The sequence below is a fragment of the Arthrobacter sp. FX8 genome (assembly GCF_026723805.1).
GTDB lineage: Bacteria > Actinomycetota > Actinomycetes > Actinomycetales > Micrococcaceae > Arthrobacter.
In genome coordinates this window covers 571,273-1,032,645 of the sequence record NZ_CP113505.1, presented here as the reverse complement: position 1 = coordinate 1,032,645, position 461,373 = coordinate 571,273, and the positions used below count along the sequence as shown (strand labels likewise).

The window sequence follows — 461,373 nt, the reverse complement described above, 5'->3', positions numbered from 1 at the left end:
AGATGCGGCTCTCCTTCGAGAACAACGCGGTGGTGGTGGTCCAGGTGGTGGACGGCCAGGTGGGCGGCGAGGGATCACCCCTGCTGTACCACGGCGGCGCCTACGGGCAGCCCATGCCGCTGGATTACGAAATCTAGGCGCGGCACGCAACCCCACCCCGCCCCCAGCCACGCACCCGGGCAGGGCACGACGGCGGCAGGTGCCGGCCGCCGTCGGCTGTTCCTTTGTCAGGCGTCCAGGCAGGGTCAGGCGTCCAGGCAGGCGGGGCCCAGCAGGACCTTCAGGTCGCCGAACAGCGACGGGCTGGGGTTGACGCGGAGGTGGACCGGCAGGCCCATGATTTCCGTGCGGGTGTCTCCCTGCAGGTGCAGCCGCACCTCCGAATTGCCCCGGTGGGTGCGCAGCACATCGCCCAGCTCGGTGACCACGGCCTCGGTGGCCTTGTGGGTGGGCATGGTGATCACCAGGGGCCCGTTCAGCCCTTCGCTGAGGTCCGGGACGGACAACTCCATGCAGTTCAGGGTGATGGCGCCGTCGTCGCGCTTCTGCAGCCGGCCCTTGACCACCACGATCAGGTCCTCGGCGAGGACGGAGGCGATGGGCCCGTAAACCTGCCCGAAGAACATGACCTCGATCGAGCCGCCCAGGTCTTCGACCTCCGCCCGGGCGTAAGCGTTGCCGCTGGCTTTGGCGATGCGCCGGCTCAGCGACGTGATCATGCCCGCGATGGTGATGATGGCGCCGTCCTGCGGACCGTCCTCGCCCAGGATAGTGGTGATGCTCATCTCGGCGTGCTGGGCCAGAAGTCCCTCGAGGCCCTGCAGCGGGTGGTCCGACACGTAGAGTCCCAGCATGTCCCGCTCGAAGGAGAGCTTGTCCTTCTTCTCCCACTCGGGCAGGTCCGGAATCTCGATGCTCAGGGAGGACGACTCCGAACCCGCTTCCTCGAATCCGGCGAAAAGGTCGAACTGGCCAATGGCCTCGTTGCGCTTGAGGGTGATGACGGAGTCGATCGCCTCTTCATGGATCATTGCCAGGGCACGGCGGTGGTGGCCCAGTGAGTCGAACGCCCCCGACTTGATGAGGGATTCGATGGTCCTCTTGTTGCAGACCACGGCCGGCACCTTCATCAGGTAGTCCTTGAACGAGGTGAAGGCGCCCTCGCTTTCGCGGGCGGCCACCATGGCCTCGACGGCGTTGACGCCCACATTGCGGATGGCACCCATGCCAAAGCGGATGTCGTTCCCCACCGGAGTGAAGTTCAGGGCGGACTCGTTGACGTCCGGCGGAAGGACCGTGATGCCCATGCGCCGGCACTCGTTGAGGTAGATGGCCGATTTGTCCTTGTCATCGCCCACCGAGGTCAGCAGGGCCGCCATGTATTCCGGCGCATAGTGCGCCTTGAGATACGCGGTCCAGTAGGAGATCACGCCGTACGCGGCGGAGTGCGCCTTGTTGAAGGCGTAGTCGGAGAAGGGCAGCAGGATGTCCCAGAGGGTCTTGACGGCCTCCATGGAGTAGCCGTTGTCCTGCATGCCCTGGGAGAAGCCCGCAAACTGCTTGTCCAGCTCGGACTTCTTCTTCTTGCCCATGGCGCGGCGGAGGATGTCTGCCTGGCCCAGGGAATAGCCTGCCAGCTTCTGGGCCACGGCCATGACCTGCTCCTGGTACACAATCAGGCCATAGGTGCCGCCGAGGATTTCCTTGAGGGGTTCCTCGAGTTCCGGATGGATGGGGATCACTTCCTGGATCCCGTTCTTGCGCAGCGCGTAGTCGGTGTGCGCGTTGGCGCCCATGGGGCCCGGACGGTAGAGCGCCAGGACGGCGGAAATGTCTTCGAAGTTGTCAGGCTTCATGAGCTTGAGCAGCGACCGCATGGGACCGCCATCGAGCTGGAAGACACCCAGGGTGTCGCCGCGGGCCAGGAGTTCATAGGACTCGGCATCGTCCAGCTCGAGGTTTTCCAGGTCCAGCTCGATGCCCCGGTTCATCTTGATGTTCTCAAGGGCATCGGAAATGATCGTCAGGTTCCGCAGGCCCAGGAAGTCCATCTTGATCAGGCCAAGGCCCTCGGACGTGGGGTAGTCGAACTGGGTGATCACCTGGCCGTCCTGGAAACGGCGCATGATGGGGATGACGTCGATGATCGGGTCGGAGGACATGATCACGCCGGCCGCGTGCACGCCCCACTGCCGCTTCAGGCCTTCAATGCCCAGTGCCGTCTCGAAAACCTTGGCGGCTTCGGGGTCGGTAGCAATGAGCTGCCGGAAGTCCCCCGCCTCACTGTAACGCTTGGCTTCCGGGTTCTGGATGTCCGCCAGCGGGATGTCCTTTGCCATCACGGCCGGCGGCAGTGCCTTGGTCAGCTGCTCGCCCATGCTGAAGGGGTAGCCAAGGACACGGGAGGAGTCCTTGAGGGCCTGCTTGGTCTTGATGGTGCCGTACGTGACGATCATGGCCACGCGCTCGTCGCCGTACTTCCGGGTCACATAGTCGATGACCTCGGAACGGCGCCGGTCATCGAAGTCGACGTCGAAGTCGGGCATGGAGACGCGGTCCGGGTTGAGGAACCGTTCGAAGATCAGTCCGTGGCGCAGGGGGTCGAGGTCGGTGATGCGCATGGCGTAGGCCACCATCGAGCCTGCACCCGAACCACGCCCGGGGCCCACCCGGATGCCGTTGTTCTTGGCCCAGTTGATGAAGTCGGCAACCACCAGGAAGTAGCCCGGGAAGCCCATGGAGGTGATGACGCCGAGCTCGTAGTCGGCCTGCTTGCGGACCTCGTCCGGTATGCCGCCCGGGTAACGGTACTTCAGGCCCTTGTCCACTTCCTTGACCAGCCAGGAGGTTTCGTCCTCGCCGGGCGGGCAGGGGAACCGCGGCATGTAGTTGGCATCCGTGTTGAAGGACACCTCGCAGCGCTCGGCGATGAGCAGGGTGTTGTCGCATGCCTCCGGGTGGTCGCGGAAGAGCTCCCGCATCTCCTGGGGAGATTTGAGGTAGTAGCCGCTGCCGGAGAACGCGAACCGCGAACCGCCGTTGTCATAGGTAGGTTCCAGCAGCGTGGAGCCGGACTGGATGGCCAGCAGCGCCTCGTGTGCCTTGGCGTCGTGCTCGTGGGTGTAGTGGAGGTCATTGGTGGCCACCAGCGGCAGGTTCAGGTCCTTGGCCAGCCGCAGCAGGTCACCGGTGACGCGCCGTTCAATGTCCAGCCCGTGGTCCATCAGTTCGCAGAAGTAGTTGTCCGCGCCGAAGATGTCCCGGAATTCGGCCGCTGCTTCCAAGGCTTCGCGGTACTGGCCGAGCCGGAGCCGGGTCTGGACCTCACCGGAGGGGCATCCGGTGGTGGCGATCAGCCCTTCCGAGTAGGTGTTCAGCAGTTCGCGGTCCAGCCGGGGCCACTTGCCGAACACCGAGTCAAGCGAGGCGATGGACGAGGCCCGGAACAGGTTCCGCATGCCCACGTTGTTGTAGCTCAGCAGCGTCATGTGGGTGTAGGACCCACCGCCGGAGACGTCGTCCTTGCGCTGGGATTCGTCGCCCCACCGGACGCGTTCCTTGTCCGTCCGAGCGGTGCCGGGGGTTACGTACGCCTCGACGCCGATGATCGGCTTGATGCCCTTGTCCGTGGCCTTTCGCCAGAAATCGAAGGCACCGAACAGGTAGCCGTGGTCCGTCGTGGCGAGGGCAGGCATGCCCAGGCGCTCGGTTTCGTCGAACAGCTCCCCCAGCCGGGCAGCTCCATCCAGCATGGAATATTCGGTGTGGGTGTGCAGGTGGACAAACGAATCTTTGCTGGAACTCACCGCACCATTCTAAGCGCTGCCGCTTTGCTGCTCCGCCAGGAGGCCCGTGTCAGGCCTGTCCCGATTCGAGTACTTCCAGTGCGTAAGCCAGGTCCTGGGGGTAGTCGCTGGTGACCGTGACGCGCTCCCCCGTCACGGGGTGGTCGAATGACAGTGCGCGGGCGTGCAGCCACTGGCGGGTAAGCCCAAGGGTGGCGGCAAGGCGGGGGTCGGCGCCGTACGTGAGGTCGCCGGCGCAGGGGTGGCGGAGTGCGGAGAAGTGGACCCGGATCTGGTGGGTCCGCCCGGTTTCAAGGTGGACCTCCACCAGGCTGGCCTTGCCGAATGCCTCCAGGACCTCGTAATGGGTCACCGAGGGGCGGCCATCCTCGATGACGGCAAAACGCCAGTCATGCCCGGGGTGGCGTCCGATGGGGGCGTCGATGGTCCCGGTCAGGGGATCGGGAAGGCCCTGCACCACCGCGTGGTAGACCTTGTCCACCGTGCGCTCCTTGAAGGCGCGTTTCAGGGCTGTGTAGGCCCGCTCGGACTTGGCCACGACCATCACGCCGGAGGTCCCGACGTCGAGGCGGTGGACGATTCCTGCCCGCTCCGGGGCACCCGACGTGGAGATGCGGTACCCGGCGGCGGCCAGGCCGCCTACCACTGTGGGCCCCACCCAGCCGGGCGAGGGATGGGCGGCCACGCCCACGGGTTTGTCGACGACGACGAAATCGTCGTCGTCGAGCAGGATGTTCAGGCCTTCCACAATCTCCTCCACGACTTCCAGCGGGTCACGCCGCTCCGGGACGGTGATGTCCAGGACGTCCCCGGCCACGAGTTTTGCCGACTTTCCCAGTGCCTTGCCCCGGTTCAGGACGTGGCCCTCCGCCAGCAGGGACGCGGCCACGGAACGGGATACCCCCAAAAGGCCGGCCAGCCCGGCGTCAGCCCGCGTCCCGCCGTATTCGTCAGCCACCACAACGCGCTCAGTCATGGGCGGTCTTTTCCTTGTGCGCGTTCCCCAGCCGGGTTCCGTCCAGCGCGATTCCGCGGATGGTCAGGAGGCAGATGATGGCGACGGCGGAGACGACGGCCGAGTCGGCGATGTTGAAGATGGCGAAATTGGGCAGCTGGATGAAGTCCACCACGTGGCCCATGCCGAAGGACGGTTCGCGGAAGAGCCGGTCGGTGAGGTTGCCCAGGGCCCCGCCGAGCAGCAAACCCAAGGCAAGGGACCACCAGGCAGAACCCAGCCTGCGCACCTGGAAAAGGATGGCGACGGCCACGGCGGCCATGATGATGGAAAACACCCACGTGACATTCTCACCAATGGAAAACGCGGCACCCGAATTCCGGATGAAGTACCAGTGCAGGAGGGGCGGCAGGACGGGAATCCGCTCCCCTTCCACCATGGTGGAAGTGACCCAGAGTTTGGTCAGCTGGTCCAGGACGTAGGCGAAAACCGCGAACCCGGCGAACAGGGACAGCAGCACTGCCCGGCGCGGGCGTGGTGAGGGTGGGACAGGGCGTGCCGCATCCGCAGCGAGTTCGTCAGTCATGGTGCTTTCAATTCGTGGTGCTGGGTCTCAATGCCAAAAGCCGGTGGCCGAGGAATCCTCAGCCACCGGCTTTCAGAATACGTGCTGCCAGACTTAGTTGGCTTCGCTGACTTCCGGGGTCGCTACTGAGCCGCGGGCATCCAGGTCGCGGAGCTGGCCCTCGATGTAGGCCTTCAGGCGTGAACGGTAGTCGCGTTCGAAGCCGCGGAGCTGCTCCACCTTGCGTTCCAGGACGGAGCGCTGCTGCTCCAGCGCGCCGAGGATCTTGCGGGACTTCTCCTGGGCGTCGTTGACGAGGCTGCTGGCTTCGATCTGCGCTTCGGCGATGATCTTGTCCTTCTGGGCCTGGCCGTCCGCGACGTGGCGGTCATGCATCTGCTGCGCCATGGCCAGCAGGCCGGCAGCGGATTCAGCGGAAGGAGTGGCCACGCCTGCAGAGGCGGCCGGTGCGGCAGCAGCCGGGGCAGCCGGCTGGATGTCCTTCTTCTTGGCTTCGGCAGCCTTCGCCTCGGCCTCAGCCTTTTCACGGGCCTCGTCCTTGTCGGCCTTGACCGGCGCGGGGACCTTCTCCACCACGGGGGCGGCAGCTGAGCTGGCCGGAACACTCGAACCTGCTTCGGCGAGCTTCTTGCGGAGCTCGTCGTTTTCCTGGTTCAGGCGGCGGAGTTCAACGACGATTTCGTCCAGGAAGTCGTCAACCTCGTCCTGGTCATAGCCCTCGCGGAACTTGGTGGGCTGAAAGCGCTTGTTGACAACGTCTTCTGGCGTCAAAGCCATCTGGTCACCTCACTGGTCTGGTTAGTCAGTAGGCCTTCCGGCCGTCAAAACTACGGTACCTAAATTTGGTCTGCTTACTCTAATTCAACACTGCGGTGTCAAACGCGAGGTTTCTTCGCTTTACACTAGCTGTTCCCGGGGGGAACACCTTGCATTGCCCGGCCCTGGTGGGTAAATCAGGCCAGTCCCCTGGTGACGCTCATCGCAATGCTGACGCCGATGAACAGGATCAGGAAGCCCAGGTCCAGGGAGACGCCGCCGAGCCGGAGCGGCGGAATCATGCGCCGCAGGCCCTTCAGCGGCGGGTCGGTAATGGAATACACGGCGTGCGCCACCACCAGAGCCGCGCCCCGGGGCCGCCAGTCCCTCGCAAACATCTGCACCCAGTCGAACACCAGGCGGATGATGAGGGCGACAAAGAACAGCAGCAGGGCGAGATAGAGAAGTCCGAAAACAATTCCCATGACTTATTTCATATCTCCATGTTCGTGCGGCCCATCCATCGTGGCGGCCGGGATCGTACTGCCGGTGTCTTGTCTATTTCAGCACAGATGCCAGACAGGTGTCCCTGCCTGGCATCCGTGTGCAGCCTCTGCGCTCAGCTTTGGTTGAAAAAACTGGCCTGCGTATCGCTGGCCTTCTTGTCGTCACCGATCACTTCAACGTAGGACGGTGAGAGCAGGAACACCTTGTTGGTCACCCGCTCAATGCTTCCCCTCAGGCCAAAGACAAGTCCGGCCGAGAAGTCCACCAGGCGCTTGGCATCGGCCTCACCCATGTCCGTGACGTTCATGATCACCGGAATCCCGTCCCGGAAACTCTCACCGATGAGCTTGGCATCGTTGTAGGAGCGCGGGTGGATGGTAGTGATCTGGCGAAGTCCAGTGTTCTCTTCGCGGCTGGAAGCCGCACGCTTAATGGGGGTCACAGGGGCGCGGTATTCCTCTTCAGGGGCGTAGGACGCCTCGCGGCTGACTTCGCGGACCGGCGCCGGAGCGCGGCGTTCCTCGCGGTCAACTTCCATCGGTTCGTCCTCATCCTTACGTGTGGTCGTTTGCTCGGGCTCGTAATGCTCATCGCCGTCGGCGAGCCCAAGATAGATCATTGTCTTGCGCAGAGCGCCGGCCATGGTCGACTCCTAATCGTGTCCCGTAAGCGGGCCGCCCAATGATTTGACAGCACTGGAGTCCCCCGCCCATCACTTCCAATAGCTCCGACGCTACCCCACGGCGGGACGGGAACCGAGAACATCCGAACCGATTCGCAGGTGTGTCGCCCCGAACTTAATGGCCGCCTCCAGGTCCTGGCTCATGCCTGCCGATATGGCAGTGGCGGAGGGGTAGTCCGCAGCCAGCCGGGCGGAAATTCCCGCGAGCTGTTCGAACGCCGGCTCAGGTGGCGCGCCCAGCGGGGCAACTGCCATCACGCCGGCCAGGTTCAGGCCTTCCGACCCGGCGATCCGTTCTGCCAGGAGTGGCACGTCGGTGGGGTCCGCACCGCCGCGGTGCGTGCCGCCGTCGTACTCAAGGCTGACCTGGATGAAGCAGTCCAGGGGTGCCCGCCCGGTGGCGTCCATTTCGTGGCGAACCGCCTTGGCCAGCGCCTCCACGAGCTGGGGCCGGTCTACGGAATGGACGGCGGAGGCATAGCGGGCCACGGACTTGGCCTTCTTGGTCTGCAGTTGGCCAACGAAATGCCACGTCAGGTCCAGGTCTGCCAGCTCGAGGGCTTTGGCGGCAGCCTCCTGGTCCCGGTTCTCGCCCACATCCGTAACTCCAAGGGCGGCCAGGCGCCGGATATCGTCCGCGGGGTGGAACTTCGTGACCACGATCAGGGAGGGCAGCCTGTCCCCGCGGCCGGCGCCCGCAGCCGCGGCTGCGATGCGCTTCCGTACGGCGGCAAGCCGTTCCGCAAGTTCGGCACTGCGCGAGTCATCCGCACTGCCGTGCCCGGTACCTGCAACCTCAGTCATGGCACCAGACCAACCCGGCAAAACGGCCGGTATTGCGGTCGCGGCGGTACGAATAGAGCGTTTCCGTCTCAAGGGTGCAGCCCCCTGCGTATTCCACGCCCACGCCCGCACCCTCGAGCTGGCTGCGCGCACCGGCAGGAAGGTCCAGGGCAGGTGTCCCCCAGGACGTGGTGCTCCGGGCGGCGGGGACCACGGCAGCCACCTCATCCCGCAGTGCTGCAGGAACCTCGTAGCAGGACCCGCAGATTGAGGGTCCCAGCCAGGCCCGGATCCGTGACGCACCAAGGGACTGCATGCTGTCCACGGCGGCAGGAAGGACACCGTTTGCGATGCCCGGGCGGCCGGCGTGCACCGCGGCAATCACGGGCCCGGCCGCGGACTCCCCGGCGAGCAGCACCGGAATGCAGTCCGCAACCATGACGGCCAGCGGAAGTCCGCGGGACACCATGGCGTCGGCTTCAGGGCCGGGAGACTCCGCTTCCATCAGCGCCACGCTGGTCCCGTGGACCTGGTTCATGAAGCGGAGCGCCCGGGGCGCGACTCCGATGGACCGCTCCAGGCGTGCCCTGCGCTCCAGGACGGCAGCGGGATCGTCTCCTACATGCAGGGCAAGGTTTCCCGCATGCACGTCGGTGAATGCGGCCGACACCCCGGGGAGGATGTCGGCGCGCCGGTGGAACAAACCGGTGCCTACTTCAGGAAGTCGGGGACATCCAGGTCATCCGGGTGGGTGCCGGTCAGGTCCGGCTCCACGACGGAGGGCAGGTCGACGTCGAAGCCCGAGTCAGCGGGGACGGCAGCGGGGCGCTGCTGCCCCCAGTTGCTGAGTCCCGCGGCACCAACACCGGCATGGATCGGCTGGACGTTCTGCTGGTGGTTTCCGTTGCCCTGGTGGTTTCCGTTTTGGGGGTGGGCAGAGGCGGGCGCCGCGGCAGGGGCAGCGGGCCGCTGCGGGGCGGTCTGCGGCTGGGACTGGTCCATGGAGGGCGAGGTGGCCTTGACGTCGTCGAATCCGGCAGCGATGACCGTGACGCGTGCTTCATCGCCCAGGGCATCGTCGATGACGGCGCCGAAGATGATGTTGGCCTCGGGGTGGGCCACTTCCTGGACCAGCCGCGCGGCCTCGTTGATTTCGAACAGGCCAAGGTCCGAGCCGCCCTGGATGGACAGCAGGACGCCGTGGGCGCCGTCGATGGACGCTTCCAGCAGCGGCGAGGCGATGGCCAGTTCGGCCGCCTTGACGGCGCGGTCTTCGCCACGGGCGGAACCGATGCCCATGAGGGCCGAGCCGGCACCCTGCATGACGGACTTGACGTCGGCGAAGTCCAGGTTGATCAGGCCGGGCGTGGTGATGAGGTCGGTGATGCCCTGGACACCGGACAGCAGGACCTGGTCCGCGGAGCGGAAGGCGTCGAGCACGGACACGTTGCGGTCGCTGATGGACAGCAAACGGTCGTTGGGGATCACGATCAGGGTATCCACCTCGTCGCGCAGGGCGTCGATGCCGGCCTCGGCGGAACCTGCACGGCGGCGGCCCTCGAAGGTGAACGGGCGGGTGACCACGCCGATGGTCAGGGCGCCGAGCGAGCGGGCAATGCGGGCGACGACGGGCGCGCCGCCGGTACCGGTGCCGCCGCCTTCACCGGCGGTGACGAAGACCATGTCGGCGCCGCGCAGGACTTCCTCGATCTCGTCCGCGTGGTCCTCGGCGGCCTGCTTGCCCACCTCGGGATTGGCGCCGGCGCCCAGGCCCCGGGTCAGTTCCCGTCCGACGTCGAGCTTCACGTCGGCGTCGCTCATGAGCAGGGCCTGGGCGTCGGTGTTGATGGCGATGAATTCAACACCCCTGAGGCCGACCTCGATCATGCGGTTGACTGCGTTCACGCCACCGCCGCCGATGCCGACGACTTTGATGACGGCCAAGTAATTCTGCGGAGCTGCCACGTTACGTGTCCCTTGTTCGTGTCTTATTGCGAAAACTGATGGAGAGCTTGAAGCCTGCAACCTTAACCTTCGAGTTGAAGGTTATAGTTATGTCAAGTAACTCTTGTCTGTGACGGTATTTCCTCTGGTTCCCACATTCAATAACCGGGTCCGCGTGTCGGATTAATACCGGGAAAGAAAGCGCTCAGCGCGTCACGGGGTGCCGGGGCACACTGACATCGTAGACCCTGACCGGATTCTTGGGATCGGCCGGAGCCTTGAGGAGGGCGGCCAGGACCTTGGCCTTGAGTTCCTTCTCGGAGGCGTTGCCCCACACGATGGTCTGGCCGTCCACCAGCTTGAGTTCAACGGCGTCCACGGACTGCGCGGACGCGTTCGAGAGCTTCGCCAGTACGTCGGCCGGCAGGGCCCCCAGGACGGCGGCGGTGGCGCGGAACAGGTCCTGGCCGATCGCGCCGGCGCCGCCGTCGATCACCGGCAGCGACGCCGACGCCGGATCGTCCGTGGTTGCCAGCTGGACGCCGTCGACGTCCACCAGCTGGTACTGCTCCCCCTGCTTGACCAGCGCCACGGGCACCCGCTCGTGCACTGCGACGGCGAGGGTGGACGGCGGCCGTGCCTCGACGGACACGGACTTGACCTGGATCAGGTTGTCCAGGAGCCTGCGGACGTCGTCGTCACTGATCTGCGGCAGCGGCTTGCCGCGCAGGGGCTCCAGCGCAGCCTGCACCTGGGCCGGGGTGAGAAGCCGCGTGCCTGTCACCGAGACGTTCTGCAGGGCAAGGACCGGCGAGTAGACGGCTCCGGCCAGCAGCCCGGCCACCAGAACCAGCACCGTTCCCACGGCGAGGAGGATCTTCTTCCGGCGGCGCCGGCCTTTGGGCTCAGGGAACGCAAGGACTGTCGCGCCGGAGGCCTGCTGTTCCTTGGCCGGATTGGAGGGCGCCTGGTCCGGGACGCTGCGGGACGCGGTAATCACGTCGCCGCTGCCACCGGCTGCGGGGGTCGGGGAAGATGCGGCCCCATTGGGGGCATTGTCACCTGCGTTGTTCGCGGCAGTTTTCCCGGAGCCGGGATCGGGCCGCCTGTTCCGGGCGGCCGGGGCGTAGGTGGGGCGTCGGGAGCTAGGCACTCAGTGCCTCCACAATTTTCGGGCCGTAGGCTGTGACGTCGCCGGCGCCCACGGTAAGGACAACGTCCCCGTCCGCAGCGGCCCGTGCCAGGGTGCCTACGGCGTCGTCGGCCGTGACCAGTCGACCGCCCTCCGTGAGGTGGTCCGCGATGAGCTGGCTCGTGACGCCCGGGATCGGGTCTTCCCTCGCCGGGTAGATGTCCAGGACCAGGGCGGTATCGGCCAGGTTCAGGGCATCGGCGAACTCTGCCGCGAATTCACGGGTCCGGGAAAACAGGTGCGGCTGGAAGAGGACATGGACCTTGTGGCCGCCTGCCACCGAGCGGGCTGCGGTGAGGGCGGCGCGGACCTCCGTGGGGTGGTGCGCGTAGTCGTCGAATACCCGCACGCCCCGTGCCCCACCTTTGAGCTCAAAGCGGCGGGATGCGCCGGAGAAGCGGGCCAGGCCGGCGGCCGCGGCTGCCGCGTCCACCCCGAGTTCTAGGGCCACCGCAAAGGCGGCTGCGGCGTTCAGCGCGTTGTGCCGTCCGGGCACCTGCAATGACAAAGGGAACCGCGCACCGCCGGCGGATATGGCAACCTGCCCCGGGCCGCCGTCGTCCAGCCTGACGTCCGCCGCATCACCGGTGCCGTACAGGACCACCCGTGTGTTGCCCCGCGCCCGGGTCCGCTCCGCCAGGGCCAGGGCTCCGGCGTCGTCGGCGCAGGCCACCAGGAGGCCGTCAGCGGGCAACAGGGCCGTGAAGCGGTCGAACGACTCGTAGACGGCTTCAGCGGTGCCGTAGTAATCAAGGTGGTCAGGTTCCACGTTGGTGACGACGGCGATGCGGGGCCGGTAGTTCAGGAAGGAGCCGTCGGATTCATCAGCCTCGGCAACGAAGATCCCGGACGTACCATGCGCAGCGTTCACGCCGAGTGCAGGGATGTTGGCGCCGACGGCAAAGGACGGATCCAGGCCCGCCGCGCGGAGCAGCACCGTCACCATCGAGGTGGTGGTGGACTTGCCGTGTGTTCCAGCGACCGTTACCACGGTGTCGTCGCCCATGGTGGCTGCCAGGGCCTGGGACCGGTGCAGCACCGGCAGTCCCGCCTTCCGCGCCGCGGCGAGCTCGGGGTTGTCCCCGCGGATGGCCGAGCCCGCAATCACGGTCTGCGCGTCGGCCAGGTTTCCGGCGGAGTAGCCGACGGCGATGCGCGCCCCGGCCGCGGCGAGGTCGGCCATGACGGGCAGGTCCTTCGCATCGGATCCGCTGACCGGGACTCCGCGCGCCACCATGATGCGGGCCACGGCGGACATGCCGACTCCCCCGATGCCGATGAAGTGCACCTTTCCCAGGGATTCCAGCCGGGGGTGTTGTGGGGGCTCATGCAGATACCGCTTCCAGGACAAGACCAGCCACGCGCTGGTCGGCATTTCGGATTCCGAGCTGGTAGGACTTGGCTTCCATTTCGGCCAGCCGTGCTTTATCGGTGACCAGCGGGATCAGCTCCCGGGCAACCCATTCCGGAGTGAAGTCACGGTCGGCCACCAGCACTGCTCCGCCTGCGGCGACCAGGCCGGCCGCGTTCAGCGCCTGTTCCCCGTTTCCTATGGGCAGCGGCACCAGGACCGCCGGGACGCCGACTGCGGCCACTTCGCTCACCGTTGCCGCTCCCGACCGGGCCAGGAGAAGGTCGGCCGCGGCATAGGCAAGCTCCATGCCGTCGATGTACTCCACCTGCCGGTAGCCATCCGCAGCCAGGGGTTGGCCCGTTTGGTCCAGGACTGTCTTGCCGCGGCCGGTGATGTGGAGGGTCTGGATACCGGCGTCCGCAAGGTGGCCAACGGCGGCGGCGATTGTCCGGTTGATGCTCTGGGCGCCGGAGGAACCGCCGGTGACGATCAGGGTTGGCTGCTGGGGATCGAGCCCCAGCGCCTCGCGTGCGGCGGTGCGGGCGCTCTTCCGGTCCAGGCCGGAAATCTCCTTCCGCATGGGCATGCCCACGTGCACGGCATTGGGCAGCGGGGTGCCCTCGAAGGCCACGGCAACCCGGCCCTTCAGGAAGGCCCCCACACGGTTGGCCAGTCCCGGACGGGCGTTGGCTTCATGGATCACCATGGGGATCCGGCGCTTCCGCGCCGCCAGGTACATCGGCGTGCACACGTAACCGCCTACGCCCACCAGGACATCGGCCTGCGCCCGGTCCAGGATGGCGCCGGCCTGGCGGACTGCGCCGGCCAGCCTGGCCGGCAGGCGGAGCAGGTCTGCGGAGGGCTTGCGCGGAAGCGGCACGCGGTCGATCGTGGCCAGCTGCACGCCGGCGGCCGGAACCAGCCGGGTTTCCATGCCTGAGGGCGTACCAACCGCCAGGATGGCGGCATCCGGGGCTTCGCTCCGGAGGGCGGCGGCGATGGCGAGCAGCGGGCTGATATGGCCCGCCGTTCCGCCACCGGCCAGGACAATGGAAGGGTGTGTCGCAGTCATTTGGGGTCAGGCACGCTTTCTGGAATTCTTTGGTTGGTTCTGTTTCCGCCCTGGCCGGGCCTTGAACTTCAGCATCCGTTTGGGCCGCATGGCCGGAGCCATCTGCTCCCGCGCCAGCGAGAGGACAACGCCCACGGCGCACAGTGACATCAGCAGCGCCGAGCCACCGTAGGAAATGAACGGCAGCGGCACGCCGATGACGGGCATCAAACCCGTGACCACGGACATGTTCACGGTTGCCTGGCCCAGCAGCCAGACCATGATGGTGCCGGCCAGGACCCGGTGGAACATGTCCTCCTGTGCCACCACCACGCGGTAGATGGCGGCACCCAGGATGGCAAAAAGGACCAGGACGACGACGGTCCCCACCAGGCCGAGTTCCTCGCCAATGATGGCGAAGATGAAGTCGTTGTGGGCTTCGGGGATCCAGCTGTACTTTTGCCGGCTCTGCCCCAGGCCCACACCCAGCCAGCCGCCGGAGGCAAGGCCGTACATGCCGTTAGTGGCCTGGTAGTTGGCGTCGATGCCGTCGGCGCAGGACTGGCCGGTCCACCACGAGGTGATGCGGCACATGCGGTTGGAGCTGGTGATGGCCATGACAGCGGTGCCGGCAGCAGCGATGATGCCGGCGATGCCGAAGAGGTAAAGCGGAACACCTGCGAAGAACAGTGCGGCCGCCATGATCATCATGATGATCATGGCGGTGCCGAGGTCGTTGCCCACCAGGATCAGCACGATGACGATGGCTGCCATGGGCACGGCGGGGACCAGCACGTGCTGCCACCGGCTGAGCAGTTTGCCCTTCCGGGCCAGCACCGTTGCCAGCCACAGGGCAAGGGCGAGTTTGGCCGCTTCGGAAGGCTGGAAGGTGATCCCGCCCAGGTCGATCCAGTTCCGGTTGCCGTTGACCTCGTCTCCCACCACCTGCACCAGGCCCAGGAGCAGCACGGCAACACCCACGGCGGGCCATGCGAGGCGCTTCAGCCAGACGACGTTGATCCGCGAGAGCACGAACATGGTGAAGATGCCGATCGCTGCGAAGATCCCCTGTTTCAGGGCGTCCCCGTAGGGGGACTTGCCGGCAGCGATGGACTCAACGCTGGAGGCGGAGAGGACCATCATGATCCCGATAGCCGTCAACGCAAGCGTGGCGCCGAGGATGAGGTAGTACGTGGAGCCGTTCCGGGACGTGCCTGTTCCCTCCAGCGCCGACCAGAACCGGCGGTAGATGGTCCGCAGCTTCGCGCCCGCCGCAGCAGGCTGCCGGGTGGCCGTGGAGCCGGGGCGTGGCTTGCCACCCCGCGGCTTGCCACCCTTCGGCCGGGTGGGCGTGCTGACCATCGTTACTCCTCGCCGGTCTGGGCCTTCCCTTCCACCAGCTCGCGGACAGCGTCGATGAAAGTACCACCACGGTGAGCGTAGGAAGAGAACTGATCCATGGAAGCAGCTGCCGGCGCCATCAGCACGGTGTCGCCGGATTCGGCGAGCCGTGCCGCTGACGCAACGGCCCGGGACATCACCTGTTCTCCGTTGCCGGTGGAACCGGCGGAAGTGCCACCGGGCGCCGAAGCAGTCTGCACTCCTTCAGTCTCGCCTGCCCCCGGCTCGATCACCGGGACATCGGGCGCGTGTCGCCGGAGGGCCTCCCGGAGCTGGGAGGAGTCCGTTCCGATCAGTACCACGGCCTTGAGCCGGGCTGCGTGGTCCCTCACCAGGTCGTCGTAGCTCACGCCCTTGGAGAGGCCGCCGGCGATCCAGACCACGTTGCTGAAGGCCGACAGGGATGCGGACGCCGCATGCGGGTTGGTGGCTTTGGAGTCGTTGACCCAAAGGACGCCGTTCAGGCGGGCTACAGGCTGGATCCGGTGGTCGCCCGGGACATAGTCCAGGATGCCTTGGCGGACAGCCTTGGCGTCCACACCGTACGCGCGCACGAGGCCGGCGGCGGCCAGGGCATTGGCAACCATGTGGCGCGGAGCCAGCGGACCAAGGTCGGTCATTGAGGCCAGCTCGGCAGCGCTGTTCCTGCGTTCCTCAATGAACGCCCGGTCCACCAGTAGTCCTTCCACCACTCCGAGCATGCTGACCGCGGGAGTGACCGTCGTGAAGCCCACAGCGCGGCAACCCTCCACCACATCCGCGTTTTCCACCATGCGTTCGGTTTCCACCTGCTCCGCGTTATAGATGCAGGCCTTTTGGGTTCGCTCGTAGACCTTGGCCTTGTCGGCGAGATAAGAGTCGTAGGAACCGTGCCAGTCCACGTGGTCTTCGGCCACATTGAGGCAGACGCTGGCTACCGGCGACACGGATTCCGCCCAGTGGAGCTGGAAACTGGAGAGTTCGACGGCGAAGACGTCGTATTCCACGGGGTCCCGCAGGGCATCGAGGATAGGGGTGCCGACGTTTCCCACCGCGATCGCCTTGAGCCCGGCGGCACGCAGCATCGATTCGGTGAGTCCAACCGTGGTGGTCTTGCCGTTGGTGCCCGTGATGGCAAGCCAGTCGGCCGTCTTCCGGCCTTCCCGGGTGCGCACCCGCCAGGCTAGTTCGACGTCGCCCCAGACGGGAATGTGTGCCCGGGCCGCGGCAGCCAGCAGGGCCTGGTCCGGGCGCCATCCGGGTGACGTCACGATCAGTTCGGGTAGTTCGCCGTCGATGCGGGGTATGTGGGTGACGGCGTCCGGTCCCAGCAGCACGTCGGCGGCGCCCACGATCTTCAGGGTGTCGGCATGGGCCCGGGCCGTGTCGCTGGTGGCAGCATCCACCACCACCACGCGTGCACCGAGTTCGATCAGCGTGTCTGCGGCGGCGAAGCCGGATACTCCGATGCCGGTCACGACCACGCGGAGGCCGGCCCAGTCGGAGTCCCAGGAGACAAGATTTGCCAGGCGGGGGAAACGGTCACAGCAGAACAACCCATTCAGCGTAGAAGATGCCAAGCCCGACAGCGACGAAGAGGCCGCCCAGGATCCAGAACCGGACCACGACGGTGACTTCGGCCCACCCCTTCAGCTCGAAGTGGTGCTGCAGCGGCGCCATCTTGAACACGCGCTTTCCGCCGGTGGCTTTGAAGTAGCCCACCTGGATGATGACGGACAGGGTGATCAGCACGAAGAGGCCGCCCACAATGCCGAGCAGGAGCTCGGTCCGGGAAAGGATGGCAAAGCCGGCCACCGCTCCGCCAATAGCCAATGACCCGGTGTCGCCCATGAAGATCTTGGCCGGCGAGGTGTTCCACCACAGGAAGCCCACCAGGGCGGCGCTCAGGATCGCCGCCAGCAGGGCCAGATCAAGGGGATCCCGGACCAGGTAGCAGCCACTGCCGGCTTCCCGGGGCGAGCCGCAGGCCTGGTTGCTCTGCCATATGCCCATGAGGGTATATGCACCGAACACCATGATCGAGGCTCCCGCGGCAAGGCCATCCAGGCCGTCCGTGAGGTTCACGCCATTGGTGGCGGCGGTGACGATCAGGTTGGACCAGATGACGAACAGGATGGCGCCGAGGACGGTTCCGCCGAAGGCGAGGTCGAGCCATGGCAGGTCGCGGACCAGCGAAATCTTCGTTGACGCCGGCGTCAGGCCCGCGCTGTTGGGGAAGTTCAACGCCAGGATGGCGAAGATGATGCCGACGGCTCCCTGGAGGATGAGCTTCGCCTTGGCGTTGAGGCCCAGGCTCCGCTGCCGCGAGATCTTGATGAAGTCGTCCAGGAATCCCACCAGGCCCATTCCGACCATGAGGAACAGCAGGATCAGTGCCGAAGCGGACGGCCCGGGCGAATCCGGGTTCATCATCAGCATGATGAGGTGCGTTAGCCCGTAGCTCAGCAGTACCGCGGCTACGACGACGGTTCCGCCCATGGTGGGCGTTCCACGCTTGGTGTGGTGCGACGTCGGGCCGTCGTCGCGGATGAACTGGCCGTAGCCGCGGTGCACCAGGAGGCGGATGAAAAGGGGGTGCCCACCAGGGCGAAGAGCAGGGCCAGGCCTGCGCCGATCAGCAGAGCAATCACAGCAGAGTGCTCCTTTCGTCGGCAGGGGTCGGGGTTGGGGGTAATGCTATCCGATCGCCCAAATGCCGAAGCCCGACACTGTTGGAGGACTTGAACAGCACCAGGTCACCCGGCTGGAGTTCGGTGTCCAGGATGTCGTGGGCCTCCTCAACGGTTTCGGCAAAGAGGCATTCGTCGCCCCAGGACCCTTCCTGCACGGCGGAGACGTAGAGCGCCCGCGCCTCCCGGCCCACCACCAGCAGCCTGGAAATGTTGAGGCGCACCACTTGGGTGCCCACGGCGGTGTGCTCGCGGATGGAGTCATCCCCCAGTTCCAGCATGGCTCCGAGGACCGCCCAGGTGCGGCGGCCGCGGCCAAGGTCGGCCAGCGTGCGGAGGGCTGCGCGCATCGATTCGGGGTTGGCGTTGTAGGCGTCGTTGATCACGGTGACGCCGTCCGGCCGCTCCGTGCGTTCCATGCGCCAGCGGCTGGCGGCGGCCTGGCTGCTCAGCGAAGCTGCGATGTGGTCTGCCGGTACTCCGGCGGCCCATGCGGCAGCCGCGGCTGCCAGCAGGTTTCCAGTGTGGTGCGCTCCGATAAGCCGGCTGGCCACGTGGCGGGGAGCACCGCCGTCGGGCAGCTGCAGGTCGAATTCTGGGCTGCCGCCGGCGTTGGTGTCGGCATTCAGGGACTGCACCTGGGCGTCCCGGTGTCCGTCGGCGGAGAAGCCGAGGACCTTGGCCGGGGTACGGCTGCGCATGGCGGCGACGCGTTCATCATCGAGATTGATGATGGCGGTGCCGGCGGCGGAAAGGCCCTCAACCATCTCGCCCTTCGCCTGCGCTATGTTTTCCACGCCCCCGAACTCGCCGGCATGTGCTGTTCCGACTGCCAGGACCACTCCGATGTCCGGCTTGACCATCTCCGCGAGGTAGCGGATGTGGCCGATGCCCGTGGCTCCCATCTCGATCACAAGGTAGCGGGTGTCCGTGTCCGCCCGGAAGACGGTCAGCGGAACGCCCACCTCACCGTTGTAGGAGCCCTGCGGCGCCACGGTGTTGCCCTGTCCGGCCAGGATGCCGGCCAGCAGGTCCTTGGTGGTGGTCTTGCCGGCCGAACCGGTGATCCCCACGACGGTAAGCTGCTCCCCCGCTTCTGAGCGGGCGGAGCGGATCCGCCGGACGGCTTCGGCGGCAAGGGCGCCCATTGCCAGGACTGCATCCTCAACCACGACCGCCGGGTAGGCAGTGCCTTCCGGCGCCTCGACGGTGCGCTCGACGAGTGCCAGGACGGCGCCCGCTGCAAAGGCAGCGTCGATGAAGTCGTGGCCGTCGGCGTTCTCGCCCGGCTTTGCGACGTACAGCGAACCGGGGGTGGCTTCGCGTGAATCCGTCACCACCGAGAGGGGCGTAATTTCGGGATCGGCGTCCAGGCGCCCGCTGGTGATTTCGGCGATTTCCGCCGCAGTAAATGCAATCATCTCGGTCTAGGACTCTATCCGGTCGTCGTGGAGAACGTTGAATCCCCTGGCTGTCAAGGCGCTGCGCAGCTCCACCCTGTCGTCCAGGGCGAGGTTCACACCCTTCACTTCCTGCCAGACCTCGTGGCCGCGGCCTGCCACCAGGATGGTGTCCTGCGGCCGCGCCAACGCTGCGGCGTGCCGGATGGCCTCGTCCCGCGGAAAGACCTCAAGGATGTCAGCCTGCAGGGATTCCTTTTCCACGGCCTCCCGGGCACCGCCGAGCACGTCAGCCCGGATGGCTGCTGCGTCTTCGTCGTGCGGGTCGTCATCGGTGATGATCACGGTGTCAGCAAGCCGGGCGGCAATGGCTCCCATGGCCGGCCGCTTGCCCTGGTCCCGCTGGCCTGTGGCGCCGAAGACAACGATCAGGCGGGAGTCCGGTTCCGGCGAGCGGACTGCCTCCAGGGCCCGCGCCAGGGCGTCGGTGTTGTGCGCGAAGTCCACCACGGCGGCGGGCTGCTCGGCGACCAGCTGCATCCGTCCCGGCACGGCCACGGTGAACGGGTCGCTGCTGTCCAGGGCGGCCTGGAGGTCGGGGACTTCCACCCCGGACGTGAGCACCATGAGCGTCGCCAGGGCCGCGTTGGCAACGTTGAAACTGCCGGGCAAACCGGTGTGGATGTTCAGGACGGCGCCGGCCGGCCCGGTCAGGGTGAAGTCGGTACCGAGCCCGCGCGGCGAGGCAGCGCTGACCGTCCAGTCCGCGGCGGCCTGGCCGCTGGTGCTGAGCGTGGTGACGGGCACCTGGGTGGTGGCGGCCAGGCGCCGTCCCCACTCGTCGTCGACCGTCACCACGGCAGCCCTGGCGCGCCCCGGTGTGAAGAGTTCGGCTTTGGTGGCGAAGTAGCCGTCCATGGTGTGGTGCAGGTCCAGGTGGTCCTGGGTGAGGTTGGTGAATCCGGCGACGTCGAAGAGCAGGCCATCCACCCGCTGGTACGAGATGGCGTGGGAGGACACCTCCATGGCTGCGGTGTCGAGCCCGCGTTCGTGCATGAGGGCGAGGAGCCCGTGGACTTCGGGCGATTCCGGCGTGGTGAGGAGGCTGGGGATCGGCTCTGCGCCGGCCAGGATCTCGATGGTGCCGATCAGGCCCGGCTGGCGGCCCAGTGCACGCAGCAGGGAGGTGATGAAGTAGGTGGTGGTGGTCTTCCCGTTGGTCCCGGTGACGCCGAAAAGCTGCAGCGGGCGGCCGTCGCCGGACTGGCTCCGGTAAATCATGGCGGAGAGGGGGCCCACCTCGTTGCGCGGATTGTCGAGGACGAGCACGGGCACGGGCGTGTCCGCGGACAGGGCAAGCAGGCGCGCCCCGGCCTCGTCCGTGAGGACGGCGGCAGCTCCGGCCCCGATGGCATCCGTGGCGAAGTCAGCCCCGTGCCTGCTTGCCCCGGGGAGGGCCACATACAGGTCGCCGGGCTCCACGGTGCGTGAGTTGATCGAGATGCCAGTGATTTCCACGTCGGCGGCGGGGGCGGGGACGGCTACGCCAACGGCCTGTCCGACGGCGGCCAGCGGCACGGCCGCTACGGCTGCAGGCCGGAAGCGGCCCGGCGTGTCGTCCCGGGCCGTGTCGTTGCCGGGCGTGGTGAACTCTGACAAGGGGATCTCCGATGGTGCTAGTGCGTGCCCGGCATGGTTCGCGCCGGGCACTGTGATGCGCTGGATGCTGCTGGTACTTCCGGCGTGGCGCAGCTGCTACTTGGCGTACTGCGGCATTCTGGCCGGCTGGCCGGTGGAAGGCTGGACGTTGTAGGTCCGGAGCGTCTGGCTCATGACGGACCGGAACACCGGTCCGTTGGTGATGCCGTAGATGCTGCCCTTCGGCCGCTGGAGCACCACCTCCACAATAAACCGCGGATCATCCATCGGCGCCATTCCCACGATGGAGGCCGTGTACCCGCAGTAGCCGGACTTGCCGTCGTCGCACGGTGATTCGGACGTGCCGGTCTTGGCCCCAACGCGGTAGCCGTCGATCCCGGCGTCCTTGATTTCGCCTTCGGTGACAGCGCTTTCAAGGATGTCCTGGACCTGTTGGGCCGTGCTTTCGGAGACAATCTGCCGCGACGGCTGGGCCGGCACTTTCTCCTCGGCGCCGTCGGGGGAAATGTAGGAATCGATCAGCCGCGGCTGCAGCATGACGCCGTTGTTCGCGATGCTCTGGTAGGCACGGACTGTCTGGAGGGTGGACTGCGAAACGCCCTGCCCGAACAGGACGGTGTACTGCTGGCGTCCGTCCCATTGGTCCGCCGGCGTGAGGATGCCCGATGCCGTGGCGGGAAGTCCGATGTCCGGTGCCTCGCCGATGCCGAACTTCTTCAGCCAGTCGTAGCGTTGTTCCTTGCTGAGCCGCTGTCCGGCCATAACCGTTCCGGTGTTCATGGAGTAACCGATGATGCCGGCCAGTGTCCGTTCCTCGGTGCCATGGGCAAACGCGTCGCTGAAGGTCTGGCCGTCCACGGTGTAGGTGGGTGGAATAGTGAAATGGTCCAGGGGGCTGGCGAGTCCCTCGTCGATGACGGCTGCAGCCGTCATCATCTTCTCCACCGAGCCGGGCTCATAGGCGGCCGTCACGGAACGGACGCCGCGGTCCTTGGCCGCCACCAGCCCCGGGTTGTTGGGGTCCGGGGAGTTGGTATCAGCCAGGGCCAGGAGGTTCCCGGTCTTGGCGTCCATCACAATGATGACGCCCCATTCGGCACTGAGTTTGTCCGCCTGGCTCTGGATGGCCTGCTGGGCAAAGTACTGAAGATCGGAATTGAGCGTGAGTTTGACGTCCTTGCCGTTTTGCGGTGGGGTCAGCTCGTCAAGACCCACCGGGATGCGGAGCCCGTCGGCACCGATCTCGAACAGGCGCTTGCCGTCTTTGCCCTTGAGCTGGTCGTCCTGCGTCTGCTCGATGCCTGCCTGGCCCGTGGTGCCGTCCTGGAGGAAGCCCACAACTCCCCCGGCCACGGCGCCGTTGGGGTAGACGCGTTTGCTGACGCCCTCGGCCACGATGCCGGGCACCTGGAGCTTGGAGATGCGGTCCTCGACGTCGGGCTTTACGTCCTTGGCCACAATGTAATAGGGCTGTTCCCCTGTCACTGCGTCACGGACCGCGTTTGAGTCCATGCCCAATGCCGCGGCAAGTTCTGAGATCGCCTGGTCGCGGCTGACGTCCACCAGTTTGTCGTGGCCGTCGGCCTGGGGCTCGAGGCGTTTGTAGGCGTCCGTTTTGGTGTTGACGCGCTGGTCCACCACGATGTTGTACCGGATCACGCTGTTGGCAAGAACAGTGCCGCGTGAGTCCAGGATGCTGCCGCGCTCGGCCGGAAGGATCGCCGAGGTCATCCGGCTGTTCAGTGCCGCTTCGGCCATGCCGCCGACGTCAAGCCCCTGGACCAGGAAGAGCTTCCCGCCCACCACCAGCAGGAGCGTGAGCATGACGCCCAGTCCCAGTCGCAAGCGCTTGGTGGCGTTGGGTTCCTTGCTTTTTCCTGCCTTGCCGGTCGTCTCCGCCACCGTGATATTCCTTGCTGCTCGACGCTGCTGCCTGACCTGCCTGCTGGCCTACTGTCCGGGGACCTTCTGCTGGGGCGCCGGAACAGAGCCGCCGTGAAGCTCGGGCGCCGGAGTTGCCGCGGCAGCCGCAGCCGCAGCGGCAGCCTGCGCGGCAGCGGCAGCCTGCGCGGCAGCGGCAGCCTGCGCGGCAGCGGCCTGGGCAGCAGGGGCCTGGGCAGCGCCGGCGGAGGGAGCGGCGGCAGGAGCCTTGCCGGTTTCTGCCGTCCTGGCCTTGTCCGCCGTGTCACCCTTGGACGCAGGCGGCACAATAAGCTGTCCGGCCACCGCCGGCGATGGGATAACGGCTCCCGCTGCTGCGCCCTTGACCGCAGGCGTGGCCTTTCCTGTCACTGACAGCGTGGACAGGTCGATCTGGCCTTTGACGGTGGAGGCCACCATTCCCAGTTCGGTGGCCTTGGCCGCCAGGTTCTGCGGGGCCTCGAAGTTCTGCACCTGCTGGGTGAGGTCCTGGTTCGTCTTGGTCAGCGTGCTCTGCTTGGCACGCAGTTCCACCAGCTGGTACTGGGCGGTGGACACCGAGATATTCAGGACCAGCACCGCCATCAACGCCACTGCGAGCATGGCAAAGCAAAGGACGACGAACGGCGCCCGGCGTTTCCGCGGCGCAGTGCGGACCACGGAAAGCGGGGTGCGGCCCTTCCGTCCACCGGCGGGGTCGGCCGCGCGCCGGGTGTCGGCCGCCGAACTGCCTGAGACAACGGGAAAGTTCTTGACGGCGGCGGTGCTCATGCAGCTCTCCTGGCTCTGATTCGTTCTGCCGCGCGGAGCCTGGCGGAGGCAGCGCGCGGATTTTCGGCGATTTCGACGGCGGCGGGCACCTCGGTGCCTTTGGTCAGGGTCTTGAGTTCGGGCTTGTGTTCTTCCAGCTCAACGGGGAAGCCAAGGGGAGCGGAAGACTTGGAGCGGGCCTGGAGAACGCCTTTGACGATTTTGTCCTCCAGGGAGTGGTAGGACATGACCACGATGCGGCCCCCGATAGCCAGGGAGGCCACGGCGGCGGGGACGGCACGCTCCAGGACGTCGAGTTCCTCGTTGACCTCGATCCTGAGGGCCTGAAAGGTCCGCTTGGCAGGATGTCCACCGGACTTCGCTGCAGAAGCGGGAACCACGGAACGGATCTGCTCCACCAGTTCGCCGGTGGTGGTGAACGGTTTGATGGCCCGTGCCGCGACGATCCTGTTGGCAATCCGTCCGGCGAACTTTTCCTCGCCCCATTTGCGGATAATCCGGACCAGGTCCTCTTCGCTGTAGGTATTGACCACGTCCGCCGCGGTCTGGCCCCGGCTGGTGTCCATGCGCATGTCCAGGGGCGCGTCAAATGAGTAGGCGAAACCGCGTTCACGCTCATCCAGCTGCAGGGAGGAAACACCCAGGTCCATCAGGATCCCGTGCACTTCAGCCACACCGAGGTCCTCCAGGACGTCCTGGATCTCGTCGTACACCGCGTGGACCAGGTCGATCCGGGCGGCGAACGGAGCCAGCCGCTCCCCCGCCAGGGAGAGTGCTTCCTCGTCACGGTCAATGCCGATGAGGTGGAGGTCGGGAAACCGCTGGAGCATCGCCTCGGAATGACCGCCCATGCCAAGGGTGGCGTCCACCGCGATGGGGGTCTCGCCGCGGAGCCTTGCTGCTTCGAATCCCGGTGCCAACAAATTGATGCACCGGTCGCGAAGGACCGGCACATGGCGTTCGGACGTGGGCTTGGGTTGATCGGTCATGCCTGGTCCTTTCCCGCCGTCGTTGTCACCTGCTGCTTCTGGGACCAGATCCCCATCCGTGCCTACCGTTCCGCCCGCCTGGCTCCGGGGAAGGTGAGCCAGGTTGGCAGCCGGTGGGCCGGCTGGAGATCTCATCCAAGAAGCCACCTGCCGCCCCGCTCCGGAATTCAGAGAATGCCCGGAATGGGATCGTCAGTTTCGGAAAAGGCTGTTTCCTTCTCCGCAAGGTATTCATTCCAAGCCTGGGCGTCCCAGATCTCGGCGCGGGTACCGGCGCCGATGACGGCAAGTTCCCTTCCGAGTCCTGCATACTCCCGGAGCGCCGGTGGAATGGTCACGCGCCCCTGCTTGTCAGGTACCTCGTCAGAGGCTCCAGAGAGAAATACGCGGATATAGTCACGTGCCTGCTTGGAGGAGATTGGCGCCTCCCGCATTTGCTCGTGGACCCGTGCAAATTCCTTCTCGCTGAAGACGTAGATGCAACGTTCCTGGCCCCTCGTGAGCACCAGGCCGCTGGCAAGCTCCTCGCGGAACTTGGCGGGGAGAATGATCCGTCCCTTTTCATCCAGACGCGGCGAGTGTGTGCCCAGAAACACTGGCCCACCGCCTGTCCGTAGTCAGGAACTGCACATCCCCTAATGTTGCAACCACCCTCTTATGTCCTCCACATTACTCCACTTTCCACCACAGTCAACGCGAAACTGCCATGTGAGCAGGTAATTTATGGGAAATGGTCCTTGAAATGGCGCGGAATCCAGGCCGTGGTGGAAAGTGGAGGACTTTTTGCTCCGGGCGGGGCGAACCGGAGTCCCAGGGCCGCCCGGACGGCGGAATTGCCGTTAAACACGAAAAGACCCGCCGCAGCGGGTCTTTTCGTGCAGTCCCCCTCCTCGAGGGGGAGAGAAATGGAGGAGCCTGGTACCCGGAGGTCCCGGCTGTTTAGGGTTCACCCCTGCGGCGCTCGTCCCAGCGCTCTTCGAGGTTGCTCATGAAAGAACTGCGCTGCTTGCCCGGTTTTCCGCCGCCGGCCTTTGACGCGGCCGTCCCGCGGGAACTGCGCATGGTGGCGAAGTACACCCCACCGCCCATCACCACGAAGCCCAGGACGCCGACAAAGATGTTCTGGAGGGTGACCCCCACCAGTAGCAGGAAGACGCCGGCAAGTGCGCAAAGGACCCCAATAACCACATGCCTCGTGGACCAGGAACGTCCCGGGTCCGAACCCATTGAGTTCGCGAACTTCGGGTCGTCCTCGTGAAGCTGCTTCTCAAGCTGCTCAAGCAGCTTCTGTTCGTGCTCCGACAGCGGCATCACGACCTCCTTTTGTAGGCCAACGTCCGGGCTGATCCCAGCCACTACTTCTACTTCCCTTGAAACGCCTGCTGTTGCTGGAAAGTTCCCGCCTGGCCGACAGTGGCCAGAACAGGAACGCAGCACGCGTACGCGGGAGCGGGAGCATGTCCAAGAGGGTCCGGCAGTAAGTCCATTCACTCGAAAACTATGTATCTATAAGGATAGATTGTTGAGGGCTGATCTGAAAGACGGCAATGACTTTGCCGGACCCCTCCGGCGGGCACTCAGGCGGGCCGCTGGGAACTGTCTCCCGGCCGGCTTTCGTGCTCCATCAGGCGGGCGGGCAGGACGGATTTGCTGCCGAATTTGCGCGTCACCTCGTCCAGTGCCTGCTCGGCTGCCCGCCAGTTGTCATCCCTGCGGTCGATGCTCAGCTGGAGCGAGGTCCTTGCAGCTTCCTCCAGCTGCTCAGCCCTTACTCCCACCAGCCGCACAGCCATGGCCCGGGTCCCGAGCGACTCCAGGAGCTGGATGACCACTGCGTAGATCAGCTGGGCACTGTCCACCGGAGTCTGGACTGTCCTGCTGCGCGTGATGGTGGAAAAGTCGGCGAAGCGCAGCTTCAGCGCCACGGTCCGGGCAACCATTCCGGAGCTCCGCAGGCGCGCGGCGGTGCGGTGGGAGAGCCGCAGCAGTTCCCGGCGAAGGAGGGCGTCATCGGCGGTGTCCACGGCGAAGGTCTCTTCGGCGCCGATACTCTTTTCCAGCCGTACCGGGGTAACGGGACGGCGATCGATGCCCCAGGCAAGCTGGTGCACGTGCTCCCCCGTTGCCCCCAGTACCTTCTTCAAGGACGACACCGGCGTCGCCGCCACGTCCGCCACCGTCCTGATTCCCATCTTGGCAAGCACCTCTCCGGTCTTGGCGCCGACGCCCCAAAGGGCGCCTACCGGAAGGCTGTGAAGATAGGGCACGGTTTCGTCCGGCCCGATGAGCAGCAGGCCGTCGGGCTTGCAGCGCGTTGAAGCGATCTTCGCCACGAACTTGGTTTCCGCAATTCCCACGGATGCAGTAATGCCCAGTTCCGCTGCCACGCGCCGCCGGATGAGCTCGCCGATTCCCCTGGGCGGGCCCAGCCGCCGCAGCGCCCCCGTGACGTCCAGGAAGGCCTCGTCAACGCTGAGCGGCTCCACAAGCCCCGTGATGGATTCGAAGATGGCCATCAGTTGCCCGGACACCTCGTAGTACAGCTTGTGCCGGGGTTCAATGACCACCGCCTGCGGACACATGCGCATGGCCACGGCCATGGGCATCGCCGACTTCACACCGAAGGCGCGGGCCTCGTATGACCCTGAGAGGACCACCGAGCGTTCCCCGGGGAAGCCAACAATGACGGGCTTGCCCCGGAGCTCGGGGCGCGTCCGGAGTTCCACTGAAACAAAGAAAGCGTCCATGTCCACGTGCATGATGCACGAGGGCCGGCGGCCCGGAGGGCGCGCGGCGGTTGGCTGGTTCGTACCTGCGGGCCCCACGGATCCCATCCTATCGGTTCACCGGAGACTGCAGGTTTGTCAGGGCGGCAGGGGAGGCTGGCTAAACTGGAGGCTGGTTCCGCCAACAACACCAGGAGGAAAGTCTCTGTGACGGCTATTGGAAACTTCAAGCCAGCTGGCCTGGCCGCGCTTGCCGCCATCGGGGCACTTACCCTGGCGGCATGCCAGACCCCGTCCGGCCAGGCAGAGCCGTCCCGGTCCGCATCCGTCGCCGCGACCCAATCCACTGTGACCGCCTCCCCCAGCCCCTCGGCGTCGCCCAACACGTCCGCAACCGTGGGCGCCGTCGTGGCGGGCTTCCCCCAGCAACTCCTGCCCCTGATGCCGGGGGCAACAGTGGTGTCCAGCAGCTTTGACAAGGCCTCAGCGCCCGCCACTGCAGCCCTCGTGGGTACTGTCACGGCGCCCACTGCCTCCGTGATGGACTTTTATTCCAAGGCTTTGGAAGGCCAGGGCTTCAAGGCCGTTCCCGGGGACAAGGTGGGCGCGGTGGCTTCCAAGGATTTCGTCCGCGGTGACAACGAGACCGTGAACCTCTCCGTGGTGGAAGCCGCCGGTGTTTCCACTTTCACCATCGGGGCCAACGTGGCAGCTGAGTCAGCCAAGTGACGGCCGCGGAGCAGTTGAGGAATGAACAGGCTGATTTTGTGGCAGGAGTTGCCGGCGAGCTGACCAGCTTCCTGACCGCACGCCAGTCGGTGATGTCCGGCATTTCCCCGGACATCGAGCCCATCATGGGTTCCATCTCGAATTTGGTGACCGGCGGAAAACGCCTCCGCGCCCTGATGTGCTACTGGGGATGGCGGGGTGCAGGCGGCGAGGCCGGATCAGGCCAGGTGGTCACGGCCGGGGCAGCCCTCGAGCTGTTCCAGGCTGCCGCCCTGATCCACGACGACATCATCGACCGTTCGGACACCCGGCGGGGCGGTCCCAGCGTGCACCGCCGCTTCAGCCAGCTGCACACATCGCAGGGCTGGGCGCTGGACAGCGAACGGTTTGGGCAGGCCGCAGCGATCCTTGCCGGCGACCTTTGCCTGTCCTTCAGCGAGGAGGCGTTCACCGACATCGGCGAGCCGGCTGCATCGGGCAGCAGGGCCAGGCTTATCTTCAACCTCATGCGCGCAGAGGTCATGGCCGGACAGTACCTGGACATCCTGGAGGAAGTGGCCGGACCGGTCCGGGACCGCGCCGGTGCCGTTGGCAGGGCGCAATCGATCATCCGGTTCAAGAGTGCCAAGTACTCCACCGAGCACCCCTTGGCGTTGGGCGGAGCTTTGGCCGGAGCGTCCAATGACCTGCTCCGCGGCTATTCAGCGTTCGCCCTCCCGCTGGGCGAGGCCTTCCAGCTCCGCGACGACGTCCTGGGCGTGTTCGGGGATCCGCTGACCACAGGCAAGCCGGCCGGCGATGATTTGCGTGAAGGGAAGCGGACCGTTCTGGTGGCCCTCGCCCTGGACCAGGCTTCGCCGGAAGAGTCCGCGTTCATCGATGCCAGCCTGGGCAGGCCCGATCTGTCCGAATCCGACATCGTCGAAATTCGACGGATTATCGAGGATTCCGGCGCGCTGCAGGCCACGGAAGTCCTTATCAATGAATTCGGCGCGGCAGCATTCGATGCCCTTGACGGGCTTCCGTTGGACGAGCTGCCCAAGACCGCCCTTCGGAAGCTGGCTGAAGCTACCGTCAGCCGAGCCTCCTGAAAGCGGCAGCTACCAGGCCAGAGTCTGGGCCCTGCGCCTGATTTCGGTCTTGCGCCCTTCCCGAAGGGCATCGATGGGGCGGCCGCGCAGGGATTCGTCGACGGTGAACAGCCAGCCAATAAGGTCCTCGTCCGAATAGCCGGCATCTGCCAGCACCACGATGGTCCCCTTAAGGCTGTCCACTACCTGGCCGTCCTGGATGAATTCCGCTGGAACCGACCGGATCTTCCGTTCCCCAACGCGCAATGCAGCGAGGGCATGTTCGTCAATCAGGCTGTGGACCTTGGTGATGGAGACATCCAATAAACGGGCGACGTCGGGCAGTGGCAGCCACTCGCCCACCAGGTTTTCTACGTTATTCACGGATCAAGGTTGCCACGCTGCGCACCCCCGCGCCTAGTCGGAGCATTCCATTCCGCTCCTGGCCTGCGGACACTCCCGAAAAGAGGGCATTACGGGGAATCCCAAAATTCTTGTGCTATCCGCTAATTCATGAGAGATTCACACTCATAACATTTGTAACACTAATAACTTGAGTCACAGTAGTATCAAGATTGACAGCGGCATCCCCGTCCGCGTCCGCACCCGCAGTTGAGAAGAGGATTCCTTCCGATGACGACGTCCCGCTCGCCAAAGCAGCCCCCAAGCCGAGTCTGCCGATGATTGCCGCCACCACAGCGGCGCTGCCAGCGGTCGTATTGTCATCCTTGGCCCTCGCCCAACCTGCCGCAGCACAGCAGCCCGCACGGAACATCCCCAGCAGCCTCGCAGCAGCCATGAAGGCCCAGGCTGCAGCGAAGGCAGCCGGAACGGTGATTCCCGCCGCCGTGGTATCCACCACCATCCCGGCCGCCTTCCAGCCCGCACAGCCGGCGGCACCTGCGGAGTACACGATTGCCCGCGGCGACACCGTCAGCGCGATTGCCGGCCGCTTCGGTTTGGACACCGGCGAAATCCTCAAGCTGAACAACCTGCAGGCCAACACCATCATTTACCCGGGGCAGAAACTAAAGCTGTCCGGTTCGGCTGCACCTGCGGCCCCCGCACCTGCGGCTGCCCCGGCTGCTCCGGCACCTGCTGGTGGAGCAACGTACACGGTGAAGCCGGGCGACACCCTCGGTGCGATCGCAGCAAAGCACAACGTGGCCCTTTCCGACGTCTTCACCTGGAACAATCTCTCCATGCGCTCCATCATCTACCCGGGGCAGAAGATCAAGGTGGGTGGCGGCGATTCCACGCCTGCTCCCGCGGCGGCCCCGGCCCCCGCCCCGGCCGCACCTGCGCTGGCCGCCACCTCAGCACCGGCAACCGGCTCCTACACGATCAAAGCCGGAGACACGCTGTCGGCGATTGCATCCCGGCACGGGGTAAAGCTGTCTGACCTGCTCTCGGCGAACAAGCTGGGCATGACCAGCATCATCTACCCTGGCAGCAAGCTGGCCATTCCCGGCGGCTCCGGCCCGTCGGATCCGCAGCCGGCTGCTGCGGCCCCGCAGCCTGCTGCCGCGCCCCTGGTGCCCAGCTCCTTCCTGGGCTTCAGCTACCCGGCTGCCGTGGTCAGCTCGGCCAATGAAAACAAGGCCCTGCTGAACGCCTCCCCCGTTCCCTCGCGGGATGAAATGAAGAACATCGTTGCCGATACGGCACGCCGGATGGGAGTGGATCCTTCCCTGGCCCTCGCCTTCGCCTTCCAGGAATCCGGTTTCAACCAGCGCGCCGTGTCACCGGCCAACGCCATCGGCACCATGCAGGTCATTCCCAGTTCCGGGCAGTGGGCCTCAGACCTGGTGGGCCGGAAGCTGAACCTGTTGGACCCCTACGACAATGCCACAGCCGGCATCGCCATCATCCGGCAGTTGCTGGCCACCAGCAAGGACCAGGACACCGCCATTGCCGGGTACTACCAGGGCCAGTACTCGGTGAGCAAGTACGGCATGTACGACGACACCAAGGCCTACCTCGCTGCCATCAAGGCGCACCAGAAGAACTTCGGCTGAGCCGGCCGCCGGCCAGTTCCTGAGTGCGGGTCCGAACCGTTACCGGTTCGGACCCGTTTTCGTGTCGGACGCGTTTTGCTGCGGGATTAGGATCGTATGGTGCAGGAACACGTGTCAGACCCAGTTGCAGGGACCCTGGTGGACAACCGTTATGCAGTCACCTCCAGGCTTGCCCGTGGCGGAATGTCCACCGTCTACCTGGCCATAGACCAAAGGCTGGACCGTGAGGTGGCGCTGAAGGTGCTGCACCCCCACCTCGCTGCTGACGGGAACTTCCTGGACCGGCTGGGCCGGGAGGCAAAGGCGGCCGCCCGGCTGTCGCATCCGCACGTGGTGGGTGTCCTTGACCAGGGCAATGACGGCAACACGGCCTACCTCGTAATGGAGTACATCAAGGGCCACACGCTGAGGGACGTTCTCAGGGAAAGGGGTGCCCTGCCTCCCCGGCTGGCGCTGGCACTGATCGATCCGGTGGTGGAGGGCCTGGGCGCGGCACACGCTGCCGGCTTTATCCACCGTGACGTCAAGCCCGAGAACGTCCTGATCGCCGATGACGGCAGGATCAAAATAGGCGACTTTGGACTTGCCCGTGCCGTTACCAGTTCAACCAGCACCGGGGCCCTGCTCGGAACGGTGGCCTATATCTCCCCGGAACTGGTCCTGGGCAAGCCGGCAGACGCCCGCAGCGACGTCTACTCCGTGGGCATCATGCTGTATGAGATGTTGACCGGCAGGCAGCCGTTCGAGGGCGAAGTCCCCATCCAGGTGGCCTACCAGCACGTCAACGGAACCGTGGGCCCGCCATCGGACCTGGTGCCGGGGCTGGCCGGGGAAGTGGACGAACTGGTGCAGTGGTGTACTGCCAATGATCCGGAAAACCGGCCGGTGGACGGCAATGCCCTGCTGCAGGAACTGCGCCACATCCGGACCAACCTCACTGATGCCGAACTGGACCTGCTGCCTCCTGCAGCCGCTGCCGCCGCGTCCCAGCACCAGACCGAGGTCCTGGCACGGCGCAGCAACCCCACAACGCTGATGCCTCCCGCCCGGCCCGCCGCCCCTGCCTACCCGCCCGGCCGGCAGGAGGCACCGGCCCCGTCGGCATCGGCGGGCCCTGCCGCCCAGGTGCCATACCACCAACGGCCCGGATTAGCATTGCCCGACGACGACGATGCGGACAACGGGTGGTCTCCCCCGCCGCGGCTGGGCAAGCGGGCCCAGCGCCGGGCGGACAAGGAAAGCGGGAAACTCCGCGCCCTTGCCGCTGCCACGCCGGTGCGCACGCTTCGGGAGGGAAATCCCCGCCGCCGCGGCATCCTTTGGGTCCTGGTCCTCATCATCGCCGCACTCCTGGCGACGGGCGCCGGCTGGTTTTTCGGAATGGGTCCGGGCGCCGCGGCCGCCGTACCGGCGGTCGCCAACAAGACTGTGGCGCAGGCCCAGCAGTTGCTGGGCGGAGCGGGCTTCCGCTCCACTACGAGCGATGTCTTCGACGACGAGGTGCCCACCGGGCTGATAGTGGGCACGGACCCCGCCGCGGGGACGGAGATCCGGAAGTTCCAGCCGGTTTCCCTGCTGGTTTCAAAAGGTCCCCAGCTTTTCCCCTTGCCGAAACTCACGGGCGGAACCTTGTCTGAGGCGAAGACCTCCCTCAACTCCGATGGCATGGCCCTGGGCACTGTCACTGAACAGTTCGATGAACAGGCGGCTGCTGGAACCGTCATGTCGCAGGACCCTGCCGCGGGCACGCCTGCCCGCCACGGCACCCCCGTTGCGATCGTGGTTTCCAAGGGCCCGCAGCCCATCGCCGTCCCTTCGGTGGTCGGGAAATCCGGGGACGACGCCGTGGCGGCACTGAAGGCAGCAGGCCTCACTGCCAAAGTAGCCCCGGAGGCGGTGTTTGACCGGAACATCCCGGAGGGCGCCGTCGTCAGCCAGTCCCCCGCCAACGGGACACTGACCCGGGGTGGCACTGTTACCCTGACCATTTCCAAGGGCCCCAGGATGGTGGCGGTGCCGAGCTACATCGGCAAGCAGGCAACTGAAGCGCGCAAGGCGCTGGAAGCACTCGGCTTCCAGGTCCGGGTGAACAACATTTTGGGCGGCTTCTTCGGCACGGTGAGGGACCAGTCGCCGGTGAACCGGGAAGTTCCGGAGGGCTCAGTCATCACCATCACCGTGGTGTAGCCCCCTGTCTTTCAATGAAAAAGGGTGGGCCGGCAGTGCCGGCCCACCCTTTTACTGCCCTGGTCCTAGTGCTTGGCGAGGGCGCCGGCCACCAGGAACGCCATCTCAAGGGACTGCATGTGGTTCAGGCGGGGATCGCAGACGGACTCGTAGCGGTCCAGGAAGGCCTCCTGGTCGATCGGGTCCGCGCCACCCAGGCACTCCGCGACGTCATCGCCGGTCATCTCGACGTGCAGGCCGCCCGGTACCGTCCCCAGCCCGTGGTGCACCTCGAAGAAACCGCGCACCTCGTCAATGACGTCGTCGAAATTGCGCGTCTTGTAACCGTTGGGCGACGTGACGGTGTTGCCATGCATGGGGTCCGTCACCCACAGGACCTGCGCGCCGGAGGCGGTGACCTTTTCGACGACGGCCGGCAGTTTTTCGCGGATGTTGCCGGCGCCCATACGGGTAATGAAGGTGAGCCGGCCGGGTTCGCGGTCCGGATCCAGCTTGTCGATCAGGCGGAGGGCGTCATCACCGGTAGTGGACGGCCCGAGCTTGACGCCGATCGGGTTGCGCACCCGTGAAAGGAAGTCGACGTGGGCGTGGTCCAGCTCGCGGGTGCGCTCCCCGATCCAGAGGAAGTGGGCCGAAGTGTCGTACGGGAAGCCGGTGCGGGAGTCGATGCGGGTGAGGGCGCGTTCGTAGTCGAGCAGCAGGGCCTCGTGGCTTGCGAAGAACTCAACCCGCTTAAGTGCTTCGAAATCGGCGCCGCAGGACGCCATGAACTTGATGGCCCGGTCGATGTCGCGGGCCAGCGACTCATAGCGGGCGTGGGCCGGGTTCTCGGTGAAGCCCTTGTTCCACTGGTGCACGGAGCGCAGGTCCGCGAAGCCGCCCTGGGTGAAGGCCCGGATGAGGTTCAGCGTGGATGCGGAAGTGTGGTAGGCACGCAGCATCCTCGACGCATCGTGGCCGCGTGACTCGGGGGTGAAGTCATAGCCGTTGACGATGTCGCCGCGGTAGGCGGGCAGGGTCACTCCGTTACGGGTTTCGTCATTGGAGGAGCGGGGCTTGGCGAACTGGCCGGCCATCCGGCCCATCTTGATAACCGGCATTGCTGCGCCGTAGGTAAGCACCACGGCCATCTGGAGGATGGTTTTGACCCGGGCGCTGATCTTGTCAGCCGTGGCGGCCTCGAATGTTTCGGCGCAATCACCGCCCTGCAGCAGGAACGCCTTGCCTTGGGCGGCAGCAGCCAGGCGCTCGCGCAGCACGTCCACTTCGCCGGCGAACACCAGCGGCGGCAGGACGGAGAGTTCCTTCACCGAAGCCTCAAATACATCCCGGTCCTGCCAACTGGGCTGCTGGGAAATGGGAAGGTCCCGCCAGTGGTCCAGTCCGGGATAGTTTGCCGCTCCGCTCTGGGCGGTGCTGGACAGCGAAAAGGCGGGTTTTGCAGATAGCTCAGTCACCCTCTAAGACTAACGGCAGGGCGGCACCACCGGGCACCTGGCCGTCACGCTGACCGCCGCCGCCGTCACAACTGCGGCGCGCCCCGTGGAAGGTCCGGCTACCCCGTCGCCGATGTTCCGGCGTCGTCCCCGGCGTCGTCGCGGGCACCGGGCTGCGGTACGGACGGTCCTCCGGCGCCTGGCTCCGGGACAAAACCATTGTCGGCGGCCACCGGAGCGGCAAGCGGTTCGGCTGCAGCCACGGGTTCTCCGGGCTTGCCGGCGAGCCGAAGCTTCACCACGGCGGCGTACTCGTCCACGTACTCCTGCCCGGAAAGCCTCATCAGCTGGGACATGATCTCATCCGTGACCTTGCGCTGGACCGTCCTGTCCTCTGCCTGCTCACGGTACTGGCTGAAGTCCAGCGGTTCGCCGAAGATCATCCCGATCCGGCGGATGTTGGGCAGCCGTTTGCCGATGGGCTGGACCTTGTCAGTGCCGATCATGGCAACCGGAATCACTGGGACGCCGGCCTGCAGGGCCAGCCTGGCCACGCCCACCTTGCCGCGGTACAACCGCCCGTCGGGGCTGCGCGTGCCCTCGGGGTAAATGCCCAGCAGGCCGCCTGCGTTAAGTACTTCCATCCCGGCATTCAGGGATGCGGCAGAGGCAGCGCCTCCGGACCGGTCCATGGGCAACTGGTTGGTGAGGCGGAAGAACGCGGCAGTCAGCCTGCCCTTGATTCCGGTGCCCGTGAAGTACTCGGACTTGGCCAGGAAGACCACGGGCCGCCGCACCATGAGTGGCATGAAGATGGAATCGGAGAATGAAAGGTGGTTGGAGGCGATGATGGCGGCCCCCTGCGCGGGAATATTGTCCAGGCCCTTGACCCAAGGCCGGAACAGCAGCTTGATCACCGGACCGAGGAAGATCCTTTTCATAACCCAATAGAACACGTGGTGAACCTCTCCGGAAGGCAGCCCCCGGGCCCTGCGTCGGGCCTGGCCAGCGAGTCAATGCAACCCTACTCTAGTGAGATTTGGCGGGAACAGTGACACGATGGAGTCATGACTGAAAGCAGCATCCCGACCCGGCCGGCCGCTTTCAGTTATCCAGGCCACGGGGCCAATGCCCGCATCGGGGTAGCCATATGCCACGGCTTCACGGGCAGTCCGCTGAGCATCATGCCGTGGGCGCAGCACCTGGCGGAGCTGGGGTACGCCGTATCCGTCCCCCTGCTGCCGGGGCACGGCACGGACTGGCGCCAGCTTGCGCGGACAAGCTGGAAAGACTGGTACCGCAGCTACGAAACGGCCCTCCTGGATCTCTCGGGGCGCACCGATGCCTGCTTCGCCGCGGGTCTGTCCATGGGCGGTGCCATTGCACTGCTTGCGGCGTCCCGCCACCACGTGGCCGGTGTCAGTGTGGTCAACCCCGGGCTGAGCTTCTACGACCGGCGGGTGCGGATCATAGGACTCCTCAAATACTTCCAGCGGACCACGGTTCCCATTCAGGAGGACCAACCCACGGCACCCGCGACGGACGACGGCGACTATTCGCTGACTCCGCTGGCTGCCGTGCATGAGCTGAAGAAACTGTTCGGGGCGGCAGTGCGCGGCCTGCCCCGGGTGGACGCCCCGGTCCAGGTCTTCAAGTCGCGCACTGACGCCGTTGTTCCGCCAACATCGCTGGCGCTGCTGCGCAAAGGGCTGGCCGGACACCTCGCGGAAGTGACGGACCTTGCCAGCAGCGGACATGTGGCTACTCTTGACGTTGACGCGCCCGTAATTTTCGCCCGGTCGGCAGAATTCGTCGCCGCCCACGCCCGCCGCACCAGCACCTTGGAGACGACATGACGTCCGGTCCGGACCACAGCCCCTTCAGCAGTGCCTTCAGCGGCGAAGGGCCCCGCACGGGAGTCGTCCTGTCCCACGGCTTCACGGGGAGCCCCCATGGCCTGCGCGCCTGGGCCATGGCCTTCGCCGCGGCCGGTTTCGCCGTCCGGATGCCGCTGCTGCCGGGCCACGGGACCAGTTGGCAGGACCTTGCCCGAACCCGCTGGCAGCAATGGCACGGCGCCCTGGATGACGCCTTCCTGGAACTGGACGCCGAGTGTGACCAGGTCTTCGCGGCGGGCCTTAGCATGGGCGGGGCCCTGGCCCTGCGCATCGCGGCCACCCGGCCGGTCGCCGGAGTCCTCCTGGTGAACCCCGGCCTGGTGATTGACGATCCCCGGGCGTCGCTGGCCGGGCTCCTCAAACTGGTGCTGAAAAGCACCCCGTCCATCGGCAATGACATCCTCAAGGCAGGTGTGGACGAGGGCGCGTATGCCCGCACCCCTGTGGCCGCGGCCCATGAGCTCAACAAAATGTTCAAGGACACTGTCCGGCTCCTCCCACGGGTCACGGCACCTGTCCAGGTGTACCGTTCCGCTGTGGACCACGTGGTGTCCGATGCCAGCATGGATGTCCTCCGGCGGGGCCTGGCACACGCGCCCCTGGAAGTGGTCCGGCTGGAGAACAGCTACCACGTCGCCACGCTGGACAACGACGCCGACCGCATCTTCGAGGTGTCGGTGGACTTTATCCGCCGGGTGCTGGCATCCGGGCCCGCCAGCCCGGCCGGACCGGGACAGGAGGTCCGCAGTGAACAGGCCTGATTCGGAGCAGCCGGACCAGGGTGCCAACCAGGACGACGCCGTATGGCTTGACTTGGTGGCGCGGCTCGAATCGGACACCGTGGCCATTCGGCCCGACACTCCTGTATCCGGGGAGCAACCGCCCACCGGGATTGTGCCCAATGAAACTGCGCCCACCGGAAGTGGACCTACCGCGCCCGAAACGCCTGGCCCGTCCTCCTTCCGCGACTTCGATCCCTTGGGCCTGGCCGGGAGGCCGCCGGCCGAACCGTCTGCGGCGCAGCGCCAGGCGTCAGGTGGGCCGGACGGTCCTACGGCAAGCGGGTCCCCGGAGGGACCGCGGGACTATGAGGTGGACGACGACGGCGAGGAGTTCGTGCCGGAGGAACCGCCCAGCCTGGCCGGCACCGATCCCCTGACCATGCTGGCCTGGCTCGGCGCCGTAGGTGGACCGGTGGCGCTGCTGCTGTCGGCAATGTTCTGGCGCACGGCGCCCCTGCTGGCCATCGTCGGCATTGTTGCCGTGTTCGTGCTGGGGACGGTGTACCTGATCATGAAGCTGCCCGAAGAAAAGAACGGCGACGACGACGGCGCGAGGGTCTAGCGCAGCTCCTCCTGGGCCACCGCCGGACCAGCCGCCGTCGTCAATTGCGGACGCGGCTGCTGACGCGCGAAAGGTCGGCCGCGCCGATGAGGCCCGCGTTGGGGCCCAGGGCCGCCAACTCGATCCCTGCGGCCGGGCGGAATCCGCGGCCCGTCAGGTTCCGCGCGAACGCTTTGCGGGCCGGCTCCACCAGCAGGTCGCCCGCCGAGCAGAGCCCGCCGCCGATAACGAAGAGGCCCGGGTCCAGCGCCGCCGCCAGGTTGGCCAGCCCCAGGCCGAGCCATTCGCCAACTTCCTCGATCAGCTCCCGTGAGGCGGGATCGCCGGCCAGGGCCAGTTCGGTCACGATGGCTCCGGTGATGGCCTCGGGATGTCCGCCCACGGCTGCCAGCAGGTCGTGGGCCACCGGCGAGTTCGACCGGGCCAGGAGCCTGGCTTCGCGGCCCAGGGCGTTGCCGGAGGCGTATTGTTCCCAGCATCCGCGGTTGCCGCATTCGCAGCGGTGGCCTCCGGGCATGATGATCTGGTGGCCGAACTCCCCTGCCACGCCGAACCGGCCACGTTCCACCCTGCCGTCCATCACCATGGCGCCCCCGATGCCGGTGCCCAGCGTGATGCAGACCAGCCGGTCCTCTCCCTGCCCGGCGCCAAAGCGCCATTCGGCCCAGGCCGCGGCGTCGGCGTCGTTGGTCAGCAACACCGGACGGCGGAGGAGCCGCTGGAGGTTCTCACGCAGCGGTTCGTTGCGCCAGGCCAGGTGCGGGCTGAAGAGCACGGTTCCACCGGCCAGGTCCATCCACCCCGCAGCACCGATGCCCACGGACCAGATGCGGTGCCCCCGGCCGAGTTCCTCCACCAGTTCCACGATGACCTGCTCCACTGCCCGTGGGTCGGTGCCCGGGGTGGACCGGCGGGCTTCACTGAGGATCCTGCCTTCCGCGTCCACCACCCCGGCGGCCACCTTGGTCCCCCCGATGTCTATGCCGATGGCCAGCCCCTTGCGGCCAAGGCGAAGGTGCCCGCCCACACTTCCGTGCAACTGTCCGGCGCGGTACGTGGCGGGACGGCGGCGCCAGGGCGCTGGTCTTTTGAGGGGGCCGGCCTGATCGCCGGACGACGGTCCGTACATAGTGCACCATTCTAGGCGGGCGGAAGGATTGTCTTGACATACAGTCCCCCATGCAGCGCCCATTGACGGCTAAGTTACTCGCCAGTAGGTTTGTGTACTGCACAGTTCCGGCAGGGGTACTAGTCTTTAGGCAAACCCCTGCGCGGGACTTCAGATATCAAAGGAGCTATAGTGCGCGAATTCAGTGTTCCGCCCCTGGTTGTTGTCCCTCCGGAAACCAACATCACCGACCTGGTGCTGCGGCAGGCAGCCAAGCCCAGCAACCCGGCACTGTTTTCCCGCCTGGACTCCGCAGGCTCGTGGCGCGACGTGTCCGCCACCGAGTTCCTCGCCGACGTGAAGGCGCTGGCCAAGGGGCTCATCGCCAGTGGGGTGGGGGCGGGCGACCGCGTTGGCATCATGTCCCGCACCCGTTACGAGTGGGCACTCGTGGACTTCTCCATCTGGTTCGCCGGGGCTGTGTCGGTGCCCATCTATGAAACCTCGTCCCCTTCCCAGGTTGCCTGGAACCTGGGCGATTCCGGCGCTGTGGCGGCATTCGGCGAGTCCGCCCATCACGAAAACGTCATCCGGCAGGCCGTCACCGCCGAAGGACTCACGGCAGTGCAGCATGTGTGGCAACTCGAGGGCCAAGGCCTCGACAGCCTTCGCGAGGCAGGCCGCGACGTCAGCGATGAAGAGCTGGAGTCACGACGCAGTGCAGCCGGCCTCCACGACATTGCCACGATCATTTACACGTCGGGCACCACAGGGCGTCCCAAAGGCTGCGAACTCACGCACGGCAACTTTGTGGAGCTGTCCGACAACGCACTGGCCATCATCGGTGAAATCGTCCACGAGAACGCCAAGACCATCATGTTCCTCCCGCTGGCCCACGTGTTTGCCCGCTTCATTTCGGTGCTGGCCATGGCGGCCGGTACCACCGTGGCCCACACTCCGGACATCAAGAACCTCCTGGCCGACCTGCAAAGCTACGAGCCGACATTCATCCTTGCGGTGCCCAGGGTCTTTGAAAAGGTCTACAACTCCGCGCTGACCAAGGCGGAGGACGGCGGCAAGGGCGCCATCTTCCACCGCGCCGCCGAAACTGCCATTGCGTTTTCCAAAGCCCGCCAGAACGGACACGTGGGACTGGGCCTGAAGCTGCGGCACGCACTGTTCGACAAACTGGTGTACGGCAAGCTGCGGGCGGCGATGGGCGGACACGTTGCCCACGCGGTGTCCGGCGGCGGCCCGCTTGGCGAGCGGCTGGGACACTTCTTCCAGGGCATCGGGATGCAGGTGCTGGAGGGCTATGGCCTCACCGAGACCACCGCCCCCATCACGGTCAACACCCCGTCCCGGATCAAGATCGGTTCGGTGGGCAAGCCCCTCCCGGGAAACGCCGTGAAGATTGCCGACGACGGCGAGATCCTGGCCAAGGGGGTCTGCGTGATGCGGGGCTACTACCGGCGGGACGACCTCACAGCAGAGGCGTTCACCGATGGCTGGTTCCACACCGGTGACATCGGCCGGCTGGACGATGAAGGCTTCGTCTGGATCACCGGCCGCAAGAAGGAGATCATCGTCACCGCGGGCGGCAAGAACGTAATCCCCGCGTTGCTCGAAGACCAGATCCGTGCCGACGCCCTGGTGTCGCAGGTCCTGGTGGTGGGTGACAACAGGCCGTTCATCGGGGCCCTGGTGACCCTCGACCAGGAAGCGCTGCCAGGGTGGCTCCAGCGCCACGGCCTTCCGGCGGACACCACCCTTGAGCAGGCGGCGGGCAACCCGGTAGTGAAGGCAGCAGTGCAGGACCTGATTACCGCGGCAAACACCTCGGTTTCCCAGGCCGAGGCCATCAAGTCCTTCCGCATCGTCCCGGCAGACTTCACCGAAGCCTCAGGGCACCTGACCCCCTCCATGAAGGTGAAGCGGGCGCAGGTGATGAAGGACTTCGAAACCGTCATCGAGGAGATGTACTCCGCGCCGCGTTCCTGACGTCCCACAACAAGGAAGGGTCCTTCACCTTGTGAAGGACCCTTCCTTTGTTGTGCAGCCTTACCCTACTCTTCGATGACCAGCAGCAGGTCCCCGCCCTGGACCTGCTCCACCGCTGAGATGGCCAGGCGGGAAACCTTGCCGCCCACCGGCGTCGTGATGGACGCCTCCATCTTCATGGCCTCGATGGTTGCCACCGTGTCACCCGCGTTGACGGAATCGCCGGGCTTGACCGTGACGGTAACGGCACCTGCGAACGGTGCGGCCACCTGCCCGGGCTGGGCGGGATCGGCCTTCTCGGCGGCCTTGACGTTGCTGACCACCGACCGGTCGCGCACCATGACCGGGCGGGACTGGCCGTTGAGGGTGCACATGACGGTGCGCATGCCCTTCTCGTCCGGCTCCGAGACCGCCTCCAGGGAAGCAATCAGCCGGACACCGCGCTCCAGCTGGATCTCGTGCTCGGTGCCGCGCTGCAGCCCGTAAAGGTAGTCGCGGGTATCCAGCACGGAGATGTTGCCGTAGGTCTCCACGCTCTTCAGGTAATCCTTGGTGGGACCGTCGAAGAGCAGCCGGTTCAGCGTGCGCTGGCGGGTCTTGGAATCAGACTTCAGTGCGGCGCTGTCCTCGGCGCTGAGTTCCACGTCGCGGACTTTCACGCTGCGGCCTTGGAGGGCCTTGGTGCGGAAGGGCTCCGGCCAGCCTCCGGGAGGATCACCGAGCTCGCCGGACAGGAAGCCGATCACGGAGTCCGGAATGTCGTAATTCTGCGGATTCGCCTCAAAATCAGCGGGATCGGCGTTCAGGCCCACCAGGTGCAGGGCAAGGTCGCCCACTACCTTAGACGACGGCGTCACCTTGACCAGATGCCCCAGGATGCGGTCCGCGGCGGTGTACATGTCCTCGATGGCTTCGAACCGCTCCCCCAGCCCCAGCGCCATGGCCTGCTGGCGCAGGTTGGACAGCTGGCCGCCCGGGATCTCGTGCTTGTACACGCGGCCGGTGGGGCCGGGCAGGCCCGACTCGAACGGTGCGTACACGCGGCGGACGGCCTCCCAGTACGGCTCGAGCGAGCTGACGGCGTCCAGGCTGATGCCGGTGTCCCGTGGAGTGTGGGCAAGGGCGGCGACAAGGGCCGACGCCGAGGGCTGGCTCGTGGTGCCGGCCAGGGATGCGGAAGCAACGTCCACGGCATCCACACCCGCGTCGACGGCGGCCAGCAGCGTGGCCAGCTGGCCACCGGCGGTGTCGTGCGTGTGCAGGTGGACCGGCAGGTCGAACCGTTCGCGGAGGGCAGCCACGAGCCTGGCGGCAGCTGCGGGACGGAGCAGGCCGGCCATATCCTTGATCGCCAGGATGTGGGCTCCGGCGTCGACGATCTTCTGTGCCAGCTGGAGGTAGTAGTCCAGCGTGTAGAGCTTCTCCTCCGGGTCCAGCATGTCGCCCGTGTAGCAGAGGGCCACCTCGGCGACGGCGGTGCCGGTGGCGCGCACGGCACGGATGGCCGGTGCCATCTGGCTGACGTCGTTCAGGGCGTCGAAAATGCGGAAAATGTCGATGCCGGTGGCGGCCGCCTCGTTGACGAACGCCTCGGTGACCTCCTCCGGGTACGGTGTGTAGCCAACGGTGTTCCGGCCGCGCAGCAGCATTTGGATGCAGACGGTCGGCATGGCGGCGCGCAGGGCAGCGAGCCGGTCCCAGGGGTCCTCCCCCAGGAAGCGCAGCGCGACGTCATAGGTTGCTCCACCCCAGGCTTCCACGGACAGCAGCTGTGGAAGGAGCGCCGTGACGGCCGGACCGGCGGCAACGAGGTCCCGGGTGCGGACGCGGGTGGCCAGCAGGGACTGGTGCGCATCGCGGAAGGTGGTGTCCGTGACGGCCACGGCGTTCTGCTCCCGCAGCGCCTTCGCGAAGCCTTCCGGCCCCAGCTCGAGGAGTTTCTGGCGCGAACCCGGTGCTGCCGTTATGCCTTTTACGTCAGGCAGCTTCCGGGCGGGATTGGAGTGCACGGTCAATTCACCGTTGGGCTTGTTGACGGTGACGTCGGCCAGCCAGGTGAGGAGCTTCGTGCCGCGGTCTGCCGAAACGCGGGCCTTGAGCAATTCCGGGCGCTGGTCAATGAAGTTCGTGGCCACATCCCCGGCGATGAAGTCGGGATCGTCCAGCACTGCCTGGAGGAAGGGGATGTTCGTGGAGACACCGCGGATGCGGAATTCGGCCAGGGCACGGCGGGCCCGGGCCACTGCTGCCGGGTAGTCCCGGCCGCGGCAGGTGAGCTTGACCAGCATGGAATCAAAGTGGGGGCTGATTTCGGCGCCGGAGTAGACCGTACCGCCGTCCAGCCGCACGCCGGCACCGCCGGCCGAACGGTAACCGGTGATCTTTCCAACGTCGGGCCGGAAACCGTTTGCGGGATCTTCCGTGGTGATGCGGCTCTGCAGTGCTGCGCCGCGCAGCTTGACGGAGTCCTGTGACAGGCCAAGGTCGGCGAGGGTCTCGCCGGAGGCGATCCGCATCTGGGCCTGGACCAGGTCCACGTCCGTGACTTCCTCGGTGACCGTGTGCTCCACCTGGATGCGCGGGTTCATTTCGATGAAGACGTGCTGGCCTGCCCGCTCGCCCTCGGTGTCCACCAGGAACTCGACGGTACCGGCGTTGACGTAGTTCAAGGCCTTGGCGAACTTCACCGCATCGCGGTAGAGGGCCTGGCGGATGCCTTCATCCAGGTTGGGGGCCGGAGCGATCTCGATGACCTTCTGGTGCCGCCGCTGGATGGAACAGTCGCGCTCGAAAAGGTGCATGACGTTGCCTTCAGCGTCCGCGAGGATCTGCACCTCGATGTGCCGCGGGCGCAGGACAGCCTGCTCCAGGAACATGGTGGGGTCACCGAACGCCGCGTCCGCTTCGCGCATGGCCGATTTCAATGCCTCGGGCAGGGCCTCGCGGGTATCCACGCGGCGCATGCCGCGGCCGCCGCCGCCTGCCACAGCCTTGGCGAAGATGGGGAATCCGATCTCATCGGCCGCGGCCAGGAGCTCGTCCAGGTCCTTGGACGGCTCGCTGGACTTCAGGACCGGCACACCCGCCTCGCGGGCCGCCTTCAGTGCGGCAACCTTGTTGCCCGCAAGCTCCAGCACCTCGGCGGGCGGACCCACGAAGGTGATGCCGGCTTCCTTGGCCGCACGCGCCAGGTCCGGGTTTTCCGACAGGAAGCCGTAGCCCGGGTAGATGGCGTCCGCGCCGGACTCCTTGGCCACCCGTACCACTTCTGCGACGTCGAGGTATGCCCGGACGGGGTGGCCTTCCTCGCCAATCAGGTACGCCTCGTCCGCTTTCTGGCGGTGGATCGAGTTTCGGTCCTCTTGGGGAAAAACGGCAACGGTCTTGGCGCCCAGCTCGTAGCCGGCGCGGAAGGCCCTGATCGCGATTTCACCGCGGTTGGCCACCAGAATTTTGGAAAACATGCTTCTCCTGCATCATTGCGGGGTGGATCGATGAGTGGTCACAGTGTCTAGGACCTACAAGGACAAACACAAATCTTTGTGGCAACAGTCACAGATTTTCCCGTCATGTCCCGATCGCTTTCAGCCTGGCTGGCGGAAACCGCCCCGGCAGCACAGTCGGTGCCATGCCGACGCCCGGTAAAGCAGGATTCGCCGACGCATCAACATATGATGAGTAGGGCGGCAGGACCGTCCGGCTTCGGCTCTGCCGAGGCAAACATTACCCCCAACACGGCATCCGGCGTTAGGTTTTGGTCTCTCAAGTGCAAGTAGTCAGCATCAGCAGCCTCAAGGGTGGAGTCGGCAAGACTTCCGTCACCACAGGATTGGCGTCTGCGGCGCTTGCCGCCGGAGTCCGCACGCTGGTGGTGGACCTGGATCCGCACGCCGACGCCACCACGGCCCTCGGCGTACAGCCGGGCGACCAGTTGGATATCGGCCGGATGCTGAAGAGCCCACGAAGGGCGAAACTGGCCGGGAACGTGGTGCGCAGCAGCTGGGCTGACCGCACCCTCCAACGGCGCCGGGCCCGCTGTCCTGGATGTCGCCGTCGGCTCTGCCTACACCGGAATCTACGACCGGCCGGACCTTGGCCGCCGGGACCTCCGCAGGCTTTCCGCCGTGCTCGCCGGCACGGAAGAGTACCAGCTTGTCCTCATCGATTGCCCGCCGTCACTCAACGGCCTGACGCGCATGGCGTGGGCCGCCAGCGACAAGGTCGCCCTGGTTGCCGAACCTGGCCTGTTCTCGGTTGCCGGCACGGAACGCACCATGCGGGCCATCCAGCTGTTCAAGCAGGAGTTTGCGCCCAATCTGTCACCGGCGGGCATCGTGGCCAACCGCGTCCGCAGCGGCTCTTCCGAGCACACCTACCGCCTGGCGGAGATGGAGTCCATGTTCGGCGAACTCCTCCTGAGCCCGCGGATTCCCGAACAGGCCAACTGGCAGCAGATCCAGGGCGCGGCGCACCCCGTCCACCACTGGCCCGGGGATTCAGCCAAGTCCGCGGCCGGGTTGTTCGACGAACTGCTGTCCACCCTGATGGCGTCCGGCAAGGGCCTGCGCAGCCGCGCCCGCTAGGACCTCACGTCTTAAACAATCAGGGCGGCCCTCCAACTGGAGGGCCGCCCTGATTGTTTACGTGTAAGAACCGGTCAGCTGATCTTCCGGGCAGCGCGCCGTTTGCTCAGTTCATCGTCCGGAAAGGACTGCTCGGCGGCATGCTCGCTGGGCAGGGACGCGAGGCTGCCTTCCACCTCGCGCCAGACGCGTCCCACGGCAATGCCGAAAACGCCTTGGCCGCCCTGCACCAAATCAATGACTTCGTCCGCGGACGTGCACTCGTAGACACTGGCGCCGTCGCTCATGAGCGTGATCTGGGCCAGGTCCTCGACGCCGCGTTCCCGGAGGTGTTCAACGGCGGTGCGGATCTGCTGAAGGGAAACGCCGGTGTCGAGGAGCCGCTTGACCACCTTGAGCACCAGGATGTCCCTGAATCCGTACAACCGCTGGGAGCCGGATCCTGCCGCGCCGCGGACGGCCGGCTCAACCAGGCCCGTCCGGGCCCAGTAATCGAGCTGGCGGTAAGTAATGCCTGCTGCCTTGCAGGCCGTAGGACCGCGGTAGCCGGCGTCCTCGTCCAGTACGGGAAGGTCCTCGGTGAACAGGAGGCCCTGGGCACCGCTCACGGGCACAGCAACACCAGCCGTGGGCTGTTTCAGCCCGCCTGCTTCGCCTTTGGGACTCACCTGGATCCTCCTTGTCGTACGCTCCCGGGAACTTGTAACGGCAAGCCTTGGCATGAAGACCATGCGTGTAATTATTCCGCGGGGCGCACTTTCCAGTGTGACTTGCGCGGCTGCCGTAAGCAAGGGAACTTGATACTTCGACGTTAGGCCCGGCAGGTCCCCAGGTCAAAGACCTTCGGGGGTTGGAAGAGGCGTGTCGAAACTTTCAGGTTTAACTTAACCTTAACGTGACCTTAGCCGTCGAAATCCTCAGGTTCCACATCGTCAAGGAACTCACGGAAGCGGCGCAGTTCGCGCTCCTCATCCACGGTGGGGCCGGGCTCTGTATCCTCGCCTTCGTCGTGCTCAGTGATGCGGACGCCGGCCTCATCCATCACGGAGTCGGCGCACCAGATCCGGCACTTGGCGCGGAGCGCCACCGCAAGGGCATCAGACGCCCGCGAGCTCACCGTGGTCCCATTTTCGAACTGCAGCTGCCCGTAGAAGATGTTGTCCTCCACCGCGACGATGTTGACACTGACCACTGAGTGGCCCAGGGACTCCACGACGTCCACCAGGAGATCATGGGTCATGGGCCGGGGCGGGACCACACCCTGCTGGGCAAGGGCGATGGCGCTGGCTTCCGGGGTGCCGATCCAAATGGGGACGTGGCGTTCGCCGTGCATCTCCTTGAGCAGGACCAGCGGCTGGTTTGAAGGCAGTTCGATGCGAACGCCTACAATCTCGACTTCAATCATCAGATGTCCATGCGTGAGATGTGGTCCTGCACCAGGGCCCGGTGCAGGGTGAGGCAAAGATCGCTGATCTCGCGGGCCGCCTCTGCCGCGCGCGCCTGTGATGCAGAGTCCTTGCGCGAGGCAAGCGGCGCCACAGCGCGTTCCACCAGGCCGAATTCCCGTTCGGCCGCGGCCTGGAAAGGCCGCAGGTGCCTTGGTTCCAGCCCGTGGCTTTCCAGCTGGACGCACGCGCGGGCCACCTGGAGGGCATGTTCGTCGAACTGGCCGTTGCTGTGGCTGATGAGGCCGAAGCTCAGGAGCGACTGCAGCAGGGGCACGCTGGCGCCGGATTCGGTGCGGAGCTGTTCCTCGCTCAGTTTCCGGCCGCGGTTCTGAAGTTCGGCGGCCAGCTCGTCGGAGACTATGCGCGGGGAAACCACGACGCCGGGAGGCAGGTTCTCCGGCCGTTCCCCCTGTCAATGGCGTCAAGGTAGTCCTTGATGACTTTCAGGGGCAGGTACTGGTCCCGCTGCAGGGCCAGTACAAAGCGCAGCCGCTCCACGTCACCGTCGGAATACTGGCGGTAGCCGGCAGGGGTGCGGCGTGGGTTGATCAGTCCCTTTTCCTCAAGGAACCGGATCTTCGACGCGGTCATGCCAGGGAAGTCGGCGCTCAGCTGGGCGAGAACTTCGCCAATGTTCAGGACCTGGGGGCCCCGGCGTTCCGGTTGTGCCATTGCCACAGGCAGCGGTCCCCGGGTCAGCTGCGGCCTGCAGCCGTGGCAGGGCTCAGGTAGAAGGTGAGGCGGAATTTGCCGATCTGGACTTCGCTGCCGGACCTCAGCTCCACGCGGTCCACGCGGTCGTGGTTGACGTAGGTGCCGTTGAGGCTGTTCATGTCCACGACTTCGAAGCTGCGTGCCGTGCGCCGGAATTCGACATGGCGGCGCGAAACCGTGACATCGTCCAGGAAGATGTCCGCGTCCGGGTGGCGCCCCGCGGTGGTCACGTCCGAATCCAGCAGGAACCGGGCGCCGGCATTCGGCCCGCTGTGGGCCACGAGGAGCGCGGAACCGGCGGGCAGGGCTTCCACCGAGTTGCGCTCTTCCGAGGACAGCCTGGGCGCGATGGTGGGTTCATCGGTGATGGGGGTCAGATGGATCGAGGTGGTCTCCGACGCCTTAGCCGCACCCGTGCCGTAATCCCCATCGGCAGGGTTGTGTCTGTGGCCAGCCATGGATTCCTCCTCTGTGACGCTGCAGGCGCAAACCTGCAGCCAACGTTTGCTCTCCGGCCCTGCCAGCAGGTCCGGCGCCGGCTCCCGATCCGGGGGCTGACGTGCGAAGACGCTTTGCCTGCGGCGCGGGGCCGGACCGGAATTACCGGTTAGCTTTAGCCTACCTGTTGTTCGTACTCGGATGCACTGAGCAGGGACTCAACTGCATCCGGTTCGGCGAGTTTGACCTCGATGAGCCAGCCGTCACCGTAGGGATCGGTGTTGATCAGGGCCGAATCGCTGTCCAGGGAGTCGTTCCGGGCCACCACTTCGCCGGAAACGGGTGCGTAGATGTCGCTCACGCTCTTGGTCGACTCGACCTCGCCCACCACTTCGTTCGCCGTAATCTTCGTGCCGACTTCGGGCATCTGGGCGTAGACGACATCTCCAAGGGCGTCCTGGGCAAAGTCGGTGATTCCCACGCGGACCACGCCGTCGGCATTCGGGGCCGTGACCCACTCGTGTTCGGCGGTGTAGGACAGGTCTTCGGGAATGTTGCTCATGGGTGGCCTTTCATCGGGGTACGCGCCAATGTCAAAAAGGGGCCCGTAAAACGGGCCGCCGCTGAAAGTATAGGCATAACTGCCGGGGCCGGCGCGGGCGTTTCTGACAAGATGGGACCCATGAGTGCAAGCACCGGTTCAGCATGCCGGGGACAGGAAAGGTAGGCCATGCCGGAACTGCCTGAAGTCGCCGGTCTGGCCGCGTTCCTTGATGAACAGCTGCGGGGCTGCGTTGTAGCGAAACTCCAGATTGTCTCGTTTGCCGTGCTCAAGACGGCCGATCCGCCGTTCAACGCCATCGAGGGCCGCACCGTGTCCGGTGTCCGCCGGTTCGGAAAGTTCATCAGCATTGACACGGACGGCATTTCCCTGGTGTTCCATTTGACGCGCGCGGGCTGGGTGCGCTTCACGGACTCCCCGCCGACAGCCAGCTCAGGATGGGCAAGGGCCTCATCGCAGTGCGGGCTGCTTTCTCCGGTCCCGACGGGCCGCGCGGGCTGGACCTGACGGAAGCGGGCACCAAGAAAAGCCTGGCCGTCTACGTCGTGCGGGATCCGCAGGACGTGCCGGGCATCGCCACGTTGGGCCCGGATCCGTTTACCGAGGCGTTCGACGCCGACATGCTGGCTGCGATCCTGGCCGGCAGTTCGCAGCAGGTCAAGGGACTGCTGCGCAGCCAAAGCGTGATCGCCGGCATCGGCAACGCTTACAGCGACGAGATCCTCCATGCCGCCCGGGTCTCTCCGTTCGCCATCGCCAAATCCCTGGACCGGGAGACGGTGCAGGTGCTGTACGACGCCATCCACAGCGTGCTGGGCGAGGCGCTGGCCGAAGCAGCCGGCAAGCCGCCCAAGGACCTCAAGGACGTCAAACGCAGCCACATGCGGGTTCACGCCCGGACCGGACAGCCCTGCCCCGTCTGCGGCGACACGGTACGGGAAGTCTCATTCGCGGACACTGCCCTTCAGTACTGCCCCACCTGCCAGACCAAAGGCAAGATCCTGGCCGACCGCAGGACTTCGAAGTTCCTGAAGTAGGAAGATCCGGCACCCAAGGCATCCCGCGGCTGCGGACGGTGTCGCGGGTGACCGGATTGCGGTTCGGGACCTCTGGCCCTGCCCCGGAACACCCCTGGGGCGTAGCGTCTTGACCAAGGCTCGCATGTCTCGGTCACCACGAAGGGGTCACAATGCGCAGGTCCCGCCCCACAGTCATCGGAATGGCCTTGGCCCTCGCCCTCGGCGGTGGTCTCGGGGGCACGGCCCTGGTGCCCGCCGCGGCCGCCGTACCAGCGGTGGCGGTGCAGCGGAGCGGTCCGGCGTCGATGGCGGTCCAGCAGGCCGGTGACGACGCGATTGTCCAGCATTACGAGCAGCTCGGCGGCAGCGCATCGTTCCTCGGCACGCCAGTCGGGAGCGCGTACGACATCGCTGGGGGCCGCGCGCAGGATTACACGGCCGGCACCATCTACTGGAGCCCCGGCACCGGAGCCCACGAGGTCCATGGGGCAATCCGCGGACGCTATCTCGCCTTCGGCGGACCCGCAGGCCTCCTGGGCTTCCCACTCACCGACGAGACCGCCACCCCGGGCGCCCCCGGCCGATACAACGACTTCGCCGCAGGATCCATCTACTGGAGCCCCGCCACCGGAGCCCACGAAGTGCACGGGGCAATCCGCGGACGCTATCTCGCCTTCGGCGGACCCGCAGGCCTCCTGGGCTTCCCACTCACCGACGAGACCGCCACCCCGGGCGCCCCCGGCCGATACAACGACTTCGCCGCAGGATCCATCTACTGGAGCCCCGCCACCGGAGCCCACGAAGTGCACGGGGCAATCCGCGGACGCTATCTCGCCTTCGGCGGACCCGCAGGCCTCCTGGGCTTCCCACTCACCGACGAGACCGCCACCCCCGGCGCCCCCGGCCGATACAACGACTTCGCCGCAGGATCCATCTACTGGAGCCCCGCCACCGGAGCCCACGAGGTGCACGGGGCAATCCGCGGACGCTATCTGGAGCTCGGCGGCCCGGCAGGCGTGCTCGGATTCCCGCTGACGGACGAGACAGGCACCCCCGACGGGGTCGGCCGGTACAACCACTTCAGCGGCTCGAATGCCGGCTCGTCGATCTACTGGTCGCCCGCCACCGGAGCCCACGAGGTGTACGGCGCAATCCGGGCCCAGTGGGCGGCCCTCGGCTGGGAGCGCAGCCGGCTCGGCTACCCAACCAGCGGCGAGTACGGCATCACGGGCGGCCGCCGCAATGACTTCCAGCACGGTTCGATCCTGTGGCACTCGGCCAGCGGCAGGATCGAGGTCATCTACACCAGCATCCCGCCGGCGCTCCTGGGCGTGGATCTTGAGCGCATTCCGACTGCGCAGAAGGTTGTCGCGCTCACGTTCGACGCCGGCGCCAACGACGCCGGCCTCCGATCGATCCTCGCCACCCTCGCAGCCAACGGCGTCCCGGGCACGTTTTTCCTCACCGGAGACTGGGTCAACCAGTTCCCCTCCGACCCGGCGCTGATCTACAACGCGGGGCATCGGATCGGCAATCACTCCATGACCCACCCGGACTTTACCGCCCTGACGGACGCCCAGATCACGGCCGAGATCAGCAGCGCGCAGAGGACCATCGAGGCCGCTGGAGGCGACCCGCTCCCGTTCTTCCGCTTCCCGTTCGGCGCCCGCGATTCCCGCACGATTGCAGACGCCAACGCCGCCGGGTACGCGGCGATCCGGTGGACCGTCGACACCTTGGGTTGGCAAGGAACCATGAACGGAACGCGCGGCCCGGGCTTTGTCGTCCAGCGCATCATGGCTTCCGCACAGCCCGGGGAGATTGTCCTGATGCACCTCGGCTCGAACCCCGACGACGGTTCAACGCTCGACGCCGCGGCCCTCCCGCAGGTGATCTCCCAGCTCCGGGCGGCAGGCTACGGCTTCGTCACCCTCGACGCCGCCCTCGGCTAGCTGGGCCACCGACGGGCTGGTCCATATCCCACCAACGCAAAAGCCGCGGAAACCCTAAGGTTTCCGCGGCTTTCTGGTCGGGCTGACAGGATTTGAACCTGCGACCCCTTGACCCCCAGTCAAGTGCGCTACCAAGCTGCGCTACAGCCCGCTGGTTCCGCCGTTCTCCGCTGAACTCAACCCGAGGGTTTTCATCAGCAGTCCGGCCGAACCACCTAGAAGAGCTTACACGATCCGGAGGGGTGCCTGTGACACTTTCCGGTGATCAGCCCCAAGGTGTGTCGCAATTAACGCTTCCGGCCACGCTTCTCGCGCACGCGCATGCTGACCTCAATCGGGGTTCCCTCGAATCCGAAGGTCTCCCGCAGGCGGCGGGTGATGAAACGGCGGTACCCGGGGTCCAGGAATCCCGTGGTGAACAGCACGAATTTGGGCGGGCGGCTGGAGGCCTGGGTGCCAAAGAGGATGCGGGGCTGCTTGCCGCCGCGGACCGGGTGGGGGTGGGCGGCCACGAGCTCACCCAGGAAGGCGTTGAGGCGCCCGGTGGCGATCCGCTTGTCCCAGTTCTCCAGGGCAAGGTCCAGGGCCGGGACCAGGCGGTCCTTGTGCCAGCCGGTCTTTGCCGAAATGTTGACCCGCGGCGCCCATTCCACATGGGCCAGGTCCTGCTCGATCTCGCGCTCCAGGTAACGGCGGCGTTCATCGTCGAGCAGGTCCCACTTGTTGAATGCCAGGACCAGCGCGCGGCCGGACTCGATGGCCAGCTGCAGGATGCGCACGTCCTGTTCGCTGAGGACCTCGTCCACGGCGAGAAGCACGACGGCGACCTCCGCCTTCTCGAGCGCGGCCTGCGTCCGAAGTGAGGCGTAGTAGTCAGCGCCCTGCGCCATGTGCTGGCGGCGGCGGATGCCGGCGGTGTCCACAAAGCGCCAGGTGCGGCCGCCGAGTTCAATGAATTCGTCAACGGGGTCACGCGTGGTTCCTGCGGTGTTGTCCACCACTACGCGCTCGGATCCTGCAAGCTTGTTCAGCAGCGAGGACTTGCCCACGTTGGGGCGGCCGATCAGGGCGATACGGCGCGGGCCGCCTGAGCGGTCCGTTCCCTCGATCGTTGAGTATTCAGGGAGCACGTCCATGACGTGGTCCAGGAGGTCCGCGACACCTCGGCCGTGAAGGGCAGAGACCGGGTAGGGCTCGCCGAAACCGAGGCCCCACAATGCGGCGCTGTCCGCTTCCTGGGCGAAGTCGTCCACCTTGTTGGCCACCATGATGACCGGCTTCTTGCTGCGGCGCAGCATCTTCATGACGCCTTCGTCCGTGGCGGTGGCGCCCACTGCGGAGTCCACCACGAAAAGCACGGCGTCGGCGAGTTCCACGGCCATCTCGGCCTGCTCGGCGACGCGGGCGTGGATGCCGCGGGCGTCGTGCTCCCAGCCGCCGGTGTCCACCAGCGTGAAGTTGCGGCCGTTCCAGTTCGCGGAGTACATGACCCGGTCACGGGTGACGCCCGGGGTGTCCTCCACCACTGCTTCGCGGCGGCCCAGGATGCGGTTCACCAGCGTGGACTTCCCCACGTTTGGCCGGCCGATGATTGCCAGGACGGGATCCAGCTTGACGGGACCGTCAAAGTCCTCGTCGCCGTACTCCCCGCTCAGCAGGGCGGCATCGTCCTCGTCAAGCTCGTAATCCTCCAGGCCGGCCCGGAGGGAGGCGGCACGCAGCTCCGCTTCGTCGTCGCCAATCGCTGCCAGCCGTTCGGCAACCTGGTCGGTGCCGGTGGGAGTGTATTCGTCGTCGGTGCCGGAAGGCCCGGAAGTCTGGGTGGTGTCGCTCATTGCACTGTCCTTAGTGGTCATCTGCCGGCGTCCCCGGCTACTGCTGTCAAGTCGTTGTGGTCAGCGGAAGGCAAAGGCTGCCCGCTGAGTTGGATAGCGTTCTGGACGTGCCCGGCCAGCGCTGCACGGATGTCCTGCGCCGCCCTGTCCATTGAAGCACGCCCGCTTTCACCGGCCCGGCGGGCCAGGGTAAGGGCTGATCCGAAGCTCACGTGGAATCGCCGCCCCGGCCGCGGGACGAAGTCCAGGTGCTCGTCGCCCTGCCGGGTGCCCAGGATGGCCACCGGAACAACCGGTGCCCCGGAGTTCAGCGCCAGCCAGGCCACGCCCCCGTTGATGTCCGCGGCTGCCCCGCTCCCCCGCGTCCCTTCCGGAAGAATCCCAACGCAGCGTCCGGCGTCGAGCACGTCCTTGCAGCGCTGCAGCGCCGCCCGGTCACCCTGCCGGTCCACCGGAAGCTGCCCGGAGGCGGTGAGTACCCGGCCCAGGAAGCCCTGGAACATCTCCTGTTTTACCAGGATGTGCATGGGCCGCGGCGCCGCGCCGAACATGACCGGCCCGTCGAGGAAGCTGATGTGGTTGGCTGCGAAGATCACCGGACCGCCGGTGGGGACGTTGCTCCTGCCCGTCACCGTGGTCCGGTAGACCACGTGGTCCAGGATCCATCCCACCGGCCTGCTCCACGCCATGGTCAGTCGGGTTGGCACACCCGCCCGGGCCTCAGTCACGGTTGAGGACCTTTGTAACGATCACGAGGGCGGCATTAACGGTCTGCTCGAAGTCCAGGTCCGAGGAGTCCAGCGTGACCACGCCGTCTGCCGCCTGGGTGAAGTTCACCACGGTTGAGTCCCTGGCATCCCGGTGGGTCACCTGGGCTGCCAGCTGTTCGGCGTTCTGGGTACCGCCCAGCTGGATGCCGCGCCGGCGGAGGCGGGCTTCCTCGCTTGCGGTGAGGAGCATGCGCACCTCGGCTCCGGGCGCGACGACGGTGGTGATGTCCCGGCCTTCCACCACCATTCGGCGGTGGTGCTTTTCAATCAGGTCCCGCTGCCTGCGGATCAGTTCGGTCCGGGCACCAAGCGTGGTGGCCACGGAGCTGACCGCGGCGGAAATTGCCGGTTCGCGGATGGCATCGGTGACGTCCACGCCGCCTACCCGCACGTATTCCTCCTGGGGGCTGGTGCTCAGTTCCAGCGCAAAGTCCCGGGAGGCCTGTTCCACGGCGGGCGTGTCATCAAGGTCAATCCCCTGGTTTACGCAGTACCAGGTCAGTGCGCGGTACATCGCTCCGGTGTCCAGGTAGGCCAGCCGCAGCCTGCGGGCAACCTCCTTGCTCACGCTGGATTTACCGGAGCCGGACGGTCCGTCGATGGCAACCACCAGCGGCCGGCCGATGCGCAGGGCGCGCATGGTCTCGAGGAGTTCCTGTGTCATTACTGAAGTACCCGCCATCCGCGGTCGTTGAGAGCTTCGATCAGGTGGTCGTGCTTGTTCGGCAACACAGACAATTCCACCATGCCAACGTTCTGTCCGGAGGAATGGTCCAGCCGAAGATCCTCGACGTTCACACCGATTTCACCGATCTCGGTGAGCAGCTGCGCGATCTGGCCGGGCTTGTCATCCACCAGGACGGTGAGCCAGGAGTAAGCCTGCGGCGGGCCGCCGTGCTTGCCGGGAATCCGGGCCTGGCCGGCGTTGCCCTCACTGATCAGCTGTGCCAGGTCCAGCCGGGCTCCCGGTGCCGTGGGCTGTTCCAGGGTTCCGATGAGGCGGTTCAGGTCCTCGCGGACGCCGTAGAGGATCTCCACGACCTTGGCTGCATTCCCGCCGAGGATCTGTACCCAGAGGGTGGGATCGCTCGCGGCAATCCTGGTGACGTCGCGGAGGCCGTTGCCGGCCAGCGACAGGGCGTGCAGTGGCGTTCCCTGGAGGCGGCTGGCCAGCAGGGATGACATGACCTGGGGCAGGTGCGACACCAGGGCCACTGCTTCATCATGTTCGTCCGCCGTGAACTGCGAGACAACCGCTCCAAGATCCGAGGCAAGCGACCGTGCCACTTGCAGGGCAGCGCCGGAGGTCTCCCCGGAGGGGCACAGCACCCAAGGCATGGAGGTGAACAGCTCGCCGCGGGCGGCCACCGGTCCCGATTTTTCCCGCCCGGCCATGGGGTGGGTGCCCACGTACCGGGTGAGGTCGGCACCGAGGCTGCGCAGACGGGCCAGGATGTCAGCCTTGACGCTGGCTATGTCCACCACGACGGCGTCGGGGTAGTCAGCCAGCGCCTGGCACACGACGCCGGCCGTCACGTCCGGCGGGGCGGCAACCACAACCAGTTGCGGTTTGCGGTTGCCCAGCTCGGACAGGGGACGCCCGGCACCGATGTCCACCGCAACCGCCTGGTTGGTGGGTGACGGGTCGGAAAGGAACACAGGTACGCCACGCCCCCGCAGGCCCAGCCCAATGCTGGTGCCCAGCAGTCCGGTACCAATCACCACCACCGGGCCATCCAGGTGGCCGCGGCCCTGGCTTTTGAACGCGGACATGCGTCAGAGTCCTACGGATGCCAGCAGGTGGCCGACTTCCTGCTTGCCCAGGTTGCGGATGCTGCCCTGGCGCTGGTCCCCGAGTCCGATGGGGCCCACCTTGACGCGGACCAGCCGCTGGACCGGGAAGCCGACAGCATCAAAGAGGCGGCGGACAATCCGGTTCTTACCCGAGTGGAGCACAACCTCAATCAGCACGTGGCCCGGGGTGGAGTCCACCAGGCGGAAGGAGTCAACGGACGCGAACCCGTCCTCCAGTTCCACGCCGGCTTTCAGCTGGGCGCCTACGCCCTGCGGGAACGGCCCGCGCACCTGCACCAGGTAGGTCTTGGGAACCTCGTAGGACGGGTGGGTCAGCCTGTTGGCGAGTTCGCCGTCGTTGGTCAGCAGCAGCAGGCCTTCGGTGGCGACGTCGAGCCTTCCCACATGGAAGAGGCGTTCGCCGGTGTTCTTGTTGCTCTTCAGGAAGTCGCTGATGCACGGCCGGCCCTCGGGATCCTCCATGGTGGACACCACGCCCTTGGGCTTGTTGAACACCATGTAGACCAGGTTCTCGTCCAACTGGATCCGCAAGCCGTCAACATGGATGACGGCGGTCTTGGGATCGACGCGCATGCCGAGTTCCGTAACCACCTGGCCGTCCACCTCAACGCGGCCCTCGGCGATCATTTCTTCGCAGACGCGCCGGGATGCGACTCCGGCGGACGCCATTACTTTCTGGAGGCGCACGCCGTCTGCATCATGGAGTTCGGACTGCGGAACGTTGCCGCGGGGGCCCTTCTTCCGGCCGGGCTTGCGGACCGGACCCAGGTTCTGGCCGAAGCGTTCGCTGCCGAATGCACGGGAAGCGGCTGTCCCGGGTGCACCGGTACGCGGCTTGGGCTTGAGGGCACCGGGAGTTCCGGGAGCCTTCTTGGCGCCGGGCTTGCGTGCCGCGGGCTTGCGCGACGACGGCTTGGCGCCCCGGGCGCCCTCCGATGCCCGTGCCTGCTGGTCCCCCGCCAGATCGGGGTCGATGAAGCGTTCCTCGCGCGGCTTGGGGGCGCGGTGGGGCCGGTCCCCGCCGAATCCTGCTGCCCGCTTGGCTGTTCCGCCGCGGGAACCGCCGCTGAAGCCGCCGCCCTGTGCGCTGCGCTGCTGGGAGTTGTTGCGCTCGTTGCCGCCGCGTCCCGAACTGTTACGTGGTGAACCCTGGCGTCCCGCCTGTGTCATGACCCGTCCTTCAATGTGTTTTGGCCGGCAGAGATGTCCAAGGACAACCCTAGCCAGCCGCGCAGACTTCGTCTGCCCTGATAAAAAACCTGATAAACAAACTGCTCATGAGACCGCTGCCGGCAGAAGGGTCCTGCCTACATGGTCCCGGCGTCGTAGAACTCTGCGATCCCGTCGAGCCCCGGAAGGTGCGGCGACAGCTGGGGCAGGTCCTCCACTGAACTGATTCCCATCCGTTCAAGGAAATAGGAGGTGGTCCCGTAGAGGATTGCGCCGGACTCGGGATCCGTTCCCGCGTCCTCGATCAGCCCGCGCTGGGCAAGCGTCCGTACGACGGAATCAACATTGACACCGCGAATTGCAGACACCCGGGCCCGGGAAACGGGCTGGCGGTACGCGATGACTGCCAGCGTTTCCAACGCCGCCTGGGTAAGCCTGGCGGTCTGCCCCTCAAGCACATATTTGCCGACAATGTCGGCAAACTCCGTGCGCGAGTAGATCCGCCAGCCACCGGCGATGTTCCGCAATTCAAAACCCCGGGGGCTGGAACCAATGCCAGCGTGGCTGGCATCCTCCATCTCCGGGGCTTTAACAGTATAGCCGTTATACTCACGCTGCAGTTCTGCCAGCAGGGAGCGGACCGCTGTCACCGTCAGGCCTACCCCGGCTGCCAGCTCTTCCTCCGCGGCGGGTTGGTCCAGGACCATGAGCACCGCTTCGAGGGCAGCCTTGGCACCGCCGGGGAGGTCGTCGAAGTCCGGGCCGTGGTCCGCGTCCTCCCGTGGCGCCGTGTCCTCCGGCTTCCCTGTGTCCTCAAGCATTGCCCCGCCTTCCACGGCCAGGTCCTGCGGCTTGGAATTCACGCCTGCTCCTCATACTCTTCGCTCAGGTTTTCCGCCGACCAGTCGCGGCCTTCGGCTGTCCAGTGGATGGCAAGCTCGGACAGCGGGGACAGCTGGTCGAACGACACGGCCCGGTCCCGGAACAGTTCCAGGAGCGCCAGGAAGCGGGCCACCACCACCAGGGTGGAATCGGCGTCGGCAATCAGGGAACGGAAGGTCTGGGGCGACTCCTGTTGCAGGCGAAGCCCCATCATCCGGGCCTGTTCCTTGACGCTGACGTTGCTCCCATGCAGGTGGCCGAGTGCCACTTGCGGCGGCTGGGCGGGCGCTTTGGGCCGGAGCGCGGCCTCGGCCAGCGCGGCGAACTGTTGCGGCGTGTGTTTCCACACCAGTTCAGGGAGCATCGACGCGAAGTGCTCCTCCAGGGCCACCTGGCGTGGAAAGCGCCGGCCTTCCTGGTGCAGGGTTTCGCCCAGGATTCCTGCCACCTGCTTGAAAGCCTTGTACTGCAGCAGCCGGGCAAAGAGGAGGTCCCGCGCCTCCAGAAGGGCGATGTCCTCGTCGTCCTCCACCTCACCCGCGGGAAGGAGCCGTGCCGCCTTGAGGTCAAGCAGCGTGGCGGCGATCACCAGGAATTCGCTCGCCTCGTCCAGGGCCCACTCTTCACCGAGCCGCTGCAGTTTACGGATGTACTTGATGAACTCATCCGTGACGGTGGCAATGGCCACTTCTGTAATGTCCAGCTGGTGTTTGGCGATCAGCCCCAGAAGGAGGTCGAAGGGACCCGTGAAGTTGGCCAGCCGCACCTCGAAGCCGGGTTTGGATTCGGCCACGGCGTGGTTAGGGTGCGCCGCCGCGGGAGATCAGCTCCTTTGCCAGCCGGCGGTAGGCGTCGGCGCCCACGTGGTTTCCGGCGTAGCTGGTGATGGGCTCCGCGGCCACGGTAGCGTCTGCGAACTTGATGGAGCGCTTGATGACAGTTTCGAAGACCTTGTCGCCGAACGCCTCCACCAGGCGGGTGATCACTTCGCGGCTGTGCAGTGTCCTTGCGTCGTACATGGTGGCCAGTACGCCGTCCACCTGAAGGCGAGGATTCAGCCGGTCCTGGACCTTGTCGATGGTTTCGACCAGCAGCGCCACGGCGCGGAGGGCGAAGAACTCGCAAATGAGCGGGATGATGACGCCGTGGGCTGCCGTGAGGGCGTTGACGGTCAGGAGGCCCAGGGAGGGCTGGCAGTCGATGAGGACGACGTCGTAATCGTCTTCGACTTTCTTGAGCGCACGGTCCAGGACCTGTTCGCGCGCCACCTCGTTGACCAGCTGGACTTCCGCGGCGGAGAGGTCGATGTTGGCGGGCAGCAGGTCGACGTTCTCGACGCCCGTGTGGTGGATGGCGTCACGGATATCCACCTTGCGGTCCATCAGGACGTTGTACACCGTGAGGTCCAGCTCATGCGGGTTGACACCAAGGCCGGCGGAGAGCGCGCCCTGGGGGTCGAAGTCCACCAGGAGGACGCGGCGGCCGTACTCGGCGAGCGCCGCGGCGAGGTTGATGGTGGAGGTAGTCTTCCCCACGCCGCCCTTTTGGTTGACCATGGCGATGACGCGGGCCGGACCGTGGGAGGACAGCGGCGCGGGTTCCGGGAACTCCCGGTATGGGCGCCCGGTGGGCCCCATCACCGCGTTTTCCAGGTCGAATTCCGTGCCCTCCAGAGTTGCTGAACCCTGTTCGCTGCTCACGTATCTGTCCACACTTTCGATGACGGTGATTTCCTGCCGCTGGCTCACCAGCGCCGTTCGTTCTGCTCCCTAGGTTACAGCGCCCGACACGGCATTCGACGGAACTTGACTTTCCGCGAATGTTGAGCCTTGACCCTCTAGCTGAGGTCGAAGGTTGCACTGCCGGGGAACGCTGCCGGGGAACGCAGGACCGCCCCCGCAGCATGGCTGCGGGGGCGGTCTCGTGGGGTGTCCTGGCGGTGGCTAGGCCTTGGCAGCCTCGCGGGCGCCCTCTTCCTTGGGTGCCATTTCGCCGTGATGGTGGACCATCATGGTTGCCTCGTCGAAAGGTTCTTCGCCGGACAGCACCCGGCCAACCTGGCCGCCGTCGATCTCCTTGACCCAGGTGCCGATCAGGACGGTGGCCACCGCGTTGCCCGTGAAGTTGGTCAGGGCGCGGGCCTCGGACATGAACCGGTCGATGCCGACGATCATGCCCACGCCGCCGAGCAGTTCGGGCTTGTGTGCCTGCAGGCCGGCCGCGAGGGTTGCAAGGCCGGCACCGGTCACACCGGCGGCACCCTTGGAGGCGATGATCATGAACACCAGCAGGGAGATCTGGGCGCCGAGGTCCAGCGGGGTGCCCATGGCGTTGGCCACGAACAGGGACGCCATGGTCAGGTAGATGGCGGTTCCGTCCAGGTTGAAGGAGTAGCCGGTGGGAACGGTGACGCCGACGACCGGCTTGGAGACGCCGAGGTGTTCCATCTTGGCGATCAGCCGCGGCAGTGCCGCTTCCGAGGACGACGTGGAGAAGATGATGAGGTACTCACGGGCCAGGTACTTCATCAGCTTGAAGATGTTGACGCCGGCAACCACCTGGAGCAGGCCGCCCAGGATCACCACGATGAACAGTGCGCAGGTGATGTAGAAGGCGATCATCAGGGTGAACATGCTGACGATGGCCTGCACGCCGGTTGCGCCCACGACGGCGGCGATGGCACCGAAGGCACCTACCGGAGCGAGCCACATGATCATGATGAGGATGCGGAACACCAGTGCCTGGCCGTAGCCGACAGCCTTGAGGATCGGGGCACCCTGGGCGCCCATCTTCTGCAGCGCGAAGCCAACCAGGATGGCTGCCAGCAGGGTGGGCAGCACGGGGACGTCACTGGGGATGATGCCCAGCAGGAAGTCCACGGTGCTGTCGGTCGCCGCCTTCTTGTTGGGGTCGTACGGCGTCAGCTTCAGGCCCTCGCCGGGGTGGATGATGTTGCCTACCACCAGGCCGATGGCCAGGGCGAAGGTTGACATGATGATGAAGTAGCCCAGTGCCAGGCCGCCGACCTTGCCGACGGTGGCTGCCTTGGCGATGGAGCCGATGCCCAGGACGATGGTGCAGAAAATGACCGGTGCGATCATCATCTTGATGAGCTTGACGAAGCCGTCGCCCAGGGGCTTGAGGGACTTGCCCACCTCCGGGAACAGCAGGCCCACCACCGCGCCGAGGACGACGGCCGCGATAACTGCGATGTAGAGGTAGTGGGACTTGTCCAGTCCCTTGCGCCGCGGGGTCGCGGTCTCGAGCGACTCTCCTCGTTGAGAAGCCATGATGTGTCTCCTTGTGGATATTCTGATAGACGTTGCGGCGCAGTCTCTGGGCTCAACACGTCCGTCCAATGTGATATCCATCATTGGGCACCCCGTGATCCAGCTCACCGTTGCGTTCATATTGGTCGCGGTATCGGCAGTGTCCAAGGGAGGCAGGCATGATCCACCGCTGGAGTATCGCCCGCCGGCTCTTCCTGGCGAACCTGCTGATCGTCGTGTCGTTTATCGCCATCGTGGGAACGGCCGCCTACGTGGACGCGCGGGACCGGACGTATGACGAAGCGGGCCGCCGGATGGAAGGCGTGGCTGCCTCCATCGCCGCCAATCCCCTGGTGCTCCAGGCTGCTGCCACGCCGGACCCGTCCACCGTCCTGCAGCCGTATGCCAAAGACGTCACCACCGCGGCCCACGTGGACTTCATCACGATCATGGCGCCGGACCGTACCCGCTGGACCCACCCGCGGGACGAGGAGCTGGGCCGGCCCTACATCGGCTCCATCGATGAAGCACTCCGCGGCCACACCTACACCGAAGTGACGGCAGGTACGCTGGGCCCGTCAGTGCGGACCATTGTTCCGGTCAAGGATTCTGCGGGGACAGTCAAGGCCCTCGTAGCGGTGGGTGTTACCGTCCGCAGCGTCGATATCGCCTTTGCCGGGCGCCTTCCCGTCCTGCTGGCCGTCGGCATGGCCCTCCTGGTGGGCGGTTCACTGGCGTCGTGGCTGCTGGGCAGGTACCTGCGGCGGGTTACCCGGGGCTGGGGTCCCGAACAGCTGGCACAGCTGTTCGCCTACTACGAGTCGGTGCTGCACTCGGTCCGGGAAGGGCTGATCCTGATCGATGCCCGGAAGCGCGTGGTGATGTACAACGACCAGGCTGCCGAGCTGCTGGGCCTGGCCGACACCGGCAACAATGACCCCACCCGGCCCCCATCGCTGGCAGACCTTCCCCTGGACGACGAACTGCGCAGCCTGTTCGAGTCCGGGCGGACCACCAAGGACGAGATGGTCCTGACCGGCTCCCGCGTGCTGGTGGTCAACCAGGGGCCGGCCCGGGGTCCCGAGGCCCGGGGCACCCGCGGGAAGGTCCCCGTCTACGGGACCGTGGCCACCCTCAGGGACCGGACAGAAATCGAAGCGCTGGGCAACGAACTGCAGACCATGCGCACCCTTTCCGACGCGCTGCGCGCCCAGACCCACGAGCACGCCAACCGGCTGCACACCTTGGTTTCGCTCCTGGAACTCGGCCGGACCAGGGAAGCCCTGGACTTTGCAACCCAGGACCTGGCCCTGAGCCAGCAGCTGACAGATGACATGGTGAGTTCGATCGATGAACCGGTGGTGGGCGCCCTGCTCATGGGAAAGGTGGCCGAGGCCCACGAACGCGGCGTCCAGCTGGATCTCTCCACCCTGGGCTCCGGCACGGCACCCGGGGTGGCCGTCCAGGACCTGGTGACGATCCTGGGCAACCTGCTGGACAATGCCATCGATGCCGCCGCCGATGCACCCCCTCCGCGGAGGGTGGTGCTGACGCTGGAGGCCGATGAAGAAGGCCTGGACATCGCCGTCAACGATTCCGGAACGCCCATCGACCCCACCGATGCGGAAAAGATCTTCAGGCACGGATTCAGCACCAAGCCTGCGGGGGCCGGGGGCCGGGGCATCGGCCTGGCCCTGGTGCGGCAGGCGGTGCAGCGTTTGGGCGGTACGCTGGCCATCAACGGCCGGCGCGGCGCCAAGTTCGAAGTATTCCTGCCTGCAGCGGTGTCCGCGGAGAAGGAGCACAGACAGTGAGCAACATCCGGGTCCTCGTCGTCGAAGATGAGGCCATCGCTTCGGCAGCGCACGCGGCCTACGTGGGGAGGCTGGAAGGATTCGAGCTCGCCGGGACAGCCCCCGACGGCCAGTCGGCCCTGCGGCTGCTGAACGAATTCGTGGCCGCGGGAGAGCCCGTTGAACTGGTCCTGCTGGACATGAACCTGCCCGACCTGCACGGCCTGGACATCGCCCGCCGGATGCGTTCGGCGGGGATCCTGGCGGACATCATCGCGATCACCGCCGTCCGCGAACTGGCGATCGTCCGCAGCGCCGTGGCAATCGGCGTGGTCCAGTACCTGATCAAGCCCTTCACGTTCGCCACGTTCTCCGACAAGCTGGAAAATTACCGCCAGTTCCGGCAGCAGTTGGCCGGTTCCGGCGGTGGCCCCGGCAAGGGGGCGCCTCGCAAAGCGAAGTGGACCAGGCCTTTGCCAGCCTCCGGGCGCCATCCGAACTCCCGCTGCCCAAGGGACTCTCAACCTCGACGCTCGGATCCGTCCAGGAGTTCCTCCGGGGGCAGCCCGAAGCAGTGTCCGCCACGGAGGTCATGGACGCCCTGGGGATGTCGCGCGTGACGGCTCGGCGCTACCTTGAGTACCTGGCCGATGCGGGAACAGTTTCCCGGACCGCCCGCTACGGCACCCCCGGCAGGCCGGAGAACGAATACCGCTGGAACACCCGCTGAGCTGCTCGGGGTTGGACGTGCGCGCCCCGGCCATGCGCCTCAGCCAGCCTCCGCCTCCCCCGCCCGGAGTGCTCCGATCAATTGATCGATGACGCCTGGATCCTCGATGGTGGACGGAACGGTGTACTCCTCGCCGTCCGCTATCTGGCGCATGGTCTTGCGGAGGATCTTCCCCGAACGGGTCTTGGGCAGTGCATCCACCACTGTCACCTGTTTGAAGTCCGCAACCGCACCAATGTCCCGCCGGACCAGTGCCACTAGATCCTTGGCCAGGACATCTTCGGCGATGTCCACCCCGGTTTTGAGCACCACGTAGCCGCTGGGACGCTGGCCCTTCACGGGGTCGGCGAGGCCGATCACGGCGCACTCCGCAACGGCCGGATGCTGGCCGATCACCTGTTCCATGGCGCCGGTTGAGAGCCTGTGGCCGGCAACATTGATGATGTCGTCCGTACGGCCCATGACAAAGATGTACCCGTCCCGGTCCTGGTAACCCGAATCGCCGGTGGCGTAGCAGCCCTCGAAAGCCTGAAGGTAGGAAGAGATGTAGCGCTCATCATTCCGCCACAGCGTTGTGAGGGTGCCCGGCGGCACGGCAGTCCAAGCACGATGTTGCCCTCGGTGCCGGGTTCCACCTCTCCGCCTGCGCCGTCGAGGATCTGCAGCCGGAACCCGGGCATGGGCACGCTCGGGGAGCCGGCCTTGATGGGCAACTGCTCCAGGCCACGCGGGTTGGCGCAAATGGCCCACCCGGTCTCGGTCTGCCACCAGTGGTCCACCACCGGCACGCCGAGGGCCCGTGATGCCCAATGGAAAGTGTCCGTGTCCAGCCTCTCGCCGGCAGTGAACAGGGTCCGCAGGCTGGAGATGTCGTACTTCCGCAGCAGCGACGCCGCCGGATCCGCCTTGCGGATGGCCCGGAGTGCCGTGGGCGCAGTGAAGAGCACATTGACCCTGTGGTCCCGGACCACGCGCCAGAATGCGCCGGCATCCGGGGTGCCTACGGGCTTGCCCTCGTACATCACCGTGGTGGCGCCGGCCAGCAGCGGGCCATAGACAATGTAGGAGTGCCCCACTACCCAGCCGACGTCTGACGCGGTCCACATCACGTCGCCCGGACCGACGTCGTAAATGTTCTCCAGGGTCCAGCGCAGGGCGACGGCGTGGCCGCCGTTGTCCCGCACCACTCCCTTTGGCGTGCCGGTGGTTCCGGATGTGTAGAGGATGTAGAGCGGATCGGTGGCCTTCACCTCAACGGGAGCGGCAGGCTCTGCGGAAGCCATTTCCGTGTCCCAGTCCAGCCAGCCCGCATGGTCCGCAGCCTTGGACGCGAATCCGTCGCGCTCCTTGACCAAGACGGGAAGATCCGGCGTGCCCGCCAGTTCCAGCGCCTCCGCGACGGCCGGCAGATACTCGATGCGGCGGGCGGGTTCGATCCCGCCCGAAGCGGTCACCACCGCCGTGGGTGCGGCGTCCCGGATCCGGGCCGCGAGCTCCTTGGGCGCAAAGCCGCCGAACACCACGGAATGGACCGCGCCCAGCCGGGCCGACGCCAGCATGGCGATAGCGGCTTCCGGGATCATTGGCATGTAAATCACCACGCGGTGCCCCTTTCCCACGCCATGGCCACGCAGCACACCGGCAAAGCGCGCCACGGCGTCCGTGAGCTGGGCATACGTGTAGCGGTGCCGGGTTCCCAGCATGGCCGAGTCATGGATCAGGGCCACCTGCTCCCCGCGGCCTTCGGCGATATGCCGGTCAAGGGCGTTGTAGCAGGTATTCAGTGTGCCGTCGGGAAACCAGCTGTAGAGCGGTGCCCGCGTGGAGTCCAGCGCCTGCGCCGGAGGAGAGCTCCAGGCGATGTTTCCCGCGGCCTCCAGCCAAAAGTCGTCGGGCTCTTCGATGCTGCGCCGGTAACTGTCCCGATAGCCGGTGGTGACCATAACGTAATCCCGTCCACGACGTTGTGATGCAGCTCATGCTAGCTGGCGGAGTTAACGACCACAAGGGTCGCTGTATACAAGGAAGTCAATTTCTGGCATATTTTCTCAAAGGTCCATTCTTTTGAGCCCAGTTGTGTATACACTGATGCAGTCAGCCGAGGAAGGAGACGAGCATGCGCGCCAGCGACAAGGCCTATGCCGCCCTGCGCGATGACATCATCGAATGGCGCCTGGCGCCGGGTACGGTCCTTGCCGAGGTGGAACAGTCCGAGCGTCTGGGCGTCTCGCGCACACCGCTGCGGGAAGCCTTGGGGCGCCTTACGGCGGAAGGCCTCACGACGGCAGGCGGCCGCGGCGTCGTCGTCACCGACATCTCGCTTGAGGACATTGACGAACTGTTCGAACTCCGCGAAACCCTTGAGGGCAGGGCGGCGGCACTGGCTGCGCGGCGCGGCGAGGCTGCGACGTTCGAGCGCCTGCAGCGCGAACTGCTCGAGGCTCCCGCATTGATTGGCGGTGACGAGCCGGCCCTGCATGACTACTACGAACTGGTGGGCCGGCTGGACACAGCAATCGACGCCGCCATCTCCAACTCCTACCTGGCCCAGGCCATGCGCAGCCTGCGCGTTCACCTGGTCCGGATCCGCCGGCTTGCCGCCGACGATGCCTGCCGGCTCACTGCCGCAGCCGCCGAGCATGCCGCCATCGCGGAGGCGATCGCGGCCGGCAACCCCAGGCTCGCCGAGGCGGCCACCATCGTCCACCTGCACCGAAGCCTCTCCCACGTCAAAGCAACCCACGCATCCCACCCGAAGGAGCACCATGGTTAAGGAACACCACGTCCGCGTCTATAAAAGCGAAGAAAACCTGCCCCGCGAGGACCAGCTGGCCTACAAAATCGCCCAGGTCGCCGCGGACCCGGTGGCTGTGTCTGACGACGTGACCGCTATGGTGATCAACCGCGTCATCGACAACGCCTCGGTGGCGATCGCTTCCCTGAACCGCGCGCCGATCGTCGCCGCCCGTGCCCAGGCGCTCACCCACGGCCCCAGCACCGGCGGCAAGGGGTCCAAGGTCTTCGGCATCGAGGACCGCGTGTCCCCGGAGTGGGCAGCCTGGGCCAATGGGGTGGCTGTCCGGGAACTGGACTACCACGACACCTTCCTCGCGGCCGACTACTCCCACCCCGGGGACAACATCCCGCCGATCCTTGCCGTCGCCCAGCACGTTGGCGCCAGTGGCCACGACCTGATCCGGGGCATCGCCACCGGGTACGAGATCCAGGTCAACCTGGTCAAGGCCATCTGCCTGCACAAGCACAAGATCGACCACGTGGCCCACCTCGGCCCCTCGGCCGCGGCCGGGATCGGCACCCTGCTTGGCCTCGATGTGGAGACCATCTTCCAGTCAGTGGGCCAGGCGCTGCACACCACCACCGCCACCCGGCAGTCCCGCAAGGGCGAGATCTCCACCTGGAAGGCCCACGCCCCGGCCTTTGCCGGCAAGATGGCCATCGAATCCGCGGACCGGGCCATGCGCGGCCAGACCTCCCCCGTGCCCATCTACGAAGGCGAAGACGGCGTCATCGCCTGGATGCTCGATGGCCCGGACGCCTCCTACATGGTCCCGCTTCCCACCCCGGGTGAAGCCAAGCGCGCCATCCTGGACACCTACACCAAGGAACATTCCGCGGAGTACCAGGCCCAGGCGTGGATCGACCTTGCCCGCAAGCTGCACCGCGAACACCCCGAGGTCACCGATCCGGCCAACGTCGAGTCAGTGCTGATCAAGACCAGCCACCACACGCACTACGTGATCGGCTCCGGCGCCAACGACCCCCAGAAATACAGCCCCACCGCGTCCAGGGAAACCCTGGACCACTCCATCCCGTACATCTTCACCGTGGCCCTGCAGGACGGGGCCTGGCACCACGTGGACTCCTACGCACCGCAGCGCGCCGCCCGTCCGGACACCGTGGAACTGTGGCACAAAGTCAGCACGGTGGAAGATCCCGAATGGACCCGCCGCTACCACTCCCTGGACATCGCAGAGAAGGCTTTCGGCGGCTCGGTGGAGATCACGCTCAAGGACGGCACCGTCATCACCGACCAGATCGCCGTTGCCGACGCCCACCCGCTCGGCGCCCGCCCCTTCGCCCGGGAACAGTACATCAACAAGTTCCGCACCCTCGCCGCCGGGCTCGTGGAGGAGGCTGAGATCGAAAGGTTCCTCACCGCCGTCGAACGCCTCCCACAGCTCGCCGCCGGTGAGCTGGACCAGCTGAACATCACCGCCGCTCCCGGCGTCATCGACCTCGCGGCGGCACCGAAGGGACTGTTCTAGATGCTGTACTCAAAGACCACCCCGGAACAGAAGCGGGTCCGCTTCCGGGATCTGCTGGCCTCCGGGACCATCCAGCAGTTCCCCGGCGCGTTCAACCCGCTCTCCGCCCGGCTGATCGAGGAAAAGGGCTTCGCCGGGGTGTACATCTCCGGCGCCGTCCTCGCCAACGACCTCGGCCTGCCGGACATCGGCCTGACCACCCTGACCGAGGTAGCCACCCGGGCCGGGCAGATCGCGCGGATGACTGACCTGCCCTCGATCGTTGACGCGGACACCGGCTTCGGGGAGCCCATGAACGTGGCACGCACCGTCCAGGAACTCGAGAACGCAGGCCTGGCCGGCTGCCATATCGAGGACCAGTTCAACCCGAAGCGCTGCGGCCACCTGGACGGCAAGAACGTGGTGGACCAGGACACCGCCACCAAACGCATCAGGGCCGCGGCCGACGCCCGGCGGGACCCGAACTTCCTGATCATGGCCCGCACCGACATCCGCGCCACCGAGGGGGTGGAAGCCGCACAGCAGCGCGCCAGAGCCCTCGTCGAAGCCGGCGCCGACGCAATTTTCCCCGAAGCCATGAAGGACCTGGACGAGTTCAAGGCCATCCGCGACGCGGTGGACGTGCCGATCCTGGCCAACATGACCGAGTTCGGCAAGAGCGACCTCTTCACCGTGGATGAACTGGCCGGCGTCGGCGTCAACATGGTGATCTATCCGGTGACGCTGCTCCGTAGTGCCATGGGGGCTGCTGAGCGTACTCTGGAATCGATCAAATCCGACGGCACCCAGGAGGCGCAGGTTCCAAACATGCTGACCCGTGCCCGGCTCTACGACCTCGTTGACTACGAGGCCTACAACCGCTTCGACACCGGCGTGTTCAATTTCCAGATTCCCGGAACATGACACCCGGCACCTGACACCCAATCGGAAGGCCGGCCTCCGCCGGACGAACAGGCTTTAGGAACAAAGGAGTTTCAGCATGGCTGAAAATGAGATCAAAAAGGCCTTGCCGGCGTGGTGGTGGACTACACCGCCGTTTCCAAGGTCAATCCGGACACCAACTCCCTGCTCTACCGCGGCTACCCTGTCCAGGAACTGGCAGCGCGGTGCAGCTTCGAGGAAGTGGCGTACCTGCTGTGGAACGGTGAACTGCCCACCAAGGACCAGCTTGCCGAGTTCAGCGCGAAGGAACGCGCCGGCCGCGCCCTCGATCCGGTGGTGAAGCAGGTGATCGATACCCTTCCGGTCACTTCGCACCCGATGGACGTCTGCAGGACTGCTGCTTCCGTTATGGGGGCACGGCATCCCCTGACCGGGGATTCCTCCCGGGAAGCCAACATGGCCAAGGCCGTGGACCTGTTCGCCGCCATGCCCGCGGTGGTGGCCTACGACCAGCGCCGCCGCCACGGGCAGGATGTGGTGGAGCCCCGCGAAGACCTTGGCTACTCGGCCAACTTCCTGTGGATGGCCTTCGGCGAGGAGCAGGTGCCGGAGGTGGTGGATGCCTTCAACGTCTCGATGATTCTTTACGCCGAGCACTCCTTCAACGCCTCCACATTCACCGCCCGTGTGATCACCTCGACGCTCTCGGACCTGCATTCAGCCGTGACCGGTGCCATCGGCGCCCTCAAGGGTCCGCTGCACGGCGGCGCCAACGAAGCCGTCATGCACACCTTCGACGAGATCGGCATCCGGCAGGAGGAGTCCCTGGAGGAAGCAGCGGCCCGGGCCAAGGCATGGATGGAAGACGCCCTGGCGCAGAAGAAGAAGGTGATGGGCTTCGGCCACCGTGTCTACAAGCACGGCGACTCCCGGGTCCCCACCATGAAAGCCGCACTGGACAAGATGATCGCCCACTACGGCCGGCCGGAACTGCTGGGGCTGTACAACGGGCTCGAGCAGGCCATGGACGAAGCCAAGGCCATCAAGCCGAACCTCGACTACCCGGCCGGGCCCACGTACCACCTGATGGGCTTTGATACGCCCACATTCACTCCCCTGTTCGTGGCCAGCCGGATCACAGGCTGGACCGCCCACATCATGGAGCAACTGGACGCGAACTCCCTGATCAGGCCGCTGAGCGAGTACATCGGTCCGGAGGAGCGGCACCTCCCCTGACTCCTGGCAGGAACGTCCGACGGCGGCCCGGCACCCAGGTGCCCGGGCCGCCGTCGGCCGTTAATTGCCTGCTCAGTCCAGCAGGCTCTCGGATGAGGCGACTGATTCGTTGTCTGTGTGCATAGTGACCACCACGTTGATCCTTCGGCCTTCCAGAACCACCGGGAGCCAGTGGTCGGCGTCCTGCCACATGCGGTCCACGGGCAGCGTATCCACCCGGAACCACTCGGGCAGGATCTCGTCGCTGGGTGCCGGCTCGCCCTGCCAGGTCCGGGCGGTAAAGAGGGTGGTCCGCATATTCCATTCCGGGCGGGCCGGAAAGACGAAGTGGACCGATCCGGCGTCCGCCAGGTCCTCAACCCGCAGCACCACACCGGTCTCTTCCAGGACCTCCCGGATGACGGCCTGCGCGTCCGACTCCCCCGGTTCCACGTGGCCGCCGATGCCCACGATCTTGCCCCTGCCGAACCCGGTCTGTTTCAGCCCGAGGAGTACCTCGGGGCCGCCCGGCCCGTCACGGAGCAGGAAGCAAAGGGTCACAGAGGCTGTGGTCATGCCTTCAAGCCTATGGGGTCCGGGAGTTGTCATCGGGGAAGCGCCAAGGGACGCCGGATATGCCAAGCTCTAGGTGTGACTCCCGAAACAGGACACGGAATACGGCCCGCCAGGATTTCGGCCATTGACACCCGCCTGCCGGGGTGGCTGGTGCGCAACCCTTTGTATTGGGGCTGGGCCTGGGCCTGTGTCTGGACAGCGCTCATTTTTGCAGATGAGTTCGTGAACCTGGCTGGTTGGACGTGGTACCTGCTGGTGGCAGCAGCGGCCCTGCCCACGCTGCTCAGCACCCTGGCCGTTCTCCACGTGACTCCCCGGCAGCAGGTGAAAGCCGCCCGGGAGTCGGTTTTGGGCCTGTTCTTCGTGCGGTTCCTGGCACTTGTTGCGGCCTTCATGGTCTGGGCCATCTCGGTGGTGTTGAGTGCGTCCATCTCAACCACTGTCCAAGCGGTGGCGGGAGACTCAGAGCGCGAGGTAACGGCTCTGGGCTTCACCCTGATGGCGGCCCTGGTGCCGCTGGTGGTAGCCGTCCTATGGTTGGCGTTTGTCGCCCGGTGCGCCTGGTTCCTTCGGCGGCTTCGCGGCTGGCGGCAGGTGCCGGCGCTCTCCCGCGTACCGAAATCCTTCCTCCGCGGCCGGCCACGGCTGCGGAGGGTGGTGATCGGCCTGGCGCATCCCGGACTGATGTTGGTCGCCTGCATGGGAACTTCTGTGCTGGCTTTCCTGCTGGGGCCCGTGGAACTGACCATCGAGGCCATGTTCTAGCTGTCCGCGCGACCCTGGCGGCCGGACGTGCCCTGCCTGGCGGAACGTCAGCCCAGCGCGCGGGGATGAGCGGCCGCGTAGATTTCCCGTAGCGTATCAGCCGTGACCAGCGTGTACACCTGGGTTGTGGTCACCGATGCGTGGCCCAAAGTTCCTGCACCACCCTGACGTCCGCGCCGCCTTCGAGCAGGTGGGTGGCGAAGGAATGCCGCAGCGTGTGCGGTGAGACGTCCCGGGTGATGTTGGCCTTCTCCGCCGCCGCCTTGAGGATGGTCCAGGCGCTCTGCCGGCTGATCCGGCCGCCGCGGGCATTCAGGAACAGCGCAGGCGTGCCCTTGCCCTTGGCAGCAAGCAGCGGCCGGCCGCGGACCAGGTAGGCATCCAGCGCCCGGGCCCCGTAGGAGCCCAGCGGCACCAGCCGCTCCTTCGACCCCTTGCCGAACAGCCGGACAATGGCAGGCCCGGATTCCGGCCCGGCAAGGGAGATGTCATCAACGTCCAGTCCCACCGCTTCGCTGATCCTGGCTCCCGTGGAGTAGAGGAATTCAAGCAGGGCGCGGTCCCGCAGTCCGGCGGCGGTGTCCGTTCCTGCCGCCTCCAGGATGCGGGTCACTTCGTCAACGCTGATGGCCTTGGGCAGCCGTTTACCTGCCATGGGTGGGTGGACGTCGCGGGCTGGATCGGCCGGCGTATAACCTTCGAGGGCCCAGAACTTGTGCAGGCCACGGACCGCCACCACCGTCCGGGCCGCGGACCGGACCCCCAGGGTGGAACCGCCGTCGGAACCGTCCGACAGGGCGCGGACGTAACCCGTGACGTGGTGCCGGGTGATGTCCTCCGGCCGGCCGCAGCCGGCGGCGGCAACATACCGGGCGTAGCGGGCCAGGTCCCGGCGGTAGGCTGCCAAGGTATTCGCTGCCAGTCCCCGTTCCACACCCATGTGCTGGAGGTAGTCGGTAATTGCACGGTCGATGGCGGAAGGTACAGGTGCCGGGGCAGCGGCAGCCTCCGCCGGGCCCGGTTCGACCGCCGGCGCTGCTTCAGCCGAAGGAGGCGCCATCAGCGCTGGCTGGGGTGGGCGGGCCAGGGGGCGTCGGCGGGGCGGAGGCCCTCATAGTCATTGGCGCGGGCGGCAGCGGCAGCCAGGATCCCGACGACGGCGGACGGGTTGTGCAGGCGTCCGGCCAGGACGGACGCCACGGCATCATCCAGGCCGATCCAGTGGAACTCGATCTCCGCTTCCTCGTCCGTCCGTTCGTGGCGTTCGTGGTGCGGCACTTCGGTGAGGTCACGGGCCAGGTAGATACGGATGGCCTCGCTGGAGGATCCCGGGGAATTGAAGACATCCGCCAGGACGTTCCAGGTCCCGGCAGCAAGGTCCGCTTCCTCGGCCAGTTCGCGCGCCGCCCCCACCACGAAGTCTTCGCCTTCAACATCCAGCAGGCCCGCCGGAACCTCCCAGAGGTCCATGCCCACGGGGTGCCGGTACTGCTTCAACAGCAGGACCTGGCCCTCGGCGTTCATGGGCAGGACGGCTACGGCGCCGGGATGGTCGATGTAATCGCGGGTGAGGGCGTCCCCGGAGTCCGAGAGCTGGAAGGTGTCGCTGACGACATCCCAGATCCTGCCCTGGTAGACCTTCTCCGTAGACAAAAGACGGCGCGGGCTTGGTGCATCCGAAACCTGTTTGGCAGGGGTGGCTTCAGGTGTACCAGGCATCGCGCCGTCCTTTGTGTGTTCTATCGACTACTTAGCGGTAACGGTACCCGATGCCGCATGTTCGCCGGCCGGGGGCACAGCCGTGTCGGCAACGCCCTCCTGGCCTGCACCCTGGCCGCCCGCGTTCCGGTGGCCTGCGTTCTGGTGGTCAAGTGCAGCCTTGACCAGGCCGGCGAACAGCGGGTGCGGGCGGGTGGGCCGCGAGCTCAGCTCGGGATGGGCCTGCGTGGCCACGTAGTACGGGTGCACGTCGGCGGGCAGCTCAACGAATTCCACCAGCTTGCCGTCCGGGGAAGTGCCGGAGAAGACCAGGCCCTTGTCCGCGATCTGCTGGCGGTACTTGTTGTTCACCTCGTAGCGGTGCCTGTGGCGTTCGCTCACGGTGGTCTTGCCGTAGGTTCCGGCGATGACCGAGCCTTCATCCAGTTTGGCTTCGTACAGTCCAAGGCGCATGGTGCCGCCCAGGTCGCCGCGGCCTTCCACGTACTCCAGCTGCTCCTCCATGGTGGCGATCACCGGGTACTTGGAGTCCGGCTCGAATTCGCTGGAGGAGGCACCCTCCAGGCCCACCACGTTGCGGGCGTACTCGATCACCATGCACTGCAGGCCGAGGCACAGGCCCAGCACGGGCAGCTTGGTTTCGCGGGCAAACTTCAGGGCGCCGAGCTTGCCTTCGAGTCCACGGATGCCGAAGCCGCCGGGAACGCAGATGGCGTCCACGCCGTCGAGGGCCTTGACGGCGCCTTCGCGGGTCTCGCATTCGTCCGACGGGACCCAGCGGATCTTGACCTTGGCCTCGTTGGCGAAGCCGCCGGCACGCAGCGCTTCGGTGACCGAGAGGTAGGCGTCAGGCAGGTCGATGTACTTGCCCACCAGGGCAATCTCGACGTGGTGCTTGGGGTTGTGGACGGCTTCAAGCAGCTTGTCCCAGCTGGTCCAGTCAACGTCCTTGAAGGGCAGGTCAAGGGCCCGGACGATGTAGGAGTCAAGGCCCTGTCCGTGCAGGGTCTTGGGGATGTCGTAGATGCTGGGGGCGTCCGCGGCGTTCACCACGGCGTCGATATCGACGTCGCACATGCGGCCGATCTTCTCCCGCATGGCCTCCGGCACTTCACGGTCCGAACGGATCACGATCGCCTCGGGCTGGATGCCGATGGACCGCAGCGCGGCCACGGAGTGCTGGGTGGGCTTGGTCTTCAGCTCCTGCGAGGGGCCAATGTACGGCACCAGGGAGACGTGCAGGAAGAACACGTTTCCGCGGCCGATGTCCTGGCGGACCTGGCGGGCCGATTCGAGGAACGGCTGGGATTCGATGTCGCCAACGGTGCCGCCGATTTCGGTGATGATGACGTCCGGGGCGTTCTTGCCCTCGGCAGGCAAACGCATGCGGCGCTTGATCTCATCCGTGATGTGCGGGATGACCTGGACGGTGTCCCCCAGGTACTCGCCGCGGCGTTCCTTGGCAATCACCGTGGAGTACACCTGGCCGGTGGTGACGTTCGCGGACCCCTCGAGGTTTTCATCAAGGAAGCGCTCGTAGTGCCCGATGTCCAGGTCCGTTTCGGCGCCGTCGTCTGTGACGAAGACCTCGCCGTGCTGGAAGGGGTTCATTGTGCCCGGATCCACGTTCAGGTAGGGATCGAGCTTCTGCATTGTCACGGACAGGCCGCGTGCCCGGAGCAGGTGACCAAGGCTGGACGCCGTCAGTCCCTTACCAAGCGAGGACGCCACACCGCCGGTGACAAAGATGTGCTTCGTCGTCTTGGAGGAGCCCGGGAACCGGGAATTTACACGGGAATTTGATCGCTGCACCACGGAATTCGAGCCTATCATCAATTCGTCCCTCCCGTGGTTGTCCCTGTCAGGCCCGCTGGGGCAGGAGCTTGGCGTCATCCAGGAGTTCCTGGGCGTGGGCCTGCGCGGTTTCGGAGTCTTCCTGGCCGGCCAGCATCCGGGCGAGCTCACGGACCCGCTCCGGGCCGTCGAGGAGGCGGACGTCACTGGAGGTGAACCCGGTGGCGGTGCCGCCGTCGGCTCCCCTGACGGAAGTCTTGGTGACGGTGATGTGCTGGTCCGCGAACGCTGCCACCTGCGGCAGGTGCGTGACCACCAGCACCTGCACGTGGCGTGCCAGCATGGCCAGGCGGCGGCCGATCTCTACGGCGGCGCGGCCGCCCACGCCGGCGTCCACCTCGTCGAAGACAAAGGTGGGGACGGGATCGACGGCGGCAAGCACCACTTCGATGGCCAGCATGACGCGGGACAGCTCACCGCCGGACGCCCCCTTGCCCAGCGGCCGGGCCGGGGCGCCCGAATGCGGCCGCAGCAGGAAGCTGATGTCGTCCGCGCCGTGCGGGCCCAGCTGACCGGTCGGCTCGAGGTTGATCACCAGCGTGGCATCGGCCATGGCCAGGGCCTTGAGCTCCGCACTGACGCGGCCGGACAGGTCCTTTGCGGCCTTGGCGCGGATCTTGCTGATGCCCGCTGCCTGCTTCTTCAGCTCCGCCTCGGCGCGGACCACCTCAGCGTCCAGGGCCTCGATGCGGGACGAGTCGTCCTGGAGCTCGTCGAAGCGGACGCGCGCCTGCTCCGCCCACTCCAGCACCTCGTCGATGGTGGGGGCGTATTTCCGGACCAGTTTGGCCAGCGCAGCGCGCCGGTCCTCGATCTCGGCGAGCCGCTCCGGGCCCTCGGAGTCCAGGCTGGCCTGGTAGCTGGCCAGCTCGGCGGCGATGTCAGTAAGCAGGAAGCCCACCTCGGCCAGCCGGGCGGCTGCGGATCCCAGCTGCGCATCGTGCTCGGACACGTGCTCCAGGGTCCGCTTGGCGGAGTCCACCAATGTGGTGGCGTCACCGGCTTCACCAAAGTCCTCTGCAATGAGTGCCTGGTGGGCGGTGCTCGCGGCGATTCGCAGTTCCTCCACGTTGGCAAGCTTCACGGCCTCGGCCTTCAGGAGCTCATCCTCCCCCGGCTGCGGATCCACCTCGTCAATCTCGGCAAGGGCAGCCTCCAGGGATTCAGCTTCGCGGAGCCTGTCGCGGGCGGCGCTGCGGAGGTTGTCCAGCTCGGCCTGGCTGGACTTCCACCGGCCATACAGCTCCTGGTACGCGGCCAGTGGACCGGCCAGGGTGTCGCCGGCGAACTTGTCCAGGGCTTCACGCTGCGCCGTGGCACTCTTGAGCCGGATCTGGTCCGACTGTCCGTGCACCACCACCAGGGTCTCGCCGATCTCAGCCAGTACGCCCACGGGTGCAGCACGGCCGCCCAGGAAGGCACGGCTGCGTCCATCCGCACCAAGGCGCCGGGCCAGGATCAGCTCTGCGCCGCCGTCGACCTCCTCCGCCTCGGCACCGGCGTCCAGGGCACGCGCAATGGCCGGGTGGCCGGCGTCGAGCTTCAGGACTGCTTCAGCGGTGGCGCTCTTGGCGCCGCTGCGGACGGCCCCGGCATCCGAACGGGCGCCCAGGAGCAGGCCAACGGCGGTGACCACCATGGTCTTGCCGGCGCCGGTTTCGCCGGTTACGACGCTCAGTCCAGGGCCGAGCGGAAGCGTTGCGTCGGTGATGACGCCCAGATCGCGGATTCTCAGTTCTTCAAGCATGGATTCACTTTGCAGTCGACGGATCGGGATCGCTGTCGGAGTTCTCCACATGCGGCACGGGCAGCGGCGGCATGGGCCGCGGCGTCCGCACAATTGGGATGGGGCCGGTGTGCACGGCGTCGGACTTGGGTACCGGCCCGCGCCAGCCGTGGATGGGCAGCTCGAACTTGCGGACCAGCCGGGCGGAGAACGGCGTCTGGTGGGTGCGGGCCAGCCGGACAGGAGTGGCGGACTTGGTCACTTCCACGCGGGCTCCCGGCGGCAGGTCCACCGAGCGCCGTCCGTCGCACCACAACACGCCCTGGGCGTCGGTCCGGCCCAGCACCTCCACCGCAAGCTTCGACCTGGGCGACACCACCAGGGGCTTGGCGAAGAGCGCGTGGGCGCTGATGGGCACAATGACCAGGGCCTCCACCTCCGGCCAGACCACCGGACCGCCCGCCGAGAACGCGTAGGCCGTGGATCCGGTGGGGGTGGCCAGCACGATGCCGTCTGAGCCGAAGGACGTCAGCGGGCGCTCGTCCACCTCGGTCACGACTTCGAGCATGCGTTCGCGGTTGGCCTTCTCGATGGCGGCCTCGTTTAAAGCCCAGGTGTGCCAAATCTTCTGGCCGCGGACCCAGACCTGGACATCGATGGTCATCCGCTCTTCAACCGTGTACTCGCGGCTGGCAACCCACTCCACGGTCTGGGCAAGGTCCGCCCGCTCGCTTTCGGCCAGGAAGCCCACGTGGCCCAGGTTGACGCCCAGCAGCGGCACATCCACCTCACGGACCAGTTCGGCGGCCCGCAGGATGGTGCCGTCACCGCCAAGGACCATGACGAGTTCCACATCGGGCAGCTGGACGTGGTCGTGGAGGACTTCCACCGGCTGGGCCAGGTGCCCAAAGAACCTTTCCATGTCCCCCAGTTCGGACTCCTGCATCACTGGGACCATGCCGGAGGCGTGCAGCAGGGCGCAGGCTTCCCAGGCGGCTTTCAGTGATTCCTCGCGGCCGGTGTGGGCAAGGACCAGTACACGCCTGCTCATCAGGTTCCGCTCTCTAGTGGTTAGGCCAGATTTGTCCGAGCAACGCAGCGGCTGCTGCCTCTCGCTCTTCGATCTTAGGCAAGTCTTTGCTGATCCTGCGTTTTATCCACAGGAAGTATTCGACGTTTCCGTCCTGCCCCGGCAGCGGACTGGCCGCCAGCCCGCAAAGGTCCAGGCCGGCGTCGAACGCTGCCCTGGCCACCTTCTCCACGGCCATCCGCCGCTCACGCTCCGAGTTGACCACGCCGGTGCGGCCCAGGCGGTCCTTGCCGATCTCGAACTGGGGCTTGACCATCAGCACCAGGTCGCCGCCGGGTTCGGTGCAGCCGGCCAGTGGCTGGACCACGAGGGTGAGGGAAATAAAGGACAGGTCGGCGACGGTCAGCGCTGCCGGGCCGCCAATGTCTTCCGGCGCCATGTACCTGACGTTCATGCCTTCATGGACGTCCACGCGGGGGTCGTCGCGGAGGTGCGGCACCAGCTGGCCGTGTCCGACGTCGACAGCCACCACGTGCGCGGCACCCCGCCGAAGCAGGACATCGGTAAAGCCCCCGGTGGAGGCGCCGGCGTCCAGGCACCTCTTGCCCGCCACCGAAACTTGGGGGAAGGCGTCGAGGGCCCCGGCCAGCTTATGGCCCGCGCGGCTGGCGTAGCTGTCCTGGTCATCGTGTTCGACGGCGAGGTCCCGGCTGTCATCAACCTGGAGGGAGGCCTTGGCGAGGACCTGGCCACCGGAGCTGACCTTGCCTTCGGCGATGAGCGTCGCGGCATGGGTGCGCGACCTCGCCAGCCCGCGTGCCACCAGTGCCTGGTCGAGGCGAACCGGCATCAGGCTGCACCCCCGGCGGGACCGGGCAGTGTGGAGCCGGTCCCGGTGGGGGCGGTCTTTGCGGGATCAGCACCTGCGGGATCGGCGTCTGCAGGATCGGTGCCTGCGGGATCGGCGTTGAGGGCGGCCAGCAGTTCATCGTGGAGGTCGTCGTAGACGCTCCCGTGGTCCGGGACAGGGAGCCCGGGCATGTCGAAAAGCCTGGCTACGGCCTGCGCAACCCGCGGATCGGTGAGGTCCATCCCGCCTGGCTGCGGCCACTCCGGGGCCGGCTGGGCTGTCGCGTCGTCCGGTTCGGTCAGCTCGGTCATTCAACCAGTCTAGTGATCCAGCCACACCAGCTTGGGCGCCTTCGGGGCTGCGGCGTCCGGCGTCGCCGCCCACCAGGCCGCACAGGCGGCCCGCCAGGAGTCGAGCTGGTCCTGGCTGCCAATGATGCCCACGGCTCCGTTGGCCACGCGCGCCGTTGAATGGCCGCACGTGTACGTGCCGTCGTCGTGCGTCACTTCGGGGTACGGGCGGTGCAGGCCGGCCAGGTTTTCGATGATGTAGTTGGGCCGTTCCGCAGACCTCGCGGCCAGAATGGTTTCGCGCGTGTCGACGCCGGTCAGGACAGCAACGGTGGCAAAGCCGGCGTTGTTGCCGCCCAGGATGTCCGTGTCCAGCCGGTCGCCGACCACCAGGGGACGCTCGGCCCCGAGGCGCTTGGCTGCCGAATGGAACAGCGGAGCTTCGGGCTTTCCAGCAACCTTGGGCTGCTGCCCCGTGGCAGCAGTGACAGCGGCAACCAAGGTGCCATTTCCCGGGGCGATGCCACGCGCCTGGGGAATGGACATGTCCGTGTTGGTGGCCACCCAAAGCGCCCCGGCGGACACCACGTAGGTGGCCTCTGCCAGGTCCTTCCAGCCGATGGTTGGGCTGAAACCCTGGACGACCGCGACCGGATCCTCCGCCTGGCTGCCCACCGGCACCAGGCCCACCAGTTCAATTTCGCGGGCAAGCGCCGTGCTGCCCGTGATGAGGATCCTGGACCCTGGTGGAAGCAGCGAGGCCAGGAGCTCGGCTGCCGCCTGCGAGGAACTGACCACCTGGTTGTCCTCGGCGGGGGCACCAAGCTCACGGAGATGCGCGGCCACCTCCGCCGGCGAGCGGGAGGCGTTGTTCGTCACATAGCCCAGGCCGATACCCAGGCCGGAGAGCTGCTGCAGTGAATCCACAGCTCCGGGAATGGCGTGGGGCCCGGCATAGACCACGCCGTCCAGGTCGGCGAGCAGTGCATCGAAGCGGGAAACCAGTGAAACGTCACTCATGCTTGTCAGTCTTCCCGGCGTTCTTCATCATGCTGGGTGGCACCGCTGTCCTCCGCTTCGGCATCACCGGCAGCTTCGGAATCCAGCTCGTCCCGTTCCACCGAGTCCTGGTCCGATTCGGCGTCGTCGGAGACGAAGTAGTCGGCGTCCTGGTCGTCCAGGTTGCTGTCCTGGGCTGCTTCCGCTTCGGTAGCGCGGGTGCTTTCAGCTTCGGCGTCTGCGTCACCGGCGGTGGGGGTTTCAGCGGGAGCTTCGGTTTCGGCGGCGCCGGAGGCACGCTCCAGCAGCCGGCGTCGCTCAGCCTCTTCCCGTGCCTCTTCTTCCTCGTCCCAGCCGAGGTCGATGATTTCGGGTTCCTGGTCCGCACCCTGGCCCAGCGCGTTTTCTGCCACGACCGCCTGGCGGTTCCACTTTTCCGACTCTTCCTGGCGTCCCACCGCTGCAAGTGCATCGGCGTAGGCACGGAAGAGTCGCGGACTGTAGGAGAAGGCACGGTTGATGTCCAGCTGCGGAATCTCCAGTTCCGCTACTGCCGCGTCCAGCTGGCCCAGATCGGTCCGTGCACCGGCTGCCACGATTGCCAGTTCCACCTTGCCGGGCGCGTCAAGGTCCCGGGCTTCCTCCGAGCGGGCAACATCGAGGGCACGGTCGGGGCGCCCCAGGCCACGCTCGCAGTCGGCCATCACGGGGAGGTGCACGTTGGAACCACTGATCCGGCGGAAGGTGCGGAACTCGCGGAGTGCCTCACCGTAATGGCCGGCAGCATAGGCCGTCAGGCCAACGGCCTCGCGGACGGCTGCGAGCCGTCCGCCACGACGACTGGCGGCGAGGGCGTGCTGGAAGGCAAGCTCGGGCTCGTCGTCGATAAGGCGGCCGGCCATCACCAGGTGACGGGCAACCCACTCTGCGCTCTTGGGCTCAAGGGTCTTGATCTGGTGGTGCGTGGCTCGGTCCAGTTCCTTGCCCGTGACGTCCTCATCGATCTCGGGTGAGCGTTCCCGGTCAGGGCGGTTGGCGCTGCGAAGGTCTGCGGCGTTGGGCACGCGGACAGGGCGCTCCTCCTGGCGGTCGCGGCCAAAGCCGCGGGGGCCGGAGCCGCCACGGCCTGATTCGGCCCGGGAGTCGCCGCGGTCGAAGCTGCGCGGTGCGCGATCCTGCCTGTCACCAAACGGCTTGCGGTTCTCGCCACCGAAGCCGCGGCGGTCTCCTTCGCCTTCGCGGCGCGGACGGTCACCGAAAGGCTTCCGGTCACGGTCACCACCGCCAAAGCTGCGGCGGTCGCCCTCACCGTCACGGCGCGGACGGTCACCAAAGGGCTTACGATCACGGTCGCCGAAAGGCTTCCGGTCACGGTCCCCGAAAGGCTTACGATCACCGCCACCAGTACCACCGGTGAAACCACGACGGTCACCCTCGCCGTCGCGGCGGGGACGGTCACCAAACGGCTTACGATCACGGTCGCCGAAAGGCTTCCGGTCGCGGTCACCCTCACCGTCACGGCGCGGACGGTCGCCAAACGGCTTACGATCACGATCACCAAACGGCTTACGATCACGATCACCGAGAGGCTTCCGGTCGCGGTCACCCTCACCGTCACGGCGCGGACGGTCACCAAACGGCTTACGATCACGATCACCAAACGGCTTCCGCTCACGATCACCGAAAGGCTTCCGCTCACCGCCACCAGTACCACCGGTGAAACCGCGACGGTCACCCTCGCCGTCGCGGCGGGGACGGTCACCAAACGGCTTACGATCACGATCACCGAAAGGCTTCCGCTCACCGCCGGCCCCGGAACCGCCGCGGGAGGGGCTGTTGCCGTCGCGGTCGGAGCGGGACCGGAATCCGCGGGGATCCCCGCCGGAGTTGTTGTTGCCGCGGAACGCGCCGCGGTCGTTGCCGCGGTTGCCCCCGTTGTGCTCGGCCATATGGATTCCTCCTGTTGTGAGCCGACCACTGGCGCAACTGCAGCCGCTCGTTTCGTTTCCTACGCAACCCGAAATCAAGCGCTTCGAAGTCCGTACATCTTCATCAATTCTAGTGGAGCCGCAAAATCCCAAGGGACAGCGGGCCCCTTGGGAGTGGTATCGTGGCCATCTTCACAGGCGACGCCCAATCACATCCTGCCCGTTTCCGCGGGATGCGCCATCACATCCTGCCCGTTTCCGCGGGATGCGCCATCACATCCGGCCCGTTCGCGGACCTCGGGTCTTCACTTCGTGAAAGTCTTCTGCCGTGGCGCGGGGCCTGGTGACGCGTCACCGGTGAGGGGACGAAAGCTGATGGCGCGTCTCCGGTGAGGGGACGAAAGCTGATGGCGCGTCACCCACAAACCGCACAGGACCTGATGGCGCGTCACGGGGCCCAGGTGCGGGATCGTGTTGTGGTGTTGGTGGGTTAAATGTGGGAGGCCCCAACCTGGTGGTTGGGGCCTCGACCAATGTGTGTCCGGCGGTGACCTACTCTCCCACACCCTCCCGGGTGCAGTACCATCGGCGCTGTGGGTCTTAGCTTCCGGGTTCGGAATGGGACCGGGCGTTTCCCCCACGCTATGACCGCCGTAACCCTTGTACCCGCCCGCCCGGTGTTTTTTCGGGGGTGGGAAGTCTGGTGGTTACAACATTGTGGTGTTGTTATTCAGTTGTGTTGGTTCCGTGCCGTGACAACCCCGGTGTTGGGGGGTTGTTGGTTGGGAACCACATAGTGGACGCAAGCAGAGTTTGTATGTATCTGTGTGGTGTAAGTTGTTGGCCTATTAGTACCGGTCAGCTTCACGAGTCGTTAGTCCTCGCTTCCACATCCGGCCTATCAACCCAGTGGTCTGGCTGGGGGCCTCTCACACCCGAGGGTGTATGGAAATCTCATCTCGAAGCGAGCTTCCCGCTTAGATGCTTTCAGCGGTTATCCCATCCGAACGTAGCTAATCAGCGGTGCACTTGGCAGTACAACTGACACACCAGAGGTTCGTCCGTCCCGGTCCTCTCGTACTAAGGACAGCCCTTCTCAAATTTCCTGCGCGCGCAGCGGATAGGGACCGAACTGTCTCACGACGTTCTAAACCCAGCTCGCGTACCGCTTTAATGGGCGAACAGCCCAACCCTTGGGACCTACTCCAGCCCCAGGATGCGACGAGCCGACATCGAGGTGCCAAACCATGCCGTCGATATGGACTCTTGGGCAAGATCAGCCTGTTATCCCCGAGGTACCTTTTATCCGTTGAGCGACGGCCATTCCACAATGTACCGCCGGATCACTAGTCCCGACTTTCGTCCCTGCTCGAGATGTCTCTCTCACAGTCAAGCTCCCTTGTGCACTTACACTCGACACCTGATTGCCAACCAGGCTGAGGGAACCTTTGGGCGCCTCCGTTACTTTTTAGGAGGCAACCGCCCCAGTTAAACTACCCATCAGGCACTGTCCCTGACCCGGATTACGGGCCGAAGTTAGATGTCCAAAGTGACCAGAGTGGTATTTCAACGATGACTCCACCCGAACTGGCGTCCGGGCTTCAACGTCTCCCACCTATCCTACACAAGCCACTCCGAACACCAATACCAAACTATAGTAAAGGTCTCGGGGTCTTTCCGTCCTGCTGCGCGTAACGAGCATCTTTACTCGTACTGCAATTTCGCCGAGTTTATGGTTGAGACAGCGGGGAAGTCGTTACTCCATTCGTGCAGGTCGGAACTTACCCGACAAGGAATTTCGCTACCTTAGGATGGTTATAGTTACCACCGCCGTTTACTGGGGCTTAAATTCTCAGCTTCGCCTTGCGGCTAACCGGTCCTCTTAACCTTCCAGCACCGGGCAGGAGTCAGTCCGTATACATCGTCTTGCGACTTCGCACGGACCTGTGTTTTTAGTAAACAGTCGCTTCCCCCTGGTCTCTGCGGCCCCGATCCCCTCCACACCGCAAAGGGTGTATCAAGGTTGGGGCCCCCTTCTCCCGAAGTTACGGGGGCATTTTGCCGAGTTCCTTAACCATAATTCTCTCGATCGCCTTGGTATTCTCTACCTGATCACCTGTGTCGGTTTGGGGTACGGGCGGCTAAAACCTCGCGTCGATGCTTTTCTCGGCAGCATAGGATCACCAAATCCCCCCAAACGGGGGTCCCATCAGATCTCAGGCACCATGAGTGGCGGATTTGCCTACCACTCGCCCTACATCCTTAGACCGGGACAACCATCGCCCGGCTCGGCTACCTTCCTGCGTCACACCTGTTAATACGCTTGCCTCCCGGGATCAGGTCCTGCGCTCCACCAAAACCCTCACACCACAAGGGCGCTCGGGCAGGCTTCGGGCAGTTAGTATCCCCCGCTCAGCATGGGCGGTTTTTCGCCGGTACGGGAATATCAACCCGTTGTCCATCGACTACGCCTGTCGGCCTCGCCTTAGGTCCCGACTTACCCAGGGCAGATTAGCTTGACCCTGGAACCCTTGATCATTCGGCGGACGGGTTTCTCACCCGTCTTTCGCTACTCATGCCTGCATTCTCACTCGTGTAGGCTCCACCGCTGGTTTACACCGCGACTTCACCGCCCACACGACGCTCCCCTACCCATCCACACGCCTGAACCACAAGGGCTTAGCTAAAATGTGAATGCCACAACTTCGGCGGTGTACTTGAGCCCCGCTACATTGTCGGCGCGGAATCACTTGACCAGTGAGCTATTACGCACTCTTTTAAGGGTGGCTGCTTCTAAGCCAACCTCCTGGTTGTCTGGGCAACTCCACATCCTTTCCCACTTAGCACACGCTTAGGGGCCTTAGTTGGTGGTCTGGGCTGTTTCCCTCTCGACTATGAAGCTTATCCCCCACAGTCTCACTGCTGCGCTCTCACTTACCGGCATTCGGAGTTTGGCTGACGTCAGTAACCTTGTAGGGCCCATTAGCCATCCAGTAGCTCTACCTCCAGCAAGAAACACGCAACGCTGCACCTAAATGCATTTCGGGGAGAACCAGCTATCACGAAGTTTGATTGGCCTTTCACCCCTACCCACAGCTCATCCCCTCCATTTTCAACTGAAGTGGGTTCGGTCCTCCACGACGTCTTACCGTCGCTTCAACCTGGCCATGGGTAGATCACTTCGCTTCGGGTCTAGATCACGCCACTCACACGCCCTATTCAGACTCGCTTTCGCTACGGCTGCCCCACACGGGTTAACCTCGCGACGTAACACTAACTCGCAGGCTCATTCTTCAAAAGGCACGCCGTCACCAGAATCAGACTGGCTCCGACGGATTGTAAGCACACGGTTTCAGGTACTGTTTCACTCCCCTCCCGGGGTACTTTTCACCTTTCCCTCACGGTACTGGTCCGCTATCGGTCATTAGGGAGTATTTAGGCTTATCAGGTGGTCCTGACAGATTCGCACGGGATTTCTCGGGCCCCGTACTACTTGGGATACTCTCACAGGCGGTACAAACACATTACGGTTACGGGACTAACACCCTCTCTGGCCGGCCTTTCAAAACCGTTCACCTATGCGCGCACATCACACCCCACCAGCCCGGCAGAACTGGTATGGAAAGTCCCACAACCCCGACCATGCAACGCCCGCCGGCTATCACACATGGAACGGTTTAGCCTGATCCGCGTTCGCTCGCCACTACTAACGGAATCACTATTGTTTTCTCTTCCTGCGGGTACTGAGATGTTTCACTTCCCCGCGTTCCCCCCACGCACCCTATGTGTTCAGGTACGGGTCACCGAGTCACTCGCGCGCTCGGCGGGGTTTCCCCATTCGGACACCCTGGGATCACAGTCCGGTTATCGACTCCCCCAGGCTTATCGCAGATTCCTACGTCCTTCTTCGGCTCCTAATGCCAAGGCATCCACCGTGTGCTCTTAAAAACTTGACCACAAAGATCAAAAACATTTCTCGAGAGAACCACAGAAACCAACCACACCCCAACACCCAAAGGGCATCAACAGCGCAGCCAGATCCAGGTTCATTAATCTTGGAAATTGCTTCTTATACAAGATGCTCGCGTCCACTATGTAGTTCTCAAACAACAACCCCACACCACACACCCCACACACCCACAACAGGCGCACAGAACGTCACGGCAGGGAAACCAGAAACAAACAAACCCGACAAGGAACCACCACGACCAAAGCCGCAGCAACCCCTCCCCGGTCCTGTTGCCTCAGGACCCAACAGTGTGCCAAACACTAAACCACGCATCCCTGCGCCCACCGTTCCAGAACCATCACTGGCTCGTACTAGACAAGACAAAAAAACACGCAGCCGCTATTTGCTGATATTCCACCCATGAGCACCCGCCACGGAACAATCGTCCATGCTGCGGGCTTGCTTCCTGACAACCCCCCACACCGGCATTCACCAGCACAGAAGAGTTGGAGGTGCTCCTTAGAAAGGAGGTGATCCAGCCGCACCTTCCGGTACGGCTACCTTGTTACGACTTAGTCCCAATCGCCAGTCCCACCTTCGACAGCTCCCTCCCACAAGGGGTTAGGCCACCGGCTTCGGGTGTTACCAACTTTCGTGACTTGACGGGCGGTGTGTACAAGGCCCGGGAACGTATTCACCGCAGCGTTGCTGATCTGCGATTACTAGCGACTCCGACTTCATGGGGTCGAGTTGCAGACCCCAATCCGAACTGAGACCGGCTTTTTGGGATTAGCTCCACCTCACAGTATCGCAACCCTTTGTACCGGCCATTGTAGCATGCGTGAAGCCCAAGACATAAGGGGCATGATGATTTGACGTCGTCCCCACCTTCCTCCGAGTTGACCCCGGCAGTCTCCTATGAGTCCCCACCATCACGTGCTGGCAACATAGAACGAGGGTTGCGCTCGTTGCGGGACTTAACCCAACATCTCACGACACGAGCTGACGACAACCATGCACCACCTGTAAACCAGCCCCAAAGGGGAAACCACATTTCTGCAGCGGTCCGGTTCATGTCAAGCCTTGGTAAGGTTCTTCGCGTTGCATCGAATTAATCCGCATGCTCCGCCGCTTGTGCGGGCCCCCGTCAATTCCTTTGAGTTTTAGCCTTGCGGCCGTACTCCCCAGGCGGGGCACTTAATGCGTTAGCTACGGCGCGGAAAACGTGGAATGTCCCCCACACCTAGTGCCCAACGTTTACGGCATGGACTACCAGGGTATCTAATCCTGTTCGCTCCCCATGCTTTCGCTCCTCAGCGTCAGTTAATGCCCAGAGACCTGCCTTCGCCATCGGTGTTCCTCCTGATATCTGCGCATTTCACCGCTACACCAGGAATTCCAGTCTCCCCTACATCACTCTAGTCTGCCCGTACCCACCGCAGATCCGGAGTTGAGCCCCGGACTTTCACGGCAGACGCGACAAACCGCCTACGAGCTCTTTACGCCCAATAATTCCGGATAACGCTTGCGCCCTACGTATTACCGCGGCTGCTGGCACGTAGTTAGCCGGCGCTTCTTCTGCAGGTACCGTCACTTACGCTTCTTCCCTACTGAAAGAGGTTTACAACCCGAAGGCCGTCATCCCTCACGCGGCGTCGCTGCATCAGGCTTTCGCCCATTGTGCAATATTCCCCACTGCTGCCTCCCGTAGGAGTCTGGGCCGTGTCTCAGTCCCAGTGTGGCCGGTCACCCTCTCAGGCCGGCTACCCGTCGTCGCCTTGGTAGGCCATTACCCCACCAACAAGCTGATAGGCCGCGAGTCCATCCAAAACCACAAAAGCTTTCCACCAACCACCATGCGATGGAAGGTCATATCCGGTATTAGACCCAGTTTCCCAGGCTTATCCCAGAGTCAAGGGCAGGTTACTCACGTGTTACTCACCCGTTCGCCACTAATCCACCAGCAAGCTGGCATCATCGTTCGACTTGCATGTGTTAAGCACGCCGCCAGCGTTCATCCTGAGCCAGGATCAAACTCTCCGTTGAAGTAAAACAAAAACAGACACAACCACAACCACCGGAAATAACGGCAGAAACAGCTGCACAAAATTTGAAACCAGCCAAAAACACCATGCACACCACGGGGTGGCGGCACAGCACAATCAACCAATTACATACATAATCGGTATCAACAAACTTGGCACACTATTGAGTTCTCAAACAACAGACACATTCGAATATTCCCGGAAACAATTCAAAAGAATTTCTTTTCCGTATTTCTTCGCTGCGATGTTTCCATCTTATTTCATTCATATTCACTTTCGCAAATCCGGATTTTCTTCCGGAATTCACTCGGTGGAATGAATCCGCCCAGCACAACGAGAAGCAATTTCTCCAATTCCACGCGGTGCGCGGCAAGAACTGCTTCTCATAAGTTGGGGGTTTGTCACCACTCAGCGGCGGCGACTCAGAAAACAATACACGCCCCCCAGCGGCCGTGCAAATCGGCCGCCGAAGGGCGTGCATACGGACCGTGAAGGTGCTAGGGAACCAGCACCTCAACAGTGGCCAGGTTCTTCTTGCCCCGGCGCAGGAGCAGGTACTGGCCGTGCAACAGTTCAGACTCGGAGATCACGGCCTCCGGATCTGACACCTTCTCGTTGTTCACGTAGGCACCTCCTTCACCAACGGTGCGCCGGGCGGCGGACTTGCTTTCCGATAGACCGGACGCCACCAGCAGGTCGACGATCCCCATCCCGTCCACCTGCACCGTGGCCGAAGGAAGTTCGGAGGTAGCCGCCTGGAGCGTTGCCTTGTCCAGTGCGGCCAGGTCGCCGTTGCCGAAAAGCGCCGCTGAAGCGGCGATGACTTTTTCGGTGGCCTCCACGCCGTGCACCAGCGAAGTCACTTCGAAGGCCAGCTTCCGCTGTCCTTCCCTGGCAAAGGGACGCTCGGCCACGGAAACCGCGATCTCTTCGATCTCGGCCCGGGTGAGGAATGTGAACACCTTGAGCCGGTCCACAACGTCGGCGTCGGCGGTGTTGAGCCAGAACTGGTAGAAGGCGTACGGGCTGCACATGCCCGCGTCCAGCCAGATGGCGTTGCCCTCGCTCTTGCCGAACTTGGTTCCGTCGGAGTTGGTGATGAGGGGGTTCCCAGGGCGTGGACGCTCTTGCCCTCCACCTTGCGGATCAGGTCGGTACCGCTGGTGAGGTTGCCCCACTGGTCCGAACCACCGGTCTGCAGCACACAGCCGTAGTCGCGATAGAGCTGCAGGTAGTCCATGCCCTGCAGGATCTGGTAGCTGAACTCGGTGTAGCTGATGCCCTCGTCGGAGTTCAGGCGGGATGCCACGGCGTCCTTGCGCAGCATCGTTCCAACCCTGAAGTGCTTGCCCACTTCACGCAGGAAGTCGATGGCGCTCAAGGGCGCCGTCCAGTCCAGGTTGTTTACGATCCTGGCAGCGTTGTCACCCTCGAAGCTGAGGAAGCGGCTGACCTGGGCCTGCAGGTAGCCCACCCACTCCGCCACCGTGTCCTTGGTGTTCAGGGTTCGCTCAGCGGTGGGGCGAGGATCGCCGATCATGCCCGTGGAGCCGCCAACGAGTCCCAGTGGCTTGTGCCCGGCCAGCTGCAGCCGCCGCATGACCAGGAGCTGGACGAGGTTTCCCAGGTGCAGGCTCGGGGCGGTGGGGTCGAAGCCGCAATAGTATGTGACCGGCCCGTCGGCGAGGAGCTTCTCAAGCTCTGCTTCGTCGGTGGACACATGGACCAGCCCACGCCACTTCAGTTCCTGCCAAATGTTGGCGAAAGTGGGATCGTTGCGCTGCGGTTCGAGGTTGTTCAGTTCTGGCACGCTTCCTAAGTTAGCAGTAACGCCCGGCGCCGGGTCAGCCGGCAATCCCGGCAGGCACGGGTTGCGAGGCAATCAGCCGCAGGCGCTGTGTTGCACGTGTCATGGCTACGTACAGGTCCCCCACCTTGCCGTGCTCATGGTTGAGCATGACGGATGGTTCCAGGACCACCACGCCGTCGAACTCCAGGCCCTTGGCCTCGCGCGGGCTGATCACCACGATGTCCTGCTCGTAGCTGCCGGCGCCGGTGCCGATCCGTCGCCCATACACGGCTCGCAGTGCTGCCGTGGCCTGGGGCAGGAGGTCACCATCGGCGATCACGGCGAGCAGGCCGCCGTCGAGCGCGTCAAGTTCTTCCGGGAGGACCTCCACGAGCCGGCCGACCACCGCGCCGTTCCCTACTTCGTCGATGATGGGCGCCCAGCGCCCCTCACGAACGGCCTTCGGCGCGGAAACCACCAGGCCAGCCGCGTTGGCCATCCTGACGGCGGCTTCGGCGATCTGCGAGGGCGTGCGGTAGTTGACGGTCAGCTCCTCCAGCTGCCAGCGGTCACCGAACAGCGGAGCAAGCGCCCCCTGCCACGAGTTGGCTCCGGCCACAGAGCTGGTCTGCGCGATGTCGCCCACGATGGTGAAGGACTTCAGCGGGCAGCGCCGGACCAGGAGCCGCCACTGCATGGGTGAGAGTTCCTGAGCCTCATCCACCACGATGTGCCCGAAGGCCCAGGTGCGGTCGCTCGTTGCGCGTTCGGCAGCGGTTTGCCGCCCTTCCTGTTCCTGGTTCTGCTCGGCCAGTTCCTCCGCGGACATCAGGGGGTCCACGCCGGCGGCCTGCATGTTGACCAGGGTCTGCTTGGCGTTGGCAAGGTCGCGGGCACGGTCATGCTCCTGCTGGGCCAGTCCGCGCCCGGCAGCCGGGTCCAGCTCGCCGAGCAGTTCGGCGGCCTCGTCCAGCAGCGGCACGTCCGATTCCGTCCACGGGGCATCCGCGGGACGCTGCAGCAGCGCCCGCTGGGCCGGGGTCAGGTTGGGGGTGCAGAATTCCAGCACCTCCGGCTTGCTGAACAGATCCGAGATCAGCTTCTCCGGCGTCATGGGCATCCAGCACAGGTTCAGCGCAATCCGCACATCGCGGGCCGTCCGGACATCTTCGGCAAGGTACGAGCGGTCCGCGTTGTTGCCGAGGTTGCCTGCTTCGACGAGCTCGGTCATCTGTTCGGTCAGCTCGCGCAGCAGGATCTTCACGAACGTCACGCGTGCCTCGTTGTACGGCTTTCCGGTGGCGCGGGCACGTTCCCTTGCACGCCGGACCTGCCGGGGTGTGAGGGTGAGCTTGCGGCCGTCCACTTCAAGGATCCGGTTCTGCGCGGGGACGCGCATGCGGTTGGACACGGCGTTGGCCACGATCGCGGCCATGTCCATGCGGCCCTTCAGGGCTGCCACGTCCGCATCTGTTTCGGGAACGGCATTGATGCCGGGCATCAGGCGGCCCACGCTGGCCATGACGACACCGGTTTCCCCGAGCGAGGGCAGCACCCGTTCGATGTACTTCATGAACGACGACGACGGCCCCACCAGGAGCACGCCGGCACTTTTGAGGCGGTCACGGTGGGTGTACAGCAGGTAGGCGGCCCGGTGCAGGGCCACGGCGGTTTTGCCGGTGCCCGGCCCGCCCTGGACCACGACGGCGCCGGAAATGGAGGACCGGATGATGCGGTCCTGTTCCGACTGGATGGTGCTGACGATGTCCGACATGCGTCCGGTCCGCTTGGAGTTCAGGGCCGCGAGCAGGGCCCCTTCGCCCTGCAGTGATTCGTCGTCGGTAAGCATCCCAGCGTCCAGGACGTCGTCCTCGATCGCCTTGACGTCCCGCCCCTGCAGGATCAGGTGCCGGCGGCGGCGGACGCCCTGCCGGTCGAAGGCCGTGGCCTGGTAGAAGTGCCCGGCCTCGGGCGCACGCCAGTCCACCATCAGCCGCTGCAGGTCCTCGGTGGTAAGCCCGATGCGGCCAATGTACTGGGCTTCACCGGAGTCCAGGTCCAGGCGGCCGAACACCAGCCGGTCATCGACGGCGTCCAGCTGGGCCAGGCGGTCCTCATACAGTGCAGCGAACGCATCACGTTCCGAAACGTTCTGCATGGTGCCCACGGCTCCGGCGCGCCGGACCTGCGCCAGCTGGCGGCGCTTTTCCTCCCGGAGTTCCTCCAGCCGGGCATACAGGCCGGCTACATACTCCCGTTCGTGGGCCAATTCGGCGTCGTGCATTAACGTTCCCCTATCGCGAAAGACAGACCGTCCATTCTACAACCATTTCCGTTAACGCTTGTGAAACGTTGCAGCCGGCAGTCAACGTGCCGGCTGCTTCCGGATCCGGGGCTTGGCAGCCTTGTATTTGGAGACGGTGGGGTCGCCGGTGAGCCAGAACCGCCAGGCGTATTCCGCCGATCCCCCGGCGCCGGCCACGCCCACCCGCGGGCCCGTACTTACCGGACCGCCGGTGCAGGAGGGAAGCTCCAGGCCGAAAGGTGGAGCCAGCGCGTCCCGGCCACTGTCCGCCGTCGTCAATCCAAGCGCTTTGGCCAGGCGGGCCGGACCGCTGGCCAGGTCGGCGGGCGTTCTCGACGTGGGACGGCGCCGTTGCGCCAGTTCAAGTCCGTCCACCACCTCCCCTGCCCGCAGCAGCAGGGCGGACGCAACGCCTGCCGGGCCGCAGACAATGTTGGTGCAGTGGTGCATGCCGTAGGTGAAGTAGACGTAGAGGTGCCCGGCGGGGCCGAACATTGGCGCATTGCGGGGTGTCGGGCCCCGGTAGGTATGCGAGCCCGGGTCCGGATGGAGCGAATCCTCGGGCCCAAGGTAGGCCTCGACCTCGGTGAGCCGGATGGACACCGCGCCGTCCCGGGACTGGTGCGTCAGTACGGCGCCAAGCAGCTGCGGGGCGAGCTCGCGGGCATCTCCGGACAGGAAACTCCGGAGCGTCCCGGCGTCCGGAGCACTTTCGTTCATTGCTCGACTTTACCCGGATGCCGCCCGTTTCATCCGCCCGGCAGCCGCCCCGGCGCCGGATTCCCGCCCTCCACGGCCATGTCCGATTTCCGCTAGGACCGGCCGGGGTGGGCTGGCAGGATGGAGGAATGGACTTCTGGCAGCGCTACCGGGCAATCGATGCCCGCGACCCCCGGTTCGACGGCCAGTTCTATACCGCCGTCCGCACAACCGGGATCTACTGCCGCCCCTCCTGCCCGGCCCGCACCCCCAAGGCGTCCAACGTGACGTTTTACGAGACGTCCGCCGCGGCACACGAGGCGGGCTACCGGGCCTGCAAGCGCTGCCTGCCGGAGGCGGTGCCGGGAACCCCTGCCTGGAACGTGCGGCAGGACGTTGCGGGCCGGGCCATGCGGCTGATCAACGACGGCGTGATCAACCGGGACGGGGTGGCAGGCCTTGCGTCCCGCCTGGGGTACTCGCAGCGCCAGCTTAACCGGATCCTGGGGCAGGAACTGGGTGCCGGTCCCCTGTCGCTGGCCCGCGCTGCGAGGGCGCAGACCGCACGTACGCTGCTGGTGTCCACCTCCATGAAGCTGGCCGACATCGCCTTCGCGGCCGGCTTCAGCAGCGTGCGGCAGTTCAACGAGACCATCGCCGAGGTGTTCGACATGACCCCCACCGCACTTCGCAGGACGGTCCGGCACCCGGCCCCCGGTGGCGGCACGACGGCGCTGACCCTTGGCCTGCCCTACCGTCCGCCGTTCGATCCAAGCATCTTCTCCTTCCTTGCGGTCCGTGCCATCCCCGGCATCGAGGAGGGTACGGCCACCTCCTACGCACGGACCCTGCGGCTCCCCCATGGCGATGCGCGCTTCCAGGTGGCGTACGACGGCGGCACGCGGGCACGGCAGCTCACCCTCACCGTGGGTGCGGTGGACCTGCGGGACCTTCCGGCACTGCTGAGCCGCGTGCGGAGGCTGTTCGACCTGGACGCAGACCCCGAAGCGATCGACGGTGCCCTCACGGCCGACCCCAGGCTTGCCGCCTCCGTTGCCGGCGCTCCCGGAATGAGGATGCCGGGGGCGCTGGACCCGCAGGAACTGCTGGTGCGGGCCATGGTGGGCCAGCAGATCACGGTGGCGGCGGCCCGGACCGCACTGACCCAACTGTCCGCCGCCGGCAGTCCCAGCAGCACGGCCGGCGACGGCCTGGACAGGCTCTTCCCGACGCCGGCCCAAATAGCCGCGGCGGGCCACCTGCTGCGCGGGCCCAGAAGACGGACCGAATCGCTCCTCCAGGCGGCCTCGGCCATGGCCGCCGGAGAACTGGAGTTCGGCTATGGGGACGACCTAACCGGCCTGGGCGCCAAACTGCTGCCCTTGCCGGGGGTGGGACCATGGACCGTGGGGTACGTGGCCATGCGGGTCCTGGGCGCCCCGGACGTCTTCCTCGCCAACGACGCCGCCGTTCGGAACGGAATCCGCGCCATCGATAATGGTGACAGCACCCTGAGCCCGGACTTCCGGGAGACCAGCCCGTGGCGCTCCTACGCCACCATGCACCTGTGGCGCGCCGCAGCACGGCCCGCACCGACAACAACCGTTCCCGCGAAAGGGATGCCATGAAAGCGCAACTGATGCAGCTGTCCACGCCTGACGGGCCCTTCACCATCCTTGCCCGGGACGGTGTGGTCCTCGCTTCGGGCTGGACGGCAGGCCTTGCAGAACTCACCGGACAGGTCCATCCCACGCTGCGGCCCGACGCCGTGGAGGAGGTGGCAAGCCTTGGCGGTATCTCGTCCGCCGTTGAAGCCTTTTACGACGGCGACCCCGCTCCCGCCATGGCAGTCCGGGTACTGCAGCAGTCGGGCCCGTTCCGTGCCCACGCCTGGGATGTGCTGCGCCAGGTCAAACCCGGCTCACCCGTTACGTACACCGAGTATGCGGCCCTCGCGGGCAACCCGCGAGCGGTCAGGGCGGCGGCCAGCGCCTGTGCCTTCAATGCAGCGGCGTTGTTCGTTCCCTGCCACCGGGTGATCCGGACCGATGGCTCGCTGGGCGGCTTCCGCTGGGGCCTGCCCATCAAGGAAAGCCTGCTGGCCCGCGAGGCTGGCCAGGACTGCTTCAGGTGAGGACGACTACTTTGGGTCGGGCATCGCCGAAGGCCAGGGCAGCAGGGCGGGAAGGTCGGTGCCGTCCCCGGCGGCGGTGGCCCGCAGGCTGTCCAGCGACGGCTTGCGCCCAGCGAGCCAGGCGGCGATATCCGTGACCATGCCGCTGACGACGACGGTGCTGCCGCCGGCGCCAAGGGCCAGCGGCGGAAGTGCCACCGGCTGCAGGACAAGCCGGGTACCGGCCGGGACGCGGGCGGCCAGGAAGTCGAAGAGGTGGGAGCAGAATTCCCTGTTCCAGGTTTCGGGTCCCGTGCCGGCATCCAGGTCCGCGGTGTGGATGACGAGCTCGCGCCAGAGCGCCAGCCCCGCATCGAAGATGACGCCGTCGCGGAACGCGATGGGCGTCTGCCACTCATCCCCGTCCAGTGCGTCAAAAGCCGCCAGCGCGCGGCGCAGCGCGGCATCGACGTCCTCCCGGTGCTGCCCAAGGCTGTGCCCCGCGGCCAGATCGATGGCGCGGTTGCGGCCTTCCACGCCGCCGTCGTAAAGCTCCACCGTTTCACCGCGGCGGCCGTACTCCACCTGACGGGCCAGGGCGTCGCAGATTCCGGCGAGGTGGGCCAAAGGTGCCCGCGGCTCCAGCCGCGAAGGGTGGACGGAGCACGTTCGCCGCCGTCGGGAATCCGGTCCAGCCCGGCAGTCAGCGCGGCGCCGGCCGTGTGCAGTTCGGCCAGGAGGCCGGCAGGAGAAGGAGAGGTCATGCGGCCAGCCTAGCCGAGCACCCAGGCGCGCCAGCTACTTATTCCAGCGGCGATCCGTCCGGCCCGACACGGTGCCGGACATGGTTGCCGTCGTTGCTGGCCTGCCAGAACTCGATCTCGACGGGCTGGAGGGCGTAGAGCTGCCACTGGGGATTGTCGCTTCCGTCGGCCCGGGGCCGCTCGTGCCAGTCCACCGCGGAAGCCTCGGCAGAAAGCTCGGCCACAGCGCCGGCCACCCGGACCTGGCGGCCCAGGCCCGGCCAGTAGAAGTTCATGGCGGCACGTGGTTCAGCGGCCAGCTCCCGGCCCTTGCGGGAGGTGCGTGACGTGGCGAAGTGCCAGCCGTCGTCGTCAATGTTCTTCAGGATCAGCATCCGCGAGGACGGCTGCTGCCCACCGCCGGATGCCGCGCCCACCGTGGCCAGGCTGAACGCGTGCGGCTGCTGCTCCCCGCGTCCAGCGCCTCATCCAGCCACTGCTTGAACAGCAGCGCCGGGTCCTGCGGGGCGTTGTCCGGGTCGAAACCGGGCAGGCCGGAGGGGAAATCGGGAAGGGTGCGAAGGAACTTGCGGAAGGTTTCGCTCATGGCTCCACCCTAGCCACAACCAGCAAGGGGCCCCGCGGAAAAACCACGGCGCCCCTTGCAGATCCGGTATTTAGCCTGCGTACGCCCGGACGTCGGCGAGCTCGGCTTCCAGTGCGGCGAGCTGGCGTTCGACGGCGGCCGGCGCCGTTCCGCCCTGGGAGTTGCGGCTGTTCAGGGAGCCTTCCGTGGACAGGACCGTGCGGACCTCGGGGGTGAGATGCTCCGAGATGGCAGCGTACTCCCCGTCCGTAAGGTCCCACAGTTCCACACCACGGGATTCCGCCTGCTTGACCGCCGCGCCGGAGAGTTCGTGCGCCTCGCGGAACGGCACGCCCTGCCGGACCAGCCATTCGGCGATGTCCGTGGCCAGCGCGAAGCCCTGCGGGGCCAGCGACTGCATCCGTTCAGTGTTGAACTTGAGGGTGGCGATCATGCCGGAGACGGCCGGAAGCAGCAGCTCCAGGGTGTCGGCGGCGTCGAATACCGGTTCCTTGTCCTCCTGCAGGTCGCGGTTGTACGCAAGCGGAAGGCCCTTGAGCGTGGCCAGCAGCCCGGTGAGGTTGCCGATCAGGCGCCCTGCCTTGCCGCGGGCCAGCTCTGCCACATCCGGGTTCTTCTTCTGCGGCATGATCGAGGACCCCGTGGAGTACGAATCATGCAGCGTGACGAAGGAGAACTCCTTGGTGGCCCAGAAGATGACTTCCTCTGAGATCCGGGAGAGGTCCACGCCGATCATCGAGCAGACCCAGGCGAACTCGGCGAAGACATCGCGGGACGCGGTGCCGTCGATCGAGTTATGCGTGGCGGAGTAGAAGCCCAGCTCAGCGGCCACTGCTTCCGGGTCGAGCCCCAGCGAGGAGCCGGCCAGGGCACCCGAACCGTACGGCGAGACGCCGGCCCGCTTGTCCCAGTCCTGCAGCCGCTGCACGTCGCGCAGCAGCGCCCAGGCGTGGGCCAGCAGGTGGTGGCTGAGCAGGACCGGCTGGGCGTGCTGCAGGTGGGTGCGGCCCGGCATGGCAACACCGTGGTGTGCCTTTGCCTGCTCCACCAGGGCATCCACCGTGGCAAGGACGCCGCGCGCGATGATCCTTGCGTGGTCGCGCAGGAACATCCGGCCCAGGGTGGCCACCTGGTCGTTGCGGGACCGGCCGGCGCGGAGCTTGCCGCCCAGCTGGGTTCCGGCCCTCTCGATCAGTCCGCGTTCCAGGGAACCATGCACGTCCTCGTCGGATTCCGCCGGCAGGTACGCCCCGGACGCCACGTCCTCGTCCAGCTGCGTGAGGGCGGCCAGCATGCCTTCGAGCTCGGCATCGTCCAGCAGTCCTGCTTTGTGCAGGACGCGGGCGTGCGCCTTGGAGCCGGCGATGTCGTAACGGGCCAGCCGCCAGTCGAAGTGCGTCGACTTGCTTAGCGCCGCGAGGGCGTCCGCGGGGCCACCGGCGAACCGGCCGCCCCAGAGCGCGCCTGTGTTGGTGGCTTCCAGTTTTTGCCCAGCCACAGGGGCTACTTCCTGCGACCCGGATGTCGCGGCCGGAGGCAACCTTGGCGGACATGCCCCACAGCTCGATGAAGCCCTTGGCCTGGGACTGGTCGAAGGTGTCGCCGGTGTCGTAGGTGGCCAGCGAGAAGTCGTACAGCGAGGTGTCCGAGCGGCGGCCGTTGACGATGGCCTGGCCGCCGTGCAGGGTCATGCGGATGTCGCCGGAGACGTACTTCTGGGTGTCCTCGATGAAGGCGTCCAGGGAGCGCTTCAGCGGGGAGAACCACTGGCCGTCATAGACCAGCTCGGCCCAGCGCTGGCCAACGGTGGCCTTGAAGCGGGCCTGCTCGCGCTCCACGGTGATGTCCTCGAGGTGCTTGTGCGCGGTGATCAGGGCCATGGCACCGGGGGCTTCGTAGATTTCGCGGGACTTGATGCCCACCAGGCGGTCCTCGACGACGTCGATGCGGCCCACGCCCTGGGCGCCGGCGCGGCGGTTGAGTTCCTTGATGGCCTGCAGCGGAGTGACCTTGACGCCGTCGATCGCTACCGGGACGCCGGCTTCGAAGGAGATGATGACCTCATCCGGGGCCGGCGGGAACTCCGGGGTGGCGGTGTAGTCGTAGATGTCCTTGGTGGGGGCGTTCCAGATGTCCTCGAGGTAGCCGGTTTCCACGGCGCGTCCCCAGACGTTCTGGTCGATGGAGTACGGGTTCTTCTTGGTGGTCTCGATGGGCAGTCCCTTTTCCTCGGCGAAGGCGATGGCCTTGTCGCGGGTCAGGGCGAGGTCGCGGACCGGTGCGATGCACTTCAGGTCCGGGCCCAGGGTCTGGATGCCCACCTCGAAGCGGACCTGGTCGTTGCCCTTGCCGGTGCAGCCGTGGGCCACGGTGGTGGCGCCGAATTCGCGGGCTGCCTTCACCAGGTGCTTGACGATGACCGGGCGGGAGATGGCGGACACCAGCGGGTAGTGGCCCTGGTAGAGGGCGTTGGCCTTCAGGGTGGGCACGCAGTATTCGTTGGCGAACTCGTCCGATGCGTCGGCCACGTAGGCCTCGACGGCGCCGCAGCCCAGGGCGCGCTGGCGGATGGTTTCCAGCGATTCGCCGCCCTGTCCGACGTCCACCGCCACGGCGATGACCTCGGCACCGGTGGCTTCACCGATCCAGCCGATGGCGACGGACGTGTCCAGGCCGCCGGAGTAGGCCAGCACAATGCGTTCAGTCACTTTAGATGCTCCTTGTTGGGGTTGGTTGGTTCGTTGTCTTCAAGCTTATTGCCCGGCTTCTTCTGCCATTTGCAGGAAGCGGGCTGCCAGGTCCGGTCCGCCCAGCGGGTCGCGGGAGACCAGCAGGACGGTGTCGTCCCCGGCGATGGTGCCCAGGATGGACGGCATCACCGAGTGGTCGATGGCCAGGGCCAGGAAGTTGGCGGCGCCCGGCGGAGTGCGCAGGACCGCGATGTTGGCCGAGGCTTCGGCGGTGACCAGCAGTTCGCTGCACAGCCGGGCCAGCCGGGCATCCAGGATCTCCTGCGTCACGCCGCTTTTTGCGGCCCGCTCGCCGCCTTCGCCGGGAACGGCGTAGACCAGGACGCCTTCCTTGCCGCGGACGCGGACGGCGCCCAGTTCCACCAGGTCGCGGGACAGCGTGGCCTGGGTGACCTGCACGCCGTCGTCGGCCAGCAGCGCCGCAAGCTCGGCCTGGGAACGCACGGACTGCCCGGTGAGGATGGCGGTGATGCGCGCCTGCCGGGCGGTCTTGGTGGCCGGGCTGGTGCCCGGGGAGGACGGCTGGGCGGACACTAGAACGTGCTCTCTCCGGTGCCCTCGACGGGGGAAAGGCCGTCAACGAAGGCCAGGCCCGAGCGGTGCATCAGCCAGGCCATCAGCGCCTTCTGGGCGTGCAGCCGGTTTTCCGCCTCGTCCCAGACGATGGACTGCGGGCCGTCGATGACGTCGGCGGAGATTTCGTAGCCCCGGTAGGCCGGGAGGCAGTGCAGCACGACGGCGTCATCCGCGGCGAGTGCCATGGCGTCCGAATCGACGGAGTAGTCCCGGAACAGCTGGAGCCGGGCCTCCTTCTCGGCTTCCTGCCCCATGGAGACCCACGTGTCGGTGGCCACGACGTCGGCACCCTTCAGTGCTTCCTTGGCATCGGTGGTGATGAGCACGGAACCGCCGGTCTCAGCCGCGCGCTCCTCAGCCGCGGCCACGATGTCCGCGGCCGGCAGGTAGCCCTCCGGGCCGGCGATGCGGACGTGCATGCCGGCGGTGACTCCGGCCAGCAGGTAGGAGTTGGCCATGTTGTTGGCGGCGTCGCCGAGGTAGCTCATGGTGAGTCCCTTGAGGTCGCCCTTGTGTTCCTTGACGGCCAGCAGGTCCGCCAGGAGCTGGCACGGGTGGTAGTCATCGCACAGGGCGTTGATGACGGGAACCCTTGAGTTCTCCGCCATGGCCACCAGGCCGGCGTGGGCGCCGGTGCGCCACACAATGGTGGAGACCATCCGTTCGAGCACCTTGGCGGTGTCCTCCACGGATTCCTTGTGCCCGATCTGCGCCTCGCCGGGGTTGATGACCAGGGCATTGCCGCCCATGTCCGCGATGCCGGTGGCGAATGAGACCCGGGTCCGGGTGGAGGTCTTGTCGAAGATCACGGCCACGGTCTTGCGGCCGCTGCCTTCAGCGGCGAACGGCTGGACGCTGTAGGGGGCCGCCTTCATGCGGGCGGCGAGCTCCAGGACTTCCGCCTGTTCGGCGGGGCTGAGGTCGGTGTCCTTGAGGAAGTGCCGGGTTGCGGTGGTCACTGGGCGTCCTTAGCTGTCTGGAGGATTGCCGGGAATGCGGCGAGGAACGTGTCGGCCTGTGCCGTGGTGAGGATCAGCGGCGGGGCCAGGCGGATGGTCCGCGGGCCCGGGCTGTTGACGATGAAGCCTGCGTCGAGGGCAGCCTGCACGACGGCCGGTGCTACGTCGGCGTCGAGGTCGAAGCCGATCAGCAGCCCTTCACCCCGGACCTCGGTGACGCCGGGGATCGCGGCCAGTGCGGAGCGCAGGTGTTCGCCCACGGCCGTGGCGTTGGCCAGGACGTTCTGGCTTTCGAGGGCGTGGAGGGTGGCGAGGGCGGCTGCCGTGGCCACCGGGTTTCCGCCGAAGGTGGTGCCGTGCTGGCCGGCGGACAACAACGACGACGTCTGCCCACCCATGGTGATCAGGGCACCGATGGGGAATCCGCCGCCCAGCCCTTTGGCCAGGGTGATGGCGTCAGGGACAATCCCCGCATCCTCGCTGGCGAGCCACTTGCCGGTGCGGCCGATGCCGGTCTGGACCTCGTCCAGGATCAGCAGGGCGCCGGCTTTGCTGGTGGCCTCCCGCGCGGCCTTCAGGTAGCCCGGCGGCAGGGGGCGCACACCTGCCTCACCCTGGATGGGCTCCAGGAACACGGCGGCCACGGTTTCGTCCACTGCTGCCTCCAGCGCGGCAATGTCGCCGAACGGGATGTGCACCACGCCACCGGGCAGCGGCTCGAAGGGCGCCCGGTAGGCCTCTTTGGCGGTCAGGGCCAGGGCGCCCATGGTCCGGCCGTGGAACGCGCCCTCGAGGGCGATGATGGTGGTCCGCTTGACCGTACCGTCGCCGGTATTGCGGCGGGCAAGTTTGAAGGCGGCCTCGTTGGCTTCGGTGCCCGAGTTGCTGAAGAACACCTTGGAGCCGGCAGGAGCGTGCGCCAGTTCCAGCAGTTTTTCGGCCAGCGCCACCTGGGTGGGGCTGGTAAAGAAGTTGGAGACATGGCCCAGTGTGGCCAGCTGGCTGGCGATGACTGACGTCACGAAGGGGTGGGCGTGGCCCAGGGCGTTCACAGCGATCCCGCCCAGCAGGTCCAGGTACTCCTGGCCGTCGGCGTCCCACACCAGGCAGCCGGCACCGCGGACCAGGACCCGTTGCGGCGTGCCGAACACGTTCATCAGCGAACTGGAGTAGCGCGAGAGCCACTCGGAGCCTGCGTGGCCCGTGGTTTCCACCAACTCGGTGACTGAAGGCTTTTCAACCGTGTTCATCCGTTGATCTCCTCGTCCGGGACGACCTGGGTGCCGATGCCCGCCGTCGTAAATGTTTCCAGAAGCATGGAGTGGGCCAGGCGCCCGTCCACGATGTGTGCCCGTTCCACGCCCTCGTCAACGGCCTTGAGGCAGGCCGCCATCTTGGGGATCATCCCGGACTCGAGCCTGGGCAGCATCTCCCGCAGCTCCGACGCCGTGAGGGAGGAGATCAGGGAAGTCTTGTCCGGCCAGTTGGCGTAGAGGCCTTCAACGTCGGTGAGGATCACCAGCTTCGAAGCGCCCAGCGCCGAGGCGACGGCGGCCGCTGCGGTGTCCGCGTTGACGTTCAGGACCTGGCCCGTGGGCTGGAACCGCGCGGTCCCCGCCACGCTTTCTCCGCCGTCGACAATTTCCGGGGCCACCGTGGAGATCACGGGGATGCGGCCGGCGTCGAGGATGTCCACGATGCCGGCGGGGTCGACGCCCACCACCTCGCCCACCAGCCCGAGGTCCACCTCTTCGCCGTCCACCACGGTGCCGGTGCGGACAGCGCGCAGCAGCCCGCCGTCTTCACCTGACATGCCCACGGCGTAGGGCCCGTGGGAGTTAATCAGGCCCACCAGTTCGCGTCCCACCTGGCCGGTGAGGACCATGCGGACCACATCCATGGCCTCGGGCGTGGTGACCCGGAGGCCGCCCTTGAACTCGGATTCGATGCCCAGCCGGCCCAGCATGGAGTTGATCTGCGGGCCGCCGCCGTGGACCACCACGGGGTGGATCCCCACATGGTGGAGGAAGACGATGTCTTCGGCGAAGGCGCGGCGGAGTTCGTCGTTCACCATGGCATTGCCGCCGTACTTGATCACCATGGTGGTGCCGGCAAACCGCTGGATCCAGGGCAGCGCCTCGATCAGGGTTGCCGCCTTGTCCTGGGCAGCGGACATGCTGGTGGTTTCACGCGTTTGGGTGTTCATGTTGTCACTTTCCGCAGCGGTTCATGCCTTGGCGGGCAATGGCTGGAGGGGCCCCTAGCTGGAGTAGGCGCTGTTCTCGTGCACGTAGTCATGGGTGAGGTCGTTGGTCCAGATGGTGGCCTCGGCATCGCCTGCCTGCAGGTCGATTTCCACCAGGACTTCGCGCGGCTCCAGGTCCACCAGGCTGCGGTCGTCGCCGATGCTGCCGTTGCGGCAGATCTGGACGCCGTTCATGGCCACGTTGAGCTGGTCCGGCTCAAAGGCGGCGTCCGTGGTGCCCACCGCGGAGAGCACGCGGCCCCAGTTGGGATCCTTGCCGAAAATGGCCGCTTTGAACAGGTTGGAGCGGGCCACGGAGCGGCTGACGGTTTCGGCGTCCGCTTCGCTGGCAGCGTTGAACGTGCGGATGGCGATGTCGTGGCTGGCGCCCTCGGCATCGGCGATCAGTTTGCGGGCCAGCTCGGCGCAGACCTTGGTCAGCCCGGCACCGAAATCCTCGGCCGAGGGCACAGCCGCGGAAGCGCCGGAAGCCAGCAGGACAACCGTGTCGTTGGTGGACATGCAGCCGTCGGAGTCGGCGCGGTCGAACGTAACCCGCGTGGCGTCGCGGAGGACGACGTCGAGCATTTCGGGCTGCACCACGGCATCCGTGGTGAGGACCACCAGCATGGTGGCCAGGCCGGGGGCCAGCATGCCGGCGCCCTTGGCGATGCCGCCGATGCTGAATTCCTGGCCGTCGGCGTCGGTGCCGATGAAGAGGGCCGACTTGGGCACGCTGTCGGTGGTCATGATGGCCGTGCCGGCGTCCGGTCCCCCGTCGGTGCTGAGTGCTGCTGCAGCGGCCTCGACGCCCGGCAGGATCTTGTCCATGGGCAGCTGCTCGCCAATCAGGCCGGTGGAGCAGACGAACACGTCGGTGGCTGAGATGCCCAGGACCTCGGCCACTTTCTCCGCGGTGCTGTGGGTGTTCTGGAAGCCCGTGGGACCGGTGCAGGCGTTGGCCCCGCCGGAGTTGAGGATGACGGCATCCACGCGGCCGTCCGAGACCACCTGGCGTGACCAGTGCACGGGGGCTGCGGCCACGCGGTTGCTGGTGAACACGGCGGCGGCGGCTTTGGATGGTCCGTCGTTGACGACCAGGGCGAGGTCCGGGTTGCCGGAGGCCTTGAGTCCGGCGGTGACGCCTGCTGCCCGGAATCCCTGGGGGTGGTGATGGTCACGGAGCTACTCCCTGCAGGTTGAGGCCGGCGGTTTCGGGCAGGCCGAGTGCGATGTTCATGGACTGCACGGCTCCGCCGGCAGTGCCCTTGGTCAGGTTGTCGATCACGCAGGTGACGACCACCCGTCCCGTGTGGGCGTCGAAGGCCAGCTGCATGGCTGCGTGGTTGGAACCCTGGACCGATTTGGTCCCGGGCCACTGGCCCTCGGACAGCACGTGGACGAACGGCTCGTCGTCGTACGCTTCGGTCCATGCCTGCCGCAGCTGCGCTGCGGTGGTGCCCGCCTTGACCTTGGCAGTGGCGGTGGTCAGGATGCCGCGGCTCATGGGAGCAAGGGTGGGCGTGAAGGAAACGCTGACTTTTTCCCCTGCCGCGTTGGAGAGGCCCTGCTCGATCTCGGGGGTGTGCCGGTGTCCACCGCCCACGCCGTAGGGACTCATGGAGCCCATGACTTCAGCGCCGATCAGGTTGACCTTGGCGGCCTTGCCCGCGCCCGAGGTACCGGAGGCGGAAACGATCACGACGTCGTCGGGCTCCAGCAGGTGCGCAGCGAAGCCAGGGGTCAGCGCCAGGAGGGCGGACGTTGGGTAGCAGCCGGGAACGGCGATGCGCTTGGCGCCCTTGAGGGCTTCCCGCTGGCCGGGCAGCTCCGGGAGTCCGTAGGGCCAGGTGCCGGCATGGGGCGAGCCGTAGAACTTCTCCCACGCGGCGGGGTCTTCAAGGCGATGGTCGGCGCCGGCGTCGATGACGACCGTCCCTTCGGGAAGCTGGGCGGCGATCTCGGCGGAAGCACCGTGCGGCAGCGCCAGGAAGACGACATCGTGGCCGGAGAGGTTCTCCACCGTGGTGTCTTCAAGGATGCGGCTGGCCAGTCCATGCAGGTGCGGCTGCAGTTCGCCGAGGCGGGACCCGGCATTGCTGTGCGCTGTGATGGCACCGATGGTCACACCGGGGTGTCCGGCCAGAAGGCGAAGGACCTCTCCCCCGGCGTAGCCGCTGGCACCCGAAACCGCAACAGAAATAGTCATGCTCCGACTATACAGCAATAGTTATGCATTGATGCCGATATTTATGCATGGCCGTCCTTGAGGCCTGCGGTGACGCCGGGACTTGCCGTGCCGGTCTGCGGTGTCCCTAGGATGGTCTCGGCAGCCGGGGCCGGAAACGCCGGGACCCGCGAAAGGAGAGCCATGACGCATGCAATCGTCGCACGGCAGGCAGGCGGACCGGAAGTCCTTGACTACGCCGAGGTTCAAACACCCGCTCCGGGGCCGGGCCAGGTGCTCTTCAAAGTCGGGGCGGCCGGCGTCAACTTCATCGACACCTACAAGCGCAGTGGGACCTACAAAGTCCAGTACCCCTTCACCCCCGGCACGGAAGCCGCAGGGACGGTGGAAGCCGTGGGCGAAGGCGTCACCGGCTTCTCCGTGGGCGACCGGATAGCCACGGCCGAGGGCCTGAACTGCTACGCGGACTACGCCCTGGTGGATGAGGACGCCGCACTGCCGGTACCGAAAGGCCTGGATGTCTTTACCGCCGCCGCCCTTCCCCTCCAGGGCATCACCGCGCACTACCTGGTCAATTCCACCTTCAAGGTGGAATCCGGGCACACCGTACTGCTGCACGCCGGGGCCGGCGGGGTTGGACTGCTGCTCATCCAGCTGCTCAAGGCAAAGGGCGCCCGGGTCATCACCACCGTGTCCAATGACGGGAAAAAGGCCCTCGCCCTTGAGGCCGGCGCGGACCATGTGCTGCGCTACGAAGGTTTTCCGCACCACGTGCGCGAGCTCACCGGTGGCAAGGGCGTGGACGTGGTGTACGACGGCGTGGGTAAGGATACGTTCGACGGCTCCCTTAACGCCCTTGGTGTCCGGGGAATGCTGGTGCTGTTCGGCGCAGCCTCCGGCCCGGTCCCGCCATTTGACCCGCAGCGCCTCAACGCCGGGGGTTCCCTGTTCCTCACCCGGCCCACCATGGGCCACTACCTGCGGGATGCCGCGGAGCGGCGCTGGCGCTCCGACGAGGTCTTTGCAGCGGCCGCCGGCGGGAGCCTGAAGGTCCGCATCGGGGCCCGCTACCCGTTGAGCCAGGGCTGGCAGGCACACCGCGACCTTGAGGGCCGGAAAACCACCGGAAAGGTTCTCCTGGTGCCGTAGGGAAACCCCGCTTCGCCGGATAATGAAGAAGTCCCCGCGCCCATTCAAGGGTGCGGGGACTTCCGTGGTTCAGGAGTTTGTCCTGCTTAGCGCTGGACGGCTCCGAACCGTTCCGCGGCCAGGGCAACTGCCTGCTCACGCGCGGCCGAGGCTTCGTCAGCGGTGAGGGTGCGGTCAGCGGCGCGGAAGCGGAGGCCGAAGGCCAGCGACTTCTTGCCCTCCTCGATGCCCTTGCCTGCGTAGACATCGAACAGCGCGACGTCCTCCAGCAGCTCACCGGCGCCTTCACGCAGCGCACCAAGGACCTCGTCCGCGGGCACGTCGGCGGGAACAACGAGTGCAACGTCCTGCGTCGCCACCGGGAACGTGGAGATGTGGCGGGCCACGATCACATCCGGTGCCGCCTCAAACAGGGCGTCGGCATTGAGTTCAAGTGCCACCGAACGGGCCGGCATGTCCGAGGCCGCCAGCAGCTTGGGGTGCAGTTCGCCCGCGTACCCCACGGTCTCTCCCGTCCGCAGTGCGAGCCGGGCGGTGCGGCCGGGATGGAACGCCTGGTGGCTGCCCTGCGTGACCACAAGGTCGACGCCGAGGACGTCGCCCGCAAGGCGGGCAACATCCAGCGCGTCGGCCCAGTCCCACGTCCGCGGAGTATGGCCGGCAGCAGCCGGGGAATCGTGGCCGGTGAGGATGGCGGCCACATGGAACGGCTGGTCCGGGACGCCGTCGTACAGTGCGTCGAGCACCTCGTCGGCGGGCTTGGCGCCCAGCGGCGGGATGGAGGCAGTGCCCACGGTCCCGGCGGGAAGGAACACCAGGCCCGATTCGAACAGGGCGAGGTCGCGGAAGCCGCGCGAGTGGTTGCGCTTGGCCACCTCGATCAGCCCCGGCAGGATGGACGTGCGCAGGTAGCCCTGCTCCTCGCTGATGGGGTTGGCCAGCTTGACCGCGCTCCGCTGGGCACCCTGCTCGGCGACGCCAAAGGTGTCGTTGGCGGCCTTGGACACGAACGGGTAGGACAGCACCTCGGTCAGGCCGGCGTCGGCCAGCGACTGGATCAGGCGCCGGCGCTGCTGCTGGATCCGGGTGAGTCCGCGCCCCGGAGGGGCCACCGGCAGGGTGGCCGGGATCTTGTCGTAGCCCACCAGCCGTGCGATTTCCTCGGTCAGGTCTTCCTTGGTCTCCAGGTCGCTGCGCCACGTGGGCGGCGTAACGCTCCAGCCGCCGTCGTTCTTCTCCACGACGGCGCCCAGGTCCTCCAGGGAGGTGACGATCTGCTCTTCGGTGAAGTCGACGCCGATGCGGGCAGCGGCGAAGCCGGCGGGCAGCCCGATGGTGATGGTTTCCGGAGCCGTGCCCACGTCGGTTCCGGGTTCGTCGGCGGTGCCGCCGGCCAGTTCCACCAGGAGGTCCACCACGCGCTGGGCGGCGACGCCCGCCACCTGCCAGTCAACCCCGCGCTCGAAGCGCTTGGACGCCTCGGAGGGCAGCTTGTGCCGGCGACGCGACCGCCCAATGGACACCTCGTCGAAGTGCGCTGCTTCCACCAGGACGTTCGACGTCGAGTCACTCACCTCAGTGGCGGCGCCGCCCATGACGCCCGCAATGCCGATGGCGCCCGAATTGTCGGTGATCAGCAGGTCCTCGGCGTCAAGGGTGCGCTCCTTGCCGTCCAGGGTGGTGATCTTCTCGCCTGCGGAGGCACGCCGCACCACGATGTCGCCGGACAGCTTGTCCAGGTCGTAGCAGTGCGTGGGCTGGCCCAGCTCGAGCATGACGTAATTGGAGATGTCCACCGGCAGGGAGATGGAGCGGATGCCTGCCAGCCGGAGCCGGGACACCATCCACGGCGGGGTGGGGCGGGTAGCGTCAACGCCGCGCACGGTGCGTGCCACGAAGCGGTCGCAGCCGGGCTTGCCGTAAATGGGGGCGTCGTCGTTGAGTTTGACGCCGTAACCCCCGGACAGCTCTGCCGGGGCGTCGACCTTCGCGGCAGGGTCCGTGAAGGCGGTGCCGGTGGCGTGGGCGTACTCGCGGGCAACCCCGCGGATGGAGAAGGCGTACCCGCGGTCCGGGGTGACGTTGATTTCCGCGGCCTGGTCATAGAGGCCCAGCAGTTCCATGGCGTCGGTGCCCACTTCCGGGTCCAGCCCGATGCGGGACAGCACCAGGATGCCGTCGTGGTCCTCGCCGATGCCCAGTTCGCGGACTGAGGCGATCATGCCGGCGGACAGGTGGCCGTAGGTCTTGCGGGCCGAAATGTGGAAGTCGCCGGGCAGCACGGCACCCGGAAGCGTGACCACCACTTTGTCGCCCTCAACGAAGTTGTGGGCGCCGCAGATGATGCCCTGGACGCCGGAGGGGTCAATGCCGTCCCCGGTGAGGGTCTGCTCCTGCCCTTCGGGGACAACGCGGACCTGGCACCAGTTGATGGTCTTGCCGTTGGTCTGGGGTTCCTTGACCAGGCTCAGGACCTGGCCCACCACGACAGGGCCCCTCAGCGTGTCCGTGGGGCGGTGGACCGCTTCTTCCTCGAAGCCCACCTTGACCAGTTCGGCCATGACGTCTTCGGCCGTTGCATCGGCCGGTACGGCCGCGAATTCACGCAGCCAGGAAAGTGGGATACGCACTGTTAGATCTCCATCCCGAAGTGCTCGCTGAACCGTACATCGCCTTCGATCATGTCGCGCATGTCCCCCACCTCGTTACGGAACATGAGGGTGCGCTCGATGCCCATGCCGAAGGCAAAACCTGAATAGACGTCCGGGTCGATGCCGGCGGCGCGCAGGACGTTGGGGTTGACCATGCCGCAGCCGCCCCACTCGATCCACGCCGGGCCCCCCTTGGCCCCGGGATGGAAGATGTCCAGTTCGGCGGACGGCTCCGTGAACGGGAAGTAGTTGGGGCGCAGCCGGATCTGGGCTTCATCGCCGAACATCTGCCGGGCGAAGTGCTCAAGGGTGCCGCGCAGGTCCGCCATGCTGAGGTTCCTGTCGATGGCCAGGCCCTCGAACTGGTGGAACACCGGGGTGTGGGTCGCGTCCAGTTCATCCGTGCGGAACACTTTGCCCGGGCACAGCACGTAGATGGGAACCTCGCGTTCCAGCATGGACCGGACCTGCACCGGGGAGGTGTGGGTCCGCATCAGCAGGTGGGCTTCAGGCGGTTCCACGAAGAAGGTGTCCTGCATTTCGCGGGCAGGGTGGTCCGGCTTGAAGTTCAGGGCGTCGAAGTTGAACCACTCGGATTCCACCTCGGGGCCTTCGGCGATTTCCCAGCCCATGCCCACGAAGATGTCCGCCACGCGGTCCTGCAGCGTGGAGAGCGGGTGGCGGGCACCTGCACGACGGCGGCGCGGAGCGGCGGTGACATCCACAGTTTCCTCGACCAGGATCCTGGCGTCGTTCTCGGCTTCCAGTACCGCCGTGCGGTCGGCGAGCGCCTTGTTGACCCGGCCGCGGGAGGCGCCCATCAGCTTCCCGGCGAGCGCCTTCTGGTCCTTGGGCAGGCGGCCAATCTCACGGTTGGCAAGGCTCAGCGGGGACTTCTCGCCGCTGTGGGCAAGGCGCACCGCCTTCAGCTCGTCAAGGGTGGCCGCACCGGCGATGGCGGTGATGGCCTGATCTACAGCGGCGTTGATGGCGGCCTCATCCGTGGGGTTCGGGATGGCGGCGCCCGGCAAAGTTTCAGTCATCTACTGTTCTTAGCTACGAGTCGTGGCTGCCAGCGGCCGGGGCAGCCGTTGGCGGTTTTCCACCCGGCGCGTCCGTCGCTGGCAGGTCATGGATGAATGCGCTGAACGTCAGTGTCATTCAATGACCAGGTCAGGGCTCGCCGGCAGGACCGGCGGCCACTGCCCTCCAGTCTAGTTGAACCCTCCGGCTACCATGGCCTCATGACTTTGCGGCAGCGCGCGGGTACTTTTCACGGCCCGACGACGGCCCAACGGCTCAGGCGGGCAGCGAACCTCCTGAACGGGAGCACCCTGGCCGGGCTCGCCGTCGCGCTCGCCGCCCGGACGCAGATCAGCCGGGGCCCCCGCGGCCTGATCATTGCCGCAGGCTACCGCTGGCGGTTGCCGTTCGCGCACGCCTACACCATCGGGAACGTCGTGCTGTGCCGGAGCACGGCCGGTGGGCTGCTGTCCCGGCCCGCACTCCTGGGACACGAGGAAGGGCACTGCACCCAGTACGCGTGGTGCCTCGGGTTGCCCTTCATCCCCCTGTACCTGGCAGCAGCCGGCTGGTCGGTGCTGCGCACCGGAAATCCGGCAACGGGCAACATCTTTGAGCGCCGGGCCGGGCTGGCGGCCGGCGGCTACCCGCCCACTGCGTCGAGGCGCGCGTGATGGGCCCGGAGGCCCCCGCGCACGGGGATGCGCGAACAGTCACCGCCACGGGCACGGGATGGGCGGAGGCACCCCTGACCTGATGCTGGTTTCGGTGGGCGTCGAGTGCCGTGCCGGATCGGTGGAGGAGGCGTATGCGGCGGCCGCGGAAGGCCTGGCCATGACGGGCTCGGTCCTCCGCGGCCACGGTGTTGCACCGGCCGATATCCGCTCGGCGGGGATGAGCGTCCGTGCCGACCTCGCCTGGCGGGACGGCGAGGGCCAGAAGTTCGTGGGGTACGTGGCGGCCAGCAGCGTCACGGTCCGGCTCAGGGACATCGCCACCGCGTCCGCCACCATTTCCGCGGCCGTCGACGCGGCCGGGGATTCCGCCCGGCTGAACAACCTGCAATTGGTCCTTTCCGACGACACCGCCGTCCGGGCTGAGGCCCGGGAAGCCGCCTGGCGCGACGCACTCCGCACTGCCGGGCAGTACGCAGCGTTGGCCTCCACCCGCCTGGGACCGGTGTTGTCAGTGACGGACCAGCGCCCGGCGCCGGGCCCGGTTCCACTTGCGGGCATGCAGCGGGCCTCTGCCCCGGAGGGCATGACGGTGGAACCGGGCGCAAACCGGGTGGAGGCAGCCGTGACCGCCACGTGGGCCCTGGAGCAGTAGGCCGCCCCCTTCCACCGGCCGGTACCTCTGGGCGACCGGCTGGTATCAGCGCGCGGCGCCTTGACTTCCATTCGAACATGTTTTCGAATGGAGCCATGAGATGGGAAGCGCAGGCACTGGTACCCGATACGCCTGACACCGCGGGTGCCGCTGCTCCGGCCCTGCTTCCGCTGGCAGGACTGGTGCGTTCCGTCACCACCCCCGAGTTCGCCGGCATCACGTTCCACGAGGTCACCGCCAAATCGGTGCTCAACAGGGTCCCGGCAGGGTCAAAGATGCCTTTCGAATGGACCGTCAATCCCTACCGCGGTTGCAGCCATGCCTGCGTCTACTGCTTCGCCCGCAAGTCCCACACCTACCTGGATTTCGACGCCGGGATGGACTTTGACAGCCAGGTGGTGGTGAAGGTGAATGCCGCGGAGGTCCTCCGCAAGGAACTGAACAAGGCATCCTGGACACGCCAGCAGGTGGCGCTGGGTACCAATACGGACCCCTACCAGCGGGCCGAGGGCCGGTACCGGCTCATGCCCGGCATCATTGCCGCCTTGGCGGAATCCGGCACTCCCCTGTCCATCCTCACCAAGGGAACGCTGTTGGCGCGGGACATCCCGTTGCTCAAAAGGGCTGCCACGCAGGTGCCCGTGGGGCTGGGCATTTCCCTGGCCATGACGGACGAGGCCCTCTCGGAGGCCATCGAACCCGGTACCCCAGGACCCAGGGCCCGGCTGAAACTCGTCTCCCGCTTACGTGAGGCCGGACTGCCATGCGGCGTCATGGCCATGCCCATCCTGCCGTGGTTATCGGACAGCGACGAAGCACTTGATTCCCTCTTCGCTTCCCTGGCCACTGCCGGGGCCACCGGCGTTACGGCCGGCGCCCTCTACCTGAAACCTGGCACCCGGGAGTGGTTCATGCAGTGGATTGCCAAACACCACCCCGAATTGGCCGGCCGCTACCGGCGTCTGTACGGGACGGGTTCCTACGCCTCCAAGGAGTACCGCACCTGGCTGGCCGGCAGGGTCCGCTATTTCAAGGCACGCCATGGGTTTTCGCATTCGTCCGGCTTCAGCCACCGGGACCTGGACGATCCCCGTGCCGAGGAAGCGCAGTACCCGGCAGGAAGCATTCCGGCCGGCACGAATGCCGGGCCCCCGGGCGTCCTTCTTCGTCCCGGCCTTCGCAGCAGGACGCGCTTTTCTAGCGGCTCCGGCCCAGCGACGATCCCACGGATTCCAGCAGCGCATGGACAATCGGATAGTCGGCGGGGATCCACGGCAAGGTGAGGACAGCTTCCCGGTCCCGCAGGTCCACCCAGCGCAGTTCGTCATGGTCTTCAAGGGGCAATGGTTCGCCGTGGGTCACCTCAGCGAACCACACCCTCATACTGGCCCGGTCATTGAGGGGCCAGCCAGCCGGTGTTTCCGCATGAAGTTCCAGTCCCAGGCGCACGCCGATTCCCAGTTCCTCAGCCAGCTCCCTCACCAGCGCCGTTTCGGGTTCCTCCCCGGGCTCCACCTTGCCGCCGGGGAACTCCCACAGCCCCGCCAGGTGCTCCGGCGCGCTTCGCCGTGCCACCAACAGGGCCGCCGGATTGGCCAGCCGGTCCACAACAGCTCCGCCCACAACCTGAATCAGTCCAGTCACCGGGTCATTCTATGGGCCACAATGGAGTGTCCGGGAACAGTATTCCCGCCTTAGGAACAGTTCCTGCCGGGAATACGTCCTGCCCAGCCTGGGTTTGCCACACTGTCCGGACCGTCCTGCCCCACTGCCGTGGCATCCGTCCCTTGCGAGTCCCACGTTTCAAGAAGCAGGAATATGAGCAGCGTTCTTTCCCCGTCCACGGCAACCCGCAGCACGACCCCCAACATCGGCATGGCGATTTTCGCCCTGGCCATGGGCGGCGTAGGCATCGGCGTCACCGAGTTCACCATGATGGGCCTGCTCAAGGAAGTGGAGCAGGGCCTGGCAATTACCACTCCGCAGGCCGGCAACCTGATCTCCGCCTATGCGCTGGGGGTAGTGGTAGGCGCTCCGCTGCTGGCCGCCGTCGGCGCCAGGCTCCCCGCAAGAAACTGGCGCTGGGGCTGCTGCTGTTCTTTACCGTGGCCAACCTGGCGTCATTCGTTGCCCCCGACTATGGCTGGATGCTGGTGTCCCGCTTTGCCGCCGGCCTGCCGCACGGAGCGTTCTTCGGCGTTGCAGCCGTCATCGCGGCTTCCCTCGTTCCGCCCACACGGCGCGGTTGGGCCATCTCCATGGTCATGGCCGGGCTCAGCGTCTCCAACGTCGTGGGAGTACCGTTCGCCACCTGGCTGGGACAGACCTTCGGCTGGCGCCTGCTGTTTGTCCTGGTCGGTGCCATCGGTCTGCTGGCACTGGCCATGGTGTGGAAATTCGTCCCCTTCCAGCACGCCCACCCCGACGCGAGCATCCGGCGCGAGCTCGGGGCCCTCAAACGGCTCCAGGTATGGCTGGCACTCCTGGTGGGCATCGTGGGTTTCGGCGGCTTCTTCGCCACCTATACCTACATCGCCCACACCATGACCTCCGTGGCCGGCATCCCCTCCACCCTGATCCCCCTTGTGGTGGCGCTCTACGGTCTTGGCATGGTGGCCGGGAACGTCGTCGGCGGCAGGCTCGCTGACAAATCCGTCATGGGCACCCTGTACCGGGTCCTCCCTGCCATCGCCGTGGCGCTGGTGGTCTATGCGGTGGCGGCGCACTGGCAGTGGAGCGCCATGGTCATGGTGTTTGTGGTGGGAGCTTCCGGTTCCATGCTCATCCCCGCTCTGCAGACCCGGCTGCTGGACGCCTCGCCGGATGCCCCGTCGCTGGCATCCTCCCTCAACCATGCCGCGCTGAACGTCGCCAACGCGCTGGGAGCCTTCCTCGGCGGCCTTGTCATCGCCCTCGGGTGGGGCTTTGTTGCCCCGGCGCTGGTCGGCGCCGTCCTCGCCGTCCTTGGTTTCGGCGTCGCGCTCCTCAGCGGCCTGCTTGAACGCAAGAGGCCGCTGGCTGCCTGAGGTAATGCGCACGGAGCCCCGAAAACGGCGGCCCGCGCTGTCCTAACTGTACTGCCCAGGCAGGTTGGTTAAGCGGCTGATGGGCGGGTGGCCTCCGATTGCGGTGTGGGGCCTGTGGTGATTGTAGTGGTGCAGCCATGCCGGGAGGGCGGTTTCTGCGGGCTGATTCCGTGGCGTAGAAGCGCTTGAATGCCCACCCATCGGCAAGGGTTCTGTGGAAGCGTTCGATCTTGCCGTTGGTCTGCGGGCGATATGGCCGGGTCTTCTTTGCCGTGATCCCCAGTTCTTGGCAGGTGTCCCGCCAGAGATGTGATTTGTAGGCCGCCCCGTTGTCAGAGAGAACCCGTTCCACGATGACGCCGCGGGCAGCGAACCAGGACACAGCCCTTTGCAGGACTGCTACTGCGGTGGCCGCTGTTTCATCGCCATGGATCTCCGCGTAGGCGACCCGTGAATTGTCGTCAATGACCGTGTGTACGTAGGCGGTCCCGATCAGCGGGCTACGGTGTCTGCTGCGCGGCTTTGACGGAGTCGCAGCACGGTTCTGCTTGCCTTGCTGCCGCCCGACGTAGCGCCAGCCGCCGCCGTCGGGGATGTTGCCGAGCTTCTTCACATCCACATGGATCATCGCTCCGGGAGTCACGTGCTCATAGCGGCGGATGACTTCTCCGGTGCGCTTGTCCACGTGATGCAGGCGGTTCAGCCGGCACCGGACCAGGACCGCGTGCACGGTCGAGGCCGGCATGGCCAGCTTCGCCCCGATCGCGACCGGTCCCAGCCGTTGCTTCCAGCGCAGGTGCACAACTTTGCGCACCAGCTGCTGCGGCGTCCGGTTGGCCACCCGGTACGGGCGGGAGGACCTATCAGCCATACCGGCCTCACCCATCGCGGCGTAACGGGCCGCCCACCGTTTCGCGGTCGGCCAGGAGCAGTTGAACTGCTCGGCAGCCCGGGATACCGGCCAGCCGTGGTCAACGACCAGACGCGCGACGCGTAAACGTTGGCGCGGAGTCAAAGCGGCATTAGCGTGGGACATGAGGACCTCCTGGTCGCTGCAGCGGTTGTCTAAGCAACTCCACTGTGCAACCGGAGGTCCTCACCTTTGGCTCAACGACTCCAGCGAGTCATCACATTCACCGAACCAACGTCCCTGGGCAGTACACCTAACGATGCAGCAACGCCGTCACCCGAGCTACTGACTTTGCAGGGGGCTTATGTTAGCTTGAGCCTCATCGGGACTATTAATCCCGGTCACAATAAGGAGGAGACATGGGTTTTCTTGCTTGGATTATTTTGGGCCTCATAGTCGGGGCCATCGTTAAGGCCGTTATGCCCGGACGGGTCGGCGGCGGCTGGGTCACCAGCCTCATCCTCGGTGTCGTCGGTGCCATTGTTGGCGGCTGGATTGGCAGCCTCCTGTTCAACAAGGGCGATCTTGCCTTCTTCGACCTCGGCACCTGGATTCTCGCTATCGTCGGCGGCCTGCTTGTCGCCGGCATCTACGGAGCAGTCACCGGACGCGGAAAAGCAACCCGCGCACCCTGATCACTCTGTCTACCAACACCCCATCGGCCCCGGACTTCCGGGGCCTTTCTTTTTTAGAAGGTCCCTGGCCTTTCCCCGAAGTTCCCGGCCGTGGCGCGTCCCTATCCGGCCTGTTCCTGCCCCACTGCAGCTGCCGCACGGCGCTGGGAGCGGGCGCTGGCGTAGAGGCATACCGTGGCCGCCGTCCCAAGGTTGAGGCTCTCGGCGGCGCCGTAGACAGGAACGGCCACCCGGTGGTCGGCCAGTTCCAGCTCCTCCGCGGAGAGTCCCTGCGCCTCGTTCCCAAAGAACCAGGCCGTGGGACCGGCGAGGTCGTACACAGACTCCGGCCCTGTTCCGGTGAGCCGGCGCCGGGCGTTCTCGTCCTGCAGGACATCAAGGTCCAGCTGCCCGTAGCCGTCGGCGGCAAGGATGCCGATGCCGCGGGCCTTGCAGGCTGCAGCGAGTTCCGCGGGATCGGCGGCCAGCACCACCGGAAGGTGGAACAGCGAACCTGCGGTGGACCGGACGGCCTTGGGGTTGTAGATGTCCACGCTGGACGTCGTGAACACCACGGCGTCGGCACCGGCGGAATCGGCCGCACGCAGGACCGTTCCCGCGTTCCCCGGGTCCCGCACCTGGCACAGCACGGCAATCAGGCGGGGCCCGGCGTCGAGCACGTCCGCCAGAGCCACGTCCACAAACCTGCAGACCGCCACTATCCCCTGCGGGTTGACGGTGTCCGCCATGGCTGCCAGGACCTCATCCGTGGCCAGCCGTGCGCTGGTGCCCTCGGAGAGCTCTTCAAATTCGGGAAAACGGTCAAGGCAGCTTTCGCTGGCGAAGACCTCAGTCACTACTCCGGGACCTCCCGCCGCAAGACGCTGCTGGTGGAGCTTGAGTGCTTCACGGACGGCCTGCGGGCCCTCGGCCAGGAACTGCCCGCGCTTTAACGGACCGGGCGCCCTGCAAGCTTTGCCACATCCCTGACCCGATCAGCTCGGGGGTTGGAAAGTGGAAGGTCTTGCGGGCGCCCGGTTTCGTTCATATAGAAAACTGTAGTAGCTGCTGCCACCAGTTCCTGAACGGGCCCCTCAGGCGAGGGGCGGAAGCTGCTTGCCTAGGCTGCGGCTGCCTTCTTGGCGGAGGTGTCTGCCGGAAGGGAGTCCTTGGCCACCTGGACCAGCGCGGCGAAGGCGTTGGCGTCAGAGACGGCAAGCTCGGCCAGCATACGGCGGTCAACCTCGACCTCGGCGGCCTTCAGGCCCTGGATGAGGCGGTTGTAGGTGAGGCCGTTGGCGCGGGACGCAGCGTTGATGCGCTGGATCCACAGGCGGCGGAAGTCACCCTTCTTCTTCTTGCGGTCGCCGTAGCTGTACACAAACGAGTGCAGCAGCTGCTCCTTGGCCTTGCGGTACAGGCGCGAACGCTGTCCGCGGTAACCCTTTGCGCGTTCAAGAACAACCCGGCGCTTCTTGTGGGCGTTGACCGCCCTCTTCACACGTGCCACGTGCGTACTCCTTCGAAAATCTGATCCCAAGCATCTACTGCCGGTGAACCGGCGGCCTGAGAATGCTGTTTGGCAGGTGACGGACCGCCAGGCGGCGGCCCCTCATAGAACTTGGAAATTAGATGCCGAGCATCTTCCGGATGACCTTGGCGTCGCCCTTGAAGACGATCCGGTCGCCGGCAAGGCGGCGGGTCAGGCGGGAGGACTTGTGCTCCAGATAGTGGCGGCGGTTGGCCTGCTGGCGGCGCAGCTTGCCGCTGCCGGTCAGCTTGAAGCGCTTCTTAGCACCACTGTGGGTCTTCATCTTCGGCATGGGAACCGATCTCCTTACGTTTCTGCAGGCCCGGGGGCCGCAGTTCTATCGCGCAGCCACCCCTGCGGGCAGCATGCTGGTTGCTGACTGCCGGAGGCGTACCCCGGCAGCTGTGAACTAGTTGGTCTTCTTGCCGGCCGGCTTCGGCGCTGCCTTGGGGGCAGGGCGCGCAGCAGGCTTCGGCGCAGCAGGCCTGGCCACCGGCTTGGGTGGTGCAGGCACAGCGGCCGGTTTCGGTGCCGCCGGCGCGGCGGCTTCCGGCTTGGCGGCAGCTGCAGGCCTGGGAGCCGGAGCGGCCTTCGGCGCAGCAGCCTTGGGGGCTTCCTGCTTCGGAGCTTCCTGCTTCGGCGCAGCAGCCTTGGGGGCTTCCTGCTTCGGAGCTTCCTGCTTCGGCGCAGCAGCCTTGGGGGCTTCCTGCTTCGGAGCTTCCTGCTCAGGTGCCTCAACAGCGGGCGCCTCGGCGGGGGCGTTGTCCTCGGCTACAGCCTCCGGCTCCGTGGAGACGGTGAAACCTTCGGGCAGCAGGTCCGCCAGTGACTGCGTCAAGGGGGCCTGGTCCTCGCCGGACGTGTCAACGCGTCCGGAAGCCTTGGCTTCGTTCTGGGCCTTGGCCTCGGCCCGCTGCGTGGCGCGCCGTGCCTCAGCCTTGGCTTCAGCCTTGTTCTTCAGCGGCCCAACCACCATGACCATGTTGCGGCCGTCAATGCGGGGGCTGGACTCCACCACGCCAACTTCGGCGACGTCGTCCGCGAAGCGCTGGAGCAGGCGGATGCCCATCTCCGGACGCTGCTGCTCACGGCCACGGAACTGGATCATGGCCTTGACCTTGTCCCCGGCACCGAGGAAGCGCAGGGCGTGGCCGCGCTTGGTCTCGTAGTCGTGGGTGTCGATCTTCAACCGGAAACGGATTTCCTTCAGAACAGTGTTCGTCTGGTTCTTCCGGGCCTCACGTGCCTTGACCGCGGCCTCGTACTTGTACTTGCCGAAGTCCATCAGCTTGCACACCGGAGGCTTCGCCTGAGGTGCAACTTCAACGAGATCAAGGTCGGACTCGGCAGCCAGTCGCAGGGCATCCTCAATACGGACGATTCCTACCTGTTCACCTGCAGGGCCGACCAGCCGCACCTCGGGGACGCGGATACGCTCATTGATTCTTGGCTCGCTAATGTTAAAGCTCCTGTGTTTGTTGTTGAGTCCGGCAAATAGAGAAGGCCCCCAATTGCCGGAGCAATCGAAGGCCTCAGATAGGTTGGCTCGGCAACCCCGTCAGGGCTGCACGCACACAGTCCCGGCGTGTGCCGGTCCATGCCCAACCAGATACCCGGCAACCTTACGTCCCCTGCAGGTTCCAAAGGAACGCCTGGGACAGCGGCTGACGCGGGTGGGAGAGAACTCCGCTTGCAAACTGGAAGCCATTCTACAGAAAAAATTCCCGTCAACGCCGCAAAAGCGCTGTTGGGAACCTGATCGTTTGGGACAATCTCTGAAATAACGACATCCAGTCGGTCTGTGTCAAGCTTACCAGTATGAGCACCTCAGACAGTAATTCGTACGTCTTCGAGCCCGGTGACGCAGGCGCAGACGTTTCACAACAGATCCGGGACATCTCGGAGGTCCCCGCCATCGAGGTCATCACCACGGCCGCCGTGCACCTCATGAGCGCAGCCGCGGTAAAGCTTGGCCTGGCCGCAGAAGACAACGCGGCCGAGCTGAAGGACCTGGACGAGGCCCGGAAGCTGATCACCGCCCTGGCCGGTCTGGTGACGGCAGCGGCCCCCGAAATCGGCTCGCAGCACGCCGGACCGTTGCGCGATGGGCTGCGGTCCCTCCAGCTGGCGTTCCGTGAAGAGTCGCTGATTCCGGATGCGCCGGGCAAGGGCCCGGGCGAAAAGTACACCGGCGCAGTGAACTAAGGAAGAACCCACCCAAGCAGCGTCCGACGGCGGGACGGCCTTTCAAGGTCGTCCCGCCGTCGTCGTTTCCAGGCAAAGCACCCGGGGCTTGACCGGCCACTCCGTACCTGCCGTTCAGCGCGGCGGACGGAAATATCAGGCGGCGGCTTTTCGGCGGCGCTGCTGGAGGGCCAGGCCCACCAGGCAAAGCACGACGCCGGCGGCGCCAACCGAAACAAAACCCCCGGACGGTCCCATGAGGTCGATGAAGATGCCGGCCAGCGGCGAGCCGAGGGCAACACCGGCGGTCAGGGCTGAGCCGTACCAGCCCATCGCCTCTCCGCGCCGTTCCTCCGACACCAGGTCCGCGACCGTTTCGGAGGCTGCGGAGAGAACGGGAGCGCAGAGCAGGCCGGGCAGGATGGAGACCAGTGCCAGCGTCCAGGTGTCGTGGGCGAAGGCCATGGGCAGCGTCAGCGCCGCCATTCCCAGCAGCAGGATGACAGGCGGGATGGGCCGGTGCATGGCGCCGTAGATGAGTCCGCCCACCACCGAGGCGGCGCACCAGAAGACGAACACGATGCCGATCTCGCTCTGGCGGCCTCCGGTTTCCAGCGCCGCAACGATGCCAACGTCGGTGCCGCTCAGGACCATGCCGGCGCCGGCGGCAACGGCAAAGAGTGCCGCGACCGTTGCGGTGAACCATGCGAAGCCGCCCGCCAGCCTTCCGCGCATTCCCTCTGCCGCACGGCCGGCCGTCCCAGCCGGTGACAGTTCCGCGGCGGCTTCCTGGACGTGGGCCGGAGCTGTGGCGACCACGGCGGCTTCCGCGGCATGTTGCTCATCCCCGGCGCATTCGGCGGTTTGCGCCGGACTGCGGGTGGGCGGGTTGAACCACATGAGGGACAGCCCTGCCAGGGACGTGGCCACGCCCACCACGGTCAACCCGGCAACGGTGAATCCACTGGTGGCCACTACGGCGCCGGCGGCCGGCCCGATCATGAATACCATTTCGGTGGTGATGGCGTCCAGGGCGAACGCGGTGCGGCGCTGGTCGCCCTCCGCCAGGACGCCCAGGGACTGCCGGACCACGCTGAAAATGGGCAGCGTGAGCAGGCCGCCCACGAAGACCAGTGGGAGGAGCCACTGGTAGGACACGCGCGGCACCACAGACCAGATCAGCGTCTCCGAGATCACGGACGGGATGAGTGCGGTCCGCAACCCTACGGTGTCAACGCGCCTGCCGCGCCACGGGGCGCCCAGGGCAATACCGATGGTCATGACCGCCGCGGCGGCGCCGGCCGCGGCATAGCCCTGGCCAAGGGTGAGGACGATGTGCAGGGTCAGGAGCACCCCGGCCGCTGAGTGCGGGATGCGGGCGATCATGCCAACCAGCAGCAGCCGCCGGATTGGCCGGACGGCGAGCAACTCCCGGTAGAGAGCGAAATTCACGAAACGGTCCTTCAGGGTATGCCGCAGCACTGGCGGGGATCACCCATCCGGCTGCGTCTAGTCGGGAGCGCGCCTCAGTTTGATTTCCAAGGAGTCGACGCGCTCCCCAAACAATACATTCCGCGACCAGTCCGCCTGGAGGTTGGCCACCAGTTCCTGGACACCGGCGGCGTCCAGGCCGTCCTCAAGGTACAGCACCACCTGAAGTTCCGGCCCGGCACCCCCGCCAGGGACTACTGCGCCATCGGCAGCACTGGAAGCCACTCCCCTGCCCCGCATAAGCCCAATGCTGCGGATGGCGTCGAACCCGGAGGCTGCGCGCGCCATTTCATCGGCCAGCTGGGGGTCGTTGTAGGAGGGGGTCCAGTCGTGCTGCTTTGCCAATGCCCAGACCCCCGGACGGCGCACCACGAACGTCACGTCGGCGCCCGGGTCCAGGACCAGGAGCTCGGCGCCTTCGGCGACTGCCGAGAGGGCAGCCCGCGCGGCGTACACGGCGACGGGCCGGGCCTCTGGATGCCAGGCGGCCAGCGCGGCGGCCGAGGTGAAGGCGGGGAGGGCAGTCCTGCCGTCAGCCGCCTTCAGCGTTACCAGCGCCATGTCCGCCTGCTTGTCAGCGTGCAGTCCGTGGGCTGTTCCCGACTCTTCAGCCAGCTGCGCCACAATCGGAATGAAGACCCGGGCCGTTGCCAGGGCGGCCACGACGCCCGCTTCATCGCCTGCCCCTTGCCGGAGCGCGTCCAGGGCGGCGAGGTAGCCGGCGTCGGCCGTTCCGTCGTCGTCCTCGAAGTTGTGGATCCTGCCGTCGGCACCGGCCAGGCTGCGTCCTGCCCATGGCTGGCCCGCCGAATCCGTGGCGCCACCAGCGCCGGACAGGGCTGCCGCGATATGTCCGGGCAGCTGGCGTGCTGCCTGCCGCCCTGGCTCCTCGACGTTAGGCATGGGGTCGATGTCCGCCGGGTCAGCGCCGGCCGGCGACGTCGAGGGCTTCGGGCAGCGTGAAGGCTCCGGCGTACAGGGCCTTGCCCACAATCGCGCCTTCCACGCCCAGCGGGACCAGGGACCGGAGGACCTTCAGGTCGTCCAGGCTGGAGATGCCGCCGGAAGCCACAACCGGCTTGCCGGTCTTTTCCACCATCTGGCGGAGGAGTTCGACGTTGGGGCCCTGCAGAGTGCCGTCCTTGGTCACGTCGGTCACGACGTAGCGGGAGCAGCCGGCCTCTTCGAGACGGCCAAGGACCTCCCAGAGGTCCCCGCCTTCCTTGGTCCAGCCGCGGCCGGCGAGGGTTGTTCCGCGGACGTCGAGGCCCACGGCGATTCTGTCGCCAAAGCGTTCGATGGCCCGGCGGGTCCACTCCGGGTTCTCCAGTGCAGCCGTTCCCAGGTTGACCCGGGCCACGCCCAGGTCAAGGGCGGCTTCCAGTGTTTCGTCGTCGCGGAGGCCTCCGGAGAGCTCCACCTTGATGTCCAGCCGGCCCACGACTTCCCGGAGCAGGTCTGCGTTGGAGCCGCGGCCGAAGGCGGCGTCCAGGTCCACCAGGTGCACCCATTCGGCGCCTTGCTGCTGCCAGTTCAGCGCAGCTTCAAGGGGGTGCCGTAGCTGGTTTCACTGCCCGCCTCGCCCTGGACCAGCCGGACGGCCTGGCCGTTGACGACGTCGACGGCTGGCAGCAGTTCAAGTACCGGAAGGTCATGTGCGGTGGTCATACTCATCCTCGGTGTCGATTTCGGTGCGGAAAGCAGGGCGCTGGGTCCGCGATGCTGTTGGGGTGAAGTTGGCGGCCCTCGCGCTGTGGGCTGTGGTCAGTTTGCCGGCAGGGTCAGCAGGTAGGCCGCCACCAGTGACATGGCGGCCAGGACGTAGAACGCCACCTGTGTCCAGAGTGGCTTGCGCTGCTGCCGGAATGAGATGCCGCCACCGATGAGGATGCCGGCGAGGCCCATCAGGAGTACCGACCACATCTAGGCGTCACTGCCGGCGTCCGCCGGTGCTGCAGCGGATTGACCGCCGGCCGGTTTCCGCAGGCCTTCCACCCAGTTGCGCAGGAGCCGCGCACCGGCGTCGCCGGACTTTTCGGGGTGGAACTGGGTGGCGCAGAGGGGGCCGTTCTCGACGGCGGCGATGAAGGGGCCGCCGTGTTCGGACCAGGTGACCAGGGGCGGCGCCATCCGTGGCTGGATGACGTCGAAGTTCCATTCCTGCACGCCGTATGAGTGCACGAAGTAGAAGCGTTCGTTTTCGACGCCGGCAAAGAGTTTGGAGCCTTCCGGCACCTTGACCGTGTTCCAGCCCATGTGCGGAACCACCTCCGCGGGGAGGGCCTCTACCTTGCCGGGCCATTCGCCAATGCCTTCGGCTTCGGTGCCGTGTTCCACTCCGGCTTCAAAAAGGACCTGGAGGCCCACGCAGATTCCAAGCACGGGGCGTCCGCCTGCCACCCGCCTGCCGATCAGCCTGATGCCGTCCACGGCCTTGAGTTCGCGCATGACGGTCTCGAACGCACCTACGCCCGGAACCACCAGGCCGTCCGCGTTCAGTACATCCTCGGGCTTGGCGCTCAGGACTACTTCCGCGCCGGCACGTTCCAGTGCCCGGACTGCGGACCTGACGTTCCCGGAACCGTAATCGAGCACGGTGACCGTGGGTTTGCCCTCGGGTGAAGGCAGCTTGCCTGATGCTGACGGATCGATGATCGCGCCGTCTTTGAGGACCTGGCCGCTCACAGCGCCCCCTTGGTGGAGGGGATGCCTTCAACCCGGGGATCGGGTTCGACGGCGGCGCGGAGGGCGCGGGCGAAGGCTTTGAACTGTGCCTCGACGATGTGGTGCGGGTCCCGTCCGGCCAGCACGTTCATGTGCAGGCAGATGCCGGCGTGCAGGGTGATGGCTTCGAAGACGTGGCGGGTCAGGGAACCGGTGAAGTGGCCGCCGATCAGGTGGTACTCCTGCCCGGCCGGCTCGCCCCCGTGCACCAGGTACGGGCGTCCGGACACGTCCACCACAGCGTTCGCAAGCGCTTCGTCCAGCGGAACGGTGGCCTCACCGAACCGGCGGATCCCGGCCTTGTTCCCGAGGGCGGTCCGCAGGACCTCGCCGAAGGTGATGGCCACGTCCTCAACAGTGTGGTGGACGTCGATGTGGGTGTCACCCGTGGCCTTGACCGTCATGTCGATCAGGGAGTGCTTGCACAGGGCCGTGAGCATGTGGTCGTAGAACGGCACGGAGGTATCGATGTCCGATACGCCGGTTCCATCGAGGTTGATCTCCACGAGCACGGAGGACTCGCTGGTGGCACGCTCCATGCGGGCGGTCCGGGCCGCAGCTGTATTCGATCCGGTGGGACTCATGGTGAAGGATCCTTTGTGGGAGAAGAAGTAGTTCAAGGCGCCCAGCGCCGCAGTATCAAGTCTAGGCGGGAAGCGCGGCCTGGCCCGCAAGGATGCGTTCCAGGGAGGTAAGGAAGGCTGTGGTTTCCGCCTCAGTGCCTGCGGTGACCCGAAGGTGGCCGGGGATGCCCACGTCGCGGATGAGCACTCCGGCGTCCAGCAGCTCCTGCCATACCTGGTGCGGATTTTCCAGGCCCCCGAAGAACACGTAGTTGGAGTCCGAGGCGGCAGGCTTGAGGCCCATCCTGGTCAGTTCGGCCACAATGCGGTCCCGCTGCGCCTTGATGTCCTGGACATCGGCCATCAGTGCCTCGCGGTGTTGGAGCGCGGCCAGTGCGGTTGCCTGGGTAATCGCGGACAGGTGGTACGGAAGGCGCACCAGACGCAGGGCATCGGTGACCTCCGGGGCCGCGGCCATGTAGCCGAGGCGGGCGCCGGCGAGTGCGAAGGCCTTGCTCATGGTGCGGGAAACTATTAGCCGCTCCCGGCCGGGCAGCAGGGTCAGGGCGCTGGGCGTGCCGTCATGTGCGAACTCGTGGTAGGCCTCGTCGACGATCACCACGGTCTGGCTGTCCTCGCCGGCGTCATAGACAGCCTCCACAACGTCAAGCCCCAGGCCGGTCCCCGTGGGGTTGTTGGGCGAGCAGAGGAAGACGATGTTGGGCCGCAGCTCCTCGACCTGCCGGGCGGCGGATTCGGCGCTCAGGTCGTAGCCTTCCGAGCGCACTCCCGTGATGTATTGGGTGTCGGTTCCGCTGGCGAGCAGGGGGTACATGGAGTACGTGGGTGGAAAGCCCAGGGCGGTGCGGCCGGGGCCGCCGAAGGCCTGGAGGATCTGCTGCAGGACCTCGTTGGAGCCGTTGGCTGCCCAGAGGTTTGATTCGTCGAGCCCGTGCCCCAGGTATTCCGCGAGAGCTTTCCGCAGGTCGGTGAATTCCCTGTCCGGGTACCGGTTGAGGCCTGCAGCTGCTTCCGTGACCGCCGCGCTGATGGCGGCGCGCACGTCCGCCGGAACACCATGGGTGTTCTCATTGACGTTCAGCAAAATGGGAACGTCCAGTTGGGGTGCCCCGTAGGGGGTCAGCCCGCGAAGATTGCTGCGGAGGGGAAGTCGGTTCAGACGCTCTAGCTGGTCGTTCACCTGAACAGTTTAGTTGCCGCGGCAACTACCGGAAAATGTGACGGATTCTGTTCGCCACCGGCGTTGCTGTCCCGGTCATCTTTCTCAAAGGCCAACACCAGGTGCCGCTCAGTGCGTGGGGACGAACAGCTGCTGCCCCGGCAGCACAGCGGCGGCCGGAAGGTTGTTGAGCTGGACGATGTCCGCCACCACGTCCCGGGCATCGCGGTCCGGAGCAACAGCGCCTGCGATGCTCCACAACGACTGGCCCGCCTGCACCGTCACGGTGACCGTCGGCGTCACGGCCAAATCCGCAGCTGAATCGGATGCCTTGGCCGGTGCGTTGAAAAGTCCGGACAGGGACAGCAGGAGTACCGCGAGGAGCACAAGCGGAACTCCGATCAGGACGATCCGCCCCCGGCGGGTCAGCCGCAGGGGCGCTGCTGACGGCGTCCGGCGCTGCGAGGGCTTCCGGGTCTGCAGGGAAACGCGGTGCGTAGGTGAAACCTGGTGAAGAGATAAAGCTGACATGAACTAAGCCCTCCTGGACCTGCCGTGCTGCCCGGGTGTCCGCCCGCTGCCGCCCTGCCGTTCACACCGTATCCGGAGCTTCTCCGGCCATGTTTTCGAACGGGGCAATCGCTGGTTAGAACACATGTTCGAACTTTGCTTGTTAAGTTTTAGCACCTATCAACGAACAATGTCGAGACTCGCTAGAACAAATGTTTGAAAAAGCAATGTGGCTGGCCTAGCTTTGAACCAAAGAACAACCACCACTGAAGTTGAACAGCAGGGTCTGACAATGACAGTGGGAGTCCTTCCGGCGGCGCTGTGGAACAGGCCGCAATGGAAGATCCGGCGGCAAGCGAAAGGCATTGGCGAATATGGCAGCAGCAGCCGCCGGGGGCAGGACCGCCCCGCAACCCAGGAAGACCGCCAAGGGCTTGACCCCCGGCAGAAGAAGATCCTCGAAACCATCCAGCGCTCGGTCAATGACAACGGCTACCCGCCCTCCATGCGGGAGATCGGCGACACGGTTGGCCTGGCCAGCCTGTCCAGCGTGACCCACCAGCTCTCGCAGCTGGAGAAGCTGGGTTACCTGCGGCGCGACCCCAAACGGCCGCGGGCCATGGAGGTGCTGATGCCCCTCACGCTGGACAGCGGAAGCAATGCCGCCGGCGCCTCCCCCGCGCCGCAGGCCACGGGCGGCGGTGCCACGGTAACGGAGCTGCCCACCGCGCTGGATACGGCCATGGTTCCGCTGGTTGGCCGGATTGCTGCCGGCGGTCCCATCCTCGCTGAGCAGCTCGTGGAGGATGTCATGCCGCTCCCCCGCCAGCTGGTCGGCCAGGGCGAGCTCTTCATGCTTAGGGTGGCCGGCGACTCCATGGTGGATGCCGCCATCTGTGACGGTGACTGGGTGGTGGTGCGGCGCCAGGCGGACGCAGCCAACGGGGACATCGTTGCTGCCCTGCTGGATGACGAGGCAACCGTCAAGACATTCCGCCAGCGCGACGGCCACACCTGGCTGCTGCCCCAAAACACGCAGTACGAACCCATTCTGGGCGACCATGCCACCATCATGGGCAAGGTTGTCTCGGTCCTGCGTTCCCTCTGACCGGGTCTCCCGCGAAGGGACGGCCTGCCGGAAATTGCACGGCGGCTGCCCCCGCTGGCGTCGTTCGCCGGCCGGGCCCTACGTGGCCGCGTCCGCGCCCAGCCTGGCCAATGCCGCCAGCGCCTTGCTGCGGTCCGTGGTAGCCCAGAACGGCGGCAGAGCGCCGCGGAGGAATCCGGCGTAGCGCTCTGTTGCCAGCCGGGAATCCAGAACGGCCACCACTCCCTTGTCTCCCGTGGACCGGATCAGGCGGCCGGCACCCTGGGCCAGCCTGATGGCGGCATGCGTGGCCGAGACGGACATGAAGCCGTTTCCGCCGGCCTGGGCCACGGCACGCGAACGCGCGGTCATCAGCGGATCATCCGGCCTGGGGAACGGGATGCGGTCGATCACCACCAGGCGGCAGGAGCCTCCCGGAACGTCAACCCCCTGCCACAGGGACATAGTCCCGAAGAGGCAGGTGTCCGGTTCGTCGGCGAACTGCTTCACCAAAGCGGTCATGGTCGACTCGCCCTGGCAGAGGACAGTCACATCGAGCTTCGGCCGCAGGGCGTCGGCAGCCTCTTCGGCAGCCCGTCGGGATGAAAACAGGCAGAGGGCACCCCCGCCGGACGCTTTGATGAGCGCTTCCAGTTCCTCCAGCGCCTCCGGCGAAACGCCGCGGCCCGGCTTTGGCAGGTGGCCGGCCACGTAGAGGATGCCCTGTTTCGGGTAGTCGAAGGGCGAGCCGACATCCACACCCGTCCAGCTGGGTGCGCCGTCGCCGATAAGGCCCAGTCCCCCGGCCGCGGGTTCAAATGCCGAGCCAATGGCGAGGGTTGCAGACGTCAGCACGACGGTGTGCCCGGCGAAGAGTCCTTCCCGGAGCCTGCCTGCCACGGACAGCGGCGCGATGTTGACCAGCACCGGGGCATTGTCATCGGGCTGGGAATATCCCTGGCCGGGATCGAACGTGCCGGCCCGGGAAAACCACACGACCTCGCGGTTTTCACGGGCAGCAATAAGCCGCTCACACAATTCCAGGATGAGCATGAGGCGGGACCGGGCCAGCTGCCGGCCGCCGTCGGCCGTGGCGTTGCTGTCCCCCTTGGAATCGGACAACGCGGCCCGGCACGCCTCCCGCAACTGGTCCATGCAGTCCAGCTGTTCGTCGTTCAGCCCGTTGGGAAGCAGGCCGCTGGGCGCACCGGCGAGGGCCAGTTCAAGGTTTGCGGCTGCGGCGTTCAGCGCGTCCACCGTGATGGCGGTATGTTTGCGGGCGCCGGAAGCGGCAGCGTGGACCATGGCCACCGACAGCTGACCGGACACGGCTCCGGTGACCCGGTCCTGCAACTCGTGCGCTTCATCCACCACCACGACGTCGTACTCGGGCAGGACTGCAAGTCCTTCGAAGGCGCTGACGGCCAGCATGGCGTGATTCGTCACCACCACATCTGCCTCGGCTGCGTCCTGCCGGGCCAGCTCGCTGAAGCACTCGGCGGCCATGGGGCACTTTTGGGCCCCCAGGCACTCCATGGAAGTGACGGAGACCTGGCGCCAGGCACGGTCCGTCACACCAGGCAGGAGCTCATCCCGGTCGCCGGTGGCCGTCTTCTCCGCCCACTCGCGGAGCCGCACCACCTCCTTGCCAAGCTGGGACGAGGGTCCGCCCACGGAGGCGGCAAAGTGCGGGACGCTGGTGTCTTCGCCCAAGGAGAAAAGCTGACCCTCGGAAGGCTCCTCGGAGGGGAACCCGCCTTCCAGTTTGTGCCGGCAGACATAGTTTGACCGGCCTTTCACCAAGGCAACCTTGACCGGCCGTTCCAGGGCCGGGGTGATGTTCTTCAGCAGCCGCGGCAGGTCCCTGCCAACAATCTGGGTTTGCAGGGCCAGCGTGGCCGTGGACACCAGAGCGGGCTTGTTGCTCTCCAGGGCGTGGGCGATGAGCGGCACCAGGTAGGCCAGCGACTTGCCCGTGCCCGTGCCCGCCTGGACCAGCAGGTGGTTGCCGGTTTTGATGGCCCGGGCCACCTGCCGGGCCATCTCGTGTTGTCCGGTGCGGCTTTGTCCGCCCATGCCGGCGACGGCGCGGTCGAGCAGTTCGATGACGAACTGCTCGCCGGCCGTCTGCGCGGTTTCGCCGGCGGCGGGGTCACTCATTGACGATGAATGGTTCCAGTTCGGACGCCAGGCCCTCGCGGACCTTCACCGCAGCCCTGGTACCTGCCTCAACGTGGTCAACGCTGAGGATTTCCGCGTCGGACTCATGGAGCTTGCTGACCAGGTCTCCGCGGTCATACGGGATGAGGAGTTCCATCTTGACCGAAGGCCGGGGAATGGCTTCGCTGATGGCCTTCAGCAGCTCCGGGATGCCCTCACCCGTCCGGGCCGAGACCACCACATGCCGCGGTTCGCGCTGCTTCAGGCGCTCCACCACGAACGGGTCAGCTGCATCAGCCTTGTTCAGCACGATGATCTCCGGCACCTTGCGGGCATCAACTTCGCTGAAGACCTTCCGGACGGCGGCGATCTGCCCTTCGGGGTCCGGATGCGACACGTCCACCACGTGCAGGATCAGATCCGAGTCCGCCACTTCCTCGAGGGTCGAACGGAAGGCCTCCACCAGCTGGGTGGGCAGCGAGCGGACGAATCCAACGGTGTCGGCCAGGGTGTATCCCAGGCCGTCCGCGGTTTCCGCCTTGCGGACGGTGGGATCCAGGGTGGCGAACAGTGCGTTCTCCACGAGGACTCCGGCGTCCGTAAGCCGGTTCAGCAGTGAGGACTTGCCGGCGTTGGTATACCCGGCAATCGCCACGGAGGGCACTTCATTACGACGGCGGTTGGCCCGCTTGGTCTCGCGTGCCGGCTTCATTGCGGCGATTTCACGCCGCAGCTTGGCCATGCGGGTACGGATCCGGCGCCGGTCCAACTCGATCTTGGTTTCACCAGGACCTCGGGAGCCCATGCCGGCGGCAGCGCCACCCACCTGCCCACCGGCCTGGCGGGACATCGACTCACCCCAGCCGCGGAGGCGCGGAAGCAGGTACTCGAGCTGCGCGAGCTCCACCTGCGCTTTGCCTTCACGGCTCTTGGCATGCTGGGCGAAGATGTCAAGGATCAGCGCCGTGCGGTCGATGACCTTGACCTTGACGATGTCCTCAAGTCCGCGGCGCTGGGAAGGCGCAAGTTCAGCGTCCACCACCACCGTGTCCGCGCCCGTGGACATGACGATGTCCTTGAGCTCCAGCGCCTTGCCTGACCCCAGGAAGGTTCCCGGGTCCGGCTTGTCACGGCGCTGCACCATGCCATCCAGGACCTCCGAACCGGCGGTCTCGGCGAGGGCTGCCAGCTCACGCAGCGAGTTTTCGGCGTCGGCAAGCGTTCCCTCGGACCAAATCCCGGCCAGGACCACGCGCTCCAGGCGCAGCTGGCGGTATTCAACTTCGGTGACGTCTTCGAGCTCGGTGGACAGGCCTGCCCTTCGGCGCAGCGCGCGCCGTTCCTCGAGGTCCTGCTGGTCGCCGTCGTATGTTGAGTGTTCTTCGTCGAGGCGGGAAATGGCCTGCGCCTTGCCGAGCACCGCTTTTCCATTGCCGCTGCTCTCACCGCCGGGCGTGCTGACAGTCTTGGCCGGGACGTCCTTGGCGAGGATCCGGTCGATAACAGCCTGGATTTCCTGCGGACTCATGTCCTGGGCGGCTGGATCGGAACCGGTGTTGGGCTGGCTGGTCATGGTCTCCTTTGAAGATTCGGCAATTCCAGAATAGTGCTGATTGCTTGGAAGTTGGAACGTATTCGCGCTGGGCTGACGGCCTGCGGTCATGCAATTCTCCTGGTTGTCTCGCGGCCGGCTGCGATGCCGGGGCCGGGATGCCGCGTCAGAAGAGCGGCAGGGCTAAAAAGGCCGGAAAAATAGCGGGAAGTGCAGCAGGAGGCTGACTTTCGAGTATCGTCCGGCGGCCGGGCAGAACAGATGCGTCTGGCCGGTGCACAAGCGGAAGGCTGAAAAACCTGCATCGCTGCGGGACGGGCTGTCGCTGGAGGACAGGCTGCGGGGACGGGCGTGGCCCGTGCCGGCTACTCGAAGATCAGGAACATGCCATCAAGCGTAGCAGAGGGGGTTCTGCACGGTTTCCCATTACGCTGCAAGGGGAACTACTCTGGCCAGTTATGGAGTCCGCACACTATTTCAGCACGTCCCCCGCCGGCCCCTTTACCCGTAAGCCACTCACGGTGGAGCTGGCCGGCGAGACCCGCAGGCTCCACACCTCCGCGGGAATCTTCAGCCCGGACGGGATCGACAAGGGCACCGCAGTGCTCCTCGCCGATGTTCCGGCGCCGCACCCCCAGGGGAACCTGCTGGATATCGGATGCGGCTGGGGGCCAATCGCACTCACCATGGCGCTGCTGGCGCCCGGGTCGACGGTCTACGCCGTGGACGTCAACGAACGCTGCGTCGCCCTGACCAACGAAAACGCGGCCGCGCTGGGGCTGTCCAACGTCGTCGCCAGTACACCCCAGGAGGTGGACGCCGGCGTCAGGTTCGACACCATCTGGTCCAACCCGCCCATCCGGATTGGCAAGGACGAACTGCACGCCCTGCTGAAGCTGTGGCTTCCGCGCCTCGCGGACAGCGGCACGGCATGGCTGGTGGTGCAGAAGAACCTGGGCTCGGATTCGCTCCAGCGCTGGCTGGCCGCCGAACTGGACAGTTCCTTTACCGTGACCCGCGAGTCAACGTCCAAGTCCTTCCGGATCCTGAAGGTTACGAAAGCGTCCCGCTCGCCACAATGACGGCGGGGCCGCTGAGTTCCACGTGCTCGTGGCCGGCGGGGCCGGCGAAGAACTTCACGCCCACCACGCCTCCGGGAACGTTGACCCGCCAGGCATCAGGGGCTTCCGCGCCGGCCCAGTGCCGGATGGCGACGGCGGCAGCACAGGCCCCCGTTCCGCAGGACTGGGTCTCCCCCACGCCTCGCTCATGCACCCGCATGGTCACGGATCCGACGCCGTCATGGACCAGAGGCTCCGCAGGGACGACGAACTCCACATTGGTCCCATTCACGGGGACCGGATCGACCTTGGGAGCCGTGAAGAGGCGGGTGCCTTCGAGCTCGCTGAGTTCCGCGAGGGCCACTACGGTGTGTGGGTTGCCCATGCTCACGGAGAGGGCCGGCCGGGGAACTTCCAGGCCGTCGGCAGTAACCAGGGAATCCATCGCCTTGGCGCTGGCCTCCCCGGGGAATATGAACTCCCACGGGCCCATGTCCACCGCGTAACCGTTCCCTGTCCGGACCACGGTCTTGACCCCTCCGCGGGTGCCGATGGTGAGTGATCCGCCGTCGGGCAGGTCGATCAGGCCCTCGGACCGCAGGAAGTGGACGAAGACCCGCACGCCATTGCCGCACATTTCAGACAGTGAGCCGTCGGCATTGCGGTAATCCATGAACCATTCCGCGTCCGGGGCATCGGTGAGCAGTTCCCGGCCTTCCGGCAGGAAACGGGACGGGACAGCCCTGATCAGGCCGTCGGCGCCGATTCCCCGGTGCCGGTCGCAGAGCGCTGCGGCCTGGTCTGCGCCGATGGCGTGCACCCCCTCGGGATCGGCCACCAGGACGAAGTCGTTGCCGGTGCCATGCCCCTTGGAAAAGCGGAGCCCGCTCAGTGCGTGCAAGGCAGTCCCAGTGGCTTCTGCGGGGGTTGCATTCATGGTCACAAGCGTAACGGCGGATGCCGCCGGTGCTGAAACCGCGGCTACCGGCCCGGATCCTGGACGCACACCTCGGCCGCCTTACCCGTCAGCTCCGGGTCCTGCCAGTCCAGCCAGGTGATGCGGGGGTCGGCGCGGAACCACGTCAACTGGCGGCGGGCGAACTGCCGGGTGGCCACGATTGTTTCCTCTGCGGCCTGCTCAACTGTTGACGTGCCGTCGATGATCCGCAGGAACTGTGAATAGCCCAGTGCACGGGATGCTGTTTTGCCCTGCCGAAGGCCCCGCGCGTCCAGCATCCGGACCTCCTCCAGCAGGCCGGACTCCACCATCCGGTGAACCCGTACCGCCAAGCGCTCCCGCAGGACCTCCCGGTCCACGCTCAGGCCCACCTGAACCGCAGGCTGGTAGTACTCGCGGCGCGGCATGAAGGAACTGAAGGGCCGTCCGGTAAGTTCATGGACTTCCAGTGCGCGGATAATCCGCCGGGCGTCCGAGACCCTGTCCGCGGATACGGGGTCCAGGGCCCTCAGCCTGTCCAGCAGCGCCGGGGTCCCCAGCCGTATGTGGTCCGCCTCCAGTCGTGCACGGAGCTTGGGGTCGGTCCCCGGGAACTCCAGGACGTCCAGGGCGGCCCGCACGTACAGTCCGGAGCCGCCCGCCAGGATTGCGCGCTTGCCGCGGGCATGGATATCCCCGATGAGGCTGCGGGCCTGTTGCTGGAAGTCGGAGACGCTGGCTTCCTGGGTCACGTCCAGGATGTCCAGGAGGTGGTGCGGCACTCCCCTGCGCTCGGCCGTCGTGATTTTGGCAGTGCCAATGTCCATGCCGCGGTAGAACTGCATGGCGTCAGCGTTGATGACCTCGCCGTCCAGTTCGAGGGCAAGGTTGACGGCCAGGTCGGATTTGCCGGAGCCGGTGGGACCGACGACGGCGATGACAGGCGGGGCAGTCACCTTCAGCGGGTGCGCAGCGGCAGCGAGGGCATGCCAAGGGAGACAGCCTTGGGTCCTGCGCTGGAGCCGGGGGCAGGCGCACCACAGGAGTCGGCCTGGGACCTGTCCCAGGCGTCCCCCGCCCGGGACCGGCGCAGGCTGTAGTCCTCCGGCGTGGGATCGGCCACCAGGTGGAAGGCCGCCGCCTCCGTAATGGTGACGGTGACGAGGTCTCCGGGCCTGGGTGCCGGGGCCCCTTCGGGGACTGAGAAGTGGACCAGCCGCTGGTCCTGGGAGCGGCCGGACAACCGGTGGGTTTCCTCCGACTTCCGTCCGGACTGGGCGGTGACCATGACTTCCAGCCTCCGGCCCAACTGCTTCCGGTTTTCCTCGGCGGCGATCCTGTCCTGCAGGGCGGTGAGGCGTTCGAAGCGTTCCTGGACCACGGCCTTCGGCAGCTGGTCCGGCAGGTCGGCAGCGGGCGTGCCGGGGCGCTTTGAATACTGGAAGGTGAACGCGGTGGCAAAGCGCGACTTTTCCACCACGTCCAGCGTCGCCTGGAAGTCCTCTTCGGTTTCGCCCGGGAAGCCGACGATGATGTCGGTGGAGATGGCGGCGTGTGGAATCCTGTCCCGGACCTTGTCCAGGATGCCCAGGAACTTCGTGGAACGGTAGGAACGCTTCATGGCGCGGAGGATGCGGTCCGAACCGGACTGCAGGGGCATGTGCAGCTGCGGCATCACGTTGGGCGTCTCGGCCATGGCATCAATGACGTCATCGGTGAAGGCGGCCGGGTGCGGGCTGGTGAAGCGGACGCGTTCAAGGCCCTCGATTTCGCCGCAGGCGCGAAGGAGTTTGGAGAAGGCCTGGCGGTCGCCGAACTCGACACCGTAGGAGTTGACGTTCTGGCCCAGGAGGGTCACTTCGATGGCGCCGTCGTCCACGAGCGCCTGGATTTCGGCGAGGATGTCTCCGGGCCGGCGGTCCTTTTCCTTGCCGCGAAGGGCCGGCACGATGCAGAACGTGCACGTGTTGTTGCAGCCAACGGAGATGGATACCCAGCCGGAGTAGACGGAGTCGCGTTTGGTGGGGAGCGTGGAGGGGAAGACGTCCAGGGACTCCAGGATTTCCAGCTGGGCCTCGTTGTTGTGCCGTGCACGGTCCAAAAGTGCGGGCAGGGCGCCGACGTTGTGGGTGCCGAAGACAGCATCCACCCATGGTGCCTTCTTGAGGATGGTTTCGCGGTCCTTTTGGGCCAGGCACCCGCCCACGGCGATCTGCATGCCGGGGTTGGCGGCCTTCACGGGCGCCAGGATGCCGAGGTTGCCGTAGAGCTTGTTGTCCGCGTTCTCCCGGACTGCGCAGGTATTGAACACGACCACGTCAGCATGGTCGCCGGCTGCCGGTACGTAGCCCGCATCCTCCAGCATGCCGGCCATGCGTTCGGAGTCGTGCACGTTCATCTGGCAACCGAACGTGCGGACCTGGTAAGTACGCGGCTGCGCTGCCCCGGATTGCGGAACAGCACCGGCTTGCGCATCAGCAGCAGGCTCAACGGACGCGGCAGCGCCGGAATGGGGGAAGGAATGGTCAAACTCACCAGTTAAGGGTACCGGCTTTGGAGCATCCCGCTGTCGGGATCCTGCCGGGAATCCAGGACGTCGTTGACGATCCTGAACGCCTGGGACGGCTGGTAGCCCTTCCTGGCCAGCATGGAGGCGAGCCGCCGGACGGCTTTGTCCCGTTCCGACTGGTCAGGCAAAACCGTCCCGGGCCGGAGCTTGCGCTCCACCAGTGCGCGTGCCGCCGCTTCCTCGTCGGCGTCCGTCAGCTGCTCCAGGGCAGAAGCCGCCGTTTCCTGGTCGATGCCCTTCTCGGCCAGTTCTCGCCGGAGAGCGCCCTTGGCAAGCTTGCGGGACTGGGACCGGCTCCTGACCCACATATCGGCAAACTCGGCGTCATTGATCAGGCGCGCCTCCTGGAACTTGTCCAGCACCGCCTCGGCGACGTGTTCGGGGATATTCCGTTCCGCCAGTTTCCGGGCAAGCTGCAGCCTGCTCTTGGGAGCTGCCGTGAGCTGGCGGTACACGATGGCCTGCGCCACCGTGAACGGATCCGGTTCGGCGTCAACAGCCTGCGGATCCTCAGGGATGGAAAAGCCGTCCGGCGGCCCTGAAGAGGGGCCGCCGGACCGGGCCCGCCGTGAACGTGGTCCGGTCAAGGGCTAGAACCCGTCGACGGCTTTCAGCTTTGGCGCGTCCTTGGACTCGTCCTCGGCGGGCTTGACCCCTACGCCGAGCTTTTCCTTGATCAGGCGTTCCAGTTCAGCCGCGAGCTCGGGGTTGTCGCGCAGGAAGCGGCGCGAGTTCTCCATGCCCTGGCCCAGCTGGTCGCCGTCGTACGTGAACCAGGAACCGGACTTCTTGATGATGCCGTGCTCCACGCCCATGTCGATGATCCCGCCTTCGCGGGAGATGCCCTGGCCGTAGATGATGTCGAACTCAGCAACTTTGAAGGGCGGAGCCATCTTGTTCTTGACGATCTTGGCCTTGGTCCGGTTACCGACGGAATCGGCACCTTCCTTGAGGGTCTGGATCCGCCGGACATCGATGCGGACCGACGCGTAGAACTTCAGGGCCTTACCACCGGTGGTGGTTTCGGGGGAGCCGAAGAAGACACCGATCTTTTCGCGGAGCTGGTTGATGAAGATGGCGGTGGTCTTGGTCTGGCTCAAGCGTCCGGTGATCTTACGCAGGGCCTGGCTCATGAGCCGTGCCTGGAGGCCGACGTGGCTGTCGCCCATGTCACCTTCGATTTCGGCGCGCGGCACCAGGGCGGCGACGGAGTCGATGACGACAACGTCCAGCGATCCCGAGCCGACCAGCATGTCCATGATCTCGAGCGCCTGCTCACCTGTGTCCGGCTGCGACACGAGGAGGGCGTCGGTGTCCACACCCAGCTTGGCGGCGTAGTCGGGGTCCAGGGCGTGTTCTGCGTCGATGAAGGCTGCGATGCCGCCGGCGCGCTGGGCATTGGCCACGGCGTGCAGGGCAACGGTGGTCTTACCCGAGGATTCAGGACCATAGATCTCGATGACACGGCCCCGCGGAAGGCCGCCAATCCCCAGAGCGACGTCCAGTGCGATGGAACCGGTGGGGATGACTTCGATCGGGGCGCGTACTTCGTCGCCCAGGCGCATGACCGACCCCTTGCCGAACTGCTTGTCAATCTGGGCAAGCGCTGCTTCCAGCGCTTTTGCACGATCCGGGGCTGCCGCCATGGTTGACACCTCTAATGCTTTCTCGATGGTGGCCTTCGCGGCCGTTTTATTGGTCATCTCTGACGCTACTGGGACCCACTGACATTCCGGCCTGAGGACAACGGCTATGTGGATAAGCCCAATAGAAAAAGCATAGCGTTATCCGAACAGGTATTCGAAGAGTGCCGGTCCTGCGGCGTGTCCGTCCAAGGGCGCTTCGGCTGCGGCAGGCTCACGAAGGACCCACCCGGGAAGCCGTTGTTAGGCGCTGCTAGTCGCGGCGAGGGGCGATGTCCCGGCCCAGCCGCCGTTCGGCCGGGACGTCCTGGACATCGCAGACTGCCAGCCAGACTTTGCGCGGTTCGATGCCTGCAGCCAGCGCCTGGTCCGCAGTGCGCCCGCCGACGCCGGTCAGGACCAGGGTACTGCTCAGCACGCGGGAGTACCCCGCACCGAACTCGTCATCCATCAGACGCCAGTACTCGCTGATTCGCATCGGTAAATCCTCTCATGATTGCGGACCCTAGAATTGTTGCCATGAGCAACTCCCCGGATCTCCCGCCGCCGCCGGACGCAGGCGCTGATGCCGCCGATACCGCGCTGCAGAATGTTGAACACCAGATCAGCCTCTTCTGGCGGCGGGCCAGGGCTATCTCCAACCAGCTCTCGCGCGAAGTCCACCCGGATATGGAGCCTGCCGCGTACGGGCTGTTAACGGTTATCCGCCGGGAAGGGCCCATTCGCCTGACGGAGCTTGCCATGAACATCGGGGTGGGCAAGCCGTCGGTCAGCCGGCAGATTGCCTTCCTGGAGAGCCTCGGACTGGTATCCAAGGAAGCCGATCCCCTGGACCGCCGGGCACAGTCCATCCGGCTGACGCCCAAGGGCGAAGAGAAGATGCACCAGGTCCAGGACGCCAGGCGCCAGGTTTTCCAGGAACGGCTGCGCGAGTGGCCCGTGCAGGACCTGCAGGAGCTGGCCCGCTACATGGCCAAGCTGAACTCCACCTACGAGCGTGACGGATTCCCCAGGGAAGGCGGAGGCGGCTCCCCCGCAGAAGAGGAATAGCCCGCAGCGACGAACAGCCGGCAGGAGTACCACCAGCCGGGCACATCAATTGGGCGCCAACGCAGGAAGCCCCCGGCGCGGCCGGGGGCTTCCTGCGTTCCAAGCCCACCTGCGGTGGGGCTGGCTTTACCGGGCGCCGGAGAGAAGGCCCGTGGAGAGTTCGTCGTTCAGTTCAGTGTTGAGGTCGCGCTCGAGGTCACGGCCGTAACGCTGGGAGAATTCCTGCGGAACTGTGTCCGGAACTGCGACGCCTTCGGCTACTGCCACACGGTCGCTGACTTCACGGAGCATGCTTGACAACGGAACATCCAGTGCCGAGCAGATTGAGGACAGAAGCTCTGACGAGGCTTCCTTCTGGCCGCGCTCCACTTCGCTGAGATACCCCAGGGAGACGCGGGCGCTGTGCGAAACTTCACGGAGCGTGCGTCCCTGACGCTGGCGGACATCGCGCAGCACATCACCGATTTCGTGACGAAGTACTACCATCTTGCGCTCCTTCTGTTCGCTCTTAGCCTGTTCGGCGAGGCCCACATCCTTCCAGCGGACAACGCCGTTAACGGATACGGGCTGCTTTACCATCTGTATCGCCTTGCTCCCTCATTGGTCAGGTTCACCGTGGGGCGAACCGTCGTGGTCATTTCATCCTAGGCGCCTCCACTATCCGGAAGCGACACAATGTAATAACTAATCGGTACCGGCTTTTGTTCCCGGCAACTTTACGCCCGGTAACTTGGGGTCCGGCAGGCGTCAGGCGGGCAGTGCCTCGAGGAGCCGTTCCAGGGCGGCGGCGCAGGCTGCGGCCCTGATGTCGGGCCTGCTGCCGGTGAAGGAGTATTCGAAAGCCGCCGTTCCGGCCGCTGTGGCAATTCCAATGTAGACGCGCCCCACGGGCTTGCCGTCATGGGCATCGGGACCTGCCACCCCCGTTGTGGAAATCCCGACGTCGGCGCCCAGGACCGTGCGTGCCCCGGCTGCCATGGCACGGGCAACGTCGGGGTCCACGGAGCCGGCACGGGCCAGGAGGTCGGCAGGAACGTGCAGCACCGCGTCCTTCACTGAGTTCTGGTAGGCGACCACACCGCCCTGCAGCATGCCGGAGGCCCCGGGAGTGTCGGCAAGGACAGCGGACACCATCCCCGCCGTCAACGACTCGGCGGTGGCGACGGTCTGCCCGGACTCGAGCGCCTGCTGGACGGCCTGCCCGGCCAAACGGTGGAGGTTGCTCATGCCTGGTCCTGGCCCGTCGCTGATTCCTGCCCGCTGGCTGTGTCCTGCCCCGTCACTGTGCCCTGCCCTGTGACAGACCCTGCCTGCCGTTTCCCCTTCGCGCGCAGTCGCAGGGCCTCGATGACGTATTCGACGCCGGTCCACAGCGTGATCGCCACGGCAGCCATCATGACGGCAAACGCAACCCAGGACATCCAGGGCGCGAATGCCCCGAACGGCAGAAGGTAGAGGAAGATCGCGGCGGTCTGCACCACGGTCTTGAGCTTGCCGCCCCGCGAGGCGGGAATGACCCCGTACCGGATCACGAAGAAGCGCAGGGCGGTGATGCCCCATTCCCGCACCAGGATCACCAGCGTGGCCCACCAGGGCAGCTCACCCAGCAAGGAGAGCATTACCAGCGCGGAGCCGATCAGGAGCTTGTCTGCGATGGGGTCCGCGATCTTGCCGAAGTCCGTGACCAGGTTCCGGCTCCTGGCGATGTCGCCGTCGAGCTTGTCCGTGTAGATGGCGACGGCGAAGGCCGCCACTGCCGCCCAGCGCCATGGTCCGGAAACACTGTGCAGGCCGGGCGCGTCCGCCACGAGGAACCACACAAAAAACGGGACCAGCGCGATGCGGATCATGGTCAGGACGTTGGGAAGGTTCCAGACCCCGGCACGGCCCTGGCCGGCGGCGGTTGCATCGGTGCTAGTCACGTTCCTAGGCTACCGGCCTAGCGCCCGGTGAGGGACCATGCGTCTTCGGAGCCGTCGTCGTCATCGCCGTACCCGCCGGGGGCGGAATCCGAGCCGTCGTAATATTCGACGTTCTGCTTCCGCTGGTCCAGGTCCGCCGCCACCAGGTCTTCGGCGTAGCCGCCCTGCGCGATGTTGGCGTTGGCATTGTCGCTGAGGGCAGCGGTCTGGGAATCGGCGGCGGCCGGCGCCTCCTGGCCCTTCATGGCGGCCAGGACGGCGGCGAGGTCATCAGGTTTGACCAGCACATCGCGCGCCTTGGAGCCCTCGGATGGTCCCACGACGCCGCGGGATTCGAGCAGGTCCATGAGCCGTCCGGCCTTGGCGAACCCGACGCGGAGCTTGCGCTGCAGCATGGAGGTGGAGCCGAACTGCGTGGTGACCACCAGCTCCGTCGCCTGCAGCAGGACCTCGAGGTCATCCCCGATGTCGTCGTCGATCTGCTTCTTGGGCGCCTCGGCAGCAACGTCGTCACGGTAGGAAGCCTGCAGTTGCCCCTTGACGTGTTCCACCACCTTGTGGATCTCCGACTCGGTAACCCAGGCGCCCTGGACGCGCATGGCCTTGGAGGCGCCCATGGGCAGGAAGAGCGCGTCACCCTGGCCAATGAGCTTCTCGGCGCCGGGCTGGTCCAGGACCACGCGGGAGTCGGTGACGGAGGACGTGGCGAAGGCCATGCGCGAGGGCACGTTGGCCTTGATGAGGCCGGTGACAACGTCCACGGACGGCCTCTGGGTGGCCAGCACCAGGTGGATGCCGGCGGCACGGGCAAGCTGGGTGATGCGGACGATCGAGTCCTCCACGTCGCGTGGTGCCACCATCATCAGGTCGGCAAGCTCGTCGACGATCACCAGCAGATACGGGTAGGGCCTGATGACGCGCTTGGAGTCCACCGGCGGCTGGACCTTTCCGGCCCGCACCGCCTTGTTGAAATCGTCGATGTGCTTGAAGCCGTAATTTGCGAGGTCGTCGTAGCGGGCGTCCATTTCACGGACCACCCACTGCAGCGCCTCGGCGGCTTTTTTGGGGTTGGTGATGATGGGCGTGATCAGGTGCGGGACGCCCTCGTAGGCCGTCAGCTCCACGCGCTTGGGGTCCACCATGACCATGCGCACCTCGTCGGGGGTGGCCCGCATCAGGATGGAGGTGATCATGGAGTTCACGAAGGACGACTTACCGGCGCCGGTGGCGCCGGCCACCAGGAGGTGCGGCATCTTGGCCAGGTTGGCCACCACGTAGCCTCCCTCCACGTCCTTGCCCACACCCATGACCATGGGGTGGTCGGTGCGCCGCGCATTCTGGCTGCGCAGCACGTCGCCCAGTGACACGGTCTCGCGGTCGGTGTTGGGGATTTCGATGCCGATGGCGGACTTGCCGGGGATGGGGCTCAGGATGCGCACGTCGCTGGAGGCCACAGCGTAGGAGATGTTCTTGGACAGCGCGGTGACGCGCTCAACCTTGGTTCCGGGAGCAAGTTCGATTTCGTACCGGGTGACGGTGGGACCACGGCTGAAGCCGGTGACGGTGGCGTCGACGTTGAACTGCTGCAGGGTATCCGTCAGGGCAGCGACGACGGCGTCATTGGCTTCGGTGCGCTCCTTCGGGATCGAGCCGGGTGTCAGGTAGTCCGAGGCGGGGAGGGTGTACGTGACGTCCCCGGCGAGCGAGAGCTGTTCGGTCCGCTGCGGGATGGGAACGGGCGGCGGCGCGGGGGCCACCGGGTTGGAGGGCACGGTGGGCGCGGCGGCGGCTTTGGCGGGAGCGGCGGCACCGGGGATGACCAGGGGGATGGCCTCGGTGGCGTTTTCCGCCGGAGGTGCCTGGGCACCGGCACCCAATCCCTGGGCTGCCTTGATCTTTTCGACGGCGATCTCCGCCTGGGTGGGGCGCCGCACTCCGGGCGCGGGCCGCTCGGGTTCGGGCTCGTCGTCGTCAATGACGGCGTGCTCGAAGGCTTCGTCGCCCACGTAGCCCTCAAGGCCGGCGTCGGACTCCTGGTCCTTGCCGAAAAGCTTCCGCTTCTTCTTCTTGGGCGCAGCGGCAGCCGTGCGTTCGAGGTAGCTGCGGTCGTGGGTGTCCTGGTGTTCCTGGTCCATCAGGTCGATGCCCATGAGGTGTTCATAGGCGCCGCGGATGCGGCGCGGGATCGCCGTGAACGGGGTGGCGGTGATGATCAGTACCGACACAAAGGCCAGCAGGGCATACAGGGCCACAGGCACAGCCGGATGGATGGCGGCCAGCGGCGTGGCGGCCAGGAAGCCGAGCATCCCGCCGGCTTTGCGGAGGCCGTCGAAGCCGTCGGCCACGGTGGGCTGGCCGCCGAGGATATGAGCCAACCCGCACCCGGCGAAGGTCATGATCAGGAAACCGATGCCCACCCGGTTATTGCCCCGGCCGTCCGAGGGCCGGCGGAACAGCCGGAAGGCGCACACGAACAGCATGAGCGGGAGCAGCAGGGAGATCCAGCCGAAGGTGCCGTTCACCACGGCGTAGACGGCGTCCGGGAACCAGCCCGTCAGTCCCCACCATGCGAAGGTGGCGATGAAAATACCAAGGGCCAGGTTGAAGAGGGCGGCACCGTCGCGGCGTTCCTCCGTGGGGAGGTCGCTGACGTCGTGGCCGATGCGGCGCACTCCCCGCCCACCAGGTGGCCCACTCCAAGCCACGCTCCGCCCACCACGCGCAGCAGCCAGGGCTGGTGGTGCTCGACGGCGGGAAGCTGGCGGGTGCGTGCAGTGCTGGTTGAGCCGCCGCGCCCTGTCCTGCTGGCGGTGGAGCCGGTTCCGCGGCCTGTGGAACTGCCCGCTTTGCTGCCGGAGCTCCCCCTGCCGGTACCTTTGGGCGCGGAAGTAGTACGTGTGGCCATAATAGCCACGGTACCGGAACCATGCTGTGATTCCGGGGATATCGGGGCCGCCGGGCCACCCGCCGGGCGCCAGGTGCGGACCTGCCCGGACGCGCCCGGGGACCGTCCGGATGCGCCGAAGGGCCCGGTCCATGAAGAACCGGGCCCTTCCGGGTGTGCACCAGCGCGACGCCAGCCTGGTGTCAGGCCTCGAGCACCACGGGAATGATCATGGGCTTGCGGCGCAGCTTGCGGTTGACCCAGGTTCCCACGACGCGGCGTACCACCTGCTGGAGCTGGTGGCTGGTGTGGTCGGCGTGGTTCTGGACCGCTTCCTCCAGGGCTGCGTTGATCTTGGGGATGATGTCGTCGAAGACCGAATCGTCCTCGGCAACGCCGCGGGCGTGGATCTCGGGCCCGGACACCACCTTGCCGGTGGCACGGTGGACAACGGTGATGATGGAGATGAAGCCTTCATCGCCCAGGATGCGGCGGTCCTTGAGGTCGGCGTCGGTGATCTCGCCCACGCTGGAGCCGTCCACGTAGACGAAGCCCACCTCGACCTGGCCGACGATGTCTGCCTGGTGGTCGCGGAGGTCGATGACCGTGCCGTTGTCAGCAAGGATCACGCTGGCATCCGGGACGCCGGATTCGATGGCGATCTTGCCGTTGGCGATCAGGTGCCGGGTTTCGCCGTGCACGGGCATGGCGTTGAGCGGCTCAAGGATGTTGTAGCAGTAGAGCAGCTCGCCGGCGGCGGCGTGGCCGGAGACGTGGACCTTGGCGTTGCCCTTGTGGATCACGTCGGCGCCGAGCTTCAGGAGGCCGTTGATGATGCGGAACACCGCGTTCTCGTTGCCCGGGATGAGGCTGGAGGCCAGGATGACGGTGTCGCCGTCCCCCACCACCACGCGGTGGTCGCCGTTGGCCATCCGGGACAGGGCCGCCATGGGCTCGCCCTGGGAGCCGGTGGACATGAGCACCACGCGGTTGTCCGGAAGGTTGTCGATGTTCTTGATGTCGACGATCAGTCCGGCGGGGACGTCAAGGTAGCCCAGCTTTTCGGCGATGGCCATATTGCGGACCATGGAGCGGCCCACGAAGGCCACCTTGCGGTTGTGCTTGGCCGCTGCATCCAGCACCTGCTGCACGCGGTGGACGTGGGAGGAGAAGGAGGCCACGATGATGCGCTTGGTGGCCTGGCCGAAAAGCCGCTCCAGCGTGGGGCCGATTTCCTTCTCGGCCGTGGTGAATCCGGGGACGTCTGCGTTGGTGGAGTCGGACATGAAGAGGTCCACGCCTTCTTCACCCAGTTTGGCGAAGTGCCGGAGGTCGGTGATGCGTCCGTCCAGCGGCAGCTGGTCCATCTTGAAGTCGCCGGTATGCAGGACAGTGCCGCCCGCGGTGCGGATGAACACCGCCAGGGCATCCGGAATGGAGTGGTTCACGGCCACGAACTCGCATTCGAACGGCCCGAACTTCTCCACCTGGCCCTCTTCCACTGTCAGCGTGTAGGGCCGGATGCGGTGCTCCTGCAGCTTCGCCTCGATCAGCGCGAGGGTCAGCTGAGATCCCACCAGGGGAATGTCGTTGCGCAGGCGCAGCAGGTACGGCACGGCGCCGATGTGGTCCTCGTGGCCGTGCGTGAGGATGACGGCCACGACGTCGTCCAGCCGGTCTTCGATGTAGGAGAAATCCGGCAGGATCAGGTCAACGCCGGGCTGGGTTTCCTCGGGAAAGAGGACGCCGCAGTCCACGATCAGCAGCTTGCCGTCGATTTCGAACACGGCCATATTCCGGCCGATCTCCCCGAGTCCGCCAAGCGGAACGATCCTGAGCGTGCCCTGGGGCAGGCGCGGAGGGGTGACAAGGCCGGTAAGGGCAGTTTGGGTCATAGTGCACTACTTTCCAGGCGGAAGGGTGCCGGTCTTAGCCTCAGGAGAAGACCAGCCCCGCTTCCGCCAAATCCCCGCGGATGGTTTCGATCTCGGTTTCGTCCGGCTCCACGAGGGGCAAACGGACGATCGAGTTGGGCAGGACTCCCTGCCATTTAAGAATCTGTTTGGCCGCCACGGCGCCCTGGACCCGGGTCATGGTGGCGCGTACCACCGGCTGCAGCTCGAAGTTGATCTTGCGCGCGGTGCCGAGGTCGTTGGCGTTGATGGCGTCGATGAGTTCGCGGAAGCGGCGGGTGGCGACGTGGGTGGTAACGCCCACCAGGCCGACGGCGCCCAGCGCCATCCAGGGAAGGGTCAGTCCGTCATCGCCCGAGTAGAACAGGAGGTCCGTTTCCGCCATGACACGGGTGGCTGCCATGAAGTCGGCCTTGGCGTCTTTGACGGCCACGATGTTGGGGTGCTGCGCCAGCCGGATCATGGTGTCTGGCTCGATGGCGATGGAGGACCGGCCGGGAATGTCGTACAGCATGACGGGTACGTCCACGGCCGAGGCGATGGTCTCGAAGTGGGCGCGGACACCGGCCTGGCTGGGCTTGTTGTAGTAAGGAGTCACCAGGAGGAGGCCGTCGACGCCGAGGGCAGCAGCCTGCTGGGAAAGGTGGACCGAGTGCGCGGTGTCGTTGGTGCCGGTGCCGGCGATGATGGCCGCCCGGCCGCCGACGGCCTCCTTCACGGCGCGGAACATGCCGAGGTTCTCTTCGTCCGTCAGCGTGGAGGTTTCACCGGTGGTGCCGGTGACCACCAGGCCGTCACAGCCGTCGTCGACAAGCTTGCTGGCCAGCGCTGCCGCCTGGTCGTAGTCCACTGCGCCGTCCTTGGTGAACGGCGTGACCATGGCGGTCAGGAGGGTACCGAGGGCAGGGATATGCGCGGAAGAGTCAGCCATGGAAAAAACGTTACCCTGTCCCCGGCTGGTTAGGACAATGCCACGGGCGTGACAAGCGTCAAATACGGCTCCGCCCGGACTTCGAAGCACCCGCTCCGGCGTGGCAATAGCGGCCGACGGCGGCCTGCCGGAGGTCCTCAGCCCAAGCGGCGAGCCGCTGCGCCGCCCGAACATAGTGGAACAGCTCCGTGGGCGTCAGGGCGTCAATGTCTGTTTCCGCCAGTCGGCGGGCGAGCTCCGCTCCTTCCGGCTGGGCGGACAGGCTGATACCTTCCCGTTCCCACTGGACGTCCTCGGCCGGACGCCCGGAGACAAGTTGGCGGAACAGGTAGTCCACCACGCCCGGGCTCATCGCCTTCAGCACTCCTGAACCCTGGCTTTCCTGCGGGGCAGGCTCAAATCCCTGCGGGGCAGGCTTAAATCCCTGCGGGGAAGCGGCTCCCAATGATGGCATCTCCATGGCCCCATGCTATTCGAACATATATTCGAATACAAGAGCCCACACCTCTGCGTCTCCCCCTGCGGCAGCCAGCCCACGGACGCATGTGAGACGATCTGGTCATGACGTCCCGCACCTCGGCCACCCGGCCCCGGAAGACCGCAGACCGTCAACAACCGGGGCGTCTTAGGGGCATCGATGCGGCCCGGGGCCTGGCTTTGCTGGGCATGATGGCCACTCACCTGCTGCCAACGTTCGAATCGAACCCAAGCCTCACACCAACCTGGATCGGCCTCACGTTCTCGGGACGGGCCGCCGCCCTCTTCGCAGTACTGGCGGGCGTCGGGCTTGCCCTGTCCACGGGAAAAAACAGGCCGTTGGAGGGCGCCGAACTCTCCGCGGCCCGCCGCGGGGTGGGGCTGCGCGCCCTGGTGATTGCCGCCGTCGGACTGACCCTGGGCGGCCTGGACGTGAACGTGGCCATCATCCTGGTCCACTACGCCGTGCTGTTCCTGTGCGTCCTGCCCTTCCTGGGGCTGGGCGTGAAGCGCCTGTGTGCGTGGGCCGCCGGCTGGATCCTGGGCTCCCCGGTGCTGGCCTACCTGCTGCGGCCCTGGCTCCTTGCCCCGGAGCCGCCATTGAGGCTGGGCCACAACCCGGCATGGGAGGACCTCGGAACGCCGTCCCGGCTGCTCGCGGACCTGTTCCTCACGGGCTACTACCCGGTGCTGCAGTGGCTGTCCTACCTGCTGGTGGGGCTGGCCATCGGCCGCCTGGTGCTGACCAAGGCGCTGGTCCCCGCGCTGCTGCTGGTGGGCGGAACGGTAGTGGCCGTGGCGGCCAAGAGCGTGGGTGTCGCGGCCATGGAGGACTGGGGCGGCCGCGCAGCGCTGGAGAAGGTCCTGAACTCACCGGGCTACCCGCTGGGCAGCGTGCTGCAGGTGAACCTGGCCGGACTCCCCCAGGAAGGTTCATGGTGGTGGCTGGCATCGGCCGCACCGCATTCGGGTACGCCGCTCGATTTGCTGCATACCTCGGCAGTTGCGGCGGCCGTCATCGGTGCCTGCCTGCTTCTGGGGCGGCTGGCCGAATGGGTGGACCTGGACCTGCTGCTGCCGCTGCGGGGACCCGGCGCCATGACGCTGACGCTGTACACCGTCCACGTCTGGGTGGTCTCCAGCTTCTACCTCAAACCGCTGCCCGCAGGCTGGACCGAGGACGGAATGTACTTTGCCCATGCCGCGGCTGCCATCGCCGTGGGCATCGTGTTTGCGCGGATGTCGTGGCGCGGCCCCCTGGAATGGGTGGGCCATACTGCAAGCCTGGTGGGGCGCGGCGGCTTCAAGGCCCTGTCCTGAACCCCTGCGGCAGCAGGGGCTAGGATGCCGTGGTGAAGAGCTTCACAGCGTCGCGCATGGAAGCCCGCGCGCGTTTGCGGTCCCCGGCGGCGTCATAGGCACAGCTGAGCCGGAACCAGGAACGCCAGTCATCGGGAGCGGCCTCGGCTTCGGCCCGGTACTTTTCGAACTCCGCGTCGGCTGCGGCACGGACAATCCGGCCACCGGGCGTGCGGGGAAGCTCGTCCACCGGCAGTCCGCCTTCGGCTTCCAGGACCTTGGCCATCTGCTCGGTGCGGGCGCCAAACATAAGTTCGCGGATCAGGGCCCACGCGCCAACGATGGGCAGCACCAGGTAGGCGGCCCCGATGGCCTTGGCGGTGAGGTTACTGTCTGCAAGGAGCAGGAGCGAGCGCTGGAAGGACACCACCAGGTAGAAGACCAGCAGCAGCGTCACCGCTCCCACCCAGATCTTGGTGCGGTTCTTAAGGAAACCGGCTGCGAACCCGTTCACGGCCTAGAGTCCCAGGTCCAGGTAACCGTCCAGGCCCACGGTCAGCCCGGGGTGGGCAGCGACGTTGCGCACGCCCAGAAGCACGCCGGGCATGAACGACGCGCGGTCGAAGGAATCGTGGCGGAAGGTCAGCTGCTCGCCGGGACCGCCCAGCAGGACTTCCTGGTGGGCCACGAGGCCACGGAGCCGGACGCTGTGGACGCGGACGCCGTCCACGTCGCAGCCGCGTGCGCCCGCGCGTTCTGAAGTGGTGGCATCCGGGCTGGGCGGCACCTGGGCAGCCTTGCGTTCAGCGGCGATGAGCTCTGCGGTGCGGACGGCGGTGCCGGAAGGGGCGTCCACCTTGTCCGGATGGTGGAGCTCGATGATTTCCACGGACTCGAAGTACTTTGACGCCTTCGCGGCGAACGCCGAAGCCAGCACAGAGCCCAAGGCAAAGTTGGGCGCGATGAGTACGCCCGTTTCCGGGTGCTCCGCCAAAAGGGAATCCAGCGCGGACAGGCGTCCCGCGTCCCAGCCGGTGGTGCCCACCACGGCGTGGATCCCATGCTCGACGGCGAAGCGGACATTGGCTTCGGTGCTTTCGGGGACTGTGAGGTCCACCAGGTACTGGGCACCGGAGGCCGTCAGCTGCTCCAGCGAGTCACCCCGTCCCAGGGCTGCGACGAGCTTCATGTCGGGCGCGGCATCAATGGCCTTAACGGCCTCGGCGCCCATGCGTCCACTGGCGCCAAGGACGGCCACCAGTTTGGGGGCGGGGTGTTGTTCGGTCATGGGATTAACCCTACCGGCGGGACAGGTTGGGGCAGGAACCGGACGGCGTGCGTTACCTCGCAGTTTGCGGAGCAACGCCGGCCGGCCTGGGCAGCGTGGAGGCGCGGCCCGGCGTGCCCCGGCGCGGCATCAGCTGCCGGCGCCGACCCATTCCACGGTGCCGTCCGAAAAGAACTGTTCCTTCCAGATGGGCACCTGGTCCTTGATCCGGTCCACCAGCTCGGAGCAGACGGCAAACGCCTGTCCGCGGTGCGCGGCGGATACCGCGCACACCAGCGCCGGGTCCCCGATCTCCAGCATCCCGATCCGGTGTGCGGCCCAGATCCTGACGGGTTGGGCTGCCTTTCCCGCGGGGGTCTCCCCGGCCGCGTCACCGGCCTCGGCGTCCTGCTCGGCAACCAGGCGCGCGACGACGTCGGCCATCACCTGGTGCGCCGTGGGGTGCGCACTGTAGCTGAGGCGCTCGACGGCCTTGCCGCCGTCGTGGTTGCGCACTACACCGCTGAAGCTGACCACCGCACCCGCAGTGTCGCTTTCCACCGCGGCAATCGCCTGGTCCACGGAGATGGGCTCCGCGCTCAGGACTGCCCGCACTACCTCGAATGCTGCTTCAGTGCCCATGTCCGCCTTCCAACTGGTCGCAAAGATGTCCGATCACCGGGTCCAGGACGCTCAGCCCATCCATGACACCCTTCGGTGACCCGGGCAGGTTCACAATGAACGTCTGCCCGGCAGCGCCCGCATAGCCCCTGCTCAGGGCCGCCAGCGGAGTCTTGGCAGCGCCGGCACGCCTTATCGCCTCCATGATGCCCGGGATTTCCCGGTCCAGCAGGGGCAGGGTGACGTCGGGTGTCCGGTCGTCCGGGCTGAGGCCGGTTCCGCCGCTGGTGATGACGACGGCGGGACGCTGGGTGAGGAGCGCCCGGATGGCAGCGCCCACGGGCTCGCCGTCGGGAACCACCATGGCCGGGAAGACGTCAAAGCCGTGTTCAGTGAGCCAGTCGGTGATCACGGGGCCGGTTTCGTCGTCGTAGATGCCCGCTGCGGCACGGGTGGACGCGATAACGACGCCGGCCTTCCGCCCCTGCACGTCGCCGTGGCGGTGGGGTTCGGAGACGTCCAGGATGTTGGGGTCGGTCACAGTGCCCAATCTCCGCTCTTGCCGCCGCTCTTGGCCAGCACCTTGATGTCCGTCAGGACGGCATGCTTGTCCACGGCCTTGATCATGTCGTAAACGCTGAGGGCTGCCACGGAGGCAGCCGTCAGGGCCTCCATTTCAACTCCCGTGACGCCCCTGGTCTTCACGGTGGAGCTGATGGTGACGGCGGCCGCGCCGAGGTCGAAGTCAACGGTGACTTTCGAGAGGGGCAACGGATGGCACAGCGGAATCAGGTCCGGCGTCTTCTTGGCCGCCATGATGCCGGCCACCCGGGCAACGGCCAGGGCGTCGCCCTTGGGGAGCCCGCCGGAGCCCAGGAGCTGCATCACCTCGGGGGTGGTCCGGACGGTGGCGGTGGCGGTGGCCTCCCGCGTGGTCTCGGCCTTGGCGGAGACATCAACCATCTGGGCGCTGCCGTCCTGGCGCAGGTGCGTCAGTGCGGGGGTATGTTCTGCGTTCACAGCATCCATACTTCCACCTCGTCGCCGTCAGCGAGTTCCGTTACACCCACAGGGACATGAACCAGGACGTTCGACCCCGCGAGTGCGTGCATCAGGTGCGAACTCTCGCCGCCCTCCAGCTTCACGGTCCCGTCCGGCTGCAGGCTGCCGCGGCGGACCTGGTGCTTGTGCCCGGGAGAGGTGAGCGGACGGCCCGGGCCCCCAAGATCAAGGCGGGCGCGCAACGGCAGCCTCCGGCCCGGTGCCCCCAGCAAGGCTGACAAAGCGGGCCGGAGGAACATCTCGAAGGACACCAGGCAGCTGACCGGATTGCCGGGAAACCCAAGGAACGGCACGCCGTCGAACGTTCCCAGTCCCTGGGGGCCGCCCGGCTGCATGGCCACGTGCACGAAGCGGACCGGCTGGTCCGCCATTGCCTGCCGCACCACCTCGTAGGCCCCCTTGCTGACCCCGCCGGTGGTGACGATCAGGTCAGCCCCCGGGCTTTCGGTCCGCAGCAGCGCCTGCAGTTCCGACGGAGTGTCGGTGGAGATGCCGGTGCGGCGGACTGTGAGTCCCGCCTGCTTCATGGCGGCCTCAAGGAGCGTTCCGTTGGAGTCGTAGATTTTGCCGGGAGGAAGCGGCAGGCCGGGTTCCACCACTTCGTCGCCCGTGGTGACGAGCAGGACGGTCACCGCCTTGTACACCGCCACCTCCGGGAGGCCCAAGGCAGCGAGCAGCCCCAACTGGGCCGGCCCCAGGCAGGTCCCCGAGGCCAGCGCCCGCTCCCCCGCCGCGATGTCGCTGCCCGGGAAGCGCACGAACGTTCCCGGCGCGGTGCCGGGCAGCCGCACGGTGGCGCCGCTGCCGTCCCCCGCTGTGTTTCCGGGGTCCAGGAAGTGATCGGGCACCGCCTTTTCAATGGGTACGACGGCGTCGGCCCCCGCCGGGATCATGGCACCGGTCATGATGGGTGCCGCGGTTCCCGGTTCGAGCGGCTCCGGGCTTGACCCGGCCGGAACCGGGGGCATGATGCGCAGGTCCCCGCCGCCGTCGGGAAGGTCACCGGCACGGACGGCGTATCCGTCCATCTGGGAATTGGCGAAAGGAGGAAGGCTGAGTGGCGCGGCCACATCGTCCACCAGGGCCCGGCCCAGCGCCTGGCTAAGCGGGAGGGTTTCCATCCGGTCCATTGACAGGAGCGGCCGCAGGAGTTCCACGACTGCGGCGGCATGGCCAGCGACCGACCGGGAACCCTCCGCTGCATGGTGGACGTGGCCTTCCGGGGTGTGGTCTGCCAGGGCGTGCGGGGTGTGGCTGGTCATGGATACGCCTTTGGTCTGGGCCGTCAGGGTTTGGGCCGTCAGGGTTTGGGCCGTCAGGGTTTGGGCCGTCAGGATTTCACGTCAACTCTAACCGTGTGGAATCCCGTGGCGCCGTCCGGTGCGGGCGGCCGCGCGGTTTCGTCCTGGGGTTCGCCCGCCAGGTTGGTGGCCCGGACCTGGACCTCGTACTGCCCCGGGGCAAGGTCCATGGCCAGCTTCCACTGGTACCAGGTGTCGGCGGAGATTCCCGTGGCCAGTTCCGCTTCCCGCCACGGTCCCCGGTTGATCCGCAGTTCCACGTTCCGGATGCCGGTGTGCTGGGCCCAGGCAACGCCGGCGAAGACAACTGTTCCCGCGTTGACCGGGCGGCCGCTGCGGGGGACGTCGATGCGGGACGAGGTCTTGATGGGGCCGCGCGCGGACCAGCCGCGCGGGGTCCAATATCCGGCGTCATCGGCGAACCGGGTGACCTTGAGCTCGGTGACCCATTTGGTGGCCGAGACATAGCCGTAGAGGCCGGGAACCACCAACCGGACCGGGAAGCCGTGCTCCAGCGGGAGCGGTTCACCGTTCATGCCCACGGCAAGCAGGGCGTCCCGGTTGTCGGTGAGGACATTCAGGGGCGTCCCGGCGGTCCAGCCGTCGGCACTGCGGGAGAGGACCATGTCTGCTCCCGGCTGGGGAACGGCCAGGGCCAGCAGTTCCCGGACCGGCCAGCCGAGCCAGCCGGCGTTGCCGATCAGGTCGCCGCCCACTCCGTTGGAGACGCAGGCAATGGTGATGTGCCGCTCGGTGAGGGGCTTCGCCATTAGGTCGGCGAAGGAGAGCAGGACTTCCCGGGCCACCATGCCGGTTACCTTGAGGACCCAGGTATCCGGGCTGACCGCCGGGACGGACAGCGCGGTGTCGATCCGGTAGAAATCCCGGTTCGGGGTCACCAGCGGCGGCATTCCGGCAACACCGGCTTCCGCAGCAGGGGGCACAGGTATTGCCGGCGATGCCGCTGCGGGCAGGGTGATGCGTGCCCTGGCCTCATTGACAGCCATGGTGGCCCCGCGCCAGATTCCCGCCAGTACTCCCCCTGCCGCAGCGGCCGCTGCGGTGATGCCCAGGGCCTGGAAGAAGCCGCGGCGCGATGGGGTGGCCGCGGAGTCCGGTGTGGCCTCGCCGGGGGCAGCGGGAAGGCTGTCCTCGGGATGATCTGCGGCTGCTTGGTGGGAGGCTGCTTGGTGGGAGGCCGCTTGGTGGGAGGCCGCTTGGCCGGCAATCGCGGCATCCCATGCCTGCAGCCTGCGCAGCAGGAACCGCAACAGCACGACGGCGGCCACCGCGGCCAGGAGCGGCGGCACGAGGGACAGGGGGGTCATCTGGGAACGCGTCAGGACGGCGGCCGCTCCGGCAAGTCCAAAGATTCCGATCACGGCAGCACCAGTGAACCGGCGGCGGCGCTCGAGCGCTCCGGCCAGTGCGGCCAGGGCGGCGATGACCAACGCCATTCCCACCAGGAGAGCTGCCTTGTCGGCCGTGCCGAAGACAGAGATCGCCCAGTCCTTGACGCCCGGAGGCACGGCATCGATCACGGCACCGCCAACGGCCGTCAACGGCGAAAGGGAGGGGCTGAGAACCCCCGCAGCCAACTCCCCTGCTGCAATACCGCCGCCTGCCGCGGCTATCCCGGCAGCCGCGGCCCAACCACCTCCGGCGCGCGGGACTGCCGGTAGTGGGAAGGGACTGTCCGCCCGCTCCCCAAGGCCGGCGCCGCCGTCGTACGCCGCATGCCCGCGCTGGGAACTCCTCACAACACCAGCATAGGTTTGCCGGTGGTCCCCGGCGCCGGTGCCGCCGGGATTCCTGCCCCGCGTCTCACAGCGGGGTCACGGGTGTGATGGGCGGCTCAACGTGGCGTAGCCTGATTTCATGACTGTCCAGCTAGGCATGCCGCAGCCGCGGGAGGAAGCAGCATCGGCGCTGCCGGGCGTTCCCGCGCGCCGGCCAGCGGATGCACCGGCCGGGCTGGCGGACCGCTACGGCCGCCGCGCCACCGACATGAGGCTGTCCCTGACGGACAAGTGCAACCTCCGCTGCACCTACTGCATGCCGGCAGAGGGCCTGGAATGGCTGGCAAAGCAGGCCGTCATGTCCGCCGAGGAGATCGTGCGGATCGTCAAGGTAGGCGTGGAGCAGCTGGGAGTGCGCGAACTGCGCCTCACGGGCGGTGAGCCGCTGGTGCGGCACGATCTGGTCCAGATCATCTCGGCACTGCGGGCCAACCACCCGGACCTGCCGATCTCCATGACCACCAACGGCGTTGGCCTGGCGAAGAAGGCAGCGGCCCTCAAGGACGCCGGCCTGACGCGCATCAATGTGTCGCTGGATTCCCTGCATGAGGAAACGTTCACCAAGCTGACCCGGCGTCCGTTCCTGGACCAGGTCCTGGCGGGTGTGGACGCCGCCTGGGCTGCCGGCCTGGGCCCTGTGAAACTGAACGCCGTCCTGATGCGCGGCATCAATGACCTCGAGTCGCCGCAGCTGCTCGCGTGGGCCTTGGAGCGCGGGTACGAACTGCGGTTCATCGAACAGATGCCGCTCGATGCGGACCACGGCTGGACGCGCCGCAACATGATCACGGCAGCCGAGATCCGCGGGCTGTTGTCCCGGGACTTTGCCCTCACTCCGGATCCCCGGGCACGTGACGGCGCTCCTGCGGAGCGGTTTGAAGTACGACGGCGGGCGGCAGGTTCCGCGGACGCGGACGGACCGGTGCTGGGAACCGTGGGAATTATCGCCTCCGTCACCGAGCCGTTTTGCTCCGACTGCCGGCGCACCAGGATCACCGCCGAGGGCAAGATCATGAGCTGCCTGTTCTCCCGCGAGGAGTTCGACCTGCTGGGCCTGCTGCGGGCGGGCGCCACCGATGATGATCTGGCGCAGCGGTGGCAGGACGCCATGTGGATCAAACCGAAAGCCCACGGCATGGACCACGTGGGACTGGATGCTCCGGACTTCGTCCAGCCGGACCGCAGCATGAGTGCTATCGGGGGCTGACCGGGATGCTTGTACGTTATTTTGCTGCCGCACGCGCTGCGGCAGGTTTCGAGGAAGAGAAGTTCCACCTTCCCCAGGGCGCCACCGTGGCGGACCTGCTCGAGGCCGTGCTGGCCGTGGACCGCCCTGAACCCCCTGCCGGGACCCCGCCCCTTTCCCGGCTTCTTTCCCGCAGCAGCTTCCTGCTCAATGAGGTGGCCGTACGGGACCAGGCGGCAGTCCTTGGTCCGGACGACGTGGTGGACGTACTGCCTCCGTTCGCCGGCGGGTAAGTATTCGCGCACGTCCAGGCGAATGGGCAGCAGCCGCCCTGGCCTTGCCAAAGCTGCCGTGGCTTTGAATGTCGGTGCCTCGCTGGATGATGTGGGTATGGGAATCGGCACGGATGTTGGGGTGGTGTTGGAGGGTGTTTCTGCCTCTGTTGCTGCCCTCGATGCGCTGGACCGTCAGGATCATTTCCTTGCCGCCGGGACCGGTGTTGGTGCTGACGTCGATGTGCTGCAGCGGCGGTACGAGCTCCGGCTGGAACGGCTGGAGGCAGTCTCCCGGGTCGAGGCTCAGCTCGCTGCGGTCAAAGCTCGTGATGCCGTGGAGTGCGTCGGTTTCCAGCAGGCACTGCTTGCCCCTGACGCCCCGGTGGATGAGCGCATGTTTTCGGAGATGTCAACGGTGGAGGAGATCGCCGGTGTCCTGAGCATCAGTTCCGCGGCCGCAGGCGGGTTGGTGGAACAATCCCGCCGGGTGTGTTCCCTGCCGCCGCTCCTGGGCGCCCTGTCAGCCGGTGACCTGTCGTGGCAGCATGCCAGGATTGTCGCCGACGAAACCGAGGGGCTCACCCCTGACGGGGCTGCTGCCTTGGTGGCGCACTTCTTCGACCCCGACGCCCCCAACCCCGCCCGCGGCGCCGCGCCCGGTGAACTTGTCCCTGCCCGGTTCCGCGCCAAGGTCCGCGCCTGGCGGGAACGCCACCACCCCGAAACCCTCGAAAAACGCCACGCCAAAGGCGTCGCGGACCGGCGGATGGAATACACCCCGGACCGCGACGGCATGGCCTGGCTCTCGCTCTACCTCCCCGGCGACACCGCCTGCGCCATCTGGAACCGCACCACCGCCACCGCCCGCGGCCTGCAGGGCCCTGACGAGCCCCGCTCCCTCACCCAACTCCGCCCCGACATCGCAGCATCACTCCTCCTCGGCGCCGGAACCACCACGGCCACGGCCGAGGCTGCTGTGGGTGGGGCTGCACGGGCTACTGGTGATGCTGCGGGAACGGGCGCAGGCAGCGTTTCCGGCACAGGGAGCACTGGTGGTGTTGGCAAGGTTCCCACCCCGCGGGCCGATGTCCTGGTCACCGTCCCGGTCTTCTCGCTGCTCGGCCTCACCGATGAGCCGGCGGTGCTGGACGGCCTGGGCCCGATCCCGGCGTCGATGGCACGGAGGCTTGTCGCGGACGGGGCGGAGTCGTTCTACCGGGTCCTGGTCGACCCCCGCGACGGGGCACCACTGGAGATCGGACGCACCCGCTACCGGCTCCCCGAAACCATCAAACAATGGATCCGCATGCGGGACCGGAAATGCACCTTCCCCGGCTGCAGCAACCACACCCCCGACAACCACACCGACCACCTCACAGCCTGGGAACACGGCGGCAGAACAGACATCCGGAACCTGGCCCAGCTATGCCCCAAACATCACCGCTTGAAACACGCCCGCGCCTGGACCCCCGACCCCACCACCAACAACGGACCACCCGGCTGGACCTCACCCACCGGCCGCCACTACAACCCCGAACACCAAGACCCCGAACCAACCCACTGGCCGCCAGGGCTTCTGCGGAGGAACAGCACCGTGTCCGGGCAATCCGCAGCGGCAGTCTTGAACCCGTCGGCAGCGCCAGACCCACCGGCAGTCTTGAACCCACCGGGAGGGTTGGGCACACCCCGGAAAGCGGACGAAGCGGGGCTACGGGAACCACCACCGCCTGAATTGCGGCGCGATCTGCCGTTTGGGCTGCCGCAATGGTGCCAGTTGCTGGCTGACATGCCGGAGTGGCTGGAGGTGCCAAGCGAGGAGCCGCCTGGCGGGAACTTGCTTGAGCCGGATCAACTCCCGCCAACAGATCCTTTGTGGGACGATTTCTACGCCATGCCGTTCTTCCTGCCGCCAGACCCGGCGGGGAATTGGGACGTGCTCTTGTCGTAGGACTCCCCCAGGGGCATGTGCGTCAACGCGTGGCTCCAGAAGACGACGGCCCACCGCTAGACCCGGGCCCCCGTTCCCAGGGCAATGGCCAGCAGTGACGCCCGGCTGTGGACTCCGCAAGCCTGGAAGAGTTGCTTGAATTGGTCCTGGACCGTGTACGGTGTCACGCCCTGGGCATCCGCCATGGCTGCCGTATCGGCCCCTGTTGCAGTGAGCCACAGCAGTTCCCCCTGCCGGGGTGTCAGGCCAAACGCCCGGGCAAACATGTCAAGCCGCGCGGCAGGCGTGCTGGCCTGAATCGTCACGGCCACCGGTGGAGTGGGTCCGGACACTCCCGACTCCATGCGGTTGGCCCGCAGGGAGGCCCAGCGGCCCGCCCCGACGTACACCCTGCATTCCGCGGCGTGGGTGTCCACCAGTGCTTCCCTTGCCGCCAGCTGGGCAGCAACGTTCAACACCTCAGCAGGCACATGATCGTGAGGGACCGGACCAGGCTGAAGCAGCTGCAGCCAGTCGTCCACGGACGCCGTTCGGCCAGCTATCGCCAGATCGTCGTCCAGGGTGAGGACAGCCTGCTCCGGCAATCCGGGCTGCCCGGCTCCTGTCCCGGCGGCCGGGTCCGGGCCAGGTTCCGGTTCCAGTCGAGTCCGAAACTGCCTGGCCACGGACCTCCGCAGGCCGGCGGTCACTGCCGCTGCGGGCTCGCCCAGGTACGCAGTTTCCTCATCCGTGAAGGGGACCGAATCGCCCGTCCGCCACAAATCGAGCCAGGCCCAGCACCCATACTTGTCGGCAAACACGACGGACAGTACATCGCGGACCCCATAGCGTTGCAACACGCCACTCCACACCGGGCTGCGGGAGGGCTCTCCCTGCGTTGCCTTCAGGAGGGATGCCGCCGGCACCGGCGAATGCATCAGCTCGGTCCAGCGGCCGGCCCCGGAGAGGTACTTGAGGCGGATAAGTGTGGGCAATTCCTGAGGGCAGGGAATCCTGGCCCTCGGCGCCATCCCTACCGTCGTGACGGGATCACACAGCGGCCAAACGAATGCATCGAAAGGCACCATGGTGGCCACTTCTGCCAGAATCGCTGTCCGGAGAGCTTGGTGATCCAGGTCCGAGCCTGCCAGGAGTCGGATGCGCTCCTGGCTCCGGTTTCCAGCCCAGCCCTTGGTCATGTTCCAAGTATGCTCCGGCCATCCCGGGCAACCCGGAGGCGCTGCCACCCAGAATTCTGGGATACCCGCCGCAGCCCGGACCGTCTAGCTTTAGCAGCGTGGAGCGTCCTCCAACCTGGCGGGACGAGTAAGGAGACTGGGATGTTCACCCTGCAGATCGAACACAGCATCACCGATTTCAGCACGTGGAAGGCGGCATTCGACCGGGATCCGGTGGGCCGGTCCGCGTCAGGGGTTCTCGCGCACCGGATAGGCCGGCCCGTGGGCGAACCGCAATACATTGTTGTGGAACTCGACTTCGCGGACCTGGCCCAGGCAGAGCAGCTGCTCACGAACCTTCGAACACAGGTATGGCGTTCGCCCGCCAACGCCCCTGCCCTCGCCGGTGCGCCGAAAACGCGCATTATCGAGGCGGCGTCCTAGCCATGCCTCAGGCGCGGTGGAATTCCGAGCGCATGAATGGCCTGTAGGACAAAGCCTCGCCGTCCACACCGGCCTCCGGGGCGTCGCCGCCGTCGTCCCGCCCGGGCGAACGCAATTCGGTGACGTGTGTCAGGACACCGTTCGCCACCTCGATGGAGTGGCGCGTCCAGCCTCCGGCATTGCGGCGTTCAACACGGAGGACGCCGTCGCGCCAGGTGCAGCGGGCGGCGTTGCCGGGCGGCACGCCGGTGCTGTCAACGTAGTACCACAGCACGTCGTTGTGGACCGGATCGATCGTGAAGATGCCGTGGCCTTCGAAGTGGCTGCCGTCCGGTTCAATGTGCCGGTAGCTCTGCACCACGCCGAGGCCCCCGGCAACCTGCGTGTAGGACACCTGGGCGCTCACGCGGTGTTCCGGCCCCCAGGGACCGGCAGCCACGTGTGTGTAGCCCTGCCAGTGACCCAGCAGGTTCGTTAACGCCGGATGTCCGTGCTCCGCTCCTGGCCCGTTCACCGTTCCGCCTTCCCCTGCCGAAGAATCACTCCCCACTCAGGATGGACTCTGCAGAGCCGGGCCGCCAGCGTCTTCGCGGCATCTCCGCGGCGCGGGGTGTTACAGGCCGAAGGTTTCGGTCTCGTCGAACGGGCCAACCACGGTGACGGTCCGGGGCGCGGCGGCGAGTTCGGCGGCAAGCTCCTGGACCTGTTCCGTGGTGACGGCTTTGATCAGCCGCAGTGTTTCGTCAATGTCCTGGTACTCGCCGGACACCAGTTCGGCGCGGCCCAGCCGGGACATCCGGGAGCCGGTGTCCTCCAGTGCCAGGACGATTCCGCCGCCCAGTTGTCCCACGGCCTTGCGCAGTTCGTCGTCTGAAATCCCGTGTTCCGCGAGCTTGTCGAGCTCCACAGCCAGCAGGTCCAGCACCTGCCGGACCTTGGACGGCGTGCAGCCCGCGTACATCCCAAAGTAGCCGGCGTCGGCGTAGGACGAGGCAAAGGAGTAAGTGGAGTACACCAGCCCGCGCTTCTCACGGACTTCCTGGAACAGCCGCGAGGACATGCCGCCGCCCAGGACCGCGTTCAGGACACTCATGACGTAGCGGCGTTCATCGGTGGCAACGATCGTGGGGCAGCCCATGATGATGTTCGCCTGCTCCACGGCCCGCTTGACCACATGCAGGCCCGCCGTTCCCGTGATCAGGGCACGTTCGGTGGAACGCCGCTGCACCGGCGCGGCGTCCGGCTTAAGCGACCAGCCCGCGGTCTGGAGGGCATCCACCACGAGTCCGCATACGACGTCGTGGTCCAGGCCGCCGGCGGCGGTAATGACCAGCTCTTCAGGCTTGTAGTACCTGCGGTAGTGCTCCCACACGGAATCGCGGGCTACGGCCTTGATGGCGGCGGGAGTGCCGCCGATGGGCCGTCCCAGCGGATGGCTGCCGAGGACCGCGGCGACGAAGTGCTCGTGCGCCACATCAGTGGGGTCATCACTGTCCATGGCAATTTCTTCCAGGATGACGTCCCGTTCCTGCTCCATCTCGTCAGGATCCAGCACGGCGCCGGTGATCATGTCAGCGATGACGTCGATGGCCATGGGAAGGTCCGAGTCCAGCACCCGCGCAAAGTAGCAGGTGCTTTCCTTGGCCGTTGCCGCGTTCGATTCGCCGCCCACCTCGTCAAACGCGGAAGCAATCTCCAAGGCCGTGCGGCGCTTGGTGCCCTTGAACAGCAGGTGTTCAAGGAAGTGGGTGGACCCGTGCTGGCCGGGTGCCTCGTCACGGGATCCGACGCCCACCCAGAAGCCGATGGTGGCAGACCGCTGTCCCGGCATCGCCTCGGTCAGTACCCGCACTCCCCCTGGCAGCACTGAACGCCGGACCTCGGACCCGCCGTCGGAGCCGTGGACCAGGGTGTCGCCGGCGTGGTTCTGCTCAAGCGGCAGGGGTACAACAGTCATTGATGCCTTTCAGGACGGGCAGCCGGATCTGGCTGCCATCGTAACAGCGGCGGGACCGGTGGATCATCCACCGGTCCCGCCGATTCATGCTTATGCCGGGAAGCCCCTGCTGTTAGACCTCAGCGCCTTCAGCAGGCTCCGTGGCGTGAACGCGCTCGGTGTCGTCGGCGCCTTCCTCTTCAGCCACGACCGGAGACAGGGACAGCTTTCCGCGGTCATCGATCTTGGTGATTTCCACCTGGATCTTCTGGCCCACGGAAACAACGTCGTCAACGTTGTCCACCCGCTTGCCGCCGGCGATCTTGCGCAGCTCGGAGATGTGCAGCAGGCCGTCCTTGCCCGGGGTCAGCGACACGAAGGCACCGAAGGTGGTGGTCTTGACCACCGTGCCCAGGTAACGCTCGCCGATCTCCGGGACCTGCGGGTTGGCGATGGCGTTGATGGCGGAGCGTGCTGCATCTGCAGACGGACCGTTCGTGGCGCCAATGTAGACCGTGCCGTCGTCCTCGATGGAGATGTCGGCGCCGGTGTCTTCCTGGATCTGGTTGATCATCTTGCCCTTGGGGCCGATGACCTCGCCGATCTTGTCCACGGGGATCTTGACGGCGATGACGCGCGGTGCGAACTCGGAGAGCTCGTCCGGGGTGTCGATGGCCGAGTTGATGACCTCGAGGATGTGCAGGCGCGCCTCGCGGGCCTGCTTCAGGGCTGCCGCGAGCACGGAAGCGGGGATGCCGTCGAGCTTGGTGTCCAGCTGGATGGCCGTGACGAACTCGGCGGTACCGGCAACCTTGAAGTCCATGTCACCGAAGGCGTCTTCGGCGCCGAGGATGTCGGTCAGTGCCGCGTAGCGGGTCTGGCCGTCAACCTGGTCGGACACCAGGCCCATGGCGATGCCGGCGACGGCGGCCTTCAGGGGCACACCGGCGTTCAGCAGGGACAGGGTGGAGGCGCAGACGGAACCCATCGACGTGGAGCCGTTGGAGCCGAGGGCCTCGGATACCTGGCGGATAGCGTACGGGAATTCCTCGCGGGACGGCAGCACGGGCACGATGGCGCGCTCTGCCAGGGCACCGTGGCCGATTTCGCGGCGCTTGGGCGAGCCCACGCGGCCGGTCTCACCGGTGGAGTACGGCGGGAAGTTGTAGTTGTGCATGTAGCGCTTGCGGGTGACGGGAGACAGCGAGTCGATCTGCTGTTCCATCTTGAGCATGTTCAGCGTGGTGACACCCATGATCTGGGTCTCGCCGCGTTCGAAGATGGCCGAACCGTGAACACGGGGCAGAACCTCGACCTCTGCGGTGAGCTGGCGGATGTCCGTCAGGCCGCGGCCGTCAATGCGGATCTGGTCCTTGAGGATGCGCTGGCGCACAACGTGCTTGGTGACGGAGCGGAAAGCAGCGGACAGCTCCTTTTCGCGACCTTCGAACTGGCCTGCCAGGCCGGCGAGGACCTCGTCCTTGAGCGCGTCGGAGGCGTTGTCGCGTTCCTGCTTGTCGGCGATCTGGAAGACAGCGGCGAGCTTTTCGGCGGCAGCGGATTCGACGGCGGCGTAAGCGTCGTCTTCGTAGTCCAGGAAGACCGGGAACTCGACCGTGGGCTTTGCAGCGCGTGCGGCGAGGTCGGCCTGGGCGTCGCAGAGTGCCTTGATGAACGGCTTGGCAGCCTCCAGGCCCTCGGCCACAACCTCTTCGGTGGGGGCGGTGGCGCCCTGTTCCTTGATGAGGTTCCAGGAGTTGTCGGTTGCTTCGGCCTCGACCATCATGATGGCGACGTCGTCACCGGCAACGCGGCCGGCAACCACCATGTTGAACACGGAGTTTTCCAGCTGCGAGTGCTTGGGGAAGGCAACCCACTGCGATCCGTTTTCGTCGTTGACCAGGGCAACGCGGACGCCGCCGATGGGGCCGGAGAACGGGAGGCCGGACAGCTGGGTGGACATCGAGGAAGCGTTGATGGCAACGACGTCGTACAGCTCATCGGGGTTGATGGCCAGGACGGTGACCACGATCTGGACCTCGTTGCGCAGGCCCTTGATGAAGGCGGGGCGCAGCGGGCGGTCCATCAGGCGGCAGGCCAGGATGGCTTCGGTGGACGGGCGGCCTTCGCGGCGGAAGAACGAGCCCGGGATACGGCCGGCAGCGTACATGCGCTCTTCGACGTCGACCGTGAGCGGGAAGAAGTCGAAGCCTTCACGCGGGTGCTTGCCGGCGGTGGTTGCGGACAGCAGGGCGGTGTCATCGTCGATGTACACCATTGCTGCGCCGGCTGCCTGCTTGGCGAGGCGGCCGGTTTCAAAGCGGATTACGCGCTTGCCGAAACGGCCATTGTCAATGACTGCTTCCGAGAACTGGATTTCGGGACCCTCCAAGAGAGTCACCTCCGTTTCTATTTACGGAAGTCCAGCCGCATCAACCCAGCCAGCATCTGTCTACTGGCCCTGCACCCGGTCATCGATCGAGACCCACGGGCCGCCGGCTTCAGTCAACGAAGCCGTTCCCGGGGATCACTACCGAGGACCGCGAATGCGTGATGCGGTTGATCCTCCTGTTTAGTTTTTATTTGAAGAAGGCGGCCCGTTCCGGAGGGAAAGGGCCGCCCCAAAGTGTGACTAGCGGCGCAGGCCGAGACGCTCGATGAGCGAACGGTAGCGGGCGATGTCAGTCTTCTTGAGGTAGCTCAGCATGCGCTTGCGACGACCAACCATGGCCAGCAGACCGCGCTGGGTGTGGTAGTCGTGCTTGTGCTCCTTCATGTGCTCAGTCAGATCCTTGATCCGCTGGGTCAGGACAGCAACCTGGACCTCGGGTGAACCGGTGTCACCTTCGCCAGTTGCGTATTCCTTGATGATGGACTGCTTTACAGCGGCGTCAAGTGCCACAATATCTCCTTGGGATGTGCCGTGAGGGCCCAGGTCAGTAATTCACTGCCGGGTCTGCCGTGTTGGTCCTGATCCGGATAACCGGAGAAGGCCGACTACAACAGGAACCAGCCGCCACGGACTGCAGCCGGATCCATCGTCCAGTTTACCGGGCGCGGCCTAACCTTGTCGAAACAGTGCGCCGTCAGCCCTGCAGCCGGGCCCGGATCGCTGCCATGCCCTGGAGCACTTCCGCAAAACTGGTGCTCAACGGCGACAACCCCACCCGGATGCCATGGGGAGAGCGGAAGTCAGGGATCACGTCCCCTTCCCAGAGCGCTTCCACGGTGGCCTTGGTGAAGTTGGGATGGTCCACCGTGATATGCCCGCCCCGCTCCCCCGGGTTCCGCGGCGACGCCAGTTCGGCTCCCAGCGGGGCCAGCCAGGCATCGAAGACCTCCACGGCGAATGCGGTCAGGGCCAGGGACTTCTCCCGGATGGCAGCCATGGTGGCTTCCTCGATGAGGTCCAGGGTTCCCCGCATGGCGATCATGCCGAAAATGGCGGGGGTGCCGCTGAGGAAGCCCCGGATGCCGGCGGCAGGTTGATAGCCGGCGGCCATCTCGAAGGCGTCCTTCCGCCCCATCCAGCCCCAGATGGGCTGGTTCAACGAGGGCAGGTGCCGGGCATTGACGTAGGCGAAAGCAGGCGAGCCCGGGCCCCCGTTGAGGTACTTGTAGGTGCAGCCGGCTGCGAAGTCCACGTCGGCACCGTCCAGGTCGATCTCCACCGACCCCGCGGAATGGCACAGGTCCCACACCACCAGCGCGCCGGCGTCGTGCACTGCCGCGGTGATCCCCGGCAGGTCCGCGAGGTGGCCTGAGCGGTAGGCGATCTGGCTGAGGAGGACGACGGCGGTCCTCGGCCCGGTGGCCTGGCGCACCTGGTCAAGGGTCACCCCGGCGGCCGGGTCGGGCTCGATCCAGCGCAGGGTGAGGCCTTCCTCGAGGGCGATGCCCTCCACCAGGTAGCGGTCCGTGGGGAAGTTTTCCGTGTCCAGCACCAGCTCGTTGCGGTCTGGATCCTGTACGGCGGCCAGGGCCGCGCGGATCAGCTTGTAGAGGACCACGGTGGTGGAATCGGCGATGATGGTCTGCCCCGGAGCAGCTCCGAGGACGGCGCGTCCGAGCTGGTCCCCGATGGCCTGCGGCATGCTGAGCCACTGTTCGTCCCAGCCACGGATGAGGCGTCCGCCCCACTCGTCCCGGATGAAGGCGGCGACGTCGTCGGCAGTGCGCGTCAGGGGCCGGCCCAGGGAGTTGCCGTCCAGGTAGGACAGCGGTGTGTCCGTGCCAATGAAAAGGTCCCGGTAGTGTGCCAGGGCGTCCCGGCGGTCCAGCTCTTCGGCGCGCCCGCGGAGCGCTTCGGCAGACACATCGAGGTGGTTTTCCTGATGGATGCTCATTGTCCGATCTCCGTCCTGACAGCGAATAATTCCGGGAAGAACGTCAGTTCAAGGGCCTTTTGCAGGAAGGTCACCCCGCTGGATCCCCCCGTGCCGGTCTTCATGCCGATGGTCCGCTGCACGGTGCGCAGGTGCCGGAACCGCCAGAGCTGGAAGTTGTCCTCCAGGTCCACCAGTTCCTCGCATGCCTCGTAGGCAGCCCAGTTGTCCGCCGCGTTTTTATAGATGTGCTTGAAAAGCGGGACCAGTTCCGGGGTGAACTCATGGGCCCGGGTCACATCACGGTCCAGGACCGATCCCGGCACATCGAAGCCCTGCCGCGCGAGGTAGGCCAGGAACTCGTCGTAGATGCTGGGGGCGGCGAGCAGTTCGGCCAGCATGGCGTGGGCTTGCGGATCGGATTCGAAGACGGGCAGCATCTTGCTGTTCTTGTTCCCCAGGACGAATTCCACCGCCCGGTACTGGGCCGACTGGAACCCTGACGAGTTGCCCAGGAAGCCCCGGAACTGCGAATACTCGGTGGGTGTCAGGGTGGCCAGGACAGACCATTGTTCGGTAAGGGTCTTCTGGATGTGCTTGACCCGGGCAATGCCCTTGAGCGCGGAACCGAGGTCGTCCCCGCGGAGCCACGCGGCCGCGCTGCGCAGCTCGTGCAGGACCAGCTTCAGCCACAGCTCCGTGGTCTGGTGCTGGATGATGAACAGCAGTTCATCATGGTGCTCGGGCTGGCTGACCGGCTGCTGCGCGCTGAGCAGCGTGGGAAGCTGCAGGTAGGAGGCGTAGCTCATCCGCGAGCTGAAGTCGCGGACAATCCCCTCATCCAGCTTGCGGGTGTTCTTTTCCACGGACACGTGCTGCCTTTCGTTGTTGTCACCCCGTTGTTGCAGCCACGTTTTGCAACCGGTGGATGCTGCAGTCAGTGGTGGCTGAGGAGCTGGTGGGCCTGGGCCACATCCAGCCGCATTTGTTCCACCAGTGCCTCAGGGCCACGGTAGGCCACCATGCCGCGAAGCCGCGCCACGAATTCAACAATCACTGTCTGGCCGTACAGATCGAAGTCCTCCACGGCCTCCTTGGGCCTGTCGATGACGTGCGCCTCCACCTGGCGGCTCACGCCCTCGAACGTGGGATTGGACCCCACTGAGATCGCAGCAGGCCAGCGCGTGCCCGCCTGGTCCACCAGCCAGCCCGCATAGATGCCGTCCGCGGGGATCAGCCCCGTGGCGTTCGAGGAAAGGTTTGCCGTGGGGAAACCGAGGGCGCGGCCGCGGGCTGCCCCGTGAACCACTTCGCCGCGCATTCTGTGCGGGCGGCCCAGGACCGAGGCGGCGGTGGCAACATCGCCTTCCTGCAAGGCTTCGCGCACCCAGGTGGAGGAGCAGCGCCGGTCCGTGCCGTCGTCGTCATGCAGGGGGTAGCCCTCGGCGCCGAACTCGCTGATGACCTGGACATCGAAGCCGAACTTGTCGCCCAGCGCCTTCATGGTGTCCAGGTCTCCGGAGTTGCCCCGTCCAAAGCGGGCGTCGTGGCCGATCACCACGTGGCTGGCGTGGAGGCAGTCCACCAGGTACTGCTCCACGAATTCCTCAGCCGTGAGGCTGGCCAGATCCAGTGAGTACTTGATCACCAAAATGGCGTCCAGTCCGAGTCCGCCCAGCGCGTCCAGTTTGTCGTCCAGGCCCATGATGAGCTCGGGCGCGGCCTCGGGCCGGTGGATTACCGCCGGGTGGGGGTCGAAGGTCACGGCCACAGCCTTGGCGTGGGAAAGGCGGGCCGAGCGGATCAGCTGGGACAGCACCTGCTGGTGGCCGCGGTGAACACCGTCGAAGTTGCCGAAAGTGACAACAGATGGGCCGAAATCCGCCGGGACATCGGACGGATCGTTCCAGATGTAAACCATCACCCTCGCCTTAAGCTGCCTGCAAGCCACGTTCCGGAACCATGCCGGCCGCGGAACTCTTCAAGGTTACCCGGATTCACTGTGCTGCCTTTGACATCACTGCGCGGCTTTGGAACGCGCTTCAGCCGCCACCGAAGGCCGGCGCCGGTAGAGCCACACCAGTCCCAGGATGGGCAGCAGCAGCGGAATGAAGCCATAGCCGCGGCCAAACAGGGACCACACGGTCTCGTGCGGGAACTGCACGGAGTCCAGGATGCTCAGGGTACCCACCACCAGGACGCCCACGAGTTCAACCAGCACCGCGGCAACGGAGACCTTGAACCAGGTGGTTCCGGCTCTGGCCAGCGACACCGTGGCCACCACGTACACCAGCGCGGCGAAGGCGGAGAGCAGATAGGCCAGCGGAGCCTCGGAGAACTTGGTGAGGATCTGGTATCCGGCCCGGGCCGTGGCCGAGATCGCGAAAACGCCGTACACGGCAATCAGCAGGCGGCCTGGCCCGGTATTGCGGGTATTGCGGGTGGGTGCCTCGCCGGGAGCCGCCGGGGCTTGCTTGTCGTTCATTCCTGCTGCTTCTTCCACTTCAGTACCAGATCTGGTTCATTCGGGCGGCCATGACGAGTGCCGTGACGCCGACCGCGGCCAGGACAAAGTTGCTCCACCGGGTGCGCTCCAAAATGGACCAGTAGATTGCCGCCGGCGGCAGGAGCATGGCGGTGGCCATGTAGCCCCAAAACTCCCACGCCTCCCCGGCAATCGGTTCGCCGGCGATCACGCGGACGATGGACCCCACCAGGTACACCACCAGGGCCGCTTCCACGGCTGCGACGGAGAGGATGGTGACGTCGTTCGGCGCCTTCTTGAGGATGCCCGCACCCAGGCACACCAGCGTGGACACCAGGCCGACCACGAGGATGATCCAAAAATATGCGTCCACGTGTCAGGCCTCCGCGGCGGCGGTTGCGGCCGTCCCGGCGCCGGGGGCGAAGACGAGCACCGGCTTGGCGTAACTGCCTGCGTCGGCAAGAAGGGCCACGAGGCTGCCGTCGGGAGCGAAGGCGGCGGCCGGATGCTCCACAGTGGCGGCGCCGGGAGCGCCGGGGGCCGCGCCGGCAGCGATCCGCCGCCCGAAGGAGATCTCCGTGGTTTCCTCGGCGCTGAGTTCGCGGTTGGGCATCAGTGCCCGGGCAGCCTGCGACATTTCCAGGACGTTGAGCTCTTCGGCGAGCTGTTCGAGCGTGCGCGCCTGGTCCAGCGAATAGGGGCCCACATGGGTCCTGCGGAGGGCAGTGAGATGCCCTCCAACACCCAGCGCATTGCCAAGGTCCCGGGCCAGGGCACGGATGTATGTGCCCGAGGAGCATTCAACGGTGACGTCGAGGTCAATCACATCCGCCGCCGGATCCCGCCGGACGGCGTGCACCTCGAACCGGTGGATGGTGACAGGGCGTGCGGCCAGCTTCACATCCTCGCCGGACCGGACGCGCGCGTAGGCGCGTTCGCCGTTCACTTTGATGGCGCTGACGCTGCTGGGCACCTGCTCGATGTCGCCTGTGAGTGCCGCGACGCCGTCGTGAATTGCCTGCTCGGTGACACCGGAAGTGCCGGCCGTGGCCGTGACCTCCCCTTCCGCGTCGTCCGTGACGGTGGCCTGGCCCAGCCGGATGGTGGCGGTGTAGGTCTTTGAGGTGCCCACGATGTAGGTCAGCAGGCGCGTGGCCTTGTTGATGCCGACCACCAGGACGCCCGTGGCCATGGGATCCAGGGTTCCGGCGTGCCCTACTTTCCGGGTACCTGCGAGGCGCCGCATCCGGCCAACCACATCATGGCTGGTCCATCCCTGCGGCTTGTCCACTATCACCAGTCCAGAAAGCACGCCTCCCAGTATATCGGCGCTGGTTGGCCCGCCGGCCCACGCCACCACCCCGGTCCCGGACGCACCGCGGCAGCCCGACGGGGACGGCTAGGATGGCTGCCATGCCTGAGCTTGCCGCCCATGTCCGCGACGTGCCCGTCAACCAGATCCGCGAGATCACCGAGGCCGCGTGGCGTACTCCCGGCGCCATTGTGTTGAGTATCGGGGAGCCGGGTTTCCCGCTCCCCCGCCATGTCCTGGACGCAGGCATCGCCTGCCTGGACCGCGATGAAACCAACTACACACCCAACGCCGGGATTCCCGCCCTTCGGGAAGCGTTCGCTGCCAGGTTCCGGGAAGAACAAGGGGTGGACGTCAGTGCTGACCGCGTCTACGTGGTGTCCGGGGCGCAGCAGGGCCTGCATTTCGCCATGAGTCTGCTGCTGTCCCCCGGCGACGAAATCCTGATCCCCAACCCGGGCTACCCCACCTTTGCGATGACCAGCCGGTTGCTCGGTGCCGTGCCGGTGGGCTATCCGCTGCGCCCCGAACACAGCTTCCAGCCACAGGTTGCCGACGTGGAGGCCCTCATCACCAGCCGCACCCGGGTGCTGGTGCTCAATTCCCCGTCCAACCCCCTCGGAGCAGTGCTGGGTGAAGAAGTGGTCCGGGAATTGATGGACCTGGCCCGCCGGCATGACATTTGGGTGGTTTCGGACGAGTGCTACGAGGCGTTCACTTACGATGTTCCCCACGTCAGCCCGGCAAGGTTCGACGGCGGCACCCCGGCGGATGCACGCGTGTTCACTTCGCTGACACTGTCCAAGACGTACGGCCTGACGGGTCTGCGAATCGGCGCGCTCATCTGCCCGCCCGGCCTCAAACAGCAGATGGACAACGTGATGGAATCCATCGTGTCGTGCGTGGCGTCAGCGCCGCAGTACGCGGCGCTGGCTGCCCTGACCGGGCCGCAGGACTACGTCCGGCACGCCCACCAGCACTACCGGGAGAACCGGGATGCCGCCTCGGCAGTCCTCACCGCAAAAGGGATCCGCTATCTGCCGGCGCAGGGGGCGTTCTACCTTTGGGCCGATATGTCCCATGTGACCGGCGGGGACGTGCGGGCCTGGGTTCGGCGTTTCCTGGCGGATTCCGGTGTAGCGCTGGCCCCAGGGACCGCCTTCGGCTCCATCGGCGAAGGGTGGGTCCGGATCGCGCTGTGCGGCCGGAAGCAGGATCTGCTGGACGGGCTGTCCCGGCTTCCGGACGGCCGGCTCTGACGTCCTGGGTTGATACCTGGCTTGGCCGGCCGGCGAAGCTGCCTGCTCTGTTAGCTGCGGGCGCCGGCGAGGGCCTTGTCCAGCCAGGAACGGAGGACGCCCGCCGGTGCGGCGCCGGCCTGGCGGGCTGCGACCTTTCCGTCGACCAGAACCATGAGGGTTGGAATGGCCTGGACGTCGAACCGCCGCGACAGGCCCGGAGACGCGTCCACATCCACCTTCACCAGCTTGATCTTCCCGGGCCGCTCCCGGGCCAGCTGGTCCAGGACGGGGCTTACCATGCGGCAGGGCCCGCACCAGGCGGCCCAGAAATCCACCAGCACCGGAACCGGCGACTGCTCCGCCACGGCGGCGAAGTCGCTGTCGCCCGCGGACACGATCCAGGGCAGGTCCGCCTTGCAGTTGCCGCAGCGGGGATGTCCGGAGGCCTGGGCCGGCACCCGGTTGGTCTTACCGCAGGCGGGGCAGCGGAGTAGGGCGGATTCCATGGCTAGTATTCCTTCCTGCTGTCAAAGGCGCGCCACGCCTGGAAGGGGACGTCCGACGTCGGGATGTCACTCCTGGTGACGGGCATCAGCTCCGGGGCCGCGCCGCTGAAGTAGTCGTAGAAGAGGGCGTCGTCGAAGCCTGCCGCAGCGGCGCCGTGGCGGTCCGCGGCGAAGTAGACGTGGCCGATCCTGGCCCACAAGGCAGACGCCAGGCACATGGGGCACGGCTCGCAGCTTGCGTAAAGGACAGAGCCGGTGAGGTCGAAGTCCGCCGCAGCCGCGGCCGCTGCCCGGATGGCCACCACTTCCGCGTGGGCAGTGGGATCGTTGTCCCGGGTCACCCTGTTGACGCCGGCATGCACGCGCCCGTCGGGTGTTACCACCACAGCTCCGAAGGGGCCGCCGCCTTCACCAACATTTTGTGTGGCCAACTCCACGGCCTGTTCAAGGTACTGGGCAAATGCAGGGTGCCGTAAGCCCCGGTTGCCGTGTTCTGCGGAGGTCATAGCACGATCCTAGCCATGTGCACCCCATAGGGGGACGGAAAGGGGGCCAGGAAGGGGGCAGGCCCCCAGCGCCTACCCGCTGGTAGGAGCCTACGCTGACGCCCGGGGGATATATTTCGCCTCTACGGAGGCGCCACATCCAGCCCGCAAGGGCCTCGCACCCCGGAGTACCCCATGAAAAGAAAACTCACCTTTATCGCCTGCATGGCAGCCGCCATGATGGTCCAGGCATCACCGGCGTTTGCCTCCACTCACGACCCGGACTTTGAAGTCCTGGGTACAGGACTCCTCACCCCACTCCACCTTGCCGTTGGCAAGGGCGAATCAGTCCGTGTCAGCCAGGACTTCGCCGGCGTCCTTACCCGTGTGGAGCACGACGGATCGACAGAAGACGTCTACACCGCCAAGAAGGGTTGGGAAGTCGCCGGCGTGGAAATCCGCGATAGCACCACGTACTTCCTGGAAAGCATCGGAGCCGGGCAGGGTGATCCGGCCAAGCTCCAGGGCTACTTGAAGTCCATTGACTCCAGAGGCGATGTGGACACTATTGCCAACTTCGCGGAATACGAACGGAAGCACAATCCCGACGGGGACCAGCACTACGGCTTCGAGCCAGACGTCAGCGACAAGTGCCTGGCAGACTGGCCGGCCTTCCCACCCGCCCGATACACGGGCACGGTGGATTCCCACCCGTACGCCTTGGCAGTCAAGGACAGCACCGCCTACGTGGCTGACGCCGGCATGAACGCGATCCTCAAGGTAAATCTCAAATCGGGCGCCATTTCCACACTGACGGTCCTGCCGCCAAGGCCGGCCAAGGTCCCCGCTGGCCTGCAGATTCCACTTGACATGGAAGGCCACACGATGACGGTTCCTGACTGCGTTGTTGGCGAGAAGTACGCGTTCGAACCGGTTCCCACCGATGTTGAAATCGGTCCGGACGGCTGGTTGTACGTCACGTCACTGCCTGGTGGCCCGGAGGGACCGGAACTGGGTGCTCGCGGTGCCATATTCAAGGTGAATCCGTGGAACGGTGACACGACTGTTTGGGCGGACCATATCCTGAGTCCTACCGGTCTGGCCGTGGCCGACAACGGGGACATTTACGTGGCATCGCTGTTCGGCGGGGAAATCCTGAAGTTCAACTGCGACGCGGATCGCTCGCGTTTCCTGGAGGTGAACCTGCCCGCGGATGTTGAGTTCAAGGACGGAGATGTCTTCGCCACCGTGGATGCGCTGCCGGCGCAACCCGATCCGTCGATGCCTAACGCTCCCGCTCCCATGCCTGCCGGCAGGGTTATCGAAGTTGATCTTCGATAGGCGGCAGCCAAACACAGCAGCAGGACCCGGAGGTGCCTCCGGGTCCTGCTGCTGTGTTTGCGGAAGTCCGCTGCCTACTTGTTGGCGTCCTCGTCGAGGTCTTCGTCGTCGCTGAGGTCCAGGTCCTCTTCGTCGAAGTCGTCCTCGTCGATGTCAACGTCGGCGACTGCGTCGGACTTGTACGGATCCGCGTCGCCGGCGTGCCGGGCGTTGGCGGCAAGGGCGGCAACCTCGGCATCCCGCTTCTTGGCCTCCCGGAGCAGTTCCTCCAGGTTGGAGGCGTTGACCGGAATCTGGTCGGCCACGAACTCGAGGGTGGGGGTCAGCCGGACGGTGATGTTCCGCCCCACCTCCTGCCGGAGCACACCCTTGGCCTTCTCAAGGCCCTTGGCAGCGTCGGCCTGGACAGCCTGGTCCCCGAAGACGGTGTAGTAAACGGTGGCATGCTGCAGATCATTGGTTACGCGGGCATCGGTAACGGTAATGCCCTCAAGCCGGGGATCCTTAACCTTCCGGCCCAGGGCCTCAGCAACAACAACTTTAATCCGCTGCGCCAATTTGGCAGCACGTGCCGGATCAGCCATGAACAACTCCTAAAAGAAGAAAAATTTGGGACGTACGACGGCGGCGCAAACGTCAGCCAACGCGCCCAGGGTCTGGATGCCACGCACCCAAGCGAGCCGATGACGCACCCGCTGGATTTTTCCGGCGGCCCGGGAGTGGCATCTAAGGAAATAGCCGAGGGTCCCGACGCGAGCTTGCGAGTGTTGGGAAGGCCATTTCCGCTGCCGAAGCTGGGCGGCGCGGGATCGAAGATCCCAAGCCGCCCAGCGAAGGGGCGGGGCCGCCGGAAAAATCCAACGGCCCCGGCCACGGACTAACAAGAGTTAGACGCGCGGCTTCTCGCGCATCTCGAAGGTCTCGATGATGTCGCCTTGGGTGATGTCGTTGTACGACCCAAGGCCGATACCACATTCGAAGTCCGTGCGGACCTCGGTGGCGTCGTCCTTGAAGCGCTTGAGCGACTCAACGGTGAGGTTGTCACCGATGATCTTGCCGTCGCGGCTGACGCGTGCCTTGGCGTTGCGTCGGATGATGCCCGAGCGGACGATCGAGCCGGCGATGTTTCCGAACTTGGAGGAGCGGAAGACTTCGCGGACCTCGGCGGTGCCGAGCTGGACTTCTTCGTATTCCGGCTTGAGCATGCCCTTGAGCGCCGCCTCGATGTCATCGATTGCTGCGTAGATGACGGAGTAGAAGCGCATGTCCACGCCTTCGCGGTCTGCCAGTTCGGCAACCCGCTCGGCGGGCTTGACGTTGAAGCCGATGATGACGGCGGAGTCGACCGTTGCCAGGTTGACGTCGTTCTGGGTGATGGCACCCACACCGCGGTGGATGACGCGCAGCTGCACGCCTTCGCCGACGTCGATCTTGAGCAGCGCGTCTTCGAGGGCTTCCACGGCACCGGACACGTCACCCTTGAGGATGAGGTTGAGGGTGTCGATCTTGCCTTCGGCGACGGCCTGGTCGAAGTCTTCCAGGCTGATGCGCTTGCGGCGCTTGGCCAGGGCGGCGTTGCGGTCGGCTGCTTCACGCTTCTCGGCGATCTGGCGGGCCGTGCGCTCGTCAGCAGTCACGAAGAAGGTGTCGCCGGCGCGCGGCACGTTGGACAGACCCAGCACCTGGACGGGGCGGGACGGACCGGCCTCGGTCAGGGCGCTGCCGTCGTCGTCGAACATCGCACGGACGCGGCCGTGGGCCGTACCTGCCACGATGGTGTCGCCGACGCGCAAGGTACCGGACTGGACCAGGACGGTTGCAACAGCACCGCGGCCCTTATCCAGGTTGGCTTCGATCGCGATGCCGCGGGCGTCCTTGTTCGGGTTGGCGCGCATGTCCAGGGCAGCGTCCGCGGTGAGCAGGACCGCCTCGAGCAGCTCGTCGATGTTGAGGTTCTGGCGGGCAGAGACCTCCACGAACATGGTGTCGCCACCGTATTCCTCGGGAACCAGGCCGTACTCGGTCAGCTGGCCGCGGACCTTCTCCGGGTTGGCGCCTTCCTTGTCGATCTTGTTCACTGCCACGACGATCGGCACGTTGGCCGCCTGGGCGTGGTTGAGGGCTTCAACGGTCTGCGGCATCACGCCGTCGTCCGCTGCGACCACCAGGATGGCGATGTCGGTGACCTTCGCACCACGGGCACGCATGGCGGTGAACGCCTCGTGGCCCGGGGTATCGATGAACGTGATCTTGCGGTCGTTGCCGTCGTGGTTGTGCGTGACCTGGTAGGCACCGATGTGCTGGGTGATGCCGCCGTGCTCGCCCGCCATGACGTCGGACTTGCGGATGGCGTCGAGCAGCCGGGTCTTACCGTGGTCGACGTGGCCCATGACGGTGACAACCGGGGGACGTGCTTCCAGTTCCTCGTCGCCTTCGGCTTCGAGTTCGGCATCAAAGTCGATGTCGAAGCTGGAGAGCAGCTCGCGCTCCTCGTCCTCAGGGGAAACGACCTGGAGCTTGTAGCCCAGTTCCTCGCCGAGCAGGGCGAAGGTGTCCTCGTCCAGCGACTGGGTGGCGGTGGCCATTTCACCAAGGTGGAACAGCACCGTCACCAGTGCGGCGGGGTTTGCCTCGATCTTGTCGGCAAAGTCCGTGATGGACGAGCCACGGCGGAGCCGGATGACGGTGTTGCCGTCGCCGCGGGGTACGCTCACGCCACCCAGCGACGGGGCACTCATCTGCTCAAGTTCCTGGCGCTTTGCACGCTTCGACTTGCGCTGCTTGCCACGGCCTGCGCCGCCCTTGCCGAAGGCACCCTGGGTGCCGCCGCGGCCGCGGCCGCCCTTGCCGAAGCCACCGCCGGCGGGAGCACCGCCGCCGGCACCGGGACCACCGGTACCGGGAGCGCCACCAGGGCGTCCGGGACCGCGGCCGCCGCCGCCCGGACGGCCGGCACCTGCGGGTGCGGGACGCTCAGTGCGGTTGGGCATCATGCCGGGAGTAGGACGGGGACCGCCGGGACGGGGAGCGCCCGGACGGGGTCCGCCTGCGCCTGCTGCAGGACGGGGGCCACCGGCACCCGCTGCGGGACGCGGCCCACCCGGACGAGGTCCGCCTGCACCTGCTGCGGGACGGGGACCACCGGGGCGGTCGCCGTCGGTACGGCTGCCACCGGGGCGGGGCATACCCTGCGAAGTGGCGAAGGGGTTGTTGCCCGGACGGGGGGCGCGTTCACCGTCTCCGCCGCGGCCGCGGGGCATGCCCTGCGAGGTGGCGAAGGGGTTGTTGCCCGGACGGGGACCGCCGGGACGCGGGCCGGACCCGCCCGGCGTGGATCCACCCGGACGGGTGGAGGGAGCCGGGGTTTCGGCCTTGGGTGCCGGGCGTGCACCGGGCTTGGCGCCGGTGGACGGAGCACTCGAGGACGGAGCCGCGGGGGCGGCAGGCGTGGCGGCCGGCGCAGCCGGTGCTTCTGCCTGTGCAGGTGCGGTGGGGGCAGCGGGAGCCGGTGCCTGTGCCTTGGGGGCCGGAGCCTTGGGCGCAGCGGGGCCGGGAGCCGGTGCTGAAGGGCGTGATTCTGCCACGGGGGCAGGTGCCTTGGGTGCAGCGGCGGGCGCTGCGGCCGGGGCCGCTGACTTGGCAGCGGCGTCGGGGAAGGCGTTGCGCAGTTTCCGCACAACGGGGGCCTCAATGGTTGACGAGGCGGAGCGAACGAATTCGCCCAGTTCCTGCAGTTTTGTCACTGCATCTTTGGAAGTTATACCGAGCTCTTTGGCGAGCTCATGTACGCGGACCTTGGCCACATTTCTCCTGTCTCGGTCCGCACCGAGCCAGGCACGAACCGTCTACTTCTTACTGCGGACCCCAGCCGCTGTTGATGCGAAGGGGCCCATTGCAGAGCGCAACAAAGTTGTCATCGTTACGCACTCATCGCTGGGAACTCATCGGGTTTCCATCAGATTTCTGACCCGCTTTCAGGTTGGACGGTTGGTGTTGCAGCCACCGGGGCGGCGTCAACGTTCGGACCTGACATGATCCAGTGTTCGACGGCGGCTGTTCCGGTTGCGCCCGGAAGGGCACGTCCGAATGCTCGCCGCTTGATCGCCAGAGCCAGGCACGATTGGCTGGGGTGCAGCCATGCACCCCGGCCAGACATCCGGCGTCGTTCATCCACCAGGACAGCGGTTGACCCGCTGCCTTCGGCGACGAGCCGGAGCAACTGCGACCGCGGGCCTTTCTTCCGGCACCCGATGCAGGTACGTTCAGGTTGACTTCCGGTGGAAAGCACTTCTGCCACGGTCATCGTCCTGACGTTCATTCTGCTGGCCGAAGGTTTACCGCTTCCGCAGTTACGGAAACGAGCACGCCCAAGGCACACGGCTACCGGCCGTTAGGCGCGGTCCTATCTATTCTAGCCCCTTTGGGCCGTTCTGCCAGAAACCGGGTGGCTGCCGCGTCGCGCCAGCCACCGGTGCCTGGACGTTACTTGTCGCGGGAAACCGCGGCGTCGGAGACGATGTCGATGCGCCAGCCGGTCAGCTTCGCCGCCAGCCGGGCGTTCTGGCCTTCCTTGCCGATGGCCAGCGACAGCTGGTAGTCGGGAACGACAACCCGGGCGGAGCGCGTGGCTTCGTCCGTGATGGTGACGGAATTCACGCGCGACGGCGAGAGTGCGCTGGCGATGAAGGTGGCCGGGTTCTCGCTGAAGTCAACGATGTCGATCTTTTCATCGTTCAACTCGGTCATGACCGCGCGGACGCGTGAGCCCATCTCGCCGATGCAGGCACCCTTGGCGTTGATCCCCGGGGTGTTCGCCTTGACGGCGATCTTGGTGCGGTGGCCGGCTTCGCGGGCCAGGGCAACGATTTCCACGGAGTGGTCGGCGATCTCGGGTACTTCGAGTTCGAAGAGCTTGCGGACCAGGCCCGGGTGGGACCGGGACAGCGTGACGGACGGACCCTTGGTCCCGCGGTGCACGTCGATGACCAACGCGCGGAGGCGGTTGCCGTGGATGTACTTCTCACCGGGAACCTGCTCGGGCGGCGGCAGCAGGGCTTCGATGGAGCCGAGGTTTACCTGGATCATGTGCGGGTTGTTGCCCTGCTGGATGGTACCGGACACCAGTTCGCCTTCGCGGCCCTTGAATTCTCCCAGGACGTTATCGTCCTCGACATCGCGGAGGCGCTGCAGGATGATCTGGCGCGCAGTGCTGGCGGCGATCCGGCCGAAACCTTCCGGGGTGTGCTCGAATTCACCGATGGGGGCGCCGTCGTCGTCAATCTCCACGGCCCAAATTGTGACGTGGCCGCTCTTGCGGTCCAGCTCGGCGCGCGCTTTCTCGAAGGCGCCGGGTGACTTGTGGTAGGCCACCAGGAGCGCCTGCTCGATGGTGGGGATCAGGAGGTCCAGCGGGATTTCACGCTCACGCTCCAAAAGTCTCAGTGCGCTCATGTCAATATCCATCAGGCCTCCTCAGAAGGTCCATTGTGTTCAGGTTCCAGACCGTCCTCGGGGAGGTGGCTGAATTCGATCTCGACTTTTCCGTTGCGGATCCTGTCGAAAGGAAGTTTTACGGGTTCGCCCTGCCGGGGCTTCATGCCCTTTTTGACGGCGACCTCGGGGACCAGGGTGACTCCCCCATCGTCCACGGACTGGATGCGGCCGGTGATGTTGTCGCCCTGGATCACGTTCACCTTGACCATCCGGCCGCGGGCCCGGTGCCAGTGGCGGGGTTCCGTCAGGGGGCGCCCCACGCCGGGCGAGGACACTTCGAGGTCGTACGGACGGCCGTCGTCGTTGGGATCGTTGTCCAGTACATCCGAGAGCACTTTGGAGATGTCCGCAATGACGTCAAGGCTGACGCCACCGCTTTCCTCCTGCGGCAGGTCCACCACGACGTGGACCACCCGGTGCGAGCCGGGGATGATGGCCACATCCTCCAGGTACAGGCGGTTGGCCTGGACTGCGGGTTCCAGGAGGGCCCGGAGCCGGGCAGCTTCGGGGTTGTGGGCCGGCGCGGATCCGCTTCCCGTACCGGTGTGGTCTGGTGAAGCCGTGGCTTCTGCATTGCTCACGATGCCGGCCGCCTCCCTATAGATGATGTGGTTTTACTAGCGTAGCTATTTTACCGGCCATTGGTGCACCCGGGTTCCCCTTCAGCGTGACACCATGGTCTGTTGTGAAAGACCGCCCCCAGGGCCCCAGCCCCCGCATGCGCCCGCTCCGTTTTGCCGTCTTCGCCCTTGCCGCGCTGGTTGTCCTGAGCCTCGGTTTTGCCCTGGTTCCCGCGGAAAAGCCCGCACCTGCCCAGCCTTCCTTCTCGGAGCGGGCCCGGGCGGCGGCGTTCAGCAAGGCAGTGGACCTGCGTACTGCGGGAATGCAGCTCGCCTCCGCCGGTGCCGCGGACGCCACCGTGCTGGAGCCGGTTGTGACCTTGCTGACCATCCAGGCAAGGGCACTGCTGGGCCCTGCCCCGGAGTCAGCGCCGGCGTCGCCCCCACCACCTTCCACTTCCGGCCTCCCCAGTGCCAATCTTCCCAGCGCAAATCTTCCCAGTGCCGATCTTCCCAGTGCCGGCCTCCCAACTGCCGCCGAATTTGTCCAGGCCCTGGCTGACAGCGGCGCCGCGCGCGTCAAGGACGCGGAAACGGCCGACGGCGGCATGGCGCGGCTTCTGGCGGGCACCGGCACGGCACAGCTCCTCGCGGCCGGGCGTCTTGCTGCCGCAACGGGGATGCCCGCGCCGCAGGGACACGCAGGAACGCAGGGACAGTCAGGAACGGAGGGTACGGGAGTAACTGAGGGACAGACTTCCGGGGCAGCGAGAACCCCAGCGCCCTGCCCCTCGCCTTCGGCGCCGGCCACCGTCCCGGAGACCACCGGGCCCGGCACTGCTGCGGGGATACGCCAGGCACTGGCCGCTGCCATCACCGCGGAGCACCAGGCCACCTACGGCTACCAGGCGGCACTCCCCGGCTGGCGCCCGCGGAGGAGGGACAGGCGTCGGAATTCCTGGTCCGGCATAAGGAACAGGCCGCGGCCGCGGAGGAACGCCTGCTGTCTGCCTGCGGCGCGCCCGTGCCGCAACAGCCCGGGTACGTCCTTGATCCTGGCTTCCTGGCAGCACCGGCCGCCGGTTTGGGCAAGCTTGAGGCGGCCACGCTGGCGGCCTACGGCGACGTCGTGGCGGTATCCCAGGGCCAGGACCGGCAGTGGGCAATGTCGGCGCTGCAGTCTGCCGCCGGACGGGCCATGCGGTGGGGCGCAGACCCCGGACCTGTTCCCGGCCTGGCCCTGGACGCCGAGCAACTGCCCGCCCTCCCTGCCGGTGCCAGGCTTCCTGCCAGCGCCGGCCCCACGACGTCGCCAACCGCATCCTGAACCCGTGCGGTCTCAGCGTGCCCGCTTCGTTCTGTCGCGTGCCCGAAGAAAGCCGCCTACAGGGTGGCGATGGGCGGGCATGGGTGGTTTGCTGATGGGATGAACGCGGACCAACCGGCCGACGACCCGGGAGGGACGGCAGCGAGCCCCGGGCTCAACAGCCACCTCGAGACCGAACCACACGGCAACGATATTGCGCACCGGCTGAACTGGCTCAGGGCCGGCGTCCTGGGCGCCAATGACGGCATTGTCTCCGTCGCTGCCATTGTGGTGGGCGTGGCCGGGGCCACCGCCGAGATAGGATCCATCCTCACGGCAGGCGTCGCCGGAGTGGTGGGCGGTGCAGTGTCGATGGCCTTGGGCGAATATGTGTCGGTCAGCAGCCAAAGCGACAGCCAGCGGGCCCTGATCGAGAAGGAACGCCGCGAGCTGGCGGAAGAACCGGAAGCGGAACTGGCCGAGCTGACCGCCATCTACCAGGCCAAGGGTCTCACCCCTGAAACAGCGGCCAAGGTTGCCCGGGAGCTTACCGCCCACGATGTGCTGGCCGCGCACCTGTCCGCCGAGCTCAACATTGATGAGGCGGACATCGTCAGCCCCTGGCATGCGGCTTTCGCTTCCGCCATCGCGTTCACCGTCGGGGCCATCCTGCCCATGCTGGCTATCCTGCTTCCGCCGCCGGAGATCCGGGTCCTGCTGACTTTTATTTCGGTCCTGCTGGCTTTGGCCTTGACGGGGGCAGTTGGCGCCTGGATCGGCGGCGGTTCAAAAACACGCGCCGCCGTCCGCGTGGTGGTGGGCGGTGCCTTGGCGCTCGCTGCAACATTCCTGATCGGCAAGCTGCTCGGGGCCTCCGGTGTTGTCTGACCCCGCGGTGCCTGACGCTGTGATTCCTGACGCCGTGATTCCCGATCCCATGATTCCTGACAACGGGATGACCAACCCCATGGTGAGCGGCTCCGCGGCGGCGGTCCCCATTCCGCCCGGCCTTTCGGCCCGCTACGCCCGCAGCAGCGAGGGAAGGGCATGGCTTGTCAGCCTTCCGGTCCTGCTGCGGGACCGCTTGGAGCAGTGGCAACTGGCGGTTGACCTGCCGCCTGCGACCCTGCCGTGGAACGGCCACGGCGGCTTGGTGGTGCCGGTGCGCCGGCACGATGGCTCCCCGGCAGCGCTCAAGATCGCTTTTCCCCACGACGAGGCAACGGTGGAGCGGCATGCCCTTGCGCTTTGGGACGGCCGGGGCGCAGTTGCGCTGCTGGCCTCTGATGCAGGGTCTTGCGCCGTGCTCCTGGAACGCCTCGACGCCGGCAGGACGCTGGCGGACCTGGCGATGGAGGACGCCGCGCAGGTGTGGGGCGGGCTGGTGCGGCAGCTGGGGATTGTCCCTGACCACCGCCCTGAGTGGCGGGAATTCGGTCACATCGCGGCCAGGGCGGAACAGTGGAGTGACGACCTTCCAGCGGACTGGGAGCAGCTGGGCCGGCCGTTTCCCAGGTGGCTGTTGGAGGCAGCCCTGGAGGTGTGCCAGACGCGCGGCGCGGTGGGACGCCGGTCCGCGCATGATCTGCTGGTCCACACCGACCTCCATTTCCTGAACATCCTGGCGCGCCCGGGCACGGACGGGCCGCCGGCACCGGCAGGTTACGCGGCGATCGACCCCCAGCCGATGATCGGCGAGCCGGAGTTCGCGGTGGCGCCGCTGCTGTGGAACCGCCTTGGAGACCTGCCGGCAGTCCAGGCCGGGCCGGCGCTGCTCAGCCGCTGCAACGACTTCAGCACGGCCGCCGGACTTGACCCCGATGTAGCCCGGCAATGGGGTATCGCCAGGGAGGTGGACAATGCCCTTTGGTACGCGTCGCACCGCCATCCTGGCGACCTGGCCCGGTCCCTCTGGGTTGCCAGCACCCTTGCCGGAAACACCTTGGAAGGCCTCCCGCATCCCCATGCGCTGCCGGAACCCGGCCAGGGCGGCTAAGGGCACTCCGCACCCCGAGAGGGCCGCACCGTCCGGTGAAGAACGATCGAAAAACCGTCAGGAGTTCCGAACAGCAGCCAGGGCTGAGCGGACAGCATCCACGGCTATGGCCACCTCGTCGTCCGAGGTATGCCAGTTGCTTACCGAAACCCGAAGGATGTCGCGGTCCCGCCACCGTGAGCCGGACATCCACACCCTTCCCTCCTCGATGATGCGGGCTGTGACTGCGCGGGTGGTGTCGTCGTCGCCAAAAGCCAGGCACACCTGGGTGTAGCCGACGTCGTTGAGCACCTCCACGCCGTCCAAAGCCGCCATGCCTTGGGCGATTGCGGTGGCAGCAGAGGCCAGTCCGCCCACCTGGGCTGCCACGCCGTCCCGGCCCAGGCTTTTCAGGGCCGCCCATACCGGCACTCCGCGGGCCCGCCGGGACAGTTCCGGGACCTTCTCGAACGGGTCGCCCGGGCCTTCCGCATCGTGGACGAGATAGCTGGCGTGCAGGCCCATGGCGGCCCGCAGGGCCGACGGGTCCCTGACGATGGCAATGCCGCAGTCGTATGGCACATTCAGGGTTTTGTGGGCATCCGTCCCCCACGAGTCCGCTTCCTCACAGCCGCGCATGAGGTGCCGCAGTTCCGGCGCGGCCGCGGCCCACAGCCCGAAGGCGCCATCAACGTGCACCCAGGCGCCATGTTTGCGGGCAACGGCGATGGCCTCGGTGAAGGGGTCGAAGGCGCCGGAGTGCAGGTTGCCTGCCTGGAGGCACACCAGGGCGGGGCCGGTGCCGGCGGCAAGGGCGGCGTCCAGTGCTGCGGGGACCAGGCGGCCCTGCCCGTCGGCGGGGACCTGCGTGGGCTGTCCCAGGCCCAGGTAGCGCAGGCCAAGGTCCACGGTGTCGTGCCGTTCCCGTCCCACGAAGCAGCGGATCCGGGGTGCGCCGAAGAGTCCGTCCCGGTCCAGGTCCCAGCCCGCATCGGCGAGCAACCGCCAGCGGGCGGCCGCCATCCCGGTGAAATTTGCCATGGTGGCGCCCGTGACGAATCCGACGTCGGCAGTTGAAGGCAGGCCCAGCAACTCCAGGACCCACTGTCCGGCGGCTTCCTCAATCGCCGCGGTGGCCGGGGTTGCATAGCGGAGCCCGGCGTTCTGGTCCCAGGCGCTGACCAGCCAGTCCGACGCCAGGGCCGCGGGCAGTGTCCCGCCGATAACCCAGCCGAAGAACCGGCCCGAGGGCATGGCCATGAGCCCCGGCCCCGCTGCGTTGGCCAGGAAATTGACTACCTCATCGGCGGGCATGCCCGCCGGCGGCAGGGGCCCGCCAAACACTGCGGCGAGCTCGGAGGCGTGCAGGCTGGGTCCCACGGGGCGGTGGGAAAGGCTGTCCAGCCAGGCCTGCGCATGCTGCGCTGCGGCCGCCAGTGCCGGGGTGTACCCGTCATCGCCGTGTGCCATACCTGCATGCTACGCCGGGCCGGTCCACGCCACGAGGAGCAGTTTTTAGGGACCGGTCAGGCGAAGTTTTCCTGCCAGACGTCGTAGCCGAGCTTGATGATCAGGGCCGCAACAACCACCAGGAAGACAATGCGGACAAACTTGCTCCCCTGCTGCACTGCCGTGCGGGCGCCAAGGTAGCCGCCGGCCATGTTGGCTCCGCCGAGCAGCAGGCCGATGCCCCACAGGATGGATCCGTGCGGCAGGAAGAACAGCAGTGCGCCGGCGTTGGTGGCCATGTTCACGATCTTGGCCTTGGCGCTGGCCTCGAGGAACGCGTAACCCATGGCGGACACCAGGGCGATGACCAGGAAGGATCCCGTCCCCGGGCCAATGAGGCCGTCGTAAAAGCCGATCACTGCCCCGATGAGGCAGGCAACGACGTAATGCTTGTGGCCGTCGTGGCGCAGCGCCGTCAGCTCACCGACCCCGGGTTTCAGGGCGGTAAACAGCGCGACGGCGACCAGCGCCACCACGATGATGGGCTTGAATACCCCGGCCGGCAGGGTGGCGGCAAGGCTCGCCCCGCCGAAACTGCCCGCCAGGGCTATCACTGCCATGGGGATGGCGGTCCGGAGGTCCGGGCCCACCCGCCGGTAGTAGGTGGCGGCGCTGGTGGCGGTTCCGAAGATGGAGCCCATCTTGTTGGTGGCCAGCGCCTGGACGGGTGCGATCCCGGGTACCAGGAGCAGCGCGGGAAGCTGGATAAGCCCCCCGCCGCCCACCACCGCGTCAACCCACCCGGCTGCGAATCCAGCCACCACGATCAGGATGATGGTGGCGGGCTGGATCGATTCGAAGCCGGAAATCACTGGTTTCGAACGGCGTTAACCACGTAGTCCACGGCCTTGTCCACCTCGATGTTCTCGGCTTCCCCGCTGCGGCGGTCCTTGATTTCCACCACGCCGTCCACCAGGCCGCGGCCCACGGCCAGGATGGTGGGCACACCAACCAGCTCAGCGTCGCCAAACTTCACGCCCGGCGAAACCTTGGGGCGGTCGTCGTAGATGACGGACAGGCCGGCGTCCTCGAGCTCAGCCGAAAGCTTTTCGGCAGCCTGGAAGATCTCCTCGCCACGACCCACTGCCACCACATGCACGTCGGCCGGGGCTACGGTGCGGGGCCAGACGAGTCCGCGGTCATCGTGGTTGGCCTCGGCCAAAGCGGCAACGGCGCGGGTCACGCCAACGCCGTAGGAGCCCATGGTGACCACCACCTGCTTGCCGTTCTGGTCCAGCACTTTGAGGTCCAGGGCTTCGGCGTACTTGCGGCCGAGCTGGAAGATGTGGCCCATCTCAATGCCGCGGGCGGTCTCCAGGGGGCCCGAGCCATCGGGTGAGGGGTCGCCCGCGCGTACTTCGGTGCACTCAATGACGCCGTCCCAGCCGAAGTCGCGTCCGGCCACCAGGCCGAAGACGTGCTTGCCCGCCTCGTTGGCGCCGGTAATCCACGTTGTTCCGCTGACCACGCGCGGGTCCACCAGGTACAGCAGCTTGGTGGCACTGTCGGATCCGAGGAGCGGCTGGTCCAGCGAAAGTCCGGGGCCCAGGTAGCCCTTGACGATCAGCGGCTGCTTCTTGAGGTCCTCCTCGCCGGCCTGCTCGAGTCCGATCTCGCCCGCGATCGGCAGGAAGGCGCCAATGTTGGCCTCCACGCGTTTGAGGTCCACGGCGCGGTCGCCGGGGACGCCGATGACCACCATCTGCCGCTCACCGGTGGGCAGCGTGACGGCGAGGACCACGTTCTTGAGCGTGTCCGCCGCAGTCCAGGCGCCGCCGTCGGCCTCTTCGCGCGGGGCAATCTGGTTCGCCGCGGCAACCAGCGTCTCGATGGTGGGGGTGTCCGGGGTGTCCAGGACCTCTGCGGCCGGGGCGTTGCTGAAGTCGATATCGTCGGGCACCACGGTGGTGACGGCTTCCACGTTGGCTGCATAACCGCCGGCCGAGCGGACGAAGGTGTCCTCGCCAATCTCGGTGGGGAACAGGAATTCCTCGCTCTTGGAGCCGCCCATGGCACCGGCGGTGGCTGCCACCGGAACCACCTCGAGGCCCAGGCGCTCGAAGATCTTCAGGTAGGCGCCCCGGTGGGCTGCGTAGCTGGCGTCCAGGCCGGCGTCGTCGACGTCGAAGGAGTAGGAGTCCTTCATGATGAACTCACGGCCGCGGAGGAGCCCTGCCCGCGGGCGTGCCTCGTCACGGTACTTGTTCTGGATCTGGTACAGGCTCAACGGGAGGTCCTTGTACGACGAGTACAGGTCCTTGACCAGGAGCGTGAACATCTCCTCATGGGTGGGGGCCAACAGGTAGTCCGCACCCTTGCGGTCCTGGAGCCGGAACAGGCCTTCACCGTATTCGGTCCAGCGGTTGGTGGCCTCGTACGGCTCGCGGGGCAGCAGGGCCGGGAAGTGGACTTCCTGGGCGCCGATGGCAGCCATTTCCTCACGGATGATTTCCTCGACCTTTCGCAGCACGCTCAGCCCCAGCGGCAGCCAGGTGTAGATACCGGGGGCCGCGCGGCGGATGTAGCCGGCGCGGACCAGGAGTTTGTGGCTGGCAACCTCGGCATCGACGGGGTCTTCGCGCAGCGTGCGCAGGAAAAGCTGGGACAGTCGTATGACCACGGGTGGTATCCGTTTCTGGGGAAGTGCTGGGTCAGCAGGGCCGGACAATTCGTCTGGGTACTAATCTACCGGCACTCAACAAGCGGCACGGACTGCGGACCCCGGACACAGTAGGGCCACGCCCGGCAATACAAAGCCCCTGGCCCCCCAATGAGGCTGGTCATCGCATCCGGGCGTGGCCCAACGCCGTTATCGCCTAAGTACTGGTGAGGACTGGTGAGACCGCCCACCCCACTTCCAGCGCAGCTAGGTTGAACCTATGTGATCGCGCACACGTTTGACAAGTGTTTTTACTTTATGAACCTGTTGACGGCTGTCAGGGCCAGGCCTAGCTTTAATTCATCAGGTGATGAATTAGCCGTTGTGCGGCGCCACCTGCGGACGCGCCCGGAGGCAACAATGTCCCATGCAGCATCCACTACGTTGGACCGCGGTGGCGCGGCCGGTGCGGTCGTGGCCGCGTCGCTCTCTGTCAAACTGCGGCGGCAAGCCGTGCTCCACAGTGTGGACTTCACCATCCCGGCGGGACGGATCACCGGCCTGCTGGGGCCCTCCGGGAGCGGCAAGACCACCCTGATGCGGACCATCGTGGGAGCGCAGCGCATTGCCGCCGGAACCCTCGAGGTGCTGGGGCTGCCCGCCGGAAGCCCGTCCCTGCGGCGGCAGGTGGGCTACGTTACCCAGTCACCCAGCATCTACCCTGACCTCACGGTCGAAGCGAACGTGCGCTATTTCGGCGCCATGCACCGGAAAGGCAGAGCCGACGTGGCTGAGGCGATTGACGCCGTCGGACTTGGTGCCCAGGCCCGCCGCAAGACGGCCGACCTGTCCGGCGGCCAGGTCAACCGGGTATCCCTGGCCTGCGCCCTGGTGGCGAAGCCACGGCTGCTGGTACTGGATGAGCCCACGGTGGGCCTGGATCCCGTGCTGCGCGCGGACCTTTGGGACCGTTTCCGGGCCATGGCGGAGTCAGGAACAACACTCCTCATATCCAGCCACGTCATGGAGGAGGCAAGCCGCTGCGAAACGCTGCTGCTGTTGCGCGAGGGGCGGCTTTTGGCCCAGCTCACACCGGAAGAGCTGGGCAGGCAGGGGCACAGCGCCAACCTGGAGCAGGCCTTCCTGGCCATCATCAGGGAGCAGGAAAATTACGACGCCGGGATCCCGCCGAAGCGCCATGCCGGCAGGAGCGGCGAAGGGGCAGGGATGCAACAGGGCAGGAGCGTGCGGTGATGGACGTCCGGATGATGCTCGCCACGGCACGCAGGGTGCTAAGCCAGCTCCGCCATGACCACCGCAGCATCGCCATGATCCTGGTGGTCCCGGCACTCCTGCTCACGGCGGTGTACTTCCTCTACGAAAATGAGTCAGTCCCGCCAGGCGCGCCACGCACGTTCGACCGCGTTGGCCTGATGATGCTGGCCATTTTTCCGTTCGTGGTGATGTTCCTGGTCACCTCGATCACCATGCTTCGGGAGCGCACCTCCGGAACCCTGGAGCGGCTGCTGACGACGCCCGTCCACAAGGCCGACCTGCTGTTCGGCTACGGTGTGGCCTTTTCCCTGATGGCCGCCCTGCAGTCCCTGGTGGCCACGGCTGTGGCGTACTGGATTTTCGGGCTCGACATCGCGGGCGCCCCGGGTTACGTTGTGCTGATCGCTGTGATCAACGCCGTCCTGGGGGTGGCCCTTGGCCTGTTCTGTTCGGCGTTCGCCAGGACCGAGTTCCAGGCGGTCCAGTTCATGCCGGTGGTGGTGGTGCCGCAGATCCTGTTGTGTGGGCTGTTCGTGGCGCGGGACCGGATGAATGATGTGCTGGAAGCGATCTCCAATGTGCTGCCCCTGACTTTTTCCGTGGATGCCCTCCAGGAGGTGGCGTCCCACGCGGACGCGACCGGGCGGCTGTGGCAGGACGCGGGCACCATGGCGGCCATCTCCTTTGGTGTCCTGGTCCTCGCCGCCTTCACGCTGCGGCGGCGGACCCCGTGAAGCTGTCCCGTCCTGCAACCGGTCCGGAGGGCCCTGATGCGTTTCCGGTCCGCAGGGGCCGCCGGGGCGGCGCCACAGAGTCCCGGGAGCACATCCTCGACACCGCCCGGAAGCTCTTCGCCGAGCACGGCTTCGAGGGAACCAGCCTGCGGCAGGTGGCCCGCGCCGCAGGGGTGGATCCGGGGATGGTCCACCACTTCTTCAAGGGCAAGGATGAACTCTTTGCCCTCAGCGTGGAGCTGCCGGCCGACCCGGAACAGGTGCTGGCGGGCATGGCGGACTCGGACCCCGCCCAGCGGGCGGAACTGATCGTCCGCACGGTGCTCCGCCTGTGGGAGAGCCCCGCGCAGGCCGGCCTGCTGGCCTTCCTTCGCGGGACGATCGGGTCCAAGGCCAAAACGGCACTCCTGCGGGAAACGGTGACCCGCAGGGTGATCACCAGGATCATGGCAGCTGTTCCCGGGACGCCTGAAGAGGTGGCGCTGCGCGGAAGCCTGGTGGCCACCCAGGTCGTGGGCCTCATGATGGTGCGCTACGTGGTCCGGCTGGAGCCGCTCGCGTCCGCAGCCCCCGAGGACGTGGTGCGGCTGGTCGCGCCGGCTGTCCAGCGGTACCTCACCGGGCCCCTGTCCTGAGGAGGTCGACGGACGTGTCCCGGAAGCCGGGTTCTACTTGACCAGGGCGGCAGCCGAGTCCAGGAGCGCACCTGCCCGACGGACCGCGTCGGTTTCGCTTTCGCCGCCGGACGCCACCGAGGCGATCAGTACGCCGCGGTGGACCACCTGCGCCCTGACCATGGACTGCGTGCGGCCATCTGGCAACGCACTGTCCGTGCGGTAGGCGACGGCGCCCGGCAGCCCGGTGACACCCGTTACCGGAGTAATGGTGACGGCAACGTCCATGCCTGACACCGTCATGGTCATGGAGGAGCACTTCGCCAGCTGCTCGGACGGGTCCGTAACCTGGGCCAGGACGCCTTTATCCAGGCCGGCCACCAGCGACAGGGCCGTGACCGCGCCGGTGGCGGTGTCAGTACTCATGCCTATCGTTATGGTTGCATCCTCCACGGACGGCACCGTGCCCGCCGCAGCGAGTTCCTTGCACTCCGCCGGCTGGACGTCGACGGAGGAGATCATGGCCTTGGTTTGCTCGATCGCCGCAGCGATGTCGGCCTTCGGCAGGACGGAAAGCCTGCGGTCGGCAGCATCCCGGACCTGCCCCACGATGGCAGCCAACTGGTCACTGGTGTAACCCGTGGCTGTTGGCGTGGGCGTTGGTGTCGGGGTGGGCGTCGGCGTCGGGGTTGGCGACGCGGTCGGTGTTTGAGGGGCTGCAACCGTGGCCGGTGAAGAGTCCGCTGACTGCGGGGCGGCCGGACCGCCACATGCCGAAACCGCTATGGCCAGAAGGGCCGATGCCCCGAAAGTTCCCAGCACGGACGTCTTCAATTTTTCCCCCAATATTCAAATGAACGCGGACCGCTGCCCGGTTAGAAAAGAACTGTAGCGAACGTCCCCACCTGGCGGAACCCCACACGTTCGTAGGTGGACCGCGCCCGGGTGTTGAAGCCGTTCACGTAGAGGCTGGTCACGGGGGCGATCTGCCGGGCCTTTTCCACCACTGCCGACATGTAGCCCGCGCTCAGCCCCCGGCCGCGGAAGATCGGATTCATCCAGACGCCCTGGACCTGGGTGACGTCGTCGGTGACTGCCCCGAGCTCGGCTTTGAACACCACCTCACGGGCGTTGTTGAGGTGGACCAGGGAATGTCCCTGCCTGATGAGGCCCTCCACGCGGCGGCTGTAGAATTCCCTGCCGCCGAGGTAGGGCGAGTACCCCACCTCTTCCTCGAACATGGCGGCGCAGGCGGGAAGGATGCGGTCGAAGTCGGCGAGGTTCCCTTGGTCCAGGCCGCGGTTGGGCTGGACAAGGGGCGGTCCGTCGATGATCATCAGCGGCTGGTCAGCCCTGACCTCGTGTGCACGGTGGCCCAGCACAGCGAGCTCGGCGTTGAGTGCCAGCACTGCGGGGGCCGGCCCAAAGGCAGACGCATACCGGCGGCCGGAACTGTTTGCGGCGTCCGCTACAAGGGGCGCCAGGGCGGGATCAAGCTGGACCGGAACCAGGTTGGCTCCGGCCCAGCAGGCACCCGTCAGGATGCCGTCGTCGAAAACCCCGATCACACCGGCGCCCCCGCTGGTGGGCGCCGCAGTCCCCGTGGCCCGCAGGTGGGCCAGGATGAACACGTTGGCCACAGGGTCCTGCTGGGCCAGCAGTTTCAGCGCGGGAGTGTCCTGGCCATCAAGCGTGCGGACAGAAAGCCCCGCAGGGTCTGGAGTCTCCCTACGAGACGCTAACCACGGGGCTACCCTTGACAGCATCTTCGCCATCGGCCTCCCCCATCTCTTCCGCGATACGCATAGCCTCTTCGATCAGTGTCTCAACAATTGCGCTCTCGGGAACAGTCTTGATGACCTCGCCCTTAACGAAGATCTGGCCCTTGCCGTTGCCCGAAGCCACGCCAAGGTCAGCCTCGCGCGCTTCGCCGGGGCCGTTCACGACGCAGCCCATGACCGCCACGCGGAGGGGAATTTCCATCCCTTCGAGCCCGGCGGTGACCTGTTCAGCCAGAGTGTACACGTCAACCTGGGCACGGCCGCAGGAAGGACAGGACACGATTTCCAGCTTGCGGGGCCGCAGGTTCAGCGATTGGAGGATCTGGTTGCCCACCTTGATTTCCTCCACCGGGGGCGCGGAGAGGGACACGCGGATGGTGTCACCGATCCCCCGGGAAAGGAGCGCGCCGAAGGCCGTGGCGGACTTGATGGTGCCCTGGAACGCCGGCCCGGCCTCCGTGACGCCAAGGTGCAGGGGCCAGTCACCCTTTTCGGCGAGCATTTCGTAGGCTGCCACCATGATCACGGGGTCGTTGTGCTTCACGGAAATCTTGAAGTCGTGGAAGCCGTGCTCCTCGAAAAGGGAGGCTTCCCAGACGGCTGATTCAACCAGTGCTTCGGGGGTGGCCTTGCCGTACTTCTTGAGGATGCCCGGCTCCAGGGACCCGGCATTGACGCCGATGCGGATGGAGGTGCCGTGGTCCTTGGCGGCGGCGGCAATCTCCTTGACCTGGTCATCGAACTTGCGGATGTTTCCAGGATTCACGCGCACGGCTGCGCAGCCTGCTTCGATGGCCGCAAAGACGTACTTGGGCTGGAAGTGGATGTCCGCGATGACCGGGATCTGGGACTTCCGGGCGATGATGGGCAGCGCCTCGGCATCGTCGGCGGACGGGCAGGCGACGCGGACAATGTCGCAGCCGGACGCCGTGAGTTCGGCGATCTGCTGCAGCGTGGCGTTGATGTCCGTGGTGGGCGTGGTGGTCATCGACTGCACGCTGATGGGGAAATCAGATCCCACGCCTACCGAGCCGACTTTGATCTGGCGCGTCTTGCGGCGGGGGGCAAGGACGGGCGGTGGTGCTGACGGCATTCCCAGGCTGACCGAGGTCACGTGGACTCCTTGAGTTGAAAGGGGTGAAAAGGCGGCTACGCGGCGATCCCGGCCAGCATGCCGGTTACCGGAGACCATTCGGTGATGCGGGTTCCGGCGACCACTCCGGCCGCGGCGAAAGGATCCTGCTTGAGGATCGAGTTGAGGGCGCCTTCATCGGTTGCCTTGAAGATCAGCAGGGCGCCCGCGCCGTCACCGTAGGGGCCGCTGGCCACGATGACGCCGTCCTGCGCCAGGCCGCCGGTCCATTCCCGGTGTGCGGGCCGGACCTCGTTGCGGGTGTCGGTGGAGTTGGCGGCATAAACGTACTCAACGGCAAAAACTGTCATACCGCTACCCTATCGCCATGGCCGGCTTGGTACCGTACCGTTCCCCCTGGAGCAAGAGTGCCCCGCACCGGAGCAGGCCCGCCGGAGCAGGAGTTTCACTGCCGTGGCAGGAGTTTCACTGCCAGGCGGGAGTCTCACTGCCGGTGCGGGAGTTTCACTGCAGGAAGAGGACCTTCACCGCGGCCGCGGTCCCGGCCGCCCAGAGCATGGAGGTGAGGGTCCCGATGATGAAGCGCTCGGCGGCCACCGGCGTCTCCTTCAGTTCGGCGAACCTGCCCAGGCCCTTGATGGCGACAATGTAGGCGATGGCCACGGGTTGGCCGGTGAGGATGGCGAGGCACACCCCCAGCCGCTCCAGCACGCCGATGATGGCGCCGCCGCGCAGGATGCGTTGGCTGGGCGGCGCGGGTCCGGCAGCCGGCCCGCCCGACGCCGGCCCGGTGGCAGGGGCGGTCAGCTCACCGTCCACTGCCTGGCCGGCCGGCCTGCCGGCAGCATCAACCGGCCCATCAGGGGCCGTGACCGCGTCCGGAGCAGTGACCGCGTCCGGGTCCGGGGATGTGGCCCTGCCCGGTTCCCCGCGGCTGGCGATGGGGGAAGGATCGTCCACGGTGACGTCGGCAGAGGGGTCCTGTTCCGTCCTGCGGGCTTCCTCCGCGGCCTTGGCAGCATCGGCTTTGTCGTCGATGGTCCGGGCCAGCTTGAACACCAGCGCAGTGACCGGCCAGCCGGCAAAGCCAGCCACCACCAGCGCCACTGCCACCCAAAGTGCGGTCACCTGTCTCCTTCATTGGGGTTGTCTTCGATCCGGCCGTCCGGCTCCTTCAGATGCTGGACACTCCTATGCCTGGCCGTCGTTGAGTGCCTGGGTAATCTGCGAGTCGGCGTAACCAAGAAGCATGGAGGCTGCCGGCCTGGCTGCCCATTCTTCCTGGCAGCCGGACCGAAGCACGGTTCGGCTCACCGATTGCTCCGAGATTCCAAGTTCACGGGCCACCTGCTTCTGGCTTCCATGCGGGCCCGGGCCCTGGCCACCAGCACCCAGGCGGCGCAGGGCATCCACCACCCGCCACTGGGCTTCCGTGCGGTCCTGGACAAGCCGGCCGAGCAACCGGAGCACTGCTTCCGCGTTGGCACACGCCCGGACCCCCTCCCCGCAGGAACGCCCCTGCCGGCCTCCCCCGCCATGATGCCGGGCACCACCGACAACGGCACCTGGGAACCGGCGCTTTTGGCGTGTTCAACCGCCCTGCGGGCGGCAACAAAAGCAGTCCCGGTCCCTTCCCGCGGACTGGCATCCGGCGGCAGCGAAACGCTGCCGACGCCGATGCCCACGTACCAGCGCCCTTCGCGGAGCGCGTGCAGTGCTATCTCCACCACGGCGGAAGCCTCCCGCACCACCCCCTGCACCTCGTCCCCGACGGAACGTTCGAACACCGGGTGCGCCGGCCCCGGGAGTTCGAGGCGGCCAACCTGTGCAAGGAAGGACGGAACCCGGTCCTGGTCGCCGGTGCTTCCGCGTTGGTCGATGGTCATGACGAACATTCATCAACCATAGGGGGTTGATCCCATATGATCAATCGCATTTGGCTGATTTTTCGAAGTCAGCCGAAACTGAATGACTATCCGAAGAGATTGACGGGCTTGACGATGTCTGCGTAGATCAGCAGCGCGCTCATCCCCATCAGCAGCGCTGCAACCACGTACGTGACGGGAAGCAGCTTGGCGATGTCGAACGCTCCGGGATCCGGCCGTCCGCGGAGCTTTGCCACCCGGCGCCGAATGCCCTCATACAGGGCCCCGGCAACATGGCCGCCGTCGAGCGGCAGGAGCGGAATGAGGTTGAACACGGCAAGCGCAAAGTTCAGTCCGGCCAGCAGGCCAACAAGCGTAGCCACCCGGGACTGCAGCGGTACGGCCTCCATGGCCGCCACCTCGCCCGCCACCCTGCCGACGCCCACCACGCTGATGGGGCCGTTGGGGTCGCGGGGCTCTTCGCTGAAGGCTGCCTTCGCCACTCCCACCACACGGGCCGGCAGATTGAAGACAACGCCGGCCACCTGGCGGATGTTCTCCCCCGCCATGGGCAGGACGGACGACGCCGGCTGGGCCACCAACGCCGTTTGCGCACCGATGCCGAGGAATCCCACGTCCTGGTACTGGAGGTTGCCGGCAGCATCGGTGGCCTGCCGTCCGTCGCTTCCCATCACGGGCCGCGCCGACAGGACGGGGGTCACTGTGGTGGACACGGGATTGCCGTCCCGCTGCACGGTGATGGCTACTTCCCTGCCGGCAGAGGCGCGGATCCACTCCGTCAACTGCTCCCAGCTGGTGACGGGTTTGCCGTCGAAGGAAGTAATCGTGTCGTTTGGCTTCAACCCGGCCGCCGCGGCGGGCGTCAGCCGGCAGTCCGCAGAGTCGGGATCGACGGTTTGGCCCGCGGCCACCTGGCATTTGGAGACGTCCGAAATGGTCGTGGTGGCGGTGGCAATGCCGAAGCCCATCAGCAGCACGGCGGTGAGCAGCACGCCAAGGATCATGTTCATGGCCGGGCCGCCCAGCATCACAATCACTTTTTCCAGACCGGCAGGCGGTAGAAGACCCGGTGTTCGTCGCCCGGCCCCACTTCCTCGTGGGCCATGGAGCGGGCCTCGGTGGCAAGTGTCTGGAACATGCCCGTGCTGGAGGGGCGGACCGAGCCGTCGTCCTTGTTCGGCGGGTACATGCCGATCATGGAGACGTAGCCGCCCAGCGGAACGGCCTTCACGCCGTACTCGGTTTCGCCCCTCCGGCGGGACCACAGCGTTGGCCCGAAGCCGATCATGTACTTGGTCACGCGGACTTTGAAGAGCTTGGCCGGCACCAGGTGCCCCACCTCGTGGAGCGCGATGGACACGGCAATACCCAGGGCGACGAAGACGACGCCGAGGATGAAAAGTAGGACAGGGGTCATGGAGGTGGTGCTGCTTCCTAGAGACTTCTGACTGCTAAACGTTCGTGGGCCCGGGCACGTGCCCAGCTTTCAGCATCCAGCACTGAATCCACCGTCAGCCCGGAGGAACCTGAGTGTTCGCTGAGCACACTGTCCACGGTATCGACGATGTCGGTAAACCGGATCCGGCCGTCGTGGAACGCCGTCACTGCCTCTTCATTGGCCGCATTGAACACGGCAGGGAAGGTGCTTCCCTGCCGGGCGGCGTCCTTGGCAAGGCCGACGGCGGGGAAGGCCTCGGCGTCCAGCGGCTCGAAGGTCCACGTAGCGGCCTGGGTCCAGTCGCACGGGCTGGCGGCCTTGGGCACGCGCGCAGGCCAGCCAAGCCCCAGGGCGATGGGCAGCCGCATGTCAGGCGGCGAGGCCTGGGCGATGGTGGAGCCGTCGACGAACTGGACCATTGAGTGGACGATGGACTGGGGGTGGACTACCACGTCGATCCGGTCCAACGGGATATCGAACAACAGGTGGGCCTCGATGACCTCCAGGCCCTTGTTGACCAGCGTGGCGGAGTTGGTGGTGACCATCATGCCCATGTCCCAGGTGGGGTGGGCCAGTGCCTGCTGCGGGGTGACGTCGTGGAGCTCGTCCCGGCTCCTGCCCCGGAACGGTCCGCCGGAGGCGGTGAGGATGAGCTTGTCCACTTCGCCGGCGGTGCCTGAACGCAGGCATTGGGCAATCGCGGAATGTTCGGAGTCCACCGGCACGATCTGGCCGTCCGTTGCCGCGGCCTTGACCAGGCTGCCGCCCACGATCAGCGACTCCTTGTTGGCAAGGGCCAGGGTGGCTCCGGACTTAAGGGCCGCCAGGGTGGGTGCCAGGCCGATGGAACCGGTGATTCCGTTGAGCACCACGTCAGCCTCGACGGCGGCGATCCGGGCGGAGGCGTCGGGGCCGGCCACGATCTCCGGGCGGTATTCCGGACGGCCTGCCGCTGCGGCGGCGTCGCGGATCAGGCCTTCCAGCCGTCCGGGGTCTCCGGAGGCGATCCCCACGGCCGCGGCCCCGGTGTGGACAGCCTGCCGGGCCAGGAGTTCCAGGTTGCCGCCCCCGGCACTGAGTGCCACCACCTCGAACAGGTGCGGGGCGCCGTCGACGACGTCAATCGCCTGGGTGCCGATGGAACCGGTGGATCCTAGGAGGACGACTCTGCGTGGCTGCATTGCTTAAGTATCCCGCACCCTTCCCGGCCTGCCTGCGCCCCTGGCCTTCAGACGGGCCTTAATCGCCTTGACCCGCGGACGGCCGGGCGTAACGTGGATTGCGTGGACTGGCTCACGTGGTTTGATGCGCCGGAGTACGAATTTGCCCGGCAGGTGCTGCAGCGGGGTGTCGCCGCATTGTATTTCGTTGCCTTCCTCTCCACGCTGAACCAGTTTCCCGCCCTGCTCGGCGAGCGCGGCCTCCTCCCGGTGCCGGAGTTCCTGGCGGCATTCACCCGCCTGCGCCGGCCAACGCTGTTCCGCTGGCGGTACTCGGACAGGCTGCTTCGCGGTGTCTGTGCCGGCGGGCTGGTGGTGTCGGCGCTGCTCGTGGCGGGGATACCGCAGGCCGGGCCGCCGTGGGTCCCGATGGTCGCCTTCCTGGCCCTGTGGCTGCTGTACATGTCGATCGTGAACGTGGGCCAGACGTTCTATGGGTTCGGCTGGGAAATGCTGCTCCTGGAAGCGGGCTTCACCGTGGCGTTCCTGGGCTCCAACCAGACGGAGCCGCCCCGGACCATCCTGATCCTGATTGTGTGGCTGGTGTTCCGGCTGGAGTTCGGGGCGGGAATGATCAAGATCCGCGGTGGCCGGGAATGGCGGGACCTGACGGCCCTGTACTACCACCACGAGACCCAGCCCATGCCCGGGCCATTGAGCCGGCAGGCCCATCTCCTGCCCAAGCCGCTGCACCGTATCGAAGTGGTGGGCAACCACATCGCCCAGCTGGTGGTGCCGTTCCTGCTGTTCGCCCCGCAGCCGGTGGCCGGCGTGGCGGCGGGGGTCGTCGTCGTGACCCAGCTGTGGCTGGTGGCCAGCGGCAACTTCGCCTGGCTGAACTGGATGGCAATCGTGCTGGCGTTTGCAGCCGTCAGCGATCCCGTGGCGCACGCCGTCATACCGGCAATCCCGGCAGACTGGGACGCCGCCACGGGAGGCCGGCAGGAGACCCCGCTGTGGTGGCTGGCCATCACCCTGGCAGCATCCGCCCTGCTGCTGGCCCTGAGCTACTGGCCGCTGCGGAACCTCTTCTCCCGCCGGCAGCTGATGAATGCCAGCTTCAACCGGTGGCAGCTGGTCAACGCCTACGGCGCGTTCGGCACCGTGACCAGGCAGCGCATCGAGATTGTGGTGGAAGGCACGCTGGACGACGATCCCGACGACAACCCGGAATGGCGCGAGTACGGTTTCAAGGGCAAGCCCGGGGATGTCCGCCGGATTCCGCGGCAGTGGGCCCCGTACCACCTGCGGCTGGACTGGCTGATGTGGTTCCTGCCGCTGCGCAGCGTGCACGAGGAATGGTTCTACGCGTTCCTGGCCAAGCTGCTGGCGGCGGACCGGCAGATGCTGCGGCTGCTGCGGCATGACCCGTTCGACGGCGCCGCGCCGCACTGGGTGCGCGTGCGCAGTTACCATTACCGCTTCGCCACGCGGAAGGAGTTCCGGGAGACGGGGAACCGGTGGGTGCGGACGCTGCTCTACGAGCCCATCCCGCCAACGTCCCTGCGCAGGTCCCCGGGACGCCAACGCTAGCCGAACGTCCCGCTACGCCTACACAGCGGCGCGGCGCACGATCTCCTGGGCGTGCTTGAGGATTGGCCCGTCGATCATTTTCCCCTGGTACTGGAACACTCCCGATCCGGCTGATGCTGCGGCATCCAGGAGGGCAACCGCGGCGGCCACCTCGTCTTCCGAAGGTGCGTAGGCCTTGCGGACCACGGCGGCCTGGCTGGGGTGGATGCAGGCCTTCGAACTGAAGCCCGAGGCCACGGCGTCGGCAGCCTCGGCTGCCAGTCCGTCAAGGTCGGGGATGTTGGTGTAGACCGCATCCACCGCTTCCTTGCCGTAGGCGCGGGCTGCCAGCAGGACGGCGGAGCGGGCGTGCAGCGCAACCGCCCGGTAGGCGCCGTCGTCCTTCCGGCTGGACGTTCCACCCAGGGTGGCCAGCAGGTCCTCGGCGCCCCACATCAGGCCCACCACGTTAGGGGCGGCGGCGATGGCAGGCGCATTGAGCACGCCAAGCGCCGTTTCGCACAGGGCAATCACCTGGTAGCCCTCCAGCGCTTTGAGCTGTTCGGCGGATTCGGCCTTGGCCAGCATCACCGTGCGGTAGGGGGTGTGGGCCAGGCAGTGCAGGTCCTTTTCGAAGTCCTCAGTCCCCACGGGATTCACCCTGACAATGGTGCAGCTGGGTTCGAGCTCAGGTTCCACACCGGTGGTTCCCAGCTGGGCCAGGATGGCGCCTCGGGCGCGCTGCTTGTCAGCCGGCGCCACCGCGTCTTCAAGGTCCAGGATCACGGCGTCTGCCCGGGCGGCGGCTTTCTGGTAGCGCTCCGGCCTGTCGGCGGGGCAGAAAAGCAGTGCGGGGCCCATTACGAAAGTCATACCGGCATTGTCCCCTGTCCGGCGTCCTGCGTCTTGGCGTGGGCGTCGCGCGTCCACATGAGGCAGCTGCGGGTGGCCCGGGCCACGACTGTTCCGTTCTGGTTGCGCCCGGTGTGCTCCATGGTCACGATGCCCTGGCCGGGCCGTGAGGAGGAAAGCCGCTTTCCGGTGACGGCTGTCTCCGTGTAGAGCGTGTCTCCGTGGTAGAGCGGGTGCGGGAAGGAGACGTCGGTCAGGCCCAGCTGGGCGATGATGGTTCCCTGGGTGAGCTGGGTGACGGACTGGCCCACCATGGTGGCCAGGGTGAACATCGAGTTCATGAGCCGCTGGCCGAAGGGCTGCCCGGCGCTCCAGGCAGCGTCCAGGTGCAGGGCCTGGGTGTTCATGGTCAGCGTGGTGAAGAGGACGTTGTCGGCTTCGGTCACGGTGCGTCCGGGCCGGTGGGCGTACAGCACGCCCTCCTCCAGCTCGTCGAAGTACAGCCCGCGCTGCTCGACGACCCGCCGGCCGCGGTCGTCCTTTTGCCTGGAAACCGGACCGTTGCCATCCGTCATACGGTCAGTTCCTGGTCTTCCTCGAACAGGTCGGCGCCGGTGGCGGCCACCACGTCCTCGAGCGATACGTTGGGGGCCAGTTCGCGCAGCACCAGGCGTGAGGGGCCGCCGTCCTTCACGATGTCAATGACGGCGAGGTCCGTGATGATCCGGTCCACACAGCCCTTGCCGGTGAGGGGCAGGGTGCATTGTTTGACGATCTTCGGATTCCCGTTCCGGTCCACATGCTCCATCATCACGATCACCCTCTTGGCCCCGAACACCAGGTCCATGGCACCGCCCATGCCCTTGACCATCTTGCCGGGGATCATCCAGTTGGCGAGGTCGCCGTTCTCCGCCACTTCCATGGCGCCGAGGACGGCGAGGTCCACGTGGCCGCCGCGGATCATGCCAAAGGATGTCGCGGAGTCGAAGAACGCCGCTCCCCTGTTGACCGTCACGGTTTCCTTGCCGGCGTTGATCAGGTCCGGATCCACCGCGTCGTCCGCAGGGTAGGGGCCGACGCCGAGGATGCCGTTCTCCGAGTGCAGCACCACCTCCACCCCGGCGGGGATGTAGTTGGGGATCAGGGTGGGCATCCCGATGCCCAGGTTCACGTACTGGCCGTTGCGAAGCTCCCTGGCCACCCGCGCGGCGAGTTCGTTGCGCGTCCAGCCCTTCGTTTTGGCGGGGGACGTGGAGTCGCCGGGCCCGGCATGCTGCTGGGAACCGGCCCGCCGGTATTCCGCGCGGACGGCTTCGGGGCGCGGCGCTTCAGGGCTGTTCGGATCCATGGTCATGCTCCTGCCTGCTGGTGGCTGCCTGGTGTTCTTCCTCCTGGGCCCGGCGCCGTCAGGGCAACGGTCCGCTTTTCGATCCGCTTCTCCCCGTCCCGGGCCAGGACCACGCGCTGGACGAAGATGCCAGGAGTGTGGATGTGTTCGGGGTCCAGTTCGCCGGGCTCCACGAGTTCCTCCACCTCGGCGATGGTGATCCGGCCGGCCATGGCGCACAGGGGGTTGAAGTTCATGGCGGTGGCATGGAACACCAGGTTGCCGTGGCGGTCGCCCTTCCAGGCGTGCACCAGCCCGAAGTCCGGCGTGAGGGACTCTTCCAGGACGTAGTCCACGCCGCCGAATGACCGCACTTCCTTGGGCGCGGAGGCAACCGCGATGCCGCCGTTGGCGTCGTACTTCTGCGGCAGGCCGCCGTCGGACACCTGCGTGCCCACCCCCGCCTTGGTGTAGAAGGCCGGAATGCCCGCACCACCGGCCCGCAGCTTTTCAGCAAGCGTGCCCTGGGGTGTGAGCACCACCTCGAGCTCACCGGCCAGGTATTGGCGCGCAAATTCCTTGTTCTCGCCCACATAGGAGCTGATGGTGCGGCGGATACGCCCGTCCCGGAGCAGGATGCCCAGGCCCCAGTCGTCCACCCCACAGTTGTTGCTGACGGTCTCCAGACCGGAGGTGCCCGCCCGGTGCAGGGCGTCGATCAGGGCAACCGGAATTCCGCAAAGGCCGAACCCGCCCACCGCCAGCGAGGCGCCGTCCGGGATATCCGCAACCGCCGCGTCGGCGCTGGCAACAACCTTGTCAATCATCAGTGATCCTCTCAGGCCGGCTACGGTCCCAGGTCCTACAGACCCAGTTCGCGGGCGATCAGCATCAACTGGACCTCCGTGGTGCCCTCCCCGACTTCAAGGATCTTGGAATCGCGGTAGTGGCGCGCCACGGTGAACTCGTTGATGAAGCCATAGCCGCCGAATACCTGGGTGGCATCCCGCGCGTTGTCCATGGCCGCCTCGCCTGCGACCATCTTAGCGATGGCCGCCTGGGTCTTGAACGGCTTGCCGGCAAGCATCCGGAAGGCCGCGTCGTAGTACGCCAGGCGGGCGGTGTGGGCCCGGGCTTCCATGCGGGCGATCTTGAACGAAATGGCCTGGTACTTGCCGATGTTCTGCCCGAAGGCGCTGCGTTCCCTCGCGTATTTGACCGAGAGGTCCACACAACCCTGGGCTGCGCCGGTGGCCAGCGCCGCAATGGCGATCCGGCCCTCGTCCAGGATGGACAGGAAGTTGGCGTAGCCGCGGCCTTCCACGCCCAGCAGGTTCGCTTCCGGGACGCGGACATCCTTCAGCGTCAGGGGGTGCGTGTCCGATGCGTTCCAGCCCACCTTGTTGTACGGCTTTTCCGCCTTGAAGCCGGGAGTCTCGGTGGGCACCAGGATGGTGGAGATGTCTTTTTTGACGGTCCCGTCCCCGCGTTCCTGCTGCCCGGTTACGGCAGTGACGGTGACCAGCCGGGTGATGTCCGTTCCGGAGTTGGTGATGAATTCCTTGGTGCCGTTGATGACCCAGTTGCCGTCTTCGCGCCGGGCGTGGGTCTTGGTCCCGCCCGCGTCCGAACCGGCCTCGGGCTCGGTAAGTCCAAAGCCTGCGAGCGCCTGGCCGGACGCCAGCATGGGCAGCCACTGCTGTTTCTGCGCGTCCGTGCCGAAGCGGTAGACGGGCATGGCCCCGAGGGACACCCCGGCCTCCAGCGTGATGGCGACGGACTGGTCCACCCGGCCGAGCTGTTCCAGGGCGAGGGCCAGTGCGAAGTAGTCCCCGCCCATGCCGCCGTATTCCTCGGGGAACGGCAGCCCGAAAAGGCCCATCTCGGCCATCTGCTTCACCACTTCGTACGGGAAGCTGTGCTCTTCGTCGTGCTTGGCGGAGACCGGGGCCACCACGTTGTCCGCGAAATCGCGCACGGTGTCGCTGAGGTCCCGGTATTCCTCGGTCAGTTCAAAACCGGTCATGGTCAGGCTCCTTCGCCTTGGATTGCAGCTGCGTCTGTTGCTGTTTCTGTGCTGTCTGTTTTTACGCCGGTGGCAGCGGGATGGATGGTGGCCAGCACCTGGTCGGCCTTCACCAGGTCACCGGTACGGGTGGCCAGGTGGACCGTCCCGGCCAGCGGGGCCACCAGGTGGTGCTCCATCTTCATGGCCTCCACGGAAACCAGGACTTCCCCGGCCTGGACGGCGTCCCCGTCGGCCACCGGGACGGCCACGACGGTCCCGGGCATCGGCGAGCGCACCTCCGGGTCGGCCGCCCCTTCCTGCCGCTGGATGGCGGCCAGCACGCGTTCCAGCCGCGCCTCCCGGGTCAGTACGTCCAGGCGGCAGGACCAGCCGTCGTTGCCGAGGTAGAGCTGTGTGGGGCCGTCGGGCACCGCGTTATCCCACGGTTGGACGGCAGCCCCTGTGGAGTCCGCAGCCAGCCGGTAGCCGTGGCGCTGGCCATCGAGGTCAAGTTCGAGGCCTTGCCGGCTGGACCACTGCAGGGCGGCCGGATGCTGCGGACCGCCGTTGACGGCGACCACGGCTCCGGCTCCCCCATTGGGACTGCCGCCGACCTGCACGGTGGCCACGCCGCCGTCGGGCGTTCCCAGGCTGATCCGGCGTGGTGCCGCTGCGCCGAGCCGCCAGCCGTTCCTGCCCTGCCACGGCCCGCGCCCGGGGCCGGGGCCGGGGGTGTTCTGTGCTTCCAGCGACAGGACGAACAGCGCGGCGGCCACCAGTTCGGGGTTCCCGATGCGCCGGAATTCCAGTCCGGGCAGCTTCCGTTCGATCAGCCCGGTGTCCAGGTGCCCTGCCTTGACGTCGGAGTCGTTGACCAGGAGCCGCAGGTACTCGACGTTGGTCTCGATGCCCAGTGCCGTGTAGCCGGCCAGGGCACCATCCAGGGCGGCCAGGGCGGCGGCACGGTCCCCGGCCCAGGCGATCACCTTGGACACCATGGGGTCGTAGTGCGCCGACAGTTCCAGGCCTTCCACCAGCGAGGAGTCCACCCGTACCCGCCCCTGGGTGCCGGCGGGCAGTTCGTCGAGCATCAGCACGGTCCCGGTGGACGGGAGGAAGTTCTTTTCGGGCACCTCAGCGTAGACCCTTGCCTCCACGGCGTGGCCGGAAAGCTCCACGTCCGCCTGGCGGACGGTCAGCTCCCCGCCCGCTGCGATCCGCACCTGCCATTCCACCAAGTCGATGCCCGTGACCATTTCGGTGACGGGGTGTTCCACCTGCAGCCTGGTGTTCATTTCCATGAAGAAGAACTCGTCCGGCGCGTCATCGGAGACCAGGAACTCCACGGTCCCGGCGCCCACGTAGTTCACGCTGCGGGCCGCGTTGCAGGCGGCCTCGCCAATCCGGTCGCGCACTTCGGGGCCGTTGGGCAGGCCCTCGAGCAGGGGCGACGGGGCTTCCTCGATGACTTTCTGGTGCCGCCGCTGGAGGGAGCATTCGCGCTCGCCGAGGTGGATGACGTTGCCGTGGCTGTCCGCCAGCACCTGCACCTCGATGTGCCTCGGGGTGGTCACCAGGCGCTCCAGGAACAGGGTGTCGTCGCCGAATGCGGCGGCGGCGACGCGCCGGGCCGTGGCAAGGGCGGCGGGCAGGTCCGCCTGGTTTTCGACGGCGTGCATCCCCTTGCCGCCGCCGCCCGCGGACGGCTTGATGAGGAGCGGAAAGCCGACGGCGGCAGCAGCCTCCATCAGTTCGCTGTCCGTCATGCCGGGCTTGGCAATGCCGGGGACGACGGGCACGCCGTACCCCGCCACGTGGTTCTTGGCGCGGATCTTGTCACCCATGACGTTCAGCGCTTCAACGCCCGGGCCAATGAACGTGATGCCGGCCTTTTCCAGGGCCCTGGCGAAGTCCACGTTCTCGCTCAGGAAGCCGTAGCCGGGGTGTACCGCTTCCGCCCCGGACTGCCGGCACGCGTCCACGATGGCGTCCGCGTTCAGGTAGCTTTCGGTTGCAACGGCGGGGCCGATCCGCGCGGAGGCATCGGCTTCGCGCACGTGCCGGGCGCCGGCGTCGGCATCGCTGTAGACGGCGACCGAACGGATGCCCAGCTGCCGCAGCGTCCGAATGACGCGGCAGGCGATTTCGCCGCGGTTGGCCACCAGCACGGTGCCGAAGAGGGCTTGCCGTCGGCCGTTGCGGTGGGGACTTCCCCGGTTGTAGCTGTGTTGGTTTGCATGGTCATTGCTGGCTCACATCCGGAAGAGGCCGAAGGAGGTCTCCGGCAGGGGGTGCGGGAGACGACGTCGAGCGCCAGGCCCAGGACGGTTCGGGTATCGGCGGGATCGATGACGGCGTCGTCCCACAACCGTGCAGTGGAGTAGTAGGGGCTGCCCTGGTCCTCGTACTGCTGCCGGATGGGCGCTTTGAACGCTTCCTCGTCATCGGCCGGCCAGTCCTCCCCCGCCGCTTCATACTGGTCCCGCTTAACGGTGGCCAGCACGCTGGCGGCCTGGTTGCCGCCCATCACCGAGATCCGGGCAGCAGGCCACATCCACAGGAACCTCGGCGAGTAGGCACGGCCGCACATGGAGTAGTTGCCGGCACCAAAGGAGCCGCCGATCACCACGGTCAGCTTGGGGACCCGCGCGGTGGCAACGGCCGTCACCATCTTGGCGCCGTTCTTGGCGATGCCGCCCTGCTCGGCGTCCCTGCCCACCATGAAGCCGGAGATGTTCTGCAGGAACAGCAGGGGGATACCGCGCTGGTCGCACAGTTCAATGAAGTGCGCGCCCTTGAGCGACGACTCGCTGAACAGGACGCCGTTGTTGGCCACGATTCCCACCGGGTGCCCGTGGATCCGGGCGAAACCTGTGACCAGGGTGGTGCCGTAGTCCTTCTTGAACTCATGGAACCTGCTGCCGTCCACCAGCCGGGCAATCACCTCGTGGACGTCATAGGGCGCATTGACGTCCGTGGGCACCGCACCATACAGCCCGTCCGGGTCCACGGCGGGTTCGACGGCGGCCTCCACCTGCCAGGCGGGCGCGGCGGGAGGCGGCAGGGTGGAGACGATGTCCCTGACGATCTGCAGGGCGTGCTCGTCATTTTCGGCCAGGTGGTCCGTCACACCCGAGACCCGGGAGTGCACCTCGCCCCCACCGAGTTCCTCGGCCGTCACGATTTCCCCGATGGCCGCCTTCACCAGCGGCGGTCCGCCCAGGAAGATGGTGCCCTGGTTCCGGACGATGACGGTTTCGTCGCTCATGGCGGGGACATAGGCGCCGCCGGCCGTGCAGGACCCCATCACGGCAGCGATCTGTGGAATTTTGGCGGCTGAGAGACGCGCCTGGTTGTAGAAGATCCGGCCAAAGTGGTCCCTGTCCGGGAAGACCTCGTCCTGCTTGGGCAGGAAGGCCCCGCCCGAATCCACCAGGTAGATGCAGGGCAGGCCGTTCTCCAGCGCGACCTCCTGGGCGCGGAGGTGCTTCTTCACTGTCATGGGGTAGTACGTGCCGCCCTTGACGGTGGCGTCGTTGGAGATGACCAGGACCTGCCGGCCGTGCACCAGGCCGATGCCGGCGATGACTCCGGCACCGGGTGCGTCATCGCCGTACATGCCGTTGGCGGCCAGCGGTGCGATCTCCAGGAACGGGCTGCCCTCGTCCAGCAACTGGTCGATGCGGTCCCGCGGCAGGAGCTTGCCGCGGGCCACGTGCCGCTCGCGCGACTTCCGGGGCCCGCCCAACGCTGCATCCGCCAGCCTCTTCCGCAGTTCGCCGGCGAGCGACAACTGCGCTTCCCGGTTGGCGCGGAAGGACTCGCTTGCGGGATCAAGCCGGGTGGCCAGGGTCTCCATCGACGGTCCGTCCTAAGGGTGGGCCAAGCCGGCCCAAGCCAACTCGGTTAGTGACTAATAACTGAAATTCAGGTTAGTCTCGATTAACTGTGATGTCCAACACACTGCTGCCTTGCTAGAATCTGCGGGGTCCAAGGAGGAAAAGTGCGCAGCAATACAGTGCAGCCGGCCCCTGCCACCCAGCCCGTTCCCACAACCCAGCGCGGCAAGGCCAAGGAGAACCGGCGGCAGGCTTTGCTGTCCGCCGCGGCCTCGTTGTTCGCGCTGAATGGCTTCAACCGCGTTTCGCTGGAGGACCTCGGCGCGGCGGCAGGCGTCAGCGGCCCTGCGGTCTACCGCCACTTTCCCGGCAAGCAGGCCGTCCTGGCCGACCTCCTGGTCACCGTGAGCCAGGAATTGCTGGACGGCGGGCGGCGGGTGGCGCAGAGCACGCCCAATCCCCTGGCTGCCCTGCGGCAACTGGTGGAATTCCAGGTGGATTTCGCGCTCGGAAAACCGGACGTAATCCGGGTGCAGGACCGTGACTTCAGCAACTTGTCGGAGCAGGACCAGTCGGCGGTGCGTACCCTGCAGCGCAGCTACGTGGAGGTCTGGGTGGACATCCTGGGCAAGGTGCACCCCGGCATCGGTGCGGCTGAACTGCGCATGCGGGCCCACGCGACATTCGGCCTGATCAACTCCACGCCGCACTCCGTCCGGCGCCACGGCACCGGATTGGCGCCCGGGGTTGCCCGCCCCCTGCTTGAACGGATGGCACTGGCAGCCCTGATGGTGGACAGCGCACCTACAGCCGAACGGGGCGCCTAGTCCCCCGATCACACCATCGTGAGGACCATTCCCGGCTCGGCAAGGATCGCTCCGACGTCGGCCAGGAACCGGGACCCCTGTTCGCCGTCCACCAGGCGGTGGTCAAAGGACAGGCTCAGCGTGAGCACCTGCCGCAGTGCCACCGCGCCCTTGTACTCCCACGGCATGGTCCGCACCGCACCCAGGCCCAGGATCGCCGCCTCCCCCGGGTTGAGGATGGGGGTACCCGCGTCGATGCCAAATACGCCGATGTTGGTAATGGAGATGGTACCGCCGGACAGGTCAGCGGGCTGGGTCTTGCCAGCCCTGGCGGTTTCCGCGAGCGCTGTCAGCGCCTGGGCAAGCTGCGGGAGCGCCATGGCGTCGGCGTCCTTGATGTTGGGGACCATCAGTCCGCGGGGTGTGGCGGCGGCAATGCCCAGGTTCACGTAGTTGAAGGTGACGATCTCCTGGTTGTCCTGGTCCCAGCGGGAATTCAGCGCCGGGTTCCGCCGCACGGCCACCAGGACGGCCTTGGCAGCGAGCGTCAACGGGGTGAGCCTGATTCCGGAGAACTCCCTGCTGTTCTTGAGTTTCGCCAGCAACTCAAGGCTGGGCGTGACATCCACGGTGAGGAATTCGGTGGCGTGCGGAGCGGTGAAGGCGCTCTGCACCATCGCCGCCGCGGTGAACTTGCGCACGCCCTTGATGGGAGTCCGGGTCTCCCGCTCCCCCGGCCGGGTTCCACCGGCTACCGGCACGGGTCCGGCCGGCGGCGCAGCAGGCTCGCCCTCGTGCCCTGCAAAGTCCTGGACGTCCTCCCGCGTGATCAGCCCGCCGGGACCTGTGCCGTGCACCTGCGCGAGGTCAACTCCCAGGTCTTTGGCCAGTTTGCGGACGGGAGGCGTGGACCGGGGTCGCTCGGCAGGCTGGACATGGCCAACCTGGATATCGGCAACCTGGACATCGGCAACCTGGACATCGGCAGGCCGGGCGGGCTCAACCACCGGCGCCAGGTTCCCGGAAGCCTCCACCGGGGCGAAGTTCCGCGGCCGCCGCGTTGGCCGGCCGGAACCTTCGACGACGGCGCCGTACCCTACCAGGTTGGGTTCCCGTTTCGGCGTCTCCCCTGCGCTTGGAGCTTCCGGGGGTGCTGCCTCCCCCATCCCCGGCGAAAAGGCGCCGGGCGCCTGCGCAGGTGACGCACCGGCGTCGTCCGCCACCTCGAAGGAGACGATCGGCTTGCCCACCTCCACCACGGAACCCGGCTGTTCGTGGAGTTCCTTGATGACGCCGGCAAACGGCGACGGGAGCTCCACCACGGCCTTGGCGGTTTCCACTTCGGCGATGACCTGGTTCAGGCTGACGGTGTCGCCAACGGCCACTTTCCAGCTGAGGATTTCGGACTCCGTGAGTCCTTCACCCAGGTCGGGGAGCCGGAATTCCTTGATCATGGTGGCGCTCATCCTTCCAGCCCGCTCAGGGAATTGGGGCGGCCCAGGGCGCGGTCCACGCCATCGAGGATGCGGTCCAGGCCCGGCAGGTGGTGCATTTCCAGCTTGGAGTACGGGTAGGGAATGTCGAACCCGGTCACCCTCACCGGAGCGGCCTCCAGATGGTAGAAGCAGCGCTCCGTAATGCTGGCCGCCACTTCCGCGCCCAGCCCGCCGGATTGTGCGGCCTCGTGCGTCACCACCAGGCGCCCGGTCTTCCGCACGGACGCCACCACGGGCTCATAGTCCACGGGCGCCAGCGAGCGCAGGTCGATGACTTCAATGGAGATGCCTTCGTCCGCCGCGGCGGAGGCGGCATCCAGGGCTGTCTTGACCAGGGGCCCGTAGGCCACCAACGTGACGTCGCTGCCGTCGGTCAGCACGCGTGCCTTGTCCATGGGCAGGGCGGAACTCGGGTCCACGGACTCGTCAACTTCGCCTTTGTCGTGGTAGCGGCGCTTGGGTTCGAAGTACAGCACGGGGTCGTCGCAGGCGATGGCCTGCTGGATCACGGTGTATGCGTCCTGCGGGTTGGCCACGGTCACCACCCGAAGCCCTGAGGTGTGGGTGAAGTAGGCTTCCGGGGATTCGGAGTGGTGTTCCGGCGAGCCGATGCCGCCGCCGAACGGCACCCTGATGGTGATGGGCATCCTGACCGCCCCGCGGGTGCGGTAGTGGAGTTTTGCCACCTGGCTGACGATTTGGTCGAACGCCGGGTAGATGAAGCCGTCGAACTGGATCTCCACCACGGGCCGGTAGCCGCGGTAGGCCAGGCCTACGGCGGTGCCCACGATGGCGGACTCCGCGAGCGGGGTGTCCACCACCCGGTGCTTGCCGAAGTCTTTTTGCAGGCCGTCCGTCACCCGGAAGACGCCGCCCAGGGCGCCGATGTCCTCGCCGAGGAGGACCACCTTGGAGTCGTTTTCCAGCGACTTGCGCAGCCCTGCATTGATGGCACGGGCAAAGGTCAACTGGGTCATCAGCGTGCACCTTCCTTGGAAACGGCTCCGTCGGGGTCACCGAAGGACGCCAGGTAACGGGCGTAATGCTCCTGCTGGCGTTCCAGCCAGGAATTGGGCGTGCTGTAGACGTGCTTGAAGATGTCCATGGGCTGGGGGTCCGGCATGGTGGTGCATCCTCGGCGCATCTCCGATGCAACGGCATCGGCTTTGTCCTTGACCTGCTGCTGCAGCTCCGCGGTCAGGATTCCCTTCCGGTCCAGGAGGCCGGCCAGCCGGGAGATGGGGTCCTTGGCGGCCCAGTCCTCCAGTTCATTGGCGTCCCGGTAACGGGTGGGATCGTCGGCGGTGGTGTGCGGGCCCATGCGGTAGCTGACGGCCTCGATGAAGGTGGGGCCGCCGCCGCGACGGGCCCGGTCCAGTGCCAGCCGGGTGGCAGCCATGACCGCCAGGACATCGTTTCCGTCCACCCGCAGGCTTGGGATGCCGAAACCCGTGGCCCGGTCCGCGAGCTGGATGTGGGACTGCAGCCGTACGGGCTCGGAGATGGCCCAATGGTTGTTGGTGCAGAAAAACACCACCGGGGCCTGGAAGCTGGCGGCGAACACCATGGCCTCGTTCAGGTCGCCCTCACTGGTGGCACCGTCCCCGAAGTAGGTGACGGCCACGGCGTCGGCGCCGTCATTCTGGATCCCCATGGCGTAGCCCGTGGCGTGCAGGGTCTGGGCGCCGATGATGATCTGCGGCGTTGCCATGTTGATGCTGTACGGGTCCCAGCCGCCGGAGGCGTTCCCCCGCCACACCCGGAGGAGGTCGGTCAGGTCAACACCGCGGCAGTACGCCACTCCGTTCTCGCGGTAGCTGGAGAACACGAAGTCGTCCGCCCGCAACGCCCTTCCGGACCCTATCTGGGCTGCCTCCTGGCCCAGGAGCGGGGGCCACAGGGCCAGTTCACCCTGCCGCTGCAGGGCCGTGGCCTCCACATCGATCCGGCGGATGACGGTCATGTCCTCGAAGAGGGAGCACAACTGATCGTCGGCAATGTCCCGGACCCAGAAATCAAACTCCGGGTGGCTGATGCGCTCACCTGACGGGGTGATCAGCTGGAGGAGATCCGGTCCGGCTTCGCCGGGGGTTTTCGCGCTTTCGGGGGTTTTTGCGCCGCCAGGGCCCGTTTCGTCTGTAGACACGATTGCCGCAACCTTCGTACGTCGTTGACCCGTGGTTTGCGGACTTTTGGCCCTGCCGCCACCGGCCTTCCGGGCGTCATTGCCCCAGATACTGTGACCCTACTCACAATGCCCAACGGGTACAACCACTGCGGCGCCTTTTGAGCAGGATGCCCTGTCTGGAGAGCTGGCACCGTGCTAGCGTTGCGCATTATGCGAGCTTTGGATGGCACTGACACCCGCCTGTTGTCGGCACTCGCGCAGGATCCCCGCCGCACCGTGGTGGCCCTCGCGCAGAAGCTGGGCCTGTCCCGCAATACCGTCCAGGCGCGCATGGCCCAGCTGGAGAAGAAGCACGTCTTCCTGTCCTTTGAACGGCGCATCAATCCCGTGGCCCTGGGGTATCCGCTCATGGCTTTCATCTCCGTCCACGTGCAACAGCAGAGGCTCGGGCAGCTGGCGGAGGACATTGCCGCCATCCCCGAGGTGCTGGAAGGTTACGGGCTGACAGGATCAGCGGACCTGCTGCTGCGCGTGGTGGCCAGGGACGCAGAGGATCTCTTCCGTATCAACGGCAAGATCCTTGCTTGTGATGGCGTGGAGCGGGCTGACACCGCCCTGGCGATGGGTGAGTTGATCCCCTTCCGGGTGCAGCCCCTGCTGGACCGCGGCTCGGAGGGCGCCTAGCGCAGGCACCGGACCTTCCGCGCGGCGCTGCACGCACGACGGCGGCGGGCAGGGTTATAGGCTGGTTTCCGTCATATGCCGGGCCGGGAGAGGCCCGGGCCAGTTCGCCGGCGCCACAGCGCCTGTCAGACGAGAGGCCTCCCTTTTGAGCAGTCCCCAGGATCCGTACCGGCAGGGCCGGGCGGGCTACACGCCACAGCAGTTTCCAGCACTGCCGGAGCAGCCCGCCCCGTTCGGCCTCCCGGGGGAACCGCCCCGGCAGCGGAGCCGGCGGAGGCTGTGGATCATCCTTGGCAGCATCGGCGGGGTGCTGCTCCTGGTGATCCTCGGCGTCGTCATCCTGGTGAACGTCGTGGGAAGCGCCACCAACCAGGCCAGGGGCCTGGCGGACGGCTTCACCAGGAAAGTCATCGCCGGCGACACCTCCCGCGCCTATGACGAATACCTTGACCCGGCCCTGCAGAAGCAGCTTTCCAAGGAGGCCTTCATCTCAGGGGTGAAGAGCCTGGAGATGGACAGTTCCTGCCAGCCCGCCTACAACGAGCTCAAGGTGGCCACCGACAACGGGATGAAGTCGGCCGAGGTAGTGGGCCAGATCAGCTGCAGCGGCAAGAAGGTGGACCTCGCCTACCGCTTCGAAGGCACGGACCGGCTGCTGATGACCAACATCAAACTGCGGCCGGCAGCCTAGCCGGACGGCCGGCGCCCCGGGCAGCGGGGCACAGATCGGGAAAGTGGAAAGGGTACTGATCTTTTTACCCATCCATTCGCGGCCATGATCCGAATCGCTTCCGAGGGTCCCGACCAGGGGCCTGTTTATCCGGCGGGAACTGCTGCCCGCCCTATCGGAAGGAACCGGCCATGCGCAACTCACCCAACCGCCTCGTCGCCACCGTTTTCGGAGCCGTCTACCTGCTGGTGGGCCTCCTGGGCTTCGCTGTCACGTCCGGCGTCGGTTTCGCCGCCACCGAAGGCGCGAACCTCATCATCTTCGAAGTCAATCCGCTGCACAACGTCATCCACCTGGCCATCGGCGCCGCGCTGCTCTTCGCCGGGCTTCGCGGAACGGCCACCGCCCGAACCGTGAACGCCACGGTAGGCGCCGTCTACCTCCTGGTGGGCATCGTGGGTCTGTTCCTGCTCAACTCGCCGCTGAACATCATCGCCCTGAACGGCGCCGACAACGTCCTGCACCTCGCCAGCGCCGTACTCCTCCTCGGCGTGGGCCTGTCGCTGGACAAGTCCCCGGCCACCGCAAGGGCTTAGCCGTGGCGGTCCCGGTACCGGTCCGGCCGATGGCGCCGGACCAGCCAGGCCTGCAGGCGGGCAGTGCTGTTCGACTCGTCACCGGGTTTGCGGGCTTTGGTGCGGGATCGGTCAACCTCGCCATTTCGTCCAGTATCTTTTCGGCAGCAGCGGGACCTGCGGCCACCCCAGCGGTTGCCGCAGGTGTTGCGGCCGGGGCCTGGGGGCTGATGCTGCTCGCCGCTGCCGTGGTGTTCCTGGCAAGGGACCGGCTGCCGGGCGGCCGGAAGTCGCGGTATGTGCTGGCCGGTGCAGCCGCCGTCCACCTGGCCGCGATGGCATCACCTCCCGTTGCCGGCCCGGCCTCGGGCCTCAGCCTGACCCACCTTTCGGCGTTGCTGCTCACGCTGATGATCCTCGCGTCGCTCGGGTGGCTCCAGCGCGAACGGCAGCACCGCGAACCGCGGGTTCCGTCCGCAGGGGCCGGAGGGCGGCCGGGCCGGCTGTTGCTGGGAGCTTTCGCCGGCGCCGTCCTGGTGGCAGGGATTGCGACGCCGGGCCTCGCCGCCTCGACGGCCGGCCAGTACGCCGTCCCGCACGGCGGGCACGGGAACCCGGCGCCGGGCGGCCACCACCAGCACTGAATCCCCCTTCCGGTAAACCGCGCGGGGGCGGCAAACGCAAAGAGCCTCCAGGCCGCGGTATGCGGCTGGAGGCTCTTCGCTGTCATGCCGACGCTGCCGGCATATCCACCAGTGGCCAGCTAGTCAGTGGTCCGGCTGTCAGTGGTCCACGGCCTTTTCGGCTCCGATGCCCGTGAGCGAGCGGACTTCCATTTCCGCCTGCTTCGCGGGGTCTTCCGTCCTCTTGTCCAGGGTGGTGCCCAGCCAGCCCAGGAAGAAGGCCAGCGGAATGGACACAATGCCCGGGTTGCTGAGCGGGAAGAGGGCGAAGTTGGCCCCGGGGATCATTGAGGTCTTCGCACCGGAAACCACCGGGGAGAACACGATGAGCAGGATCGCCGCGGCCAGGCCGCCGTACATGCTCCACACGGCGCCCTGGGTGGTGAACTTCCGCCAGAACAGCGAGTAGATGATGGTGGGCAGGTTGGCTGAAGCGGCGACGGCGAAGGCCAGCGCCACCAGGAAGGCAACGTTCTGGCCGTTGGCGAAGATACCGCCCAGGATGGCCAGGATGCCGATTACCACCACGGTGCGCCGGGCCACCCGGACTTCAGTCGCCGCGTCGGCCTTGCCCTTGGCGATGACGTTGGCGTAGATGTCATGCGCAAAGGATGCGGCAGCCGTGATGGTCAGGCCTGCCACCACCGCCAGGATGGTGGCGAAGGCGACAGCGGAGATGAAGCCGAGCAGCAGCGGCCCGCCCAGGTGGAAGGCCAGCAGCGGGGCGGCAGCGTTGACGCCGCCCGGGGCGCCCTTGATGGTGTCCGGACCCACCAGGGCCGCAGCACCGTAGCCCAGCACCAGGGTGAACAGGTAGAACAGGCCGATCAGCCAGATGGACCAGACCACGGACTTGCGCGCTTCCTTGGCCGTGGGCACCGTGTAGAAGCGCATCAGGACGTGCGGCAGGGCTGCCGTGCCCAGGACCAGCGCCAGGCCCAGGGACATGAAGTCCAGCTTGGAGGTCTCGGTCTTGCCGTACTGCAGGCCCGGGTTGAGCACGGCCGGGTTGTTGGCCGTCTCCACCGCGCCGCCCAGCAGGGCGGAAAGGTTGAAGCCGTAGATGGCCAGGACCCACAGGGTCATGACTGCGGCGCCTGCGATCAGCAGCATGGCTTTGATGATCTGGACCCAGGTGGTGCCCTTCATGCCGCCGATCAGGACGTACATGATCATGAGGGCGCCGACGACGACGATCACCAGCGCCTGGCCGCCCCAGTCGCTGATGCCCAGCAGGAGCGAAATCAGGCTTCCCGCACCGGCCATCTGGGCCAGCAGGTAGAAGAAGCAGACGGCCAGGGTGGAGATGGCGGCCGCGATCCGCACCGGGCGCTGCTTCAGCCGGAAGGAGAGCACATCGGCCATGGTGAACTTGCCGGTGTTGCGCAGCAGTTCGGCCACCAGCAGCAGCGCCACCAGCCAGGCCACCAGGAAGCCGATGGAGTACATGAAGCCGTCATAGCCGTTGATGGCGATGGCACCGGTGATGCCCAGGAAGGATGCTGCCGACAGGTAGTCGCCGGCGATGGCGGTGCCGTTCTGCGAGCCCGTGAACGAACGCCCGGCGGCGTAGTAGTCGGCGGCAGTTTTGTTGTTGCGGCTGGCGCGGAACACGATCACCATGGTCACGGCCACGAACAGGCCGAAGATGCCCATGTTCAAAAGGGTGGTTTCCTTGAGGGCGGCAACGTCCACCGCGGCTGGGATTGCGATCATTTGTTGGCTCCGCCCACTCGGTTTCCATTCTTATCGAATTCGTGGCCCTCGATCTCATGCCTGATTTCCGAGGCGATGGGGTCCAGTTTCCGGTTCGAGTAGTGGACGTACCAGCCGGTGATGGCAAAGGTCGAGATGAACTGGAGCAGGCCCAGGATCAGGCCCACGTTGATGTTGCCCCAGACCTTGGTGGACATGAACCCCACCGCGTAGTCGGCGAGCAGAACATAGGCGAAGTACCACAGCAGGAAGGCCACTGCCATGGGGAAGACAAAGCTGCGGTGACGCCTGCGCAATTCCTGGAACTGCCCCGTCGACTGGACCTGCTCGAAGTCCACGGACGCCGCTGCGTCCGGAGTATGGGCATCATTACCCATGATTCCTCCTCATTGAGTTGCCGGTACACACCGGGCGGCAGGCCCTGGGACGAAGGCCCCGGGCTGGGGCTTCGGACAGGGACACTGCGCAGAGGCACTGCACAGGAACACCGCAGATGTGACACCAATCACTCTGCCGCTGCCGGCCTGCCCGTTCCAGAACTTCGCCGCCCACGGTCGCTCAACGGTCGCGATGCTGCGGCAAACGGCACCCGCCGCTACGCTGGGCACCATGCCGGACTCCCCCTCCTCACCGCTGCGGCCGTTGCGGTGATCGCCATGGCCATTGCCGTCGTCGTCGGCGTGGGCCTGAAGGTGCTCCGCTCCTTCAGGGACCTTGGCACTGACGCCGAGCGCGCCACCTACCACACGCTCCACGCGGCATCCCAGGCCGGGCAGCACCTGCGCCGCGGCCTGAACCCGGCCGGCGCTGCCAAAGCCAGCAGGCAGCTGCGCACCCTCCTGGGCTGCGACGCCCTGGCGATCACGGACACGTCCAGCGTGCTGGCCTGGGACGGGGGCGCCGAGGACATCCGGCCGCACCTGATGGAACTCGCCGCAGGGGTCCTTTCGTCGGGCCGGACCGCTGTCCTCTCCGCAGGTGTGGACGGAACGGGCGGCCGCCTTGCCGGCGTCGTCGCCCCGGTGCGGGCCGGCACCCGAATAGTCGGCGCCGTGGCCGCCTTCGCTCCTTCCGCCGGGGCGGGCCTGGTCAGGGCGACGGGGGAAGTGGCCGACTGGGTGGCGGTGCAGGTGGAGCTCGCGGAACTGGACGCGTCCCGCACCCTGCTGATGGAGGCGGAAGTGCGGGCGCTGCGTGCCCAGATCAGCCCGCACTTCATCTACAACTCACTGAACGCCATCGCGTCGTTCATCAATACGGACCCTGAACGGGCCAGGGAGCTGGTGGTGGAGTTCGCGGACTTCACCCGCTACTCCTTCCGCCGGCACGGCGACTTCACCACCCTCGCAGAGGAGCTTCGCTGCATCGACCGCTACCTGCTGCTGGAACGGGCCCGGTTTGGTGAGCGCGTGCAGGTCAGCCTGCGCATCGCCCCCGAAGTGCTCAGCACCGTCATCCCCTTCCTCAGCCTCCAACCACTGGTCGAGAACGCCGTCCGGCACGGGCTCGAGGCCAAGGCGGGACCCGGTCATATCAGCATCACCGCCGAGGACGCCGGCGCATTCGCGGAAGTCACCATTGAGGACGATGGCGTGGGAATGGACCCGGAGCAGCTCCGGTCGGTGCTGGCGGGGCATGCGGACGGGGACCACGTGGGGCTGCGGAACGTCGATGCCCGCCTCCGGCAGGTGTACGGCAACGACCATGGACTGGTGGTGGAAACCGCGCCCGGTGAGGGAACGCTGATCACCATGCGGGTGCCAAAGTCCCAGCCCGGGCACGATGCGTGAGGCGGCCGCTGCAGCTGGAAGTACCCTAGGAGAATGATTAACGTCCTCGTCGTTGATGATGAGCTGCCCGCCGTTGAGGAACTGGCGTTCCTGCTGGGCAGGGACGAACGCATCGGCAAGGTGCTGCGGGCGACGTCCGGCGCTGAAGCACTCACGGCCCTGTCCGCCGGGAGCATCGACGCCGTCTTCCTGGACATACATATGCCCGCCGTGTCCGGCCTGGACATCGCCGGCGCCATCGCCCGGAGCAGCAATCCCCCGGCCGTTGTCTTTGTCACCGCCGACGAGGAGCACGCCCTGGCGGCGTTCGAACTCGCCGCCGTGGACTACCTGCTCAAGCCGGTGCGTGCCGAGCGCCTGGCCCGCTCCGTGGGGCGGATCAGTGAACTGCGCGACGGCGGCGCGGCACCGGAGATGATCACGGTTGACCAGGGCGGGACCACCAGGATGATCCGCCGCGACGACGTCACCTACGTCCAGGCGCAGGGGGACTACGCGCGGCTGCACACCGCCGATGCCAGCTACCTCATCCGGGTGCCGCTGGCCGACCTTGAACAGCAATGGGCGGACGCCGGCTTCATCCGCACCCACCGCTCCTACCTGGTGGCACTGAAGCATGTGTCCTCAATGAAGCTGGCGGCCGACGGGCCGCGCGTCACGGTGGCGGGCGCGGGCCTCCCCATCAGCAGGCGGCACCTGCCCACCGTGCGGGAAAGGCTGGAGGCCACCAGGATCAGGCCGCACGCATGAGCCGCGTCCGGGTCACCGCACCGCACGCTTTCCCCGGTCCCCGGCGCAGGGCGGGCGGCGTTCGCTCGAATCGCGTGAAGCCGCACAGGATTCCGAGGTGGGTCAGGTGTTCGTCCGCTCCCTCATCAGGTCCCAGCTGCGGCTGGCCCTGGTGGTGGCGGGCGGCTTCCTGCTGATCCTTGCCGCTTTCCCGTTGATCCTTGTGGTGGTTCCCGGCCTGGCCGAAACCCGGATCGGCGGCCTCCCGTTCGGCTGGCTCCTGCTGGGGGTTGGGATCTACCCGGTGATCGGGTTGAGCGCCTGGCTGTACGTCAGGACTGCGGCGCGCAACGAGGCCCGCTACCGGGACCTGGCCGGCGAACCATGAACACGCGTTCGCACCACAACCCGGTGAGGTACGGGTGAATGCCGGCGTCGCCATGGCAGCCGTGGCGGTGGTGTCCCTTGCCACGGCCATTATTGGTTTCTACGGGCTGCGGATCTCACGCACCACGGGGGACTTCTACGTTGCCTCGCGCACCGTGCGGCCGTGGTGGAACGCGTCGGCGATCGGCGGCGAGTACCTGTCCGCCGCCAGCTTCCTGGGCGTGGCCGGGCTCATCCTGCTGTCCGGGACCGACGCGCTTTGGTTCCCGGTGGGATACACCGCCGGCTACCTGATGCTGCTGCTCTTCGTCGCCGCGCCGCTGCGGCGTTCGGGCGCCTACACCATCCCGGACTTTACCGAATCACGGCTCTCTTCCAGGACGGTGCGGAGGGTTACCAGCCTGGTGGTGGTTGTGGTGGGGTGGCTGTATATCGTCCCGCAGCTCCACGGAGCGGCCCTGACCATCCACATCGCCACGGGCCTGCCGTCCTGGGTGGGTTCCGTGGCCGTCGTGGTGGTGGTTTGCCTGACGGTGGTGGCCGGCGGAATGCGGTCCATAACCTTTGTCCAGGCGTTCCAGTACTGGCTCAAGCTGACCGCCCTGGCCGTGCCCATCCTGTTCATCATCTTCGTGCTGGCGGGCCACGGGGCCCAGCCGCAGTCCGCGCCGGCGGTCAACCCCACGGACCTGGCACCCGCCGGGCTGTACCAGAACGTGTCCCTGCTGGTGGCCCTGCTGTTCGGCACCCTGGGGCTGCCGCACGTGCTGGTGCGTTTCTACACCAATCCGGACGGGCACTCGGCGCGGCGCACCACCCTGATCGTCCTGGGCCTGCTGTCCGTGTTCTACCTCTTCCCCACGGCCTACGGCATGGTGGCCCGCATGTACGCACCCGGCCTGGCCCGTTCCGGACAGCCGGACGCCATGGTCCTGCGGCTGCCGGGTGAACTCGTCGGCGGGATGCCCGGGGACCTGCTCTCTGCCCTGGTGGTGGCGGGCGCCTTCGCCGCGTTCCTGTCCACCACGTCGGGCCTGGTGGTGTCGCTTGCCGGCGTCATCAGCCAGGACGTCCTGGGCGGCAGCGTCCGCGGTTTCCGCCTCGCCGCCGTCGTGTCCGCCGTCGTCCCCCTTGGCTTTGCCTTCATGACGGGATCCCTGGCACTGGCCGGCAGCGTGGGCCTGGTCTTCGCCTTCACCGCCTCCACCGTGTGCCCGGTCCTGCTGCTGGGCATCTGGTGGCGCGGCCTGACCGACGCCGGGGCCATCGCCGGCATGCTGACCGGCGGGGTGCTGTGCGGCGGGGCAATGATTGCGGGCTCCGTGACCGGTTCGGTGCAGACACCCGCGTGGCTCGCGCAGCCTGCGGCGTGGAGCGTGCCTGCTGCCTTCGCCGTCATGGTCATCGTGTCCCGGACCACCTCCCACCGGGTTCCCGCCACGATGCCGCGGATCATGACCCGCCTCCATACCCCGGAGCGGCCGCTGGCCACCGAACGGGGGCCGGGAGGACAATAACGCCATGTCCACCCAGGACGGCGGTACGTCCGACCAGCATGGTGCAGTTCCGGCCTCCGTGCGTGCGCAGCTGCTCGCCACGGAACACTGGGGCCTGCTGGCATCCCGCAGCACGGCCCAAGGCGAGGTACTGACCCGCATCAGCATGTTCCTCAACTTTACGTCGGCAAGCCTGGTCAGCGTGGCGCTGGTGGGGCAGGCCACAGGGTTTTCGGATGTCTTTGTCCTGCTGGCCGTGGTTATTCTCTTCATCGACGTGGCGATCGGGCTCCTGACCCAGCTCCGGGTCATGAACGTGGCGCACGAGGACCTCATGTACGTCACGGCCATGAACAGGTTGCGGGCTGCCTACGTGGACCTTGATCCGGGAGTGGCACCGTACCTGATGGCTGCGCACCACGACGACGAGGCAGGCTCCCGGCAGACTTACTACTTCTTTGGGGGCAGGGGCAGCTTCAGCCATGTGGCGGGCAGCAGCATGATCTTCATGGCGACGGCGAACGCCGCCTTGATTGCCATCCTTTCGGGCCTGCTGGTGACTCTGGCCGGAGCGGGTATGGCGGCAGCCATTGTGGCGGGCGCCGCATGCGGTGCAGGGTTCCTCGGCGTGGCCGCCGTGAAGGGGTACAGGGGCTATCGCGATGTATGGCGTCGTTTTGCGCCGCTCTCCCCCACTCCGCCGCGGGACCGGGAATAGCGGCTGCGGGGCGTGGCCCGTCAGTCGATGGCAGCCATCAGTTCGACGACGCGGTCCAGGAAGGCATCCACCTGGGATTCCTCGTAGCCATCCTGGCCAACCGCCGGGCGGAAGACTGCGCGGCGCACGCTGTCCACGCTCAACGGCTTGTCCTGTTCGAGGTAGGCGACAAGTTCGTGGCACAGCCGGTCGACGTCGGCCGTGTTGTAACTGCGGGCCTTCTTCTTGGTGGGCCGGCGGAAGCGGTCACCGTCCGGCCGGTGCAGCCGTCCCCGGAGGATGCCGGAGAGGCTTCCGATCTCGCGCAGCCAGGCTTCCTCGCCCTGGGCCGCGATGAGCTCATCCCGTTCCCGGCGGGCGAAGGCGTCCTCCAGCCGGTCCAGTGCGGCGTCCACGACGGCCGCGGAGTAGCCGCCCTTGACGGGGTCGAAGGACACGGCCCTGACATCGGCGCTGTTGACGGGGTCGGTGGCGGCATGGGGTGTTTCCAGCGAGACCCGCGCCCGCTGCAGGAACTCGTCCACCTGCTTGGCGTTGTACCCGTACTCACTGCGCTGCACGCGCTCAAAGGACGCAGGGATTTGCCGATGAATGTCCAATGCCACTTCGATTCCTTCAATGCTCTTCAGCCGTAGTGCTTCCGCACCAGTCTAGGATGCCGGGGTTGCTTCAGCCGCCCGGGCCCTTTTTATGTCGGACGCCCGGTTGTGCCGGGACTGATGGGTTATGCGCCGGCCACGAGCCCGTACAGGATGAAGGCCACGGGCGAGGCGAAGACGATGGAGTCCAGCCTGTCCATGACTCCCCCGTGTCCGGGCAGGATGCTGCTCATGTCCTTGACGCCCAGTTCACGCTTGACCATGGATTCGCCAAGGTCACCGGCGGTGGCCGCGGCAACGGTTCCCACCGCCAGCACCACCCCTACCCACCAGGGCTTGTCCAGCACGAAGATGGCCGCCAGCACGCCGATCAGCATGGCGCCCGCCGCGGACCCTGCGAATCCCTCCCAGGATTTCTTGGGGCTGATCTTCGGCGCCATGGGGTGCTTGCCGATGGACGCGCCCACCAGGTAGCCGAACGTGTCGTTGGAGACCACCAGCAGCAGCATGACGGCAATCTCCCACGCACCGATGGGGGCGGCGCCGCCGGGCCAAAGCCCCAGCGGCGTGGTACCGGCCGCATGCAGCGGCAGTGCCGCGAAGCTGATGAAGAACGGTACCCAGCCCAGCGTGAAGACACCGGCGAAAATGCTGTTGGCCGATCCGGCGGCGCTTTCGATCGACCGCCACAGCAGGACTGCCACGGCGCTGAGGAGCAGGGCAAACAGTTGGCTCTCGATGCCGCCGAAGTAGGCGGCGAAAGGCAAAGCCACCGTGCCGGTCATGACCGGCACGATGGGCATCCTGGTCCCGTTGTGCTCCAACGCCCGGTAGATCTCCCACACGCCAAAAACGGCGAAGGCCGCGACGATGGCTACGAAAGCCAGCGGGATGAACAGCAGGCCGCCCAGGACGGCCAGCAGCATCGCCAGGCCCACCACGACGGCGGCGGGCAGGTTCCGCCCGGCCTTTGGCGTCGGGTTGCTCCTGGGCTGCTTCCCCCGTGTGCGCGCCCTGGGTGCGGGGGCCTGATCTGCCTGGCCCATCAGACTTCGAGCAGCTCTGCTTCCTTGCGCTTGAGCAGCTCGTCGATGCCGTCCACGTGTGCCTTGGTGAGGCTGTCCAGTTCCTTTTCGGCGCGGGTGCCTTCGTCTTCGCCGGCCTCGCCGTCCTTCACCAGGCGGTCAAGGGTCTCCTTTGCCTTGCGGCGGATGTTGCGGATGGAGATCTTGGCGTCTTCGCCCTTGGTCTTGACGATCTTGACGTATTCCTTGCGGCGTTCCTTGGTCAGCTCCGGGATGGTGATCCGGATGACGTTGCCGTCGTTGGACGGGTTGGCGCCGACCTCGGAATCGCTCAGTGCGCGTTCGATATCGCGCATGGCGGACTTGTCGAACGGGGTGATCAGGATGGTCCGGGCGTCCGGGATGGCGAAGGAGGCCAGCTGCTGCAGCGGGGTGGGCGAGCCGTAGTAGTCCACCAGGACCTTGTTGTAGAGGCCGGGATTGGCGCGACCGGTACGGATGGAGGCGAAGTCTTCCTTGGCTACCTCAACCGCCTTGTCCATCTTCTCTTCGGCCTCAAGCAAGGTATCTTCGATCACGGTCTCTCCTGACGGTTCTGGTGCAGTCCGGGGCGCCGGTTCCCTGCACTCACGTGGTTCTTTGTTGCCGTTTCCGTCCCCGCCGGGAGGGGCGGGGACGGAACTGTCCTGGAATCATCCTAGCCGGAGCTAGGCAGTGACCAGCGTGCCCAGCTTTTCGCCGAGGATGGCGCGGGTGACGTTGCCTTCACCCTCCATGCCGAAGACCACCATGGAGAGGTTGTTGTCCTTGCACATGGTCATGGCCGTCTGGTCCATGACGCGGATGTCGCGGCGCAGCGCATCGTCGTAGCTCAGGGTCTCCAGGCGTTCCGCGGTGGGGTCCTTCTTGGGGTCTGCGGTGTACACGGCGTCCACCCCGCTCTTGGCCATGAGGACCACGTCGGCATGCACCTCCAGGGCCCGCTGGGCTGCCACGGTGTCGGTGGAGAAGTAGGGCAGGCCGGCGCCGGCGCCGAAGATGACCACGCGGCCCTTCTCCATGTGGCGGATGGCACGGCGCGGAATGTAGGCCTCGGCCACCTGGCCCATGGTGATGGCACTCTGGACGCGGGTTTCCACGCCCGCCTGCTCCAGGAAATCCTGCAGTGCAAGGCAATTCATGACCGTGCCCAGCATGCCCATGTAGTCGGCGCGGGATCGGTCCATGCCGCTCTGGGACAGTTCGGCGCCGCGGAAGAAGTTACCGCCGCCCACCACGATGGCCACTTCCACCTGCGGGACGGCCGCCGCAATCTGCTTGGCGACGTCGCGGACGGTCTCGGGGTCGACACCGAGTTTCCCGCCGCCGAAGACCTCGCCGGAAAGCTTCAGGAGGACCCGCCGCTTGTTCTTCTCGGAATGGATGACAGTGTTGACGGCTTCCATGATGCCTTCCCGTTGATGACTCTGAAAAAGGGTATCCTGCCGGATCCTGTGGTCGGAACCGGCCGCGCTCCATGTGGACCGCGCGCATGCAAAGGGGCGGCCACCGAAGTGGCCACCCCCTTGCGGAATCGACTAGGAGCCGACGCGGAAACGCGTGAACGCGGTTCCCTTGACACCGGCCTCTTCGAGGATCTGTGCCACGGACTTCTTTGCGTCCTTCGCGAATGCCTGGTCAACCAGGACCTCGCCCTTGTAGAAGCCCGTCACGCGGCCTTCCACAATCTTGGTGAGGGCAGCTTCGGGCTTGCCTTCGGCCTTGGCGGTCTCCTCGGCAATGCGGCGCTCGGACTCAACGAGCTCGGCAGGAACGTCCTCACGGGTGAGGTAGTTCGGAGCCATGGCGGCGATGTGCACGGCGACGTCGTGGGCGGCGGTGGCGGCGGCTTCGCCTTCACCGTCGACAGCGAACAGGACGCCAACCTGGGCCGGGAGGTCCTTGGAGGTCTTGTGCAGGTAAGCGTCAACCGTTGCACCCTCGATGCGGGAGATGCGGCGGACAACAACCTTCTCGCCCAGGACTGCGCCCTCTTCGATGACGACCTCGGACAGCGGCTTGCCGTCGACCTCGGTGGCGAGCAGGGTTTCGAGGTCGGCGGCGCCGGACTCGACGGCGACGGCCAGGACCTTGTCGGCCAGCTGGATGAACTTGTCAGCCTTGGCAACGAAGTCGGTCTCGCAGTTGACCTCGATCATGACGCCGACGCCATTGCTGACCTTGGCGGCCACGAGGCCTTCAGCGGTGGAGCGGCCTTCGCGCTTGGTAGCGCCCTTGAGGCCCTTGATGCGGATGATCTCGATGGCCTTCTCGGCGTCACCGTTGGCTTCGTCAAGAGCCTTCTTGACGTCCATCATGCCGGCGCCGGTGCGCTCGCGCAGGGCCTTGATGTCCGCGGCAGTGTAGTTCGCCATGTGAACCCCTCTGTCTAGAAAATGTGTGGTGGTGTACGGACCGACAGGACGGCGGCCCACAAGGTGGGCTGCCATCCTGTCAGCAGTTCCGGCTGCGGACAGCGCGGAAAATCCGGATTTAAGTTGTGTTACTTGGCGTCTTCGGCGGGAGCCTCGGCGGCGGCCGGAGCTTCGGCTTCTTCAGCCGGAGCAGCGGGGGCTGCAGCAGCTTCCTCGGCCTTGCTGCCTTCGAGGAGCTCGCGCTCCCACTCAGCCAGCGGCTCTTCCGGAGCTTCGGTGGCGCCCGTGCCGCGGTTGTTGCGGGCGATCAGGCCCTCGGCAACGGCGTCGGCGACAACGCGGGTCAGGAGGTTCACGGAGCGGATGGCGTCGTCGTTGCCCGGGATCGGGAAGTCGACTTCGTCCGGATCGCAGTTGGTATCCAGGATGGCCACAACCGGGATGTTCAGCTTCTTGGCCTCGTCAACGGCGAGGTGTTCCTTCTTGGTGTCCACGACCCAGAGCAGGGACGGAGCCTTGGTCAGGTTGCGGATACCGCCCAGGTTGGACTCCAGCTTGGTGAGCTCGCGCTTGAGGAGCAGCAGCTCCTTCTTGGTGTACGCGGAGCCGGCGACGTCGTCGAAGTCGATCTCTTCGAGTTCCTTCATGCGCTGGATGCGCTTGGCGACGGTCTGGAAGTTGGTCAGCATACCGCCGAGCCAACGCTGGTTGACGTAGGGCTGGCCCACGCGGGTGGCCTGCTCGGCAATTGCTTCCTGGGCCTGCTTCTTGGTGCCGACGAAGAGCACGGTGCCGCCGTGGGCAACAGTGGCCTTGACGAACTCGTAGGCACGGTCGATGTAGGACAGCGACTGCTGAAGGTCGATGATGTAGATGCCGTTGCGCTCGGTGAAGATGAAGCGCTTCATCTTCGGGTTCCAACGGCGGGTCTGGTGTCCAAAGTGGACGCCGCTGTCAAGCAGCTGGCGCATGGTTACGACGGGCATTCCGACGCTCCTTATTTTCCGGCAGGTCATTCATGAGAAAACCCGGAGGCTTCTTACCCTGCCAATAGTTGACGGTTGATTAGCGTGGCCCGGGCGGGCCGTGCTCCTGGCATCCACCGCCCTTCCCATCAGGACCAAAGCCTGACCGCAGGAAGCGCAGTCCTCCGTGCACGACACCGGGGCGTCGGCAGCCGGAGGGCTGGATGCGCGTAGTCAGTCGCCGCTCCCCCACACTTCTGAATGAGATGTGCCGACGCAATCCGGACAGGGGCATGTACCGCGGGGGTAAACCACTGGGACGGGAAGCGTTGAGGGCGCAGCAAACTGCTCCATCAAGTGTACTACAGGCGTCCCCTTCCACCGGACACCCGGCGCTGCCGGCGCACGCCGCCAGGTGGTTGTCCACATAGGCGGAAAATGCCCTGCCGGTACCACGCGCGGCCGGGCAGGCTGGTCCCATGAAACCACCGGTGCTCCTGGCCGCACTCCTGCTGTTGCCTGCTTCCGTGGCCTCGCCCGGCCCGGCCCTGCCGTCCGGCGCTGGCACACTCCAGGCAGCCACACTCCAGGCATCCACACTCCAGGCATCCACCCGCGCGGCAACCATCCACAGGGACAGAACGACGGCGGCTGCCGCGGCGGGTGCAGCACCTTCCTGGCAGTGGCCGCTGGCACCGCGCCCGCCTGTGCTGCGCGGTTTCAATCCCCCGCCAAAGCCCTGGCTCAGCGGCCACCGGGGCGTTGACCTGGGTTTCGCCGTGGCCGGGGCTCCCGTCACGTCCCCCGCGGCGGGAACGGTGAGCTTCGTGGGGGTCGTGGTGGACCGGCCCGTGATCACCATCGACCATGGCGGTGGACTGCGGAGCAGTTTCGAACCCGTGGAGAGCACCCTGGCAGTGGGGGCCACCGTAACTGCGGGCCAGGTGGTGGGGGCCGTGCTGCCGGGACACTGCCCGGCGGCGCAGTGCCTGCACTGGGGAGTCCGGGACGGAGAGGACTACGTCAATCCGCTGCAGTTCGTTCTGGACCTTCGCCCGTCCATCCTGCTTCCGCTGCCAGGCCCGCCGTGACCTGCAGTCCGGTCGGTGCCAGCCGGACAGTGCCTGCGGGCCGGTCGGGGGCGGGGGCCGGTCGGGAGCGGCGGGTCGGTGGCGTCCAGGCGGTGGGGTGGCACCTTGGGAATGCCGGCTAGACGATGGCCGAGATGCCCGTGATGGCCCGCCCGGTGACCAGCGTGTTGATCTCGGCTGTGCCCTCGTAGGAGTAGATGGCCTCGGCGTCGGCGAAGATCTTGGCCATCTCGAAGTCGGTCACGATTCCGTTGCCGCCAAGGATGCTGCGACCCAGCGCCACGCTGTCCCGCATGCGCGCCGTGGCGAAAGCCTTGGCCAGCGCCGACTGTTCGTCCCTTGCCGCGCCCTCGTCCTCCAGCTGTGACAACCGGACCATCATCCCCGTCGAACTGACGGTGTTGCCCAGGATCCGGACCAGCTGGTCCTGGATGAGCTGGAAGGAAGCCAGGGGGCGGCCGAACTGGTGGCGCTCCACGGCATAGCAGCGGGCAACGTCGAACGCGGCCAGCTGGAGACCCACGGCCTGCCAGGCGACGGACAGGCGGGTGGCCTTGAGTACTTTGTTGACGTCCCGGAAACTGTTGGCGTTGGCCAGTTTGAAGCGTTCCGGGACCACCACGTCCGCCAGGACAATGTCGGCGTTTTGGACGGTGCGCAAGGAGATCTTGTTCTCGATCTTCGTCGCGCTGAACCCGTCAAGCGTGGTGTCCACCATGAAGCCCTTGACCTGGTTGTCCGCCACGTCCCGGGCATACACCACCACCCAGTCGGAAAAGGTGGCGTTGCCGATCCACCGTTTTGCCCCGTTGAGGATCCAGTTGCCTCCGTCTTTCCGCGCCGTGGTGCGCGTTCCGCCGGCAACATCGCTGCCGCCCAGCGGCTCAGTCAGGCCGAAGGCACCGATCTTCTTCAGCGAGTAGATGTCGGGAAGCCACGCGTCCTTCTGCTCCTGGGACGCCAGCAGCTCGATGGAACCGGTGAACAGCCCGTCGTGCACGCCCAGGAATGTGGCGATGGAGGCGTCGGCACGGGTGACCTCGGCGTGCAGCATGCCGGCGAAGAGGTTGGAGTACCCCTGCCGGCGGACGGGGCTGACCAGGTCCAGGCCGGCAAGCTTCGGCACCAGGTCCGCGGGGAACTCACCGCGGTTCCAGCAGTCCACCGCGATGGGCCTGACCTCACGTGCCAGGAAGTCGCGGACCTCGGCGAGGCGGTCCTGTTCCTTGCCGGAGAGAAGCTGTTCGAAGGCAAAGAAATCCCCGTCGGCGTAGGGAAGTTCGTGGGGATCGGCTGCGGAGGTGGCCATGGGTACCTTCTTTGGTGATCAGCGCTGACCATGCCGCGGAGCGGAGCACGGTATGTTACTGGTCAGTAACATACCGCAGGAGGCGGGTTAACCAAGAAAACCGCGGCCAACGAAGATCGTCGGCCGCGGTTGTCGATTGGCGGTAGGGCTACTCGGACTTGAACCGAGGACCTTAGGATTATGAGTCCCGCGCTCTAACCAGCTGAGCTATAGCCCCAAACCCCCGCAGACACGTGGTCAAACGCCACGCTCCGGCAGGGCAGAAACACTCTAGCAAACCCGGGAAAGGGTTCAGACCACTTTGTCCTCGTAGGTGGCGCCGCGGTAGAGGTCCTCGAAGGTCTGCAGCGTCGTCTGGATACTGTGCGGCTCCACCATGTGGCGGCTGGCACGGCCCATGGCGCGCTGTTCTTCCTTGGGCAGCTCCAGGACCTGGGTGATCTTCTTGGCGAGGTCGTCACTGTCGTTGGGCGTGAACAGATACCCGTTCTCGCCGTCACGCACCAGGTGCGGCAGCGCCATGGCGTTCGCAAGGACCACCGGGGTGGAGGCGGACATCGCTTCCAGGGTCACCAGCGACTGCAGTTCCGCCGTTCCGGGCATGCAGAAAAGGTCCGCCCGGATGTAGGCCTTACGCAGGTCCTCGTCGCTGGCAAGGCCCAGGAACTTCACCCGGTTTCCCAGCCCCAGACGCCGCACCAGGTCCTCCAGGGCGGAGCGCACTTCGCCGCCGCCCACGATCTCCAGATGGACGTTCAGCTCCGGCGGGGTCTTGCCGATGGCCTCGATGAGCACGTCCACATGCTTTTCCTCCGCCAGGCGTCCGGCAAACAGGACGGTGGGGTTGGCATGGGGCTCGATGTGTTCGCCCGGCTTGAGTTCGTAGGCTGCGGAGTCGATGCCGTTGGACAGCGGGAGGACTTTCCGCAGGAAGGCATGGTCGTGCATGGCCCGGGCGGCCAGGGGCGTGGGGGTGGTCACCACGTCTGCCTGTCCCATGACCTTGCCCATGTCCTTCCAGGAGACGCGCCCGATGATGTCCTTGAACCACTGCGGGAAGGGCAGGAAGGGGTTGAGGTTCTCGGGCATGAAGTGGTTGGTGGCGATGATCCTGACGCCGCGTTTCACGGCCTCATAGAGCACGTGCTCGCCGATCATGTAGTGGCTCTGGATGTGCACCACGTCCGGCTTGACCCGCTCGAAGAGCAGGCTGATGTCCTTCTTGATTTCCCAGGGGAAGCAGAGGCGGAAGGTCTCGTGGGTGAACGCCCTGTGCGAGCGCAGCCGGTGCACGGTTGCTTCCTCGCGGAACTCGGTGAAGCTCTTTCCCTTGCTGTCGCGGGACGCCAGGACATGGACGTCATGTCCCCGTGCAGTCATGCCCTTGGCCAGCCGGTATCCAAACTGTGCCGCGCCGTTCACGTCCGGCGGATAGGTGTCCGCCGCGATCAGGATGGTCAGGGGGCGCTGGTCGGCTGGCGTGGTCATATGGAGTACTCCTGATGGTCACGGTGCGGGCAGCGTGGAACTGACAGCACGGTTGGCCGGCGGCGCAGTTGGTCCGCGGCCTCGTGGGATTGCTTGGAATTGCTGGAATGGGCTAGTGGGACGGCCTGCCGGCGGCCTTCCGAGCGTCCTTCTTGCGCTTGGTGACCTCCGGGTGGTGCCGGGAAAGGGCGATAACCCCAACGATAGCAAGGCAGGCGGCCGTTCCCATCGCAATCGCCATGACGGCATGGACGTCGGGACGCAGCTCACCCAGGATGATGATGCCGATCGCGATGCCCACCATGGGGTCGACAACCGTGAGGCCGGCAATCACCAGGTCCGGCGGACCGGTGGAGTAAGCGCTCTGCACGAACCAGGACCCCAGGCCGCCGGCCGCGACGATGGCCACCACCGAGTACCACTGCACGTTCAGCAGGAACAGGCCGTTGGGGTCCAGGAGGTGCTTGCCGATGATCCTGGTCAGGACCGCGACGAAGCCGAACAGGATACCGGCGCCGAGGATGTAGACGAACGCGTTCATGCGGTGCTTGAACATCACGGCCAGCGTGCCGAACAGGCCCACCGCCAGGGCGAGCAGCAGCACGATGGTGAGTTCGTCCGCCAGGCTGACGTGGTGGCTCTCCTGGGTGACGTTGACCGCCAGGAGGACAAAGAGCGCCGAGCCGGTGACGCATGCGGCGATGGAAACGGTGGTGGCACGGTTGATGGTCAGGTCCTGGTCCCGGGCGTTGACCACGGTGGTGATCACCAGGGCGATGGCGCCGATGGGCTGGACCACGGTGAGCGGCGCGGAGACCAGGGCCACCGCGTTCATGGCCATTCCGGTGCAGAGCAGCAGGAGCCCGAACATCCACCGGGGGTTGCGCAGGAGGCGCAGGAACCCGTTGGAACTCAGGGCGAGGCCGCCGGTGTCGGCTTTGACAGCGCTGCCCTGGCGCTGGGCGCCCAAGGCCAGGCAGAAGGCGCCCAGCACCGCCAGGCCGACGGCAACCCACACCATCAGCCGTTCCCGCCGTCGTGCTGTTTCAGTTCCCTGCCCTTTCGCAGGATGGCCCAGAAGTAGTTGTAGGCGGCCACCCAGTGGCCAACCAGGCCAAGGCCCAGCACCACCCAGGCGGCGATGAAGAGTTGGCCGGCGAAGCCGGTGTCCAGGCGGGAGAGGACCAGCAGCGGCGTCCCCAGGAGCAGCAGCCCGGTCCGAACCTTGCCCACCACGCTGACAGGAAGATCCGGGTGCCCGCGGAAAAGGGAGAGCGTCAGGACCAGCAGGACGGCGTCGGGGACTACCAGCGCGGCCAGGTACAGCCAATGCACGACGCCGGCAATCACCAGGGTGAACGCTACGGCGAGCAGGGCCAGCCGGTCGGCGATCGGGTCAAGGACCCTGCCGAGCTTGGAGGCCTGGTCGAAGCGGCGGGCAATGTAGCCGTCGATCCAGTCCGTTCCGGCCATGATTGCCAGGACGACCACGCCGGCTCCATATTCCTTTTGGGCCAGGACGAGCCACATGAAGAGCGGAACGCCCATGAACCGCACCACGGTGAGCAGGTTAGGGATGGTGAGTACGAGGTCGTGGTCCACCTGCGGACGGCCGGGGCGGGCACCTGCACCAATGAACTTCACCCGTCCCCCTCTCCTTCCTGCGCCGCGTGGCGGTCTTTCGGTCATGAGTTGTTGAGCGGAAACGGCCTAGTTGGAGCGGAGCAGCTTTCGGAGGAGGACCACCAGGACGGTTCCGGCTGCCACGAAAGCTGCCAGGGGCTTCCACCGCGTGGACAGGTCCGCGGATCCGGACAACGCCGCGAACCTCTGCCCAGCGGCCTCCACACCGCGCTGCGCCAGCACCTGGCTCTCGCGGGCTTTGGCCTGGGCGGCGGCCAGCACGTAGCGGGCCTGCGTCTTGAGGTCCAGCTCCACGCCGAGTTCGTCACGGACCTCGGTGATGTGGTGGCGCCGCTGGCTGAGCCGGCGGACAAGCTCGGGCTCGGATGCGTGCGGGAATTCCTTGTCGTGCTCGGCGGCCTTTGCCGCCTTCTCGGCCTTGGCCTTGGCAGCTGCTTCAGCCTTGGCGGCCTTCGCAGCCTTGCCCTCCGGGCTTTCAGGATCCAGCACAGCCGGGTTGAAGGCGGACCCTTCGCGGGCCACGCCGATATCGTGCCTGATGCCGCGGATGGTTTCCTCCGGCATCAGCGGCATGGCCTTCTTGAACCTCGCGAGGCCAACCAGTCCGCCAATGAGGGCCACCAGCAGGAAAGCGGCGGACACCAGGAGGGCTGCCAACCAGGCGGGCATGATGGTGGCCAGTCCCATGATGGCTGCGACAATCAGGCCCACCACCAGGAAGGCAAGGAACAGGAGCGCCACGGCGAAAAAGGCCGCAGCCACGCCGACCTGGATTCCCTTGCGCTTGAGTTCGATCTTGGCGAATGCGATCTCGTCATTGAGCTGGCGGGGCGCCAACCGGAATAGGAGTCTTGCCGTCCCGGGCAGCGCAGTGATACGCAATCCCGGGCTGGTACGCCCGCTGTGACGTCCGCTCATCGGTTCCGCCTTACTGGTCTCATGGGTCACATACTGCTTCCGTCTACTGCGGAAATGTGCAGCCGCACAGTCCACGCCACCCAAACTACCATTCAGGTTCAGGGCGAACTTGGGGGCTTGCCGGGCGGCGCGGCCTACAACGCTGCAAAAACTGCCGTGGCCGGGCCTAGGATTGTTCTCCGTGACCAATCCCCCCAATCCGGGCGACCTGCTGAGCCGCCGCCGCAAGCTCCTGTACATCCTCCTCCTGGGCGCCCTCACGGCCCTCGGCCCGTTCACCATCGACCTGTACCTGCCGGCCTTTCCCGCGCTGGAGGCAAGCCTGGGGGTGACCGAGGCGCAGGTCCAGCTCACCCTGGCCGGGACAACGGTCGGTTTTGCGTTTGGTCAGCTGGTGGTGGGTCCCTTCAGTGACAGGTTCGGCCGGCGGACCCCGCTGATCCTGGCCACGGCAGTGCACATTGCGGCCTCCCTGGGTGCTGCCCTGTCCACGGACATCGCCACCTTGGGAGTCTTCCGTGTGCTCATGGGGGTCGGCGCGGCCGGGGGCGGCGTGGTGGCCATGGCCATGGTGCGTGACCTGTTCTCCGGCTATGCCATGGTGCGGATGTTCTCCCGGATGTCCCTGGTCAACGGGCTGGCACCCATCCTGGCCCCCGTCATCGGCTCACAGCTGCTCCTGGTGATGCCGTGGCCCGGCATCTTTGTGTTCCTGGCGGTATACGGGACGTTGGTGATCGTGGCCGCCCTCCTCCTGGTGCGCGAGACCCTTCCGCCGGAGAAGCGGGGCCAGAGCGGCATGACGGCCCGGCAGCGCTACAAGGCACTCTTCAGCGACCGGATCTTCGTGGGGCTGTTGATGGTGGCGGGCTTCAACTTCGGCGGCCTCTTCACCTACCTCTCTGCCTCCCCCTTCCTGTTCCAGGAAGTGTTCGGATTCTCTGCCCAGCAGTACGGGCTGCTGTTCGGCATCAATTCCCTGGGCATCGTGGCCGGCGTGCAGACCAGTGCCCGGCTGATCAGGATCGTCCCGCCGCAATGGATCCTGACCGGGGCCACCGCCTGGATGTTCCTGATGGGCCTGCTGATCGTGGTGTTCGACCGGGCGGGCCTTGGGCTGTGGGGCGTGATGGTCCCGCTGTGGTTCTACATCCTGGGCACGGGCTTCATGTTCCCCTGCGTGCAGGTGCTGGCGCTGGCGGGCCATGCGGCCCAGGCCGGGACTGCGGCATCGCTGCTGGGTGCGGCCACGTTCCTCATGGCAGGACTGATTTCGCCCGTGGTGGGCTGGCTGGGCATCACCAGCGCCGCGCCGATGGGTGCGGTGCAGGCCTCCTGCATCCTGCTGGCCATCGCCGCCCTTTGGCTGGTGGTCCGGCCGCGCACCGTACCTTCAATCCACTGAGTGCCTTCAATCCACTGAGTGCCTTCAATCCACCGAGCCCCTTCAATCCACTGAGCCCCTCCGATCCACTGAGCCCCGTCAATCCACTCCACGTTCCAGCCGTCCTGTGAAAGGCAGCCCATGAGCAGCAAACCGCACCGCAACGGCAGGGGACTTTTCCTCGGGGCGGTGCTTGGCGCCGTCGTGGGCTATTTCGCCGGCCGCGCCCTTGGCAACCCTGCCATCGGCATCGTCCTGGGGATGCTGGCAGGCGCCGCTCTCCTCTACCGCGTGAACCCTGGACCAGGGAAAGGTGGACCGGGGAAGGGCGGACCAGGGAAGCGCGGGCGCAGGAACCGCCGCTGACCGACATGCCGCACCGGGGCGGCCTTCCCTGCCCCTGCGGCTGCCTGCAGGGATAAAATAATCCCGTGTCCAGCTGGCAGAACCAACCGCCACTTCCGGCCACATGGCAACGGTGCGACGCCCGAATCCTGCCACTGTGGTGGGAGCGGCTGTGCGCGCAGGCGGGCCAGCAGTCGGCGGCACTGTACGCGGCCGGGCTGTTCACCGAAGACCGGCGCCGGCCCATCGCCCAATGGTTCAACCCCGCCTTCAATGCAGCCCTGCTGGTGGCGCCGGAGACCTCGCCGGAATGGCCCGTGCAGCGGTTCGGCATCTTCTACGCCCCGCCGGACGCCGGTTTTGTCAGGATCCACTCCGCTCCGCACGAATGGAACCCCCGCGAGCCCCGGAAGTCACCTACCGAGAAGGAGGCCTTCGAGGCAGCAATTGCCGAGGCCGAAAGATTCCTGCAAGTGGAAATGGACTTCGTCTAGCCCGGCTTCCCGCCCCGCGGAAAGAAAAATCCCCGTTCCTCCGGGTGGAGGAACGGGGATTTTTCGTAGCGCTCCTCCTGCTGGACTTGAACCAGCAACCCTTCGATTAACAGTCGAATGCTCTGCCAATTGAGCTAAGGAGGAATGAAGCAGGTATGACATTAGCAAAGGATTCCGGCCCAAGGGAAATCGGCGGTTTCACGGGCCCACACGCCCCATATGGGAGACAAAATCCCCGTTCCGGAGGCCGGAACGGGGATTGGAAGCTCCTCCTGCTGGACTTGAACCAGCAACCCTTCGATTAACAGTCGAATGCTCTGCCAATTGAGCTAAGGAGGAATGAAGCGGGTATTAGCCTAGCAAACACCTGCGGCGGAAACGAAATCGGGCGGCCGGTGACCTCTGCCACGCCCGCCCGCTCCAGGCTCCCGCCTACGTCTCCGCGCGCAGTGCCCTGCGTTCCATCTCCAGCATCATCAGTTCACGGTTGAGCCGCTGGTAGGTTTCCGGATCCGTTGCGGCGTCCAGGCGCTGCAGCTGGCCCATCTTGTCCGCCTTGACGCGGGTGATCTGGAGTTCGAAAAGCCGGGACAGGATGTCGCGGCAGTACTTCAGCACGGCTTCCTCCGTGTGGGCAGGCAGCGGCACCACGGCAAGCTCCGAGACGAGCGGGCGGAGGGGCTCGGGAACCTCGTGCATGACGTGCTCCACCCAGCGCACGGGATCGCCCACAAGCCCGGGGCCGGTGGCGCGCATGGCGTCATGGACGGCCTGGAAGGCGGGGGTGGCAAACCTGGCGGCGGCGAACCGCTCCCAAACCCCACCGGCCAGCAGCGACGGCTGCTGCAGCGCCACTTCCAGCGCCTGCCGTTCCATGGACGCCACGGGGTCCCGCGGGTCGGGGCGGTGGTAGGAGGGCACAGCGCCCGACGACGGCCCGGCAGCCACGCCGGGCCCGCCGGCCTGGGCGGTGGCGGAGTTGGCAGTGGCCGGGTGGGCAGCCCCTCCCCCTGCTGTTGGCCGGGTGCGGCGGGGCGCCCCGTGTCTCCGCGCTTTACGGCCGCATTGACCAGGCGCAGGACCTCGTTGGGGTCCGGCATGCCCAGCCAGCCGGTCAGCGCCTGGCAGTAGCCGGTGCGGGTGGAGGCGTCGCGGATGGCCGCCACCACGGGCACGGATGCCTTCAGGCCCTGCACGCGGCCCTCGACGGTGTCCAGGTTGAACTGCTTCAGCGTGGTGCGGATGGCGAACTCGAACAGCGGCCGCCGGGACTGGATCAGGGCGTGCACGGCTTCATCGCCCCGGCTGAGCCGGAGGTCGCAGGGGTCGGCACCCGTGGGTTCCACGGCCACGTAGGTCTGCGCGGTGAACCGCTGGTCCTCCTCGAAGGCCCGGAGGGCCGCCTTCTGGCCGGCGGCGTCGCCGTCGAAGGTGAACACCACCTCTCCCCCGGTGCCGTCGTCTGACAACAGCCGGCGGGCTATCTTGATGTGCTCGGTGCCGAACGCGGTGCCACACGTGGCCACCGCCGTCGTAATTCCCGCCAGGTGGCAGGCCATCACGTCGGTGTAGCCCTCCACCACCACCAACTGGCGGTCCTTGGCGATGCTGCGCTTGGCGAGGTCGATGCCGTACAGGACCTGTGACTTCTTGTAGAGGGTGGTTTCCGGGGTGTTCAGGTACTTGGGGCCCTGATCGTCCTCGTAGAGCTTGCGCGCGCCGAAGCCGATGGTGTCGCCGGCCATGTCCTTGATGGGCCAGATGAGGCGGCCACGGAAACGGTCGTAAATTCCCCGGTTGCCCTCGCTGAACATCCCGGTGAGCTTGAGCTCGGCATCGGTGAAACCGCGGCCGCGGAGATGCTTCAGGAGGGCATCCCACCCTTGCGGGGCGTACCCGCAGCCAAAGTGTTCCGCCGCTGCCCTGTCAAAGCCCCGGCCAAACAGGAAATTCCTGGCCTCGGCGGCGCCGGGGTGAGCAGCTGGGCGCGGAAGAACTCGTCCGCGATCTTGTGCGCGTCCAGGAGCCGCTGGCGGCGGCCCACCTCCTCGCGGTTGGGCCCGGTCCCGCCGTCCTCGTAGCGGAGCTCGTAGCCGATCCGGGCGGCAAGCTTTTCCACGGCTTCCTGGAAGGAACTGTGGTCCTGCTTTTGCACGAAGGCAATGACGTCACCGTCCTCGCCGCAGCCGAAGCAGTGGTAGCGGCCTACCTGGGGACGGACGGTGAAGGACGGCGAGCGCTCGTCGTGGAAGGGGCACAGACCCTTGAAGGTTCCCAGCCCGGCACCCTTGAGCGTGACGTAGCCGTCCACCACTTCCTTGATGTCCGTGCGCTGGCGTACTTCGTCGATATCTTCACGTTTGATCAGCCCAGCCACACAGCAATCTTAGTGTCAGGCCTGGCCCCTACCGGCCAGGCACCTTCTGGTCCGGTTGCTGCGGCGTCCGCCCGTGCAGGCTCAGTGCCAGTTTGGGGCAGAGGAAGACGGCCTCCTGGGCGGCTTCCCGGTCGGCTTCCCGCAGGGGCACGTCCGTGCGTTCGCGGCCCGCCTTGCCGCGGGCCACGGGATACCCCCAGTCGTCCCGGTCCAGCACGCCGGGAAGAAGTTCGGTGCACAGGCCCCGGCCGTCACAGCTGGTCCAGTCGATGTGCAGGTACGTCGTCATGCCGCTGCGCCTCCCGGACCCGTGCAGTATCCGGAAAGGTGGGCCCGGAAGTCCGGGGCAAACACCTCAAGGGCGCTGCTGACCAGTCCGGTGGTTCCCTCCGGATGCCGGCATGCGCCGCGGCCGGAAACCAGCCGCCCCAGGCGGTCCAGCTCGGAGGCCAAGCGGGGATTGCGTTCCCCTCCGCCAATCCTATTCAGGACGGATGCCATGGCCGGCAGGCCGAACATGCATGGCCCGCATTGCCGGGCGGACTGGTTGGCGAGGTAGCTGACAATCCGGGCCGTCGCCTGGATGCCGCAGTCCTGCAGGTCCAGGGCATGGATCACTCCTGCACCCGGCCGGGCGGTCCGGTCCGGCGGTCCCGCGGGCGAGATGGCGTGTGCCCCGGGGCGTACCCACCGGCCGTGGTAGCCGCCCACCAGGACGGCGGACAAGGAGGCAGGATCCATCCCCGCTTCCTTCAGGACCGCGGAAAGTTGCACGCCGCCGGGCACCTCCAGCACCACATCCCGGACCGGGGCGGGGCCGGACACGGACACCAGCCGGGTGCCGGGATCCGTTGCGGTGCCGGCCTGGCGGAACCACTGCGCCCCGTAGCGTGCGATCAGGGCAACCTGGGCCAGGGTTTCGACATTGGCCACCAGGGTGGGGCGGCCGTTGAGTCCCGACTCGCTGAGGCGCCCGCGCTGGTCCGTGGGCACGGCGGCACCGTTGGCAATCATGTTGACCACCGCGCTCGACTCCCCGGAGATGAACGTTTCGGGCGACTCGACCAGGCGGATCTTCGCGGCCCCCGGGCGCTCTTTGAGCGCCTGCCGCATGCGGGGCAGGCTGGCCGCCGGCGCGTAGACGTACATTCCGGCGCCGCCCAGGGCAGCGGCCAGGACCAACAGTCCGTCAATGACGAGATGGGGCGCATGGGCCAGGAGCGTCCGGTCCTTGAAGCTGAGCGGTTCGCCTTCGGCGCCGTTGGCGATCACCACAGGTTTGGCGGAAAACAAACCCTTCCTGCCCGGGCCGGCGGCCGCCGTGGCCTTGCGCCAGGTTTCGAAGGCGGCTCCACCCCGGCCAGTCAGTCCGGCCACCGCCAGCGCCTCCAGCAGGCCGCCCGCGGCAGGCTGCGGCTCCCAGGGCCCGAAGGTGTCCAGGTGCTGGGCCCACCCTGCGTCGGGGCCTGCGGCCAGGAGGCGCGGCTCCTGGTGGCTGCTGTCCCGGGATGCCGGCCGGTGACCGCTGTTGTGGGGGTCATCGTGGCCCTTCCGGGACACCTGCGGCTGGATCCCGGGGGCCACCTGGGGGTGGATGTCACGGCTCACGGGAGGTTTCCTTGCCTGGCGTGAGAGGTCTCGAGGAAGGACGGGCTCAGCCGCCACAGCAGGGCCGCGGCAACAGCCACCGCGGACGCCACAGCCAGCAGGAGGAACCAGCCGCTTGAAGCGTCGGTGCCGTTGCCGAGGGCGTGCGCCATTGCCACCGGCCACACGCCGTAGCTGAGCCAGTGGACGGCCTTGAAGCTGCGCAGCCCGATCCGGTGGCGCAGCAGCCCCGTCACCACCACAGCCAGGACAAGGTCCAGGGCCACCGTCCCCAGCCCCTGCCAGAACGGCTGGAAAGAACCAAGGAACGGCACCACGATGTCCACCGGGTTCAATTTTGCGTAGGAGTCAAGAAGCAGGGAGCCCACGTGCAGCCCCAGGAAGACCGTGGCGAGCAGGGAGATGTTCCGGTGCAGGAGGCTGATGGAAAACCGGGGCAGCACCATGAACGGCCGGCCGGACCGGTTCAGGATCCCCAGCAGTACGGATCCGGTGAACAGGGCAAGGGACACAAACCCACTGACGCGGCCAAAGGCCCACATCGCTTCATCCATGGCGGACACCCCCACCGGCCGTGAAGCTTCCAGCGCTGGTGCCTGCAGCGTTTGCGGCAGGGTGGCAGCCACCGGCCGGCCAGCCACCGGTGGTTGTCACCCTGCCTCTGCTGTCCACGAGCCGGGCCGGGATCCCTTCGGCGCGGAACCATTCCAGGGCCGCGAAGCCGCGGACTATGGCAGCAGTACTGAACGCGTTGGCTTGCAGGCAGTTAAGGGCCGCCACGGTCACCGAACGCCAAACTGTTTCGGCCGGGAGGCCAAAGCGGGGGTCAAGGATGTGGTGGACGGTCGTCCCTTCGTGCGTCCAGCGGCGCTTTTGGGTACTGGACGTAGCCAGGGCATATCCCGGCGCCAAAGAGATTTGTTGGGCCGGGTCTGCGGGAAGGTCCTGAACCAGGATCTGCCACTGGCCCGGGTTCCCTTCCACCGTGGGTCCCGGCCCTGCGGACGCAAGGTCGCCGCCCAGGCACACGAGGACCCCGCAGCCCAACTTCCGGTGCACCTCGGCGGCGGCAAGATCCGCCGCGACAGCCTTGGCTGACGCACCCAGGTCAAGGCGCAGGTCAGCCGGTACGGTCAGCTTGGCCGAATCGAGTGTGACGCGGGACCAGCCCGGGAGCCTGGGAGCAGGGTCGGGCGGCAACGGGACGTGCGGCGACGGCGCGGGCAGCGCCGGCACGCTGTGCAGCCCGGGCAGGCCCTGCATCCCCGGGCCGTGGCCCAGGGCTGCCAGGTCTGCCCCGAGCGTGGGATCCACATCGCCGCCGGTCATCTCCGCCACGTCCAGGGCGCGTTCCAGGAGCAGCCGGAACAGTGGGCTTACGCTGACGCCCGACGCCATTCGCGGCTGGAGCCGCACCAGTTCAGAATCACCGCGGAAACGGCTGCAGGCGAGGTCGACGGCGGCCACCACGCCGCGGACAATGGCTTCCGCCGCGGCAAGCCTGCCGGGATCGGTAACGGTCACGGATGCGTCCAACTGCCAGACTGTCCAGCTGGAGTGCGCTGTGGCTTCCAGAGTTGCAGTGGCTTCCGGAGTTCTGGTGTCGACGGAGGCTGCTGCGCCGCCGGTGGTGGTGGAACCAGCAACCCCGGTACCGGAAACACCTACGCTGTCCACGTCAGGACCCCGAGGACCTGCCATGGACGGTGCCGCCGTTCCCGGGCTGGACCGGACTGGTGCTGCCGTTATTGCCATAGCTCTTGGAGCGGCGCGTGCTGTTGTCTTTGCGGGTTCCGTAGTCGTCGCCGTCAGAGCGGGAAGAACCGGATTTGGGCGTGCTCCCCTGGGTGCTCTTGTCCTGCGTGCTCTTGTCCTGTGTGCTGCTGTCCTGGGTGTGGGTGGTCCTGGCTATCACGGACGGCGTTGCAGCATAGACGGCAGCCGCCGCCACGCCGGCAGCGGCGAAACTGCCAACGCCCACGGCCGCGGTAATCCCGGTGGCGAGGCGCTTGCCCCTGCTGCGAGTACTCATGACCTGCTCCCGATCCTAGCGGCCCGTCTTTCCTCCCATGGTGCGCTTCATTCCTGTGTAGATCCTTTAAGGAAGCTGTTGATCCGGCCGATGTCCAGGGGCGGTCTTCACGGGCGGTTCACCAGAGCGAGGGCAGGCTCCCCACCAAACGCTCGTACATGGCCAGGGCGGACCCGTCGGTGAGGGACGCCACCTGGTCGATGATCACGCGCAGGCGGGCGCCGTCGTCGTCCGCCGCCCGCCAGTCCGCAGCAAACATCGGCTCCAGATGCCGGTCCCCCGTGGCGCTGAGGGCTGTCACCAGGGCGTGCAGCACCTCGCGCTGGCGCTCATAGATGGGCTGCCGGTGTTCGGTGGTCATCACGAAGGTGGTGGCAAGGCCCTTCATCACCGCGATTTCCATGACGGTCTCGTCCGGGACCATGAGTTCGGCGTTGTAGCGCGTGAGGTTCTCCGGCCCGTAAACGGCCCGGGTGGTTTCCAGGGCGCTCTGGCAGAACCTGCCGATCAGCTGGCTGGTCATGTTCTTCAGGGCAGCCATGGACTTGCGGCTTCCATCCGCCTCGCGGACCCAGACGTCGGTGGCTTCGAGCCGTCCCAGGGCGGCGTCGATGGCGGCGGGGTCGTTGTGCGGGAGATACCACTGCTTGGCGTACCCCACCACCCGGGCGCGGTGGTCCGGGTTGTCCATCCAGCGCAGCTGGAAGTGGCCGGCAACGATCGCGTCCTCCACGTCGTGCACCGAGTAGGAGATGTCGTCGGCCAGGTCCATCACCTGGGCTTCCAGGCAGGTCCGGCGTTCCGGGGCGCCCTCGCGGATCCAGTTGAAGATGGGCAGGTCGTCCTCGTACGCGCCGAACTTGCTGGTGCGCTGGCCGTGGATCACCGGCGCTTCCAGCGCGGACCACGGGTATTTCGACGCCGCGTCAAGGCTGGCGCGGGTGAGGTTCAGTCCGGCAGGCCGGCCGTCAGCAGTGAGCACCTTGGGTTCGAGCCGGGTGAGCAGGCGGAGGGTCTGGGCGTTGCCCTCGAAACCGCCGATGGCATGGGCCACCTCGTTCAGCGCCGATTCGCCGTTGTGGCCGAAGGGCGGGTGGCCCAGGTCGTGGCTGAGGCAGGCGGTGTCCACCACGTCCGGATCGCAGCCCAGGGCACGGCCCAGTTCGCGGCCTACCTGCGCCACTTCCAGGCTGTGCGTGAGGCGGGTGCGGACAAAGTCGTCGGTGTCCGGTGCCACCACCTGGGTTTTGGCGCCCAGCCTGCGCAGGGCCGAGGAATGCAGCACCCGGGCGCGGTCCCGCTCAAAGTCGGACCGGTAGGTGCTCTTCGGCGGCTCCTCAAACCAGCGGGCAGAATCGTGCGTGTCGTACCCGGGAAGCGCCAGGGCGGCGGTGGGGGTTCCTGCCGTCGGTGTTTCAGCCACCGGAAACATCCAGTTCTGCGGCGGAAATATCCCGGGACTGATCATCGTTCAGGGCCCGGGAGTCCAGCCAGTCCTTGGGCAGGGCAGGCCTCTTGGGTGAGCCGGCGCGGCCGCGCGGGCCCTCGGCGTCCACCCCCGGATAGGGCGAATCCAGATCCAGCTCGGCCAGGGTGTCCCGGAGCACCTCCAGGCTGGTGACCAGGGCCAGCCGGGTGCGCAGTTCCCCGCCCACCACGTAGCCCTTGAAGTACCAGGCGATGTGCTTGCGGATCTCGCGCAGCGCCTTCCCTTCATCGCCGAAGGTTTCCACCATCAGTTCTGCATGCCGGTAGACGCCCTCTGCCACCTGCCGCAGGTTGGGCCGGTGGCGGACGTCGCTGCCTTCGAAAGCGGCCTGCAGGTCGCCGAAGAGCCACGGCCGGCCCTGGCAGCCGCGGCCCACGACTACGCCGTCCACGCCGGTTTCGCGGACCATCCGGACGGCGTCCTCCGCGGACCAGATATCGCCGTTGCCCAGCACCGGGATGTCGGGCAGGGCCTCACGGAGCCGGGCGATGGCGGACCAGTCGGCCTTGCCTGAGTAGAACTGGGCGGCGGTGCGCCCGTGGAGGGCGACGGCGGCAACGCCGGAATCGCGGGCGATGCGGCCGGCGTCGAGGTACGTCAGGTGGTCATCGTCGATGCCTTTGCGCATCTTGATGGTCAGTGGAACGTTGCCTTTGGAGGCTTCCCTGACGGCGGTCTGCACGATCGAGGTGAAAAGGTCGGTCTTCCAGGGCAGGGCGGAGCCGCCGCCGCGCCGGGTCACCTTGGGAACGGGGCAGCCAAAGTTGAGGTCGATGTGGTCCGCCCTGTCTTCCTCCACCAGCATCCGGACGGCGGCGCCGACGGTGACGGGGTCCACGCCGTACAGCTGGACGGACCGGACCTTTTCGTCCTCGTCATGCGAGATGATGCGGAGGGATTCGGGTGTCCGCTCCACCAGCGCGCGGGAGGTGACCATCTCCGCCACGTACATGCCGCCGCCGTACTCACGGCAGAGCCTGCGGAAGGCGGAGTTGGTGATGCCGGCCATCGGGGCCAGGATCACCGGGGTGTCAACCGTGATGGGTCCCAGCTTCAGGGGCGGGAGTTCCAGCTTGGGGGCGGGGGAGTTGCTGCAACAGTCACCTGTCCATTGTTGCAAAGCCGGGCAAATCGGCCATTCCCGCCAGTGCCAGTGGCCCGTCGCAGGTTTTGGGCAACCGGATTTCCAGGCTGGCCGACGCCCAGCAGCACGCGGCAGCAAAGCAGCCCGCTGAAAGGCCGTCCGTCGTAAGGCTGTTCAGCCGCGGTCGGCCCGGCGGCCCCGCCGGGTGGCGGGTTCGTGCACTTGTTCGTTCACTTGTTCGTGCGGGGGTTCGACGGCGGCGCGCCGGCTGCGCTGCTCGAGCGCGGCAGCGGCGAGCGCCCCGGTGTCCGCAACGCCGTCCGCGGGGCTGTGCCCGCCGTCGTTCTTTCCGTCTCCTGCTGCAATGTCCTGCGCCTCAGTGTCCTGTGACCCGGCAACCGCAGGAGCGGCGTCCGCGGCCCTGATGCCGGTTGCCTTGACTACGAGCACGGCGATCAGGGTGGTGACGGGGATGGCCAGGACCAGCCCGATCGATCCCACAAGGGTCCGGATGACTTCCTCGGACAGTTCGGCGCTGGTGAGGGTGTCCAGCAGCGGCCGGTCGTAGAGCATGACGATGATGAGGATGGGCAGTGCGGCGCCGGCGTAGGCGAAGGCGATGGTGTACACGGTGGAGGCGATGTGGTCGCGGCCGATCCGCATGGCGGAGGTGAACAGCTTCCGCGCACTGCTGGCCGGTGCCAGTTCGTAGAGCTCCCACACCGCGGAGGACTGGGTGATGGTGACGTCGTTGAGGACACCCAGGCCGGAGATGATGAGTCCGCAAAGGATCACCCCCGAGATGGAGATGTTGGCCGAGGTGTTCACCAGAGTGGCGGCGTCGTGGCTGCCCACTCCGGCAAGGTTGGCGGCGTCGGTGGCCCAGGCTGCCAGCAGCGCGGTGATGGCCAGGCCGAAGATGGTGCCCAGGAGTGCGGTGGATGTGCGCGCGGAGAATCCGTGCGCGAAATACAGCACCCCGATCATGATCACGGTGGAACCCACCAGGGCCAGCAGCAGCGGCGGTTTGCCTTCCACCAGGCCTGGAAGCAGGAAGTTGGCCAGCACGAAATAGGCGCCCACCAGCCCGATCAGGGCCCGGAGGCCGCGCCACCTGGCGACCGCGATGACCACCGCGGCGTAGAGCACGGCGAGCAGGACAATCGGCAGCGTGCGGACGAAGTCCACGAAGATGTAGGCCGGTGAGCCCTGCGAGCCCGTGGCGCCCTGGACCTTGGAGAGATTCAGGTACCGGATCTGGTCCCCGGGCTTGACCCCGTGCGAGGAGGCCACATCCGGGTTGATGACCACCTTCACCGGGCTGCCGCCCTTGTCCGGCTCCGTGAAGGCGAAGGTGCAGTCCGAGCCCTGTCCCGGCGGCTGCTGTGTGGTGCCCTGTTGGCCCGTGCCCTGTTGACCTGTCCCCTGTTGGCTGGTGCCCTGTTGACCCGTCCCCTGCTGGCTGGTGCCCTGCATGCAGTTTTCGGTCACCACGTTCTGGATGGTGCCCGTATCGAAGGTCACCCCGGGGGCTGTGGAGTACGGGTTGGCGAGCGAGACACCTTCCCTGCTGCCCGACGGCCACAATGCGGCCATCCCGGCCAGGGTCAGCAGCGCCAGCGGAATGAGCACCGCGGCAAGGATACGGTTCGCCTTGCTGCGGGCAGCCATCGCCTGGGGCGTCGGCTCCGAATGATCCACGGAAGCATGGGAGTGACCGGCGCCCATCAGCAGTACAACCTCATGGTTGAACTCTACGTGGGCCGCCTTAGGGTTTATAAATGGACCATCGGGATGGGGAGGAACCAGGCATGGGCAACCGTGGTACGCATGGGCCAGGCGTTCAAGGGGCAGGAGTTCAAGGCGAAGGTGACGCCGGCGGGGTGCAGGCCGGGCAGGCGCCGGTGGTTCCCGGCCACCAGCCTGTACTGAGCGTCCTTGAAGCATCCGGCGACACCAAGGGCGTGGTCCTGGTCCTGCACGGCGGCAAGGCCCACAGCCGCGATCCGGTGGAGGCCCGGCACCTGAGCCCGGCCAGGATGGTCCCCTTCGCCAGGCACCTGCACCGCGCCGGCCGGAAACACGGGCTGGCCGTCTGGTCACTGCGCAACAGCGTCCGCGGCTGGAACGGGCCTGACATGTCGCCGTTGCAGGATGCCCGCTGGGCGCTGGGGAAGATTTCCGAACGCCACCCCGACGTTCCGGTCTTCCTGCTGGGCCACTCCATGGGCGGCCTGACAGCCGTGTGCGCAGCGGACCACGCCCAGGTTGAGGCCGTTGTGGCGCTTGCCCCGTGGCTGAGCCCGCAGACTCCCGCAGCCAGTGTCGCCGGAAGGAAAGTCCTGATCATCCACGGCACCACCGACCACATGACCAGCCCCTCCCAGTCCCTTGCCTTCGCCCGCCGGGCCTCGGCCGACGCCGCGAGCATGCAGTACGTGGCCCTCAAAGGCGTGGGGCACTTCATGCTCCGTAAGATCCGGGTGTGGCAGACACTCGCCACCGGGTTCGTCATCAAGTCCTTTGCCGAGAGCACGGGCGCCGCAGTCCGGCCGTCGCCTGCCTTCACCCGGCTGCTGCCGGACTCATCCGCCCAGGTCACCCTCTAGGCAGTTTCCCATGCCCTGGCGTCCACCAACCAACGACCGCTTCTACCGGCTGATCGTCCGGACCGGGCAGTTCCTGCGCTGGGCGCTGCGGCTGGACATCCACGCAACCGGCCTGGAACACCTGCCCGAAAAGGGACCCACCAGGGGGCCCTCGCGGCTGGTGGCCCCCGGCAAGGGGGCGGTGTTCGCCGTCACGCATTTCGGCTACCTGGATTTTGCCGTGCTGGAGCTGCTCCTGTGGCGGCACGCCCGTGCCCAGCTGCGGTTCCTGGTCCACCAGGGCGCGGCAGACCATTGGCTTGCCGGCCCCGCCATCAGCGCCAGCGGCCACGTGGTGGTGGGATATACGGACCGTTCGGACGCCTATGACGCCGCGGTGGCCAAGCTGCGCGACGGCGAGTACCTTGCCGTGTTCCCGGAAGCGGGGGTCAGCCGCAGTTTTACCGTACGCGAGTGCCGCACTGGGGCTGTCCGGATGGCTGCGGAGGCCGGCGTCCCGGTGATTCCGGTGTCCGTCTGGGGCGCCCACCGGGTGTTGACCCGCGGCCACGGCTTTTCCCTGCGCCGCAGCTGGCGGGCGCCGGTACGGGTGCACGTGGCCGAACCGGTGGTCTATCCGCCTGACGTTGACGTTGAAGCGGCCACGGAAGCACTGCGCCGGACACTGCAGTCAGGGATCGACCAGTGCATCGCCGGGTTTCCCCTCCGACCGGAATCCGGCGCGTGGTGGATGCCGGCGCATTTGGGCGGCGGCGCGCCGACCGACGCCGAGCGGCAGCTGCTGGACGCGGCAGACGCAGCCGCGGGCCGCCGTCGGGCTCCCCGCCGAAGGCAGGCCCCGCAACGGACAGCCCGCTCCCCCAAGTGACCCGCACGCAGCGTTGAGGGCCTGTGTGGGCGTCCAACGGGGGCCGCCTGGGGGCAGGCAGGCAGTTCCTTAGTCCGAGACCACCAGGGTTTCAGACCCCGCCAACCGTGCCTTGCCGCTTTCCAGCAGGGGCTCGACGGCGGCGCGCAGGGCGGCCATGGAGTCGTCCAGTTCCAGCATGACCGGGTGCTGGTACGCGATCAGGGCAAGCATGTCCCGGACCGCCTCCGCGGCATCGTTGGCGTCCAGCGAAGGCTCGTGCCCCACGAACACGTCGGTGGGCGTATCCGAACCTGAGCCCGCAGCCGCGTCAGCATGGGGTGCGGCGTCCGGGTCTGCCGGGGCCGCGTAGCTCACCGCGAAGGCACGGATGCGGCCCTTTTTGGTCGGCGCCACGCCTGAGCCGAACGCGGACTCCGGCTGCGCCCGCAGGACGATGGCGCCGTGGGCCCCGGTGAGCTCGTCCAGGAACAGCTTCTGCACCTGCCCCAGGGACAGGACGCCGGGCGAGTCCCACCCGTGGATGGAGGTGTAGTACCGGCCCACCACGTCGGTCAGCTCCACGGAGCCGGTGGCAAGGTCCATCACCACGTCCGAGCCGGCGTTCTCGCCGCTGGCCGCGCCGCCGTCGTCCTTGGCGGGGAACACCGGAAGCCGCAGGGCGCCCGGCTCCACCACCACAAGGCGGGAACGCTGGATGGGTGCCAGCCCAAACGCCTCGGCAAAGGCCGCCCCCGCGGTGCCGGGCTCCACCTTGGCGCGCAGCCTGGTGACCCCCGACGGCGCGTGTTCGGCCTCGCGCCGCAGCATGGTCAGGAGGCTCGCCCCGATGCCCGCGCGGCGGTGGTCGCGGGCCACCTCGATGTAGCACCAGAGGCGTTCCGGGTGCAGGGAGGCCTCATAGACGACGCCGGCCGCCACCGGAATGCCCACGCCGTCAATGACGTCCTCGGCCACGACGCAGCGGCGCCACGGGGAGCCGTCCCTCCCGTTGGAGGACACGGCCAGGGCCCCGCGGAACTGGCGGGCCTGGGCGGTGTCCGGGTCGCCCCAGATTTCCAGGAGCGCCAGGTCGTCGCCGTCCCGCCATTCGCGGTATTCGATGGCCATGCTCAGGCCCCGATCAGCCGTGCCGCCAGGTAGCCCTCCACCTTGTCCAGGGAGACCCGCTCCTGGCTCATGGTGTCCCGCTCGCGGATGGTGACGGCCTGGTCCTCCAGCGTGTCGAAGTCCACGGTGATGCAGAACGGGGTGCCGATCTCGTCCTGGCGGCGGTAGCGGCGGCCGATGGCGCCGGCGTCGTCGAAGTCGATGTTCCAGTTCTTCCGCAGCTGCGCGCCGAGGTCCTTGGCCTTCGGGGACAGGTCCTCGTTGCGGCTCAGCGGCAGCACGGCGGCCTTGACCGGGGCCAGGCGCGGGTCCAGCTTCAGGACGGTGCGCACGTCCACGCCGCCCTTGGCGTTGGGGGCCTCGTCCTCGGTGTAGGCGTCCACCAGGAAGGCCATGAAGGAGCGCGTGAGCCCGGCCGCAGGCTCGATCACGTACGGGGTGTAGCGCTCGTTGGTGGCCTGGTTGAAGTAGCTCAGGTCCTGGCCGGAGGCCTTCGAGTGCGTGGTGAGGTCGAAGTCGGTGCGGTTGGCGATGCCTTCGAGTTCGCCCCACTCCGAGCCCTGGAAGCCAAAGCGGTATTCGATGTCCGTGGTGCCCTTGGAGTAGTGGCTCAGCTTCTCTTTCGGGTGCTCAAAGAAGCGCAGGTTTTCCTCGCGGATGCCCAGGCCGGTGTACCAGGCCATGCGCTCCTTCATCCAGTACTGGTGCCATTCCTCATCGGTGCCGGGCTCGACGAAGAACTCCATTTCCATCTGTTCGAATTCACGGGTGCGGAAGATGAAGTTGCCGGGCGTGATCTCGTTGCGGAAGGACTTGCCGATCTGGCCGATGCCGAACGGGGGCTTCTTCCGGGAGGTGGTGAGGACGTTGTTGAAGTTCACGAAGATGCCCTGGGCGGTTTCCGGGCGGAGGTAGTGCAGGCCTTCCTCGCTGGCCACCGGGCCCAGGTAGGTCTTGAGCAGGCCGGAGAACTCCTGCGGTTCGGTCCACTGGCCGCGGGTGCCGCAGTTGGCGCAGGCAATGTCCTTCAGGCCGTTCTCGGCCGGCCGGCCCTTCTTTTCCTCGTATTCTTCCTCGAGGTGGTCGGCGCGGTAGCGCTTGTGGCAGGAGAGGCATTCCACCAGGGGGTCGGAGAAGACCTCTACGTGGCCGGAGGCTTCCCATACCTGGCGGGGCAGGATGACGGATGAGTCCAGACCCACCACGTCTTCGCGGCCGCGGACCATGGACTGCCACCACTGGCGCTTGATGTTTTCCTTCAGCTCCGCGCCCAGGGGGCCGTAGTCCCAGGCCGAGCGCGAGCCGCCGTAGATCTCACCGGCCTGGAACACGAAGCCCCTCCGCTTGGAGAGGGAAATGACCTGGTCGAGGACGGACTTTGCTGCCATGGGGTAACTCCAATTTCTACAGGGCCGCTGGGTGCGGTCCGCGGGTTGTCAGGCCCCGGCCGCCGTATGCCTGGAGGCACAGTGGGCAGGGTGCCGGGGCGAATGAAGGAAGATCGTTGAAAAGCTCGTGTCCTAGCGTACCGGCCGCTGCCTGCGGAGCGCGCCCCGCGGCCACGGCAGAGTTGCCAGGATGATCGCGGCGAGGGTCAGCAGGGTCCCGAGGACGGTGGCCGGGGCGACGACGGTGCCCGGGGCGGGCAGCGCCAGGTCCAGGGCCAGCGAGCCGAGCAGCTGGCCGGCAATCATGCCCAGCCCGGTGACCAGTACGCCAAGGCTGCGGACCAGGAGGGCGCCGAGCCCAATGAAGACGCAGCCCATGGGACCGCCCAGGTAGTACCACCATTCGGACGGCAGCGGGTTGGCTGGGCCGGCCACCGCCAGCTTCACCGCCAGCGCTGTCCAGAGCACGATGCAGCCGGCCACGAAGTTGACCAGGGTGGCCGCGATCGGTGTGCCGTAGTGGACGGTGGCGGTGCCGTTCATGGCCTGCTGGAAGCTCATCAGGAAGCCAGCCGCCACGGGCAGCAGGATGGGAAGCAGCAGGGAGGACGGACCACCGTCGGTTCCGCCGGCCTCCGCGCCGCTGAACCGGGGCGAAACCGCCCAGGCGACGGCGGCGATAGTGAGGACGCAGCCAATGATGCGGATGCCGGTGACGGATTTCTTCCCGGCCGGCCCGATTCCCAGGCGGTCCACCAGCAGGCCGCTCACGGTCTGCCCGGTGACCGTGGCCACGGTGAAGAGTGCCACGCCCAGGATGCCCACCGTGAACGACTGGGCAAAAACGAACAGCGCGCCGATGGCACCGGCCACCACGTAGATACGTGGAAAGGCGCGTTTGCGGACCGCGGGAAGGATGCCGGCCAGCCCCGCCCGCCCGCGCGGCAGGACCAGCGAAATCACGATCATGACCAGCAGGCCTGTGCTGAAACTCACGGCCGCCGCGGCGATGCCGTCACCGAGGCGGGCGCCCAGGGCCCCGTTGATGCGCCCCTGGACTGGGATGGCAAGGCCGGAACCCACGGCCAGGGGCAGGCCTGCGAGCACCGGCAGGCGGGAAGGGGAGGTCATTGAATCCACCTTAGTTCAGGCATTATTGCTCTATGAGCAACCCCATTGACGACGTCCCCATCCGCGACAGCATGATCCGGCTGGGCCAGCTGCTGAAGCTCGCCAACCTCGTGGAGGACGGCGTGGAGGCGGCGGAGCTCATCAAGAACGGGCTGGTCAAGGTCAACGGCGAAATCGACGATCGCCGCGGCCGCCAGCTGCACAACGGCGACGTTGTCACGGTGAACGGACAGAGTGTCCGGGTAGTGGCGCCCGAAACGGACTGACGCAACGCAGGCGCACTGCCCGGCGGAGGACGTGCAGGCCGCGTGACGTGACGTCCGCCGGGACTGCCGGCCGCCGTCGTACGCCTACTTGTTCAGCACCTCGTGAGTGAGGAACTCCCCCACGTGCCCGATCTCCTGCTGGTTGATCCCGTGCCACATGCCGGTGTAGAGCACCTTGGTGAGCTTGACGTGCTTGCGGACCCAGCCCATGGTGTACTCGATCTTGTCCTGGGTGATCACCGGATCCTGCTGGTCCCGGCCCCAGAACATGGGCACGGTGCCGTCCAGCTCATCGTCCCTGAACGAAGGGTCGCCGGCTGCGTCCACCACGAAACCGGACAGTCCGACGACGGCAGCGAAGTCCGTGGGCCGCTGCCGCAGGAGCGTGGTTGCCATGGCCATGCCCATAGAGAAGCCGAGCAGGGTCACCGACGGATGCCCCACCCGGATGGTGTCGATCCACTCCAGTACGTATGCCGAGGCCTTCTTGACCCGCTCCAGCGAGTACTCGATGGAGGCCGTGAGCGGGAACCAGGTGTAGCCGGGGCCCGTGGCGATCGGCGCACGCACGGACGCGACGGCGAAGTCCCCGGGCAGCAGGTCGGCCAGGCTGAGCAGGTCCCGCTCATTGGCGCCGTAGCCGTGGAGGAGCACCAGCAGCGGCTTGCCGTCGCGCTGGTCCTCCGGATGGGACCACAGGACAACGGGGGCAGGAAATACTTCGGCGTCAGTCATGGTTTCCATTCATATCAGTTACCCACAAGTAACAACCTACGTTCGCGTAGGCAGTGAAACGGAAGGCAGGATAGGACCGTGACTGACGCAAGTGACATCAAGGCCCCGTCCGCGCACCCGGGATCCCACCCGTGGACCCGTTACGTGGCGATGGGCGATTCCTTCACCGAGGGCATCGGCGACCCCGAACCCGCGAGCCCCGGCGGCCACCGCGGCTGGGCCGACAGGGTGGCCGAGGAGCTGGGCAGGACCCAGCCTGACTTCGCCTACGCCAACCTGGCCGTCCGCGGCCGCCTGCTGCAGCAGATCGTTGACCAGCAGCTGGCGCCTGCCCTGGAGCTGAAGCCGGACCTGGTCACCCTGTCGGCGGGCGGCAACGACCTCATCCGCCCGGGCGGCGACCCGGACGTGCTGGCCGAAAAGCTCGATTCCGTGGTCCAGATCCTGTCCCTGGGTGGTGCCACGGTGGTCCTGTTCAACGGACCTGACACCGGCTCGTCAGTGCTCGGCAGGATCCGCAGCAAGGTGGCCATCTACAACGAGAACCTGCGGACGGTGGCAACGCGGCACGACGCCATCATCGCGGACATGTGGTCGCTGCGGCAGTTGAGCGATCCGCAGATGTGGGACCAGGACCGGCTGCACTTCTCCCCGCTGGGGCACCACACCATAGCGGCCATGGTGCTGGACGCGCTCAACGTTGAGCATTCCCTGGAGCCGCTGCAGCCCAAGCCCCTGCCGCCCCGGACCTGGCGCGAGGCCAGGAGCGGGGACCTGGTGTGGGCGCGCGAATACTTCGTGCCGTGGGTGCTGCGGCGGTTGCGCCGCCAGTCCTCCGGGGACGGCATCACGGCAAAGCGGCCGACGCCGGGCCCCGTCTTCGGTCCGGGCGTTCCCTTGGGTGCCGGTGAGGGCCCGTTGGGAACGTCGGAGCCCAGCCGCCGGTAAGGCCGCCCGGGGTTAGGCTGGAAGGACAACACTCGAGAGGCGCGGCACCGTGAGCAGCTTGTTTTTCTGGATTATCGTCCTGTCCTTCGTCGTCCCCATGGCCATGCGGATGTACCGGCGGTCCGTGGCACGGCGGGACCGGGACCAGTCGTTGCCCGGGCGCTTCCCTGAACAGTTCCCGGGGCAATACGGACAAGACGGGTATCCCGGCCCCGGCCAGTACCCGGGACCGGGCCAGTATCCAGGCTCGCCCGGGCCGCAGAGCAACCAGCCCCGCGACGGCTATACCCAGCAGGACTACTTCTCCGGCGGCTTCCGCAGTATCCAGCGGCCGCAGCCCCTGGGCGACCCGCAGCCGTTGCCCCACCAGTACGGCCAGCAGCCTCTGCCGGACCCCGGCTACGGTCCCCCGCAGGGACAGGGGTTTGGTCAGCCAGGCTTTGGCCGGCCAGGCTTTGGCCGGCCCGGCTTTGATCAGCAGGGGTCTCAGCAGCCGCGTCCCGGAGAGCCGACGCCGGGACAGTCCCCAGCGCCGGCCACTCCCCCGCCGCCGGCGGCACCGCAAGGGTACCGCGCCCGCAAGCTCGCGGAACTGGACCAGCAGTACACCAACGGTGAGCTGTCCATGGAGGACTACATGAAGCGGCGCAGCGACATCATGAACGGCTAGTAACAGGAGCGCCACCGGGCCTGCCCGGTGGCGCACCTTTATGCGTTCAGTGCTCCTGTCAAGCTCAGTGGACCTGCGGGAAGCCCAGGTCAATCACCGAGGTGGAGGGATCCGGCCAGCGCGTGGTCACCACCTTGCCCCGGGTGTAGAACCGGATGCTGTCCGGGCCGTACATGTGGGTGTCGCCGAACAGCGAGTTCTTCCAGCCGCCGAACGAGAACGTGCCTACCGGCACCGGAATGGGCACGTTGACGCCCACCATGCCTGCCTCGACGTCGAACTCGAACTGCCGGGCCGCCCCGCCGTCACGGGTGAAGATGGCCGTGCCGTTGCCGAACTCGTTGTCGTTGACCAGCTTCACTGCGTCGCCGTAGGTATCGACGCGGACCACGGACAGGACCGGGCCGAAGATCTCGTCGTCGTACACCTTCATGCCCGGCTTGACGTGGTCCACCAGGCTGACGCCGATGAAGAATCCGTTTGAATCGAACTGCTGCGAGCGCCCGTCCACAACCACGGATGCGCCTTCATTTTCGGCCCCCGCCACATAGGAGGCCACGCGGTCCCGGTGCTCCGCGGTGATCAAGGGGCCCATCTGGGACGCGGGGTCCGTTCCCGGGCCGATCTTCAAACCCGCCATGCGGCTGGAGATTGCCTTCACCAGGTCGTCCGCGATGTTGCCCACGGCCACCAGGACGCTGACGGCCATGCAGCGTTCGCCGGCTGACCCGTAGGCGGCCGAAACCGCAGCGTCGGCAGCCATGTCCAGGTCGGCGTCGGGAAGCACCACCATGTGGTTCTTGGCACCGCCCAGTGCCTGCACCCGCTTGCCGTGTTCTGCCGCCCGCTTGTAGATCGACTGGGCAACGGGAGTGGAGCCGACAAAACTCACGGCTTTGACGTCCGGGTGCTCCAGCAGGACATCCACGGCTTCCTTGTCACCGTGGACCACGTTCAGCACCCCGGCCGGCAGGCCCGCTTCGGCGAAGGCCTCCGCGATGAAGACGGCGGCCGACGGGTCCTTCTCGCTGGGCTTCAGCAGCACGGTGTTGCCGCAGGCCAGGGCACTGCCGATCATCCACAGCGGCACCATGGCCGGAAAGTTGAACGGCGTAATGCAGGCTACGACGCCCACCGGCTGGCGGACGGAGTGCACGTCCACCCCGGTGGAGACCTGCTCGGACCGCTCGCCCTTGAGCATGTGGGACAGGCCGGTGGCGAAATCGATGTTCTCCAGGCCGCGGGCGATTTCGCCCTCTGCGTCGGAGAGGACCTTCCCGTGCTCGCTGGTGAGGATGGCCGCGAGCTCGGGCTTCCGCTGGGTCAGGATTTCGCGGACCCGGAAGAAGATGCCGGTCCGCCGGGCCAGGCTGGTGGCCCGCCAGGCCGGCAGCGCGGAACGGGCAGCCGCGATGGCTTCCTCTGTCCGTGCCGCCGAGGCAAGCGCCACCTGCTTCTCCTGTTCACCGGTGGCGGGATTGAACACTGGGCCGAAGCGGTCTGCGTCGCTGACGCGGGTGCCGTTGATGTAGTGCGGGATGGTTTCCACGGGGAGTCTCTTTTCCTGCGTTGCGTGGTGCGGGCTAGTTGGCGGACGGCGCCGGGTTGGCGGGTTCGAGTGAGCCGTCCACGAGCTTGATGATCATGGAGCAGTCCTTGCCGGCGTCACCGGCGTCAATAAGCCGCTGGAACAGCTGCTGGACGTGCCTGCCGATCTCCAGGGGCGTGCCGGTATCCTCGGCTGCGCTGATGGCCAGCCCAATGTCCTTGTTCGCCAGCTCTGTGGTGAAGGTGGGCGCGAAGCCGTTGTTCGAGGCTGCGGTAGGAACCACGCCGGGCACCGGGTACCAGGTCCGCAGTGCCCACGAGTCGCCCGAGGAGACAGAGGCAATGTTCCAGAAGACCTGCTTGTCCAGGCCCAGCCGGTCGGCGAGCACAGCGCCCTCCGCGGTGGAGGCCAGGTTGATGAAAAGCATCAGGTTGTTGCAGATCTTGGCCGCCTGCCCCGTGGTGGGGCCGCCCGTGGGGATGATGTTGGCGGCCATGGGGCCGATGTAGCCCGTGGCGTCCGCCACGGCCCCCTCTTCGCCGCCAACCATGAAAGTAAGCGTTCCCGCTTCCGCCCCGCTCATTCCACCCGACACTGGCGCGTCCACGAAGCGGAAGCCAGCGGCAGCAGCGGCGTCGTGCAGTTCCTGGGCGGAGGCGACGTCGATAGTCGAGGAGTCAATCAGCAGCGTCCGGGTGTCCGCGTGCGCCAGCACGCCGTCCCCGCCGAGATACACCGCACGGGCATGTTCGCCCTTGGGCAGCATGGTGAACACGGCGTCCGCACCATCCACCGCTTCGGCGATGCTGGCGGTCCGCTTGACGCCGCCTGCTTCAGCGGCTGCCAGGGCTGCCGGGTTGAGGTCGAAACCGCGCACATCATGCCCGGCTTTCGCCAGGTTTACGGACATGTGGCCGCCCATGTTGCCCAGGCCAATCCAACCGATAACTGCCACGAGTAAGCTCCTTTGCTTCCATTCCAGCCGTACTGCCGGCATGTCTGTGTCAACGATCACACCCTGCTAGAGTGCAATCAAGGGGAAAAATCACAGAGGCCATGTGCATTGCTGCACATCGAAGGAAGGACCGGAGTGGACCTGAGACGGTTGCCAAGCCCCGACGACCTGCTCATCCTGCTCACCGTTGCCCGCCTGGGCCGGTTCAACGCGGTAGCCGAGACGCTGGGAACAACCCACACCACCATCTCCCGCCGCATCCTCGCCCTGGACAGGCAACTGGGCGGCCGGACTTTGGAACGCAGCCCGCAGGGTTGGGAGCTGACGCAGCTCGGTGCCGCGGCCGTGGAAGCGGCAGAGGCGATCGAAGGTACCCTTGGCTCGCTGTCCGGCCTGATCAGCCAGGACCAAAGCACCCTCGCCGGCCTGGTCCGCGTCGCCACGACGGACGGCGTGGGGGCAGTGTTCGTCACCCCGTCGCTGGTGCGGCTCCAGCAGCAAAACCCGCAGCTGAACATCGAAATGCTCAGCGCCACCCGGAAAGTCAGCCAGAACCGGTCGGGCGTGGACCTGGAGATCGTGGTGGGCCGGGCGGACGTCACCACCGCGCAGACAATCTTCCTGAGCAACTACTACCTGCGCCTCTACGCAAGCTCAGCGTATGCCGCCCGGCATGGCCTGCCGGAAACGCTCGACGACGTGGGGCAGCACGGGTTTGTGTCCTACGTCGAGTCCGCACTCCAGGTGGCGGAGCTGGGGCCGCGCTGGTCCTCGCAGCTTCCGCTGCCCAGGACGAGCTTCCAGGCCACCAGCGTGTTCGCCCAGGTGGAGGCGGTACGGCAGGGTGCAGGCATTGGGCTGCTGCCCAACTTCATGGTGGCGGGCTGCGGGGACTTCGTGCCCGTCCTGGCGGCCGACTTTGAGCGCCAGCTCCCCATCTGGGCCGTTGCCCGCCCGGAGTCGCTCCGGTCCGCACCGGTCCAGGCAGTGATTGCGGCACTCAAGGCGGAAATGAAGGAGCGCTCCGGGGTGCTGGCGGGGTAAGCGCTGTTCTTGCGGACCCAGGCCCCCGCACAAGTCAGGCCTGGAACAGCCGCCTTACCACCTGCCCGGATGCCAGCGCATCCAGGCCCTCATTGATCTCGCTGAGCGGCCGGGTGTCAGTATGCAGCAGCTCAACCGGCAGCCTGCCTTCGCGCCAGAACGCCAGGTACTGCGGAATGTCGCGCGCCGGCACGGCATCCCCCATGTAGGAGCCCAGCAGCCGTTTTCCCGCCCCGGCAAACTGCAGGGCCGGCACCGTCAACTGGGCGGACGGATGGGGCAGGCCCACCGACACCACGGCGCCTCCCCGCGTCACCTGCTCCAGGCAGGAGGCGATAACGCCTGCTGATCCCACTGCTTCAATGGCAACGTCCACACCGTCCCCGGACGCTTCCGCGATCAGCCGTGCCGCGTCCTCCGGCGTTCCCACCGATGTGGCGCCGGCGTCGCGGGCCAGCTGGTGCTTGCCTTGGTTTGGATCGATGGCAATGACGTCGGCGGCTCCAGCGAGGCGCGCTGCCATGACGGCTGACAGGCCCACGGCTCCGAGGCCGAACACCGCTACGGACTGCCCCGGACTGACAGCCGCGGTATTCAACACTGCACCCATTCCGGTGAGCACGGCGCAACCAAACATCGCGGCAACCGTGTCCGGGACGTCGTCGTCGATCACCACCACCGATTCCCTTGCCACCACTGCGTAATCGGCGAAGGCCGAGACGCCAAGGTGGTGGTTGATCCGTTCCCCTGCCGGAGTCCGCAGCAGTGCCGGCCCGCGCAGCAGGTCGCCGGAGCCATTGACCTCTGCTGCACGGTGGCAGAGGGCCGGCCGGCCGGCCAGGCACGCACGGCACCCGCCACAGCTCGGCACGAAGACCAGCACCACATGGTCGCCGACGGACACGTCGGACACGCCGGCCCCCACGGACACCACCCGACCCACCGCCTCGTGGCCCAAGGCCATGGGCAGCGGCCGGACGCGGGAACCGTCCACCACCGAGAGGTCCGAGTGGCAGAGGCTGGAGTACGTGATGGCAACACCAAGCTCACCGGCGCGGGGCTCCGGCTGCGCCAGTTCCTGCACCAGCAGCGGAGCGGCCTCGGAGTAGGTCTGCTTCCCGTTGCCGGCCCCCGTGGTGGGGGCGGCGGGAACGGTGGAGTACAGGACGGCGGCTTTCACGGATCCTGCTACTTCTTGCGGGCGGCAAGGAGGTCGGCGGTGCCCTGGGCGTCGGCGGCGTCCACGTCGTGCAGCGAGATGCCGCGGGTTTCCTTCAGGAAGTAGACCGCGACGGCGGTAATGGCGCAGGCGATCAGCAGGTAGACCGCCACGGGGACGGAGGACTTGTAGGCGCCCAGGAGCGAGGCGGCGATGATCGGGGCCAGGGATCCTGCAACGATCGACGTCACCTGGTAGCCCAGGGAAACCCCGGAGTAGCGCATCCGGGTGGGGAACATTTCCGCCATGATGGCAGGCTGCCCGGCGTACATGAAGGCGTGGAACACCAGGCCGATCATGATGGCCGCCAGGATGATGGCATCGTTCTTGGTGTCCATCATGGGGAAGGCGAAGAAGCCCCAGGTGGCCCCCATGATGGCGCCGGCCATGTAGACGGGCCTGCGGCCAAACCGGTCCGACAGCTTGCCGACCATGGGCACGACGGCGAAGTGCAGGGCGTGGGCAAGGAGCAGCAGGAGGAGGATGCGGGTGGTGTCGGCCTGGACCACGGTTTTCAGGTAGGTGATGGAGAACGTGACCACGAGGTAGTACAGGATGTTTTCCGCCAGGCGCAGGCCCATGGCGGTGAAGACGCCGCGGGGGTAGCGCCGGAATACCTCAGCGACGCCGTAGCCCTTGTGGCCGGCTTCGACCTCTTTGCGGGCTTCGAGGAAGATCGGTGCGTCATTGACCTTGGTGCGGATGTAGTAACCGATCAGGACGATCACCGCGGACAGCCAGAACGCTACGCGCCAGCCCCACCCCAGGAAGGCGTCCTGGGTCAACGTGGAGGACAGGGTGAACAAGACGGCGGTGGCAAGCAGGTTTCCCAGCGGCACTGCCGACTGTGGCCAGCTGGCCCAGAAACCGCGGGATTTGCTGGGGCTGTGTTCGGCCACGAGGAGGACGGCGCCGCCCCACTCGCCGCCAACGGCAAAGCCCTGGGCGAACCGGAGGACCACCAGCAGTGCGGGAGCCCAGTAGCCGATCTGCTGGAACGTGGGCAGGCAGCCCATGAGGAAGGTGGAGACGCCTACCAGGATGATGCTCAGCTGCAGCAGCTTCTTGCGTCCGAACTTGTCGCCGAAGTGGCCAAAGACGATGCCGCCGATGGGGCGCGCCACGAAACCGACGGCATAAGTGAGGAAGGCGGCGATGATGCCATCCAGTTCTGTGCCGGCGTTGGGGAAGAAGGCCTTTCCGAACACCAGGGTGGCAGCCGAGGCGTAGAGGAAGAACTCGTACCACTCAACAACGGTTCCGGCCATGGAGGCCGTAACCACTTTCTTAAGGCCTGAAGCCTTGACGTCGGTTTCCTCTGTGCGCCTTGCGGCGGAGCTTTCCGTACTCATGCGAACTCCTTCGGCGTCGTCGTCGACACCACGGGGACCAATCAATGGCGGCCGGGTGTGATGCACACCACGAACGCACCGGATTCGATTGAGTATGGTCTGCCTGCGGTGCAACCTCAACGCCGATTAGTGCAGAAGGCATCTGCAGGAATGCACATGCGGGGCGCTAGGCCAGGAAGCTGCTCCGGAGCTGGCTGCCCAGCTGCCCGATCTCTGTCAGGAACCCGTCGTGCCCGATCGGCGCCTGGATGACGTGCACGTCCACGTCCCCCGGCAGGGCCTGGGCCAGCTCACGGGACTGCGACGGGAAATACAGCCGGTCCGAATCCACGGCGGCCACGAAGAACCTGGCGGTGGACCTGGCCAGGGTTTCGGCCAGGGTTCCGCGGCCCCGGCAGATGTCATGGCTCATCAGCGCCTCGGTGAGGGCGATATAGCTGTTGGCGTCGAAGCGCTTCACGAGCTTGCTGCCCTGGTGGTCCAGGTAGCTTTCCACCTGGTAGCGGCCGCGGGCGGCCAGAGCCTCACCCTTCAGGGGCGACTCCGGCGCCTGGGGTTCCCGGCCGAAGCGGCCTTCCAGTTCAGCCGCGGACCGGTAGGTGATGTGGGCAATGCGCCGGGCAAGTGCCAGCCCGGCTTCCGGGCAGGGGCCGCCATAGTAGTCGCCGCCGTTGAAATGTGGGTCCTGCCGGATGGCCAGGGTCTGGGCCTGCGCGAAGGCGATCTGTTCCGCCGTGCTCGCGGCACCCACGGAGATGACGGCGCAGCGCTGCACCCTCTCCGGGTAGGTCACTGCCCATTCAAGGGCGCGGGCGCCGCCCATGGATCCGCCCAGGACAGCGAACCAGCTGCTGATGCCCAGCTGGTCAGCCAGCCGGGCCTCTGCCACCGTGCTGTCCCGCAGGGTGACCAGGGGGAAGCGGGAGCCCCAGGGGGCTCCGTCCGGGGCGGCCGAGGACGGGCCCGTGGACCCGTAGCAGCCGCCCACGATGTTGACGGACACCACGAAGAACTTGTCCGTGTCCACGGGAGCGCCGGGACCGGCCAATTGTTCCCACCAGCCTTCTTCGTCCGTGTCACCGCGGGTCACGTGGGTGCTGCCGGTCAGGGCGTGCTCGATCAGGATGGCGTTGCTGGCGTCGGCGTTGAGCGTGCCCCAGGTTTCGTAGGCCAGCGTGACGTCCGGGAGGTATCCCCCGGCTTCAAGTTCCAGCCCTCCGATGGAGGCGTAGCGGACAATTCCGTGTTCGGGGATGGTGGTTCGGGCGACGGTAACCGTCATGGCAAGACCTCTTCTACGCGCTTGCCTGCCGTCGTCTGACCGGCAGGCCAGGTCCTCACCCGGGGCACCCCACCGCGGATGGAGGGTTGCCGGCCAGCAAGCCGGGGCTGTCACTGGCACTCATGACCTGGTTCGAGTGTACGAAACACCCCCGCTCCAGGCCAAGAGTGTGACTGGTTGTGACTTCCCCGCTTGCCGGCCCTCCCGGCGTCAGCCCTGGCGCGCTTTTAGCTCTGGGCGCCTTTGGCAGCGCGGAAACCCGCTTCCAGGTCGGCCAGGATGTCATCGATGTGCTCCAGGCCAACAGAGAGCCGGACCAGTCCCGGATTCACCCCGGCCACCGCTTGCTGCTCCGGCGAGAGCTGGCTGTGGGTGGTCGACGCCGGGTGGATGACCAGGGAGCGGACGTCGCCGATGTTGGCCACGTGGGAGTGCAGCTCCAGGGCGTCGACGAAGCGCTTGCCCGCCTCCGCTCCGCCGGCAAGGTTGAAGGCCACGACGGCGCCCGTTCCCTTGGGCCCGTACTTGCGGCCACGCTCGTACCAGGGGCTGGAGGGCAACCCGGCGTAGGCGACGGATTCGACGTCGTCCCGTCCTTCCAGCCAGCGCGCCACTTCCGTGGCGTTGGCAACGTGGCGTTCCACCCGCAGGCTCAGCGTCTCCAGGCCCTGGGAGATCAGGAAGGCGTTGAAGGGGAAACCGCCGAGCCAAGGTCGCGCAGCAGCTGGACGCGGGCCTTGAGGATGTAGGAGAGGTTGGCACCCAGCGCACCGTCGGCGCCTAGGTCGCGGGCGTAGACCAGGCCGTTGTAGGTGGGGTCCGGGGTGTTGAAGCCGGGGAACCGTTCAGGGTCCTTGCCGAAGTCGAATTTGCCGGAGTCCACGATCACGCCGGCAATTGCGGAGCCGTGGCCGCCCAGGTATTTGGTGGCGGAGTGGATCACGATGTCCGCACCCCACTCCAGTGGGCGGATCAGGTAGGGCGTGGACAGGGTGTTGTCCACGATCAGTGGCACGCCTGCCTGGTGGGCCACCTCGGAGATGCCTTCGATGTCCAGGACGTCCTGGCGGGGATTGGACACCACTTCACCGAAAAAGAGCTTGGTGTTCGGCTGGACGGCGTCGCGCCACTGGTCCAGGTTGTCGGGATCCTGGACGAAGGTGACCGAGATGCCGAACTTCTTCAGGGTGTGGGCGAACAGGTTGTACGTTCCGCCATAAAGGCTGGGGCTCGCCACAATATGGTCCCCCGCCTCCGCAATGTTCAGCACCGCGAACGTCTCGGCGGCCTGGCCCGAGCTCAGCAGCAAAGCGGCCAGGCCTCCCTCAAGGCTGGCGATCCGCTGTTCGACGGCATCCTGGGTGGGGTTGCCGATCCGGGTGTAGATGGGCGCAAGTTCGGCGAGGGCAAAGCGGTTGGCTGCGCTTTCGGCGCTGGGGAACACGAAGGACGTGGTCTGGTAAATGGGGAGCGCGCGGGCTCCGGTGGCACTGTCGGGCTCCTGGCCTGCATGGATCTGGCGGGTTTCGAAAGACCATCCGTTGGACATCTCAGTCTCCTATGACATGGGCCCGGAATGCGTGGGGCAGTACGGGCCGCGCTTGCTTCCGGCTCTTGCCGGACAGCCAGGTCCTCACCCGGGGCACCCCACCGCGGGTGGAGGGTTGCCGGCCAGCGAGCCGGGGCTTGGCGCTGGCGCTCATGACCTGCGCCCAGTCTAGGAACGGGGTAGTCGCCGTGGACAGCATTGTGACGAACAAGGTCGCCCTGCATGGCTTTCGAGCCGCCACAGGTGGGCCGCCCCGCACCCGGCCGGGGACGCCGCCGTCGTCCTTCTTGCCCATGTTCCCGGCCCTTTTCCCGGCCGCCTTTCCAGTAAGGGTACCCTTAGCTGAGAGCCGGATCACAAAGTGCCAAGATGTTGCCATGCGCATGGATCACGTCTCTTACGCCTGTGAACAAGATGGCCTCGCGGCCACTACCGAACGTATTTCATCTGCCCTCGGCGTTGAGGCAGTGAAGGGCGGGGTGCACCCCCGGTTCGGAACCCGGAATATGATCATCCCGCTCGCCGGGCACAAGTACCTGGAAGTCGTAGAGGTCCTGGACCACCCGGCTTCGGACAAGGCACCGTTCGGACAGGCAGTGCGTGCCCGTTCCGCGGCCGGTGGTGGCTGGATGGGCTGGTGCGTCGAAGTGGACGACCTCGCCCCGTTCGAGGCACGCCTTGGCCGCGCCGCGGTGAACGGCAACCGCAAGTTCCCGGACGGCCGGGAGCTGGTCTGGAAACAGATTGGCATCCTTGGCCTTATCGCCGATCCCCAGGTGCCGTACATGCTCAAGTGGGAAGGCGACCCGGCACTGCACCCGTCCAACGCCTACCCCAGCAATCTTAAGATGAGCTGCCTGACCATCGCCGGCTCCGCGTCCCGCGTGACCGAGTGGCTGGGTGAACCGGTGGAGAAGCCGCTTGAGGACGTTGCGGTGGAGTGGGTCGCCCCGCACGGAACTCCGGGCATCCTGTCGGTCACGTTTGAAACCGCCAACGGAGCCGTCACCATCTGACGCTCCACCCCAGCCTCCCGGAATGTCCGGGAGGGGGTTCGCCGGGCCAGTACCCGGATCAGCTTCGGCCGCCATCAGGTGGTGACAACGGCGTCACTACCCGATGGCGGCCGAATTCATTTAAGTGGCTGCTTCCTACATCGCTGCGATCCAGGTCTGAATGTCGGTGCCTCGCTGGATGATGTGGGTATGGGAATCGGCACGGATGTTGGGGTGGTTTTGGAGGGTGTTTCTGTCTCTGTTGCTGCCCTCGATGCGCTGGACCGTGAGGATCATATCCTTGCCGCCGGGACCGGTGTTGGCGCTGACGTGGATGTGCTGCAGCGGCGCTATGAGCTCCGGCTGGAACGGCTGGAGGCAGTCTCCCGGGTCGAGGCTCAGCTCGCGGCGGTGAAGGCCCGTGACGCGGCAGAAGCGGTCGAAATCCAGCAGGCACTGCTTGCCCCCGACGCCCCGGTGAATGAGCGCATGTTTTCGGAGATGTCCGCGGTGGAGGAGATCGCCGGAGTCCTTAGCATCAGTTCCGCGGCCGCGGGTGCTTTGGTGGAACAATCCCGCCGGGTGGGTTCCCTGCCGCCGCTCCTGGGCGCCCTGTCAGCCGGTGACCTGTCGTGGCAGCATGCCAGGATCGTCGCCGATGAAACCGAGGGGCTCACCCCCGACGGGGCTGCTGCCTTGGTGGCGCACTTCTTCGACCCCGACGCCCCCAACCCCGCCCGCGGCGCCGCGCCCGGCGAACTCGTCCCCGCCCGGTTCCGCGCCAAGGTCCGCGCCTGGCGGGAACGCCACCACCCCGAAACCCTCGCCAAACGCCACGCCAAAGGCGTCGCGGACCGGCGGATGGAATACACCCCGGACCGCGACGGCATGGCCTGGCTCTCGCTCTACCTCCCCGGTGACACCGCCTGCGCCATCTGGAACCGCACCACCGCCACCGCCCGCGGACTCCAGGGCCCTGACGAGCCCCGCACCCTCACCCAACTCCGCCCCGACATCGCAGCATCATTCCTCCTCGGCGCAGGAACCCCTGCGGGCGAGGCTGCCGGGAGTAGTGCGGATGTTGGACGAGCTCCCACTCCGCGGGCCGATGTCCTGGTCACCGTGCCGGTCTTCGCGCTGCTCGGGCTGACCGATGAGCCGGCGGTGCTGGACGGCCTGGGCCCGATCCCGGCGTCGATGGCACGGAGGCTTGTCGCGGACGGGGCGGAGTCGTTCTACCGGGTCCTGGTCGACCCCCGCGACGGGGCACCACTGGAGATCGGACGCACCCGCTACCGGCTCCCCGAAACCATCAAACAATGGATCCGCATGCGGGACCGGAAATGCACCTTCCCCGGCTGCAGCAACCACACCCCCGACAACCACACCGACCACCTCACCGCCTGGGAACACGGCGGCAGAACAGACATCCGGAACCTGGCCCAGCTTTGCCCCAAACATCACCGTTTGAAGCACGCCCGCGCCTGGACCCCCGACCCCGCCACCAACAACGGACCGCCCGGCTGGACCTCACCCACCGGCCGCCACTACAACCCCGAACACCACGACCCCCAACCAACCCACTGGCCGCCAGGAATAGTGCCGCTTGCCGCCGTTCCAGCCTGGCCGGAACCGGAAATGGAAGAACCGGAAGTGGAGGAACCCGACGGCGACAACCTGCTGGACCCGGAGGACCTTTTCGCTGCTGATGCCCTCTGGGACGACTTCTACGCGAAACCCTTCGTGTTGCCACCAGACCCACAAGCAGACTGGCCGTTGCTGCTGACGCTGATGTGACAGCAACAAGCATGGCTGGAGCCGCGCAGGCTGGTGTCCCGGGTCCTACCCCAACCCCATGGCTTTGCCGAACAGGCTGAAGCCAACGAAGGCCACGATATCCAGCAGGGCGTGGGCGATGACCAGTGGCATGACCCGGCGGGTCCGGGTGTACAGCCAGGCAAAGACCACGCCCATCACGGCGTTGCCAATGAAGGGACCAAAGCCTTGGTAGAGGTGGTAGCTGCCGCGCAGCACGGAGCTCGCCGCAATGGCCAGCGGCATGCTCCAGCCGAACTTGCCAAAGCGGTCCAGGAGGTAGCCCACCACAATGACTTCCTCAAGCACGGCATGCCGCATGGCGGACAGGATGAGGACAGGCACGGTCCACCAATAGGCATCCAGGGCGCTGGGGATGATGGCGGTGGTAATTCCGAGCGCCCGGCCGGCCGCATAGAGACCCAGCGAGGGTACGCCGATCAGTCCAGCCAGTCCGAGGCCCTGGAGCAGATCCCTGCCGGGCCGGGCAAAATTGAACCCCAGTTTCTGAAAGGCAGAGCGGGAGGTGCCCGCCTCGCCCGGCACTGCCTGGCGCTGGTCCGTCAGGAAGTAGAAGACCAGCAGCACGGGCACCAGCGCAAAGATGATGTCCAGCAGCTGATATGTGAGGTCGAAGTATTCGCGGGTGCTCTGGGAGCGGTTCAGGGTGGACGTGCCCTCGGCAAGCGGGGCGCGTGTCATCTTGTCCAGCAGCTGCACCACGGAGTAGACAGCCGACTGGCCCAGGGACAGGCCCAGGACGATCCATACTTCGAGCCGAAGGCGACGGCGGGAGGAACCAGCATGTTCCCATCTTGCCTTCAGTTTCTGGATCCGGCCTGATGGAGCGGCTGGTGTCCGCAGTCGTAAGCGGGCAGCGGTGCGCCGCCGGAGGAGCCCGGTGCCGACTGTTCGGGTCAGGCGGGCGCGACAATCACTTCCGTGCCGTTGGCTTCAAAGGCAGCCTTGTCGCGGGGCGAGATGCCGGCATCGGTGATCAGCCGGGTGAAGTTGTAGCCGTCCATGGTGGCGAAGGCCCGCACGCCCACTTTGGAGGAATCGGCCAGGACGTAGGACACCCTGGCCCTGCTGGCCAGCAGCGCATTGACGGAGGCCTCCCCTCCCCCGTGTTGGTGGGCCCGACTTCGGGATCGATGCCGTTGACGCCGATGAAGGCGATGTCCAGCACCACCTTCTGCATGATGATGTCCGTATAGGGCCCCACCAGTTCATAGGACCGCGGGTTGAGGATTCCACCGGTCACCATCACCTTGATGTTGGGCCGTACGGCCAACTGGCCCGCGATGTTGATGGCGTTGGTAACCACGGTGAGGGTGGGCTGGTTGGAGGGGGCGTTCAGGTCTTCCCGGGTGGCCAGGATCTGGGCGAGCGCTGTGCTGGTGGTCCCTCCGCACAGGCCAATCACAGCGCCGGGCCGGATCAGCGCCGAGGCGCACTGCGCGATTTGTTCCTTGGCTTCGGCGTGGTCGTCGCGGTTGTAGCGGCCGGGGAGGTCGTAGGCCAGGGCACCGGTGGTGGCGCCGCCGCGGGTACGCGTCAGCAGCCGGCGTTTGGCGAGGCTGTCCAGGTCACGCCGAGCGGTGGCCGGGGATACGTTGAGGGTGCTGACAATCTCGTCGACCTCCACCTGGCCGGTTCTGGCCAGCAGGTCAAGAATCGCGGTCAGCCGGTCAGTGCGCGTCATGCAAGCGGGGCCTTTCCGTACATCAGCCACCACGATCGATGACGTTTCCTGATTATAACTCAAGGAAAACAGTCAGGAACAATCAAAAAACGGTATGGACCTACCGCTCCCTGGCTCCGGCCCGCCACACAGCGTACGTCAATGGCATGCCGGGACGGTAAGCGAGATGCGTTGCGGACGGGGCGTTGAGCAGGTGCAGGTCGGCGCGGTGCCCGACGGCGATGGACCCCACGGCGCGTTCACCATCCGCATCGCGCCCGCTTTCCTTGTGCAACGCCAGTGCGCCGCCATAGGTGGCGGCGCGGACGGCCTCATGCACGCTCAGGTGCATCTGGAGGACGGCGGTGGTGACGCAGAATGCCATGGAACTTGTATACGACGTTCCGGGATTGCAGTTGGAAGCGAGCGCCACCTGCACACCGGCGTCGAGAAGCGTGCGGGCTGGGGCCAGCGGCTGGCGGGTTGAGAGGTCGCAGGCCGGGAGGCAGGTGGCCACAGTGCCCCGCTCGCCTGTGCCGGTGGCGGGGTCCCACCCGGACCAGGAAGCCGCAAGGGACTTCACGTCCTGCCCGGCCAGGTAGTTGACGTGGTCCACGCTGGCGGCAGCCATCTCCACGGCAAGCTGCACGCCGGGGCCCTCACCCAGCTGGTTGCCGTGCACGCGCAGGCCCAGTCCGGCGTCGCGGCAGGCCGTCAGCACGCGGCGGGACTGTTCGGCCGTAAACGCGCCCTCCTCGCAGAAAACGTCGGCCCACTGGACGTAGGGGCGGACGGCATCAAGCATCGGTCCGCAGACCAGGTCTGTGTACTTCTCCGGGTCCTGTCCGGCAGGAACCAGGTGGGCGCCCAGGTAGGTCACCTGGTCCGCCACGCCGGCGGCGATACGCGCGCTGCGGGCCTCGTTCCCGATATCCAGGCCGTAGCCGGTCTTCGTTTCCAGGTAAGTGGTCCCCTGCGAGACTGCCTCGGCAACCCGGCCCATGGCCAGGCGGGTGAGGTCAAAGTCCGACGTGGCACGCGTGGCGTTCATGGTGACGGCGATGCCTCCGGCAGCGTACGCCTCCCCCGCCATCCGTGCTTCGAATTCCGCGGTACGGTCCCCGGCGAACAGCAGGTGGCTGTGGGAGTCCACCCATCCGGGGAGCATGGCGCGGCCGCCGGCGTCGATGGCTTCGTCCGCCGCCGGGGCCTCGGCCGCGGCGCCGATCCACGAGATCCGTTCGCCCTCGACCACTACCGCCGCGTCCTTCAGGACCCGGTGTTCAAGGTCCTGGGTCATCAGCTCGGCAATATTGGTGATCATGGTGCTCATTGAACCATTCTTCAGCGTCGGATGGACCAGCGGCTGGCAGCCAGGGCGCGCGCTGTCCGGGATTCCGGACCGTCGGCGGCAGCACCTCCGGACGCTCCCTGGCCTGCGAGGATCTGGTCAGCCGCCAGCTCAGCCATCGCAGCGGAGGTCTGGAAGCCGTAGCCGCCCTGCCCCACGAGCCAGTAGAAGCCGGGGGCTTCGGCATCGAAGCCCGCCACCGGAACCCCGTCGGCGGCCTCAGTGCGCAGGCCGGTCCAGGCGCGGCGGATTCCCGTGATCCCCAGGCTGGTGATGGAGTTCAGCTTTTCCACCAGGCGCTCCACGTCGCCTGGCCGGGGCCGCGCGTCCTCGGGGCCACTGGGCACGGTTTCGGACGGCGAAACCAGGACGTCGTCACCGTCAGGGCGGAAGTAGAAGGTATTGTCCGCTGCCGCCACCATCGGGGTGGCGGCAGGCAGGGGCGTTCGACGGCGGCAATCGCCGCAGTGCGCCGGTACGGCTGCAGCCCCAGCTTCTCGACGCCGCTGATCACTGCGAGCTCATCAGCCCATGCCCCGGCTGCATTGACCAGGACGCCGGCTTCAAAGCCCTCGGCCCCGGCACCTACCTGCCATCCGGAACCCAGCCGTTGCGCCGAATGCACCCGTGCGCCGGTGATGATATCGGCTCCGGCCTCGAGTGCCTGTTTGCGGTGCGTGTCCAGGAGCAGGGGCGCGTTGCAGCCAAACGAGCCAGTATCCAGTCCGGCGGCGGCGAAGGTTCCCGGGAGCAGGGCCGGGCACAGCTCAAGCGCGCGGTCAACGGCGATGGGCTGCATGTGCCCGCTGGATTCCGCGGCAACATCGGCCTCGGAGCCGATCAGCATGAAGCTGCGCGGCGTCAGGACCGGTTCCGGCAGTTCCGCGTCCCGCGCCGCGATCAGTTCCAGGGTCCGGAGCGTGAGTTCCTGCACCACGGGAGGGCCGTAGCTCGGGATCAGCTGCCGGGCGGAGCGGGAGGACGTGTGGTACGCCAGCTCCTGCTCCGCCTCCAACAGTGCCACGCTGCAGCGGCCGGCCAGCGCGGAGGCCAGGGACAGGCCGGCAATGCCGCCGCCCACGATCAGGACATCGTAATGTGCTGCCATCCGTCCATCCTTGCAGAGTTCGTGGCCGGTGGAACTTTCGTCAGGCTGCTGCTTCGGCACGGCTGGCGACGAAGGCACGAACGCACGCTTCGACGTCGTCCGCTGAATGGGCGGCGGACAGCTGCACCCGGATCCTCGCGGCACCGCGCGGAACCACGGGGAAGCTGAAGGCGGTGACGAAGACGCCGTGCTGCAGCATCCGGTCGGCAACCTTGGCGGCCATCACGGCATCGCCGAACATCACCGGCACGATGGCGTGTTCGCCGGGCAGCAGGTCGAAGCCCTCCCCGGTCATGCGGCGGCGGAACAGTTCGGCGTTTTCGAAGAGACGGCGGCGCAGGTCGGCCGAGTTTTCCACCAGGTCCAGAGCCTTGAGGGTGGCGGCCACAATGGCGGGAGCCACCGAGTTGGAGAACAGGTAGGGGCGCGCCTTCTGCCGCAGCATGGCAATGATCTCCCTGCGGCCGGACACGTAGCCGCCTGACGCCCCGCCCAGGGCCTTGCCGAAGGTGCCGGTGTAGATGTCCACGCGGGAGGACACGCCGGCGTGTTCGGGGTGCCCGCGCCGGTGGCGCCCATGAAGCCCACGGCGTGGGAGTCGTCCACCATCACCAGGGCGCCGTACTTTTCGGCGAGGTCGCAGATGGCCTCCAGCGGAGCCAGGTAGCCGTCCATTGAAAACACGCCGTCGGTGACGATGATCTTCCGGCGGGCGTCCTGCGCCTCCTGCAGGCGGGCCTCGAGCTCGGCCATGTCCTGGTTGGCGTAGCGGTAGCGGCGCGCCTTGCACAGCCGGATGCCGTCGATGATGGAAGCGTGGTTGAGGGCGTCCGAAATGACCGCATCCTCGGACCCGAAGAGGGATTCGAAGACGCCGCCATTGGCGTCGAAGCAGCTTGAGAACAGGATGGTGTCCTCGGTACCCAGGAAAGCGGAAACCCTGGCCTCGAGTTTGAGGTGCAGGTCCTGGGTTCCGCAGATGAAACGGACGCTGGCCATGCCGAAGCCGCGCTCGTCCATGGCGGCCTTGGCTGCATTGATGATGTCCGGGTGGTCGGCCAGGCCCAGGTAGTTGTTGGCGCAGAAGTTCAGCACGTCGGCACCCGGCGCGCCGATCTGTCCGGCGGTGATGTGGCTGGACTGCGGCGAGCTGATGCTGCGTTCGGTCTTGTAGAGCCCGGCGGTGCGGATTTCCTCCAGCTCGTCGCGAAGCTGGTCCTTGATGGAGGTGTACATGGGTTTCCTTACAGTCGGGTCCAGTCGAGGACTACTTTGCCGCCCACGCCGCTGCGGGCAATGTCGAAGCCCTTCTCCCAGTCCGTGGCGGGAAGCGTGTCCGTGACCACGGCGGAGATGCCCGCATGGAGCACCGGGTTGGATGAGAGCATGGCGCTCATGGCGTACCAGGTTTCGTACATCTCCCGGCCATAGATGCCCTTCAGGGTCAGCATGTGGGTGACCACCTTGCCCCAGTCGATGATGATTTCCTGGCTGGGCAGCCCCAGCATGGCGATCCGGCCGCCGTGGTTCATGTTGTCGATCATCTCAGGCAGGGCGGAGGGGTGGCCGGACATTTCCATTCCGACGTCGAAGCCTTCGCGCATGCCGAGCTCGCGCTGGGCGTCGCGGACCCGCGTGGTGGAGACATCGATGGCGAGGTCGGCCCCGAGCTGCCGGGCCAGGTCCAGCCGGGGCCGGGAAACGTCGGTGATGGCGATCTTGCGGGCTCCGGCGTGGCGGGCGACGGCGACTGCCATCAGGCCAATGGGGCCGGCCCCGGTGATGAGGACGTCCTCCCCCACCAGCGGGAAGCTCAGTGCGGTGTGCACGGCGTTGCCGAAGGGGTCGAAGATGGCGCCAAGTTCGGGCGTGACGGAGGGGTCGTGGTGGACCCACGCGTTGGTCTCGGGGATCACCACGTACTCGGCGAAAGCCCCGTCGCGCTGGACCCCCACGCTGACCGTGTGGATGCACATCTGGCGGCGTCCTGCGCGGCAGTTCCGGCAAATGCCGCACACCACGTGGCCTTCCCCGGAGACCCTGTCGCCAACCTTGACTTCGCGGACGTCTTCGCCCACCTCCACCACTTCGCCGTAGAACTCGTGGCCGGCGATGAGGGGCGCTTCGATGATCCCCTGGGCCCAGGAGTCCCAGGACTGGATGTGCAGGTCCGTGCCGCAGATCCCGGTGGTCATGACCCGGATCTTCACGTCCGCCGGACCGGCCTCCGGCTCGGGCCTGTCGACGAGTTCGAATCCGGCCTGCGGGCCGGGCTTGTACAGGGCCTTCATTGGCGTCCTTACTTCTTGGCATTCAGATCTGAGGTCTTGTCCTCCTCATTGAAGCCTCGGCGAAGCGTTAGCACAACAGGAATTTTCTCAATCAACGATTTAGGAATTGCTAATGATTAGACTGGCGTGGTGGAGATACATCAGCTGGAGATCCTGCGTGAACTGGGCGCCCTGGGGAGCGTGAAGGCCGTAGCAGACACCCTCATGGTGACCCCGTCTGCGGTCTCGCAGCAACTGGCCCACCTGCAGCGAACAGTCGAGGTGCCGCTGACACGCAAGGAGGGCCGGAACCTGGTGCTCACGGAAGCCGGCCAAGTGCTCGCCGACGCAGGCGCCGCCGTCGTCAGCGCCATGGCCGACGCCCGCGGAGCCCTGGGCACCTACCACCACTCGCCGGCCGGCCGGGTGACGCTCAGCGGCTTCCACAGTGCCGGGCAGGCGCTGTTCGCGCCGCTGGCACGCATGGTGGACCGGCCGGAACACCCCCGGATCGAACTGTCCGATGAGGATGTTGCCCAGCAGGACTTCCCTGCCCTCACCGCCCGGTACGACCTGGTCCTGGCGCACCGCATGGACCACAGTCCCCGCTGGCCCGCGGAACGCGTGGCCGTGATCCCGCTGGCGCACGAGCCCCTGGACGTGGCACTGCCCGCCGGCCACCCGTTGGCCCAAAAAGATACGGTCACGGCGGACGACGTCGGCGCCGAGGCCTGGGTGACCAGCCACCCCGGCTACTCCCCCGCCGATGTCCTGTCTGCCGTCGCTGCCGTGTCCAGCCGGGAGCCAAACATCGTCCACCGCATCAACGACTACTTCACGGTGGCGGCGCTCGTGGCCGCGGGCGGCGTGGTTGGGCTGCTGCCCAGGTACACGGCAGGGCCGGTCCTGAATCCGGGCATTGTGCTGCGGCCCCTGGAAGGCATCAGCACGCGCCGCAGGATAGACCTGCTGGCCAGGCCGGAAAACCTGAAACGGCGGGCGGTGGTGATGGTCTGCGAGGCGCTGGAGGACATCATGGCCGGGCTGGTGCGGCAGGGCTGACCTGGGCTCAACCCGCGCTGGAGGGGCAGTTCAAGGGCAACCGGACGCTATGCCCCTTCGTCGTCCTGGTGGTTCCCCTTGCCCATCTTGTGTCCAAGGCCGTGGCCGCGTCCCAATCCAAGGCCAGGCCCGTCACCGGCACCCTTCACGATCCGTTTGGCTGCTGCCTTGTCCCCGTCCTTGGTGCCGGAGATGCGTACCGTGTCCCCGGCGGCGATGTCTGCGGTGGTTCCGTCCGTCGGCTTAAGCCGCTTGCCGTCGTCGCCTGTTGGAAACATGGTGATCCTGGTATCGGCGTTGACGGCGTAGGTCTGGGAGTAGCCGTCCTCGCTCTTGACGGTGATGGCCGAATCGCTGACCGATTCCACCGTCCCACGCTGTTCCAGGACGGTCTGGAACGTGCCGTCGGCGTTCTTGACCACGCCCTCGCCGTGGAGTGCCTGCGGACGCTGGGCCTTCTTGTCCTGCTTGTCCTGTTGGTCCTTCTTGTCCTGCTGGCCGGGTGCAGTGTCTTTGCCTGGTGCCGTGTCTTTGCCTGGTGCCGTGTCTTTGCCTGGTGCCGTTTGCGAGGGCGACGGCGTCGGCGTGCCCGTGGCGGACCACGCCAGGGCCGTCCCTGTACCCGTCAACGCCAGTGCCACTGCCCCGGCAAGCAATGCCTTGCGCGCCCTCATCGGTTCCCTTGCCACCATGGTTGTTCCTCCCGCACGCCGCCGGGGCACCAGCGCCCCGTGGGCTCAAGTGTAAGTCCGCCGCGGACGCGCAGCCACGGGTACTTTCAGCCGGCGGCACCTGAGTAAAGCCCAACTGGGTCGCAGTTAATGTCGTTATCAGCGTTCAAAACGACATCTGCTGCGACCCAGTTGGGTATGGGAGTGCTAGACGGTGACGCCCAGCTTCTCCAGGATCAGTTCCCGGACTCGGGCGGCGTCGGCCTGTCCGCGGGTGGCCTTCATGACCCCGCCCACGATGGCGCCGATGGCCTGGACCTTACCGCCGCGGATCTTGTCCGCGACGTCGGGCTGGGCAGCGAGTGCGGCATCGATGGCTTCCAGGAGGGGGCCGTCGTCGGAAACCACGGCGAGTCCGCGCTTCTCGACGATTTCTTCGGGGTGCCTTCGCCGGCGAGCACGCCGTCCAGCACTTCCGTTGCCATCTTGTTGTTGATCTTGCCGGCCTCCACCATGCGGTTGAGCTCCACGATGGTTGCGGGCTGGACGCCCAGCTGGCCGGGGTCGACGTCGGCGGCCTTGGCGCGGCCCACGATCTCGCCCATCCACCACTTGCGGGCCACGGACGCGGACGCGCCGGCCGCGATGGTTTCCTCGATCTCGTCCAGGACGCCGGCGTTCACCACGTCGCGGAATTCCAGGTCAGAATAGCCCCAGTCGGCCTTGAGCCGCTTGCGGCGCTCGGCCGGCGGTTCTGGCAGCGTGGCGCGCAGTTCCTCCACCCATTCACGGGACGCCACCACGGGGACCAGGTCCGGTTCCGGGAAGTAGCGGTAGTCGTCCGCGTCCGACTTGGGCCGGCCCGACGTGGTGGTGCGGGTGTCCTCGTGCCAGTGCCGGGTCTCCTGGACCACGGGATTGCCGGAGTCCAGGACGGCGGCGTGGCGCTGGATCTCGTAGCGGACGGCGTGCTCGACAGCGCGCAGCGAGTTCACGTTCTTGGTTTCGGACCGGATACCGAACCGTTCCCGGCCGTGCGGGCGGAGCGAGACGTTGGCGTCGCACCGCACGTTGCCGCGTTCCATGCGGGCATCGGAGACGCCAAGGTTCTTGACGATCTCGCGGATGGCGGCCACGTAGGCCTTGGCCAGTTCCGGGGCGCGGGAGCCGGCGCCCTCGATGGGCTTGGTGACGATTTCCACCAGCGGGACGCCGGCGCGGTTGTAGTCCACCAGCGAAAAGTCGGCGCCGTGGATGCGGCCGGTGGCACCGCCCATATGGGTCAGCTTTCCGGCGTCCTCCTCCATGTGAGCGCGCTCGATCTCCACGCGGAACACGGTGCCGTCCTCCAGTTCCACGTCCAGGTAGCCGTCGTACGCGATGGGCTCGTCGTACTGGGAGGTCTGGAAGTTCTTGGGGGTGTCCGGGTAGAAGTAGTTCTTCCGGGCAAAGCGGCAGGATTCGGCGATCTTGCAGTTCAGCGCCAGGCCGATCTTGATGGAGGACTCCACCGCCGTCTTGTTGACCACGGGCAGCACGCCGGGCATGCCCAGGTCCACCTCGTTGACGTTGGTGTTGGGCTCGTCGCCGAAAACGTTGGGTGCGGAGGAGAACATCTTGGTCTTGGTGTTGAGCTCCACGTGGACCTCAAAGCCCAGGACGGGGTCGTACTTCTCCATGGCCTCTTCGAAGCTCAGGATTGCCTCGGTGTTCATTATTTTGCCTCCTGGGCTTCGAGGGTACCGGCTGCGGCAAGGTCGGGAGCCTGGGCCAGCAGCGGGCCGCCCCACCTGGCTTCGAGCAGCGATTCCAGGACCGCGCCAACCCGGTAAAGGCGGGCGTCCTCGCGGGCCGGGGCCAGCAGCTGGATGCCGACGGGAAGTCCGTCCTCGTCGGCCAGGCCGCCGGGCAGTGACAGGCCGGGAACACCTGCCAGGTTGGCGGGGATGGTGGCGACGTCGTTCAGGTACATGGCCAGCGGATCGTCCAGCTTTTCCCCGAGCGGGAAGGCCGTGGTGGGGGCGGTGGGTGAAATCAGGACGTCGGCCTGTTCAAAGGCGGCGTCAAAGTCCCGCTGCACCAGGGTGCGGACCTTCTGGGCCGAGCCGTAGTAGGCGTCGTAGTAGCCGGCGGACAGGGCGTAGGTGCCCAGGATGATGCGGCGCTTGACCTCGTCGCCGAACCCGGCGGCGCGGGTGGCACCCATGACGCGTTCAATGGTCATGGGCCCGTCCTCGGGGAGGACGCGCAGGCCGTACCGGACGCCGTCGAACTTGGCCAGGTTGGAGGAGGCCTCGGACGGCATGATCAGGTAGTAGGCGCCCAGGGCGTACTGGAAGTTGGGGCAGGAGACCTCCACGATCTCCGCGCCGGCTTCCTTGAGCAGCTCCAGGGCGTCGTTGAAGCGGTTTTCGACGCCGGCCTGGTAGCCCTCGCCGTGAAGTTCCTTGATGATGCCGATCCGCAGGCCATCGACGTTGCCGGTCTTCGCGGCAGCCACGAGGTCTGCCAAGGGGTCCGGCAGCGACGTGGAGTCGCGGGGATCGTGGCCGCCGATGACCTGGTGCAGCAGGGCGGAGTCCAGCACGGTGCGGGTGACCGGGCCGATCTGGTCCAGCGAGGAGGCCATGGCGATGGCACCGTAGCGGGAGACGCTGCCGTAGGTGGGCTTCACGCCAACGGTTCCCGTGACGGCACCGGGCTGGCGGATGGAGCCACCGGTGTCCGTTCCCAGGGCGAGGGGCGCTTCGAAGGCGGCAACCGCCGCAGCCGAGCCACCGCCGGAGCCGCCGGGGATCCGGTCCAGGTCCCAGGGGTTGCGGGTGGGGCCGTAGGCCGAGTGCTCGGTGGAGGAGCCCATGGCGAATTCGTCCAGGTTGGTCTTGCCAAGGATGGGCATCTTCGCGGCGCGCAGGCGCTCCACCACGGTGGCGTCGTACGGGCTGTGCCAGCCTTCGAGGATTTTGGACCCTGCAGTGGTGGGCTGGCCGATGGTGACGATGAGGTCCTTGACGGCGATGGGGACGCCGGCCAGGACGTGCAGGGCCTGGGCCTCAGCACCGCCGGCGGCGCGGATGGCGTCCACCTCGGCGGCGACGGCGAGCGCTTCCTCGGCGTTGACGTGCAGGAAGGCGTTGACCTTGCCGTCGACGGCGGCGATGCGGTCCAGGTAGGCCTGGGTAACTTCGACGGCGGTGACCTCGCCGGCGTGGAGCTTTTCGGCCAGCTGCGCGGCGGACAGCCGGATCAGGGTGTCGGCGCTGGTGCCGGCGGTGTTGTGTTCAGTCATGGTTATGCCTCATCCAGGATGGCCGGGACCTTGAAACGGTTGTCATCGGAATCCGGGGCGCCGGAGAGTGCCTGTTCCGCCGTGAAGGTGTGTCCAACAACGTCGTCGCGGAACACGTTGGTGAGCGGAATGGGATGGGACGTGGCCGGGACGTCATCCCCGGCGGCCTCACTGACGGACTTGACCGAATCGACGATGACGGCGAGCTCGCCGGCCATCCTGTCCAGCTCTTGGGCACTCATCTCGATGTGAGCGAGCCGCGCGAGATGCGCGACGTCGTCACGGTTGATCGCAGCCATGGATCTCCCCTGCAAAGTTCGGATTGTTTTCCGATCCAGTCTAGTGCGGAAACGCAGATGCCCGTCTGACGGCCCCCAGCGGGCGTCAGACGGGCACCTTACCTACCCGGTCCTGCCTCGGGGACAGGAGCGCGGACAGCTAAAGACTAACCGATACCAATGGCTCCAGTCAGCAGCCCGACGCCGAGCATTACCAGGGAGATGACGGCAGTGCGCCACAGGACCTTCTTGTGGTGGTCACCGAGGTCCACCTTGGCCAGCGAAACCAGCAGCAGGATGGCAGGGACCAGCGGGCTCTGCAGGTGGAACGGCTGGCCGGTGATGGAGGCACGGGCCATGTCAGCGGCGCCAACGCCGTAGTGGGCGGCGGTCTCGCTCAGCACCGGCAGTACGCCGAAGTAGAAGGCGTCGTTGCTCATGAAGAACGTCATGGGGATGCTCAGGATGCCGGTGATGACCGCCATGAACGGGCCCATGGAGGACGGGATGATCTGGACGAGCCATGCGGACATCGCTTCCACCATGCCGGTGCCCTTGAGGACGCCGGTGAGGACGGCTGCGGCCATGACCATGCTGACGACGGCAACGATGGAGGGGGCGTGGGCGATCAGCTGGGCGCCCTGGTCCTTGACCTTGGGGAAGTTGACCAGCAGGGCGACTGCGGCGCCCACCATGAAGACGAACGGCAGCGGGATGATGTTGGCTACGAGCACCACCATGACGGCGACGGTCAGGGCCAGGTTGAACCAGAACAGCTTGGGGCGAAGGGTGGAGCGGTTCGGGTCAAGGGCGGTGTCGGTGAGTCCGGCGCCGCTGTCCTCAAGGAGGGTGTCGGCGCGGTCCAGTACGGCCACGGAGGATCCTGCCGGGGAGCCGTCGACGGCGGGGGCTGCTCCGCCGGGGTTGCCCTGGCGTCCGCGGCCGGTTCCGGCACCCGTGCCGCCGGTTCCGCCGGCGGAGGCACCGCCGTCGGACATTCCGTCAAACCCTGCCGCCGTCTCCGGGACGCCCCAGATTTCCGGAGCGGTGGCACGGAGGCGGTTGCGCTCCTGCAGGCCCAGCAGCCAGGCGAAGGCGAACACGACCACCAGGCCGGCCACCAGGGACGGGATCATGGGGACGAAGACGTCATTGACGTCGATCTTCAGGGCGGTGGCGGCGCGGGCGGTGGGGCCGCCCCACGGCAGGATGTTCATGGTGCCGTTGGCCAGGCCGGCCACGCAGGTGAGGACCACGGGGCTCATCTTGAGGCGCAGGTAGACCGGCAGCATGGCGGCCGTGGTGAGGATGAACGTGGTGGACCCGTCGCCATCCAGCGACACGGCGGCCGCCAGGATGGCGGTGCCCAGGACAACCTTGGCGGGGTCGTTGCCCAGCTTGCGGAGGATGAACTTCACCAGCGGGTCAAAGAGCCCGACGTCGATCATCAGGCCGAAGTAGATGATGGCGAACATCAGCAGCGCCGCGGTGGAGGTCATGGACTTCATGGAGTCCATCACCATGTTGCCGATGCCGAGGCCGGCGCCGGCAAAAAGGCCAAAAACAGTAGGGACAATGATCAACGCCAGCACTGGCGTCAACTTCTTCGTCATGATCAGCACCATGAATACCGCGATCATGGCGAATCCAAGTATTACCAGCACAGCCGGCTCCTTCTTGTGAACAGCACCACAGCGTTGTGATGCGTGCTACAGACTGTAGGGTGGCGTCCGTCACGGCAGTGCCTTTGGCTCAATTGATTGGCATACTGCTTATTGGGAGCATTTTGCTCATTGTGCTCACGGGCCTGATGCGCTGAAACCACCGGCTCGGCCGCACCCGCATCCTACGCAAATACACCCCTGCCAATACACTGCCAATACACCGTCAAGGAGGATGAATGCAGCGTTCCGCACCCCGGCCGCCGCTGCGGTTTTCCACCCAGACGCTGCTGCTGCAGCTGGCGGTGGTGCTGCTGGTGGTGCTGCTCAGCGCCACCGTGCATGCCTGGCTGACGTACGACCGGGTTGGCAGCGACGCCGAAAACCAGGCCCTGACGCTGGCGCGCACCGTTGCCTCGGATCCGCAGGTCAGGGCCGACGTGCTGGCCATCAGTGAACAGCCCGGCACTCCCCGCCCGGCGAGCTTCTGGCCGGGCCGCTCCAGTCAGCAGCCGAGGCAGCGCGGACCCGGACCGGAGCGCTGTTCGTGGTGATCACCGACGAAACCGGGATCAGGCTGGCCCATCCCGATCCCCAGCGGCTGGGTGAGAAAGTCAGCACGGACCCGTCCGAGGCGCTGTCCGGCCAGGAAATCACCACCCGGAACACCGGAACCCTGGGCCCCTCCGCGGGCGCCAAGGTTCCCGTGTATGCGCCCGGCAGCACCACGGTGGTGGGTGAGGTGAGCGTGGGCTACTCCATGGAGACGGTGGCCCAGAGCGTGGCCCGCGACATCGGGCCGGTGGCGCTGACGGCCGCGGGTGCCCTGCTGGCCGGGATCCTGGGGTCCTTCCTGCTGCGCCGCCGCCTGCAGCGGCTCACCCTTGGCCTGGAGCCGGAAGAGATCAGCACGCTGGTCCACGACCAGGTGGCGGTGCTGCAGGGCGTGGACGACGGCGTCATCGGCGTCAGTGCCGACGGCCGGGTGAGCGTCTTCAACGCCGCGGCGCAGCGCCTGCTGGAGTTGCCGGATCTGTCCGGCACCCGGTGGGAGGATGCCCCGGTTCCGGAGCAGCTGAAGTCCCTTACGCGGACCGCGGCCGGCGCTGTGGCAGTTCCAGGCGCTGTGGCAGTTCCAGGCACTGTGGCAGTTCCAGGCGCTGTGGCAGTTCCAGGCGCCGTGACTGCTGCAAACTCCGCCGGTCCGGCCGTGGATGCGCTGGAACTGGTGGCCGGTGGCCGGGTCCTGGTGGCGAACGCCCGCAAGGCGCTGCACCGCCGGGAGGACCTGGGCTGGGTGATCATGCTGCGGGACCGCACCGAGCTGCAGCAGCTGACCCGCCAGTTGGACGCCGTGGGAACCATGTCCACCGCACTGCGTGCCCAGCGGCACGAGTTCGCCAACCAGCTGCACACCCTGGCCGGCTTCCTGGGCATCGGGCAGCACCAGGAGGCACGGGACTACCTTGCCCGGTTGGCCGCCACCGGTCCGCTGAAGTTCCCGGTGGACCAGGCGGAACTGTTACAGGACCCGTATCTCCAGGCCTTCGTCGGCGCCAAGGGCGTGGAGGCGGACGAGCGCGGCGTTGCGCTCCGCATCGGCCCGGAGACCCTGGTCAGGGGCAGGTCACCGAAGCCCAGGACGTGACCACGGTGCTGGGCAACCTGATCGACAACGCCGTCAACGCCGCCGTTGCCGGGTCATCAACGGAGCGCTGGGTTGAGCTTGAGGTCCTGGATGAGCCGGCCGACGACGGCGGAACGCTGCATATCGTGGTGGCGGACTCGGGTGACGGGCTGGCAGAAGGCACAGACGCGGAGGGCGTGTTTGCCGAGGGTTTCACCACGGCCTCCGGCCCTGTCCGGGCAGGTGGCGGACAGGGCTTCGGACTGGCTCTCGCGCGCCAGCTGGCACGGCGCCGCGGCGGCGACGTGAAAGTGCTGGAGCGCGGAACCAAGGGCGGGCCGGGCGCCGTGTTCATGGCGACCCTTCCGCAGACGACGGCGGGAAAGCCCGCCGCCACAACCCCGGGGGCAGCCGGAAAGGATGAGAATGGCTGACGATTTTCGGGTCCTGATCGTGGACGACGACTTCCATGTGGCCAAGCTCCACGCAACGTATGTCGACTCGGTGGCAGGGTTCCTGGCGCTGGCGCCCGTGGGCACTGCCTCCCTGGCACTGCAGGCCATCCACAGCCTGCGGCCGGACCTGGTGCTGCTGGACGTGTACCTGCCGGATGCATCGGGCCTGGACCTGCTGCAGCAACTGGATGTGGACACCATCATCCTCAGCGCCGCCTCCGATGCCTCGTCCCTCCGGGTGGCGTTCCGCCGGGGAGCGCTGGGATACCTGCTCAAGCCCTTCACTGCGGAGTCGCTGTCCCAGCAGCTGCGCTCCTATGCCCGGTACCGGCGCCTCCTGGGCCAGCCGGGGGCACTGGACCAGGAGGCGGTGGAACGTGCAAAACGTTCCCTGATTCCGGGTGATGTCACGCCGTCGTCGAAACCCCGCTCCGCCACCGAAGCGGCAGTGCTGGAGTCCCTGGCCCCCGGTGAGCAGTACTCGGCCGCGGAAGTGGCCTCCCGGGTGGGCGTCTCCCGGGCAACCGCCCAGCGGTACCTGTCCTCCCTGGCCGACGACGGCGCGGTGGACATCCAGCTCCGCTACGGCACCACCGGCAGGCCGGAACACCGGTACGGCCTGCCGGCGCGGTAATCCAGGGAGAGCGTCAGGCAGCTTTCTGGGCGACGAGTTCGATCTCGACAAGCATCTTCGGATCCAGGAACGGCAGCACGTGGACCAGGGAGAGGGTGGGGCGGATGTCACCGAACACCTCGCCGTGCGCCCGGCCGGCCTCTTCCCATTTGCTGATGTCCGTCAGGTACAGCTTGGACTGCACAACGTCCTCGTAGCCGAAGCCGGCGTCGGCCAGGACCTTGCCGAGTTTCTGCAGGATGTACTGGGTCTGGGTGTAGAAGTCGTCCCCCACGATCCCGTCGTCACCGCTTGCCGCGGTTGCGGAAATGTAGAGGGTGTCGTCCACCTGGACGGCACGGGAGTAGCCGAGGGTCTGTTCCCAGACGGATCCGCTGCCGAAGGTTTTGCGCATGGGTGGCCTTTCAAAGCTGGAATGGGTCGCCACCACTGTAGGGCTGCTACAGGTCGCGCCGGTAAACCAGCAGTTTTGTGTCGGTTCCGGGAACGAACCAGTCCCGTTCAGCCACCCGGTGGAAGCCGGTCCTGCGGTACAGGCCGTGCGCGCTTTCCCAGTCTTTCCCCGTGGTCAGGGCCACCGCGCGGATGCCCGGAAGGGTACGGGCATAATCGATGATTGCCTCCACCATGGCCCGGCCGGCGCCGCTGCGCTGGACCGCAGGGTCCACTACCAGCATGCGGAATTCCAGCTCGTCCGGCAGGGCAATGTCCGCGTAGGGTTCCCCGGCGAGCGCCAGCGTGACGGAGCCGATGACGGTTCCCTCCCGTTCGGCTACCCAGATGGTGGCCTGTTGGGCCCGTTCAGCAACGTCCATGATCTTGACCATATACGGATGGGCGGGGTCGTCGAAGTAGCCTGCGGAGAGATAGGAGTCGCCGGTGATCCGGGCGATGGCCGGGAAGTCGGCTTCGACGGCGGGACGGATGGTTGGCTGCTGCTGCACCCGTCAATGGTAGTGGCGGCCCGGCCCCGGTTCCGGCGGAAACGCGCTTTCCGTGATCGAACTATCAGAACCGGTGAGCAGCACCAGTGCAGTACCAGTGGGCAGTGCCGGTGTTGCAGAGCCAGTGTTGCAGAGCCGGCCCGGCTTCCCGCGCCGCCTAGAGCGGAAACTTGCCGCTCAGCTCCAGGCTGGCCGCGCACGTCCAGGCGTCGAGCCGCTCCTCATCGGTGGGACCGCCGTCGAGCGGGCTGGTCAGGCGTGGCCTGCGCACCCAGCAGCCGGCTTCCTCTGCGATCAGCGCCCCGGCCGAGAAATCGTGCTCGTTCAGGCCCCTCTCGCCGTAGGCGTCATGCGTTCCGTCCGCCACCATGCACAGGTCCAGGGCCGCGGAACCAAGCCGGCGGACATCGGCAAACCCATCCATCAGGGTGGCGAAGGCGGCAGCCTGCTGGGAGCGGATGCCGGGTTCGTAACTGAATCCGGTGGCCAGGATCTGCCCGGTCCGGCCCGGGACCGGGCCCTCAAGCCTGGTGGTGGTTCCGCGCTCCTCCAGCCAGGCACCCCGGCCGCGGGCGGCGTAGTAGATCCGGCCCAGCGCCGGGGCGTTGACCACGCCGGCCAGCCAGGCGCCGTCGGAGTCGGCAACAGCCACGGAGGTGGCGTAGTAGACGATGTTGCGGATGAAGTTGGTGGTGCCGTCCAGCGGGTCGATGGACCAGCGGTAGCCGGTGGGATCGGCGGGGCGGGTGGTGCCCTGTTCCTCGCCGGTGATGCTGTCCCCCGGGCGGGCCGCGGCAATGACGTCCCGCACCGCGTTTTCGGCGGCGACGTCGAAGGCCGTCACCCAGTCCCCGGCCGCCCCCTTGTTGCTGGCGTCCAGCGCGGTGCCGTCCCGGCCGGAAAGGACCCTGGCACCGGCAGCGGCTGCCTGTTTGGCGACCTCCAGCAGTTCCGATGCGGACGTCATGCGTTCTCCTCCACTGCGGCCGGTACGGCCGCTTCCCCGTTGGCGTCCCCGTCCGCTCCCGGCGCTGCCGCATCCCCCAGGGCTGTCGCATCCCCCAGGGCTGCCGGGCCGCCGTCGAGCAATTGCCGGAACCCGTCCTCGTCCAGCACTGGAATCCCCAGCTGCTCTGCTTTGTCCAGCTTGCTGCCGGCACTTTCGCCGGCCACCACGTAACTGGTGTTTTTCGAAACGGAACCGGCCGCCTTTCCGCCGCGGAGCAGGATGGCCTCCTTGGCCTCGTCGCGGCTGAAGTTGGGCAGCGAGCCGGTGACCACCACCGTCAGCCCTTCGAGCGTGCGCGGCATGGATTCGTCCCGTTCGTCCTCCATGCGCACCCCGGCGGCGGCCCAGCGGTCGATGATTTCAAGATGCCAGTCCTCCGCGAACCATTCCTTCAGCGCGGCGGCGATGGTGGGACCCACGCCGTCCACATGGGCCAGCTCCTGCTCCGACGCTGCCCGGATGCGGTCCATGGAGCCGAACGCCTGGGCCAGGGCCCGGGACGCCCGCGGGCCCACGTGCCGGATGGACAGGGCAACCAGCACCCGCCACAGGGGCTGGGTCTTGGCCTTTTCGAGTTCCTTGAACAGCTTCTGCGTGGTGGCGGTGGGCCTGGACGGCGACTTGGCCGTGCCCTTGCTGAAGAAGTACGGCACCAGCTCGTACTCGCCGGTGGGAACGCCCTTGGTTTTCTTCTCCCTCCGGATCCGGACGCCGGCCAGGTCCTCGGGGGTGAGGTCGAACAGTCCGGCTTCGGAGGCCAGGGGCGGAACATCGGGTTCGGCCGGCTGGGTCAGCGCAATGGCCGCTTCCCAGCCCAGGGCCTCGATGTCGAAGGCGCCACGGCCCGCTACGTGGAACACCCGCTCACGAAGCTGCGACGGGCAGGACCTGGCGTTGGGGCAGCGGACATCCACGTCCCCCTCCTTGGCCGGGGCCAGCGGAGTACCGCAGGATGGACATTCGGTGGGCATCACGAAATCCCGCACGGGCGGGTCCTGCTGGTCCCGGAGGGCCAGCACCGGGCCCACGATTTCGGGGATGACGTCGCCCGCCTTCCGCAGGACCACGATGTCGCCGATCTTGACGCCTTTGGCCTTGACCACGTCCTGGTTGTGCAGGGTGGCCATTTCCACCGTGGAGCCGGCCACCTTGACCGGCTCCATGACCCCGTAGGGGGTGACGCGGCCGGTTCGGCCCACGTTGACCTGGATGTCCAGCAGCTTGGTGTGGACTTCCTCCGGCGGGTACTTGTAGGCCACGGCCCAGCGCGGAACGCGGGTGGTGTTGCCCAGGGCCCGCTGGGTGGCAAAGTCGTCCACCTTGATCACGATGCCGTCGATTTCGTGGAGCAGCTTGTGGCGCTGGTCCCCGTAGCGCTTGATGAAGCCAAGGACGTCTTCCCTGGTCTCCAGCACCTCGAAGTACGGGCTGACCGGCAGGCCCCACTCCTTGAGCAGCCCGTATGTTTCCGACTGGCTGCCGGCCGCGAGCCCCTCGCGGGCGCCGATGCCGTGGACGAACATCTTCAGCGGCCGCTTGGCCGTCTCCGCGGGGTCCTTCTGCCGCAGGGAGCCGGCGGCCGCGTTGCGGGGATTGGCCAGCGGTGCCTTGCCGGCTTCGATCAGGGCCTCGTTGAACTCCGCGAACGCCTTGGAGGGGATGAAGACCTCCCCGCGCACCTCCATTTCGGCGGGGAAACCGCTGCCGCGCAGTTCCTGCGGGATTTCCTTGATGGTGAGCAGGTTGTGGGTGATGTCCTCGCCCGTGGTTCCATCGCCGCGGGTGGCAGCCCGCACCAGTCTGCCGTCGCGGTACAGGAGGTTGACAGCAAGGCCATCGATCTTGAGTTCGGTAAGCCAGGCTGCCTTGGTGCCGCCGTCCCCGATTTTTTCGATGCTGGCCTCGGCCCGGTTGAGCCAGGCCTCAAGCTCGTCCAGCGAGAAGACGTCTTCCAGGCTGTACATCCGCTGCAGGTGCTCCACGGGCGCGAAGGCGGCGGATACTTCGCCGCCCACTTCCTGCGTTGGCGAGTCGTTGGCCACCAGTTCCGGGTGCAGCGCCTCGATCTCCTCGAGGCGGCGGAAGAGGGTGTCGAACTCGGCGTCCGAAACCAGGGGTGCGTCCTCCTGGTAGTACGCGAACCGGTACTTCCGCACCAGGTCCGCGAGGTTTTCGTATTCCTCGCGGATGGCTTCGGTGGGAACGGCTTCGGGCTCGTGTGGTTCCGCGGTTCGGGTGGCGGTCTGTTCTGCGGGTCCTGGTCCTGTGCTCACAGACCTATCTTGCCTTACACCTGCGACAGCCAGCGGGCAGGGCGGCGTGAACGCTGTCAGTGCGAGCGCAGCCGGTTCCGGTTTCGGTTCCACCAGGCGAAGGCGCCCGCGGAAACGCCCACCAGCAGCGCTCCAAGGGCGATGGGCAGGAGCGCAGGTCCGCCGGGGCCCTCGTCACGGGCAGGGGCAGCAGCGGCAGCCATCCGGGCAGGCCCGGCAGTCCGGTTGACCGGGCTGTTCCAGTCCACCCCGCTGGAGGGGCCGGTCGGCGGCCGGTAGCCGGCAGCGGGTGACGTGGTTCCGGTGGCGGACCCATCCGGGAGTTCCGCTGCCGTGGCGGGAGGCCCGGCCGGTTCGGGAGTGCCTGCCTGCGGCTGCGCGGCTGGCTCCGTTGGCTGCGGCTGGAGTGGCTGGGCGGGAGGCTCGGCGGGTGGCGCCGGCTGGGCCGGCGGCTGGGCAGCCTCCTTGGATTTGCGGGGCCGGCCGGGGTCGGGGTTGTCGGCAAGGATGGGCACGCAGACAAGACCGCAGTCTGGTGGGGCCTGGGTGCCTGCCGTCGGAGAGGGGTCCGCGGTTGCAGCCAGCGCGGGACCGGAGGGGAACAAGCCGAGGGCCAGGGCAAGGACAGCTGCTGATGCCGTCGTCGAAACAGTGCGGAGGATCGGGGCGGACGGGGTCATTGCTACCTTTCGATGCGCGCAGTCCCCCCACCGCGGCTTTCTGGTGTCCCCGGTAGTCTTCTACAACGTCCTGCGGGGCCGCAAATCCCGACGGATCGCGGCCCCCGCATTCATCGGCGCTGTTCAGTCCCGGTTTTCGGGCGGGAGCGCCACCTGGATTTTCCGTGCCTTGCCCCGCCCCACCACGTACCCGCGGCCCGGAATGAAGTCCGGGCTGACCCGGCCCAGGGACGTGTTGAGCAGGCTGTCGCCCTCAATATCCCCCGGGCTCAGCAGCAGGCCGCGGCGGCCCGATTTGAAGGGCTGGGCAAGCTGCCAGGCGGAGGACCAGGTGGAGGATTCGGACTCGCCGATGACCCATTGGTCTGCTTTGAGGGACGCCGTCACCAGCTGCGCCATTCCTGACTCGGCGATGGTGTCGGTGAACTCGGTGAGGCCCTCGATGAAGAAGGCCACGGTGCCAGGGTTTCCGGTGGAGTGCTCCACCAGGTCCTCCACCACTTCGGCGACGTCGTCCGGGCCCACCACGGCGCGGTTCCAGATGGGAAGGGACGCGACGGCGGACCGGCGGGACCCGAGGTAGACCAGTTCCGTGGCGGGATTGGACCGGCGCAGCGCGTAGGCCAGGGTGACCAGCGCCACGGTGCGCCCCGAGCCCGGCGGCCCGGCCAGGAGCAACGGTCCGCGCGCCATGAGTTCGGCCGGTTGCAGGGACTCGTCGTCCACTCCAATAACGGGCAGGTCGGGGCTGCCTGCCGGCAGGACATCCAGGTCCACCTGCTCGGGGAGCCGCTCAATGCCCGGGGCGGTTTCCAGGCCCTGACGCTGCATGGCTTCGCTGAGCTTATGGACCTCGCGGGCCTGCAGGGCCAGGTTCGAATTGCCGCCCAGGACGGCCAGCTGGACTTCAAGCCCGTCCAGCAGCCCACGGCCCGGGGGCGACGTGGCCGTGAGGACATCCCTGGGAACATCCATGGAAATGTAGTCGTCCTCAGAGGACAGGCGCAGGACCAGGCGGCGCTGGATGGAGGCGAGCAGGGACGCGGGGACGGCGTTGGGCCGGTCCCCGGTCACCACCAAGTGGATGCCCAGGGTCCGGCCGTCCGTGGCCAGCTGCAGGAAGATGTCCCAGAGCCCGGAAAGCTTGCTGTGCTCGTACGCCTCGCGGAAGGCTGACATGCCGTCCACCAGCACGAAGATCCGCTTCTCGTCCGGCCGGTTGGCCAGCCTCCGGTACTCCACGATGGTGGAGGCGCGCACCTCGGCGAACTGCGCGGAACGCAGCTCGGCGATGTCCCGGAGGAGGCGCAGCAACCGCCCGACGCGTTCGACGTCGTCGCCATTGATGATCTCCCCCACGTGCGGAAGCTCCTCAAGCATCCGCAGCCCGGAAGAGCCGCAGTCGATGCCGTAGACGTGGACGGGGCCGCCGCGCGGGGTGACGGCCGCGGCAATCGCGATGCCGCGCAGGGCGGCGGACTTGCCGGAACCACCGGTGCCGTAGATGGCCATGTTGCCGTCGCGGTCAGGCTCGTAGAAGACGGTGGGCTGGTCCTGGTGGACGGGGTCGTCCGCGACGCCCAGCAGCAGCTGTTCGTCGGTGCGGGGGTTGGGCAACTTGGAGAAGTCGTAGGTCTTGGCCAGCTCGTCCAGCCATGGTTTCCGCGGCGGCCGGATGGCCAGGGTGTCCGCCGCGTGCACGATGGTGGAGGTCATCCTGGCGATGTCATTGGGACCGGCCGGTTCCGGGGCCGCAGGCTTTTCGGGTGCCGGCGCTTCCCAGCTGGGACCGGAGCCGAAGGCCATCTCCACGATGTCGATCTGGGGGCGCTGCGGTTTATCCGTGGTCCAGCCGCCGGCGTAGCCGGTCTGGAATCCCTGGATCCGTCCGGGCCCGGTCTTGGCGGCACCGCGGCCCGGGATGGCGGGGTCGAAGTAGGCAGCATCCGGCACCCCCAGGATGTCGGTGGCGTCGTCCTCGTCGGCCATGCGCAGCGCCACCCGCAGGTTGGTGTTGGCGCGCAGGTTGTCCTTGATGACGCCCGCCGGCCGCTGGGTGGCCAGGATGAGGTGCAGGCCCAGGGAACGGCCGCGGGCGGCGACGTCCACCACCCCGTCCACGAATTCGGGCACGTCGTTGGCCAGCGCGGCGAACTCGTCCACGATGATCACCAGGTACGGCGGGGCCTCCGGATCCGCCTCCCGCTGCAGGGCCAGCAGGTCCTTGGCCTTCTTCCGGTTCAACAGCTGCTCGCGGTAGTGCAGCTCCGCGCGCAGGGATGTGAGGGCCCGCCGCACCAGGTGCGGGGAAAGGTCCGTGACCAGGCCCACCGTGTGTGGAAGGTTGATGCAGTCGGCAAACGCCGCTCCGCCCTTGTAGTCCACGAAAAGGAAGCTGACCCGGTCCGGGCTGTAGGCCGCAGCCATGCCCATGACCCACGACTGCAGGAACTCGGACTTGCCGGCACCGGTGGTGCCGCCCACCAGGGCGTGCGGTCCTTCGTTCTTCAGGTCCAGGTACAGCGGCTCGATACCCTTGGATCCCACCAGCGCCCTGAGGGTTCCGTTGTCCTTGCGGTTGGCCACGGCGGTGGCGTGCAGGGAGTTGTTTTCCGTCCAGCGCTCCACCACGGCCTGCGGATTGTCCAGGAAGTCCTTGCCGATCAGGGCCGCATAGGACACCGCGCGGGGCAGGTCGGAATCGTCATTGACCGGCTTGCCCACGTCAACCACGGGCGCCAGCATCCGGGCCAGCTGTGCTGCGAGCTCCGCGTCCACGCTCTCGCAGCTGACCGGGTAGGTGTGGCGGCCCAGCCGGACCTGGCCGGTGGTGGTGCCATGGTCGCCGTCCACCACCATGAAGTCACGGCAGGCAGCCGGGAGTGACTGGATGTCAGTGGCCACCCACAGGATGTGCACGCCGGAGTCGGGACCGCGTTCGGCCAGCCGGGTCAGGCGGCCGCGGTCCACGGGGGCGTCGTCCTCCACGATGACCAGCACGGAGGGAAGGACCGGCTCTTCGGGCTCATGCTTCACGGGGTCGATGCCGGGGCGCAGGTCCGGGCCTGACCGTTTGGCCGCCGCCTCCCGGGCGTCGACCAGGTCCTCGAGGCGGGCCAGCAGTGAGGAGCCGCCGGCCGACCCCGCGGCAAGGTGGTCCCCGCCCAGCGGGCTGTGGCCCGAGCCTACGTGCGGCAGCCACTGCAGCCAGTTCCAGCGCTCCCGCGACTGGGCGGACGTGATGGCGGTGAGGACCACCTCGGCCGGGGAATGCAGTCCCACCAGCTGCAGCACCATGCCACGGGCCACGTCGTCCACCAGGCCGCGGGCGCCGGCGATCCCCAGCGCGCCGGAGGTGCGCAGCTGGGACACCACGGGGACGCCTTCGATCCCGCTGAACTGCTTGATGCAGTCCTGGATTTCGCGGCTGTACTGGACCTCGGTGTCGTTGCTGGAGGGCTCTTCCAACGGGATGCGGGACGGGGCGGTCCCCAGCCCGAACCGCAGGCCGAGGAACGACGGGTGTTCCGGCCGGTGCGTCCACAGCAGCGGCCCCAGCTTGTAAATCGCGTCCACCGTGTCGCTTACGGACGGCGCTTCCTGCAGCCGGACCGCCCGTTCCACCTGCTGCAGCTCCGTAAGGTCCTGCCGGAATGCGGCCATGGCGGCGCGGAACTGCTTGAGCTGCTCCTTCTGCTGCTTCCGGGTCCGCATTGTCTGGTCCACGTGGTGGCCCACGATGAACAGGGGCATCATCAGCATGAACACCATGGAGAGCACGTTCTGCGTGACCGCGAAAATGACCGCGCCCATCATCAGCGGTGCCACCAGCATGATGTAGGGGAAGGGATGGTCCTCGGGGCGCTTGGGCCCGGCAGGAAGAACCCGCTTGGGGACGTCGAAGCGGGGCACCACCCGCGGGGAGCGGTTGAAGTCCACCAGGGGCGACGTCGGCGCTGCCGCATGGTTGTGGCCCAGCGGCACCACGGTGACGGTGGTGTCACCCAGGGTCACCGTGTCGGAGGAGTTCAGCGTGGCCCTAGTGACGGGCAGCCCGTCCATCAGGAGGCCGTTGGCGGAGTTGGTGTCAACGATCTCGATGCCCTCGCCCACCGTGATCCGGGCGTGCCGTTTGGAGGTCAGCGGATCCGTCAGGCGGACGTCCACGTCCCGGTCCCGGCCAATGTAGCTGGTGCCGGTGGGCAGCGAAAATTCCCGCCCGGCGTCGGGCCCTGACAACACGCGCAGGGTTGCGGCGGCCGGTCCCCGGTTGGCCCCGGGTTCGTGGAACTGCCCACTGACCTGGGCCAGCGATACCACCGAGCCGGGGCGCAGGCCTGATTCGAGGAGGTTGTCCTCCCGGGCCAGGATGTTCCCGCTGATGCCGGCACCCACGAACGCTTCATCGATCCGCAGCGAAAGGTTGTCCGGCGCCGGGGTGCCTTTGCGGGCGGGGTCCGCCGTCCACAGCACGGTGGCGATGTCGGCCACGGTGGCCATGCCGTCCACCGTGACGGCCAGGTCCTTGGCGTCGGCGGGTTCGCGGCGGAGTGTCAGCCGGATCCTCATCCTTCGTCCACGCCCCTCATCTTCTCCAGCAGGTACAGGTCATCGGGTGTCACCAGGTGGGTGGTGACGGCGTGTTCAACCAGGCGTGCCCGGCGGTTGGTTGCCAGCTTGCCGCCGCCGCCGCGCAGTCCCGCCACGCCCACCCGGTCCAGCTTGTCGCAGACGTTGTCCAGCTTGCGGTTGAAGCGCGTCAGTGCCCATCCCAGGGTCTTGGCGGCCGCCGCGGAGGACGGGATGGTGCTGAAACCGGTGCCCTCACGCCGGAGCACAGGCTCGGCGAGCGCCACGATCAGCGCCTTCTGCGCGTCCGTGAAGACCACGGGGCCGATGGTGGTGTCCCCGTTGCCGGCTTCTTCGCGGGCTTCCTGCCGGAAGGACGGCGTCTTCACGTGCACGGCGAACTCGTAGGTGGTGGGCCCCGCCGTGAAGATGACATTGGTGTGGCTGAACACCAGCGGAATCCGCGCACCGGGTGACAGCCAGGCCTGCATGCCGCCGGAGGCGTCAGCCACGGTGGCGGAGAGCATGCTGCCCACGTTGCTCAGCCACCAGATGCCGTCGTAGCGGGCGACCTGCAGGAACTGCCGGTGCAGGTACGGGTTGTCGTCCACCTCAAGGTCGCCTTCACGGCCGATGTTGAAGATGTCCTCATCCGATGGCTCGTACCATTCGCCACAGAAATCTATTGCTAGATCCCCCATGATCTGTGCCTCCTCAAGGCAGAACTGTTGCGGTAGTCGGAGTGGTGGTGTTGCCGTGAAACCGGCAGTGCGGGACGTTCATTGGCCGGTGCAGGCGATGGAACCGGACCCCAGCGGTGAGAACGCACCGTCCGAGCGGACGATCATGACCTGGATGCAGGTTTGCCCCGACGGGTTGGGCCTGAGCCGGACGGGCGCCTGCGCGATGGATTGGTAGTCGCCGCCCCCACCGATGGTATAGACCCTCCATTTGTAGGTATCGCCCGGCTTGGGGTCGGGGTTGTTCCAGTAGAAGGATGCCTCGCCGTTGGTGTCGACCGTTCCGGCCAGGCCTTCGACATCGGGCACGGTGCCGCTGTCCAGGGCATCCGCAGGGGGTTTGCTGGCCTGCTGGGTTTCCACCGCCTTGGGGGTGCCTGTCGCCGTGTTGGCCACCACGATGCCCACCACAGCCGCCAATACAAGGAGGGTGCCGCCGGCGATTGCGAGCCAGAGGTTGCGTTTGCCGTGGTCGGCCTTCGGAGCCGCTTGCGGCTCGTCCGCCTTCACCGCCCGCTGGACTGTTGCGTCCACGGTGTAGCCCGTGTCCTGCGTTCCTCCTGTGCCCGTGACGGGTGCACCGTAGTTGGCCGTCCCTGTGCTGCCACGCAGGACGGTGGACTGCGCCCACTCCCCTGGCCGGCGCCGTCGTCCGTGGCTGCCGCCGGAGCAGCCGCCCCGGTGGCCGCCGCCCACGTGGTGCGGGCCGGAATCTGCGGCACTGCCGGGGCAGGCTGCCATTGGCTGGGGCTGGCGGGAGCAAGGTGCGACGGCGGGAGGGCGCCGCCCCCGGGCCCCGTAGCGTCAGTCCCCGTGCCGGTCGGGTTGGGGCGGGTGCGGGCAGGGAACGTGGGTGCGCTGCCGGTCCGCTCCGGATCGATGGCAGCAATGCTGCGGACGCGCGTCTCCTCGGTGCCGTCGTCCGGGTGGCCCTCCTCCTGCTGCGGCTCCTCCAGGACCTCGAAGGGCGTGACGGAAAGGTTGAGCTCGGCCTGGATGCGCTGAAGGGCCAGGGCGAAGGCGTGGGCCGAGGAGTACCGGGACTGGGGCGATTTGGCCATGGCGGTTGCCAGGGCCAGTTCCAGTGATTCCGGCACATCGGCACGGCCCAGCCGCGGCAGCGCCATGTTGCTGATCCGGTTGATCAGTTCACGCTGCGAGTTGTCCGCGCCCGGCATCACGAAGGGTGAACGTCCGGCCAGCAGGGTGTACAGCGTGGCGCCGAGGGCCCACACGTCCACCATGACGCCGTCAACGCCGCCGTCCCGGAACTGCTCGGGCGGGGACCAGGGAATGGACATGCCCGAATCGTCATCAGAATCCCCGGCCAGGGTGCCGGAGATGCCGAAGTCGGTGAGGGCCGGACGGTTGTAGTCCGTCACCAGGATGTTGGCGGGCTTGATGTCGCGGTGGGCGATGCCGGCGCGGTGGGCGGTTTCGACGGCGGAGGCCACCTGGATGCCGACCGCCAGGACCTCGTCAACGCTGAAACGCTGCCGCCGGTAACGCACGTCCAGGCTGGGCCGGGAGCAGTACTCCATGGCCAGGTAGGAGTGCCCGTCATCGGTGACTTCCGCTTCGAAAATGGTGACGATGTATGGGTGCGAGGACAGCTGGGCCATGAGGTTGGCCTCGGACTCGAACCGCCGCCGCGCGCCCTCGGTCTTGAGGTCCGAGAGCAGCACCTTGACGGCGACTTTCCGGCGCGGCCTGTCCTGTTCGTACAGGTAGACGTCGGAAAACCCGCCGGAGCCGAGCAGGCTGATGTAGGTGAAGCCCTGGATGCGGGGCGGCGGCGCAACGGGCCGTTTGGAACTCAAGGAATCTCCTCAAAACGCAGTGAGATGTTGTCGCCCAGCTCCGCGATGTCGCCGTCGAGCAGGATGGCCATCTCGTTCTGGGCCAGGCGGCGCGGCGGTTGGCCTTCGCGGACCAGGACAGTGCCGTTGGTGGCCTTGAGGTCGCAGAGCATCACGTGCCAGCCCTCAAGCCGCACCTCGACGTGGGACCGGGAAATGTCGCCGCCGGGGCTTGCCACCTGGACGAGCCGCGGCATCACGCCGCCCTGCACCCGGGACACTGACGGCTGCCTGCCGATGACCATCGACTGGTCGAGGTCCAGCAGTTCGCCGGTGGACAGGCGCATCCGGCCCAGCCTGGGACGGGCCACCTGCACGGCATCCGGCAGCAGGGCAGCCCCGCAGGCGCTGCAGAGGGCACGTGTGGGTGGGTTGGCGTGGCCCTGGGCACAGACGCGGGCCAGCACCATTGGTCCATTGGCGGGGTCCTGCTGGACGGCCGGCGCGTTTGTTGCCGGACCGGACGCGGTTCCCGGCAGGCTGCTTTTCATCACCGTCTGGCCATCGTGGTCGGGGTCGAAACCGGTGCCGGTGCCGATGCCGGTGCCGGATACAGCAGGCGCCGGTACGACGGGCGCAGGTGCCCCGGATGCCGGTGGAGCCAGTGGCGTGCCGTGGTTTGGCGGCGGGGTGAAGCCAGGGGCGTCGTGGGCCGGCGTAGCTCCCCCGTGCGCCACGGGACGGAGTCGATGAGGACGCCGGCGGAGGCAGGACGGGGCCGGCCGGAGGGCTCCCCAGTTGTACCGGCACTGGATCCAACTCCAAGTCCGGCGCCAGGTGTGGGCTGATGCCGGCTGTCGGTCTCTGTCGCAGTCCCGGGACCGGCTGCCGGCACATCCGGGGCCGGGTCCTCCGGGCTGCGGAGGGCGGGCAGGGGTTCGGCTGCCGGCAGGGCCGGGCGTTGCTGCGGGGACACCTGGCCGGAATCGTCGTCAGGGTCCTCACGCACGGCAGCGTCTTCGATGTGCCGCATGACGGTGCGGTCCCAAAGATGGTCATAGGACGTCGTCATCTCCGCTGCGGGACCGGCGCCGGCTCCGGTGGGGGCAACGCCGGCGAAGCCTGTCTCCGGCACCTCAATTGGGGCGGGCTCACCTGAAGCATTCCCCACAGCTTCTCCCTCAGCGCCGCGCTCCCCGCCGGCACCAATCTCACCGTCGACACCACGCTCCCCGTCGACACCAATAATGAAATCCGGGGCAATAGTGGCATCGGGGTCATGGACATCCCGGGCGTGGGCGTGTGCGGCTTCCGCTGGATCGACCACCCCGTCGGCCGGGCGTTCATCAACGTCCTCTTCGATGACCCCCAGCACCGTTTCGGCCGAGGCTGCATGCCCGGGCAGGAGCGTGGTTTCGGGCAGGTCTTCCGCCTCGTCCGGAACGTCCGGCTCCCGCAGGTCAGCCGGGGCGTGGCCGGCGGGAGCAGCAGAAGCCTCGTCGCTGCCGGAAGTTTCCGCCGGTGCAACAGCATCCGCTGCGGCCGGAGCATCGACCGCAGCCGGGCCGGAGCGTGCGCCCAGGGTCAGGGACTGCAGCAGCACCACGCCCTCACCGAGCGGCAGCTCGGGTTGTTCGGTGGCGAGCCCGGCGGTACCGGTGGTCCCAGCCGCAATCGCCACCCGGCACGTGCCGGGGACCACGAATTTGCGTTCGTTCCAGGTGGTCACGTCCCGGCCGTCGAGGTCCACGGCTCCCCCGGGCTGTTCGACGGTGAGGTCGATGTCGCCCCGCAGGAAAACCCGCAGGGATCCGTTGAAATCCAGGATGCCGAAGGATGGGATGCGGGTGAGGGATCCGCCGGAAGTGCTGGTCACGGCGGCGAGGATCTCGTGCGGCTCAGGCCGGCCGGCCAGGAGTTCCCACAATGCGCCTGCGAGTTCCGCGGGCGACCCGGGGCCCAGGAGGACTGCGGTGCGGGACCTGACAATGCCCAGCCAGGTGCCGGGGATGTAGCTAGCGGCGGTCATCGTCCGGCTCCCCGTTGTGGTCCGCGGTCTCCTCCACCGGTGCGGGCAGGGGCTGCGTCACGGCTTCGGATGCCTGCGGCCGCGGCAGGGTCACTTCGTCCCCGTCAGCGGAGGTGAGGCGGGGCGCGGTGGTGCCAGCGCCGTCGTCGTTCGAAACGTTCCTGGCGTCCACCACGATGGCCGAGACGTTGTCCCGGCCGCCGCTGCGCAGGGCGGCCTGGATCAGGGCGTCCACCGCCTCCTGCGGATCCGCCACGCTGCTGAGGATCCGGAGGATGTCATCGTCTGCCAGTTCCCCCGTCAGGCCGTCGGAGCAGACCAGGACGCGGTCGCCTTCCTCCACGGGAAGGAGCCAGTAGTCCGCTTCCGTCTCGTCGCCCGTGCCCAGGGCCCGGGTGACCACGTGCCGCCGCGGGTGGACGGTGGCTTCCTGGGCGGTGATTTCGCCCGCGTCCACGAGTTCCTGGACCTCCGAGTGGTCGACGCTGATCTGCTCGAACCGTCCCTGGCTGAGACGGTACGTGCGGGAATCGCCGATGTTCACCACCAGCCAGTACGGCATGCCCATCTGTTCCACCACGACAGCACCGGTAAGGGTGGTGCCGGCACGGGCTCCGGTGGCCTCACGGATCGAGTTGTCCGCACGTACCAGGTACTGCTGGAGGACGGCAGCGGTGATGCTCCGCTCCCCCGTGGCCACCTGGGGAATCCCGGCCAGGGCCCGCACGCACAGGCCGCTGGCGATTTCGCCGGCTTCATGGCCGCCCATGCCGTCAGCGACGGCGAAGACGGGATCGGCGGCGATATACGAATCCTCGTTCAACTCCCGGCGGAGTCCCCTGTCCGTTCCGTAGCCGTAGCTGAGGCTGAGTCCCGGCCCCGGCTGGATGGTGGAAACACTGGCGGGGTGCTGGTTCATGCCTGTCCTAGGTAAAAGGTACGGTCTCCAAAGTGCACGCTGGATCCCGGGGTAACAAACGTGGGGACGCCCGGCACCAAGGGGGTGCGCAGGCCGTCCGGGGTGGTGACGGCGCTTCCATTGGTTGACTGGCGGTCCGTCACCCAGATGCCCGCGCCGTCGGTGAGCAGGTGCAGGTGCGTCTTGGAGATCGAACGGCCGGGGTCATCCACAGCCAACAGCTGGGCCTGCTGTTCCCCGGCCTGCCCCACCGGGTTCCGGCCCACCAGGACGCTGCGGTCCAGCTGGAAGTCGCGGCCGTCGTCCAGGCGGATACGGAGGACAGCCACAGGGGCGGGGCCGCCGGTTCCGGGCCGCACCTGGGTGCGTTCGACGTCGTCGTCCACATGCGGCGGGGGCATCCGGTGGCCGGCGGCGGGCGGCGGCGCGAAGGAGGCAGGTGGGCTGTAGGGCAAGGTCTGCGACGGCAGGGCGGCCGACGGCGAAGGTGCCTGGGGTGCCGGAGCCGGAGGTTGCGCCGCAGGGGTTTGCAGAGGGGCATGAGGGGCTGGGTGTCTGGGGGCTGGGTGTCCGGGGGCTGGGTGTCCGGGGGCTGGGTGTACGGGAGTCTGGGCCACGTTGGCGCCGGCCACCGGCGACAGGACCTGCTGCACGGGCGGCAGGTCCAGGGGCGCGAAGCTGTAGGGCCCTTGGATGCCGCCGGTGGTGATGGGGTCGCGGCCCGCCTTGACATCGAACACCAGGGTCTTGGCGGCGGTGTCATTCCAGCCCCGCAGCCCGCCGTCCCTGTCCCACCGGCTGGAAACCACCACCAGCACGGCCCACGCGCCACCCACCAGGAGCAGCGGGCCAAGGATGGGCAGGGCGGCGTCAAACCACTTGAAGACCACCACCAGCACGGCGGCCAGCACGGCCAACAGGATGCCTGCTCCGGTGATGAGGCCACGCAGGAACACGGCGCCGGCGCCGGGAGCGTAACCGTCCTGGTCCGCGCTGCGGATGCCCATCAGCAGGTTCCCGGGCGTTTTGCCGGTGCGTGCTTCCAGCCCGAGCACAACGAAGAGGTAACCCAGGGTCAGGCCAAGGCCGATGCCGCCAAAGAGCACCAGAGAGGACGTGTCATAGACAATGAAGCCACCGCTTCTGGTGCGGGTAATCCCGGCGAATCCGATGGCAAACGTCACCACCAGCACCGCCACCCCAGGCAGCCAATCAATGACGGCAGCGCCAAGCCGCTTGCCCGCCGCAGCCGGAACAAGCTGAAGGTTCACTGCCATTCCCGTTCCTCCCCCTGGAGCGGCCCCCACCCTTGTGGTACCGCCCGTCCTGCCCGGCACGGTACCCGTATGCAAGGTGCCCGCTTGCGCGGTGCCCGCCGGCTGTGCCGGGGGCCTTTCTACTACCGGGATAGTACCGGGAATCCCCGACGAGTGCGCGGGGCGCGCTTCCCCGGGATCGCTCCTTGCTTGGTCCGCCGACAGGTCCGGGGTGGGGGCGGCGCGCCGCCCTGTTGGGCAGCGGCGCGCCGCAGGCAGTGCAGAACGTGGCACCCGCGGGGACGGGCTGCCGGCAGCGCGGGCAGCGTTCGGGATCGAAGGTCACTGCTGGCCGGGTCCTTGCTGGTTGGGTCCTTGCTGGTTGGGTCCTTGCTGGTTGGGTCCTTGCTGGTTGGGTCCTTGTTGAACAGGCCCTTGCTGAACAGGCGGTGCGCCGGCACTGCCGGAGGCACGACGGCGGCGGGCAGCGATGAACCCGGATACCGCCGGCAGCGACACCCGGCCGCCGCGCAGGCTGGCGCCCTTGCCTGCGTTCATCGCGGCCCGGGCGTCGGCAAGCAGCGAACGCGGCGAGAACCGTGCCTGCTGCCGCCGCCAGAACCCCATCCCGGAGGTCATCTCCTTGAGGGAACCATCAACGATGGTCCAGTACTCGCGGACATCCTCTTCGGTTGGTTCCCCGGCGCCGAAGATCGAGGCGTCGGCCCGGCGCGCCAGCATGGTGGTGGTCCCCTGGGTCGCCGGGAAGGCATCGGCCAGGACCGCAGCGCTTTCCCGCCGTGTCGAACGGGTGTCGACGGCGGCACCCAGGTCGGTTGCCAGGCTCACCACCTCGTTCCAGCCCCCGCCCACGCGCTGGGCGGGATGGCCGTCCCGGAAACGGGACTTCCGCCGTCGTGCCTTCAACAAGGCGATCAGCAACAGCGGCAGACCCAGGATCACCAGCGGGATGGCGGCGACGCCCAGCGCGCCCAGGAGGGCGCCCCAGAACAGCCAGGGATTGTTCTTTTTCTGGTCCGCGTCCAAGGCGTCGGGTGAGGAGTCCGGCGGCAGGTCCGCGGGCTCCTGCGGCGGGGGCGGCGGCTGCAGCACCTGCGGCTTGGGCTTGGACTTGTTCTCGGGGTCCGGCGGAATGGGGATGTTGTCCTTTGGCGGGGTGGGGTCGAAGCTGACCCAGCCCACGCGTTCAAACGCGACCTCCACCCAGGCGTGGACGTCCTTTCCGGTGATCTTCACCTCACCCGCACCGTTCTCCGGGCTGGTTGGCTCAGGGTAGAAACCCATCACCACGCGGGACGGGATGCCCAGGTGCCGGAGCATCAGGGACATGGCCACCGCGTACTGTTCATCGTCGCCGAGCATCTGCTTGGCGGTCAGCAGGTTGCGGATCCGGGCTGAACCGTGGCCGGAGACGCTGGGGAGCTGCCCCTCGCTGACCAAACCGTTGCTGAAGGCCCCCGTCTTCTGGAAGTGCGCCTCGATCTGGCGCACCCGGTCGATGGCCGTGGGCGCGTCGGCGGACAGGTCGTTGGCCTGGGAGCCCACCACCGGCGGAACTTCCAGGGGGTCGGGAAGGGAGACCTTCGCGAAGTCGTACTGTGTCAGCTGCCCGTGCTCGAGTTTGGCGGGGTCGGACACCTGGACGGTGTAGGAGTCGCCGCGGGACAATCCGCTGGTGGTGACGGCGGTGTCCGTTCCGGGGTTGAAGTAGAGGCCGGCAGCCGCAGCCGAGCCGGACTGGTCAAAGCTGATGCCCGTGGTCTTCCGCCCGCCGGGGACGAAGAAGCCCTGGTAGTCCTCCACGTTGATGCTGATCGAGTAGTCGTTGGTGGGCACTACCCCGGATGCGTCGGCCAGGGTGTTGATCGACTTGGCGTCGCCCACCTTGCTGAAGTTGCCCGAACCGTTGGGGTCCATGTTGTAGTTGGTGCCGTTGAAGGCATCCAGGGCGCCAAGGCGCACCCGGCCGTCCCGCGGGAGGCCTTTGACGACGAACAGGGTGTCGTCCTTCTTGTCCTTGACGTAGCTCCGGAAACTGGCCAGGGGGTGATGTAGTCCTTGGGATCGAACGGCGGTACCACCACGTTGCGGAGGACCTTCCGGTCATCGCCGGCGCTGACCATTGGCGCGGCCACCGCGGTGATTCCCACGCTGGCGGCAATCACCCCCGCGGCCATGCCCAGCCGGCGGATCCTGGCGCGGCGTGCGGTGGCACTGTCCGCCTGGGGGCTGTTCACCGCTACCCGGCGGGTGCTGTTCCGGCGCAGGGCGTCCCGGCGGAAGGTTGCCCAGGCGATGCCGAGGACGGTCAGGCCGATGCCGCGTTCCAGGGTCAGGAACGCGGCGTTGGTGCTGAAGGCGATGCCCGTGACGAACAGGACCAGTACCGGCAGGAGCGGCAGGTAGGGGCTCCTTGCCCGCCAGGTAAGGAGCGCTGCCACGAGTGCCAGGACCAGCGAACTTAGGAAGGGGACGATGAGCACGCCGCCGGCGGTTCCCACCGGCACCCCCACCGTCAGCATGTCCTTCCAGGCGAAGACGACGCCCAGGAGCAGGGTCCGCAGCGAATCCAGGGTGGGGACGAATCCGGCGACGGCGGCGTCCGGCACCGCCAGCAAGGTTCCGAACACCAGGTAGACGGCCAGGGCCAGGGCGGTGGTGATCAGCAGCCCCAGTCGCAGGTGGGCGTTCGCCGCGCCGATGCCCAGGCCAAGGATGATGCCGCCGAACCCGGACAGGAGGTAGTACGGGTCGCCGCCGAAGCTCAAACCGAATCCGAGCAGGCCCAGGCCCAGCAGGACCACCAAGGCTCCGGCATCGATCAGGAAATGCCAGGCCGGCTGGCCGTCCGCAAAGGCCGAATCCGGGGTGGCGGCCTTGCGGCGGGTACGGGTTTGCGGGGAACCGCTTTGTGGCGAATGGCCGGGTGCGGTGCTCATGCGGCAGCCTTTCTCAGCACGATGGCAAGGTCGGCCAGGTCGCCGAGCGTGAGGACAGTGAGGTCTGCGATGTTGGCCCTGGAGGGGGCGGCGCCGGTTTCCACCCGGACCGCCAGGCTTCGGACGCCGGGCGGGACGGAGGCTGCAGCGGAACGGAGCTGGCTTGCCGTCACATTGCTGCCCACCACGAAGAACACGACGGAGGCATTGGGCACCGTGTCGGCCAGGGTCCTGGCAAGGTCGACGGCGGTGCGGCGCATCGGGGTGCCGACGATCCGGGTCATGTCATCAAGCATGTTGCGGCCGGTTTCGCAGCGCAGGGGTCCTTTTTGCGTGAGCACATCCAGTTCCCGCTGTTCGCGGATTGCCTGCCGGCCGATGGAGGCGGCCACCGAGATGGCCATCTCGAACTCGTTGTCGGAAGCGTATTCGTCCGTGTTAATGGACAGCGAGATGGCCAGGTGGGCGCGGCGGGTTTCCTCGAACTGGCGCACCATCAGCTTGTTGGTCCGGGCCGTGGTCTTCCAGTGGATGTGCCTGCGGTCATCCCCGGGCACGTAGTCGCGCAGGGCGTGGAAGGAGACGTCGGCGCTGGACAGATCCGTGGTGGGCATGCCCTCGAGGTCGCGGATGAAGCCTGCGGCGGAACCGGCCAGGGCAACGGTGCGCGGGTGGACGAAGAGGTCCTCCGGCTCGGTCCAGAGGACCTGGCGGCGCAGCAGGTGCAGGGGGTCGGCCCGGACGGAGCGGACCGGTCCCACCACGATGACGGCGCGCCGGGCGGTGGGGATGGTGAACAGGTCCTCATGGACCTGTCCGGGCTTCATCCGGGGCAGGTGGAAGACCGCCGTGGTGCTGCCCACCGGCAGTTCCAGCGCGGCCGGCAGCAGCGGCCGGGCCGACGTGTTGGAGACGGCAATGCTGCCGACGGCGCTGTCCCCCACCGCCACCCGCGTGCGGGCAAGGTCCAGCACCACGCCGTAGGAGGACCTGCCGAGGATGAAGGCCACCGCGATCACGAACATGGCGAAGGCGGCAATGGACGCTGCCGTGGCTTCCTGCCAACCGAAGGCCTGGCCTGTGGCCCACAGCAGGATGGCAGCGGCCAGGACGGACCACCCCAGGATGCTGACCACGGACAGCACCGGCCAGGCGTACCTCAGCCAGGTGTCCCGGACAGCCCGCCCGGCGGGTGCCAGGGCGAGGAGGGCGGTGCTGCTGGCTTCGGACCATACGGCCGCGGGGTGCAGCCGGGTGGGGCGGCCGTTCCGGTGGAAGGGTTGCCGGAGACGCTCCGCGAGCCGGGTCAGCGGGGCGCCGCTGGACGTGCCGTCAGACATAGGGGTGTGCCTTCGTTGTTGCGCTGGAATGTCAGTGGTGGTGGCTGCGGCTTGAAGCCGCGGGCCCGGCGCCTCAGGCGTTGGTGCGCTGCTGCGGGGCGGCGACGTCGGCCAGGATCCTGGTCAGCACGGCCTCAGCGGTGGCGCCCGAGAATTCGGCTTCGGGGTCCATCACGAACCGGTGGGTCCACACCACGGGTGCCAGTTCCTTGACGTCATCCGGCAGCACAAAGTTCCGTCCCTGCGAGGCAGCCCAGACCTTGGCGGCCCGGACCATGGCCAGGGCGCCGCGGACGGAGACGCCCAGGCGCGTCTCCGGGGCACTGCGGGTTTCCTCGCAGAGCCGGGAGATGTACTCAAGCACTGCGGTGTCCACGTGCGCCGTGGCGGCGAGGTCGGCCATGTCCGCCACCGCCTGGGTGGTGATGACGGCAGACAGGTCCTTGGACCGGTCCTTCAGGTTGTTTCCGCCCAGCAGCCGGACGGTGGAGGCGTGGTCAGGGTAGCCGATGGAGGTCTTGATCAGGAAGCGGTCCAACTGGGCCTCGGGCAGGCGGTAGGTACCTGCCTGCTCGATGGGGTTCTGGGTTGCCATGACCATGAAGGGGCGGCCTGCCTCGTACGTGACGCCGTCCACGGTGACCCGGGATTCCTCCATGACTTCCAGCAGCGCCGACTGGGTCTTCGGCGAGGCACGGTTGATTTCGTCGGCCAAGACGATGTTGTTGAAGATGGGGCCCTTGTGGAACTCGAACTTCTGCGTCTTCTGGTCGTAGATGGTCACACCCGTCACGTCGGAGGGAAGCAGGTCAGGCGTGAACTGGATGCGGTTGTTGGAGCCCTGCACCGTGGCGGCGAGGGCCCGGGCCAGGGAGGTCTTCCCGGTGCCCGGAGCGTCCTCGAACAGGACGTGGCCCTCGGCCAGCATGGCGGTGAAGGTCAGCCGGATGACGTGTTCCTTGCCCAGCACCGCCTGCCCCACGTTGGCAACCAGCTTTTCGAACGTGTCGGCAAACCACTCGGCCTGCTCAATGGTCATGGTCATGAAATGTGCTTCCTTCTACTGGTCGAAATTCCCTGTTTGATGCTGGAGCTAGCTAGCGGTTCGGCATGCCGGCCGGCGGGTTGCAGCCCACGTTGGAGGTGTCGCAGCGGAGCCAGTTGCCCGCGGCCATTCCTTCGCTCAGGTGGTACCAGATGCCGCTGGGATTGTTCGAGGTCTTGTACCAGACCTGGTAGCGGTCAGCCCGGGAGTAAGCGCCTGCGTCGAGCCAAATCCCCTCGCCCGTGCACTGTGATGGGTTGCCGGCAACGTAGCTGTCAGTGCCCTTGCGGGGCTCCGTGCAGCTGCGGACAGGGCTGGCCGTGACGTTCCAGGATGTGGGCGGCGGCGGCGTGTTGTCTGGACCGGAGGTTGAGGTTGCCGGTCCGCCAATCGCCCCGTCCACCACCGTTACGGCGCGGACGCGCAGCCTGTGGCTCTGGTTCCATCCACCGGCGCCGGCGTCATAGCTGGTCGCCTTGCCCACGTTCTGCCAGCCTCCGCCGTCCATGCTGACCTCATAGTGGTTAAGCGGACGGCCGTTGGTGCTGGGGTTATTCCAGGTCCAGTGCACCTGCCCGTCGCCCTTCGCCGATGTCGTGCCGTTCACGTTGGGGGCATTGGCCGGACCATAGGGGTTCCCCGTGCCGATGGCCTTCGCGTCGCCGGACATGTTGTTCTTCGTGGACGTTGCGATGATCGTGACAGTGATGTCCCTGCCGTTGGTCATGCCGCCAATGGTTCCGCCCCCGGCCTTGATGGCGCCGGTCTTGCCGTCGGCGTTGTAGGAGTAGGCAATCTCGGACGCCGTGGAGCCGTTGCGCTGGGCATCCGTCAGCGGCGTGAACGTAACGTCCAGCTGACCGCTGGTTCCGTTCTCCCGCACCGTCCCGCCGTTGACCTGTCCGGGCTTGCCGGCCGCCCGGATGGGGGCCGACTGCGCACTGGTGGCACTGGTACCGGCCTTGTTGGTGGCAGCCACCGTGAAGGTGTAGTTGGACTCGGAGTTGTCCACGGTGACGTTCTGCGAGGTGCCGGCAACCTGCTGGCTGGCCACCGCCGCGCCACCACGGAGGGTGGTCAGGGTGTAGGACGAGACAGGGTCGCCATTGTTGTTGGGCGCAGACCAGACCACTCGCAGCTGGCTCTGCGAGCCCACCGGAGTTGCCTGCGACACGCTTGGCGCGGCAGGGGTCGCGGGAACACCGGCCGGGACTTCGGCCGCCGAATACGGGCTCCACTCGGACGGGTCCTTGGCGTCGTTGCGGGCCAGGACGCGGACCTTGTACGACACCCCGTTCTGCAGTCCCTTCCACACATAGCTGACGGAGGTCAGGTTCTGGATCTGGGCGTTCTGGCCGGCCGGCGCCGGTGAGATCTCCAGGTCGTATGACTTCACCGGGGAGCCCTTGCTGGCCGGTGCGGTCCAGTTGACGGCCAGTTGCTTGTCGCCGAATTTCAGGGATGGGGCCAACGGAGTATCCGGTTTGACGTCCGGCCGGACGTCCGCCGAGGCCGGCGACCGGTCCGACTCGCCAAATTCATTCGTGGCCGTGACCTGGAAGTGGTAAGTGGTGTTGTTGGTCAGCCCGTTCAGGGTGCAGGTGTTGGCGGGGCAGTCCTGCCGGAACCCGCCCTCCCCATACACCGTGTACTTGGTGATGGCGGAGCCCCGGTCCGCGGGGGCGGACCAGTTGAGCAGCGCGGTTTGGTCCCCAACACTCTGTGCCTGGGGCGTGGTGGGTGCTGCAGGTTTGTCCTTGACGGTCAGCCGGACCCGTGCCGTGGCATGCCGGGAGCTGTCCTGCGTCTTGTCCTCCACGGTGTACGCCACCACCAGGGTTCCGGTGAAGCCGGGAGCAGGCGTGACCGTCACCGAGTCGCCGTTGACGCCTACGTTGCCGCTGCCTGTTTCGGTATTGGCGGCGATGATCTTCAGCGGTGTTTCGGGGAACGGGTTGGCGTCGTTCGCCAGGACGTTGATGGTCACGGGCTTCCCGGCGGCGGCGTTGGGCTCCACGTCGTCATTGGCCACCGGCTTGGGCCGGTTGGAGGCTGTCACGGCGAGCGGGTACGTGGCCGTGGCTTCGAGGCCGCGGGAGTCCGTCGCCTTGACCTGCACGGCGCCCCTGGTCCCCGTGGCCGTCGAATCCGCCGCGGAAACCTTCAGGGTCCTGCCTTCGATGCGTGCACTGAAACCGCCGGGCGGGTCGCCCACCAGCTGGTACTTCATCTTTTCGACGTCGTCCCGGTCGGGATCGGAGGTCAGCTTTCCCAGGTCCGTGCTGGCCGTGTCGCCCTTGGGGACATCAACGTCCGCGCCGAGCAGCTCCGGCGGGTTGTTTTTGTTGGGGTCCGGCAGGACCTTGGTGCGGATGCTCAGGGTGGACTTCAGCCCGGCCGGATCATCAGGTCCGGTGCCGTCGGTCACCTCGAACGTGAGGGACCCCGGGCCCACGTAGTCGGCGCCCGCCGTGTACTTCAAGCCGGTGCCGTCTCCCGTGACCGGATTCCCGCCGTCGGCACCGATGAGTTTGATCCGGTCCACCTGGGTCAGCCGCGGCGAGCGTCCCTCCCGTACCTTGACCCAGTCCTTCAGGTCGACGTCCACGGACTGCCCGGCCACCACTTCAAGGACCTCGTCCTTGGCCAGGGTGGGAACCTGCTGGCCCAGGCCCGGCACCCAGATGATGGCCGTTGACTGCTGGCCGTCCACGTCCTCCACGGTGTACGGGACCAGCTGGGGCTGTTCCGTAAGGTCCACCAGCATGTTGCCGTTGCCGCCAGGCCGCGCCGTGGTGGCCTCCGTGCTGATCTTCAGGTTCTCGCCCACGCCGTCGGGGTCCTCGTCGTTCTTGAGGACCGGCACATCAACGGCGGTCTTGCCCATGGCCTGGGCAGACGTCACCCTGTCATCCCGGGCAATCGGGGCTTTCAGGGGCACTTCGTTGTCAACCACCAAGCGGATGGTGGCCTGCGCCGTGGCATCCCGGTCGTCGGCGACGGTGTACCGCACATTGACGGTTCCGGCCTCGTTCGGGGCCAGGAGGATGATGCGGCCGCTGTTCCTGCTGACGGTGGCCTGCAGTGCCGGGTCGGCGTCGATGCCGTCGGTGAGGATGCGGATGCGGTCACCGTCGGGATCGGTATCGTTTGCCGTTGCGTCGACGGCGATCTGCCGGCCCGGGCGTACCCGGACCTCGTCATCCACCGGGGTGGGCTTCTGGTTAGACTCGCCGCGGGGTGCGATGCCCACCGTCACCGTGCCCGTGTTGATGGCGCCCTGGCGGTCCACCACTTTGTAGCGGAAGGTGTCTGTACCGGCGCCGTCACCTGCGGCGGTGAAGTCGATGAAGTTACTGCCCACCGTGGCGGTTCCCATGGCAGGGGTGCTGTCGATGCCGGTCAGCTGCACCGAGTCGCCGTCGGGGTCAATGCCGTCAAGGGGAACCGGAATCCGGACGGTGCCGGCCGCCACCACGCGGGCGGTCAGGTTGCGCGGCTGGGGGCGGGAGTTCTCCGCGCCCTCGAGCGGCAGGATGTGGATGGTGACGGCGGCTGCGCTCTTCTGGCCCTGCGGATCCACCGCGTTGTAGATGGCGCGCACGGTCTTGGGCTGGCTGCCGGCAATGAAGCGGAGCGTGTTCTCGGAGACGAAGCCCTTGCCGTCGGCGGGATCCACGGCCTGCGGCAGGACGGGGTCCACAGACAGTTCCTGGCCCTGCGGGTGGGTGTCGTTGTCCAGGACGGGGATGGTGACCACGTCGTTGACGCGGACATTGACTTCATCCGGTTTGGGTTGCGGCGCCTCCACCACGGCCGGCGCCGGGACGGGCACCACTGACACGCTGCCGGTGGCCGACTTCCTGCCGTTGGACATGGTGTATTCGAACAGTATGGGGTCCTTGGTCCCCAGGATGTCGGTGATCCGCAGGACGCTGTGGTTGATCACGCTGACGGACACAGTCGCGTTATCGGGGAGCTTGACGGACTGCAGCACCAGGACGCCGCCGGAGGGGTCGGAGTCGTTGGCCAGGGGGTCCAGCAGGACGCTGCCGCCGGTGGGCATCAGGGCCACGTCGTGGACCGCCACGGGGTCGCCGCCGTCGTTGCCGGATTCCACGTCGACGCGGATGAGGCCCTGGCTGCTTTGCGGGCCGTTGCTGGCAATGTAGGTGAGGTAGACCGGACCGGGGGTGGTGCTGCGGAAGGTGAAGGTGCCGCCGTCGGTGACGGGGCCGAGTTCGGCAGGGCCGTTGGCTTCCACCTGGGCCAGCCGGAGGGCACCACCGTTGGGATCGACGTCGTTCTTCAACGGGGAGATGACCAGGTCCTGGCCCACGACGGCGGTGACGTGGTCGGCGTTGACCACGGGTGCCAGGGCGCCGGGCGGCTGGACATTGACCACCACCTTGCCGGTGACAGTGGCGCGGCCGTCCCAGATGGTGACCTGGACGTTCTTCTTGCCGGCCGTGGCCCCGGAATCCTGGAAGGTGAGCAGGCCGTCGCGCCGTACCTTGACCTGGTCCTGGTCGTTGTCGGCCTTGGCATCCAACAGGACCAGGTCATCGCCGTCGGGATCGATCCAGTCGGTGAGGATGTTCTGGCTGACGGTCTTGCCCTGTTCCACCAGCATGGTGGTGTCTTCGCCGCGCTTGAACTTCGGCGGCTTGTTCTCATCGGGTCCTACGACGCTGAGCGTGACCTGGCCGGTGGCGGACAGGCCGCGGCCGTCGGAGGCGCTGTAGTTGAAAGTCTCCGTGCCGGGTTTGGCGTCCGCGGGCACGGTGATCTGGAACGCCGTGCCGCCGTAGATGCTTTCCAGGGTGCCGGACTTGGGCCCGGCCTCCCCGACCGCTGCGGTGAGCACGTCGCCGTCGGGGTCGGAGTCGTTGTCCAGGACGCTGAGGATGGTGGTGCGGCCCGGGCGGACGCCGACGGCGTCGGGCTTGGTTTCGGGCGGCCGGTTGGGTTTGGTGCGGTCCGGCAGGATGTTGATGGTGTTGTTGTCCGCCGACTCCTGGTCCTGGTCGTCGGACTGGTTCTTTGGTGGGATGACGTCGTCCCAGTTGTTGACCAGCTGCATGTTCTGGTTCACCAGCCACACGTTCCCGGAGTTCACATCATTCAGGACCACCAGGTCCCGGTTCACCCGGAAAACATACGACGGCGACGCACTCGCCCTGGGCACGTCAACCTTCTTATCGTCACCATCATTGACGCAATCCCGGACATACTTGTTCGCACCCGACCACGCCGCATGCACACACCCGCCCAACTGCACCGGAGCAGCCGGAACACCCTCGCCGTCGAACGCCACCACCTTCGCCGCTCCCCCGTCAAGCGGCTGCTTCAGCAACGCCTTCCGCGTGGCCAGCGCCACAACATCACTGCCCGGCCCCGCCTGCTGCAACTTCGCATCCCTGGCATTCTCCAGCGCCAGCCGCTTGCCACCCGGCAGGAACAGGTTCCCCGCCGCGGCATCCAGCACCACCGGCCGGTCACCCACCACCGTCATCTGCAGATCCCCGGCACCCTTAAGCCCATCCCACGTGCTGGACTCCGACGACGTCACCTCACCGTTGGCGTCAACACCCGTCACCGTCACAACACCGGTCTTAGGGTCCGCCGAATACACCCGGTCATCAGAGCCCACCGCAGAGACGATGCCCGCCGAACCGACCATCACCGGCTCCGACGCTTCCTTATCAAAACCATTCACGGTGGACGGCGACACCGCCCACACCTTCCCCGATGCAGCATCCGTCACCGAAATCGTCCGGGTGCCGAAACTCACATCAGCTGCGCCCGGCAACTGCTTATCCCCACCGAGGCGCATATTCGCCGGCGACACCTGGTTCAACGTCGAACCGGTCTCGTCATCGACGAACACCTCGCCTGCATGCTGCAACACATCGAACGTTGTCGACGCCGGCGTCACCGCGCCGTCCAACACCCGCGACGGATAGTTCAACCGCCCCACCGCATTCCTGGACTTCGACACCACCCACACGCCGCCGTCATTCAACTCCACCTCAGTGGTCTTGAACCCCGGATACAACACAGCACCCGTCACCAGAACGGCCACAACGGCACCAAACGCAGTTCCGGTGACCAGTTTCTTGTGTCGCTTCTTCAGCCCAAGCTTCCCCAGCAGTGTTGTCACAGCGATTTTTCCCCTGTTGTAGCGCCGTCGTGCGGCAGCATCACAGGGCGGAGCACACCTGCCCCGCCCATATTTTTTGCCACCCCCAAAGGTGGCCGAGACCTGGCGAATAGCCGCAAAATGGACGGCCCGCGAAGGTACCAGCAGGCGTGGACCCTCCGCCAATCACCCTACCCGTTGCCTTTTAGGGCCGCGATGGGGAGCGCTCCCCACACGGCCTTCAGCGTCAACGAACGAACCGACTATAGCGTGATTAGCCACCGAGTGGACAAAATCTTTTTCCGGCCCCGGCCAGGGGGAAAAAGACGAGGGTTTCCTAGTCCAGGACCAGGCCCTTGCCCCGGCCGCGGGTGAGGCGGACGGGATTGATCTCACCGAAGCCGCGGACATTTTCCGGGGCCTGGGGAATCATGATGAACCGCTCGTCGTGCTCCAGGGCGGAGGCCGTCATGGAGTCGACCAGAACCGTTCCGGGATCGGCAAGGGTGGTCAGCCGGGCGGCCAGGTTGACCGTGGGACCGTAGATGTCGCCCAGGCGGGACAGGATCCTGCCCCACACCATGGCCACCCGGGCTTCGGGAAGGATCTCGTCCTCGGTGAAGGCCTCGGCCAGCGCCAGGGAGATTTCGGCACCGGCCGCCGGAGTTTCGGCGATGTAGAGGACTTCGTCGCCCACGGTTTTGACCAGCCGGCCGCCGCCCACGGAGATGATTTCGGCGCACTTGTTTTCGAAGCGCTGGACCAGCCGGGCGAGGGTCTTCTCGTTCATCCGGCGGGACAGGCTGGTGTAGGAGACAAGGTCCGCGAAGCCAACCGCGCGGGCCAGGGGCAGCGGCGCGTCATCCTCATCGCCTTCACGGCCTTCCTCGCTGGCCTGCAGCCCGGCCTCGGCACGGACGGCGAGGCGCTGGACGCCGGCGTTGAGTTGGCGCCGCCATGAATACACCAGGACCTCTTCCAGCGCGTCCACCAGCGCGGGAAGTTCGTTGACCAGGCGCTTGCGGGCCACAGCATCGGTGACGCCCTGCTCGTGGACCATGTCCTCCACCAGGGCTTCGATCTGCCAGACCACCATGCGGTCCGTCATCTGCCCGATGGAGCGGGTCACCGAAATGGCTGCTTCTTCGGTGAGCTTGCCGGCGCGGACCAGATCCACCACGGTGGACAGGGCGGCCTGGTCGCGTTCGGTGAAGGCAACGTCCTCGTCGCCGAAATTCGGAAACCCCAGTGCACGCCAGAGCTTGCGGGCAGAGAGCAGGGAGAGTCCGGCGCCGGCGGCAACTTCACGACGGCGGAGCTTCCGTTCCCCGCCCAGGAGGCGGGCTTCGAGGGCCTTCATGGCCAGGCGTTCGGCGGACATGGCGCCGGTGGGCGGGTGCCGGTCTGCATCCGGCATGGCCGCGGCCGGCGTGGAACCGGGTTCCGGCGCGGATCCGGGTTCCGGTGCGGCGTCGCCGGAAGCGGCCACCTGCACGGGCGCAGCGTCAGGATCAAGGGCGGCGGTGGCAGGGGCGGTGCTGTCGACGCGTTCCTGCTGGTCCTCATCGGTCATCCCGTCCACCTTCTCTCATGTCCTCCGGAAAAGCACCGGCAGGGTAATGCGTCGCGCCATCCGGCTGGGCGCTGTCGTCCGGCAGTTCCCCGATGGCGTCGAGGATAAAGTCGCGGAATTTGGCAACCTCAGGCACGTCGCGGAAAGTCACCACGCCCTGGTACCCGGTTTCCAAGGATATATTCCCCGAGCGCACCAATCGCTGCAGCAGCGATTCGTGGACCGTCAGGTTACGCACCGACGCCAGGTTCACCTGCTGGTCCCGCCGGTTAAGCAGCCCGTACCGCGCCACCATCCGTTGGCTGGTAAGCGTGTAGCGGGTGCCCTGCCAGCGGAGCAGGCGGGGCAGGCAGTAGCCCAGCCAGACAGCCGCAGCAGCGAGGACGCAGGCAGTGACAAGCCACGGCGTCCACTGGCGGCCAAGGGCAGGAGCCATGCGGGCTGCCCCGCCGCGGACGATCCAGGCACTGGCGTACGCCGCCAACGCCGGCGCCAGCACGAAGGCCACGGCTGCCCCGGCCAGCTTTCGGGGCTGCGGGCGGGTAGTGACGATGACCTGCTCCCCGGGAACCAGGATTCTACGCATAACCACCTTGGCCTGGCGCGTCCGGCGCCGTCCAGGGCCGCAGGTGCACCACGTCGCCGGCGGTCACCACGTGCTCCCGCGAGTCGCGGTCCACCACCAGCAGGGAGCCGTAATCGTCCAGGCGGGACGCGTGTCCAATGATCTCGTGGTCGCCGGGCAGCTGTGCGCGCACTTGCTTGCCCAGGGTGACCATCACGGCTTCCACCCTCTTGTGCAGCGACGGGCCACCGGCCATCCCGGCCGCAGGGTCGCCGTCGGCGTTGCAGAAACTGCGGTACAGGACCGCAAAGTGGGACAGGTAGCTTTTCAGCAGCGCGGTCCGGTCCGTGGTGCGGGCACCTTCCAGGGCCACGGAGGTGGCGGTGGGCACCGGAAGTTCGCTTTCGGTCAGGGTGACGTTCAGGCCGGTCCCCAGGATCACCGGGGGCACGTTGCCATCAACCATCGGCCCCAGCTGGGCGAGGATGCCGGCGATTTTCCTGCCCCGCACCAGGACGTCGTTGGGCCACTTGAGCTCGGCCGGAATCCCGGCCGTTTCCAGGAGCGTCTCACGCAGCGCCAGCGCTGCGATCAGGGACAACCAGGAGTAGCTCTGGGTGGGCAGGGGCCTGCCGTCCGCGTTGACCGGACGCAGCACCACGGACACGGACACGGAGCTCAGTGGCGGCGCTTCCCAGCGCCTGTCCAGGCGTCCCCTGGCGGCGGTCTGGTACTCGGCGGTCAGCACGGAGAGGTCAGGCCAGGCCGAAGGTTCCACCGTGACACCGCGCAGGAGGTCCGCGTTGGTGGAGCCCGTGGAGTCCACCACGTCGATCCGCGGTATTCCGGTGGCAGAGAGGAAACGCTGGTCGGCCAGGTCCCCTCGGTTCAGGGGGTGCCCGGTGCGTGTGCGTCGTCCATACCCAAATCCTACCGAGCCTGGCCCGGTCCCACCGAGCCGTCTGCCGCCCCGGGAAGGACAACCCGGCCACGCCCGTACGGCCGCCTAGAGGAAGATGTCCGGAACCAGACGGTCTTCGGGTGCTCCCAGGCTGTAAGGACGGAAATCGGTCACCCCCGCTGCCGCCAGGACCTGCTCGTCCGTGTAAAAGTTGCCCGACGGCGGCCCGCCGGCGGCGAGGTTGCTGCCGGTCAGGATGGCGTGGGCGGCGTCCGCCATGATCTGCGGTCCACGCGCCGCCAGCACCATGGTTTCGCCGTGGGGCATGTTCCGGATGGCGGCGGTATCGATGAGGGTGCAGGGCCACAGGGAGTTGACCCTGATGCCGTCAGCCTTCAGTTCCTCCGCCAGCCCCAACGTGGTCAGGCTCATCCCGTATTTGGCCATGGTGTATGCAAGGTGCTTCCCCGCCCAGGAGGGGTGGAGGTTCAGCGGCGGCGAGAGCGTGAGGATGTGCCCCTGTTCCGACTTCCGGAGCGCCGGGAGCGCCAGCTTGGACAACAGGAAGGTGCCGCGGACGTTGATGTCCTGCATCAGGTCGTACTTTTTCATGTCCACTGCATCAGTGGTGGAAAGGTCGATGGCGGAGGCATTGTTGATGACGACGTCGATGCCGCCGAACCGCTCAACGGCTGCGGCCACGGCGCCGGCCACGTCTTCGTCCCTGCGCACATCGCCCACCAGCGGCAGCGCCTGGCCGCCGGCCTCCTCGAGCTGCGCAGCCGCCGTATACACGGTGCCCGCCAGCTTGGGGTGCGGCTCCCCCGTTTTGGCCAGCAGCACTATATTGGCGCCGTCCCGCGCCGCCCTTGTGGCAATGGCCAGTCCGATTCCGCGGCTGCCGCCGGAGATGAGGATGGTCCTGCCCGCCAGGGAACCGGTGGCCCGGTAGGGGCTTTCGGGAGCATGCAAAGCATCATCGCTTGAAGTCATGGCAACACTGTAACCCAACTAAGTTACCGGCGAGTAACATTGAGGGGACGTGGCAGGACCGGCAGAAAATTGTAGGTTCCCTACAGCTGCGGGCGTCCAAAGCGTCACTAGACTTGCCAGCAGGGTTCGTCTTTTGTGTGGATGCTACTTAAAGCTCCAGACAGTACGGGCCCGCCAGCCAACAGAATTGACCTGCTACAGAGCCGGAGACACTTGATGAGCCACGATCTGACAACGACTGCGGGAAAGATTGCCGATTTCCGCGACCGCCAGGCGCGCGCCGAACAGCCCTCCGGCCCCGAAGCCATCGAAAAGCAGCATGCGCGCGGCAAGAACACGGCCCGCGAGCGCATCGCCCTGCTGCTGGACGAAGACTCGTTTGTAGAATTCGACGCCCTGGCCGTGCACCGCTCCACCGCCTTCGGCATGGAGAAGAAGAAACCCCTGGGCGATGGCCTGGTCTCCGGCTACGGCACCGTCGACGGCCGGCTGGTGGCGGTGTACAGCCAGGACTTCACTGTCTACGGCGGATCGCTGAGCCAGGTCAACGGCGAAAAAATCGTCAAGGTGCAGGAGTTCGCGCTCCGCAACGGCTGCCCCGTCGTCGGCATCCTGGACGGCGGCGGCGCCCGCATCCAGGAAGGCGTGGCCTCGCTGGCCATGTTCGCGGACATCTTCCGCAACAACGTCCACGCCAGCGGCGTGGTGCCGCAGATCTCCCTGATCATGGGGCCTTCCGCCGGCGGCGCCGCCTACTCCCCGGCCCTCACCGACTACGTGGTGATGGTGGACAAGACCTCGCACATGTTCATTACCGGCCCCGACGTCATCAAGACCGTCACCGGCGAGGATGTGGACATGGAAACCCTGGGCGGCGCCCGGCAGCACAATGCCACCACCGGAACGTCCGCCTACCTGGCCTCGGATGAGACCGACGCCATCGAGTTCGTGCGCGAACTGCTGGACTTCCTGCCTTCCAACAACCTCTCCGAGGCACCGGTGCTGGGGCACCAGCAGGAGCTGGAGGTCGACGACGACGACCTCGCCCTGGACACGCTGGTTCCGGATTCCGCCAACCAGCCCTACGACATGCGCGCCGTCGTCGAACAGATCGTGGACGACGGGCACTTCCTGGAGATGCAGGCCCTGTACGCCCCCAACGTGATGATCGGCTACGGCCGGGTGGAGGGCCACACCGTGGGCATCGTGGCCAACCAGCCGCTGCAGTTCGCCGGCACCCTGGACATCGCGGCGTCAGAGAAGGCCGCCCGGTTCGTGCGGCACTGCGACGCCTTCAACATCCCCATCATCACCCTGGTGGACGTCCCCGGGTTCCTCCCCGGCAAGGACCAGGAATTCCAGGGCATCATCCGCCGCGGCGCCAAGCTCCTCTACGCCTACGCCGAGGCCACTGTTCCCAAGCTCACCGTCATCACCCGCAAGGCCTACGGCGGCGCCTACATCGTGATGGGCTCCAAGAAGCTCGGCGCCGACCTGAACCTGGCATGGCCCACGGCCCAGATCGGTGTGATGGGCGCGCAGGGCGCGGTGAACATCCTCTACCGGCGCGACCTCGCCGCGGTCGCCCAGGACGGCGGCGACGTTGAGGCCCGCCGCGCCGAGGTGATCCGCCAGTACGAGGAAGAACTCCTCAACCCGTACCAGGCAGCCGAACTGGGTTACGTGGACGCCGTCATCGCCCCCTCCGATACCCGGATCCAAATCATCAAGGGACTGCGTGCCCTGCGCGACAAGCGCGCCAGCCTCCCCGCCAAGAAGCATGGGAACATCCCGCTGTGATGGCCACCGAAAATACCGGGACCGGGCCGGCCGCCGACGCCGCCGAAGCGCTTGCCGCCCCGCTGCTCTCTGTGGTCAAAGGACAGCCGAACGCCGAGGAACTGGCCGCACTGACCGCCGTCGTCCTCTCCCTTGGCGGCGCCGAACCTGCACGTGCGGACAAACCGACCGTTCGGCACTGGGTGCGCCGGCAGCAGCTCAAGCTCGAACCCACGCCCGGTCCCGGCGCCTGGAAACGAAGCCGCGGCTGAGTCCCGGGCGTGGATCCCCGGCGGCGTGGGCCCAGGCCTCGGCGCAGTCCGGGCGATAGCCTCGTCATGTGACTACAGACACTGCACCCGCCGCGCGCCCGCACACCCGGATCGACGCCGTCGCGGACAACTACACGGACACCCTCATCAGGCTCAACCCGACCTTCGCCACCACCCTTGGCCTGCCGGGCCATGAAACGGAGTACCAGGATTTCTCCCCGCCGGCATTGCCGGATTCGCGGAGGCGGCGCGGGAGGCTCTGGTTGCCCTGGAGGGCCTGGAACCGGAAGACGACGTGGACGCCGTCACCCTGGACGCCATGCGGGAACGGCTCGGCCTGCAACTGCTGATCCACGCCTCCGGCTGGGAATACGCGGACCTGAACAACATCGCCTCCCCGGCCCAGGACATCAGGGCCATCTTCGACCTCATGCCCACCGGCACCGAACAGGACTGGGAGCACATGGCCGGGCGCGCCCACAACGTGCCGGCCGCCATCAGCGGCTACACCGAATCCCTGCGCATGGCCAGGGACTCCGGCCGGGTGGCCGCTGCCCGCCAGGTGCGGACCGTCATCGAACAGGTGACCAAGTACGCCGCCCCGGACGGCTTCTTCGCCAAACTGGCCGCAGAGGCCACCACGGCTGACGGGCCACTGCCCGCTGCGCTGCAAACTACGCTCGACGCCGGTGCTGACGCCGCCCGGGGTGCCTACGCCCGGCTGGCAGAATTCCTGCGCACCGAACTGCTCCCCGCCGCGCCTGAGAAGGACGCCGTGGGCAGGGCCCGCTACGCCCTGGCCTCCCGCTCCTTCCTGGGGGCGGAAGTGGACCTGGAAGAAACGTACGCCTGGGGCGTCGAGGAACTGGACCGCCTCATCGCGGAACAGGAGCGCGTTGCGGACACCATCAAGGCAGGCGCCACCATCGCCGAAGCCAAGGACATCCTCAACAACGACCCCTCCCGGCAACTGAAAGGCACCGAGGCGCTCCGGGAATGGATGCAGGGCCTCTCCGACAAAGCCGTTGCCGAACTCGCCGGAGTGCACTTCGACATCCCCGACGTCATGAAGAAACTCGAGTGCCGGATCGCTCCCACCGACGAGGGCGGCATCTACTACACCGGCCCGTCCGACGACTTCAGCCGCCCCGGCCGCATGTGGTGGTCCGTCCCCGCCGGCGAGGACACGTTCACCACCTGGGCAGAAACCACCACCGTCTACCACGAGGGCGTCCCGGGCCACCACCTCCAGGTGGCCACCGCAACCTACCGCCGCGAGCTGCTGAACAAATGGCGCCGGAACGTCTGCTGGACCTCCGGCCACGGCGAAGGCTGGGCACTCTACGCGGAAAAGCTCATGCAGGAACTCGGCTACCTCAACGATCCCGGCGACCACATGGGCATGCTGGACATGCAGCGCATGCGCGCCGCCCGCGTGGTCTTCGACATCGGCGTGCACCTCGAACTCGAGATGCCCCAACGCTGGGGATCCGGCACCTGGACCGCGGACAAGGGCTACGGCTTCCTCAAGGAAAACCTCCCCATCAGCGAAGGCCAACTCAACTTCGAGTTCACCCGCTACCTCGGCTGGCCGGGCCAGGCCCCTCCTACAAAGTAGGCCAGCGCCTCTGGGAACAGATCCGCGCCGAACTTGAGGCCCGGCCCGGGTTCGACCTCAAGGAGTTCCACACCAAGGCCCTCAACATCGGCTCCGTTGGACTCGACACGCTCCGCCGGGCGCTGCTCTCGTAGTCTCCCCCTTCGGGGGGAGGGCAACAGGAGACATTAAGCACACCCGGGGCGGGAATAAGTAACATAGGCCGCCGCCTGCCTTGTGTTTGCTCGGTTTGCCGGCTTCCTGCGTGAGCGTGGGCGCGTAATATTTCTCAATGTTCGTTCGTCGTGGTATGCGGGGTGGCTCTAGCGTAGTCGGGTGAGCACTCAGACAAGCACCCCGTCCCCCGCAGGGAAGACCGGATTCCAGCTGCCCAGGTGGGCGGGCTCGTTCGGCTTCCAGATCATCGCCGCCCTCATCGTGGGCCTTGGCCTCGGCCTGCTGGCCAAGTACACCGGCAGTACCAAGGCCAACCCCAACGCCCTCGGCGCCACCCTGCAGACCATCGGCTCAAGCTATGTGTCCCTGCTGCAGACCGCCGTGGTCCCGCTGATCTTTACCGCCGTCGTCAGCTCCATCTCCAACCTGCGCCAGGTGTCCAACGCCGCCAGGCTGGCCTGGAACACGCTCCTGTGGTTCGCCATTACGTCCCTGATCGCCGTGCTGATCGGCATCGGCCTGGGCGTGCTGCTGCAGCCCGGCGCCAACACCGGCATCAGCGGGGAAGCCAAGTACACCGGCAAGTCCGGTGACTGGTGGGCCTTCCTGGTGGGCCTCTTCCCCAAGAACTTCCTGGGCCTGGGTGCCAGCTCCACGGTCGGCGATTCCGGCGCCGTCACCACCTCGGTCAGCTTCAACGTCCTTCAGATCCTCGTGATCGCCATCGCCGTGGGCGTCGCCGCGCTCAAGGTGGGCAAGGCTGCGGAGCCGTTCCTCAACCTCAACGCCTCAGCCCTTGCCGTGATCCAGAAGGTCCTGTGGTGGATCATCCGCATCGCGCCGCTGGGCACCGTTGGCCTCATCGGCAACGCCGTGGCCGTCTACGGCTGGGACACCATCGGCTCGCTTGGCAAGTTCACCGTGGCCATCTACGCCGGCCTGGTCCTCGTGCTGTTCGTCGTCTACCCCATCCTGGTCCGCAGCCACGGACTGTCCATCAAGCAGTACTTCTCCGGCGTGTGGCCCGCCGTTCAGCTGGCCTTCGTGTCCCGCTCGTCCGTGGGAACCCTGCCGCTGACGCAGCGCGTCACCGAACGCAGCCTGGGCGTCCCCCGCGCCTACGCCTCCTTCGCCGTGCCGCTGGGCGCCACCACCAAGATGGACGGCTGCGCAGCCATCTACCCCGCGATCTCGGCAATCTTCGTGGCCCAGTTCTTCGGCATCCAGCTGGACTTCAGCCAGTACCTGCTGATCGCACTGGTTTCCGTCCTCGGTTCCGCCGCAACCGCCGGCACCACCGGCGCCGTGGTGATGCTCACCCTGACGCTCTCCACGCTGGGACTGCCGCTGGCCGGCGTCGGACTCCTCCTGGCCATTGATCCCATCCTGGACATGGGGCGCACCGCTGTGAACGTGGCCGGCCAGGCCCTGGTTCCCACCATCGTGGCCAAGCACCAGGGCATCCTGGACGAATCGCTGTACAACGCACGCCGCAACGGGACCCCGTTCGTGGATGACAGCGACGCCGATGCTGCCGCCGGCGAAACCGCTACCGACGGCACCAGCGCCGACACCGCACCCCGCGAACTGCAGGATGCAAAGGCGTAAGGCACAGCAGCAAGGAAAGGCGTCCCCGGGAGATTCTCCCGGGGACGCCTTTTGCAATCAGGGCTGCGCGTATCGCTCAACAACAGTGATGGTCAGTGCCAGCCACCTCCGATTACCCCGTTCTGGATGGCTTTCGTCACGGCGTCGGCTTCAGCCCGGGTCAGCTTTCCATCCGCTACAGCCTTGTCCAGGCGGGACTTGAGTCCGGCTGCATGTTCGGCCTCTTCCTCGCTGCGGATCTCCTGCAGCGCTGCGGTCACCTTCGCTTCATCGATGCCCAGCGATGCAGCAAGGGACGTGGCGAGTGCAGCCTCGCGGGCGGCAGGATCCGGCTTCTGGCCCTCGGCCGGCGGCGTGGTGGGCTTGTTGGCTTCGCGGAAGGCCTTCAAGGCGTCGGCCACCTTGGCTTCATCAACGCCCAGCTTCGCTGCCAGCGCCGAGGCCTGCTCCATCCCATGGCCGCCGCGGCCGCCGTGCCTGCCCATGCCATCGGGGGCGCTGCCGGTAGTTCCGTCAGCGGCAGCACTGGAACCCGCGCTGGGTGTGGGAGTGGGCGTCGTGGTGGCGGATGCCATGCCGGCCACGCCGATTCCGGCACCAAGCGCCAGCGCTGCGGCCGTCAGGCCCACGGTCATCTTCTTCGTGCGTCTCATGTCGTGTCTCCTGATTCGCCGTCAACTGACGGCTCCTGGTGATTCGCCTCGGGCGAGGCATACCAAGCATCCGGCGCAAGGATCAGGAAGGGCTGTCGGGAAGCTATGGTTCTCCTGTGAATTTAAGTTGCATTGAGTGCAAACTTGCACGTAGTGTAAGCGCGTGACATCACCCGTTGCCCCGCCGGACGCCGAACCCGCCGCACCTTCCCGGCGCGAGCTGAACAAGGCCGCCACCCGCCAGGCGATCACCGACGCCGCACTGGGACTCCTGCGCTCCAAAGGCCCCGGAAACTTCACGGTGGAAGACATCGCCGACGCCGCGGGGATCTCGCGCCGCACCTTCTTCAACTACTTCAGCAGCACCGACGCCGCCCTGGCCTCCATCGTCCATGGCTTCCTGGACAACGCGATTCAGCAGTTGCGCCTCCGCCCGGCGGACGAGCCCATGCTGGAATCCGCCCAGGCCGCGCTGATGGCCCTTGCCGACCCCAAGGCCGTGGCGCCGCTGGCGGAACTGTTCACGCTAACCCAGCAGAGCCCGCTGATGTCGCACCCGGAACTCGAGGCGTGGGACCACTGCCGGGCGCAGGTCTTCACCGTCGCCCGCGAACGCCTCGCCGGCACCCCCGGCGCCCAGGACGAGCTTTATGTCCACGCCCTGGCCGGCTCGATCATCTCCTGCGGAAAGGCCGCCATGGAGGTGTGGTTCAGCCGCCGCGGTCCGGACCTGACACCCGCATCCCTGGCCGTGCTCCGGCAGTTGCTCATCGATGCCATGGCCCTGCTGGCCACCGGCTTCAACACCCCCGCTCCACCATCCGCCACCCGTTCCTCCTGATCAGATCGGTTCACCCGCATGGCATTGCTCCTCTACCGCCTCGGCAAGTTCTCCTACCGCCGGCGCTGGCTTGTCATCTCCCTGTGGCTCGCCGTGCTGGTGGCCGTGGGCGGCTCGGCCGCGGCATTCCACGGCACCCTGTCCAACAACTTCCAGATTCCCGGGACCGAAACCCAGCGGATTGCGGACAAGCTCAAGCAGGAGCTGCCCTCGGCCTCCGGCGGCAGCGCCACGATCGTTTTCGAAGCCCCGGACGGCGGCTTCACGGCCCAAAGCCGGGCTGCCGTGACGGAGGCGCTGAAGAAGCTCCAGACCCTCCCCGAGGTGCGTGGCACGGTGGACCCGTTCGCCACCCAGGCACAGGTGGACCAGGCCGGCAAGGCCATCACCGACGGCGAACAGCAGCTGGCGGCCGGGCAGGCACAGCTGGACGCCTCCCGGGCCCAGCTTGAAGCCGGCAAGGCGCAGTTGGCGGCAGCCGAGCAGCAGCTCACCGCCGCCGGGGCGCCGGCAGCACTGATTGAAGCCCAGCTTGGCCAGCAGAAGGCAGCGCTGGCCCAGGGCCAGGCCAAGCTGGACGCCGGCGCCCAGGAACTGGCGGCCAACAAGGCCAAGCTGGAACAGGGCAAACGGCAGGCCCAGGCAGCATCAGCCATCCGCTTCGTGTCCGCGGACAACAAGGCCGCCGTGGCACAGGTGCAGTTCAAGACCTCCATCAACGGGCTGGCCCCGGCCGTGCGCAAGCAGGTGCAGGAGATCGCCCACGAGACCTCCGCGGCAGGCGTCACGGCGCTGGCCAGCAAGGAAATCACCGAGGACATTTCGGCACTGTTCGGCACTGCGGAAATCGTCGGCATCGCCGTTGCGGCGCTGGTCCTCATCCTCATGCTGGGTACGCTGATCGCCGCCGGGCTGCCACTGCTGATGGCCATCATCGGCGTCGGCGTGGGCGTCGGCATCACGTTCGCCCTTTCCGGCCTGTTCGACATGAGCTCCATCTCGCCCATGCTGGCCCTGATGCTTGGCCTCGCCGTCGGCATCGACTACTCGCTGTTCATCGTCAACCGGCACCGCACCCAGCTCCTTGCCGGCATGGATGCGGAGGAGTCTGTTGCCCGGGCCAACGGCACGTCCGGCAACGCCGTGGTCTTCGCCGGCCTGACCGTGATCATCGCCCTTGCCGCCCTGGTGGTCCCCGGGCTGCCCTTCCTCGCCGTCATGGGCCTTGCGGCAGCGGGAACCGTGGCCGTTGCGGTGCTCGTGGCCATCACCCTGACCCCTGCCATGCTGTCCCTGATCGGACGGCGCATCATCTCCCGGCGGGCCTGGGCCAAAGCCGAAGCCCACAACGCCGAACCGGACCACGAAGCGGCCGACCTCGCCACCGATAAGGAACGCAGCACCCGCGGGTGGGGCGGCCTGGTCACCCGGCACCCGTGGGTGGCACTGATCGCGGGCATCCTCCTGCTGGGCACCCTTGCGCTGCCCGCCACCCAGCTGCAGCTGGCCCTGCCGGACGGAGGCTCCGAACCCGTGGAGTCAGAGGCCTACCAGGCCTACGACCTCACGGCCCGCAGCTTCGGCGAAGGTGTCACCGGACCCATCGTGGCCGTCGGCGAGTTCCCCGCGGACCTGGACGAAGCCCAGGCCCGGAAGCTGCAGTACGACATCGCGGACAAACTCCGTGCCGTGGACAATGTGGTGGCAGCCGTGCCCGTCGCCCTCAGCGGGGACCGCCGGACCGCCGTGTTCCAGGTCATCCCCAAGGAGGGCCCGGCCAGCGCCACCACCGTCAAGGTGGTCTCCGAGCTCCGCGGCCTCAACGGGGAGATCCAGTCCGACTACGGCGTGGCCATGGGACTGACCGGGCAGACCGCCGGCAACGTGGACGTCTCCACCAAGCTTGGTGACGCCCTGCCGCCCTACCTGGCCATCGTCGTCGGACTTTCCCTGATCCTGCTGCTGCTGGTGTTCCGGTCCATCGTGGTCCCGCTGCTGGCCACGGGCGGCTTCCTGCTGTCCCTGTCCGCCGCCTTCGGTGCCGTGGTGGCGGTATACCAGTGGGGCTGGCTGGGGAACATCTTCGACGTGGCCAACCCCGGCGCCGTGCTCAGCTTCCTGCCCATTATCCTGATCGGCGTGCTGTTCGGCCTGGCCATGGACTACCAGGTGTTCATCGCCTCCGGCATGCGCGAGGCATACATGCACGGATCGTCCGCCAAGGAAGCGGTCAGGGTGGGCTTCCGGCACGCGGCCGCCGTAGTCACCGCGGCCGCGATCATCATGGTCAGCGTGTTCTCCGGCTTCATTTTCAGCCACCTCACCATGGTCCGGCCGCTGGGCTTTGCCATGGCCTTCGGCGTACTGTTCGACGCCTTCGTGGTCCGCATGACCATCGTCCCGGCCGTAATGTACCTGCTGGGCGCCAGGTCCTGGTGGCTGCCGCGGTGGCTGGACAGGATCCTGCCGGACGTGGACGTGGAGGGCGCCAAGCTCAACAGGGGCCAGGCAGCACCCGCCTCCGGCGAGCTGGTCCACTAGGCTGAAGCCGTGCTCCATCTGATTCTCGCCTCCCAGTCCCCCGCCCGCACCAAGCTCCTGGCCGAGGCCGGCATCCGGCACACCGTGCTGGTCTCCGACGTCGACGAGGCCGCCGTGCAGGCGCGGTACGGCGTCACGGACCCGCACGACACCGCGCTGCTGCTGGCCCGCGCCAAGGCCGAGGCCGTGGCGGCGCTGCCGGAAGCGGACGGCGCCCTGGTGCTGGGCTGCGACTCGGTCTTTGAATTCGACGGCGAGGCGCACGGCAAGCCCTACACCGCCGACGTCGCCCGCGAGCGGATGCTCCGGATGAGCGGCAGCGCGGGAGTGCTGCACACGGGCCACTGGCTGGTGGACTGCAGGGACACGGACGACGACGGCGGCAGCGGCCGCGGCTCGGGCGCCACGGTGGGGGCGGTCGCCTCAGCCGAGGTTTCCTTCCTGGAGATGGACCCGGCAGAGATCGACGCCTACATCGCCACCGGAGAACCGCTCCACTGCGCGGGCTCCTTCACCATCGACGGCCTGGGCGGCGCCTTCATCCGGAAGGTCGACGGCGACCCGCACGCCGTCGTCGGCCTTTCCGTCTCCACCCTGCGCGGGCTGCTCGCGTCCGCCAACGTGCGCATTACGGACCTCTGGCCCCGGCGGTAAATCGCCCGGTTTCCACACTCCTTGTAGCTTCCCTACAAAGGACGGCCGGTTTACACGCGGATTCCGCAAGTAATATCGGCGGAACCTCCAAAAGCGCGCTAGGCTCCCTGAAGGAAAGAAGGAGACGCCTTGTCAGCAAATTTGGAGCAGTCCGCAGGTACTACACAGCCGAGCCTCACAAAGGTGCTGATCGCCAACCGCGGCGAAATCGCCGTGCGCATCATCCGGGCGGCCCGGGACGAGGGCATTGCCTCCGTGGCCGTCTACGCAGATCCGGACCGGGACGCGCTGCACGTCCGGCTGGCTGACGAGGCGTACGCCCTGGGTGGCACCACCGCGGCGGAGTCCTACCTGGTGATGGACAAGATCATTGACGCCGCCCGCCAGTCCGGCGCCGACGCCATCCACCCCGGCTACGGCTTCCTGGCCGAAAATGCCCAGTTCGCCGCACGGGTGATCGAGGCCGGCATCACCTGGATCGGCCCCTCCCCGGAGGCAATCTCCGCCTTGGGCGACAAGGTCCAGGCCCGGCACATCGCCGAAAAAGTGGGCGCCCCGCTGGTTCCGGGCACCGCCGACCCCGTTGAGTCCGCGGACGAAGTCCTGGACTTCGTGGACCGCCACGGCCTGCCCGTGGCCATCAAGGCTGCCTTCGGCGGCGGCGGACGCGGCATCAAGGTGGCCCGCACCCGGGAAGAAATCCCGGAGCTGTACGAATCCGCCGTCCGTGAGGCAACCGCAGCCTTCGGCCGCGGCGAATGCTTCATCGAGCGCTTCCTGGACGCCCCACGGCACGTGGAAACCCAGTGCCTGGCCGACGCCTACGGCAACGTGGTGGTGGTTTCCACCCGCGACTGCTCCCTGCAGCGGCGCAACCAGAAGCTCGTGGAGGAAGCCCCGGCACCGTTCCTCACCGAGGACCAGAACCGGCGCCTCTACGAATCCTCCAAGGCCATCCTGAAGGAGGCCGGCTACCTCGGCGCCGGAACCTGCGAATTCCTGGTGGGCCAGGACGGCACCATCTCCTTCCTCGAAGTAAACACCCGCCTCCAGGTGGAGCACTGCGTGTCCGAGGAAGTCACCGGCATCGACCTGGTGCGCGAACAGTTCCGGCTGGCCAGGGGCGAGGAACTGGGCTACGGCGATCCCGAGGTCCGCGGACACTCCATCGAATTCCGCATCACCGGCGAGGATCCGGGCCGCAACTTCCTGCCGGCCCCCGGCACGGTCCGCGTCCTGAAGAACCCCACCGGTCCCGGCGTGCGCGTGGACTCGGGCGTGGAACAGGGCGACGTGATCAGCGGGAACTTCGACTCCATGCTGTCCAAGCTGATCATCACCGGCGCCACCCGGCCGCAGGCCCTCCAGCGTGCCCGCCGCGCGCTGGAGGAGATGGTGGTGGAGGGCATCCCCACCGTCATCCCGTTCGACCTCGCAGTTGTGTCGGACCCCGCTTTCGCCCCGGCCGAGGGCCCGTTCAAGGTCCACACCCGGTGGATCGAAACCGAATTCAGCAACAACCTTCCCGCCTGGACGCCGGATGCCCCAACCGATGCAGACGGCTCCGCAGAAGACCGCCAGCGCGTCGTGGTCGAGGTGGGCGGCAAGCGGCTGGAGGTGGTCCTCCCCGCGTCCCTGGGCACGCCGGGCACTGCAGCAGGCGCCGCCGCCAAGCCGGGCAAGTCCAAGAAGCGGTCCCGCTCCGCCGGTCCCGCGGCTGCCACCGGCAACGCCCTGACCTCCCCATGCAGGGCACCATCGTGAAGGTGGCCGTGGCGCACGGGGACGTTGTGTCCGAAGGTGACCTGGTGGTGGTCCTCGAGGCCATGAAGATGGAGCAGCCCCTCACCGCACACCGGTCCGGGACCATCACCGGCCTGACGGCAACGGCGGGCGAAACGGTGTCCGCGGGCGCCATCATCGCCACCATCGAAGACTAGAAAGCAGTCCCGGCAGCCATGCTCGCACCCAGCTTCCAGGAAGAACTGGACCGCTACCACCAGGCGGTTCCCGAAATCACCCGGGGCAACCCGGCCCCCATCAAGGAGCTCTACTCCCGCCTTGACGACGTCACCCTGGCCAATCCCTTCGGCGGCATAGCGCGCGGCTGGGCCCAGGTGGAGGCCCGGCTTGACCAGGCGGCGCGGCAGTTCCGCGACGGCGAGATGCTGGGCTTCGACACCGTCACCTCCTACACCGCCCGCGACACCGCCTACCTGGTGGAGACCGAGCACTTCCGGGCACGGCTGGACGCGGCGGCCGCCACCGAGGAATTCGCGCTTCGCGTGACCAGTATCTTCCGGCGCGAGGAAGGCTACTGGAAGCTGGTGCACCGCCACGCCGACCCCGCAGCCCGGCCACAGTCCCGCCGGTCGCTGACCCAGCCCGCCGGCTGAGCCGGTGCTGGCAGGGGGCGCGGCCAGGATGCAGACTTAGCTCATGCTGCCTTTCCTGCTCCTCGCCTCCCGCCCGGAAGACGCTGCCGCGGAGGAGGAATATGCCGCCTATTTGAGGTACGGCGGGCTTGAGGAACGGGAACTGCGCCGGGTCAGGCTTGAGGCCGCTCCCCTGCCCGCGCTGGATCTTGCGGATTATTCCGGCGTCATCGTGGGCGGCAGCCCGTTCACGTCCAGCGATCCGCCGGACCAGAAGAGCCCGGTCCAGCACCGGGTGGAGCGGGAGTTGTCCGGCCTCCTGGACCAGCTGGTGGCCCGCGACTTTCCCTTCCTGGGCGCCTGCTACGGGGTGGGGACGCTGGGCCGCCACCAGGGCGCGGTCATCGACAGGACCTACGGCGAGCCGCTGGGCGCCGTGGAAATCGAGCTGACGGATGCCGGGCTGCAGGATCCCCTGCTGCAGGGCATGCCCCGGACCTTCACGGCCCTGACCGGCCATAAGGAAGCGGTCAGTTCCCTGCCACCGCACGCGGTGCTGCTGGCGAGCTCAGCCACGTGCCCCGTGCACATGTTCCGGGTCAAGACCAACCTTTATGCCACCCAGTTCCATCCCGAACTGGACACCGACGGGCTGGTGACCCGGATCGATATCTACCGGCACGCCGGCTACTTTCCGCCCGAATCCGCCGAGGAGCTGATGGCGGCCGCACGCCAATTCACGGTCACCGAGCCCATGGCCGTGCTGAAGAACTTCGTGGCGCGCTACGCACGGTGAGCATGAAAATGCCCGGCGGGCCGGATGGCCGCGCCGGGCATTTTCGGCACCCGAAGCGTCAGGCCACGTTGTTCTCGTAGTCCAGGTCGCGGGTTTCGCGGGTAAGGAACAGCGCAATCAGGGTGAGCACGGCCATGGCCGTCAGGTAGACACCCACCAGGACAGGGCTGCCCTTGGCCGCTTCCCACAGGGCCACGGCGATGAACGGTGCCACCGCAGCGCCCAGGATGCTGGAGAAGTTGTAGCTGATCGCCGAGCCGGTGTAGCGGACGTTCGTGGGGAACAGCTCCGGCAGCAGCGCTCCCATGGGCCCGAAGGTGAGGCCCATGAGGGAGAACCCGAGGATCAGCAGGCCCATGGTGCCCACAAAGCCACCGCTGAACAGCGGAACAAACAGCAGGCCGAACACGAAGATGCCCGCGGTGACGGCGAGGAGCATCTTGCGCCGGCCGTACTTTTCGGCCAGGGGTCCGGAGACCAGGGTGAAGATGCCGAAGAAGACGACGCCGGCAATCAGCATCCAGAGGAAGTCGTTGCGGGTGTAGCCGAGGCCTGGAACGAACGCGGCAGCAGCGGCGTCAGACATGGGCTTTCCGGCCTTTTCGGCCGCGGCCTTGGCACCTTCGAGGGTTGGCTTGGTGCCGTAGGTAAGGGTGAACGTGGTCATCAGGTAGAAGAGCACGTACGTGGCCAGCATGATGAAGGTGCCCAGGATCAGCTGGCGCCAGCTGGTCTTGAAGACGCGGCCAAGCGGCAGCTTGGCCACCTCCTTGGATTCCAGCACCTTGGTGAAGGCGGGGGTTTCGATCAGCTTGAGCCGTACGTACAGGCCCAGGATCACCATGACGGCGCTGAGCAGGAACGGGACGCGCCAGCCCCACGCCTGGAAAGCTTCCGGCGTCAGGGTGTAGCTCGCAACCAGGAAGATGACGTTGGCGATGATGAAGCCGATCGGGGCGCCCAGCTGCGGGAAGGTGCCGTAGATGGCCCGCTTGTTGGCAGGGGCGTTCTCGGTGGCCAGCAGCGCGGCCCCGCTCCACTCCCCGCCGAGCGCAAGGCCCTGGGCGAAGCGCATGACCACCAGCAGGGCCGGTGCCCAGAATTCCCAGCCCGGAACCAGCGCGGTGGGGAGGCAGCCGATGAGGAAGGTGGCAATACCCATGGTCAACAGCGACGCCACCAGCGTGCCCTTGCGGCCGAACTTGTCGCCGAAGTGCCCGAAGACGATGGAGCCGAGCGGCCGGGCGATGAATGCCACGCCAAAAACGGCGAAGGAGCTCAGCAGCTGGGTGGTTTCGTTCGCGCCCGGGAAGAAGAGCTTCGGGAAAACGAGCACGGCGGCAGTGGCATAGACGTAGAAGTCGTAGAACTCCACTGTGGTGCCGATCAGGCTGGCCACGATGACGCGGCCGCGGGAGTTCACCGGCTGGTGCGAACCAGGCACCGTGGTGGTATCGGTGGATGACATAGGTAAACGCTTTCGTGAGACCGGCCGGGCACAGGCAGGGCTGCCTCCCGGCTCGAATAGTTAGAGTTCGATCTTACTTCGCCGCGTCCAGTCAATGGACGAAACGTCCACCATTCGGACGTGTGTTGCATGTCTCACCATGCGGTCCGGCAGGCCGCCTCACGCCGCCGGGCCGGACCGGATAGGCAAAAGTCACAGCGCGTTAACAAACATCGACCGTCCGTGAAACGCGCCGTCCCTACCTTTGAGGAACAACATCCCCCTGAAGGAGGTAACCCGTGACTGTTGACCGCACCGTCGATGCCGGCGTACAGCCCGGCTCTACCCGCACCACAGACACCCCTGCCCTTGAATTCCGCCCCGGCCGCTGGATCGCCAACTGGGATGCCGAGAACAAGGAGCAGTGGGAAACCGCCGGCCGCGCCATCGCCCGCCGCAACCTGAACTGGTCCATCTTCGCCGAGTTCCTCGGCTTCGTTGTCTGGCAGCTGTGGTCCATTGTGGTGGTCCAGCTGCCGGCCGCCGGCTTCACATTCTCCACCTCGGAGATCTTCTGGCTCATCTCCATGCCCAGCCTCGTGGGCGCCACCCTCCGCATCCCGTACACCTTCATGGTTCCCCGGTTCGGCGGACGCAACTGGACCATCGTGTCCGCCCTGCTGCTCCTGATCCCCTCCACCGGCCTGGCGCTGTGTGTCTCCAACCCGGAGACGCCCTTCGGCGTCATGCTGCTCGTGGCCGCCCTGGCCGGCTTCGGCGGCGGCAACTTCGCCAGCTCCATGGCGAACATCACTTTCTTCTACCCGGCCAGGGAAAAGGGCTGGGCGCTGGGCCTGAACGCCGCAGGCGGGAACCTGGGCGCCGCCGTCGCACAGCTTGCCGTTCCCATCGTGATCACCCTGCTGGCCGCCGGCACCGTCAACCTTCCCATGGCCGGCTGGATGTGGGTTCCCTTCATCCTTCTCGCAGCGTTCGGCGCCTTCAAGTACATGAACAACCTCACCAGCGCCAAGGGTGACGTGGCCGGCTCGGTCGCTGCGCTCAAGGAACCGCACCTGTGGATCATGGCGCTGCTGTACATCGGCACCTTCGGCTCATTCATCGGCTTCGCCGGTGTGTTCCCCAAGCTGATCAAGGACTACTTCCCCGCGTTCTCCTCCATCGGAGTAGGCACCGTGGCCCTGTCCCTTGCATTCCTGGGCCCCCTGGTGGGCTCGCTGGCCCGCCCGTACGGCGGACGCATGGCGGACCGCATGGGCGGGGCCCGGATGACGGTCACAGCCTTCGCTTCCATGGCCGTCATCACCCTCACCATGATCTGGACCCTGCCGCTGAAGAACTTCTGGCTCTTCCTGGTCCTCTTCCTGATGCTGTTCACCGCCAGCGGCTTTGGAAACGGTGCCACCTACCGGATGATCCCCGTCATCTTCGCCACCTCCAGCCGGGCCGCACGCAACGGCGCCAGCTCCGTGGCAACCCAGCGCCTGGCGTCCTCGGCACTCGGGCTGATCTCAGCGATCGGCGCCTACGGCGGCTTCGTCATCCCCCAGGTCCTGAACGCTTCCAGCACCGCCAGTGGCTCCTACACCCCGGCCTTCTACGGATTCGTTGCCGCCTACGTGGTGATGCTGCTGGTCTGCTGGACCTGCTACATCCGCAACGCCGGCCGGAACGCGATGGGACACGTCTAACATGACCAAAAGCGCCGACACGCACTGCCCCTACTGCGCCCTGCAGTGCGCCATGACGCTCACGTCCCCTGCGGACCTGGCCCCGGCTGCCCAGCCGGGGCCAGGCCCCGTGCCTGCACCGAATCCCGCGCCCGCACTGGAGGTTGCAGGCCGGGACTTCCCCACCAACCGCGGCGGCCTCTGCCGCAAAGGGTGGACCTCCCCCACGCTCCTGAACCACGCGGGCCGGATCACCGAGCCGCTGCTGAAGGGACCCGACGGCGTCCACCGGCCCATCGGCTGGGACCAGGCCCTGGACCTCGCCGCCCAGGCAGTGAAGGACGCCCGCGCACGCCACGGCGCGGACGCCGTCGGCGTCTTCGGCGGCGGCGGACTCACCAATGAGAAGGCCTACCAGCTGGGCAAGTTCGCCCGGCTGGCCCTGGGCACCTCACGCATCGACTACAACGGCAGGTTCTGCATGTCATCCGCCGCGGCCGCCGGAATGCGGGCGTTCGGCGTGGACCGCGGCCTGCCCTTCCCGCTCGAAGCCCTGGACACCGCCAGCACCATCCTGATGCTGGGGTCAAACGTTGCCGAGACCATGCCCCCGTTCGTACAGCACCTGCGCGGAGCCCGCGACGCCGGCGGGCTGGTGGTGGTTGACCCCCGCCGCTCCGCCACGGCAGCCTTTACGGCCGACGGCGGCGGCCTGCACCTCCAGCCGCTGCCGGGCACCGACCTTACCCTGCTGCTGGGCCTCTCCCACGTGGTCATCCACGAGAACCTGGTGGACACCGCCTACATCGAAGAGCGCACCTCGGGCTACAGCGCCGTAGTCCGCAGCGTCAACGCCTTCTGGCCCGAACGCGTCCAGTCGCTGACCGGCGTCCCCGCGGAACTGATCCGGCAAACCGCCCGCATGCTCGCTGCCGGGGCGCAGGAAGGCGGAAGCTACATCCTCACCGGACGCGGCGTGGAACAGCACGTGGACGGCACCGACACCGCAACCGCGGCCATCAACCTCAGCCTCCTCCTGGGCCTGCCGGGCTCCGCCCGCAGCGGGTACGGGACCCTTACCGGCCAGGGCAACGGCCAGGGCGGCCGCGAGCACGGCCAGAAGGCGGACCAGCTCCCGGGCTACCGCAAGATCACCGACCCGGCTGCCCGCGCACACGTCGCCGCCGTCTGGGGCGTTCCGGAGGAGACCATCCCCGGACCCGGCCTGCCCGCCGTGCAGCTGCTGAAGTCACTGGGAAAGCCCGACGGCGTCCGGTGCCTTTTTGTGCATGCCTCCAACATCGCGGTGGCAGCTCCCGACGCCAACGCCGTCATCGAAGGGCTGCGGAGCCTGGACTTCCTGGTGGTCTGCGACTTCTTCATGTCCGAAACCGCCGCGGAGGCGGACCTTATCCTTCCCGTGCTGCAGTGGGCGGAGGAGGAGGGGACATTGACCAATCTGGAGGGCCGCGTCCTGCGCCGCCGCCGTGCCATCTCACCTCCGGCTGGTGCCCGGAGCGAGCTGTGGATCATGGCCCGCCTCGCCGAGCGGCTGGACGCCCCGTCCACCTACAGCGAGGATCCGGAGACGGTCTTCGAGGAACTGCGGCGTGCCTCCGCCGGGGGCCTGGCAGACTACTCGGGCATTGACTACGCCATGCTGGATCGCGGGGAGGCCGCCTACTGGCCCTACCCGGCCGGCAGCAGCGGAACGCCGCGGCTGTTCGCCGGCCGCTTCGCCCACTCCGACGGCAAGGCCGTGATGGTCCCGGTGGTGCCGCGCCGCCGTCGTATTTCTGCCGGCGATGGCGGGACCTCCGGAGACCCCGCCGGCAAAGCCATGACCCTCATCACCGGCCGGCTCCTGGAGCATTACCAGTCAGGGGCCCAGACGCGGCGGGTGGCCGAACTCGTCGCCGCACAGCCCGAGGCGAGGGTGCAGATCCACCCCTCGGCGGCAGCCGCCATGGGCATCGCCGCCGGTTCGCTGGTCTCCGTGGCGAACGTGCGCGGCGAGGTGGTGTGCCATGCGGAGCTGAGCACAGCCATCCGCCCGGAGACAGTGTTCCTGCCCTTCCACTTCCCCGGCTCCGAAAGCGCCAACCGCCTCACCGAAGCCGCCACTGATCCCATCTCCGGGATGCCCGAATTCAAATTCAACACCGTATGGGTCCGGCCCGTGGCCGCACCCGATTCCGCCCGCATGCTGCAAACGACGGAGGCCTCATGAGCGAGCAGATTGTCATCGTGGGATTCGGCCCCGTGGCCGCCAGGCTGGTGGACGAGCTCCTACCCGCCGTGCGCGCAGGGCAGGTCCAGGTCACCGTGCTCGGTGAGGAACCCGAGGCAGCCTACAACCGCGTCCTGGTGGCCGACCTCGGCGTCGGCCGGACCACCGCTGACGCACTGGCCCTTGCCGATGCCGCCGAGCTGGCCGCGGACGGCGTGGACGTCCGCCTGGGCGTGCGGGTCAAGCGCGTGGACAGGCCACGGCAGCAGGTCCTGCTTGCTGAAGGACCACCCGTGCACTACGACCGGCTGGTGTTCGCCACCGGATCCCGGCCTGTCATTCCCAACCTCACCGGCATCAACCCGGATCCTTCCTCCCCCGTGCTTCCCGCCGGCGTCACCGCGCTGCGGGACCTTCGCGACGCCGCTGTCCTGCGGCAGGCGGTGGACGGCGGCAAGCGCGTAGTGGTCCTGGGCGGCGGCGTCCTGGGCCTGGAAACGGCGCTGGCCGCAGCGGAGGAAGGCGCCACCGTCACGGTGGTCCACAACGGCCCGCACCCCCTGGGGCGCAGCATCGACCGTGCCGGCGGGGCCGTCCTCGCTGCAGGGCTGCGGCGCTGCGGGGTCCGGGTGGCAGGCAACGCCCGTTCCACCGGCGTTGAGCACAACGCGCCCGACGGCGGTTTCTCGGCTTTGCTGCTGGACGACGGGCAGGCGATTGACGGGGACCTCCTGGTCATTTCATGCGGGGTGCGTCCCCGGACGGAGCTGGCCGACGGCTGCGGGCTGGCCACCGGCACCGGGATCCTGGTGGACCACAGGCTGCGGGCGCACCACGAACCGCATATCTTTGCCATCGGCGACTGCGCGGAGGTCCACTGCCCCGATCCGGGCTGCGCCGCATGCCGGAACGCCACGGGGCCCTCCGGCCTGGTGGGCCCTGGCTGGCGGCAGGCCGAGTGGCTGGCGGGCTACCTGACCCTGCTGTCCTCCGGTGGGGTGGAGGAGGCGGAACTGCTGTCCGCGCTCCCGCCGGAACAGCCCGGCGTCGTGGTGCTGAAGGCCCGCGGCCTGAACATGGCTGTGGCCGGGAACAACGACGCGGATCCGTGGGACGAGGAAGCGCTCACGGCGGGCGCGGCCAACGGCAGGGCCCGCCTGCAGGTGGCCCAGTGGGCTGATCCTGAGCACGGCCGGTACGTCAAGATGACCACCCGAGGCGGAGTGCTCGAAGGCCTGGTGGCGGTGGGCATGCCCCGCACGGCGGCCGAGCTGGTGGGACTCTTCGAACGCGGCGCCGAACTGCCTGCGGACCGGTCGCTCCTCCTCCGCCTGGACGGGCCGGACCAGCTGCCGGGCGCAGCCGCGGACCCGGCCGGGACCGTGTGCCGGTGCGCCGGAGTCAGCGGGAACACCATCACGGGCGCCGTGGCCGACGGCTGCTCCACGGTGGCGGACGTTTCCAAGGCCACCCGGGCGGGCACAGGATGCGGTGGCTGCCATGAGGACATCAAGGGCCTCATTGAACGGCATTTCCGGGCGGTGCCGGCAGCCTGAGTGGCGTGCTGTGGTTGCTTTTCACACCCCGAACAATCGTCCCGTGACCAGGTAGATCCCGTAGATGCCCGCGGCCAGGAGGACACCCAGATAGGACAGCACGAGCCTCGTGTCGCGCAGGTAGCACTTGGATTTCATCAGGCCGCGCCGCCGCGCTTTCCAGTATCCGATGAACCCGATGGCTGCAAACACGGACAGCGCCACGGGCCCTGCCAGCCACCCCAGCAGGGCAACCGTGGCGAAGATGCACAGGCGCAACGGGTCAAAAGGTGGTGCTTCGGCGTTGTCAGGGCCGGAACCCGGAGGGGCAGAGGGCACTGCAGGCGTGACGCCGTGCTTGGCGCCCAGAAGCTCTGAGGGCAACGGGCCGGCGGCGATCCGCCGGGCGTGTGACGCGGAGTCCATCATTCCTCCCTAGACGTGACGCATCGGAATCAGCCGTGCACCAGTGGCCGTGCTCATGCGTTGCCTCGCCAGCGAGGGCCAGGCCTGCACTGCGCAGAACGGCGCGCATTGATGCGCGCCGGCGTCGCTCTTGGTTCCCACGTGCACGCAGCATTGGGTGAGCCGTTCCTCGATCATCGTGGAGATGTCCATGAAAGGTTTGACCATGATGCGCGTTACCCGTTCCGCGAGGAGCCTGCGGAGGCGTTGCTGCTGCCCCGGGAGTTTGCCCGCCGCCAGGGTGGTAAGCGTGCCGATGCCAAGATCGCACTGGGTGCAGACGTTCTTCCAAAGGTCCATCGTGCGGGGGTGGGACAGGGACGCCTGTTCGCTCAACAGGTCAAGCAGCGAGGTTTTCATCAGGTTCCGCAGCTCCAGCGGGATGGCGCTGTCGGCGATCCGGTTCGCAAGGCTGTCCGGTTAAGCTCGAGCCAAGTGAGCAGCTGATCATGCCCAATCAATGCTGCCAGGGACCTCCAGACGCCGGCGTCGTCCTTCAGCATGTAACCCACTGAGGCGCAGTGCGGGTGGGAGCAGGGCAACGCTGTCAGGTCGTGCCAGGACACCACGCCGTTGGTCTGCCCGGCCAATCTTTCAAGGACGCCTGTGTGGGTGAGCCGGTCCATGGCATCGATGCCGTGTCCGCGTCCGGAACCGAAGACGGGCTGCAGCGCCACCCCTCCGATAAAGGGAGTCTCCAGGGCACGCATCACCACGGCACCGACTTCACCGTCGTTGACGCCCAGGGATGCTGTCATGGTCAGCGTGGTGAAAACGCCTGCATCCGACAAGCGCGAAATTGCCGCGTCCTTGAAGCGGGTAAGGTCTCCGCCGCGGTGGTGGATCGACGATTCCCTGGATGGACCGTCGTACTGGAGGTACACCTCCACCCTGTCCCGGTGCTGTTCCAGCAGGGCAAGCAGGTGGTCATCGGTGGCAATGAGCATGCCGTTGCTGTTCACCATGATCCTGACGATTGGCCGGGAAACGAGTTCATCCAGCAGTTCGGCAAGATATGGGTACAGCGTTGGTTCACCGCCGGAGAGCATCAGCACATCAAGGCGGTTGTTTTCCCGGGCCAGGCGGGTGTCAACATTGTCAAGCACCTCCCTCAATGGTGCGACTCCCTGCAGTTGTGGGCCGGATGCGGTGAAGCAGGTGGGGCAGCGCAGGTTGCAGTGCTCAATAATGTCCTGCAGCAGGATGCAGGTGTGTTGCGTTTGCATGGCTGGAAGCCCAAAGGCATATGCCTCAGGGACAGGGCGGAAATTGTCGGTCTGGTCAGGGATGTGCTGCTTGGTGGGCGCCTGCCACTTCTCCAGGTAGCGGAGGATTTCCGGAGACTCGTCGTACAGGGTGCGGACCAGCCCATGGTCCGGGCAGCCCCTTTCGAGCCACACGCGGCCGTCACGAATGAGCAGCGCCCCTGCCAGCCGGCGGACCTGGCTCAGTGGAGGGTTGGTTTCGTGGCATTTGGGGCAGAAAGCGGTCACATAGCGGTGGATCCTGTCACCGCGCAGCGGCTGTCCCGGACCGGGCAACTGTTGAGACTTCATGAATCGGCGCCCCTTCTCAAATTCCGGATTGCACCAGGGCACCCACGCAAAGTCCCCCGCCGAGTAACGTAAATATGCCGAGCCCGATCAGCAGCCCGGCCCCGGTGCGCGCGGTGCGGGGACTGACGGCAAGAACAACAGCCAGCCCCAGATAGACGGCGATCGGGACGAAGGCTGCCGGCCCGGCGAAGATGCTGGTTGCCCATGCATTCGGTGGTGCGATGTTCGGTGCTCCAATGCCTACTGTTGCCCAAAGGTAGAGGATGTACAGCGCCACAGCCCCGTAGACGACTCCAGACCCCAGATAGCCGCCCCGCGGTTCCGGCTGCTGCCCACGCCGTTGCTCCTCCGGCGGAACCCCTTGACCGTCATTCATGTCAGGCCCGGACCTGGGCAAGGAACGCGACGCAAAGGCCGCCACCCAGCAGGGTGAAGACTCCCAAACCGATAAGCAGCCCTGCACCCAACCGGGCCGTCGAGCGCCTGATGGCCAGAGCGATGGATACCGCCAAATAAACGGCAATGGGGATAAACGGGGATGGCACGGCCAGGAAGGTGGCTGACCAGGCATACGGTCCCCGAGCCATCGTCCCCAGTACATAGACGGCGTAAAGGGCCAGCGCCCCAAAGACGATGCCGGCCGCCAGGGAACCGCCGGCAGGTGATTGCGGCGGCAGGTTGCCCTGGTCCGGGGGCTGCGGCGGGATGTCCGGAGCGTCACTCATGCTGCGGTTCCTTCCATCTCGCGGCGGAGCGGCGAGCCGAAAACACGCCGGACCCGCCACACCAGGAGGGGCAAAACCGCCAGCAGGAACCATTGGGGCCGGCTCATCCCCAGCCACAGCACCTCATTGCCCCGGACAAACTCGACCAGGAACCTGAACACGGCGTAGGCGCTGACGAAACAGATAAAGAGGTCGCCGGGGTGGGGCAGGCGGTCCCGGAAACGCCACATCACGGCGAAAGCGGCCGCGTGAAAGAAGATCTCGTAGACGAAAGACGGATGAAGCCCCACCCCGGCCGGCGCCCCGATCAGCGCGGCCTGGGCCGGGGTGAGAAGGATTCCCCACGCTCCCCCGGTTGGCGTGCCGGGGAGCTCTGTCAGAAGGCAGCCGATGCGCCCGATGATGAGGGCCAGGGCTACAGCAGGGGCCAGCAGATCCCCCGTCGGCTGCCGGTAACCGGTCAACCGTTTGGCCAGGAGCACGCCGCCCCAGGCCCCCACAAGCCCGGCCAGGATGCTGCGGTCGCCGTTGCCCCACCAGTCAGCAAGTGAAACCTGGCGTGAGATATCCCAGGTAAGCAACCTGGAACCGATGGCCCCGAAGGCAACGGCAAAACCGGCTATCGGCCACAACCGCGGATCCGTCAGCCCGCGGCGGCGCTTCTCATATGCGTAGAAGAGCAGGGCTGCGAGAATTCCCAGCCCGACGAACCCGGCATGCACCAGCCCGTTTCCCGCGAAGGGAAGCCCAATCATGAGCAGAGTGTAACAACGGGTTGCCCAGCGAATGCGGGCCCTTCGGCCCTTACATGTGGACGTGCAGGCGGCGGGCGGCTTCGGAGATGGATCCGGTCAGCGACGGGTACACCGTGAAGGTGCTGGCGACGTCGTCAACGTGCAGCTTCTGCTTGACCGCGATGGAGATCGGGAAGATCAGCTCCGAGGCGTTCGGCCCCACCACCACGCCACCGATCACCGTGCCGGAACCCTTCCGCGCAAAGATCTTGACGAACCCGTCCTTGGCGTTGCGCATCTTGGCGCGGGCGTTGCTGCGCAGGGAGAGCTTGACGACGTCGGCCTGGTACTTGCCGGACTCGATCTCGGCTTCGGATACGCCAACGTTGGCGATTTCGGGCGAGGTGAAGATGTTGGATGCCACTTGGTGGAGCTTGAGCGGGGTCACGCCGTCGCCCATGAAGTGCGCCACCGCGATGCGGCCCTGCATGGCGGCCACGGAGGCCAGCGGCAGGACGCCCGTGCAGTCACCGGCGGCGTAGATGTTCGGGGCCGTCGTGCGGGAGACGCCGTCCACCTTGATGTGGCCGCTCTCGCTGACGGCGACGCCGGCCTCCTCGAGGCCCAGGCCTGCCGTATTGGGGATGGACCCCAGGCAGAGCAGGCAGTGGCTGCCGGTCACCGTGGAGCCGTCGGAAAGGGTCACCACCACGCCCTTGTCGGTGCGTTCCACTGTCTGGGCACGGGAACGGGACAAAACCCGGACCCCGCGGCGTTCGAAGACTTCCTCCAGGACCACGGCGGCGTCAACGTCGGAGCCGGGCAGCACGCGGTCGCGGCTGGACACCAGGGTGACCTTGGAACCAAGGCCGTTGTAGGCGGAGGCAAACTCCGCGCCGGTAACGCCGGACCCCACCACGATGAGCTCCTCGGGCAGCTCGTCCAGGTTGTAGATCTGCGTCCAGTTCAGGATCCGCTCACCGTCGGGGCGGGCGGTCTCCAGCTCGCGCGGGTGTGCGCCCACGGCCAGCAGGATGGTGTCCGCCTCTACAGTCTCGGTGCCGTCCACCGTCATGACCTCGATGGTGTGGGTGTCCAGCAGCCGGCCGGAACCCGCAATAATCCGCACGCCCAGCTTTTCCAGGCCGTCCCGGATGTCCTGGGACTGGTTGCGGGCAAGGTTGAGGAGGCGGTCGTTGATGTGCTTGAGGTCTGCTCGCATCACCGGCACGAAGTCGCCGCCGTCGACGTCGAACTTCACTCCCAGCTCGCCGGCCTCTGCCACGCGGGTCATCAGGTCGGCCGTGGCAATGAGGGTCTTGGACGGAACCACATCGGTCAGCACGGCGGATCCACCCAGGCCCGCGCGTTCGATGATGGTGACCGTCGCCCCGAGCGAGGCGGCCACCATGGCAGCTTCGTATCCGCCGGGACCACCTCCCAGGATTGCGATCCGGGGGAGCTGAAATCTGGATGCGTAGTCACAGTCATCCATTCTCGCCCATTTGCCGCTGACCACCAAGAAAACAGGGCGCTCTCCGGGCCGGCCGTGACGGGGGCAACACGGGCGGCACGATAACTTGTACTGGTGAGTACAACAGACTTCCTGAACACGGACCCGTTTGCCGCCGCACGCGCCGCAGCGGACTACATCGCCGAAGAGACAGGCGTGGACCGGCACGACACTGCCTTGGTCCTCGGCTCCGGGTGGGGCGAGGCCGCCGACCTCATCGGCGAGACCACCGCCACCCTGTCGGCCGAAGAAGTCCCCGGCTTCCATGCCCCCGCCGTGGAAGGCCACGTGGGCACCATCCGCTCCATACTGACGCCCTCGGGAAAGCGCGCCCTGGTCCTGGGCGCCCGCACGCACTACTACGAGGGCAAGGGCGTCAGGGCAGTGGTCCACGGAATCCGGACCGCGGCGGCCGCCGGGTGCAGCACCCTGGTCCTCACCAACGGCTGCGGCGGACTCAACGAGGACTGGGCCCCCGGCACCCCGGTGCTGATCAAGGACCACATCAACCTCACCGCGTCCTCACCGCTGGAAGGCGCCACCTTCGTGGACCTTACCGACCTGTACTCGCCGCGCATCCGCGGGCTGGCCCGCGAGGTGGACCCCACCCTGGACGAGGGCGTGTATGCACAGTTCCCCGGCCCGCACTACGAAACACCGGCCGAGGTGCAGTACGCCAAGCGGATCGGTGCCGACCTGATCGGCATGTCCACGGCGCTGGAAGCCATCGCCGGGCGGCACTCCGGGATGGAAGTGTTCGGAATTTCGCTGGTCACCAACCTCGCGGCCGGGATCAGCCCCCAGCCGCTCAGCCACCAGGAAGTCATCGAATCCGGCCAGGCAGCCGGCCCGCGCATCTCCAGGCTGCTGGCCGATATCATCGCCCGGCTCTAACGGATCAGGCGCCCAGGGTGCGTCACGGGCACGGGCAATGACGATAGCGTTAGGCCCATGACGTCTTCCGATGCCGAACTTCGCCTGCTCACCGAAGCCCGCGAATGGGCTGCCCAAGACCCGGATCCCGCAACGAAGGCGCTGCTCCTTGAGCTTGTCCGCCTTGTTGAGGACGGCGATCCCGCGGCCCGGCAGGAACTGGAAGACAGCTTCCGCGGCACGCTCCAGTTCGGCACGGCAGGGCTGCGCGCCGCCCTTGGCCCGGGGCCGAACCGGATGAACCGGGTGGTGGTGCGCCGCGCCGCAGCGGGACTCGCGGCCTTCCTGGGGGACGCCGCAGCCAAGGCCGCTCCGGGCACCCGCCCGCGCGCCGTCGTCGGGTATGACGCCCGGCATAACTCGGATGTCTTCGCGGCCGAAACCGCGGCAATCTTCACCGCGGCCGGCATCGAAGCCTTCCTGCTCCCGGCGCCCCTCCCCACTCCCCTGCTGGCGTACGCCGTCCGCGCCCTGGACTGCGACGGCGGCGTCATGGTCACCGCCAGCCACAACCCGCCCCAGGACAACGGGTACAAGGTGTACCTGGGACGGCATGCCGTGCCGGCAGACGGCGACGGCGCCCAGATCGTGGCGCCCTACGACGCGGAAATCGCTGGCCGGATCAGCGCCGTGGGGCCGCTGGAATCCATCACGCTGGCAGAGGGCGGCTGGACCGTCCTGGACGGTTCGCTGGCAGCCGGGTATGAGCGGGCGACGGCGGCACTGGCCATGGCGGACCGCTTCCCCGCCCGGGACCTGCGGATAGTCCTCACCCCGCTGCACGGCGTCGGCGGCGGGACTGCGCTGGACGTCCTGGAAGCGGCAGGTTTCAAAGATGTCACCGTGGTGGCTGAACAGGCCGAACCGGACCCGGATTTTCCCACCGTAAGTTTCCCCAACCCGGAGGAACCCGGCGCCCTGGACCTGGCCCTCGAGGCGGCCGCGCAGCTGGACGCCGACCTCGTGATCGCCAATGATCCCGACGCCGACAGGGCAGCCGTGGCGGCAAAGGATCCCGATACGGGCGCCTGGCGGATGCTCCGGGGCGACGAAGTGGGTTCCCTGCTGGGCGCCCACATGGTGGCCCGGCTCGCGGACGGCACCGCCGGCGCGGACGCTGACGGCCGGGGCGTCTTCGCCAATTCGATCGTTTCCTCACGGCTGCTGGCCCGCATCGCCGCCGCGGCCGGCTTCGCCCATGAGGAAACACTGACCGGGTTCAAGTGGATCTCCCGGGTTCCCGGGCTTGTCTACGGCTACGAGGAGGCGCTGGGGTACTGCGTTGCCCCGGAGCTGGTGAAGGACAAGGACGGCATTTCCGCCGCCGTCCTGATCGCCGAACTCGCGGCAGCGGCCAAGGCCGCAGGCAAGACGGTCTTCGACACCCTGGATGAGCTGTACCTCCAGCACGGCCTGCACGCCAGCGACCAGCTAAGCATCAGGGTTGCGGACCTGGGACTCCTGGACGCCATGATGAACCGCCTGCGGGTTTCGCCGCCGGAATCGTTCGGACAGTCCGCTGTGGAGGTCTTCACGGACCTGGCTGAAGGCAGCGCGCACCTGCCGCCCACCGAAGGGCTGCTCTACATCACCCGAAACCTGACCCGTGTCATCATCCGGCCCAGCGGCACCGAGCCCAAGCTCAAGTGCTACCTCGAGGTGATCCACCAGGTGGGGTCCGCCGCGGAACTGCCGGCAGCGCGCCAGGCCGCGCGTGCCTCGCTGGACGAGGTCCTGCACGACGTCAGCGAAGCGCTGGGCCTGTAGGAACTGCCGGTTAAACACCAAAGGGCGCCTGGGCCACTCAAGGCCCGGCGCCCCTTACGGGGTGCGGGTGTTACAGCTGCACCTCGACGATGCCGTCGGTGACCCGGGTGCTGAATGCTGCCAGGCGCAGGCCCGGTGTGGTGAAGCATTCGCCGGTCTCAAGGTCGTAGACCTCCTTGTGCAGGGGAGGCGATGGTGGGCCGCGTCCCCTTTGAGCCCAGGATGCCGCGCGCCATGACGTGGGCTCCGGTGGCCGGGTCCTCGTGTGCCACGGCGAAGACTTCGCTGGGGCCGGTGCGGAACAGCGCCACCTGCCGGCCTGCCACCAGTGCAGCCTCGCCCCAGGCTGGTTCGAGGTCCTCCACCGCGCAGACACGGTGCCAGCCGGTGTGGAATCCAGCGATGTCAGATTCGGCGGCGAGCGCCCCAAGTTCCAGTGTTGCCGTCATGTCCGGCTCCTTTCCCTGTGCCTGTTGTCCTTGCACGGCTGCTTTTGCGGCCGTTTCCAACGCTAGGGTCCGGGTGTTTCAACGGGGTGCGGTGAATGTGTCCGGCGCGTAAAAGAGACCTAACCCGCCCGGAAATGCGCTCGTGATGCAGAAGTTAAGTTGGCGAAACAAATGGGAAACTGAAGCGAAACTGCGTCTCCCTAGTCTGGATGGACAGCTCGTCAGAGAAGGCTGCAGGAAAACTGCCTGCGGCCCATGCGAAAGGCCCATCAGTGACCGAACAGACTTCAAGCACAGAGACTCCGCGCCGCATCGTCGTCGCCGGCGGCGGCCCCGCGGCCCACCGTTTTGCGGACGCAATGCATGCCCGCGGCCTCGATGGCTGGCATGTCACGGTCCTCACCGAGGAAGTCCACCTCCCCTATGACCGGGTGGCGCTGTCCAAAGCCCTCACCGACAACGACGTCGACCTGACGCTCGGCACGGCGTCCATGTGGGACCACGCCGGCCTGGACCTGAAGACCGGCGAGCGCGTCGTAAAGATCAACGCCGAAGCGAAGACGGTGGAAACCGCCGCCGGCAACAGCTACCCCTACGACGAACTCGTGGTCGCCACCGGCTCGAATGCGGCCCGCCTGCCCATCCCCGGCGCGGAGCACACGCACGTCTACCGCACGCTTGAAGACGTCTGGGCCATCAACAAGGCCATCGCGGAGCTCACGGAGAAGCTCGGCCGCAAGGTCAACGCCGTCACTATCGGCGGCGGGCTCCTGGGCCTCGAGTCAGCTGCCGGCACCGAGCAGCTCGGCGCCAACCCGATCGTCATCGACGGTTCCCAGTGGCTGATGGCCACCCAGCTCGACGAGGGCGCGGGCCAGGCCATGGGCAGGCTCATCAAATCCAAGGGTTTCGAAGTCCACGGCGGGGTCTTTCCCTCGGAGGTACTTTCCGACGACGACGGCCAGGTCACCGGGGTGCTGATGGCCGACGGCCGCGTCATCGACGCCGACATCGTGATCGTCGCCATCGGCGTCCGTCCCCGCGATGAACTCTTCCGCGCCGCCGAGGGCGAGGAACAGGTATTCAGCCTGGGTCCCCGCGGCGGCGTGGTCATCAACGACTACTGCGAAACCGAAGTGCCCGGCATCTGGGCCATCGGTGAAGTGGCCAACTACGGCGGCATGTGCCTGGGCCTGGTGGCGCCGGCCAACACCATGGCGGAGATCGTGGCCGACCGGCTGCACGGTGGGGATGCCACCTTCCCGGGCTTCGACACCGCCACCAAGCTCAAGCTGTCCGGTGTGGACGTGGCCAGCTTCGGTGACGCGTTCGCCAAGACCGAGCACGCCCTGGAAATCGTCTATGCCGACCCGGCCCGCGGCGTCTACCAGAAGATCGTGACCACGGATGACGCCAAGACCCTCCTGGGCGGCATCTTCGTCGGCGATGCCTCCCCTTACATGAGCCTGCGCCCGCTCCTGGGCCGCGAGCTCCCGGCCGAACCGGGCGCCTTCCTGAGCGCGGCCGGCGGTGGCGAGGCGCCGGAGACCGAACTGCCGGATGACGCCACGCTGTGCTCCTGCAACAACGTCACGGCCGGAACCATCCGTGACACCATCAACGCCTGCGGCGCCTGCGAGGGCAACGCCCCGGTCCAGGAACTGGGCGAGTTGAAGGGCTGCACCCGGGCCGGCACCCAGTGCGGCTCCTGCGTCCCCATGCTGAAGAAGCTGCTGGAAACCGAGCTGACCAAGTCCGGTGTGGAGGTCTCCAAGGCCCTCTGCGAGCATATCGAACTGTCCCGCCAGGAACTGTTCGACGCCATCCGCGTCCTGGGGCTGACCTCCTTCGAAGAGATCATGGCCAAGTACGGCACCGGCGCCGGCTGCGACATCTGCAAGCCGACGATCGCCAACATCCTGGCCAGCCAGAACAGCGCCTACGTCCTGGACGCCGGCCGCGGCACCCTGCAGGACACCAACGACCGCGCCCTGGCTAACATGCAGAAGGACGGCACCTACTCGGTGGTCCCCCGCATCGCCGGCGGTGAGATCACCCCCAAGAAGCTGGGCGTCATTGCGGCCGTGGCCGAGAAGTACGGCCTGTACACCAAGATCACCGGCGGCCAGCGCATCGACATGTTCGGCGCCCGGCTGGAGCAGCTGCCGGAGATCTGGAAGGAACTGGTGGACGCCGGCTTCGAGTCCGGCCAGGCCTACGGCAAGAGCCTGCGGACCGTGAAGTCCTGCGTCGGTTCCACCTGGTGCCGCTTCGGCGTCCAGGATTCGGTGGCCATGGCCATCAAGCTGGAACTGCGCTACCGCGGCCTGCGCAGCCCGCACAAGCTCAAGATGGGTGTTTCCGGCTGTGCCCGCGAATGCGCAGAGGCGCGCGGCAAGGACGTGGGCGTGATCGCCACGGCCGACGGCTGGAACCTGTACGTGGGCGGCAACGGCGGAGCCACCCCGGCCCACGCCCAGCTCCTGGCCAAGGACCTGGACGACGAAACCCTGATCAAGTACATCGACCGCTACTTCATGTACTACATCCGCACCGCGGACCGCCTGCAGCGCACGGCCCGCTGGCAGGAGGAGCTCGACGGCGGCATCAAGCACGTTGAGGACGTGGTGGTGAAGGACACCCTGGGCATCGCCGAGGACCTTGAGGCCGCCATGGCCAAGCACGTGGACACGTACGTGGATGAATGGGCAGACACCCTCAAGGACCCCGAACGCCTGCGCCGGTTCCGCTCCTTCGTCAATGCCCCCGACCAGAAGGACGACTCCATCACCTTCGTCCCGGACGAGCGCGGCCAGATGCGCCCCGCCACTCCGGAGGAAAAAGGCAAGGTCCTGATCGGGGCTTCCATCCCGGTCCGCTCCGCCACCACGGAAACCCCTGGAAACGAGGCATAGCCATGCAGCTCAGTATCGACCTCACCGGCCGGAACGTCCTGGTGGCCGGCGCCCCCGACGCCGCGCGGCAGGCGGTGCGGCGGTACCAAGCCGCGGGCGCCGTCGTGCACCGCCTTGGCAGCCCCGAAGAGGCGCGGCTCGTCCACCTGCCGGAGCGGCTGTTCCTGGTCGCCGCCGTCGAGGACGGACAGCCCGGCTGGGACGCCTTCCTGGACCGCTGCCGGAAGACCGGCATCCCGGTCGCGGCCGAGCCTGCTGCGGGACCCGCCGGACACGTCACCCTGGTGGGCGGCGGCCCCGGCACGAGCGACCTGCTCACCGTGGCGGCGGTCAAGGCACTCCGCGATGCCGACGTCGTGTTCTACGACCGACTGGCGCCGTACCAGGAACTGCCGCGGCTGACCTCCGCGGAACTCGTGGACGTCGGAAAGAAGCCTGGCCACCACAAGGTCAGCCAGTCTGACATCGAAAAGCTGATGGTGGAAAGTGCCCTTGCCGGCAACAACGTGGTCCGCCTCAAGGGCGGGGACCCCTACGTCTTTGGCCGCGGCGGCGAGGAAGTTGCCGCCTGCGTGGCAGCCGGCGTCAAAGTGCACGTCATCTCCGGCGTCACCAGCGCCATCTCGGTCCCGGCCGCAGCAGGCATCCCGGTGACCCACCGCGAAGTCAGCCACATGTTCACCGTGGTCTCCGGGCACGCCCCGCTGACAGAGAAGGAGCACCACCACCTGGCCGGTCTGGGCGGCACCATTGTGGTGCTCATGGGCATCGGCACCCTCCACCAGCTGGCGGCAGGCCTGCGCCGCGCCGGGATGCGCCCGGACATGCCCATGGCCGTGGTGGAGCGGGGCTACCGGCCCGGCCAGCGCACCACCATCGCTGACCTCGGCACCATCACCTCCGCCGCTGCCGGCTGCAGCAACCCGGCAGTGCTGGTCATCGGCGAGGTGGTGCGGGTGGCTGAAGCGAACCGTGACCACGCCGGTGCCGCCGCAGACCTGGACAGGCTGGCGGCCTCGCTGCTGGGATCATGAAAGGATTGACCCCCATGACTGCACTTGCACCGGCTGAACCAGCCCAGGCCGCACCGACGACGCAGGCCGAAGAAGCCACCGATGCCGCGGAGTCGCCCTTGGAAGGGTTCCGCATCGGCGTCACCTCGGACCGGCGGTCGCGCGACCTGATCGAGGCCCTGGAGCGCCGGGGTGCCGAAGTGCTGCATGCGCCGGCGCTGAAGATCGCCCCCGTCCAGGAGGACATGCGCCTCATCGAGGACACGCGGGCCATCATCGCCGCCAAGCCGGACCTGTGCATCGCCACCACCGCCTACGGCATGCGCCGGTGGTGCGAGGCCGCTGACTCCTTCGGGATCGGCGACGAACTGCTGGAAACGCTGGGAAACTGCCGCATGTTCGTCCGGGGGCCCAAAGCCCGCGGTGCCGTGCGCGCGGCCGGCCTTGCCGACGTCGGCATCAGCAGCGACGAAACCACCGCCACGCTGGTGGACATGCTGCTCACCGAAGGCGTCCGGGGCAAGACCGTCGCCATGCAGCTGCACGGCTACACCGACGTCCGCCAGATTGAACGCCTGCGGATGTCCGGCGCCACGGTCCTCACCGTCACGCCCTACCGGTGGGTCAAGCCCGACGGCGAGGACAGGCTGCCGCGCCTGATCGAGGCCGCCTGCAGCGGGAACCTGGACGTCCTGACCTTCACCAGCGCCCCAGCCGTGGACGCGATGTGGAGCACCGCCCACGAAATGGGCCTGTACAAGCAGCTGGTGGAAAGCCTGAAACTGAACGTCACCACCGCCGTGGTGGGTCCCGTGACGGCACAGCCACTCCTGGACGCGGGCGTGACGCCGCTCATCCCGGAACGTTTCCGCATGGGGGCCCTCATCCGGCTGGTGTGCGAGCACCTGGCCCTGAACCATGTCCGGCGGCTGGACACCCGCTCCGGGAACATCGAGCTTCGCGGCCGCAGCCTGCGGATCGACGGCCAGGCGGTGGAACTGGCACCCGCTCCCCTGCTGCTCCTGCGCGCCCTGCTGGGTGCCGGCGGCGCTGTCCTGTCCCGTGAATCCCTCTCCGACCTGCTGGAACTCCGGGGTTCCGTGCACGCACTGGACATGACGGTCAGCAGGCTGCGTTCGTCACTGCCGGACGGAAAGCTCATTGAAACAGTAGTCAAGCGCGGGTACCGGATCCGCGTCTAAGGAACGCCTGTGCCGGCCACTTGTGCGCCGGGAATGGCGGATTGTGTCCGCCGGCCGGTGAATGAGAGGTGGGTCACGGGTTCTGTTACCGGCCGGTAAATACTGGCGAACACGGGCCCGGTAAACAGCAATGGGTGGGTAACACAACCGAAAAAGCAGGCCCCTACGCTGGGTTCCATCATGAAGTTCCGGCCGGTTCCCGGCCGCCAGCGAAAGGGCCAGCACATGTCCGCTCCGGCACCCTCAACGTCCACCTCCGCCGCAACCCGCATCGTCATCGCCGGCGCCGGTCCCGCCGCCCAGGCCCTGGTGGCCCAACTGGACCGGGCACGGTTCGCCGGCACCATCACCGTGCTGAGCAACCGCGATGACACCCCGGCGGAACTGCTGGAGCTGGCCATGCTCCCCCAGGTCTCCGTCCGCTTTGGCCAGCCGGCCAGCCACATCGATGCTGCCAAGCGCACGGTGGCAACCGCCGACGGCATGGAATTCGCCTACGACCAGCTGGTCATCGCCACCGGTTCGGCTCCCGTGGCCAACCCGGTGGACGGCGCCGCGCAGTGCCTGAGCTACTCCACCATCGATGACGCCCCGCGCATTGCGGACGGAGTGCAGGAAGTCACCCGCGAGCTGGGCCGCCGCCCCGTGGGGATCCTGGTGGGCACCGGGGCAGCGGCAGGGCAGGCCGAAGCGGTACTCCGGGCCAAGGGGGTGCGGCCAATCCGCACCACCGCCCGGCCCGCGGCCATCATCCCCGCCGTCGTTTCCGGAGGGGCCGGTTCCCCCTCGCCGCCTCCGCCGTGGTCTTTGAAGACGGCAGCAGCATGACCGGCGACCTGGTGGTCCTGGCCGAGGAGCGGGTATCCCGGGACGGCCTCGCCGCCAGCGCGGGCCTGCGGACGGCCGCCGGCGGCGGCATCGAGATCAGCAGGGACTTCCGGACGTCCGTGCCGGGGATCTGGGCGATCGGCGACGCAGCAGCGTTCGACGGCGTGCGCCTGGGGCTGCTGGTGGCCGCCGCGTCGGCGGCAGGTGCCTGTGCCACCCAGTTGCTGACTGCCGCGGCTGCAGCGCCGGTCCTTCAGGCTGCCGCCTGAGCGGCCGCCACCGGCGCCGTGCGCTGTGACAAGATGGTTCCCGAAACCGAGTCAACGCCGGGCCCACAAGGCCCTTCGAGAGGACCATCATGAGCAACGAAGCCACCGTTCACGCAGGAACCGCTGATCCGGCCGGGACCGCGAACATCGCCTCCTACATCGACCACACGCTGCTCAAGCCCGAAGCCTCGGAAGCTGACGTGCTGAAGGTCTGCGCGGAGGCAGCCGAGTACCGGTTCAAGTCGGTCTGCGTCAACCCCATCTGGGTCAAGACCGTCACCAAGGCGCTCAAGGGCTCCGGCGTCCTCACCTGTTCCGTGGTGGGCTTTCCGCTGGGGGCCACCCCTACAGACGTGAAGTCGTTCGAGGCCCGCGGCGCCGTGCTGGACGGCGCGGACGAGGTGGACATGGTGATCAACATTGCCGCCGCGAGGGCCGGTGACCAGGGCGCCTTGACCGAGGACATCGCCGCGGTGGCCGAGACGGTGCACGCCGGCGGCGCCATCCTGAAAGTCATCATCGAAACAGCCCTGCTCACGGATGAGCAGAAGGTGCTGGCATGCCGGGCGGCCGTTGAGGCCGGGGCGGACTTCGTGAAAACCTCCACGGGCTTCAACGGTGGCGGCGCCACCGTTGAAGACGTGGCCCTGATGCGCCGCGCGCTGGGCCCTGACCTGGGGGTCAAGGCCTCCGGCGGCGTACGGTCCCTGGCCGACGCGCAGGCTATGATTGCAGCAGGTGCAACACGAATTGGTGCCAGCTCCGGGATTGCCATCGTCAAGGGTGAACAGGGTTCAACCGCTTACTGACCGGACCCGGAAGCGGCCGCAGACCAAGCCCCGCGGGGCCGAGGAGGAACATATGTCCAGCCAGATCAACGCGTCCAGCCGGGACTCGGCGTCGAACCAGGACTCCGTCCGGACCCCTCAGAACGAGAACAACCTCGCCACCAGCGTCATCCTGTTCGCGGTCTGCTTCGTGCTGTTCCTGGGCGCCATCTACTCGCTGTCCTTCCTCAGCCTGGGCAACCCGTGGCCCATGGCCGCCTGCCTGGCCCTGTTTGCGCTGGCCTTCTGGATCCCGCAGACCATCCTGGGCCGGTCCGACTCTGCGGGCGAGCACTAACACCCACTCCATACAGCAAACAACGGACCGGCGGACTTTTCCGCCGGTCCGTTGCTGTTTCCCGCTGAAGGGTGTTGCCTGCTAGAACCAGAGCCTGATCCAGGCGCCCGCGGCAGCCGCCGCACGGCCCCAGTGCTGTTGGGCGATGGCCCAGCCGGCCATCGACATGCCCACCATGGCGTACGCGCTGACCGGGATCAGCACCAGCCACTCCCGCTTGGAACCGGCACGCCCCAGCAGGGGAAGGGACAGGGCGCCGTTGGCCCGCCAGACGTTCCGCAGCAGGGGCAGCCGGCGCAGTATTTTCGGCGGCCGGACCACCAGCGGCCACAGCAGCGGCACTCCTCCGGTGGTGATGAGGTCGCCCACGATGTGCACCACCACCCCGATCAGCATCGAGGTGGGCAGCCAGGTCCACTGCCCCGGCGCGTATACGGTGACCAGGCCCGCCATGACCAGCGCGAAGATCCAGTTGGAGATAAAGCCGCTTTTGGGAAAGAGCTTCAGCGCCTTCGCCGCAATGTTGATCAGGAACATGCACAGCAGCCCGGCCCCCACGGACAGGCGGCCCCAGCCGGTGTCCAGGTGCACCTGCGATGCCAGGCCGGCGAGGAAGACAAAAACCGCGGCACCAAGGATGGAGTGCGTTCCCTGCCGGTGGCCCCCGCTGGCGTTCTCGATGCCGCGCGCAATCACGTTGGACAGCGGCGGCAGCGAGTGGGCCACCGTGCTTGCCCGGTGGTCCCAGTCGCACACCAGTGCCGTGCCCGCGGTGGCCATGCCGCCGATGAGGATGCCCGTGGGATCCAGCGGGTACCAACCCAGGGTGTAGGGGCCGGTGGACGCAACAGCTACCCACGCCGCGGCTCCAGACGCGGCGTGGTGTCCTCCCATCACGTACTAGCCGCTGACTGCCGGGGCGGCGAGCGGGGCGTCGGAGAAGATATTCCGGATCACGCCGTTGGCCCATTCCAGGATCTCGGCGTCCTGCAGATCCCGTCCGCCGATCCGTGCCGTCTTGGGCTTGGGGATGAGGACGGCGTCGAGTGCGGGTTTGGACTGCGATCCGGGGTACATCCGGTTCAGGCGCATGATCTTGGATTCCGGGAGCGAGGCCGGGGAGAACTTGATGAAGTTGCCCTGCAGAGCGACGTCGGACAGGCCGGCTTCGCGCGCACCAACACGGAAGCGTGCCACCGCCACCAGGTTCTGGGCGGGCAGCGGAAGTTCACCGTAGCGGTCAACGAGCTCGGCCTGGACCTCGTCGATGGCCTCATTGGTGATGGCCGCCGCGAGCTTCCGGTAGGCCTCCAGGCGCAGCCGTTCGCCGGGGACATAGTCGTGCGGCAGGTGGGCGTTGACGGGCAGCTCGATCTTCATCTCCGCGGCCTTTTCTTCGGCCTCGCCCCGGTAGTCCGCCACGGCCTCGCCCACCAGCCGGATGTACAGGTCAAAGCCCACTCCCTGGATGTGGCCGGACTGTTCGCCGCCCAGCAGGTTGCCGGCACCGCGGATTTCCAGGTCCTTCATGGCCAACTGCATGCCGGCGCCCAGTTCGTTGTGCGCGGCCACGGCCTTGAGCCGTTCCAGCGCCACCTCGCCCAGCGGCTTCTCTGACGGATACAGGAAGTAGGCGTAGGCGCGTTCACGGCCACGGCCCACGCGGCCGCGGAGCTGGTGCAGCTGGGACAGGCCGTACTTGTCCGCGCCGTCCACGATCAACGTGTTGGCGTTGGAGATGTCCAGGCCGGTCTCGATGATGGTGGTGCACACCAGCACGTCGAAGCGCCGCTCCCAGAAGTCAACGATGATCTGCTCCAGGCGGCTCTCCGACATCTTGCCGTGCGCCACCTCGACCCGTGCCTCGGGCACCAGCTCGCGGATCCTGGCGGCCGTCCGCTCGATAGTGGACACCCGGTTGTGGACCAGGAACACCTGGCCTTCACGCATCAGCTCGCGGCGGATGGCGGCCGAGGTCTGCTTGTCCGTGTACGGGCCCACGTAGGTCAGCACGGGGTGCCGTTCCTCCGGCGGGGTGGCCAGGGTGGAGGTTTCCCGGATGCCGGTGAGGGACATCTCCAGGGTGCGGGGAATCGGGGTGGCACTCATGGCCAGGACGTCCACGTTGGTGCGCATCTTCTTCAGCGCTTCCTTGTGCTCCACGCCGAACCGCTGTTCCTCGTCCACGATCACCAGGCCCAGGTCCTTGAACTCAAAGTCCTTGGCCAACAGCCGGTGCGTGCCGATCACCACGTCCACGGCACCGCTCTTCACACCCTCCGCCGTCTCCTTCGCTTCCTTGGCGCTCTGGAACCGGGACAACGGCTTCACCCGCAGCGGGAAGCCGGAGAAGCGTTCGGTGAAGGTCTCGTAGTGCTGCTGGGCCAGCAGGGTGGTGGGCACCAGCACCGCCACCTGTTTGCCGTCCTGCACCGCCTTGAAGGCAGCGCGCACCGCGATCTCGGTCTTGCCGTAGCCCACGTCGCCGGACACCAGCCGGTCCATGGGAATCTCCCGCTCCATGTCCGCCTTAACCTCGTTGATGGTGGTCAGCTGGTCCGGCGTCTCCACATACGGGAACGCCTCCTCCAGTTCCCGCTGCCAGGGCGTGTCGGGTCCAAACGCGTGGCCACGGGAGGCCATGCGGGCAGAGTACAGCCGGATCAGTTCGCCGGCGATCTCCTTGACGGCTTTGCGGGCCTTGGACTTGGTACTGGCCCAGTCCGCGCCGCCCATCTTGCTCAGCACGGGGGTGTCGCCGCCCACGTAGCGGGTCACCTGGTCCAGCTGGTCCGTGGGGACGAACAGCCGGTCGCCGGGTGCGCCGCGCTTGGCCGGCGCGTACTCCAGCACCAGGTATTCCCGGACGCCGTCGCCGCCGCCGGCCACCTTGCGCTGGATGAGTTCCACGAACCGGCCAATGCCGTGCTGTTCATGGACCACGTGGTCCCCCGCCACCAGTTGCAGGGGATCGACGGCGTTGCGCCGTTTGGAGGGCATCCTCCGCATGTCCTTGGTGGACCCGGCGGAGGTCCGTCCCAGCAGGTCGGCTTCGGTGAGCAGGCCCAGTTTGAGGCCGTCCAGGACAAAACCACGGCCGACGGCGGCAGTGGTCACCTCGATGATGCCCGGCTGGGGTTCGTGGTCCAGGCTGTCCACCCGGGCACAGGGAATGTCGTTCTCATGGAACAACTCGGCCAGGCGCTGGGCCGGCCCGGGCCCTTCCGTGGCCACCACGATCCGCCACTGGTCGCGGACGTGCGAACCGATGAACTCCATCATTTCCGCCACGTCGCCCTGGTAGCCCCGCGGCTCCCGGGCATGCAGGTTCAGCACGTCGATCTCGGGCAGCAGCTCCGCGTCCTGCGCCAGTGACGTAATCGACCACCAGGACACGCCGTGCTCCAGCGAGGAGGTGCGCGTTTCCGCCAGGGACCGGAAGCTGGCAGAGTGCAGCGCCGCACTCGCCTGCGAGCTGAGGTCCAAAGGTGCCGCACCGCCGTCGGACGCGGTGGACCATGCCGCTTCGAGGAACTCCTCGTTGGTGGCGGCAAGGTCGTGGGCGCGGGTGCGCACCTTCTCCGGCTCGATCAGCACGGCGATGGAGTCGGCAGGCAGCTGGTCAACGAACGGAACCATCGCATCCACCAGCACCGGCGCCAGGGATTCCATGCCCTCCACGGCGATTCCGCCGGCGATCTTCTCCAGCATGTCCGCGGCGGCCGGAAGCTGGGACTTCAGCGTGGCGGCGCGGGACATGACGGACGGGGTGATGAGGATTTCCCGGCACGGCGGGGCATGCAGTTCGGCGGGGTGGTGGACGCCCGGGGCGGACAGCGAGCGCTGGTCGGCCACGGCAAACCAGCGCATCTGGTCCACTTCGTCCCCGAAGAACTCCACCCTGATGGGGTGGTCCTCGGTGGGCGGGAAAACGTCGATGATGCCGCCGCGGACGGCGAACTCACCGCGGTGCGTCACCATGTCCACACGGGCGTACGCGGCGTCGGCAAGGCTCTTCACGACGTCGGAGAACGGCACCTCCTGGCCCACCTTCAGCGTGACGGGAACCAGGTCGCCCAGGCCCGCCACCACCGGCTGGACCACGGCGCGGACCGGCGCGACGACGACGCGGAGCCGGCCCGCCGTCGAGCTTTCCGGATGGGCTGGATTTTCCGGATGGGCCAGGCGGCGCAGCACGGACAAGCGGCGGCCTACGGTGTCCGAGCGCGGCGACAGCCGCTCGTGCGGGAGGGTCTCCCAGCTGGGGAACTCGGCCACCGAATCCGCGGGCAGGTACGCGCGCAGGGCCGCAGTGAGGTCCTCCGCCTCCCGGCCGGTGGCAGTGACGGCCAGCACCACGCCCGGCTCCATACCGCCCGCCTGTTCCGCCTTGGCCGCCAGCCCGTCAGCCATCTCCGCGAGCAGCACCGGACGAAGTCCCGGAGGAGCGCTGATCTGGTAGTCCTGTCCGCGGACGGCGAATCCCCGGGCAGCCTCGGCGCGGACCCGGGCGAACGTCTGGTCCGGCGCCAGGGCACGGCGCAGCCCGTCCAGCGACGGGGCGGCACTGGTCTTGGCGGGCCGGGCCGTGCCTGTCCTGGACGTGCCCGTGCTGGATGTGCCTGTGCTGGATGTGCCTGTGCTGGATGTACCTGTGCTGGATGTGCCGGCGGCGGACTGGCCGGGAAGACTCATGGCAGAAGCTCCTGTGGTGTTCATCGAGGGTCGCAGGCAACGCGAAAACCCGAAATTCGCTGCGAATCCCGGGTACTCCCAGCCTACAGCGCAGGAACGACATGGCAGCGCGGCGCCCACAGGCCTAGGCTGGCAGGGCCGGACAGTTGCCCGTTCGGAGCCCCTTAGTTCGGAGCCATTTTGTTAGGAGCCGTGTTGTTCGGAGCCGCGGCCCGTCCGGACGGGCCGCGGCTCCGAAGAACAAAGGACGAAGCCAGGCCGGCACGAACAGGGGCCAGGACCATACAGGAGCCAGCATGACTGCAATGAGCGCCCAGCCAGCACCAAAGACTGTCCTTGTCACCGGGGCCACCGGTTACATCGGCGGCCGCCTGGTGCCCCGGCTTTTGGAAGCAGGCCACACCGTCAAGGTGCTGGTCCGCTCGCCGGACAAGATCGCCGGCGTGCCCTGGCGGGACAAAGTGGACGTGGTGGAAAGCAGCCTGGACGACGGCGACGCCCTCCGCGACGCCCTGGCCGGCGTCGAGGTCTTCTACTACCTGGTGCATTCGATGGCCGCCGGCGCGGGATTCGAAGCCAAGGAAAAGGCCATGGCCAGGACGGCCGCGGATGCTGCAGCGGCCGCGGGGGTCCGCCGGATCGTCTACCTTGGCGGCCTGCACCCCCAGGGGTGGAGCTGTCCACCCACATGCGGTCACGGGAGGCGGTGGGCAAGGTCTTCCTGGACAGCCCGGTGGACGCCGTAGTGTTCCAGGCAGGCGTGGTGATCGGCTCCGGCTCCGCCTCCTTCGAGATGATCCGGCACCTCTCCGAAACGCTGCCCCTGATGCCGGCGCCCAGCTGGGTGCGCAACAGGATCGAAGCCATCGCCGTGCGTGATGTCCTCTACTACCTGGTGTCCGCAGCGTCGCTGGAGGGCCCCATCAACCGCACCTTCGACATCGGCTGCCGGCAGGTGCTGACCTACGCGGGGATGATGCAGGAGTACGCCGCCGAAGCGGGCCTGCCCTACCGGGTGGTGCTGGCGCTGCCGGTACCGGCACCCAAGCTGGCAGGCATGTGGGTGGCCCTGACAACACCCATCCCGCTCTCCATGGCCGTGCCGCTGGTCCAGTCCCTGCAGCATGACGCGGTGGCCAACGAACACGACATCGACCAGTACATTCCCCAGCCCGACGGCGGCCTGACCCCCTACCGCACGGCGGTGGCCCTGGCGCTGGGAAAGGAGCGGGACGGCCAGGTGGAGACCACCTGGGCCAACGCCGGTGCCGACTCCGATCCGCTTCCCAGCGACCCCGATTGGTCGGGGCACAAGGTGTACATCGACGAGCGGACCTTCCACGGCGATGTGGACCCGGCCCACGTCTGGACGATCATCGAGGGCATCGGCGGGCGCAACGGCTGGTATTCCCTGCCCCTGGCCTGGCAGGTCCGCGGCTGGCTGGACAAACTGACCGGCGGCGCAGGCCTGCTGCGTGGCCGGCGGCACCCGCACACCCTGGCCATCGGCGAAGTGGTGGACTGGTGGCGGGTGGAGCAGATCGACCGGGGCAGGCTCCTGCGGCTGCGGGCCGAGATGCGGGCGCCGGGACGGGCCTGGCTGGAGCTTTCCGTGGAGCCCGACGGCGCGGGCAGCCGCTACCGGCAGCGCGCCATCTTCTTCCCCAAGGGATTGAGCGGACGGCTCTATTGGCTCGCCGTGCTTCCGTTCCACAGCCTGATCTTCCCGGCCATGGCCCGGAACATCACCGCTGCCGCCCAGAAACTTGCCGATGCGGAGCCCTCGCCGGTCACCCCGTAGGATGTTGGAGGCGTAAATCCTTTCCCCAAATCCCAGGAGGACCCATGGCGCTGAGCGCAACCACAACCCTTCCGCACTCCGTTGACAGCGTTGCTGCTGTGCTGGTGAACGAAGATTTCCAGCGCCACGTCAGCCAACTGGTAGGCGGCACCCTGGAGTCCTTCAGCGTGGACGGTGACATCGCAGGGGCCTTCAACGCCACCTCGGTGCGTACCCTCCCCACCACGCGCCTGCCCGAGATTGCCCGCAAGTTCGTGGGTGAGCACCTGAAGGTGACGCAGGTTGAAAACTGGGAGGCCCCGGCCGCCGACGGCTCCCGCCAGAGCAACATTTCGCTGAAGATCGCCGGCGCCCCGGTGGATGTCACGGCCGTCCAGCGCCTGGTGGCCGATGCCGGTGGAACCCGGGTGGAGCTCGAGGGCGCCGTTAAGTCCTCTGTTCCGTTCCTGGGCGGCAAGATCGCCGACGCCGCCGAACCCATGGTGGCCAAAGCCCTGAACCTGCAGGCCGCACAGGCTCAGGCCTGGCTGGAAAGCCACTAACCCATGCAGCTTCCCGTCCTCGCAGCGCTGGTCCTCATCGTCGCCGGCGTCTGGTCCCTGGTGGTCTGGCCGCAGTTCCTGCGCCGCGTGATGAAGGATCCCCGCGCCCGCGATGCGGCAGGAAAGGCCACCAAATTCCTGACCGTGCACGTGGTGCTGGTGAGCATCTCCATGGTGCTGGGACTCGCCACAGCGGTGATCGGTGTTCTCGGCCTGCTGGGCTGAACCAGCCGTTCCACGGCGCGAAAACAGCCCGGACCTTACTCCTGTTGGAGCAAGGTCCGGGCTGTTTCCGTCTGGCCTGGGTTGCCTGGCCTAGGCTGCCTGGTTAAGCGCGTCCTCCGCAGCAACCCAGGAGATCATGGCGCACTTGACCCGGGCTGCGTAGCGTGCCACTCCTTCGAACGCTGCCGCATCCCCAAGCAGCTCAGGATCAGCATGGACCTTCCCACGGGACCTCAGCACCTCCCGGAAGCTGTCGATAATTTCGTGCAGTTCAGCCACGGTCATGCCTTCGGCGAGGTCGCTGAGGACGGACGCCGAGGCCATGGAAATGGAGCAGCCGGCGCCGTCCCACGCCACCTGTGCCACTTTCCCGTCCTGGACGGCGAGCCGGAGTGTAACTTCGTCGCCGCACACGGGGTTGAGCTGGTGCGACTGCCCGGTGGAGGTGCCTTGGGGCGCTTCGGTCGCGGCGAGCCCGCTGCCGTGGCGGGCCTTCGAATGGTCCAGGATGATCTGCTGGTACAGCTGGTCAAGGCTCATGGTGTCACCTTTCGTCTTCTCCGCTATGCGCGGAAGTAGGCCCGGACGCCGGCAACGGCTTCAAGGAAGCGGTCCACGTCGTCCGTGGTGTTGTAGAGGTAGGCGCTGGCCCGGGTCGTGGCGGTCAGTCCAAGCCTGCGGTGCAGCGGCTGGGCGCAGTGGTGTCCCACGCGGACGGCGATTCCCCGGGAGTCCAGGAACTGTCCCACGTCATGGGCGTGGACGCCTTCGACGTCGAATGCGGCAAGGCCGATCCGTTCCTTTCCGGCTGCCGGGCCCAGGACCCGGACGCCGGGAATGGATTCCAGCCCCGCCACCATGCGCTGGCCCAGTGCGGCCTCCCACGCATGGATCCGGGCCAGCCCGGTTTCCGTCAGGTAGTTCGCTGCGGCCGCCATGGCTACCGCCTGGGAGATGCGCTGGGTGCCCGCTTCGAAGCGCTGGGGCGCCGGGAGGTACTCGGCCCGCTCCATGGTGACGGTAGTGATCATTGACCCGCCGGTCAGGAACGGCGGGAGGATGTCCAGCAGCTCCTGCCGCCCGTACAGCACGCCAATCCCCGTGGGGGCGAGCATCTTGTGGCCGGAGAAGACCGCGAAGTCCACGCCGAGTTCCTTGACGTTCAAGGGCAGGTGGGGAGCCGACTGGCAGGCGTCCAGGACAACCAAGGCGCCGGCCGCATGCCCGAGGGCCGTCAGTTCCGCTACCGGGTTGATGATTCCCAGGACGTTGGAAGCGTGGGTGAAGGCCAGGACTTTGGTACGCGGGCCGATAATCCCGGCGGCCTGGTCCATGCGAAGGCTGCCGTCATCTCCGATGGGGATGTACCGGAGGGTGGCTCCTGTGCGGAATGCCAGCTCCTGCCATGGAATCAGGTTGGCATGGTGTTCCATCTCGGTCACCACGATGTCGTCCCCGGGCCCCAGGGACAGCTCCCCGAGCCGCTGGTCGCCGCGGCCCTGGGCAGCCCACAGTCCGGCATTGGACAGCGCATAGGAGAGGAGGTTCAGTCCCTCCGTCGCGTTCGAGGTCCAGATGGTTTCCTCGTAGTCCGCACCGATGAAGTCGGCGATGGTTTGGCGGGCGTCCTCGAAGACTTCGGTGGCCTCAACCGCAAGATGGTGGGCGCCCCGGTGCACGGCAGCGTTGCGCTGCTCATAGAATTCCTGCTCGGCTTCGATGACGCTCACGGGGTTCTGGGATGTCGCCCCGGAGTCGAGGTAGACCAGCGGCTGTCCGTTCACCAGTTGGTTGAGGACCGGGAAGTCATTGCGGATGCGCAGCACCTCGGCGTTGTCCATGACAGGTACGGCACGTTCCAGTGTGGCTGGCGTTGATACTACGGCCAAAACGAACTCCTTGGGCTGCCCATGTCTGACAACCCAATTGTCCCACACACGGCTGTGGCGGCCGCCCGGGAGGGGCGGCCGCCACCGCTGCCCCGGGCTTCGGCCGAGGGAGTAAAGGGCCGGCGACGGCTGGGGGAGAGTCTCGGTCTCAGAAGACTCTGACGTCGCCGGCCCCGTCTTGACCCGGTCCCTGGGGACCGGAAGTTGAGAGGGCCTCACTGTCCTGATTGGCTGCTCTGCGGCTTCCGGCCTGCCGCTTTGCTTTGCCTCCTTAAGTAAATCCCGTGGGGCCCTTACGTACACGAGTAGGGTGTACTCGAATCCAGGCGGGTGCACTACCGGGTTGGCGCTCCTGCGCACCCTCCGGGCGGGATGGTTGGCGGGCTTGGGTACGACGGCGGCCCGGCGGTGCTTCCCGGGTGGAAACACCGTGGGCAGCGGGTGGCCGGGGGCAGGGATTTCGACGTCGGGCGGTCAGCAGGGATTCCGATGCCCGACTGGCAGCACGGAGGCACGGCAGGGCCGGTTTGGGAGGCCAGACCTACTTTGGCAGGGCCGCTTCCAGCTCATCGCGGCTGCGGACGCCGAGCTTGACGTAGGTGCGGTAGAGGTGGCCCTCCACGGTCCGGACGGAGACCATGAGCCGCTGTGCGATCTCGCGGTCGGTCAGGCCCTGCACGGCCAGCTCCACGATGTCCTGTTCGCGCCTGGTGAGGCGAACGGTGGGCGCCGCGGCGATGAAGCGTCCTTCACGGAACCGCTCGCCCAGTTCGTGGTCGCACTTTTCGCGCTGGGCCACGGCCTGGCGTGAGCGCCGGCGTTCACCGGCCTGCTCCAGCACCGTGCTGGCACGGGCATAGGCTTCGCGGGCCAGGTTGACAAAGCCTGCCTCCTCCAGCGAGGCAGCTGTTGCCATGAGGGTGTCGCCGTCGGCATCTTCCCAGGCGGTGGCCAGCGTCAGAAGAGCTTCTGCCCACCGGCCTTCCACGTCCCGGGCCGCCGCCTGCACCATGGGCACCACCGAGGGGTCGCCCAGGTCCCAGCACATGGCCAGGACCTGGAGCAGGTTTCCCTTCCGTGCGGAGGCCTGGGTGGTGGTCATCAGCGTCTGCAGTGCGGCCAATCCCTTGCCGTCGCGGGCCAGGTATTCGGCGGCAGCGGCCATGTAGGCCTCTGCCAAAAGATCATGCGCCGGCCAGCCGGCGTCGGCGTCCTTGTGATCCTGTTCAAGGCGCTGTGCCTGTTCCGTGTCGCCCAGCCGGGCCGCGGCGTAGAAGCCGAGGGCCGTGCCGAACCGGTACAGCTGCAGCGGGTCGTTGAGCCTCAGCGCCTCAACAGCGGGCAGCAGGACCTGATAAGCGCGTTCCATCCTCCCCTGCCGCAGCAGCGAATACCCCCGCAGCAGCTGGAGGCTCCCGTTGAAGGTGGCCGCGCCAAGCGTGTGTCCGGCCGCGTAATGGTCGATCTCGCGCTCTGCCGGCTCCCATTCACCCATGGCCAGGTAGTCGGAGACGAGCCTTCCCAGCACGAACTCAGGGAAGAAGAACAGGCTGCCTTCGAGCGGGGGAAGTTCCGAGGCTGCCAGCAGTGCGGCCTCCAGCCCCTGCACGGGGCGTCCCGCCGAGCCGAGGGCGTGGGAGAGAAGGCCCTCAGCCAAGGCGCGGAGCGGTTCTGCGGCTTCTGCCGGGGGCGCTTCCGCATCGTGTCCACTTCGTCGTTCAGCGCCGGGAAGTTCACCTCGGCACCGAGGTGGAGCAGGTGCAGGAGCCCTTCCTGCCAGCTCCTTTCGCCGTCGCTGGAGAGCGGGACGTTCTTTTCGACGTCGTCCGCGATCATCCCCAGGGGATGGCCGATGGCCAGGTGGGCCGAAACCCGGAGCAGCAGGACGGCCGGTCCCTGGGGATCATCGGCCAGCCGGAGCCAGCACTCGTCAAGGAGTGCCGCGGCCCCGGTATAGGCGCCCTCGTTATACAGGGCCCGCGCCTGGATGGCCTGGGCCAGCGGAACCATGGCGGGGTCGTGGATACGGGACGCAATGGACCGTGCACTGTCGTTGCGGAACCGCAGCAAGGCTTCCTTGGCCGCGGCCAGCATCTCGTCGTCGCTGACCCTGACGCCGCACTCCAGGGCCCACTCCACTGCCCGCAACCGGCCCTCCCCGCGCAACTGGGTGGGATCCTGGTGGGCCCTGACCTTCTCCAGCAGCTGGAGGCTGCGGGAGACCGACACGGTGTTCCGGATGGCGCCGGCGAAGAGTCCGTTCCAGATGGAAAGCTCCGCCGGGATGCCGGGGGCTTCGACGATGATCTGCTGGTCCAGCAGGGACCGGACCACGGCTGCCCCGCTGATGTCTTCGATGACCTTCCTGCCCACCGGCCCGGCAAGGGCAATGAGCTTCAGTGCTTCCTGCTCTTCGGTCCGGCGCCGGAGATGGTCTTTGGCCACCACGCCTGCGAGGCGGTCCCCATCCGCGGGCAGCGGGCCCAGCAGCATCCAAATTCCGTTGCGCTTGGCGAGGACGCCGGCCTCGGCGGAGTCGTGCAGCAGGGCGTCGAGGATCCGGGGATTGCCGCTTGATGCGTTCCAGATGGAGTCCACCGTTGCAGCCGGCACGGTCCCGTCGAGGACGTGGTCCAGGACTTCTTCAATCTGTTCACGGTTGAGAGGCCGGAGGTCCACGCGTTCGGCCAGGCCGTCGTACCAGAGCTGGTCGAGCGGCTGTGGGAGACCCGGCCGTGGCCGGGCGGCAGCGAGCACCGTTGCCCATCCGGCTGAAATCACCTCGGCCAGCACCCCCGCGGAAGCATCATCGAGGTGGTGGGCATCGTCCACCGCCAGCAGGACCGCTCCCCCGCTGCCGGCCTTGAGCTTCTCAAAGTAGGACCACATGGAACGCAGCACCGCGACCGGCGAGACGGACTCCTCGGCGGTGAGTTCCCCCGTATAGGGTGTCAGGACTCCGAATGGCACTCCGGCCAGGGCCGAACTGGCGTGGATGCGCAGGATTTTCATGTTTCCGGCCAGGCGCTCGGTCACGGCGTCAGTGACGGCCGACTTTCCGATGCCCGGGCCGGCCATGATGAAGACGGCCCGGTGGGTTCCGTTCCGGACCATGGTGCAGATGCGGTCCACCGGCTCGCGGCGGCCGGTCAGGAGCCGGTGTGCAGTCGCCGGCTTGTGGCCATTAGACGAGTCCAGTCAGATCACCCCTTGAAGTTACGCCAAGCTTGGTGAAGACCTGGTACAGGTGGCCTTCCACGGTGCGCACGGAAACACCCATTTCCATGGCGATGTCACGGTTCGAGACGCCGCGGCCGGCCATGCGGGCAATCTGCCGTTCCCGGCTGGTCAGCAGCGGGCTTCCGCTGCTGGGAACAATGGGAAGGTTGGCCACGGTGGCAGCCAGGATGTCCAGCCGGGCCTGCGCAGTCCTCGCCGAAAGGGCATCCCCGTCCTGCCGGGCAAAGTCCACTGCCAGCGCCATGCACCTGGCCTCGACCGCATCGAGTTCGAGCGTGGCTGCAATTTCACCGCCGGCAAGGAGGGTTTTGGCATCCTTTGTCCTGCTGCCGACTGCGATCAGCCGCGAGACATCGGCCAGCGGTCCCTGCCGGCGGCCTGCGATCTCCTCCAGGAGGCGGAAGTCGGCGTCGCTGCCGTTCACCGTTGCTGCCAGCAGGTAGATGCCGGCCACTGTGTGCCTGCCCGCCTCCAGGTTCCGGCGGGCCCCTTGTTTCAGCGCTGCCACTGCCTCGGAGTCGCCCAGCCAGCGCCCCGCCACGAGCGAACAAAAATCGATAATGCTCTCCGTGGCAAATCCTGCCTTGCCCGGCGCCCTTTGCAGTTTGGTGAGGTACTTGCGGGCGAACGCGGCGTTGCCGGTCTGGGCGTACGCCAAAGCCGTGGCTGCGTAGGCGGTACGCAGTGCGGCCTGGACAGGCTGCAACTCCAGCTGGGCGGCGGCCGAGATCAAAGGCTCCAGGGCGGTCTCGCCGCGCCCGGAAAAGACAAAGGCCACGCCGGCTGCGAGTTCGGTGGCGGCGCTGCGGTATGGAAGCCGGTGGGGCTGGCCCGTGCTGAATGGGCTGAGGAGGTCGATGCAGCGGCGCCACTGGCCAGCCATCAGTGCGACGAAGTAGGCCTCCCTGGCGTAGCGCTCGCGCAGGCCCACGACGTGCGAGGCGTCCGTGAGCTGGCCGCCGAGCTTTCGCATGAGGCCCAGCGCGTCCATCTCGCGCCCGGTCATGGCCAGCGCGCCCATCAGGATGATCGCGCACTGGAGCCGGAACCCGGTGTCCGGATTGCCTGCGGGATCGGCAGCCCGCTCGAGCGCCGGGATCATGGCGGCGTAATCGCCGGCATGGGCCTGGTATTCGAATTCACTCAACGAGATACGGTTTGCCGCCACCGCTGCCGCTGCCGGCCAGGAGGAGTTGTTGTCCGCTTTCCCGAGCCGTTCCCGCGCCGCGGCGAGCAGTTCCCGGACTTTGCCCGCACGCTCCGGAATGCAGAGCATGACCCGCGCTTTGGCGGCCACCACTTCGGCGTACTCCAGGGGATCCAAAGCCTCGAGTTCAGGCTGGGAGATGCCATCCAGGGCGGAAAGCGCCTGGACCGGCATGTCCAGCTGCAGGTACGCCGCAGCCTTTTGCCGCTGCGCCGATGCCCACCCGGCGTCGGTCCTCTGCACCATCTCCGCGTACGTCAGGGCAAAACGGGGGTCGAAGAGCTGGACTGCGGCCTGGGCGGCCGCGAGTGCCAACTGCGGGCTCAGCTCGGCCTCGCACTCATGGGTCCACGCGGCGAAAGACATCAATTCTTCCACCGTCATGGCTGCCGGGTCCGGCTCCTGGCCGCCCAGCAGGACGCTGCGCAGCTCCCGCCGGCGGGAAATGCTCAGCCAGGTCCGGACTACGTCACCGATGTACTTCTCCCGCAGCGACACCCAGCGGTGCTCGGAGTCGTCGATCTCCAGCAGGCCGCCGTCTTCCATGTCCGCAACCACGTCCGCGCCATAGATGGCGGTAAGGGCGGCCAGTTCCACCCGCCGGGCACAGGAAAGCATTTCGATGACGTCCCGGGTTTCGGGTGTCTCCCGCGACCAGCGGGACCGGACGATGTCGTCAAGGCTGGCGGCGCCGTCGAGCACCACTTTGTCCCGCAGCGTCCAGACCGAATCGGACAGGACCAGGTTTCCGGAGAGCTGCTGTTCGGTGACCAGCGCTTTGAGCAGCAAGGGATTTCCACCCACCATCTGGTGGTAGGTGGTCACCAGGGAAGAGGCGACGCGGTGGCCCAGCAGGGAAAGGAGCACCTGCCGGGTTTGGAGTTCGTTGAGGTTGTTGAGCCGCACTTCCGTGAGCTTCCGCTCCGTCAGCAGCCAGTGGAAGTCTGCCGGCAGGTCGCTGGCGTTGGGGGCCACAGCGATGATCTTTGCCGTGCCGGTCAGCAGGACATTCAACAGCACCCCCGCACTCATGTCGTCGATGCAGGCCGACGTGTCCAAAGTGATGACGCAGGGCCTGCCGGCGGCGTCGCTGCGGATCAGGGAGGTTATGCCACGGAGGATGGCGGTGGGCGAGCCCATGTAGGCCTGCGGGAGCCGGGCCAGCAGGAAGGAGAGGCAGCCGTACGGGGTGCTGGGACCGGAGGGGCCGCTCCGGAGTTGCAGCGACCAGACATCGGGACCCAGGTCCGCAACGGCAGCGCGCGCCAGGGAGGACTTGCCCACGCCTCTGGCTCCTGTGATGACAACGCCCAGGGAGTTTTCGCTGGTCAGTGCGGTGCGGACAGCATCCAGGTTGGCGCTTCGTGCAGGCATGGACCATTGCTGGCCCTCCGGCGCCGCGGAGGTTGGTGTGGGCAGCCTGTCACCCTGAGGTGTTGACCCACGTCCCCAGCTGAGTGGCTCGATTGACATGAACTTTTCCCCTACATCCTGCAATAGCGGGATGTAGCCCCATTGCTCCCCCGCATAGGAAGAAGAGTACCCCCTGCCACAGACAAGGAAACAGGGTCAAAAGGAACTTTTACGATTCCAGCTGTTGTGATCCCGATTTGGCCGGGTGGAACCTCTGCTGGGCAGCCGTCAATCCATCGCGCAACAGGGACTCGACGGCGTCGGCGGCATCGTCCAGCAGGAAGGGCAGTTCCTTGTGTTCCGCGGTGCCGAAATCACGCAGCACGTAATCGGCTGTGTCCATCCTGCCAGGCGGCCTTCCCACCCCCACGCGGACCCTGAGGTAGTCCTTGGTACCCAGGGCCTTGGAGATGTCCCGCAACCCGTTATGGCCGCCCTCGCCGCCGCCGAGCTTGAGCTTGACGGTGTTGAACGGAATATCGATCTCGTCATGGACAGCCACCACGTGGTCTGCGGGGATCCCGTAGAAATTGGCCAGGGCGGAGACCGGGCCGCCTGAAACATTCATGTAGCTCATCGGTTTCGCAAGGACCACGCGCGGGCCGCCGATCCCCAACCGGCCTTCAAGGACCTGCGCGCGGGCTTTGTGGGTCTTGAATCCGGCGCCGATGCGGCCGGCCAGTTCATCGAGCACCATCTGGCCTACGTTGTGCCTGTTGCCTTGGTACTGGGCGCCTGGGTTGCCGAGGCCAACGATCAGCCAGGTATCTGTCATGGAGTCAATCCTATTGGGGGCGGTTACGCGGAAATGGAACGGCGGTGTGCGGACATGACAGTGGCCGGACCCGTGGGGGTCCGGCCACTGTCGTGAATTGCGGAGAAATTACTCTGCTGCGGCTTCTTCTGCTGCGGGAGCTTCTGCTGCTTCGCCGGCAGCTTCGGTTTCTGCTTCCTCGGCGATTTCGATGGCTTCGGAGATGTTCACCACGAGGGCTTCGGGGTCGGTCAGCAGGGCGGAACCCTTGGGCAGGACCAGGTCGGAAGCGTGGATGTGCTCGCCGGCGGCGCGGCCTTCGATGCTGACGACGACGGACTCGGGCAGGTGGGTTGCCTCGGCCTCGAGGGACACAACCGTCAGTTCCAGGTTGTGGACGGTGCCGGGAGCGGTTTCGCCTTCGACGTGGACCGGAACGTCAACCGTGACCTTCTCGCCCTGGCGGACGGTCAGGAGGTCGATGTGCTCGATGATCTGCTTTACGGGATCGCGCTGGACGTCCTTGACCAGGGCCAGGTGGCCCTCGCCGTTGATATCCAGGGACAGCAGGGCGTTGGCGGTGCGGACGGCCAGGGTGGTGGCCTTTGCCGGCAGGGTGACGTGGATGGGCTCTGCGCCGTGGCCGTAGATGACGGCGGGGATCAGGTTGTTCATCCGGGCGCGGCGGGCGTAGCCCTTGCCGAATTCGGTGCGCAGTTCTGCTGCGAGCTTCTGCTCAGACATGGATATCTCCTTGAAGACTAAACGGTGTTCAGCAAGGGCGGAGGTCTGGTGTGACCTTCAACGCCGGGCGCCGGAGGGCGGCCCTTCAAGAAGGCAGTCCTTCAACCGAAGGACTGATCAGACCCAGTCGATAACGGAGGCTATGCCCTCCCTCGCCAAGGTATCGCTGACCAGCTTACCAGCGCCGGGGCCGTTTCCTGAAAACGTCCCCGGCCTGGTGCGGGGCTATGCCTTGCCGTCGAAGAGGCTGGTGACCGAGCCGTCGTCGAACACTTCGCGGATGGCCCTGGCGATCAGCGGTGCGATGGAGAGCACTGTCAGCTGCGGGAAGCGCTGGGAGGACGTCAGCGGGAGGGTGTTGGTGACCACCACTTCGCGTGCGCCGGACTCGGAGAGACGGCGTGCGGCCGGATCCGAGAAGACGGCGTGCGTGGCGGCGATGATGACATCCTTGGCGCCGGCGTTCTTCAGGACCGTGACGGCGCCGGAGATGGTTCCGCCGGTGTCGATCATGTCGTCGATCAGGACGCAGGTGCGTCCCTCGATCTGGCCCACCACGGTCTTGGAGACAGCCTGGTTGGGGACGGTGAGGTCACGGCTCTTGTGGACAAAGGCCAGGGGCGCGCCACCCAGGCGCTCAGCCCACTGTTCCGCGACCCGGACCCGTCCGGTGTCCGGGGAGACAACGGTGATGTTGTCGGCAGCGACACGGGTGCGGATGTAGTCGGCCAGGAGCGGAATGGCCATCAGGTGGTCAACCGGCCCGTCGAAGAAGCCCTGGATCTGGGAAGTGTGCAGGTCCACGCTCATGATGCGGTCCGCGCCGGCGGTCTTGTAGAGGTCGGCAACGAGGCGGGCGGAGATGGGCTCGCGGCCACGGCCCTTCTTGTCCTGCCGGGCATAGGGGTAGAACGGCGAAACCACGGTGATCCGCTTGGCGGAGGCCCGCTTCAGCGAATCGATCATGATCAGCTGTTCCATGAGGTGGTTGTTCAGCGGTGCGGGGTGCGCCTGGATCACGAACGCGTCGGTGCCGCGTACGCTCTCGCCGGCCCGGACATAGATCTCGCCGTTGGCGAAATCGTAGGCATCAACGGGAAGGAGGTCAGTGCCGAGTTCCTTGGCGATCTCCCGGGCAAGCTCCGGATGGGCCCGCCCAGTGGCGAGCACCAGCTTCTTCTCGCCGTGCGCCGTAATTTCACTCATGGTTACTTGCCCTCTTCTGTAGATGCCGGGGTACTTGAGGAGTCATTGATGGCCGCCTGGGCCAGTTCAGCGGAGCGGGTTCCCGGGCGGTGCGCGGGGACCCAGCCTTCGGCGTTGCGCTGGGCGGCAACGCTGAGCGCCAGCGCGCCCGCCGGCACGTCCTTGCGGATCACCGCGCCGGCGCCGCTGTAGGCGCCGTCCCCCACGGTGACCGGGGCAACAAAGACGGTGTTGGAGCCTGTACGGACGCCCGAGCCGATGACCGTGCGGTGCTTCTTCTCGCCGTCGTAATTGGCCGTGATGTTTCCACAGCCGATGTTGGTGTCCTCGCCGATTTCGGCGTCGCCTGCATAGCCCAGGTGGGACAGCTTGGAGCCGCGGCCGATGGTGACGTTCTTGGTTTCGTAGAAGGCACCGATCTTGCCCTTTTCACCAAGCACGGTGCCGGGGCGAAGGTACGTGAAGGGGCCGACGGCGGCGCGCGGGCCGATCACGGAGCCGGAACCGTGGGTGCGGATCACCGTGGCACCCTCGCCGACGGTGACGTCGGTCAGGGTGGTGTCAGGGCCGACGACGGCGTCCCGCGCCACGGAGGTGGCGCCGTGCAGCTGGGTGTTGGGCAGGAGGCGGACATCCTCGTCCAGGGTGACGGAGGAATCGATCCAGGTGGTGGCCGGGTCGACGACGGTGACGCCGGCCCGCATCCAGGCTTCCACCGTGCGCCGGTTCAGCTCGGCGCCGAGCGCGGCAAGCTGGACGCGGTCGTTGGCGCCCTCCACCTGCCACCGGTCCGCAGTCACGACGGCCGCGACCCGGCCGCCTGATTCGCGGGCCAGCCCCAGTACGTCGGTGAGGTATTTCTCCCCCTGCACGTTGTCAGTGGTGACCTTCCCCAGTGCCCCGCGGAGCACCGCGGCGTCAAAGGCGTAGATCCCGGAGTTGACCTCCCGGATCAGCCGCTCTGCCTCGGTGGCGTCCTTGTGTTCGCGGATGCCGGTAACAGAGCCGTCTTCGCCGCGGAGGATGCGGCCGTAGCCGGTGGCGTCGTCAAGGACTGCCGTGAGGACGGTGACGGCGTTGCCGTCGCGTTCGTGGGTGGCGACGAGTTCGGTGAGCAGTTCCCCGGACAGGAGGGGCACGTCACCGTAGGTGACCACGACGGTGCCTGACAGTTCCTGTTCGGCGTCCAGCGCCTGCAGCGCGGCCTCCACGGCGCGGCCGGTGCCGGGGATGTCGTCCTGGTCCACGATGACGGCCTGCGGATCCAGTGCTGCGACGTGTCCCTCCACCAGGTCCCGTTCGTGGCGCACCACAATGGCGAGCCGTTGCGGGTTGATGCTGCGGGCGGCGCGGAGGGCGTGGCCCACCATGGACAGGCCGCCGATCTCGTGGAGGATCTTCGGTGTACGCGACTTCATCCGGGTACCGGCGCCTGCTGCCAGGACGATTACAGCGGCCGGGCCGGTATTCTCGGGGATCACGTAACGGGTTCTCCTTGCTTGGTTGTGCTTGCGCTTTGCGGCAGCCGGCGGGCCAGCCCGCCGGGCACCGGGTGCCATCCTCATGATCGCTCCTTGCGCAGCAGTTCCGCCCATAGGATTCGAACCTATACTCCACGGCTCCAAAGGCCGGGGTGCTGCCGTTACACCAGAGCGGACCGTGCCGAAAGACTCGAGGCCCGGGCACAAGTCCCTATTTTGCCATGGGTTCAGGCCACCGCGCGACACGGGGCGTTGGGTCCTGCCGGTCCCGCGGAATCCCGTCCCCGGCGGTGAGGCATGATGGGAAGGTGAGCAACAACCTTCCGCGGACGCGGATGACTGGCCTGCAGCGCCGGAGCCAGCTGATCGACGTCGGGCGCGGCCTTTTCGCCGTCCGCGGCCTGGACGGGACCACCATCGAGGAAATCGCCGCCTGCGCAGGAGTGTCCAAGCCGGTCATCTACGAACACTTCGGGTCCAAGGAAGGCCTGTACACCGAGGTGGTGGACGGTGAATTCCACATTCTCCTGGACTCGATCAACGCGGCCCTCACCGAGGAAGCCAAACCCCGCGTCCTCGTCGAACGCGCCGCGCTGGCACTGCTCACCTACATCGAGGAACGCACCGAAGGGTTCAGGATCCTCATGCGCGATGCTCCCCGTCCCAGCCGGAGGGCGCCTTCTCCACCCTCCTCTCGCACGTGACCGCGCGCGTGGAACACATCCTCTCCGACGAATTCTCCCGCCGCGGCTTCAGCGGCGAGGACGGTGCCATGTACGCCCAGATGCTTGTGGGCATGGTGGCCATGACCGGCCAGTGGTGGCAGGACAGCCGCCAGCCGGACAAGCACACGGTCGCCGCGCACCTGGTCAACCTGGCCTGGAACGGCCTGACCGGCCTCAAGAAGGAGCCGGAACTGCAGTCGGAGCCGTAAGCCCAAGCCGCCTTCGCCGTGGTCACTGACACGGCGCAGGGGCCCTTCGCCGTCGCTTAGACACACCGCATAGGTGACGTTCCGGTCGCTGGGCGACCTCCACGCCACGATGCGCCGCGATGCGCGACTACACGAAGGCCCCCAGCTCCGCTCTTGCCCGCGTCGCCTTTGTCAGTCGCCCAGGAGTTCCGAGGCCTCGAGCCACTCCATTTCCAGGGCATCTTTTTCGTCGGCCAGGTCCTTGAGCTGCTTGTTCTGTTCGGCCAGGGCGTCGAAATCGGACTTCTCCGTGCTTTTGACCATGTCGTCGTGAAGCTTCTTTTCCTGCTGGTCCAGCTTCTTGATCTGCCGTTCGATCCTGTTGAGGGCCTTGCGGGCGTCCCGCTTCTCGGCCTCGGACGGGCCGGTCCCGGTGGCCGGCGCCTGGCCCGCGCTGGTGACAGGGTTTCCACCGCCGGTGACGGTGGAACCGGCGAGGGCGGCTTCGCGCAACTCGAGGTACTGGTCCACGCCGCCGGGGAGGCCGCGGAGCTTGCCGTCGCCCAGCAGCGCCATCTGGTGGTCGGTGACGCGTTCGAGCAGGTAGCGGTCGTGGCTGACCACCACCAGCGTGCCGGGCCAGCCGTCCAGGACGTCCTCGACGGCGGCGAGGGTGTCGGTGTCAAGGTCGTTGGTGGGCTCATCGAGCATCAGCACGTTGGGTTCACCCACCAGCAGCCGGAGCAGCTGCAGGCGGCGCCGCTCACCGCCGGACAGGTCCCTGACCGGTGTCCACTGCTTCTCGTTGGTGAAGCCGAGCTGCTCCACGAGCTGCCCTGCGCTGAATTCCTTGCCGCCGACGTTGAAGGAACGCTTCTCCCGCTCGATGACCTCGATCACGCGCAGGTCCGAGACGTCGTCGAGCTCCTTGACCTCCTGGGTGAGCACAGCAGTGACCACCGTTTTGCCCCGCTTCAGCTTGCCCGCATCGGGTGTGATCTCGCCGTTGAGCAGCTTCAGGAGGGTGGTTTTTCCGGCACCGTTGACGCCCACCAGGCCCAGGCGCTCCCCCGGAGCCAGGCGAAGGGTGATGTTGTCGAAAAGCTTCCGGCCGTCGTCGGCGCCCTGGAAGTTGAGGGACACGTTCTCCAGGTCCAGCACGTCCTTGCCCTGGCGCGCCGTGGCCATCTTGCTCAACGCCATGGAGTCGCGCGGGGCGGGAACGTCCTCAATGAGCGCGTTGGCGGCCTCAATCCGGAACTTCGGCTTGGCCGTGCGGGCCGGGGCGCCCCGGCGCAGCCAGGCGAGCTCTTTCTTGACCAGCTGCTGGCGTTTGCCCTCCACCACGGACGCCATGCGGTCGCGCTCCGCGCGGGCCAGGACGTAGGCCGCGTAGCCGCCTTCGAAGGGGTCCACGATCCCGTCGTGCACCTCCCAGGTCTTGGTGCAGACTTCGTCCAGGAACCAGCGGTCGTGGGTCACCACCAGGAAGGCGCCCTGGTTGGGCCGCCAGCGCGTCTTCAGGTGCCGGGAAAGCCAGGCCACGCCCTCGACGTCGAGGTGGTTGGTGGGCTCATCCAGCATGATGACGTCGTGGTCCTCGATGAGCAGTTTGGCGAGGGCCACCCGCCGTTTCTGGCCGCCGGAGAGGGCGTGGACGTTGGCATGCCAGTCGACGTCGGACACCAGGCCGCCCATGATCTCGCGGATCTGCGGGTTGCGGGCCCATTCGTAGTCGGCCTGGTCACCCACGATGGCGGCACCCACCGTCAGGTCGCCGTCGAGCACGTCGCTCTGGTCCAGGTACCCCACATTGACGTCGCCGCGTTTGGTGACGCGGCCGGAGTCCGGGGTGGAGCGCAGCGCCAGCAGACGCATGAGCGTGGACTTGCCATCACCGTTGCGGCCCACCATGCCGATCCGGTCCCCCTCCTCCAGTCCCAGGGTGATGCCGTCCAGGACGGTGCGGGTTGCGTAGGAAACCGTGAGGTTCTCGCCGCCAAGAAGGTGTGCCAAAGGGAACTGCTTTCTGCTGCCGGACTGGAAGTCTTAATTAAAGGAGGATGTCGGAGATGATGCGCGCGCCGGGGACCGGGCCGTGGACGGGAAGGGCTGTCAGGCCGTAGCGCCGCAGGTCCTCCGCCAGCGCCTCCGCAGCAACGGAATCATCAGCCAGCAAAGCCACGGTGGGGCCGGAACCTGAAACGATTCCGGCAATGGCCCCATGGGATTCGCCGATTCCCAGCGTATCGCGCAGCGCCGGCGACAACTCAATGGAAGCCCGTTGCAGATCGTTGACCAGCACCCGGCTCAAGGATTCGGCATCCCCGCCCCGCAGCGCCGTCAGGATTTGTGGATCCACTCCGGTGGGCTCACTGGCCTCCACCCCTTCGGCCTCACGCAGCCGGTCCAGCGTCCGGTACACCTCGGGGGTGGACAGGCCGTAGTCGGCCACCACCAGCACCCAGTGGGTCTGCGCCTTGGCCAGCGCCGGAGAGAGTTCATCGCCCAGGCCAAGGCCGACGGCGGTCCCGCCCAGGAGCGAGAAGGGGACGTCGGCGCCGAGTTCGGACGCCAGGTGCGCCAGTTCCTCCCGTGACAGCCCGCTGTTCCAGAGTGCGTCACAGGCCAGGAGCGTGGCGGCGGCATCGGCGGATCCGCCGCCCATCCCGCCGGCCACCGGGACCCGCTTGGTGATCTCCAGGTGCACCCCCGTGGCGTGTTCGGAGACGTCAGCCATGATGGCAGCCGCCTTATGGGCAAGGTTGTTGCTGTCCAGGGGAATATCGACCGCGTCGAGGTCCAGGGTGCTTTCGGGGCTGAGGCTGATGGTAATCCCGGGCTCGGCGGTGCTGGTCGCCGCCACTTCCTCGTAGAGGGACACCGCGAGGTAGACGCTGGCCACGGAATGGTAGCCGTCCGGCCGGAGCGGACCGACGGCCAGGGAAACATTGACTTTACCGGGCGCCTTGACGCGGACCGTCCTGGCGGCGAACCGCCCCCTGCCTGCCTTGTCCAGTCCCGCGCTCACGGCCGTTTTTCCCGGGCTTCGGCGATCCTGGCGAACGCGGCGATGTCGATGACCTCGCCGCGTGCGGTGGGGTCGACGCCGGCTGCGAGCAGGCAGCGCTCGGCCTCCGGGGCTCCCCGGCCCAGCCCGCCAGGGCGGCCCGGAGCGTCTTGCGGCGCTGCGCGAACGCGGCATCCACCACGGCAAACACCTGCTCGCGGGTGGCGGTGGTGGCGGGCGGTTCGCGGCGGGTAAAGGCCACCAGCCCGGAATGGATCTTCGGTGCCGGCCAGAAAACGTTCATGCCGATCACGCCGGCCTTGCGCATCTGGCTGTACCAGGCGGCCTTAACGGACGGCACCCCGTAGGTCTTGGATCCCGGGCCAGCTGCCAGCCGGTCAGCCACCTCGTCCTGCACCATCACCAGGCCGTGCCGCAGGCTGGGGAAATACTGCAGGAGGTGCAGCACCACCGGAACCGCCACGTTGTAGGGCAGGTTGGCCACCAGTGCTGTCGGCTCGACAGGCAGCTCGGTGACCTTCATCGCATCGGCATGCACCAGGTGGAAGGAGTTGGCGGCGGCCGGCCGCCATTCCTGCACGGTTTCGGGCAGCTTCGCGGCAAGGACAGGATCAATTTCCACGGCGACAACTGCCGCCGCGGCGTCGAGCAGGCCCAGCGTGAGGGACCCCAGCCCCGGGCCCACCTCAAGCACCGTTTCATCCGGTCCCACGCCCGCCGCGGCGACAATGCGCCGGATGGTGTTGCCATCGATGACAAAGTTCTGCCCCAGGGTCTTGGTGGGCCTGATCCCGATTTCCTCTGCCAGCCGGCGTATGTCGGAGGCACCGAACAACGGTGCGGGCACGGCGGGGATCGGTTCAGTCACCTAGGTATCCTATCCCGCGCGGCACGTCCGCCCTGCCGGGTTAACGGCCGTGGCCGGGCCCGGGTACCCCGGGCCCGGCCACGGCCATTGACTCTGCGCTTATGTCCGGTGGATCAGCTGGTTGCTGCCCAGCCGCAGCCCCAGGGCGACAGGCCGCGCTGCGCGTAGACGCGGTTGGCGATGTCGATCTGCTGCGCCTTGGTGGCGAGGCTGGCGTTAGGAGCGTAGGCGCCGCCGCCGGCTCCGATCCAGGTGCGGATGTCGAACTGGAGGCCGCCGTAGTAGCCGTTGCCGCTGTTGATGCTCCAGTTTCCACTGGATTCGCACTGCGCAATCTTGTCCCACATGGCCTCGTTCATCATGGCCGGTGCAGCTGCGCCGGTGTTGGCGCCGGCAGCGGCCGCAGGTGCGGCCTGGGGTGCAGGCTTGGCCTTGGTGCCAACGGTGACTTTCTCGGTGACCGGCTGCACGGCCACCTTCTCGGACACCAGCGTGCGGGACGCTTCCCGTCCGTCCACGAGTACCAGCTTGAAAGTGCGTTCCAGCTTTCCGGCGGCGCCCGCCTGGGTCACTTCCTTTTCGCCCTTGAGCATGTCTGCGCTTTCGGCGGTAACGGTCTCGAAGGGCACGTCTTCACTGGTGACCGTGGTCTGGCTGGTGTCCACCCGGGACACCTTGATGACCATGTTGTTCACCACGTTGGCGTTGGCCGGCTGCGAGGTGCGGTCGTTGGCGGCGAGGGTCACGCCGGAATCCTCCAGCACCTTGCCAACGGTGGGGGCCGTGGTGGTGGCGGTGTTCACTTTGCCGTCAGCCACAATGCTGACGGTCTTGGGCGTGGAGATCGAGACGTAGGAACCTGCCAGCGAAAGGGTGGCATCCTTGGGCGCTGAAACGGACGAGGCACTGGCGACGCCGAGTTCTGTCACCAGGTCTTCGACGTCCTGGGCTGTGGTGTTCACCGTCTTTTCAGCCCCGTCAAGGCTGACTTTGACTTCCTTGGCCTGGTTGATGTTGATGACGGTGCCGTTCTGGACCGTCGCGTCGAGGGAAGGCGACACGCGGTCGCCGGGCTTCAGTTCCAGGTTGGCACTCTTGACCACCTGTTCCACTGTTCCGCCAAAGGACTGCACGGACGACGCTTTGCCGTCCACGTTGAGCGTGACTGTTTTGTTATTGCCCACGAAGGCTACGAGGCCTGCGACCAGGCCGCAAAGCACCAGCAGCTGGGCGCCAACTTTGATATAGCTGAACTTGCCGTCCGATGTGAAGAACTTGATCACGATTGCCCGTAACTCTCGGTCCATCCGGGCACGGGGAAACGCGCAATAAAATGCCCGGAGCAACCTTGAAAAGGACAGTCCGGGCACCGGTGCGCCGCCACACTCCACGCAGCGGCATGGCCGGATACTGGACAAGCCGGGCCGGCTGCGAATGAAGTGAAATTACCCGTTGGCCTTCCCCGACCCCGGCTAATAGTTTCCCACTGTAACCGTAGCGTTATAAAGTGGCCAACATTTTTGCATACCAGATATGCATTTAGCAGCCGGCAGGGGAAGGAGTGTCAGGCCCAGGATCCGTATGCCCGTACGGTATTTTCGCTGATTGCGCTGCACAGGCCGGCCAGGTCGGAGCCTGTCAATTCTGCCATGGCCCGCACGGTGTACGGGACCGTGTAGCTCGCGTTGGGACGCCCCCTGTGCGGGTGCGGGGTCAGGAATGGAGCGTCCGTTTCCACCATCATGAGCTGCCGGTCCGCGACGGCGAGCGCGGCGCGCAGATTCGTGGCGTTCCTGAACGTCAGCGTGCCGGCAAAGGACATCCACCAGCCCTGGTCGTTACAGGTTTTGGCCAGGTCCTCGCCACCGGAGAAGCAATGGAACACCACCCTGTCCGGCGCGCCCTCTTCCTGAAGGACGCGCACCACGTCGCTGTGCGCGTCCCGGTCATGGATCTGGAGGGTGAGGTCCAGGCGTTTGGCAATGTCGATATGCCGCCGGAACGAGTACTCCTGGTGCCGCAGCCCCTCTCCCTCGGTGCGGTAGAAGTCCAGTCCGGTTTCGCCGATGGCCCGGATCCGGGGATGCCCCGCCAGGCGTTCGATTTCGGCAAGGGCCGCTTCCAGTTCACCGCGGGCAGCATAATGCGGCGCGTCATTGGGGTGCAGGGCCACGGCGCCCAGGAGCCGTTCGTCCCGGTCCACCGCCTCCACCGTGAACCGTGAGGATTCGAGGTCGCAGCCCACCTGCACGGCGCCCTGGACTCCCACGGCCGCCGCTGCATCCAGCGCAGCCTTGATCCCCACCGGCCCCTTTCCGTCCGGGAAGTCCAGGTGGGTGTGGTTGTCCATGACTGGTACCGGCAGGGGCTCCGGCGCGGGCGGAAAATCCTTCCGGCGGCCGGCGGCCTGGTCCGGAGTCTCCTCGTCTGCAGGTACCCGGTAAGCGGCGGGAATTGACGAATTGCACATCCACCCAGACTATCGGCCGAAAGGTACCCCCATATTTGCCGGAACTCTCTGTCAGGCACGGCAGTTGTGTTAGTAGTCTGGAACGAACACACGCGCACGCCCACCAAGGGGCGAAGGCAGGCTTGCTGTCCCGTCCAGGTGAAACCCGGGCTGAAAGGTTGCCGATGGAACCCCACCGACGCACTGCCAACAATGGAAGCGCACCGAACCTTAACCTGGCCGGCGTCGCTGATTCCGTCAGCCACCTGAACGGGCACCGGCCTGCGGCCATGGACCCGGTGTCCTTCCACGCCGCGGCGCAGCGCATCCTCACCACGGTCAATACCGTCATCGACGGCAAGTCCGATGCCGCCAAGCTGGCGCTCACCGTACTCCTCGCACAAGGCCACCTGCTGCTCGAGGACGTGCCCGGCGTCGGGAAAACCCTGCTCGCAAAGACCCTCGCCCGGACCATCGACTGCACGGTCAACCGCATCCAGTTCACCCCGGACCTGCTGCCCTCGGATGTCACCGGGGTGTCCATCTACAACCAGGCCTCAAGGCTGTTCGAGTTCCGGCCGGGTGCGGTCTTCGCCAACATCGTCATCGGTGATGAAATCAACCGCGCATCCGCCAAGACGCAGTCCGCCCTGCTGGAGTGCATGGAGGAGCATCAGGTCACCGTGGACGGCACGTCCTACAAGCTCGATGAGCCGTTCATGGTGGTCGCAACCCAGAACCCCATTGAAATGGAAGGCACCTATCCGCTGCCGGAGGCCCAGCGGGACCGGTTCATGGCCCGGATTTCCATGGGCTACCCGGACAAGGCCGCAGAGATCGAGATGCTCGAAACCCACCAGGCGGTCTCGCCGCTGGCCAATGTCTCCCCCGTGGTCACCGCGTCCGACGTCGCGGCCATGACCGCCACTGTCCAGCAGGTCTATGTCTCAGACGCCGTGAAGGAATATACGGTGGCAGTGGGCAGGGCCACCAGGGAAAGCCCGCTGCTGCGGCTCGGCGCCAGTCCCCGTTCCATGCTGCAGCTGCTGCGTGCCGCCAAGGCCACAGCCGCCCTGGAGGGCCGCGACTTCGTCCTGCCGGACGACGTGCGGGACGTGGCCGAGGCCGTCCTGGCGCACCGCATCATCCTGGACCGGAAGGCGGCGGGCGCAGGCGAGACACCCCACAGCGTCCTGCGGGGCATCCTGTCCAGGCTGCCCGTGCCACAGGCCCAGCCGGGGCAGCCCAACCGGGCCGCGGCCGCCGCCGGCAGCAGGAACCGCTAGGCACGGACCATGGCCCTGCTGGATAAGCTTCCGCGGCACCTGTTCACCAGGCGCGGCTGGGGCATGCTCGCAGCCGGGGCCTTCACACTGGCCGCGGCCCAGGTCATGGGGCGCCGGGACCTCCTGACACTTGCCATCTTGCTGCTGGTCCTGCCGCTCGTCTCCCTTGCCGGCGTCAGGCTGGTCAAGCCGCGCTTCCGCGTCTACCGCGAATTCAATCCCTCCCCTGTGGAAACCTCCGCCCCGGCGACGGTCCACCTTGCCGTGGCCAGGACGGGCCCGGGCAGCGGACGGGTTGCCATGGAGGAGCGGCTGCCGGCGCACTTCGGCCACGCGCCGTCCTTCCGGTTCCCGTCCCGTTCGGCCACCGGCGGCACAAGCCGCTACGAATACCACCTCACGTCCAGGTACCGGGGGCAGTTCAGGATCGGCCCGGTCACGGCCGAGTTCACCGACCCTTTCGGCCTCTCCCTGCACCGGCAGGCGATTGACGACGGCGACATCCTCACCGTGACGCCGGCATCCGTCGTCCTGCCTGCCGCCGGGCTGGCGGGAGCGCGGGGGAACGACGGCGTCACCGCCACCCGTGTCCGGGCAAACCCGAGCGACGACGACATCATGACCCGGGAATACCGCCACGGTGACCCGATGCGACGGGTCCATTGGCCTGCCACGGCACGGCATGGGTCCTTGATGGTCAGGCAGGAGGAGTCCGTGACCACGCCGGAAGCCACCATCATCCTGGACCATCGGGCCAGTGCGTTCGGCGGGGGCTCCGGCACGTCGATGCCGGGCCTGCCCGTGCCGGAGGGGCATGCGCCGGCCACCAGCGACACCTTCGAGTGGGCTGTTGTTGCCACCATGTCCGTCAGCGCACACCTTGCCGAGCGCAACTACAGCCTTCGGGCGCTGGACACGGGCGGGGAACCGGCGTTCCTCCACTCCCCCTCGTCCCCGGAACCGGCGGTGGAAGAATTCAGCGGATCATCCGGCCTGCAGTCCATTGCCGAAAGCCTTGCCGCCATCCACCTGTCCGGGGCGCCCCACCCCCGCCGGGAAAGCACTCACCGGGACAGCACTCGCCGGGACGATGTGCAGCGGGGTGTCATGCAGCTGAGTGTCATGGCCAGGAACGCGCCGCGCCCCGGTGCCCCGAAAGTGCGGACACAGGGAAGCCCGGAGCAGGGACTGCCGGCCTTTGACGACCACTTGATGGACAAGCTGTCCGCCCATCGGATGCGCGGGCCACTGATCGCTGTCCTGGGTCGCATCACGAGGGAGGAAGCCGCAGCATTGGCCCCTGCCGCTTCGTACGGCACCAACGCGTTCGCCATCCTGGCCGTGGAACGTCCCATGGAGTCCCAGGATGTCCTGGAAGTGCTGCGGCAGGGCGGCTGGCGGGCGGTGGCCGTGGCGCCCGCGACGCAGCTTGCCGCCGCGTGGCGCCAGTTCGACCAGGACCCGGCCCTGCCGGTGGTTACGGCGGCAGAGGTCCGGCGGGGAGCGGGGGTGGCCACATGACCATGGCGCCGGCCCGGCCAACGGGTGCGGGCCACGAGGCACAGGCACAGCATGAAATGCCTGCGGGACGCCTGCGCGCCGGCGCCTACCCGTGGGCCATGGGGGGATCCATCACCGTGGCCGTCTGCGGCGCTGCCCTGTCCTTGAACGGTGTCCTGCGGGGCTGGAACTGGTACTGGCCGGTGATGACCACCGTGCTGGTGGTGGCATTCACGCTTGCCGCGCTGCGTTCCGTCCGGGCCCAGCCCCTGCTGGTCACCGCAGGCGGATTCGTGGCACTGGGCGCCGTCCTGACGTTGACGTTCTTCCGCGGCTCCAGTTTCCTGTGGGTGGTCCCTACAGGTGCCACGCTCCCGGACCTGGACCGGCTGATCCGGCGGGCCAGCGAGACTGTCCTGGCAGAGACTGCACCCGTGGCGCCCAACGCCGGGATCGTCATGGTGGTCTGTGCCGTGCTTGGCCTGGCTGTCATCCTGGTCGATGCACTCGCGGTTCCGCTCGGGATGCCGGCCGCCTCCGGCACAGGCCTGCTTGCGCTGCTGGTGGTTCCGGCCATGATCAAACCGCAGAGCGTGGGGGTATGGAGTTTCGTTGCCACCGTAGCGGGCTACCTGCTGATCCTCGCCTGCAGCCAATGGTTTGCCCCGGACGGGAGGTTGCAGGGCGGCTCGGCCCGAAGCCCGGGCCTGGTGCGCAGGGCCGTGCTGACGGGCTCCGTGGCGCTGGCAGCCACCCTGGTGCTGCCCCTGGCGATTCCCGGCTTCGACACAGGCACGTTCCCGCAGGGTTCACGGCTGAATCCGTGGGGTGCCGCCACGGGCCTGAATCCGATGATCACCCTGGGCAACAGCCTTCGCACACCGGACGGAAGCGGCAGGATCACCTACGCCACCACGTCACCCAACCCCTCTACCTGCGATCGGTCACCGTGGACAATTTCGACGGCGATTCGTGGGGACCGGACGACCGCACCGCCTCCAGGGTGCCCCTTGACGGCCGGATCGACCCCGGGTATCCGGTCCTGACCGATGAGCAGGTGCGGCTGGTGACAGCCATCGACACCGGGTCCTTCACCAGTCCCTACCTGCCGGCGCCCTATGCGCCCGAGACCGTCCGCGGACTGGGCGGACAGTGGACCTGGGATCCGGCCACGCTGAGCATCAAGGGCACTGACACCACCACCCGGCGGCAGGAGTACGTGGTGACCTCCGCGGTGCCCAAGCTTTCCGCGGCGCTCCTGGCCCAGTCCTCAGGGCCCGCACGGGGCATCCCCGACATTTTCACCCGCATCCCGGGCAACGTCCCGGACATCGTCAAAACCACGGCACAGACCGTTGCCGGGGGTGCGGGGACGCCGTACCAGAAGGCCCTGGCCATCCAGAAGTACCTGCGCTCGTCCGAGTTCACATATTCACTGCAGTCCCCGGTGCAGGGCGGCTATGACGGTAACGGCCTTTCCGTCCTTGCTGACTTCCTGCAGCAGAAGAGCGGTTACTGCATCCATTACGCATCGGCGATGGCGGTGATGGCCCGCCTGGAAGGAATCCCCAGCAGGATCGCCGTGGGCTATGCCCCCGGCAGGCTGACCGGGGCGACGGTCTCCGTGTCCGGCCAAGGCGCCCTCCCGGAGTACGAGGCAGATGCGCGCGACGCCCACGCCTGGCCGGAATTGTACTTCCAGGGCCTGGGCTGGGTACCGTTCGAGCCGACGCCGTCGCGGGGGTGGTCCCGGACTACGCAACCGAGGCCTCAGCGCCTTCGGTCGCGGATTCCCTGGGCAACAACGACGGCCTCATCCCCGATACGGCCCCGGTTCCCGCCCCATCCCCCAGCACCACTGCCCAGGCCGTCCCCGGCGCCGGCAGCAGCACAGGCGACTCCGCGCAATTGACCCCCTGGTTCCTTGGTGCAGCCGCATTGGTGGGCTTGCTTCTCCTGGTGGCCGCCCCCACCTGGTTCGGAGGGGTATCAGGTCACGGCGGCTGCGTCCAAGGCGACCGGACCTGGCCGTACCGTCGGCATGGAATGAGATCAAGGATCTTGGCGCCGACTACGGCCTGCCCCCGCGGACAGCGAGACGCCCAGGGCATATTCATCCCGGTTCCGGGCTGAACTGCTGGGTGAGCCCGGAGGTATGGACCAGGAGGCGCACGGGGCAGTGTCGCGCTTTACCTCGGCGTTCGAACATTACCGGTACGGCCGCCCGGGCGGCACTGGTTCCCAGGGCTCCGGCCCCGACCCGACCGAAGGCGACATTGCAGCCGGGGTTGCGGCCGTGGAAGCGTCCCTTCGGGCAAACGCCACCCTGCGCAGGCGTTTGACGGCGGCATGGCTTCCGCCGTCGGTCACCCGCCGGCTGGGCCAGCTGCTCAGGATGCCGTTCATTGCGGCCGGCAGGACCATCCGCACAGCACTTCACGCTGCAGCGCGCCTACGCCCCGGGGCGCCCGGGCATCCGTCGGCAGGACGGCGTTCCAAGGCGGGGGCGGCCGACGGCGGCCGCGGGGCCGGGCAGGGCTGAACGGCAGGTGCCGGCCGGGGAAACCCCGGCCGGCACTTGATTTCTGCGAAACTTCCGGAACTAGCCGGCGTAGGGGTCGGCGATGCCGATGTACTGGGTGTATAGGTATTCCTCGATGCCTTCGAGGCCGCCTTCGCGTCCCAGGCCCGACTGCTTCACGCCGCCGAAGGGCGCCGCGGCGTTGGAGATGACGCCGGCGTTCAGGCCGAGCATGCCGGTTTCGAGTTTCTCGCCCATCCGGATGCCGCGGTTGAGGTCCTTGGTGAAGACGTAGGCCACCAGCCCATATTCGGTGTTGTTGGCCAGGCGGACGGCTTCGTCCTCGGTGGAGAAGGTGATGATCGGAGCGACGGGGCCAAAGATTTCCTCGGAGAGGATCCGGGTGCCTTCGGTGACGCCGGAGAGGATGGTGGGCCGGTAGAAGTAGCCCGGTCCCTCTACCGGTGCGCCGCCCAGGACGGCCTTCGCGCCGGAGGCGACGGCGTCGGCGACCAGTTCGTGGACTTTGTCCCGGCTCTTGGCGTCGATCAGCGGCCCCACCTTGGACTCGGGCTCGGTGCCGCGGGCGGTGGTCATGTCCTTCATCTTCGCGGCGAACTTCTCCGCGAACTCCCCGGCTACGGACTCGTGCACGATGAAGCGGTTGGCTGCGGTGCACGCCTCGCCCATGTTCCGCAGCTTGGCCAGCATGGCGCCGGTAACGGCCGCGTCCAGGTCAGCGTCCTCAAAGACCAGGAACGGGGCGTTGCCGCCCAGTTCCATGGAGGTCCGCAGCACGGTTTCGGACGCATCGGCCAGCAGCCGGCGTCCCACCTCGGTGGAACCGGTGAACGACAGCTTGCGCAGGCGCGAATCCTTGATCAGCGGCCCGGTGGTGGCACCGGCCGTTGAGGTGGCGATGACGTTCAGGACACCGGCAGGCAGCCCGGCCTCCTGCATCACGGCAGCGAACAGCTGGGAGGTCAGGGGCGTCAGGTTGGCCGACTTCAATACCATGGTGCAGCCGGCGGCGACGGCCGGGGCGATCTTGCGGGTGGCCATGGCCAGCGGGAAGTTCCACGGGGTGATCAGCAGGCAGGGGCCCACCGGCTTCTTGGTGACCAGGAGGCGGGACTTGCCGTCCGGCGAGACCGAGTACCGGCCGAAAGCCCGGACTGCTTCCTCGGAAAACCAGCGCAGGAACTCGGCGCCATAGGTTACTTCGCCGCGGGCCTCGGCCAGCGGCTTGCCCATTTCCAGGGTCATCAGGAGGGAGAAGTCTTCTGCACGTTCGGTGACCAGGTCGAAGGCCCGGCGCAGGATCTCCCCGCGTTCGCGCGGCGGCACCTTTGCCCAGGATTCCTGGGCAGCCGCGGCAGCATCGAGGGCTGCCGCACCATCCTCGGGGCCGGCGTCGGCAATGCTCAGCAGCACCTTCCCGGTGGCGGGATCCTCGACGTCGAACGTCTTGCCTGAGGCGGCGTCGCGCCACTCACCATTGATGAGCAGCCCGGTGGGAACGGAGGCCAAAAGCCGGGTTTCGCGCTCGGCGGAAACGGCCGGCTGTGCAGTGACAGTCACGATGACTCCCTCGTCAGTAGGGTTGTGGCAGCCCATCGCCGCGGCCGGAGTGACCGGGATCATGGGGCTGATTAACAGCCAGACTACTGCGGGGCATGGCTATGGTCTACGCCGATGCGCACTGCGGAATCGCGGCTTCGCTGTGCACCTGCACAGGCGCCGAAAGCGGACCGTGGCCCGGCTAGCGGGCCGCCAGGACGGCCGAGTAGAGCTCCCTCTTGCTGACCCGGACGTCTTCGGCGACGGCGGCGACGGCCTCCTTGAGCCGGATGCCCTGGGACACCAGCTCATTGACGGCAGCCACATGGTCCTCCGGGGTGCCGGCCGCCTGCTCAGGAGCCCCGCCGAGCACCACGGCGATCTCGCCGCGGACCTCCGTGTCCTCGGCCCACTGGAGCAGTTCGCCAACAGTGCCGCGGATGACTTCCTCGTACGTTTTCGTCAGTTCCCTGCAGACTGCGATGGGCCGGTCCGGCCCGAACCTCTCGCGCAGCGCACGCAGCATGGCTTCGAGCCGGTGCGGCGCCTCGAAGAACACCATGGTGCGCCGCTCCCCGGCAAGGTCCGCCAGGCGGGAGGCCCGTTCGCCGGCCTTGCGGGGAAGGAATCCCTCAAAACAGAACCGGTCCGTGGGCAGGCCCGACAACGCAAGGGCCGTGAGGACCGCGGACGGTCCGGGAACCGCGGTGACGGGAAGTCCCGCCGCAATGGCGCCTTCCACCAGCCGGAAGCCGGGGTCGGATACCGACGGCATCCCGGCGTCAGTGACCATCAGGAGCGTGCTGCCGGAGCGCACGTGGTCAAGGAGCTCAGCGGTCCTGGTGGCCTCATTGTGCTCGTGGTAGCTGATGACGCGGCCCGCCACGTCAACGCCCAGGCTTTGGACCAGACGGTGGAGGCGCCGCGTGTCCTCAGCGGCCACAATGTCTGCAGTGCCCAGCAGTTCCACGAGGCGGGCCGAGGCGTCTCCGGTGTTCCCGATGGGAGTGGCGGCAAGGACGATCCGTCCCGCGGTCGCAGGGCCGGGTTCGGAAAGGGGGCTGGGGTTCGGGTCCACCCACCAAGCCTACTGCCGCCGGGTCTCCGCAGCCGCAAAAGGTAGCATGGGGCTCGTGACGCAGACCTCGACGCGGCCCACGGGGCCCGGGAAACCCAACGCCGCGGGATCCCCGGCCGAAGCCGGGGCAACCGGGACGGCACCCGGCGGTAAGGCCGCCCGCCCCTGGATCAGCCGGCCTGATGAGGCGTTCACGGTGGAGGCACTGCGGGCAAGGCTCATTGGTACCGGCATGTCCTGGCGGGATTATCCGCCGTCGCTCCGGCTGTGGTTCGTCCTGGTCCCGGTCCTGACGGCGGTGGCCGGCGGCCTCCTCCGGTTCATCCGCCTGGAAGTGCCGCACAAGCTGGTGTTCGACGAGACGTACTACGTCAAGGACGCCTACTCCTACCTCATGAGCGGCTATGAGCGCAGTTGGCCGGACAAGGCAAATGATTCCTTTAATGCCGGCAATCCGGACGTCCTGCTGAACACTCCCGAATACGTCGTCCATCCACCGGCGGGCAAGTGGATGATCGCGGCCGGGATGTGGCTGTTCGGGCCGGAGAATCCCTTTGGCTGGCGCTTCGCCGCAGCCCTCACCGGCACCCTCACGGTGCTGCTGGTGTCCTTGATCGCCCTGAAACTGTTCCGCTCGCTTCCGCTCGCGGGTGCCGCGGGGCTGCTCCTCGCCGTCGACGGCCACCACCTGGTGATGTCCAGGACGTCCTTGCTGGACATCTTTCTCACGTTCTGGATCCTTGCCGCGTTCGGAGCCCTGCTGATGGACCGCGACGACGGGCGCCGTCGCCTGGCGGCCCGGCTTGCCCATGCCGCCGCCACGAACGGCGGACAGCCCCCGGCCCGGGCGCTGCTGGCCGGACCGTGGCTGGGCGTGCGCTGGTGGCGGGTGGCCGCGGGGGTCTGCCTGGGCCTGGCCGTGGGCACCAAGTGGTCCGGCCTGTTCTTCCTGGCGGGCTTTGGCCTCCTGACCGTGCTGTGGGACCTCAACGCCCGACGGGTGGCGGGCATCCGCGGCTGGATCAGCGGCGGCGTGATCCGGGACGGAATTCCCGCCTTCGCGGCCACCGTGCCCGTCGCAGCCATTGTCTACTCGGCCACCTGGACCGGCTGGTTCCTTTCGGCCAATGCCTACTACCGTCACTGGGCGGAGAGCAACCCGTCAGCGGAATGGGGCTGGCTGCCCGACTCCGTCCGGTCCCTTGTCCACTACCACCTGGAAGCGTACAAGTTCCACCAGGGCCTGAGCTCCGAGCACCCCTACCAGGCCAGCGCCTGGAGCTGGCTGGTGATGGGACGGCCGACGTCGTTCTTCTATGAATCCCCGCCCCAGGGCACCCCGGGCTGTGACGTGGAAAAGTGCACCTCCGCCATCCTGTCCGTCGGTAACCCGTTGATCTGGTGGGCAGCAGCCATCTCGCTGGTGGTCCTGCTGTTCTGGTGGGTGGGACGCCGGGACTGGCGCGCCGGGGCAGTGCTGGCCGGGGTGGGCGCGGGCTACCTGCCATGGTTCATGTATCCGGAGCGGACCATGTTCTACTTCTACGCGGTGTCCTTTGAGCCGTTCCTGGTCCTGGCCCTGGTGTACTGCCTGGGGCTGGTCCTGGGCCGGGCCACGGATCCGCCGTGGCGCCGTCGCTCCGGCATGTATCTGGTGGTCCTGTTCCTGGCGGCGGCGCTCCTGCTGTCGGCGTTTTTCTACCCGATCTGGACCGGCGAGGTCATCCCGTACGTCGACTGGAAGGTCCGGATGTGGATGCCATCCTGGATCTAGGGCAGGATGGCAACAGAGACCTGAAGGAGCCGCTGCCGCGGCATGGCAGCGGAAACGGAGACCTGCTGTGAGAGAAGCGAGCACGGAACTGCTGGTTGAGCTTGAGGCCAACAGCAACGTGACTGACCTGCTGCTGGAGCAGCACGCCGCCAACCCGGCCCACGCCCTGTACCGGCGGAAGGGCCCCAACGGCTGGGTGGATATCCCCGCGCAAAAATTCCTCCAGGACGTCAGCGCCCTGGCCAAGGGGCTCATCGCCGGGGGCCTGGAGCCCGGCGACACGGTGGCCGTGATGTCGCCCACCTCGTACGAATGGACCCTGGTGGACTTCGCCATCTGGTTCGCCGGCGGTGTGACGGTGCCCATCTACGAAACGTCCTCGGCCAGCCAGGTGGAGTGGATCATCCAGGACGCAGGGGTCCGCCGCGTCTTCGCCGGTGACCGGGCCACGGTGCAGCTGGTCAGCGGAGTGGTGGCCGGTTGCGCCGAGCTCAGCGACCGCCTGGTCAACGTGGTGCGGATGGATTACGACGGCGAGGCCCCGGACCTTGCCAGCCTCGCCGCTGCGGGCACCGGAGTCAGTGATGCTGAACTGGAGCGGCACCGCAGCCGCGCGGGGTTGGCCGACCTCGCCTCCCTGGTGTACACATCGGGCACCACGGGCAAGCCCAAAGGGTGCGAGATCACGCACGGGAATTTTGCCCTGGTGGCCAAGAACATCGTTGCGTTCCTGCCCGAGATCCTGCAGGAGGACCAGGCCCGCACCCTGATGTTCCTGCCGCTGGCCCACGTGCTGGCCCGCGCCGTCCAGGTGGTGTGCCTTGCCGCAGGGGCAACGCTGGGGCATACCCCCGGGGCCGCCCAGCTCCTCGAAGACCTCGGCACGTTCCGCCCCACCTTCCTGTTGGTGGTGCCGCGCATCTTCGAAAAGGTCAGGGCCACGGCCGCCCACAAGGCCGCTGTGGCAGGCAAGGGCAGGCTCTTCGACGCCGCAGCGGCTGCCGCCATCGAGTACTCACGCGAACAGGACCGGCACAGCCGCGGCGAGGGGCCTGGTCCGGGCCGGTTGAGCCGGATCAGGCACGGGATCTATGACCGGCTGGTCTACCCGCGGCTGCGCCAGGCGATGGGTGGCGAGGTGGGATACACCGTGTCCGGGGCCAGTCCCCTGGCTTCCGAGGATGCCCATTTCTTCCGTGGCGTAGGCATTCCCGTCCTGGAGGGGTATGGGCTGACCGAGACCACGGCGCCATGCACCGCGAATACGCCTTCCCGCACCAAAGTGGGAACGGTGGGCATTCCCATCCCGGGCACCACCATCCGGGTGGCCGAAGACGGCGAAATCCTGGTCAAGGGAATCGGTGTTTTCCGGGGCTACCATTCCAATCCGGAGGCTAACGCCGAGGCGTTCGTGGACGGATTCTTCCGTACCGGAGACCTCGGTGAACTCGACAAGGACGGTTTCCTTACCGTCACGGGACGCAAAAAGGACCTCCTGGTCACGGCCGGCGGCAAGAACGTGGCGCCCGGGCCGCTGGAGGAGAAGATCCGCAGCCACCAACTGGTGGCCCACGCCGTGGTGGTGGGCGACGGCAAACCGTTCGTGTCAGCCCTGCTGACCCTGGACCCGGAGGGCGTTGCCAACTGGCGGTCCGAAAGGGGCCTTCCTCCCCTCCCCTCAGCGAAGCCGCGAACGATCCCGCCGTCCTGGCTGCGGTGCAGGAGGCAGTGGACCTGGCCAACCGGATGGTGTCCAAAGCCGAATCGGTGCGCACGTTCAGGCTTCTGGACGCCGAGTTCAGCGTCGAGTCCGGGCACCTCACACCGTCCCTGAAGCTGAAGCGTTCCGCAGTGGTCCAGGAGTTTCAGGCGGAGATTGCCGGAATCTACGGCTGATCCGCCGTGGCCGGCCCCGTCTTTTCCCGGTCCGCCTCGTCCTGATCCGCCCTGGCCGGCTTTGCCTGCTGCGCAATACCGCGGCGGCGTCGAGTGGGCCAGGTGAGGACCATCGTCACAATGGATGCCAGGAGCACCAGGCCCGCGATGGCGATGCCGGCGTCGATCCAGAACTGGCTGGGGAACAGCCGGATCAGGGTGTCATCCAGGCTGAAGGTCCAGGACCCGGCGGCGAAGAAGACCCGGTGGAATTCGGTGAAGAACTGCTGCCAGCCCAGGGCCGCCAGCGTGCCGAGGCCCAGGATCAGTGCCAGCGTGATGATGGAACCGGCGAAGAGGCCGCGCCGGATCCCGCCGGTGCTGCGTTTGCGCAGGTACAGGATGGCGGTCAGCGCCAGGAGGAGCAGCAGTGCACCGGCACCAAAGGTGGACAGGATGACAACCTTGACGTCGGCCATGTGGCTGACTTCGCCGTCCTTGAAGAGCTTTTCGCCGCCGCGGTGCACCAGATCGCCCAGGTACCTGGGGCCCGCCCAGTTGCTCAGGTAGTCCACCGCATAGGAGCCGTACGTCATTCTGTCGTCGGTATTGAAGCCGTACCCGTCACCGGGGAACCCGGGACGGTTGTACTCCACCCAGAGAAAAAGCGGGCTGGTCACCGCCCGGACGGCCAGGATCAGCAGGATTACCGGGTAGATGATGGCCAGCAAAACCTGCATGACACGCGGTGCCACGGGTTTGGCGTTCGCGGCGCTTTCGCGCTGGGCGTTGCGGCGCTCCACTTCCTCCTCGGGGGGACGGACGTGCAGTGCTGACGTGGGAAGGGGTTCCTTGAAGACCGGCGAACCGGTGCCGGGCCCGGCCGCGGCGGAGCCCGCAGTGGAAGTGTGCTCCGCGGGCATGCGGGAGGCGGCAGCTGCGGCGGCTGGGGCTCCGGCGGTGGAGGAGCCGTTGGCGGAGGATCCGACGGCGGCTTCCGCGGCCTTGCGGTCGGCCCGGCTTCCTGGCTGGGCGGCCTTGCTTCCTGCCGTTGCCTGGTTCCGGCCAGCGTGTCCGCCGGGCTCGTCGGGGCCGGTCCTATTGATGCCGGGCTTGTCGCCGGCTGGCTTTTCTCCGCCTGGCTTGCCAGCGGCAGGTTTGTCCCCGGCCGGTTCGTTCCCGGCCGGTTTGTCCCCGGCAGCGGGCGTCAGCCAGGAAAATGCGGGCTCGTCGGAGTCCCCGGACGTGTCCAGGAACGGCTCCGGCTGCGGCGTGGCGCTTTTGGCGCGGGCCGGTGTCTCGTCATTCACAGCAGCGTCACTTCCGTTGGGTTCCGCACCGGTCCCAGTCAGCCGGTGCGATTCATTCTGCAGTCGAGCCTACCGTCCGGAAGTTCCGCCGGGCGAGGAACCACCCCGGCAGGATTACAACGATTCAGGCAGCGATTTCCGTGTAGCCGGCATCCTCGCGGCGGAGGTCGCCGCGCTCCCCTGCAAGGCAGGCGCGCCTGCCCCACACCAGGACGTAGACCCAATACGCGCTGAGAACCGCCGCCCCGATTCCGATCCTGGCCCAGGCCGGCAGCGGACTGGGGGTGACGAACCCTTCCACCAGGCCTGAGACGAACAGCACCACCACGAGCCCCAGGGCCACCGTAATCAGTGACCTGCCCTCTTCCGCGACGGCGCGGCCCCTGGTCCGTGGTCCGGGTGCGACCATTGCCCAGAAGACCCGAAGGCCCGCTGCGGAGGCAACGAAGACGGCGGTGAGCTCCATGAGCCCGTGCGGCAGGATGTAGCTGAAGAAGACGTCGGACTTGCCGGCAGACGCGAAGATGCCCGCTGCAATGCCCACTCCCTGGGCATTGCTGAACAGGATCATTGGCACCCACACACCGGTGATCCCCAGGGCCACGGCCTGTGCGCTGATCCAGGCATTGTTGGTCCAGACGGCACCGGCAAAGGACGCTGCCGGGTTCTCCGAGTAGTACTTGACGAAGTCCTCGTTCACGTACTGGGCGGCAGCGGCTTCCGAGGCCACGGCCCGGAGGGCTTCGGGGGACGTCCCGATCCAGATGGCGTACGCGGCAGCGATGAGAACGAAAGCGGTGCCGCAGGCCAGGGTCAGCCAGGTCAGCCGGTACAGGGCCGCCGGCAGGGCCACGACGAAGAACCGTGCAAGGTCAGCCAAGGCATTCGAGCGGGCGCCGGTGAAGCGGGTCCGTGCCTGGGCCAGCGTGGCCGAGAGGGACGCGGAGAGTCCGCTTTCCGGCGCCATGGAACGGACCAGCGACAGGTGGCCGGACGTGGACTGGTACAGCGCCAGCAATTCGTCGGCTTCGGCTCCGGTGAGCCTGCCCTTGCCGGCAAGCTTACGCAGGCGCGCCCACTTGTCCGCATTGACGGCGGCGAAGGCATCCATGTCCACGGCTACAGCCTAGCGCCCGGCATTAGAATTTGACCGTCTGCACCATGTGATCGTTCGAACCACCAGATGCGAAGGGCAGGGATGCAGTGTGAGCCCGATAATCACCGGCGAGGCAGTGGTGCTGGAGCTCCGGCCGGCGAGCTTCGCCGCCCGGGCCCTGGGCCTGTTTATCGACGCAATCGTCCACGTAGTCCTGCTGGTGCTGGTCATGATTGGCCTGTCGGCCGCAGGCGCGGACCTCGACGGGGCAGCCGCGCGGGCCCTGGGCCTGGCCGCCGTCGTGTTCTGCCTGGTGGTGGTGCCCGTGGCCGTCGAGACCCTGAGCCGGGGCCGGTCGCTGGGGAAGCTGGCCACGGGCCTGCGGGTGGTCCGTGAGGACGGCGGCGCCATCCGGTTCCGGCATGCGGTGATCCGCGGCCTGACCGGGTTCCTTGAGATCTATCTGACGTTCGGCGGCCTTGCCCTCGCCGTGGCGCTCTTCAACGACAAGTCCAGGCGGCTCGGCGATTTGCTCGCAGGCACCTATGCTGTCCGCAGCCGGGTACCTGCGGACCAGGCCCTCCGGGTCTTTGTTCCACCCCATCTGCAGTCGTGGGCTGCAGCGGCGGATATTGGCCATATTCCGGATGCCACAGCCCGCAGGGCCGCCCAGTTTATCCGCCAGGCCGGCCGGATGGCACCGCTGTCCGGGGCGGGCATGGCGCAGGCCATCGCCGCTGAACTGTCCGCACACGTGGCTCCGCCCCCGCCTCCGGGCACGGGCGCCGATGACTATCTGGCCGCCGTCGTGGCTGAACGGCGGCAGAGGGAGTTCACCAGGCTGTCGCTGTCACACCGGCGGAACACGGAGATCGGGGAACGGCTGCAGCGTCTGCCGTTCTCCACCTGACCTAGTTGTCGTATTCGCTCCACGGGATATTCCAGTCGCCGAACCCGTCGGTATTTGCCGCGTAGTCACCCTCGGTGTTGATGATCTGGACCACGTCGCCGGTTCCCATGTTGTCGAACACCCACGCCGCCCCGTCGGGCAGGAAGCCGATGCACCCGTGGGACACGTTGGCGTTCCCGATGTATGGAAAGGCCGATTCAAGGGCCTGGTGGATGTAGGCGCCGCTCAGGGTGAGACGGATGGTGTATTCGACGTCGGCCTCACCGTAGTAGGCAGGATCGTCGGGCTTCAGCCCGATGCTTGCCGCCCTGAAGTGGTCAAAGCGGTTCTTCTCCATAAGCACTGCGTATCCCTTTGCCGAGGGGAAGCGCTTATCCCCCATGCTGACGGGCAGGGTCTTGACGGGCTGGTCGTTGACGCTGAGCGTGAAGGTATGCGCGGTGGCATCGGCAACGGCCACCTTCTTGTCTCCGATCGAGACATTCACCTTTTTGTTGAAGTTCGCGATTTGGCCGTTGCCCAGGTCAACCCCGAAGAGCTGCATGTCCATGGTGACGGTGGAGTTCGCTGCCCAGAAGTTCTCCGGGCGGTACCGGACCATGGTGTCGCTGTACCAATGGAATGCTCCGGCCTGTCCCGCCGTCGTGGTGATCTTGATGGCCTTTTCCACGGCGGCGCGGTTGGTCACGGGTTCGCTGAAGATGATCTGCAGGGGCTGCCCCACGCCCACCTTCATGCCGTTCAGCGGGTAGACGGCGGCGTCGGCCTCGTGGGAGCTTGTCACCGTGTTGAAGGACTGCGTGGTGCTGGTCTCGCGTCCGGCGGCGTCCTTGACCACGTAGGTGTAGCTGTACTCGGTGTTGAATTCCAGGGGCCCGGTGGCGGACCACGCCGTCCCACTGGCATCGATGCTGCCATCAATGGTCTTCCCCGCCGTACTGGCGAGCGTGACGCGCTGGATGGTCCCGTTGCCCACTTTCAGGGACACCGGGGCCGCAGGGTTCACCTGCTTTGCACCGTTGGCCGGCGCCGCGTCGAAAGTCACGGGCGGAACAACGGGGGAAGCGATGCCCGGCGATGTCCGCAGTGCGGAGCCTGCTTCGGATTCAAGCGGGCCGCCGGCAAGGCCGGGGCGACGGCGGCGAAAACCCCGCCCAGGGCAGCCAGGACACACACGGCTGCCACGGCAAGGATTTTCTTGGCAGTCCCCCGCCGGCGGGGCTTTACATCAGGCTCCATGTTTCGATCCTAGGTGCAGAAAATAACGGCCCGGGCGCTCGATGGCGCCCGGGCCCTTACGTCTCAGTAACGATAGTGCTCGGGCTTGTACGGACCGGCGACGTCGATGTCCAGGTATTCCGCCTGGTCCTTGGTCAGTTCCGTAAGTTCAACGCCCAGGGCGTCCAGGTGCAGCCGGGCCACCTTTTCGTCCAGGACCTTGGGCAGCACGTAGACCTTGTTCTCATACTCGTGCTGGTCCCGCTTGGTCCACAGCTCGATCTGCGCAATGGTTTGGTTTGCGAACGAGTTGCTCATCACGAAAGACGGATGGCCGGTTGCGTTGCCAAGGTTGAGCAGGCGGCCCTCGGACAGGACGATAATGGAGCGCTCCGCCGCCGTGCCTTCCTCAAAGACCCATTCGTGGACCTGGGGCTTGATTTCGACCTTTTTGACGCCGGGGATGCGGGCCAGGCCGGCGATGTCGATTTCGTTGTCGAAGTGGCCGATGTTGCCCACAATGGCCTTGTTCTTCATGCCGGTCATGTGCTCGGCCATGATGACGTCTTTGTTGCCCGTGGTGGTAATGAAGATGTCGCCCTGGGCCAGGACGGATTCCAGCTTGGCCACCTGGTAGCCGTCCATGGCCGCCTGCAGCGCGCAGATGGGGTCGATCTCGGTGACAATGACGCGTGAACCCTGGCCGCGCAGCGCCTCGGCCGCGCCCTTGCCCACGTCGCCGTAACCGCAGACGACAGCGACCTTTCCGCCCATGAGCACATCCGTGGCCCGGTTGATGCCGTCGGGCAGCGAGTGGCGGATGCCGTACTTGTTGTCGAACTTGCTCTTGGTGACGGAGTCGTTGACGTTGATGGCCGGGAAGAGCAGCTTGCCCTGGTCAGCCAGTTGGTAGAGGCGGTGGACACCGGTAGTGGTCTCCTCGCTGACGCCCCTGATCGTGGCTGCCGTTCGGGTCCACTTCTGCGGGTCCGCGGCAAGCGAGCGGCGCAGCACGTCCAGGAAGATGCCGTATTCCTCGGAATCCTCGGCATCGGCGGACGGCACGTTGCCGATGGCCTCGAACTCGACACCCTTGTGGACCAGCATGGTGGCGTCGCCGCCGTCGTCCAGGATCATGTTCGGACCCAGCTCGGGGTTGGAGTCGGCGCCGGGCCAGGTGAGGATCTGCTCGGCGGTCCACCAGTATTCCTCAAGGGTCTCGCCCTTCCAGGCGAACACGGGTATTCCCTTGGGGTCCTCAACGGTACCCTTGCCCACCACCACGGCCGCGGCGGCCTCGTCCTGGGTGGAGAAGATGTTGCAGGAGGCCCAGCGGACCTCGGCGCCCAGCGCGGTAAGGGTCTCGATCAGCACCGCGGTCTGCACCGTCATGTGCAGGGAACCGGCGATCCGGGCACCCTTGAGCGGCTGGGCGGGGCCGAACTCCTCGCGGAGGGACATCAGGCCGGGCATTTCGTGCTCCGCCAGGCGGATCTGGTGGCGGCCGGCTTCCGCCAGGGAGATGTCGGCAACTTTGTAGTCAAAAGTCATGGGTGGTCCTTTGCTTGGTCCGGGTCCTGGTCCAGTCCCCGTTCTGCTGTTTCTGTGCGGGCGGATACAGGTGAACTAGAGCCCTGCCGCGGCGTGATCGTGCTGGTCCGAACCTGCCGATGCTGCTGCAGCCAGCAGTTCCGGAGGCAGCAGCAGCGGGATCCCGTCTTCGATGGCGTACCGGTTCCTGATCCCCGTATCCCCGGCGGCAGTGGCCACCAGTTCCTCGCCCTCCTGGACCAGCGGCGAGCCGGTCACGGGGCAACGCAGGACGGACAACAGCTCGGGACTGATCTTAGGCATTTGTTCATGCTCCCTGGCGGGCGCGCTCGCGCCGGTAGCGGAAAGATGTGCAGCTTCCAGCGTACCGCCAGATGGAGGTCAGGAAGGTTCCCGGAGGACCCGCAGGTGCCCCCGGCGTACCCCTTCGGCGCCCGCAGGAGCTTCAAGGGCGGAATGGTGGCCGCGCTGGGCGCTTGGCTGGGCTTCCGGGGGAGGGCAGCGGCGTCCCGTACGGCGTTGGCGAGCGCCAAAAGGTCATCCGGCCCTGGCTGCTGGGGGGTCGACGGCATGGCCAGGCGCAGCACTTCCCAGCCGCGGGGAACGGTCAACGAGTCAGCGTGTTGCTCGCAGAGGTCGTAGCAGTGCGGCTCCGCATACGTGGCCAGCGGACCCAGGACTGCGGTGGAGTCTGCATACACGTACGTCAGGGTGGCTACCGCCGACTGGCGGCAGGCTGACCTTGAACACTGACGGATAGCTCCCACGACATCACAGACTACCCCTTGGCTGCGCAAAAACCGCGCATTGGCGCACGGGCCGACGCGTCTCCGCAGCCACAGGGATGTATCGCGTAAATCCTCCCCCGGGTTTAGAGTCGATGTATGCAGTCATCGAACCATGAATCAGGCTTTTCGGTCCGGTTGGCTGACCCGGATGCCAGCACGGCAACGGGCGTGGAGACTGCCGGCAGGAGCTTCTTCAGGCGGCGCCGGAACCGCCACGGGCGTGGCCTTCGCGGTGAGGTGATGCTGCCCACGCACCCCGGATACCGGACGCGTGCCGACCGCTTTGACGACATGGTGCTGGATTCAGCCCAGCGGCTGCACGATATTTGGGGCAAAACACTGGACGGCGTGCGCTTTGGTGTGGACGAGATCCCGCCGGACCTTGAGCAGCTGGCCGCCCATGCCGTCACGCCGCCGATGGGTTCCTACACACCCGCTTCCGGTGATGACGGGCCCATGATTACGGTGTATCGGCGGGTTGTGGAGCAGGCCTGCTCCAGCGTGGATGAGCTCCAGGACCTGGTCCACGATGTGGTGGTGGAACACACGGCCGAGATGCTCGGCGTGGCTCCGGAGACCTTGGATCCCGTGTACCGCCGCCGCTATTGATAACGGCAGCCGGGAACCTTTAGTAGCCCAGCGTGACCGGGACTGTTTCCCGCCCGGCCGCAGCAGCCAGGAAAGCCAGGGAGGAAACATCGTTCCGGCCGTCCTGTCCCACGAGCACCGCTCCATAGGCTGCGCCGCCTGACGCGGACACGACATAGCCCACGACGTCGGCCCCGTCGGCCTGTGCCGGAATGCTGATGGAGGCGGTTGTCCCCCGGCAATGTCCGCCGTGGCCGCCGGCCGCACCTTTCCATCAGCCGTGATGGGTGCGTAAGTGATGGTGGCCCGGGCGTCCAGGGCGCCGAAAACCAGCTGGCGAAGTCCTCCCTTGGGAACGGGAACCACGTGCTGGCTGCCGAGCCGCACGGCGGACGCCGCCCATGCCACGTCCAGGGGCTGCCCCGCCTGGAGGCCGCGGCCCATGCGTGCTGCCGCAACGAAGGACACGTCGGATGAGGCCGCGACGGTGTACTGGCCGGCAGGAACCCCGGCCAGGGATACTTCCGTGGTTGACCCGGCTTTCGCGGTGATAACACCGCCGGAGGGAAGCGCATGTTGGCCGTCCCGACCGTACAGCTTGATCTCCACCACGGCGTCGGAAGCGCCGGGCACGGTCAGCTCCAGGGCGGGGCCCGCGTCCCGGTACCCCGGCTGCCCGGTCAGTGCAGCGACACCGGCCGGATCCTGGATGTCCACCCCCGTCATTACCTGGCGGACTGCGGGCGCAGCCCCCGGGCTAATGAAATCCACGCCGCCCGGGGCAAGGCCGCGCAGGACACTTTGCTGGATTGACGCGGCAACCGGGCCACCGGCGCTGCGGACATGCACGCTGAGCTGGGACTCGTTGGGCGCCAGCCCTGCGAGGACTACGCTGCGCGTGGTGCCGGGGGCAACCAGCAGTCCGCGGCTGCCCGGAGCCTGGATCTGACCGCCCGCCCCGAACAGCTCCAGGCTCACAGTGGCAGGAGTGCTGGAGGCGTTGGTCAGCGCCAGCACGGAGGTGCGGCCAAGCGTGGTGGCGGCACCTGCAAGCCACTGGTCGTTGGAGGGTTGCGCGCACGTCGCCGCGGCACTGCCCTGGAGGTCGCCGTCGCTGGCGGTGTACTTCATGGCACCCGCAGCCGATGCGTTCTGGTTTGCCAGGGCGTTGGCACTGAGGACATTGACCTGGTCCACCGCGCGGTCGGCAACTACTCCGGCAAGGAGCTCCTGGGGAGTGCCGGCAGTGGGCGCCGCGCCGGGGTCCTTGGCGATTTCGACGGCGGCCGTTCCGTCCAGTCCTGACAGCCGGCTCCCCGGCAGCACGCCGCCCGCGCCAAGCACAGCGGCGCTGACCCTGGTTGCGGCCGTGGCTGACTCGGGCCGGAACTGGGCGTCAGTGCCCGCGTCGGTGCCTTCCAGCAGCCGCGCAGGCCCGGGGCAGACTCCGACGCTGGCTCCTGCGGGAACAGCGGCTTCCGCGGCCGGCACAGTCCGGCTGGTTTCCGGATGCGGCGTCAATGACCCCGCGGCCACCACGGCACCGGTGCCGGCAAGGATGAGGACGCCTGCCGCCACTCCGGCCGCGGATGCTGCGCGGCCCTTGGCGCCGGGCAGCCGGGTAGCGCCGCGGCCGGATGCCTTCCTGCCTGTCCCGGTCCCGGTCCGCTCCGGGGCCGGCTTTTCGCCTGCGGCCGGCTGCTTGGTTGCGGGCTGCGTTCCGGCATCGGACTGCGCCGTGGCCGGTGGGGTGTGGTCATGCATGTTGGTGTTCCTTACGCAAGGAGCCCTCGTCACGGGAGAGGCCGGTCCGCGGCCGTCGGGCCGGCATGGGGATGGCAAGGATGACTGTCAGTCCGATCACCGTGATCTGGGCGGCGGCAGTCCAGAAGGACCACGGGTTTTCGTACCGGACGGTAAGCCGGCCTCCCGATGCCGGAAGGGTAAACGCCTGGGACCAGCCTGAGGTGGTGGAGGTCAGCTTCCGCCCATCGAGCCAGGCAGTCCACCCGGGATCAGCGCGTTCGGCAAGCACCACCAAACGGCCTTCGGCACCTGCCGGGACTGCGGCGTCGACCTCATCAGTTCCGGATGCCACCAGCGCCGTGGCCGCGCCGCGGGGATCGACAATGCGGACACGGTGGGCAACATCGGCGGCCTGGATGACCGGCTGGTTCAGCGGGCTGATGCGCCACAGCCAGCCAACGTCGGTCTGTCCCACGGCCACCAGGCCGGGAACTGCATCCATCCGGCTGGCGGTCAGCTGGGCTGCGGTGTCCGCGGAGCGGAGCACCACGAATCCGACACCGAGTTGTTCCAGGTCCGTCCGCGGGTCCACGCCCTGCCCGGCAACCAGGGTGGCTGCAACGCGTCGAAGAGCAGCGGTGACGTCGTCGTCGCCACGTACCTCTTCCGCGCCGGGAGCGCCAATGATGTTCCGTGCGGAGGCGATGGCAGACAAGCTGTCCAGGGTGGTGCCGCTCCCGCGCATCAGGGATGCATTGAAGGTACCGTCGTCGCCGGTACGGAGCAGGAGGGTTCGTGTCTGCTCGGGTCCGATCCCCCTGTCAATGGCGGTGGCGGGAAGGGACCGTCCGGCAGTGGCTTCCACCAGCCGCGGCGCGCCCAGGGCTCCCCCGGCCCCGGGAGGGGCTGGGCTGGTGGCATCTCCCAGCGTGGCCACTGAAGGCGCGGCCGTTGCTCCGGCCGGGCGCAGCAGGTTTTGCGCGGACCAGGCGGCCATTCCGGCCAACGGTCCTGCCAGCAGTACCACCAGGCCCAGTGCCAGGCCGGCGCGTGTCGCAGTCCGGGTCTTGGCCCCGGTACCGGAAGCCCGTGCCGCAGCGGACAGCAACTGCTCGGCTCCGAGGAGGGCTGCCGCGAGGAGGGCAAAGGACGCGGCAGACACTGCCGGTCCGGTGAAGGGCGTTACTAGGACGTCCTCGTTCAGGCCCGTGGCAACGTGGCTGGCCAGCCATCCACTGGCAAGGAAGATCACCGCGGCAACCCAGAACCATCTGGCAGTCCCGGCACGCCGCCCGGGGCCCAGGAGACCCACTACGGCAAGGACCAGCACGGGCACGGCGACCAGCAGTGCCAGCAGCAGGGCCCACGGCATCGGTCCGCCCGCGAAGGCCGCCAGCCCCTGTATGCCGCCAGCAGGGTCGAATGACAGGGGCTGGCCCAGGATCTGCTGCCAGAGTGGGGCAGCGTCGAATCCCAGCGGGAGTCCGGGGTCGGCCAGGAGTGCCCTCGGCCGGTCAAGCGTCGACAACGCGAAGGGGACAAACAAGGCCGCACTGGGCAACAGCGCCCACCACACTGTCCGCCCGCGCCGTCCCAGCAGGACCCCGCAGAGCACGATGACCGCGGCCGCAGGGACAAGCAAAGAGGGCGCCGACGCCGTTGTGACCGCCAGCGCAAGGCCGGCAGCTGCGGCGGCCGTCCATGAGGGCACCCCGTTGATGCCCGCCTTGGCCGGCGGCAGTTCGGCCGGCCGGTCGTCAAGGGCTGACGCGGGGTTGAAACGGCCGTGGCCTACCGCCGAGCCGGTAGCGCGCAGCAGGCCCAGGACCACCAGCGGCAGCATGATGTGCGCGATCAACGCACCGGCGCGGCCCTGGTTCAGTGCCACCAGGAGTGCTGGAGCAGCAGCCCAAAAGATGGCCGCCACGAACCTGAGCCGGCGGCGCACTGTGACCCCGCCCGCGGCGAACCACGCGGTGAGTCCGGACAGCGGGGCCCCGAGCAGGAGCAGCCACGCCATGGCGGGGTTGGCGTCACCTCCGCCGAGGACGCCGATGATCCAGAGCACGTAGTCAAAGGGATCGCCGTGCCCCGGGAGTCCCGCCCCCAGGCTGATCCACCAGCTCGAGGCATGGTGCCAGATATCGCCCAATTGGGCGGAGACAGGAATCAGGGCGCCCCCGGTTACGGCCCCCGCGCGGAACAGCCCCGCCAGGGCCAGGAGCGAGGCGACCGCCGCAATAATGACGGCAGCCAGGGCGCCGTTACCCACCCATCCGCGTTTGCTGGTGGCCAGGGCGGCGAAATCGTCCGCGGCATCGCCGGTTGGCTGGTGCGCGAGCGGATCCTGCACGAGGTGGTCTGCGCCCGACCCGTCGGATCCCAGGGCCTCCATCAACGACCTGCGGTGGCTCCACACCTCGCGTCGGGGCGTTTGGAGCTTGCGGATCACGGACCGGCGGATGCGCCGTGTGCGTTTGGCTGTCCGCCGGGCCCTCGCCACGGCCCCGGGCCGGCCAAGGGCAGCGCAAGTGGCAAGGAGTTGGGAAATGCCGTGGCCGGGATCCTTGACCACAACGCTCAGGACAAGTTTGAAGAGGCTGCCCAGCAGTGCACCGATGCCGTGGAGGGGCACCATCCAGAGCGGGCTGTGCTTCAGGCGCAGGTGGACCTGCGCTTTCCGGGCTGCGGACGGGTTTCCAAGGGCGTGCGGGCGGTGCGCCACATGGAACATGCGGGCTGCGGGGACCACCACGACGCGGTGGCCTGCCAGCCGGTTACGCCAGCAGAAGTCGACGTCATCGCCGCTGCCGGGCAGGGCGGGATCGAAACCGCCCAGGTGTTCCCAGATGTCCCGCCGGACAAGCATGCCTGCGGAGTTGACGGCGAAGGTATCAGTGCGGCCGTCGTACTGGCCCTGGTCCATTTCGTCAGCGTCGATCAGGGTAAGCCGCTCCGCCCACCGGCTGGTGGACAAACCCACATCCATCAACTTCCGCGGCGAATGCCAGTCCAGCTGTTTGCAGCCGGCAACAGTCACTGAAGGCGCACGCTCCACGGCGCCCAGGAGTTCAGCCAAGGCCTCTGGGGCGGGCGCGGCGTCGTCGTGCAACAGCCAGACCCACTCCGTACCCGGACCGTCGACAGTTGCCTCGAAGGGCGCCAGCGCGCCAAGCGCGGCGGAGACGGCGGCGCCCATACCGCCCTTGCCCCGGGGGTGGCTGACAGTGGCGGCCTCCCCCAAGGCTTCCTGAAGGAGGCTGTGCGAGTCGTCGCGGGATCCGGTGTCCACGCCAATGGCGCGGTCCACGGGCCTGGTCTGGGCCGCCAGGGCCGAAAGGGTTCTGGGCAGATAGGCACTGCCGTTGTGGGCGACCACAACGGCAGTGACATGGACATCCTGAAGAATTAGATTGCTCGCTTCCTTAGCCGCCGGCGCTCACGCTCGGAAAGGCCTCCCCAGATGCCGAACCGTTCGTCATTGGCCAGCGCATACTCCAGGCACTGGGACCTGACGTTGCAGGCACCACAGACCTTCTTGGCATCGCGGGTGGAGCCGCCCTTTTCCGGGAAGAATGCTTCCGGATCCGTCTGGGCGCACAATGCGTCCGTCTGCCAGCCAAGTTCGCCCTCGTCGTCGAAGTCCTGCTGGAGCGGAAGTCCAATCCATACCGGCTGGGCGGTACCGGGCGCTGCCAGCTCCATGGGCGGATCCAGGTCGTCTTCCGGCTCGGCGCCGCCGTCAAGGAGGGCCTCGTGTGCCGCAAGGAACGCGGTGGCCTGGTCCTCGAGGATGCTGCCGGAATTCCTGTTGTACCGCTCTGCGGCATCAGGATCGGCGGGGTCAACATACCAATCACTCGGCACCCCCCGCGCACGGTATTTTGCCGTTGCCTGACCGGCCACGACGGCATCTTCCTGGATACGCTCTGCTTGCCCCACGGCGACCCTCCTGATGTTTCAGCCACTGCCTGGATACGTGGACACTCGGTTGTGTGCCGGTATTTACGCAATTGCTTTAGTTACCTAATTACACGTGTGTAACTAGGGCGAGTCAAGCCGTTGCCGGGATAATAGACAGTCCAACCTGGGAAGTTTGCGCACGCCACGCCCGGGATTTCCATTCACCCGGGCGTGGCGGATGCCGCGGGGTGCCGACAAGGGCCAAACAGACCGCAAATTCTCCGGATCCGCGGGGAAAATACCCGGTCCCCGCCGAAATAGCAAGCACGCTTAGCAGTGTGTGTGATTATTATCACCCTGGGAGCCGGCAGGAAACTGCCGCCAGGAAATGGGCACCGCCGGGAGACCCGGGAAGGTGGCAGGATGAAGCCATGACGACAATCCCCGCCATAGACCTGATGGGTACCCTTCGCTCCGGAAATTCCACGGCACCCCGCCTGACCTGGTACGGGCCCGACTCGGAACGGGTGGAACTGTCGGGACGGGTCCTGGACAACTGGGTGGCCAAGACCAGCAACCTGTTGCAGGACGAGCTGGATGCGGAGCCGGGTATGCGCCTGCGGCTCGCGCTGCCGGCCCATTGGAAGGCTTTGGTCTGGGCCCTGGCCGGGTGGCAGCTTGGACTGGAAACCGTGCTCGACGGCGGCCCGGCAGATTTCCTGGCCACGGACGATCCCGCCGGCGCCGGGGAACAGGACGACGCCGTTATTGCAGTTGCGCTACCCGCCCTGGCCATGCGCTGGACCGGGGAGCTTCCCGCCGGCTGCCTTGACTACGCCGCGGAGGTGCGGTCCCACGGGGATGTGTTCATGCCGCACGCCGACCCGGATCCCTCAGCCTGCGCGCTGCGGACGCACGATGGGCGCACCATCCTGCACAGCGAACTGACCAGCAGTTTCGCCCTGCCGCACTCGGAAGGAGCCAGGGTGCATGTTGCTGCAGACCAGGGACTGGAATCCGCGTTGGCCAACGCGCTGGGGGCCTGGCAGCAGGGCGGCTCCGTGGTGCTGACCCATCCTGACGTGGCGCTTACCGACAAACTGCTCGCTGACGAACGGATCCACGGCAGTTAATCAGGTTGCACAGCCTAGGCCTGCGGACCGCCGTCGGCCGGGGTGGGAGCCGGGCGTTCAGCGGCATGTGCGTGCTCCCTGTGCGGGTGGGCTTCGATGATCTCGTGGTCGTGGGAGAACTCCGGCTCCTGGTCCAGTTCCTCGTTGAACACCAGGAAGCGGTACGCGAAGAAGCGGACCACCGTGGCGACCAGGATGCCGGCCACACCCGCCAGGAACAGCAGGTTCTTGTCGTCGATGCCCATCCAGTATTTGGCCAGTGCCGTGAATCCGGTGGAGATACCGATGCCAATGCCATTGATGATGGCGAACATGACAAATTCGCGGAGGATGTTGGCCTGGCGGCGGTGACGGAACGTCCAGAAACGGTTCGCCACCCATGAGAAGACGGTAGCGACAGTGGCACCCACAAAGCGGGCCTTCGCCTCGCTGTCCGACATGGGACCGTGCATCAGGTAATACGTCAGTCCGTTGTCGATGACGAACGCCACACCGCCCACCGCACCAAATTTGGCCACCTCGCGCCAGAAGAGTGAGGCGAGTCCCCGGATACGATCTGAAAGTGCGCTAAACATGACCCTCCATGGCCGTCCGAACTGTGGGCCACACGGCCAAATGCCCATTTTAGCCCCCAAAGCCTTGAGCATGTGTTGCCGGCCAGCAGACCGGGTAGCCCAGCGGCGTAAAATCTGCGTCCCCCGCCGGGCGGGAAAAGCGGGATCGGGCCCCTCTTCGGTAGGCTGGCAGATGTGACTTTCCCAGTGATAGGCGTGGTTGGCGGCGGCCAGCTCGCGCGAATGATGGCCCCTGCCGCTACCGCACTCGGCTTTGAACTCCGCGTCCTGGCCGAGGGCGACGACGTTTCCGCAGTGTCGGCCGTACCGGCCACGCCGGTGGGCGATTACAAGGACCTGCAGACGCTCCTGGAATTTTCCAAGGGCCTGGACGTGATGACGTTCGACCACGAGCACGTGCCGACGGACCACCTTCGAGCCCTCCTGGAGGCCGGAGTCAACGTCCAGCCCGGACCGGACGCCCTGGTCCATGCCCAGGACAAACTGGTCATGCGTGCCGCCATCGACCGGCTGGAACTGCCTAACCCGGCTTGGGCGTCGGTCGCGGACGTGGACGCGCTGGTCCGCTTCGGCGACCAAACCGGTTGGCCTGTCGTGTTGAAGACCCCACGGGGCGGCTACGACGGCAAGGGGGTCCGGATCGTGGGCTCAGCAGACGAGGCCGCTGAAGCCGCGGACTGGTTTGCCGCCATGAGTCCCCTGCTGGCAGAGGCGAAAGTCGAGTTCACCCGCGAGCTCTCCGCCCTCGTGGCACGCACGCCCGACGGCGAGGCACGGGCCTGGCCGGTGGTCCACACCATCCAGGTGGACGGTGTCTGCGACGAGGTGATTGCTCCCGCGCTGGACATTCCGCTGGAGGTTGCTGCCGCCGCGGAGGACGCCGCCCTGCGCATCGCCGCCGAGTTGGATGTGACCGGCGTCCTTGCCGTGGAACTCTTCGAAACACCGGGCAGCGGCGCCGGATTCCTTATCAACGAGCTGGCCATGCGTCCGCACAACACCGGCCACTGGACCCAGGACGGTTCAATTACCAGCCAGTTCGAACAACATCTTCGCGCCGTCCTGAACCTGCCCCTGGGCGCCACCGATGCGCTGGCGCCCGTCGCGGTCATGAAGAACTTCCTGGGCGGGGACAACCAGGACCTGTACTCCGCCTACCCCATGGCTCTTGCCGCCGAGCCGGCCGCCAAAATCCACTGCTACGGCAAATCAGTGCGGCCCGGACGTAAGATCGGCCACGTCAACCTGCTGGGATCGTCAACCGCGGAAGTCGACGCGGTGCGCCGGCGGGCCACGGCCGTGGCAGGCATCATCCGTGATGGACGGGTTGGCACCGAAGAACCTTCCGCAATATTCGAGGAGAATGCATGAGCGCCGAAGCAACCACAGCCGCCGGTTCCGGCGCTGGTCCCCTGGTGGGGCTGGTCATGGGCTCCGACTCGGACTGGCCCGTCATGGAGGCTGCGGCCGACGCCCTGGCCGAGTTCGGCATCCCCTTTGAAGCGGACGTCGTATCGGCCCACCGGATGCCCACCGAGATGATCCGGTACGGCCAGACCGCCCACGAACGCGGCCTGCGGGTCATCATTGCCGGCGCAGGCGGCGCCGCCCACCTGCCGGGCATGCTCGCCAGCGTCACGCCGCTGCCCGTGATCGGCGTTCCCGTTCCCCTGAAGACCCTTGACGGAATGGACTCCCTGCTGTCCATCGTCCAGATGCCGGCCGGCGTGCCGGTTGCCACGGTATCCATCGCAGGGGCGCGGAACGCCGGGCTCCTGGCCGTACGGATGCTGGCCTCCGGCACAGATGAGCTTGCCTCTTCATTGCGGGCGGACCTCCTGGATTTCGCCGCCGACCTCAACGCCGTCGCCTCCCGCAAGGGGCCAGCCTGCGGCAAAAAGTCAGCGAAGTCTTCCCCGGCGGCTCAAGCGCTCTCCGGGGCAGCCGTTAGGGCGGCGGGCATGGCCAGCAGCAGCAGCGTGCTCCACACCGGCTCCGGCGCCTCCATGACGGACCCGGTACGCTATCCGGTCAGTGCTTCCCCCGCGGTCCGTACCAAGCGTGCGTTCGTGCTGGTCCTGTTGACGCTCCTGGTACCGGGCAGCGCGCAACTCGTCGCCGGGGACCGGAAGCTGGGGCGGACTGCCCTGCGCGTAACGCTCTGCGTGTGGGCGCTCCTGGTACTGACAGTGGCCATGCTGCTGCTCAACCGGAGCCTGGTCATCAATATCCTCACCAACCCGATCACGTCGATGGCGCTGGTGGTCCTGCTGGCGGCGCTGGCGCTCGGCTGGGCCTTCCTCTTCCTGAACACCCTCCGGCTCATCCGGCCTGTCCTGCTGGCTCCGCGGGCGCGTCCCGCCGTCGGCATCGCCCTGGTGCTCGCGCTGGTGATGGGAAGCGGCTCTCTGGGCTACGCCGCCTACCTGCTGAACGTGGGCCGCAACGCCATCGGCAACATCTTTTCCTCCGGCCCGGCCATGGAGCCCGTGGACGGACGCTACAACTTCCTCATGATGGGCGGCGACGCCGGCGACGACCGCACCGGACGCCGGCCGGACAGCCTCTCCATCCTGAGCGTGGACGCCCAGACGGGGCAGACCGCCATCATTTCGGTCCCCCGGAATTTCCAGAATGCACAGTTCAGCGCCGACTCCCCCATGCGCGCCCTCTACCCTGACGGGTACAACTGCGGCGACGAATGCCTGATCAACGCCATCAATACCGAGGTCACCAACGAACACGCCGACCTCTACCCCGGCGTGGCAGACCCCGGCGCCCAGGCCACCATGGAGGCCGTGTCCGGCACCCTGGGCATGCAGATCCAGGCCTACGTCCTGGTTGACATGGAGGGCTTCTCGACGCTCATCGACGCCATGGGGGTATCCGGATCAAAGCCGGGGGCTGGGTTCCCATGAGCGGCTATTTCGACGAGGCCACCAAGACCCACGGCATGCCGCTGGGATGGATCCCCGCCGGAGACCAGACGCTCAACGGCGCCCAGGCACTCTGGTACGGGCGCTCCCGCGAGTACGTGGACGACTATTCCCGCATTCAGCGCCAGCAGTGCGTACAGCAGGCCATGTTGAAGCAGCTGGATCCGGCCACCCTGCTGTCCAAGTTCGAGGACATCGCCCGGGCCGGAACAAAGGTGGTGGAGTCCAACATCTCCTCCGCCCAGCTGGGCAGTTTCCTGGACCTCGCCATCAAGGCGAAGGGCAAGGACGTCAAGCGGCTCACCATCGGACCGCCCGACTTCGACCCCTCGTTCTCCACCAACCCTGACTTCGACCAGATCCACGAGCGCGTGGACCAGCTGCTGGCATCAGCATCCGCCAAGGGTGCCCAGTCGGCCGGAATTCCCGACGACGGGATCACGGTTTCCCAGGCCGGCGCCGGCCACGTCCAGGCGGGCGGGGCCGTCCCCGCCAGTCTGCCCGCCGCGGGCAATGCCGCCCAGCAGCCCTCGCCGTCGGACTTCACCCCCGTGACCACGACGCCCGACGGGGAGACGATCACCGAGGAGATGCTGACCCAGCTCAAGCTCGCGGGCGACGAAGAGGCCATCCGCCAACTCGTGGCGACCAACGGACAGTGCGCCCCGCTGTAACCTTCAGCCCCATCGGGTCAAACACCCAGTGCCCAGCCATCAGGGCCACACATCTGCCCACCCATAAGGAACGGAACGGTTTTGTACGAGATTGAGAACGTCCTCCGGGACTACGCCTGGGGTTCGACGACGGCCATCGCCTCGCTGCTGGGCCGTCCCGAGTCAGGGCGCCCGGAGGCCGAGCTGTGGATCGGGGCACACCCTGACTCTCCCTCGGTGGCCCACCTGCCCGAGGACGGGTCCCGGAGCCCGCTCGATGCCCTCATCTCCTCTGACCCGGAGCATTTCCTGGGCGCGGAATCCGTCTCCGCGTTCGGCCCCCGGCTGCCGTTCCTGGCCAAGATCCTGGCGGCAGCCCAGCCGCTCTCGCTCCAGGTCCACCCGAGCCTGGAACAGGCGCGGGAGGGGTTTGCGCGCGAAAACGAGGCCGGGATCGATCCCCATGCCGCCCACCGGAACTACAGGGATGACAACCACAAGCCGGAGATGATCCTGGCACTCACGCCTTTCGAGGCGCTGTGCGGGTTCCGGCCGGCTGCGGAGACCCGGAAGATTTTGCAGCACGTTGCGGCTGCCTTCCATGGCGGCGGACAGGCGCCGGAGCTGCTCCGGGCCCTTCTTGACGACCTCGATGGTCCGGATGAGGGTGCGGCGCTCCGCCGGGCCTTCGAACGGCTGATCACGGGCGGCACGGACGTGGCAGAGGAAACGGCCCTGGTGGTGGCAGCCCTGGTGTCCGGGGCTCCGCTTGAGCCATACCAGGCAGAGCTGGGTACCGCCATCAGCCTCAACGAAAAGTACCCCGGCGATCCCGGCGTCCTGATTTCGCTGCTGCTGAACAGGATCTCACTGAAGCCGGGCCAGGCGGTCTACCTTCCTGCCGGGAACGTGCACGCGTACCTGCACGGGCTGGGCGTGGAGGTCATGGCTTCCTCGGACAACGTCCTGCGCGGCGGCCTGACGCCCAAGCACGTGGATGTGCCCGAACTCCTGCGCACCATCGACTTCCATCCCGTGGCCGTGCCGATGCTGGGCGCCGAAAAGACGGTGCTGGACCAGGACATCTTCCGCCCGCCGTTCCGGGAATTCCAGCTGCAGCGCATCGAACTGGGCCCTGACGCCGGTCCCGTTCCACTCGCCCAGGCCGGACCGGCCGTGATCATCGTGGTGGCAGGTGACGTGTACCTTGACTCCCCCAAGGGGGACCTGCAGCTGTCGCGCGGCGGCAGCGCATTCATCGCCGCTGCGGAAGCTCCGGTCAACGTCCACCGGGCGGCAGGCAGCGACGGCACGGCGCTGGCATTCGCGGTGACCACCGGCCTTTAGCAGGGCCGCGCCGGCAACAACAAAGGGCGACGGCGGCACCCACCCGGGTGCCGCCGTCGCCCTCCTGTCATAGTGCGGTCAGCTGGCCGGCCGCAGCTTCCGGACCAGGGGCACGACACGGCCGGCTGCGGTCTTCACCAGCCGGCGCCCCTGCTGGAGGCCCTTGCGGGCCAGCGGCATGGCTGTGGCGTATGCGGGGTAGAACGGCGACAGCGGCCTGTCCCAGGTGCCCAGCAGCATGTTTTCGTGTTTGGCGAACTGCTTCTTGAAGTCGGAAATGCCGTCGTTGAGCAGGCCGTTGAAGTCGTACCGGCTGCAGCCGTCCTCGCGCATGGACTGCAGGGCCGCCCACTTCACGCCGTAGTTCACGCGCTGCTTCTGCCCCTCGGCAGAGACCCCGCCGTAGAGCTCGAACGCGGTGGCACCGCTGCGGGACAACCACGTGAAGGCAAGCATCTGCTCGCCGTCGAACGCGGCGATGATCGGTGAGGCGTCGCCGAGGTTGCGGAAGATGTCGCGGTAGTACTGGTCTTCGTGGATCCCGAAGCCCGCCCGTGCCGCAGTGTCGTGGTAAATGGCCAGCACCTGTTCCAGCTCGGAGTCGTTCTTGACCTTGCGGAATTCCACGTCGCTTCGCATGGCCTTGCGGATGTTCGCACGTGTGGACTTGGACATCTCCGCCATCAGTTCGTCGTCGGAACGGGTGAGGTCCAGGATGAGCGTGCGCGGGATGAGCACGGTGTTGGCGGACTCACGGAAGCCGGCGGCCGCGACGGCGCCGGCAAAACCTGAGTCGCGGTCCCAGTCGGGTTCGATGCTGAGGGCCACGCCGCGGTGGCGGAGGGCAGCGTGCTCGGCCAGCCGGTTCAGGACCACCTGGGCGTTCTCCACGGAGCACATGGGACCGCGCGGAATGTAGACCAGCGCCCGGAAGGGGACGGGAAGCCTGCGGACCAGCAACTGGGCGCAGCCAATGATTTCCTCGCCGGCCTTGACCAGGACCCTGTCCACGGACCAGCCGTGCGTTGCCTTGGTCTCGCCCCAGCCCCACAGCTGTTGCGGATGCCCCTGGAACCGGTCGACGTATTCGTCCCAAAGGGCGCGGTCAGTACAGGGCACAACAGCAGGAATCATGGCTTAAACCCTATACCAAGGCATTAACGGCAAAGCCCCGGTGCGCACGCGGCGCCCCGGGGCCCTGACATCCTGCAGTGGCTGCGGATCAGCTCTTGCGGGCGTAGCCTTCCCACTTGTCGGCGCGGTGCTCGCCATCGACGAAACGGATGGTGCCGGACTTGGAACGCATGACGATGGACTGGGTGAGGACCTTGTCCTTGGAGTAGCGGACGCCCTTCAGAAGGTCACCGTCGGTAATGCCGGTGGCGGCGAAGTAGCAGTTGTCGCTGGAGACCAGGTCGTTGGTGGAAAGCACGCGGTCGAGGTCGTGGCCGGCGTCGATTGCCTTCTGCTTTTCCTCGTCGCTGGTGGGCCACAGCCGGCCCTGGATGACGCCGCCCAGGGACTTGATGGCGCAGGCGGCCACGATGCCTTCCGGGGTGCCGCCGATGCCCATCAGCGCATCCACGCCGGTGCCGGAGCGGGCCGCGGCAATGGCGCCGGCGACGTCGCCGTCCATGATGAACTTGGTGCGTGCACCGGCCTCGCGGATTTCCTCCACCAGCGGCTTGTGGCGGTCGCGGTCAAGGATCATCACGTTGAGCTGGTTAACCTTCACGCCCTTGGCCTTGGCGATCAGGTGCAGGTTCTGCTTGACCGGCAGGCGCAGGTCCACCATGTCCGCGGCCTCGGGACCGGTGACGAGCTTTTCCATGTAGAACACGGCAGAGGGATCGAACATGGAGCCACGCTCGGCAACGGCAAGGACGGCCAGGGCGTTGTTGATGCCCAGTGCAGTCAGCCGCGTTCCGTCGATGGGATCAACGGCCACGTCGCATTCGGGGCCGGTGCCGTCGCCGACGCGTTCACCGTTGAACAGCATGGGGGCTTCGTCTTTTTCGCCCTCGCCGATCACCACAACACCGTTGAAGTGGACGGTCTGAAGGAAGGAACGCATGGCGTCGACGGCTGCGCCGTCGGCGGTGTTCTTGTCGCCGAAACCCACCCAGTGGCCGCCGGCAATGGCCGCGGCCTCGGTGACGCGGACAAGCTCAAGGGCGAGGTTGCGGTCCGGCTCGTCGTGGCCCACCGCAAGGGACGATGAAATCGTGGAGTACTTCTGGGTCATGGACGCTGGTGACACGTGAACCTCTTCTTCGAGTGGCGATCATTGAACCCGCCCGCCGGTGCAGCAGGACGGTGATTCCTCTGCTATCGATCATAGTCGCGGCACCGCGCCGAGGGCGGCCCATGACGCAACCGCGCAATGTGCACCGCAGCCCCCTCGCGCCCCGGGACATGGCCGAATGGAAGTCCGGCTCCGGGATGGGCGACTATAGAGGGGTGAATGACATGCAGGAAGCCACCAGTCCCAGCTCCGGCCAGGCACAGCCCGAGGGCCGTTCCGGCCCCGCCGGCAGCAGTGCGGACACCCCGGTTAAGCCCGTCATTCCGGTGGCGGCCGCCAAGCGCGCCAACGCCTCCGTGATCGGCATGATCATTGCCCTGGTGCTCAGCATCGCGGCGTTCCTGCCCGTTGTCCTCATGAATCCCCAGCCCAAGGGCGACGGCTACCGGCCGGACATCGATGTTGCCTCGGTGGCACGCAACGCGGCGGATGTGGCGGGATTCACACCCATTGCCCCTGATACCGGCAATGCCTTCCGCCCCAACTACGCCCGGTGGGAAGCCGGCACGGGCAGCGGCGTGCCCACCTGGGAGGTTGGCTATGTGACCCCCAAGACGTCCTTCATCAGTTTGGTGCAGACCAGGAGCGCCAACCCCACCTGGCTCCTCCAGCAGACCAAAAACGCCCCCGTCACCGGCTCACGGAACGCCGGCGGCAAGGAGTGGGAACTGCGCGACACCGGCAAGGGTGAAAAGTCGATGGTGCTCAACTACAGGGGCAGTACCATCGTCCTCTCCGGCGCCGCGCAACTGGACGAATTCGCAACGCTCGCCGCCGCCGTCGTCAACTCCCTTGAAGGCAGCCCCGCCGTCACAGTTTCACCGTCGGGTGCGCCTACGCCGTAAGGTGGGGCCGTGACGACTAACCTGACTCCTGCACTGGCCTGGCGCCGCCTGCGCGAAGGCAACGAACGTTTCGTACAAGGCCAGTCCTCCCATCCGAACCAGAATGCCTCCCACCGCTCATCGTTGGTGGAGACACAGAACCCCTTCGCGGTGATCTTCGGCTGCTCCGATTCACGGCTCGCCGCAGAGATCATTTTCGACGTCGGCCTCGGCGACGTTTTCGTGGTCCGCACCGCCGGCCAGGTGATCGACGACGCCGTCCTGGGCTCCCTGGAGTACAGCGTCGGCGTGCTGGGTGTACCGCTGATCGTGGTGCTTGGGCACGACAGCTGCGGTGCCGTGACGGCCACCAAGGATGCCGTTGAGACCGGCGACATGCCTGCGGGGTTCATCCGCGACCTCGTGGAGCGCATCACACCCTCGGTCCTGACATCCCTGCGGAATGACCAGCCTGAGGTCAACGACATGGTGGTGGAGCACGTCAAGCAGACATCGCAGCGGCTGGCGGACAGCTCGCGTGTGATTTCCGACGCAATCGAGGGCGGCCGCACCGCGGTCATCGGGCTCTCCTACCGGTTGGCAGAGGGCCGCGCCGACCTTGTTTCCGGAATCGGCGAGCTCTAGGACCCACGTGCCGGCGGTCCACTGGACCGCCGGCAAAGCTCCCTTAACGGTTTTCGATGGGGCGCCGGATCGCCATAAGCTAGCCCCATGACTTCCACTGAAGAGTTCCGCATTGAACATGACACGATGGGCGAAGTCCGCGTCCCCGTGAACGCACTGTACCGCGCGCAGACGCAGCGGGCAGTGGAGAACTTCCCCATTTCCGGCAAGACCCTTGAGCGCACCCACATCGAGGCGCTGGCGCGGGTCAAGAAGGCTGCCGCCCAGGCCAACGCAGAACTGGGCGTGCTCGACGGCGAGCTGGCCAAGGCGATTGCAGACGCTGCCGATGAGGTGGCCGCCGGCAAGTACGACGGCGACTTCCCCATCGACGTTTTCCAGACCGGCTCCGGCACCTCCTCGAACATGAACACCAACGAGGTACTGGCCGAACTGGCTACCCGCGCGCTGAAGGCCGCCGGCAGCGACAAGGTGGTCCACCCGAACGACCACGTCAACGCCTCGCAGTCCTCAAACGACGTGTTCCCCACCTCGGTCCACGTAGCTGCCACCTCGGCCCTGATCAACGACCTCATTCCCGCCCTGGGCTACCTTGCCGAGTCGCTGGAGCGCAAGGCTGTTGAGTTCAAGGACGTCGTCAAGTCCGGCCGCACCCACCTCATGGACGCCACCCCGGTGACCCTGGGCCAGGAGTTCGGCGGCTACGCCGCGCAGGTCCGCTACGGCATCGAGCGCATCAACGCTTCGCTCCCCCGTGTTGCCGAGGTTCCGCTGGGCGGAACCGCCGTGGGCACCGGCATCAACACCCCTGCCGGTTTCCCTGAGCGCGTCATCGAGCTGCTGGCAACGGACACCGGCCTGCCGCTGACCGAAGCCCGCGACCACTTTGAGGCGCAGGCCAACCGCGACGGCCTGATCGAGGCGTCCAGCCAGCTGCGCAACATCGCCATCTCGTTCATGAAGATCAACAACGATCTCCGCTGGATGGGTTCCGGCCCCAACACCGGCCTTGGCGAAATTGCCATCCCCGACCTCCAGCCGGGCTCGTCCATCATGCCCGGCAAGGTCAACCCGGTCATCTGCGAAGCGTCCATCATGGTCGCTGCCCAGGTCATCGGCAACGACACCGCCATCGCCTGGTCCGGCACCAACGGCGCCTTCGAGCTCAACGTGGGCATCCCGGTCATGGCCGCGAACCTGCTGGAGTCCATCCGCCTGCTGGCCAACACCAGCCGGGTCATGGCCGACAAGATGATCGACGGCATCACGGCCAATGTGGAGCGCGCCCGCTTCCTGGCCGAGGCCTCCCCGTCCATCGTCACCCCGCTGAACAAGTACATCGGGTACGAGAACGCCGCCAAGATCGCCAAGACCGCCGTCAAGGAGGGCCTGACCATCCGCCAGGCCACCGAGAAGCTCGGCTTCGTCGGCGACGGCGACGGCAAGGTTTCCGAGGCCGACCTCGAGAAGGCACTGGACGTCACCACCATGACGTCCCCCGCCCACAAGGCCTGACGAACCACCGCCCAAAAGTACGACGACGGCCGGTACCTTTCCTGCGAAAGGTGCCGGCCGTCGTCGTACTGCTTTAAGGCCTCTTTCATAAGTTGCACGGATAACTCAATAGTGCAAAACTTTACTCCATGAGTTTGAGTGCAAGTTCGGAGACGGGCCTCAGGGAGCGGAAGCGCGCAGCCACCCGCAGCGCCATCACGTCAACCGCCCGCGCCATGACCGCCGAGCGGGGCCTCAACGGCTACACCGTGGAGGAAGTGTGCGACGCCGCCGGAATATCGCGCCGCACCTTCTTCAACTACTTCCCCACAAAGGAAGACGCCATCATCGGGCACGCCGAAGACGACATCCCGGCCGAAGCAATCGACGAGTTCGTTGCCGGCGGAGCAGACTCTCCCGCCGGCGAAATCTCCCCCACACTCTTTCGCGACCTCATCCGGCTCTCGCTCCGCCTGGCCGAGGGCATGTCAGCCTCCGAAGAGGAAACCCGGCAGCTGATTGGCGTCGTCCACAAGGAGCCCCAGCTCATCCTCCGCATCATTGGCGTCACGGAGCAGCGCGAAGCCCAGTTCGCCAGGGACGTGGCCCGCCGCGAAGGAGTGGCCCCCGACCACCCCGTGGTGCAGATGGCCGTAGTGCTGCTCAGTACCATCGCCCGCAAGAGCAGCATGGCCTACTTCTCCGACGGCAATACCCGCAGTTACCCGGACCTGCTGCTGGCGAACATCTCCGCAGCCAGCGTCCTGTTTTCCCAACCCTTCGATATCCCGGACACTGCCGCAAAAGGACAACCATGAGCACCGCCACCACCAAGGCACCGGCAGGACCCTGCTGCTGACGCAAAAACGCATCTGGATTATCTTCTCCGCACTGATCGCGGGCATGCTCCTCTCCAGCCTGGACCAGACCATCGTTTCCACCGCCATGCCCACCATCGTGGGCAAGCTGGGCGGCGTGGAGCACCAGGCGTGGATCACCACCGCCTACCTGCTGGCCACCACCATCGTGATGCCCATCTACGGCAAGTTCGGCGACATCCTGGGCCGGCGCAACCTCTTCCTGGTGGCCATCGCGCTCTTCACCCTGGCATCTGTTGGATGCGCTCTGGCCACCGACTTCTGGGGCTTTGTCATCTTCCGCGCCATCCAGGGCCTGGGCGGCGGCGGCCTCATGATCCTGTCCCAGGCGATCATCGCCGACATCGTTCCCGCCAAGGAGCGCGGCAAATACATGGGCCCGCTCGGCGCCATCTTCGGGCTCTCCGCCGTAGCCGGACCGCTGCTGGGCGGCTTCTTCGTGGACCACCTCACCTGGGAATGGGCCTTCTATATCAACATCCCGGTGGGCCTTGCGGCCTTCGCCATTGCCTGGTTCGCCCTGACCCTTCCCAACAAGAAGGCAGAAAAGCGGATTGACGTGCTGGGCGTTGTGCTGCTGTCCGCGGCCACCACCTGCCTGATCTTCTTCACCGACTTTGGCGGCAAGAAGGACGAGGGCTGGGATTCACCCCTCACCTGGGCCTTTGGTGCCGGACTGCTGGTTTCCGCCGCCGCTTTCATGATGGTGGAGCGGCGGGCTGAGGACCCCATCATTCCGCTGAGCCTGTTCCGGAACCGGATCTTCATCAATGCCACGGCCATTGGCTTCACCCTTGGCCTGGGCATGTTCTCCGCCATCGCGTTCGTCCCCACCTTCCTGCAGATGTCGTCCGGCACGTCGGCAGCCGAATCCGGTTTGCTGATGCTGCCGATGATGGCAGGCCTGATGGGCACGTCCATCTACTCCGGTATCCGGATCTCCAGGACCGGAAAATACAGGATGTTCCCCATCCTCGGTGCCGTGCTCACCATGGCCGCCATGCTGTGGATGACCACGCTTGCCGCCAGCACCCCCATCTGGGTGATCTGCGTCCAGCTGTTCCTGTTCGGGGCCGGCCTCGGCCTGATCATGCAGGTGGTGGTCCTGGTGGTCCAGAACTCCGTTCCGGCCGACCAGATCGGCACCGCCACCAGCACCAACAACTACTTCCGCGAGGTGGGCGCAGCCATGGGCGTGGCGGTGTTCGGCTCGATCTTCACCACCCGCCTTTCGGAGGCCTTGACCAACGCTTTCACGGGGGCAGGTGCTACCGCTGAGCAGGCCGGGCAGTCCACCCGGACCCTGGACCCGCAGGCACTGAACCAGCTCCCGGAGCAACTGCGTGACGCTATCGTAAATGCCTACGCCGACTCGCTGGCACCGGTGTTCTGGTACCTGCTCCCCTTCATCGCCGCGGCACTGCTCCTGGCCCTCACGCTGAAGCAAATTCCGCTCTCGGACACGGCCGGGATGGTGGCCCGCGGCGAGGCAGTGGGCGGCGAAGAAGCCGAGCGGCTCGCCGCCGGCCTCGCCGGAGCTCCCGCAGGCGCCGCCGGCACTAAGGCGGACACTGGACGGGACACTGATTATGACGCAGGTGGGCGCGGGGACCACGTGAAGGACGACGACGGCGAGCTGGTTTCGCCGGGCCGCTGACCGCCGTCGGATACCCGGTTTTTCAGGGCTCGAAGTGGACGGCTCCGGAGGGCGCCAGTGCCTGGCGGATGCTGGTGAGGTGGCCGGGCATGAGTTCGGGAAGGTCGTCCATGCTGAACCAGCCAACAGCCAGGGATTCGTCGTCATTGACCCTGGCTTCGCCGGAGACGTAACGGCACAGGAACACCACGTCCAGGAACTCGCAGATGTCACCGTTGGGATAGGTAACCGGCCCCACCGCGCCCACGGACACCACACGTTCCGCTTCGGCCACCACAGCTGTTTCCTCGAAGATCTCCCGGATGAGCCCCCGTGCAGGCTGCTCCCCCGGGTCCAGCATGCCGCTCACCAGCGCCCACTGCCCGTTGTCTGCCCGCTGGGCCAGCAGGATACGGCCCGCATCGTCCACCACGACACCCCGCACCCCGGGGACCCAGATGGGATCGTTGCCGATCTTCTCGCGCAGCTTCAGGACGTATTCAGGTGCAGGCATACCGCCAGCCTATCGAACAGCCCGGGCAACATCGCAGTCAGCTCACGCGGGCAGCAGCATCGCGGCGGCGGCGCCGGCGAGCATGAACGGGCCGAACGGGATGGCGGACTTCAGGGTGCCCCGCCGGGCCGCCAGCAGGGCCAGTGACCACAACCCGCCCAGCAGGAACGCCAGGAACGTGCCCGCGAACAGATGGCCCCAGCTGAGGTAGCCAAGGTACATTCCCAGCACTCCCGCCAGCTTGACGTCGCCAAACCCCATCCCCGGCGGATAGATGAACCGGAGGACAAAATAGAACAGCCACAGGATCGCGGCGCCGGCCACAACGCGGAGGGCAGGGATGGCCAGGATCCCGCCGGTGTTCCCTGCAGTCGGCATGGGACCGGCCCAGGCAACCGCGGCCGCCGCCAGGAGGAGCGCACCGGCCACCGCATAGGACGGGAAGACGATCCTGTTGGGCAGGAGGTGGTGCCGGACGTCGATAATGGTGAGCCGGACCGCCATCACCGCAAAGTAAAGGCAGGCCGCCAGTACCAGCCAGAAGGCCAGCGGGGTGTGCTGCCAGAGTTCGCCGAGTCGTCCGATCACCCCTCGGATGCTACTGGATCCACCATTCCGCCCGTAGCACCCCCGCGTAAAATGTGGATATGTCGACCTGGGACTCCCGGCGCCGGGCGGTTCCGGGCCCTCCTTCCGTCCCCGCGGACCTGGCCGCGATGTTCCGGAACCTTTGCCGGTCTTCCCCCTGGAAGTGGCAGGCGCTGCGTTTTGAGTACTGGGACCAGGCCTTTGCGTCAGCTCCCACGCCCGGTGCACCCTTCGTCCGTGCCTGGCTCCGCCGGCCGGGGGCGCTCCGCCTTGAAAGCCCCGAGGGCCTGGTCCTTCACAGCACCACAGGCATCAATGACTCCCGCGACGGCATCTACGTCAGCGCCACCCGTAAGTCCTGGCTGCTCCCTCCGCACCTGGTCACGCCCGTGTACGACGACGCCGGACTGGTCCGCCGCCGGCCGGAAGCCGCCTACGGCGAGCCCGGGTTCGGAAATGGACGCTTTTCAGCCGCCCTGGACCCCGTGGAATTGGCCGGGAACGCCCCCGTGCCCATCGAGTTCCCGGGCAGCAACGCCCTGGACATCCGGGACACCCGCTTCGCCGAGCACGAAGGCCGGCCGGTTTTGGAGGCGGTGGCGGCCCCCAGCGCCGCCTACCGCCCGGGCGATCCTGCCGCCCCCTCTGCCTTCCCGGAAGTTCACTCCTGCGGGTGGACATGGGTACCGGCGTCTGCGTATCCAGCCAGTCACTGGAGCAGGAAACCGGGGAGTATGGCCACTGGATCCGGATCCTCGCCGTGGATGAGTACATGCTCGATGACCTCTTCCTGGCACAGTCCATGAATCTCACCGACGTCCGCCGGCACATCAGCTGGGACATCGCCGCCAAGGCGTGACAACCCCGCATGCCACCGATCGGCTAGGCTTCGCGGATGACTACCCTGGGCTCCATCTGGCCGCTGTTCGACCTCACGCTGTCCACGCCGCGGCTCGAGCTGCGCCCCATCACCGACCAGGACATCCCCGCGGCCGTGGCGGCGGCCCGGGGCGGAATCCATGACGCCGGCAGGAACCCCTTCAGCACTCCCTGGACCGAGCTGCCCGACGAGGAGTTGGGCCCCAACATGGCCCGCTGGTACTGGCGCTGCCGGGCCGAATGCACGCCCGAAAGCTGGACGCTGCTCCTCGGCATCTGGCACGAAGGCCAGTTCGCCGGCTGCCAGGACGTTGGAGCCAAGGACTTCGCGGCCCTCAGGACAGTCACCACCGGATCCTGGCTCAAGCAGTCCGTTCAAGGCCGCGGCCTGGGCAAGGAGATGCGTGCCGCCGTCGTCCTTTGGGCCTTTGACCGGCTGGGGGCAGAAGTCGCCGAATCCGAGGCAGCCATCTGGAACAGCGCCTCCCTGGGCGTGTCCCGCTCCCTCGGCTACGAACTCAACGGCACCACCCGCAAAGCCTGGGGCCCCAAAATCGAAACACTCCAGCACGTCCGCGTCACCCCGGAGACCTTCAAGCGCCCCGACTGGGAGCTGCAGGTAGAGGGCCACGAAGCAGCGGCGAAGTTCCTAGGCATGATTTAGTGGCCGGGTTCGTCCGCCCCGAGTCCTTCGCCGTCGCTTAGACACCTCCCGACGCATTGCTCCGGTCGCTGGGCGACCTGCGCAACGCTTTGGTCGGCGATGCGCTCCTCCACGAAGGACTCGAACCGGACGTGTGCCAGGGCGCGCCTTCTGAACACCTCCGGTAGGGATCCCGCTCGAGCGGGGCTGCGGTCCTTCTCGTAGGAGCGCATCGCGACGCATCGGCCGCCGGAGGTCGCCCAGCGACCGGAGACGGCCCTATGCGTTGTGTCTAAGCGACGGAGCAGGGCCGTGGCCCCGCGAACCCAACCACTGCCACGCACGAAAAGGGCCGTGGCGGGACGAACCCGGCCACGGCCCTCAGCGAGGTGTCGCTAACCTTCCAGAAGTTCGGTGACCAGGGCGGCGATGGGCGAGCGTTCGGAGCGGGTCAGGGTGACGTGGCCGAAGAGGGGGTGTCCTTTCAGGGTTTCGACGACGGCGGCGATTCCGTCGTGGCGGCCGACCCGCAGGTTGTCCCGCTGGGCGACGTCGTGGGTGAGGACGATCTTGGAGTTCTGGCCGATGCGGCTCATGACCGTCAGGAGCACGTTCTTTTCCAGGGACTGTGCTTCGTCGACGATCACGAAGGCGTCATGCAGGGAACGTCCGCGGATGTGGGTGAGGGGCATGACCTCGAGCATGCCGCGGTCCATGACCTCCTCCACTACTTCCTGGCTGACCAAGGCCCCGAGGGTGTCGAACACGGCCTGCGCCCAGGGGTTCATTTTCTCGGACTCCGAACCTGGCAGGTAGCCCAGTTCCTGTCCGCCAACCGCGTAAAGGGGCCGGAAGACGATCACTTTGCGGTGTTCGCGGCGTTCCAGCACCGCCTCGAGGCCGGCGCAGAGGGCAAGGGCAGACTTGCCGGTGCCGGCGCGGCCACCAATGGAAACGATGCCGACGGCGGGATCCATCAGCATGTCGATGGCCAGCCTCTGCTCGGCGGACCGGCCGTGGAGGCCGAACACGTCGCGGTCGCCCTTGACCAGGCGCACCTGCTTGTCGGCGCCCACCCGGCCGAGCGCGGAGCCGCGGTTGGACAGCAGGACCAGCCCGGTGTTGACGGGCAGCTCGGCGGCCGCGGGGATGAAGACGGGCTCGTGGCCGTACAGGGTGGAAATCTCCTGTTCGTCCGCTTCGATTTCGGCAACACCCGTCCAACCGGAGTCCTTGACCAGTTCGTTGCGGTACTCGTCGGCGGTAAGTCCCATGGCGGACGCCTTGACCCGCATGGGCAGGTCTTTGGACACGACGGTAACGTTGCGTCCTTCGTTGGCAAGGTTTTTGGCGACGGCGAGGATGCGGCTGTCGTTGTCCCCGCTGCGGAAGCCCAACGGCAGCACCTCGGACGAGATGTGGTTGAGTTCCACCATCAGGGTCCCGCCCTCGTCGCCGATGGGAAGGGGCTGGTTCAGGCCGCCGTGCTTGACCCGGAGGTCGTCCAGGAGCCGCAGGGCTTTCCGTGCGAAGTAGCCGAGTTCGGGGTCATGCCGTTTGGCCTCGAGTTCGGTGATGACCACGACGGGAACCACTACCTCATGCTCGGCAAACCGCAGGAGTGCGCGCGGATCCGAGAGGAGGACGGAGGTGTCGATGACGAAGGTGTGGATGTCGGCTTCCCTTCCGGAGACAGCAAAACCGGCCGCAGCATCAGTTGCTGCGCCGGTTTCAGAGGTAGCTCGCTCGGCGCGAGAGGTAGCTTTTCCACCCAGTCCAAACAGGACCTCGGGCAGTTGTTCAGAAGTAGCCACATCGACTCCAGCCCCGGGCGCCAGCCCGGAATTGTTATTGGTGAGGCGGCTCGGCCAAGAGGCCGGGTCCGGCCTCCCATACAACCGGTGCGATGTTTCGCTCCATGTACTGGCCTCCCCGATCAGCCGGCGGTTTTGCCTGCTGATGGATATAACGTAAATCCACCCGGGGTAATTTCCGCAACCATTACGCGGCGATTTCTCTTGCAGGTGTGTGAACTTGTTATGAACCGGGGGTTTCAGGTGCCAAAGCGCCGCTGGCGGCCGGCGTAGTCGCGCAGGGCGCGCAGGAAATCCACCTTGCGGAAAGCAGGCCAGAGGGCCTCGCAAAAGTAGAACTCGCTGTAGGCGCTCTGCCACATGAGGAAGCCGGATAGCCGCTGCTCCCCCGACGTCCTGATCACCAGGTCCGGATCCGGCTGTCCGCGCGTGTACAGGAAGCGTGAGATGTCATCAACGCACAGGTCATCGGCAAGCTTGGAGATGTCCATGCCCTTGGCGACGGCGTCGTGCAGGAGTTCCCTGACGGCGTCGACGATTTCACGCCGGCCCCCGTAGCCCACCGCCACGTTGACATGGATTTTTTCCCGGACGGGTGTCCTGGCGGTGAGCTTGTTAAGGCGCTCGGCCAGGTAGTCCGGGAGCAGCTCAGGTGCGCCCATGGCGTGTACCGAGATGTTGGCGTCCTCGTCCAGCCGGTCCAGGGTGTTGGCGATAATGCCCATCAGGAGGTCCAGTTCCTCGCTGGAGCGGTTCATGTTGTCCGTGGACAGCATGTAGAGCGTCACCACTTTTACGCCGAGTTCCTGGCACCAGCCGAGGAATTCGTGGATTTTGTCCGCCCCGGCCTGGTGGCCCTGGCTGGTGGGTGCGTTGAACTGCTTGGCCCAGCGGCGGTTGCCGTCCACCATGACGCCGATATGGCGGGGGATCCGGTCGCGGGGAAGGTCCCTAAGCAGCCGGCGTTCGTAATAGCCATAGAGGAACCCGGGCAACTCCACGCGTCCACTCACCTGACTTTCCTGCCGTACGTACATCCACATCCTAGGCTACCGCCCGTGGCCGGCTGGCACGGCCAGTACCCCGGGAACATCAAAACCAGGGATGTTACCCGCGGGTAACTTACCGGCCCGTAAGTTATTCTGTTGGCATGAACAGCGACTCTCCGCACGCCTCCCGGGACCCCCAGCCGGAGGAGCGGAACACCGCCGCGGAACCAGGGCCCAGCGCCATGGATGACGCCGCCGTCCGCCTCGCGGAACTACTGATGATCAAGCCCAAGTGGCGGGGGTGGATCCACACGGTCACGGCCCCGCTCGCCCTTGCCGCCGGGATTATCCTGGTTGTCATTGCCCCCACCACGGACCGCCGGATCACGTCCGCCATCTACGCCGCCACAGGTGTTTTGCTCTTCGGCGTCAGCGCCGTCTACCACCGCGGCAACTGGTCCCCGCGCGTCAAGCTCGTTTTGAAGCGGCTGGACCACACCAACATCATGCTGGTGATCGCCGGCACCTATACGCCGCTGGCATGGACTCTCCTGGAACGCCAGCAGGCGGTGGTCCTCCTGTGGGTCATCTGGTCCGGAGCCATCCTCGGCGTGCTGTTCCGGTTGCTGTGGACTGAAGCCCCCGCTGGCTCTACGTGCCCATCTACATCGCACTGGGCTGCGGCGCGCTGTTCTACCTGCCGCAGTTCTTCCAGGCAAGCATCCCGGCGGCCGTGCTGATCTGCGTGGGCGGCGTCCTCTACATTGCGGGCGCAATTTTCTACGCGCTGAAGAAGCCAAATTTCAGCTACCACCACTTCGGCTTCCACGAACTATTCCATGCGTTCACCGTGCTCGCCTTCGCGGCACACTTCGCGGCGATCGCCATGGCAGTCCTCGACTAGAACCCCTTCACTCCGGAGCCGGCCCGGCCGAAGGGACAGCCCTATTCGCGCGGCTGCGGATGTCCCCCGGCACTGCCGTTTCCGTTGGCATCGGTAGCTTCCGGAGGCGTCCCGCCGTCGCGCCCGTCCTGGACGTCCGCGGCGTCAACATCTGCGGCAGCTGCAGCGGCCAGGCGCTCTTCCTCCACCTGGGCCCGGTAGCGCACCCTGCGGATCCGACGCACCATATCCACAATGAGCAGGGCAGTCGCCACGACGAAGAACGCCGTCATGATGAACCCCAGCAGGCCCGGCGTCACCTGGTCCTCGGAAATCCCCTCCCGCAGTGTCGGAGTAGGCAGCGGGGTCGGCGTAGTGGCGAGGCTGAGGAGCAGAGATTGCACGGTTAATACCTTCTGGTGGAGCGGATGCAGCAGGAAGCGGACGGGACCGGCCGTCGCCGCGCCTGTCTTCTACGCAAGATAGAAATAGCCTGCCGTGTCTATCTTAGCCCGGCGAACAGGTCCTTCTCGGGGAGCTCGGAGGGCACCCTGGAATGGATCAGCGAATAGTCCTCCCACGGCCAAACCCGGCGCTGCATGTCGGGCGAAACGGCGAAGAAGAACCCCAGCGGGTCCACCTGCGTCCGGTGCGCGCGCAGCGCATCGTCGCGGACTTCGAAAAAGTCCCCGCAGTCAATCTGGGTGGTGGTGGGGTGCGCGGCCGGCGGCGGGGTGTGCCCCTCGGCGTCGGACTCCAGCCAGGCGGCCAGGCGCTCGGCGTACGGTGACTGCAGCCCTGCCTCCTCCAGCGCAAAGTGCAGTGCCCGGAACCGCTCAGGGCTGAAGGCGCGGTCGTAATAGAGCTTGCCTGGCTCCCATGGCTCCCCCGCCTCCGGATAGCGTTCGGGATCGCCTGCGGCCTCGAAGGCTTCCACGGCCACCCTGTGCGCCATGATGTGGTCCGGGTGCGGGTAGCCGCCGTTCTCGTCATAGCTGAGGATGACGTGCGGCTTGAAGGAACGCACCAGCCGCACCAGGGGCGCCGCGGCCTGGTGCAGGGGCAGGGTGGCGAACGATCCGGTGGGGAGCGGCGGCAGCGGGTCGCCTTCGGGAAGGCCCGAGTCCACAAATCCAAGCCACCGCTGGCGGATCCCGAGGATGGCGGCAGCCTGCTGCATCTCCAGCCTCCGGGCACCGGCCATATCCCGCTTGGGGTGGGGTTCGTCTTCCACCGCAGGATTTTGGATGTCGCCGCGGGAACCGTCGGTGCAGGTTGCCACCAGCACGTCCACACCGGCAGCCGCATACATGGCCATGGTCGCAGCCCCCTTGCTTGATTCGTCATCCGGGTGGGCGTGGACCGCGAGCAGCCGCAGCGGCACCTGGGAGTTGCTGGACGCTGTCATGGAGGGGACGGCTCCTAATTCTTCTTTTGCGGCTCGTGGCAGCTTTCGGATGGTGTCGCGGGTGCGCTGCCTCGCCGGCAGCTGCAGCCGCCGCAAAGCGCCGGCGGAAAGGGAACTAAACTGGTCTGGTGACTTCCCCGGACCAGCCGGCCCGCCCCGCGCCCGCAGACACTAGCCTAGCCAATCGGTATGGTGCTAAAAAGCGCCGGCTCTCCCCTAAGGCCACCCGGGCCGCGATCGGCCTGGCGCTTGCCGCGGGAATCGGGTTCCTGGCGTGGGTGACCACATCGAATTCGCTCTCCGGAGTGACGTTCAAGGACGTGGGTTACAGCACCACCGATGCCACGCTCGCCGAGGTGGACTTCCAGGTGACGCGGGAACCGGGCAAGCCCGTGAAATGTGCCGTGAAGGCGCTGGATTCCAAGTTCGCTGTGGTGGGCTGGAAAGTGGTGGACATCCCGCCTTCGGTGGCGGATGGAACGGCCGACGGCGGCAGGACGGTGGCCCAGCGCGTCACGTTGCGCACGGAGTCGGAGTCGGTATCGGGCGTGGTGGACAGCTGCTGGATTCCAGCCGGGGCGTCCTGAGCAGTGTGACGTGGAACGCTTCCCTGTTGGGTTATCTCCAGAGGATTGACTACAATGGGGAGATACCTTTACCCCGCTGAGCTGGTTGCTGTTCCACAAGTGGCCACCGTGGCGGGGTCTTTTGCATTGTAGGACCACTAGAGGAGAAGTCCGTGTCTACCACCAACAGCGCATCTGCAGCCTGGCTCACCCAGGAAGCTTTTGACCGCCTGAAGGCAGAGCTGGACCACCTTTCCGGCGCTGGCCGGGCGGAGATCGTCCAGAAGATTGAAGCAGCGCGGCAAGAGGGGGACCTCAAGGAAAACGGGGGCTACCACGCGGCCAAGGAGGAGCAGGGCAAGATTGAGGCCCGCATCCGCCAGCTGACGGCACTGCTCCGGGATGCCCATGTGGGTGAATCGCCTGCCGATGACGGCATCGTGGAGCCCGGCATGATCGTGGTGGCCAGGATCGCGGGCGACGAGGAGACCTTCCTGCTGGGTTCACGTGAGATCGCGGGCGACTCAGACCTGGATGTCTTCAGTGAAAAGTCGCCGCTTGGCGCTGCCATCCTGGGCCACAAGGAGGGCGAGACCCTCAGCTACGTGGCGCCCAACGGCAAGGACATCAAGGTGGAGATCCTCTCCGCCAAGCCCTACGCCGGCTAGCTCCGCGCATAGCTTTGTACGCGCAGTGCTCCGTAACAGGACAGCGCGAAACCGGGAAGCGGTGGCCCTCCCCCAGGGGACGGCCACCGCTTCCCGTTAAGGCCTTGTGCCGGGCCTACTTCAGGCCGGCTGCTATAACTTCGCCGGCATCCCAGACGCGCGCGGACGAAGCAGCAGCGCCGCCACCACGCCGCCGGCGGCCCCGCCAAGGTGCGCCTGCCAGCTCACGTATCCGGACACGAACGGCAGGGCGCCCAGGAGAATGCTGCCGTAGCCCATGAAAAGGACCACTGCGAGCAGGACCTGGCGCCAACTGCGGTTGAAGAAGCCCCTGACCAGCAGGAACGCAAAGAGCCCGAACACCAGGCCTGAAGCGCCCACGGTGATGCCGTTCCCGATCAGCCACACCGTCAGCCCGCTGCCGAGCCAGCTGAAGGCAAGGGCGGTGAGGAACACGCGCAACCCGGAGAGGAACACCAGGAAGCCGAAGACGACCAGGGGCAGGCTGTTGGAAAGCAGGTGGTTCAGGTTGGCATGCAGGAGCGGGAAGGTGAAGATGTCCAGCAGCCCGTCGGCACTCCTGGGCCGCAGGCCGAAGGTCCGGGTGAGGGCCCCCATCATCAGTGTGTTGACCACTTCGATGGCGAACAGCACAGCCACAAAGCCGCCCAGCACCACCAACCCGCCCTTCGCGCGGGACGCGATGGCCTGCCGCCCGGGGAGGCGTCCGTTGCCCGTCAGTCCTGCCAAGGCCCGTTCCTAGTGCACGACGATCGGCTGGAAACCCTCGGCACGGAGTGCGCTGAGGACCTGCTCACCGTGCTGGTGGCCCTTGGTTTCCAGGTTCACGGTGATGGAGACGTCGCCCATGCTGATGGAGCCTCCCACCCGCGTGTGGTCCAGGCCGGTGACGTTGGCATCGTTTTCGGCAATGATGCGGGCAATGGTTGCCAGTGAGCCGGGGCGGTCATCAAGCATCATCCGCACCGTCATGTAGCGGCCTGCGGCGGAGAGGCCGCGCTGGATCACCTTGAGCATCAGCATGGGGTCGATGTTTCCGCCGGAGAGCACGGCCACGGTGGTTCCCGGGTTCTCGATCTTGCCGTCCATGAGGGCTGCAACGCCCACCGCCCCTGCAGGTTCAACCACCATCTTGGCCCGTTCCAGCAGGAAGATCAGGGCGCGGGCCAGGGAGTCTTCACTGACGGTGACCACATCATCCACCAGCTCGCGGATGATGCTGAAGGGCAGCTGCCCCGGACGCCCCACGGCGATGCCGTCCGCCATGGTGGAAACCTTCTTCAGCGGCACCAGCGCGTCGGCGGCCAGCGAGGGCGGGTAGGCGGCGGCGTTTTCCGCCTGGACGCCAATGATGCGGATCTCCCGGCCCAGTTCCCTGGCGCGGGCCTTGATGGCAACGGCGACCCCTGCCAGGAGCCCACCGCCGCCCACACCCATGAGGATTGTGTCAACGTTGGGGACCTGCTCGAGGATTTCCAGGCCCACGGTGCCCTGGCCGGCCACCACGTCCACATTGTCGAACGGGTGGACGAAGACCATGCCCGTTTCGTTGCTGTAGCGCTGGGCTTCAGCGAGCGCCTCGTCCACGTTGTGCCCGTGCAGGACCACTTCGGCGCCATGGCTGCGGGTGGCGGCGAGCTTGGGCAGTGCCACGCCCAGCGGCATGTAGATCCGGGCCTTGATGCCCAGGCTCTTGGCGGCGACGGCAACGCCCTGGGCGTGGTTGCCGGCGGAGGCTGCCACCACTCCCCGCTTTTTCTCGTCCGGGGAGAGCCGCGCCATCCGGACGTAGGCCCCGCGGACCTTGAACGAGCCGGCGCGCTGCAGGTTTTCGCATTTGAAATAGACGTCGCCGCCTACCATGGTCCCCAGCGCCCGCGACGATTCCACGGGAGTGCGCGCGATAATCCCGTCAAGCAGCTTCTGCGCCTCAAGGACATCGTCCAGTGTGACGGGAAGGGTTTCAAGGATCTTCACGGACTACTCTCCTCTGGGTTCTGCCCCGGTGCCTTCCGGGGAGGAATCACGGGCATCGCGGTGTTCGGCTGGAGTGCCGGACGCCGCGTCCTTCCCCGCGCCAGGTACAGACGGCGGTTCAACGTCCTTGATGGTGTTGTCCCCGCCTGCTCCGGCCGTGATGGGCTTCCCGGCAATTACCGGCACCTGTTCATGTTCCCACGTTCTTGCGGCGATGTAGCGAACAGCCGAATTTGCTACGGCCAGGATGGGTACCGAGAACAGCGCTCCGGGGATGCCGGCAAGGTAGGAACCGGCCGCAACGCTGAGGATCACAGCCACCGGGTGCAGCGAGACTGCCTTGCCCATGACCAGGGGCTGCAGGATGTGGCCTTCAAGCTGCTGGACCAGCAGGACGATGGCCAGCATGATCAGGGCGTTGATGGGGCCGTTGGCCACCAGCGCCAGCAGGATGGCCACGATACCGGTCAACAGGGCGCCCACCACCGGGATGAAGGAGCCGAGGAAGACCAGCACGCCCAGTGGAAGCGCAAGCGGGACTCCGATAATGGCGGCGCCCACGCCAATGCCGAGCGCGTCCACTGCCGCGACGAACATCTGGATGCGCGCGTAGCTGACCATGGACGCCCAGCCCCTGCGGCCGGCGCCGAAGGTGGCGGCCCGGGCTTTGCGCGGAAGCATCTTCACCAGGAACGCCCAGATCCGGTCACCTTCCAGGAGGAAGAAGATCAGGATGAACAGCGACAGCAGCATGCCGGCAGCGAAGTGCCCCGCGGTGCTGCCGAAGGACAGGGCGCCGCTGAGGATGCTGCTGCTGTTGTTCTGCAGCGCGTCGGTGGCTTCCCTGATGTACTGGTCGATCTGGGCGGCCGTGAGGTGCAGGGGGCCGGCAGAGAGCCAGTCCTGGACCTGCCGGACGCCTTCAAGGGCCTGGGAATAGAGCTCGCCGAATCCCACCGCCAATTGCCTGCCCACCAGGGCCAGGGCACCGACAATGACACCGATGAACCCGAGGACCGTCACGGCGACGGCTAGCCCAGCAGGCAGCCCGTGCCGCTTCAGCCACACCGTGACCGGGCTCAGGAGACCGGCGAGGAGGGCGGCCACCATAATCGGGATGATCAGGAGGGTGATGTGGCTGAGCAGCCAGACCAGCGTCCCCACCATCAGGAGAATCAGGCCCAGCCGCCACGACCAGGACGCCGCTATGCGGATGCCGTAGGGTATGTCCTTGTCCAGCTCACGGTCCGTCAGGACCCGCAGCGGCGCAGCGGAGGCGGGCGCCGGCGCTGAAACCGGGCGGGCCAGGGTAACGTCGTCCTCGTTAGGCGTCATATGCCAATACTTCCCCAGCTGCGGCCCGATGGGAAACTACTCCCCGCCGCGCCGGGCTTGTAGTCGATGCCCCATTGCATGCTGAAGGACTCCCCCGGAGCCAGCCACCGGAGACCGTCGCCGGAGTTGAACGCGTTGGCCGGTCCCGTCATCGGCTCCACCGCCAATGCACGGCTACGGCCCGGGTACACCGTGCTCACGAAGATGTGGACGTAGCGGCAGGCCTCGTCCTGCCACAGCGACACCTCCCCGCCGTCGGACGCCGCGAGGGTGTGCCGCGCCTTGCCCCCTTCGAAGCTGAGGTCCGTCAGGGCCACGTCCACCGCCAGGTCCGCGATGTGCCGCCCGGACCGAAAATCCACATCCCCGGCTACAGGGGCCGAACTGCGGGGAATCAATCGCTCATCGGTCACCAGTTGGGTGCCGGCGGCAACGGTCAGCTGCAGTTCCTCAACCGGGGTGTCACCAAGCCGCAGGTAGGGGTGGGCGCCCAGAACGAATGGGGCGGCCGCCGCCGAGTCGTTCGTGAGGGTCTGCCTGACCTGCAGCCCCAGGTCTTCCGAAAGCCGGTACTCCACCCTGTGGCGCACCAGGAACGGATAGCCGTGCTGCGGGAAAACTGTGGCCTCCAGTGCCACGGCGTCCTGCGACTCCGCAACCGCCGCGTAGCCGGTATTCCGAAGCAGGCCATGGCTGGCGTTGTTGCGGGACACTTCGGTGATGTCCAGCTGCTGCTTCCGGCCGTCGAGGAACCAGACCCCGTCCTCCACCCTGTTGGCCCAGGGCGCCAGGGTGATGCCTGCCCCACCGGGGGCGATCTGATCATCGCCGTAGGTTTCGGTCAGCAGGACCCCGCCCCGGCTGAAGGAGCGGAGCCCTGCAGCGAGCTCCGTGACCACGGCGACGGCGTCGCCCCGGCGAAGCTCGTATTGCCGGCCGGTGGCGCAGGACAGGGCGGATGAGCGGGTGGAGGTTCCGTGTTCGGAAGAGGCTGTCATGGGCATTACCGTACATGGCACGAATGGCCCTTCCATCCCCCTTTGTTACTTTTTGTTGTTAACTATTCATTCTTGATCGTTTATGCAAGACTTTTTGTATGACAGGGATTACCAGTACCAGACTCTCCGATGGGCGGGAGCTGATCTACTTCGACGATGACAGCACCAGCACGTCACGCGCCGGGCACCTCACCACCGACCACCGCGGCCTGCCCCCTCGCGGGGAGCCGGGCGAGGTGCGCTTCGATGCCCTGACGGACGAATGGGTGGCCGTCGCCGCGCACCGCCAGGCCCGCACCCACCTGCCGCCGGCAGACCAGTGCCCCATCTGCCCCACCACGCCCGCCAACGCTTCCGAGATCCCTGCCCCGGATTACGACGTTGTGGTCTTCGAAAACCGGTTCCCCTCGCTGGGACCGGCCCTGGGACCCGTGCCTGACAACGCCGCATGGGGAACGAAAGGCCCGGCGTACGGCCGCTGCGAAGTAGTGTCGTTCACCCCCGACCACACCGGGTCCTTCAGCGGCCTCAGCGGGGAGCGGTCCCGCACGGTGATCGAGGCCTGGGCGCAGCGTACCGCTGCCTTGAGCGCCATGGCCGGCGTCAAGCAGGTGTTCCCGTTCGAAAACCGCGGCGCGGACATTGGCGTGACACTGCATCACCCACACGGGCAGATCTATGCCTACCCCTACATCACCCCGCGGGCCGGCACCCTGGGGGCGGCCGCCCGGAAGTACTACGACGCGCAGGACGGCAGGGACACCCTGACCGGTTCCCTGCTGCGGGCCGAACGGGAAGACGGCAGCAGAATGGTCCTCGAAGGCACGCATTTCAGCGCCTATGTGCCCTTCGCGGCCCGTTGGCCGCTGGAGATCCACCTCGTCCCCCACCGCCGGGTGCCGGACCTGGCTGCACTGGGCGGAGAGGAAAAGGACGAGCTGGCACACGTCTACCTCGACCTGCTCAAGCGGGTGGATGCCCTGTACCCCACGCCCACTCCCTACATCTCCGCCTGGCACCAGGCGCCGCTGGATGACTTCCTCCGGCCGGCGGGCTACCTCCATCTTCAGCTCACCTCCCCGCGCAGGGCGGCCGATAAGCTGAAGTACCTGGCCGGCTCCGAAGCGGCCATGGGCGCTTTCATCAACGACACCACCCCCGAAATTGTGGCGGAACGGCTGCGCAGTGTTGCGGTCCCGCCGTCGTCCGTGCCTGCCGCCGCCAGGGCGGCCACCCCGGAAGGAGCTTCCGCGTGAGCACCCAGGATCCGGCCAAGGCCGCGCCCGCATCCGCACCCGCCGCCCAAAGTCTCGGCGCCCGCTTTGAACTCGAGTTCGGAGGCGCTCCCGACGGCATCTGGCAGGCACCGGGCCGGGTTAACCTCATCGGCGAACATACGGACTACAACGAGGGCTTCGTCCTCCCCTTCGCCATCGACCGCACCGCCCGGGTGGCCATCGCGGCCCGCCAGGATTCAACCGTGCGGCTCCTGTCCACGTACGGCGACCAGGGCGTGGTCACCACCACCCTCGGCACCCTGCGGCCGGGAACAGCGAAGGGCTGGACCAAGTACCCCCTCGGCGTCATGTGGGCCCTCCGGGAGCGGGGCATCACCGTTCCCGGGCTGGACCTGCTCCTGGACTCGAACGTCCCGCTCGGTGCCGGCCTGTCGTCGTCGCACGCCATCGAATGCGCCGTCGTCACGGCGCTCAACGACCTCACGGGTGCCGGGCTGTCGGCCCAGGACATGGTGCTGGCAACCCAGCGTGCGGAGAACGACTTCGTGGGTGCGCCCACCGGGATCATGGACCAGTCAGCGTCCCTTCGCGGCTCGAAGGGCCACGCCGTCTTCCTGGACTGCCGGGACCAGAAGGCAAGCCTGGTTCCTTTCGAGACCGAACCCGCAGGCCTGGTGCTCCTGGTGATTGACACCAAGGTGTCGCACTCCCACGCCGACGGGGGCTATGCGTCACGCCGGGAATCCTGCGAGCTTGGGGCGGAAGTGCTGGGGGTTAAGGCACTGCGGGACGTCGAGGTGGCTGACCTTGAGGAGGCAAGCGGCCTGCTGGATGAGGTGACGTTCCGCCGGGTGCGGCATGTTGTCACCGAAAATGACCGCGTGCTCCAGGCCGTGGAGCTTCTGGGCGGCCCCGGTCCCAGCGCCATCGGTCCCCTGCTGGACGCCAGCCATGCCTCCATGCGCGATGATTTTGAAATTTCCTGCCCGGAATTGGACTTGGCCGTGGACACCTCGCGGGCCCATGGGGCCATTGGTGCCCGCATGACCGGGGGCGGCTTTGGCGGAGCTGCGATTGCGCTGACCCCGGTGGACGCCGAGCAGAAGGTGCGCGCCGCCGTCACCCAGGCTTTTGCCGACGCCGGCTTCAAGGCGCCGGACATCTTTACCGTTTCCCCTGCCGCCGGCGCCATGCGCATTGCCTAGGGACGCCGCGCCAGCCTGATGCCGTCAGCCCTTAACGGCCGTGGGCCCCACCAGTCTGGTGGAGCCCACGGTTGTTGGTTTACGACGGCGGAAGCTGGCCGGGTGCCTAGTCGTCGCCGCGCAGGATGGCCAGCAGGCGGATGATCTCCACATACAGCCAGACGAGGGTGACGGTCAGCCCGAATGCAGCCGTCCAGGAGAAGCGCTGCGGGGCTCCGCTGCGGACCCCTTCCTCGATGCTGGTGAAGTCCATGATCAGCGAGAAGGCGGCGAGGCCGATGGCGAGCAGGCCGATGAAGACGCCCAGCGGGATCCCGAAGATCTCGACGCTGCGCAGGCCGAAGGGCTGCTGCAGGGCGCCGGTCCACATCAGCACCATGTTGACCAGGGCAAACACGGCGTAGCCGATGATGGCGATCATGAAGAACCGCATGGCCTTGGGGGTGGCCCGGACCTTGCCGCTCTTGAAGAGCACCAGGGTCACGGCAAATACGGACAGGGTACCGATGACCGCCTGCAGCCCCACACCGGGGAATTGGGTGTCGAGGATCCTGGTGAGTCCGCCGAGGAAGAGGCCCTCCAGCGCCGCGTACGCAAGGATCAGTGCCGGCGAAGGCTGCTTCTTGAAGGTGTTGACCAGGGCCAGCACGAACCCGCCCAGGGCGCCGACAATCATCAGCATTGACGCCAGCGGCAGGCCCACCGTGAGGGTGATGGCTGCGCCCACCAGCACGGCGCCGAGGCAGGCCGCGGTCTTCATGATGACGTCGTCGAACGTCATCCTGCCGGTGTCTGCGGGGCCGGCCGAGGGCTGGCTGTACATCTGCCGCAGCTGCTCGTCGGTCATGCTCTGGGGTTGCGTGCCCCAGCCCTGCTGGCCGTAGGGCTGGCGGCCGTACGGTGCCTGGCCGCCATAGGGCTGCTGGCCGTAGGGAGCGCCGTAGGGAGCCTGCGGGACAGGCGGTGCCTGGGTGGCTCCACGGAAATTCTTTCCGTTGAAGATCGGGTTGCCGCCAAGTGCCATTGCGGGATTCCTCCATGTGGATGTGGGTGATGAGCTTTTTGTTACGCTACCAATTCCCACGCGGAGGCAGCCGGGAAAGTTCCCTTGGGGCCCGGTTGCAACCGAACCGTGACCGTTGCACCTTTCCAGGCACCCGGCCCCGTGCGGCGAACTACCCCACCCCCAGGTAGGCCTCCTTGATGGACGGGTCGTCCAGCAACTGCTTTCCTGTTCCGCTGTGGGTGATCTCCCCGGTCTCCAGCACGAAGGCGCGGTGTGCCCCGGCCAGGGCCTGGTTGGCGTTCTGTTCCACCATCAGGACGGTGGTGCCCTGGTTGTTGATTTCCTTGATGATCTTGAAAATCTGGCGGATGAACTGTGGTGCCAGGCCCATGGAGGGCTCGTCCAGGAGCAGCAGCTTCGGGTTGGACATCAGGGCCCGCCCAATGGCCAGCATCTGCTGCTCGCCGCCGGACATGGTGCCCCCGTACTGCTTTTCCCGCTCCTTCAGGCGGGGAAACAGGTCGAACACGCGGTCCAGGTCCTTCCCCACCCCGCTTCTGTCCTTGCGTCCGAAAGTGCCCATATCGAGGTTTTCCATGACGGTCATGCCCGGGAAGATACCGCGGCCTTCGGGGGCCTGGGAGATTCCGTGGACCACCCGGATATGGGCCTTCATCTTGGTGATGTCCTGGCCGGCGAACATGATCCGGCCTTCCGAGCAGTTCAGCAACCCGGAAATTGTCCGCATCGTGGTGGTTTTGCCGGCACCGTTGGCGCCGATCAACGCCACGACTTCACCTTCATCCACGGTGAAGGAGATGTTCCGCAGGGCCTGGATGCGGCCGTAGTGCACGGAAACGTCCTTAAGTTCAAGCAACGTCATCTTCGGGCTCTCCTAGGTAGGCGGCAATAACGCGCGGGTCCTCGCGGATCTCGCGCGGCAGTCCATCCGCAATCTTCTTCCCGAATTCCAGCACGACGATCCGGTCCGTGACGCCCATCACGAGCTTCATGTCGTGCTCGATCAGCAGCACGGTGTAGCCCTCATCCCTGATGGTGCGGATGAGCGCCATCAGTTCTTCCTTTTCGGCAGGATTGAATCCGGCCGCAGGCTCGTCGAGGCACAGGACCTTGGGATCGGTTGCCAGGGCCCGGGCAATCTCCAGGCGGCGCTGGTAGCCGTACGGCAGTTGCCGGGACAGGACATGCGCGTGGCTGCCGATGCCAACGAAGTCCAGCAGGGCCATGCCCCGTTCGATGGCGGACTTCTCCTCCCTGATGTGGGTGGGCAGGCGCAGCAGCGCCCCGCCGACGCTGGTCCGGTGCCGGGCGTCCAGGCCCACCACCACGTTTTCGAGGGCGGTCATCTCACCGAACAGGCGGATGTTCTGGAAGGTGCGGGACAGGCCCAGGCGGGTGATCTTGTGCTGCTTGATGCCGTTCAGGACCTGGCCTTCCAGCACCACCTTCCCGCTGGTGGGCTTGTAAACGCCGGTCATCGCGTTGAAGCAGGTGGTCTTGCCGGCGCCGTTGGGCCCGATGAGGCCAAGGATCTCGCCCCGCTTGATGTTGAAGCTGATGTTGTCCAGCGCCACGAGGCCGCCGAACTTGATGGTCAGGTTCTGGACTTCCACGATGTTGTCGCCCACTTTGACCGCGATGTCGCGGTCCGGGGCCACCTTCTCGGCAAGTTCCGGGTCCACGCCGGCCTCTGCCAGGGCTTCGATGTCGATCTCGGGCGCAACAGCCGCGGAGCCATCACTTGCCGGCTGTTCCTCCACGCTGCTGGAGCCGCCGTGCCTTTCCTCGGAGCTCATGCCTCCGCTCCTCTCTGTCCGGCCGCCCGGGTGTCGGGACCGGCTGGTGGATTGTCCGTGTCCTTGGGCTGGGTGACCTCGCGGGTGACCACCTTGTTCAGAGCAGTCCGTCCGTAGGCGAGCAACCGCTGCCGTGCCGGGAGCAGTCCCTGGGAACGGAAGATCATGATCAGCACCAGGGCAATGCCGAAGATCAGGTACTTGTATTCGGCAATGGCCGTGAACCTCAGCGGGATGTAGCTGACCAGGGCGCCGCCAAGGATGGCACCAACCTTGTTGCCCGCTCCGCCAAGCACGACGGCGGCGAGGAACAGGATGGACGTGGTGACGTCGAATTTCTGGTTGTTGACGAACCCCACCTGCCCGGCGAAGAGGGCGCCGGATAGTCCGCCGATCGCTGCGCCGATGGCGAAGGCCCACACCTTGTATTTGAAGGTGGGAACGCCCATGATTTCGGCGGCGTCCTCGTCTTCACGGATGGCGATCCAGGCGCGGCCAACCCGGCTGCGTTCCAGGTTGCCTACCAGGAGGGTGACGATGATGATGATGGTCAACGTCAGCCAGTACCAAGGCACGCCGTTCGAGTTGGAGAAGATGGGCGTTCCGTCAGCCTCGGTACCCGGCGGGTGGCCAACGTTCTGGAAGCCCACCTGGCCCTTCATTGCCGGGATGATCGTGGCCAGGATGCGGACGATTTCGCCGAATCCGAGCGTCACGATGGCCAGGTAGTCGCCTCGAAGGCGCAGGGTGGGGACGCCCAGCACTACGCCGAAGAACATGGTGACGGCCATGGCGATCGGAATGGTCCACAGGTATGGGATATGCAGGAAGGGCGAGTCCGGACTGGTCAGCATTGCTGCGCAGTAGGAGCCCACGGCAAAGAAGGCGACGTATCCCAGGTCCAGGAGGCCGGCGTATCCCACCACCACGTTGAGGCCGACGGCGATCAGTGCGAACCGGGCCATGTCGAAGCAGGCCAGGGCGAAGTTGTTGCCGGGCTCGGTGGTGATGATGGGCGGGTTCATCAGCGGGAGCAGGTAGGCCAGGACGACGACGATAATCAGGAACGCCCACTGCTGTTGCCGGGACAGTGCGTGCCACCGGTCGGAGAAGTACCCGGACTTGCGTCTGCCCCGCTGGCGGAGGTCGCTCTTTCCTGCGGCCTTCGAGGAAGCTTCGCGGTCCTCTGCTGCCTGTTGGGCCGCCGCTGTCTGCAGCGGTGTGGGGCCGTCCGTCATGCTCATGCTTTGCTCCTTCCAAGGGAGGTTCCCAGGATGCCTTCGGGCCGCAGCAGCAGCACGAGCACCAGCACCACGAAGGCCACGACGTCAGTCCACTGCGAGTTGCCCAGCAGGATCTGGCCGTAGTTGCCGATCAGGCCGAGCAGCAGGCCGCCCAGCAGGGCGCCGCGGACGTTGCCGATGCCGCCGAGCACAGCGGCCGCGAAGGCCTTGATGCCCAGGACGAATCCGCCGCTGTACTGGACACCGGACGGGATTTTCATGACATAGAACAAGGCGGCGGCTCCTGCGAGCAGGCCTCCGATGACGAAGGTGGTAATAATGATGCGCTCTTTGTTGACGCCCATCAATGTTGCGGTATCAGGATCCTGGGCAACGGCCCGGATGCCGCGGCCGGTGCGGGACTTGCTGATGAACCTGTCGATGCCCACCATCATGATCACCGCGGCGATGATGATCACCAGCTGCTGGGAATCGATGATGGTGCCGAAGACGTCGAAGATGGGGGTGGGCCGGAACATGGTCAGGGCAAGCTCGGGGCTGGGACCACGCCACAGGTAGATCAGGTACTGGATGGTGAAGGAAGCACCAATGGCCGTGATCAGGAAGACCAGGCGGGGGGCGTTGCGTCGCCGAAGGGGTTTGTATGCGATGCGTTCCAGCAGGAAGGCTGTGACGGCCGAGGCAACCATGGCCAAAACCAGCGCCAGCAACAGGTTCAGGATGATCGCCCAGATGTCGAGCCGGGGAACCGAGGGGCCGAAGCCCAGGCTGCTGAGGGTGAAGAAGACTGCGTAGCAGCCGACGATGAACACTTCCGAGTGGGCGAAGTTGATCAGGTTCAGCACGCCGTAGACCAGGGTGTAGCCCAGCGCTACGAGCGCGTAGATGGCCCCGAAGGTGAGGCCGTCAAAGGTGGCACTCCAGAAGTTCTGGGCCAGGGACGGTATGTCGAAGGTGATCCAGTCGTTTTCAGTCGGGAGTAGTGGGACAAGAGAGGGAAGCATGGGAACATCCTGATCCAGTTGCACGCGGCCTTGTGGGCCCGGCCGTGGGACTTGTGTCTATTGACGTAGTTTGGTCCTGGGCTGCTGCCAAGCGAAGAAAAGGCTGTGGGGGCCTGCTGATGCTGGCCCCCACAGCCATTGTCTTGCGCCGGGCTGCTACTCCCCGATGGGGCCGATGGGAACGATCTTCCCGTTTTCCACCTTGTAGCCGTACACGGTCGGGGCCTGGAGCTCGCCCTTCGCATCCCACTTGTAGTGCTTGCTCAGGCCGTCCTTGTCGTAGGCCTTGACCCAGGCAAGCAGGTCGGCGCGGTTCTGCTTGCCGGCGTCGATCCCGGACAGGAGCACGGTTGCGGCGTCGTAGCCCTCGATGGAGTACGTACCGGGTTCTGCACCCTTGGCGATGTCCTTGTAAGCCGATGCAAAATCAGGAATCAGCTCACCGGGGATGCAGGGGCAGGTGAAGTAGGCGTTGTTGGAAGCGTCGCCTGCCTGCTTGATGAACTGGTCATCCTTGACGCCATCCGGTGCCACGAACGTCCCCGTGAACCCCTTGCCGACCAGCTGCTGGTCGAACGGGGCGCCCTCTGCGTAGTAGCCGGCGTAGAAGACGGCGTCCGCCTTGGCGTTCATGATCTTGGAAATGACTGCCGAGAAGTCCTTCTGCCCGGTGGTCACCTTTTCCGTCCCGGCCAGTGCGCTGCCCAGGCCGGCAGAGGTGGAGGTTCCCAGGCCGATGCCGTAGTCGGAATCATCCTGGACCAGGTAAACCTTCTTGGCGCCAAGCTTCCCGGTGAGGAACTTGGCGGCCGCCGGACCCTGGACGGCGTCATTGCCGAGGCCCCGGAAGAAGGTGGTCCAGCCGTTGTTGGTCAGGCCCGGGTTGGTGGCCGACGGCGTGATGTGCACCAGGCCCTTCTGCTCGAAGATGTTGCCCGTGGCTTTGGACTCACCCGAGAACGGGAGGCCGACCACACCCAGGATGTCCGGCTCGCTCACCAGCTGGGTGACGGGGCCGGTGGCCTTGTTGGGGTCGCCTTCGGTATCGAACTTCTTGAACTGCACCTGGCAGCCCGGGTTGGCCTTGTTGTGCTGGTCGATGGCCAGCTGGATGCCGTTGAAAATGTTGACGCCGAGCTGCGCGTTGGGGCCGGTCTGGGCGCCGGCGTAGGCCAGCGTGGTGGTGGACGGGCAGGTCGCCTTGCCGTCGCCGGCGGGCTTGACCGCGCCGGAGGGAACGTCCACTTTCGAAATGGCGGGGATGTTCACTTTGTTGGACGAGCCGGAGCTCTCGGTGTTGCTGGGGCCTGCTTGGTTGGCGCAGGCCGACAGCAGCATGCTGAACGTGGCTGCCGCTGCCAACGAAGTGAGGACTTTCTTTCGGTACATTAATCTGCCTTCCGAAACAGGACCGTGCGATGCGGGTGCGGAACGGGCGCTGTGGCGCCCGGAGCGGGACCAGGTATTCCTGATTTAGCTTCAAGCTAGTGCATAGACGCCAGCGAACCTAAGTGACTGAGGTCACAGCCTTATAACAGTAGTTTCCTGTGGGGCATTAAACGCCGAAAGCCGCCTGCTGGGCAGGCGGCTTTCGGAACGCCGGGACGGCAGCGCCGTGCCGGGACAGTCTGTACCCCAGGTGGGACTCGAACCCACAACACGCGGATTTTAAGTCCGCTGCCTCTGCCAATTGGGCTACTGGGGCGCCGGGGTCAATGGTACCTGTGAATGGCACGTTGGCTGGAAACGCCGACGGCGGCCGGCCCCGCAAAGGGGACGGCCGCCGTCGGACGCTGTAAAGCGGGAGCAGACGCACTACTTGGCGTTGGCCGCCACCGTTTCCTTGGCAGCGGTGGTGGCGGTTGAACCAGAGCCGCCGGCCGGAACTGCCGCTGGTGCGGCTGCCGGCTTCGGGGCGGGGGTAGCTGCCGCGACGAAGGCGCCGCGGGGGTTGTCCAGGTCCATGAGCTGGGTGGTGTCCCGGCCGGCGAAGAAGCCGATGATCCAGTTGAAGATCACGCGGAACTTACGCTCGAACGTGGGCATGGCCATGCCGTGGTAGCCGCGGTGGGCCAGCCACGCCAGCGGGCCCTTGAGGCCGATCCGGCCCAGGAGGTTGATGTTGGCAACGCCCTTCCATTCGCCGAAGCCGGCCACCGCACCAAGGTTCTTGTGCTTGTAGTCAGCCAGCGGCTTGTCCCAGCGCGAAGCCCACAGGTTCTTGGCAAGGCGCTTGGCCTGGCGCAGGGCGTGCTGGGCGTTGGGGACGCAGGTGCCGTCAGGCAGGCCCTTGCCGGTGAGGTCCGGAACGGCGGCGATGTCGCCTGCGGCCCACGCGTTCTCCACGATGCCTTCGTCCCCGGCAATGCGCAGGTCCGGCAGGACGCGGACGCGGCCGCGGGGCTCGAGCGGGAAGTCGGTGGAGCGGACCATCGGGTTGGCCTGCACGCCGGCCGTCCACACCAGGGTGTCGGCTTCGAATTCCTGGGCGGGGGTTTTGTCCGGAAGGTTGATGAGCTTCAGGGTGCCTTCGGCGCTGTCCAGCGAGGTGTTCAGGAGGACCTCGATGCCGCGGCTGCGCAGGTGGTCCACAACCCACTCGGCCTGCTTGGCGGTGACCTCGGGCATGATGCGGCCCATGGCTTCGACCAGGACGAAGCGGACTTCCTCCTGCTTGATGCGGGGGTTGTTGCGCACGGCTGCGCGGGCGAGGTCTTCCATCTCGGTGATGCACTCGATGCCGGCAAAGCCGCCGCCGACCACCACGAAGGTGAGGGCGCGGGCGCGTGCGGCGGGGTCCGTCATGGTGGAGGCAACCTCGATGCGCTCCAGCAGCTTGTTGCGCAGCGCAACGGCTTCCTCGATGGTCTTCAGGCCAATGCCCTTGTCCGCGAGGCCCTTGATGGGGAACGTGCGGGTGATGGCGCCGGCTGCGAGCACGACGTCGAAGTACGGAATTTCAAAGTTTTCGCCGCCGTCGGCGGGAGCCACCACAGCTGTGCGGTTTTCGTGGTCGATCGAGGTAACGCGGCCCTGGATCAGTTCCGTCTGCTTGAGGTGCTGGCGGTGGGACACCACCGCGTGGCGGGCCTCGATGTTGCCGCCGGCCACCTCGGGGAGGAACGGCTGGTAGGTCATGTAGGGCAGCGGATCGACGACGGTGACGATGCCACCGGCATTCGCGATCTTCTTCTGCAGTTTCAGTGCTACGTACAGGCCGACGTACCCGCCGCCGACGACGAGTACCCTGGGACGGTCCTGGAGCTGTGGGGTGGTTGCCATAGTTTAAGGATAGCGCAGTTTGTGAAAATCTTCACTAACTTGCCCCCCGGTCCGTAACGTGCGGATTACTGCGCGATTGCACCTGTTCCACTACCCCTGTCTCCGGCTCCTCCCGGGCAAGGGCCGGGTTCCGGGCAGCCCTCCGGAGCGAGATGCCGGCAGCAGCGATGATCGCCACGAACAGGACGGCAAAACCGATCACGACGGCGGCACCGATGGCAGTGTCGCGCTGAGAGGGTGCCTTGGCGGCCGGGACGGTGGCGTCCGGCAGCGTGGGTGCCGCGATGGGCGCTGAGGTGGCGGTGGGCTGGGGAGTTGCAGGCGCGGCGTTGCCGCGCCGGTGCACGCGGATCCATTCGGCTACGGTGCCCAACGGGTTCACCGACACCTGGGGGACGTCGGCCTTGAGCGCGGCCTCGGCGTTCAGGATGCCATAGCCGTACAGCGGGTCCTTGCCCGGAGGGCCGGCATCCTTTGCCGTGGAGACGATCCTGTTGATCACCTGTTCGGCGCTCATGTCCGGCCACTTGGACCGGATCAGGGCGGCGACGCCGGAAACGATGGGCGTGGACCCGGAGGTCCCGGCCCACTCCGCGTAGCTCCCGCCGGGGAGGCCGCCCAGGAGGTTCTCTGCGGGGGCAGCCACCCCGATGCTGATCCCCTGCGATGAGGCGTCCACGCTGGCCACGTTCTTCCGGTCCAGGCCCGCCACGGTGAGTACGCCGGGGATGGTGGCGGGGGCGCCCACCTGGGTGTTGCCGCCCACGCGGTTGCCCGCGGCGGCAACGATGACCACGTCCTTTTGTTCTGCGTACAGGAACGCGGCGTCCCAGCTTTGCGGCCACTGCGGGGTGGTGCTGCCCAGCGAAATGTTGATCACCTTGGCGCCGTTGTCCACGGCCCAGCGGACGGCCTCGGGAATCTGGTCCTGGTCGCTTTTGCCCGAGGGGTTGGCCGAGCCCAGCCAGGTGGAAACGGACAAAAGCTGGGCCTCCGGCGCCACGCCCATGATCCCGTCCGGCGGAGTGCCGGGCTGCCCGGGACCCGGGCTGGGGCTTGCACTGGCCGGCTGGTGTCCGCGGCCGGCCAGCATGGTGGCCACCAAGGTGCCGTGTTCGGGTTTGGAGCCGACGCTTTTCTGGCCGTCGGGCTGGCCGGAGCCCGAGGCGTCGTAACCGCCGACGACCGCGCCTTTGAGGTCCGGGTGCTGGGCGTCGATGCCGCTGTCAATGACGGCCACCTTGACGCCGGCACCTTTTGACACCTCCCAGGCCTTGGTAATACCGGAGTCTGCCAGCCAGTATTCCTTGTCGCGCCATTCGTCGGCGTTTGCGGCGGGTGCAGTGAAGAGGCCGGCGCACAGGCAGGACGCTGCCAGGAGGACGGCTACGGCGGCGGCCGCCGCACGGGGCAGGAGCGGGATGGAAGCTGGGGTGGAGTGCATGGCCTAACCGATGCTCAGCGCGATGCCGTCGAGGATGTCGTGCTCGCTTGCGGTGGCCGCGGTGATGCGCCCCCGGTCAGCTCCCCCATCCGTTCCAGGATGCGGCGCCATACCAGTCCCCCGGCGCCGATGACGTCCACGCGTCCCGGGTGCATGTACGGCAGTGCCGCGCGGCGCGCCCGGGTCATGCCCAGCAGGTCGGTGGCGGCGGCGCGGACTTCCCCGATGGGGAGTTCGGCGCCGTGGATTGCGGCGGGGGAATACCCGGGCAGGCGGAGCGCGTGCGCGGTAATGGTGGTGACGGACCCGGCAACACCGACGACGGCGGTGGCGCGTTCCAGCGGTACGTCGCGCCCGGCGCGGACCATGGCAGCGTCCACGTCGGCTTCCGCGGCAGCGATCTGTTCGGCGGTGGGAGGATCGTTGCGCAGGTGCCGTTCGGTGAGCCGGACACAGCCGATGTCCACGGACTTTGCCGCGGTTACCCCGGCTGCGGTGCCGAGGACGAATTCGGTGCTTCCACCGCCGAGGTCCACCACCAGCACCTGGTGGCCGTCGAGGATGGGCAGGACGCTGCTGGCGCCGGCGAATGACAGTGCCGCTTCCTCGTCCCCCGAGATCACCTCAGGTTCCACTCCCAGCAGGTCCCTGATGCCGTCCACGAAGACGTCCCGGTTGCGCGCATCGCGGCTTGCGGAGGTGGCCACAAAGCGGATCCGCTCCGCGCCGTGCTCCTTAATCAGCCGGGCGTAGTCAGCCGCCGCGGCAAAGGTCCGGTCCAGCGCCTCCGGGGCCAGTTCGCCGGTAGCATCCACGCCCTGGCCCAGCCGGACCACGCGCATCTCCCGGACGACGTCGGTGAGGTTCGCGGCGCCGCTGCTGCGGTCGATGTCCGCAATCAGCAGCCGGATGGAGTTGGTGCCGCAGTCGATGGCGGCCACGCGGGTCATTCGGCGGCCTCTGCGGCGCCGGCGGACTTCCGCACGGGGGCAGGGCGCCCCACGATGTCCGGCAGGCCCTGCGGTCCGTGGCGGCTGAGGTCCCTGGACGGTGCCTCGCCTGTGGTGTCCCAGGCACCGTCGCAGTAGCACCTGTCCGCCGTCCACCATTCGCTGATCATGTCAAGCGCCTGGTCGCCCAGGGGATTGACGCCGCTGCCTGCCGCCAGGGAGTGGCCCACCAGGACGTGCAGGCATTTGACGCGCGTGGGCATCCCGCCGGCGGAGACGCCGTCGATTTCAGGCACAGCGCCGATGCCCGAACGCTCCCCGATGGCCGCACGGGCAGCGAGGTACTCCTCGTGTGCTGAGCGGTAGGCAGCCGCGAGCCCGGCATCGCCTGCCAGTTGTTCATTCATGCTGTTCATGACGCCGGCCGCTTCAAGCCTGGAAACCGCGGACGTGATCACCGGGTGCGTCAGGTAGAAGGTGGTGGGAAAGGGGGTGCCGTTGCTGAGACGCGGGGCGGTGGCAGCCACCAGGGGTTTCCACAGACGCAGCGCGCCGGAATCTCCACGACGTCGCGGACGGGGCGTCCCAGCTGCCTGCTCAGTACTTCAAGGTCGTGTGCTGTCGGTTGGCGGGATTCGTCCCGGGCGGCTGCCGTGTTGTGTTCCATGTTCGCGGGCCGTCCTTCCTGTGCGGTTCAGTCTGTGGCCGCGCGCCTGATGGACTCCCACAGGGAATCCACCCACGGCAGATCGGCGGGGTCTTGTGCTGCTGCGCCGGCGGGGCTACTGCTTTCTCCGGCCGGCTCATCGCTGCCAAAAACCCAGTAGCCGGTTTCGCCCGGCATAACCATGTTAATGCGGTCGCGGGCCTGCTGTTTGACGTAGTTGGGGTCCTGCCACCGCGAAACCTGCTGCCGGAGGGCATCGCCTTCCGCCTGGCGTGCGGCGATATCGGCATTCAGCGCGTCGATTTCGGCCTTTTTGTCGAAGAAGATCTTCACCGTGGGCGCCAGCATGATGGTGATGGCAATCATCACCACGGCCAGCGCCAGCATGCGGCCGGAGAACGCCTTGGCGGGGACAGGGTGCTGATCCTCATCGCCGTCCCGGACGCTCTTGCCGTCAACGGAACTGCTGCCCTTGCGTGCGGCGGAAGGCCCGGACTTGGCTGCCTGCGATGCCTTCGCCGCGGCCTTGCCCGCAGTTCCACGCCCCGGGTTATCGCCCGCCGGTGCTTTGCCCGTCGTAGCGGCGCCCTTGCCCGGCCGGAAATCCGCCCGGATGACCTCGGCACCGCCGGCGGATCCGTCGTCGGCCGTTTCCTTGGCTGGACGGGCGGGGGCGACCTTGGGAACTTTGGGGCGGCGGGTAGCCATGACACTCCTGAAACGCAGCCTGCCTGGGCAGCCACTATCTGTGCTGGACAAACACTGCTGAAACAAATGCTGCTGGAAACAACAGCGGTGGCTATGGTCTTTCAACCATAGCCACCGCGGATGGGTTTAGGCGGTTACTAGCCCTTGAAACGCGGGAACGCGCTGCGTCCGGCGTAGCGTGCGGCGTCGTCGAGTTCCTCTTCGATGCGCAGCAGCTGGTTGTACTTGGCGACGCGCTCGGAGCGGGCCGGGGCGCCGGTCTTGATCTGGCCGGCGTTGGTGGCCACCGAGATGTCGGCGATGGTGGTGTCCTCGGTTTCGCCGGAGCGGTGCGAGGTGATGGTGGTGTAGCCGGCGCGCTGGGCCAGGCTGACGGCGTCCAGGGTCTCGGTCAGGGAACCGATCTGGTTGACCTTGACCAGCAGGGAGTTGGCGGTCTTGGTGTCGATGCCGCGCTGCAGGATGGAGGGGTTGGTGACGAACAGGTCGTCGCCCACCAGCTGGACCTTGTCGCCGATGGTGTCGGTGAGGGTCTTCCAGCCTTCCCAGTCGTTCTCGTCCAGCGGGTCTTCGATGGAGACCAGCGGGTAGTCGGCCACGAGTTCGGCGTAGTAAGCGCTCATCTCGGTGGCGGAGAGCGCTTTGCCTTCGAACTGGTAGGCGCCGTCCTTGAAGAATTCGGAGGAGGCAACGTCCAGGGCCAGGGCGATGTCCTTGCCCGGGGTGTAGCCGGCGTTCTTGATGGCTTCCTGGATCAGGTCCAGTGCTGCACGGTTGGACGGCAGGTTCGGGGCGAAGCCGCCTTCGTCGCCGAGGCCGGTGGACAGGCCCTTTTCCTTGAGCACGGACTTGAGGTTGTGGTACACCTCGACGCCCCAGCGCAGGCCCTCGGAGAAGGTCTCGGCGCCGATCGGGGCGATCATGAATTCCTGGATGTCGACGTCGGAATCGGCGTGGGATCCACCGTTGAGGATGTTCATCAGCGGCACGGGCAGGACATGCGCGTTGGGGCCGCCCAGGTACTTGTAGAGCGGCAGGTCGGCAGAGGCCGCGGCTGCGTTGGCGACCGCCAGGGAGACGCCCAGGATGGCGTTGGCGCCCAGCTTGCCCTTGTTGGGGGTGCCGTCCAGGTCCAGCATGGCCTGGTCGATGCTGCGCTGGTCGGTGGCGTCGAAGCCGGTCAGGGCGGGGGCAATCTGGTCGATCACGGCGTCGACGGCCTTCTGCACGCCCTTGCCGAGGTAGCGGCCCTTGTCGCCGTCGCGCAGTTCGACGGCCTCGTGCTCGCCGGTGGAAGCGCCGGAGGGAACGGCCGCGCGGCCGATCTGGCCGTCGGAAAGCAGGACTTCAACTTCTACGGTGGGGTTGCCACGGGAATCGAGGATCTCGCGGGCGTGGATGGCATCGATAAGCGCCATGAATTTGCTCCTTATGGGCGATTAACGGGGGAATCAGGCAAAAAACTCGACGTACTCGTCAGGGACTAGCGTAGTCGAGAGTGGTCCGGGTTACTCAAACCGGCCGGGGCCGTGACGTCATGATGGCGCGTAGCCGCCTTGGTAACGGCGGACCGCGGCACGGAGGGCACGCTCAGCGTCCATGCCGTTGTCACGGGCGGAACGCACGACGGCGAGCAGCAGGTTTCCGAGTTCCTCCTCGCTTTGAGGGACGGCAGCGCCGTCGGGAAGCCCGAGGCCCGCGCGGGCGGCACGGTCCAGCGACTTTTGGGCCTTGGCCAGCGCCGGGAGGGCCTCCGGGATGCCCTCAAAGGCGCTGGGCCGCTCCGGGCGTTCGGCCCGCTTGACCTCGTCCCACTTCTGCTCGATCTCCTCAACGGTGGCCGGGAAGCTCTCCTGCAGGGAACCGTCAGGTTGGAACACGTGCGGGTTCCGGCGGATCATTTTGGCAGCCAGGCCGCGCGCCACGTCGTCGAACTTGAACGCACCGCGTTCCTCGGCCAGCCGGGCGTGCAGCACCACCTGGAGCAGGACGTCGCCCAGCTCGCCCTGGAGTTCGGCGTCGGGGTGACCCTCCTCGATGGTTTCGGCCACCTCGTACGCCTCCTCCAGGAGGTACTCCACCAGCGAGGCGTGTGTCAGGGCGCCCATCCAGGGACAGTGCTCACGCAGCTGCCCTATGACAGTGACGAGCCTCCCGACGGGCGCCTGGTCAGCCAAGGTTGGCGTAGGCGTCGTTGATGTATTCCACCAGCGCTTCCTTTTCCTCCAGGGGCAGGAAGGACGCTTCGGCGGCATTGAGGGTCAGCTCCAGCAGGTCGTCGAGGTCATAGTCGAAGGTTTCCACCAGCAGGTTGAACTCGTCGGTCAGGGTGACGCCGCTCATCAGGCGGTTGTCCGTGTTGATGGTGACGTTGAAGCCCAGCTGGTAGAGCATGTCCAGCGGGTGGCTCTCGATGCCCTCACCGAATTCTGCAATCGCGCCGGTCTGGAGGTTTGAGGACGGGCAGATTTCCAGGGCGATGCCGCGGTCGCGGATCCAGCTGGAGAGGTCCCCGAGGGTGACCAGGCCAACGGTGTCCCCGGCTTCCCCGTCGTCGTCGAATTCCACCATGATGTCCTCGGCGATCCGGACGCCGTGGCCCAGGCGGAGGGCGCGGCCGTCCACCAGCGCGGACTGGATGCTCTCCAGCCCGGCCGCCTCGCCGGCGTGAACCGTGGCAGGGAAATTGTGCTGGGCCAGGTAGGTGAAGGCGTCCCTGAAGCGGCTGGGCAGGAAACCGTCCTCGGCCCCGGCGATGTCAAAACCCACTGCGCCCTTGTTGCGGTGGCGGACGGCCAGTTCGGCGATCTCCTGGCCACGGTCGGCGTGCCGCATGGCGGTGATCAGCTGGCCCACCTGGATTTCGCGGCCACTTTCGGACACGGCTTCGACGCCGGCCTCCAGGCCATCCTGAACCGCTTCCACGGCTTCATCAAGGCTCAGGCCCTTCTGGAGGTGCTGCTCGGGGGCCCAACGCACTTCGCCGTACACCACGCCGTCGTCGGCGAGGTCCTCAACGAACTCCTTCGCGACGCGGAACAGACCGTCGTAGGTCTGCATCACGGCAACGGTGTGGTCGAACGTCTCCAGGTAGCGGACCAGGGATCCGGAATCCGCTGACTCCCGGAACCACTGCCCCAGGGCCACCGGGTCGGTCGAGGGGAGCGTGTGGCCTACGGCCTCCGCCAGTTCGATGATGGTGGCCGGACGGAGTCCTCCGTCCAGGTGGTCGTGAAGGGAAACCTTGGGCAGGCTCTTCAGGTCAAAATCGATGGCAGGGGCAGCGTCAACAATAGGCTCAGTCACGTTCCCACCTTAGGGTGGGCCAGAGTTCAAAGCCAGCCGTTCAAAGCCCGGCGCTACTTGGCCGCGGGACCGGCCTCTGCCGACGGCATTACAAGGGCCTGGGTGCCGGGTCGTCCCTCGTGGCCGGAGCCGGAGGTTTCATCGCTCCACCCGTCCGCGTCAGGTGCGTCGTTCCGGCCCAGCCGTTTGTGCCACCAGCGCAGCAGGTGGTCAATGACGATGCCCAGGACAATCGCGAACACGACGGCGATACCCGCGCTCAGCAGTGGGTTGTGGTGCAGCCAGGGGAACGAGCTGGCCAGCACGCCGATGCCAAGGGAGTAGCCCACCCAGGTGACGCAGGCGAAGGCGTCGAAGACGAAGAACCTGCGGTGCGAGAAGCCGGTGCTGCCGGCGACGTAGTTGACCGCCACCCGGCCCCAGGGGATGTAGCGGGCGGTGAAGATCAGTACGGCACCCCGCTTTTCAAGCTCATACCGCGCCCAGGCGAAGACCTTCCGGACTTTGGGCCGGCGCATCCACCCCCACCGGTCCAGGCCAATCTTCCGGCCGAGCATATAGGCCATGTTGTCGCCGCAGATGGCGCCGACCAGGGCCGTCAAGCCCAGGATCCAAAGATTGGGCTCGCCGCTGTGACGGGAAAAAGCCGCCAGCGCAACGATCAGCGTCTCACTGGGGACCACCATGGCGAAGCCGTCCACGAAGAAGAACACCAACAGGACGGGGTAAATCCACCATTGGCCCGCTGCATGGAGCACGGCCTCATTAATAAACTCCACGCGGTGTTGCTCCTGTATAAAAAATGACACAGCCAAAGTGCCGCAGCCAAAGCGGAAATCGTTCCTAAGTGTCCCATGCGGGAGCCGCAATGCGCTACGCCCCGAAGCCCGGAATTACAGGTTAAACGCGCCGGTCAGGCACCGGGTTCCCGGATCCGCTCCACGACGTTGGGTTTGCCCCGGAATTTGTTGATTACCAGGTCCACCACAATGCCCAGGGCCACGGCGCACACGATGGCGATTGCCGCGCCCAGGAGGTGGTTGTCCTCGAACCACTGGCCGAAGAAAAGCCCGATCGCCACCGAGTAGCCGGCCCAGAGGCTGGCCGACAGGATGGTCAGGCCCACGAACCGAAGATGCGGGTAGTGGGTGACGCCGGCGGTCAGGTTGACCGCCACCCGCCCGATAGGGACAAAGCGGGCCACCAGGATCAGCGAGGCGGGACGCTTCCGCAGTTCGCGGCCCGCCCAGCGGAACGCGCTTTGCATCCGCGGGCCGCGCATCCAGGCCCAGCGCCCGGTGCCCACTCGCCGGCCCAGGAGGTAGGCGATGTTGTCACCGGAGAAGGCACCGGCGGCCGCCACCAGGGCCAGGAGCAGCGGGTTGGGCACATCGGCGGTGGCGGCGACGGCTGCAAGGCCCACCACCACGGATTCGCTGGGGACAGGCGGGAAGAAGCCGTCAATGATGCAGCAGGCCAGCACCAGTACCAGCACCCAGGGCTGCCCGGCTGCGGCGAGGATGAAGTCATTGATGGCCTGCATTGGTGCCTATGCTATGCGGTCGATGATGAGCTGCTGGGCAGGCCGCGAACCTTCCGGAGCGATGACCACGGCATGTTCAAGGGCTTCCCTGGCCCGCGCGAACCGCTCAGGGGTGTCCGTGAGCAGGGTCATCAGGGGTTCCCCGGCGCGCACTGTGGCGCCGGGCTTTGCGTGCATGCGCACTCCCGCCCCCGCCTGGACCGCATCCTCCTTGCGGGCACGTCCGGCGCCCAACCGCCAGGCGGCCACCCCTACGGCGAGTGCATCCAGTTCCACCAGCACACCGTCCGCCGGAGCGTAAACGACGTCGGATTCCCTGGCCACCGGCAGCGCGGCCCGGGGTCGCCTCCCTGGGCGGCGATCATCCGGTTCCAGACGTCCATGGCCCGGCCGTCCTTGAGGGCAGCAGCGGGGTCGGCGTCATGCACTCCTGCGCAGGCGAGCATTTCCTCGGCGAGCCGGACGGTCAGTTCCACAACGTCATCGGGACCGCCGCCCGCCAGCACCTCCACTGATTCCTCCACCTCGATGGCGTTGCCGGCGGTGAGCCCCAGCGGGGTGTTCATGTTGGTCAGCAGCGCCACCGTGTTGACCCCCGCATCCTTGCCCAGCGCCACCATGGTCCCGGCGAGTTCGCGGGCTTTGGCCTCGTCTTTCATGAACGCGCCGCTGCCCACCTTAACGTCCAGGACCAGCGAGCCGGTGCCCTCGGCGATCTTCTTGCTCATGATGGACGACGCGATCAGCGGGATGGCCTCCACGGTGCCGGTCACGTCGCGCAGGGCGTAGAGCTTCTTGTCCGCCGGCGCCAGGCCCGCTCCGGCGGCGCAGATCACAGCCCCCACGTCCTGGAGCTGGGCCAGGATCTCGTCATTGGAGAGGTTGGCCCGCCACCCGGGAATGGATTCCAGCTTGTCCAGGGTTCCGCCGGTGTGCCCCAGACCACGGCCTGACAGCTGCGGAACGGCCACGCCGAACACTGCGACGAGCGGGGCCAGCGGCAGGGTGATCTTGTCCCCCACACCGCCCGTTGAATGCTTGTCCGTGGTGTACTTCAGGCCGCCATCGGGGCGCCGGAGGCTGGAGAAATCCATCCGTTCGCCGGAGGCAATCATTGCGGCGGTCCACCGGGCAATTTCGGCACGGTCCATGCCGTTGAGCAGAATGGCCATGTTGAGGGCTGCCATCTGTTCATCCGCGATCGCTCCGCGGGTGTAGGCATCGATGGTCCAGTCGATCTGTTCGGGGCTCAGCGTTCCCTTGTCCCGCTTGGTGCGGATGATGTCAACGGCGTCGAACGCCTCAGTCCTGCTCTCGGTCACCGGGTCTCCTCCAGGTGTTCGGGACCAAAGGCGTCGGGCAGCACCTGGTCCATGGTTTTGATGCCCTGGGCAGTCATGAGCTGCATATCCGGGGCGCGGAATTCGTACAACAGCTGCCGGCACCGGCCGCAGGGCATGAGGATGTTCCCCGCCCCGTCAACGCAGTAGAACGCTCGGAGCAGGCCGCCGCCGGTCATGTGCAGGTTTCCCACCAGGGCGCATTCCGCGCAGAGCGTCAGCCCGTAGCTGGCGTTCTCCACGTTGCAGCCGCTGACAATCCGGCCATCCCCGGTCAGGGCCGCGGCTCCCACCGGGAACTTCGAGTACGGGGCGTAGGCGTTCTTCATGGCGGCGACTGCGGCCGCCTCCAGGGCGGCCCAGTCCACCGGCTGCGTGCCGGCCATGGCTGTCATCCCTTGACGTAGGGGATGCCGCTGGCGGCCGGGCCCCTGGATTTGCCTACCAGGCCGGCGACGGCGAGGACGGTCACCAGGTAGGGCAGCATGGCCATGAACTGGCTGGGCACCGGGGTGCCGATGATGGTCACGATGCTCTGCAGGTTGTCGGCGAAACCGAACAGGAGTGCCGCGAAGAAGGCGCCCACCGGGTTCCAGCGGCCAAAGATGAGGGCGGCCAGCGCGATGAAGCCGCGGCCGCCGGAAATCTCCTTGGTGAAGCTGTCGATCGCTACCAGGGTGAAGAAGGAGCCGCCAATTCCGGCGACGGCACCGCCCAGGGTCACGTTCCAGAACCGCGTGGCGTTGACGTTGATGCCAAGGGTGTCTGCGGCTTGGGGTGCTCCCCCACTGCCCGGACGCGCAGGCCCCACCTGGTCTTGAACAGGCCTACCCAAACCACCGCGACGGCCACATACATGAGGTAGCCCACCAGCGACTGCCGGAACAGGATGGGGCCGATGATGGGGATGCTGGAGAGGATGGGGATGTCGATGACGTCCAGCCCCGGCGGTGAGTTGAACTGGGCTTTGTTGGCCTGCATCACGGTGCTGAAGAGGAAGCCCGTCACCCCGGAGACCAGGACGTTCAGGACGACGCCAACGATGATCTGGTTCACCAGGTACTTGATGCTGAACAGCGCCAGGACCATGGACACGACCGCCCCGGCAATGGCCGCGGCCAGCAGCCCGATGAAGGCGTTCTTTGTCATGCTGGCAACGATGGCTGCGGTGAATGCGCCGCCCAGGAGCTGTCCTTCAATGGCGATGTTGACCACGCCCACCCGCTCGCACAGGACACCGGACAATGAACCGAACACGAGCGGAACCGCAAGCGTGACGGACCCGGCGATGAGCCCCGCCAGCGAGATGGCGGGGGTGCGGGCCCCGCCCACCACCCAAATAAGGAAGGCCGCCACGAAGATCACGATGAAGGTGACCGCCAACCAGCCCGGAGCCGGCTGGTTCTTGGTCTTCAGGTAGATGGCGTATCCTGCCAGCGCCATGAGCACTACCGACAGTACGATGCCGCCGGCAAACGCATTGATCTCCAATGCAGGCAGCTGGAAGAAGTCGCCGCCGGTGGAGATGCCAAAGCTGGCCGTCTGGCTGGGCGCCAGGAATCCGAAGAACACCAGGGAGACCAGGGCGAAGACAGCGAGCAGGACGGGAGTCTTCCAGCTGACGGGTTTGCCGGCCGGCGCTGCGGAAGGGGCGTCCGCCTTGGGCCCTCCGGGCTGGGGTTTGCCCGGCCTGGACGATGAAACTGTTGTGCTCATGCGGCACCTCCGGTAGTGGCTGCCTGCCCGGACTTGGCTGCGCGCGCGGGCTTCCTGCGCCGCGGGTTCAGTCCAAAGACGGCCCGCACCAGCGGCGGCGCGGCAATGAAAAGGACAATCAGGGACTGGACCACCAGGACGATGTCGATGGGGGTGCCGGTCTGGATCTGCATCTGGACCGCCCCGGCGCGGAAGGCGCCGAACAGCAGGCCGGCAGCGAAGGTGCCCCACGGCGTCGAACGTCCCAGCAAGGCGACCGTGATGGCGTCAAAGCCGTACGTGGCGGCGACTCCGTCCGTGAGCACCTTCTCCGTGCCCGCGACCTGGGCCACGCCTGACATGCCTGCGAGCCCGCCGGCGATGGCCATGACCAGGATGGTGGAGCGGGAGACGTTGATGCCGGCGGTCTGGGCTGCCTTGGGGTTGGCGCCCACGGCACGGAACTCGAAGCCCACCGTGGACCGGTTGAGGAGCCACCACACCAGGACTGTGGCCGCGATGGCCAGAATGAAGCCCAGGTGCAGCCGGTACTGGCTGCCCAGGATCTGGGGGTAGACAGCGCTGGGATCCAGGATGGGCGAAATGGGGTTCGACTCCCCGGCCGCTGGAACGCCGGGGTATTCAGCAGGTAGCGCAGGAAGTACAGCGCGATGTAGTTGAACATAATGGTCAGGATGACTTCGTGGGCTCCGGTGCGGGCCTTCAGCAGGCCGGCGAGGCCGCCCCAGAGGGCGCCGCCAATGATGCCGGCCACCAGCACCAGCAGCAGGTGCAGGCCGAACGGCAGGTGCAGGGCGAAGCCCACCCAGGCCGCCAGGATGCCGGCCACGATGATCTGCCCCTGGGCGCCGATGTTGAAGAGCCCGGCCCGGAACGCCAGCGCCACGCCCAGGCCGGCCGTGATGAGCGGCGTGGCGATGGTGAGGGTCTCCATGAAGGGTGCGAACTGTGCGGCCAGCCCATTGCCGCGGGGTTGAACACCGAGCCTTGGAACAGCGCTATGTAGGAGCGCGTGGCAGCATTCCATACGGCCGTCAGCATGTCGGTGGGCCGGGCGAAGAAGTAGCCGGCGGTGGTGGCCACCTGCTTGTCGGTGCTCGCGATGAGCAGGCCGCCAATGATCAGCGCCAGCAGCACTGCCAGCGCGGACACCATGCCGCTTCCGGTGAAGATCCTGCGCAGGACGGTGTCGGAGCCGCCGGGAAGCAGTCCGCTTTGGGCCGTGGCTGGAACAGCCGAGGGCTGCATCGCCCCGCCGGCGGTGTCGACGGCCACTACTGCGGCCGTTTCCTCCGCAGCATCCTGGCCGGCGGCAGACCCGGCCCCGGGCTGTTCGTTGTCGACGTGCCGGCTTTCGTCTGCGTGTTTGGGGGAAGGCTGGTCAGGCATGGTCGGCTCCCTCGGCGTTGGAGGTGGCGGCCGGGGTGCCGGCCTGCGGGGTGTGTGCGTGTTCTTCCGGCGGGATGCCAGCCATCATGAGGCCAAGGACGTCCCGGCTGGTTCCGGCGGGGACAGTGCCCACCAGCTTGCCTTTGTAGAGCACCGCAATGCGGTCCGCCAGTTCCATGACTTCGTCCAGTTCGGTGGAAATGATCATCACCGGGGTCCCTTGGTCACGCTCCGCGACAATCCGCCGGTGCAGGAACTCGATGGAACCCACGTCCACGCCGCGGGTGGGCTGGGAGGCGATGAACAGGCGCAGTGGACGGGAAAGTTCGCGGGCCATCACAAGTTTTTGCTGGTTGCCGCCGGACAGGGTCCCGGCGGCGGCTGCGGCGGAGGGTGTGCGGACATCGAATTCGCCGATGCGCGCCTTGGCATTCTCCATGATTTTCGCAGGGCTCATGCTGATCCCCTTGGCGAAGGGCGGCTTGTCATAAAGATCAAGGATCAGGTTCTCCGCCACGGAGAAGGTGCCCACCAGCCCGTCCACCTTGCGGTCTTCGGGAACGAACCCGACGCCGGCCTGCAGGACTTCCTTGACGGACCGGCCCACGAGCTCCTTGCCGTCCAGGACAATGGAACCGGTGACCCGCTCCTGCAGGCCCAGGATCGCTTCGGTGAGTTCGGTTTGCCCGTTGCCCTGGACGCCGGCAACGGCCAGGATCTCGCCGCGCTTGATGTGGAAGCTGAGATGGTCCACGACGTGCTGGCCGTTGGGCGCGATGACGGTGAGGTCGCGGACTTCGAAGGTGGTGTCCTTGGGCTGGGCCGGAGCCTTGTCCAGGGTCAGGCTTACGGCACGGCCCACCATCATCGAGGCAAGTTCGGTGGTGGAGGCGGCGGGATCGGCCGTGCCCACTACCTTGCCCCGCCGGATCACGGTGATGGTGTCCGAGACTTCCTTGACCTCGCGCAGCTTGTGCGAAATGAAGACGATGGAGGTTCCGCGCGACTTCAGCTGGCGCATGATATCCAGGAGCTCGTCGGTCTCCTGCGGAGTCAGCACGGCGGTGGGCTCATCCAGGATCAGCACCTTGGCGTTGCGGACCAGTGCCTTGATGATCTCCACCCGTTGCTGCACGCCCACCGGCAGGTCCTCCACCAGGGCGTCCGGGTCCACATCGAAGCCGTATTGGTCCGAGATTTCGTTGATGCGCTGCCGGGTCTGGTCCAGGTTGAGGAACCCTGCCGCCTTGGTGGGTTCGGCGCCCAGCGCTACGTTCTCGGCCACGGTGAAGACCGGCACCAGCATGAAGTGCTGGTGCACCATGCCGATCCCTGCCGCCATTGCATCGCCCGGGCCCCGGAACGTGACGGGCTTGTCATCGATGAGGATTTCGCCTTCGGAAGGCTCATACAGCCCGTAGAGCACATTCATCAGGGTGGATTTCCCCGCCCCGTTTTCACCAAGGAGGCAGTGGATCTGTCCCGGCTCAACCACCACGTCTATGTGGTCGTTGGCCAGGAGCGTGCCAAAACGTTTGGTGATCCCTCTGAGTTCAAGTTTCAAAACTCTGACCAATCTCGAAGCGTCCGGTGATCGACCGGACGGGATATATGGCTGCAGCACCAGCCTAGTGGCTGCAGTCCCGGGAGGAGCCGGCCGGGCGCTGTAAACGTTCGGCCAGCAAAGCGCCACCGGCCGGCCAGTGGGTGACGGACCGGCGGTGGCGCTTCCTGTGGTGGATCAGGCCTTGGGGCTGGCTGCGGACTCGACCTTCAGCTTGCCGTCGACGATGTCCTTCTTGATCTTCTCGAGGTCGGACTTCACGTCGGCGGGGACCTGGGAGTCGAGGTCGTGGAAGGGTGCCAGCTGCACGCCGTCGTTGGCAAGGGTGCCAACGTACGGGGTGTTGTTGAACTTGCCGTCCTTGTCCTCGGTGACAACGGTCTCCACGGCCTCGCCCATCTGCTTCATGACAGAGGAGAGCATGATGCCCTTGTAGTCCGGGGCGGTGAGGTAGCCGTCCGAGTCAACCCAGATCAGCTTGACGTCCTTGCCGGCAGCCTTGGCCTCGTTAAGCGCGGCTCCGGCGCCCTTGCCCACGGGACCGGCCACGGGCATGACGATGTCCGCACCCTGGTCCAGGAAGTTCTTGGTCAGCTGCTTGCCCACGTCCTGCTTTTCGAAGTCGCCGGTGAAGCTGCCGTCCTGGGCATCCTTGTTCCAGCCGAGCAGCTTGACGTTCTTGCCCTTCTGCTGGTTGTAGTACTTCACGCCGTCGGCGTAGCCGTCCATAAAGATGGTCACGGTGGGGATCTTGATGCCGCCGAAGGTGGCCACGGTGCCGGTCTTGGTGGTTCCTGCAGCCAGGTAGCCGGCGAGGAAGGCCGCCTGCGCGGTGTCGTAGATGATCGGCTTGACGTTGCTGATGGGCTTGTCGTAGCCAAAGTCGATGATGGCGAAGTGCTTGTCCGGGTTGGCGGTGGCCTGGGCCTTGGTGGCGTCGCCGAGCAGGAAGCCCACCGTGATGGTCAGGTTGCAGCCGGCCGTGACCATGGCCCGCAGGTTGGGTTCGAAGTCGTTATTGGTCTTCGACTCGATCTGGTTGACCTTGATGCCAAGGTCCTTCTCGGTCTTCTTCAGGCCCTCGTAGGAGGACTGGTTGAAGGACTGGTCGTCGAATCCACCGGAGTCCGACACGATGCAGCCCGTGTAGTCGCTGGCACCTGCGGATGAGGTGCTTCCGGCTTCGGGGGCTGCACCGCAGGCGGTGAGCACAAGCGCGGACGCACCGAGGGTGGCCACTCCGGCCATTGAACCGCGCTTGAAGCTGGCACGCAGTGATTTCTTCAATTTTCCTCCAGGGATGATGCGAGTGGCGCTACGGGCTGGAATTCAATGAGTGTCCGTTTCGGCGCTGAAATTCTGTTTTCACTGAAGGCACGCAGCACTGCGCCGGAGCGCACTGATGGCACTTACTTTAGTGGCCTGCGCCACGTCCCCATAGCACGCCAGGAGCCCATCCGGGAGATTGTTTACAAGTTGTTACCAAGCAGTAGGGACACCGCGGATGCGGTGTCCCTACTGCTTGTGCGTGATGGTGGCGGCTACAGCCGGACGAGCATTTTCCCGGTGTTTGCGCCGTCCAGGAGGTCCATGAAGGCCTGTGGCGCGTTCTCCAGTCCGTCAACGATGGTCTCGTCGTAGCGCACGGTCCCGTCCGCCAGCCAGCCGGCCATCTTCTCCGCAAACTCCGCCGCGTGCTGGCGCTGCCCGCCCACCAGGAAGCCCCGGAGGGTGAGCTGCTTCCCGATAGCCTGCATCAGGTTGTGGGGTGCAGGAGTGGGTTCGGTTGAGTTGTACTGCGCGATGGCGCCGCACATTGCCACCCGGCCGCCCACGTTGAGGACCGACAGGGCAGCCTCGAGGTGCTCGCCGCCCACGTTGTCGAAGTAGACGTCAATGCCGGCCGGGCCGGCCGCCTTTTCCAGTTGCCCGACAACGGGACCGTCATGGTAGTCGAACGCGGCGTCGAAACCGAGCTCCAGGAGCCGGGCCACCTTGGCGGGCGAGCCGGCCGAGCCGATGACCCGGGAGGCGCCCATGGCTTTGGCGATCTGTCCCACCAGCGAGCCCACGGCACCCGCCGCGCCCGAAACGAACACGGCGTCGCCCGGCTTGAATTCGGCAACCTTCAACAGACCGGTGTAGGCCGTCAGCCCGGTCATGCCCAGGGCACCCAGGAAGGCGGACGCCGGGGCCAGGTCAGTGCGGGCGGGGGTGGCAGAAGCGCCGTCGACCACCGAATACTCGCGCCAGCCAAGCGGATGCACGACGACGTCGCCCTCCTGGTGTGCGGACGACCGGGACGCCATCACCTCGCCCACCGCCCCGCCGTCGAGCGCCTTGCCCACGGCGAAGGGCGCGGAGTAGGACTTGACGTCATTCATCCTGCCCCGCATGTACGGGTCTACGGACATGAAGAGGTTCCGCACCAGGATCTGGCCGTCTTCGAGTGCGGGCAGCGGAGACTCGGCAAGTTCGAAGTTCTCATTGGACGGGCGTCCCTCGGGACGCGAAGCCAACCGGATTTCGCGGGTGGTGGTTGCAAGGGCTGTGCTCATGCTGCGTACTCCAGGATCTTGAGGTCGACGTTGATGTTGCCGCGGGTGGCGTTGGAATAGGGGCAGACCTGGTGCGCCTTGGCCACAAGGTCTTCCGCCGTGGCGAGGTCCAGGGCGGGCAGGGCGATTTCCAGTTCGGCGGCCAGCCCGAAGCCGGCTCCGCCGTCCAGCTGCCCCAGGTGGATTTTCGCTGCCACTGCCGAGTCCGTCAGGTCAGCGCCTGCCTTGCGGCCGACCAGGCGCAGTGCGGAATGGAAGCAGGCGGCATACCCGGCGGCGAAAAGCTGTTCGGGGTTGGTGCCGTGGCCGCTGCCGCCGAGTTCGACCGGGCTGGCGAGATCCACTGCGAGCCTGCCGTCGTTGCTGCGTGCAGCGCCGTCGCGCCCTTCGCCCGAGGCCAGCGCCTCGGCGGTGTAGAGAGTCTTCACGAAAAAATCCGTCCTGTAGATGGGAGGTGCAGTATTCGGGTTCACAGCGATTCATGCAGGGCAGCCGTGAGCTTGCCCAGGGTGGTCCGCAGCTGTTCGAGTTCGTCCAGCGAAAGTCCTGCGGCATCGGCCAGCCGCTGCGGAATGGCGCTGGCCGCGCCGCTGAGGTTCCGCCCGGCATCCGTCAGGTAGATGGCGACGCGGCGTTCGTCCTCGCCGGACCGCCGCCGTTCCACCAGCCCCAGGGCTTCCAGGCGCTTAAGGAGCGGCGACAGGGTGCCGGAGTCGAGGCCAAGTTCCCCGCCGAGTTCCTTCACGCCCCGGGGTTCGCTTTCCCACAGGACCAGCATCACCAGGTACTGCGGGTAGGTGAGCCCCAGTTGGTCCAGCACGGGCCGGTAGACGGCGGTGGCGGCACGGGAAGCTGAGTACAGGGCAAAACAAACTTGCCGGTCCAGGCGGGGTGCTTCGGTCATACAGAAACGATAGCCCACAATTAAGTTGTGCACAACTTACTGCAGGTGGGGCAGCCCCTGTTACGCCGTCGTCGGCATGCGAACGACGGCGGCAGGGCATCTTTCCGGCCGGGCTCTGCCAGGCGCGCCCCCAGGCCAAAGAGGTTACGGAAGCGGTGCCTGCTCGAGGTCCCGGATGGTCCGCAGCGCCGCTGCGGTGAGGACCCGGATGCCCAGGCCAAGGGCGCGCTCGTCCAGGATGTAATCGCCGCGGTGGAGGTCGTAGTCCTCACCGCCCGGCGTCTTGGTGCCCAGCCGCATCATGGCTCCCGGCAGTTCCGCCAGGAACCAGGCAAAATCCTCGCCGCCCATGGACTGCGGCGTCAGCACCACGGCGCTCTCGCCGATTTCGGCCCGGGCGGCAGCTTCGATGATGGCTGTCTCGTGTTCCGAGTTCACCACCGGCGGCACTCCCCTGGTGTGCTCCAGGTGGACGTCCACGCCGTACGGTGCGGCCACCTGGTGGACCACTTCGTCAAGGAGTTCGCCGGCAGCGTGCCAGGCGTCGCGGTCCAGGCAGCGCATGGTCCCGGCCATGTAGCCGCTGCCGGGAATCGCATTGGGTGCCGAGCCCGCGGTGATCTGGCCCCACACCACGGAGACGCCGCTGCGGACGTCCACCCGGCGGGACAGCACGGCCGGTACGTTCACGGCGATCTGGGCCAGCGCGAACACCAGGTCCTCGGTGAGGTGCGGGCGCGACGTGTGGCCGCCACGGCCGGAGAGTTCGATCCGGATGGTGTCCGAAGCCGAGGTAATGGCACCAATCCGCGTTCCCACCTTGCCCACCTCAATCCGGGGGTCGCAATGCAGGGCCAGGATCCGGGGACGCCCTCCAGGACGCCCTGTTCGATGCAGGCGTGCGCGCCGCCGGGCATCGTTTCCTCGGCAGGCTGGAAGATGATCCGGACGGTGGCCCCGAGGGGTGCCTCCTGGTGCATCCGGTTCAATACCAGGGCGATGCCCAGCATGGTGGTGGTATGCACGTCATGGCCACAGGCGTGCGTGACGCCGTGATTCTTCGACGCGAACGGCAGGCCCGTCTCCTCGATGATGGGCAGGGCGTCAATGTCGCCGCGCAGCGCCGTGGCGATGGGACCTTCGCCCACGTCCACGGTCAGCCCGGTGCCTTCCAGGCGGCGGGGACTCAGGCCGGCGGCTTCGAGCCGCTCGGCAAGCTTGTCCGTGGTGCGGAACTCCTTGAAGGACAGCTCCGGGTGCGCATGCAGGTCCCGCCGGAATTCGATCAGTTCCGGCAAAAGCGGTTCGAGCCAGGGAGCCACCAGGGCGGTGGGCTCGGCTTCAGTAGTGTAGTTGCGCACTGTTTCACTCTAGCGAGGGTGCCGGCTTTAGTGCCCATTCACTGACGCCTCATTACATTCCGGAGACTGCCGGCACCGGTGGCGCCGGCAGGTTCCGGGTCAGAGGACGTCCGTGTCGCCGCTTGCCTTAAGTGCGTCGACGGCAGCCTTGACGCGCTGGGAATTGGCCATGGTGGTCACCAGCAAAGCGTCCGGGGTATCCACGATGACCACGTCCTGGATGCCGATCAGGGCGATCACGCGCTTGGTGTCGGTAACCACAACGCCGCTTGAGTTCTCGGTGAACACGCGGGCACCTTCGCCGAGGACGGTGACGTCGTCCACTTCCTTGGCACTGTTGAGGCGGCCAACGGAGGCGAAGTCGCCAACATCGTCCCAGCGGAAAGTTCCGGGAACGACGGCGACGTCCCCGGCTTCGGCGGCGGGCTCGGCCACTGCGTAGTCGATGGCGATCTTCGGCAGGGTGGGCCAGATGCGTGCCGTGACCTCGTCGCGCTGGGGGTGTCCCACGCCCGGGCGATTTCCTGCAGCCCCTGGAACAGTTCGGGCTGGTTCGCCTCAAGGTGCTTGAGCATCAACGCCACCGGCGCCACGAACATGCCGGCGTTCCACACGTAGTCGCCACTGTCCACGTACTGCTGGGCCACCACTTCGTCCGGCTTTTCGACGAACTCCACCACGTCGTGGGCGCTGGGCGCGCCTTCAATGTGCAGGGCCTTGCCGGAGCGGATGTAGCCGAAGCCGGTGGACGGGTGCGTGGGCTTGATGCCGATGGTGACGATCTTGCCGGTGGCAGCGGTGTGGATGGCTTCGCGGACGGCCTGCTGGAACAGATCATCCGGGCTGATCACCTGGTCGGCTGCGAAGGAACCCATGATGGTGTCGGGATCGCGCTCGTGCAGGATCGCCGCCGCAAGGCCGATGGCGGCAGCGGAGTCCTTTGGCTCCGACTCGAGGACAAGGTCGGCGTCCTGCACCTCGGGCAGCTGGCGGCATACGGCGTCGCGGTGCGCCCGGCCGGTCACCACCAGCATTCGGTTGCCCGCCAAAGGGTGCAGCCGGTCATAGGTGGCGCGCAGCAACGTGCTGCCCGATCCCGTGAGATCGTGAAGGAACTTGGGAGCTGCTGCACGTGACAGGGGCCAGAGGCGGGTCCCCACTCCGCCTGCCGGAATCACCGCGATGAAGCGGTCAAGGGGTGAAGCCGGGCTTGTCACTTTGTCTGTACTCATCACGGCTACTTTAGCGGAACGGCCCCAACCGGCTCCTTTGGCGACACATCAGACCTGCGTTTTGCGGCGCCGTCGTACCCAAAAGCCTGCAGGGATGTGGCGTTCGTCTCATTTCCCCGGAAAATCCGCTCCAGTACTGGGCACCAAGAATCTCCGAAATTGAATAAGCTGTTAGCGGAGCCTAGATTTAGGCCTGAGCTACGAGTGCTCTCGCAGCAGGCGTTCCCCCCGCATGGATCTCATGCCAGCGCCGCTGTGTTGCAGGGAGGTTTATCAGTGCCGACAAAACCAGCTGGCACCTTGTACCGCGGCCGTGAAGGCATGTGGTCCTGGGTAGGACACCGCATTACCGGTGTAGTGATCTTTTCTTCTTGTTGGTCCACGTCCTGGACACCTCCTTGGTGCGTGTGTCACCGGAGGCCTACACCGCTGTGATCGGCGCCTACAAGAACCCCCTGATGGCGCTGGGCGAGACCGGCCTTGTTGCCGCGATCGTGTTCCACGCCTTCAACGGCCTGCGGATCATTGCGGTCGACTTCTGGAAGAAGGGCGCAAAGTACCAGCGGCAGATGCTGTGGGCAGTCCTGGCCCTTTGGGTCGTGACCATGGTCGCCTTCTCCATCCGCCACCTGTCCCTCGCCCTCGGAGGTCACTAAGCCATGACTGCAACGATCGAGAGCCCCCGCAGCGGGCGGATCGCCCCCCAGTACCGCCGCAGCAGCGGCTCACGGGGCAACTTCGAGATGATCGCCTGGCTGTTCATGCGTCTCTCCGGCGTAGTACTGGTGGTCCTCATCTTCGGCCACCTGTTCGTGAACCTCATGGTGGGCGAAGGCATCCACGCCATTGACTTCGGCTTCGTGGCCGGCAAGTGGGCAGACCCGTTCTGGCAGTTCTGGGACCTGGCCATGCTCTGGCTGGCAATGCTGCACGGCACCAACGGCGTCCGGACCATCATCAACGACTACGCAGAGAAGACGTCCACCCGCCGCTGGCTGAAGACCGTCCTCTACGCGGCCGCCGTCGTCATCATCCTCCTCGGCACGCTGGTCATCTTCACCTTCAACCCGTGCCCCGTGGTGAACGGCGTTGCCCTTCCGGGTGGATTCTGCCCTGCCTAGAACTGGCACAACCCCGGGCCCGCGGGCTTTTCCCGCGGGCCCTGTTTTGCGGAGCAGGCAAAGCCGCCCCGTTGTTTTATAGCGAATTTTGAGAGAAAGAGCGTCTGGTATGCAGGTCCATAAGTACGACGTCGTCATCGTCGGTGCCGGTGGCGCTGGCATGCGCGCCGCGATCGAGTCCGGTCAGCGCGCGCGCACAGCAGTACTGACCAAGCTCTACCCCACCCGCTCGCACACAGGTGCGGCCCAGGGTGGCATGTGCGCAGCCCTTGCCAATGTCGAGGAAGACAACTGGGAATGGCACACGTTCGACACCGTCAAGGGCGGCGACTACCTGGTTGACCAGGACGCCGCGGAGGTCATGGCCAAGGAAGCCATCGACGCCGTGCTGGACCTGGAAAAGATGGGCCTGCCCTTCAACCGCACCCCCGAGGGCCGCATCGACCAGCGGCGCTTCGGTGGCCACACCCGCGACCACGGCAAGGCTCCGGTCCGTCGTGCATGCTACGCCGCGGACCGCACCGGCCACATGATCCTGCAGACCCTGTACCAAAACTGCGTCAAGCACAACGTTGAGTTCTACAACGAGTACTACGTCCTGGACCTGCTGACGGTCGAAGAGGATGCTGTCCGCGAAGACGGGACGCCCTACAAGCAGAAGCGCGTGGCCGGCGTCGTCTCCTACGACCTCGCCTCCGGTGAACTGCACGTTTTCCAGGCCAAGTCCGTGGTGTTCGCCTCCGGTGGCGCCGGCAAGGTCTTCAAGACCACGTCCAACGCCCACACCCTGACCGGTGACGGCATGGGCATCGCCTTCCGCCGGGGCATCCCCCTGGAGGACATGGAGTTCTTCCAGTTCCACCCCACCGGCCTGGCCGGGCTGGGCATCCTGCTGTCCGAGGCCGCCCGCGGTGAAGGTGCCATCCTCCGCAACTCGGAGGGTGAGCGCTTCATGGAGCGCTACGCCCCCACCATCAAGGACCTGGCACCGCGCGACATCGTGGCCCGCTCCATGGCCAACGAAGTCCGCGAAGGCCGCGGCTGCGGCCCGAACAAGGACTACGTCCTCCTGGACCTGACCCACCTGGAGCCGGCGCACATCGATGCGAAGCTGCCGGACATCACCGAGTTCGCCCGCACCTACCTGGGCGTGGAACCGTACACCGAGCCGGTGCCCGTGTTCCCCACCGCGCACTACGCGATGGGCGGCATCCCCACGAACATCGAAACCGAAGTGCTCCAGGACAACGACACCGTGGTCCCCGGGCTCTACGCCGCCGGCGAGGTGGCCTGCGTGTCCGTCCACGGTTCCAACCGCCTTGGCACCAACTCGCTCCTGGACATCAACGTGTTCGGCAAGCGTGCCGGCATCGCTGCCGCGGAATACGCCAAGACCGCCCAGTTCGTGGAACTGCCGGAGAACCCGCTGGCCTACACCACCGAACTGCTGGACATTGCCCGCAACGGCACCGGCGACGAAAAGGTGGCGCAGATCCGCAAGGAACTGCAGGACACGATGGACGCCAACATGCAGGTGTTCCGTACGGCGGACACCCTGAACCAGGTGCTGCGCGACATCGCATCCTTCGAGGAGCGGTACAAGCGCATCAACGTCCAGGACAAGGGCAAGCGCTTCAACCTGGACCTGCTCGAGGCCGTTGAGCTCGGCTTCCTGCTGGAACTGGCCAAGGTCATGACCGTGGCCGCCCTGCACCGTGAGGAATCCCGCGGCGGACACTTCCGCGAGGACTTCCCCGAGCGTGACGACGAGAAATTCATGAAGCACTCCATGGCGTACAAGGATGACCATGCGCCGGCTGACGGATCGGCGGAGTCAATCGCCGGTATCCGCCTCGCCACCAAGCCGGTTGTCTTTACCCGCTACGAGCCGATGGTGAGGAAGTACTAAGATGACCGCTGAAATCGCTGAGCCAGCCTCAAAGGTTGAACTTCCTGCCGGCGTTGGCGGGGGCGGGGAAATCCCCACGTTCGACGTCCACATGCGGGTCCGCAGGTACAACCCGGAGGTTTCCGAGGAAGCCACCTGGGATGATTTCCACCTGACCATGTACGGCACGGACCGTGTCCTGGATGCCCTGCACAAGGTTAAGTGGGAGATGGACGGCACCTTGTCCTTCCGCCGCTCCTGCGCCCACGGTGTGTGCGGCTCTGACGCCATGCGCATCAACGGCCGCAACCGCCTTGCCTGCAAAACGCTGCTGAAGGACCTGGACACGTCCAAGCCCATCACCGTGGAGCCCATCAAGGGTCTGCCGGTGGAGAAGGACCTGATCGTGGACATGGAGCCCTTCTTCCAGTCGTACCGCGAAGTCATGCCCTTCCTGATCAACAAGGGCCACGAGCCCACCCGGGAACGCCTCCAGTCCGCGGAGGACCGGGAGCGCTTTGACGACACCACCAAGTGCATCCTCTGCGCCGCGTGCACGTCCTCCTGCCCCGTGTTCTGGACGGACGGGCAGTACTTCGGCCCCGCCGCGATCGTCAACGCACACCGCTTCATCTTCGATTCCCGTGATGATGCCGGCGACATGCGCCTGGAGATCCTCAACGACAAGGAAGGCGTGTGGCGCTGCCGCACCACCTTCAACTGCTCCGAGGCATGCCCCCGCGGCATCCAGGTCACGCAGGCCATTGCGGAAGTCAAGCAGGCCATCCTGGCCCGCAAGATCTAGGCTCGTTCACCAACAGATATAACGGCCGACGGCGTCGCTCACCACACGTGGTGGGGGCGCCGTCGTCGTTTCAGCAGAAAGGGGTCCTCCTTGTCCCGCTCCGAAAAAGTGTCCTTTGCCGGTTCCACCGGCGAGATGCTGTCCGGCATCATTGACGTCCCGGAGGGCCCCGTCAAGGGCTGGGGAGTCTTCTCGCACGGTTTCACGCTGGGCAAGGACAGCCCCTCCGCAGCGCGGATGTGCAAGGCGCTGGCGGACAGCGGCATCGGAATGCTGCGCTTCGACAACCTGGGCCTGGGCGGCTCCGCCGGGGAATGGTCCGCCGGCTCGTTCAGCCACAAAGTGGCCGACACGGTGAAGGCCGCGGAGTTCATGCGCAGTCAGGGCAAGGAGATCTCCCTGCTGGTGGGCCACTCCTTTGGTGGTGCCGCCGTGCTGGCGGCCGCACGGGAGATACCCGAGCTCGACGCCGTTGCCACCGTGGGAGCGCCCTTTTCCCCCAAGCATGTGGCCCACGTTTTCGATGCCGCGCTGGACAGGATCCTGAGCGAGGGCAGCGCCGAAGTTGACCTCGGAGGCAAGCGGGTGGAGATCCGCCGGCACTTCGTGGAGGACCTGGAGAACGCGGACCTGACGGACTGCATCAAGCAGCTGCACAAGCCCCTGATGGTGCTGCACTCCCCCACCGACAACACCGTGGGGATCGAGAATGCCAGCACCATCTTCCAGACGGCCAGGCATCCGAGGAATTTCGTGTCCCTTGAGGGCAGCGACCACCTGCTCACCGGCAAGGGCCAGGCCGCACGGGCGGCAAGGATCATCGCCGCCTGGGCGGACCAGTACCTCGACGCAGCACCTGCCTGACCCTCCCCGGCCTGTTTGGCCGGCCCTACTTGCCGATAGCCGCCTTGCTCTCGCTGATCCACTGTTCGGCTGCCTTGTCCGGCGTGACCCGCTTGAAAAGGACGTCCG

358 protein-coding genes, 6 tRNA genes, 3 rRNA genes, 55 pseudogenes and 2 riboswitches (2 of these 424 cut by a window edge) are annotated in these 461,373 nt (G+C 66.8%); of the genes and pseudogenes, 126 read left to right on the top strand and 296 right to left on the bottom strand.

Annotated elements, in window-relative coordinates; translation table 11 throughout:
- A protein-coding gene (locus OUO20_RS04730; RefSeq protein WP_018771532.1) for a flavin reductase family protein crosses the window boundary here: on the top strand, positions 1 to 137 show its 3' portion. 364 nt of this gene lie to the left of the window's left edge; 137 of the gene's 501 nt are visible here — the last part of the coding sequence; the start codon falls outside the window, past its left edge; its stop codon occupies positions 135 to 137.
- A gap of 108 nt (positions 138 to 245) precedes the next feature.
- On the opposite strand, the gene dnaE is transcribed toward OUO20_RS04730, so the two are convergent.
- The 23 genes and pseudogenes from dnaE to dinB all read right to left on the bottom strand — a co-directional run bounded on the left by dnaE (position 246) and on the right by dinB (position 27,259).
- Complete coding sequence (gene dnaE, locus OUO20_RS04725; RefSeq protein WP_018771531.1) at positions 246 to 3,806, bottom strand: DNA polymerase III subunit alpha; 3,561 nt, start codon at positions 3,804 to 3,806, stop codon at positions 246 to 248.
- Positions 3,807 to 3,855: 49 nt separating this feature from the next.
- Positions 3,856 to 4,782, bottom strand: a complete 927-nt coding sequence (locus OUO20_RS04720) for an RluA family pseudouridine synthase (RefSeq protein ID WP_268002925.1) — start codon at positions 4,780 to 4,782, stop codon at positions 3,856 to 3,858.
- A complete protein-coding gene (gene lspA, locus OUO20_RS04715; protein ID WP_056389775.1) occupies positions 4,775 to 5,347 on the bottom strand; it encodes a signal peptidase II in 573 nt (190 codons plus the stop codon). The genes OUO20_RS04720 and lspA overlap by 8 nt, the downstream gene beginning before the upstream one ends.
- 93 nt (positions 5,348 to 5,440) lie before the next feature.
- Positions 5,441 to 6,124 (bottom strand): DivIVA domain-containing protein, encoded by a 684-nt coding sequence (locus OUO20_RS04710; RefSeq protein WP_018771528.1) that lies wholly within the window; start codon positions 6,122 to 6,124, stop codon positions 5,441 to 5,443.
- A gap of 176 nt (positions 6,125 to 6,300) precedes the next feature.
- Entirely contained in the window at positions 6,301 to 6,588 is a 288-nt protein-coding gene (locus OUO20_RS04705; protein WP_018771527.1) for a YggT family protein, read from the bottom strand.
- Between the two features lie 134 nt (positions 6,589 to 6,722).
- Positions 6,723 to 7,253 (bottom strand): cell division protein SepF, encoded by a 531-nt coding sequence (locus OUO20_RS04700; protein ID WP_018771526.1) that lies wholly within the window; start codon positions 7,251 to 7,253, stop codon positions 6,723 to 6,725.
- Between the two features lie 90 nt (positions 7,254 to 7,343).
- Positions 7,344 to 8,096 (bottom strand): YggS family pyridoxal phosphate-dependent enzyme, encoded by a 753-nt coding sequence (locus OUO20_RS04695; protein ID WP_268002924.1) that lies wholly within the window; start codon positions 8,094 to 8,096, stop codon positions 7,344 to 7,346.
- On the bottom strand, positions 8,089 to 8,778 hold the full coding sequence (gene pgeF, locus OUO20_RS04690; protein WP_268002923.1) for a peptidoglycan editing factor PgeF: 690 nt from the start codon (positions 8,776 to 8,778) through the stop codon (positions 8,089 to 8,091). The genes OUO20_RS04695 and pgeF overlap by 8 nt, the downstream gene beginning before the upstream one ends.
- A gap of 8 nt (positions 8,779 to 8,786) precedes the next feature.
- Positions 8,787 to 10,040, bottom strand: a complete 1,254-nt coding sequence (ftsZ, locus tag OUO20_RS04685; protein ID WP_018771523.1) for a cell division protein FtsZ — start codon at positions 10,038 to 10,040, stop codon at positions 8,787 to 8,789.
- 184 nt (positions 10,041 to 10,224) lie between these two features.
- A complete protein-coding gene (locus OUO20_RS04680) occupies positions 10,225 to 11,172 on the bottom strand; it encodes a cell division protein FtsQ/DivIB (protein ID WP_026266111.1) in 948 nt (315 codons plus the stop codon).
- Positions 11,165 to 12,469, bottom strand: coding sequence for a UDP-N-acetylmuramate--L-alanine ligase (gene murC, locus OUO20_RS04675; RefSeq protein ID WP_268003384.1), 1,305 nt, complete (start codon positions 12,467 to 12,469; stop codon positions 11,165 to 11,167). The genes OUO20_RS04680 and murC overlap by 8 nt, the downstream gene beginning before the upstream one ends.
- Positions 12,470 to 12,536: 67 nt before the next feature.
- Positions 12,537 to 13,637 (bottom strand): undecaprenyldiphospho-muramoylpentapeptide beta-N-acetylglucosaminyltransferase, encoded by a 1,101-nt coding sequence (murG, locus tag OUO20_RS04670; RefSeq protein WP_268002922.1) that lies wholly within the window; start codon positions 13,635 to 13,637, stop codon positions 12,537 to 12,539.
- A gap of 6 nt (positions 13,638 to 13,643) precedes the next feature.
- On the bottom strand, positions 13,644 to 14,978 hold the full coding sequence (gene ftsW / locus OUO20_RS04665; protein WP_268002921.1) for a putative lipid II flippase FtsW: 1,335 nt from the start codon (positions 14,976 to 14,978) through the stop codon (positions 13,644 to 13,646).
- A 2-nt stretch (positions 14,979 to 14,980) separates the two neighbouring features.
- Complete coding sequence (gene murD / locus OUO20_RS04660) at positions 14,981 to 16,552, bottom strand: UDP-N-acetylmuramoyl-L-alanine--D-glutamate ligase (protein ID WP_442781130.1); 1,572 nt, start codon at positions 16,550 to 16,552, stop codon at positions 14,981 to 14,983.
- A pseudogene (mraY, locus tag OUO20_RS04655) lies at positions 16,539 to 17,647 on the bottom strand (phospho-N-acetylmuramoyl-pentapeptide-transferase). The gene murD and the pseudogene mraY overlap by 14 nt, the downstream one beginning before the upstream one ends.
- Positions 17,644 to 19,107, bottom strand: a complete 1,464-nt coding sequence (locus tag OUO20_RS04650) for a UDP-N-acetylmuramoyl-tripeptide--D-alanyl-D-alanine ligase (protein ID WP_268002920.1) — start codon at positions 19,105 to 19,107, stop codon at positions 17,644 to 17,646. Before OUO20_RS04650 ends, mraY begins: the two are co-directional and overlap by 4 nt.
- Positions 19,108 to 19,113: 6 nt before the next feature.
- Positions 19,114 to 20,745 (bottom strand): UDP-N-acetylmuramoyl-L-alanyl-D-glutamate--2,6-diaminopimelate ligase, encoded by a 1,632-nt coding sequence (locus OUO20_RS04645; RefSeq protein WP_018771515.1) that lies wholly within the window; start codon positions 20,743 to 20,745, stop codon positions 19,114 to 19,116.
- A gap of 96 nt (positions 20,746 to 20,841) precedes the next feature.
- Positions 20,842 to 22,647 (bottom strand): peptidoglycan D,D-transpeptidase FtsI family protein, encoded by a 1,806-nt coding sequence (locus tag OUO20_RS04640; RefSeq protein WP_018771514.1) that lies wholly within the window; start codon positions 22,645 to 22,647, stop codon positions 20,842 to 20,844.
- Positions 22,648 to 22,695: 48 nt separating this feature from the next.
- Entirely contained in the window at positions 22,696 to 23,436 is a 741-nt protein-coding gene (locus OUO20_RS04635) for a hypothetical protein (RefSeq protein WP_268002919.1), read from the bottom strand.
- Positions 23,433 to 24,425 (bottom strand): 16S rRNA (cytosine(1402)-N(4))-methyltransferase RsmH, encoded by a 993-nt coding sequence (gene rsmH, locus OUO20_RS04630; protein ID WP_268002918.1) that lies wholly within the window; start codon positions 24,423 to 24,425, stop codon positions 23,433 to 23,435. The genes OUO20_RS04635 and rsmH overlap by 4 nt, the downstream gene beginning before the upstream one ends.
- A 167-nt stretch (positions 24,426 to 24,592) precedes the next feature.
- Complete coding sequence (gene mraZ, locus OUO20_RS04625; RefSeq protein WP_018763545.1) at positions 24,593 to 25,021, bottom strand: division/cell wall cluster transcriptional repressor MraZ; 429 nt, start codon at positions 25,019 to 25,021, stop codon at positions 24,593 to 24,595.
- A 343-nt stretch (positions 25,022 to 25,364) separates the two neighbouring features.
- Positions 25,365 to 25,736: a DUF3040 domain-containing protein gene (locus tag OUO20_RS04620; protein ID WP_018771511.1), complete on the bottom strand. Its 372-nt coding sequence runs from the start codon at positions 25,734 to 25,736 to the stop codon at positions 25,365 to 25,367.
- Between the two features lie 266 nt (positions 25,737 to 26,002).
- Entirely contained in the window at positions 26,003 to 27,259 is a 1,257-nt protein-coding gene (gene dinB, locus OUO20_RS04615) for a DNA polymerase IV (RefSeq protein WP_051081447.1), read from the bottom strand.
- A gap of 99 nt (positions 27,260 to 27,358) precedes the next feature.
- Here dinB and OUO20_RS04610 point away from each other — a divergent pair, with 99 nt between their 5' ends.
- Entirely contained in the window at positions 27,359 to 27,880 is a 522-nt protein-coding gene (locus OUO20_RS04610; RefSeq protein WP_018771509.1) for a hypothetical protein, read from the top strand.
- Positions 27,877 to 28,971 (top strand): polyprenyl synthetase family protein, encoded by a 1,095-nt coding sequence (locus tag OUO20_RS04605; protein ID WP_056389738.1) that lies wholly within the window; start codon positions 27,877 to 27,879, stop codon positions 28,969 to 28,971. Before OUO20_RS04610 ends, OUO20_RS04605 begins: the two co-directional genes overlap by 4 nt.
- 9 nt (positions 28,972 to 28,980) lie before the next feature.
- Here the strand turns inward: OUO20_RS04605 and OUO20_RS04600 are convergent, their stop codons facing one another.
- The gene (locus tag OUO20_RS04600) at positions 28,981 to 29,334 is read right to left on the bottom strand and encodes an Rv2175c family DNA-binding protein (RefSeq protein ID WP_268002917.1); all 354 of its coding nucleotides are present in this window, start codon (positions 29,332 to 29,334) and stop codon (positions 28,981 to 28,983) included.
- 191 nt (positions 29,335 to 29,525) lie between these two features.
- On the opposite strand from OUO20_RS04600, the gene OUO20_RS04595 reads away from it, so the two are divergent.
- Positions 29,526 to 30,968: a lytic transglycosylase domain-containing protein gene (locus tag OUO20_RS04595; RefSeq protein WP_268002916.1), complete on the top strand. Its 1,443-nt coding sequence runs from the start codon at positions 29,526 to 29,528 to the stop codon at positions 30,966 to 30,968.
- Between the two features lie 96 nt (positions 30,969 to 31,064).
- Complete coding sequence (pknB, locus tag OUO20_RS04590; protein WP_268002915.1) at positions 31,065 to 33,155, top strand: Stk1 family PASTA domain-containing Ser/Thr kinase; 2,091 nt, start codon at positions 31,065 to 31,067, stop codon at positions 33,153 to 33,155.
- A 65-nt stretch (positions 33,156 to 33,220) separates the two neighbouring features.
- On the opposite strand, the gene OUO20_RS04585 is transcribed toward pknB, so the two are convergent.
- On the bottom strand, positions 33,221 to 34,612 hold the full coding sequence (locus tag OUO20_RS04585; protein ID WP_018771504.1) for a class II 3-deoxy-7-phosphoheptulonate synthase: 1,392 nt from the start codon (positions 34,610 to 34,612) through the stop codon (positions 33,221 to 33,223).
- Positions 34,613 to 34,710: 98 nt separating this feature from the next.
- Positions 34,711 to 35,547, bottom strand: coding sequence for a lysophospholipid acyltransferase family protein (locus OUO20_RS04580; protein WP_026266106.1), 837 nt, complete (start codon positions 35,545 to 35,547; stop codon positions 34,711 to 34,713).
- 111 nt (positions 35,548 to 35,658) lie between these two features.
- Here OUO20_RS04580 and OUO20_RS04575 point away from each other — a divergent pair, with 111 nt between their 5' ends.
- From OUO20_RS04575 to OUO20_RS04565, 3 genes are read left to right on the top strand one after another with little or no spacing between them, the layout of a single operon-like run.
- Positions 35,659 to 36,447, top strand: coding sequence for an alpha/beta hydrolase (locus OUO20_RS04575; protein WP_018771502.1), 789 nt, complete (start codon positions 35,659 to 35,661; stop codon positions 36,445 to 36,447).
- On the top strand, positions 36,444 to 37,250 hold the full coding sequence (locus OUO20_RS04570; RefSeq protein WP_268002914.1) for an alpha/beta hydrolase: 807 nt from the start codon (positions 36,444 to 36,446) through the stop codon (positions 37,248 to 37,250). Before OUO20_RS04575 ends, OUO20_RS04570 begins: the two co-directional genes overlap by 4 nt.
- Positions 37,237 to 37,833, top strand: a complete 597-nt coding sequence (locus OUO20_RS04565; protein WP_018771500.1) for a hypothetical protein — start codon at positions 37,237 to 37,239, stop codon at positions 37,831 to 37,833. The genes OUO20_RS04570 and OUO20_RS04565 overlap by 14 nt, the downstream gene beginning before the upstream one ends.
- A 40-nt stretch (positions 37,834 to 37,873) precedes the next feature.
- Here OUO20_RS04565 and OUO20_RS04560 read toward each other — a convergent pair whose 3' ends face one another.
- Positions 37,874 to 38,962, bottom strand: coding sequence for an ROK family glucokinase (locus OUO20_RS04560; RefSeq protein ID WP_026266105.1), 1,089 nt, complete (start codon positions 38,960 to 38,962; stop codon positions 37,874 to 37,876).
- Between the two features lie 171 nt (positions 38,963 to 39,133).
- Here OUO20_RS04560 and OUO20_RS04555 point away from each other — a divergent pair, with 171 nt between their 5' ends.
- Positions 39,134 to 40,942 (top strand): AMP-dependent synthetase/ligase, encoded by a 1,809-nt coding sequence (locus OUO20_RS04555; RefSeq protein ID WP_056389730.1) that lies wholly within the window; start codon positions 39,134 to 39,136, stop codon positions 40,940 to 40,942.
- Between the two features lie 65 nt (positions 40,943 to 41,007).
- On the opposite strand, the gene OUO20_RS04550 is transcribed toward OUO20_RS04555, so the two are convergent.
- Positions 41,008 to 44,406 carry a pyruvate carboxylase gene (locus tag OUO20_RS04550; protein WP_268002913.1) on the bottom strand — a complete coding sequence of 1,133 codons (3,399 nt, stop codon included), beginning with the start codon at positions 44,404 to 44,406 and terminating at the stop codon, positions 41,008 to 41,010.
- Between the two features lie 302 nt (positions 44,407 to 44,708).
- Between OUO20_RS04550 and OUO20_RS04545 the strand changes: the two are divergent.
- Positions 44,709 to 45,525, top strand: a pseudogene (locus tag OUO20_RS04545) (ParA family protein).
- A gap of 74 nt (positions 45,526 to 45,599) precedes the next feature.
- Here the strand turns inward: OUO20_RS04545 and OUO20_RS04540 are convergent.
- The 5 genes and pseudogenes from OUO20_RS04540 to gcvH all read right to left on the bottom strand — a co-directional run bounded on the left by OUO20_RS04540 (position 45,600) and on the right by gcvH (position 48,687).
- Positions 45,600 to 46,193 carry a MerR family transcriptional regulator gene (locus OUO20_RS04540; RefSeq protein ID WP_018763528.1) on the bottom strand — a complete coding sequence of 198 codons (594 nt, stop codon included), beginning with the start codon at positions 46,191 to 46,193 and terminating at the stop codon, positions 45,600 to 45,602.
- A gap of 233 nt (positions 46,194 to 46,426) precedes the next feature.
- Positions 46,427 to 46,930 (bottom strand): bifunctional nuclease family protein, encoded by a 504-nt coding sequence (locus OUO20_RS04535; RefSeq protein ID WP_018771495.1) that lies wholly within the window; start codon positions 46,928 to 46,930, stop codon positions 46,427 to 46,429.
- Positions 46,930 to 47,645: pseudogene (gene ftsR, locus OUO20_RS04530) on the bottom strand (transcriptional regulator FtsR). The gene OUO20_RS04535 and the pseudogene ftsR overlap by 1 nt, the downstream one beginning before the upstream one ends.
- A gap of 23 nt (positions 47,646 to 47,668) precedes the next feature.
- A complete protein-coding gene (locus tag OUO20_RS04525; protein ID WP_018771493.1) occupies positions 47,669 to 48,145 on the bottom strand; it encodes an FHA domain-containing protein in 477 nt (158 codons plus the stop codon).
- Positions 48,146 to 48,300: 155 nt separating this feature from the next.
- Positions 48,301 to 48,687 (bottom strand): glycine cleavage system protein GcvH, encoded by a 387-nt coding sequence (gene gcvH / locus OUO20_RS04520; protein ID WP_018763524.1) that lies wholly within the window; start codon positions 48,685 to 48,687, stop codon positions 48,301 to 48,303.
- 168 nt (positions 48,688 to 48,855) lie between these two features.
- Between gcvH and OUO20_RS04515 the strand changes: the two are divergent.
- Together OUO20_RS04515 and OUO20_RS04510 are read left to right on the top strand one after the other, a co-directional pair.
- Positions 48,856 to 49,724: pseudogene (locus tag OUO20_RS04515) on the top strand (Fpg/Nei family DNA glycosylase).
- Positions 49,725 to 49,876: 152 nt separating this feature from the next.
- On the top strand, positions 49,877 to 51,658 hold the full coding sequence (locus OUO20_RS04510; protein WP_268002912.1) for a polysaccharide deacetylase family protein: 1,782 nt from the start codon (positions 49,877 to 49,879) through the stop codon (positions 51,656 to 51,658).
- 74 nt (positions 51,659 to 51,732) lie between these two features.
- Here the strand turns inward: OUO20_RS04510 and OUO20_RS04505 are convergent.
- The 10 genes and pseudogenes from OUO20_RS04505 to OUO20_RS04460 form a co-directional block, all read right to left on the bottom strand.
- Positions 51,733 to 51,809 (bottom strand) — tRNA-Pro (locus OUO20_RS04505).
- A 136-nt stretch (positions 51,810 to 51,945) separates the two neighbouring features.
- Positions 51,946 to 53,493, bottom strand: a complete 1,548-nt coding sequence (gene der / locus OUO20_RS04500) for a ribosome biogenesis GTPase Der (protein ID WP_018772027.1) — start codon at positions 53,491 to 53,493, stop codon at positions 51,946 to 51,948.
- A 10-nt stretch (positions 53,494 to 53,503) separates the two neighbouring features.
- Positions 53,504 to 54,182 (bottom strand): annotated as a pseudogene (locus tag OUO20_RS04495) (lysophospholipid acyltransferase family protein).
- A gap of 31 nt (positions 54,183 to 54,213) precedes the next feature.
- Positions 54,214 to 54,927: a (d)CMP kinase gene (cmk, locus tag OUO20_RS04490; protein WP_018772025.1), complete on the bottom strand. Its 714-nt coding sequence runs from the start codon at positions 54,925 to 54,927 to the stop codon at positions 54,214 to 54,216.
- Complete coding sequence (locus OUO20_RS04485) at positions 54,927 to 56,036, bottom strand: prephenate dehydrogenase (RefSeq protein ID WP_134164415.1); 1,110 nt, start codon at positions 56,034 to 56,036, stop codon at positions 54,927 to 54,929. The genes cmk and OUO20_RS04485 overlap by 1 nt, the downstream gene beginning before the upstream one ends.
- Positions 56,037 to 56,039: 3 nt before the next feature.
- Positions 56,040 to 57,248: a pseudouridine synthase gene (locus tag OUO20_RS04480; RefSeq protein WP_018772023.1), complete on the bottom strand. Its 1,209-nt coding sequence runs from the start codon at positions 57,246 to 57,248 to the stop codon at positions 56,040 to 56,042.
- A 137-nt stretch (positions 57,249 to 57,385) separates the two neighbouring features.
- A complete protein-coding gene (scpB, locus tag OUO20_RS04475; protein ID WP_442781113.1) occupies positions 57,386 to 58,111 on the bottom strand; it encodes an SMC-Scp complex subunit ScpB in 726 nt (241 codons plus the stop codon).
- Positions 58,108 to 58,923 carry a segregation and condensation protein A gene (locus OUO20_RS04470; protein WP_018772021.1) on the bottom strand — a complete coding sequence of 272 codons (816 nt, stop codon included), beginning with the start codon at positions 58,921 to 58,923 and terminating at the stop codon, positions 58,108 to 58,110. The genes scpB and OUO20_RS04470 overlap by 4 nt, the downstream gene beginning before the upstream one ends.
- A gap of 7 nt (positions 58,924 to 58,930) precedes the next feature.
- Complete coding sequence (locus OUO20_RS04465) at positions 58,931 to 59,830, bottom strand: ParA family protein (RefSeq protein ID WP_026266195.1); 900 nt, start codon at positions 59,828 to 59,830, stop codon at positions 58,931 to 58,933.
- Between the two features lie 243 nt (positions 59,831 to 60,073).
- Positions 60,074 to 61,420, bottom strand: coding sequence for a C4-dicarboxylate transporter DctA (locus OUO20_RS04460; protein ID WP_018772019.1), 1,347 nt, complete (start codon positions 61,418 to 61,420; stop codon positions 60,074 to 60,076).
- 158 nt (positions 61,421 to 61,578) lie between these two features.
- Here OUO20_RS04460 and OUO20_RS04455 point away from each other — a divergent pair, with 158 nt between their 5' ends.
- Together OUO20_RS04455 and OUO20_RS04450 are read left to right on the top strand one after the other, a co-directional pair.
- Positions 61,579 to 63,213 (top strand): sensor histidine kinase, encoded by a 1,635-nt coding sequence (locus tag OUO20_RS04455; RefSeq protein ID WP_268002911.1) that lies wholly within the window; start codon positions 61,579 to 61,581, stop codon positions 63,211 to 63,213.
- Positions 63,210 to 63,922: pseudogene (locus tag OUO20_RS04450) on the top strand (response regulator). Before OUO20_RS04455 ends, OUO20_RS04450 begins: the two are co-directional and overlap by 4 nt.
- A 39-nt stretch (positions 63,923 to 63,961) precedes the next feature.
- Here the strand turns inward: OUO20_RS04450 and OUO20_RS04445 are convergent.
- Positions 63,962 to 65,865 (bottom strand): annotated as a pseudogene (locus tag OUO20_RS04445) (propionyl-CoA synthetase).
- Between the two features lie 173 nt (positions 65,866 to 66,038).
- Between OUO20_RS04445 and OUO20_RS04440 the strand changes: the two are divergent.
- The 4 genes from OUO20_RS04440 (at position 66,039) to OUO20_RS04425 (ending at position 70,326) form a co-directional block, all read left to right on the top strand.
- On the top strand, positions 66,039 to 66,695 hold the full coding sequence (locus tag OUO20_RS04440; protein WP_018772015.1) for a GntR family transcriptional regulator: 657 nt from the start codon (positions 66,039 to 66,041) through the stop codon (positions 66,693 to 66,695).
- Positions 66,688 to 68,208, top strand: coding sequence for an MmgE/PrpD family protein (locus OUO20_RS04435; RefSeq protein WP_223994707.1), 1,521 nt, complete (start codon positions 66,688 to 66,690; stop codon positions 68,206 to 68,208). Before OUO20_RS04440 ends, OUO20_RS04435 begins: the two co-directional genes overlap by 8 nt.
- Positions 68,209 to 69,111, top strand: coding sequence for a methylisocitrate lyase (gene prpB, locus OUO20_RS04430; protein WP_268002910.1), 903 nt, complete (start codon positions 68,209 to 68,211; stop codon positions 69,109 to 69,111). It begins immediately after the preceding gene.
- A gap of 111 nt (positions 69,112 to 69,222) precedes the next feature.
- Complete coding sequence (locus tag OUO20_RS04425; protein ID WP_268002909.1) at positions 69,223 to 70,326, top strand: bifunctional 2-methylcitrate synthase/citrate synthase; 1,104 nt, start codon at positions 69,223 to 69,225, stop codon at positions 70,324 to 70,326.
- A 72-nt stretch (positions 70,327 to 70,398) separates the two neighbouring features.
- On the opposite strand, the gene OUO20_RS04420 is transcribed toward OUO20_RS04425, so the two are convergent.
- Positions 70,399 to 70,881, bottom strand: coding sequence for an 8-oxo-dGTP diphosphatase (locus tag OUO20_RS04420; protein WP_018772011.1), 483 nt, complete (start codon positions 70,879 to 70,881; stop codon positions 70,399 to 70,401).
- 75 nt (positions 70,882 to 70,956) lie between these two features.
- Between OUO20_RS04420 and OUO20_RS04415 the strand changes: the two genes are divergently transcribed.
- Positions 70,957 to 71,646: a hypothetical protein gene (locus OUO20_RS04415; RefSeq protein ID WP_268002908.1), complete on the top strand. Its 690-nt coding sequence runs from the start codon at positions 70,957 to 70,959 to the stop codon at positions 71,644 to 71,646.
- Positions 71,647 to 71,693: 47 nt separating this feature from the next.
- On the opposite strand, the pseudogene xerD reads toward OUO20_RS04415, so the two are convergent.
- From xerD to OUO20_RS04340, 15 genes and pseudogenes are all read right to left on the bottom strand, one after another.
- Positions 71,694 to 72,706: pseudogene (gene xerD, locus OUO20_RS04410) on the bottom strand (site-specific tyrosine recombinase XerD).
- Entirely contained in the window at positions 72,706 to 73,365 is a 660-nt protein-coding gene (locus tag OUO20_RS04405; protein ID WP_018772008.1) for an NUDIX domain-containing protein, read from the bottom strand. The pseudogene xerD and the gene OUO20_RS04405 overlap by 1 nt, the downstream one beginning before the upstream one ends.
- Positions 73,366 to 73,392: 27 nt before the next feature.
- Complete coding sequence (locus OUO20_RS04400) at positions 73,393 to 75,198, bottom strand: CTP synthase (protein WP_268002907.1); 1,806 nt, start codon at positions 75,196 to 75,198, stop codon at positions 73,393 to 73,395.
- A 28-nt stretch (positions 75,199 to 75,226) separates the two neighbouring features.
- Entirely contained in the window at positions 75,227 to 76,966 is a 1,740-nt protein-coding gene (gene recN / locus OUO20_RS04395) for a DNA repair protein RecN (protein WP_268002905.1), read from the bottom strand.
- 4 nt (positions 76,967 to 76,970) lie between these two features.
- Positions 76,971 to 77,996 (bottom strand): NAD kinase, encoded by a 1,026-nt coding sequence (locus OUO20_RS04390; protein ID WP_018772005.1) that lies wholly within the window; start codon positions 77,994 to 77,996, stop codon positions 76,971 to 76,973.
- Positions 77,997 to 78,009: 13 nt separating this feature from the next.
- The gene (locus OUO20_RS04385) at positions 78,010 to 78,825 is read right to left on the bottom strand and encodes a TlyA family RNA methyltransferase (protein ID WP_268002904.1); all 816 of its coding nucleotides are present in this window, start codon (positions 78,823 to 78,825) and stop codon (positions 78,010 to 78,012) included.
- Entirely contained in the window at positions 78,825 to 79,136 is a 312-nt protein-coding gene (locus OUO20_RS04380) for a hypothetical protein (protein WP_268002903.1), read from the bottom strand. The genes OUO20_RS04385 and OUO20_RS04380 overlap by 1 nt, the downstream gene beginning before the upstream one ends.
- A gap of 9 nt (positions 79,137 to 79,145) precedes the next feature.
- Entirely contained in the window at positions 79,146 to 80,135 is a 990-nt protein-coding gene (locus OUO20_RS04375; protein WP_268002902.1) for an HAD-IIA family hydrolase, read from the bottom strand.
- 5 nt (positions 80,136 to 80,140) lie between these two features.
- Positions 80,141 to 82,063 carry a hypothetical protein gene (locus OUO20_RS04370; protein ID WP_268002901.1) on the bottom strand — a complete coding sequence of 641 codons (1,923 nt, stop codon included), beginning with the start codon at positions 82,061 to 82,063 and terminating at the stop codon, positions 80,141 to 80,143.
- A gap of 518 nt (positions 82,064 to 82,581) precedes the next feature.
- Positions 82,582 to 82,698: ribosomal RNA gene (rrf, locus tag OUO20_RS04365) — 5S ribosomal RNA — on the bottom strand.
- Between the two features lie 171 nt (positions 82,699 to 82,869).
- Positions 82,870 to 85,998, bottom strand: a 23S ribosomal RNA gene (locus OUO20_RS04360).
- Positions 85,999 to 86,514: 516 nt separating this feature from the next.
- Positions 86,515 to 88,037 (bottom strand): 16S ribosomal RNA (locus tag OUO20_RS04355).
- Together the 16S, 23S and 5S rRNA genes form the textbook arrangement of a ribosomal RNA operon.
- A gap of 496 nt (positions 88,038 to 88,533) precedes the next feature.
- A pseudogene (tyrS, locus tag OUO20_RS04350) lies at positions 88,534 to 89,846 on the bottom strand (tyrosine--tRNA ligase).
- Positions 89,847 to 89,880: 34 nt separating this feature from the next.
- On the bottom strand, positions 89,881 to 92,109 hold the full coding sequence (locus OUO20_RS04345) for a HelD family protein (protein ID WP_268002900.1): 2,229 nt from the start codon (positions 92,107 to 92,109) through the stop codon (positions 89,881 to 89,883).
- An 81-nt stretch (positions 92,110 to 92,190) separates the two neighbouring features.
- Positions 92,191 to 92,850, bottom strand: coding sequence for a DNA-3-methyladenine glycosylase (locus OUO20_RS04340; protein ID WP_018771551.1), 660 nt, complete (start codon positions 92,848 to 92,850; stop codon positions 92,191 to 92,193).
- A gap of 128 nt (positions 92,851 to 92,978) precedes the next feature.
- Here OUO20_RS04340 and OUO20_RS04335 point away from each other — a divergent pair, with 128 nt between their 5' ends.
- Both OUO20_RS04335 and OUO20_RS04330 read left to right on the top strand, forming a co-directional pair.
- Positions 92,979 to 94,457: an AlkA N-terminal domain-containing protein gene (locus OUO20_RS04335; RefSeq protein WP_268002899.1), complete on the top strand. Its 1,479-nt coding sequence runs from the start codon at positions 92,979 to 92,981 to the stop codon at positions 94,455 to 94,457.
- Positions 94,454 to 94,963, top strand: a complete 510-nt coding sequence (locus tag OUO20_RS04330; protein ID WP_268002898.1) for a methylated-DNA--[protein]-cysteine S-methyltransferase — start codon at positions 94,454 to 94,456, stop codon at positions 94,961 to 94,963. The genes OUO20_RS04335 and OUO20_RS04330 overlap by 4 nt, the downstream gene beginning before the upstream one ends.
- A 6-nt stretch (positions 94,964 to 94,969) precedes the next feature.
- On the opposite strand, the pseudogene OUO20_RS04325 reads toward OUO20_RS04330, so the two are convergent.
- The 10 genes and pseudogenes from OUO20_RS04325 to argC form a co-directional block, all read right to left on the bottom strand.
- A pseudogene (locus tag OUO20_RS04325) lies at positions 94,970 to 95,706 on the bottom strand (maleylpyruvate isomerase family mycothiol-dependent enzyme).
- Positions 95,707 to 95,744: 38 nt separating this feature from the next.
- Positions 95,745 to 96,292: pseudogene (locus OUO20_RS04320) on the bottom strand (pyridoxine/pyridoxamine 5'-phosphate oxidase).
- A 70-nt stretch (positions 96,293 to 96,362) separates the two neighbouring features.
- A complete protein-coding gene (gene argH, locus OUO20_RS04315; protein ID WP_134166032.1) occupies positions 96,363 to 97,790 on the bottom strand; it encodes an argininosuccinate lyase in 1,428 nt (475 codons plus the stop codon).
- 10 nt (positions 97,791 to 97,800) lie between these two features.
- Positions 97,801 to 99,000: pseudogene (locus OUO20_RS04310) on the bottom strand (argininosuccinate synthase); the annotation flags it as partial.
- 45 nt (positions 99,001 to 99,045) lie between these two features.
- Positions 99,046 to 99,576, bottom strand: a complete 531-nt coding sequence (locus tag OUO20_RS04305) for an arginine repressor (RefSeq protein WP_018771558.1) — start codon at positions 99,574 to 99,576, stop codon at positions 99,046 to 99,048.
- Complete coding sequence (gene argF / locus OUO20_RS04300) at positions 99,576 to 100,577, bottom strand: ornithine carbamoyltransferase (RefSeq protein ID WP_018771559.1); 1,002 nt, start codon at positions 100,575 to 100,577, stop codon at positions 99,576 to 99,578. The genes OUO20_RS04305 and argF overlap by 1 nt, the downstream gene beginning before the upstream one ends.
- Entirely contained in the window at positions 100,574 to 101,827 is a 1,254-nt protein-coding gene (locus tag OUO20_RS04295) for an acetylornithine transaminase (protein ID WP_268002897.1), read from the bottom strand. Before OUO20_RS04295 ends, argF begins: the two co-directional genes overlap by 4 nt.
- Positions 101,824 to 102,783 carry an acetylglutamate kinase gene (argB, locus tag OUO20_RS04290; protein WP_018771561.1) on the bottom strand — a complete coding sequence of 320 codons (960 nt, stop codon included), beginning with the start codon at positions 102,781 to 102,783 and terminating at the stop codon, positions 101,824 to 101,826. The genes OUO20_RS04295 and argB overlap by 4 nt, the downstream gene beginning before the upstream one ends.
- Positions 102,784 to 102,837: 54 nt before the next feature.
- Positions 102,838 to 103,989 (bottom strand): annotated as a pseudogene (gene argJ, locus OUO20_RS04285) (bifunctional glutamate N-acetyltransferase/amino-acid acetyltransferase ArgJ); the annotation flags it as partial.
- Positions 103,990 to 103,999: 10 nt separating this feature from the next.
- A complete protein-coding gene (gene argC / locus OUO20_RS04280) occupies positions 104,000 to 105,031 on the bottom strand; it encodes an N-acetyl-gamma-glutamyl-phosphate reductase (RefSeq protein WP_056391327.1) in 1,032 nt (343 codons plus the stop codon).
- Positions 105,032 to 105,193: 162 nt separating this feature from the next.
- Between argC and OUO20_RS04275 the strand changes: the two genes are divergently transcribed.
- Positions 105,194 to 106,159 carry a quinone oxidoreductase family protein gene (locus OUO20_RS04275; protein ID WP_268002896.1) on the top strand — a complete coding sequence of 322 codons (966 nt, stop codon included), beginning with the start codon at positions 105,194 to 105,196 and terminating at the stop codon, positions 106,157 to 106,159.
- Positions 106,160 to 106,245: 86 nt separating this feature from the next.
- Here OUO20_RS04275 and pheT read toward each other — a convergent pair whose 3' ends face one another.
- Positions 106,246 to 108,789, bottom strand: coding sequence for a phenylalanine--tRNA ligase subunit beta (gene pheT / locus OUO20_RS04270; RefSeq protein ID WP_268002895.1), 2,544 nt, complete (start codon positions 108,787 to 108,789; stop codon positions 106,246 to 106,248).
- A gap of 2 nt (positions 108,790 to 108,791) precedes the next feature.
- Positions 108,792 to 109,853 carry a phenylalanine--tRNA ligase subunit alpha gene (pheS, locus tag OUO20_RS04265; protein ID WP_018771566.1) on the bottom strand — a complete coding sequence of 354 codons (1,062 nt, stop codon included), beginning with the start codon at positions 109,851 to 109,853 and terminating at the stop codon, positions 108,792 to 108,794.
- Between the two features lie 201 nt (positions 109,854 to 110,054).
- Between pheS and OUO20_RS04260 the strand changes: the two genes are divergently transcribed.
- The 3 genes from OUO20_RS04260 (at position 110,055) to OUO20_RS04250 (ending at position 112,445) form a co-directional block, all read left to right on the top strand.
- On the top strand, positions 110,055 to 110,507 hold the full coding sequence (locus OUO20_RS04260; protein ID WP_268002894.1) for a hypothetical protein: 453 nt from the start codon (positions 110,055 to 110,057) through the stop codon (positions 110,505 to 110,507).
- A gap of 58 nt (positions 110,508 to 110,565) precedes the next feature.
- A complete protein-coding gene (locus OUO20_RS04255; protein ID WP_326498068.1) occupies positions 110,566 to 111,162 on the top strand; it encodes an SIMPL domain-containing protein in 597 nt (198 codons plus the stop codon).
- Positions 111,163 to 111,257: 95 nt separating this feature from the next.
- Positions 111,258 to 112,445, top strand: a complete 1,188-nt coding sequence (locus tag OUO20_RS04250) for an Rv2578c family radical SAM protein (protein ID WP_268002893.1) — start codon at positions 111,258 to 111,260, stop codon at positions 112,443 to 112,445.
- On the opposite strand, the gene OUO20_RS04245 is transcribed toward OUO20_RS04250, so the two are convergent.
- Positions 112,360 to 112,806 (bottom strand): (deoxy)nucleoside triphosphate pyrophosphohydrolase, encoded by a 447-nt coding sequence (locus tag OUO20_RS04245; RefSeq protein WP_056390889.1) that lies wholly within the window; start codon positions 112,804 to 112,806, stop codon positions 112,360 to 112,362. The genes OUO20_RS04250 and OUO20_RS04245 overlap by 86 nt on opposite strands.
- A gap of 174 nt (positions 112,807 to 112,980) precedes the next feature.
- Between OUO20_RS04245 and OUO20_RS04240 the strand changes: the two are divergent.
- Positions 112,981 to 114,188, top strand: a pseudogene (locus tag OUO20_RS04240) (MFS transporter).
- A 42-nt stretch (positions 114,189 to 114,230) separates the two neighbouring features.
- Here the strand turns inward: OUO20_RS04240 and OUO20_RS04235 are convergent.
- Positions 114,231 to 115,224: pseudogene (locus OUO20_RS04235) on the bottom strand (IS481 family transposase).
- A gap of 233 nt (positions 115,225 to 115,457) precedes the next feature.
- On the opposite strand from OUO20_RS04235, the gene OUO20_RS04230 reads away from it, so the two are divergent.
- Positions 115,458 to 115,733, top strand: a complete 276-nt coding sequence (locus tag OUO20_RS04230; RefSeq protein WP_018771572.1) for a GlsB/YeaQ/YmgE family stress response membrane protein — start codon at positions 115,458 to 115,460, stop codon at positions 115,731 to 115,733.
- 101 nt (positions 115,734 to 115,834) lie between these two features.
- Here the strand turns inward: OUO20_RS04230 and OUO20_RS04225 are convergent.
- The 4 genes and pseudogenes from OUO20_RS04225 to infC form a co-directional block, all read right to left on the bottom strand.
- Positions 115,835 to 116,760, bottom strand: a pseudogene (locus OUO20_RS04225) (TrmH family RNA methyltransferase).
- A 72-nt stretch (positions 116,761 to 116,832) separates the two neighbouring features.
- Positions 116,833 to 117,222: a 50S ribosomal protein L20 gene (rplT, locus tag OUO20_RS04220; RefSeq protein ID WP_018771574.1), complete on the bottom strand. Its 390-nt coding sequence runs from the start codon at positions 117,220 to 117,222 to the stop codon at positions 116,833 to 116,835.
- A 118-nt stretch (positions 117,223 to 117,340) separates the two neighbouring features.
- The gene (gene rpmI, locus OUO20_RS04215; RefSeq protein ID WP_018771575.1) at positions 117,341 to 117,535 is read right to left on the bottom strand and encodes a 50S ribosomal protein L35; all 195 of its coding nucleotides are present in this window, start codon (positions 117,533 to 117,535) and stop codon (positions 117,341 to 117,343) included.
- A gap of 117 nt (positions 117,536 to 117,652) precedes the next feature.
- Positions 117,653 to 118,660 (bottom strand): translation initiation factor IF-3, encoded by a 1,008-nt coding sequence (gene infC, locus OUO20_RS04210; protein WP_056390893.1) that lies wholly within the window; start codon positions 118,658 to 118,660, stop codon positions 117,653 to 117,655.
- 401 nt (positions 118,661 to 119,061) lie between these two features.
- On the opposite strand from infC, the gene OUO20_RS04205 reads away from it, so the two are divergent.
- On the top strand, positions 119,062 to 119,448 hold the full coding sequence (locus tag OUO20_RS04205) for a DUF1844 domain-containing protein (protein ID WP_018771577.1): 387 nt from the start codon (positions 119,062 to 119,064) through the stop codon (positions 119,446 to 119,448).
- A gap of 135 nt (positions 119,449 to 119,583) precedes the next feature.
- Here OUO20_RS04205 and OUO20_RS04200 read toward each other — a convergent pair whose 3' ends face one another.
- From OUO20_RS04200 to OUO20_RS04165, 8 genes and pseudogenes are all read right to left on the bottom strand, one after another.
- Complete coding sequence (locus tag OUO20_RS04200) at positions 119,584 to 120,879, bottom strand: MFS transporter (RefSeq protein WP_268002891.1); 1,296 nt, start codon at positions 120,877 to 120,879, stop codon at positions 119,584 to 119,586.
- A gap of 57 nt (positions 120,880 to 120,936) precedes the next feature.
- On the bottom strand, positions 120,937 to 121,821 hold the full coding sequence (locus tag OUO20_RS04195; protein ID WP_268002890.1) for an SseB family protein: 885 nt from the start codon (positions 121,819 to 121,821) through the stop codon (positions 120,937 to 120,939).
- A 19-nt stretch (positions 121,822 to 121,840) separates the two neighbouring features.
- A pseudogene (gene priA, locus OUO20_RS04190) lies at positions 121,841 to 122,586 on the bottom strand (bifunctional 1-(5-phosphoribosyl)-5-((5-phosphoribosylamino)methylideneamino)imidazole-4-carboxamide isomerase/phosphoribosylanthranilate isomerase PriA).
- A 96-nt stretch (positions 122,587 to 122,682) separates the two neighbouring features.
- Positions 122,683 to 122,841, bottom strand: coding sequence for a hypothetical protein (locus tag OUO20_RS04185; RefSeq protein WP_166673152.1), 159 nt, complete (start codon positions 122,839 to 122,841; stop codon positions 122,683 to 122,685).
- Positions 122,842 to 123,603, bottom strand: coding sequence for an imidazole glycerol phosphate synthase subunit HisH (gene hisH, locus OUO20_RS04180; protein ID WP_018771582.1), 762 nt, complete (start codon positions 123,601 to 123,603; stop codon positions 122,842 to 122,844). It lies immediately after the preceding gene.
- Complete coding sequence (gene hisB / locus OUO20_RS04175) at positions 123,600 to 124,226, bottom strand: imidazoleglycerol-phosphate dehydratase HisB (RefSeq protein ID WP_018771583.1); 627 nt, start codon at positions 124,224 to 124,226, stop codon at positions 123,600 to 123,602. Before hisB ends, hisH begins: the two co-directional genes overlap by 4 nt.
- A 61-nt stretch (positions 124,227 to 124,287) precedes the next feature.
- Positions 124,288 to 125,406 carry a histidinol-phosphate transaminase gene (locus OUO20_RS04170; protein WP_026266116.1) on the bottom strand — a complete coding sequence of 373 codons (1,119 nt, stop codon included), beginning with the start codon at positions 125,404 to 125,406 and terminating at the stop codon, positions 124,288 to 124,290.
- 108 nt (positions 125,407 to 125,514) lie between these two features.
- Positions 125,515 to 125,916 carry a LysM peptidoglycan-binding domain-containing protein gene (locus OUO20_RS04165; protein ID WP_081620253.1) on the bottom strand — a complete coding sequence of 134 codons (402 nt, stop codon included), beginning with the start codon at positions 125,914 to 125,916 and terminating at the stop codon, positions 125,515 to 125,517.
- Positions 125,917 to 126,269: 353 nt separating this feature from the next.
- Between OUO20_RS04165 and lexA the strand changes: the two are divergent.
- Positions 126,270 to 127,003: pseudogene (lexA, locus tag OUO20_RS04160) on the top strand (transcriptional repressor LexA).
- A gap of 78 nt (positions 127,004 to 127,081) precedes the next feature.
- On the opposite strand, the gene OUO20_RS04155 reads toward lexA, so the two are convergent.
- Positions 127,082 to 129,142 (bottom strand): ATP-dependent DNA helicase, encoded by a 2,061-nt coding sequence (locus tag OUO20_RS04155; protein WP_018771587.1) that lies wholly within the window; start codon positions 129,140 to 129,142, stop codon positions 127,082 to 127,084.
- The gene (gene hflX, locus OUO20_RS04150) at positions 129,135 to 130,715 is read right to left on the bottom strand and encodes a GTPase HflX (protein WP_018771588.1); all 1,581 of its coding nucleotides are present in this window, start codon (positions 130,713 to 130,715) and stop codon (positions 129,135 to 129,137) included. The genes OUO20_RS04155 and hflX overlap by 8 nt, the downstream gene beginning before the upstream one ends.
- 437 nt (positions 130,716 to 131,152) lie before the next feature.
- On the opposite strand from hflX, the gene OUO20_RS04145 reads away from it, so the two are divergent.
- On the top strand, positions 131,153 to 131,776 hold the full coding sequence (locus OUO20_RS04145; protein ID WP_268002889.1) for a class I SAM-dependent methyltransferase: 624 nt from the start codon (positions 131,153 to 131,155) through the stop codon (positions 131,774 to 131,776).
- Here the strand turns inward: OUO20_RS04145 and dapF are convergent.
- From dapF to OUO20_RS04115, 6 genes are all read right to left on the bottom strand, one after another.
- Entirely contained in the window at positions 131,748 to 132,692 is a 945-nt protein-coding gene (dapF, locus tag OUO20_RS04140; protein WP_056390943.1) for a diaminopimelate epimerase, read from the bottom strand. The two genes, OUO20_RS04145 and dapF, sit on opposite strands and share 29 nt — an antisense overlap.
- 44 nt (positions 132,693 to 132,736) lie before the next feature.
- Positions 132,737 to 133,648 (bottom strand): tRNA (adenosine(37)-N6)-dimethylallyltransferase MiaA, encoded by a 912-nt coding sequence (gene miaA / locus OUO20_RS04135; protein WP_268002887.1) that lies wholly within the window; start codon positions 133,646 to 133,648, stop codon positions 132,737 to 132,739.
- 2 nt (positions 133,649 to 133,650) lie between these two features.
- On the bottom strand, positions 133,651 to 135,090 hold the full coding sequence (miaB, locus tag OUO20_RS04130; RefSeq protein WP_268002886.1) for a tRNA (N6-isopentenyl adenosine(37)-C2)-methylthiotransferase MiaB: 1,440 nt from the start codon (positions 135,088 to 135,090) through the stop codon (positions 133,651 to 133,653).
- Positions 135,091 to 135,230: 140 nt separating this feature from the next.
- Positions 135,231 to 135,731, bottom strand: a complete 501-nt coding sequence (locus tag OUO20_RS04125) for a regulatory protein RecX (protein ID WP_196804798.1) — start codon at positions 135,729 to 135,731, stop codon at positions 135,231 to 135,233.
- A gap of 120 nt (positions 135,732 to 135,851) precedes the next feature.
- Positions 135,852 to 136,907 (bottom strand): recombinase RecA, encoded by a 1,056-nt coding sequence (gene recA / locus OUO20_RS04120; RefSeq protein WP_026266121.1) that lies wholly within the window; start codon positions 136,905 to 136,907, stop codon positions 135,852 to 135,854.
- Positions 136,908 to 137,157: 250 nt separating this feature from the next.
- Positions 137,158 to 137,382 (bottom strand): DUF3046 domain-containing protein, encoded by a 225-nt coding sequence (locus OUO20_RS04115; protein WP_018771595.1) that lies wholly within the window; start codon positions 137,380 to 137,382, stop codon positions 137,158 to 137,160.
- Positions 137,383 to 137,423: 41 nt separating this feature from the next.
- Between OUO20_RS04115 and OUO20_RS04110 the strand changes: the two genes are divergently transcribed.
- Complete coding sequence (locus OUO20_RS04110; protein WP_018771596.1) at positions 137,424 to 137,954, top strand: MarR family winged helix-turn-helix transcriptional regulator; 531 nt, start codon at positions 137,424 to 137,426, stop codon at positions 137,952 to 137,954.
- Positions 137,955 to 138,080: 126 nt separating this feature from the next.
- On the opposite strand, the gene OUO20_RS04105 is transcribed toward OUO20_RS04110, so the two are convergent.
- The 7 genes and pseudogenes from OUO20_RS04105 to OUO20_RS04075 all read right to left on the bottom strand — a co-directional run bounded on the left by OUO20_RS04105 (position 138,081) and on the right by OUO20_RS04075 (position 146,064).
- Positions 138,081 to 138,533 carry a helix-turn-helix domain-containing protein gene (locus OUO20_RS04105; protein ID WP_018771597.1) on the bottom strand — a complete coding sequence of 151 codons (453 nt, stop codon included), beginning with the start codon at positions 138,531 to 138,533 and terminating at the stop codon, positions 138,081 to 138,083.
- Between the two features lie 168 nt (positions 138,534 to 138,701).
- Positions 138,702 to 139,181 (bottom strand): CinA family protein, encoded by a 480-nt coding sequence (locus tag OUO20_RS04100; protein ID WP_018771598.1) that lies wholly within the window; start codon positions 139,179 to 139,181, stop codon positions 138,702 to 138,704.
- Positions 139,178 to 139,876, bottom strand: coding sequence for a CDP-diacylglycerol--glycerol-3-phosphate 3-phosphatidyltransferase (gene pgsA / locus OUO20_RS04095; RefSeq protein ID WP_223994654.1), 699 nt, complete (start codon positions 139,874 to 139,876; stop codon positions 139,178 to 139,180). Before pgsA ends, OUO20_RS04100 begins: the two co-directional genes overlap by 4 nt.
- Before the next feature lie 17 nt (positions 139,877 to 139,893).
- Positions 139,894 to 142,781, bottom strand: a pseudogene (locus OUO20_RS04090) (DNA translocase FtsK 4TM domain-containing protein).
- Between the two features lie 182 nt (positions 142,782 to 142,963).
- Positions 142,964 to 144,655: a ribonuclease J gene (locus OUO20_RS04085; protein ID WP_018771601.1), complete on the bottom strand. Its 1,692-nt coding sequence runs from the start codon at positions 144,653 to 144,655 to the stop codon at positions 142,964 to 142,966.
- A gap of 40 nt (positions 144,656 to 144,695) precedes the next feature.
- Complete coding sequence (gene dapA / locus OUO20_RS04080) at positions 144,696 to 145,604, bottom strand: 4-hydroxy-tetrahydrodipicolinate synthase (protein WP_018771602.1); 909 nt, start codon at positions 145,602 to 145,604, stop codon at positions 144,696 to 144,698.
- Between the two features lie 58 nt (positions 145,605 to 145,662).
- On the bottom strand, positions 145,663 to 146,064 hold the full coding sequence (locus OUO20_RS04075) for a hypothetical protein (RefSeq protein WP_377204893.1): 402 nt from the start codon (positions 146,062 to 146,064) through the stop codon (positions 145,663 to 145,665).
- 101 nt (positions 146,065 to 146,165) lie between these two features.
- On the opposite strand from OUO20_RS04075, the gene OUO20_RS04070 reads away from it, so the two are divergent.
- The gene (locus tag OUO20_RS04070) at positions 146,166 to 147,401 is read left to right on the top strand and encodes a heparan-alpha-glucosaminide N-acetyltransferase domain-containing protein (RefSeq protein WP_268002885.1); all 1,236 of its coding nucleotides are present in this window, start codon (positions 146,166 to 146,168) and stop codon (positions 147,399 to 147,401) included.
- 19 nt (positions 147,402 to 147,420) lie between these two features.
- On the opposite strand, the gene OUO20_RS04065 is transcribed toward OUO20_RS04070, so the two are convergent.
- The 7 genes from OUO20_RS04065 to OUO20_RS04035 all read right to left on the bottom strand — a co-directional run bounded on the left by OUO20_RS04065 (position 147,421) and on the right by OUO20_RS04035 (position 153,244).
- Positions 147,421 to 147,894 carry a hypothetical protein gene (locus tag OUO20_RS04065; protein ID WP_018771605.1) on the bottom strand — a complete coding sequence of 158 codons (474 nt, stop codon included), beginning with the start codon at positions 147,892 to 147,894 and terminating at the stop codon, positions 147,421 to 147,423.
- 3 nt (positions 147,895 to 147,897) lie between these two features.
- Positions 147,898 to 148,668 carry a 4-hydroxy-tetrahydrodipicolinate reductase gene (gene dapB, locus OUO20_RS04060; RefSeq protein WP_018771606.1) on the bottom strand — a complete coding sequence of 257 codons (771 nt, stop codon included), beginning with the start codon at positions 148,666 to 148,668 and terminating at the stop codon, positions 147,898 to 147,900.
- A 129-nt stretch (positions 148,669 to 148,797) separates the two neighbouring features.
- Complete coding sequence (locus tag OUO20_RS04055) at positions 148,798 to 149,289, bottom strand: molybdenum cofactor biosynthesis protein MoaE (RefSeq protein WP_018771607.1); 492 nt, start codon at positions 149,287 to 149,289, stop codon at positions 148,798 to 148,800.
- A complete protein-coding gene (locus tag OUO20_RS04050) occupies positions 149,279 to 149,809 on the bottom strand; it encodes a MogA/MoaB family molybdenum cofactor biosynthesis protein (protein ID WP_018771608.1) in 531 nt (176 codons plus the stop codon). Before OUO20_RS04050 ends, OUO20_RS04055 begins: the two co-directional genes overlap by 11 nt.
- Positions 149,806 to 150,297 carry a cyclic pyranopterin monophosphate synthase MoaC gene (gene moaC, locus OUO20_RS04045; RefSeq protein ID WP_026266123.1) on the bottom strand — a complete coding sequence of 164 codons (492 nt, stop codon included), beginning with the start codon at positions 150,295 to 150,297 and terminating at the stop codon, positions 149,806 to 149,808. Before moaC ends, OUO20_RS04050 begins: the two co-directional genes overlap by 4 nt.
- Positions 150,285 to 151,592 (bottom strand): molybdopterin molybdotransferase MoeA, encoded by a 1,308-nt coding sequence (locus OUO20_RS04040; RefSeq protein WP_268002884.1) that lies wholly within the window; start codon positions 151,590 to 151,592, stop codon positions 150,285 to 150,287. Before OUO20_RS04040 ends, moaC begins: the two co-directional genes overlap by 13 nt.
- Before the next feature lie 68 nt (positions 151,593 to 151,660).
- The gene (locus OUO20_RS04035; RefSeq protein ID WP_268003379.1) at positions 151,661 to 153,244 is read right to left on the bottom strand and encodes a molybdopterin-dependent oxidoreductase; all 1,584 of its coding nucleotides are present in this window, start codon (positions 153,242 to 153,244) and stop codon (positions 151,661 to 151,663) included.
- Positions 153,245 to 153,509: 265 nt separating this feature from the next.
- Between OUO20_RS04035 and moaA the strand changes: the two genes are divergently transcribed.
- The 3 genes from moaA (at position 153,510) to OUO20_RS04020 (ending at position 156,839) form a co-directional block, all read left to right on the top strand.
- A complete protein-coding gene (gene moaA, locus OUO20_RS04030) occupies positions 153,510 to 154,637 on the top strand; it encodes a GTP 3',8-cyclase MoaA (protein ID WP_268002883.1) in 1,128 nt (375 codons plus the stop codon).
- 5 nt (positions 154,638 to 154,642) lie between these two features.
- Positions 154,643 to 154,909, top strand: a complete 267-nt coding sequence (locus OUO20_RS04025) for a MoaD/ThiS family protein (RefSeq protein ID WP_056390936.1) — start codon at positions 154,643 to 154,645, stop codon at positions 154,907 to 154,909.
- 97 nt (positions 154,910 to 155,006) lie between these two features.
- Positions 155,007 to 156,839: an HNH endonuclease signature motif containing protein gene (locus OUO20_RS04020; RefSeq protein ID WP_268003378.1), complete on the top strand. Its 1,833-nt coding sequence runs from the start codon at positions 155,007 to 155,009 to the stop codon at positions 156,837 to 156,839.
- Positions 156,840 to 156,895: 56 nt separating this feature from the next.
- Here the strand turns inward: OUO20_RS04020 and OUO20_RS04015 are convergent, their stop codons facing one another.
- Entirely contained in the window at positions 156,896 to 157,813 is a 918-nt protein-coding gene (locus OUO20_RS04015; protein WP_223994641.1) for a helix-turn-helix transcriptional regulator, read from the bottom strand.
- 345 nt (positions 157,814 to 158,158) lie between these two features.
- On the opposite strand from OUO20_RS04015, the gene OUO20_RS04010 reads away from it, so the two are divergent.
- Complete coding sequence (locus OUO20_RS04010; protein WP_018772255.1) at positions 158,159 to 158,440, top strand: hypothetical protein; 282 nt, start codon at positions 158,159 to 158,161, stop codon at positions 158,438 to 158,440.
- A gap of 7 nt (positions 158,441 to 158,447) precedes the next feature.
- On the opposite strand, the gene OUO20_RS04005 is transcribed toward OUO20_RS04010, so the two are convergent.
- The 10 genes from OUO20_RS04005 to truB all read right to left on the bottom strand — a co-directional run bounded on the left by OUO20_RS04005 (position 158,448) and on the right by truB (position 168,498).
- Positions 158,448 to 158,954 carry a DUF1579 family protein gene (locus tag OUO20_RS04005; protein ID WP_326498066.1) on the bottom strand — a complete coding sequence of 169 codons (507 nt, stop codon included), beginning with the start codon at positions 158,952 to 158,954 and terminating at the stop codon, positions 158,448 to 158,450.
- Between the two features lie 99 nt (positions 158,955 to 159,053).
- Entirely contained in the window at positions 159,054 to 160,397 is a 1,344-nt protein-coding gene (locus OUO20_RS04000; protein WP_018772253.1) for a M16 family metallopeptidase, read from the bottom strand.
- Positions 160,398 to 160,509: 112 nt separating this feature from the next.
- Positions 160,510 to 162,768, bottom strand: a complete 2,259-nt coding sequence (locus OUO20_RS03995; RefSeq protein ID WP_018771972.1) for a polyribonucleotide nucleotidyltransferase — start codon at positions 162,766 to 162,768, stop codon at positions 160,510 to 160,512.
- Positions 162,769 to 163,008: 240 nt separating this feature from the next.
- A complete protein-coding gene (gene rpsO, locus OUO20_RS03990; RefSeq protein WP_013600532.1) occupies positions 163,009 to 163,278 on the bottom strand; it encodes a 30S ribosomal protein S15 in 270 nt (89 codons plus the stop codon).
- A 184-nt stretch (positions 163,279 to 163,462) separates the two neighbouring features.
- The gene (locus tag OUO20_RS03985) at positions 163,463 to 164,722 is read right to left on the bottom strand and encodes a kynureninase (RefSeq protein WP_268002882.1); all 1,260 of its coding nucleotides are present in this window, start codon (positions 164,720 to 164,722) and stop codon (positions 163,463 to 163,465) included.
- On the bottom strand, positions 164,719 to 165,573 hold the full coding sequence (gene kynA, locus OUO20_RS03980; RefSeq protein ID WP_268002881.1) for a tryptophan 2,3-dioxygenase: 855 nt from the start codon (positions 165,571 to 165,573) through the stop codon (positions 164,719 to 164,721). Before kynA ends, OUO20_RS03985 begins: the two co-directional genes overlap by 4 nt.
- Positions 165,574 to 165,638: 65 nt before the next feature.
- Positions 165,639 to 166,622, bottom strand: coding sequence for a bifunctional riboflavin kinase/FAD synthetase (locus tag OUO20_RS03975; protein WP_018771969.1), 984 nt, complete (start codon positions 166,620 to 166,622; stop codon positions 165,639 to 165,641).
- 96 nt (positions 166,623 to 166,718) lie between these two features.
- Positions 166,719 to 167,186, bottom strand: coding sequence for a hypothetical protein (locus OUO20_RS03970; RefSeq protein WP_056389955.1), 468 nt, complete (start codon positions 167,184 to 167,186; stop codon positions 166,719 to 166,721).
- A 19-nt stretch (positions 167,187 to 167,205) separates the two neighbouring features.
- Positions 167,206 to 167,559 (bottom strand): hypothetical protein, encoded by a 354-nt coding sequence (locus OUO20_RS03965; protein ID WP_018771967.1) that lies wholly within the window; start codon positions 167,557 to 167,559, stop codon positions 167,206 to 167,208.
- Positions 167,560 to 167,562: 3 nt separating this feature from the next.
- The gene (gene truB / locus OUO20_RS03960; RefSeq protein WP_082581697.1) at positions 167,563 to 168,498 is read right to left on the bottom strand and encodes a tRNA pseudouridine(55) synthase TruB; all 936 of its coding nucleotides are present in this window, start codon (positions 168,496 to 168,498) and stop codon (positions 167,563 to 167,565) included.
- A gap of 101 nt (positions 168,499 to 168,599) precedes the next feature.
- On the opposite strand from truB, the gene OUO20_RS03955 reads away from it, so the two are divergent.
- Complete coding sequence (locus OUO20_RS03955; protein WP_268002880.1) at positions 168,600 to 169,757, top strand: pyridoxal phosphate-dependent aminotransferase; 1,158 nt, start codon at positions 168,600 to 168,602, stop codon at positions 169,755 to 169,757.
- A 50-nt stretch (positions 169,758 to 169,807) separates the two neighbouring features.
- On the opposite strand, the gene trxA is transcribed toward OUO20_RS03955, so the two are convergent.
- Positions 169,808 to 170,245: a thioredoxin gene (gene trxA, locus OUO20_RS03950; protein ID WP_018771964.1), complete on the bottom strand. Its 438-nt coding sequence runs from the start codon at positions 170,243 to 170,245 to the stop codon at positions 169,808 to 169,810.
- A 2-nt stretch (positions 170,246 to 170,247) separates the two neighbouring features.
- Positions 170,248 to 170,751: a nucleoside deaminase gene (locus OUO20_RS03945; protein ID WP_018771963.1), complete on the bottom strand. Its 504-nt coding sequence runs from the start codon at positions 170,749 to 170,751 to the stop codon at positions 170,248 to 170,250.
- Between the two features lie 174 nt (positions 170,752 to 170,925).
- Here OUO20_RS03945 and OUO20_RS03940 point away from each other — a divergent pair, with 174 nt between their 5' ends.
- Positions 170,926 to 172,071, top strand: coding sequence for a ScyD/ScyE family protein (locus OUO20_RS03940; RefSeq protein WP_056389871.1), 1,146 nt, complete (start codon positions 170,926 to 170,928; stop codon positions 172,069 to 172,071).
- A 74-nt stretch (positions 172,072 to 172,145) separates the two neighbouring features.
- Here the strand turns inward: OUO20_RS03940 and rbfA are convergent, their stop codons facing one another.
- The 5 genes from rbfA to rimP form a co-directional block, all read right to left on the bottom strand.
- Positions 172,146 to 172,655 (bottom strand): 30S ribosome-binding factor RbfA, encoded by a 510-nt coding sequence (gene rbfA / locus OUO20_RS03935; RefSeq protein WP_018771961.1) that lies wholly within the window; start codon positions 172,653 to 172,655, stop codon positions 172,146 to 172,148.
- A 303-nt stretch (positions 172,656 to 172,958) separates the two neighbouring features.
- Positions 172,959 to 175,874: a translation initiation factor IF-2 gene (gene infB, locus OUO20_RS03930; protein ID WP_268002879.1), complete on the bottom strand. Its 2,916-nt coding sequence runs from the start codon at positions 175,872 to 175,874 to the stop codon at positions 172,959 to 172,961.
- A 152-nt stretch (positions 175,875 to 176,026) separates the two neighbouring features.
- The gene (locus OUO20_RS03925) at positions 176,027 to 176,374 is read right to left on the bottom strand and encodes a YlxR family protein (protein ID WP_056389877.1); all 348 of its coding nucleotides are present in this window, start codon (positions 176,372 to 176,374) and stop codon (positions 176,027 to 176,029) included.
- Between the two features lie 179 nt (positions 176,375 to 176,553).
- The gene (nusA, locus tag OUO20_RS03920; RefSeq protein WP_018771959.1) at positions 176,554 to 177,534 is read right to left on the bottom strand and encodes a transcription termination factor NusA; all 981 of its coding nucleotides are present in this window, start codon (positions 177,532 to 177,534) and stop codon (positions 176,554 to 176,556) included.
- Positions 177,534 to 178,145 carry a ribosome maturation factor RimP gene (gene rimP, locus OUO20_RS03915; protein ID WP_056389881.1) on the bottom strand — a complete coding sequence of 204 codons (612 nt, stop codon included), beginning with the start codon at positions 178,143 to 178,145 and terminating at the stop codon, positions 177,534 to 177,536. The genes nusA and rimP overlap by 1 nt, the downstream gene beginning before the upstream one ends.
- Positions 178,146 to 178,908: 763 nt before the next feature.
- On the opposite strand from rimP, the gene OUO20_RS03910 reads away from it, so the two are divergent.
- The 3 genes from OUO20_RS03910 (at position 178,909) to OUO20_RS03900 (ending at position 181,426) form a co-directional block, all read left to right on the top strand.
- Positions 178,909 to 179,451 (top strand): DUF4439 domain-containing protein, encoded by a 543-nt coding sequence (locus OUO20_RS03910; protein ID WP_326498089.1) that lies wholly within the window; start codon positions 178,909 to 178,911, stop codon positions 179,449 to 179,451.
- Positions 179,452 to 179,550: 99 nt separating this feature from the next.
- Entirely contained in the window at positions 179,551 to 180,318 is a 768-nt protein-coding gene (locus OUO20_RS03905) for a VIT1/CCC1 transporter family protein (RefSeq protein WP_268002878.1), read from the top strand.
- Between the two features lie 67 nt (positions 180,319 to 180,385).
- Entirely contained in the window at positions 180,386 to 181,426 is a 1,041-nt protein-coding gene (locus OUO20_RS03900; RefSeq protein ID WP_268003376.1) for an aminoglycoside phosphotransferase family protein, read from the top strand.
- Between the two features lie 57 nt (positions 181,427 to 181,483).
- Here the strand turns inward: OUO20_RS03900 and OUO20_RS03895 are convergent, their stop codons facing one another.
- The 3 genes from OUO20_RS03895 to OUO20_RS03885 are packed head-to-tail and all read right to left on the bottom strand — an operon-like array spanning position 181,484 to position 185,534.
- Entirely contained in the window at positions 181,484 to 182,875 is a 1,392-nt protein-coding gene (locus OUO20_RS03895) for a pyridoxal phosphate-dependent decarboxylase family protein (protein WP_268002877.1), read from the bottom strand.
- 56 nt (positions 182,876 to 182,931) lie between these two features.
- Positions 182,932 to 183,726: a sulfite exporter TauE/SafE family protein gene (locus OUO20_RS03890; protein WP_056389888.1), complete on the bottom strand. Its 795-nt coding sequence runs from the start codon at positions 183,724 to 183,726 to the stop codon at positions 182,932 to 182,934.
- Complete coding sequence (locus tag OUO20_RS03885; RefSeq protein ID WP_268002876.1) at positions 183,723 to 185,534, bottom strand: proline--tRNA ligase; 1,812 nt, start codon at positions 185,532 to 185,534, stop codon at positions 183,723 to 183,725. Before OUO20_RS03885 ends, OUO20_RS03890 begins: the two co-directional genes overlap by 4 nt.
- 399 nt (positions 185,535 to 185,933) lie before the next feature.
- Between OUO20_RS03885 and OUO20_RS03880 the strand changes: the two genes are divergently transcribed.
- From OUO20_RS03880 to OUO20_RS03870, 3 genes are all read left to right on the top strand, one after another.
- Positions 185,934 to 186,767, top strand: coding sequence for an ABC transporter ATP-binding protein (locus OUO20_RS03880; protein ID WP_223994619.1), 834 nt, complete (start codon positions 185,934 to 185,936; stop codon positions 186,765 to 186,767).
- Positions 186,767 to 187,522, top strand: coding sequence for an ABC transporter permease (locus OUO20_RS03875; RefSeq protein ID WP_442781129.1), 756 nt, complete (start codon positions 186,767 to 186,769; stop codon positions 187,520 to 187,522). Before OUO20_RS03880 ends, OUO20_RS03875 begins: the two co-directional genes overlap by 1 nt.
- Before the next feature lie 92 nt (positions 187,523 to 187,614).
- A complete protein-coding gene (locus tag OUO20_RS03870; protein WP_442781128.1) occupies positions 187,615 to 188,157 on the top strand; it encodes a TetR/AcrR family transcriptional regulator in 543 nt (180 codons plus the stop codon).
- 33 nt (positions 188,158 to 188,190) lie between these two features.
- On the opposite strand, the gene OUO20_RS03865 is transcribed toward OUO20_RS03870, so the two are convergent.
- The 10 genes and pseudogenes from OUO20_RS03865 to dxr form a co-directional block, all read right to left on the bottom strand.
- Positions 188,191 to 188,757 (bottom strand): hypothetical protein, encoded by a 567-nt coding sequence (locus OUO20_RS03865; RefSeq protein WP_268002875.1) that lies wholly within the window; start codon positions 188,755 to 188,757, stop codon positions 188,191 to 188,193.
- 4 nt (positions 188,758 to 188,761) lie between these two features.
- Entirely contained in the window at positions 188,762 to 188,908 is a 147-nt protein-coding gene (locus OUO20_RS03860; RefSeq protein WP_268002874.1) for a hypothetical protein, read from the bottom strand.
- Positions 188,909 to 189,011: 103 nt separating this feature from the next.
- A complete protein-coding gene (locus tag OUO20_RS03855) occupies positions 189,012 to 189,902 on the bottom strand; it encodes a GNAT family N-acetyltransferase (RefSeq protein WP_056389905.1) in 891 nt (296 codons plus the stop codon).
- The gene (ispG, locus tag OUO20_RS03850) at positions 189,865 to 191,031 is read right to left on the bottom strand and encodes a flavodoxin-dependent (E)-4-hydroxy-3-methylbut-2-enyl-diphosphate synthase (RefSeq protein WP_018771945.1); all 1,167 of its coding nucleotides are present in this window, start codon (positions 191,029 to 191,031) and stop codon (positions 189,865 to 189,867) included. Before ispG ends, OUO20_RS03855 begins: the two co-directional genes overlap by 38 nt.
- A 35-nt stretch (positions 191,032 to 191,066) precedes the next feature.
- Positions 191,067 to 191,360: a YciI family protein gene (locus OUO20_RS03845; protein ID WP_018771944.1), complete on the bottom strand. Its 294-nt coding sequence runs from the start codon at positions 191,358 to 191,360 to the stop codon at positions 191,067 to 191,069.
- A gap of 154 nt (positions 191,361 to 191,514) precedes the next feature.
- Positions 191,515 to 192,138 (bottom strand): hypothetical protein, encoded by a 624-nt coding sequence (locus tag OUO20_RS03840; RefSeq protein ID WP_018771943.1) that lies wholly within the window; start codon positions 192,136 to 192,138, stop codon positions 191,515 to 191,517.
- Positions 192,139 to 192,201: 63 nt separating this feature from the next.
- Entirely contained in the window at positions 192,202 to 192,324 is a 123-nt protein-coding gene (locus tag OUO20_RS03835) for a hypothetical protein (protein ID WP_268002873.1), read from the bottom strand.
- Positions 192,321 to 192,896: a MarR family transcriptional regulator gene (locus tag OUO20_RS03830; protein WP_268002872.1), complete on the bottom strand. Its 576-nt coding sequence runs from the start codon at positions 192,894 to 192,896 to the stop codon at positions 192,321 to 192,323. Before OUO20_RS03830 ends, OUO20_RS03835 begins: the two co-directional genes overlap by 4 nt.
- Before the next feature lie 86 nt (positions 192,897 to 192,982).
- Positions 192,983 to 194,313: pseudogene (locus OUO20_RS03825) on the bottom strand (M50 family metallopeptidase).
- Positions 194,314 to 194,330: 17 nt separating this feature from the next.
- Positions 194,331 to 195,515 carry a 1-deoxy-D-xylulose-5-phosphate reductoisomerase gene (gene dxr / locus OUO20_RS03820; protein WP_268002871.1) on the bottom strand — a complete coding sequence of 395 codons (1,185 nt, stop codon included), beginning with the start codon at positions 195,513 to 195,515 and terminating at the stop codon, positions 194,331 to 194,333.
- A gap of 102 nt (positions 195,516 to 195,617) precedes the next feature.
- Between dxr and OUO20_RS03815 the strand changes: the two genes are divergently transcribed.
- Positions 195,618 to 197,087, top strand: coding sequence for a lipase maturation factor family protein (locus OUO20_RS03815; protein ID WP_018771678.1), 1,470 nt, complete (start codon positions 195,618 to 195,620; stop codon positions 197,085 to 197,087).
- An 18-nt stretch (positions 197,088 to 197,105) separates the two neighbouring features.
- On the opposite strand, the gene OUO20_RS03810 is transcribed toward OUO20_RS03815, so the two are convergent.
- From OUO20_RS03810 to OUO20_RS03780, 7 genes and pseudogenes are all read right to left on the bottom strand, one after another.
- Complete coding sequence (locus OUO20_RS03810) at positions 197,106 to 197,939, bottom strand: HpcH/HpaI aldolase/citrate lyase family protein (RefSeq protein ID WP_018771677.1); 834 nt, start codon at positions 197,937 to 197,939, stop codon at positions 197,106 to 197,108.
- Positions 197,936 to 198,493 carry a MaoC family dehydratase gene (locus tag OUO20_RS03805; RefSeq protein ID WP_056389925.1) on the bottom strand — a complete coding sequence of 186 codons (558 nt, stop codon included), beginning with the start codon at positions 198,491 to 198,493 and terminating at the stop codon, positions 197,936 to 197,938. Before OUO20_RS03805 ends, OUO20_RS03810 begins: the two co-directional genes overlap by 4 nt.
- On the bottom strand, positions 198,490 to 199,272 hold the full coding sequence (locus OUO20_RS03800) for a CoA transferase subunit B (protein WP_056389931.1): 783 nt from the start codon (positions 199,270 to 199,272) through the stop codon (positions 198,490 to 198,492). The genes OUO20_RS03805 and OUO20_RS03800 overlap by 4 nt, the downstream gene beginning before the upstream one ends.
- Positions 199,269 to 200,072 (bottom strand): CoA transferase subunit A, encoded by an 804-nt coding sequence (locus OUO20_RS03795; RefSeq protein WP_018771674.1) that lies wholly within the window; start codon positions 200,070 to 200,072, stop codon positions 199,269 to 199,271. Before OUO20_RS03795 ends, OUO20_RS03800 begins: the two co-directional genes overlap by 4 nt.
- Positions 200,073 to 200,107: 35 nt before the next feature.
- On the bottom strand, positions 200,108 to 201,271 hold the full coding sequence (locus OUO20_RS03790) for an acyl-CoA dehydrogenase family protein (protein WP_134164475.1): 1,164 nt from the start codon (positions 201,269 to 201,271) through the stop codon (positions 200,108 to 200,110).
- A 2-nt stretch (positions 201,272 to 201,273) separates the two neighbouring features.
- Positions 201,274 to 203,421 (bottom strand): acetyl/propionyl/methylcrotonyl-CoA carboxylase subunit alpha, encoded by a 2,148-nt coding sequence (locus OUO20_RS03785; protein ID WP_268002870.1) that lies wholly within the window; start codon positions 203,419 to 203,421, stop codon positions 201,274 to 201,276.
- A gap of 84 nt (positions 203,422 to 203,505) precedes the next feature.
- Positions 203,506 to 205,112, bottom strand: a pseudogene (locus tag OUO20_RS03780) (carboxyl transferase domain-containing protein).
- A gap of 144 nt (positions 205,113 to 205,256) precedes the next feature.
- On the opposite strand from OUO20_RS03780, the gene OUO20_RS03775 reads away from it, so the two are divergent.
- Positions 205,257 to 205,919: an SACE_7040 family transcriptional regulator gene (locus tag OUO20_RS03775; RefSeq protein ID WP_268002869.1), complete on the top strand. Its 663-nt coding sequence runs from the start codon at positions 205,257 to 205,259 to the stop codon at positions 205,917 to 205,919.
- A gap of 8 nt (positions 205,920 to 205,927) precedes the next feature.
- Here OUO20_RS03775 and OUO20_RS03770 read toward each other — a convergent pair whose 3' ends face one another.
- Genes OUO20_RS03770 through pdhA form a run of 3 tightly spaced genes read right to left on the bottom strand, consistent with a single transcriptional unit; the run spans position 205,928 to position 209,540 of the window.
- On the bottom strand, positions 205,928 to 207,364 hold the full coding sequence (locus OUO20_RS03770; RefSeq protein WP_268002868.1) for a dihydrolipoamide acetyltransferase family protein: 1,437 nt from the start codon (positions 207,362 to 207,364) through the stop codon (positions 205,928 to 205,930).
- Positions 207,361 to 208,371: an alpha-ketoacid dehydrogenase subunit beta gene (locus OUO20_RS03765; RefSeq protein WP_018771669.1), complete on the bottom strand. Its 1,011-nt coding sequence runs from the start codon at positions 208,369 to 208,371 to the stop codon at positions 207,361 to 207,363. Before OUO20_RS03765 ends, OUO20_RS03770 begins: the two co-directional genes overlap by 4 nt.
- Positions 208,371 to 209,540, bottom strand: a complete 1,170-nt coding sequence (pdhA, locus tag OUO20_RS03760) for a pyruvate dehydrogenase (acetyl-transferring) E1 component subunit alpha (protein ID WP_268002867.1) — start codon at positions 209,538 to 209,540, stop codon at positions 208,371 to 208,373. Before pdhA ends, OUO20_RS03765 begins: the two co-directional genes overlap by 1 nt.
- 192 nt (positions 209,541 to 209,732) lie before the next feature.
- Between pdhA and OUO20_RS03755 the strand changes: the two genes are divergently transcribed.
- The 4 genes from OUO20_RS03755 to OUO20_RS03740 all read left to right on the top strand — a co-directional run bounded on the left by OUO20_RS03755 (position 209,733) and on the right by OUO20_RS03740 (position 212,095).
- Positions 209,733 to 210,206 carry an Lrp/AsnC family transcriptional regulator gene (locus OUO20_RS03755; RefSeq protein ID WP_142073819.1) on the top strand — a complete coding sequence of 158 codons (474 nt, stop codon included), beginning with the start codon at positions 209,733 to 209,735 and terminating at the stop codon, positions 210,204 to 210,206.
- Between the two features lie 145 nt (positions 210,207 to 210,351).
- Positions 210,352 to 210,897, top strand: coding sequence for a hypothetical protein (locus tag OUO20_RS03750; RefSeq protein ID WP_224084400.1), 546 nt, complete (start codon positions 210,352 to 210,354; stop codon positions 210,895 to 210,897).
- A 170-nt stretch (positions 210,898 to 211,067) separates the two neighbouring features.
- Positions 211,068 to 211,472, top strand: a complete 405-nt coding sequence (locus tag OUO20_RS03745; protein ID WP_056389952.1) for a DUF4383 domain-containing protein — start codon at positions 211,068 to 211,070, stop codon at positions 211,470 to 211,472.
- A 2-nt stretch (positions 211,473 to 211,474) separates the two neighbouring features.
- Complete coding sequence (locus OUO20_RS03740) at positions 211,475 to 212,095, top strand: hypothetical protein (protein ID WP_196804799.1); 621 nt, start codon at positions 211,475 to 211,477, stop codon at positions 212,093 to 212,095.
- Between the two features lie 138 nt (positions 212,096 to 212,233).
- Here OUO20_RS03740 and OUO20_RS03735 read toward each other — a convergent pair whose 3' ends face one another.
- Together OUO20_RS03735 and OUO20_RS03730 are read right to left on the bottom strand one after the other, a co-directional pair.
- The gene (locus OUO20_RS03735; protein ID WP_018771663.1) at positions 212,234 to 213,850 is read right to left on the bottom strand and encodes a solute symporter family protein; all 1,617 of its coding nucleotides are present in this window, start codon (positions 213,848 to 213,850) and stop codon (positions 212,234 to 212,236) included.
- Entirely contained in the window at positions 213,847 to 214,227 is a 381-nt protein-coding gene (locus OUO20_RS03730; protein WP_056389964.1) for a DUF485 domain-containing protein, read from the bottom strand. The genes OUO20_RS03735 and OUO20_RS03730 overlap by 4 nt, the downstream gene beginning before the upstream one ends.
- 118 nt (positions 214,228 to 214,345) lie before the next feature.
- On the opposite strand from OUO20_RS03730, the gene OUO20_RS03725 reads away from it, so the two are divergent.
- The 6 genes and pseudogenes from OUO20_RS03725 (at position 214,346) to OUO20_RS03700 (ending at position 218,970) form a co-directional block, all read left to right on the top strand.
- Positions 214,346 to 214,501 carry a hypothetical protein gene (locus tag OUO20_RS03725; RefSeq protein WP_268002866.1) on the top strand — a complete coding sequence of 52 codons (156 nt, stop codon included), beginning with the start codon at positions 214,346 to 214,348 and terminating at the stop codon, positions 214,499 to 214,501.
- Between the two features lie 5 nt (positions 214,502 to 214,506).
- Positions 214,507 to 215,640, top strand: coding sequence for a sensor histidine kinase (locus OUO20_RS03720; RefSeq protein ID WP_268002865.1), 1,134 nt, complete (start codon positions 214,507 to 214,509; stop codon positions 215,638 to 215,640).
- A 33-nt stretch (positions 215,641 to 215,673) separates the two neighbouring features.
- Positions 215,674 to 216,390: a LytR/AlgR family response regulator transcription factor gene (locus tag OUO20_RS03715; protein ID WP_018771660.1), complete on the top strand. Its 717-nt coding sequence runs from the start codon at positions 215,674 to 215,676 to the stop codon at positions 216,388 to 216,390.
- Positions 216,387 to 216,757, top strand: a pseudogene (locus tag OUO20_RS03710) (hypothetical protein). Before OUO20_RS03715 ends, OUO20_RS03710 begins: the two are co-directional and overlap by 4 nt.
- A 52-nt stretch (positions 216,758 to 216,809) precedes the next feature.
- Entirely contained in the window at positions 216,810 to 218,273 is a 1,464-nt protein-coding gene (locus OUO20_RS03705; RefSeq protein WP_442781127.1) for a sodium/solute symporter, read from the top strand.
- Positions 218,274 to 218,277: 4 nt separating this feature from the next.
- Positions 218,278 to 218,970 carry a hypothetical protein gene (locus tag OUO20_RS03700; protein WP_268002863.1) on the top strand — a complete coding sequence of 231 codons (693 nt, stop codon included), beginning with the start codon at positions 218,278 to 218,280 and terminating at the stop codon, positions 218,968 to 218,970.
- Positions 218,971 to 218,990: 20 nt separating this feature from the next.
- On the opposite strand, the gene OUO20_RS03695 is transcribed toward OUO20_RS03700, so the two are convergent.
- The 6 genes from OUO20_RS03695 to rpsB form a co-directional block, all read right to left on the bottom strand.
- Entirely contained in the window at positions 218,991 to 219,575 is a 585-nt protein-coding gene (locus tag OUO20_RS03695; RefSeq protein ID WP_018771656.1) for a DivIVA domain-containing protein, read from the bottom strand.
- Positions 219,576 to 219,694: 119 nt separating this feature from the next.
- Positions 219,695 to 220,615, bottom strand: a complete 921-nt coding sequence (locus tag OUO20_RS03690) for a phosphatidate cytidylyltransferase (protein WP_018771655.1) — start codon at positions 220,613 to 220,615, stop codon at positions 219,695 to 219,697.
- Positions 220,615 to 221,172 (bottom strand): ribosome recycling factor, encoded by a 558-nt coding sequence (gene frr / locus OUO20_RS03685; RefSeq protein ID WP_018771654.1) that lies wholly within the window; start codon positions 221,170 to 221,172, stop codon positions 220,615 to 220,617. Before frr ends, OUO20_RS03690 begins: the two co-directional genes overlap by 1 nt.
- Positions 221,173 to 221,301: 129 nt before the next feature.
- On the bottom strand, positions 221,302 to 222,039 hold the full coding sequence (pyrH, locus tag OUO20_RS03680) for a UMP kinase (protein ID WP_018771653.1): 738 nt from the start codon (positions 222,037 to 222,039) through the stop codon (positions 221,302 to 221,304).
- A 132-nt stretch (positions 222,040 to 222,171) separates the two neighbouring features.
- The gene (gene tsf / locus OUO20_RS03675; protein ID WP_018771652.1) at positions 222,172 to 223,008 is read right to left on the bottom strand and encodes a translation elongation factor Ts; all 837 of its coding nucleotides are present in this window, start codon (positions 223,006 to 223,008) and stop codon (positions 222,172 to 222,174) included.
- 128 nt (positions 223,009 to 223,136) lie between these two features.
- Positions 223,137 to 223,994 carry a 30S ribosomal protein S2 gene (gene rpsB / locus OUO20_RS03670; protein WP_018771651.1) on the bottom strand — a complete coding sequence of 286 codons (858 nt, stop codon included), beginning with the start codon at positions 223,992 to 223,994 and terminating at the stop codon, positions 223,137 to 223,139.
- Between the two features lie 458 nt (positions 223,995 to 224,452).
- Here rpsB and OUO20_RS03665 point away from each other — a divergent pair, with 458 nt between their 5' ends.
- Positions 224,453 to 225,064 (top strand): M23 family metallopeptidase, encoded by a 612-nt coding sequence (locus tag OUO20_RS03665; RefSeq protein ID WP_268002862.1) that lies wholly within the window; start codon positions 224,453 to 224,455, stop codon positions 225,062 to 225,064.
- Between the two features lie 118 nt (positions 225,065 to 225,182).
- Here OUO20_RS03665 and OUO20_RS03660 read toward each other — a convergent pair whose 3' ends face one another.
- From OUO20_RS03660 to OUO20_RS03635, 6 genes are all read right to left on the bottom strand, one after another.
- A complete protein-coding gene (locus OUO20_RS03660) occupies positions 225,183 to 226,373 on the bottom strand; it encodes an acyl-CoA dehydrogenase family protein (protein ID WP_268002861.1) in 1,191 nt (396 codons plus the stop codon).
- Positions 226,374 to 226,516: 143 nt separating this feature from the next.
- Positions 226,517 to 226,590: transfer RNA gene (locus OUO20_RS03655), tRNA-Ile, on the bottom strand.
- Between the two features lie 74 nt (positions 226,591 to 226,664).
- Positions 226,665 to 227,861, bottom strand: a complete 1,197-nt coding sequence (locus tag OUO20_RS03650) for a glycosyltransferase (RefSeq protein ID WP_268002860.1) — start codon at positions 227,859 to 227,861, stop codon at positions 226,665 to 226,667.
- A gap of 112 nt (positions 227,862 to 227,973) precedes the next feature.
- Positions 227,974 to 228,882, bottom strand: coding sequence for a DMT family transporter (locus tag OUO20_RS03645; RefSeq protein WP_018771647.1), 909 nt, complete (start codon positions 228,880 to 228,882; stop codon positions 227,974 to 227,976).
- Positions 228,882 to 229,505 carry a CDP-alcohol phosphatidyltransferase family protein gene (locus OUO20_RS03640; RefSeq protein WP_018771646.1) on the bottom strand — a complete coding sequence of 208 codons (624 nt, stop codon included), beginning with the start codon at positions 229,503 to 229,505 and terminating at the stop codon, positions 228,882 to 228,884. The genes OUO20_RS03645 and OUO20_RS03640 overlap by 1 nt, the downstream gene beginning before the upstream one ends.
- Before the next feature lie 66 nt (positions 229,506 to 229,571).
- The gene (locus tag OUO20_RS03635) at positions 229,572 to 230,423 is read right to left on the bottom strand and encodes a phage holin family protein (RefSeq protein WP_134164482.1); all 852 of its coding nucleotides are present in this window, start codon (positions 230,421 to 230,423) and stop codon (positions 229,572 to 229,574) included.
- A gap of 181 nt (positions 230,424 to 230,604) precedes the next feature.
- Here OUO20_RS03635 and OUO20_RS03630 point away from each other — a divergent pair, with 181 nt between their 5' ends.
- The 3 genes from OUO20_RS03630 to OUO20_RS03620 all read left to right on the top strand — a co-directional run bounded on the left by OUO20_RS03630 (position 230,605) and on the right by OUO20_RS03620 (position 232,646).
- Complete coding sequence (locus tag OUO20_RS03630; protein ID WP_268002859.1) at positions 230,605 to 231,828, top strand: multidrug effflux MFS transporter; 1,224 nt, start codon at positions 230,605 to 230,607, stop codon at positions 231,826 to 231,828.
- A gap of 120 nt (positions 231,829 to 231,948) precedes the next feature.
- Positions 231,949 to 232,173: a hypothetical protein gene (locus OUO20_RS03625; protein WP_134164484.1), complete on the top strand. Its 225-nt coding sequence runs from the start codon at positions 231,949 to 231,951 to the stop codon at positions 232,171 to 232,173.
- A 65-nt stretch (positions 232,174 to 232,238) separates the two neighbouring features.
- Positions 232,239 to 232,646: a hypothetical protein gene (locus OUO20_RS03620; protein ID WP_018771642.1), complete on the top strand. Its 408-nt coding sequence runs from the start codon at positions 232,239 to 232,241 to the stop codon at positions 232,644 to 232,646.
- 71 nt (positions 232,647 to 232,717) lie between these two features.
- Here the strand turns inward: OUO20_RS03620 and OUO20_RS03615 are convergent.
- The 11 genes and pseudogenes from OUO20_RS03615 to OUO20_RS03565 all read right to left on the bottom strand — a co-directional run bounded on the left by OUO20_RS03615 (position 232,718) and on the right by OUO20_RS03565 (position 242,964).
- Positions 232,718 to 232,790, bottom strand: a tRNA-Asn gene (locus tag OUO20_RS03615).
- 122 nt (positions 232,791 to 232,912) lie between these two features.
- Positions 232,913 to 232,985, bottom strand: a tRNA-Asn gene (locus tag OUO20_RS03610).
- A 93-nt stretch (positions 232,986 to 233,078) separates the two neighbouring features.
- Positions 233,079 to 235,023, bottom strand: a pseudogene (gene dnaG / locus OUO20_RS03605) (DNA primase).
- A gap of 28 nt (positions 235,024 to 235,051) precedes the next feature.
- Entirely contained in the window at positions 235,052 to 235,312 is a 261-nt protein-coding gene (locus tag OUO20_RS03600; protein WP_018771640.1) for a ferredoxin, read from the bottom strand.
- Positions 235,309 to 236,631 carry an NADH-ubiquinone oxidoreductase-F iron-sulfur binding region domain-containing protein gene (locus OUO20_RS03595; protein WP_268002858.1) on the bottom strand — a complete coding sequence of 441 codons (1,323 nt, stop codon included), beginning with the start codon at positions 236,629 to 236,631 and terminating at the stop codon, positions 235,309 to 235,311. Before OUO20_RS03595 ends, OUO20_RS03600 begins: the two co-directional genes overlap by 4 nt.
- Positions 236,628 to 237,185: a ferric reductase-like transmembrane domain-containing protein gene (locus OUO20_RS03590; protein ID WP_223994590.1), complete on the bottom strand. Its 558-nt coding sequence runs from the start codon at positions 237,183 to 237,185 to the stop codon at positions 236,628 to 236,630. The genes OUO20_RS03595 and OUO20_RS03590 overlap by 4 nt, the downstream gene beginning before the upstream one ends.
- Positions 237,178 to 238,308, bottom strand: coding sequence for an FAD:protein FMN transferase (locus OUO20_RS03585; protein ID WP_268002857.1), 1,131 nt, complete (start codon positions 238,306 to 238,308; stop codon positions 237,178 to 237,180). The genes OUO20_RS03590 and OUO20_RS03585 overlap by 8 nt, the downstream gene beginning before the upstream one ends.
- Before the next feature lies 1 nt (position 238,309).
- Positions 238,310 to 238,663 (bottom strand): hypothetical protein, encoded by a 354-nt coding sequence (locus OUO20_RS03580; protein WP_056390000.1) that lies wholly within the window; start codon positions 238,661 to 238,663, stop codon positions 238,310 to 238,312.
- 118 nt (positions 238,664 to 238,781) lie between these two features.
- Positions 238,782 to 240,095 carry a deoxyguanosinetriphosphate triphosphohydrolase gene (locus OUO20_RS03575; RefSeq protein ID WP_051081449.1) on the bottom strand — a complete coding sequence of 438 codons (1,314 nt, stop codon included), beginning with the start codon at positions 240,093 to 240,095 and terminating at the stop codon, positions 238,782 to 238,784.
- Complete coding sequence (gene dusB, locus OUO20_RS03570) at positions 240,079 to 241,272, bottom strand: tRNA dihydrouridine synthase DusB (protein WP_268002856.1); 1,194 nt, start codon at positions 241,270 to 241,272, stop codon at positions 240,079 to 240,081. The genes OUO20_RS03575 and dusB overlap by 17 nt, the downstream gene beginning before the upstream one ends.
- 138 nt (positions 241,273 to 241,410) lie before the next feature.
- A complete protein-coding gene (locus OUO20_RS03565) occupies positions 241,411 to 242,964 on the bottom strand; it encodes a YibE/F family protein (RefSeq protein ID WP_268002855.1) in 1,554 nt (517 codons plus the stop codon).
- Between OUO20_RS03565 and OUO20_RS03560 the strand changes: the two genes are divergently transcribed.
- From OUO20_RS03560 to OUO20_RS03550, 3 genes are read left to right on the top strand one after another with little or no spacing between them, the layout of a single operon-like run.
- Positions 242,950 to 243,168 carry a hypothetical protein gene (locus tag OUO20_RS03560; RefSeq protein WP_056390007.1) on the top strand — a complete coding sequence of 73 codons (219 nt, stop codon included), beginning with the start codon at positions 242,950 to 242,952 and terminating at the stop codon, positions 243,166 to 243,168. The genes OUO20_RS03565 and OUO20_RS03560 overlap by 15 nt on opposite strands.
- Positions 243,120 to 243,845, top strand: a complete 726-nt coding sequence (locus tag OUO20_RS03555) for an alpha/beta hydrolase (protein ID WP_018771631.1) — start codon at positions 243,120 to 243,122, stop codon at positions 243,843 to 243,845. The genes OUO20_RS03560 and OUO20_RS03555 overlap by 49 nt, the downstream gene beginning before the upstream one ends.
- Positions 243,846 to 243,855: 10 nt before the next feature.
- Positions 243,856 to 244,713 carry a lysophospholipid acyltransferase family protein gene (locus OUO20_RS03550; protein WP_018771630.1) on the top strand — a complete coding sequence of 286 codons (858 nt, stop codon included), beginning with the start codon at positions 243,856 to 243,858 and terminating at the stop codon, positions 244,711 to 244,713.
- A 69-nt stretch (positions 244,714 to 244,782) separates the two neighbouring features.
- On the opposite strand, the gene OUO20_RS03545 is transcribed toward OUO20_RS03550, so the two are convergent.
- From OUO20_RS03545 to OUO20_RS03535, 3 genes are all read right to left on the bottom strand, one after another.
- Complete coding sequence (locus tag OUO20_RS03545; protein ID WP_018771629.1) at positions 244,783 to 245,823, bottom strand: GNAT family N-acetyltransferase; 1,041 nt, start codon at positions 245,821 to 245,823, stop codon at positions 244,783 to 244,785.
- Between the two features lie 2 nt (positions 245,824 to 245,825).
- A complete protein-coding gene (locus tag OUO20_RS03540; protein ID WP_018771628.1) occupies positions 245,826 to 247,211 on the bottom strand; it encodes a glycine--tRNA ligase in 1,386 nt (461 codons plus the stop codon).
- A gap of 132 nt (positions 247,212 to 247,343) precedes the next feature.
- A complete protein-coding gene (locus OUO20_RS03535) occupies positions 247,344 to 248,342 on the bottom strand; it encodes a DMT family transporter (protein ID WP_018771627.1) in 999 nt (332 codons plus the stop codon).
- Between the two features lie 32 nt (positions 248,343 to 248,374).
- On the opposite strand from OUO20_RS03535, the gene OUO20_RS03530 reads away from it, so the two are divergent.
- The gene (locus OUO20_RS03530) at positions 248,375 to 248,608 is read left to right on the top strand and encodes an RNA-binding S4 domain-containing protein (protein ID WP_056390008.1); all 234 of its coding nucleotides are present in this window, start codon (positions 248,375 to 248,377) and stop codon (positions 248,606 to 248,608) included.
- 84 nt (positions 248,609 to 248,692) lie between these two features.
- Here OUO20_RS03530 and OUO20_RS03525 read toward each other — a convergent pair whose 3' ends face one another.
- Positions 248,693 to 249,343: an alpha/beta hydrolase gene (locus tag OUO20_RS03525; RefSeq protein WP_056390009.1), complete on the bottom strand. Its 651-nt coding sequence runs from the start codon at positions 249,341 to 249,343 to the stop codon at positions 248,693 to 248,695.
- A gap of 78 nt (positions 249,344 to 249,421) precedes the next feature.
- Between OUO20_RS03525 and OUO20_RS03520 the strand changes: the two genes are divergently transcribed.
- Both OUO20_RS03520 and OUO20_RS03515 read left to right on the top strand, forming a co-directional pair.
- Positions 249,422 to 250,291: an SGNH/GDSL hydrolase family protein gene (locus OUO20_RS03520; protein ID WP_018771624.1), complete on the top strand. Its 870-nt coding sequence runs from the start codon at positions 249,422 to 249,424 to the stop codon at positions 250,289 to 250,291.
- Positions 250,292 to 250,340: 49 nt separating this feature from the next.
- Entirely contained in the window at positions 250,341 to 250,961 is a 621-nt protein-coding gene (locus OUO20_RS03515; RefSeq protein WP_268002854.1) for a hypothetical protein, read from the top strand.
- A gap of 64 nt (positions 250,962 to 251,025) precedes the next feature.
- Here OUO20_RS03515 and OUO20_RS03510 read toward each other — a convergent pair whose 3' ends face one another.
- Together OUO20_RS03510 and mmsB are read right to left on the bottom strand one after the other, a co-directional pair.
- Positions 251,026 to 252,510, bottom strand: a complete 1,485-nt coding sequence (locus OUO20_RS03510) for a CoA-acylating methylmalonate-semialdehyde dehydrogenase (RefSeq protein WP_018771622.1) — start codon at positions 252,508 to 252,510, stop codon at positions 251,026 to 251,028.
- Between the two features lie 34 nt (positions 252,511 to 252,544).
- Positions 252,545 to 253,465, bottom strand: a complete 921-nt coding sequence (gene mmsB / locus OUO20_RS03505; RefSeq protein WP_056390018.1) for a 3-hydroxyisobutyrate dehydrogenase — start codon at positions 253,463 to 253,465, stop codon at positions 252,545 to 252,547.
- 141 nt (positions 253,466 to 253,606) lie between these two features.
- Between mmsB and OUO20_RS03500 the strand changes: the two genes are divergently transcribed.
- Positions 253,607 to 254,509 carry a LysR family transcriptional regulator gene (locus OUO20_RS03500; protein WP_026266127.1) on the top strand — a complete coding sequence of 301 codons (903 nt, stop codon included), beginning with the start codon at positions 253,607 to 253,609 and terminating at the stop codon, positions 254,507 to 254,509.
- A gap of 34 nt (positions 254,510 to 254,543) precedes the next feature.
- Here OUO20_RS03500 and OUO20_RS03495 read toward each other — a convergent pair whose 3' ends face one another.
- The 4 genes and pseudogenes from OUO20_RS03495 to OUO20_RS03480 all read right to left on the bottom strand — a co-directional run bounded on the left by OUO20_RS03495 (position 254,544) and on the right by OUO20_RS03480 (position 259,911).
- On the bottom strand, positions 254,544 to 255,689 hold the full coding sequence (locus OUO20_RS03495) for a zinc-binding dehydrogenase (RefSeq protein ID WP_268002853.1): 1,146 nt from the start codon (positions 255,687 to 255,689) through the stop codon (positions 254,544 to 254,546).
- A gap of 8 nt (positions 255,690 to 255,697) precedes the next feature.
- On the bottom strand, positions 255,698 to 257,080 hold the full coding sequence (locus OUO20_RS03490) for an MFS transporter (RefSeq protein WP_018771618.1): 1,383 nt from the start codon (positions 257,078 to 257,080) through the stop codon (positions 255,698 to 255,700).
- 166 nt (positions 257,081 to 257,246) lie between these two features.
- Complete coding sequence (gene metX / locus OUO20_RS03485) at positions 257,247 to 258,362, bottom strand: homoserine O-acetyltransferase MetX (protein WP_144600399.1); 1,116 nt, start codon at positions 258,360 to 258,362, stop codon at positions 257,247 to 257,249.
- 12 nt (positions 258,363 to 258,374) lie between these two features.
- Positions 258,375 to 258,490: riboswitch (SAM riboswitch) on the bottom strand.
- 99 nt (positions 258,491 to 258,589) lie between these two features.
- Positions 258,590 to 259,911: pseudogene (locus OUO20_RS03480) on the bottom strand (bifunctional o-acetylhomoserine/o-acetylserine sulfhydrylase).
- Positions 259,912 to 259,954: 43 nt separating this feature from the next.
- A riboswitch (SAM riboswitch) is annotated at positions 259,955 to 260,069 on the bottom strand.
- A 219-nt stretch (positions 260,070 to 260,288) separates the two neighbouring features.
- On the opposite strand from OUO20_RS03480, the gene OUO20_RS03475 reads away from it, so the two are divergent.
- Positions 260,289 to 260,927: a VOC family protein gene (locus OUO20_RS03475; protein WP_026266126.1), complete on the top strand. Its 639-nt coding sequence runs from the start codon at positions 260,289 to 260,291 to the stop codon at positions 260,925 to 260,927.
- A gap of 189 nt (positions 260,928 to 261,116) precedes the next feature.
- Entirely contained in the window at positions 261,117 to 262,703 is a 1,587-nt protein-coding gene (locus OUO20_RS03470) for an HNH endonuclease signature motif containing protein (RefSeq protein ID WP_268002852.1), read from the top strand.
- 45 nt (positions 262,704 to 262,748) lie between these two features.
- Here OUO20_RS03470 and OUO20_RS03465 read toward each other — a convergent pair whose 3' ends face one another.
- The 6 genes and pseudogenes from OUO20_RS03465 to tdh form a co-directional block, all read right to left on the bottom strand.
- Complete coding sequence (locus OUO20_RS03465; protein WP_268002851.1) at positions 262,749 to 263,444, bottom strand: CPBP family intramembrane glutamic endopeptidase; 696 nt, start codon at positions 263,442 to 263,444, stop codon at positions 262,749 to 262,751.
- Between the two features lie 194 nt (positions 263,445 to 263,638).
- Positions 263,639 to 264,426: pseudogene (locus OUO20_RS03460) on the bottom strand (DeoR/GlpR family DNA-binding transcription regulator).
- A 100-nt stretch (positions 264,427 to 264,526) separates the two neighbouring features.
- Entirely contained in the window at positions 264,527 to 265,738 is a 1,212-nt protein-coding gene (locus OUO20_RS03455; protein ID WP_134164496.1) for an amidohydrolase family protein, read from the bottom strand.
- 11 nt (positions 265,739 to 265,749) lie between these two features.
- Positions 265,750 to 266,864, bottom strand: a pseudogene (locus OUO20_RS03450) (NAD(P)/FAD-dependent oxidoreductase).
- A gap of 40 nt (positions 266,865 to 266,904) precedes the next feature.
- Positions 266,905 to 268,100 (bottom strand): annotated as a pseudogene (locus OUO20_RS03445) (glycine C-acetyltransferase).
- A gap of 8 nt (positions 268,101 to 268,108) precedes the next feature.
- On the bottom strand, positions 268,109 to 269,155 hold the full coding sequence (gene tdh / locus OUO20_RS03440) for an L-threonine 3-dehydrogenase (RefSeq protein WP_134164499.1): 1,047 nt from the start codon (positions 269,153 to 269,155) through the stop codon (positions 268,109 to 268,111).
- A 129-nt stretch (positions 269,156 to 269,284) separates the two neighbouring features.
- Here tdh and OUO20_RS03435 point away from each other — a divergent pair, with 129 nt between their 5' ends.
- Positions 269,285 to 270,196 (top strand): LysR family transcriptional regulator, encoded by a 912-nt coding sequence (locus OUO20_RS03435; protein WP_268002850.1) that lies wholly within the window; start codon positions 269,285 to 269,287, stop codon positions 270,194 to 270,196.
- Positions 270,197 to 270,243: 47 nt separating this feature from the next.
- Here OUO20_RS03435 and OUO20_RS03430 read toward each other — a convergent pair whose 3' ends face one another.
- The 5 genes and pseudogenes from OUO20_RS03430 to OUO20_RS03410 form a co-directional block, all read right to left on the bottom strand.
- Positions 270,244 to 270,888, bottom strand: a complete 645-nt coding sequence (locus OUO20_RS03430; RefSeq protein ID WP_134164500.1) for a DUF5666 domain-containing protein — start codon at positions 270,886 to 270,888, stop codon at positions 270,244 to 270,246.
- A 186-nt stretch (positions 270,889 to 271,074) separates the two neighbouring features.
- A pseudogene (gene gatB, locus OUO20_RS03425) lies at positions 271,075 to 272,582 on the bottom strand (Asp-tRNA(Asn)/Glu-tRNA(Gln) amidotransferase subunit GatB).
- Positions 272,582 to 274,156 (bottom strand): Asp-tRNA(Asn)/Glu-tRNA(Gln) amidotransferase subunit GatA, encoded by a 1,575-nt coding sequence (gatA, locus tag OUO20_RS03420; protein ID WP_268002849.1) that lies wholly within the window; start codon positions 274,154 to 274,156, stop codon positions 272,582 to 272,584. Before gatA ends, gatB begins: the two are co-directional and overlap by 1 nt.
- A 2-nt stretch (positions 274,157 to 274,158) precedes the next feature.
- Positions 274,159 to 274,455 (bottom strand): Asp-tRNA(Asn)/Glu-tRNA(Gln) amidotransferase subunit GatC, encoded by a 297-nt coding sequence (gene gatC, locus OUO20_RS03415; protein WP_268002848.1) that lies wholly within the window; start codon positions 274,453 to 274,455, stop codon positions 274,159 to 274,161.
- A gap of 146 nt (positions 274,456 to 274,601) precedes the next feature.
- A complete protein-coding gene (locus tag OUO20_RS03410; protein WP_268002847.1) occupies positions 274,602 to 276,098 on the bottom strand; it encodes a CitMHS family transporter in 1,497 nt (498 codons plus the stop codon).
- Between the two features lie 236 nt (positions 276,099 to 276,334).
- Between OUO20_RS03410 and OUO20_RS03405 the strand changes: the two are divergent.
- A pseudogene (locus tag OUO20_RS03405) lies at positions 276,335 to 278,156 on the top strand (ATP-binding protein).
- Positions 278,149 to 278,811 (top strand): response regulator, encoded by a 663-nt coding sequence (locus OUO20_RS03400; protein WP_018771890.1) that lies wholly within the window; start codon positions 278,149 to 278,151, stop codon positions 278,809 to 278,811. Before OUO20_RS03405 ends, OUO20_RS03400 begins: the two are co-directional and overlap by 8 nt.
- Before the next feature lie 13 nt (positions 278,812 to 278,824).
- Here OUO20_RS03400 and OUO20_RS03395 read toward each other — a convergent pair whose 3' ends face one another.
- The 21 genes and pseudogenes from OUO20_RS03395 to OUO20_RS03295 form a co-directional block, all read right to left on the bottom strand.
- Entirely contained in the window at positions 278,825 to 279,205 is a 381-nt protein-coding gene (locus OUO20_RS03395) for a RidA family protein (RefSeq protein WP_056390984.1), read from the bottom strand.
- Between the two features lie 46 nt (positions 279,206 to 279,251).
- Positions 279,252 to 279,755: a GNAT family N-acetyltransferase gene (locus OUO20_RS03390; RefSeq protein WP_134164504.1), complete on the bottom strand. Its 504-nt coding sequence runs from the start codon at positions 279,753 to 279,755 to the stop codon at positions 279,252 to 279,254.
- Between the two features lie 157 nt (positions 279,756 to 279,912).
- Positions 279,913 to 280,722, bottom strand: a complete 810-nt coding sequence (locus tag OUO20_RS03385) for an inositol monophosphatase family protein (RefSeq protein ID WP_018771887.1) — start codon at positions 280,720 to 280,722, stop codon at positions 279,913 to 279,915.
- The gene (gene ligA, locus OUO20_RS03380; RefSeq protein ID WP_442781112.1) at positions 280,719 to 283,037 is read right to left on the bottom strand and encodes an NAD-dependent DNA ligase LigA; all 2,319 of its coding nucleotides are present in this window, start codon (positions 283,035 to 283,037) and stop codon (positions 280,719 to 280,721) included. Before ligA ends, OUO20_RS03385 begins: the two co-directional genes overlap by 4 nt.
- A 56-nt stretch (positions 283,038 to 283,093) precedes the next feature.
- Positions 283,094 to 283,717 (bottom strand): hypothetical protein, encoded by a 624-nt coding sequence (locus tag OUO20_RS03375; RefSeq protein ID WP_268002846.1) that lies wholly within the window; start codon positions 283,715 to 283,717, stop codon positions 283,094 to 283,096.
- A 123-nt stretch (positions 283,718 to 283,840) separates the two neighbouring features.
- The gene (locus OUO20_RS03370; protein WP_268002845.1) at positions 283,841 to 288,286 is read right to left on the bottom strand and encodes an FtsK/SpoIIIE domain-containing protein; all 4,446 of its coding nucleotides are present in this window, start codon (positions 288,284 to 288,286) and stop codon (positions 283,841 to 283,843) included.
- Complete coding sequence (locus tag OUO20_RS03365) at positions 288,283 to 288,987, bottom strand: hypothetical protein (protein WP_018771884.1); 705 nt, start codon at positions 288,985 to 288,987, stop codon at positions 288,283 to 288,285. Before OUO20_RS03365 ends, OUO20_RS03370 begins: the two co-directional genes overlap by 4 nt.
- A 78-nt stretch (positions 288,988 to 289,065) precedes the next feature.
- Positions 289,066 to 290,846: pseudogene (locus OUO20_RS03360) on the bottom strand (serine/threonine-protein kinase).
- Positions 290,843 to 291,376 (bottom strand): FHA domain-containing protein, encoded by a 534-nt coding sequence (locus OUO20_RS03355; RefSeq protein WP_268002844.1) that lies wholly within the window; start codon positions 291,374 to 291,376, stop codon positions 290,843 to 290,845. Before OUO20_RS03355 ends, OUO20_RS03360 begins: the two are co-directional and overlap by 4 nt.
- Positions 291,376 to 292,854, bottom strand: coding sequence for a hypothetical protein (locus OUO20_RS03350; protein WP_268002843.1), 1,479 nt, complete (start codon positions 292,852 to 292,854; stop codon positions 291,376 to 291,378). The genes OUO20_RS03355 and OUO20_RS03350 overlap by 1 nt, the downstream gene beginning before the upstream one ends.
- Positions 292,841 to 293,773, bottom strand: coding sequence for a PP2C family protein-serine/threonine phosphatase (locus tag OUO20_RS03345; RefSeq protein ID WP_268002842.1), 933 nt, complete (start codon positions 293,771 to 293,773; stop codon positions 292,841 to 292,843). The genes OUO20_RS03350 and OUO20_RS03345 overlap by 14 nt, the downstream gene beginning before the upstream one ends.
- Entirely contained in the window at positions 293,770 to 295,050 is a 1,281-nt protein-coding gene (locus OUO20_RS03340) for an RDD family protein (protein WP_268002841.1), read from the bottom strand. Before OUO20_RS03340 ends, OUO20_RS03345 begins: the two co-directional genes overlap by 4 nt.
- On the bottom strand, positions 294,986 to 295,375 hold the full coding sequence (locus tag OUO20_RS03335; protein WP_268002840.1) for a zinc ribbon domain-containing protein: 390 nt from the start codon (positions 295,373 to 295,375) through the stop codon (positions 294,986 to 294,988). Before OUO20_RS03335 ends, OUO20_RS03340 begins: the two co-directional genes overlap by 65 nt.
- A pseudogene (locus OUO20_RS03330) lies at positions 295,372 to 297,989 on the bottom strand (transglutaminaseTgpA domain-containing protein). Before OUO20_RS03330 ends, OUO20_RS03335 begins: the two are co-directional and overlap by 4 nt.
- A complete protein-coding gene (locus OUO20_RS03325; RefSeq protein WP_018771878.1) occupies positions 297,986 to 299,329 on the bottom strand; it encodes a DUF58 domain-containing protein in 1,344 nt (447 codons plus the stop codon). The pseudogene OUO20_RS03330 and the gene OUO20_RS03325 overlap by 4 nt, the downstream one beginning before the upstream one ends.
- A 73-nt stretch (positions 299,330 to 299,402) precedes the next feature.
- Positions 299,403 to 300,374 carry an AAA family ATPase gene (locus OUO20_RS03320; protein WP_268002839.1) on the bottom strand — a complete coding sequence of 324 codons (972 nt, stop codon included), beginning with the start codon at positions 300,372 to 300,374 and terminating at the stop codon, positions 299,403 to 299,405.
- 52 nt (positions 300,375 to 300,426) lie between these two features.
- Positions 300,427 to 306,537, bottom strand: coding sequence for an Ig-like domain-containing protein (locus OUO20_RS03315; RefSeq protein ID WP_268002838.1), 6,111 nt, complete (start codon positions 306,535 to 306,537; stop codon positions 300,427 to 300,429).
- Positions 306,538 to 306,853: 316 nt separating this feature from the next.
- On the bottom strand, positions 306,854 to 307,933 hold the full coding sequence (locus tag OUO20_RS03310) for an adenylate/guanylate cyclase domain-containing protein (protein WP_223995152.1): 1,080 nt from the start codon (positions 307,931 to 307,933) through the stop codon (positions 306,854 to 306,856).
- Positions 307,934 to 308,078: 145 nt separating this feature from the next.
- Positions 308,079 to 308,675, bottom strand: a complete 597-nt coding sequence (locus OUO20_RS03305; protein ID WP_018770088.1) for a PH domain-containing protein — start codon at positions 308,673 to 308,675, stop codon at positions 308,079 to 308,081.
- A pseudogene (locus OUO20_RS03300) lies at positions 308,668 to 309,575 on the bottom strand (biotin--[acetyl-CoA-carboxylase] ligase). The gene OUO20_RS03305 and the pseudogene OUO20_RS03300 overlap by 8 nt, the downstream one beginning before the upstream one ends.
- Positions 309,576 to 309,660: 85 nt before the next feature.
- Positions 309,661 to 310,548, bottom strand: a complete 888-nt coding sequence (locus OUO20_RS03295; RefSeq protein ID WP_224084385.1) for an SDR family oxidoreductase — start codon at positions 310,546 to 310,548, stop codon at positions 309,661 to 309,663.
- A gap of 216 nt (positions 310,549 to 310,764) precedes the next feature.
- Here OUO20_RS03295 and OUO20_RS03290 point away from each other — a divergent pair, with 216 nt between their 5' ends.
- The 4 genes and pseudogenes from OUO20_RS03290 (at position 310,765) to OUO20_RS03275 (ending at position 315,981) form a co-directional block, all read left to right on the top strand.
- The gene (locus OUO20_RS03290) at positions 310,765 to 312,348 is read left to right on the top strand and encodes an acyl-CoA carboxylase subunit beta (RefSeq protein WP_018770091.1); all 1,584 of its coding nucleotides are present in this window, start codon (positions 310,765 to 310,767) and stop codon (positions 312,346 to 312,348) included.
- Positions 312,348 to 312,599 (top strand): acyl-CoA carboxylase subunit epsilon, encoded by a 252-nt coding sequence (locus OUO20_RS03285; protein ID WP_018770092.1) that lies wholly within the window; start codon positions 312,348 to 312,350, stop codon positions 312,597 to 312,599. Before OUO20_RS03290 ends, OUO20_RS03285 begins: the two co-directional genes overlap by 1 nt.
- A gap of 68 nt (positions 312,600 to 312,667) precedes the next feature.
- A pseudogene (locus OUO20_RS03280) lies at positions 312,668 to 314,351 on the top strand (DUF885 domain-containing protein).
- Positions 314,352 to 314,532: 181 nt separating this feature from the next.
- Positions 314,533 to 315,981, top strand: coding sequence for a dicarboxylate/amino acid:cation symporter (locus OUO20_RS03275; protein WP_268002836.1), 1,449 nt, complete (start codon positions 314,533 to 314,535; stop codon positions 315,979 to 315,981).
- Positions 315,982 to 316,073: 92 nt separating this feature from the next.
- Here the strand turns inward: OUO20_RS03275 and OUO20_RS03270 are convergent, their stop codons facing one another.
- Positions 316,074 to 316,634 (bottom strand): hypothetical protein, encoded by a 561-nt coding sequence (locus tag OUO20_RS03270; RefSeq protein WP_268002835.1) that lies wholly within the window; start codon positions 316,632 to 316,634, stop codon positions 316,074 to 316,076.
- A gap of 163 nt (positions 316,635 to 316,797) precedes the next feature.
- Between OUO20_RS03270 and OUO20_RS03265 the strand changes: the two genes are divergently transcribed.
- The 6 genes and pseudogenes from OUO20_RS03265 to OUO20_RS03240 all read left to right on the top strand — a co-directional run bounded on the left by OUO20_RS03265 (position 316,798) and on the right by OUO20_RS03240 (position 323,841).
- Complete coding sequence (locus tag OUO20_RS03265) at positions 316,798 to 317,475, top strand: TetR/AcrR family transcriptional regulator (RefSeq protein WP_268002834.1); 678 nt, start codon at positions 316,798 to 316,800, stop codon at positions 317,473 to 317,475.
- An 18-nt stretch (positions 317,476 to 317,493) separates the two neighbouring features.
- Positions 317,494 to 320,016, top strand: coding sequence for an MMPL family transporter (locus OUO20_RS03260; RefSeq protein WP_268002833.1), 2,523 nt, complete (start codon positions 317,494 to 317,496; stop codon positions 320,014 to 320,016).
- A 9-nt stretch (positions 320,017 to 320,025) separates the two neighbouring features.
- Positions 320,026 to 320,670, top strand: a complete 645-nt coding sequence (locus OUO20_RS03255) for a Maf family protein (protein WP_018770098.1) — start codon at positions 320,026 to 320,028, stop codon at positions 320,668 to 320,670.
- 141 nt (positions 320,671 to 320,811) lie between these two features.
- Positions 320,812 to 322,610: pseudogene (locus OUO20_RS03250) on the top strand (acetyl/propionyl/methylcrotonyl-CoA carboxylase subunit alpha).
- 18 nt (positions 322,611 to 322,628) lie between these two features.
- Positions 322,629 to 323,066, top strand: a complete 438-nt coding sequence (locus OUO20_RS03245; protein ID WP_268002832.1) for a YybH family protein — start codon at positions 322,629 to 322,631, stop codon at positions 323,064 to 323,066.
- A gap of 43 nt (positions 323,067 to 323,109) precedes the next feature.
- A complete protein-coding gene (locus OUO20_RS03240) occupies positions 323,110 to 323,841 on the top strand; it encodes a glutamine amidotransferase (protein WP_268002831.1) in 732 nt (243 codons plus the stop codon).
- Positions 323,842 to 323,899: 58 nt separating this feature from the next.
- On the opposite strand, the gene OUO20_RS03235 is transcribed toward OUO20_RS03240, so the two are convergent.
- A complete protein-coding gene (locus OUO20_RS03235) occupies positions 323,900 to 325,309 on the bottom strand; it encodes an MFS transporter (protein WP_018770102.1) in 1,410 nt (469 codons plus the stop codon).
- A 278-nt stretch (positions 325,310 to 325,587) separates the two neighbouring features.
- On the opposite strand from OUO20_RS03235, the gene OUO20_RS03230 reads away from it, so the two are divergent.
- The 3 genes from OUO20_RS03230 to OUO20_RS03220 are packed head-to-tail and all read left to right on the top strand — an operon-like array spanning position 325,588 to position 330,765.
- Entirely contained in the window at positions 325,588 to 327,000 is a 1,413-nt protein-coding gene (locus OUO20_RS03230; protein WP_018770103.1) for an MFS transporter, read from the top strand.
- A 1-nt stretch (position 327,001) separates the two neighbouring features.
- Positions 327,002 to 329,209: a molybdopterin oxidoreductase family protein gene (locus tag OUO20_RS03225; protein WP_268002830.1), complete on the top strand. Its 2,208-nt coding sequence runs from the start codon at positions 327,002 to 327,004 to the stop codon at positions 329,207 to 329,209.
- Complete coding sequence (locus tag OUO20_RS03220; protein ID WP_134164524.1) at positions 329,206 to 330,765, top strand: FAD-dependent oxidoreductase; 1,560 nt, start codon at positions 329,206 to 329,208, stop codon at positions 330,763 to 330,765. The genes OUO20_RS03225 and OUO20_RS03220 overlap by 4 nt, the downstream gene beginning before the upstream one ends.
- A gap of 21 nt (positions 330,766 to 330,786) precedes the next feature.
- Here OUO20_RS03220 and OUO20_RS03215 read toward each other — a convergent pair whose 3' ends face one another.
- From OUO20_RS03215 to OUO20_RS03185, 7 genes are read right to left on the bottom strand one after another with little or no spacing between them, the layout of a single operon-like run.
- Positions 330,787 to 331,173 carry a hypothetical protein gene (locus tag OUO20_RS03215; protein WP_268002829.1) on the bottom strand — a complete coding sequence of 129 codons (387 nt, stop codon included), beginning with the start codon at positions 331,171 to 331,173 and terminating at the stop codon, positions 330,787 to 330,789.
- Positions 331,174 to 331,179: 6 nt separating this feature from the next.
- Positions 331,180 to 331,569, bottom strand: coding sequence for a hypothetical protein (locus OUO20_RS03210; RefSeq protein WP_268002828.1), 390 nt, complete (start codon positions 331,567 to 331,569; stop codon positions 331,180 to 331,182).
- Positions 331,569 to 332,765 (bottom strand): radical SAM protein, encoded by a 1,197-nt coding sequence (locus OUO20_RS03205; RefSeq protein WP_268002827.1) that lies wholly within the window; start codon positions 332,763 to 332,765, stop codon positions 331,569 to 331,571. The genes OUO20_RS03210 and OUO20_RS03205 overlap by 1 nt, the downstream gene beginning before the upstream one ends.
- 16 nt (positions 332,766 to 332,781) lie before the next feature.
- Complete coding sequence (locus OUO20_RS03200; RefSeq protein ID WP_134164527.1) at positions 332,782 to 333,141, bottom strand: hypothetical protein; 360 nt, start codon at positions 333,139 to 333,141, stop codon at positions 332,782 to 332,784.
- A gap of 1 nt (position 333,142) precedes the next feature.
- Complete coding sequence (locus OUO20_RS03195) at positions 333,143 to 333,490, bottom strand: hypothetical protein (protein ID WP_018770108.1); 348 nt, start codon at positions 333,488 to 333,490, stop codon at positions 333,143 to 333,145.
- Positions 333,487 to 334,245 (bottom strand): prolipoprotein diacylglyceryl transferase, encoded by a 759-nt coding sequence (locus OUO20_RS03190; RefSeq protein WP_018770109.1) that lies wholly within the window; start codon positions 334,243 to 334,245, stop codon positions 333,487 to 333,489. The genes OUO20_RS03195 and OUO20_RS03190 overlap by 4 nt, the downstream gene beginning before the upstream one ends.
- Before the next feature lie 49 nt (positions 334,246 to 334,294).
- Positions 334,295 to 335,635, bottom strand: a complete 1,341-nt coding sequence (locus OUO20_RS03185; RefSeq protein ID WP_268002826.1) for an NAD(P)H-quinone dehydrogenase — start codon at positions 335,633 to 335,635, stop codon at positions 334,295 to 334,297.
- A gap of 177 nt (positions 335,636 to 335,812) precedes the next feature.
- Between OUO20_RS03185 and OUO20_RS03180 the strand changes: the two genes are divergently transcribed.
- On the top strand, positions 335,813 to 336,631 hold the full coding sequence (locus tag OUO20_RS03180) for a purine-nucleoside phosphorylase (protein WP_018770111.1): 819 nt from the start codon (positions 335,813 to 335,815) through the stop codon (positions 336,629 to 336,631).
- Between the two features lie 57 nt (positions 336,632 to 336,688).
- Entirely contained in the window at positions 336,689 to 338,437 is a 1,749-nt protein-coding gene (locus OUO20_RS03175; RefSeq protein ID WP_134164530.1) for a phospho-sugar mutase, read from the top strand.
- Positions 338,438 to 338,507: 70 nt separating this feature from the next.
- Here OUO20_RS03175 and nirD read toward each other — a convergent pair.
- Positions 338,508 to 338,886, bottom strand: a pseudogene (gene nirD / locus OUO20_RS03170) (nitrite reductase small subunit NirD).
- A 272-nt stretch (positions 338,887 to 339,158) separates the two neighbouring features.
- On the opposite strand from nirD, the gene nirB reads away from it, so the two are divergent.
- The 6 genes and pseudogenes from nirB to OUO20_RS03140 all read left to right on the top strand — a co-directional run bounded on the left by nirB (position 339,159) and on the right by OUO20_RS03140 (position 346,238).
- On the top strand, positions 339,159 to 341,801 hold the full coding sequence (gene nirB, locus OUO20_RS03165) for a nitrite reductase large subunit NirB (RefSeq protein ID WP_018770114.1): 2,643 nt from the start codon (positions 339,159 to 339,161) through the stop codon (positions 341,799 to 341,801).
- Positions 341,802 to 341,803: 2 nt separating this feature from the next.
- Complete coding sequence (gene cobA / locus OUO20_RS03160; RefSeq protein ID WP_018770115.1) at positions 341,804 to 342,835, top strand: uroporphyrinogen-III C-methyltransferase; 1,032 nt, start codon at positions 341,804 to 341,806, stop codon at positions 342,833 to 342,835.
- 14 nt (positions 342,836 to 342,849) lie between these two features.
- Entirely contained in the window at positions 342,850 to 344,016 is a 1,167-nt protein-coding gene (locus OUO20_RS03155) for a uroporphyrinogen-III synthase (RefSeq protein WP_018770116.1), read from the top strand.
- Positions 344,017 to 344,241: 225 nt separating this feature from the next.
- Positions 344,242 to 345,113, top strand: a pseudogene (locus tag OUO20_RS03150) (FAD-dependent oxidoreductase).
- An 89-nt stretch (positions 345,114 to 345,202) separates the two neighbouring features.
- On the top strand, positions 345,203 to 345,922 hold the full coding sequence (gene deoC / locus OUO20_RS03145) for a deoxyribose-phosphate aldolase (RefSeq protein ID WP_268002825.1): 720 nt from the start codon (positions 345,203 to 345,205) through the stop codon (positions 345,920 to 345,922).
- Positions 345,923 to 345,974: 52 nt separating this feature from the next.
- Positions 345,975 to 346,238 carry a hypothetical protein gene (locus OUO20_RS03140; RefSeq protein ID WP_018770119.1) on the top strand — a complete coding sequence of 88 codons (264 nt, stop codon included), beginning with the start codon at positions 345,975 to 345,977 and terminating at the stop codon, positions 346,236 to 346,238.
- 81 nt (positions 346,239 to 346,319) lie between these two features.
- Here OUO20_RS03140 and OUO20_RS03135 read toward each other — a convergent pair whose 3' ends face one another.
- Positions 346,320 to 347,132, bottom strand: coding sequence for a metal-dependent hydrolase (locus tag OUO20_RS03135; RefSeq protein WP_018770120.1), 813 nt, complete (start codon positions 347,130 to 347,132; stop codon positions 346,320 to 346,322).
- Between the two features lie 6 nt (positions 347,133 to 347,138).
- Complete coding sequence (mfd, locus tag OUO20_RS03130; RefSeq protein ID WP_268002824.1) at positions 347,139 to 350,933, bottom strand: transcription-repair coupling factor; 3,795 nt, start codon at positions 350,931 to 350,933, stop codon at positions 347,139 to 347,141.
- 296 nt (positions 350,934 to 351,229) lie between these two features.
- Here mfd and OUO20_RS03125 point away from each other — a divergent pair.
- The 3 genes and pseudogenes from OUO20_RS03125 to OUO20_RS03115 all read left to right on the top strand — a co-directional run bounded on the left by OUO20_RS03125 (position 351,230) and on the right by OUO20_RS03115 (position 353,501).
- Positions 351,230 to 352,734 (top strand): annotated as a pseudogene (locus OUO20_RS03125) (SDR family oxidoreductase).
- A 44-nt stretch (positions 352,735 to 352,778) separates the two neighbouring features.
- The gene (locus OUO20_RS03120) at positions 352,779 to 353,276 is read left to right on the top strand and encodes a DUF2505 domain-containing protein (RefSeq protein ID WP_018770123.1); all 498 of its coding nucleotides are present in this window, start codon (positions 352,779 to 352,781) and stop codon (positions 353,274 to 353,276) included.
- A 3-nt stretch (positions 353,277 to 353,279) separates the two neighbouring features.
- Positions 353,280 to 353,501, top strand: coding sequence for an SCO4848 family membrane protein (locus OUO20_RS03115; protein ID WP_056393524.1), 222 nt, complete (start codon positions 353,280 to 353,282; stop codon positions 353,499 to 353,501).
- Positions 353,502 to 353,591: 90 nt separating this feature from the next.
- Here OUO20_RS03115 and sufU read toward each other — a convergent pair whose 3' ends face one another.
- The 9 genes and pseudogenes from sufU to OUO20_RS03065 all read right to left on the bottom strand — a co-directional run bounded on the left by sufU (position 353,592) and on the right by OUO20_RS03065 (position 365,611).
- Entirely contained in the window at positions 353,592 to 354,041 is a 450-nt protein-coding gene (sufU, locus tag OUO20_RS03110; protein WP_018770125.1) for a Fe-S cluster assembly sulfur transfer protein SufU, read from the bottom strand.
- A 23-nt stretch (positions 354,042 to 354,064) separates the two neighbouring features.
- Positions 354,065 to 355,390 (bottom strand): SufS family cysteine desulfurase, encoded by a 1,326-nt coding sequence (locus OUO20_RS03105; protein ID WP_026265910.1) that lies wholly within the window; start codon positions 355,388 to 355,390, stop codon positions 354,065 to 354,067.
- A gap of 541 nt (positions 355,391 to 355,931) precedes the next feature.
- A pseudogene (locus OUO20_RS03095) lies at positions 355,932 to 358,468 on the bottom strand (LuxR C-terminal-related transcriptional regulator).
- 106 nt (positions 358,469 to 358,574) lie between these two features.
- A complete protein-coding gene (locus OUO20_RS03090) occupies positions 358,575 to 361,310 on the bottom strand; it encodes a helix-turn-helix transcriptional regulator (RefSeq protein ID WP_056393522.1) in 2,736 nt (911 codons plus the stop codon).
- Between the two features lie 109 nt (positions 361,311 to 361,419).
- Positions 361,420 to 362,025 (bottom strand): aminoacyl-tRNA hydrolase, encoded by a 606-nt coding sequence (gene pth, locus OUO20_RS03085; RefSeq protein ID WP_018770129.1) that lies wholly within the window; start codon positions 362,023 to 362,025, stop codon positions 361,420 to 361,422.
- Positions 362,026 to 362,133: 108 nt separating this feature from the next.
- Entirely contained in the window at positions 362,134 to 362,748 is a 615-nt protein-coding gene (locus OUO20_RS03080; protein WP_018770130.1) for a 50S ribosomal protein L25/general stress protein Ctc, read from the bottom strand.
- 225 nt (positions 362,749 to 362,973) lie between these two features.
- On the bottom strand, positions 362,974 to 363,954 hold the full coding sequence (locus OUO20_RS03075; protein WP_018770131.1) for a ribose-phosphate diphosphokinase: 981 nt from the start codon (positions 363,952 to 363,954) through the stop codon (positions 362,974 to 362,976).
- Positions 363,955 to 363,956: 2 nt separating this feature from the next.
- Positions 363,957 to 365,435: a bifunctional UDP-N-acetylglucosamine diphosphorylase/glucosamine-1-phosphate N-acetyltransferase GlmU gene (gene glmU / locus OUO20_RS03070; protein WP_142067958.1), complete on the bottom strand. Its 1,479-nt coding sequence runs from the start codon at positions 365,433 to 365,435 to the stop codon at positions 363,957 to 363,959.
- 104 nt (positions 365,436 to 365,539) lie between these two features.
- Positions 365,540 to 365,611, bottom strand: a tRNA-Gln gene (locus OUO20_RS03065).
- A gap of 132 nt (positions 365,612 to 365,743) precedes the next feature.
- Between OUO20_RS03065 and OUO20_RS03060 the strand changes: the two are divergent.
- Positions 365,744 to 366,369 (top strand): annotated as a pseudogene (locus OUO20_RS03060) (TetR/AcrR family transcriptional regulator).
- Between the two features lie 171 nt (positions 366,370 to 366,540).
- On the opposite strand, the gene OUO20_RS03055 reads toward OUO20_RS03060, so the two are convergent.
- The 5 genes and pseudogenes from OUO20_RS03055 to OUO20_RS03035 form a co-directional block, all read right to left on the bottom strand.
- Positions 366,541 to 368,364 (bottom strand): ABC-F family ATP-binding cassette domain-containing protein, encoded by a 1,824-nt coding sequence (locus tag OUO20_RS03055; protein WP_018770134.1) that lies wholly within the window; start codon positions 368,362 to 368,364, stop codon positions 366,541 to 366,543.
- Between the two features lie 37 nt (positions 368,365 to 368,401).
- Positions 368,402 to 369,379 (bottom strand): 4-(cytidine 5'-diphospho)-2-C-methyl-D-erythritol kinase, encoded by a 978-nt coding sequence (locus OUO20_RS03050; protein WP_056393518.1) that lies wholly within the window; start codon positions 369,377 to 369,379, stop codon positions 368,402 to 368,404.
- Positions 369,376 to 370,247: pseudogene (gene rsmA, locus OUO20_RS03045) on the bottom strand (16S rRNA (adenine(1518)-N(6)/adenine(1519)-N(6))-dimethyltransferase RsmA). The gene OUO20_RS03050 and the pseudogene rsmA overlap by 4 nt, the downstream one beginning before the upstream one ends.
- Positions 370,248 to 370,360: 113 nt before the next feature.
- The gene (locus OUO20_RS03040; protein WP_186447783.1) at positions 370,361 to 371,554 is read right to left on the bottom strand and encodes a resuscitation-promoting factor; all 1,194 of its coding nucleotides are present in this window, start codon (positions 371,552 to 371,554) and stop codon (positions 370,361 to 370,363) included.
- A 257-nt stretch (positions 371,555 to 371,811) separates the two neighbouring features.
- On the bottom strand, positions 371,812 to 372,717 hold the full coding sequence (locus tag OUO20_RS03035; protein WP_268002821.1) for a TatD family hydrolase: 906 nt from the start codon (positions 372,715 to 372,717) through the stop codon (positions 371,812 to 371,814).
- A 164-nt stretch (positions 372,718 to 372,881) separates the two neighbouring features.
- Between OUO20_RS03035 and OUO20_RS03030 the strand changes: the two genes are divergently transcribed.
- From OUO20_RS03030 to OUO20_RS03020, 3 genes and pseudogenes are all read left to right on the top strand, one after another.
- Positions 372,882 to 373,982 (top strand): AAA family ATPase, encoded by a 1,101-nt coding sequence (locus tag OUO20_RS03030; RefSeq protein WP_018770139.1) that lies wholly within the window; start codon positions 372,882 to 372,884, stop codon positions 373,980 to 373,982.
- A 9-nt stretch (positions 373,983 to 373,991) separates the two neighbouring features.
- Entirely contained in the window at positions 373,992 to 375,503 is a 1,512-nt protein-coding gene (locus tag OUO20_RS03025) for a DUF58 domain-containing protein (RefSeq protein WP_268002820.1), read from the top strand.
- A pseudogene (locus tag OUO20_RS03020) lies at positions 375,500 to 378,024 on the top strand (transglutaminase family protein). The gene OUO20_RS03025 and the pseudogene OUO20_RS03020 overlap by 4 nt, the downstream one beginning before the upstream one ends.
- Before the next feature lie 60 nt (positions 378,025 to 378,084).
- Here OUO20_RS03020 and OUO20_RS03015 read toward each other — a convergent pair.
- On the bottom strand, positions 378,085 to 379,584 hold the full coding sequence (locus OUO20_RS03015; RefSeq protein WP_442781111.1) for an NAD-dependent succinate-semialdehyde dehydrogenase: 1,500 nt from the start codon (positions 379,582 to 379,584) through the stop codon (positions 378,085 to 378,087).
- 181 nt (positions 379,585 to 379,765) lie between these two features.
- Positions 379,766 to 380,641 carry a 16S rRNA (cytidine(1402)-2'-O)-methyltransferase gene (rsmI, locus tag OUO20_RS03010; protein ID WP_018770143.1) on the bottom strand — a complete coding sequence of 292 codons (876 nt, stop codon included), beginning with the start codon at positions 380,639 to 380,641 and terminating at the stop codon, positions 379,766 to 379,768.
- A gap of 46 nt (positions 380,642 to 380,687) precedes the next feature.
- Here rsmI and OUO20_RS03005 point away from each other — a divergent pair, with 46 nt between their 5' ends.
- On the top strand, positions 380,688 to 382,415 hold the full coding sequence (locus OUO20_RS03005) for a dolichyl-phosphate-mannose--protein mannosyltransferase (RefSeq protein ID WP_018770144.1): 1,728 nt from the start codon (positions 380,688 to 380,690) through the stop codon (positions 382,413 to 382,415).
- A gap of 67 nt (positions 382,416 to 382,482) precedes the next feature.
- Positions 382,483 to 384,311 (top strand): annotated as a pseudogene (locus tag OUO20_RS03000) (AMP-dependent synthetase/ligase).
- Here OUO20_RS03000 and OUO20_RS02995 read toward each other — a convergent pair.
- Both OUO20_RS02995 and OUO20_RS02990 read right to left on the bottom strand, forming a co-directional pair.
- Entirely contained in the window at positions 384,302 to 385,600 is a 1,299-nt protein-coding gene (locus tag OUO20_RS02995) for a TIGR01906 family membrane protein (RefSeq protein WP_268002819.1), read from the bottom strand. The pseudogene OUO20_RS03000 and the gene OUO20_RS02995 sit on opposite strands and share 10 nt — an antisense overlap.
- Before the next feature lie 124 nt (positions 385,601 to 385,724).
- The gene (locus tag OUO20_RS02990) at positions 385,725 to 386,717 is read right to left on the bottom strand and encodes a stage II sporulation protein M (protein ID WP_268002818.1); all 993 of its coding nucleotides are present in this window, start codon (positions 386,715 to 386,717) and stop codon (positions 385,725 to 385,727) included.
- Positions 386,718 to 386,805: 88 nt separating this feature from the next.
- Between OUO20_RS02990 and OUO20_RS02985 the strand changes: the two genes are divergently transcribed.
- On the top strand, positions 386,806 to 387,606 hold the full coding sequence (locus tag OUO20_RS02985; protein WP_268002817.1) for an RDD family protein: 801 nt from the start codon (positions 386,806 to 386,808) through the stop codon (positions 387,604 to 387,606).
- 1 nt (position 387,607) lies between these two features.
- On the opposite strand, the gene OUO20_RS02980 is transcribed toward OUO20_RS02985, so the two are convergent.
- From OUO20_RS02980 to OUO20_RS02960, 5 genes are all read right to left on the bottom strand, one after another.
- Positions 387,608 to 388,651, bottom strand: coding sequence for a L,D-transpeptidase (locus OUO20_RS02980; RefSeq protein WP_268002816.1), 1,044 nt, complete (start codon positions 388,649 to 388,651; stop codon positions 387,608 to 387,610).
- Positions 388,648 to 388,845 (bottom strand): hypothetical protein, encoded by a 198-nt coding sequence (locus OUO20_RS02975; RefSeq protein ID WP_268002815.1) that lies wholly within the window; start codon positions 388,843 to 388,845, stop codon positions 388,648 to 388,650. Before OUO20_RS02975 ends, OUO20_RS02980 begins: the two co-directional genes overlap by 4 nt.
- A gap of 63 nt (positions 388,846 to 388,908) precedes the next feature.
- Positions 388,909 to 390,375, bottom strand: a complete 1,467-nt coding sequence (gene ahcY / locus OUO20_RS02970) for an adenosylhomocysteinase (RefSeq protein ID WP_268002814.1) — start codon at positions 390,373 to 390,375, stop codon at positions 388,909 to 388,911.
- 75 nt (positions 390,376 to 390,450) lie between these two features.
- Positions 390,451 to 390,678, bottom strand: coding sequence for a Trm112 family protein (locus OUO20_RS02965; protein ID WP_018770151.1), 228 nt, complete (start codon positions 390,676 to 390,678; stop codon positions 390,451 to 390,453).
- Positions 390,630 to 391,076, bottom strand: coding sequence for a DUF3499 domain-containing protein (locus tag OUO20_RS02960; RefSeq protein ID WP_442781126.1), 447 nt, complete (start codon positions 391,074 to 391,076; stop codon positions 390,630 to 390,632). Before OUO20_RS02960 ends, OUO20_RS02965 begins: the two co-directional genes overlap by 49 nt.
- Positions 391,077 to 391,259: 183 nt before the next feature.
- Between OUO20_RS02960 and OUO20_RS02955 the strand changes: the two genes are divergently transcribed.
- Positions 391,260 to 391,772 carry a metallopeptidase family protein gene (locus tag OUO20_RS02955; protein ID WP_268002813.1) on the top strand — a complete coding sequence of 171 codons (513 nt, stop codon included), beginning with the start codon at positions 391,260 to 391,262 and terminating at the stop codon, positions 391,770 to 391,772.
- Positions 391,773 to 391,791: 19 nt separating this feature from the next.
- On the opposite strand, the pseudogene OUO20_RS02950 reads toward OUO20_RS02955, so the two are convergent.
- The 3 genes and pseudogenes from OUO20_RS02950 to OUO20_RS02940 form a co-directional block, all read right to left on the bottom strand.
- Positions 391,792 to 393,515, bottom strand: a pseudogene (locus OUO20_RS02950) (DUF5719 family protein).
- Positions 393,508 to 396,876, bottom strand: a complete 3,369-nt coding sequence (locus OUO20_RS02945) for a glycosyltransferase family 2 protein (protein WP_268002812.1) — start codon at positions 396,874 to 396,876, stop codon at positions 393,508 to 393,510. Before OUO20_RS02945 ends, OUO20_RS02950 begins: the two are co-directional and overlap by 8 nt.
- Before the next feature lie 29 nt (positions 396,877 to 396,905).
- The gene (locus tag OUO20_RS02940; RefSeq protein WP_018770156.1) at positions 396,906 to 397,439 is read right to left on the bottom strand and encodes a WhiB family transcriptional regulator; all 534 of its coding nucleotides are present in this window, start codon (positions 397,437 to 397,439) and stop codon (positions 396,906 to 396,908) included.
- Positions 397,440 to 397,831: 392 nt separating this feature from the next.
- On the opposite strand from OUO20_RS02940, the gene OUO20_RS02935 reads away from it, so the two are divergent.
- Positions 397,832 to 398,533 (top strand): TIGR03089 family protein, encoded by a 702-nt coding sequence (locus tag OUO20_RS02935; protein ID WP_268002811.1) that lies wholly within the window; start codon positions 397,832 to 397,834, stop codon positions 398,531 to 398,533.
- Between the two features lie 14 nt (positions 398,534 to 398,547).
- On the opposite strand, the gene OUO20_RS02930 is transcribed toward OUO20_RS02935, so the two are convergent.
- Entirely contained in the window at positions 398,548 to 399,108 is a 561-nt protein-coding gene (locus OUO20_RS02930; RefSeq protein ID WP_134164543.1) for a GtrA family protein, read from the bottom strand.
- Between the two features lie 174 nt (positions 399,109 to 399,282).
- Here OUO20_RS02930 and OUO20_RS02925 point away from each other — a divergent pair, with 174 nt between their 5' ends.
- The 4 genes and pseudogenes from OUO20_RS02925 to manA all read left to right on the top strand — a co-directional run bounded on the left by OUO20_RS02925 (position 399,283) and on the right by manA (position 404,044).
- Positions 399,283 to 400,479, top strand: coding sequence for a 5-(carboxyamino)imidazole ribonucleotide synthase (locus tag OUO20_RS02925; RefSeq protein WP_223994448.1), 1,197 nt, complete (start codon positions 399,283 to 399,285; stop codon positions 400,477 to 400,479).
- Positions 400,476 to 401,059 (top strand): annotated as a pseudogene (gene purE / locus OUO20_RS02920) (5-(carboxyamino)imidazole ribonucleotide mutase). Before OUO20_RS02925 ends, purE begins: the two are co-directional and overlap by 4 nt.
- Before the next feature lie 10 nt (positions 401,060 to 401,069).
- Positions 401,070 to 402,718, top strand: a pseudogene (locus OUO20_RS02915) (LCP family protein).
- An 81-nt stretch (positions 402,719 to 402,799) separates the two neighbouring features.
- Entirely contained in the window at positions 402,800 to 404,044 is a 1,245-nt protein-coding gene (gene manA, locus OUO20_RS02910; RefSeq protein ID WP_268002810.1) for a mannose-6-phosphate isomerase, class I, read from the top strand.
- 78 nt (positions 404,045 to 404,122) lie between these two features.
- On the opposite strand, the gene OUO20_RS02905 is transcribed toward manA, so the two are convergent.
- Together OUO20_RS02905 and glpX are read right to left on the bottom strand one after the other, a co-directional pair.
- Positions 404,123 to 405,178, bottom strand: coding sequence for a lipid II:glycine glycyltransferase FemX (locus tag OUO20_RS02905; RefSeq protein ID WP_018770163.1), 1,056 nt, complete (start codon positions 405,176 to 405,178; stop codon positions 404,123 to 404,125).
- 88 nt (positions 405,179 to 405,266) lie between these two features.
- Complete coding sequence (glpX, locus tag OUO20_RS02900; protein WP_018770164.1) at positions 405,267 to 406,289, bottom strand: class II fructose-bisphosphatase; 1,023 nt, start codon at positions 406,287 to 406,289, stop codon at positions 405,267 to 405,269.
- Positions 406,290 to 406,513: 224 nt separating this feature from the next.
- Here glpX and OUO20_RS02895 point away from each other — a divergent pair, with 224 nt between their 5' ends.
- The 5 genes from OUO20_RS02895 (at position 406,514) to OUO20_RS02875 (ending at position 411,847) form a co-directional block, all read left to right on the top strand.
- Positions 406,514 to 407,194, top strand: coding sequence for a DUF4245 domain-containing protein (locus tag OUO20_RS02895; RefSeq protein ID WP_442781125.1), 681 nt, complete (start codon positions 406,514 to 406,516; stop codon positions 407,192 to 407,194).
- Positions 407,195 to 407,203: 9 nt separating this feature from the next.
- Positions 407,204 to 407,818 carry a carbonic anhydrase gene (locus tag OUO20_RS02890; protein WP_018770166.1) on the top strand — a complete coding sequence of 205 codons (615 nt, stop codon included), beginning with the start codon at positions 407,204 to 407,206 and terminating at the stop codon, positions 407,816 to 407,818.
- An 87-nt stretch (positions 407,819 to 407,905) separates the two neighbouring features.
- Positions 407,906 to 409,333, top strand: coding sequence for a class II fumarate hydratase (locus OUO20_RS02885; RefSeq protein WP_018770167.1), 1,428 nt, complete (start codon positions 407,906 to 407,908; stop codon positions 409,331 to 409,333).
- A 128-nt stretch (positions 409,334 to 409,461) separates the two neighbouring features.
- Positions 409,462 to 410,130, top strand: coding sequence for a TetR/AcrR family transcriptional regulator (locus tag OUO20_RS02880; RefSeq protein WP_268002809.1), 669 nt, complete (start codon positions 409,462 to 409,464; stop codon positions 410,128 to 410,130).
- Between the two features lie 85 nt (positions 410,131 to 410,215).
- Positions 410,216 to 411,847: an MDR family MFS transporter gene (locus tag OUO20_RS02875; protein WP_326498065.1), complete on the top strand. Its 1,632-nt coding sequence runs from the start codon at positions 410,216 to 410,218 to the stop codon at positions 411,845 to 411,847.
- Positions 411,848 to 411,869: 22 nt separating this feature from the next.
- Here the strand turns inward: OUO20_RS02875 and OUO20_RS02870 are convergent, their stop codons facing one another.
- Positions 411,870 to 412,340: an NUDIX hydrolase gene (locus OUO20_RS02870; protein ID WP_056393485.1), complete on the bottom strand. Its 471-nt coding sequence runs from the start codon at positions 412,338 to 412,340 to the stop codon at positions 411,870 to 411,872.
- A 42-nt stretch (positions 412,341 to 412,382) separates the two neighbouring features.
- Complete coding sequence (locus tag OUO20_RS02865) at positions 412,383 to 412,928, bottom strand: prepilin peptidase (protein ID WP_018770171.1); 546 nt, start codon at positions 412,926 to 412,928, stop codon at positions 412,383 to 412,385.
- A 59-nt stretch (positions 412,929 to 412,987) separates the two neighbouring features.
- Here OUO20_RS02865 and OUO20_RS02860 point away from each other — a divergent pair.
- Both OUO20_RS02860 and OUO20_RS02855 read left to right on the top strand, forming a co-directional pair.
- A pseudogene (locus tag OUO20_RS02860) lies at positions 412,988 to 413,787 on the top strand (hypothetical protein).
- A 36-nt stretch (positions 413,788 to 413,823) separates the two neighbouring features.
- Positions 413,824 to 414,471 carry a GNAT family N-acetyltransferase gene (locus tag OUO20_RS02855; RefSeq protein ID WP_268002808.1) on the top strand — a complete coding sequence of 216 codons (648 nt, stop codon included), beginning with the start codon at positions 413,824 to 413,826 and terminating at the stop codon, positions 414,469 to 414,471.
- Between the two features lie 374 nt (positions 414,472 to 414,845).
- On the opposite strand, the gene OUO20_RS02850 is transcribed toward OUO20_RS02855, so the two are convergent.
- Both OUO20_RS02850 and OUO20_RS02845 read right to left on the bottom strand, forming a co-directional pair.
- Positions 414,846 to 416,264, bottom strand: a complete 1,419-nt coding sequence (locus tag OUO20_RS02850) for a PhoH family protein (RefSeq protein ID WP_018770175.1) — start codon at positions 416,262 to 416,264, stop codon at positions 414,846 to 414,848.
- A 239-nt stretch (positions 416,265 to 416,503) separates the two neighbouring features.
- Positions 416,504 to 417,265, bottom strand: a complete 762-nt coding sequence (locus OUO20_RS02845; protein WP_018770176.1) for an isoprenyl transferase — start codon at positions 417,263 to 417,265, stop codon at positions 416,504 to 416,506.
- 230 nt (positions 417,266 to 417,495) lie between these two features.
- Here OUO20_RS02845 and trhA point away from each other — a divergent pair.
- A pseudogene (trhA, locus tag OUO20_RS02840) lies at positions 417,496 to 418,157 on the top strand (PAQR family membrane homeostasis protein TrhA).
- A gap of 41 nt (positions 418,158 to 418,198) precedes the next feature.
- On the opposite strand, the gene OUO20_RS02835 reads toward trhA, so the two are convergent.
- On the bottom strand, positions 418,199 to 418,540 hold the full coding sequence (locus OUO20_RS02835; protein ID WP_056393479.1) for a hypothetical protein: 342 nt from the start codon (positions 418,538 to 418,540) through the stop codon (positions 418,199 to 418,201).
- Between the two features lie 98 nt (positions 418,541 to 418,638).
- Entirely contained in the window at positions 418,639 to 419,544 is a 906-nt protein-coding gene (mca, locus tag OUO20_RS02830; protein ID WP_018770179.1) for a mycothiol conjugate amidase Mca, read from the bottom strand.
- A 128-nt stretch (positions 419,545 to 419,672) separates the two neighbouring features.
- On the opposite strand from mca, the gene OUO20_RS02825 reads away from it, so the two are divergent.
- Both OUO20_RS02825 and greA read left to right on the top strand, forming a co-directional pair.
- Positions 419,673 to 420,131, top strand: a complete 459-nt coding sequence (locus OUO20_RS02825; protein WP_134164548.1) for a DUF4307 domain-containing protein — start codon at positions 419,673 to 419,675, stop codon at positions 420,129 to 420,131.
- Positions 420,132 to 420,283: 152 nt separating this feature from the next.
- On the top strand, positions 420,284 to 420,778 hold the full coding sequence (greA, locus tag OUO20_RS02820; RefSeq protein WP_018770181.1) for a transcription elongation factor GreA: 495 nt from the start codon (positions 420,284 to 420,286) through the stop codon (positions 420,776 to 420,778).
- Between the two features lie 132 nt (positions 420,779 to 420,910).
- Here greA and OUO20_RS02815 read toward each other — a convergent pair whose 3' ends face one another.
- Genes OUO20_RS02815 through OUO20_RS02800 form a run of 4 tightly spaced genes read right to left on the bottom strand, consistent with a single transcriptional unit; the run spans position 420,911 to position 425,109 of the window.
- On the bottom strand, positions 420,911 to 421,528 hold the full coding sequence (locus OUO20_RS02815; protein ID WP_134164549.1) for a rhomboid family intramembrane serine protease: 618 nt from the start codon (positions 421,526 to 421,528) through the stop codon (positions 420,911 to 420,913).
- A 9-nt stretch (positions 421,529 to 421,537) separates the two neighbouring features.
- On the bottom strand, positions 421,538 to 422,776 hold the full coding sequence (ilvA, locus tag OUO20_RS02810) for a threonine ammonia-lyase (protein WP_018770183.1): 1,239 nt from the start codon (positions 422,774 to 422,776) through the stop codon (positions 421,538 to 421,540).
- A 3-nt stretch (positions 422,777 to 422,779) separates the two neighbouring features.
- Positions 422,780 to 424,111 (bottom strand): AI-2E family transporter, encoded by a 1,332-nt coding sequence (locus OUO20_RS02805; RefSeq protein WP_208324252.1) that lies wholly within the window; start codon positions 424,109 to 424,111, stop codon positions 422,780 to 422,782.
- Positions 424,108 to 425,109, bottom strand: coding sequence for an aldose 1-epimerase family protein (locus tag OUO20_RS02800; RefSeq protein WP_268002807.1), 1,002 nt, complete (start codon positions 425,107 to 425,109; stop codon positions 424,108 to 424,110). Before OUO20_RS02800 ends, OUO20_RS02805 begins: the two co-directional genes overlap by 4 nt.
- A 98-nt stretch (positions 425,110 to 425,207) precedes the next feature.
- Here OUO20_RS02800 and galT point away from each other — a divergent pair, with 98 nt between their 5' ends.
- Together galT and galK are read left to right on the top strand one after the other, a co-directional pair.
- Positions 425,208 to 426,365, top strand: a complete 1,158-nt coding sequence (galT, locus tag OUO20_RS02795; RefSeq protein ID WP_134164551.1) for a galactose-1-phosphate uridylyltransferase — start codon at positions 425,208 to 425,210, stop codon at positions 426,363 to 426,365.
- The gene (galK, locus tag OUO20_RS02790) at positions 426,362 to 427,552 is read left to right on the top strand and encodes a galactokinase (RefSeq protein ID WP_134164552.1); all 1,191 of its coding nucleotides are present in this window, start codon (positions 426,362 to 426,364) and stop codon (positions 427,550 to 427,552) included. Before galT ends, galK begins: the two co-directional genes overlap by 4 nt.
- A 106-nt stretch (positions 427,553 to 427,658) precedes the next feature.
- On the opposite strand, the gene OUO20_RS02785 is transcribed toward galK, so the two are convergent.
- The 28 genes and pseudogenes from OUO20_RS02785 to OUO20_RS02650 all read right to left on the bottom strand — a co-directional run bounded on the left by OUO20_RS02785 (position 427,659) and on the right by OUO20_RS02650 (position 456,587).
- Positions 427,659 to 428,576, bottom strand: a complete 918-nt coding sequence (locus tag OUO20_RS02785) for a Bax inhibitor-1/YccA family protein (RefSeq protein WP_056393472.1) — start codon at positions 428,574 to 428,576, stop codon at positions 427,659 to 427,661.
- 151 nt (positions 428,577 to 428,727) lie between these two features.
- Positions 428,728 to 429,441, bottom strand: a complete 714-nt coding sequence (locus tag OUO20_RS02780) for an ABC transporter ATP-binding protein (protein ID WP_018770189.1) — start codon at positions 429,439 to 429,441, stop codon at positions 428,728 to 428,730.
- Entirely contained in the window at positions 429,428 to 430,375 is a 948-nt protein-coding gene (locus tag OUO20_RS02775; RefSeq protein WP_018770190.1) for an ATP-binding cassette domain-containing protein, read from the bottom strand. The genes OUO20_RS02780 and OUO20_RS02775 overlap by 14 nt, the downstream gene beginning before the upstream one ends.
- Positions 430,372 to 431,619: a branched-chain amino acid ABC transporter permease gene (locus OUO20_RS02770; protein WP_018770191.1), complete on the bottom strand. Its 1,248-nt coding sequence runs from the start codon at positions 431,617 to 431,619 to the stop codon at positions 430,372 to 430,374. Before OUO20_RS02770 ends, OUO20_RS02775 begins: the two co-directional genes overlap by 4 nt.
- Positions 431,616 to 432,623, bottom strand: coding sequence for a branched-chain amino acid ABC transporter permease (locus tag OUO20_RS02765; RefSeq protein ID WP_018770192.1), 1,008 nt, complete (start codon positions 432,621 to 432,623; stop codon positions 431,616 to 431,618). The genes OUO20_RS02770 and OUO20_RS02765 overlap by 4 nt, the downstream gene beginning before the upstream one ends.
- A gap of 156 nt (positions 432,624 to 432,779) precedes the next feature.
- Complete coding sequence (locus tag OUO20_RS02760; RefSeq protein ID WP_056393470.1) at positions 432,780 to 434,012, bottom strand: branched-chain amino acid ABC transporter substrate-binding protein; 1,233 nt, start codon at positions 434,010 to 434,012, stop codon at positions 432,780 to 432,782.
- A gap of 242 nt (positions 434,013 to 434,254) precedes the next feature.
- Positions 434,255 to 434,328, bottom strand: a tRNA-Leu gene (locus OUO20_RS02755).
- A 110-nt stretch (positions 434,329 to 434,438) separates the two neighbouring features.
- On the bottom strand, positions 434,439 to 435,905 hold the full coding sequence (locus tag OUO20_RS02750) for an NAD(P)/FAD-dependent oxidoreductase (RefSeq protein ID WP_134164553.1): 1,467 nt from the start codon (positions 435,903 to 435,905) through the stop codon (positions 434,439 to 434,441).
- Between the two features lie 34 nt (positions 435,906 to 435,939).
- On the bottom strand, positions 435,940 to 437,349 hold the full coding sequence (locus tag OUO20_RS02745; RefSeq protein ID WP_018770195.1) for a S8 family serine peptidase: 1,410 nt from the start codon (positions 437,347 to 437,349) through the stop codon (positions 435,940 to 435,942).
- Positions 437,350 to 437,352: 3 nt separating this feature from the next.
- A pseudogene (locus tag OUO20_RS02740) lies at positions 437,353 to 438,299 on the bottom strand (Ppx/GppA phosphatase family protein).
- A pseudogene (locus OUO20_RS02735) lies at positions 438,296 to 438,966 on the bottom strand (DUF501 domain-containing protein). Before OUO20_RS02735 ends, OUO20_RS02740 begins: the two co-directional pseudogenes overlap by 4 nt.
- Before the next feature lie 27 nt (positions 438,967 to 438,993).
- Positions 438,994 to 439,674, bottom strand: a complete 681-nt coding sequence (locus OUO20_RS02730) for an FtsB family cell division protein (protein WP_268002805.1) — start codon at positions 439,672 to 439,674, stop codon at positions 438,994 to 438,996.
- Between the two features lie 137 nt (positions 439,675 to 439,811).
- Positions 439,812 to 441,092, bottom strand: coding sequence for a phosphopyruvate hydratase (gene eno, locus OUO20_RS02725; protein WP_018770199.1), 1,281 nt, complete (start codon positions 441,090 to 441,092; stop codon positions 439,812 to 439,814).
- Positions 441,093 to 441,209: 117 nt separating this feature from the next.
- The gene (locus OUO20_RS02720; protein WP_268002804.1) at positions 441,210 to 441,782 is read right to left on the bottom strand and encodes a MazG nucleotide pyrophosphohydrolase domain-containing protein; all 573 of its coding nucleotides are present in this window, start codon (positions 441,780 to 441,782) and stop codon (positions 441,210 to 441,212) included.
- Between the two features lie 61 nt (positions 441,783 to 441,843).
- The gene (locus OUO20_RS02715) at positions 441,844 to 442,980 is read right to left on the bottom strand and encodes an adenosine deaminase (protein WP_018770201.1); all 1,137 of its coding nucleotides are present in this window, start codon (positions 442,978 to 442,980) and stop codon (positions 441,844 to 441,846) included.
- Positions 442,981 to 443,033: 53 nt separating this feature from the next.
- A complete protein-coding gene (locus OUO20_RS02710) occupies positions 443,034 to 443,759 on the bottom strand; it encodes a DedA family protein (protein ID WP_018770202.1) in 726 nt (241 codons plus the stop codon).
- 134 nt (positions 443,760 to 443,893) lie between these two features.
- On the bottom strand, positions 443,894 to 444,523 hold the full coding sequence (locus OUO20_RS02705) for a DedA family protein (RefSeq protein ID WP_018770203.1): 630 nt from the start codon (positions 444,521 to 444,523) through the stop codon (positions 443,894 to 443,896).
- Positions 444,524 to 444,529: 6 nt separating this feature from the next.
- Positions 444,530 to 445,845, bottom strand: a pseudogene (locus OUO20_RS02700) (thymidine phosphorylase).
- A complete protein-coding gene (locus OUO20_RS02695) occupies positions 445,842 to 446,249 on the bottom strand; it encodes a cytidine deaminase (protein WP_018770205.1) in 408 nt (135 codons plus the stop codon). Before OUO20_RS02695 ends, OUO20_RS02700 begins: the two are co-directional and overlap by 4 nt.
- A gap of 5 nt (positions 446,250 to 446,254) precedes the next feature.
- Positions 446,255 to 447,579, bottom strand: a pseudogene (locus OUO20_RS02690) (ABC transporter permease).
- Positions 447,576 to 448,968 (bottom strand): annotated as a pseudogene (locus tag OUO20_RS02685) (ABC transporter permease). The pseudogenes OUO20_RS02690 and OUO20_RS02685 overlap by 4 nt, the downstream one beginning before the upstream one ends.
- Positions 448,961 to 450,532, bottom strand: a complete 1,572-nt coding sequence (locus OUO20_RS02680) for an ABC transporter ATP-binding protein (RefSeq protein WP_268002803.1) — start codon at positions 450,530 to 450,532, stop codon at positions 448,961 to 448,963. The pseudogene OUO20_RS02685 and the gene OUO20_RS02680 overlap by 8 nt, the downstream one beginning before the upstream one ends.
- Positions 450,533 to 450,709: 177 nt before the next feature.
- Positions 450,710 to 451,819, bottom strand: a complete 1,110-nt coding sequence (locus tag OUO20_RS02675; protein ID WP_018770209.1) for a BMP family lipoprotein — start codon at positions 451,817 to 451,819, stop codon at positions 450,710 to 450,712.
- Positions 451,820 to 452,073: 254 nt separating this feature from the next.
- On the bottom strand, positions 452,074 to 453,090 hold the full coding sequence (locus OUO20_RS02670; RefSeq protein WP_268002802.1) for an NADP-dependent oxidoreductase: 1,017 nt from the start codon (positions 453,088 to 453,090) through the stop codon (positions 452,074 to 452,076).
- Positions 453,087 to 453,518 carry an organic hydroperoxide resistance protein gene (locus OUO20_RS02665; RefSeq protein WP_134164562.1) on the bottom strand — a complete coding sequence of 144 codons (432 nt, stop codon included), beginning with the start codon at positions 453,516 to 453,518 and terminating at the stop codon, positions 453,087 to 453,089. Before OUO20_RS02665 ends, OUO20_RS02670 begins: the two co-directional genes overlap by 4 nt.
- A 41-nt stretch (positions 453,519 to 453,559) precedes the next feature.
- Entirely contained in the window at positions 453,560 to 453,994 is a 435-nt protein-coding gene (locus OUO20_RS02660; RefSeq protein ID WP_268002801.1) for a MarR family winged helix-turn-helix transcriptional regulator, read from the bottom strand.
- 144 nt (positions 453,995 to 454,138) lie between these two features.
- Positions 454,139 to 455,355, bottom strand: a pseudogene (locus OUO20_RS02655) (amidohydrolase).
- Positions 455,356 to 455,454: 99 nt separating this feature from the next.
- Positions 455,455 to 456,587, bottom strand: a pseudogene (locus tag OUO20_RS02650) (mannose-1-phosphate guanylyltransferase).
- A gap of 321 nt (positions 456,588 to 456,908) precedes the next feature.
- On the opposite strand from OUO20_RS02650, the pseudogene sdhC reads away from it, so the two are divergent.
- The 5 genes and pseudogenes from sdhC to OUO20_RS02625 all read left to right on the top strand — a co-directional run bounded on the left by sdhC (position 456,909) and on the right by OUO20_RS02625 (position 461,265).
- Positions 456,909 to 457,243 (top strand): annotated as a pseudogene (gene sdhC, locus OUO20_RS02645) (succinate dehydrogenase, cytochrome b556 subunit).
- A 3-nt stretch (positions 457,244 to 457,246) separates the two neighbouring features.
- Entirely contained in the window at positions 457,247 to 457,708 is a 462-nt protein-coding gene (locus tag OUO20_RS02640) for a succinate dehydrogenase hydrophobic membrane anchor subunit (RefSeq protein ID WP_018770216.1), read from the top strand.
- Between the two features lie 109 nt (positions 457,709 to 457,817).
- Complete coding sequence (sdhA, locus tag OUO20_RS02635) at positions 457,818 to 459,617, top strand: succinate dehydrogenase flavoprotein subunit (protein WP_018770217.1); 1,800 nt, start codon at positions 457,818 to 457,820, stop codon at positions 459,615 to 459,617.
- Position 459,618: 1 nt separating this feature from the next.
- Positions 459,619 to 460,401 carry a succinate dehydrogenase iron-sulfur subunit gene (locus tag OUO20_RS02630; protein ID WP_134164564.1) on the top strand — a complete coding sequence of 261 codons (783 nt, stop codon included), beginning with the start codon at positions 459,619 to 459,621 and terminating at the stop codon, positions 460,399 to 460,401.
- A gap of 90 nt (positions 460,402 to 460,491) precedes the next feature.
- Entirely contained in the window at positions 460,492 to 461,265 is a 774-nt protein-coding gene (locus tag OUO20_RS02625; RefSeq protein ID WP_018770219.1) for an alpha/beta hydrolase family protein, read from the top strand.
- A gap of 25 nt (positions 461,266 to 461,290) precedes the next feature.
- Here OUO20_RS02625 and OUO20_RS02620 read toward each other — a convergent pair whose 3' ends face one another.
- Positions 461,291 to 461,373, bottom strand: the 3' portion of a protein-coding gene (locus OUO20_RS02620) for an ABC transporter substrate-binding protein (RefSeq protein ID WP_268002800.1). Its footprint extends 1,219 nt past the window's final position; the window shows 83 of its 1,302 coding nt (coding positions 1,220-1,302); its start codon lies beyond the right edge, outside the window; it ends in the stop codon at positions 461,291 to 461,293.

Coding starts and splice junctions, on each gene's coding strand:
- OUO20_RS04720 (WP_268002925.1), bottom strand. CDS start 4,782: ATGACTGAGCGCGTTGTGGTGGCTGACGAATACGGCGGGACGCGGGCT.
- lspA (WP_056389775.1), bottom strand. CDS start 5,347: ATGACTGACGAACTCGCTGCGGATGCGGCACGCCCTGTCCCACCCTCA.
- OUO20_RS04710 (WP_018771528.1), bottom strand. CDS start 6,124: ATGGCTTTGACGCCAGAAGACGTTGTCAACAAGCGCTTTCAGCCCACC.
- OUO20_RS04705 (WP_018771527.1), bottom strand. CDS start 6,588: ATGGGAATTGTTTTCGGACTTCTCTATCTCGCCCTGCTGCTGTTCTTT.
- OUO20_RS04700 (WP_018771526.1), bottom strand. CDS start 7,253: ATGGCCGGCGCTCTGCGCAAGACAATGATCTATCTTGGGCTCGCCGAC.
- OUO20_RS04695 (WP_268002924.1), bottom strand. CDS start 8,096: ATGACTGAGGTTGCAGGTACCGGGCACGGCAGTGCGGATGACTCGCGC.
- murC (WP_268003384.1), bottom strand. CDS start 12,469: ATGTCCGCCGTGGCCCGCATCATGGTGGCGCGCGGAGTCCCGGTCAGC.
- murG (WP_268002922.1), bottom strand. CDS start 13,637: ATGACTGCGACACACCCTTCCATTGTCCTGGCCGGTGGCGGAACGGCG.
- ftsW (WP_268002921.1), bottom strand. CDS start 14,978: ATGGTCAGCACGCCCACCCGGCCGAAGGGTGGCAAGCCGCGGGGTGGC.
- OUO20_RS04650 (WP_268002920.1), bottom strand. CDS start 19,107: ATGATTGCATTTACTGCGGCGGAAATCGCCGAAATCACCAGCGGGCGC.
- OUO20_RS04635 (WP_268002919.1), bottom strand. CDS start 23,436: ATGAGCACCGCCGCCGTCAAGAACTTTCCCGTTGTCTCAGGCAGTTCG.
- rsmH (WP_268002918.1), bottom strand. CDS start 24,425: ATGACCGATCAACCCAAGCCCACGTCCGAACGCCATGTGCCGGTCCTT.
- OUO20_RS04620 (WP_018771511.1), bottom strand. CDS start 25,736: ATGCCGCTGTCGGAGCACGAACAGAAGCTGCTTGAGCAGCTTGAGAAG.
- dinB (WP_051081447.1), bottom strand. CDS start 27,259: ATGGGATCCGTGGGGCCCGCAGGTACGAACCAGCCAACCGCCGCGCGC.
- pknB (WP_268002915.1), top strand. CDS start 31,065: ATGGTGCAGGAACACGTGTCAGACCCAGTTGCAGGGACCCTGGTGGAC.
- OUO20_RS04575 (WP_018771502.1), top strand. CDS start 35,659: ATGACTGAAAGCAGCATCCCGACCCGGCCGGCCGCTTTCAGTTATCCA.
- OUO20_RS04570 (WP_268002914.1), top strand. CDS start 36,444: ATGACGTCCGGTCCGGACCACAGCCCCTTCAGCAGTGCCTTCAGCGGC.
- OUO20_RS04560 (WP_026266105.1), bottom strand. CDS start 38,962: ATGTACGGACCGTCGTCCGGCGATCAGGCCGGCCCCCTCAAAAGACCA.
- OUO20_RS04550 (WP_268002913.1), bottom strand. CDS start 44,406: ATGTTTTCCAAAATTCTGGTGGCCAACCGCGGTGAAATCGCGATCAGG.
- OUO20_RS04535 (WP_018771495.1), bottom strand. CDS start 46,930: ATGATTGAAGTCGAGATTGTAGGCGTTCGCATCGAACTGCCTTCAAAC.
- OUO20_RS04525 (WP_018771493.1), bottom strand. CDS start 48,145: ATGGCTGGCCACAGACACAACCCTGCCGATGGGGATTACGGCACGGGT.
- gcvH (WP_018763524.1), bottom strand. CDS start 48,687: ATGAGCAACATTCCCGAAGACCTGTCCTACACCGCCGAACACGAGTGG.
- OUO20_RS04510 (WP_268002912.1), top strand. CDS start 49,877: ATGCGCAGGTCCCGCCCCACAGTCATCGGAATGGCCTTGGCCCTCGCC.
- der (WP_018772027.1), bottom strand. CDS start 53,493: ATGAGCGACACCACCCAGACTTCCGGGCCTTCCGGCACCGACGACGAA.
- cmk (WP_018772025.1), bottom strand. CDS start 54,927: ATGACACAGGAACTCCTCGAGACCATGCGCGCCCTGCGCATCGGCCGG.
- OUO20_RS04485 (WP_134164415.1), bottom strand. CDS start 56,036: ATGTCCGCGTTCAAAAGCCAGGGCCGCGGCCACCTGGATGGCCCGGTG.
- OUO20_RS04480 (WP_018772023.1), bottom strand. CDS start 57,248: ATGACACAGGCGGGACGCCAGGGTTCACCACGTAACAGTTCGGGACGC.
- OUO20_RS04460 (WP_018772019.1), bottom strand. CDS start 61,420: ATGGCTTCTCAACGAGGAGAGTCGCTCGAGACCGCGACCCCGCGGCGC.
- OUO20_RS04455 (WP_268002911.1), top strand. CDS start 61,579: ATGATCCACCGCTGGAGTATCGCCCGCCGGCTCTTCCTGGCGAACCTG.
- OUO20_RS04440 (WP_018772015.1), top strand. CDS start 66,039: ATGCGCGCCAGCGACAAGGCCTATGCCGCCCTGCGCGATGACATCATC.
- OUO20_RS04435 (WP_223994707.1), top strand. CDS start 66,688: ATGGTTAAGGAACACCACGTCCGCGTCTATAAAAGCGAAGAAAACCTG.
- prpB (WP_268002910.1), top strand. CDS start 68,209: ATGCTGTACTCAAAGACCACCCCGGAACAGAAGCGGGTCCGCTTCCGG.
- OUO20_RS04420 (WP_018772011.1), bottom strand. CDS start 70,881: ATGACCACAGCCTCTGTGACCCTTTGCTTCCTGCTCCGTGACGGGCCG.
- OUO20_RS04405 (WP_018772008.1), bottom strand. CDS start 73,365: ATGCCTGGTACACCTGAAGCCACCCCTGCCAAACAGGTTTCGGATGCA.
- OUO20_RS04400 (WP_268002907.1), bottom strand. CDS start 75,198: ATGATAGGCTCGAATTCCGTGGTGCAGCGATCAAATTCCCGTGTAAAT.
- recN (WP_268002905.1), bottom strand. CDS start 76,966: ATGCTTGAAGAACTGAGAATCCGCGATCTGGGCGTCATCACCGACGCA.
- OUO20_RS04390 (WP_018772005.1), bottom strand. CDS start 77,996: ATGAGCAGGCGTGTACTGGTCCTTGCCCACACCGGCCGCGAGGAATCA.
- OUO20_RS04385 (WP_268002904.1), bottom strand. CDS start 78,825: ATGCCGGTTCGCCTCGACCAGGCACTGGTGGCACGCGGGCTGGCGAGG.
- OUO20_RS04380 (WP_268002903.1), bottom strand. CDS start 79,136: ATGACCGAGCTGACCGAACCGGACGACGCGACAGCCCAGCCGGCCCCG.
- OUO20_RS04375 (WP_268002902.1), bottom strand. CDS start 80,135: ATGAGTGACGTTTCACTGGTTTCCCGCTTCGATGCACTGCTCGCCGAC.
- OUO20_RS04370 (WP_268002901.1), bottom strand. CDS start 82,063: ATGGCCGAGCACAACGGGGGCAACCGCGGCAACGACCGCGGCGCGTTC.
- OUO20_RS04345 (WP_268002900.1), bottom strand. CDS start 92,109: ATGCACGACGCCGAATTGGCCCACGAACGGGAGTATGTAGCCGGCCTG.
- OUO20_RS04340 (WP_018771551.1), bottom strand. CDS start 92,850: ATGAACGAAAGTGCTCCGGACGCCGGGACGCTCCGGAGTTTCCTGTCC.
- OUO20_RS04335 (WP_268002899.1), top strand. CDS start 92,979: ATGGACTTCTGGCAGCGCTACCGGGCAATCGATGCCCGCGACCCCCGG.
- OUO20_RS04330 (WP_268002898.1), top strand. CDS start 94,454: ATGAAAGCGCAACTGATGCAGCTGTCCACGCCTGACGGGCCCTTCACC.
- OUO20_RS04295 (WP_268002897.1), bottom strand. CDS start 101,827: ATGAACACGGTTGAAAAGCCTTCAGTCACCGAGTTGGTGGAAACCACG.
- argB (WP_018771561.1), bottom strand. CDS start 102,783: ATGAACACCCAAACGCGTGAAACCACCAGCATGTCCGCTGCCCAGGAC.
- argC (WP_056391327.1), bottom strand. CDS start 105,031: ATGACTATTTCTGTTGCGGTTTCGGGTGCCAGCGGCTACGCCGGGGGA.
- OUO20_RS04275 (WP_268002896.1), top strand. CDS start 105,194: ATGACGCATGCAATCGTCGCACGGCAGGCAGGCGGACCGGAAGTCCTT.
- pheS (WP_018771566.1), bottom strand. CDS start 109,853: ATGACTGAAACTTTGCCGGGCGCCGCCATCCCGAACCCCACGGATGAG.
- OUO20_RS04260 (WP_268002894.1), top strand. CDS start 110,055: ATGACTTTGCGGCAGCGCGCGGGTACTTTTCACGGCCCGACGACGGCC.
- OUO20_RS04255 (WP_326498068.1), top strand. CDS start 110,566: ATGGGCGGAGGCACCCCTGACCTGATGCTGGTTTCGGTGGGCGTCGAG.
- OUO20_RS04250 (WP_268002893.1), top strand. CDS start 111,258: ATGAGATGGGAAGCGCAGGCACTGGTACCCGATACGCCTGACACCGCG.
- OUO20_RS04230 (WP_018771572.1), top strand. CDS start 115,458: ATGGGTTTTCTTGCTTGGATTATTTTGGGCCTCATAGTCGGGGCCATC.
- rpmI (WP_018771575.1), bottom strand. CDS start 117,535: ATGCCGAAGATGAAGACCCACAGTGGTGCTAAGAAGCGCTTCAAGCTG.
- OUO20_RS04205 (WP_018771577.1), top strand. CDS start 119,062: ATGAGCACCTCAGACAGTAATTCGTACGTCTTCGAGCCCGGTGACGCA.
- OUO20_RS04195 (WP_268002890.1), bottom strand. CDS start 121,821: ATGCCTAACGTCGAGGAGCCAGGGCGGCAGGCAGCACGCCAGCTGCCC.
- OUO20_RS04185 (WP_166673152.1), bottom strand. CDS start 122,841: ATGTGGTCGGTACTCCTGATGGGCCTCGCCGGCATCCTCATCGGTGGC.
- hisB (WP_018771583.1), bottom strand. CDS start 124,226: ATGAGTCCCACCGGATCGAATACAGCTGCGGCCCGGACCGCCCGCATG.
- OUO20_RS04165 (WP_081620253.1), bottom strand. CDS start 125,916: ATGTCAGCTTTATCTCTTCACCAGGTTTCACCTACGCACCGCGTTTCC.
- OUO20_RS04155 (WP_018771587.1), bottom strand. CDS start 129,142: ATGAGTGACCCCGCCGCCGGCGAAACCGCGCAGACGGCCGGCGAGCAG.
- hflX (WP_018771588.1), bottom strand. CDS start 130,715: ATGACCAGCCAGCCCAACACCGGTTCCGATCCAGCCGCCCAGGACATG.
- OUO20_RS04145 (WP_268002889.1), top strand. CDS start 131,153: ATGGAGTCCGCACACTATTTCAGCACGTCCCCCGCCGGCCCCTTTACC.
- dapF (WP_056390943.1), bottom strand. CDS start 132,692: ATGAATGCAACCCCCGCAGAAGCCACTGGGACTGCCTTGCACGCACTG.
- miaB (WP_268002886.1), bottom strand. CDS start 135,090: ATGAACGTGCACGACTCCGAACGCATGGCCGGCATGCTGGAGGATGCG.
- recA (WP_026266121.1), bottom strand. CDS start 136,907: ATGGCGGCAGCCCCGGATCGTGCAAAAGCGCTGGAAGCAGCGCTTGCC.
- OUO20_RS04115 (WP_018771595.1), bottom strand. CDS start 137,382: ATGCGAATCAGCGAGTACTGGCGTCTGATGGATGACGAGTTCGGTGCG.
- OUO20_RS04110 (WP_018771596.1), top strand. CDS start 137,424: ATGAGCAACTCCCCGGATCTCCCGCCGCCGCCGGACGCAGGCGCTGAT.
- OUO20_RS04105 (WP_018771597.1), bottom strand. CDS start 138,533: ATGGTAAAGCAGCCCGTATCCGTTAACGGCGTTGTCCGCTGGAAGGAT.
- OUO20_RS04100 (WP_018771598.1), bottom strand. CDS start 139,181: ATGAGCAACCTCCACCGTTTGGCCGGGCAGGCCGTCCAGCAGGCGCTC.
- OUO20_RS04085 (WP_018771601.1), bottom strand. CDS start 144,655: ATGACCCAAACTGCCCTTACCGGCCTTGTCACCCCTCCGCGCCTGCCC.
- dapA (WP_018771602.1), bottom strand. CDS start 145,604: ATGGCTGACTCTTCCGCGCATATCCCTGCCCTCGGTACCCTCCTGACC.
- OUO20_RS04075 (WP_377204893.1), bottom strand. CDS start 146,064: ATGGAGATGCCATCATTGGGAGCCGCTTCCCCGCAGGGATTTAAGCCT.
- OUO20_RS04070 (WP_268002885.1), top strand. CDS start 146,166: ATGACGTCCCGCACCTCGGCCACCCGGCCCCGGAAGACCGCAGACCGT.
- dapB (WP_018771606.1), bottom strand. CDS start 148,668: ATGACCGAACAACACCCCGCCCCCAAACTGGTGGCCGTCCTTGGCGCC.
- OUO20_RS04055 (WP_018771607.1), bottom strand. CDS start 149,289: ATGGGCACTGAAGCAGCATTCGAGGTAGTGCGGGCAGTCCTGAGCGCG.
- moaC (WP_026266123.1), bottom strand. CDS start 150,297: ATGGATGCTGTGAACGCAGAACATACCCCCGCACTGACGCACCTGCGC.
- OUO20_RS04040 (WP_268002884.1), bottom strand. CDS start 151,592: ATGACCAGCCACACCCCGCACGCCCTGGCAGACCACACCCCGGAAGGC.
- moaA (WP_268002883.1), top strand. CDS start 153,510: ATGACTGTCCAGCTAGGCATGCCGCAGCCGCGGGAGGAAGCAGCATCG.
- OUO20_RS04025 (WP_056390936.1), top strand. CDS start 154,643: ATGCTTGTACGTTATTTTGCTGCCGCACGCGCTGCGGCAGGTTTCGAG.
- OUO20_RS04020 (WP_268003378.1), top strand. CDS start 155,007: ATGGGAATCGGCACGGATGTTGGGGTGGTGTTGGAGGGTGTTTCTGCC.
- OUO20_RS04010 (WP_018772255.1), top strand. CDS start 158,159: ATGTTCACCCTGCAGATCGAACACAGCATCACCGATTTCAGCACGTGG.
- OUO20_RS04000 (WP_018772253.1), bottom strand. CDS start 160,397: ATGACTGTTGTACCCCTGCCGCTTGAGCAGAACCACGCCGGCGACACC.
- OUO20_RS03985 (WP_268002882.1), bottom strand. CDS start 164,722: ATGAGCATCCATCAGGAAAACCACCTCGATGTGTCTGCCGAAGCGCTC.
- OUO20_RS03975 (WP_018771969.1), bottom strand. CDS start 166,622: ATGGTTTACATCTGGAACGATCCGTCCGATGTCCCGGCGGATTTCGGC.
- OUO20_RS03970 (WP_056389955.1), bottom strand. CDS start 167,186: ATGAACGACAAGCAAGCCCCGGCGGCTCCCGGCGAGGCACCCACCCGC.
- OUO20_RS03955 (WP_268002880.1), top strand. CDS start 168,600: ATGCCTGAGCTTGCCGCCCATGTCCGCGACGTGCCCGTCAACCAGATC.
- trxA (WP_018771964.1), bottom strand. CDS start 170,245: ATGGAATCCGCCCTACTCCGCTGCCCCGCCTGCGGTAAGACCAACCGG.
- OUO20_RS03945 (WP_018771963.1), bottom strand. CDS start 170,751: ATGACCTCCGCAGAACACGGCAACCGGGGCTTACGGCACCCTGCATTT.
- OUO20_RS03940 (WP_056389871.1), top strand. CDS start 170,926: ATGAAAAGAAAACTCACCTTTATCGCCTGCATGGCAGCCGCCATGATG.
- rbfA (WP_018771961.1), bottom strand. CDS start 172,655: ATGGCTGATCCGGCACGTGCTGCCAAATTGGCGCAGCGGATTAAAGTT.
- OUO20_RS03925 (WP_056389877.1), bottom strand. CDS start 176,374: ATGACCGTGGCAGAAGTGCTTTCCACCGGAAGTCAACCTGAACGTACC.
- nusA (WP_018771959.1), bottom strand. CDS start 177,534: ATGGATATTGACATGAGCGCACTGAGACTTTTGGAGCGTGAGCGTGAA.
- OUO20_RS03905 (WP_268002878.1), top strand. CDS start 179,551: ATGAACGCGGACCAACCGGCCGACGACCCGGGAGGGACGGCAGCGAGC.
- OUO20_RS03900 (WP_268003376.1), top strand. CDS start 180,386: ATGACCAACCCCATGGTGAGCGGCTCCGCGGCGGCGGTCCCCATTCCG.
- OUO20_RS03895 (WP_268002877.1), bottom strand. CDS start 182,875: ATGGCACACGGCGATGACGGGTACACCCCGGCACTGGCGGCCGCAGCG.
- OUO20_RS03880 (WP_223994619.1), top strand. CDS start 185,934: ATGTCCCATGCAGCATCCACTACGTTGGACCGCGGTGGCGCGGCCGGT.
- OUO20_RS03875 (WP_442781129.1), top strand. CDS start 186,767: ATGGACGTCCGGATGATGCTCGCCACGGCACGCAGGGTGCTAAGCCAG.
- OUO20_RS03860 (WP_268002874.1), bottom strand. CDS start 188,908: ATGTGGCGGTCCGGCCGCCCCGCAGTCAGCGGACTCTTCACCGGCCAC.
- OUO20_RS03855 (WP_056389905.1), bottom strand. CDS start 189,902: ATGCTGTCAAGGGTAGCCCCGTGGTTAGCGTCTCGTAGGGAGACTCCA.
- OUO20_RS03845 (WP_018771944.1), bottom strand. CDS start 191,360: ATGACAGTTTTTGCCGTTGAGTACGTTTATGCCGCCAACTCCACCGAC.
- OUO20_RS03830 (WP_268002872.1), bottom strand. CDS start 192,896: ATGACCATCGACCAACGCGGAAGCACCGGCGACCAGGACCGGGTTCCG.
- dxr (WP_268002871.1), bottom strand. CDS start 195,515: ATGCAGCCACGCAGAGTCGTCCTCCTAGGATCCACCGGTTCCATCGGC.
- OUO20_RS03810 (WP_018771677.1), bottom strand. CDS start 197,939: ATGACTTTCGTAATGGGCCCCGCACTGCTTTTCTGCCCCGCCGACAGG.
- OUO20_RS03805 (WP_056389925.1), bottom strand. CDS start 198,493: ATGACGGATGGCAACGGTCCGGTTTCCAGGCAAAAGGACGACCGCGGC.
- OUO20_RS03800 (WP_056389931.1), bottom strand. CDS start 199,272: ATGACCATGGATCCGAACAGCCCTGAAGCGCCGCGCCCCGAAGCCGTC.
- OUO20_RS03795 (WP_018771674.1), bottom strand. CDS start 200,072: ATGATTGACAAGGTTGTTGCCAGCGCCGACGCGGCGGTTGCGGATATC.
- OUO20_RS03790 (WP_134164475.1), bottom strand. CDS start 201,271: ATGACCGGTTTTGAACTGACCGAGGAATACCGGGACCTCAGCGACACC.
- OUO20_RS03770 (WP_268002868.1), bottom strand. CDS start 207,364: ATGAGCGCCACCATGATCAAGGAATTCCGGCTCCCCGACCTGGGTGAA.
- OUO20_RS03765 (WP_018771669.1), bottom strand. CDS start 208,371: ATGACCCAGTTGACCTTTGCCCGTGCCATCAATGCAGGGCTGCGCAAG.
- OUO20_RS03755 (WP_142073819.1), top strand. CDS start 209,733: ATGCGAGCTTTGGATGGCACTGACACCCGCCTGTTGTCGGCACTCGCG.
- OUO20_RS03745 (WP_056389952.1), top strand. CDS start 211,068: ATGCGCAACTCACCCAACCGCCTCGTCGCCACCGTTTTCGGAGCCGTC.
- OUO20_RS03735 (WP_018771663.1), bottom strand. CDS start 213,850: ATGATCGCAATCCCAGCCGCGGTGGACGTTGCCGCCCTCAAGGAAACC.
- OUO20_RS03730 (WP_056389964.1), bottom strand. CDS start 214,227: ATGGGTAATGATGCCCATACTCCGGACGCAGCGGCGTCCGTGGACTTC.
- OUO20_RS03720 (WP_268002865.1), top strand. CDS start 214,507: ATGGCCATTGCCGTCGTCGTCGGCGTGGGCCTGAAGGTGCTCCGCTCC.
- OUO20_RS03715 (WP_018771660.1), top strand. CDS start 215,674: ATGATTAACGTCCTCGTCGTTGATGATGAGCTGCCCGCCGTTGAGGAA.
- OUO20_RS03705 (WP_442781127.1), top strand. CDS start 216,810: ATGGCAGCCGTGGCGGTGGTGTCCCTTGCCACGGCCATTATTGGTTTC.
- OUO20_RS03700 (WP_268002863.1), top strand. CDS start 218,278: ATGTCCACCCAGGACGGCGGTACGTCCGACCAGCATGGTGCAGTTCCG.
- OUO20_RS03690 (WP_018771655.1), bottom strand. CDS start 220,615: ATGGGCCAGGCAGATCAGGCCCCCGCACCCAGGGCGCGCACACGGGGG.
- pyrH (WP_018771653.1), bottom strand. CDS start 222,039: ATGGAAGCCGTCAACACTGTCATCCATTCCGAGAAGAACAAGCGGCGG.
- tsf (WP_018771652.1), bottom strand. CDS start 223,008: ATGGCGAACTACACTGCCGCGGACATCAAGGCCCTGCGCGAGCGCACC.
- rpsB (WP_018771651.1), bottom strand. CDS start 223,994: ATGCCCGTCGTAACCATGCGCCAGCTGCTTGACAGCGGCGTCCACTTT.
- OUO20_RS03665 (WP_268002862.1), top strand. CDS start 224,453: ATGAAACCACCGGTGCTCCTGGCCGCACTCCTGCTGTTGCCTGCTTCC.
- OUO20_RS03660 (WP_268002861.1), bottom strand. CDS start 226,373: ATGGCCACCTCCGCAGCCGATCCCCACGAACTTCCCTACGCCGACGGG.
- OUO20_RS03650 (WP_268002860.1), bottom strand. CDS start 227,861: ATGACCACGCCAGCCGACCAGCGCCCCCTGACCATCCTGATCGCGGCG.
- OUO20_RS03645 (WP_018771647.1), bottom strand. CDS start 228,882: ATGGTGTGGGTTGCCGTCGGCCTGGCGGTGCTGGGCGCCTTCTGCCTG.
- OUO20_RS03635 (WP_134164482.1), bottom strand. CDS start 230,423: ATGAGCGGACGTCACAGCGGGCGTACCAGCCCGGGATTGCGTATCACT.
- OUO20_RS03625 (WP_134164484.1), top strand. CDS start 231,949: ATGAGCAGCAAACCGCACCGCAACGGCAGGGGACTTTTCCTCGGGGCG.
- OUO20_RS03600 (WP_018771640.1), bottom strand. CDS start 235,312: ATGACGACGTACCTGCACATCGACTGGACCAGCTGTGACGGCCGGGGC.
- OUO20_RS03590 (WP_223994590.1), bottom strand. CDS start 237,185: ATGGATGAAGCGATGTGGGCCTTTGGCCGCGTCAGTGGGTTTGTGTCC.
- OUO20_RS03580 (WP_056390000.1), bottom strand. CDS start 238,663: ATGAGTACTCGCAGCAGGGGCAAGCGCCTCGCCACCGGGATTACCGCG.
- OUO20_RS03575 (WP_051081449.1), bottom strand. CDS start 240,095: ATGTTTCCGGTGGCTGAAACACCGACGGCAGGAACCCCCACCGCCGCC.
- OUO20_RS03565 (WP_268002855.1), bottom strand. CDS start 242,964: ATGGGCGCCGGTCACTCCCATGCTTCCGTGGATCATTCGGAGCCGACG.
- OUO20_RS03550 (WP_018771630.1), top strand. CDS start 243,856: ATGCCCTGGCGTCCACCAACCAACGACCGCTTCTACCGGCTGATCGTC.
- OUO20_RS03545 (WP_018771629.1), bottom strand. CDS start 245,823: ATGGCCATCGAATACCGCGAATGGCGGGACGGCGACGACCTGGCGCTC.
- OUO20_RS03540 (WP_018771628.1), bottom strand. CDS start 247,211: ATGGCAGCAAAGTCCGTCCTCGACCAGGTCATTTCCCTCTCCAAGCGG.
- OUO20_RS03535 (WP_018771627.1), bottom strand. CDS start 248,342: ATGACCTCCCCTTCCCGCCTGCCGGTGCTCGCAGGCCTGCCCCTGGCC.
- OUO20_RS03530 (WP_056390008.1), top strand. CDS start 248,375: ATGAGCAACCCCATTGACGACGTCCCCATCCGCGACAGCATGATCCGG.
- OUO20_RS03525 (WP_056390009.1), bottom strand. CDS start 249,343: ATGACTGACGCCGAAGTATTTCCTGCCCCCGTTGTCCTGTGGTCCCAT.
- OUO20_RS03490 (WP_018771618.1), bottom strand. CDS start 257,080: ATGAGTACGGAAAGCTCCGCCGCAAGGCGCACAGAGGAAACCGACGTC.
- metX (WP_144600399.1), bottom strand. CDS start 258,362: ATGACGGTTACCGTCGCCCGAACCACCATCCCCGAACACGGAATTGTC.
- OUO20_RS03475 (WP_026266126.1), top strand. CDS start 260,289: ATGCGCATGGATCACGTCTCTTACGCCTGTGAACAAGATGGCCTCGCG.
- OUO20_RS03470 (WP_268002852.1), top strand. CDS start 261,117: ATGGGAATCGGCACGGATGTTGGGGTGGTTTTGGAGGGTGTTTCTGTC.
- OUO20_RS03455 (WP_134164496.1), bottom strand. CDS start 265,738: ATGAGCACCATGATCACCAATATTGCCGAGCTGATGACCCAGGACCTT.
- tdh (WP_134164499.1), bottom strand. CDS start 269,155: ATGAAGGCCCTGTACAAGCCCGGCCCGCAGGCCGGATTCGAACTCGTC.
- OUO20_RS03430 (WP_134164500.1), bottom strand. CDS start 270,888: ATGGTGGCAAGGGAACCGATGAGGGCGCGCAAGGCATTGCTTGCCGGG.
- gatA (WP_268002849.1), bottom strand. CDS start 274,156: ATGACTGAACACAACACCGCCGGCACCAGCGCCGACACCCTGATCCGG.
- gatC (WP_268002848.1), bottom strand. CDS start 274,455: ATGGCTGCGATCAACCGTGACGACGTCGCGCATCTCGCGCGGCTCGCT.
- OUO20_RS03400 (WP_018771890.1), top strand. CDS start 278,149: ATGGCTGACGATTTTCGGGTCCTGATCGTGGACGACGACTTCCATGTG.
- OUO20_RS03395 (WP_056390984.1), bottom strand. CDS start 279,205: ATGCGCAAAACCTTCGGCAGCGGATCCGTCTGGGAACAGACCCTCGGC.
- OUO20_RS03385 (WP_018771887.1), bottom strand. CDS start 280,722: ATGACGTCCGCATCGGAACTGCTGGAGGTCGCCAAACAGGCAGCCGCT.
- OUO20_RS03375 (WP_268002846.1), bottom strand. CDS start 283,717: ATGACCCCGTCCGCCCCGATCCTCCGCACTGTTTCGACGACGGCATCA.
- OUO20_RS03370 (WP_268002845.1), bottom strand. CDS start 288,286: ATGAGGATCCGGCTGACACTCCGCCGCGAACCCGCCGACGCCAAGGAC.
- OUO20_RS03365 (WP_018771884.1), bottom strand. CDS start 288,987: ATGGGGGATCTAGCAATAGATTTCTGTGGCGAATGGTACGAGCCATCG.
- OUO20_RS03355 (WP_268002844.1), bottom strand. CDS start 291,376: ATGAAAAGCAGCCTGCCGGGAACCGCGTCCGGTCCGGCAACAAACGCG.
- OUO20_RS03350 (WP_268002843.1), bottom strand. CDS start 292,854: ATGACCGCCGCTAGCTACATCCCCGGCACCTGGCTGGGCATTGTCAGG.
- OUO20_RS03345 (WP_268002842.1), bottom strand. CDS start 293,773: ATGAACCAGCACCCCGCCAGTGTTTCCACCATCCAGCCGGGGCCGGGA.
- OUO20_RS03340 (WP_268002841.1), bottom strand. CDS start 295,050: ATGGCAGTGAACCTTCAGCTTGTTCCGGCTGCGGCGGGCAAGCGGCTT.
- OUO20_RS03325 (WP_018771878.1), bottom strand. CDS start 299,329: ATGTCTGACGGCACGTCCAGCGGCGCCCCGCTGACCCGGCTCGCGGAG.
- OUO20_RS03320 (WP_268002839.1), bottom strand. CDS start 300,374: ATGACCATGACCATTGAGCAGGCCGAGTGGTTTGCCGACACGTTCGAA.
- OUO20_RS03310 (WP_223995152.1), bottom strand. CDS start 307,933: ATGCCGGATGCAGACCGGCACCCGCCCACCGGCGCCATGTCCGCCGAA.
- OUO20_RS03305 (WP_018770088.1), bottom strand. CDS start 308,675: ATGCGTAGAATCCTGGTTCCCGGGGAGCAGGTCATCGTCACTACCCGC.
- OUO20_RS03295 (WP_224084385.1), bottom strand. CDS start 310,548: ATGACTTCAAGCGATGATGCTTTGCATGCTCCCGAAAGCCCCTACCGG.
- OUO20_RS03290 (WP_018770091.1), top strand. CDS start 310,765: ATGAGCCACGATCTGACAACGACTGCGGGAAAGATTGCCGATTTCCGC.
- OUO20_RS03285 (WP_018770092.1), top strand. CDS start 312,348: ATGGCCACCGAAAATACCGGGACCGGGCCGGCCGCCGACGCCGCCGAA.
- OUO20_RS03270 (WP_268002835.1), bottom strand. CDS start 316,634: ATGAGACGCACGAAGAAGATGACCGTGGGCCTGACGGCCGCAGCGCTG.
- OUO20_RS03260 (WP_268002833.1), top strand. CDS start 317,494: ATGGCATTGCTCCTCTACCGCCTCGGCAAGTTCTCCTACCGCCGGCGC.
- OUO20_RS03245 (WP_268002832.1), top strand. CDS start 322,629: ATGCTCGCACCCAGCTTCCAGGAAGAACTGGACCGCTACCACCAGGCG.
- OUO20_RS03240 (WP_268002831.1), top strand. CDS start 323,110: ATGCTGCCTTTCCTGCTCCTCGCCTCCCGCCCGGAAGACGCTGCCGCG.
- OUO20_RS03235 (WP_018770102.1), bottom strand. CDS start 325,309: ATGTCATCCACCGATACCACCACGGTGCCTGGTTCGCACCAGCCGGTG.
- OUO20_RS03225 (WP_268002830.1), top strand. CDS start 327,002: ATGACCAAAAGCGCCGACACGCACTGCCCCTACTGCGCCCTGCAGTGC.
- OUO20_RS03220 (WP_134164524.1), top strand. CDS start 329,206: ATGAGCGAGCAGATTGTCATCGTGGGATTCGGCCCCGTGGCCGCCAGG.
- OUO20_RS03215 (WP_268002829.1), bottom strand. CDS start 331,173: ATGATGGACTCCGCGTCACACGCCCGGCGGATCGCCGCCGGCCCGTTG.
- OUO20_RS03210 (WP_268002828.1), bottom strand. CDS start 331,569: ATGAAAACCTCGCTGCTTGACCTGTTGAGCGAACAGGCGTCCCTGTCC.
- OUO20_RS03205 (WP_268002827.1), bottom strand. CDS start 332,765: ATGAAGTCTCAACAGTTGCCCGGTCCGGGACAGCCGCTGCGCGGTGAC.
- OUO20_RS03200 (WP_134164527.1), bottom strand. CDS start 333,141: ATGAATGACGGTCAAGGGGTTCCGCCGGAGGAGCAACGGCGTGGGCAG.
- OUO20_RS03195 (WP_018770108.1), bottom strand. CDS start 333,490: ATGAGTGACGCTCCGGACATCCCGCCGCAGCCCCCGGACCAGGGCAAC.
- OUO20_RS03190 (WP_018770109.1), bottom strand. CDS start 334,245: ATGATTGGGCTTCCCTTCGCGGGAAACGGGCTGGTGCATGCCGGGTTC.
- OUO20_RS03185 (WP_268002826.1), bottom strand. CDS start 335,635: ATGGTGGCCGCCTCGCTCGGGGCGACGGTCACCATCATCGAACGCGCG.
- OUO20_RS03175 (WP_134164530.1), top strand. CDS start 336,689: ATGACGTCTTCCGATGCCGAACTTCGCCTGCTCACCGAAGCCCGCGAA.
- cobA (WP_018770115.1), top strand. CDS start 341,804: ATGCAGCTCAGTATCGACCTCACCGGCCGGAACGTCCTGGTGGCCGGC.
- OUO20_RS03155 (WP_018770116.1), top strand. CDS start 342,850: ATGACTGCACTTGCACCGGCTGAACCAGCCCAGGCCGCACCGACGACG.
- deoC (WP_268002825.1), top strand. CDS start 345,203: ATGAGCAACGAAGCCACCGTTCACGCAGGAACCGCTGATCCGGCCGGG.
- OUO20_RS03140 (WP_018770119.1), top strand. CDS start 345,975: ATGTCCAGCCAGATCAACGCGTCCAGCCGGGACTCGGCGTCGAACCAG.
- OUO20_RS03135 (WP_018770120.1), bottom strand. CDS start 347,132: ATGGGAGGACACCACGCCGCGTCTGGAGCCGCGGCGTGGGTAGCTGTT.
- mfd (WP_268002824.1), bottom strand. CDS start 350,933: ATGAGTCTTCCCGGCCAGTCCGCCGCCGGCACATCCAGCACAGGTACA.
- OUO20_RS03120 (WP_018770123.1), top strand. CDS start 352,779: ATGGCGCTGAGCGCAACCACAACCCTTCCGCACTCCGTTGACAGCGTT.
- OUO20_RS03115 (WP_056393524.1), top strand. CDS start 353,280: ATGCAGCTTCCCGTCCTCGCAGCGCTGGTCCTCATCGTCGCCGGCGTC.
- sufU (WP_018770125.1), bottom strand. CDS start 354,041: ATGAGCCTTGACCAGCTGTACCAGCAGATCATCCTGGACCATTCGAAG.
- OUO20_RS03090 (WP_056393522.1), bottom strand. CDS start 361,310: ATGTCAATCGAGCCACTCAGCTGGGGACGTGGGTCAACACCTCAGGGT.
- pth (WP_018770129.1), bottom strand. CDS start 362,025: ATGACAGATACCTGGCTGATCGTTGGCCTCGGCAACCCAGGCGCCCAG.
- OUO20_RS03080 (WP_018770130.1), bottom strand. CDS start 362,748: ATGTCTGAGCAGAAGCTCGCAGCAGAACTGCGCACCGAATTCGGCAAG.
- OUO20_RS03075 (WP_018770131.1), bottom strand. CDS start 363,954: ATGAGTGAAATTACGGCGCACGGCGAGAAGAAGCTGGTGCTCGCCACT.
- OUO20_RS03040 (WP_186447783.1), bottom strand. CDS start 371,554: ATGGACCGAGAGTTACGGGCAATCGTGATCAAGTTCTTCACATCGGAC.
- OUO20_RS03035 (WP_268002821.1), bottom strand. CDS start 372,717: ATGTGCAATTCGTCAATTCCCGCCGCTTACCGGGTACCTGCAGACGAG.
- OUO20_RS03030 (WP_018770139.1), top strand. CDS start 372,882: ATGGAACCCCACCGACGCACTGCCAACAATGGAAGCGCACCGAACCTT.
- OUO20_RS03025 (WP_268002820.1), top strand. CDS start 373,992: ATGGCCCTGCTGGATAAGCTTCCGCGGCACCTGTTCACCAGGCGCGGC.
- OUO20_RS03005 (WP_018770144.1), top strand. CDS start 380,688: ATGGGGCTCGTGACGCAGACCTCGACGCGGCCCACGGGGCCCGGGAAA.
- OUO20_RS02975 (WP_268002815.1), bottom strand. CDS start 388,845: ATGGAGCCTGATGTAAAGCCCCGCCGGCGGGGGACTGCCAAGAAAATC.
- ahcY (WP_268002814.1), bottom strand. CDS start 390,375: ATGACTTTTGACTACAAAGTTGCCGACATCTCCCTGGCGGAAGCCGGC.
- OUO20_RS02965 (WP_018770151.1), bottom strand. CDS start 390,678: ATGCCTAAGATCAGTCCCGAGCTGTTGTCCGTCCTGCGTTGCCCCGTG.
- OUO20_RS02955 (WP_268002813.1), top strand. CDS start 391,260: ATGCAGTCATCGAACCATGAATCAGGCTTTTCGGTCCGGTTGGCTGAC.
- OUO20_RS02935 (WP_268002811.1), top strand. CDS start 397,832: ATGACGACAATCCCCGCCATAGACCTGATGGGTACCCTTCGCTCCGGA.
- OUO20_RS02930 (WP_134164543.1), bottom strand. CDS start 399,108: ATGTTTAGCGCACTTTCAGATCGTATCCGGGGACTCGCCTCACTCTTC.
- OUO20_RS02905 (WP_018770163.1), bottom strand. CDS start 405,178: ATGATTCCTGCTGTTGTGCCCTGTACTGACCGCGCCCTTTGGGACGAA.
- glpX (WP_018770164.1), bottom strand. CDS start 406,289: ATGACCCAGAAGTACTCCACGATTTCATCGTCCCTTGCGGTGGGCCAC.
- OUO20_RS02895 (WP_442781125.1), top strand. CDS start 406,514: ATGCAGGAAGCCACCAGTCCCAGCTCCGGCCAGGCACAGCCCGAGGGC.
- OUO20_RS02885 (WP_018770167.1), top strand. CDS start 407,906: ATGACTTCCACTGAAGAGTTCCGCATTGAACATGACACGATGGGCGAA.
- OUO20_RS02880 (WP_268002809.1), top strand. CDS start 409,462: ATGAGTTTGAGTGCAAGTTCGGAGACGGGCCTCAGGGAGCGGAAGCGC.
- OUO20_RS02875 (WP_326498065.1), top strand. CDS start 410,216: ATGCTCCTCTCCAGCCTGGACCAGACCATCGTTTCCACCGCCATGCCC.
- OUO20_RS02870 (WP_056393485.1), bottom strand. CDS start 412,340: ATGCCTGCACCTGAATACGTCCTGAAGCTGCGCGAGAAGATCGGCAAC.
- OUO20_RS02855 (WP_268002808.1), top strand. CDS start 413,824: ATGACTACCCTGGGCTCCATCTGGCCGCTGTTCGACCTCACGCTGTCC.
- mca (WP_018770179.1), bottom strand. CDS start 419,544: ATGACAGCGTCCAGCAACTCCCAGGTGCCGCTGCGGCTGCTCGCGGTC.
- OUO20_RS02805 (WP_208324252.1), bottom strand. CDS start 424,111: ATGACGCCTAACGAGGACGACGTTACCCTGGCCCGCCCGGTTTCAGCG.
- OUO20_RS02800 (WP_268002807.1), bottom strand. CDS start 425,109: ATGACAGCCTCTTCCGAACACGGAACCTCCACCCGCTCATCCGCCCTG.
- galT (WP_134164551.1), top strand. CDS start 425,208: ATGACAGGGATTACCAGTACCAGACTCTCCGATGGGCGGGAGCTGATC.
- OUO20_RS02785 (WP_056393472.1), bottom strand. CDS start 428,576: ATGGCACTTGGCGGCAACCCGATCTTCAACGGAAAGAATTTCCGTGGA.
- OUO20_RS02780 (WP_018770189.1), bottom strand. CDS start 429,441: ATGACGTTGCTTGAACTTAAGGACGTTTCCGTGCACTACGGCCGCATC.
- OUO20_RS02775 (WP_018770190.1), bottom strand. CDS start 430,375: ATGAGCTCCGAGGAAAGGCACGGCGGCTCCAGCAGCGTGGAGGAACAG.
- OUO20_RS02770 (WP_018770191.1), bottom strand. CDS start 431,619: ATGAGCATGACGGACGGCCCCACACCGCTGCAGACAGCGGCGGCCCAA.
- OUO20_RS02765 (WP_018770192.1), bottom strand. CDS start 432,623: ATGCTTCCCTCTCTTGTCCCACTACTCCCGACTGAAAACGACTGGATC.
- OUO20_RS02760 (WP_056393470.1), bottom strand. CDS start 434,012: ATGTACCGAAAGAAAGTCCTCACTTCGTTGGCAGCGGCAGCCACGTTC.
- OUO20_RS02750 (WP_134164553.1), bottom strand. CDS start 435,905: ATGGCAACCACCCCACAGCTCCAGGACCGTCCCAGGGTACTCGTCGTC.
- OUO20_RS02745 (WP_018770195.1), bottom strand. CDS start 437,349: ATGCACTCCACCCCAGCTTCCATCCCGCTCCTGCCCCGTGCGGCGGCC.
- OUO20_RS02730 (WP_268002805.1), bottom strand. CDS start 439,674: ATGGCTACCCGCCGCCCCAAAGTTCCCAAGGTCGCCCCCGCCCGTCCA.
- eno (WP_018770199.1), bottom strand. CDS start 441,092: ATGGCGCTTATCGATGCCATCCACGCCCGCGAGATCCTCGATTCCCGT.
- OUO20_RS02720 (WP_268002804.1), bottom strand. CDS start 441,782: ATGGGCGCCCTGACACACGCCTCGCTGGTGGAGTACCTCCTGGAGGAG.
- OUO20_RS02705 (WP_018770203.1), bottom strand. CDS start 444,523: ATGCAGGCCATCAATGACTTCATCCTCGCCGCAGCCGGGCAGCCCTGG.
- OUO20_RS02695 (WP_018770205.1), bottom strand. CDS start 446,249: ATGGCCGGCACGCAGCCGGTGGACTGGGCCGCCCTGGAGGCGGCCGCA.
- OUO20_RS02670 (WP_268002802.1), bottom strand. CDS start 453,090: ATGAGCACAGCCCTTGCAACCACCACCCGCGAAATCCGGTTGGCTTCG.
- OUO20_RS02660 (WP_268002801.1), bottom strand. CDS start 453,994: ATGACCGAAGCACCCCGCCTGGACCGGCAAGTTTGTTTTGCCCTGTAC.
- OUO20_RS02640 (WP_018770216.1), top strand. CDS start 457,247: ATGACTGCAACGATCGAGAGCCCCCGCAGCGGGCGGATCGCCCCCCAG.
- sdhA (WP_018770217.1), top strand. CDS start 457,818: ATGCAGGTCCATAAGTACGACGTCGTCATCGTCGGTGCCGGTGGCGCT.
- OUO20_RS02630 (WP_134164564.1), top strand. CDS start 459,619: ATGACCGCTGAAATCGCTGAGCCAGCCTCAAAGGTTGAACTTCCTGCC.